The organism is Pseudomonas sp. TH43 (assembly GCF_016650635.1).
In the GTDB taxonomy this organism is placed as follows: Bacteria; Pseudomonadota; Gammaproteobacteria; order Pseudomonadales; family Pseudomonadaceae; genus Aquipseudomonas.
Genome location: NZ_JAEKFI010000003.1, coordinates 687368 through 1142338, shown reverse-complemented (window position 1 = coordinate 1142338; position 454971 = coordinate 687368). Strand labels below are relative to the sequence as shown.

Sequence of the window (454971 nt, the reverse complement as noted above, 5' to 3'; positions counted from 1 at the left end):
GGACATTCACCTGGTCAATCTGTCGGGTGCTGCAGGTTCGGGTAAAACCATTCTGGCGCTGGCCGCTGCGATCGAGCAGACCATGGTCAGCAAACGCTATCGCCGCATCATCGCCACCCGCAGCGTGCAGGGTCTGGACCAGGAAATCGGCTTCCTGCCCGGCACCGAAGCGGAAAAAATGGAGCCTTGGCTGGGCGCCATCACCGACAACCTCGAAGCCTTGCACATGGATGACGAAAACACCCATGGCAGCGTCGACTACATCCTCAGCAAAGTGCCGCTGCAGTTCAAATCGCTCAACTACATTCGCGGTCGTAGCTTCCAGCAAAGCCTGATTCTGATCGACGAATGCCAGAACCTCACGCCGCACCAGATGAAAACCATCATCACCCGTGCCGGCGCCGGTTCCAAAGTGGTGTGCCTGGGTAACCTGGCACAGATCGACACCCCTTACCTGTCCGCGACCAGCTCCGGGCTGACCTACCTGACTGAACGCTTCAAGGATTTCCCCAACGGTGTGCACATTACCCTGCAAGGGGTGCCTCGCTCGATCCTGGCTGAATACGCCGAAACGCACCTGTAACTCTCCACACAAAACCGGGCGGCCCAAAAGCCGCCCGGTTTTTTTATGCCCAAACACAAATCAAAATGTAGGAGTGAGCCTGCTCGCGATAGCGGTCGATCAGTCGACATCAATGTTGAATATCAGACCGCTATCGCGAGCAGGCTCACTCCTACAAGGGATGGTGGTGAATTCATAATCAGTGATGCGGAAATCTGACCCGCAGGTTTACAATCCACGCTCCTGATCAGGAGTAATCCCGTGCTGACTCATCTCGATTCCCAAGGTCGCGCCAACATGGTCGACGTCACTGAAAAAGCCGTGACGTTCCGTGAAGCGACGGCTCAAGCGCTGGTGCGCATGCTCCCCGAAACGTTGCAGATGATTGTCAGCGGCGGCCATCCCAAGGGCGATGTGTTCGCCGTGGCGCGCATTGCCGGCATTCAGGCAGCGAAGAAAACCAGCGATCTGATTCCCCTGTGCCACCCGCTGATGCTCACTGGCGTCAAAGTCGAACTCAGTGCCGAAGGCGCAGACGCCGTACGCATCGTCGCCCGCTGCAAACTGTCCGGGCAGACTGGCGTCGAAATGGAAGCGCTGACCGCCGCCAGCGTCGCCGCGCTGACCATCTACGACATGTGCAAAGCCGTCGATCGCGGCATGATCATCGAAAGTGTGCGCCTGCTGGAGAAGGTCGGCGGCAAGAGTGGGCACTTTCAAGCGGAGCAGCCATGAACCTGACCGTGAAATTTTTTGCCCGTTACCGTGAAGCGCTGGGCGTGGATTCGGTAAAGGTCGAAGGCGATTTCGCCACTGTCGATGACGTGAGGGCACTGTTGGCAAAGCGTGACGGCGCTGAAGTGTTGAGCGAGCAGAACCTGATGTGTGCACGCAACGAAGATCTCTGCCAACTCGATGAACCGGTGGTCGATGGCGACGAAGTGGCGTTTTTCCCTACCGTAACCGGAGGCTGAGCCATGGCGATTCGCGTGCAGGCCACGCCGTTCGATCCGGGCGCTGAAGTCAACGCGATGCACGCGGCCAATGTCGGCGTCGGCGCGGTGGTGAGTTTTGTCGGCTACGTGCGCGACTTCAATGATGGGCTGGATGTGGCGGGGATGTTCCTTGAGCACTATCCGGGCATGACCGAAAAAGCCCTCGGTAAAATCGCCATCGAAGCGGAGCAGCGCTGGCCGCTGCTGAAGCTGGAAGTGCTGCACCGCATCGGCGCGCTGGAGCCGGGCGAGCCTATCGTCTTCGTCGGCGCCGCCAGCGCCCATCGCCAGGCCGCTTTCGACGCCTGCGCGTTTGTCATGGACTACCTGAAAACCCGTGCACCGTTCTGGAAGAAAGAAAACACCAGCGACGGGCCGCGTTGGGTTGAAGGGCGCGACAGTGATCATGCCGCCGCGGATCGCTGGAACAAGTAAGCCCTGTAGCGCCCTTTAGTCCGACATCGCTGGCAAGCCAGCTCCCACAGTGTTTTGCGTCGAGCACAAATTCGGTGTGCAGCACAGAACCCTGTGGGAGCTGGCTTGCCAGCGATGAGGCCTTCTGCAACAACAAAAAATTCCACTGACACTCCCTTTTCCTCGATTGACGATTTGTACATACGAGTCCAGTATGGATTTATAAGTACAAAAAATGCTCCGTCCCGCCGCTCGTAGCTAACAGCTCGCAGCTGCTCTTCTTCATCTTGCCAAACCAACAACAACCCGCGAGAGAACGAACATGAAGAAACTCCCCCTCATCACCGGTCTGGCCCTGAGCCTGTTGGCAAGCGCCAGCGTGTTCGCCGCCGAGCAAACCCTGCGCATTGGCATCGAAGCCGCTTACCCACCCTTCGCCTCGAAAACCGACCAAGGTGAAATCGTCGGTTTCGACTACGACGTCGGCAATGCCCTGTGCGCGCAGATGAAGGTCAAGTGCGTGTGGGTCGAGGGTGAGTTCGACGGTCTGATTCCGTCGCTGAAGGTGAAGAAAATCGACATGGCGCTGTCGTCGATGACCATCAACGAAGACCGCAAGAAGTCAGTGGATTTCACCCACAAGTACTACTTCACCTCGTCGCGTCTGGTAATGAAGGACGGCGCCACGGTCGATGATCAGTACGCCAGCCTCAAGGGCAAGAACGTCGGCGTGCAGCGCGCGACCACCACCGATCGTTACGCCACCGAGGTGTTCGAGCCGAAGGGCATCAACGTCAAGCGCTACAGCAACAACGAAGAAATCTACATGGACCTGGCGGCGGGGCGTCTCGATGCGATCTTTGCCGACACCATTCCGCTGAATGACTTTCTCTCGATGCCGCGTGGCAAGGGTTATGCGTTTGTCGGGCCTGAGTTGAAGGATCCGAAGTACGTGGGCGAGGGCGCGGGGATTGCGGTGCGCAAGGGCAATACTGAACTGGTCAGCCAGTTGAACGGCGCCATTGATGGCATTCGCGCGAGTGGCGAATACCAGAAGATTTCCGACAAGTACTTCAAGTCCGACATCTACGGCGACTGATAGTCCGCTATCGCGAGCAGGCTCGCTCCCACACTGGATCTCTGGCATTCACAAATCCCCTGTGGGAGCGAGCCTGCTCGCGAAGAGGCCGGAACTATCGATGAAGATCTCTAGCCCTTCATTTCCTTCAAATGCTTGTACACCGTCGCCCGCCCCATGTTCAGCACATTGGCCACATAGTTCGAGGCGCTCTTGCCCTTGAACGCACCCTCGGCGTGTAGCGCCAGCACCAGTTCGCGCTTGTGGTCGCGAGTCAGCAGATTAAGACTCAACTGCCGCTCGCGCAGCCAGGCATGCAGGAACGTGTTGATGCGCTCCTGCCAGTCATCGCGAAACAGTGAATCGGGCTGCGGAATCAGTTTGCTCGGCGACAGGAACAGATCCAGCGCAGCCTTGGCGTTCTCGAACAGCGAAATATTCAGATTGATGCACAGCACTGCCAACGGCAGGCCTTCGCTGTTGCGCAGCACCGTGCTCAGGCTGCGAATCTTCTGCCCGTCCCAATTGAGCTTTTCGTAGGGGCCGATGTTCCTGTCGCTGACATCTTCACTGAGCATGTCTTCCAGCGATGAGTCGTCACCGATCTCGCGCTTGGACAGGTTGTTGGCGATGTAGTCGACCTTCTGCGTGCGCAGGTCGTGCAGCACCACTTCGGCGTGCGGAAAGAACAGCGTGGCGATGGCGTCGGCGATGGCGCGGAAGTTATCCAGGGCCGGGTCGAGTTCGGGGGCGGTCATGACAGTGGAGCTCCAGGCAGCGTCAGCGCCCCCGTGATCAGGAGGCGCTGCGAGTGTGCCGCAATCTGTTGGGCGCGTCATCCGAACCGGCGCTCAGGCGAGTCGAGCAGGCGAGAGCATGCTGCTGCTCAGTCCGAACTGGCGCAATTGCTCGGGCAGAGGTTCGCCGCGCACCAGCGCCGCACTGGCCTGGCCCATCGCCGGGGACGTCTGGATACCGTAACCGCCCTGCGCCGCAACCCAGAACAGCCCCGGCACTTGCTGATCGAAACCGCTGAGCAAGTCGCCGTCCGCGACGAAACTGCGCAGACCGGCCCACGTGCGGGTCGGGCGGCGGATGGTCAGCGTGGTGGCTTCCTCGATCTGATAGATGCCCATGGCGATGTCGAGTTCTTCCGGCTGCACGTCGTGGGGTTCGACCGGGTCGGCGTTGGCTGGCGAACCGAGGAACATGCCGGCGTCGGGCTTCATATAGAAGGATTCATCGAGACTGACCAGCATCGGCCAGTGATGAATGTCGACGCCTTCGGGCCCGGCGAAGATGAACGCGGCGCGGCGTTTCGGTTGCAGGCCCAGCGATCTGGCCCCGGCCAGTGCGCCGATCTTGTCGGCCCAGGCACCGGCGGCGTTGATGATCACCGGTGCGCTGAAGGTTTGGCCATTGGTCTGCACCTGCCAGAGGCCCTCGGCGTCGCGGCTCAGGCCGAGCACTTCGCAATCGGTATGGACTTCGCCGTTATTGCGGCGGATGCCGCGCAGGTAGCCCTGGTGCAAAGCGTCGGTGTCGATGTCGCTGGCGCTCGGGTCGTAGATTGCGCCGTGGACTTTTTCCCGGCGCAGGATCGGCAGCCGCGCGCAGGCTTCATCGGCGCTGAGCAACTGCATCTCCGGCACCGTGGCTTTGGCGCTGAGGTATTGGTTGTTCAGTTCGGCGGCGTCGCCCGTGAAATCCACGGTCATTTCGCCGCGTGGGGTCAGTAGCGGGTGTTCGCAGAAACCGGCCGGAGGATGATCGAAAAACTCGCGACTGGCCTGGGTCAGTGCGCGTACCTGCGGGGTACCGTAAGCGGCGGTGTACAGCGCAGCCGAGCGCCCGGTGGAGTGATAGGCCGGGTGGGATTCACGTTCGAGCACGATCACTTTGCCGTGCGGCGACAGCCAGAACCCGGTGGAAGCGCCGGCAATCCCGCCGCCGATGATGATGAAATCTGCCTGGCTCATGGAGTTCTCCAGTTAGTACTCAATATCGAAAAAACGCAGATCTCCTGTAGGAGTGAGCCTGCTCGCGATAGCGGTATATCAGTCAACAATAATGTTGAATGTAAAACCGCTATCGCGAGCAGGCTCACTCCTACAGGGGATTTTGGTGTTAGTGGGTCAGGTGATAAACCGCATTGGCCAGGGCGATGTCTTCCAGGCCCAGGCCGATTGAACGGAAAAACACGTGACGGTCGTAAGTCGGTCGCTGGACTTTTTCGCTGAGCAGATCCGCCAAATCGCCGATGATTGAATCCTTGCTCCAGCCATGCTGTTCACTGGCAATCAACATCTCACCCGCCGACCCCGGCGTGGTCAGACGATAGTCGCAGAATACCTGCATGTCGTTGAGGCTCTGCGGCGGTACTTCATGAGCGCGCGGGGCGTTGGTGCTGATCGAGGTGATCAGCGCCGGTTTGCTCAGGGCGCCGGGGTCGATCACCGGGCCTGCGGATGAGGTGCAAAGCATGATCACGTCGGCCTCGGCGATGGCTGCGTCGCGACTGTCGGCAATCTTCAGGTTCGGTGCGATGGTTTTCAACAGCGCCTGAGTCTCGCGGTCTTCAGTAAGCGATGGCGAATACACGCTGATGCTCTGCCAGTCACGCAGCGATTTCACATAGTGCAGATGCGCTTGGGCAACCTTGCCGCTACCGATGATCGCCAGTCGGGTAGCGTTCAACGGAGCCAAGGCGTCGACCGCCACAGCCGTGGTCGCAGCAGTACGTGCGGTGGTCAGCTCACCGGCATCACAAAGCAGCAATGGCTGACCGGTCTGCATCGACATCAACAACGTCCACGCCGTTACCAGCGGGCCTTGCTCGCGAACGATGTACGGTGAGGTCTTCACCCCATACACACCGTCTTCAGCCAGTACTCCCAGATAATTGATGAAGTCGCCTGCACCCTGCGGGAACTCCACCAGTTGTTGCGCCGGTTGCACGGCGTGTCCGGCGGCCAGGTCGCGGAACAGCTTGCGCAGGATCTGCGGCACGTCGATGCGCGCCAGTAGCTCACGGGCCTGAAGTTGGTCGATCACGTAGGGCGTACTGGACATGTCAGGCTCCGAAGTCTGTATGTAAACTAATTTGTCCATTATGGACATTTAGTTATCTCCCGCAAGCACCTGATGAAACGCCGGGCGAAAAAAAAGCGCAGTCCGTTGCCGGCTGCGCTTTTCTTTTAAACGTCGCTTACTGCGGACGCTTGCGCTCGACCGCGCGCAACAGATGCGTTGGCGGTGTTTCACAGCTGATCTTGCGACCGAGTTTTTCTTCGATGGACGGCAACTGGTAGGAGTCGTCTTCACCGGCGAAGCTGATCGACACGCCATCGGCGCCAGCGCGACCGGTACGGCCGATGCGGTGCACGTAGTCGTCGGGGACTTCCGGCAGGGTGAAGTTGATCACATGGCTGATGCCGTCGATGTGGATCCCGCGACCGGCAACATCGGTGGCCACCAGCACGCGAATCTTGCCTTCGCGGAAACCTTCCAGGGTCTTGATGCGTTTGTGTTGCGGCACGTCGCCAGACAACTGCGCAGCATTCACACCGTCGCGTACCAGACGTTCTTCGATGCGGCGGACTTCGTCCTTGCGGTTGGCGAAGACCATCACCCGCTCCCAGCCATTATCGTTGACCAGGTTGTAGAGCAGTTTGTACTTGTCGGCACCGGCCACGGCGTAGATGTGCTGCTCGACGTTTTCGCTGGCCACGTTGGTGACTTCGATTTCGACGATGGACGGATCGGTCGTCCACTGCTTGGCGAGGTTCATTACGTCTTCGGTGAAGGTCGCGGAGAACAGCAGGGTCTGGCGTTCGCTTTTCGGTGGGGTCTGACGAATGATCTGGCGGACTTGTGGGATGAAGCCCATGTCGAGCATGCGGTCGGCTTCGTCCAGCACCATCACTTCGACCATGTCCAGGTGCACGTCGCCGCGCTGGTTGAAGTCGAGCAAACGGCCCGGGGTGGCGACGAGAATGTCGCAATGACGCGCTTCGAGATGCTTGAGCTGCTTGTCGAAGTCCATGCCGCCGACGAACGTCATGACGTTGAGGCCGGTGTACTTGGTCAGGTCGGCGGCGTCCTTGGCGATCTGCACCACCAGCTCACGGGTCGGCGCGATGATCAGCGCACGGGGTTCACCCATGTAGCGTTCTTTTGGCGGCGGGGTCTGCAGCAGTTGGGTGATGATCGAGATCAGGAACGCGGCGGTTTTGCCGGTACCGGTCTGCGCGCGGCCAATGGCGTCTTTGCCGGCGAGGGTGAAGCCCAGCACCTGCGCCTGAATCGGCGTGCAATAAGGAAAGCCCAGATCCTGGATGGCGTGCATCAGTTCTGGAGAGAGCTTGAAATCGTGGAAGCGGGTTTTGCCTTCTTGTGGCTCGACAACGAAATCTTCGAGTTTCCACGGAATGACCGGTGCCTTTGGCTTCGGTTCGCGACGCGGTTTGGCCGGTTGTGGCGCTTCGCTGCGCGCAGGCTCGGCGGCGATTGGCGCGACCGGAGCAGGTTTTGGCTCTTGCTTCGGTGCCGCTACGGGAGCGGGGCGGTCGGCCTGAGGCGCATCGTTGCGATGACCGGGGGCGTGCGACGGCGCACTGGGAACTGGCGCGAGCTGCTCAGCCTCGCTTTTACCGAACATTTTCTTGAGTGCTTCGAGCACGGTCATCTCATCAATTGGTTAAGGAATGTACGCCGGCCAGTGTAATGCAAGAAACGGGCGCGGCGTAGTGTGATGATCAAAGGGCAGGAATTGATCGGAAAATCAGCGCAGGCGTTCGCTCAACCACACGCCGATATCGCGAATTTCTTCGGGTAACACTTCGTGCTCCATTGGGTATTCCTGCCATGTCACGGTGACACCATGGTGCTTTAAATACTCGTAGGCGCTGCGCCCCATCGAGTTTTGCACAACGTTGTCGAACTGACCGTGCAACGACAGCACCGGAATGCGTTGCTGGCTGGCGGACAATTGCAGTTCATCGCTGAATGTTGGCGCATACGTCGACAGCGCCAGTACGCCCCCCAACGGCCCCTGCCATTTCAGAAACGCGGTGTGCAACACCACGGCGCCACCCTGGGAAAAACCGGCGAGGAAAATTCGCGAAGCGTCTATTCCGCTGGCGCGCTCGTTTTCGATCAATTCGATGATGCGATCGGCGGACGCCTCCAGCTCGTCACGGTCGATTGCCCGGGCCGGGCTCATGGCCTTGATGTCGTACCAGCTCGGCATGGCATATCCGCCATTTATCGTCACCGGACGGGTCGGTGCCTGCGGCAACACGAAGCGCGTGCTGAGCAGGCTTTCCTGCAACGCCTCGGCCACCGGCAGGAAGTCGTAACGGTCGGCGCCGAGGCCGTGCAGCCAGATCACGCAGGCATCTACGGGCTTAACAGGCTGAAGAATCAAGGGCTCGGTCATGGCTGCTCCAAAAATGTGCGGGCGCTCTCATTAAGTGCGTGATTCGAGTGCGCGTCGGGTTGATCCGTTAAGAAGATGTCGCAAGGGTACAAGTTTTGCTATTGACCTGTCGCTCAAACGCTTCAGCTGCAGGTGTGGTACGGCGTTTGCTATGGAGGTTTCTGTACAAAGCGTCCTTCGCCTGGCGGTAACACTATCAGTGTACGACTCGCGACGGGATAGCAACGAATCCGGTGATGGATGTTCGCCAATGGCCGCTACGGGCTTAGCGAATGTGAAAGGGCTACAGCCCGTTCGGCCGATTTGGTGAGAAGTGAGTTGTCCATGATGTGGATTTTCTCCTACTAGACTCATAGCGAAGGTCTTACGTCGGTTGACCCTAAAAAAAGCCAACACGGGTCAACAACGCCTCAAAAGGGTGCGGCTGGACTCAAGCTCCGACACAACAAGAGCAAAACTGGAGGTTTGAATGAAGATGTTGAAATCCACCCTGGCGATCGTGACTGCAGCAACAGTTCTCGGCGTCAGCGGGTTCGCTCAGGCGGGTGCAACCCTGGATGCCGTGCAGAAGAAAGGTTTCGTGCAATGTGGCGTGAGCGACGGTCTGCCGGGCTTCTCGGTACCGGACGCGACCGGCAAGATCCTCGGGATCGACGCTGACGTCTGCCGCGCTGTGGCTGCTGCTGTTTTCGGCGACGCGACCAAGGTCAAATTCAGCCAGTTGAACGCCAAGGAGCGTTTCACCGCGCTGCAATCCGGCGAGATCGACATCCTGTCGCGCAACACCACCATGACCAGCTCCCGTGACGCGGGCATGGGCCTGAAATTCCCGGGCTTCATCACTTACTACGACGGCGTGGGCTTCCTGGCCAACAACAAGCTGGGCGTGAAAAGTGCCAAGGAACTGGACGGCGCGACCATCTGTATTCAGGCCGGTACCACCACCGAGCTGAACGTGTCCGACTACTTCCGCGCCAACGGCCTGAAGTACACCCCGATCACTTTCGACACCTCCGATGAAAGCGCCAAGTCGCTGGAATCCGGTCGTTGCGACGTACTGACTTCCGACAAATCCCAGCTTTTCGCGCAGCGCAGCAAACTGGCTTCGCCGAAAGACTACGTGGTATTGCCGGAAACCATTTCCAAAGAACCTCTGGGCCCGGTCGTGCGTAATGGCGACGACGAGTGGCTGGCCATCGTGCGTTGGGTCGGCTACGCGCTGCTCAACGCGGAAGAGGCCGGTGTCACTTCGAAAAACGTGCTGGAAGAAGCCAAATCCACCAAGAACCCGGACGTTGCTCGTCTGCTCGGTGGCGACGGTGAATATGGCAAGGATCTGAAACTGCCGAAGGACTGGGTGGTAAAAATTGTTTCCCAGGTAGGTAACTACGGCGAAATCTTCGAGAAAAACCTCGGCAAGAGCACTCCGCTGGAAATCGACCGTGGCCTGAACGCCCTGTGGAACAACGGCGGCATTCAGTACGCACCACCAGTGCGCTAATGGTTCTATCACCCGGCGGGCCAACCGCCGGGTGATGTTCTGTTCCATTTCTTGCGGGGCACTTCATGCAAAATTCAATCGGCGCACCTAAGCAGAGGTTCAGCCTCAGCGATCCACGAGTGCGTGCGTGGCTGTTTCAGATCATCACCGTTGTGGCGGTGGTCGCGATGGGTTGGTATCTGTTCGATAACACCCAGACCAACCTGCAACACCGGGGCATTACATCCGGCTTCGGCTTTCTGGAGCGCAGTGCCGGTTTCGGCATCGCTCAACACCTGATCGACTACACCGAATCGGACAGCTATGCCCGGGTGTTCGTCATCGGCCTGCTCAACACCTTGCTGGTGACGGTTATCGGTGTGGTTCTGGCAACACTGCTGGGTTTCATCATCGGTGTGGCACGGCTGTCGCCGAACTGGATCATCAGCAAACTGGCGACTGTGTATGTGGAAGTGTTCCGCAACATTCCGCCGCTGCTGCAAATCCTCTTTTGGTACTTCGCGGTATTCCTGACCATGCCGGGACCGCGTGCCAGTCATAACTTCGGTGACACTTTCTTCGTCAGTAGCCGTGGCCTGAACATGCCGGCCGCACAGGCAGCTGACGGTTTCTGGGCGTTCGTGATCAGCGTCCTGGTGGCCATCGTCGGCATCGTGCTGATGTGCCGCTGGGCCAACAAGCGCTTCGAAGCAACCGGCGTACCGTTTCACAAGTTCTGGGTAGGCCTGGCCATCCTGGTGGTGATTCCGACACTGTGCGCGCTGATCTTCGGTGCCCCGTTGCACTGGGAAATGCCTCAGCTCAAAGGCTTCAACTTCGTTGGCGGCTGGGTGCTGATCCCGGAACTGCTGGCGCTGACGCTGGCCCTGACCGTGTACACCGCGGCGTTCATCGCCGAGATCGTGCGTTCGGGGATCAAGTCGGTCAGCCATGGCCAGACCGAAGCGGCGCGTTCGCTCGGCCTGCGCAACGGCCCGACCCTGCGCAAAGTGATCATCCCGCAAGCCCTGCGCGTGATCATTCCGCCACTGACCAGCCAATACCTGAACCTGGCGAAGAACTCCTCGCTGGCGGCGGGTATCGGTTACCCGGAAATGGTTTCGCTGTTCGCCGGTACCGTGCTCAACCAGACCGGTCAGGCGATTGAAGTCATTGCCATCACCATGAGCGTGTACCTGGCGATCAGTATCAGCATTTCCCTGCTGATGAACTGGTACAACAAGCGCATTGCGCTGATCGAGCGGTGAGGAAACGCGCATGACTACCCATACTTTCAAACCCGACATGCCCCCACCGAGCAGCAGCATCGGCGTGGTGGCGTGGATGCGCGCGAACATGTTCTCCAGCTGGCTCAACACCTTGCTGACGCTGTTTGCGTTCTACCTGATCTACCTCGTGGTGCCACCGATCCTCAGTTGGGCAATCATCGATGCCAACTGGGTCGGCACCACCCGCGCCGACTGCACCAAGGACGGCGCTTGCTGGGTGTTCATTCAACAGCGTTTCGGCCAGTTCATGTACGGTTATTACCCGCCGGAGCTGCGCTGGCGTGTAGACCTGACCGTGTGGCTGGCGGTCCTCGGCGCGGCGCCATTGTTCATCTCGCGTGTACCGCATAAAGCGATCTACGGGCTGAGCTTCCTGGTGCTGTACCCGATCATTGCGTTCATCCTGCTGCACGGCGGCTTCGGCCTGACCAACGTCGCGACCAGCCAATGGGGCGGTCTGATGCTGACCCTGGTGATCGCTACCGTCGGTATCGCCGGTGCCTTGCCGCTGGGCATTGTGCTGGCGCTGGGGCGACGCTCGAATATGCCGGCGATCCGCGTGGTCTGCGTGACCTTCATTGAGTTCTGGCGCGGCGTGCCGTTGATCACGGTGCTGTTCATGTCCTCGGTGATGCTGCCGCTGTTCCTGCCTGAAGGCATGAACTTCGACAAGTTGCTGCGGGCACTGATCGGCGTGATCCTGTTCCAGTCGGCCTATGTCGCTGAAGTGGTGCGCGGCGGCCTGCAAGCGATCCCCAAAGGTCAGTACGAAGCGGCGGCGGCGATGGGCCTCGGTTACTGGCGTTCGATGGGCCTGGTGATCCTGCCACAAGCCTTGAAACTGGTGATCCCGGGCATCGTCAACACCTTCATTGCGCTGTTCAAGGACACCAGTCTTGTGATCATCATCGGCCTCTTTGACCTGCTCAACAGCGTCAAGCAAGCCGCTGCCGATCCGAAATGGCTGGGCATGGCCACCGAAGGCTACGTGTTCGCCGCCCTGGTGTTCTGGATTTTCTGTTTTGGTATGTCGCGCTATTCCATGCATCTGGAACGCAAGCTCGACACTGGCCACAAGCGTTAGGAGTTCTCTGTAAATGAGCGAAGCAAGCAAAAAGCCAGTGGGCCCTGAAGGCATTATTCAGATGCAGGGCGTCAACAAGTGGTACGGCCAGTTCCACGTGCTGAAAGACATCAATCTCAACGTCAAACAGGGCGAGCGTATCGTTCTGTGCGGCCCGTCGGGTTCCGGCAAATCGACCACGATTCGCTGCCTCAATCGTCTGGAAGAACACCAGCAGGGCCGCATCGTCGTCGACGGCGTGGAACTGACCAACGACCTCAAGCAGATCGAAGCGATCCGCCGCGAAGTCGGCATGGTGTTCCAGCATTTCAACCTGTTCCCGCACCTGACCATTTTGCAGAACTGCACCTTGGCGCCGATGTGGGTACGCAAGATGCCCAAGCGCAAGGCCGAGGAAATCGCCATGCATTATCTGGAGCGCGTACGCATTCCGGAGCAGGCGCATAAATTCCCGGGGCAACTGTCCGGCGGTCAGCAGCAGCGTGTGGCGATCGCCCGCGCACTGTGCATGAAACCGAAAATCATGCTGTTCGATGAACCGACTTCAGCGCTCGACCCGGAGATGGTGAAGGAAGTGCTCGACACCATGATCGGTCTGGCGGAAGACGGCATGACCATGCTCTGCGTAACCCACGAAATGGGCTTCGCCCGCACCGTGGCCAATCGCGTGATCTTCATGGACAAGGGCGAAATCGTTGAGCAAGCGGCGCCGAATGACTTCTTCGATAACCCGCAGAACGAGCGGACGAAGTTGTTCTTGAGTCAGATTTTGCATTGATGGTGGATGTTTAAAACTAACCCGGCCTTGTGCCGGGTTTTTTATGATTTTCGCGTCATGACACAGAGAGCGTTGCCTGTTCTGCGTGCACTATGTCCTTGAATCCTCTCAAATCTGCTCCTTCGCCCAAAGCGCGCGCATCGGTGAGCAGGTGGGGGTGACGATCAAGCAGGCGCATCAGCACTATCAAGGCCTTAGGTGGGAGCGAGTCGCCGCGCTCGTATCGTGAAAACGCATTGTGTCCGCCCCCTGACAACAGCAGCACCGCTTCCTTTTGTGACAGATGCAGCTTGCGGCGGATGCGCTTCATCTCGTTACCAATGATTTGTCGGCCAGCAATGACGAGTTCGTCACTCGCATTCGAGTAGCGTAATGCGCTATCGGGGTCGAATATGACTTCCCCGCATGCCTGACACTCCCATCCAGACAAATCATCAAGACGACGCTCAATGCCTTTTACGCTCATGGTTTCGGCACGACCTTCGAAGTGCCGCATTCCTTCAGGTGCTCCGCAACTGAAGCATTGTTTAGTGTTCATGGTTTTTTCTCCTTGAAGGAGATCACCGGAGGTTCACCGCCTGAGCAATAAGTGACCTTGATGTAGATCTCCAGATCATGCGAAGTGATGTGGTACACGTCTTGCCAAATCCGATGGTCGCCATAAGTCGTCATCGATGTGTACAGCATCCTGTTTTGCAGTTCGAAAACCACGTCCTGCATTTCCTTGAAATTCAGGCCCATGTCTCGACCGCTTTTGCGAGCGGTCCTGGTAAATGCGTTTATCCCGAGCCTTCTGACATCCTCCTTGATCACCGCCAAGTTGTAGTGGGGTGTGTTTTTCTCCATAAAAAATCTTGAACCTTTCCCTAAAATTACCCTTAAAGGGTAATTTTGACCAATCGAAAATGCCGCTCCATGTGTCTCCGATTGACCCTAGGTGGTTGCTGTCCTACACGGGTCTGACTAACATGTCAGAAAATTCATCCTATGATTGGATGAAAGGGCAAATCCTATGTCAGACATTTCTCCACTCATTAAACGATCCCTGGTCGATCAGGCTTTGGATCAACTCCGTCAGCGCATCAACAGCGGTGCGTGGCAGGTCGGCGAGCGTTTGCCGACCGAACCGGAGCTGTGCGCCGAGCTGGGCATCAGCCGCAACACCGTGCGCGAAGCCATGCGCGTGCTGGCTTTTTCCGGGTTGATCGAGATCCGCCAGGGCGACGGCAGTTACCTGCGCGCGCTGGTCGATCCGCTCGATACGCTCAAAGCGCTGTCGCGCTGCTCGCTGGAGCAGGCGCGAGAAACCCGGCACATCCTTGAAGTCGAAGCCATCGGCCTGGCGGCGTTGCGTCGTACTGACGAAGACCTTGCCGCATTACGCGAGGCGCTAGGCACCAGCGGCAGCCATTACCACGGCGATCTCGATACCTACATCGCCTGCGATCTGGTGTTCCATCGCCGTCTGGTCGACGCCGCGCACAACCCGACCCTCAGCGAGCTGTATCGCTATTTCTCCAGCATTGTCGGCGCGCAATTGCGCCAGACCCTGAACATCGTCCCGCGCCGTCAGGAAGTGTTCGACCTGCACATCGAATTGCTCGATGCGGTCGAGCAACGCGACCCGGAACGGGCCAAAGCCTTGTCGAGGCAGTTGATCAATGAACCTTGAAACAGAGAAATCCATGTCCCGCAACGAGATATCCACACCCCCGAAACTTGAAGAGCTGCTGATCGACGCCGAGGCCGATGACGAGCAAGTGCAACAAAGCCATCCGCTGGTTCGGCGGCCGTGGCTGTTGTTGCTGGGCTTGATTCTGGTCGCGTTGAACCTGCGTCCGGCGCTGTCGAGCATGGCGCCGTTGCTCAGCGATGTGTCGAAGAGCCTCGGTTTGTCGGCAGCTCAAGCAGGTTTGCTGACCACGCTGCCGGTTCTGTGCCTCGGTTTGTTTGCCCCGCTGGCGCCGATCCTGGCGCGACGTTTCGGTGCCGAGCGGGTGGTGCTGGGGATTCTGCTGACCCTGGCGGGCGGTATTATTCTGCGCAGCAACTTCGGTGAAATCGGCCTGTTCGCCGGCAGCGTGCTGGGCGGCGCGAGCATCGGCATTGTCGGCGTATTACTGCCGGGCATCGTCAAACGCGACTTCGCCAAACACGCCGGCACCATGACCGGCGTCTACACCATGGCGCTGTGCCTGGGCGCGGCGATGGCGGCGGGTTCGAGTGTGCCGTTGAGCGAGCACTTTGGCGGAAGCTGGGCTGTTGGCCTGGGCTTTTGGGTGATCCCGGCGCTGATTGCGGCAGTGTTCTGGCTGCCACAAGTCGGGCAGAAGCATGGCGCACATAATGTTGCCTATCGCGTGCGCGGTTTGCTGCGCGATCCGCTGGCGTGGCAGGTGACGTTGTACATGGGCCTGCAATCGTCGCTGGCCTACATCGTGTTCGGCTGGTTGCCGTCGATCCTCATCGGTCGTGGTCTGACGCCGACGCAAGCGGGGCTGGTGTTGTCCGGTTCGGTGATCATCCAGCTTGCGAGTTCTCTGGCGGCACCGTGGCTGGCGACGCGTGGCAAGGATCAGCGTCTGGCAATTGTCGTGGTCATGGCGTTGACCCTAGGCGGTCTGTTCGGTTGCCTGTACGCGCCGATTGAAGGGCTGTGGGGCTGGGCAATCCTGCTGGGGTTGGGGCAGGGCGGTACGTTCAGTCTGGCACTGACCTTGATCGTGTTGCGTTCGCGGGATTCACATGTCGCGGCGAACCTGTCGAGCATGTCCCAGGGCTTCGGTTATACGCTGGCCTCAATGGGACCGTTCGCAGTCGGCGTGGTGCATGACTGGACGGGCGGCTGGAATGCGGTGGGCTGGATCTTCGGCATTATCGGTACCGGTGCGATCATCGCCGGGCTGGGTGCCGGGCGTGCGCTCTACGTGCAGGTGCAAAGCGAGAAGATTTAAACACCGCTTACCAGTGTGGGAGCGAGCCTGCTCGCGAAGGCAATTGAACATTCAACATCTGTGTTGACTGACACACCGCTTTCGCGAGCAGGCTCGCTCCCACACTGGATGTGTGCACTCCGGGTATTCGGTGGGCGAATGCCGATAGTGTTTCCGTCCATTGCGGATTATCGTGCTGGCAATCTGTACCTCTTTTGGAGATTGCCCATGAGTGAAGCCCACGCCGCGTTGATCACCCGCTTCTATCAAGCCTTCCAACGTCTCGATGCCGAGGCCATGGCCGCCTGCTACACCGACGATGTAGTGTTCAGCGACCCGGCCTTCGGTGAATTGCGCGGGCGCGATGCCGGCGACATGTGGCGCATGCTCACCACCCGCGCCAAAGACTTTTCGCTGACCTTCGACAACGTTCGCGCCGATGAACGCAGCGGCGGCGCGCATTGGGTCGCGACTTATCTGTTCAGCCAGACCGGCAACATCGTCATCAACGATATTCAGGCCCGTTTCGTCTTCCGTGACGGCAAGATCTGCGAGCACCACGACCACTTCGACCTGTGGCGCTGGTCGCGTCAGGCTCTGGGCTTCAAGGGCCTGCTGCTGGGCTGGACACCGCTGGTGCGCAACGCTGTGCGCGCACAAGCGCTGAAGGGACTGAAGGCATTTCAGGCCGGTCGCTGATAAGATCGCGGCCTGTTTCCTACACGTCTTGATCCCGAAGTGACCAGCCCTAGCGAAAAATCTGTCGATGTTGCCGAACCGGTGAGCAAGTCCTGGTTCGTCTACCTCGTTCGCGCGGCCAATGGTTCGCTGTACTGCGGAATCAGCGACGACCCGCAGCGCCGTTTCGCCAAGCATCAAAGTGGCAAGGGCGCGCGGTTCTTCCTCTCCAGCCCGGCCATGGCATTGGTGTACACCGAGCTGTGCCGCGATAAAAGCGATGCTCTGCGCCAGGAACGGCTGATCAAAAAACTGCGCAAGAGCGCCAAGGAATGCCTGGTCGCGTCTTATCAATCTGACTGATGGGTTCCCATCAGGCAGATCTGTAGGCTGCTAACAAAATGCACGCTAAGCTGCTGGTTCATTTTCTGAGCGGCGGAGCCGAGCATGTCCGAGTTGATTCTCCATCACTACCCGACCTCCCCATTCGCTGAAAAAGCCCGCCTGCTGCTGGGCTTCAAAGGCTTGTCGTGGCGCTCGGTGCACATTTCGCCAGTGATGCCGAAGCCTGATCTGACAGCACTCACCGGTGGTTATCGCAAGACACCTGTGCTGCAAATCGGCGCCGACATTTACTGCGACACTTCGTTGATCGCGCGCCGTCTGGAGCAGGAGAAAGCCCTGCCAGCGTTCTTCCCTGAAGGTCAGGAAATGACTGCTGCCAGTTTCGCCGCGTGGGCTGACTCGGTGGTGTTCCAGCACGCGGTCAGCCTGGTGTTCCAGCCGGAGTCGGTGGCCGTGCGTTTCGGCAAGCTTCCGCCGGAAGCGATCAAGGCATTTATGGCCGACCGCGCCGGTCTGTTCAGTGGCGGCAGCGCCACGCGTTTGTCCGCTGAACAAGCCAAACATCAATGGCCGACGATCATGGCGCGCCTGGAGCAACAGCTACAGCGCGAGCAGGGCGACTTCCTGTTCGGCGAGCCGTCGATTGCCGACTTCGCCCTGGCGCATCCACTGTGGTTCCTCAAGGCCACGCACGTCACGGCGCCGCTGGTAGATGAGTATCCGGCGGTTGCCGCCTGGTTGGGTCGAGTACTGGGATTTGGCCATGGCGCGGCCAGCGCGATGACCTCCGACGAGGCGCTTGAAGTGGCGCGCAACGCGACGCCAGCGGCATTGCCGGATGAGCAGTTCGTTGACCCGAACGGCTTCAAGGCTGGCCAGCAGGTGGCAATCTCGGCGACGGATTACGGGGTTGATCCGGTGGTGGGTGAGTTGCTGTTTGCCGGTCGTGAAGAGTTGATCGTGCGTCGCGAGGATGAGCGTGGCGGCGTGGTGCACGTGCACTTCCCGCGTTTCGGTTTCCGCATCGAAGCCCGCTGATCAACAAGTCGCACCTGACTTGGTGGTGAGAGGAGCAATTGTGGCGAGGGGATTTATCCCCGTTGGGTCGCGTAGCGGCCCCAAAACCCGTGGCGAAGTTGCAGCAGGCAAACCGCATTCAAAGGGTTTGCGACTGCTTCGCAGCAGAACGGGGATAAATCCCCTCGCCACAGGGGGCTGCGTTATTTGAGGGCGGCGAGGATTTCGTCCGGATCGAATCCGCGAATCAACGTGCCATTCACGTCGATCAGTGGGATCCCGCGCCCACCCAGCGCCTCATACGCCTTGCGCGCCTCGGCATCCTTCTCGATATCGAACTCCTTGAACGGAATCCCCTTGCTGTCGAGAAAACGTTTGGTTTGCTTGCAGTAGCCGCACCAGTCGGTGGCATATAGCACGACGTTGGCCTGCGCCCGCGTCTGCTCAGCAACCATCTGCGACGGATTGAACACCCGCTCGATCTTGCCCCAGTTCTGATACACCACGACCACCAGCAGAACCAGCGCAACCTTCTTCAGCACATTGCCGAGCATCAGTTGCGACGCTTCAGCTGATCGGTGAGCGACGTCGGCAGGCCTTTGATCACCAAGGTGCCAGCCTCTTCGTCGTACTCGATCTTCGAGCCCAGCAGGTGCGCTTCAAAGCTGATCGACAGGCCTTCGGCGCGACCGGTGAAGCGGCGGAATTGATTCAAAGTGCGTTTGTCCGCCGGAATCTCTGGCGACAGGCCGTAGTCCTTGTTGCGGATGTGATCGAAGAAGGCTTTCGGGCGCTCTTCGTCGATCAGCTCGGAGAGTTCTTCCAGGCCCATCGGTTCGCCGAGTTTGGCCTGGCTGCTGGCGTAATCGACCAGGGTTTTGGTTTTTTCTCGGGCGGACTCTTCCGGCAGATCCTCGCTCTCGACGAAATCACTGAACGCCTTGAGCAACGTGCGCGTTTCGCCCGGGCCGTCGACGCCTTCCTGACAGCCGATGAAGTCGCGGAAATACTCCGAAACTTTTTTGCCGTTCTTGCCTTTGATGAACGAGATGTACTGCTTGGACTGCTTGTTGTTCTGCCACTCGGAGACGTTGATCCGCGCCGCGAGGTGCAACTGACCAAGGTCGAGGTGGCGCGACGGTGTCACGTCCAGTTCATCGGTTACGGCCACGCCTTCGCTGTGGTGCAGCAGGGCAATCGCCAGGTAATCGGTCATGCCTTGCTGATAGTGGGCGAACAGCACGTGGCCGCCGACCGACAGGTTCGACTCTTCCATCAGCTTTTGCAGGTGTTCGACCGCGACTTTGCTGAACGCGGTGAAGTCCTTGCCGCCTTCCATGTATTCCTTCAGCCAGCCGCTGAACGGGAACGCGCCGGATTCCGGATGGAACAGACCCCAGGCTTTGCCCTGTTTGGCGTTATAGCTCTCGTTGAGGTCGGCGAGCATGTTCTCGATGGCTGCAGACTCGGCCAGTTCAGTGTCACGGGCGTGCAGAACTGCGGGCGTGCCGTCGGGTTTTTTGTCGATCAGGTGGACGATGCAATGACGGATCGGCATGGGCTTCTCGGCTGGTGGAAGGGAGGAGGGCGGGCTCCCCCGAAAAAGCGCTAAGTGTACCCGAATCTTCAGCCGTGACTCCCTGTAGGAGCTGCTGAAGGCTGCGATCTTTTGATCTTGTTTTTTCAAAATCTAAATCAAAAGATCGCAGCCTGCGGCAGCTCCTGCATAACCGGGAAATCGTGTCGGCGGCAGCATAAACGTGGGGTTGTAGGGCAAAACCGGGTCGTGCGGCCGGGCTTATGCAGTTTTTTACCGGTTTAGAGCAATAAAGCTGACCAAATGGGTAGCTAGAGGCGGATATTTCCCCGTCTCTGTGCTAGTTTTGCCCGGTCTTACGCGAAGTCACTGCGTTAAGCGTGCAATCAGCATTTGTCAGGTCGAACCAAACCCTGATTTCGGTATCTATAACCCGACTCGTCGTGGTTATCGCCGAGGGTGCCAGATCCAGAAGATCGGGCTCGATGGCTGACACTGCACTCTGCAATCCATATGAATTTGATAGGGAAGGAACACTACATGGCTCTTACTAAAGACCAACTGATCGCCGACATCGCTGAAGCTATCGACGCGCCGAAAACCACCGCGCGTAACGCTCTGGACCAACTGGGCCAAATCGTTGCCGATCAGCTGGAAAACGGCGGCGAAATCACCTTGCCAGGTATCGGCAAGCTGAAAGTGACCGAGCGTCCTGCCCGCACTGGCCGTAACCCTTCGACTGGCGCTGCCATCGAAATCCCTGCGAAGAAAGTGATCAAGCTGGTTGTGGCCAAAGGCCTGACCGACGCTGTGAACAAGTAAGACGCAGCAATAAAAAACCGTGCACCGGAGTGATCCGGGCACGGTTTTTTTGTGCCTGCGATTTGGCATTTGGCCCTGAACCATTGTGGGAGCGAGCCTGCTCGCGAAAGCGTTGGATCAGTCACCTTCAATATTGACTGACCCACCGCTTTCGCGAGCAGGCTCGCTCTCACATGGGATCAGCAGCGTCTTAGCGGGTCCAGCGCTCGCGGCGCCAGATTTGCTGTTCAGACTTGGTCTGGAAGGTCCAGGCGACGAAACGGCTTTGCTTCTGACCTTGCGACATCTCCACGACCTGGCTTTCCAGCACGCCGGCCTTTTTCAGGGCGGTTTCGATGGCTGGCAGGTTCGACGCTTTTGACACCAGCGTGCTGAACCACAATACCTTGTGCTGGAAGTTCGCGCTCTCGGCGATCAGTTGTGTCACGAAGCGTGCTTCGCCACCTTCACACCACAATTCAGCCGACTGGCCACCGAAGTTCAGCACCGGCAGTTTGCGTTTCGGATCGGCGCGGCCCAAGGCTCGCCATTTACGCTCGCTGCCCTTGGTCGCTTCGTCCATCGAAGCGTGGAAGGGCGGGTTGCACATGGTCAGGTCGAAGCGCTCGCCCGGTTCCAGCAAGCCGATGAGGATGTGCTTGCGGTTTTCCTGCTGGCGCAACTGGATAACCTTGTTCAGGTCGTTGGACTGGACGATGGCTCGGGCGGCAGCCACGGCCGTCGGGTCAATCTCCGAGCCGAGGAAGTGCCAGCGGTATTCGCTGTTACCGATCAGCGGATAAACGCAGTTGGCGCCCATGCCGATGTCCAGCACGTTGACGATTGCGCCACGCGGCACCTTGCCGTCGTTCATGCTGGCCAGCAGGTCAGCGAGGAAATGCACGTAATCGGCACGCCCCGGGACCGGTGGGCAGAGATAATCGGCCGGAATGTCCCAATGCTGGATGCCATAAAACGACTTGAGCAGCGCCCGGTTGAACACGCGCACCGCATCGGGGCTGGCGAAGTCGATGCTTTCCTTGCCGTACGGGTTGGTGATCACGAACTTCGCCAGTTCCGGCGTGGTTTTGATCAGCGCCGGGAAGTCGTAACGACCCTGATGGCGATTGCGCGGATGCAGGCTGGCCTTCTCACGCGGCTCAACGGCTTTGGCCGGGGTCGCGGTGTCAGGCTTCTTGCGCGCAGGTTTGGGTGTGCGGGGGGCGTTCATGGGCGTGGTCGATTCGGGTATGGCTGAAAGTGGCGGGTATTGTCCCACATCTAAGGGCAACTCCGTTGAAACTGTGGGAGCGAGCCTGCTCGCGAAGACGGATTGTCAGTCAAAAAATTAGCTGACTGATCCACCGCTTTCGCGAGCAGGCTCGCTCCCACAGGGAATTTGTGGTGTGGCAGGCATAAAAAAGGGAGGCCACCATGGCCTCCCTCTTTCATTGCGGTTTGCCGTTACAGGCTGGAAATCCGCGCGTGTTGCTCGGCCAGCTTGCCCAAGGCTTGTTCTGCCTCGGCCAGTTTGGCGCGCTCCTTCTCGATGACTTCGGCCGGGGCCTTGTCAACGAAACCGGCGTTGGACAGTTTGCCGCCAACACGCTGGACTTCGCCCTGCAGACGCAGGATTTCCTTGTCCAGACGCGCCAGTTCCGCGCCCTTGTCGATCAGACCGGCCATTGGCACCAGCACTTCCATCTCGCCAACCAGCGCAGTCGCGGACAGCGGTGCTTCTTCGCCTGCCGCCAGAACGGTGATCGATTCCAGACGCGCCAGCTTCTTCAGCAGCGCCTCGTTCTCGGTCAAACGACGCTGGTCTTCCGCGCTGACGTTCTTCAGGTAGATCGGCAGTGGTTTGCCCGGGCCGATGTTCATTTCGCCACGGATGTTACGCGTGCCGAGCATCAGTTCCTTGAGCCATTCGATGTCGTTTTCGGCGGCCGGATCGATGCGCTGTTCATTGGCCACCGGCCACGGTTGCAGCATGATCGTCTTGCCCTGAATGCCAGCCAGCGGCGCGATGCGCTGCCAGATTTCTTCAGTGATGAACGGCATGAACGGGTGCGCCAGACGCAGCGCCACTTCCAGTACGCGAACCAGCGTGCGGCGAGTGCCGCGCTGACGCTCAACCGGCGCGTTCTCGTCCCACAGCACTGGCTTGGACAGTTCCAGGTACCAGTCGCAGTACTGGTTCCAGATGAACTCGTACAGCGCTTGTGCGGCGAGGTCGAAACGGAACTGATCGAGTTGACGGGTCACTTCTGCTTCGGTGCGTTGCAGTTGCGAGATGATCCAGCGGTCTGCCAGCGACAGCTCGTAGGCTTCGCCGTTCTGACCGCAGTCTTCGCCCTTGTCCAGAACATAACGCGCGGCGTTCCAGATCTTGTTGCAGAAGTTGCGATAGCCTTCAACGCGGCCCATGTCGAACTTGATGTCGCGGCCGGTCGAGGCCAGCGAGCAGAAAGTGAAGCGCAGGGCGTCGGTGCCGTAGCTGGCGATGCCGTCCGCGAACTCGTCGCGGGTCTGCTTCTCGATCTTCTTCGCCAGTTTCGGCTGCATCATGCCGGAGGTGCGTTTCTGCACCAGTTCTTCCAGCTCGATACCGTCGATGATGTCCAGCGGGTCAAGGACGTTGCCCTTGGACTTGGACATCTTCTGGCCTTGGCCATCACGCACCAGACCGTGCACATACACGGTCTTGAACGGAACCTGCGGCGTGCCGTCCTCGTTCTTGATCAGGTGCATCGTCAGCATGATCATCCGGGCAACCCAGAAGAAGATGATGTCGAAACCCGTCACCAGCACGTCGGTGGAGTGGAATTTCTTCAGGAATTCGGTTTTTTCCGGCCAGCCGAGGGTGGAGAAGGTCCACAGACCCGAACTGAACCAGGTGTCGAGAACGTCGTTGTCCTGTTGCAGCGCAATGTCCGGGCCGAGGTTGTGCTTGGCGCGCACTTCGGCTTCGTCGCGGCCGACGTAGACCTTGCCCGACTCGTCGTACCAGGCCGGAATCCGGTGGCCCCACCACAGCTGACGGCTGATGCACCAGTCCTGGATGTCGCGCATCCACGAGAAGTACATGTTTTCGTACTGTTTCGGCACGAACTGGATGCGGCCATCTTCAACGGCAGCAATCGCAGGCTCGGCCAGCGGTTTGGTCGACACGTACCACTGGTCGGTCAGCCACGGCTCGATCACGGTGCCGGAGCGATCGCCTTTCGGCACTTTCAGGTTGTGATCGTCAACGCTGACCAACAGGCCGGCGGCGTCGAACGCGGCCACAATCTGCTTACGCGCTTCGAAACGCTCAAGACCTGCGTACTCAGCCGGAATCGCGCCGTCGATGCTGTCGTTCAGCGTACCGTCGAGGTTGAACACCTGAGCAGCCGGCAGCACGTTGGCGTTCTTGTCGAAGATGTTCAGCAGCGGCAAGTTGTGGCGCTTGCCGACTTCGTAGTCGTTGAAATCGTGGGCCGGGGTGATTTTCACGCAGCCGGTGCCGAATTCAGGATCGCAGTAATCGTCGGCGATGATCGGGATGCGGCGGCCAACCAGCGGCAGCTCGACAAACTTGCCGATCAGGGCTTTGTAGCGTTCATCGTTCGGGTTCACCGCGACGGCGGAGTCGCCGAGCATGGTTTCCGGACGGGTGGTCGCGACGATCAGGAAATCGTTGCCGTCAGCGGTTTTCGCGCCGTCGGCCAGCGGGTATTTCAGGTTCCACAGGAAACCTTTCTCGTCGTGGTTTTCCACTTCGAGGTCGGAAATCGCCGTGTGCAGTTTGGTGTCCCAGTTGACCAGACGCTTGCCGCGGTAGATCAGACCGTCTTCGTGCAGGCGCACGAACGCTTCTTTAACCGCTTCCGAGAGGCCGTCGTCCATGGTGAAGCGCTCGCGGCTCCAGTCTACGGACGAGCCGAGGCGGCGGATCTGACGGCTGATGTTGCCGCCGGACTGATCCTTCCATTCCCAGATTTTCTCGAGGAATTTTTCGCGGCCCAAGTCATGGCGATTCTGGCCTTGGGCTTCGAGTTGACGCTCGACCAGCATCTGCGTGGCGATACCGGCGTGGTCGGTGCCCGGCTGCCACAGGGTGTTGCGACCCTGCATGCGGCGGAAACGGATCAGGGCGTCCATGATCGCGTTGTTGAAACCGTGCCCCATGTGCAGGCTGCCGGTGACGTTCGGCGGCGGGATCATGATGGTGTAGGAATCGCCCGCGCCTTGCGGTGCGAAATAGTTCTCGGACTCCCAGGTGTTGTACCAGGAAGTTTCAATGGCGTGCGGCTGGTAGGTCTTATCCATGCGCGGCGGGACCCTATTGGCATTTATTCAGGAAAAGCCGGGAAGTATAGCGGGGCATGGGGCCGAGGGCGAGCGGGGCAGGGACTCTAATGTCAGGGTGAGCCTTTGTGGCGAGGGGATTCATCCCCGTTGGGCTGCGCAGCGGCCCCAAGATTTCAATCACGCTGCGCAATTACAGGATTGACGACTGCTGCGCAGCCGAACGGGGATAAATCCCCTCGCCACAAAAAAACCTCATAAGACCGTTGGGCTGCGCAGCGGCCCCCAATATTTCAATCACGCTGCGCAATTACAGGATTGACGACTGCTGCGCAGCCGAACGGGGATAAATCCCCTCGCCACAGGGGATCCAGCCGGGTTATTCGTATTGGCTGAGCAGGCGTTCCAGGCGCGCGTCGAGGCGGCGTTTGATCTCGGTTTCGATGTGCGGGGCGAAGTCATCGATCACGTCTTGCATGATCAATTGCGCGGCGGCGCGCAGTTCGCTGTCGAGGTGGAGCAGGGCGTCCGGGCCTTTATCCACAGGCGCGGCAGGTTGCGCAGCGGGCTTCGGGGCGGGAGCCGGAGGCGGCTCGACGGCTGGCGGCTCGGAGCCGACCGCGTCGAACAACATCGGAATCTGTTCCTGTTCGCCATCTTCGACCGTATCGGTCAGCAGGGGTGGTTGCAGGTTGTCGTCGCCGAGCAACTGACGGATCGATTCGAGATCGTCCAGCAGGTGTGTCGGCTTTTGCTGCGGTTTCGGAGTGTCCATTGGAGTGCTCAGAGTCGCTGTAAACGGTGATCTTGCAGAGGATAGCCCTGTTCGCGGTAGAAACGGAAACTCTCCCGCGCGGCTGCCCGAATCGTCGGATCTTCGACCACTACTTCCGCTATGCGGGCGAATTTGTTGGCGAAGGCCGGCACTTTAAGGTCGAGGTTGACCAGTAAATCCTGATGCTGACCGCAGTCATCGCCCAACCCCAGAACAATCAAGCCATCCGGTTCACTGTCGGCGGGGCCGTGGGGCACGAAGCTTTCGCCCTTGAATGCCCATAGACGCGCATCAAGATCGTCACGCTGGGCCGCATCGCTGCAATGCAGGTAGATGCGGTGGCCCATGCGCCAGGCTTTTTCGGTGAGCTTGCAGGCGAAGTCCAGGCGTGCCGAAGGATCGGCGCTGGGCAGGATATAGAAGTCGACTTTGGTCATTGCGGTTCCAGAGCGGCAAGCGGCATCACCCGAAAGTGACGCCGCCGCCCATCAGCGGGTTCAGGCTTTGGCGCGATCGAGCAGGTACTGGGTCAGCAGCGGAACCGGGCGGCCAGTGGCGCCCTTGTCCTTGCCACCGCTGGTCCATGCGGTGCCGGCGATGTCCAGGTGCGCCCAATTAAGGTTCTTGGTGAAGCGCGACAGGAAGCACGCGGCGGTGATGGTGCCGGCTTTCGGCCCACCGATGTTGGCGATGTCGGCGAACGGGCTGTCCAGTTGCTCCTGGTACTCATCGAACAGCGGCAGTTGCCAGGCACGGTCATCGGCAGCCTTGCCGGCGCTGAGCAGTTGGCCGATCAGTTCGTCATTGTTGCCCAACAGGCCCGAGGTGTGTGCGCCCAGCGCGACGACGCAAGCGCCGGTCAGGGTGGCGATGTCGATCACCGCTTGTGGCTTGAAGCGCTCGGAGTACGTGAGGGCGTCGCACAGCACCAGACGGCCTTCGGCGTCGGTGTTGAGGATTTCCACGGTCTGGCCGCTCATGGTGGTGACGATGTCGCCCGGGCGAGTCGCGTTGCCGCTCGGCATGTTTTCCGCGCAGGCGAGGATGCACACCAGGTTGATCGGCAGTTTCAGCTCAAGCACCGCACGCAGAGTACCGAACACGGAGGCAGCGCCGCCCATGTCGTACTTCATCTCGTCCATACCGGCGCCTGGTTTCAGGCTGATGCCGCCGGTGTCGAAGGTGATGCCTTTACCAACCAGTGCGTATGGCTTCTCGGATTTTTTACCACCGTTGTATTGCATGACGATCAGGCGTGGCGGTTGAGCGCTGCCCTGGCCGACGGCGTAGAACGAGCCCATGCCCAAGGATTTGATCTTCTTCTCGTCGAGGACTTCGACTTTCAGATCCTTGAACTCTTTGCCCAGATCCTTGGCTTGTTCGCCGAGGTAGGTCGGGTGGCAGATGTTCGGCGGCAGGTTGCCCAGGGTGCGAGTGAAAGCCATGCCATTGGCGATTGCAGTGGCGTGGGCCACGGCGCGTTGCACTTCGGCTTGCGCGGCCTTGATGGTCAGCAGGGTGATTTTCTTCAGCGCGCGCGGTTCGGCTTTCTGGCTCTTGAACTGGTCGAAGGTGTATTCGCCATCCACCAGGGTTTCCGCCAGCAGACGGGTTTTGCCGTAGCTGTCGCGGTTTTTGACAATAATTTCATCCAGCGCCAGCACAGCGTCGCTGCCGTTCAAGCCTTTCAGGGTATTAAGGATGGCGGCAACGATTTTGCGGAACGGACGGTCGCCCAATTCTTCATCTTTGCCCACGCCGACCAGCAGCACGCGCTCGGCTTTGAGGTTCGGCAGGCTGTGCAGCAGCAGGCTTTGGCCGACCTTGCCGGCCAGATCGCCACGCTTGAGTACGGCGCTGATCGCGCCACCGCTCAGTTCGTCGAGCTGTTTGGCAGCGACGCCGAGCTTGCGGCCTTCGCCGACGGCAACCACCAGGGTGGCGGTTTTCAACGTTTCTGGGCTAACGCTTTTTACAACCAGTTCCATGTCCGGATCCCTGAATGAATGGTCAACACGCAGGCGTTCGACGGTGTTCGCAGTCGCCTGCTTATAGATAGAAGAGGCGCAGGCCAAAGCCTGCGACAAGGGCCGCAGTTTGAACCTCGCTCCCCGCGCCTGACAACCCTCGGTTGGACTAACTTCAACGGTTTGCATACGCAGATGAGTGTGCGCAGTGACAGGCGCCCTCAATCACAGGATAATGCCGCATCTTTTTTCGACGGCTCTGCGTTGCGGGCCGGTCGATGTGTTTGCTTGTTTGGCCGCCTTAGCCTGACAACCCTGGAGTGTCTGGTTTGATCGTCTTCCGTTATCTGTCCCGCGAAGTCCTGTTGACCCTCAGCGCCGTGAGTGCCGTGCTGTTGGTCATCATCATGAGCGGTCGCTTCATCAAATACCTCGCTCAGGCCGCTGCCGGCCAGCTCGATCCGGGCTCGCTGTTCCTGATCATGGGCTATCGCCTGCCGGGTTTCCTGCAACTGATTCTGCCGCTGGGCCTGTTCCTCGGGATCCTGCTGGCTTACGGTCGCCTGTACCTCGAAAGCGAAATGACCGTGCTCTCGGCCACCGGCATGAGCCAGCAGAAACTGTTTCGCATGACCCTGTTTCCAGCGACGCTGGTGGCGTTGGTGGTGGCATGGCTGAGCCTCGGCCTGGCCCCGCAAGGTGCCAACCAGTTCCAGCTGCTGCTGAACAAACAGGACGCGCTGACCGAATTCGACACCCTCGAACCGGGCCGTTTTCAGGCGCTGCGCGACGGTACTCGGGTGACCTACACCGAAACCCTGAGCGACGATCGCATCAACCTTGGCAGCGTATTCATCTCGCAGAAAAACCTCGGTGCCGATCAGAAGGATCGCGGGATTTCCGTGCTGGTGGCCGAGAAGGGTCGTCAGGAAGTCCGCCCGGACGGCAACCGTTACCTGATTCTCGACAACGGCTACCGTTACGACGGCAGCCCCGGCCAGGCTGATTATCGGGCGATTCATTACGAGACGTATGGCGTGCAGTTGCCCAAGCCGGACGTCAGCGAAGAGGTCACAGACCGCGACGCCATGCCTACATCGACCCTGCTGAGCAGCGATGACATTCGCTCCAGAACCGAACTGCAATGGCGTTTGTCCCTGCCGCTGCTGGTCTTTATCGTGACCCTGATGGCGGTGCCGCTGTCGCGCGTGAACCCGCGCCAGGGGCGTTTCCTCAAGCTGCTGCCGGCGATTCTTCTTTATATGGCTTACCTGACCATCCTGATTGCCGCCCGCGGCGCCCTTGAAAAGGGCAAGATCCCGCCGGCCCTCGGCTTGTGGTGGGTGCACGCGATCTTCCTGTTCATCGGTCTCGGCCTGCTGTACTGGGAGCCGCTGCGCTTGAAAATGGCCAGTCGTCGTGCCGCTGCGCTGGAGGTGGCCCGTGGTTAAACTCGACCGCTACATCGGCAGCAGCGTGTTCATGGCGATCATCGCCGTGCTGGCGATCATCCTCGGTCTGGCGACGCTGTTTGCCTTCATCGATGAGATGGGCGACGTCAGCGATACCTACACGCTGGTTGATGTGCTGAGCTTTGTATTGCTCACCGCGCCGCGCCGACTCTACGAAATGTTGCCGATGGCGGCGTTGATCGGCTGTCTGATCGGCCTCGGCAGCCTGGCCAGCAGCAGTGAACTGACCGTAATGCGCGCCGCTGGCGTGTCGATCGGTCGTATCGTCTGGGCGGTGATGAAGCCGATGCTGGTGCTGATGCTGGCCGGCGTGCTGATCGGCGAATACGTTGCGCCGGCCACTGAAAGCATGGCTCAGGCCAATCGCTCGCTGGCCCAGGGCAGCGGCGACGCACAAAGTGCCAAGCACGGTATGTGGCACCGTCAGGGTGAGGAGTTCATCCACATCAACGCCGTTCAGCCGAACGGTCTGTTGTATGGCGTGACCCGCTATCACTTCGACAAGGAGCGCCATCTGTTGAGTTCGAGTTTCGCCAAAAAGGCTGAATTCGACGGCACCAAATGGCAGCTTACCGACGTCGCCACCACGCTGTTTCATGAGCGCAGCACTGAAGTCGTCAATACCCCGAGCGAGCAGTGGGACGTGGCCCTGAGCCCGCAACTGCTGAGCACCGTGGTCATGGCGCCGGAGTCGCTGTCGATCAGTGGTTTGTGGGGCTACATCCACTATCTGTCGGAGCAGGGCCTGAGCAACGGCCGCTACTGGCTGGCATTTTGGGTCAAGGTGTTGCAGCCGCTGGTCACTGCCGCATTGGTGTTGATGGCGATTTCTTTCATCTTCGGCCCGCTGCGTTCGGTGACCTTGGGCCAGCGCGTATTTACCGGCGTGCTGGTGGGCTTCACCTTCCGCATCGTGCAGGATTTGCTCGGTCCATCGAGCCTGGTGTTCGGTTTCTCGCCCCTGTTCGCAGTGCTGGTGCCGGCGGGAGTCTGTGCGTTGGCGGGTGTCTGGCTGCTCAGACGAGCCGGTTGATGAACAAGCTTTCATCCCTCGTTTAACCCTGAAAACGCCTCGGTCGACAGATCGGGGCGTTTTTGCATGCAATCCGGGTGACAGGCGAACGTGACGCTTGCGCCGTGTATCAGGTACAATTCCCGGCTATTTTTCGGCGGGCTATGCCTGCAGCCTTTTTGAGTGTTGATCCGTGAGTGATTTGAGTCATATCCGCAATTTCTCCATCATCGCCCACATTGACCATGGCAAGTCGACGCTGGCCGATCGCTTCATCCAGATGTGCGGCGGCCTGGCCGAGCGTGAAATGGAAGCCCAGGTACTGGATTCCATGGATCTGGAGCGTGAACGCGGGATCACCATCAAGGCCCACAGCGTCACCCTTTATTACACTGCCAAAGATGGCATCAAGTATCAGCTGAACTTCATTGACACCCCGGGCCACGTCGACTTCACCTACGAAGTCAGCCGTTCCCTGGCCGCGTGTGAAGGTGCTTTGCTGGTGGTCGATGCCGGTCAGGGTGTTGAAGCCCAGTCCGTGGCCAACTGCTACACCGCCATCGAGCAAGGCCTCGAGGTCATGCCGGTACTGAACAAGATCGACCTGCCGCAGGCCGATCCCGATCGCGTCAAGGACGAGATCGAGAAGATCATCGGCATCGACGCCACCGACGCCGTCACTTGCAGCGCCAAAACCGGCCTGGGTGTCGACGAAGTGCTCGAGCGTCTGGTGCACACCATTCCTGCGCCGACCGGCAACATCGAAGATCCGCTGCAAGCGTTGATCATCGACTCCTGGTTCGACAACTACCTGGGCGTTGTCTCTCTGGTGCGCGTGCGTCATGGCCGCGTGAAGAAGGGCGACAAGATCCTCGTCAAGTCCACCGGCAAGATCCACCTGGTCGACAGCGTTGGCGTGTTCAATCCGAAGCACACCGCGACCGCTGACCTCAAGGCCGGCGAAGTGGGCTTCATCATCGCCAGCATCAAGGACATTCACGGTGCACCGGTCGGTGACACCCTGACCCTGAGCTCGACGCCGGACGTTGAAGTGCTGCCAGGCTTCAAACGCATCCAGCCACAGGTTTACGCCGGTCTGTTTCCGGTCAGCTCCGACGACTTCGAGGATTTCCGCGAAGCGCTGCAGAAACTGACCCTCAACGACTCGTCGCTGCAATACACCCCGGAAAGCTCCGACGCACTGGGCTTCGGCTTCCGTTGCGGCTTCCTCGGCATGCTGCACATGGAAATCATCCAGGAGCGTCTCGAGCGCGAGTACGATCTGGACCTGATCACCACGGCGCCGACGGTAATCTTCGAGCTGGTGCTGAAAACCGGTGAAACGATTTACGTCGACAACCCGTCGAAGCTTCCAGATGTGTCGTCGATCGAGGACATGCGCGAGCCAATCGTGCGTGCCAATATCCTTGTGCCTCAGGAGCACCTGGGCAACGTCATCACCCTGTGCATCGAGAAGCGCGGCGTTCAAGTCGACATGCTGTTCCTCGGCAATCAGGTGCAGGTCACTTACGACTTGCCGATGAACGAAGTGGTCCTCGATTTCTTCGACCGCCTCAAATCCACCAGCCGTGGCTATGCTTCGCTGGACTACCACTTCGATCGTTACCAATCGGCTAATCTGGTGAAACTGGACGTGCTGATCAACGGCGACAAGGTCGATGCTCTCGCATTGATCGTGCACCGTGACAACTCGCACTACAAAGGTCGCCAGTTGACCGAGAAGATGAAAGAACTGATTCCTCGTCAGATGTTCGACGTGGCTATCCAGGCTGCCATTGGTGGTCAGATCGTTGCACGGACAACCGTCAAGGCACTCAGAAAGAACGTATTGGCCAAATGCTACGGTGGTGACGTCAGCCGTAAGAAGAAACTGCTCGAGAAGCAAAAGGCCGGTAAAAAACGCATGAAGCAAGTCGGCAACGTGGAAATTCCACAAGAAGCCTTCCTTGCAGTGCTCAGGTTGGATAGTTAGGTCCTATGTCACTAAATTTCCCGCTGTTGCTGGTCATCGCCGTGTTCGTCTGCGGCCTGTTGGCGTTGCTCGATCTGTTGTTCCTGGCGCCGCGTCGGCGTGCTGCTATTGCCTCTTATCAAGGCAGTGTCAGCCAACCCGATGTCGTGGTGGTCGAGAAACTGAACAAAGAGCCGCTGCTGGTTGAATACGGCAAGTCGTTCTTTCCGGTGTTGTTCATCGTTCTGGTGCTGCGTTCGTTCCTCGTGGAGCCGTTCCAGATTCCGTCCGGTTCGATGAAGCCGACTCTGGACGTTGGCGACTTCATTCTGGTGAGCAAGTTTTCTTACGGGATCCGCCTGCCGGTGATCGACAAGAAAATCATCGAAGTCGGTGACCCACAGCGTGGCGATGTCATGGTGTTCCGCTACCCGAGCGACCCCAACGTCAACTACATCAAGCGTGTAGTCGGCCTGCCGGGCGACACCGTGCGTTACACCGCTGACAAGCGTCTGTTCGTCAATGGCGAGTCGATTGCCGAGCAACTGGTCGGCTCCGAGCCGGGCACCCTCGGCAGCGCTGAGCTCTACAAGGAAAAACTCGGTGAAGCCGAGCACCTTATCCGCAAGGAAATGAGCCGCTACCGCGCCACTCCGGACCATACGTGGACCGTACCGGCCGGGCACTATTTCATGATGGGCGACAACCGCGACAACTCGAACGACAGTCGCTACTGGGATGATCCGAACATTCCCAAGGATCTGCTGGGCATGGTTCCCGACCAGAATATCGTCGGCAAGGCCTTCGCGGTCTGGATGAGCTGGCCGGAACCGAAACTCAGTCACCTGCCGAATTTCTCGCGGGTTGGCCTGATCAAGTAATCACACACGGCGCTGTTGAACACAGCGCCGAATGCATTTCTGGAGTCGACACAATCGGCTTCGCGGCGTGCAGCTAACAGCCAGGATTTAATTTTTGAACACAGCGTTAATTGTCCCAGGCCTGCGCCGTATCCCGGCGATGGCAGTGGAATCCAGCCACGAACTCAGCGTGGGTAAACCGTGAGCGTTTCTCTTAGCCGTCTCGAGCGCCAGCTCGGTTACACCTTCAAGGATCAGGAGCTGATGCTGCTGGCCCTCACGCACCGCAGTTTTGCCGGGCGCAACAATGAACGCCTGGAATTCCTTGGCGATGCCATCCTCAACTTCGTCGCTGGCGAGGCGCTGTTCGATCGCTTCCCGCTGGCCCGCGAAGGCCAGCTGTCGCGTTTGCGCGCGCGGCTGGTAAAAGGTGAGACGCTGGCCGTACTGGCTCGCGGTTTTGATCTCGGTGATTACCTGCGTCTGGGTTCCGGTGAGTTGAAGAGCGGCGGCTTCCGTCGCGAATCGATTCTGGCCGACGCCCTCGAAGCATTGATCGGTGCAATCTACCTCGACGCCGGCATGGATATGGCGCGCGAGCGTGTCCTCGCCTGGCTGGCCGGTGAGTTTGAAGGCCTGACGCTGGTCGATACCAACAAGGATCCGAAAACCCGCCTGCAGGAACATCTGCAATCGCGCGGTTGCGATCTGCCACGCTACGAAGTCGTGGATATCCAGGGCGAGCCGCACTGCCGAACTTTCTTCGTCGAGTGCGAAGTTGTCTTACTGAATGAAAAAAGCCGAGGTCAGGGTGTGAGCCGTCGTATTGCCGAACAGGTAGCGGCCGCCGCAGCACTGATTGCCCTGGGCGTGGAGAATGGCAATGACTGATACAAACGCAACTCGCTGTGGCTATGTTGCCATCGTCGGCCGTCCTAACGTCGGCAAGTCGACGTTGTTGAACCACATCCTCGGCCAAAAGCTCGCGATCACTTCGCGCAAGCCGCAGACCACTCGCCACAACATGCTCGGGATCAAGACCGAAGGCGACGTGCAAGCGATCTACGTCGACACCCCTGGCATGCACAAGGGTGGCGAAAAGGCCCTGAACCGTTACATGAACAAGACCGCTTCGGCGGCGTTGAAAGACGTCGACGTGGTGATCTTCGTGGTCGACCGCACCAAGTGGACCGACGAAGACCAGATGGTGCTGGAGCGCGTGCAGTACGTCACCGGCCCGCTGATCGTCGCGCTGAACAAGACCGACCGCATCGAAGACAAAGCCGAGCTGATGCCGCACCTGAGCTGGTTGCAGGAACAACTGCCGAACGCGCAGATCATTCCGATTTCCGCGCAGCACGGGCATAACCTCGAAGCGCTGGAAAAGGTCATTGCTGATCATCTGCCGGAGAACGACCACTTCTTCCCGGAAGACCAGATCACCGACCGCAGCAGCCGTTTCCTCGCCGCCGAACTGGTCCGTGAGAAAATCATGCGCCAGATGGGCGCCGAGCTGCCGTACCAGATCACGGTCGAGATCGAAGAATTCAAGCAGCAGGGCAAAACCCTGCACATCCACGCCTTGATCCTCGTTGAACGTGACGGTCAGAAGAAGATCATCATTGGCGACAAGGGCGAGCGCATCAAACGCATTGGCACCGAAGCGCGCAAGGACATGGAGTTGCTGTTCGACTCCAAGATTATGCTCAACCTGTGGGTCAAGGTGAAGGGCGGCTGGTCCGACGACGAGCGCGCGCTGCGTTCGCTGGGCTACGGCGACCTGTAATCACCGTTCCAGAGAACACCGATAGCCAATGTGGGAGCGGGCCTGCTCGCGAAGGGATGTAACATTCAGCATTGATGTTGACTGTCACTCCGCTTTCGCGAGCAGGCTCGCTCCCACAGTGGTTTTGGGTTGTGTGTAAAACTGCGTTTCTGCATAGAGAACTCAATGTCGCAAAACCCGCCTCCCGCCCAACCCGCCTACGTCCTTCACTCGCGCGCTTACCGCGAAACCAGTGCCTTGGTGGATTTCCTCACGCCGCAAGGTCGGCTGCGGGCGGTATTGCGCAGTGCGCGGGGCAAAGCCGGGACACTGGCACGGCCGTTTGTGTCGCTGGAAGTGGAGTTTCGCGGTAAGGGCGAGTTGAAGAATGTCGGGCGCATGGAGAGTTCAGGCACTTCGGCGTGGCTCAACGGTGAGGCGCTGTTCAGTGGCCTGTATCTGAATGAATTGCTGATCCGTTTGCTACCTGCCGAAGATCCGCACCCGGGTGTATTCGATCACTACGCCGCCACTTTGCTGGCCCTGGCTGAAGGCCGCCCGCTGGAGCCGTTGCTGCGTTCTTTCGAATGGCGGCTGCTGGACGATCTCGGTTACGGCTTTTCCCTGAACACTGATATCCACGGCGAAGCCATTGCCGAGGACGGTCTCTATCGTCTGCAAGTGGATGCCGGTCTGGAGCGAGTCTTTCTGCTGCAACCCGGTCTGTTCAACGGCGTCGAACTACTGGCCATGGCCGACGCCGACTGGACCGCCCCCGGCGCGCTGTCTGCCGCCAAGCGCTTGATGCGCCAGGCACTTGCCGTGCACCTCGGCGGTCGTCCCCTCGTCAGTCGCGAACTGTTTCGCAAGCCCTAGCCCCGTGTATGCTGTGCGCCGAATCTTTTTCTTCAGGAGCGCGCATCCGTGACCACCAGCAATCGCATTCTTCTTGGCGTGAACATCGACCACGTCGCCACCCTGCGTCAGGCCCGTGGCACGCGCTATCCGGATCCGGTCAAAGCTGCGCTGGACGCTGAAGAGGCGGGCGCCGACGGCATCACCGTGCACCTGCGCGAAGACCGTCGGCACATTCAGGAGCGCGACGTGCTGCTGCTCAAGGATGTGCTGCAAACCCGCATGAACTTCGAAATGGGCGTCACCGAAGAAATGATGGCGTTCGCCGAGCGCATCCGTCCGGCACACATCTGCCTGGTGCCGGAAACCCGTCAGGAACTGACCACCGAAGGTGGTCTGGATGTCGCGGGGCAGGAAGAGCGCATCAAGGCAGCGGTTGAGCGTCTGTCGAAAATCGGCAGCGAAGTGTCGCTGTTCATTGATGCGGACGAGCGGCAGATTGCCGCGTCGAAGCGCGTGGGTGCGCCGGCCATCGAGCTGCACACCGGGCGTTATGCCGATGCCGAGACGCCGACTGAAGTCGCTGAAGAATTGAAGCGTGTGGCGGACGGTGTGGCGTTTGGTCTGGCCCAGGGCCTGATCGTCAATGCCGGTCATGGCCTGCATTATCACAACGTTGAAGCGGTAGCAGCGATCAAGGGTATCAACGAACTGAACATCGGTCATGCGCTGGTGGCGCATGCGCTGTTCGTGGGCTTCAAGTCGGCTGTATCCGAAATGAAAGCCCTGATTCTGGCGGCTGCGTTGAAAGGTTAAAGGCCGAGGCATAACCCCTGTGGGAGCGAGCCTGCTTGCGAAAGCGGTGTATCAGTTAACAATAATGTCGACTGAATCGACGCCTTCGCGAGCAGGCTCGCTCCCACATTTTTTTGGGGTGTTTGTTAGAGCGGAGCGGGTTCTTGCGCCGGTTTGGACTTGTCGATGCCGGGCACATGCAGGTTGCCCTCGGCCACCTGATCGCCCTCAAGCTGCGGCTGCGTCACCCACGTCAGGATGTCGTAATAACGGCGAATGTTCGCCACAAAGTGCACCGGCTCGCCGCCTCGGGCATAGCCATAACGCGTCTTGCTGTACCACTGCTTCTGCGACAGGCGCGGCAGGATCTTCTTCACATCCAGCCATTTGTCCGGGTTCAACCCTTCCTTGGCCGTCAGTTTGCGTGCGTCATCCAGATGGCCGCTGCCGACGTTGTACGCCGCCAGGGCAAACCAGGTACGGTCCGGCTCCTTGATTGAATCGTCGAGCTGATCCTTCATGTAGGCCAGGTACTTGGCCCCGCCCATGATGCTTTGCTTGGGATCCAGACGGTTGGATACGCCCATCGCCTGCGCGGTGTTCTGGGTCAGCATCATCAAACCGCGCACGCCGGTCTTGGACGTGACCGCCGGCTGCCACAGCGATTCCTGGTAACCGATGGCGGCCAGCAGGCGCCAGTCGACCTTCTCTTTCTTGGCGTAGTTCTTGAAGTGCTGTTCGTATTTGGGCAAGCGCTGCTGCAGGTGCTGGGCGAAGGTGGTGGCGCCCATGTAGCCAAGGACATCGACGTGACCGTAGTAGCGGTCCTTCAAGCGTTGCAGGGTGCCGTTTTTCTGCACCTTGTCCAGATAGGCATTGATCTCGTTGAGCAGGCTGTTGTCTTCGCCCTGAGCCACGGCCCAGCTCTGACTGCGGGCGTCGCCGAGGTCGAAGGCCACACGGATATTAGTGAAGTAGACCTGGTTCATTGCCACTTCGTTGGAGTCGACCAGGGTCAGGTCAATCTGACCTTCATCGACCATACGCAGCAGGTCGACCACTTCAACCGCGTCGGACTCTTCGTACTCGATGCCGGGGTATTTCTTTTTCAGCTCGGCTAGTTGCTCGGCGTGGGTGCTGCCCTTGAGCACCATTATTTTCTTGCCGACCAGATCACCGGCGTCGGTCGGCCGTGACTGGCCGTTGCGGTAGATGATCTGCGGGGTGACTTCGAGATACGAATGGGAGAACCGCACCTGCTTCTTGCGCTCCTCGCTGCTGACCAGACCTGCGGCGGCCAGTACCGGGCCGTTCGGTTTGCCGATCTGATCGAAGAGGTCATCGAGGTTGTCGGCGGTCTCGATCTTCAGTTCCACACCCAAATCGTCGGCGAACCGCTTCACCAGCTCGTATTCGAAGCCGGTTTCACCGCTGCGATCCTGGAAGTAGGTGGCCGGGCTGTTTCGGGTAATCACCCGCAGCACGCCATCCTCCTTTACGCGCTCGAGTGTGTTGGGTTTATCAACACAGCCACCGAGCACCAGGAAGAGTCCGGTTGCGATCAGCCATTTGGCGTACCGCGGACGCAAAGCCGTTGGGAAAAACATTTGCGCAGTATACGCAAACGGCTGCGGGCGCCATATCTCGACAGCGCGGGGCGAGTCTGCTAGCGATCACAAAACCGAGCGAAACCCTGCGGGAATGGGGCTGTGCGGCTTTTTGTTACAGTAAAAATAAGACGTCATTATTGGGTCGATTTACCTGACTCTGAAGGCAGAAACACAGATTGGTGGTCGAGTGCAACCGTGCGTAGCGTTTCGGGTGATGTTGAGGGCGGTTTAGGCTAGAATGCACGGCCTCAAAGCACACCCCTTCCCGAGGCTGTCCCGAAGATGTTGATCCTGCGCGGCGCTCCTGCCCTTTCTGCCTTTCGCCACAGCAAACTCCTTGAGCAACTGAGCCAGAAGGTTCCAGCTGTCAGTGGCCTGTATGCTGAATTCGCTCACTTCGCCGAAGTCACCGGCGTCCTGACCGGCGACGAACAGCAGGTGCTTGCGCGCCTTCTGAAGTACGGTCCAAGCGTTCCGGTTCAAGAGCCGACCGGCCGTCTGTTTCTGGTGTTGCCGCGTTTCGGCACCATCTCGCCATGGTCGAGCAAGGCCAGCGACATTGCCCGCAACTGCGGCCTGAGCAAGATCCAGCGTCTGGAGCGCGGCATCGCGTTCTACGTGGCCGGTCAGTTCAGCGACGCTGAAGCCCAGCAGATTGCCGACGTCCTGCATGACCGCATGACCCAGATCGTTCTGGCCAACCTCGAACAGGCCGCCGGTCTGTTCAGCCACGCCGAACCGAAGCCGCTGACTGCCATCGACATCCTCGGTGGCGGTCGTGCCGCGCTGGAAAAGGCCAATACCGAACTGGGCCTGGCCCTGGCCGAAGACGAGATCGACTATCTGGTCGACGCCTTCAACGGTTTGAAGCGCAACCCGCACGACATCGAACTGATGATGTTCGCCCAGGCCAACTCCGAACATTGCCGCCACAAGATCTTCAACGCCAGTTGGGATATTGATGGCGAGAACCAGGAAAAAAGCCTGTTCGGCATGATCAAGAACACCTACGTGATGCACAGCGAAGGTGTTCTGTCGGCTTATAAGGACAACGCCTCGGTGATCGTCGGCAACGTTGCCGGCCGTTTCTTCCCGAACCCTGAGACCCGCCAGTACGGCGCGGTGCAGGAGCCGGTGCACATCCTGATGAAGGTTGAGACCCACAACCACCCGACCGCAATCGCTCCGTTCCCGGGTGCATCGACCGGTTCCGGTGGCGAGATTCGTGACGAAGGTGCAACCGGTCGTGGTGCCAAGCCAAAGGCTGGCCTCACCGGTTTCACCGTGTCCAACCTGCAAATCCCGGGCTTCGAACAGCCGTGGGAAGTGCCGTACGGCAAGCCTGAGCGCATCGTTACCGCGTTGGACATCATGATCGAAGGCCCGCTCGGCGGCGCCGCGTTCAACAACGAATTCGGTCGTCCGGCCCTGACTGGCTACTTCCGTACCTTCGAACAGTCGATCACTACCCCGCACGGTGACGAAGTTCGCGGTTACCACAAGCCGATCATGCTGGCCGGCGGCATGGGCAACATCCGCGAAGAACACGTCAAGAAAGGCGAAATCGTCGTTGGCTCCAAGCTGATCGTGCTCGGCGGCCCGGCGATGCTGATTGGTCTGGGTGGCGGCGCTGCCTCCTCCATGGCCACTGGCACCAGCTCGGCGGATCTCGACTTCGCTTCCGTGCAGCGTGAAAACCCTGAAATGGAGCGTCGCTGCCAGGAAGTTATCGACCGTTGCTGGCAACTGGGCGACAAGAACCCGATCAGCTTCATCCACGACGTCGGCGCGGGCGGTCTGTCCAACGCCTTCCCGGAGCTGGTCAACGACGGCGACCGCGGTGGCCGTTTCGAACTGCGCAACATTCCAAACGACGAGCCGGGCATGGCCCCGCACGAAATCTGGTCCAACGAATCCCAGGAACGTTACGTTCTGGCCGTCGGCCCTGAAGACTTCGAGCGCTTCCAGGCGATCTGCGAACGCGAGCGCTGCCCGTTTGCCGTAGTCGGTGAAGCCACCGCTGAACCACAGCTTACTGTCACGGATAGCCACTTCGGCAACAACCCGGTGGACATGCCGCTGGAAGTGTTGCTGGGCAAAGCCCCGCGCATGCACCGTTCGGTGGTGCGTGAAGCTGAACTGGGCGATGACTTCGATCCGTCGAACCTGGACATCAGCGAATCCATCGAACGCGTTCTGCATCACCCGGCCGTGGCGAGCAAAAGCTTCCTGATCACCATCGGCGACCGCACCATCACCGGCCTCGTGGCCCGTGACCAGATGGTCGGCCCATGGCAGGTGCCAGTAGCAGACGTTGCCGTCACCGCGACCAGTTTCGACGTTTACACCGGTGAAGCGATGGCGATGGGCGAGCGTACTCCGCTGGCTCTGCTGGACGCTCCGGCGTCGGGCCGCATGGCCATCGGCGAAACCCTGACCAACATTGCCGCATCGCGCATCAACAAGATCTCCGACATCAAACTGTCGGCGAACTGGATGTCGGCTGCCGGCCACCCGGGCGAAGACGCGCGTCTGTACGACACCGTGAAAGCGGTCGGTATGGAACTGTGCCCTGAGCTGGGCATCACCATTCCGGTGGGCAAGGACTCGATGTCCATGGCCACCCGTTGGAGCGACAACGGCGAAGAAAAAACCGTGACCTCGCCAATGTCCCTGATCGTGACCGGTTTCGCGCCAGTGGCTGACATTCGTCAGACCCTGACCCCGGAACTGCGCATGGACAAAGGCACCACGGACCTGATCCTGATCGACCTCGGTCGCGGTCAGAACCGCATGGGCGCTTCGATCCTTGCACAGACCCACGGCAAGCTCGGCAATCAGGCTCCGGACGTCGATGACGCCGAAGACCTGAAAGCCTTCTTCGCGGTGATCCAGGGCCTCAACGCCGACGGTCACCTGCTGGCTTACCACGACCGTTCCGACGGTGGTCTGCTGACCTCCGTGGTGGAAATGGCCTTCGCCGGTCACTGCGGTCTGAGCCTGAACCTCGACGGTCTGGCAGAAACCACTGCCGACATCGCCGCGATCCTGTTCAACGAAGAACTGGGTGCCGTGATCCAGGTTCGTCAGGACGCCACGCCGGACATCCTCGCGCAGTTCAGCGCTGCCGGTCTGGGCGATTGCGTGTCGGTGATCGGTCAGCCGATCAACAATGGCCAGATCAACATCACCTTCAACGGTGACACCGTGTTCGAAGGCCAGCGTCGTCTGCTGCAACGTCAGTGGGCTGAAACCAGCTACCAGATCCAGCGTCTGCGTGATAACGCCGACTGCGCCGAGCAAGAATTCGACGTGCTGCTGGAAGAAGACAACCCGGGCCTGAGCGTCAAGCTCAGCTACGACGTCAACCAGGACATCGCCGCGCCTTACATCAAGAAAGGCATCCGCCCACAGGTTGCCGTGCTGCGTGAGCAGGGCGTAAACGGTCAGGTGGAAATGGCCGCTGCGTTCGACCGCGCCGGTTTCAACGCGATCGACGTGCACATGAGCGACATTCTCGCTGGCCGTGTCGACCTGAACGAGTTCAAAGGTCTGGTGGCGTGCGGTGGGTTCTCCTACGGCGACGTTCTCGGCGCCGGTGAAGGCTGGGCCAAGTCGGCACTGTTCAACAGCCGCGCCCGCGATGCGTTCCAGGGTTTCTTCGAGCGTAACGACAGCTTCACCCTCGGCGTGTGCAACGGTTGCCAGATGATGTCCAACCTGCACGAACTGATCCCGGGCAGCGAGTTCTGGCCGCACTTCGTGCGTAACCGCTCCGAGCAGTTCGAAGCGCGCGTGGCGATGGTGCAGATCCAGGAATCGAACTCGATCTTCCTGCAGGGCATGGCCGGTTCGCGTATGCCGATCGCCATCGCTCACGGTGAAGGTCACGCCGAGTTCTCCAGCGAAGAAGCCCTGCTGGAAGCGGATCTGTCGGGTTGCGTGGCGATGCGTTTCGTCGACAACCATGGCAAGGTCACCGAGCGTTATCCGGCCAACCCGAACGGTTCGCCGCGCGGGATTACCGGTCTCACCAGTCGTGATGGTCGCGTGACGATCATGATGCCGCACCCGGAGCGTGTGTTCCGTGCGGTGCAGAACTCGTGGCGTTCGGAAGACTGGAACGAGGACGCACCCTGGATGCGTATGTTCCGTAATGCACGCGTTTGGGTTAACTAAGCGTCGTGTACAAGCTCGGGTTTTTTGTTCCTGACAGTCATGTCGAGGTGGTCAAAGGGGCTGTGTTCGCTGCCGGTGGTGGGCGGATTGGTGACTATGATCACTGTGCTTGGCAGGTGCTTGGTCTGGGCCAGTTTCGACCTTTGGACGGCAGTCAGCCGTTTATTGGCGAAGCGGGGCAGGTTGAGCGGGTTGAGGAGTGGAAGGTTGAGCTGGTGGTGGCGGATGAGTTGATCGTTGCTGTTGTGGCGGCTTTGAAGCTTAGTCATCCCTACGAGACGCCAGCTTATGAGGTGTGGCGGCTGGAAGATTTCTGATCTTTTTGCTGCTGAAACAGGAAACCCGCAGATGAGTGATTGTCTGCGGGTTTTTTGTTGCCTGCGATTTTTTCGGGCGACCTCATTCCACTGTGGGAGCTGGCTTGCCAGCGATGGCGCCCGTTCAGACGATGGATTTCTTTCTGACCGAGTACATATCCATTTCTGCGGTAATGGCTGCTTATGGTTTCGCCCTGACGGCCGACTCCCTTTGGCAAACGCCCCAAAGGAAGCAAAGGTCTGTGCCCCAACGTTCGGCCCACTCGCTAAGGCTCGGGGTTCCTTCGCTCCGGTATCCATCCGGGCGCATCGCCTACGGTTTGCTTCGCTGCACCTCCTCTCGCTGTGTTTGGCTGCGCCAAACGGTCGCTGCGCTCCCACCCCCGGATGAATCCCTCCACTCAGCCTGCCGACGGGGCTGGTGGATCAAGATCAAGAGCTGCAGCCGAGCTAACGCTCATTCTGTTGAGTGGTGAGGAGCACGGGGTGTTTGGCTTTTGCCCTTGTAGGGGCTGCCGCAGGCTGCGATCTTTTGATCTTGCTGTCGTAGGAGCTGAGCTTGCTCGCGAAGGCGGCCTGATAGCCGACCTGTTTCTTGCGGGTGTACTCATTCCAACTGTAGGAGTGAGCCTGCTCGCGATAACAACCTCACAGCAACCAATCACCCGCAGATGTACTCAATCCCTGTGGGAGCCTGGCTTGCCAGCGATGGTGGCCTGATGGCCGACCTGATTCTTCGGATAGATAGCTTCCCTGTAGGAGCTGTCGAGTGCAACGAGGCTGCGATCTTTTGATCTTGCTTCTGGCTGTCAAAAAACAGAGTCAAAAGATCGCAGCCTGCGGCAGTTCCTACATGGGTGATGTGTGGGGTCAGACTTTGGCGCTGACCTCGTTGCGATTGACCAGAGCATCAATCGCACCACTCAAACTCGCGGCCTTATCCCCCACCAGCAAATGCCAGACCCCGCCATCCAACTGGCTGACACCGTGACAACCCAGATCCTTCAACTGCGCCTCGGACAACGCCTTGCCATCCGCCAATTGCAGGCGAATCCGCGTCATCGCAATGCAATCCAGTTGCAGCACATTGTCACCGCCGCCCAACGCGTTCAGCCATTGCTGCGCCTCGGAAACGGCAACGGCCACAACTTTCGGCTCATCAACAACAGCGGTTTCAACCAGAACAGCACGCCCCAACGCAGGCATCGCCAGACGAATCTCATCTGCAATGCTGTCCGCCATCGGCCCGACAACCACCTGCAAACTGCCACCTTTACCCGGACGCACAACCGCCATCGCGCCCAGCGCCTTCAGATCCGCATCCGACGCCTTGTTGCGATCGACCATCTCCAGTCGCAGACGCGTAGTGCAAGCGCCCACCGTCAGCAGATTTTCCGCGCCGCCGAGTGCCTTGATGTAAGCGCTGGCACGTTCATTTTCGGTCAGTACGGCTTTTTCACTAACAGCCACATCCTCACGCCCCGGCGTCTTCAGATTGAAACGACGAATGCAGAAATCAAACACGAAATAGTAGATCACCGCATAGGCGAGACCCACCGGAATCACCAGCCAACCATTGGTGGACTTGCCCCAGCCGAGAATCATGTCGATAAAACCACCAGAGAACGTGAATCCCAAATGGATGTTCAACGCATTGGTAATCGCCATCGACAACCCGGTCAGCAGCGCATGCAGCAGGTACAACAGCGGCGCCAGAAACATAAAGGCGAATTCGATCGGCTCGGTCACCCCGGTCAAAAACGAGGTCAGGGCCATCGACAGAAAAATCCCGCCCATGACCTTGCGCCGTTCCGGCAGAGCATTGCGGTACATCGCCAAACACGCCGCCGGCAGACCGAAGATCATCATCGGGAACATGCCGGTCATGAACTGGCCGCCCTTTGGGTCGCCAGCGAAGTAGCGCGACAAATCGCCAGTCACCAGAGCCCCGGTGGTTGGGTCGGTGAAATTGCCAAAGACAAACCACGCCATGTTGTTGAGGATGTGGTGCAGGCCGGTGACGATCAGCAGGCGATTGAATACGCCGAAGACGAAGGCGCCGAGGCTGCCGCTTTCCATCATCAGAGCGCCGAAGCTGTTGATGCCGTGCTGGATCGGCGGCCAGATGTAGCCGAACACCACGCCCAGACCGACCGCCGCGAACCCGGTGACAATCGGCACGAACCGTCGGCCGCCGAAGAACGCCAGGTACTCCGGCAACTTGATGTCCTTGAAGCGGTTGTACAGCGCGCCCGCCATCAGGCCACTGACGATCCCTGCGAGCATGCCCATGTTGATGCTCGCATCGAGCACCTTCAACGTGGAAATCATCACCAGGTAACCGATTACCCCGGCCAGCCCTGCGGTGCCGTTGTTGTCTTTGGCGAAACCGACGGCGATGCCGATGGCGAAGATCATTGCCAGGTTGGCGAAGATCACTTGGCCGGCATCGTGGATAATCGCGATGTTCAGCAGGTCGGTATCGCCCAGACGCAGCAGCAGGCCGGCGATCGGCAGGATCGCGATCGGTAGCATCAGCGCACGGCCGAGGCGTTGCAGGCCTTCGATAAAGAGTTGGTACATGGCGTTTGTCCTTTTTGTTTTTGTTAGCGCAGAGGCCAATGTTGGTGACAGGCGTGACGTACCGCCGCGGCGCTGCTCAGTTTGAGCAGGTCGCGAGCGAGGCGTTGGCATTCGGCTTCGTGCAACTGGCGCACGCGATCCTTGATTTCACCAATCTGCACCGGGCTCACCGACAGTTCAGTCACGCCGAGGCCGATCAGCACTGGCGTCGCCAACGGATCGGAGGCGAGGGCGCCGCAGACGCCGACCCAACGTTTGTGCACGGCCGCGCCTTCGCAGGTCATGGCGATCAATCGCAGCAGCGCCGGGTGCAGGGCGTCGACGCGGGCGGCTAAACCGGCGTGATCGCGATCCATGGCCAAGGTGTATTGCGACAAATCGTTGGTGCCGATCGAGAGGAAGTCTGCGTGCTCGGCCAGTTGCTCGGCTTGCAGCGCGGCGGCGGGGACTTCGATCATCACGCCGATTTCCGGGCGCTGGCTCACGCCCAGTTCGATGCACAAGGCGTCGACGCGTTGGCGAATGTGCAGTAGTTCATCGACTTCGGTGACCATCGGCAACAGGATCCGGCAACGCTGCAATGGGCTGACTTGCAGCAGCGCACGCAGTTGCTGGTCGAGGATTTCCGGACGCGCCTGGGCCAGACGAATGCCGCGCAGACCGAGTACCGGATTGGCCTCGGCCGGCAGTGGCAGATAGTCGAGTTGCTTGTCGCCGCCGACGTCGATGGTGCGGATGATGACCGACTTGTCGCCCATGGCATCAATCACGGCTTGGTAAGCGTTGCGTTGTTCTTCGACGTCCGGTGCGGTCTGGCGATCAACGAAGAGGAACTCGGTGCGCAACAGGCCGACACCATCGGCGCCGTTGGCGAATGCGTCAGCTGCCTCATGGCTGGAGGCGACATTGGCGACGACTTCTATGGCCACGCCATTTCGCGTTTCTGCTGGTAAATGCGCTTTGGCTTGTTGTGCATCGCGACGTTGTTGGCGGTCGATTTGCGTTTGTTCAACTTCGGCCAGACGTTCGCCATTCGGCATCAGTTCGAGACGGCCGCCGTCGGCATCGAGCACCACCGCTTGGCCTTGCGCCTGATCGAGCAAATCCTTGCCCAAGGCAACCATGCACGGCAGACCCTTGCCCCGCGCCAGAATCGCCACGTGCGAAGTCGCGCCGCCCTCGGCCATGCACAACCCGGCGACACCTTGAGCGCTGAGTTGCAGCAGATCCGAAGGCGTCAGTTCATGCGCCGCGACGATGGCGCCGGCCGGCACGTCGTAGTGCCACGCCTCACCCAGTAGCGCGCGCAGTACGCGTTGTTTGAGATCGCGCAAATCGTTGGCGCGTTCGGCCAGCAGCGCGCTGCCGGTGTGTTGCAGCATCTCGCATTGCACATCGATGGACTGGCTCCACGCGTGCGTTGCCGCAGTGCCTTGATCGATGGACTGTTGCGCAGCGTCGAGCAGGGCCGGGTCTTCCAGCAAGGCCAGATGCGCGGCGAAAATCGCTTCTTCGTCGGCATTCTTGTGCTTCTTGGCCTGGGTAAGGGTGCTGTCGATTTCGCAGCGAACCTGATTCAGTGCGGTGTCGAGGTTTTGCAGTTGCTGTGCCGGGTCATGATCACCTGCGTCCACTGGCAAACTGATCGCGTTCAAGCGGAACAGCGGCCCCCCGACCAGTCCCGGCGCGGCGCAAACGCCGTGCAAAACGCCAGCCTCGGACGCGCGTTCAAGAGGCGCAACACTTACCGGTGCGGCAGCGTGATGGTCATCCGGCAAGGCAGTCGCCAATGCCGTGAGCAAGGCTTGCAGCGCGGCTTCGGCGTCCGGCCCCTGACTGCTGACCTGCACTTCATCCTGCTCGCCAACTGCCAGCCCCATCAAACCGATCAGGCTGTTGCAAGGCGCCGATTTGCCGGCGAAATGCAGTCGCGACCGACTCTTGAAACCTTGCGCGGTCTGACGAATCAACGCGGCAGGGCGCGCATGCAAACCGCCGCGATGAGCCACCAAGACATGACCGTGAACCTCTGGCCCGTCGACTTCTTCCGCATCCAGCGCCGAACTGTTGCGCGCCACAATGTGCAGCAACGGCTCGCCCACCTTCACCGCTTTGAGCGTGATCGGCCGTACCTGAAAATCCTGGCTGTTGGTCAGGATCAGCAGGCTGACCAGGCTTTTGCATTGGCGCCCGACCTTGTCCAGGTCGTAGCGCAAAAGCGGCTGACCCTTGCTGACTCGCGTGCCTTCCTTGACCAGCATCGAGAAGCCCTCGCCGTTCAGTTCAACGGTGTCGAGGCCCAGGTGCAGGAGGATTTCCGCACCGTTGTCGGCACGCACGGTAAGGGCGTGGCCGGTGCGCGCGACGTGAATGATCACCCCGGCGCACGGCGAGTACAGCGTATCGTTGATGGGATCGATGGCAATGCCGTCGCCCATCGCGCCACTAGCGAACACCGCGTCCGGGACTTTGGCGAGCGTGAGCACCGGGCCGCTGAGCGGGGCGCTGAGGGTCAGCTCTTTATTGTTGTTGTGCATGGCTCGGTCTCATCGGTTAAATCTCGGTTCGATGTCCTCTGCAGGAGCTGTCGCAGGCTGCGATCTTTTGATCTTGTTTTTGTGAATCAAAATCAAAAGATCGCAGCCTGCGGCAGCTCCTACAGCGGGTGTGCATCAATCAGCGGTTTGCGTCCGCCGACAGGGTCGTGCGTCAATCAGCGGTTTTTGTGTCCGCCGAGCGGTTTTTCATCGATCAACGGGTGTCAGTGCGTTCGGGTCACTTTGCTCAGGTGGCGTGGCTGGTCCGGGTCCATGCCACGGGCCACGGCTAGACCTGCGGCCATCACGTAGAAACTCTGAATCGCCAGAATCGGGTCGAGCGCCGGGTGTTCCGCACGGCTCAGGGTCAGGTCGCGTTCGCTGACATCGTCCGGTGCAGCCAGCAATACGCGGGCGCCGCGCTGACGCATTTCCGCTGCCAGGCTCAACAGGCCCGCCTGCTCGGCACCGCGTGGTGCGAAGACCAGCAGCGGGTAGTGCTCGTCGATCAGCGCCATCGGACCGTGACGGACCTCTGCGCTGCTGAACGCTTCGGCCTGAATCGCCGAGGTTTCCTTGAATTTCAGCGCCGCTTCCTGAGCGATGGCAAAACCGGCGCCACGGCCGATCACCATCAAACGTTCACAATCGCGCAGCGCTTCGATGGCCGCGCTCCAGTCCTGTTTGGCCGCTTCACGCAGGCCTTCAGGAAGGGCGTTGTGCGCCTCCAGCAATTCGCTGTCTTCTTTCCAGTGCGCGATCAAACGGGCGCTGGCGCTGAGGGTGGCGATAAAACTCTTGGTCGCAGCGACGCTGCTTTCAGTACCGGCGAGCAGCGGCACGCTGAATTCACACGCCGCTTCCAGCGGCGAATCGGCGGCGTTGACCATCGACACGCTCAACGCGCCGCGTTTGCGCAACAGACGCAGGCTGTTGACCAGATCCGGGCTCTGACCTGATTGCGAGAACGCAAACGCCACCTGACCGCTGACCTTCAACGGCGCCTGCTGCATGGTCACCACCGACATCGGCAACGACGCCACCGGCACACCCAATTGCTGCATGGTCAGGTAGGCGAAGTAGCTCGCCGCATGGTCGGAGCTGCCGCGCGCGACGGTCATCGCCACTTGCGGCGGCTGACGGCGCAGGCGCCCGGCGATCTCGATCAGTTGCGGGTCAAGCTGTTGCAGTTGGGCTTGCACGGCCTCGAACGAGGACAGCGCCTCTTCAAGCATTTTTGAAGTCAATGTCTTCTCCTTCGACCATGACGGCGGTCAGTGTGAGTGAGCGATCCAGCCGCACGCAGTCGGCCCAGGCGCCTGGTGCAAGGCGCCCGCGTTCGGTGATGCCGAGGTAATCGGCGGGGAATTGCGAAAGACGTTGCGAGGCTTCGGCGATCGGCAGACCGATCTTCACCAGGTTGCGCAGCGCCTGATCCATGGTCAGGGTGCTGCCGGCCAGCGTGCCGTCCGGCAGGCGCACGCCGCCCAAACATTTGGTCACGGTGTGGCTGCCGAGCTTGTATTCACCGTCGGGCATGCCGGCGGCGGCGGTCGAATCGGTGACGCAATACAGGCACGGGATCGAGCGCAGGGCCACTCGGATCGCGCCGGGGTGCACGTGCAGCAAGTCCGGGATCAGCTCGGCGAACTTGGCGTGGGCCAGTGCTGCGCCAACGATGCCCGGCTCACGGTGATGCAGCGGGCTCATGGCGTTGTACAAGTGAGTGAAACTGGTGGCGCCGGCGTCGAGTGCGGCGACGCCTTCCTCGTAACTGCCGAGGGTGTGACCGATCTGCATGCGCACGCCACGGCTGCTCAGTTCACGAATCAATGCGTCATGGCCGGCGATTTCCGGGGCGATGGTGATCACCCGGATCGGCGCCAGTGCCAGATATTCTTCGACTTCGGCCATTAACGCGGTGTGGGCGAAATTCGGTTGTGCGCCGAGTTTGCCGGGATTGATGTACGGGCCTTCGAGGTGCACGCCAAGCACTCGGGCGGCGCCTTTCGGGCGCTGCTCACAGAACTCGCCGACTTCCTTGAGCACACTTGAAATCTCGGCACTCGGCGCGGTCATGGTGGTGACCAGCAGCGAGGTGGTGCCGAAGCGCACGTGGGTTTTGGTGATGGTTTCGAAAGCGCTGGCGCCTTCCATGATGTCTTTGCCGCCACCGCCGTGGACGTGCAGGTCGATGAAACCGGGCAGCAAATACGGCAGGTCATTGGTTGCCGGATCGCACGGCACGCCTTCGATCGACACGACTTTGCCGTGTTCGTGAATCAGCCGGCCGCGAACCCAGCCGCTGGCGGTGAGGATGTTGTCTTCAGACATTTCGGTTCTCGCTGTTTGACGGCTTCGCCGGATTAACGACGCAGCTCTTTATCTACGCAGCTCTGCAACAAAGTCGTAGTAGTCGTTGCGGCAATAGGTGTCGGTGACTTCGATCGGCGTGTTGTCTTCCAGGTAGCCGACCCGAGTCATCAGCAGCATGGCGGTACCGGGGGCGATGCCGACCAGCGCGGCGAATTCGTCCGAGGCGTTGATCGCCTGAATGTGCTGCAAGGCGCGAACGATCGGTTTGCCGATGCCGTCGAGGTATTCGTAGAGCGAATCGCCGACCAATTGCGGCTTCGGCATGATCGAAGCGGGCAGGGTGCTCATCTCGATGGCCATCACGGTGTCGTCGGCTTTGCGCAGGCGTTTCATGCGCGCGACCTTGTCGTTTGGCGACAGGCTCAGGCGTATCAGTTCTTCGTGGGTCGGCAGGGTGATTTCCCGCTCCAGCCACTGCGAGCTGGGCACGAAACCCTTGAGGCGGAGCATTTCGCTGAAGCCCGACAGGCGCGACAACGGTTGTTCCAAACGTGGAGTGATGAAGGTGCCGGAACCTTGCAAGCGACGGATCAGACCTTGGTCGAGCAGAACTTCCAGCGCTTTGCGCGCGGTCACGCGGGAGATGCCCAACTGTTCGCTGAGATTGCGCTCCGAAGGCATCGCCTGCTCGGATTTCCACTGCCCGGCATGAATCGCCGCTTCCAGATTGCGCGCCAATTGCAGGTACAGCGGCGTCGGCTGGGAGTCGTTGGGGCGTAGGGTCTGGAGATCGTGCATGGCGGTTATTTCCGGCGCGAGTATAGGATTGTTGTGGCTCGCTTGTGGGGCGGAAATTAATACCACTTGAATACCATGTCAACGCAGGTAATTGGCCTTTAGCCTAATGAAATAGCGGCTTCTAGTGGGTGTGGTTTGAAGTGGTATTAAAGGTGGGCTGTTTAAATCAAAAGATCGCAGCCTGCGGCAGCTCCTACATCGGGAAGTGGTATCAACCCTGAAGGAGCTGCCGAAGGCTGCGATCTTTTGATTTATTTTTTTGCGGGTGACCAGCGGTACAGCTGAATGAGCACTTTATGGTGAGGGGATTTAGCGAAACGTCGCCATAGGTTAAGGGCGGATTTCGACCATCGTGCCGTCCGGCACCAGACTCCACACTTCGCGCATATCAACGTTGCGCATGGCGACGCAGCCGTCGGTCCAGTCGAGGGTGTGGAACAGGTCTTCCGGGGTTTCTTCCGAATCCGGCGTGCCGTGGATCATGATCATCCCGCCAGGTTCGACGCCTTCACGTCGGGCGCGTGCAGAATCGCTGATGTTCGGGTAGGAAATATGCATCGACAGGTTGAATTTGTCGCTGGTCTTGCGCCAGTCGATCCAATAGAAACCTTCCGGTGTGCGCTTGTCGCCTTCAATCAGTTTCGGACCTTTTTTCGCGCCTTTGCCCAGCGAGATGCGATAGGTCTTGAGTGGCTTGCCGTCGGCGATCAACTGCAGTTGATGAGCCGATTTGAGTACCAGGACTTTTTCGATGAGCGGGGTATTCGCAGGCGTCACGGTGGTCACGAATGACGCTTGGGAGACGGTAACGAACGACAGGCAGAACAGGGCAAGCAACCAGCGCATTGAAACGATTCCCCAAGAAGTGACGCAAACAGGTTTTATGTAGGAGCTGCCGCAGGCTGCGATCTTTTGATCTTCTAGCCGGTGCCATCACCGAATCAAATAATGACAGGCTGCACCAGCGGCGGAATCGATTCCGAACGAACCGGATACTCCTCAACACGCCGATCAGCGAAGAAGCATTCTAAGGTACGTCCCACCGTGCGGAAAGCCAGCTCGTCCCAAGGAATGTCGGCTTCGTCGAATAGTTGCACTTCGAGGCTCTCGGGGCCGGCAGAAAAGTCCAGATCGACCAGCTCGGCGCGAAAGAACACATGCACCTGACTGATGTGCGGCACGTCGATCAATGTGTAGATGCTCAGGTTGCGCACCCGCGCGCAAGCTTCCTCGGCGGTTTCGCGGATGGCGGCCTGTTCGATGGTCTCGCCGTTTTCCATGAAACCTGCGGGCAACGTCCAGTAGCCGAGGCGCGGTTCAATGGCGCGGCGGCACAGCAACACCTTCGTGTCCCAGGTTGCGACACAACCGGCGACGATGTTGGGATTCTGATAGTGAATGGTCTGACAGCTATCACAGACAAATCGCAGCCGCGAATCGCCTTCGGGAATGCGCTGGGTGACCGGGTTACCGCACTGGCTGCAAAATTTCATGCTGGGGTTCCTGAATGCTGCGCCTATCTTGGCGTGCAGCGGTGTCGGTCGGCAAGTTGTCGTTTCGCGACACGGCAGGTTTCGGGGGCTTGGGCGCTTGCATTGATTGGTGCATGATGCGGGGTAAGGCACAGATCGAGAACACTCATGCTGGACGAGCTACTGCATCGGGTAAGCAACCACACACCGCGCACGCTGGAGACCGACAAACGTTTCCCCGAGGCCGCCGTTCTGGTGCCGATCACCCGCAGTGACGAGCCGGAGCTGGTATTGACCCTGCGTGCCAGCGGACTCTCGACCCACGGCGGCGAAGTTGCCTTCCCCGGTGGGCGTCGCGATCCGGAAGACCCGGATTTGATCTTCACCGCTTTGCGTGAGGCCGAAGAGGAAATTGGCCTGCCGCCCGGACTGGTTGAAATCATCGGCCCGCTAAGCCCGCTAATCTCCCTGCATGGCATCAAAGTCACGCCTTATGTCGGCGTGATCCCCGATTTTGTCGAGTACCAGCCCAACGATGCTGAAATCGCCGCGGTATTTAGCGTACCGCTGGAGTTCTTTCGCAAAGACCCGCGCGAACATACCCATCGCATCGATTACCAGGGTCGCAGCTGGTACGTACCCAGTTACCGTTACGGCGAATACAAGATCTGGGGGCTGACGGCGATCATGATCGTCGAGTTGATCAACCTGCTCTATGACGCGAAAATCAGCCTGCATCAGCCGCCGAAAAGCTTTATCAATACCTGAAGCATCAACGGCTGAAGCCATCGTTCGAATGGCCAATCACCGTGAGCCCTGAGGAAAACAAGATGAAATACCGCTTGGGCGACGCCCGTGTCGACACCCATCCACAGAGCTGGGTCGCCCCCAATGCCGTGCTGGTGGGCAAGGTCAAACTGGAAGAGGGCGCCAACGTCTGGTTCAACGCCGTGCTACGCGGTGACAACGAACTGATCCTGATCGGCAAGAACAGCAATGTGCAGGACGGCACGGTGATGCATACCGACATGGGCTATCCGCTGACCATCGGCACCGGCGTGACCATCGGCCACAACGCCATGCTGCATGGCTGCACGGTTGGCGATTACAGCCTGATCGGCATTAATGCGGTGATTTTGAACGGCGCGAAGATTGGCAAGAACTGCATCATCGGCGCCAATTCGCTGATCGGCGAAGGCAAGGAAATCCCTGATGGTTCGCTAGTGATGGGCTCGCCGGGCAAAGTTGTGCGTGAACTGACCGAGCCGCAGAAGAAAATGCTCGAAGCCAGCGCCGCGCACTATGTGCATAACTCCCAGCGTTATGCGCGTGATCTGGTTGAGCAGGAAGAATGACTACACCCGAAAGACCGGTCGCCTCGCCGTGCGTGAATATCTGCGCGCTGGATGAGGAAGATATCTGCACGGGCTGCCAGCGTACGGTCGAAGAGATCACGCGCTGGAGCCGCATGAACAATGACGAGCGCCGGGTGGTGCTGGGGTTGTGTCATGAACGGGCGAAGGCGAGTGGGTTGGTGTGGATGATCCCCGGGAAATCAGGCGCCTGAACCAGCGCTTTCGCGAGCAGGCTCGCTCCCACATTGGAATGCATTTCAAAGGTGGGAGCGAGCCTGCTCGCGAAGAGGTCGCTAAGGTCACTGCAACTATTGGCGCAATACCATCGCTCAAGTAATCTGTGCGCCAATCTGCCAGGTCACCCCCATGATTTTCCTCATCGCCTACATCAGCAGTGTCGTGCTGATCAACTTCGCCTTCTCCACCGCGCCGCACCTGGACATCATCTGGTCGGCTTGGGGCGGCTTGGTCTTCATACTGCGCGATATGGTGCAAACCCGTTTCGGTCATGGTGCGCTGGTGGCGATGCTGACGGCGCTGGTGCTGTCCTACGTCACCTCCGATCCCTCCATCGCTTTGGCCAGCGCCACGGCGTTCGCGGTGTCCGAAATCATCGATTGGCTGGTGTTCAGCGTTACCAAGCGGCCGTTGCGTGACCGCTTGTGGATCAGTTCGGCGCTGAGCATTCCCCTCGATACCTTCATCTTTTTCGGCATGATCGATCTGATGACGCCGCCAGTGATCATCACCGCGCTGGCCTCGAAATTCGCCGGCGTTACCGCTGTCTGGCTGATCATGGCCTGGCGCGAGCGCAAACAGGCTGTCGCCAGCTGAAGCCAAACCCTCGCGTTCATGTAAAATGCCGCGCTTTCTCCCCATGGAAAGCGCGTCTGGCGTCGCTTTCCTCGATGATCCGCTTCTTTGAGGACCTGAGATGACCCGTATCGGAACTCCATTGTCGCCGACCGCGACCCGCGTATTGCTGTGTGGCTGTGGTGAGTTGGGCAAGGAAGTGGTGATCGAATTGCAACGCCTGGGCGTTGAAGTGATCGCCGTTGACCGCTACGCCAACGCGCCGGCCATGCAGGTTGCCCATCGCAGCCACGTGATCAACATGCTCGACGGCGCTGCCCTGCGTGCAGTCATCGAAGCCGAGAAGCCGCACTTCATCGTGCCGGAAATCGAAGCCATCGCTACCGCCACGCTGGTCGAACTGGAGGCCGAAGGCTTCACCGTGATCCCGACCGCTCGCGCTGCGCAATTGACCATGAACCGTGAGGGCATCCGTCGTCTGGCCGCCGAAGAGCTGGATCTGCCGACTTCGCCGTACCACTTTGCCGACACCTTCGAGGACTACAGCAAAGCGGTTGAGGACTTGGGTTTCCCTTGCGTCGTCAAACCGGTGATGAGCTCGTCGGGCAAAGGCCAGAGCCTGCTGCGCAGCACCGATGACGTGCAAAAAGCCTGGGATTACGCGCAAGAGGGGGGGCGCGCCGGCAAAGGTCGGGTAATCATCGAAGGCTTCATCGATTTTGACTACGAAATCACTCTGCTGACCGTGCGTCACGTTGGTGGCACCACATTCTGCGCGCCGGTCGGTCACCGTCAGGAGAAGGGCGACTACCAGGAATCCTGGCAGCCGCAAGCCATGAGCCCGATTGCTCTGGCGGAATCCGAGCGTGTTGCCAAAGCGGTGACTGAGGCGCTGGGTGGCCGTGGCCTGTTCGGTGTTGAGCTGTTCATCAAAGGTGATCAGGTATGGTTCAGCGAAGTCTCGCCGCGTCCGCATGACACCGGTCTGGTGACGCTGATTTCGCAGGATCTGTCGCAGTTCGCTCTGCACGCCCGCGCCATTCTTGGCCTGCCAGTGCCGCTGATCCGTCAGTTCGGCCCATCGGCTTCGGCGGTGATTCTGGTGGAAGGGCAGTCGACTCAGACGGCATTCGCCAATCTGGGTGCGGCGTTGAGCGAGCCGGACACGGCGTTGCGCCTGTTTGGCAAGCCGGAAGTGAACGGTCAGCGCCGCATGGGCGTGGCGTTGGCGCGGGATGAGTCGATCGAGGCTGCTCGTGCCAAAGCGACCCGTGCTGCTCAGGCTGTTGTCGTAGAACTCTAAATCGGGTCGCGGCATTCGCGAGCAAGCTTTGCTCCTACATAAGGTCGCGTTGCGACGCTGATCTGTAGGAGCAAGGCTTGCCCGCGATGGCGGTCTATCAGGCCACCTGATTCAGATCGTTATCCCGCGTTTCCTTCAAACACAGCACCGCAATCAGACTCAGCACTGCCGCCCCCGACACATACCCGCCGACGTAACTCAAGCCGCCCATCGCCACCAGTTTTTGCGCGAAGAACGGCGCCGCCGAGGCCCCGACAATTCCGCCCAGGTTATACGCCGCCGATGCGCCGGTATAACGCACGTGGGTCGGAAACAGCTCCGGCAACAGCGCCCCCATCGGCGCGAATGTCACGCCCATCAAAAACAGCTCGATGCACAGGAATAGCGCGACGCCCCAGGTTGAACCCTGCGTCAGCAACGGCTCCATGAGAAACCCCGACAGAATCGCCAGCACGCCACCGATGATCAGCACCGGTTTGCGCCCGTAACGGTCACTTGCCCAAGCGGACAACGGCGTGGCGGCAGCCATGAACAGCACGGCAAAACACAGCAGTCCAAGGAAGGTTTCGCGGCTGTAGCCAAGCGTGGACACGCCGTAGCTCAGGGAAAACACCGTCGAGATATAGAACAGCGCATAGCAAACCACCATCGCCGCCGCACCCAGCAGGGTTGGCGCCCAGTATTGGCTGAACAGCTCGACCAGCGGCATTTTTACCCGTTCCTGACGGGCGATGGCATTGGCGAACACCGGGGTTTCGTGCAGTTTCAATCGCACGTACAGACCGACCATCACCAGCACGGCGCTGAGCAGAAACGGAATACGCCAGCCCCAGCTGCGGAATTGCTCATCATCGAGCGTCATGGCCAAGGTCAGAAACAAGCCGTTGGCCGCGAGAAAACCAATCGAAGGGCCGAGCTGCGGGAACATGCCGAACCACGCCCGTTTGCCCTTCGGTGCGTTTTCCGTGGCCAGCAGCGCGGCGCCACCCCATTCACCGCCTAATCCCAAACCCTGACCAAAGCGCAGCACGCACAACAGGATCGGTGCCCAGGCGCCGATGCTGGCGTAACCCGGCAGCACGCCGATCAATGTTGTACAAACACCCATCAGCAGTAACGAGGCGACCAATGTGGACTTGCGCCCGATACGGTCACCGAAATGGCCGAACAACGCCGAGCCCAGAGGTCGCGCGAGGAAGGCAATGCCGAAAGTGAGAAACGCCGAGAGCATCTGTGCGGTGCCGGAGGTCTGCGGAAAGAACACCGGCCCGATCACCAGTGCAGCAGCGGTGGCGTAGACGTAGAAGTCGTAGAACTCGATGGCCGTGCCGATAAAACTCGCCGTGGCCACGCGCGTGGCGGAATTGGTCGGTTGGGCAGGCGCGGTGTCGCTGTAAGCGGTACTGGTCGTCATGCGGTGATCCCTGACAGTCATGAGCTCCGTTGGAGCGAATTATTATGGTCGAACACCCAGGGATGTGGGATGAGGCGCGAGCGCTGTTTCGAGTAGGAACAGTCGTCGGAGTACAGCGGAAATGGCCAAAACCGGTCTAGTGCGGGATAAGCACGCGGTTCGGCGAAGCTTGGGTAAGCTGATCCGATTATAGGAAGGGGGCTAACGATTGAACAAGAGCAAAAAGATCGCAGCCTGCGGCAGATCCTACATGGGGACGCATTCCAAATGTAGGAGCTGCCGCAGGCTGCGATCTTTTGATTTTATCTGACAGGCACCAGAGCTGGCACTGAAGAGGTATGCCAGATCAACACCTTGCTCACCCGATTATCCTCAGTCTCGAGAATCTCCAGCCGATACCGCCCAATCTTCAGGCAAACCGCACTGTCCGGGATGGTCTCAAGCGCTTCGGTCACCAGACCATTCAGCGTCTTCGGCCCATCGCTCGGCAAGTGCCAGCCCAGGCACTTGTTCAATTCACGGATCGACGCCGCCCCGTCAATCACCATTCGGCCATCAGCCTGTGGATGAATATGCGGGTTATCGAGGCTGTGCTCGCTTTCAAACTCGCCAACGATTTCTTCGAGAATGTCTTCCAGTGTGACGATGCCGAGCACTTCGCCGTACTCGTCCACCACCATGCCCAGTCGCCGCTGTTGCTTGTGGAAGTTCAACAGTTGCAGTTGCAACGGCGTACTTTCCGGAACGAAATAAGGCTCGTAGCTGGCCGCCAACAGCGCTTCGATAGTCAGATCACCATTGTTCAGCAGATGACGGATCTGCCGGGTATTGAGCACCGCCTCGACCTGATTGATGTCACTGTGAAATACCGGCAGGCGCGTGCGTTTGTTGTGGCGCAGTTGTTCGATGATCTCTTCGATCGAATCGTCGAGATTGATACCGTCGACATCGCTGCGCGGCACCAGAATGTCATTGACGGTGATGTTGTCCAGCGCGTGGATCCCCGAAACCGGATGCGCGTGCACCGGGTGCTCCGCGTCGTCGTGACGGTCGGCAGGCAAGTCATCTTCGCTCTGCTGCACCACTTGTGCCTTGCGTGTAAACGGGCTCATCAGCAAGCCACTGATGCGACTGAACAGCCAGGCAATCGGGTAAATGAGCTTCAGCGGCACGGCCAGGAAAGAGTTGCCGAAAGCCAGTACGGCGTCCGGATAACGCTTAGCGACGGTGCGCGGGAAGTAATCGGCGAACACCAGCAAAATAGCGCCGGCGCCAAGGCATGCTGCCCAAGGGCCGTTTTCTTCGCAGAGGAAAATTGCCAGCAACGTCGCAATCACGACCGCAAGCGCACGGCACAAGGTGTTGCAGAGGATCAGACTGTCGAGCGGGAAGCCCAGCTTCGCCAGCGGTTTATCGCTGGCGCGCGAGGCGATGCGTTGTGCGAGTAGATGTTGCTGCGCATTTTCGATGGCGGTAAACAGCCCCGACCACAGAATCAGCAGGACAAATACCGCAAGCATCGGCCCTATGGGCAAACCGTCCATTTATGCCGCCCGTCAGATGTGCAGGATGTATTCACGAACCAGTTTGCTGCCGAAATACGCCAACATCAGCAGACAGAAACCGGCGAGGGTCCAGCGAATCGCCTTGTGGCCACGCCAGCCGAGACGATTGCGTCCCCACAGCAGCACGCTGAAGACAATCCAGGCCAGGCACGCGAGCAGGGTCTTGTGCACCAGATGCTGGGCAAACAGGTTCTCGACGAACAGCCAGCCGGAGATCAGCGACAGCGACAACAGCGTCCAGCCGGCCCAGAGGAAACCGAACAGCAGGCTTTCCATGGTTTGCAGCGGCGGGAAGTTCTTGATCAGCCCGGACGGGTGCTTGTGCTTGAGCTGGTGGTCTTGCACCAGCAGCAGCAGCGCCTGGAACACCGCGATGGTGAACATGCCGTAGGCGAGGATCGACAACAGAATGTGCGCGAGGATGCCCGGCTCTTCATCGATGATCTGCACCGTACCGGCCGGCGCGAACTGCGCCAGCAGCACGGTAATCGCGCCGAGCGGGAACAGCAGCACCAGCAGGTTCTCCACCGGGATCCGCGAGCAGGCAATCAGGGTCAGGGCGATCACCGCCGCCGCAATCAGGCTGGAGGCGCTGAAGAAATCCAGGCCCAGACCGATCGGTGTCAGCAAATGCGTGAGCAGGCTGGCGCTGTGGGCCAGCACGGCAAGGATTCCGAGCGTAACCAGCAGGCGCTTGTTCGCCTTGGCGCCGGTGGCCAGACGGGTGCTCTGATAAAAGGTCGCAGCGGCGTATAGAAGGGCGGCGGCGAGGGTGGTCAGCAAACTGGGTGACAAGGGGAGCATAAATCCTGTTAGGCAAGCCCGAAAGGGGCTGAGTTTGGCATAGAACCGCCATGACACGAAAGACTCAGGAAGCTGACAGCGAGGTGTCCGCCAGACGCAGTCTTCGCTATAATCCGCGACCTGCCCACGCCGCAGGCTCGCCGAGCACATGTTGATTCCGGTCTGGGCCGCCATTATCCCGGTCTACACAGGGCCTGAAAGGATCGCGCAATGTTTGAAAACTTAACCGACCGTCTCTCGCAGACGCTGCGCCATGTCACCGGCAAGGCGAAGCTGACCGAGGACAATATCAAAGACACCCTGCGTGAAGTGCGCATGGCGTTGCTCGAAGCCGACGTCGCCCTGCCGGTGGTCAAGGACTTCGTCAATTCGGTCAAGGAACGCGCTGTCGGCACCGAGGTGTCGCGCAGCCTGACGCCGGGCCAGGCGTTCGTGAAGATCGTCCAGGCCGAACTCGAAAGCCTGATGGGCGCGGCCAACGAAGATTTGAACCTGAGCGCTGTGCCGCCTGCCGTCATTCTGATGGCGGGTCTGCAGGGTGCCGGTAAAACCACCACCGCCGGTAAACTTGCGCGCTTCCTTAAAGAGCGCAAGAAGAAGTCGGTCATGGTCGTGTCGGCGGACGTTTATCGTCCTGCTGCGATCAAGCAACTGGAAACCCTGGCCAACGACATCGGCGTGACGTTCTTCCCGTCCGACCTGAGCCAGAAGCCGGTCGACATCGCTACCGCGGCTATTAAAGAAGCCAAGCTGAAATTCATCGACGTGGTCATCGTCGATACCGCCGGTCGTCTGCACATCGACGAAGAAATGATGGGCGAGATCAAGGCGCTGCACGCCGCGATCAACCCGGTCGAGACTCTGTTTGTGGTCGACGCCATGACCGGTCAGGACGCCGCCAACACGGCCAAGGCTTTCGGTGACGCGCTGCCGTTGACCGGTGTGATCCTCACCAAGGTCGACGGCGACGCCCGTGGCGGTGCCGCACTGTCGGTGCGCGCAATCACCGGCAAGCCGATCAAGTTCATCGGTATGGGCGAGAAGAGCGAAGCGCTCGATCCGTTCCACCCTGAGCGTATTGCTTCGCGGATCCTCGGCATGGGCGACGTGCTCAGCCTGATCGAACAGGCTGAAGCGACCCTCGACAAGGACAAGGCCGACAAACTGGCCAAAAAGCTGAAGAAGGGCAAGGGCTTCGACCTCGAAGACTTCCGCGATCAGCTGCAACAAATGAAGAACATGGGCGGCCTCGGCGGCCTCATGGACAAACTGCCAAGCATCGGCGGCGTCAACCTGTCGCAAATGGGCAATGCCCAGAATGCTGCAGAGAAGCAATTCAAGCAGATGGAAGCCATCATCAATTCCATGACCCCGGCCGAGCGCCGCGACCCTGAGCTGATCAGCGGTTCGCGCAAACGCCGGATCGCCATGGGTTCCGGCACTCAGGTGCAGGACATCGGTCGCTTGATCAAGCAGCACAAGCAGATGCAGAAGATGATGAAGAAATTCACCGCCAAAGGCGGAATGGCGAAAATGATGCGCGGCATGGGCGGTATGTTGCCCGGCGGCGGTATGCCAAAAATGTAAAAAACTGGCCGGTCGTCGCACCGGCGCAGGCCCCGCAAGGACGCGGGATCAACAGCAAACCCGCACTCGGCGGGAGCTGACTGGCCGTTTTCATCGACGGCTCTATATGCAAATCTGCACGGCATGCCATAGGCGCCGGAAAAAGTCATTTGCAAAAGTCCGGATATTCCTTAGAATATGCGGCCTTTCGGGCACCCATGCCCGCTGTGCATTTAGATTTGCAGCACCGACTACAGGAACGATGTTCACATGCTAACAATCCGTCTTGCCCTTGGCGGCTCCAAAAAGCGCCCGTTTTACCACCTGACCGTAACCGACTCGCGTAACCCGCGTGACGGCTCCCACAAAGAACAGGTTGGTTTCTTCAACCCTGTTGCCCGTGGTCAGGAAATCCGTCTGTCCGTGAACCAAGAGCGCGTAGCCTACTGGCTGAGCGTTGGTGCACAGCCTTCTGAGCGTGTTGCTCAGTTGCTGAAGGAATCTGCAAAGGCTGCGGCCTGAGCAATATGAACGCGACGCCTGCTGTTGCCGATGATTTGATCGTTATTGGCAAAATTTATTCTGTTCATGGCGTTCGCGGCGAAGTGAAGGTTTATTCCTTTACTGATCCGACTGAAAACCTGTTGCAGTACAAAACCTGGACGCTCAAGCGTGAAGGCAATGTCAAACAGGTCGAGCTGGTCAGTGGACGCGGGAGCGATAAGTTCCTGGTCGCAAAGCTCAAGGGTCTTGATGATCGTGAAGAAGCTCGTCTTCTGGCCGGTTATGAGATCTGCGTGCCGCGCAACCTGTTCCCTGAATTGACCGACGGCGAGTACTACTGGTACCAGCTGGAAGGTCTGAAGGTTATCGATCAACTGGGGCAAATGCTCGGGAAAGTCGACCATCTTCTGGAAACCGGCGCCAATGATGTAATGGTAGTCAAGCCTTGCGCTGGCAGCCTGGATGATCGCGAACGCTTGTTGCCCTATACGGGCCAATGTGTGTTGGCAGTCGATCTGGCCGCGGGCGAGATGAAGGTGGATTGGGACGCGGACTTCTAAGCGTGGCTAACTTGCGCGTAGAAGTGATCAGTTTGTTTCCCGAGATGTTTTCCGCCATCGGCGACTACGGCATCACCAGTCGAGCGGTCAAACAGGGGCTCTTGCAGCTGACCTGTTGGAACCCGCGGGATTACACGACGGATCGGCATCACACTGTGGACGATCGCCCGTTTGGCGGTGGTCCGGGCATGGTGATGAAGATCAAGCCCCTGGAAGATGCTCTGGTTCAGGCCAAGGCAGCAGCCGGGGAGGCGGCGAAGGTGATTTACCTGTCCCCCCAAGGCCGTCAACTGACTCAGTCGGCGGTACGCGAGTTGGCACAATCGGATGCATTGATCCTGATTGCCGGCCGCTATGAAGGCATTGACGAGCGTTTTATTGAAGCTCATGTCGATGAAGAGTGGTCGATTGGCGACTATGTACTGTCTGGCGGCGAGCTGCCGGCCATGGTCCTGATCGATGCGGTTACACGACTGCTGCCTGGAGCTTTAGGGCATGCGGATTCCGCTGAGGAAGATTCCTTTACGGATGGTCTGCTGGATTGCCCGCACTACACCCGACCTGAGGTGTATGCGGATCAGCGTGTTCCCGACGTGTTGCTAAGTGGCAATCACGCGCATATCCGGCGTTGGCGTTTACAGCAGTCCCTTGGTAGGACCTATGAACGACGCGCCGATCTTCTGGAAAGCCGCTCGCTTTCTGGAGAAGAGAAGAAGCTGCTCGAGGAATACATCCGCGAGCGGGACGATAGTTAACAACGTATCGATGGTAGATCAGTTGATTTACCTTAGGAGCACAGCATGACCAACAAAATCATCCTTGCACTCGAAGCAGAGCAGATGACCAAAGAAATCCCTACCTTCGCCCCAGGCGACACTATTGTCGTTCAGGTGAAAGTGAAGGAAGGCGATCGTTCCCGTCTGCAAGCGTTCGAAGGCGTTGTAATCGCCAAGCGTAACCGCGGCGTGAACAGTGCGTTCACCGTTCGTAAAATCTCCAACGGTGTTGGCGTAGAACGTACTTTCCAGACCTACTCCCCGCAGATCGACAGCATGGCTGTTAAACGTCGCGGTGACGTACGTAAAGCCAAGCTGTACTACCTGCGCGACCTGTCGGGTAAAGCAGCTCGCATCAAGGAAAAACTGGCTTAAGTCCAGCTTCCGATGCAGAAAAAAGCAGCCTACGGGCTGCTTTTTTGTTGCCTGAATTTAACTGCCCTTATCCTGTAGGAGCTGCCGAAGGCTGCGATCTTTTGATCTTGTTTTCGATTTGCTGTCTGCTCTTTACGAGTCATCTCCCATGTCTACCCGCGACCAGGAAATCGAACGCCGTACCGAACTCTCGGTAACGCGCGTCACCAAAGCCGTCTTCCCGCCGACCACCAACCACCACAACACCCTGTTCGGCGGCACTGCGCTGGCATGGATGGATGAAGTCTCCTTCATCACCGCCACACGCTTCTGCCGTTTGCCGCTGGTGACCGTGTCCACCGATCGCATCGACTTCAACCACGCGATTCCGGCCGGCTCGATCGTCGAGCTGGTAGGCAAAGTGATCAAGGTCGGCAACACCAGCCTCAAGGTCGAGGTGGAAGTGTTTGTTGAAAGCATGAGTTGCGATGGCCGCGAGAAGGCTATCCACGGTCAGTTCAGCTTTGTCGCGATTGACGACGATAAGCGTCCAGTGCCGGTGCTCCCGGGTTTTGCTGCCTGATCTGAATCCGGGTAGCGCCCTTCGCGAGCAGGCTCGCTCCCACAGGTTTTGTGCCGGACACAAATGTTGTGTTCACCCCGATCACTGTGGGAGCGAGCCTGCTCGCGAATCGTCCTGTCAGGCGCTGGAAGTCTCCGGTTGTATCAACGCCAGCAACGTCCACCCCGATCCGGGCTTCAACGTAGTTTCCGGCGTCACCACATGCACCCAGCCACTGTCATCGCGCATGAACAGCAGGGTCGCCCGATTGCCATGCAGCGCGCAGTAGTCTTCCCAACCAAAGCCATCCGTCAGCGTCGTGCTGTATAGCTCGGCCCCTTGGCCCATCTGACTGGCCAGTTTCGCGTAAGTGAACGCCTCGCTGCCCAACTGATTGCCGCGATGCTCAAGACTTGCGCGGTGTTTGTCGCTACGACGGCTTTCCTGACCGCTCGCCAGCCCGAACAGGCGTTGATGACCGAAGTCATGGCGAAAGCGCATCGCCGCCAGTGTATTGAGCTCACCCGACGGCGACAGCGCCAGCAGATGCCCCAGCCCGACCAGATCCAGATGCGCGTCGGCATGTTGCGAAGCCGGGTTGCCGAAATAGGTCGGTAGCCCTTCCATACGCGCCGCGCGAATGTTTTCCCAGCTTGAATCGGTCAGCAGCACGCGGCTGCCCAATTGCTGCAGCGACTTGCCGAGCAAGCGTGAAGGTGCGTTGGCTCCGACGATCAGGAAACCGCTTGGCGCAGGTTCGGCAACTTTGAGCAATCGTGCCAGCGGCCGCGCGGTAGCACTTTGCAGCACCACGGTACCGATGATCACCGCAAAGGTCAGCGGCACCAGCAACAGCGCACCTTCATGGCCGGCCTCATCCAGGCGAATGGCAAAAATGGCCGACACCGCGGCCGCAACAATCCCCCGAGGTGCGATCCAGCACAGCAAGGCACGCTCACGCCAACTCAGGCTGGAACCCGCGGTGCTCAACAGGACGTTCAGCGGTCGGGCGATCAGTTGAATCACCAACAACAGAATCAACACCAGTGGACCCAGGCCGATCAGCGCGTTCAGATCCAACCGCGCCGCCAACAGAATGAACAGCCCGGAAATCAGCAAGACACTGAGGTTTTCCTTGAAGTGCAGGATGTGCCGCACATCCACACCTTTCATGTTGGCCAGCCACATGCCCATCAGCGTCACCGCCAACAATCCGGACTCGTGCATGACCTCATTGGACGCGATGAAAATACCCAGCACCGCCGCCAGCGAGGCGAGGTTATGCAGGTACTCCGGCAGCCACTGACGGCGAATCACCGTGCCGAGCAGCCAGCCGCCGACAATGCCGAACGCGGCGCCACACACGATCACGCCGCCGAAGGTCAACAGGCTTTGCTTGAGGCCATGGCCTTCAGCGCTGGCAATGATGAAGCTGTAAACCACGACAGCGAGGAGGGCGCCGATCGGGTCGATGACGATGCCTTCCCAGCGCAGAATATTGGCGATCGAGGCCTTCGGTCGCACCACGCGCAGCATGGGCACGATCACTGTCGGCCCGGTGACCAGCGTCAAGCTGCCGAAAAGGATGGCCAACATCCAGTCGAAGCCGAGTAAATAATGCGTGGCGACTGCGATGACGATCCAGGTCGAGATCGCGCCAATGGTCACCAATCGATGAACAACGCTGCCAATCTCCTTCCACTCCGACAGGTGCAGGGTCAGGCTGCCCTCGAACAGAATCAGCGCCACGGCCAGTGATACCAACGGCATCAGCAGTGGCCCGAACATTTCCTGCGGATCGAGCCAGCCCAGCACCGGGCCTGCGAGAATCCCGGTCAGCAACAGAAACAGGATGGCTGGCAGCTTCAAGCGCCAGGCCAACCATTGGCAGCCCAGCGCCGCCACGCCAATGGCGCCAAATGCCAAAAGAATTTGCTGCTCGTTCATTGATGCTCCCTGTTCCTTGAAATAGCGGGCTATGAAAGACTAGCGGCCATTTCTAACGTTCACTTCAAATTTGCGCGCCGTGCTTGTGCCTGCGTGTCTTGAGTCCCCATGCCAGCTATCGACCACCCGCTGATTGACCAATTTCTCGACGCTCTATGGCTGGAGAAAGGCCTGTCCGACAACACTCGCGACGCCTATCGCAGCGATCTGGCCTTGTTCAATGGCTGGTTGCGGGAGAAGGACCTTGAGCTGGTCAACGCCGGCCGCGAGCTGATCCTCGATCACCTGTCATGGCGCCTTGAGCAGAACTACAAACCGCGCTCCACGGCGCGATTTCTCTCCGGTGTGCGTGGCTTTTATCGTTATCTGCTGCGGGAAAAGATCATCAGCGTCGACCCGACCTTGCGCGTCGACATGCCGCAACTGGGTAGGCCGTTGCCCAAATCCCTGTCGGAAGCCGACGTTGAAGCGCTGTTGAAGGCGCCGGATCTGAGCGACGCCATCGGCCAGCGTGACCGCGCCATGCTCGAAGTGCTTTACGCCTGCGGGCTGCGGGTGACCGAGCTGATCAGCCTGACACTGGAGCAGGTCAACCTGCGTCAGGGTGTATTAAGGGTGATGGGCAAGGGCAGTAAAGAGCGCTTGGTGCCGATGGGCGAGGAGGCGATCGTCTGGATCGAGCGTTACATGCGCGATGGCCGTGGTGAACTGCTTGGCGGCCGTCCCAGCGATGTGCTGTTCCCCAGCCAGCGTGGCGAGCAGATGACCCGCCAAACCTTCTGGCACCGGATCAAGCATCAGGCCAAGGTCGCCGGAATCGGCAAGTCGCTGTCGCCGCATACCTTGCGTCACGCGTTCGCCACGCACCTGCTCAACCATGGCGCCGATTTGCGCGTGGTGCAGATGCTGCTCGGTCACAGCGACCTGTCGACCACCCAGATCTACACCCACGTCGCCCGCGCACGCCTGCAAGACCTGCACGCCAAACATCACCCGCGCGGCTAACACATCCACCATTGCTGGAATGCTGACCTGTGGTGAGGGGATAAATCCCCTCACCACAATAATGTGTGTCAGTCACATATGGGTGTAGCAGTTGCAGAGGCAGTGCGTTGCGCGTGGTGCAGATGCTGCTCGGCCACAGCGACCTCTCCACCACGCAAATCTACACCCGCGTCGCCCGCGCCCGCCTGCAAGAGCTGCACGCCAAACACAACCCGCGCGGCTGACACGTCTCTAATGTTGGAACACTAACCTGTGGCGAGGGGATTTATCCCCGTTCGGCTGCGCAGCAGTCGCAAACCCGGCTGGCTCGGTTTTGCGTGAAAGATCGCGATGGATGGTTTTAGGGCTGCTTCGCAACCCAGCGGGGATAAATCCCCTCGCCACAATAATGTGTGTCAGCCACATATGGTTGTGGGTCAGTTGTACAAGCATGAAGCTGTGTCAGTTACACATGAATGTATGGCGACAGGCGCATTCGGCCACCGTGACCTTATGTGTTAGGCTTTGCCGGTTTGCACGATGGACGGTTGTGACCCGGTGTTTCGACACGGGCGTTCTGACCGTTTCATTTGTCCGCCTTCAGGAGTTCTCATGCGTCTGACCCAGATTTTCGCCGCCGCAGCCATTGCGTTGGTCAGCACCTTTGCCGTCGCCGATGACGCGGCCGACAAAGCCATTCGTAAAAGCCTGGAAAACCTCCAGCTCGAAGTCCCGGTAGAGACCATCACCGCCAGTCCGCTGCCAGGCATGTACGAAGTCAAACTTAAAGGCAGCCGCGTGCTCTACGCCAGCGCCGATGGCCAGTACATCGTTCAGGGCTACCTGTTCCAGCTCAAGGACGGCAAACCGGTCAACCTGACCGAGAAGACCGAACGCCTGGGCGTCTCCAAACTGGTCAACGCCATTCCGGTCGCCGAAACCGTGGTCTACCCGGCTATCGGCGAGACCAAATCGCACATCACCGTGTTCACCGACACCACATGCCCGTACTGCCACAAGCTGCACGCCGAAGTGCCTGAGCTGAACAAGCGCGGCATCGAAGTGCGTTATGTAGCGTTCCCGCGCCAAGGCCTCGGCTCGCCGGGTGACGAACAACTGCAAGCCGTGTGGTGCTCGAAAGACAAGAAAGCCGCCATGGACAAAATGGTCGATGGCAAGGAAATCAAGGCCGCCAAGTGCGAGAACCCGGTTTCCAAACAGTTCGCCCTCGGTCAGTCGATCGGCGTGAACGGCACACCGGCCATCGTTTTGGCCGACGGACAAGTCATTCCGGGCTACCAGCCTGCGCCACAAGTCGCCAAACTGGCGCTGGGCGCGAAGTAATTCGCATCGTCACGGTCAACCTTTGACGATCATGGCTCGGCAGCAGCATTGCCGGGCCATTAATAGAGAACCGCGAGCACGCGGTTGTTTTCCGGCCGACCCTGCGTCGGCCGTTTTATGGGGAGTTCACAGTGAATCCGGTCAAAGTAGGCATCTGTGGGTTAGGGACCGTCGGTGGCGGTACCTTCAACGTACTTCAGCGCAACGCCGAGGAAATTGCTCGTCGTGCCGGGCGTGGGATCGAAGTGGCACAAATTGCCATGCGCACGCCAAAGCCTCAGTTCCAGACGACCGGTATTGCGATTACCAACGATGTCTTCGAAGTGGCCACAAACCCTGAGATCGACATCGTCATAGAGCTGATGGGCGGCTACACCGTTGCCCGCGAGCTGGTACTCAAGGCCATCGAGAATGGCAAGCATGTGGTCACCGCGAACAAGGCTCTGATTGCCGTTCACGGTAATGAAATTTTCGCCAAGGCACGCGAGAAAGGCGTGATCGTGGCGTTTGAAGCGGCTGTGGCCGGTGGCATTCCGGTGATCAAGGCGATCCGTGAAGGTCTGTCTGCCAACCGCATCAACTGGGTGGCCGGGATCATCAACGGCACCGGCAACTTCATCCTCACCGAAATGCGCGAGAAGGGCCGTACGTTTGAAGACGTGCTGGCCGAAGCGCAAGCGCTGGGTTACGCCGAAGCCGATCCGACCTTCGACGTTGAAGGCATCGATGCCGCGCACAAACTGACGATTCTGGCGTCCATTGCGTTCGGTATTCCGCTGCAATTCGACAAGGCTTACACCGAAGGCATCACCAAGCTGACCACCGCTGACGTCAACTATGCCGAAGCGCTGGGCTATCGCATCAAGCACCTTGGTGTGGCGCGCAGTACGCCTGCCGGCATCGAGTTGCGCGTGCACCCGACGCTGATCCCGGCCGATCGTCTGATCGCCAACGTCAACGGCGTGATGAACGCGGTGATGGTCAACGGTGACGCCGCCGGTTCGACGCTGTTCTACGGCGCCGGCGCTGGCATGGAGCCTACCGCTTCGTCGGTGATCGCCGATCTGGTCGACGTGGTTCGCGCCATGACCTCCGATCCGGAGAACCGTGTGCCGCACCTGGCCTTCCAGCCAGACTCGCTGTCGGCCCATCCGATCCTGCCGATCGAAGCCTGCGAAAGCGCTTACTACCTGCGCATTCAGGCCAAGGATCATCCGGGCGTACTGGCTCAGGTGGCGAGCATCCTCTCGGAGCGCGGCATCAACATCGAGTCGATCATGCAGAAGGAAGTCGAGGAACACGACGGTCTGGTGCCGATGATCCTGCTGACCCACCGCGTGGTCGAGCAGCGCATCAACGATGCAATCACCGCTCTGGAAGCCCTGGCCGGCGTCAATGGTCCGGTTGTGCGGATCCGCGTCGAGCACCTGAACTAAACAGAAGCAGCTGCAAGCTTCGAGCGGTAAGCGGCAAGAGAAAAGCAGTCTGGCTTTTACTTGCAGCTTGTAGCTCGTAGCTTGAAGCTCAAACCGAAGGTTTGAAAACATGCGTTATATCAGTACCCGCGGCCAGGCACCGGCCCTGAATTTCGAAGACGTCCTGCTGGCTGGTCTGGCGACCGACGGCGGTCTGTACGTCCCGGAAAACCTGCCACGTTTCACCCAGGAAGAAATCGCTTCGTGGGCCGGCCTGCCGTATCACGAGCTGGCCTTCCGCGTCATGCGCCCGTTTGTGACCGGCAGCATCCCTGACGCCGATTTCAAAAAGATTCTTGAAGAAACCTACGGCGTGTTCGCCCACAGTGCCGTCGCGCCGCTGCGTCAGTTGAACGGCAATGAATGGGTGCTGGAGCTGTTCCACGGCCCGACCCTGGCGTTCAAGGACTTCGCCCTGCAACTGCTCGGTCGTTTGCTCGACTACGTGCTGGAAAAACGCGGCGAGCGCGTTGTCATCGTCGGCGCCACCTCCGGTGATACCGGTTCGGCCGCCATCGAAGGCTGCAAGCACTGCGAAAATGTCGACATCTTCATCCTGCACCCGCACAACCGTGTGTCCGAAGTGCAGCGTCGCCAGATGACCACGATTTTCGGCGAGAACATCCACAACATCGCCATCGAAGGCAACTTCGATGACTGCCAGGAAATGGTCAAGGCGAGCTTCGCCGACCAAAGCTTCCTCAAAGGCACGCGTCTGGTGGCGGTGAACTCGATCAACTGGGCGCGGATCATGGCCCAGATCGTTTACTACTTCCACGCAGCGCTGCAGTTGGGCGGCCCGGCGCGTTCGGTATCGTTCTCGGTGCCGACCGGCAACTTCGGCGACATCTTCGCCGGTTACCTGGCGCGCAACATGGGCCTGCCGATCAACCAGTTGATCGTCGCCACCAACCGCAACGACATCCTGCACCGCTTCATGAGCGGCAACCAGTACGTCAAGGAAACCCTGCATGCCACGCTGTCGCCGTCGATGGACATCATGGTGTCGTCGAACTTCGAACGTCTGCTGTTCGACCTGCACGGTCGCAACGGTGCGGCGATTGCCGGCCTGATGGACTCGTTCAAGAAGGACGGCAGCTTCAGCGTCGAGCAGGAGCGCTGGACCGAAGCGCGCAAACTGTTCGACTCGCTGGCCGTGGACGATGCGCAAACCTGCGAAACCATCGCCGAAGTCTACGAGCAGACCGGCGAAGTGTTGGACCCGCACACCGCCATCGGCGTTAAAGCTGCACGCGAATGCCGTCGCAGCCTGGACATCCCGATGGTGATCCTCGGTACGGCCCACCCGGTCAAATTCCCGGACGCGGTGGAAAAAGCCGGTGTAGGAAAAGCTCTCGAACTACCTGCACATCTTTCTGATTTGTTTGAGCGAAATGAGCGTTGCACCGTTCTGCCAAACGAGCTGAAAGCCGTGCAAGCCTTTGTCAGCCAGCATGGCAACCGCGGCAAGCCGCTTTAAGCCAGCAAAAGCTGTCACATTTTGAAGCCCGTCTCCTGACGGGCTTTTTTGTTTCTGCTGCCACACTGCTCGGGTTTTCACCCACGAAGGACGGGTGAGTCGATCACGAAGGAAGTGGCAATGTGGTTTTTTCGAGATGTTAAGCCGGCGCTTGGCTGGCTGTTTGTATTGGCAATGCTGGGGTTCGTGCGCTGGGGTGTGGCGGCACAGATGATGCTGCATGATGCCGGGGGCAGCAGGGTTCAGCCCATCGAGCTGGAGCCCGAGGAGCAGCAATGGATTCGTGATAATCCGCGGGTCATCGTCGCGTCCGTGCAGTATCCGCTGTACCTGTTCCAGGATGAGCATGCGCACTGGAGCGGCTTGAACAACGATGTGCTCCAGCGCATCAGTGCGATGACCGGTTTGCAGTTCGTGCATCAGGAATCGTTTTCCACCGATCACATGCTTGCACGACTGGAGAACGGTGAAGCCGACATGAGCACGACGTTAGCCATGAGTGATGAGCGCAAAGTCTATCTGGACTTCAGCCATGCCTTTGGCGGAGCCGGCTGGGTGTTTGTCGGGCGGGTCGGGGAGCCGCAGGTGCAGTCGCTGGAGCAGTTGGCCAAGCGCGTGTTGGTATTGCCAAGTCGTCACGCACTGGAAGGCATCATCCGGCGCGACTACCCATCGATCGAGATTCGCTCAGTCAAAACCTACGGCGAAGCCCGAGCATTGGTCGAAAGCGGTGAGGCTTACGCCACCATTGAAAACGAGATCGGCGCGCAGTTGTTCCCCTCAGGATTGCTCAGGGTCGGAGAGCTGCTGGAGGGCAAGTGGGAGGCCGATCACCTGGCTGTGCGCAAAGGTCAGCCAAAGTTGTTGAGCATCCTCAACAAGGCACTCGAGGCATTTCCGGCGCATGAACTGCGTGCGATCCGGCTGAAATGGCTGGACGGTGTTGCGCCGATCCCGACGCCCACGGTCTGGCAGCGGATTGCCGGTTGGGGGTGTTGGGCGATGGCGGTCATGGCCATTTTTGGTTTGTTGTCACTGATCTGGAATCGTCGCTTGAGTGCCGTGATCAAAGAACGCTGCAAAGCCGAAAAAGAACTCGGCGACCAGTTGGCCTTTCAGCATGCATTGATTGAGTCGATGCCCGATCCGATCTTCGTCCGCGACCTGCAAGGGCGGTTGATCATGTGCAACCGTAGCTATGAGGAGGCGCTCTCGATCCGCTTCCACGAAGTACAGGGACGATCACTGATCGAAGCCGACACGCTGCCTGGGGCGACCGCGCGGATGCTGCATGACGAGTTCATGCAGCAAGTACGCACGCGCAAGATGCGCTTCTGCAGGCGTCAATTGCAGTTCAAAAACGGGGCGCGCGAGATCTACCAATGGACCGTGCCGTTTTACAGCGCCGATGGCCAATTGCGCGGTCTGCTCGGCGGCTGGACGGACACTGGCCAGCGGCCGCTGGAAAGTGGCAGCCGATGTCTGCAGTGAAGTTGGGAAAAGTCCTATACGACGTGAGTCCTTTTCCGATGGGAGGCTGAGGACGGCTGCCCTAGAGTGAACGGTACCTGCGGTGAGAGTCCGCGCTTGTCGCTTCAGAGGCCGCCCATGCGTTCACTCAAAGTCCTGATACTTGAACACAACCCGTTCCAGCTGATGGCGCTGCACCAGATGTTCAACGCCGTCGGCATTTATAACGTGCTGACGGCGCCGTCACTGGCGTCGGCGGTGTGTTCGCTGGGGCATTGCGGAGCTGTCGATATCGCAATCTGTAATCCGCAGCTAAAGGGTGGCGATGGCATCGCGCTGATCCAGCACTTGGCTATAGGGCAACAGTCGCGAGCACTGATCCTGCTGGGCGCCGTCGCACCGAGTGTGTTGGACGATCTCGAGACGTTGTTGCACGCCCATGAACTGAAACTGCTCGGACGCCTGCAAACGCCGGTATCGGCCGTGTTGATGCGAGGCTTGCTGGACAACTACCTGAACGCGCTGCAGCAGCCGGACGGAGCCTGAAGCATGGTTATTTTTACTGTCATCTTCGCCGTGCATGCTCCGACAGACCGGTAACGCTCCAGGGAGGGAGCAATCGGCAGGCAGAACTTTCTTCTCGGGCCGGTGGTCATTTACTGTGAACACGCCCCAGGCACTATGTTTTCGGACTATTGAGTGGAGATCGAGATGGAAAGTATCAGTCTATTGCTCGGTGAGGCTCTGAGCCCGTATCAAGTGACGTTGACCCCTCGCGGCAGCCATGGCGAATGCCTGGTCAGCCTGAAGAACAGCAACGGCGCCATTGTGGTCGAACGCGAATTCAACCAGGCGCAGTTGAGCGACAAGCGCTTGTTGACCGACGTCGTCGACGGTCTGCATCGCGACGTGCTGATCGCCGAAGGGCGGCTGGAACCCTGTGTGATCGCGGCATTGCGCAACGCAGCTCTGGACAAACGTCCTGCGCTGTAAAGATGAAATATTTTTTGTGGGAACCTTCCTGCGTCCCTGTCAGTCAGACTCCATAACAGCAGGATCAAGCATTGTGCTCCGGTGCTTGTCGCTTGCTGCTACGGGTCTTTATGTAGACCACGTTTAACCCCGAGTCGTCTCCCCACTTCTCGGGGTTTCTTTTGTCCGGCGTTTGCCTATTGCGTGGCCTGCTGTTCGAAAAACAGCCGTGCCTCTTCGAGATAGTCCGCTTGGCGCTCGGGATTCAGCCACGCGGCATACAGCTGATTCAAATGTTCGTGGGGCAGGGTGCGCAGCAGTTGATTGATCTCGCTGATGGCCTGACGTCCCAATGTGGTGTCGGAACAAGCGACATATCCCGAGAGATATTTCCCGGTGCCCTTAATGGGATAGAACTCCAGCTCATCCTCGGCGATCTGCGCCTGCTTGGCCTGATAGCGGATTTCCGGCCAATAACCCAGCACCACCTGCAAGCGCCCCAGGCGCTGCATCGACAGTAGATTGGTCAATGCATCGTTGCCGTAATGCGCCGTCAGCGCAGCGCTCGGCGCCTGATGCAGGATATTGTCGAGAAACTCACCGTAGCTGCGTTCGGCGACAACACCGACTTTTCTGTCGCCACCGGCCAGCAGCGCCGAGAGGTCGACTTCGCCATCCACCAAATAAGGTTTGAGCACTGCCCGATCTTGCTGACGGACCACCAGGCCATTGCTCACCGCGCGAATCGCCGGGATCGAGTACGCCACCCACTGCGCCCGCTCCTTGTTCCACAACAACGCAGGGTCGCAGGCGAACGGGTTTTCGTGGAGCATCTGCAAGCCACGGGCACGATTGACGCGCATCAGCGTGTGTTCGTACTGGGGCATGCCGGCGATCAGCATCGGCATCAATTGATCGATCACCCCCTGACCTTTTTTCGGGCCTTCGAAAATCGTCAGGGGCGGCAGGTCGCGCAGCAGCCATATCAATGTTGGTTTCGCCTGCGCCCAAGCCGGCAGGGCCAGCAAAAGCAACAGGCCGAACAGGCGCCACGGCCACCCGTGGTGGGCGCGGTTGGCGTGCGATGTCGGCCGGCGTTTCAGCTTAAATGGCTCCGTCTTCACGCAAGCGGGCGATCTGTTGCTCGTCGTAGCCAAGATCGTTCAGTACCTGCGCATTGTGTTCACCGAGCTGCGGTCCGACCCATTCGGAAGAGCCGGGTGTCTCAGAGAGTTTCGGCACGATGCCCGGCATCTTGAAGTCCTTGCCTCCCGGCAGCTTGGCTGACAGGAACATTTCCCGGGCCAGGTACTGCGGATCGCTGAACATGTCCTCGGCGCTGAAGATTCGGCTGACCGGTACTTCGGCCTGATTAAGCAGGTCGAGCACTGTTTGCAGCGGCTGCGAATTGACCCAGCGATCGATCACGCCGTACAGCTCGTCGCGGCGACTGTCGCGTCCGTCGTTACTGGCCAGCATCGGATCGTTGGCCAGATCATCGCGGCCGATGATCAGCATGAAGCGCTTGAAGATCGCATCGCCATTGGCGCCGATCTGCACATGCTTGCCGTCGGCGCTGGTGTGAATAGAGGAGGGCGTGATGCCGGGCATGATGTTGCCGGTGCGCTCGCGGATAAAACCGAACACGTCGAACTCCGGCACCATGCTTTCCATCATCGCGAATATCGCCTCATACAACGCCACGTCGACCACCTGACCGGTGCCGCCGTTGACCTCGCGATGCCGCAGCGCCATCAGCGCGCCGATGACGCCCCACAGCGCGGCAATCGAATCGCCGATGGAAATGCCGGTGCGTACCGGTGGTCGGTCCTCGAAACCGGTGATGTAGCGCAGGCCGCCCATGGATTCGCCGACCGCGCCGAACCCCGGCTGATCTTTCATCGGCCCGGTTTGACCGAAACCGGACAAACGCACCATCACCAGTTTCGGGTTCAGGGCGTGCAGGGTTTCCCAACTCAGGCCGAGTTTTTCCAGCACGCCGGGGCGAAAGTTTTCGATGAGGATGTCGGCTTCGCCGAGCAATTTTTTCAGGATCGCCAGACCATCAGGATGCTTGAGGTTGAGCGTCAGCGACTTCTTGTTGCGCGCCTGAACGAACCACCACAACGATGTGCCTTCATACAGTTTGCGCCACTTGCGCAGCGGATCCCCGCCGTCCGGCGATTCGATCTTGATCACTTCGGCGCCGAACTCGCCACAAATGCGTGAGGCAAATGGCCCGGCGATCAACGTACCTAACTCGATGACTTTCACGCCGCTGAGCGGCTTGTTGGAAAACGGCATGCTGAATCCTGTAGGACAAGGCTGAGCGATACAGCGTTTTAACATAGCCGGCTGTCAGGCGCCGCAGGTTGATTGCCATCAATTCGATGATTGCCTACCGCATCGGTTAGACTTGCCGACTTTCCTCGTATCAAGAAGCCCGTTCATGGCCCAGCCTTCGACCACCTACAAGTTTGAACTGAACCTCACCGACCTCGACCGCAGCGTCTACGAGAGCGTCAAGCAGACCATCGCCCGTCACCCTTCGGAGACCGAAGAGCGCATGACCGTGCGGCTGTTGGCCTACGCCCTCTGGTACAACGAGCAGTTGTCGTTTGGTCGTGGTCTGTCAGACGTGGATGAACCTGCGCTGTGGGAAAAGAGCCTGGACGACCGCGTTCTGCACTGGATCGAAGTCGGTCAGCCTGACGCCGATCGCCTGACCTGGTGCTCGCGTCGCACCGAGCGCACCAGCCTGCTCGCCTACGGCAGCCTGCGTGTGTGGGAAACCAAGGTGATCCCGGCGATCAAGAACCTGAAGAACGTCAACATCGCCGCAGTCCCGCAAGAAGTGCTGGAGACTCTGGCCAAGGACATGCCCCGCGTTATCAAGTGGGACGTGATGATCAGCGAAGGGACGATCTTCGTTACCGACGACCGTGGTCAGCACGAAGTCCAGTTGCAATGGCTGCAAGGTGAGCGCGGCTGATCCCGCGCCTTTAACTGATTAATCCCACGTATTAAAGAGAAGTCTCCGTCACCCCATGCGTATCGAACCTCGTCAACTGCCTGCCACTCTGCCCTTTCTGGGTGATATTCCGCCGCTGCTGACCCGCTTGTATGCGGCGCGGGGCGTGCAGTCCGAGGCAGAACTGGACAAGAGCCTGGCGCGGTTGATCCCGTTTCAGCAGCTCAAGGGCATCGACGCGGCGGTGGACTTGCTGGTGACGGCGCTGGAGCAACGCCAGCGCATTCTCATCGTTGGCGACTTCGATGCGGACGGTGCGACGGCCAGCACGGTCGGCATGCTCGGTTTGCGTTTGCTAGGTGCCGCGCACGTTGATTATCTGGTGCCGAACCGCTTCGAATACGGCTACGGCCTGACCCCGGAAATCGTCGAAGTCGCGATGACCCGCGATCCGCAGTTGCTGGTAACTGTCGACAACGGTATCTCCAGCGTCGAAGGCGTGGCTGCCGCCAAGCGTCATGGGCTGAAAGTGCTGATCACCGACCACCACTTGCCCGGTGATGAGCTGCCGCAGGCCGATGCGCTGGTCAACCCGAACCAGCCAGGCTGCGAGTTTCCGAGCAAGGCACTGGCCGGCGTCGGGGTGATTTTTTATGTGTTGATGGCGTTGCGCGCGCGTTTACGCAGCCTCGGCTGGTACGAGAACAAGCCGCAGCCGAACATCGGCGAGCTGCTTGATCTGGTAGCGCTGGGCAGCGTCGCCGACGTGGTGCCGCTGGACGCCAACAACCGGATTCTGGTGCATCAGGGGCTGGAGCGGATTCGCGCCGGGCGTGCGCGGCCGGGGATCAAAGCGATCCTTGAAGTCGCCAAGCGTGACGCAACCCGCATCACTTCGACGGATCTGGGTTTTATCGTCGGTCCGCGCCTGAACGCCGCCGGGCGTCTGGATGACATGAGCCTGGGCATCGAATGCCTGCTCACCGCCGACGCCAATCTGGCCCGGGAAATGGCCGCGCAACTGGACGGCATGAACCAGGATCGCAAATCCATCGAGCAAGGCATGCAGCGTGAAGCGCTGGCGCAGCTCAAGGACTTGCCGGTGGAGTCGATGCCGTTTGGTCTGTGCCTGTTTGATGCGGAGTGGCACCAAGGGGTGATCGGCATCCTCGCGTCGCGCATGAAGGAGCGTTATTTCCGTCCGACCATTGCCTTCGCCGATGCTGGCGACGGCTTGCTCAAGGGCTCGGGGCGCTCGGTGCAGGGTTTCCATATTCGCGATGCCTTGAGCGTGGTGGCAGCGCAGCATCCGCACCTGATCGCCAAGTACGGCGGTCACGCGATGGCCGCTGGTCTGACCTTGCCGCAAGAGAATTTTGCGCTTTTCGCCGAGGCCTTTGACGCTGAAGTGCGTAGGCAACTTCGCGAGGAAGACCTGACCGGGCGCCTGTTGACCGATGGCACGCTGGCGGTTGAGGAATTCCACCTCGAACTGGCCCGCGCCCTGCGCCATGCCGGGCCTTGGGGCCAGCACTTCCCGGAGCCGTTGTTTCACGGTGTGTTCCAGTTGGTCGAGCAGCGCGTGGTTGGTGAGCGACATCTGAAGGTGGTGCTGAAGAGCGAGTGTGGCTCGGTAAAACTGGATGGCATCGCGTTTGGTATCGACCGGGATATCTGGCCGAATCCGACGATTCAGTGGGTTGAGCTGGCGTATAAGCTCGACGTTAACGAGTTTCGTGGTAACGAGACTGTTCAACTGATGATTGCCCACATCGAACCGCGTTGACGCCATTCGCAAGCAGGCTCGCTCCCACAGGGATAGGCATTCCCGAATGTGGGAGCGAGCCTGTTCGCGAAAGCACCCTTTCACACGCTGAATCACTCTGAACCCTCCCTCATCCCCCGTTGTCGACTAGGCTCTAAGCACTGCTTGATTGGCCTTGTGACGTCTTGTCGAATTTTTTGCCCGCGGGGGCGGGTGCTGCACCTTTTCCTGTCACTCGTCGACTTTTCAAACAGAACCCTGGAGCCTGCCCACTGATTTGAGAGGTGCCCCATGAGTCTGCTGCTTGAACCCTTCACTCTGCGCCAACTGACCCTGCCCAACCGCATCGCCGTATCACCCATGTGCCAATACTCCAGCGTCGACGGCCTGGCTAACGACTGGCACCTGGTGCACCTCGGCAGCCGCGCGGTGGGCGGTGCCGGCCTGATCTTCACTGAGGCCACCGCGGTCACCGCCGATGGCCGGATCACCGCCGAAGACCTCGGCCTGTGGAACGATGCACAGATCGAACCACTGCAACGCATCACCCGATTCATTACCTCCCAAGGCGCGGTTGCCGGCATTCAACTGGCTCACGCAGGGCGCAAGGCCAGCACCCATCGGCCGTGGCTCGGCAAACATGGCAGCGTCAAACCCGATGATGGCGGCTGGACACCGGTCGGGCCGTCGCCGATTGCCTTTGACCCACAACACACACAGCCAAAACAGCTCGATGAAGGCCAGATTGCTGAAGTCATTCAGGCGTTTGTCGATGCCGCGAAACGTGCGCTGACGGCGGGTTTCAGTGTCGTCGAAGTGCATGCTGCCCATGGTTATCTGCTGCATCAGTTTCTGTCGCCGTTGAGCAACCAGCGCCGTGACCAGTACGGCGGCTCGTTCGAAAATCGCATCCGTCTGGTGCTGCAAGTGACTGAAGCGGTCAGGGCGGTTTGGCCGGAGGAGTTACCGGTGTTTGTTCGCGTCTCGGCCACTGACTGGGTGGAGGATGGCTGGAATCCGGATGAAACCGTGGAGCTGGCGCGACGCCTTCACACCCTTGGCGCGGATCTGATCGATGTGTCGTCGGGCGGCACTGCTGCCAACGCAGAGATCCCGGTCGGGCCGGGTTATCAGACGCGCTTTGCCGAGCGCGTACGCAAAGAGTCAGGCATCGCCACCGGCACTGTGGGAATGATTACCGAGCCGGCGCAGGCCGAGCACATTTTGCGCACCTGCCAGGCCGACATCATCTTCCTCGCCCGCGAGCTGCTGCGTGATCCGTACTGGCCGCTGCATGCCGACGATGATCTGGGTGGACGCAAAGCGGTGTGGCCGGCGCAGTATCAGCGCGCGACGCATCGGGATCAGCCGATTCATGAGTCTGATTTGCGCGATTAAGTCAGTAGCGATGAAGCAAAAAGCCCCGGGCAGTGATGGCCGGGGCTTTGTTTTTTGTCTGCTGAATGTTGTTTTGCCTGGGCCTCCTTCGCGAGCAGGCTCGCTCCCACATTGGTGCAATGCCGGTCATGACTTTTGTGGTCGACCGAGATCAACTGTGGGAGCGAGCCTGCTCGCGAAGAGGCCCGCCCAAGCGCTAGAGAACCCTCAAGGGTATTTGCGCTTATCCGGCGCCGGCGGGAAGTACTGGTACAACCACGTCTCGCTCAACGTACGATCGTTGGTGCGGATAAACAACCGCAGCTCCACCGGCTCAACGCTGTCATTGGTCGGGTACCAGTCAAACAGAATCCGGTAACCCTTGATGTCATCCAGCACCAGCACGCTGAAGTCCTGCACCTTGCCGTTCGAGCAGGTGATCACTGGCTCAATCCCGGTACCCGCTGGCAAGCGGTCGAGGCCTCCACCGGTGAAGTCCACGGCAAAACGACGCGCCCAGACTGGCGGGTAATGCTCGCCCGGTGCCCAGCCTTCAACGAAACCGCCCATGCCGGAACGGGTCGCCTGTACTCGCGCCAACGGCGTGCTCACCGGAGGCAAAGCGCTCCAGTAAAGCTTGTAGCCGTAGTTCAGCGAATCACCGGCAGCGACCGGTTTTTTCGGTGTCCAGAACGCGACGATGTTGTCGAGGGTCTCGCCAGTCGTAGGAATTTCCAGCAGATCGATCGAGCCTTCGCCCCACGCGGTGGTCGGTTCTACCCACAGGCTTGGGCGCTTGCTGTACCAGTCCACGGTGTCCTGATAGTTGGCGAACTCGTGGTCGGTCTGCACCAGGCCGAAACCTTTCGGATCGGTGTCGGCAAACGCGTTGAATTGCAGGGTCGCCGGGTTGTTCAGCGGGCGGCAGATCCACTCGCCATTGCCGCGCCACATGGCCAGACGATCCGAGTCATGGATTTGCGGGTGAATGGTGTCGCACATGCGGCGTTCGTGGGTGCCGCAGCTGAACATGCTGGTCATCGGCGAGATGCCCAGTTGTTCGATGGCAGTGCGCGCATTGATGTGCGCGTCGATTTCCATCACCACGCGCTCGGCCTGGCAATCGATGTCGAAGCGGTAAGCGCCGGTTGCACTCGGCGAGTCGAGCAAGGCGTAGACCACAAAACGCGTGGCGTTCTGGTCCGGCGTCTCGAACCAGAACTTGGTGAAGTCAGGGAATTCTTCGCGCTTCTTGGCATAAGTGTCGATCGCCAGACCGCGCGCGGAGAGGCCATATTGGCCAGTCGCATCCACCGCGCGGAAATAACTGGCGCCGAGGAACGACACCACGTCATGGCGATCCAGTTCCGGGGCCTTGAACAGTTTGAAACCGGCAAAACCCAGGTCGCCTTTCAACTGTTGAGTGTCGACCGAGGTGTTCTCATAATTGAAGAGCGCCGGACGGAAATGCACCTCGCGGGCGGTTCGGGTCTTAGGATCGACGCTGTACATGCGCACCGGCTGACGGAACCCCATGCCGACGTGGAAGAACTGCACGTCGAGCTGACCCTTGTTCTCCTTCCACAACGAATGCTCGCCGTCGTAGCGGATTGCATTGAAGTTTTGCGGGGTCATGGTCGCCAGCGTCGGCGGCAGCACCTGTTTGGTGTCCTGATAAGCACTGCCAGCGAGTTGCTTGGCCTGGCGCTTCAATGCTTCGAAGTCAAACGCCTGTGCCTCACCATCAGCGGCGCCGCCATTGGCAGCCCACGCACGGGTGGCCAGCAGGCCGGTGGCCGAAAGACCGGTGTAAGCCGCAATGGCCATGGACGCTTTGAGCAAATTCCTGCGGTGCATAAATACAACCTGTCGTGTGCAATCCCGCGCCCTTCCTGGCACGTGCTGGATCAGAAATAACGGTTCGGACAAGCCTTCGGCCAAACGCAACGGACTATAAACAGATGCCGGCTAGCTTAAACCGTTCGCTCGCAATGCAAAATTCGTTGATTCATTGCGTGAGTGTGTCAATGAAACAAGACATGTCGGTTAAAAATCTGACAGGACGTTCTGATTTACACGGCATATCTGCTTTTCTCGACTAATTACTCTAAAAATCGCTTTTCAGCGCCGAATTAATTTCTATTCTATGAGCATGACCGGCGCGACCCATTTAGCCGGCAGGGCACACGGCGCTGCTGTAAGGGGCAGGACGATGTGGTGTTTAAGCAATTCTTTGCAGTATTAGAGAAGGACATCGTCCATGGCAAAAATACAAGGCATCACCGACATGTTGGGCATCTTTCCCTGCCTCGGTAGCGGCCGCAGAAAACGTCGGCTCAGCTCTGACGAACTGAAACTGGTGGAGCGCTATCGAGAGCTTTCGGAAAGTGACCGGATTGCGATGCGCTATCTGGTGGATGCGATGCGGAGTGTTTCGCGGTTTTAGCGCTGGGGTAGGTACCGTGAAAGCCATTTGGCTTTTACGGTGGCGAGATCAATCAAATTGCGGAGTAAACCTGTGGCGAGGGAGCAAGCTTCCTCGCCACAGATTTTTTTGTTCAACCCTGCCGCTGATTTCGCTGCCAAGAAAAAGCCTATCGGCAGGCACGTAAGACGCCAAGTCGGTTCTGTCGATACCTTCTGTAGGAAAGAGGATTTGTTTGCGAAGGCCATATCTGTAGGAAATGCCTGTTTTTGCATTGGCGCCAGCGAGACCAACCCTAACCAGTGATTTTTCCGCTATTTATTTGAATCTTGCGCATCGCTGCAGATGCTCGGCCCGTGGTTTCAGGGCTCAAAGGATTGTTATGAATAAAGGAGAATTCAATGAAGGTGTCTCTCAAGCAGATCAACGGCCCTTGGGATCAGGGCTGGGTGCTGGACAAACACATGGTAAGTAGTACCTTTCTTGGCAACGATGATCGCGGATACCCATGCTTCGATAATCAGCGCACCGAGATTGGCGAGGCTACCTACCAGCTCAAATACCAGAAGGATTGGACTCAGGTCAGCCCACTTGCTCAGGCGTTAGCGACAAATGTGTTCCCAAAACTGAATCAGGTCGGGTTCGTGGTGCCCATGCCCGCTTCAAATATTCGTCAGCGACAACCGGTAACTGAAGTTGCCCTAGCGTTGGGACGAATTATCGGGCGGCCGGTTTACTCGGATCTGCTTCGAAAAGCGACCACGGGAAAGTCGCTGAAGGATTTGCATTCCAAAGCCGACAAGGTTGCGGCGATTGGAGACAGTTTCAGCGTCAATGATGAAATCACCACTGATGTGCGCTGGAATGTTTTGGTTGTAGATGATTTGTTTGATAGCGGGGCGTCGATGGACGCGGCCTGCGCTGTTTTGCGTAAATATCCGAAGGTAGGGAAAATTTACGTCGCAGCGCTAACTTGGAAGTGAACTCAATGACGACTGTATTTATTGCCGGCTCTATCAACATCAAGAACCTTGATCCGAAGGTTAAAGAGCGCATCAATAATATTGTGGCGTCTGAGTTTGAGGTGGTGGTTGGGGATGCAGGGGGTGCCGATACCTCTATTCAGGAGTACCTGCTGAGTCTCGAACGATCCAAAACCACGGTGTTCTGCAGCGGGGCGGCACCGAGAAATAACCTAGGGAAATGGCCCGCGAGGACAGTCGATTCCAAACATGCCAAAGGGTCGAGAGCCTTCTTCACCGAGAAAGACGTCGTCATGGCCGAAGCAGCCGACTACGGTTTGATGATCTGGGATGCAAAGAGCACCGGTACGCTCAGCAACGTCATTGAACTGTTGTCGAGGAAGAAAAAGTCGCTTGTTTTCGTCAACAAGGAAAAGGAATTCAAAGTCGTCGGAGACGTCAGTCAGTTGGAAGAGTTGATTGCAATCATGTCCGATCACGCCAAGCAAAAAGCCAACGAAAAAATCAAACTGTTCGACCGTATTTCCTTGCTGAAACACGATCAGGCAGAGTTTTCTTTTTGATGGTTTTTCTCGGCTTCCCTGAACCCCGGCACCTTGTCGGTGCCGGGATCAAACACTCTTAGCGACTGACCTTCCAGGCATCCCCAGCCGGGGCCTTGCCATGGTCATACGGCTTGCCAATCCACATATAAACCAAGCCCAATCCAATCACGATCGCCGTGCTCAACACCATCGCATAGTTCACATACCAAGCCGCATCCGGCGTACGTGGCCAAGCCATATTGATGATTGCGCCAACGCCATACACCAGCGCGCCGATGTTCACCGGCCAGCCCCATGCGCCGAGGGTGAACTTGCCGCTCGGTTTCCAGCCTTTGCTGCGGGCGTACAGCGCGGCCAGGACGATCATCTGGAACGCGAGGTAGATACCGATGGCGGCGAAGCTGACGATGGTGGCCACGGCGTCTTGCAGGAAGAAGCCGAGGGCGATGATCAGGGCCGGCAGGACGCCGGACACGAACAGTGCGGCAACCGGCACCTGGGTGGTAGGAGAAATCTTCTTCAGCAGTCGGCTGCCAATGACCATTTCGTCGCGAGCGTAGGAGTACAGCAGACGGCTCGCCGCTGCTTGTAGGCTGATGACGCAGGAGATGAAGGAAATCATCACCACGCCCATCACCACTTTCGAGCCGACCGGGCCGAAGGCGTTGTTGAGGATGGTGGTGACCGGGTCTTTGTCGGTGCCATTGATCACGGCTTGCATGTCCGGCACGGCGAGGATCAGCGCCAGGCAGGCGAACATTGCCGCGATACCGCCGATGTAGATGGTCATGCGCATGGCCACCGGGATTTTCGCGCTCGGGTTCGGGGTCTCTTCGGCGACGTCGCCGCAAGCCTCGAAGCCGTAGTAGAGGAACATCCCCGCCAGCGATGCGGTGAGGAATGCCGGCAGGTACGAGCCGTCGACGCTGATGTCGAAAGTGTTGAACAGTACGCTCAGCGGTTGATGGCGTTCGAACACCAGCAGGTAAACACCAACGATCACCGCGCCGACCAGTTCGCAGAGGAAGCCGAACATGGCGATGCGCGCCAGCACTTTGGTGCCGCTGAGGTTGACCAGCGTGGCGAACAAGGTCAGCACCAGTGCGATGACGATGTTGGTGTTGTTGCTCGGCTCAAAACCGAGCATGGCGGCCAGGTACGGACCCGCACCGACGGCGACCGCAGCGATGGTGACGCAGAGGGCGATGGAGTAGATCCAGCCGACCATCCATGCCCATTTTTTACCGACCAATCGACGTGCCCAAGGGTATACACCGCCGGAAATCGGGAACTGCGAAACCACTTCGCCGAAGATCAGGCACACCAGCAACTGGCCGCAACCGACCAATAAATAGGCCCAGAACATCGGTGGCCCGCCCGCGGCAAGGCACAGGCCGAAAAGGGTATAAACCCCTACGACCGGTGACAGATAAGTGAAGCCTAGAGCGAAGTTTTCCCACAGGCTCATGCTGCGGTTGAAGTTCGAGGTGTAGCCCAGTTGGCGCAGTTGTTCGGCATCGCTGTCGGCAACGGCTGTGGCGAGATCGGGTGAGGAACTCATGTGTGTTTGCTCCGTGAAATCGGCAGATTTCGGATGGCCGAGGCCGTGGCGGGGCGAAATGGGCGCCGCCCGGTTCGGTAGTTATTGTTAGGTTTTATCCTGGTAGTGCGCAGAGCCGGTTTCTGCCTTGAAGCCGGAGTTGACGCCTTCGCGAGCAAGCTTTGCTCCTACAGGGGGACATCGCACCACTGTAGGAGCAAGCTTGCTCGCGAAGCTTTTGATCTTTAGTGCTTGAACATCACATGCCGAACCGTGGTGTAGTCCTCCAGCCCGTACATGGACATGTCCTTGCCGTAACCGGACAATTTCTGACCGCCATGGGGCATTTCGCTGACGAGCATGAAGTGCGTGTTCACCCACGTGCAGCCGTACTGCAAGCGTGCCGACATGCGATGCGCGCGTCCGACGTCCGCTGTCCACACCGAGGAGGCGAGGCCGTAGTCCGAATCGTTGGCCCATTCCAGCGCCTGCGCTTCATCGGTGAATTTGGTCACCGAGACCACCGGGCCAAACACTTCGCGGCGAACGATCTCGTCGTCCTGCTGCGCATCGGCCAGAACGGTTGGTTCAAAGAAAAAACCATTGCCCTCGACAGCCTTGCCGCCAGTGATCAGACGAATGTGCGGCTGAGCCACGGCACGCTCGACAAACCCGGCAACACGGTCGCGATGTTGGGCAGTGATCAACGGCCCCAACTCGGTCGACGGATCATCCTGCAAACCGTGCTTGATGCTACTGACCGCCGCGCCGAGTTTCTCGACAAACTTGTCGTAAATGCCTTGCTGCGCGTAGATCCGGCACGCGGCGGTGCAGTCCTGCCCGGCGTTGTAGAAACCGAAGGTACGGATGCCTTCCACCGCCGCATCGATATCGGCGTCGTCGAAGATGATCACCGGCGCCTTACCGCCCAGTTCCATGTGCATACGTTTAACGCTGTCGGCGGTGCTGGAAATGATGTTGGCGCCGGTGGCGATGGAGCCGGTCAGCGAAACCATGCGCACCTTCGGGTGCGTGACCAAAGGGCTGCCAACGGTAGGGCCGCGACCAAACACCAGGTTGAGTACACCAGCCGGGAAGATTTCCGACGCCAGTTCGGCCAGACGCAACGCGGTCAGTGGGGTTTGTTCCGACGGCTTGAGCACCACGGTATTACCGGCAGCCAGCGCTGGGGCGATTTTCCAGGCAACCATCATCAGCGGGTAGTTCCACGGCGCAATGGAGGCGATCACGCCAACCGGGTCGCGGCGAATCATCGACGTGTGGCCGGGTAAATATTCGCCGCCCGCCGAACCGCTCATGCAACGGCTGGCGCCGGCGAAGAAGCGGAACACGTCGGCAATCGCCGGGATCTCGTCGTTGAGCGCGGCGCTGTAGGGTTTGCCACAGTTGTCGGATTCGAGCTTGGCCAGTTCTTCGCCGTGAGCTTCGATGGCGTCGGCGAGTTTGAGCAACAACAGGGAGCGGTCTTTCGCCGCGGTTTGCGACCAATCGGCGAAGGCGTTGTCGGCGGCACGCACGGCGGCGTCGACCTGGGCCTCGGTGGCTTCGTTGATCTCTACCAGCACTTCGCCACGCGAAGGGTTGAGCACTGGTTGCGCCGGGCCTTCACCGGTGACCAGTTGGCCGTTGATCAAGAGTTGGGTTTGCATGGTTTTGTCCTCTTTGAAGCAATTGTTATTTTTCAGAAGAAACCGATTTCAACTGTAGGAGTGAGCCTGCTCGCGATAGCGTCGTCATGTTCAATATTGCTGTGACTGACACACCGCTATCGCGAGCAGGCTCACTCCTACAGGGATTCGGTTTTTTCAGTGGTTATTCGGTTATTTGCCGCCGCTGCCCGCGACGCTTTCGCCACCGCGCGTCAGGTAATACGCGCCGAGAATCGGCAGCATGGTCACCATCATCACCAGCATCGCGACGACGTTGGTCACCGGCACATCCCGTGGCCGGCTCAGTTGGTTGAGCAGCCACAACGGCAACGTACGTTCATGGCCTGCGGTGAACGTGGTGACGATGATTTCGTCGAACGACAACGCAAACGCCAACATGCCGCCGGCGAGCAACGCCGAGCCGAGGTTTGGCAGGATGATGTAGCGAAAGGTCTGCCAGCCGTCGGCGCCGAGGTCCATCGAGGCCTCGATCAAACTGTGCGAAGTGCGGCGCAAACGGGCGATGACGTTGTTGTAGACGATCACCACGCAGAAGGTCGCGTGGCCAACGATGATGGTGAACATCCCCGGCTCGATCCCCAGCGTCTTGAACGTCGCTAGCAGGGCGATCCCGGTGATGATCCCCGGCAATGCAATCGGCAAAATCAGCATCAGTGAAATGCCCTGTTTGCCGAAGAAATCGCGGCGGTACAACGCTGCCGAAGCCAACGTACCGAGCACCATTGCAATCAGTGTGGCGATGGCTGCGATCTGCAATGAAAGCTTGATTGCCTCTAGAACATCAGGCCGCGAAAAAGCGACGCTGAACCAGTGCAGCGTGAAACCCTTCGGTGGAAAGCTGAACGCCGCTTCCTCCGTGTTGAAGGCGTAAAGAAATATGATCAGGATCGGGAAGTGCAGAAACACCAGCCCGCCCCAGGCTGCGATTTTCAGGCCTAGAGAGGCTTTCTCCCCCTGCTTTTCTGAATTAGAGCGCATCGAAGGCTCCCAGTCGTTTGACGATGGACAGGTAAACCGCGATCAACACAATCGGCACCAGCGTGAACGCCGCCGCCATCGGCATGTTGCCGATCGCACCCTGCTGCGCATACACCATGCTGCCGACGAAGTAGCCCGGCGGCCCCACCAGTTGCGGCACGATGAAGTCGCCCAAGGTCAGCGAAAACGTGAAGATCGAACCGGCGGCAATGCCCGGAATCGACAGCGGCAAGATCACCTGCATAAAGGTCTGACGCGGCTTCGCGCCCAAGTCAGCGGAGGCCTGCAACAGCGACGGCGGCAGACGTTCCAGCGACGCTTGAATCGGCAGAATCATGAACGGCAGCCAGATGTAGACAAACACCATGAACCGTCCCAGATGCGAGGTCGACAAGGTGCTGCCGCCGACGCCGGGAATCCCCAGAATGAACTGCAATACCGGCTCCAGCCCCAGGTGCTGCACGAACCACTGCGCCACACCGCCCTTGGCCAACAGCAACGTCCACGCATACGCCTTGACGATGTAACTGGCCCACATCGGCATCATCACCGCGATGTAGAAAAACGCCTTGGTTTTGCCGGTGGTATAGCGCGCCATGTAGTAGGCAATCGGGAACGCGACGATGGCGCTGGCGATCGATACGACGATGGCCATGCTCAGCGTGCGCAGGATGATGTCGAAGTTCGACGGCTGAAACAGCGCGGCAAAATTGGCCAGGGTCAGGTCCGGAGTAACCGCCATGGTGAAGTCGTCGAAGGTGTAGAAACCCTGCCACAACAGCACCAGCAGCGAGCCGAGATAAATCGCGCCGAACCACAGCAGCGGCGGCACCAGCAGCATCGACAGATACAGATTCGGCTTGCGGTAGAGCAGGTTGGAAAACCTGCGCAACGGCGGCGATGCAGTCATCGCGAGCGTGCTCATGTCACACCCCGCTCGTCACGGTGTCGTGCAGTGGAATCATCGCTTCCCGCGCCCACCGTGCGCTCAGGCGCTGGCCGGTCTGATGTTGCGCGCTGCTGTCGATCCACTGATTGTTGGCGTGACTGATGCTCAGGGTCTGACCGTTTTCCAGCTTCAATTCATAACGGGTGGCGCTGCCCTGGTACTGGATGTCATGGAGCAGACCGCTGACTTCGATTTCGTGGCTGGCGAGTGGGCCCTCGGCGAAACGCACGTGTTCCGGGCGGATCGAAAACGGCTGCGGATGACCGCTGATTTGGCGGGCCAGATCACCACGAATCACGTTCGAGGTGCCGACGAATTCGGCGACGAATGTGGTGGTCGGTTTCATGTACAGATTTCGCGGCGTGTCGACCTGCTCGATGCGGCCCTTGTTGAACACGGCCACGCGATCGGACATCGACAGCGCTTCGGTTTGATCGTGGGTGACGAAGATGAAGGTGATGCCGAGTTGGCGTTGCAGCTTCTTTAATTCGCTTTGCATTTGCTCACGCAGTTTCAGATCCAGCGCGCCCAAAGGTTCATCCAGCAACAACACGCGCGGACGGTTGACCAAGGCGCGGGCGAGGGCGACACGCTGGCGTTGGCCGCCAGACAGTTGCACCGGTTTGCGTGCGCCGTAACCGCCGAGGGCGACCATGTCCAAGGCTTCTTCTGCGCGTTTATGCCGTTCGGTTTTGCCGACGCCTTTGACCTTCAACCCGTAGGCGACGTTGTCGAGGACGTTCATGTGCGGGAACAGCGCGTAATCCTGAAACACCGTGTTGACGTCACGTTGGTATGGCGGCAAACCGGCCGCTTCGGCGCCGTGAATGCGGATCGAGCCGGCGCTCGGTTGTTCGAACCCGGCGATCAGGCGCAGGCAGGTGGTTTTGCCCGAGCCGGAAGGGCCGAGCATGGAAAAGAACTCGCCGTCCTGGATATCGATGGAAACCCGGTCAACGGCCTTCACTTCGCCGAATTGCCGGGAAACGTTGGTGAACTGGACTGCAAGCGTCATGGTGCGGTGCTCCGGTAAAGCGGGCTTTCAAAAAAGTCGTGTGTGCGTCGAAAAGATCGCAGCCTGCGGCAGCTCCTACAGTAGGTGTGCAGGGCGCTGAGATTGCTTTTAGCTCCCTCTCCCTCCGGGAGAGGGCAGGGGTTTCGGCCATTGCTCTGAGATCAAGGGCAAGGTCAAAAGCTACCCCCTCACCCCCAGCCCTCTCCCCCAGAGGGGCGAGGGGGAAAGGGAGCTCGACCGAGGTGCTCTCGGGCTTATCTACCGCCCATGATCGCGATGTAGTCCTGCGTCCAGCGGCTATACGGCACAAACTTGCCACCTTCAGCCTGCGGGGTTTTCCAGAAAGCGATCTTGTCGAACTGATCAAACCCGTTGGTCTTGCAACCTTCAGCACCGAGCAGTTCGCTCTCCTTGCACGCTGCCGGCACCGCCGGTAGCGAACCAAACCACGCCGCCACATCACCCTGGACTTTCGGTTTCAGCGACCAGTCCATCCACTTGTACGCGCAGTTCGGGTGCTTGGCCTCGGCGTGCAACATGGTGGTGTCGGCCCAGCCCGTAGCGCCTTCTTTCGGAATGGTCGAAGCAATCGGCTGCTTCTCGTTCATCAGGCCGTTGACCTGATACGGCCAGGCGCTTGATGCAACTACGCCTTCGTTCTTGAAGTCGCTCATCTGCACCGTGGTGTCATGCCAGTAGCGGTGGATCAGCGGCTGCTGCGCGCGCAACAGATCGAGCACGGCTTTGTACTGATCTTCGGTGAGTTGGTACGGATCCTTGATGCCCAATTCAGGCTTGGTCGATTTCAGATATAGCGCCGCGTCGGCGATGTAAATCGGGCCGTCATAGGCCTGCACGCGGCCCTTGTTCGGCTTGCCGTCGGGCAGATCCTGCGCGGCGAACACCACGTTCCAACTAGTCGGCGCGGTCTTGAATACATTGGTGTTGTACATCAGCACGTTCGGGCCCCATTGGTACGGGGTGCCGTAGGTCTGATTGTTGACCACGTACCACGGCGCATCTTTCAAGCGCGGATCGAGGGTTTTCCAGTTCGGGATCAACGCGGTGTTGATCGGTTGCACACGCTTGCCGACGATCAACCGCAGCGACGCATCGCCCGACGCGGTCACCAGGTCGTAACCGCCCTTGGCCATCAGGCTGACCATTTCGTCCGAGGTGGCGGCGGTTTTCACATTGACCTTGCAGCCGGTTTCCTGCTCGAAACCGGTCACCCAGTCGTAGGCCTTGTCGCTCTCACCACGTTCGATGTAACCCGGCCAAGCGACGATATCCAGCTGACCTTCGCCAGCGCCGACAGCCTTTAACGGCTCGGCAGCTTGCAGGCTAGCGCTGGCGAGCAGGGCCGTGGTGATTGCACTGAGCAGTGCGGTCTTGTGCACGAACATGGTTAAACCCTCTTCTTTAAATTATGGTCGGGGCAGTTTTGAACGCGGTGAAGCGTGCCGTTTTCGGCTTGTTATTAGCGTAGTCAGAGATGCTGGCCGTGGCGGGCCATGATGTGCCGCACCACGCTGTAGTCCTGCAGCGAATCACTGGATAAGTCTTTGCCGTAACCGGAGCGTTTCAGCCCGCCGTGGGGCATTTCGCTGACCAGCATGAAATGGCTGTTGATCCACGTGCAGCCGTATTGCAGGCGCGCGGCAACCTGCATCGCCTTATCCAGATTCTGTGTCCACACCGACGAGGCGAGGCCGTATTCGGAGTCGTTGGCCCAGTCGACGGCCTGCGCGAGTTCGTCGAAGCGAGTCACGGTAACCACCGGGCCGAACACTTCGCGCTGGACGATTTCATCAGTCTGTTTGCAACCGGCGAGCAGCGTCGGTTGATAGTAGAAACCGGCGCCGGAATGCACGGCTGCACCGGTCACGCGTTCGATGTGCGGCTGACCGAGAGCGCGCTCGACGAAACTGGCCACGCGGTCGCGCTGGCGAGTACTGATCAGCGGGCCGATCTCGTTGTCGGCATCACGTTTGCCGGCGAAGCGCAGGCTGCTGACGGCGGCGCCGAGTTCGGCGACCAATTTGTCGTGAATCCCGGCCTGCGCGTAGATCCGGCAAGCGGCGGTGCAGTCTTGCCCGGCGTTGTAGTAACCGTAGGTGCGCACGCCTTCGACCACCGCTTGAATGTCGGCGTCGTTGCAGACGATCACCGGGGCTTTGCCACCGAGTTCGAGGTGTGTGCGTTTGAGGGTTTTTGCGGCGGCCTGAAGAATTTTCTGTCCAGTGACGATATCGCCGGTCAGCGAGACCATGCGCACTTTGGCGTGGCCGACCAAGTGGCTGCCGACGCCTTCACCGCCACCGCAGATAATGTTGATCACCCCACGCGGGAGGATTGCGGCCAGCGCTGGCGCCAGTGCAAGGATCGACAGCGGCGTGTGTTCGGACGGCTTGAACACCAGTGTGTTGCCTGCGGCGAGGGCCGGGGCGATTTTCCACGCGGCCATCATGATCGGGTAATTCCACGGCGCGATCGAGGCGACCACGCCAATCGGATCGCGACGCACCATGCTGGTGTAGCCCGGCAGGTATTCGCCGCTGAGCTGTCCGGTCTGGCAACGCACAGCGCCGGCGAAGAAACGGAACACATCGACGGTCGCAGTCAAATCGTCCTGACGCGCAAGGTGCAACGGTTTGCCGCAATTCAGTGATTCAAGGCGGGCGAGGTGGTCGGCGTGTTTTTCGACGGCGTTGGCGATGTCCAGCAACAGATTTGAACGTTGCTGCGGCGTGGTGCGCGACCATTCGGCGAAGGCACGGTGGGCGGCGAGGATCGCGGCTTCGACCTGCTCGGTGCTGGCCTCGGCGATGTGCGTAAGGATTTCACCAGTGGCCGGGTTGAGGATCGGCTCGACAAAGCCTTCGCCAGCGACCAGTTCGCCGTCGATCAACAACGCGGTACACATCGGGGTCTGCGCGCCAGCCATTTTCCGCGTTCTCTTTTCTTGTGTGGCCATTGTTGCTCCCTGATATCGGGAGCCGACCGTCTTATAGATGCAGCAAGACTAGTGCGCGGCTCCGAGGTCGACAAATTCTAAATACTGAAGGCAGCATTCGATTAAATAGATGGCTTGCGTCCACCGTGGGGTTGCTCACGGGCGACGGTCAGGAACGGATCGACCAGAGCGGGCCGCGCGGTGCCACGGCGCCAGGCCAGACCGACGTCGAGGGTCTGATTGAGGTCGGCGATGGGCCGCGCCTCGATGATGTCGCCCTCCAGTGACCATGGGCGATAAGTCATGTCTGGCTGAATCGAGACGCCCAGGCCCGCCGCGACAAGGCTTCGCACGGCTTCGGTGGAAGCGGTTCTCAAGGTGATCTTCGGTTGCAGCCCGGCGCCGCGCCATAGGCGTTGGGCATTGCGATCCATTTCATCGACGTTGAGTTGAATCAACGGCTCGCGGGCGACGTCGGCGAGATTGATGCTGTCGTGCTCCAGCAGCGGATGTTGGGCTGGGAGCCACAAACGGTGCGGCGAGTGGGTCAGGACTTCGGTCTGCAACGCGTGACGATCCTCGAGGTTGGAGAGAATCAACACGCCGACATCAATCTCGCCGCTGACCAGCAAATGCTCGATGTAGGGGCGCTCGTCTTCCATCACGCGGATCTCGACGTTGGGATAGGCGCGCTGAAAACGGGTGAGTAGATCCGCCAGGTAATAACCGGCAACCAGACTGGTCACGCCGACGATCAACTGCCCGGCGACCTGATCAGTGCTCTGTTGCAGGCTGCGCTTGGCGTTGTCCACCGTTGCGAGAATCAGGTGCGCCTGGCGTAGGAATTGGTGCCCCTGGTGCGTAAGGGTCATGCCCTTGGCATGGCGGCTGAACAGGCTGACGCCGATTTCCTCTTCCAGTTGCTGGATCGCCAAGGTCAGGGTCGATTGGGAAATGAATGCGGTTTGCGCGGCGGCGGAGATCGAGCCGGTCTCGGCCACGGCGATGAAGTGACGGATCTGACGCAGGGTCATCATGACGAGGCTACCCAGTGGGCGGTTTTTATAGATTGGCCTGAGTGTATATCTATTTTTTAGATGGCATGGCTTGCGGATTTCTTTGTGGCGAGTGAGCTTGCTCCCGTTCGGCTGCGAAGCAGTCGCAAAACCGGCAAACCGGGTAAGTCTGAAAGAATGCATTGGGTGCCGCTTCGCAGCCCAGCAGGAGCAAGCTCCCTCGCCACAGGGGCATCAAGCAACATCTGGAAGCACACTTGCAGGCAGGGGAAGGGCACTTTCGAACTAGGCTGGAGGCCTTATAGATCCGGTTAACCCCTGTTTGGAGGCGGAACATGAACACCCGTGGATTACTCGATCAACTACTAAAGTCCGGCCAGGATCTGTTGCAAAACAAGGCGAGCGGGTCGCAGAACAAATCGGCCAGCGGTGCCTTGGGTGGTTTGCTTGGCGGCGCTTCAGGCTCTGGCGGTCTCGGCAGTCTGCTCTCAGGCGCAGGCGGCGGGGCACTGGCGGCAGGCGCAATGGGCCTGCTGCTCGGCAACAAGAAAGTGCGCAAGGTCGGCGGTAAAGTAGCGATCTACGGCGGCCTCGCCGCACTGGGCGTGCTGGCATACAAAGCCTACGGCAACTACAACGCGCAGAAAGGCTCCGCCCCACAACGCGAACCGCAAACGCTGGATCGCCTGCCACCGGCACAAGCCGAGCAACACAGTCAGGCGATTCTCAAAGCGCTGGTCGCTGCCGCCAAAGCCGACGGCCACATCGACGACCGCGAGCGGCAATTGATCGAGGGCGAATTCACCAAGCTCGACAACGATCAGGAACTGCAACACTGGCTACACGCCGAACTCAACAAACCCCTCGACCCTGCCGACGTTGCCCGTGCGGCGAGTACGCCGGAGATGGCGGCTGAGATGTACATCGCCAGTGTGATGCTGGTGGATGAGGAGAGTTTTATGGAGAAGAGCTATCTGGATGAACTGGCGCGGCAGTTGAAGCTGGAGCCGGGGTTGAAGGTGGAGTTGGAGAAGCAGGTGCGTCAGTTGGGCTGAAGCCTACCTCTACCTCTTCAGGGCCGATGCACATCATCAAAATCATCGGCCTTGGGGGTGGCAATTATACCTTTCGCTTCTTGGGATCGGTAATACGCCTCAATTGTTAAAGATGGGTCAATACGTGCTTTAACAATGCATGGTTTTTGTTGCCATGGATATTCTTCGAGCTGCTTGCTCAGCGCTTTGGAGCCCGTTGCCAGCCAGGCTTTTTCCGATTGATCTCGCCATAGTCTTGGGTTACGTCCGGTTTTGGCATCGTGGGTCACCGTGACGAGATCAAGATGACGACTTTGCTCAAGTACAGGAAGGTCAGGTAGCGGTTGCGTGACATCCATGTAACGTTGCAGGCAATCCCAGAAAGCCAGTGCATTTGGCTGGTCGAGACCCAAGGCATGTACCTTGGTGGCTAGGCATACCTTGTTGTCGGTATAGCGGTGGTGCAGCCACAGGGCGTAGTCGTGGGAACCGTAACCGCTAGGTAGAATCTGCAGCACAGGATCGAACTCTTCGAAGGCGGCAACAAAGAGTTTACGGAAACGACGCTTGAAACGGAGCATTCCGTCGAGGCGATTGAACTCGCTTCCGTCGTGGGTGCTTATTCTACCGTACAGCCATAGCAGGCTATCAGTCCCGATAGTTGCTACGAAATAAAGAAATGTGCCTAGCCAGAGGCAAACTTGCATGCTGCCAGTTCCCAAAAGTGAACCATATCTCCATAAAACGATACCGGCGAAAATTACGAAACCGCCGATTTGGATCTGATGCACCAGTTTTTTGCCGCTCATGAATAGCGCAAGTGAAATATACATGGCAGCCACGACAGCTATGCATCCAATTAACATATAAAACGCATTAACATCGCTTCTCCCTGTGTCGGGGGCGAACTCAATGACTATTCCGAGTCCCCAAACAGCTGATACGAAAGAGATACAAATTAATTTAAGTATAAATAGTAGGTGTGGAATCTTAGTGGTGCTTTGAAATTGCCAGCGGTTCGCGTTGCAGTATATATTTTCGGTGTTTCCCGCCTCCCGCTGTCGGCTATGTGCAGACTGCTCTTTATCCTCTAATTGGGCAGTAACTTCCATTTCTGGCTCTAGGTATGCGTAGTGACCAAAAGCAAGATGAGTATCAAAGGTGCCTGAACGATTGAGGTCTTGTGCCGATTTGGGTGGTAACAACGCTTCTCGGTTGGTGCTGTAATACGCGCTTACAGCATATGGGATATCCAATTTAAATGTCATACGGGGAGCTCAGTGGTTTCAATTTGCCAATAGGGGGGTGTTTCATTTACTGGCAGATTGTCTGGCGGTAGTCGACGGTTTGACGGTGAAAATTCTGACCATTTTTTAGGGTTGGGCTGGGCTGGAGTAAAATCAAGTGCTCGCCTTGCTGATCTGAGCTTAGTTGAAAATTAGCACTAATTTTTAAACCTTGAGTTGCGCGTACATTGTAACGATCTAGGGGGCTTAGCTGAATTATGGGTAGGCTTGCGGGGACGATGTAAAGCACGCTAGTCGAGTCCAACGAAAGCGCTGCTACCTTAGGCGCTGCCAGGATCATCAGAGTGCTCCAATAAACGGAATGCCCTGCGTCATCTGCCATGAGAATACTTGAGATTTTCCTCCGCCGAAATCCAGATATGTCTCGTTGAGTTCACTCACGTAAGGGCTGTGTGGCAATGCCTCTGTCGGAAGAGGTAGCGGTGCCAGGTACGTCGTATTGCCAGAGGGAAACTGTTCGACATCTCCTGCGTTGTGCAATTTTATTACAGTCATATCGATCGGTTCGATTTCAAATTTTAGACATGTGAAGTCAATTCCAGAGCCGCCTCACGAACGCCCGGACTTTCGCTCATGACCTCCGGCAGCATTTTTTTCGCGCTGATGAACCTCTGCAAAAATCTCTGTGATCGCGCGCAATGGCGTGCGCTGTTTCTGTTCTTTGACGTATTTGCTCAGACGAATCAGTTCCTCGCTTGGCTTCGCCCATTGCTCCTCGGGGATCGATTCTGACCATGCTTGCATGGCCTCAGGCAGTTTTTTGCGGCCGACCTTGGCGATGCGCCGCACTTCCCATTCGACGAGGCGGTTGGGCAAAGTCCAGAACGTCATGATGTGGTAGAGGTACCAGAAAAAGGCATACACCCAGCCAACCTCTTTTTCAGCAATCCTGCGGTGCAGGCGCCTGCGGGCGTTGCGGAAGGTGTGCATGCCTTCATGAGCAGGATCGTCAGGGCCTTGTAAATCCATTGGGTCTTGAATGCTTTTGAGGTCGTGAACTTCGTATTCCATGTAGGCGCGGACGGCTTCCCAATGGGCAATGGCCAGCGGCATCCCACCGCACATGAACTCGATGCTGACCAGTTGCCCTTTATGGTGAATCCCCATGCCCATACCGTACTGACGCCGGACGCCGTACTGTGAGACGCCTTGAGCCTGAACCACCCAGGCAGAGAGTGATTCCCAGGGGGCGAAGATTGGAGCCTCTGCGCCTGTGGGCATGAAGCAGACTTCTCGGCGTTGGCGATTGAAACGGGTGGGGATGACTTCTGTGAATTTGTTGTGTTGGTAGATCCACACCGCTAACCCAACAGTAAGTCCACCTATGAACATACAGATGGCTGGTTTTCGGGCCGTGATAAAAAGGTCTTTACTAAACTCCATTACCTCAGTCAGCGCAAAACCACTTGAGGCAGCAATTAGTCCAACAATTAAAGGGATGCCTAAAATCATCAAGAACGCAGCAGTAAAAGGGCCGCCCAGCGTCATCTGCCATGAAAATACTTGAGGTTTTCCTCCGCCGAAGTCCAGATATGTCTCGTTGAGCTCGCTCACGTAAGGGCTGTGTGGCAATGCCTCTGTTGGAAGAGGTAGCGGTGCCAGGTACGTCGTATTGCCAGAGGGGAACTGTTCGACATCTCCTGCGTTGTGCAATTTTATTGCTGTCATATCGATCGGTTCAAGCTCAAGATTTTTAGACATGCGAAGCCAATTCCAACATCAGGGGCTCTACTTGAAGCAGAGGCGCGTGAGGGGGCGGTGGAACTCTATCAATAGAAGGAAAAGCGCCACTGCTCCTTGGATCGACACGAATATAGTGCGTTCTCTGCTGAGCTATACCATTCGAACCTGTGCTTTGAATCGCTACAACCAGCATCAATTCCTCTTGAGATTTGCCGACAATTCGCTCCTCGGTCTCAGGGTAACCGACGCAGAGAACAATCTGCTGGTCTTCAATACGGCGGAGTCTCGCATCGACGGGCTCACTAAGAATTTCCCAGCGCTCGATGGTCTGTCTGGCATCGACGAGGATCGTGTTGATACGGTACGCACCGATTTTTAACTGGTGACTGGGCTGACCTCCCAACGGGGCTATGAATGCAGCTGTATCAAGTCCGGGCAACAATAAATGTATGTCGCCGATCTTGGCTCTTAGCAGCAGGTTTTTCCACCAGGAGTCGTATTCCACACGACCGACCTGCACGGAAGGCGCCTGTACTATCGCTATCAAGGAGCTTTGGTAACCAGCAAGACTCAACGACTTGCGTTTGCTAGCGTCCTCTCCCCAAGGAGTACTTTGAAGCCATTGATCATGTGGCGTAGTGTTGTAGTAGTTGTAAACATAGTTCCCGCCCAACTCCAGCGCGGTAAACAGAGCACCTGCCAGGTTTGCACGGAAAAATACACTTGATAAACGGACACCTGATGCAGCCCATGCAGCTGTTCGGACAGCCCCTTGCTCGGCCGCCAGCACGGTATAGTTTGAGTAAAGCGTGCTGCCGAGCCCATAGATATTACTTGCCAATAATCCACCTGAAACGGCCATCGACATGATCGCTCCAGCCTGAGCACCTTCATTTCCGCTTCTAACAGCTTGCTCCCAACTGCTTTGATAACCTACGAGACTTGCACCGGCAGCATATGCTCCGAATAGGTATGTCATTGATCCCAAGCCGACATGCAACTTACCCATCTGGACTTGAAGATGTGCAATCGCATGACTCTGCAATCCTTTCGCCAAAAGTGCGCTGCGAGCAGTCAGTGCCGTATCGAAAATCCCCTGAGCGGCAGCAAAGCCTGCAGCGCTGGTAGCTACTGCAGCGTTGAAGACAGGTAGCAATGCACGCTTGTTTTTAGTTTGGCTGATGGTTTCACTCACAACCTGCCTCAGATTCAAAGCCTGCACCACAAACAACAACAACGCGGCTCCATCCCCCATCAGATTTTGCTTTGGCGCACTCTTTACACCGTTTCTGAAATTCTTCATTAGCCCGGATATTTCTTGCTGATTCGCCGGCGGGAATACGACAGTAATGCCGGCGCGTACGGGAGTTGCTCCATAAAACCGGACGCTGTTATCCGGTAACTCTGCAATGGGACTGAGTCCGCCTGCGAGGCGAGCTTCAGAGCCTGCCAGTTGCTTCCGGGTGATCTCTATCTCAGCCTGAAGTTGTTGAGCTTTTGGAGACTTGTGGCCTGATGTGCGTTTTACCTTGTTTCGCTCTCGATTGAGCTTTTGTAAATGTTCTTTTTCTTCGAACAAATCCTTGAGAGCACTTCGAAGAGCAGCTTTCTCGGCATCGGATGCGATAGTGAAGGTCACGCCCTCGCGCTTCGCCGCATCCAGGATGCGTGTCGGCAAAGCCTTGGGTAAACGACGAAAGAGCTGGTCAAGGTCAGGCATGGCCTGCCCCTTGAGTACCTGATCAAAATCGGCCAAAACTTTTTCAATACCACGATTGAGGGCCGGGCTCATCGTTTGTTGCGCTGCGTCGGCAACAGCACGAGTATCCTCAGGAAGCGTGTCGAGGGCCGGTAAACGGTTTTTTTCGATATTCTGGAGACTTTTCACATACTCGGGCACGTTGTTGAACAACGTCATGCCCGCTGCCTGCGCGAAAGCATACTGAACCCAGAGAGCCGTTTGCTCACTGTAGGGCAGCGCATAAAACATGGGGCGGCTGAATTGTGGTTCTTTCTCCAAGGACTTGAGAATCACATCGCATGCTTCATCGCTTCGGCAGACATCCTTCAGGCATGCGTATTCTGTAGCAAAAGACTGGCCAACCTGTTTGGCATTCTGGGGATCGTAGTACCAGGCAGTTTTATGAAAGCGTCCTGCAGAAAGCATTGCTGTTCGATCAACAGTAATCTGGTCTAGTAGCTTGTTCCAACGCTTGAGGGATTTGCGGTGATCGAACAAAGCGTTGTCCATCGCATCACGGTCGATCAGATCATTGATTCCGCGTTGCCCCATTTTGGCGCCGTTAAGGACATCCTTGATTCGTCGGTCTTGCTCCTTACCCAATTTGAGCAGGGCTTCAAAATTTTTTTCGACGAAGTTTTGCGGAGCTACCCTGAAATGCTCACGCGTGTAGTAACGACGATCAGTATCTTCAATACCTCGACCCGATGCCGTGTAATCCGCCATGGGGCCTTGATATTGGGCCATGTGCATAGCGTCATCCAAAGACTCCTTTTGCAGTTTGGCCAGCTCTGGCGGTACAGGACTTCCTTTCGCCGGGGTCATCAGCCCCCCTTTATTGAGGTACTCGACTATCGCTTGGCGCGTCGTGCCTTGTTCGGGCTCCTGCATTCCATTCAGGTCACTGAGCATCGCCTTTATGGACGGGTCATCACTTGCATCAGCCAGATTTCCGATGTCTTCCCGAGTGAGTTGGGTGAGTGATTCAATGTAGCAGGCGAGCAGATAGTCGCGTTCGTTTGCACGATCTTGCGACCCTCCTTTGGCCCATGTATCGATCCAATCGGCAACCTGATCCTGATAGTTGGCAAGATCACGAAGGACACCAATGTCATCGTTTACCACGAGATACAGCACATCCTGCTGGTAGTCCGCTTCGATGCAATTGGTCAGTGGATTCATTGATGATTCACGGAACTGCTCAGGCATTTCCCACAAATAGGGGATTCGTTCATTTTCTGGATAGCTGTAGACATTGACTGTCGGAATGAACGTCGCTGTTGTTTCCGGCTCGCCGCGCTTGCGTCGCTCAGCGTTATCAGCATTCTCGAGTGCTTTCAACGAAGCTTCATCTTGAGCGATTTGCTCGCTCTGAACACGAGCTGTCGCGACCTCGGCCAACCAGCGCTCGGCCATAGCTGGGGTCAATAAGCTCGGACCTCCTGTTTCACAATCGGCTCGACTTAAATCGACTGCTTGCATAAAGAACTTACGTTCGGATTTACTCTTGATTACCTGAAGGCACTTTTTCGCGGTCCATGTATTTCGGAATATGTGACATAGAGCGTGCTGAGTTTGGAGTACGCCAACACTGGTTTCTTGATTGGCTTATCACGCAAGTCACTTTGTACTTCCGTGCCTTGCCAGAGCATAGCGCTTACCACACCATCAATGACCCGAAACTCTGATAACTCGCCATTCTGACTGTCGATCACATAGAGCCAGCCATCGCACAGCAGGCGAATACCTATAGGGCGAGTACCGAGTTTATAAGGGACAGGGAGTTCGCTCGACGGATCCAGTGCTGTGCCATTGACGAATCCATAGCGCAACGGCAGCAATTGAATTTTGCCCTTCATCAGTGGAACTGGACCTTGACGCGGCCGTACTGGTCGCAGTGAATCTCTTCACCTTTCGGGCCGGTCACCACGGCGCTCTGGCTGCCGAGGATGCGTGATTTGGCGTGGCGCAGGGGCGGGCGGTTGGGTACGTCCCACGGGGTGGCCTGGAAGCGGTTGCGGTAGCCCTGGTGGAAATCGTCTTTGAGGGCGGTGGTGTCGCTGGTCACCGATTCTTCGAGCACTTGCGGCTGTTTGCCTTCGTGGTGGACTTCGGTGAGCAGCCAGAGGTCGTTCCACTTGGCTTTCGGATGCGCAGTGAGCGCGAGGAAGTGCCCGCTGACCAGCAACGGCTGATCGCTTTTGCCTTCGGCCAACTGGAAGTCGCTGCGGTGGCGTCGAGGGCGCGTTTGGCCAGGTGTTTGCCGCGCGCGCGGTCGACGAAACGGCCGGGGTAGTCGTAATCCTCGAGGTCGGGCAGGGCGTCGCCACGGTTTTCGCTTTCGAGGGTGAGGCGCGGTTTTTCGAAATCGTAATCGCGGCGCGTGGTGCGGCTGGTGCGGGTTTCCAGGCGCAGGTCGAAGCGCTTGATCACCGGGTCGCTGGCGACCATGCCGGAGTCTTGCTGGTAGGCCACGGGTTGGAGTTTCGGGAACACCGTCTGGTCATCGCCGAAGATCAGTTTGTGGCCGGCCACGCTGTGCTGGAAGTGGTAGTGAATGCCTTCTTCTTCGCACAGGCGCTGGATGAAATGCAGGTCCGATTCGTCGTACTGCACGCAGTAGATGCGCTCGGGGTAGACCGAGCCGGTCTGGAAGGCGTAGGCGTTGCTCTGGATGCCGTGCTCTTCGAGGACCATGCCGATGATTTTCGGCACGCTGAGGTTCTGGAAGATGCGCTGGTTGATGCGGTGCGCGAGGTACGCCAGTTGCGGGCGCAGGGTCACCGAATAACGGGTCAGGCGTTTGCCCGAGTCGCCCTGCGCGGCGCGATAGATCTGGCCGTGGATGCCGCTGCCGTCGGGCGACAGTTGCAGGAAGGTCGGTTTGTGCAGGAGGGTTTCGAGGTCCACTATGTTTGCTCATTGGCCAGCTCAGGTTTGAAACTAAAACCTAGTTGCTGGCTTTTTGATCTTGCAAAAATAATTAATTTTTGTCGCGGCCCTCTTCAAAATCTGTAGACGGTCGAGTAAATTTTTTTGCGAATACTAAGAATTTGTCAATGTCCGCTTTAGGTAGGTGTACCGGTATATAAAGGTAGTTATCTTCAAGGCGCATTTCTGGATTGTGACGGCGCTGAACGGCAACTAAGTTCCGCTTTCTATCGGTAATTACTAGGTTTGGTCGGTCCCAAGTGAATCTTAAACTTTTTGTTGGGTTTTTCCAATTTAAAAGATGTATGGCGCTCACAATAGAGATTCCAGCGGTACCGGCCAGTAGCCATGCTGCTGATGGGTTGAAGATAATAAATATGAAAACTGTGAAGATGAATATCCCAGATAGCCATTTGAAGAAGGTTTCCGCAAACTTCGGGAAGTGGGTTTTGTATTTGACATCGATTTCTTTGTCGGTAACAATATAGTGGTATATATATTTTTGCCGTATAACTAAGGTCCAGAAATATAGAGTCATACATAGACATACAATTCCGAAGGGTGCGCTTAGGAATGTTGAGCGTTGCCGTAGTGGGAGCTCAAGATAAAATATTTCATATATTCCATTTAAGAGTGCGGTTAGTCCGATTAGGGTAAGTACAACCATGCCTATGTCCATGATTGAAGTATTGTGAGGTAATGCTTTGATTGTCCAAGACATCTGGACTTCGCCCGCAATTGGTTGTTGTTCGATGGCGCTTTCGTCTGATATTGAAGCAGTCATTTAGTTTTCTTAAGCGTATTAGCACCACGGCGCCCTGCACTCAACCGCCAGCGTTTGATTTGGATGTGTGTAATTGCCAAATTTATTTCGCTTTCCCTGTCAGTCTGGTGGCTGGAGGTGGCCGGCTATTCAGTTAATTTAAAAAATCATTGTTCCCATTTTTTTTGTGTATATATGGCGGTCTCGGGCAGCAGTGTCTTCAATGTTTTTAGGTATTTTTCGAGCAGCTGTTTGTCTGGAAAACGAGCTTCAAATCCTACCGTTTGATCGGTGCAGTGAGTAATTACCATTAGTCTTTCGTGATCGACGGTGACGAAGTTATAGTTATGCCACAAGGTGCTATTTCTAGTGTGCGTTTCATTTTTCCAAAATAATAAAAATTGGGCAGAGGCTAAAGCCATCGCAACTGGGCCTATCAAAAATAAGAAAGACCCAGTATAAATTGCCGTTCCAATGAAGGATAAAATCGCTAGCGCCGCGATGCTCTTAAATAAAGTACCTGCGAAGTCAGGGTAGTGGAGATAGTAATCTACTCGTCCTTTTTCAGAGCTTATCGTATAGTTGTAGACAGTTTTCTGTCGTACGATTACCATTATAATATAGGTGGCAAATGCAATGAGTGCTAGTCCGGTAGTCGCTGATATTCCTATGCTATTATCAATTTTTACGGACGCTAACCAAGCTGCATACAAAAAGATTAAAGAGAACCCTACGATAATTTGAAGTTCGGCCTGTCTGATTTTTCTGGGCGACGCAGGGATTGCTTTGGTTGTCCAAGACATTAGAGGCGTATGTTCCTCTTGTGCTTTCAACTGCTTTTGCATATGGACCTCACAAATCGATCGGGTGACTGGTAATTGCGCGTGTAGAAATAATAGGAGTTCTTATTCTGTCACTGCAAGAATTAAAGAGTTCGCGCGGTTTGAACTTTTCACTTCGAGTGTTTTAGTACTGAGTCCATCAACTTTTGATACTCCGTTTTGGTCTATTTCTACTTGATATAGATACCCTCGATCATCTGCGCCCGGTTTTAGAATTTGTTTTGGATACCAAATTTGCATTTCGACGAAGTCTGCGTTTTCGCTTGCGGGTACCCAAGTTTGCCAAACAATATCTTGGTTTTCTGGAGGGGGCGCTGGGCAAATCGCTGCGTATGGATCTCGGCTGTACGGCTTGTTTGATATATTTTCAAATGTTTCAGTATTAACAAATTGTCCTTTGTCTAGAAACGGATCTTGAACTAAATCGCTGGTTTTGCTTACGGGAAATATACCGAGAGGGCGTTTGCTGTTTGTGATGTTGAATTCAAGAAGCTTTCCCCGAATGGCGTTGGGTAACCGAAGTTGGATCCATGCCCCGTTTTGTACTTTTACTGGTAAGTATCCGACTCTTGGTGTGTATATGTTTTTTTCTTCGAATGTTCCTTTAACAAATATTTGTGGGCTTAATTGAATCTCTAGCAAGGCTCTCTTTTCTTCTGCGCGGCCATCAGCATCTTCTTGATATTTGCCTTCTTTACTGATTGACCATGCGCATTTTTTAAGCCAAGAACCAATTCCGTCGTGTTTGAAGTAATTTAAAGCTATTGTGGCGAATAGATAAATCACACCGATAATTAACGTTGCAACAGCGAACCAAGGGTTCATCACTACAGCTACTAACTGTCCAGAAATGTTTAGTCCAGCAAGAAGTTGTAGGAGACCACTTGCCGCCATGCCGGCTACGGCAGCAAACTTCACCGTAGCGGCGGTTCTTTCTGCTTGGCTTTCAAGGTCTCCAAAGTCATCAATTATGTCCCATATTTCCGCTGAGGCAGCAGCTAGCCCAAATGCTCCCGCAGCTACTAGTCCAAACTTGAATTTCCCAACTGCGGATGCCCAATCATTTTTTCCACGTACTCTCCAGTATTCCGCTGATTTATTTAATATACCAACTTCTGAACTGTCGATTATGACTGGTTTTGCGTTTTTTATCAGGTTCCAAGGAGTTTCAATGTATACGGCCATCAATAGGTTTAAACTGTAACCTAGTCCATAGCTGAATTTAGTTATGTCTTTCGCGCTGAATTCACCGTCAGAAGTTAGCTCTTTGTAGACGATCGCAGTGTTAATAAGATTGAGCATTATGACGCCCCAAGTGACAGCGCCGGCGTTCATTCCGAATTTTTGTCCCCAAGCCTTGGCTTTGGTATTCCAATCTTTCGCAATATTTGCCGGTAAGCGAGCAAAGTTTCGAATTTCCTCTCTCATTAATTCCGCGTATTTATTGTTCTTGTAGTCTAGTATTCCTGGTATTTTTAGCTCGTGTGTTTGCAGTTTTGTTTCTTGTATTTGAAGCGTGCGGGCTAAACTTTTACGCTGTCCGGTTTGATCAGGGTATAGCCATTGCCGGCGGGTGTCGTTGATCTGCTTGTTAAGTACCTTCCACTCTTGTTTCCAGGCTTTAAGCTTTTCTCCGATTTTCTCGTCGATAGCTGGGCGGTCCGTGGCATTCGTCAGGATATGGCCAATTAGTAAATTACGAGCGAGTATCTGAATGTTTTGTGTTTTTCCCATTGCCAATCTGCTATCGGACGGTACAAGCGCTAAAAGGATTGCTTCGGCTGTGTTCTTGCCTTTGCCAGCAGCCAATTCCTTTACGGCACTGAAAGTATCTTGCACAGGCTGTTTAAGCGCTTTCATCCACGCCTTGTCGGCAAATCCTTCGTGGCTCAGTACTCCATTGAGTTCGCCCGCCCGCGTAGCGAGTGTGGTCATGTCCCCGATACCACTGAGCAGATAACTACCCTGGGTTTCAAACGCGTCTTTCAGTCCAGGTGAAAAGCCAAATCTAATAGTGCCAAAGAGAGTAGTTGCCTTCGCATCTTCTTTAGCGAGCCATTTAGTGATACCAATGTCTTGGATTAAGACTTGCAGAAGTTGAGCGGCGGTTTCTTGTAAGTAGTGAAGGTGGTCAATGTTCGTGGTGTCTATAAATAATCGTAAAGGCTCGGTTCCAATATGCTTTGCCCAAGTTTTGAAGTCGTATTGAGTTTTGCGTATGTTATCTAATAGGATGTTCCCGTTTTTTTCATGGGTTTGAATATATGCATGGGCCCCATCTAGGTTTACTTCGCGCCGCCACTTTTCTCGTGCCTGCCATGACTTAAAGTCAGCTTCGGTTGGCAATGAATTATATTGGGTTTTGAGCTGCTTGCGGATATCAGCTGACTTGAAAGTTTCCGATATTGCGATCATGTTTGGAGAGCCACTCATTCCCCCGAATAAGGCTGCTTGTCGCTCATTTTCAAGTTGTGAGTAATATATGTCCAAGTCGCGCTGATACTGTCTTTTTTTGATTGGGCTGCCGCGAACAGACGCCGGTAATTTATTTTCATCGGCGACATTTGCACCACACAAGGCTTCAACTGTCTGAGCTATTTGGATCTTATGCTCATGCTCTTCTTGCCAAATCTGATAGGCAGCCTGGTCGGCTATCAATTGCGTACCCAAGTCATTAAGCACTGCCAGCGGATCGTCAATAACGACTACTAGCGAACTGTCTTTGTCTGGAACGCTTCCTGTCCAGAAAATATCTGCTGCCACGGGACAGAAAATTGGCTCGCCATCCACTTTTCCCTCTGGTGCTATCGTTGGAATCGCTGAATCACCAAAGCGTTTATCAGATTTAACCGCGTCTTTATCGACGTCGGCGGCGGCATCAGCAAGAGATAACAGCGGCAAGGTGTTGAGTACTGATTGTGTAATGCAGTAAGTCGGTAAATCAAGGGCAGTCATATAGTCTTTGCGACTGCCGGGGTTAGAGCGCATGTGCTCGCAAATTTTCCACGTCCACTGATTCCGCGAGTAGGCTATGTGCAGGTTGTTTTTTCGCGGGTAGAGTAGGTAGCTCTTGCTTTCGCCAGCACTTGATCGCTTGTCTTTTCCTGTATCGGCATCTGTCCATTTGATGCGAGTCAGTTGTCCTGTACTCGTTGAGTAAATGTATTCGTGCAATGTCTTATCCGTTTCGTCGTACACGTAAACGTAACCCTTGTACAACTGACGCAGCGTATATCCTCGAGTTTTAAGGGATGGTAGCGCCGACCATTTTCCCGACTTGAGAAGCGGCTTGAGCTTTTTCGGATCTTCATCGTATCGAGAGCGATCCAGCGCATAGCGCATCGGAACGATGGCGACATCGGGGCCGGTGAGGGGGCAGCCGCCAGTGGCTTTTGCTGTGGTGGTGGGGAAACAGGCGTTGCGCTGTTGTTGGAGTGTTCCGCTCTTGTCAGCCATTTGCAGTGTCCTTTGCTTCCAGCGCTTGCTGGCGATAATCATCCAGTGCTTCGATACGCAGTTCGGGTGCCAAACGCCCTTTGTCGGGGTTTTGGCTCAGCCATTCTTGATAGGGGCTGTCAGGGCGAGTGGCGAAGTCTCGTCCCCAGTCAACGCAGGTTTCCGCCCATGTTACCAGTCCTCGTTCGCTGACCAGCCCCCAAGCGCTGCCGCTGTCTAGAACGTGTTCTAGCCACCACTCAGTTTGATCGCTGTTTAGCAGTGAAAATGTTTGAGCGTCGCGGGTGTTCAACCAGGCGTATAAGCGCTCTTTGAACTGCCATCGGTAGGCGAGTTCCAGAGCCGTGATTTGTTGCTCGCCGAGCAGGGCGAAGTTTTTGTCACGAGGGTCCTTTGACTGCGGTCTCGCGAACGGTGTAATCGGTGTATCGCTCGCGGACCGCCAGGTGTGGATCGGCGTCTTGATCCAAATTGTCTCTATAGGTCCCAGCACGTGACTGAGATGCTCCGGCCCGTAGCTGGAAAGCCAGTGATGCATGACGAGGGGATCGGCGAAACGCAAAAGACCTTCGCTGCCGTGCACATCTGGCGGACAGATAAAGTGTCGTAAGTGATCTGCTACTTCATTGAGTGAAGCGCGGCTGAACAACGGACACGAATCGGCTTGAGTCAGGTGGTTTTGCTGCCAGTCTCTGAGGACGGAAGAGTTCCCCTGCGGCTTCACGAGTATCGGCCCCAAATCCTTCAACTCTGCCCACCGCGTTCCCAAGTACAACGGTTCGATCTCTAACGGTTCGCCAAGTTGATACAGACTTGGGATCGCATCAGGACGCAGGACTCCGTCGATCAGCAAAAAGTTGGCGTTCGACGGGTAACTCATTTGGCGGCGTCCTTCGCTGCTTGCGCGGCAGCTTTCTCGCAAATTTCACAGCGTGGCGTGCGACGCATCAACGCCTGCCGCTGCGCCGGCACCAACAGCTGCCCGGCCTTATCCGCATCCGCCTGCTTCAACGGCCCCGGCAACAACGGCGCTGCCCCAGTGCCACTGCCCGGTCCACCGCCCGAGTTGATGTTGATCACCGGCCCGCTCATGGTCACGCCGCCGGCATCGATCTTGATGAAGCTGCCACCACCGACCAACGTCAGCTCTGCGCCAGCCTCCATCACCACTTTCATGCCGCTGCTCAGGTGAATTTCCTGCCCCGCATCCATGAACTGCCCAGTACCAATCTTGACGTGCTGATTCACCCCAACCGTCAGGTGATCACTGGCCTGCGCTTCAACTTTACGGTCCTCAAAAACGGTGTGATGTTCCTCCGCCTTGAACTCGCTGTAGCTGTTCTTCTCAACCGTATCGTGCCGCTCATTACCAACCCGAATCTTCTGGTCGTGCTCGATGTTTTCATCCCAATCCCGCTGAGCATGCAGATAAATCTGCTCCTGACCTTTTTTGTCCTCAATACGCAGTTCGTTGTAACCGCCACCACCCATCGAGCTCAGGGTCTTGAACGTGCTGCGCGTCTTGTTCGCCGGCAGTGCGTACGGGACGGTGTTTTCCTTGTGGTACAGGCAGCCGCTGATCAGCGGTTGGTCGGGGTCGCCTTCGAGGAAGGTGACCAGCACTTCCATGCCGATACGCGGGATGGCGATGCCGCCGTATTGGGCGCCGGCCCAGGCGCTGGAGACGCGTAACCAGCAGCTGGTTTTGTCGTCGGCCTGGCCTTCGCGGTCCCAGTGGAACTGGACTTTGACGCGACCGTATTCGTCGCAGTGGATTTCTTCGCCTTTGGGGCCGGTGACCACGGCGCTCTGGCTGCCGAGGATGCGTGATTTGGCGTGGCGCAGGGGCGGGCGGTTGGGGACGTCCCACGGCGTGGCCTGGAAGCGGTTGCGGTAGCCCTGGTGGAAATCGTCTTTCAGCGCGGTGGTGTCGCTGGTCACTGACTCTTCCAACACTTGCGGCTGTTTGCCTTCGTGGTGGACTTCGGTCAGCAACCAGAGGTCGTTCCACTTGGCTTTCGGGTGCGCGGTGAGCGCGAGGAAATGGCCGCTGACCAGCAACGGTTGATCGCTCTTGCCTTCGGCGAGTTGGAAGTCGCTGCGGTGGCGTTCGAGGGCGCGTTTGGCCAGGTGTTTGCCGCGCGCGCGGTCGACGAAACGGCCGGGGTAGTCGTAATCCTCGAGGTCGGGCAGGGCGTCGCCACGGTTTTCGCTTTCGAGGGTGAGGCGCGGTTTTTCGAAATCGTAATCGCGGCGCGTGGTGCGGCTGGTGCGGGTTTCCAGGCGCAGGTCGAAGCGCTTGATCACCGGGTCGCTGGCGACCATGCCGGAGTCTTGCTGATAGGCCACAGGCTTGAGTTTCGGGAACACCGTCTGGTCATCGCCGAAGATCAGTTTGTGCGCCGTGGCGCTGTGCTGGAAGTGGTAATGGATACCTTCTTCTTCGCACAGGCGCTGGATGAAATGCAGGTCCGATTCGTCGTACTGCACGCAGTAGATGCGCTCGGGGTAGACCGCGCCGGTCTGGAAGGCGTAGGCATTGCTCTGGATGCCGTGTTCTTCGAGGACCATGCCGATGATTTTCGGCACGCTGAGGTTTTGGAAGATGCGCTGGTTGATGCGGTGCGCGAGGTACGCCAGTTGCGGGCGCAGGGTTACCGCCCGCAAAAGCGGGCCAACGTACGCGAAATTCTGAAGGGGCGTAAACAACATCGACCAGCAGAGCTGGTCGATGTGTGAAACGATCAGCCGTAATTAAACGACTGGAGCACGCCAGTCATCGGAACCCGAAGTATCGGATACTCGGTGGGTACAGGTGATTTTGCGATAGGTGAACTGCACTTCTTCCAGGTGGGTGAAGTGCGAGTTACCTGGATCCTGGCAGTTGTGCATTTTGTTGTTGATGGCGACATAGGTAATCATGAGCGATGAATATTATCGAAGTCATCGGCTTTCGGAGTTGCATGTATCCCTTTTGCTTCTTGAGCGCGGTAATACGCCTCAATCGTCAACGATGGATCGATACGCGCTTTCACGATACAGGGTTCTTTTTGCCATGGATATTCCTGCAACTGCTTGGCCAACGACTTCTGGCCGCCTGTGATCCATCCTTTCTCCGACTGTTCTCTCCATCGTCGTGGGTTGCGGCCAGTTTTTGCGTCGTGGGCGACTGTCACGGGATCAAGTTGGCGACTCTGCTCAAGCACAGGCAGGTCAGGCAGCGGCTGCGTGATATCCATGTAGCGTTGTAGACAATCCCAAAAAGCGAGTGCGTTGGCCTGATCCAGCCCCAGCGAGTGAACCTTGGTCGCCAGGCAAATTTTGTTGTCGGTATAGCGATGATGCAGCCACAGCGCGTAGTCGTGGGAGCCGAAGCCATTAGGAAGTAACTGAAGCACCGGGTCGAACTCTTCAAATGGTGCAACGAATAGCTTGCGGAAACGCCTTTTGAACCTGAGCATGCCATCAGTTCGATTAAATTCGCTGCCATCGTGCGTGCTGATTTTGCTATGAAACCACAATAATGCGTCGGTTCCGAGGGAGGCTACGAAATATAGAAAGACGCCTCCCCACAGGGCGATACTCATTGAGCTCGTATTGAATAGTGAACCTTTTAACCAATAGGTAGTAATTGCACCGGCTACAAATCCTAAGACTTGCATGTGGTGAACAAACTTATTGCCCGTCATGAATAACACTAGAGAGGTGAGCATCAAAATGGCAGTGGAAATACCAATGAACGCGCCACCCGTAGTGCCAGTGAACGAGCCCCATGAAAGACAGGACACCGTTTCCCCCTTACGATAAGGGATAGGCAAACGGTTATGTTTATGACTAACAGCAACGATAAGAATGGGGAGCTTTTGGGCCAGGAGCGGCGGCGCCGCTGGAGCCCAGAGCAAAAGCTGGCCATGGTTCGCGAGAGCCTTGAGCCAGGGCAAGGTGTGTCGGTCGTCGCTCGGCGCAACGGCATCAATGCCAACCAATTATTCCTGTGGCGCAAGCTGTATCAGGACGGCAGCCTGTCGGCGGTCAGCGCGGGCGAAGCCGTGGTGCCGGCCTCCGAGCTGAGCGATGCGCTCAAGCAGATCCGTGAGCTGCAACGGATGCTGGGCAAAAAAACGATGGAAGCGGAAATCCTCAAAGAAGCCGTGGAGATCGCCCGGTCGCGAAAATGGATTGCGCACTCACCCTTGTTGCCGGGGGACGACCAGTGAAACTGGTCAGCGAATGTCTCGGTGTGGCGCGCTCGCAATTAACGGTTCGAATCAAGCAATCGGTATCGCCCAAGACACGGCGAAGCAGGCCTGTGAACGACGCTGAGTTGGTGGCCGAAATCCAGCAACAGGTCAGCGAACTGCCCAGCTATGGCTACCGTCGAGTCTGGGGATTGCTGCGTCGCGTCCGTGAAACCCAGTTGCTACCCGCGATCAACGTGAAGCGGGTTTACCGGGTGATGCGTGATCACAACCTGCTACTTGAACGCCGGATCAAACAACCCGGCGTGCCGCGTCGGCACGAAGGCCGTATTGCGGTGCAAACCAGCGATACGCGTTGGTGCTCGGACGGCTTTGAATTCCGTTGCGAGGACGGCGCTAAACTGAGCGTGACCTTCGCCCTGGACTGCTGTGATCGCGAAGCCATCGGCTGGGTAGCCAGCCCAACCGGGTACAGCGGCGATGACATCCGCGACTTGATGTTGGAAAGCGTGGAGAAGCGCTTCGGTGATCAGCTGCCTGCAACGCCGGTGCAGTGGCTCAGCGATAACGGTTCGGCCTACACCGCCGAACAGACGCGCCTGTTTGCTCGACAGATCGGCTTGCAGCCGGTGACCACACCGGTGCGTAGCCCACAGAGTAATGGCATGGCAGAGAGCTTCGTGAAGACGATCAAGCGTGATTACGTGGCGCACATGCCCAAGCCGGATCGAGAAACGGCGCTGCGTAACTTGGCAATTGCCTTCGAACATTACAACGAGCAGCATCCGCACAGCGCCTTGAACTACCGTTCACCGAGGGAGTTCAGGCGCTTGGCAGTGGCATCAATTTAACGGGGAGTTGGTGTCCGGTTTTGAAGGGGCAAGTCCAGCCAGGGGCTCCATGTCCTAACTCTATTCCTATGGAACCGAAGACCCCAAGAGTCCAAGGTGCCCAAATGAACGAAAAACTTACGAGCTTAAGTACGAAAAGAAAATGTGGCACTTTGCTGGAGTTTTGAAATTTCCAGTGTTTATTTGTGCAGTAGGTTTCTGTATCGTACTCTTCTTTTTTATTCGGGGTGGCAAGTTTGATAGCTTCAAGTTGTGAACTGACTTCCACCTCCGGCTCTAAATTGGCGTAATTTCCAAAGGCCAGATGAGTGGAAAAGTTTCCTGACCTATTAGCGTTCTCCACCCATTTTGGAGGCGGTAGTGGCGAGTCGCTGTTGCCGCGGTACGAGCCTGTTGCGTAAGGGGTGTTTGCCCTGACAGTCATTTAGGAAGCTCGGCTGTCCAGGTAATTTTGCGGTAAGTGAACTGCACTTCTTTCAGGTGGGTGAAGTGCGAGTTGTCTAGACCCTGGCAATTGTGCATTTTGATGTTAATGGTGACATAGATAATCATGGGCGGTGAATATTATCGTAATCAGTTGCGTTAGGAGTGGAGTTAATGCCTTTCTTCTCTTGAGAATGATAGTAGTCTTCGATACTCAACGTGGAATCAATTTTAGCCGCCAAAATGCAGGCTTCAGTTTGCCAAGGATAATTCAGGTTATTTTTCATCATGGCAGGTCGTTCGGTGCGATCCCATACTTTGTATTTAGTATCGCGCCAACGGCGTGGTGGTCGGTTGGAGAGTTTGTCATGAGCCGCAGTGGTCGGATCTAGATGGCGGAATTGTTCAAGGAGTGGTAATTCCGGCAATGGTTGACTTACATCCATATAGCGCTGCAAGGTATCCCAGAATGCCAAGCATTCTTCACGACTCATTCCTAACGATTGGACCTTGCCTCCAAGGAAGATCTCAAAGGAACTGTAGCGATGATGCAACCAAACAGCCATGCTGCTGTTGCCATGTGGGGCTGGTCGCAATTCCATGGTCGCATCGAATTCATAAAATGGGGCAGTGAAGGCTGAGCGAAAGCGGCGAGCGACGGTGAGCATTCCCGTCTTTCTATTGAGTTCACTTACTCCCGCTCGGAACAGCCGTAAGTAAAAGTAGATTACAAAGTCCCAGCCAGCTAGACCCATGAATACAGTTACCAACATCGCCATGATTAATTTTAGTGGTGAAGTGTTCTCTGAAACTGTTTCAGGGGTGAAAATATATGAGGCCGTAGCAATAAGTGCTTCAACAGAAACCAGGATTATATATTTTTTATAATTTGGCTTGTCTCTCCACATCATCCATGTGCTTATTGCTATTGATGATAGTGTGGTTGCTACTATTACTAGCATTAGAAGCATTGTTGTATAAACGCCTTTAGATGCATTGATGTTATCGAATACATTTGAAAGCGCCTCAGTTACTGCGAACCCCCACAGAATCCATGGGATAAATATTATAGACCACCATTTGAGAAGCGGCAGAAGTGTTAAAAGTATATTGGATGTTTCGAATTTCCATCGCTGATGGTTGATATAATGGTCAGGGCTGCTATCTTTCTTCGAAGTATCTGTCGTCTCTATTTGCAATTGGGCATCGACATCTTGCCAAGGGTCCAAGTTTGCATAGTTGCCCCAATTCAGGGCCGTCCGAAAAATGCCAGATCGACTGGAATCTTCTTGCCATAGATGTCCGGGCTGAACTGGGATTTCACCGCTGTTGTATGAAGCTGGGCCATAGTTAAGCGGAGCAGAATTTAAATCATTCATATTTTCGCAAAGTCTCTCTGTTCTATCAGCCAGTAGGGCACATCTTCAGTACCATCGTTTTCTGCTGGCATAGAACCGGGGAAAGGCACCCATGCACTAGGTCTAGGTTGAGGAAGTGCAATATTTCGGTACTCGGGGAATGGGTCTCCAACGTTGCATTGAAATGGACCTAACTCAAATTGACCGTAAACTTTTAATTTGTATTCGCAAGCTCGGAGATTGCGGCTTGAGTCATCTTCAGCGATTACGTTGTTTTGGCTTGCAAGTATATAAAGGATCCTGGTTCCGTCCAATATAATTCCGCCAAGCTTTTCCTTTTGAATATCTATAGATGGAAGGTGATTCCAGCCACTAAAGTGCTGTCGCGTGCGTACGGTTTCTTTAGCTTTGATTGTGAATCTTAATCCGGTTTCAAAGTGGCTAAGTAGTGGGGTTTGTAGTTCTACGGTCCAATCATTCGGTGTCAGTGATATATTGTTATTCTTGGCAGATAATATAAGTTTTTCTCTGTCGTCTTTGCTGGATTCTTTTTGCCACTGCTGAAGTCGGTGGATTTTTAAGCGAGGCGCTCCTAGAATGCCAAGCAGTTGTTGGTAAGCAATTAGAGGGTCATTTAGGTGTTCTAGTCGATCGCTGTCACCAAAAGGCCCTTGTTTGACAACTTGTTCTACTGGGCTGTTAGCTAGTAAAACGCTGCCTACAAGTCCTGCTACAAATAGAGCGACTCCGATTCCAAGTATCCAAGGGCTCGCCAATAATCCTATAGTATAAAGTGCCCACATGCCTGAACCGACCGCCGCTAGGCTATAAGCCATCGCTACATCATTTTCACCTTGTTTGGCTGCTCTGGCCGCATCCCATACAAAGAGAGCAGTAGTGGCTGCGACAGCAAAGGTTGATCCGATACGAGTAAGGTTAAGCCAACTGCTTCCGGTACGTTTAGAAAGATTTTCTCCGAATCCAAACTTCCAGTTTTTGGTGTCAAATCGGCCTCGTTCCCAAAAGATAAGCCAAGGTGATCTCGTGGCGTTGGAGTCAACTATAATCTTCAACATAACATTATTGGCTGCTAATCCAAGATCAATGCCTGCTGCTGCAGCTCCTGCGAAGAAACGTGTTCTCTCTCCCGACAATAAAGACGTGGCCCCCACCGTATTGGCATATAGACTAAATGCCGCAAACGCCGTCGCTATCCCAGGCAACGCGATATTGCTACTTAGATTTTTTGCCGATGCCATAGCAGGCATCGTCATGCGCCAACGCATATATTCCTGAACAATGGGATCATCTGCAGAGCCCGCCACCACCATGACATAACCAAGCTCTTTCTTAGCGAAGGACAGACGCTCCGCTACTTTGCCGCTTGTCGTGCCAACGATTTGTCCGTTTCTCCCTTCAAAATTCGCTACAAGGAAGTTTTTACGCGTAAGAGTAGTTCTTTCGTTGGGAGTAACTCCGAAACTCAATCCGGCGCCATGTATACCTAATACAACCAGGTTCTGACTCAAGGCTTCACCTTGAGTGATCAATTTCAGATTTTTTGCTTTGCTGGAAAGTTTGTTGGCAAACGTAAAGCTAGGGCCGAACACTCTGACCAATTCAACTTGAGTAATATTTTTACTCTCAGCTACTTTTTTTGCTATGGCAGCGGTGGCGTGGGCAATATGCGCGGCTACTTCGTCTACTGCGAGCGCTACGTTCTGTCCAATGTATAAATTGCTGAACAATGATAGTGAACTTAGTCCAAGGTTTTCCGGATTCGCTTCTTTTCCAGTATTCTTGAATGCAGCAAGTTTGCTCGCTGTCGCTGGTAATTCACCGTTAGTCGTCGGCAGCAAATCTTTGGTCAGAATATTAGTTGCGGCGGCCAAGTCTCTACTTAGCTTTAATACCGCCGCACTGACTTTGCTGTCATCCGGCTCAATACACCGAGGATCAGATTTTTTTGCCGAACAACCCAGTATCTCCAGCAACTCAACCAATAGAGCGTAGGGCTCTAACAGTCGTTCATCCTTACTGTAGGTGTAGTCATTCCAGATTGAAGGCAACTTTTTGTTAACTAAGTCAAGCATGCGTTCTTGCTGGATATAGACAACTTCCCGAGCTTTTTCACGCTCAGCATGGAGGGTGGTCTTTTTTAAACCATCCTCATCGACGTGCGGTAATAAGTCTTTCAAACTGCCTGCAGGCGACAGTACTTCTTGATACAGGAGTTCTGCGTAATGGCCAAAAGGTTGATACGGAACGAGGGCGTTGAGAGTTTGAAGAAGTTCAACTGCCAATCTGCACTGAGCGACAGCATGACGGAATGTAAACAATGGGTCGTCGACGATGAACCCCACTAAATGGGGGTAGTCACGGAGTTTATATTCGCTAAGCACGTCGGTACTTGCGGGTAAAGCATCGGGCGGCGAGGGAGGGGTGGTGTTCAGATGCCCCGCGAGCTCTTGTTGGTACTTTTCCAATTGCTTGATGATTGTAGTGGCTGGCAGAGTCGTCAAGTCGGGAGTAAATAGACTTGGATCTTCCAGCAAGGTTTCTACGTGCAGTTCTCGCGCTCGCAGACCCTTAGTAATACCCTTTACTGGCGTCGCCGGGTGGATCAATGAAGCCTTCCAATGCTGCGTCTCACCTGCAGTCGCCGCCCAGGCAGATCTCATATTTTGACTACGGGCCTTGATACGCCCTGAGTCCTTTTCGAGCCACTCAATGTATTCCCATGTCCACGGCAGTTCACTGTAAGCAATACTCAGTTGGTCGCCAACGAACCGTCCCTGTAGAAACATCGGAACCAAAATCAAATACTGTTTAACGCACACTGGGTCGCGCTTGTCTGCGTCACCTTTTTTCTCTGCAACCTTGCGCCAGTGGGCTACATCTACTTCGAACAACTGGCCTTTGCCATCGGTTTCCAGTTCTCGCCACAGTTTGTTTTTCAAAAACACATAGATACGACCAGGACGGGGTAGCGCGCCCTGCAGCGTTTCGTTGAGTTTGTCATGGCCCGGCAGCCGCGCGAGCGGAGTGACGGCAAGTAATGTGTTGTGTTGGTATTTTTCTTCTTCTTCAGTGGTCTTGGCGTCGACCATGATCGGAATCTGTAACTTGCCGCCATCTGTACGTTCTACGTTAAGCGCCAGCCGCGATTTTTGATCGTTCTCGTAGTCGGTCTTCTTGCGCGTCCCTTCGGTAATGGACTTGTCCTTGAACTCACTCATGCCTTGCCCTCTGGCCCCAACAATTGCAATTGACTGCCCATATCCGGGTCTCCCCATACGTCTACGATGAGCGCCTCTTTGCCTTTCTCGCTGGTTTTTCTTGGTGCGGCCGTGTTGACCGGTGCGTTGCCCAGCGTTTGCCCTACCGGTGCGGTATCCGCCGGTTTGGGCGGTACAGGAAGTACCGCAGCAGCGCCAGTACCGCTTCCGGGGCTGCCGCCGGAGTTGATGTTGATCACCGGGCCGCTCATGGTAACGCCACCGGCATCGATCTTGATAAAGCTGCCCCCACCGATCAGCGTCAGCTCTGCTCCCGCTTCCAGCACGACCTTGATGCCACTATCAAGGTGAATTTCCTGCCCCGCATCCATGAACTGCCCGGTCCCAATCTTGACGTGCTGATTCACCCCAACCGTCAGGTGATCACTGGCCTGCGCCTCAACCTTGCGGTCTTCATAAACCGTGTGATGTTCTTCAGCTTTAAACTCGGTGTAGCTGTTCTTCTCAACCGTATCGTGCCGCTCATTGCCAACCCGAATCTTCTGGTCGTGCTCGATGTTTTCGTCCCAATCGCGCTGGGCATGCAGATAGATCTGCTCCTGACCTTTCTTGTCCTCGATACGCAGTTCGTTGAACCCGCCGCCACCCATTGAACTCAGGGTTTTGAACGTCGTGCGCGTCTTGTTCGCCGGCAGCGCGTACGGGACGGTGTTTTCCTTGTGGTACAGGCAGCCGCTGATCAGCGGTTGGTCAGGGTCGCCTTCGAGGAAGGTCACCAGCACTTCCATGCCGATGCGCGGGATGGCGATGCCGCCGTACTGGGCGCCGGCCCAGGCTGAAGACACGCGTAGCCAGCAGCTGGTTTTGTCGTCGGCCTGGCCTTCGCGGTCCCAGTGGAACTGGACTTTGACGCGACCGTATTCGTCGCAGTGGATCTCTTCGCCTTTGGGGCCGGTCACCACGGCGCTTTGGCTGCCGAGGATGCGCGCTTTCGGGTGGCGCAGGGGCGGGCGGTTGGGGACGTCCCACGGCGTGGCCTGGAAGCGGTTGCGGTAGCCCTGGTGGAAATCGTCTTTGAGTGCGGTGGTGTCGCTGGTCACCGATTCTTCGAGGACTTGCGGCTGTTTGCCTTCGTGCAGCACTTCGGTGAGCAGCCAGAGGTCGTTCCACTTGGCTTTCGGGTGCGCGGTGAGCGCGAGGAAATGGCCGCTGACCAGCAACGGTTGATCGCTTTTGCCTTCGGCCAACTGGAAGTCACTGCGGTGGCGTTCGAGGGCGCGTTTGGCCAGGTGTTTGCCGCGCGCGCGGTCGACGAAGCGGCCGGGGTAATCGTAGTCCTCGAGGTCGGGCAGGGCGTCGCCACGGTTTTCGCTTTCGAGGGTGAGGCGCGGTTTTTCGAAGTCGTAGTCGCGGCGTGTGGTGCGGCTGGTGCGGGTTTCCAGGCGCAGGTCGAAGCGCTTGATCACCGGGTCGCTGGCGACCATGCCGGAGTCTTGCTGGTAGGCCACGGGTTTGAGTTTCGGGAACACCGTCTGGTCATCGCCGAAGATCAGTTTGTGCGCCGTGGCGCTGTGCTGGAAGTGGTAGTGAATGCCTTCTTCCTCGCACAGGCGCTGGATGAAATGCAGGTCCGATTCGTCGTACTGCACGCAGTAGATGCGCTCGGGGTAGACCGAGCCGGTCTGGAAGGCGTAGGCATTGCTCTGGATGCCGTGTTCTTCGAGGACCATGCCGATGATTTTCGGCACGCTGAGGTTCTGGAAGATGCGCTGGTTGATCCGGTGCGCGAGGTACGCCAGTTGCGGGCGCAGGGTCAGCGAATAACGCGTCAGGCGTTTGCCCGAGTCGCCCTGCGCGGCGCGGTAGATCTGGCCGTGGATGCCGCTGCCGTCGGGCGACAGTTGCAGGAAGGCCGGTTTGTGCAGGAGGGTTTCGAGGTCCAGCGACGGTTTTTCACTGACCAGTTCCACCTCGAAAACGAAGGGCTGGCTGATGGCTTCCCGGCCTTGCAGGGTAAACACCTGAAAGTCGGCGGAGAGACCTTCGATGGTCAGGGCAAAGTGGGTTTCATTGGCCGGCGCGAACATCCGTTGTTCCTCGTGCTGTACAGCGGCGCGCGTCGACGGCCGCAAAAGCGGGCCAACGTACGCTAAATTCTGGAGGGGCGTAAACAACATCGACCAGCAGAGCTGGCCGATGTTTGTAACGATCAGCCGTAATTAAACGACTGGAGCACGCCAGTCATCGGAACCCGAAGTACCGGATACTTCGTGGGTCCAGGTGATTTTACGGTAGGTGAACTGCACTTCTTCCAGGTGGGTGAAGTGCGAGTTGCCTGGATCCTGGCAGTTGTGCATTTTGTTGTTGATGGCGACGATGATCGCGTCTTCCAGTTTGGTGGTGTAGTAGTGCTCTTGGGTGCCTTGAGCCGAAGTGCGGTACCACTGGATAACGATTTCGCTCATGCGCTCGCCCGAGGTCAGAGCAGCTTGCAGCAGAGGCGAAGCCTTGTCGTAGACCTTGGTGATCACAACTGGCTTGTGAACGCGCTGACCGGTTGGCTGACCGGATTGTGGGTCACGCGGGATGATCACGTCATGGCTGAAAGCCTGAACCATGACCTGGTCTTCGTGGCCTTCCTGGTAGGTGTTGCCAACGGAGTCGGCGGTGAAGGCGCCTGCAGTGATCAGGCCTTGTTTTTCGCCGGTAACCGACATGTACGCTGGTGTTGCCATGGGGTGCTCTCCTTGCGGATAAATTTAAGGTGCCCGGGAGGCGAAATCGCCCGGTGGGTACCTGACTGTTATCAAGGAGCGTGCCAGCTTTTGTGAAGTGCCCGGCAGCCGGGGGTTAAACCGCTCTAGCCTGTGGGTTTTAGGATTTTTGCCAGGCGAATCAGGGCAAAAGTGCGCAAGAAGTTGCGCAGTACTGCGCAACTTCTTGCGCACTCGTCTACAGGCCACGTGGGACGTGGGTTGTAGAGGCATTGGTAGGGCAAAATCGAAAATAAGTGCGCAACTTCTTGCGCACAATGGCTCGTGGCCATCATCGCGAAGAAACCGTCCGTTCAGAAATGACCGATCCAGCGCCCCTTTCTGCCAATCCGTCACTGGTCAGTTGCACCTCGCTTGCTGGAAAGTCCCTGTCCAGAGCCCGCCCCGGTTTAACCTCGATGGGCGCGAGGGTTAAAAAGCGTCTTATTAATGAAACACCGCCCTCGGCTATACTCCCCGCATTTCGACCCTAGGCACGAGGAATCACTGTGAAGAACTGGACGTTGCGCCAACGCATTTTGGCGAGCTTTGCGGTGATTATCGCCATCATGTTGCTGATGGTGGTGCTGTCGTACTCGCGACTATTGAAGATCGAAGCCAGTGAAAACAGCGTCCGCGACGATGCGATTCCCGGTGTCTATTACAGCTCGATGATTCGTGGTGCCTGGGTCGACAGCTATCTGCAGACTCAGGAGTTGCTCGGCCTCAAGGAAGGCGAAGGCATCAGCAGCGAAGACGCCGCCGAGTTCAAGTCCTTTGAGAGCCGTCTGCTGGAGCAGATGGAGAATTACCGCAAGACCATGGCGACCGATGAGGATCGCACTGAGTTCGCCGCGTTCGAGAAGTACCACGATAACTACATGCAGATTCAGGACGCGGTGCTCGATTTGCACAAACGCAACCTGGAAGCCGATGCGGTGAAATTGTTCAATGAGAAGCTCTCGCCAGCGTGGTACACCGGTCGCACGAAACTCAACGACATCATCGGCGAAAACAAGAAAGTCGCTGATCAGGCCATGGCCAATATCGACGATGCCGTGGCCGCGGCCAAAGTCAGCATGTTCGTTTCCCTGTTGGTCGCGGTATTCGCTGCCGGTCTCTGCGGTTTGCTGTTGATGCGCGCGATCATGGCGCCGATGAACCGCATCGTGAAGATCCTCGAAACCATGCGCACCGGCGACCTCAGTTCGCGCCTGAACCTCGACCGCAAGGACGAGTTCGGCGCCGTTGAAACCGGCTTCAACGACATGATGACCGAGCTGACCTCGCTGGTGTCCCAGGCGCAGCGCTCGTCGGTGCAGGTGACCACCTCGGTGACCGAGATCGCCGCGACGTCCAAGCAACAACAAGCCACCGCCACTGAAACCGCCGCCACCACCACCGAAATCGGCGCGACGTCGCGCGAGATCGCCGCCACTTCGCGCGATCTGGTGCGCACCATGACCGAAGTGTCCACCGCTGCCGATCAGGCCTCGGTGCTCGCCGGATCCGGTCAGCAAGGCCTGGCGCGTATGGAAGACACCATGCACTCGGTGATGGGCGCGGCGGATCTGGTCAACGCCAAACTGGCAATCCTCAATGAGAAGGCCGGCAACATTAATCAGGTGGTGGTGACCATCGTCAAGGTCGCCGACCAGACCAACCTGCTGTCGCTCAATGCCGCCATCGAAGCCGAGAAGGCCGGTGAATACGGCCGTGGTTTTGCCGTGGTCGCCACCGAAGTGCGACGTCTGGCGGATCAGACCGCCGTCGCCACTTATGACATCGAACAGATGGTTCGCGAGATCCAGTCGGCGGTCTCGGCCGGCGTGATGGGCATGGACAAGTTCTCCGAAGAAGTGCGCCGCGGCATGTCCGAAGTGCAGCAGGTCGGCGAGCAGTTGTCGCAGATCATCCATCAAGTGCAGGCGCTGGCGCCGCGGGTGTTGATGGTCAACGAAGGCATGCAGGCGCAGGCCACCGGTGCCGAGCAGATCAACCATGCGCTGGTGCAGTTGGGCGACGCCAGCAGCCAGACCGTCGAGTCGCTGCGCCAGGCCAGTTTCGCCATCGACGAACTGAGCCAGGTGGCCGTCGGGCTGCGCAGCGGCGTTTCGCGATTCAAAGTCTGATGAGCGAAATCATCGCCAAACGCAACGTCGCGCAAGTGGCGAAGCCGGCGTTGTTCCTGCTGTTTCGCATCGGCAGCGAGCGTTACGCCCTGCGCGCCACCGAAGTCGCGGAAGTGCTGCCGCGCCTGCCGTTGAAACCGATCGCGCGGGCGCCGCAATGGGTTGCCGGGGTGTTCGCTTATCGCGGCGTAGTGGTGCCGGTGATCGACCTTAGTGCGCTGACCTTTGGTCAACCCGCTGAAGCGCGAACCAGCACGCGGTTGGTGCTGGTGCACTATCGCCCGGACGACGCGCAACCGGCGCAATGGCTGGGGCTGATTCTTGAGCAGGCGACCGATACGCTGCGCTGCCACCCGCAGGATTTTCAGCCCTACGGCCTCGACAATCGTCAGGCACCGTACCTCGGCCCGGTGCGTCAGGACGCACAAGGTCTGGTGCAATGGGTGCGGGTCAATGACTTGCTCGATGATGCCGTGCGCACGCTGCTGTTCCCCCATCCGCCGCTGGACCCGGCGCAGCTTGAGGCGCAGCCATGAGCAGCGATCAGCGTTTTTTCGACTTCCTCAAGGAACGCATCGGCCTCGATGTCACCTCGGTCGGCCCGGCGATCATCGAGCGCGCCGTGCGTCAGCGCACGATCCTTTCGCAAGCTGCCCACGCCGACGAATATTGGCATTTGCTGCAAGGCTCGCGGGATGAACAGCAAGCGTTGATTGAAGCGGTGATCGTCCCCGAGACGTGGTTTTTCCGTTACCCGGAATCCTTTGCCACGTTGGGCAAACTGGCGCGTAAACGCTTGGACGAGCTGAACAATATGCGTGCGCTGCGCATCCTCAGCCTGCCGTGCTCCACTGGCGAAGAGCCTTATTCGATTGCCATGGCTTTGCTCGATGCCGGGCTCAAGCCCCATCAGTTCAAGGTCGATGGCATGGACGTCAGCCCGTTGTCGGTGGAGAAAGCGCGGCGGGCGCTGTATGGCAAGAACTCGTTTCGCGGCCAGGATCTGGACTATCGCGAGCGGCATTTCACGCCTGAGCAGGACGGCCATCGCGTCAACGAAAACGTCCGTGAGCAGGTGCGCTTGCAGGTCGGCAACGTGCTCGATCCAACGCTGTTGACCAGCGAGCCGCCCTTCGATTTCGTGTTCTGCCGCAACCTGCTGATCTACTTCGATCAACCGACCCAGAAGCAGGTGTTCGAAGTGCTCAAGCGCCTGACACATGTCGACGGTGTGCTGTTTATCGGCCCGGCGGAGGGCAGCCTGCTCGGGCGCTTGGGCATGCGTTCGATCGGCATTCCCCAGTCGTTCGCGTTCAGCCGTCATAGCGAGCCGCTGCCTGAGCCGTTGCCGATCCCCAAGCCAGCGCCGTTGCCCGTCAGCCAACCGCTGCGCAGCACGCCGCCAGCGCCCGTGCGCAGCCGGCCATTTGCTGCGGTGGCGCCGCTGCCAACTACCAGCAAAAGTGCCAATCCCGATGCCGCAACATTGCTGGCGAACATCGCCGCGCTGGCCAATGAAGGCAAAAGTGCCGAGGCCCGTGCTGCGTGTGAGCAATATTTACGCAGCCACGAACCGGTGGCTCAAGTGTTTTACTGGCTCGGCCTGCTCAGCGATGTCGCTGGGCTGACGCTGGAAGCCCAAGGCTTTTACCGCAAGGCCTTGTACCTCGAACCGCAACATCCTGAAGCGCTGATGCACCTGGCCGTGTTGCTCCAGGCCCAGGGTGACAGCGCCGGTGCCAGACGATTGCAGGAGCGCGCCGCCCGCAGCGGCCGCACCGCCGACAGTGAGCGTAAACGATGAACCCGTCCGACACCTTGAACGTCACGCACGAAGACGCCCGGGCCATCGATGATTGCTGGAACCGCATCGGCATCCACGGCGACAAATCCTGTCCGCTGCTGGAAGAACATATTCACTGCCGCAACTGCTCGGTGTATTCCGCCGCCGCCACGCGATTGCTCGACCGCTATGCGTTGCAGCAAGACGAGCGCGATCCGGTGGCGACTGCGGTTGAAAACGATGTGAAAACCCGTTCGCTGCTGATGTTCCGGCTCGGCGAAGAATGGTTGGGGCTGGCGACACGCAGCCTGGTCGAGGTCGCGCCGATGCAGGCGATTCACTCATTGCCGCATCAGCGTTCACGGGCCTTGCTTGGCGTCGCCAACGTGCGCGGCGCGCTGGTCGCTTGCCTGTCGTTGGTGGAATTGCTCGATCTAGACGCGAACGCTGCGCCGATCAGTGGCGCGCGAGTCATGCCGCGCATGCTGATCATCGCCGCCCATGGCGGGCCGGTGGTGGTGCCGGTGGATGAAGTCGACGGCATCCACGCCATCGATGAGCGCATTCTCGACGCCGCCTCGCAATCCGGCGCGCAAGCCAGTGCCAAATACACCCGTGGCGTCCTGCAATTCAGGGGGCGCAGCCTGCGTTGGCTGGATGAAGAACAGCTGTTGTCCGCCGTGACCCGGAGCCTTACATGACCCCCGAGCAAATGCGCGACGCCTCGCTGCTTGAGCTGTTCAGCCTCGAAGCCGAAGCCCAGACCCAGGTGCTCAGCTCGGGGCTGCTGGCTCTGGAACGCAATCCGACCCAGGCCGATCAGTTGGAATCGTGCATGCGTGCGGCGCACTCGCTCAAGGGCGCGGCACGGATTGTCGGCATCGACAGCGGCGTCAGCGTTGCCCATGTGATGGAAGATTGTCTGGTCAGCGCGCAGGAAGGCCGCTTGCTGCTGCGCCCGGAACACATCGACGCGTTGTTGCAGGGCACCGATTTGTTGATGCGCATCGCCACCCCGGCGAGTGCGCCGCAGCCGAGCGATATTGACGCGTACGTCGCGTTGATGGGACAGCTGCTCGATCCGTCGTCACCATCGGCACCGATTGCCGCGCCGGTCATGGCCGAGTTGCAGCTTGAAGCGCCGCGCCTTCAGCCGACGCCGCCAGCACCTGCAATAGAAGCCCTTGCCGAGGTATCTGAACCAGCACCACGCAAGAGCAAACGCACCACCGAAGGTGGCGAACGCGTGCTGCGCGTCACCGCCGAACGCCTGAACAGCCTGCTCGATCTGTCGAGCAAATCGCTGGTGGAAACCCAGCGCCTGAAGCCGCATCTGGCGACCATGCAACGCCTCAAGCGCATGCAGAACAACGGCCTGCGTGCGCTGGAAAACCTTAACGTACACCTCAAGGAACATGCGCTAAGTCTTGAGGCGCTGGAAGCATTGGAAGATGCGCGACGCTTGCTCGCCGAATCCCAGCAACTGCTGAGCGAGAAAAACGCCGAACTCGACGAGTTCGCCTGGCAGGCCAGCCAGCGCGCACAAGTGCTCTACGACACCGCACTGGCCTGTCGTATGCGGCCCTTCGCCGACGTGCTCAGCGGTCAGGTGCGCATGGTCCGTGATCTTGGCCGCAGCCTCGGCAAGCAGGTGCGTCTGGAAATCGAAGGCGAGAAGACTCAGGTCGATCGCGACGTGCTGGAAAAGCTCGAAGCGCCGTTGACCCATTTGCTGCGCAACGCGGTCGATCACGGTATCGAAACCCCGCAGCAACGTTTGCTCCAGGGCAAGCCTGAAGAAGGTCTCATCCGCCTGCGCGCCTCACATCAAGCCGGTCTGCTGGTGCTGGAATTGAGTGATGACGGCAATGGCGTCGATCTGGAAAAGGTTCGCCGCAGCATCGTCGAACGGCAGTTGTCCCCAGCAGAAACCGCCGCGCAGTTGAGCGAAGAAGAACTGCTGACGTTCCTGTTTCTGCCCGGTTTCAGCCTGCGCGATACGGTCACCGAAGTCTCCGGTCGTGGCGTCGGCCTTGATGCGGTGCAGCACATGGTTCGCCAGTTGCGCGGCGCGGTGGTGCTGGAGCAGACGGCGGGCGAGGGCAGCCGCTTTCACCTGGAAGTGCCGCTGACCTTGTCGGTGGTGCGCAGCCTGGTGGTGGAGGTCGGCGAAGAAGCCTACGCGTTCCCACTGGCGCACATCGAACGCATGTGCGACCTGGAGCCGGAAGACATCGTGCAGGTCGAAGGTCGTCAGCATTTTTGGCACGAAGGCCAGCATGTCGGCCTGGTCGCCGCCAGCCAGTTACTCAACCGCCCGGCCAGCCAGAGCAGCGGCGAAACCCTCAAGGTCGTGGTGATCCGCGAGCGCGATGCGATTTATGGCGTGGCAGTCGAGCGCTTCATTGGCGAACGCACACTGGTGGTCTTGCCACTGGACGAGCGTCTGGGCAAAGTGCAGGACATTTCCGCCGGGGCCTTGCTTGACGACGGCTCGGTGGTACTGATCGTCGACGTTGAAGACATGTTGCGGTCGGTGGACAAACTGCTCAATACCGGTCGCCTGGAGCGCATCGCTCGCCACGGCAATCAAGCGGTGGAGGCCGCGCGCAAGCGGGTACTGGTGGTCGACGATTCGCTGACCGTGCGCGAGCTGCAACGCAAGCTGCTACTCAACCGTGGCTACGACGTTGCGGTGGCGGTGGACGGCATGGACGGTTGGAACGCACTGCGTTCGGAGGACTTCGATTTGCTGATCACCGACATCGACATGCCGCGCATGGACGGCATCGAACTGGTCACGTTGCTGCGTCGCGACAATCGTCTGCAATCGCTGCCGGTGATGGTCGTGTCGTATAAGGACCGTGAAGAGGATCGCCGCCGTGGACTGGACGCCGGGGCGGACTATTATTTAGCCAAAGCCAGTTTTCATGACGACGCCCTGCTCGATGCAGTGGTCGAGCTCATCGGAGGAGCGCGGGCATGAAGATCGCAATCGTCAACGACATGCCAATGGCGGTGGAGGCGCTGCGCCGGGCGCTGGCCTTCGAGCCGGCGCATCAGGTGGTTTGGGTCGCCCGCAACGGCGCCGAGGCGGTGCAACTGTGCGCCGAAAACACTCCGGATCTGATCCTGATGGACCTGATCATGCCGGTGATGGACGGCGTCGAAGCGACCCGCCGGATCATGGCCGAAACGCCATGCGCTATCGTCATTGTCACGGTCGACCGCCAGCAGAATGTGCACCGCGTGTTCGAGGCCATGGGCCACGGCGCGCTGGACGTGGTCGACACTCCGGCGATCGGCGCCGGCAATGCGCAGGAAGCGGCAGCGCCATTGCTGCGCAAGATTCTCAACATTGGCTGGCTGATCGGCGACAAAGCGCCGCGCTCGCGGCCACTGCCGACACCGCAACGCAGCTCGGCTTCGTGCAAGCGGCTGGTGGCTATCGGTTCGTCCGCGGGCGGGCCGGCGGCGCTGGAAGTCTTGCTCAAGGGCTTGCCGCGGGACTTTTCGGCGGCGATTGTGCTGGTGCAGCATGTCGATCAGGTGTTCGCTGCCGGCATGGCCGAATGGCTGGCGAGTGCCAGCGGTCTCGATGTGCGTCTGGCCCGCGAAGGCGAGCCGCCGCAAAGCGGGGCGGTGCTGCTGGCCGGTACCAATCACCATATTCGATTATTGAAAAACGGCACGCTGGCCTACACCGCCGAGCCGGTCAACGAGATCTACCGGCCCTCCATCGACGTGTTTTTCGAGAGTGTCGCCAGTTACTGGAATGGTGATGCGGTCGGGGTTTTATTGACCGGGATGGGACGCGACGGGGCGCAAGGGCTTAAGCTCATGCGCCAGCAGGGTTATCTGACCATCGCGCAGGATCAGCAAAGCAGTGCGGTGTACGGCATGCCCAAGGCTGCCGCGGCCATTGATGCCGCCGTTGAAATACGCCCACTGGAAAAGATAGCGCCACGATTGCTGGAGATTTTCCCCAAATGAACAAGTTGATCCGCAATCCTGGCCCCCGCAGTACTCAGGTGACCGCCCATGAATGACTTACAGATCGACGACATTAAAACCGACGAAAACGCCGCCATGGTGTTGTTGGTGGACGATCAGGCGATGATTGGCGAAGCCGTCCGCCGTGGGCTGTCGAACGAAGAAAACATCGACTTCCACTTCTGCTCCGACCCGCACCAGGCTATCGCGCAAGCAGTGCGGATCAAGCCGACGGTGATTCTGCAGGATCTGGTGATGCCCGGCCTCGACGGTCTGAGTCTGGTGCGCGAGTACCGCAATCACCCGGCGACCAAGGACATCCCGATCATCGTCCTGTCGACCAAGGAGGACCCGCTGATCAAGAGCGCGGCGTTCTCGGCCGGGGCTAACGATTATCTGGTTAAGCTACCGGACACCATCGAACTGGTAGCGCGCATCCGCTATCACTCGCGCTCCTACATGACCTTGTTGCAACGGGACGCGGCGTATCGTGCGCTGCGGGTCAGCCAGCAACAATTGCTCGACACCAACCTGGTGCTGCAACGCCTGATGAACTCCGATGGCCTGACCGGGCTGTCCAACCGCCGCCATTTCGACGAATACCTGGAATTGGAATGGCGCCGTTCGCTGCGTGATCAGAGCCAGTTGTCGTTGCTGATGATCGACGTCGATTACTTCAAGTCCTACAACGATAGCTTTGGCCACGTTGAAGGCGACGAGGCGCTGCGCAAGGTCGCCACGGCGATCCGCGACGCCAGTGCGCGACCTTCTGACCTGCCGGCGCGCTACGGCGGTGAAGAGTTCGCCCTGGTGCTGCCGAACACCTCGCCGGGCGGTGCGCGGCTGGTGGCCGAGAAGCTGCGCCAGACAGTGGCCTCGCTGAAAATCCCGCACAACACCCCAGCAGACGGTGCGAGCCTGACCATCAGCATCGGCCTGGCAACCATGGTGCCGCAGGCGGGCAGCGATTGCCGCCTGCTGATCTCGGCGGCGGATCGCGGGTTGTACCTGGCCAAAAACAATGGCCGCAACCAGGTCGGGATCGAGTAACGGCTGACCCTCACCCCAGCCCTCTCCCGGAGGGAGAGGGGGCCGACCGTGGTGTCTGGCGCTGTACATCGACCTGATCGACCGCGTCGATTATGGGTCTGCAAGCTTGGCACTTCCGGATTCAGCAAAGCCCTCTCACGTCGGCGTACCTCTCAAATATCCCCCGATCGGTCCCCTCTACCTCTGGGAGAGGGCTAGGGTGAGGGCAAAGGGTTTAATGATCCCCGGAGCCGCCAGACGGGCTGCCGTGACAGCTTGATTACGTTATACTCGCCGGCTTTCAAAAGTTCGCCAACGAGTGCTGCCCGTCATGGAAATCAATCCGATCCTGAACACCATCAAGGACCTGTCCGAGCGCTCCGAAACTATTCGGGGGTATCTTTGACTACGATCAAAAGCATGAGCGTCTGACCGAAGTCAATCGCGAGCTTGAAGATCCGAGTGTCTGGAACAAACCTGAATACGCCCAGGAACTGGGCCGTGAGCGCTCGGCGCTGGCACAGATCGTCGACACCCTCGACGAACTGAACGCCGGTCTGGCCGATTGCCGCGACCTGCTGGACATGGCCGTCGAAGAAAACGACGAAGGCGCAGTGGGCGATGTCGTCGCCGAGCTGGCCCGTCTCGAGGAAAATCTGGCCAAGCTGGAATTCCGCCGCATGTTCAGCCATGAAATGGACCCGAACAACGCCTACCTGGACATCCAGGCCGGTTCCGGCGGCACCGAAGCCCAGGACTGGGCCAACATCCTGCTGCGCATGTACCTGCGCTGGGCTGACAAACGCGGTTTCGACGCGACCATCATGGAACTGTCGGCCGGTGAAGTCGCCGGGATCAAAGGTGCGACCGTGCACATCAAGGGCGAATACGCCTTTGGCTGGCTGCGCACCGAGATCGGCGTGCACCGTCTGGTGCGCAAGAGCCCGTTCGACTCCGGCAACCGTCGCCACACTTCGTTCTCCGCGGTTTTCGTCTCGCCAGAGATCGATGACAAGGTGGAAATCGAAATCAACCCGGCAGACCTGCGGATCGACACCTATCGTTCCTCCGGTGCCGGTGGTCAGCACGTAAACACCACCGACTCGGCCGTACGTATTACTCACGTACCGACCAACACCGTGGTCAGCTGCCAGAACGAACGTTCCCAGCACGCCAACAAGGACACCGCCATGAAAATGCTGCGGGCCAAGTTGTACGAGCAGGAAATGCAGAAACGCAACGCCGCGTCGCAAGCGCTGGAAGACACCAAGTCCGACATCGGCTGGGGCCACCAGATCCGCTCGTACGTGCTCGATGCGTCGCGGATCAAGGATCTGCGCACCAACATCGAACGCAGCGACTGCGACAAGGTACTCGACGGCGACATCGACGAATACCTGTATGCCAGCCTGAAATCAGGGCTGTAAGGCCTGCTCTGCAGTGGTCGCGGTGACACGCGACCCTGTAGGAGCAAGGCTTGCCCGCGAACCCCGGCGCCACGCCGGGGGTAACGAACCTGTGATGGAATATCTAAAGACATGAGCGACCAACAACTCGACCCGCAAGCCCTGCAACAGGAAGAAAACTCCCTGATCGCCTTGCGCAAGGAAAAGCTGGCTGCCGAGCGCGCCAAGGGCAATGCCTTCCCGAACGACTTCCGCCGCGACAACTACTGCGATGCTCTGCAGAAACAGTACGCGGACAAGACCAAGGAAGAGCTGGCAGAGGCTGCAATCCCGGTCAAGGTTGCCGGTCGCATCATGCTCAACCGTGGCTCGTTCATGGTGATTCAGGACATGACCGGTCGCATTCAGGTCTACGTCAACCGTAAAACCCTGTCTGAAGAAACCCTGGCCGCCGTTAAAACCTGGGACATGGGCGACATCATTGCCGCCGAAGGTACTCTGGCGCGTTCCGGCAAGGGCGACCTGTACGTTGAAATGACCAGCGTGCGTCTGCTGACCAAATCGCTGCGTCCGCTGCCAGACAAGCACCACGGCCTGACCGACACCGAACAGCGCTACCGTCAGCGCTACGTTGACCTGATCGTCAACGAAGACGTGCGCCAGACCTTCCGCGTGCGTTCGCAAGTCATTGCGCATATCCGCAGCTTCCTGATGCAGCGCGACTTCCTCGAAGTCGAAACGCCGATGTTGCAGACCATTCCTGGCGGCGCTGCGGCCAAGCCGTTTGAAACCCATCACAACGCGCTGGACATGGAAATGTTCCTGCGTATCGCGCCTGAGCTGTATCTGAAGCGTCTGGTGGTCGGTGGTTTTGAAAAGGTTTTCGAGATCAACCGCAACTTCCGTAACGAAGGCGTTTCGACTCGTCACAACCCTGAGTTCACCATGTTGGAGTTCTACCAGGCGTACGCCGACTACGAAGACAACATGGACCTGACCGAAGAACTGTTCCGTGAACTGGCGCAGCTGGTGCTGGGCAGCACCGACGTGCCTTACGGCGACAAGGTGTTCCACTTCGGCGAACCGTTCGTGCGTCTGTCGGTGTTCGACTCGATTCTCAAGTATAACCCTGAGCTGACCGCCGATGATCTGAACGACATCGACAAGGCTCGCGCCATCGCCAAGAAGGCCGGCGCCAAGGTGCTGGGCTTTGAAGGTCTGGGCAAACTGCAGGTGATGATTTTCGAGGAACTGGTCGAGCACAAGCTGGAGCAGCCGCACTTCATTACACAGTACCCGTTCGAAGTGTCGCCGCTGGCGCGCCGCAACGATGACAACCCGAACGTCACTGACCGTTTCGAGCTGTTCATCGGCGGCCGTGAAATCGCCAACGCCTACTCCGAGTTGAACGACGCGGAAGACCAGGCCGAGCGCTTCATGGCTCAGGTCGCGGACAAGGACGCGGGCGACGACGAAGCCATGCACTACGACGCCGACTTCGTTCGCGCGCTGGAGTACGGCATGCCGCCAACGGCCGGTGAAGGGATCGGCATCGACCGTCTGGTGATGTTGCTGACCAACTCGCCGTCGATCCGCGATGTGATCCTGTTCCCGCATATGCGACCGCAAGCGTAAACGTTTCAGTTAAAAAGCCGCCTAAAACAGGCGGCTTTTTATTGCCTGTCTGGTACAAATGTATCAATTGGTTACTTTTGATTGCAGAGGAAGTTCTGTCGTGATGGGTGCAATAGCTCAAGAAGGTGCAGCGGGTATCGCCACTGCGGTCGCTGAAAGCGTTCAGTACCAGGGCCGCAAGGCCAGCCGACAGGGCAGTGAGCAGCGTCGACAGGACATTCTCGACGCGGCGATGCGCATTGTCGTGCGTGATGGCGTGCGTGCTGTGCGCCATCGTGCAGTGGCTGCCGAGGCCGGTGTGCCGCTGTCGGCCACCACGTATTACTTCAAGGACATCGATGACCTGCTCACCGATACCTTCGCTCAGTACGTCGAGCGCAGCGCCGAATACATGGCCAAGTTGTGGGTCAACAACGAAGGTCTGCTGCGCGAGATGGTGGTCAGCGGTGACGGCAGCCCCGAGTCGCGCTCTCAGCTGGCTGACGACATTGCGCGGTTGATGGCCGACTATGTTCATCGGCAGTTGATTAACCGTCGCGAGCACTTGATGGCCGAGCAGGCTTTCCGTCAGGAGGCACTGCTCAACCCGCGTCTGGCAATTCTGGTGCGCTCGCACCAGCAGATTCTGTTGCAGGGTACCTGCCAGTTATTTCAGGTGCTGGGCTCGCGCGAACCGCAGCAGGATGCCAAGGTGTTGACGGCGATTATCGGACGGATGGAATATCAGGGCCTGCTCAACGACGCCGAGCCATTGGCCGAACAAGACATGCTCGGCATTCTGACTCGATACATGCACCTGGTGCTCGCGTCCGTTTGACGCCGATCCCCCTGAAGGAGCTGCCGAAGGCTGCGATCTTTTGATCTTGCTTTCAGAGATCAGGATTAAAAGATCGCAGCCTTCGGCAGCTCCTACAGGGGAAAGTGTTTCAGGTTCATAGGGAGTATTGAATGAAAGCCTGGCGTGGCGTGCTGATCGCCTTGTCGTTCCTGCTGCTCAGTGGCTGTCTGGTGACTTTCAAGGAGCCGCTGCCCGCCAGTGAGCCGGCGCCCAAAGGCTTGCTCGGCAAATGGTCGAGCACCAATGCCTGGGGCGAACCAATGAACCTTGAGCTGAGCCGGCTTGGCAACGACCGTTATCAGGCCGTCACGTACTTCAAGGCCAAGCCTCAGGAGCGCGAAGCGTATCCCTTCACCGTGTCGCGCCACGGCAGTCGCTGGTATCTGTCGGCGAAAGTCCCGGCGCGCTATGGCGGCCACTTCACCATCGCCGGGTTCGAGCTCACCGATAAACACGAATTGGTCGTCTACAACCTCGATCTGGAACAGATCAATCAAGCGATCAAGCAAAAAGCCCTGGACGGTCAGGCCTTCCAGACTGACGATGGCGACGGCGTTGAGGTCGACAGCCAGCTCGACAAGGTCTTTGCCTACCTCGACGATCCGGCCAATTCCGATGTATTCGTCGAAGCCGCGCGCTACCAGCGTCAGGCCCGCGCCAAATAATTCAGTGCGTCACGTTTTCTACAGGAGTTTCGGGTGGACGATTACCAGCAGACGATACGCATGTTGTCCGACCGCATTGTGCTGGCGCAGACGCCGATCCGTGTGCTCGACGCGGTCAAGTGGGACGAGAACATCCGCAAGGGCTTTCTCAAGGCCAAAGGCAAGGAAATGCCGGCAGTGGATCGCGACTACTACCTCAATCGCCCACTGAGTTTCGATTCAAGCAAGGTCAAACTGGAATTCCAGAACATCGAGCGCGACATCACCCGTCAGCTCGGCCAGTTCAACCCGGTCGGGCAGATCATGCGGCGCATGTGCAAGGAATACCGCATGGTCGTGCGCATGCTCGAAGCGCGCGGCACCGAGGATTTCGGCCTGATCTCGCAAGAACTGTACGGCGCTGCGTCCGACGCGTTTCACGCCGGTGATCCGACCCTGGCCGACCTCGGCCTGATGATGTCCGACTACCTGAACAACATCGACGGTCGAGGCGACTTGAAGGATGAGCCGAAAACCCTCACCGCCAAAGACGCCGTGCATCTGCTGCAAACCCGCCTGAACAAGGTGTTCGGCGAGGCCGAGGAAACCATCCGCGTATTCGAGTCCGACGGCATCGTTGCCGACGCGGCGGCGGGTGCTGACTACATCAAGATCCGCACCGACGCGATGTTCAACGACCGCGACGTGCGCGCACTGGAAGTTCATGAGGGGCTGGTGCACGTTGGCACCACGCTCAACGGTTTGAACCAGCCGATCTGCACCTTTCTCTCCAAAGGCCCGCCGTCGTCGACGGTGACCCAGGAAGGTCTGGCGATCCTCATGGAAATCATTACCTTCGCCTCCTATCCGAGTCGCCTGCGCAAACTGACCAACCGCACTCGCGCCATTCATATGGTAGAGGAGGGCGCCGACTTCCTGCAGGTGTTCGAGTTCTTCCGCGAGCAGGGCTTTGAGATGGCGGAAAGCTACGGCAACGCCAGCCGGGTTTTCCGTGGATCGACGCCGACGGGGCTGCCATTTACCAAAGACTTGTCCTATCTCAAGGGCTTTATCATGGTTTACAACTACATTCAGTTGGCTGTGCGTAAGGGCAAACTTGAGCAGATCCCGCTGTTGTTCTGCGGCAAGACCACTCTGGAAGACATGCGCACGTTGCGTCAGTTGGTGGATGAAGGGCTGGTGGTGCCGCCGAAATATCTGCCGGATCAGTTCCGCGATTTGAATGCGTTGTCGGCGTGGATGTGCTTCTCCAACTTCCTCAATCACCTGAGCCTGGACCGGATCGAAGCGGATTACTCCAACATCCTTTAGATCACAATAAATCCCCTGTAGGAGTGAGCCTGCTCGCGATAGCGGTGTGTCAATCAACATGTATATCGACTGACACACCGCTATCGCGAGCAGGCTCACTCCTACAGGTTTGTTCTGAATTCCAACCTGAATTTTTGCGAGGTTTCACCGGATGAGAATCCTCGGCATCTTCTGCCTGCTCCTGACCCTCGGCGGTTGCAGTTCTCTATTGTTCTATCCCGAGCCGGGTCAGACCTTCACCCCGGAAAAGGCCAAACTCGAATACCGTACCGTCACCCTGGTCACGGCTGATGGCCTGAAGCTCAACGCCTGGTGGCTGCCGGCCAAACCCGGCGTTGAGGTCAAAGGCACAGTACTGCACCTGCACGGTAACGGCGGCAATCTGCCAATGCACCTCGGTGGCAGTTGGTGGTTGCCGAAAAACGGCTATCAAGTGCTGCTGGTGGACTATCGCGGTTACGGCTTGTCCGAGGGCGAGCCGAGCTTGCCGGCGATTTATCAGGACATCGACGCCGCGTTCGCCTGGCTCGACAAGGCGCCCGAGGTCAAGGGCAAGCCGTTGGTGCTGCTCGGTCAGAGCCTTGGCGGTTCGATGGCGGTGCATTGGCTGGTGCAGCATCCCGAACGGCAGAAACAGCTGAAAGCGCTGGTGCTCGACGGCGTCCCCGCCAGCTACCGCAGCGTCGGTCAATACGCGCTGAGCACCTCATGGCTGACCTGGCCATTTCAGGTGCCGCTGTCGTGGCTGGTGCCGGATGGCGACAGCGCAATCAACTCGATGCCACAGCTCAACGGCGTGCCAAAACTGATCTTCCACAGCATCGACGATCCGCTGGTGCCGCTTTCCAACGGCATCCGCTTGTATCAAGCTGCGCCGCCACCGCGTGTGTTGCAATTGACCCGTGGCGGCCACGTGCAGACTTTTGGCGATCCGGTGTGGCGCCAGGTAATGCTGCGCTATCTCGACGATCCCGAGCACTTCAACGGCCTGCGCCGGCTCGGCGAAATCCCCAATTACCCGACACCTCCGAATTCTGAAGATGAGAGTCCGCAATGAGTGAAGAACGTAACGCCATCCCGCTGATCATTACCGGTATCTGCAGCATCCTCGGCACCGTCGGGGCGCTGTGGTACTACGGTTATCTGCACTTCGCCAAACCCGAGGATGCGTTGCTGCTCAACGAATTCACCATGCTCAAAACCGTGCCGGGCGAGGACTACAAAGTCTCGCTGGACCCGGCGCCGCAAGTGGCGCAGTGCATCGATGGCGTGCTGGTGTTGTTCGACACCGAACAGAAAGGCCTGACCGGCGTGCTGATCAACGCACAGAAAAAAGCCGTGCGCTGCATGGGCGAAGAGACCCCGCAGAAGCTGCAAGAGTGATTCTGCAGGTTCAGCCCTCACCCTAACCCTCTCCCAGAGGGAGAGGGGACTGACCGAGGTGTGTTTCGAGTTACGCCGATCTGATCCACCGAGTCGAACACAAATTCTGAAAGCACCACAAATCGGCTCCCTCTCCCTCGGGAGAGGGCTGGGGTGAGGGGCCGCGATTTCAGCCCCACAAAAAAGCCCCGCCTGATCAAATCAGGCGGGGCTTTTGCGTTACAGCAGGGCGCTTAGTTCGAGCTGACAGCCGAACGTGGCATCACTGGCTGGTTGTCGTTGGAAATGGTCACTTCCACACGACGGTTCATTGCACGGCCGGAAACGCTGCCATTATCGGCAACCGGGTATTCCTTGCCATAACCCTGAACCACGATGCGCGATGGATCGACACCCATCTTGATCAATGCAACCTGTACCGAGGTCGCACGACGCTCGGACAGCGACTGGTTGTAGTTGGCCGCGCCAGTGCTGTCGGTGTAACCCTCGACGATCACTTTGCGATCAGGGTTTTCCTGAAGGAACTGCGCCAGTTTGTTGATGTTGACCAGACCGCTGGATTTCAGGTCAGCCTTGTTGGTGGCGAACAGTACGTCACCAAAAGTCACCAGCGTACCGCGATCGGTCTGCTTGGCGTTCAGGCTGCTTTGCAGCTGTTTGATCTGCTGATCACGGGCATCCAGACGTGCCTGGGCACGTTGGGCTGCAGCGTTCTTCAGGTTGTTTTCAGCGGTGCGCAGGGCGATGGTCTGCTTGGCCACTTCCACGCGCTGGTTGGTCAGGTACGCCAGTTGGTCAACCTTGGACGCGTCTTGCTTGTCCAGGTAAGCCTTGTCGGCTTTGTCCAGATAATCGCTGGCGTCTTTGGTTTCCAGCGCGGCGACTTTGCTCGCCTGCGGGTTGGCTTGCAGGCCGGCGTAGTTGGTGCGTGCCTGTTCCAGATTCGGGTTAGGCGGAGTGGAGCAGGCAGCCAGGGCAACGCTTGCGGCCAGGAGAGCGGGGATCATCAGTTGCTTACGCATAATTTGTCGTCCTTTCTATCGATAAAGTTTCAGCTTTGCGGTCGGGATGCGCGCTTACTGCACTGGGCGCTGACTTTCCTGACGCAGTTCCTGAACACCTTTCTGGGAATCCTTCACAGCCAGTTCGGCCTTGGCTGCCTGAGCCTTGCGTTCCGCTACACGAGCGTCCCATTCAGCTTGCTCGGACAGGCGGCGGGCGTCGTCATACTTCTTGTCGTGCATGGCGATTTCGGCTTGTTTCAGTTTGTCCTGCGCTTGCTTCATCTCAACCGCGGCAAACTCGGTACCGCCAGCGCTGACGGCGCTGTTCACGGCCGATTGAGTCACGGCGTATTGCTCGGTCGGTGGGTTGCCGGCACAACCGGCCAGTACGAAGCTGGTGCCGATGGCCAGAGCCGCCAGTTTCAGACCGCGCAGGTGGGAGAACGAGGTTTGGTTTTTCATGGTCTTCAACTCCATTAGGCATCTCCTAAGAACATCTAAATCCATCCTGGTCGAGGAGCCGCAAGCGTCGTGTGAAAGCGCGTTTTTGAAACGCTCGTTCCAGGCGTGGTTACAGCTTCCGACCGGAGGGATTTTTCAAAAGTTCAGAAAAGATGGCCTATCGCCAAATTTTTTTTTGACTGAATGGACAAGGCTCTAAGGCGGGAACTTTGGCAGGATAAAGCGGTACGCGCGGGTGTTTCCAATATCGAAAATACGTCGATTTTAAGGCAGAAATACAATCAATGTGGGAGCGAGCCTGCTCGCGAATGCGGTGTGCCAGTCACCATCAATGTCGACTGATATACCGCTTTCGCGAGCAGGCTCGCTCCCACAGTTTTGGACTAGGTTGTGTCAGTGTTTTTGCTTGCCGGCAGCAGCCGAAAGGTCCTGCAAATGCCGTCGCGACAACGCCAGAAACCTTGGCGTAGGCCCAACGTCTTCATACAACGGATCACCTTCCTCATCGGTCGCCACCACGGTCGAGCCCTTCACATACGGCAGGCTCGCTTCGAATTCCTCAAGCGCAGCGCCGATCAACTCGCCGAGCAATTCTTCGGCATGCCGTTTCGGGTACATTTCGGCAATCGCCGCCAGGCGCGCAGCGGCCTCGACGTCCAGATGAATCGTGTAGCCAGTGTCGGTCAGGCGACCTTTGGCGTTTTCTTCCCAATGCTGGGCGAGTTCACGGATTTTCATGATGACCTCATGTCGCACCTGCGGGTGGCAGGCTTGGGTGAGTGTCCGCCGGGGCCGGCGGCAAGCCGTTGTACGGCTTACTGTTGAGACTAGCTTTCGGCCACAAGGTTTAAAGTCCCTTCGTCGCCTGCTTGTAAGAAGCGTTCTGGAACGGCACTCTCTAGCCCACGCACTTGTTTCCAAAGCCGTCCGGATTACTGCTGGAGAACTGCTGATGACCGATATTGATGCACGCTTGCGCGAAGACGTTCACCTGCTCGGAGAGCTGTTGGGCAACACCATTCGAGACCAGTACGGCGAGGCCTTTCTCGACAAGATCGAGCAGATCCGCAAGGGCGCCAAGGCTGATCGCCGCGGCTCGATGGACGCTGAACTGAGCGCCAGCCTCAATCAATTGAGCGAAGACGAATTGCTCCCGGTGGCGCGGGCGTTCAACCAGTTTCTCAATCTGGCGAACATCGCCGAGCAGTATCAGCTGATTCATCGTCGCGAAGAGTCGCAGCCCGCACCGTTCGAGTCCCGCGTATTGCCTGAATTGCTTGCACGTCTGCGCAACGAAGGCCACAGCGCCGAGTCGCTGGCCCGGCAACTGGCGCGGCTGGAAATCGAATTGGTACTGACCGCGCACCCGACCGAAGTGGCGCGGCGCACGCTGATCCAGAAGTACGACGCAATTGCCGCGCAACTCGCCGCTCAGGATCATCGCGATCTGACCTCGGCCGAGCGCGAACAGATTCAAAACACCCTACAAAGATTGATCGCTGAAGCCTGGCACACCGAAGAAATTCGCCGTACTCGGCCGACGCCCGTTGACGAGGCCAAATGGGGTTTCGCGGTCATCGAACACTCGCTGTGGCAAGCGATTCCCAACCATATGCGCAAGGCCGACAAGGCCTTGTTTGAAGCGACCGGCCTGCGTCTGCCATTGGAAGCGGCGCCGATCCGCTTCGCGTCGTGGATGGGCGGCGACCGTGACGGTAACCCCAACGTTACCGCGGCAGTGACCCGCGAAGTGTTGCTGTTGGCGCGCTGGATGGCGGCTGATCTGTATCTGCGCGATGTCGATCACCTCGCTGCCGAACTGTCGATGCAACAAGCCAGCGATGCCCTGAAAGCCAAGGCTGGCGACAGCGCGGAACCCTATCGGGCGGTACTCAAACAATTGCGCGAACGCCTGCGTGCGACGCGTAACTGGGCGCATGCCTCGCTGACGGCGAATACCCCGGCACCGGCTGATGTATTGCACAACAATCGTGATTTGCTCGATCCGCTGGAGCTGTGTTTCAACTCGCTGCACGAATGCGGCATGGGCGTGATTGCTGACGGCCCGTTGCTCGATTGCCTGCGCCGGGCGGTGACCTTCGGCCTGTTCCTGGTGCGCCTCGACGTGCGCCAGGATTCGTCGCGGCACACTTCGGCGATGACTGAAATCACCGATTACCTCGGCCTCGGTCGTTATGAAGATTGGGACGAAGAGCAGCGCATCACCTTCCTGACGCAAGAACTGAATAATCGTCGGCCGTTGCTGCCAGCGCATTTCAAGCCGTCCGCCGATACTGCTGAAGTGCTCAATACCTGCAAGGAAATCGCCGCCGCACCGGGCGCTTCGCTCGGCTCCTATGTGATCTCCATGGCCGGCGCCGCTTCCGACGTCCTCGCCGTGCAGTTGCTGCTCAAAGAGTCCGGCGTGCTGCGGCCGATGCGTGTGGTGCCGCTGTTCGAAACCCTCGCTGACCTGGACAATGCCGGGCCGGTGATGGAGCGTCTGTTGCTGCTGCCGGGTTATCGCGCGCGCCTGCAAGGCCCGCAGGAAGTGATGATCGGTTATTCCGACTCGGCCAAGGATGCTGGCACCACCGCAGCGGCCTGGGCCCAATACCGTGCGCAGGAACGGCTGGTGGAAATCTGCCGCGAGCAACAAGTCGAATTGCTGCTTTTTCACGGTCGCGGTGGCACCGTGGGCCGTGGCGGTGGCCCGGCGCACGCGGCGATTCTGTCGCAGCCACCGGGGTCGGTGGCGGGGCGTTTCCGCACCACTGAGCAGGGGGAAATGATTCGGTTCAAATTCGGTCTGCCGGACATCGCCGAGCAAAACCTCAATCTGTATCTGGCCGCGGTGCTCGAAGCGACACTGCTGCCCCCGCCGCCGCCAACCCCCGAATGGCGTCATCTGATGGACGAATTGGCGGCCGACGGTGTCAGCGCTTATCGCCAGGTCGTGCGCGAGAATCCGCAATTCGTCGAGTATTTCCGTCAGTCCACACCCGAGCAGGAGTTGGGGCGCTTGCCGCTCGGCAGTCGTCCGGCCAAACGTCGAGCGGGCGGCATTGAAAGCCTGCGGGCGATCCCATGGATCTTCGGCTGGACGCAAACGCGGCTGATGCTGCCGGCCTGGCTTGGCTGGGAATCGGCGTTGAGCAAAGCGCTGGAGCGCGGCGAGGGCGAATTGCTCGGACAGATGCGCGAGCAATGGCCGTTCTTCCGCACGCGCATCGACATGCTCGAAATGGTCCTGGCCAAGGCTGACGCCGACATTGCGCTGTCCTACGATCAGCGTCTGGTCGAGCCGGACTTGCTGCCGTTGGGCGCGCAGTTACGCGACCTATTGTCGCAGGCGTGCGCGGTGGTACTCGGCCTGACCGGCCAGTCGCAGCTGCTGGCACATAGCCCGGACACCCTTGAATTCATCCGTTTGCGCAACACCTACCTCGACCCGCTGCATCTATTGCAGGCCGAGTTGCTGGCGCGTTCGCGGCAGCAGGAAGTCGAGCAGGGCAGTCCGGTGGAACAAGCGTTGCTGGTGTCTGTGGCGGGGATTGCCGCCGGTTTGCGCAATACCGGCTAAGGTTTTTGCCGTGGCGTGCGGCACCTGGAGTAAACGCCGGATGCCGCTTTGTCTGAACGCTGCAAGTGCGGTCAGGCGACAGTTAATGATGGGGTTGCGACTTGGGTTACCGCGTCGCAAGGTCGCGGTGGGCTTCGGTTTCTCCGACTTTTGGCGTCTTGTGTGGGCGCAGCCTGCTGTGTATCTTGATCAGCCTTTGGCCGTTTGTGCGGCCACGACCCGTATTTTTCAGGATTCGTCCCAAGAGGCGAATCCTTTGTTTTGTAAAAGCTTTTTATAAAAAAATTGAGGAGCACATCTAATGCGCGTCATTCTGCTGGGAGCTCCCGGGGCCGGTAAAGGTACTCAGGCTAAGTTCATCACCGAAAAATTCGGCATTCCACAAATCTCCACCGGCGACATGCTGCGCGCAGCGGTCAAGGCCGGCACTCCGCTGGGCGTTCAAGCCAAGAGCATCATGGATGCCGGCGGCCTGGTGTCGGATGACCTGATCATCGCCCTGGTTCAGGATCGTATTGCTCAGCCTGACTGCGCCAACGGCTTCCTGTTCGACGGCTTCCCGCGCACCATTCCGCAGGCTGAAGCTCTGGTCACTGCCGGCGTCGAGCTGGATGCAGTGGTTGAAATCGCGGTTGAAGACGAAGAAATCGTTCAGCGCATCGCCGGTCGTCGTGTTCACGAAGCCAGCGGCCGCGTTTACCACATCGTCTACAACCCGCCGAAAATTGCTGGCAAAGACGACATCACCGGCGAAGAGCTGGTACAGCGCAAGGACGACACTGAAGAAACCGTGCGTCATCGCCTGTCGGTCTACCACTCGCAGACCAAGCCGCTGGTGGATTTCTACCAGAAGCTTTCGGCTGCCAACGGCAAGCCGAAGTACAGCCACATCGAAGGCGTTGGTTCGGTTGATGCGATCACCACCAAGGTGCTGGCAGCGCTGAGCTGAAAAGTCTGACTGGCTGCATCATCCACGGCCCGCTTGCGGGCCGTAGTTGTTTATACTGACGCACTTTTCCCCACCCCTGTTTTGGAAACATCGATGAGCACCTTGCTGGCCCTGGACACCGCGACTGAAGCTTGCTCCGTTGCCTTGCTGCATGACGGCAAGGTCACGAGTCATTACGAGGTGATCCCGCGCCTGCACGCGCAGAAGCTGCTGCCGATGATTCAGCAATTGCTCGCCGACGCCGGCACGACCTTGCAAGCGGTCGATGCGATTGCGTTCGGTCGTGGGCCGGGTGCATTTACCGGTGTGCGGATCGCTATCGGTGTGGTGCAAGGGCTGGCGTTCGCGCTGGACCGTCCGGTGTTGCCGGTGTCCAACCTTGCGGTGCTGGCGCAACGTGCGTTGCGTGAGCATGGCGTGAGCCAGGTCGCGGCGGCCATCGATGCGCGCATGGATGAAGTGTATTGGGGTTGCTACCGCGAGACGGCGGGGGAGATGCGCTTGGTCGGCGCCGAAGCGGTGTTGCCGCCGGAAGTCGCGGCGCTGCCGGTTGATGCCAGTGGCGAGTGGTTCGGTGCTGGGACAGGCTGGGGTTATGCCGAGCGCATCGCGGTCAATCTGAGCGGCTCCGACGCCGGCATGCTGCCTCACGCCGAAGACCTGCTGACGCTGGCGCGTTTTGCCTGGGAGCGCGGCGAGTCGGTCCCGGCCGACGACGCACAACCGGTTTACCTGCGCGACAAAGTGGCCACCCCCAAGGCTCGTTGATTCACTCGATACCGAGTTGGCCCTTTCGCGAGCAGGCTCGCTCCCACAGGTACTGCGCCGTCCTTGTGGGAGCGAGCCTGCTCGCGAAAAGATTTCTGCAGACGACGCCAATCGTCAGTTTCCAACCCCGCGCTTTAAACCTTTTGCGCTTTATGTGTTCTAGTTATCACTCGGCAGTTTGCTAAGTCGGTCAAGTGCCGCTAAATTGCCATCATCGATACCGAGCATGAAATTATGCGTATAGACGGCCTTTCCTCTCAGTCCTACCCCATCAAGCGCAAGCCTCGCAAAGGCAATGTGGCGCTGGATGAATCCGTCGACGATATCGACGGCGAGCTGGAATTCCCGAGCGAAGAGCAACTGGCCGCCCGTGCTGCCAAAGCTTCTGCGCAACGCCTGAGCAATCTGCCTGCCCGTCAGCAAGACATGATCTACCACCGTGCGATGAAAAAGAGCGTAGCCATGGCCCTCGCCAGCTACCTGAGCACTGCCGGTTTTGTCGATTGGGATGCGGACGTGCTGGGCCTCGATCTGTATATCTGATGGATCTGCCTTACTACCTCGGTTGCCCGTCCTGGAGTGAAAACGCCTGGCGCGAGTATCTGTATCCGCAAGACGCGAAAACCTCCGAATTCCTCGGCCTCTATTGTCAGGTGTTCAACGCTGTCGAAGGCAACACGACCTTCTATGCCAGCCCGTCGCCCGCCACCGTGCAGCGTTGGGCCGAGGTCATGCCTCAACACTTCCGCTTCACCGCCAAATTCCCCGGTGACATCAGCCACAGCGGTGACTTGCGCGAGCAACTGACCGCTGCCGAAACCTTCCTGCAGCTACTCAAGCCCCTCGGTGAGCGCGTGTCGCCGCTGTGGCTGCAATTGTCGAAAAGCTTTACGCCGCATCGGCTGCCGGAGCTGGCGGCGTTCATCGATGCGCTGGACTGCCCGCTGGCGGTGGAGGTGCGCCACGAACAGTTCTTCGCCAAGGGTGAAAGCGAACGCTTGCTCAATCGCTTGCTGCTCGACCGTGGCGTCGAGCGCATCTGCCTTGATCCGCGTGCACTGTTCAGTTGCCTGTCGACCGAGTCTTCGGTGATCCACGCACAATCGAAAAAGCCTCGGGTGCCGACGCGTCCGGCGGCGTTCACGCAATTCCCGCAGGTACGTTTCATCGGCCATCCCGAGCTTGAGGCCAACGACACATTCCTCGTGCCGTGGGTGGCGAAAATCGCCGAGTGGATCGAAGAGGGGCGCACGCCGTACATCTTCCTGCACACCGCCGATAACCTGTTGGCGGCGAAACTGGCGCAACGTTTTCACGCGCAACTGATGCAACGTTTGCCTGGCTTGCCATCGCTGCCTGAGCTATACAGAGAACCCGCCGCCGAGCAGCTTGACCTGCTCTGAGGCGCTTCAGTTTTCCTGCCCAGGAGCTCGCCGATGGACGCGCAAACCCGCAAAGCCCACGCCTTCAAAACCCTGCATGAGCATCCGGGAATTTTCATCATTCCCAATCCGTGGGATGCGGGCTCGGCGAAGATGCTCGCCAGTCTCGGTTATCAGGCCCTGGCGACCACCAGCGCCGGTTATGCGTTTTCCCAGGGCAAGGCCGATGGCGCTTTGAGTCTCGAAGAGACCTTGGCCAATGTCCGCGCGATTGTCGCCGCAACGGACTTGCCGGTGGCGGTGGATCTGGAAAACGGTTTCGCCGACGATCCGGCCGAGTGTGCCAAAAGTCTTTTGCGCGCAGCCGACGCGGGCGCGGTGGGCGGCTCGATCGAAGACGCCACTGGCCGCGCCGATGCGCCAATCTATTGCTTTGAACACGCCGTGGCGCGTATCGAAGCTGCCGTCGCCGCAGTGCGCACGCTCCCGTTTCCCTTCACCCTGACGGCCCGTGCGGAGAACTATCTGCACGGCAATCCCGATATCCACGACACCATTCGCCGCTTGCAGGCTTTCGCCGAGGCCGGCGCCGACGTGTTGTATGCGCCGGGTTTGCGCAATGCCGAAGAAGTGCTGGCGGTGGTGCGCGCGGTGGCGCCGAAACCGGTCAACGTGTTGATGTCCGGCGGCTTGAAGCTGACGGTGCAGGAACTGCAAGAAATGGGCGTACGGCGCATCAGCACCGGCTCGGCATTGGCGTTGGCAGCGTTCGGTGAGTTCTATCGTGCGGCGCAAGAGATCCAGCAATCGGGCACGTTCGGCTTTACGTCGCGGTCGATGCCGTACGCCAAGGCCAATCAGTTTTTCAAAGGCTGAGCATGGCGCGTTGGCTTGCACTCAGCGTATTGCTGATCATCGGCGCCGCGTTGGTCAGTGTCTGGCGCGGTTGGCTGGACATCCCGCCGGAGTGGAATCCATGGGCGCCGCTGGACGTTAAAGCCACGCCCAACTGGCTGACCGGCTACAAGCTGATGCGTTTGCGCGGTGACCCCGACCTCTGCGCGCAGGCGCTGGCCAGCTCCAATCTGCGCGTCTCACGACAATCCGACAGCCCCGACGCCAAGTGCCCGCTGATCGGCGCTTTGCGCGTTCAGGGCGGTGAGGTGGCGCTGAGCAGCAGTTTCCTCGCCAGTTGTCCCTTGGCAGTGGCCTACGCGATGTTCGAGCACCATACCCTGCAACCCGCCGCGCAAGCCGTTTACGGCCAGAAAGTAGCGCGCCTCGATCACCTCGGCAGCTTTGCCTGCCGCAATATCTACAATCGCGAGAGCGGCGCACTGAGCCGCCATGCCAGTGCCGATGCGCTGGATATCGCCGGTTTTCGCCTGGCCGACGGGCGCAGCATCAGCGTGCTCAAAGACTGGCCCCGGCAAAATCAGGACGCACAGTTTCTGCGTCAGGTGCGCGATGGCGCCTGTGAGGCGTTCAGTGTGGTGTTAAGTCCGGATTACAACGCCGCCCATCGCAATCACTTTCATGTCGATGTCGGGCGCTGGAGCGTGTGTCGCTGAGATTCAGGCGGCGATGCGCAGGTTCTGCAGAACAATCGGGCGTGCCCAACCGTTATCGAAGTCCAGTGCCTTCTGCTGCTCGACGATCTCTTCCGGCGGGAACGGCGGAAAAGGCTTTTGCAGCAAATCCATGTCGAACTCGGCAATCGGCAGGTACAGCGGGCGTTTCTGCGGCGCGGCGCCAGGTTCCGGTACAGGTTGACCGTTGTTGATCACCACCGGACGTACCCAGCTGCTGTCGAAATCCTGCTGCGCTTGCTGGGCCTTGAGCTCTTCCGGCGGGAACGGTGGGAATGGCTTGTCAGCCAGTTCCATTTCGAATTCGGCGATCGGCAGGAACAGTGGCTCTGGCGGGCGCACTTCGGTTTCAACCACGTCGCATTCACGCTGGCTGACGATGTGCGCGTGCAGGTCGCTGCCGATGGTCGGCTCTTCAGTGCTGCTCAGATCAACCGGTGGAAATGTGCCGCAAGCCGGCACCACATCACTCGACTGTTCGGCCATCGCCTGGGCAAAGAAATCCTGCCACAGGTGACTGACGCCGCTCAGTGCTTGAGTATTTTGACGGCTAAAGTCGCCATGGGGCGAGATGTAGCCAATCGATGTGGGGAGAATGCCTGACATTTTTTTCGGTTGACGCTCAGCTCTGGCAAAATGCGCGTTGATTGGGTTATCGGCGGTTTCCGCCGATCCTTAACTTTTTTGAGCGTGTTTTCCATGATTGAGCAACCCGCGGCCTGCCGCATCCATGTCCAGCCCCTCGGCCCGACGTTTGCAGCGCAAGCCGAACAGTGGGCCGGACGCCTAGGCCTGCCGCTGGAAGTGGCTGACGGCGAGTTCGCCTTGCAGGTCGGCGAGCAGGGTTTGCAGCTGCAACAACTCGGGCCGGATGCGCCGGGGCCGGTGCGCGTGGACTTCGTCGAGGGCGGTGCGGCCCATCGGCGTTTGTACGGCGGCGGCAGCGGGCAGATGATTGCCAAAGCCGTCGGCATCGCTCAAGGCGTACGTCCGCGCGTGCTGGATGCCACGGCGGGCCTGGGCAAGGATGCGTTCGTGCTGGCCAGTCTCGGTTGCGAGATGAGCCTGATCGAGCGCCAGCCGCTGATTGGCGCGCTGCTGGAGGATGGTCTGGCGCGGGCGGCGGAGGATTTCGACGTGGCACCGATCGTGGCGCGAATGAAGTTGCTCAAGGGCAACTCCATCGAGGTCATGCAGAACTGGGAAGGTGAGGCGCCGCAGGTGATCTACCTCGACCCGATGTTTCCGCACCGTGAGAAGACTGCGTTGGTGAAGAAGGAAATGCGCCTGTTCCGGCCATTGGTTGGCGATGATCCGGATGCGCCGGCGTTGCTGAAAGCGGCGTTGGCGCTGGCGACACACCGGGTGGTGGTCAAGCGGCCACGCAAGGCACCGTGCATTGAGGGGCCAAAGCCGAGTCATGCGCTGGATGGCAAATCCAGCCGGTACGATATCTACCCGAAGAAAGCGCTCAAGCCTTAAAACCGAGTCGCCCCAATCGCGAGCAGGCTCACTCCCACACTGGAATGCATTTCAAATGTGGGAGCGAGCCTGCTCGCGAAGGGGCCAGCTAAACACCAGATATTTAGGGCCTATAGGCGCGCATAAACAAAGCCACCACTTCCTGAATATGGCTCTCTGAAGCCTCTTCAGTTAACGGCTCCCCGCAGCCGTACAACAACCGAAAATTCCCCGCGCCCTTGATCAGGCAGAAGAAGTGCTCGGCGGCATTGCGTGGCAAGTCGATGCTCAGTGCGCCGCTGTCATGGATCTGCGTCAGCAGCCTTTCCATCCCTTGCACCATGCGCTGCGGGCCTGCCTCGAAGAAGATCAACGACAGCTTCGGATCCTGAACGCCCAGCGCCATGATCAAACGGTGCAAATTCACCGACTCATCGCTGTTGATCAGGTGATGAAAGCCTCGGGCAATGTTCAGCAACACATTTTCCACGGCGATGCCTTCGGGCAATTCGAAGAACAGTGGCGGTAATTGCTCCTCGCATTTGGCCACCACGGCGGCGGAAAACAGCGTTTCCTTGTCGTTGAAATGGCTATAGACCGTCAACTTCGACACGCCGGCCTCGCTGGCCACCGCGTCCATGCTGGTGTTGGCATAGCCATGACTCAAAAACAGAATTTTTGCCGCGTCGAGGATTGCCTGGCGCTTGGCCAGATCCTTGGGGCGGCCCGGGCCGTTTGGAGCTGCAAGATTGTTCGACATTCTTCGCTTTTAATACTGGACTGGTGAGTTTGCTATTAATAACATACCGGCCAGTATAATTATTCCAAGCACCATTAGCGAAAGGTCCGTCACCATGTTCCGCCATGCGTTGTCCTTTGCGTTGCCAGTCAGTCTGGCGTTGATATTGTCCGCATGTGGTCAGGAAGAGGCGACGCAAGTCACCGTGCGACCCGCCATGGTGGTGCAGCCAGAGCCTTCGGCGCAGGCGATGGAAAGTTATCCGGGCGAGGTGCGCGCCCGATACGAACCCGATCTGGCGTTCCGCATTGGCGGCAAAGTCAGCCGACGACTGGTCGACGAAGGCCAGCGGGTCAAGGCCGATCAACCGCTCGCCGAACTCGATCCACAGGACGTGCGCCTGCAACTGGACGCCACCCGCGCGCAAGTCGCCGCCGCCGAAGCCAATCTCAACCTGGTGCGTGCCGAACGAGACCGTTACAAGACCCTGATGGATCGGCAGATGGTCAGCCGTTCGGCCTACGACAACGCCGAAAACCTCTATCGCTCCGGCGAAGCGCGCCTCAAACAGATCAAAGCTGAGTTCAACGTTTCGACCAATCAGGCCAGTTACGCGGTATTGCGTGCGCCTCAGGATGGCGTGGTGGCCAAGCGTTCGGTAGAAGTCGGGCAGGTGGTTGCTGCCGGGCAAACCGTGTTTACCCTCGCCACCGATGGCGAGCGCGAAGTCTTGATCAGCCTGCCGGAGCAAAGCTTCGGTCGCTTCAAGGTCGGCCAGCCGGTTACGGTAGAACTCTGGACCCAACAGAACCAACGCTTCGCAGGACAGATTCGCGAATTGTCGCCGGCTGCCGATCCACGTTCACGCACCTTCGCCGCACGTATTTCTTTTACCAGCGGCAAAGTCCCGGCCGAGTTGGGCCAGAGCGCCCGCGTGTTCGTGCAATCGGCCGATACCGTGTCACTGTCGGTGCCACTCTCGGCGCTGACCGCAGAAAACGGCGCGACCTACGTCTGGGTCGTCAGCGCCAACAACACCTTGAAGAAGACCCCTGTGCGCATTGGCCCGTTCGGCGAAAAAACCGTACCGGTGCTTGAGGGGCTGAACGCCAGTGACTGGGTGGTGGCCGCTGGCGTGCATGTGCTGCTCGAAGGTCAGCAGGTGCGTCCGGTGGATCGCTCCAACCGTGTGGTCAATCTGGCGGACAAGGAGTAAGCCCCGATGCGCTTCAACCTTTCCGAATGGGCGCTGCGTAATCGCCAGATCGTACTGTTCCTGATGCTGTTGCTGGCCATTGTTGGCGCTTTGTCCTACACCAAGCTCGGCCAGAGCGAAGACCCGCCGTTCACCTTCAAAGCCATGGTGATTCAGACCCGTTGGCTGGGCGCGACCGCCCAGGAAGTCTCGCGACAGGTCACCGAGCGTATCGAAAAGAAATTGATGGAAACCGGTGAGTACGAGCGCATCGTGTCGTTCTCGCGCCCCGGCGAATCCCAAGTCACGTTCATTGCCCGCGACTCGATGCATTCCAAGGACATCCCCGACCTCTGGTATCAGGTGCGCAAGAAGGTCAGCGATATTCGCCAGACCTTGCCGCCGGATATTCAGGGGCCTTTCTTCAACGATGAGTTCGGCACCACGTTCGGCAATATCTACGCGCTGACGGGGGACGGTTTCGATTACGCGGTGCTCAAGGATTACGCCGACCGCATCCAGATCCAGCTGCAACGGGTCAAGGATGTCGGCAAGGTCGATTTGCTCGGTTTGCAGGACGAGAAGATCTGGGTCGAGTTGTCCAACGTCAAACTGGCGACCCTCGGCTTGCCGCTGGCGGCGGTGCAACAGGCGCTGCAAGAACAGAACGCGGTGTCGACCGCCGGGTTTTTTGAAACCGGCAGCGAGCGCTTGCAACTGCGGGTCTCGGGAAATTTTCACTCAGTCGATGAGATCAAGAACTTCCCGATCAGGGTCGGCGATCGTACGTTCCGCATCTCCGATGTCGCCGACGTGCGGCGCGGTTTCAACGATCCTCCGGCGCCACGCATGCGCTTCATGGGCGAAGACGCGATTGGTCTGGCCGTGGCGATGAAGGACGGCGGCGACATTCTCGTGCTGGGTAAAGCGCTGGAGGGCGAATTCTCGCGCATCCAGAAAAACCTTCCGGCCGGCATGCAGTTGCGCAAGGTCTCGGACCAGCCGGCGGCGGTGAAAACCGGGGTTGGCGAGTTCGTCCAGGTGTTGGTCGAGGCGTTGGCGATTGTCTTGCTGGTGAGCTTCTTCTCCCTCGGCGTGCGTACGGGCATGGTCGTGGCGCTGACCATTCCGCTGGTGCTGGCGATGACTTTTGCCTGTATGTATTACCTCGGCATCGGCTTGCACAAAATCTCCCTCGGTGCGCTGGTGTTGGCGTTGGGCTTGCTGGTGGACGACGCGATCATCGCCGTGGAAATGATGGCGATCAAAATGGAGCAGGGCTTTGATCGAATCAAAGCCGCGAGCTTCGCCTGGACCAGCACCGCGTTTCCGATGCTCACCGGTACGCTGATCACCGCTGCAGGCTTTCTGCCGATTGCCACCGCGCAATCCGGTACTGGCGAATACACCCGCTCGATCTTCCAGGTCGTGACCATCGCACTGATTGCCTCGTGGGTGGCGGCGGTGGTGTTCGTGCCGTATCTGGGAGAAAAACTGCTGCCGGATCTGGCGAAAATTCATGCGGCCAGACACGGTACGGGTGACGGGCAACCGGACCCGTATGGCACGCCGTTTTATCAGCGGGTTCGGCGTCTGGTGGAATGGTGCGTGGCGCACCGCAAAACCGTGATCGTGCTCACCGTGGCGCTGTTTATTGCCTCGGTAATGCTGTTCCGTTTCGTCCCGCAGCAATTCTTCCCGGCCTCCAATCGGCTGGAATTGATGGTCGATCTGAAACTGGCCGAGGGCGCTTCGCTGGCCAATACCACCGGTGAGGTCAAACGTCTCGAAGCACTGCTTAAGGATCACGCCGGCATCGACAATTACGTGGCGTATGTGGGCACCGGTTCGCCGCGTTTCTACTTGCCGCTGGATCAGCAATTACCGGCGGCGAGTTTCGCCCAGTTTGTGGTTTTGGCGAAAACCATCGAGGAGCGTGAAGCGCTGCGTACCTGGTTGATCGAGACGCTTGATGAGCAATTCCCGGCGATGCGCTCGCGGGTCACGCGGCTGGAAAACGGTCCGCCGGTGGGCTACCCGGTGCAGTTCCGCGTCACCGGTGAACACATCGAAGAAGTCCGCGCGCTGGCCCGTAAGGTCGCGGCCAAGGTTCGCGAGAATCCACATGTGGTCAATGTGCACCTCGACTGGGAAGAGCCGAGCAAGGTGGTGTACCTGAACATCGATCAGGATCGTGCCAGGGCATTGGGAGTGAGCACGGCCAATCTGGCGAAATTCCTGCAGAGTTCGCTGACCGGTTCGAGTGTCAGTCAGTATCGCGAAGACAACGAATTGATCGAGATTCTGCTGCGCGGCACGGTGCATGAGCGTACTGAGTTGTCGCTGTTGCCAAGCCTGGCGGTGCCGACGGATAACGGTCGCAGCGTGGCCTTGTCGCAGATCGCGACGCTGGAATATGGCTTTGAGGAGGGCATTATCTGGCACCGTAATCGTCTGCCGACGGTGACGGTGCGCGCCGATATTTATGGCAAGGAGCAGCCGGCGACGTTGGTCAAGCAGATCATGCCGACGCTGGATCCGGTTCGCGCTGAGTTGCCGGACGGTTATCTGCTGGATGTCGGTGGCACGGTGGAGGATTCGGAGCGTGGGCAGAAGTCGGTGAACGCCGGGGTGCCGATGTTCATCGTGGTGGTGCTGACGTTGCTGATGGTGCAGTTGCGCAGTTTTTCGCGTACGGCGATGGTGTTTCTGACGGCGCCGTTGGGGTTGATCGGGGTGGTGCTGTTTCTGATGGTGTTCCGTCAGCCGTTCGGGTTTGTGGCGATGTTGGGGACGATTGCGCTGTCGGGGATGATCATGCGCAATTCGGTGATTCTGGTGGATCAGATCGAGCAGGATATTGCCTCCGGGCTCAGGCCTTGGCAGGCGATTATCGAGGCGACTGTTCGGCGGTTTCGACCGATTGTGTTGACGGCGCTGGCGGCCGTGCTGGCGATGATTCCTTTGTCACGGAGCGTGTTTTTCGGGCCGATGGCGGTGGCGATTATGGGGGGGTTGATTGTTGCTACGGCGCTGACGCTTTTGTTTTTGCCGGCGTTGTATGCGGCTTGGTTCCGGGTTCGGCGGGAGGCTTGATTTTTTTGGGCTTGGCGGCCTTTGGGCCGACCATGCTTTGGGTGTTCTTGGTTAATATCCGTTTTTTTGGGTGCGGCGGCTGGCGGTTCCGCCCTTACGGCGGGTCACTTTTTCAGACGCCAAAAAGTAACCAAAAGGCTGGGCCCCGGCGTTCGGCCCGCTCGCTGGGGCTCGGGGTTCCTTCGCTCCGGAATTGATCCGGGGGCATCGCTTCCGGTTTGCTTCGCTGCACCTCCTTTCGATGCATTCGACTCCGTCGAACGGCGCTCCGCGCCCACCCCCGGATCAATCCCTCCACTCAGCCTGCCGAAGGGGCCGGTACGGCAAGATCAAGAGCTTTGTCGAGCTTGCGCTCATCCTGTGCAGGAGCTGCCGAAGGCTGCGATCTTTTGATCTTGCCTTCGCAGGAGCTGAGCTTGCTCGCGAAAGCGACCTGCCAACCGATCAATTTCTCCCCGCCTGCACCCAACCCAATTGTAGGAGCCGAGCTTGCTCGCGAAGACGGCCTGCCAACCGACCAATCTCTCCCTGAATATCCTCTACTTCCTTCCTACATCTTTTTCAGAAACCTCTGATATTGAGCCCGTGTCCCTCGGGTGTTGTACTTCTGCCTCTGCTTTCACAGCCCTCGAGCACACCTTCTGATGAAAAAGCCGCCAGTCTCCAAAGGCAGATCCGATCCCGTGTTCGACCTGTTGGCGCGCCCACCGCACAAGCAGCGTCTGGCGGATTATCTGGCGTTGCTTAAACCTGTTGATGATCAGGGGCGTTATCTGCCTTTCGAGGCACTGCGCTATCGCTGGGCACCCGGTTTGGATGTCAATTTGTGTTGGGCTTTGGTCAAAAAGGCGCGGGTGGCGCAGTACGTCAATCTGCTGCCACTGGGGGACCCGGTGCACTGGGGGAAATATCTGCTGACGCCGTTGGCGCAGATGACGCTTTCGGTGGTGGATCGGCAGACGACTACCGCCGCCCTGGATGACATGACCCGTCGGATCGGCGAGCGGGCGCATTTCAGTTATCTGCTTAATGATCTGATCGAGGATGAGGCCATCGCCAGTAGCCAGTTGGAGGGCGCGGCGACCACTACACGTGTCGCCAAAGACATGCTCAAGCACCAGCGTCAGCCGCGTACGCCGGATGAGCGCATGGTGATGGGCAACTACAGGATGATGAACTTCGCTTGGGAAAGACGTTATGAGCCGATGAGCGTGGATTTGATCGCAGCGATGCATCGGGTGGGCGTGGAGGGGATTGCTGACGAGCAATATTCTCCGGGCGTTTTCAGGACAAATGATGAGGTGGTTGTCCAGGACGGTTCAGGCAACACGGTACATCGTCCACCGCACGCTGCTGGGCTGATTTTGCGCTTGGAGAGATTGTCGAACTGGATCAATTTGCCCCAAGGATTGCCCCAGGGCAGGCGTTATGTGCATCCGCTGATCAAGGCGATCACGCTGCATTTTGCTTTGGGCTACGAGCACCCCTTTCGCGACGGTAACGGGCGGGTCGCGCGGGCGTTGTTCTACTGGTTGATGTTCAAAAACGAGTTCGCCGCGTTTCGTTACATTGCGATCAGTTTGCTGCTGCGCAATGCGCCGGTGAAGTATGGGCGGTCTTATTTGCATACCGAGGCGGACGAGCTCGATCTGACGTACTTCATCGAGTTTCAGTGTTCGGTGATTCAGCGAGCCGTGAGCCGGCTCACGGACGTTTACCGCAACAGCGTGAGTTACTCCGATGCCTTAACGTCGAGCAATGCAGCCTGACACTGACGAAGCAAACCCTGTAGGAGCTGCCGAAGGCTGCGATCTTTTGATCGTGATGCTCGAAAGCCAAGACACGATCAAAAGGGTCGCAGCCTTCGGCAGATCCTACAGAGTCAGAACCTACAGCGTGCCAAAGACTTTCTTCGCCAGGCTGGTCGCCGCAGCGGCCGGGTTCTGGCGGATGGTTTCTTCTTGTTTGCCGATCATTTCGAACAGGCCATTCAATGCCTGTTCGGTCACGTAGTTTTCGACATTTGCGCTCTTCGCATCGACAACACCGAATGCAGCAGCCTGGCCGGCGAAGGAGTTGTACTTCTGCGCAACGCCAACCTTGTCGGTCGCCTGTTTGACGATCGGCAGGAACTTGGCGCGGATCTGTTCGCGGCTGGTTTTATCCAGGTATTGCGTGGCGGAATCCTTGCCGCCGCTGAGGATGCCTTTGGCGTCTGCCACGCTCATTTTTTTCACGGCGTCGACGAGGATTGGCTGGGCCTGGGTCACGGCGGACTCCGCTGCTTTGTTCATCGCAGTTTCGAGTTCTTCGACCTGAGCGCCCATGCCGAAGGCTTTCATTTTGCTGGCGGCTTTGCCAAGTTTGCCAGGCAGTTCGATTTTCACGTCGGGGTTATTACTGAAGCCACCCGGCGTGCCCAGTTGTTTGACGGCGATTTGCGCGCCTTGGCTCAGGGCATCCTTGAGGCCACCGGTAGCGTCCTGTTGTGACAGGTCGCTGAGCGACAGCGCCATGGCGTTGGCGCAGATCATCAGGCCCGCGCACAGGCCGGCAAAGCGAAGGGTAGGGCGGAGCATGGCAGCTTCCTTAACAGACAATTAGCGAATGGCGTCGACGCGGATTTTCAGCGGCTGCGGGTCATTGCCGTCGAGTTGCACGGCATGGTTTTCGGTGGTGATGAACATCAACTCGCCGTTGACTTCGATGCGCGCGCTGACCGAGTAACGGTGGCCGGGGTTGACCTGCGCCGGATCGTAGCTCAAATGAAACGGCAATGGCACCTGACCTTTGACCGGACCTTTCTGCTCGTCGATTACCACAGCCGGTGCGTCTGCCAGCGACACGTCCTGCAGGCTCACGCTTAAGGTCGCACTTGGCGGCAGGGCGATGCGTTGCAGGTAAAACACTTCGCCATCGAGACCGACCTTGCCCGCAGGTGTGGTGGATTGGCAGGCGCTCAACAGCGTGGCGGCGGCGAGAAGGGTGAGTTTTTTCATCGGAACCTCAAAGACTTTTGCGCCGGAAGAATCCCGGCGTCGACAGAAATCTAGCGGATTTTTGCATCAGAGTCAGTGAACAAACGTAAGGGTTTTTCCAACCACCGAGACAAAGAGTCAAATACTCGCAGGACTGGATTGGGCGCGACAGGAGAGAGTTCTATCTGCCAGGGATAAACCAGAATGGGCTGGTGATAGCGGTTTTCAATTCCGCTCAGTGCATAGTGTTTGCCGGGAATGACGCTGTCAGGATCATATTTCAAATAGAACGAACTGGCGGTGTGTTCATCGTGCGTGACTCGAACCAGTTCGGTCTCCGGCTCTCCCGCCTCGTGCAGGCTGATGGTCACCGCTTCCTGCGGCGCAATGGCGCGAGGCGCTTGAACTTCGACATAGAGCATTCCGATCGGACTCAAGTGCAGCGTCTGACGATAGGGGGCGGTGTTGACGATGACGAAATAGTCCTGCTCGAGCAGCAGCGGCTTTTGATCGTGATACATCTGCACATTGATCTGATATTTCACCCCCACATTGTTGAGCGGGTGAGGGAAGGCAAACTTCCAGTCCACATCGAAAATCGACGAATGGCGCCAGTCCTTGATGAGTGTGCCGGACTTTGAGTTGGCCACTTTTACGCTGACGACTGTTTCATTTACGCCGCCCTCGGGTGCTTTAAACTCGGTCGGCAGTCGGAAATCGACAGTGACGATTGGGGTAAGTACGCTTGACAGGCTCATCTCGATATCCTTATCGCGATTAATAATGAGCCTATTTATTCACGAATCAACTAACGGAGGAACCCGTGTGCTCTTCCGTTAGTTGTCAGTAAGTTTCAACCGTTAAGTTTCAACCGTTAATACAATCACCTGTGCGCAGCATTTATCAGGCAAACGGGACTGTAGATAGAGTCGAAAATGGTCTGCGCCTCAGGCCAGATCGACCAGCACGCTTTGGCCCTGCACATAATCGACGCCCAAAACTACCAGGTGTGGTTTTTTGCTGGTAAAGATCAACTGCTCATTGAGCGTGATGCGTGCGTGGATCACATAAGTGTGACCGGGCAAGACATCGGCCAGTTTGTAGGTCAGGTTGAAGTGCAGACCGGCCGTTGCAACCTCTGGAATCACCTGCGCAGTCAGCTCTTTAGCGGGAGCATCCGCCTGAGTGATATCCAGCAGGCTGACGGTCAGTGTCGACCCAGGCAACAGGCCAATCCTTGCGAGGTAATGCACGCTGCCACTGAGGGTTTTTACGGCTTGATGGGGCATATTGATTTCCTTATCAATTGATCGTCGGTATTGACGAGTGCTCACCATAAAGCCGAGGAGAGGATTTATATGTAGGAGACTTCTACCCAACTACGGCGAATAGGCAGCGGGAGCAGGCAGAAGCTTCCTTGCTGTTGCCTGCGGCCTTGAGGCGTCAGACCGGCTCTACCAACTCGGCGGCATCTTCACTGCGATGCAGCGCCACCTGACGGATCGACAAGCGAATTTCCGCTGGCAGTACCCGTTTGGCGGCACCTTCAGCCAGTTCGCCCAGCAGTTCGTGGTAGCTCAACTTGCCGGCTTCGTCGCGGCGCAGCACATCGAGGTCGAGCATTGTCTGGATGAAGTGACGGAACAGGCTCTTGTCGAAGAACTCCGGGGCGTTCAGACCGTGGAGAATCGACAGACGCTGAGCCATGACCGTGCAGAGGTCTTCCAGTTCTTCGGCGCTGATGCTGTTCTGACCGCTGTTGAGCAGCAAGGATACGGTCATGTAGAAACGCTGCAGAGTCTGGGCGATGCTCTTGGATAGCAGCGTCAGCAACACGAAATGCCGCGAACTCGGGGCCGGACGCAGATAAACGTCCTTCTCGAAACGCAGCAAACCTTGCTCGACGAACGCTTCCAGCCACTGATCAACCACGCCGTCCAACTCGTCCAGCGTCCAGCGAATAAACAGCTCCGATTGCAAGTACGGATACAGCGCGCGGGTATAGCGCAGTATCTGCTCGCGGCTCATGCGTGAGGTGCTCTGGAAGAAGCTCGCCAGCAGCGCCGGCAGGGCGAAGATGTGCAGCACGTTGTTGCGGTAGTAAGTCATCAGGACGGCGTTCTGCTCGTCCAGATAAAGAATCTTGCCCAGCGCATCGTTCTGCTCGGCGAGCAGATCCATGTCCTTCACGTGCTCGATCAACGCGCGGCCATCGCCCTCCGGCAACGTGGTGTGCGGCGAATACGGTACTTTGCGCAGCAGCGCCAGATACAGATCAAGCACCCGCGCCATGGCGCGATCATCCAGCGCCAGACGCGTGGTCGACAGCAACGCCAGCGCCACCAGATTGACCGGGTTGATCGCGGCGGCTTCGTTGAGGTGCTGCGCGACTTTCTCGCCGAGACGGTTGGTGGTTTCGTTGAGCCATGCCGGTTTGTACTGCGGGCCAAGTTCCTGTTGGCGCCAGTCCGGTTGCTCGGCGTCAAGAAACTCTGCCAGTTTGATCGGCTCGCCGAAGTTCACCGCGACCTGGCCGAAGCGCTGCTTGAGCGCGCCGATTACTTTGAAAATATCGAAGATCGATTCTTTCTTCTTGCTCGCGCCGCGCAGTTCGCCAAGGTAGGTGCGACCTTCCAGCACGCGCTCGTAGCCGATGTAAACCGGCACAAACACGATCGGCATACGCGACGAACGCAGGAAACTGCGCATAGTGATGGCGAGCATGCCGGTTTTCGGTTGCAGCATGCGCCCGGTGCGCGAGCGACCGCCCTCGACGAAGTATTCGACCGGGAAGCCTTTGGTGAACAGGGTGTGCAGGTATTCGTTGAACACCGAGGTGTACAGCGGATTGCCCTTGAAGGTGCGGCGCATGAAGAACGCGCCGCCACGACGCAGCAGGCTGCCGATCACCGGCATGTTCAGGTTGATCCCGGCGGCGATGTGCGGCGGGGTCAGGCCGTTGCGGAACAGCAGGTACGACAGCAGCAGATAGTCGATGTGGCTGCGGTGGCACGGCACGTAGATCACTTCGTGACCCTGGGCGACCTTTTGCACGCCTTCGATGTGGTTGACCTTGATGCCGTCGTAGATCTTGTTCCAGAACCAGCTCAGCACCACTTCGAGGAAGCGGATCGCGGTGTAGGTGTAGTCCGAGGCGATCTCGTTGCCGTAGCGCAGGGCCTGGGCCTTGGCTTTTTCCGGCGAGATGTTTTCGCGCTCGGCTTCGTCGAGGATCGCTTGCTTGACCAGTGGCTGATTGAGCAGGCCTTTGACTAGGTTACGGCGGTGGGAAATGTCCGGGCCGATCACCGCCGCTTTCAGGTTGCGGAAATGCACGCGCAGCACGCGTTGGGCCATGCGCACGGTGCGTTCGTGGCCCTTGTTGTGCTCGATCAGCTCGCGCAGGTGGATCGGCGCGGAGAATTGCACGCGGGTTTTACGCCCGAGGACGATGATGCTCAACAACCGACGCAGACGTCCGGTGACCGCCCAGCTGTCGGCGAACAACAGTTTCCATGGGCTGTTTTCGCTGTCCGGCGACTGACCCCAGAACACGCTGACCGGAATGATTTGCGCGTCTTCGGCGGCGTTCTGCGTCAGGGCGCTGACCAGTCGGGTCAGGGTGGGCGGCGCACCGCGCTTGTCCTGGCGACCGAGCCAGTCGGGATCCGGCGTCAGGTAGAAGAACGCCGCCGGTTCGATCAGCGAGCCCACCGACACCGGCAGCACCGGACGCGGCAAACCGGCTTTGGTGCACTCGGTGTCGACCACGGCCAGATCGGTCAGCGAAGGGTTTTGCAGGACGTAGAACACCGGACGGCTGCGGTCGAGGTTGAGGGTCAACGACGATTGGTTGATCGTCTCCGAGCGAACCCAGAGGTACAACAGTCGGCGCAAGGTGCCAAACACAAGACGACGGAACGGGGAACGGGTCATACGGCTTCTGCATGAGTGGATAAAACCGAGCAGATGCTCGGGCGGTCGATAGTGTGCCGGATTCATCGAAAATCGGCAAAAAAGCAGCGAAGTAATCTCCTGTTGAGAGTTTTCGCGCCTGTCATATACTCGGCGGTCTGTCGCCGGGGCCCTTTATGGACGTCGGACGCAGGCTGACGTTCCTCAAAGGCTTTCCTGCGAAAAGCCTGTTCAATAATAAAAAAGGAGTATGAACAGATGGCAACACGTGAAACCGGCAACGTGAAGTGGTTCAACGACGCCAAGGGCTACGGCTTCATTCAGCGCGAAGACGGGGTGGACGTGTTCGTGCACTACCGCGCGATCCGCGGCGAAGGGCATCGTTCGCTGACCGAAGGCCAGCAGGTCGAGTACGCGGTGATCACCGGCGAGAAGGGTTTGCAGGCTGAGGATGTGGTAGGCCTGTAACCAACACCTGCCTGTAGGAGCAAGGCTTGCCCGCGAAGCTTTGTGGCGACTTCAAAGACGCCTTCGCGGGCAAGCCTTGCTCCTACAGGTTCAGGTGATGCGGTTCAGGCAGTTTTCCAGGTGATCTCTTCTTCACCGTCAACGCTGATGCGCATCCAGCGATCCGCGGTCTCTTCCCCTTCTTCCTCGACCCACGTCCCCGGCGCGCAACGCACTTCGACGTTCAGCGCAGCAAAGGCTGCGCGGGCGCAGGCGATGTCGTCATCCCATGGGGTTGCATCGCTTTCCAGGTAGAGGCTGTTCCACTTGCCCACGGCTTTCGGCAGCCAGGTCACGGGCACGTTGCCGGCCTTGCACTTGTAGGTCTGGCCTTTTTGTACCCAATCGCTGCACGGGCCTAGCGCTTCGCCCAGCCAGGCCGAAATGGCCTTGTGGTCGACGTCGGCGTCTTTCAGGTAAATCTCGATATCCGGTTGGCGCATGGATGTCCTCACTGCGGGTTTGAAAAATCCATTCGCGGATTTAGCCGGCCACGGGCGCTCGCCCGAGACCAAAAGTTATTGAAGAACGAAATAATCGTAGCGCATCGACACGGTGGTCACGAACGGCTCGGCCTGTTCGATCACCGCAGCGCGGCGTTCGGCACTGGCACGCCAGCCGTGGGGCGTCATCGCCAACAGGTTGGCGCGATCCTCGGGCTTGTCCAGGGTCAGCTTGAATTCCAGGGTTTCACTGTGCGCCAGCGCCATGCCTTCCGGCACCAGGGCCAGATGCTTGTCGTCGGTGTATTCGCGCACTTCGTCATAAAGACGTTCACGCAGTTCCATCAGATGGCCGCTGGTTGGGCCGACTTTCATCAGACCGCCGCCAACGCTGAGCAGACGCTTGGCTTCTTCCCAGTCCAGTGGGCTGAAGACGCTGGCGAGAAACTGGCAACTGCCCGAGGCCAACGGCACGCGGGCCATGCTCGCGATCAACCAGGTCAGCGCGGGATTACGTTTGCAGGCGCGTTTTACTGCTTCGCGGGAGATGTCCAGCGCGTAACCATCAGCGTTCGGCAAGGCCTCAGCGATCTGCGCGGTGTAATAGCCTTCGCCACAACCGATGTCGACCCAGCGATCCGGCGCATAACTGGCCGCCAGTTCCGCCAGACGCTTGGCCACCGGCGCGTAATGCCCGGCGTTCAAGAAGTCACGACGCGCCTCGACCATGGCTTGATTGTCGCCAGGGTCGCGGCTGTTCTTGTGCTGCACCGGCAGCAGGTTGAGGTAACCCTGCCGCGCACGGTCAAATCGATGTCCGGCGGGGCAGACCACGCCGTTGTCCACCGCATTCAGCGGTTCACTGCAAATGGGGCAAGCAAGCATCAGGCGAGCAACTTGATCAGGGTCTGGTAGTAGATCTCGGTCAGCACGTCGAGATCGGCTGCCAGCACGCGCTCGTTGACCTGGTGAATGGTCGCGTTGACCGGGCCCAGTTCAACCACTTGCGTGCCCATGGTCGCGATGAAACGACCATCGGAGGTGCCGCCGCTGGTGGAGGCTTTGGTCTCGCGCCCGGTGATGTCTTTGATGCTCGACGACACCGCGTCGAGCAGTGCGCCCGGTTCGGTGAGGAACGGCAGGCCGGACAGCGCCCAATCGATGTGCCAGTCCAGACCATGCTTGTCGAGGATGTCGCTGACGCGCTTCTGCAGGCCTTCAACGGTCGATTCGGTGGAGAAGCGGAAGTTGAACAGCGCCACCAGATCACCCGGAATCACGTTGGTCGCGCCGGTGCCGGAGTTGACGTTGGAGATCTGGAAACTGGTCGGCGGGAAGAAATCGTTACCGTGATCCCAATGCTCTGCGGCCAGTTCGGCGAGCGCCGGAGCGGCGAGGTGGATCGGGTTCTTCGCCAGGTGTGGATAAGCCACATGGCCCTGGATACCGCGAACGGTCAGCTTGGCGCCGAGCGAGCCGCGACGGCCGTTTTTCACCACGTCGCCGACCAGCGTAGTGCTCGACGGTTCGCCGACGATGCACCAGTCCAGACGTTGATTGCGCGCGGCGAGACGTTCAACCACAGCCTTGGTGCCGTGGTGCGCCGGGCCTTCTTCATCGCTGGTGATCAGGAAGGCGACCTTGCCCTTGTGGTTCGGGTAGTCGGCGACGAAGCGTTCAGCGGCGACAGTCATCGACGCCAGGCTGCCTTTCATGTCCGCCGCGCCACGGCCGCAGAGCATGCCGTGTTCATCGATCAGCGCGTTGAACGGGTCGATTTGCCATGCGGTCACCGGACCGGTCGGCACCACGTCGGTGTGGCCGGCGAAGCACAGCACCGGGCCGTCGTTGTTGCCGTGGGTCGCCCAGAAGTTATCCACATCTTCGATGCGCATCGGCTCGAGGGTGAAACCGGCATCGCCCAGGCGCTGCATCATCTGCTTCTGGCAATCGGCGTCGACCGGCGTCACGGACGGACGGCGGATCAGGTCGATGGCGAGTTGGAGGGTCGGCGAAAGGTCGGCGTGGGCCGTCATGGAAAACTCCGAAGATCATGAATGTGGGCACGGTATCAATGTGGGAGCGAGCCTGCTCGCGAATGCGGTGTGTCAGTCAACATAATCGGTGAATGTTACAAAGCCTTCGCGAGCATGCTCGCTCCCACAGGGATTAGGAAGAGCCCCGCAAAATGGCGTTTATCTTAAAGCAAAACGGCGACCATTGGCCGCCGTTTAGTGCATCGATGAGGATTTAGACGGCCGGTTCCGCTTCAGGCTTGGCCGCAGGTTTGGGAAGCGACGACAGGAACGCCATGATCAGCGCCGCCAGATACGGCAGCGACTGCACCAGCAACATGACCACCCAGAAACGCATGTCATTGCTCGGCATGCCGTTGACCAGATAGATCCCCAGCGCCGCACCCCACAACAGCAACATGATGAACAGCTCTTCACGCGCTTCTGAAATCGCCACCCAGAAGCCGTGGTTGTCGGCGTTTTTCGGCGTGCGGAAGAACGGGATGCTGGTGGTGAAGAAGCCGTACAGCACCGCTTTGGCGATGGTATGCGACAACGCCAGCCCGGCCAATGCTGCACAGAATGCATCTTTCAGGTTCACGCCGACGGCGCGGCGATACAGGAAGATGATCTTGCCGACCTTGAACACGAACAGCGCCAGCGGCGGGATTGCGAAAATCAGCAGCGGCGGATCGACCCGTTGCGGCACGATGATCATCGCTGCCGACCACAACAACGCGCCGACGGTGAAGAAGATGTTCATGCCGTCCGCGACCCACGGCAACCAGCCCGCAAGGAAGTGGTAACGCTGGCCGCGTGTCAACTCGGTGTCCTTGCCGCGCAGCAGGCTGCGGGTGTGACGCTTGATGATCTGAATCGCACCATAGGCCCAGCGGAAACGCTGTTTCTTGAAGTCGATAAAGGTATCCGGCATCAGCCCCTTGCCGTAGCTGTCGTGGTAATACGCCGCCGACAGACCTTTTTCGAATACGCGCAGACCGAGTTCGGCGTCTTCGCAGATGCACCAGTCGGCCCAGCCCAGTTCTTCCAGAACTGAACGACGCGTCATGGTCATGGTGCCGTGCTGAATGATCGCGTCACGGTCGTTACGAGTGACCATGCCGATATGGAAGAAGCCTTTGTATTCGGCGTAGCAGAGCTTCTTGAAGGTGCTTTCGTTCTGGTCGCGATAATCCTGCGGCGACTGCACCACAGCGATTTTCGGGTCGGCGAAGTGCGGCACCATGTGCTTGAGCCATTTCGGGTGCACGCAGTAATCGGAGTCGATCACGGCGATGACTTCGGCATCCTTGGCGGTGTGCGGAATCAGGTAGTTCAGCGCGCCGCCCTTGAAACCGGCCAGCGGCGAGACGTGGAAGAACTTGAAGCGCGGGCCGAGGGTGGCGCAGTAATCGCGCACCGGCTCCCACACCGCCGGATCCTTGGTGTTGTTGTCGATGATCAGGACTTCGTAGTCCGGGTAATCGAGCGCGGCCAGCGCGTCGAGGGTCTGTTTGACCATCTCCGGCGGCTCGTTGTAGCAGGGCACGTGAATCGAGACTTTCGGGCGATAGTTGGAGTCGCCCTCGACCGGCAGGAACTCGCGCCGACGTTTGTGAATCCACACCGCTTCGGCCAGTTCATGCGCCTCGGTCAGCAAGACGATGAACACCCCGAGCGCACCCAGCGCCAACAGGAAGCCCACCGTAAGGCTGAACCACGTGCTGTATTGCAGGCTGTAGTCGTAACCGATCCACACCAGCACCGACCCACACAGGAAGGCGATAAAGGTCAGGAAAATCCGCCCACGCTGACGCAGCGCCGAGCCGTCGATCATCAGCAGGGTCAGCGACAACAGCGCCAACACCACCGAACCGATGGCCAACACGCGCCATTGCGGGATCGCCACCACTGGGCCTTCAAAGTTGAATTTCTGCTGACGTGCGGCGTTGAACACGCCCCAGTACGCGCCGACCGAGCCTTCGTCGCTGGCCTTCCACGGCTGGTCGAACGCTTCGATCACGAAGTAGTTGAAGCCTTGGCGGTTGAGCTTGTTGACCAGATTACGCAGGTAAATCGCCTGATCCGCCGGCGACGCGTCGGCACCACCGCGCATGCGGCCGTTGCTCGGCCAGCCCACTTCGGAGAGCAGCAGCGGTTTTTTCGGGAAGAGTTTTTTCAGATCGCGAGCACGGTCGAAGACGAACTGCCCGGCTTTATCCACCGGAATGAATTCCCAGTACGGCAGAACGTGCGCGGCGATCAGGTCAACGTGCTTGGCCAGCTCCGGGTGTTCTTCCCAGACGTGCCATTGCTCGGACGTGGTCACCGGCACTTTCACCGCCGCGCGCACGCGATCAAGCAGCACGCTCAGTTGTTCGGCGGTGATTTCCTTGCGGAAGATCGCTTCGTTGCCGACCACCACGCGAACCACGCTGCGCGAGGTGTTGGCCAGTTCGATGGCGCGCTGGATTTCCCGTTCATTACGTTCCTGGTCGGGGCTGATCCAGATCCCCAGGGTCACGCGCAGGCCGAACTCTTCAGCCAGTTTCGGGATGTCCTGTAGGGAGCCGTCGACCGAGTAGATGCGGATGTTGTCCGTCAGCTTGCTCATGATCTCCAGATCGCGGCGCATCTCGTCGTCAGACGGATACTGATCCTTCTGTGGGAATTGTCCCTGCTGAAATGGCGAATAGGAGAAACCGGAGATCTGCTCCGGCCAGTTGGGCGCGGAGACCGGGCGGTTGATCAGTGCCCAGAAACCGGTGAACAGGGCGGCGATTGCCAGAACCACCACCAGGTTGAGTCCAAATTTACGCGATGACATAGCTATTTCGGGTTCCAAAGGCTGTGGAACGAAGGATCGGTCGGCTATACGCCCGAGGGGCGCGCATCCTACACCGGCAGTTCGCCAGTCGTACATCTGATAGGGAAATGCCCGACATTGGGCAGCCGACTTTGACTTAAGTTCTTACACTTGTAGCTGGAAGCTTAAAACTTGTCGCTGTGTAGCCCTATAATGCGCGCCGGTTTTTGGGGTAATGGTCATGAGTACAGAAGATCCGCGGTTTGCAGGCATCGCCCGTTTGTATGGCATCGAAGGCCTGGAGCGCTTGCGCGCGGCCCATGTGGCGATTGTCGGCGTCGGTGGCGTTGGTTCCTGGGCGGCGGAAGCCATGGCCCGTTGTGGCGTCGGCGAGATTTCGCTGTTTGATCTGGACGACGTTTGTGTCAGCAACGCCAACCGCCAACTGCACGCGTTGGACAGTACCGTCGGCAAACCCAAGGTCGAGGTAATGGCCGAGCGCCTGCGCGGGATCAACCCCGATTGCACGGTGCACGCGGTGGCAGACTTCGTCACCCGCGAGACCATGGCCGAATACATCACGCCGAACATCGACTGCGTGATCGACTGCATCGACGCGGTCAACGCCAAGGCAGCGCTGATTGCCTGGTGCAAACGCCGCAAGATCCAGATCATTACCACCGGCGGCGCGGGCGGGCAGATTGATCCGACGCTGATTCAGGTCTGCGATTTGAACCGTACGTTCAATGATCCGTTGGCCTCGAAAGTGCGTTCGACCTTGCGCCGCGACTACGGTTTTTCGCGCACGGTGACCCGTCATTACAGCGTGCCGTGCGTGTTTTCCACCGAGCAACTGCGTTATCCGAAGCCGGATGGCAGCATTTGTTTGCAGAAGAGTTTTGTCGGCGATGGCGTGAAGCTGGACTGCGCGGGCGGGTTTGGTGCGGTGATGATGGTCACGGCGACGTTCGGCATGGTCGCGGCAACCAAGGCTGTGGACAAGATAGTTGCCGGCGTCCGACGCCCGGCAGAGCGGGTCAAACCGTAGGAGCAAAGCTTGCTCGCGAAGGTAGCGCTCCGGTGTCCATTTGGAACCGGGCAAGACGCATCGCGAGCAAGCTTTGCTCCTACACGGCTGTGGCCAGCTCATTCATCCGCTGCAGCACAGCATTCAGGCCATTGCTGCGCGAGGGCGATAACTGGCGCGAAAGGCCGAGTTGATTGAACCAGTCTGGCAGATCAACTTGCTGTAACTCAGCGGCAGACAAGCCGTTAACCCGCAACAGCAACAACGCCACCAACCCGCGAATCATCCGCGCATCGCTGCTGGCGCTGAATTGCCAATGACCGTCGCGCAACGATCCCACCAGCCACACCTGACTCTCACAGCCATGCACCCGGTTGGCCTCGCACTTGTCTGCGTCATCCAACGGCGGCAAGCGATCACCAAACTGCATCAACAACCGCGCCCGCTGCTCCCAGCCCGCCGCATTCTGAAAAGTCTGCAACGCCTCGGCAGCCTCAATCGGCAGGCTCATCGCAACAACTCCAGCGCCTGATCCAGCGCGTCAAAGAAGCGCTCCAGATCCTCCGAATCGTTGTACAACGCCAGTGACACGCGAATCGCCCCGGCCAGCTCAAAGCTTTTCAACAGCGGCATCGCGCAATGATGTCCGGCGCGCACAGCGATGCCTTGCTCTGTCAGCAAGTGCGCCAGATCGGCGTTGTGCACACCTTCAACGACGAAACTCGCCAGCGCCAGTTGCGGCTTGCCGAGCAGACGAATGCCATTGCGAGCGGCGAGGCCACGCAGCAGGTAGTCATGCAGCGCCACTTCATGAGCCGACACCGCGTCTTGATCCAGACCCGCCAGATAATCCAGCGTCGCGCCGAGGCCAATCACACTGGCAATCGGCGGCGTGCCGGCCTCGAAACCCAGCGGTGCAGGGCGAAAGCGTGAATCGTGAAAGTTGGCTTCCAGCACCATTTCGCCGCCAAATTGCCATGGCTTCAACTGTTCGAGCGCAGCATTGCGCCCAAACAACACGCCGACGCCGTCGGGGCCATAGAGCTTGTGACTGGAAAACACATAGAAGTCGCAACCGAGCGCTTGGACGTCGTGCCGACCGTGCACCACGCCTTGGGCGCCGTCGACCACGGTCAGGGCGTTTTGCGCCTTGGCCATGCCCAGCAAGGCCGGCAAAGGCTGCCAGGCGCCAAGCACGTTGGACAACTGACTGACCGCCAGCAATCGCGTGCGCGGGCCTATCAAATGCACCGCGGCAGCGAGGTCGATCACGCCGTCGTCGTCCAGCGGCAGGATCACCAGTTTCAGTTGGCGACGTTGCGCCAGTTGCTGCCACGGCAGCAGGTTGGCGTGATGCTCCAGGGCGCTGATGACAATTTCATCGCCCGGATGGAAAAGATGTTCCAGGCCATAAGCCAGGAGGTTCAGCGCACTGGTGGCGCCGTGGGTAAAGATGATCTGCCCGCTGTCACCGGCATTCAGCCACTGGGCAACCTTCAGCCGACTGTCCTCGAACGCCTGCGTCGCGTGAGCGCCGGGCAGGTGTTGCGCACGATGCACGTTGGCTGCGCCATTGGCGTAGTAATGCGCCAGTGCGTCGAGCAGGGCTTGCGGTTTTTGTGTGGTGGCGGCGTTGTCCAGATAGGTCTGGTCTTGTCGTTGCAGCGCGGCGATGGCCGGGAAATCGGCACGCCAGGGGGAGGGAATCATCATCTGTTCAGCCCTGTGAACTTGGGCGGGGTGTACACAAGACACTGTGGGAGCGAGCCTGCTCGCGAAGGCGCCCATATGGACGCCAAAAGCTTCGCGAGCAGGCTCGCTCCCACAAGTGCCTGCGGCACTTAGTTGTGAGCGTGCAGCGCTTCGTTCAGTTCGATCGCCGATTTGTGGGTTTTGCATTCCACAGCACCGGTTTCAGAATTGCGACGGAACAGCAGGTCGGTCTGACCCGCCAGCTCACGCGCCTTCACGACTTTGACCAGGTTGTTGTTCTCGTCCAGCAAAGCAACCTTGGTGCCGGCGGTGACGTACAGGCCAGACTCAACAGTGTTGCGGTCGCCCAACGGAATACCGATACCGGCGTTGGCGCCGATCAGGCAGCCTTCGCCAACCTTGATCACGATGTTGCCACCGCCCGACAGGGTGCCCATGGTCGAGCAACCGCCGCCCAGGTCCGAACCCTTGCCGACGAAGACGCCAGCGGATACGCGGCCTTCGATCATGCCCGGGCCTTCGGTGCCAGCGTTGAAGTTGATGAAACCTTCGTGCATCACGGTGGTGCCTTCACCGACGTAAGCGCCCAGGCGCAGACGCGCGGCATCAGCGATGCGCACGCCGGCCGGTACCACGTAGTCGGTCATTTTCGGGAACTTGTCCACCGAGAACACTTCCAGCAGCTCGCCACGCAGACGGGCTTCCAGTTGCATTTCGGTCAGTTCGCTCAGGTCGATCGCGCCCTGGCTGGTCCACGCTACGTTTGGCAGCAGCGGGAAAATCCCGGCCAGGCTCACGCCATGCGGCTTGACCAGACGGTGCGACAGCAGGTGCAGCTTGAGGTAGGCCTCAGGCGTCGAGGTCAACTGCGCGTCTTCAGCCAGCAGGGTGGCGACCAGCGGTTTGTGGCTCTCGGCCAGACGGGTCAGCAGTTTGCCTTGAACGGCGTCGATGCCCTTGACCGCTTCAGCCAGTTGCGCAGCCTGTGCGGTGGTGAAGGTGATGGCCTGGTTGCCTTCGGTGTAACCAAGGATCGGCGCAACGGCAGCGACCAGTTCGGCCGAAGGATTGAGCAGTGGCTGTGCGTAGAACACTTCGAGCCAGGCGCCTTGACGGTTTTGCGTGCCGACACCGAAGGCAATGCTGAACAGGGAGTTGGACATGTGAATACCTCTACAAAGAGTGACGGGCTGCTTACTTCAGAGCGGCCGCGTAGATATCTGGCTTGAAGCCAATCAGGGTTCGGTCACCGAGATCGAGCACCGGGCGCTTGATCATCGAGGGTTGAGCGAGCATCAGTTCGATGGCTTTCGATTGGTCGAGATCGGCTTTGCGTTCGTCGTCGAGTTTGCGAAAGGTCGTGCCTGCGCGGTTCAACACCGTTTGCCAGCCGTGCTCGTCACACCACTGAGTCAGGTGTTCGCGGTCGATACCGGCGGTTTTGTAATCGTGAAAGTCATAGCTGACAGCGTGTTCATCGAGCCAGGTGCGCGCCTTCTTCATGGTGTCGCAGGCTTTGATGCCGAAAAGGTGCAACGTTTTACTTGAATCGGTCAAGGAATCGCCCCCTTTACTGGTGCTGGAGAAAAATGGTGTCGGATTATGCCATGACCAAACGGTTTCGCGGCGCCTGAGGTCGATTTCCCACCGCAAAACCCTGTAGGAGTGAGCCTGCTCGCGATGGCGATTTACCTGCCACTGACTTTGTTGAACGTTAAACCGTTATCGCGAGCAGGCTCACTCCTACAAGGGGATATGTTGCAGGGCTGCGACATAGGTGCAACGGTCTTACGCAGCCTAAGCGGCTAATATGGCAGTTCAACGCTGTCGATCGTCTGAGATTTTCGCTTTATGCAAACTGCTTACACCGTCCTGATCCTGCTGATGTTGGTCAGCATCTCGCGTTTGGTCGGGCGCGTCATCCCGCTGCCGCTGCCTCTGGTGCAGATCGCCGCCGGTGCCTTGCTGGCCTGGCCGACGCTGGGGCTGCATGTCGCCCTTGATCCCGAACTGTTCCTGTTTCTGTTCTTGCCGCCGCTGCTCTTTTCCGATGGTTGGCGCATGCCCAAACGTGAACTCTGGCATTTGCGTGGGCCGATTCTGACGCTGGCGGTCGGGCTGGTGCTGTTCACGGTGGTGGGGGCCGGGTATTTCATCCACTGGTTGCTGCCGACGATTCCACTGCCGGTGGCTTTCGCATTGGCCGCTGTTCTGTCGCCAACGGATGCCGTGGCCGTCTCGGCAATTTCGCAAAACCGTTTGCCCACGCCATTGATGCATATGTTGCAGGGCGAAGCGCTGATGAACGATGCCTCGGGTCTGGTGACGTTCAAGTTCGCCTTGGCCGCAGCAATTACCGGGGTGTTCTCGCTGACCAACGCCAGCCTGACCTTTGTCGTGGTGGCGCTTGGCGGTTTGGCGGTCGGCGTGGCGTTGAGTTGGCTGGTCGGGCGTTTGCGTGCGTGGATGATCGCGCGCGGCTGGGACGACCCGGCGACCCACGTGGTGTTCATGTTGCTGCTGCCGTTCGCTGCTTATGTATTGGCTGAACGCCTCGGCGTGTCGGGCATTCTTTCGGCGGTGGCGGCTGGGATGATGCAGAGCTGGCTCGATCTGCTGCCACGTCAGACCAGCACCCGCTTGCTCAATCGCAGCGTCTGGTCACTGCTGGAATTCGCCTTCAACGGGTTGATCTTCCTGCTGCTCGGTCTGCAATTGCCGGACATCATCAAAGCCGTGGTCAGCCATGAACCGACGTTGTGGCCAACATTGTTCTATCGCGGCCTCGACGTCGTGGCGATCTTCCTCGCGTTGGTATTGCTGCGGTTTATCTGGGTGCAGAGCATCTGGCGTTTGTCGGTATTGCTGCGGCGTTGGCGCGGTAAAGGCGAGCTGACTCAAGTGCCAACCGCACGTTCCTGCTGGTTGCTGACGGTTGGCGGTGTGCGCGGCGCGGTGACGCTGGCGGGTGTGATGTCGGTGCCGATGTTGATGGGGGCGGACGCATTTCCCGAGCGCGACTTGCTGATCTTCATCGCCGCGGGGGTGATCTTGCTATCACTGGTGTCGGCGTGCATCGCGCTGCCACTGTTGCTGCGCGGAATCGAAAAGAGCCCGGACGACAAGCGCCGCCAGGAAGTCCGCGATGCCTGGCGCAAGACCGCCGAAGCGGCGATCCACGCGCTGGAAACCGAAGAGCTGCCGCCGCAGGATGCCGCACACGCGGCGCTGGCAGCGGAGCTCAAGGCGCGGATCATGTCCGAATATCGTCATCAGCTCGAAGTGTTCAACGATTCCGCCGAAGCCCAGGCGATGGCGTTTCAGATGGACCTGCTGGAACGGCGTTTGCGTTTGAAGGCGCTGCGGGCGCAACGCCTGGAACTCTATAGCCTTAGCCGTCATCACGAGATTGGCGATGACGTATTGCGTGAGGTGCTGGGTGAGCTTGATTTGAGTGAAGCGAATCTGGGTCAGGTGAAATAGCCGATTTCGGGTTTATACCGGACAGGGATAGGCCTTTGCCATGAAGGCTTTATCCTTCTCGCTGAGAACCAGATTCAAAAAGTTCTGAAAGCCGCCCTCGGTCCAGGACTGATGGATGACGTAGTGCATGATCGACTTGCGGTCGTACTCGGAATAAATGCTTTCACTGGGAGCTGCACGATCAAGATACCAATCGTGCAGTCTTTGACGCGTGGCGCTCGCCTGGGCGTCATCTTCTTCAGGCTGGGCAGTCAGCCCATGTTGCTTGTAAAAGGCTGGTTTGTCCCAAGGTATGTTTGCCGTAGGGTTGGTCTGTTCATGCTCTGCGCCCAGCATGTGACCGAACTCATGCATCACATTGGCGGCGAAATAACGAGCATGAATGGGTGAGTGGGGCCAGAGCGTCATCGTTTGTTCGTCGATTTTGAGCAGTGCATCGGTACCGATGCTGGACGAAAATTCGCCTTCCCTGCTGAGTATGCGGATGTCGCCTTCTATACCTTCAACGAAATCGAACTTCAAATTGATGTGTGGCAGCCAATTGTTGGCCGCAGCGATAGTGGCAGTCTTGAATTCCTCTGTACCGTTGAGGAAAGCGATGCGCAAAGTCTGACCAGGCGTCCAGAGTTTGGAGGGGTTGTTTTTGGCCCACATTATGCATCTTGCTCCATGCGAGTGTTAAGACGGATGCAGGTGATGCAAGTTGATTTGATAAGCATGTTGTAACTTCCTTGTTTCATTGTTTTAGTCAGTGCTCAGCGCGGATAAAGTAATGCCATCATCTTTTTGTCTTTCTTGCTGATTGTCCGATTGATTGGGTTTTCCCAGTCTCCCAGAGTCAGCGTTTTAGCGACGGGATGATGCATGATGGATTTGCGATCGTAATCGGTATAAATCGCCTCGATGGTCCCGAAGGGCGTGAGCATGTTTTGGTCGACTTGCGCGCGGGTCAGCGGGTTCATTTCGCGATTCTGATAAAATTCGTACACCTTCGGTTTATCCCAGGGAATGTTGGCTTTCGGGTGTTGATGCTCATGCATGGCACCCAGTGCGTGGCCAAATTCATGGGTGACGATGACATCGAAATCCTCATGGTCGGTTGTGACCCCAAGGTTCATGGTGGGCCAGTCCGGATGAATGAGTAACGCGTCTGTGCCGAGCATGGAGCTGTTGTCGTTGTTCTTCGTGGCGATACGAATATCGCCTTGCAGATCATCAACGAAATCGAAAGTAAGGTTGATAAACGGTAACCAGCGACTGGCAGCGTCGATGATTTTCTGTTTGTGATCCGCATCGACCTCATCAATGAACGCAATCTTTAAGGTGCGACCATTCGCCCATAGTTTGGAATAGTTGATAAGCGAACGTTTGGAACGGCCGCTATTGCGAGTACCTGCATTCGCCGGAGTTTCATTGATGGCGGCTTCATAGGCCGCTTGATCATCCGGCCATTGAACGAGCGTGCAGTCTTGAAGGGTATTCATGTTTTACTTCTTCCATGAAGTTGTGGTTGGTTTGTTATCAGGCACAGGAAAGTGCGCACCGGAAGAGTAAACGTCTCTCGGTGAGAAGTGGATTTATATATACGTTGGAAGTGTTTCTTGATATGGAAAGTTACCGTGCCAGTATTGCTGGCACGGTGGAGTACTTATCGTTGGCGGGTGATGAAGTCACGAATGCGTTCTGCGGCTTCCACGCATTCTGCCAATGGCGCGACCAGTGCCATCCGTACTCTACCCGCCCCCGGATTGACGCCATCCACGTCACGGGAAAGATAGGAACCCGGCACCACGGTCACGTGCTCTTCGGCGAACAGGTCGCGGCAGAACGCGGCATCATCGCCTTGCACATTCGGCCACAGGTAGAAACTGCCATCCGGACGTTGTACGTCCATCACCGGGCCGAGAATCTCCAGTACCGCGTCGAACTTCTCGCGATACAACGCACGGTTGGCGCGTACATGCACTTCGTCATTCCATGCAGCGACGCTGGCCAGTTGGGTTTGCACCGGCATCGCGCAGCCGTGGTACGTGCGATACAGCAGGAAACCCTTGAGGATGTCGGCGTCGCCGGCGACGAAACCGGAGCGCAGGCCCGGCAGGTTCGAGCGCTTGGACAGGCTGTGGAACACCACGCAACGTTTGAAATCCTTGCGGCCCAGTTCTACGCAAGCGGTGAGCAGGCCTGGCGGCGGAGTTTGCTCATCGAAGTACAGCTCGCTGTAGCACTCGTCCGCAGCGATCACGAAGTCGTATTCGTCAGCCAGGGCGATGAGTTTTTTCAGCACATCGACCGGGATCAGCGCGCCGGTCGGGTTGCCCGGCGAGCACAGGAACAGGATCTGGCAGCGCTTCCAGATGTCCGGCGAAACCGCATCGAAATCCGGGTTGAAGCCGTTCTCGTCGAGGCACGGCAGGTAGTGCGGCTTGGCTCCGGCGAGGAACGCAGCACCTTCGTAGATTTGATAGAACGGGTTCGGGCTGACCACCAGCGCGTCGTCGCCACGGTTGACCACGGTCTGGGTGAACGCGAACAACGCTTCACGGGTACCGTTGACCGGCAGCACGTTGCGCGCCGGGTCGATCCAGCCGCTCGGCACGCCGAAACGACGCTCGCACCAGCCGGCGATGGCTTCGCGCAGGGCTGGAATGCCGAGGGTGGTCGGGTACACCGCCATCTGATCCAGACTGTTTGCCAGCGCCTCCGCGACAAAACCTGGCGAGCGGTGTTTCGGCTCACCGATCGACAGGGCGATCGGGCGTTTGTCCGGGCTCGGCGTGACGGTGCCGAGCAAGGCACGAAGCTTCTCGAACGGGTAGGGCTGGAGCTGGTTCAGAGCGTTGTTCATTGGGGCCTCTTTTAAGTGTGAAAGGGGAGCCATTGTGGCGAGGGGATTTATCCCCGTTCGGCTGCGAAGCAGTCGTAAACCCTGTGCGTGCGGACTTTCAGTCAAATCGCAGTGAATGGTTTTAGGGCCGCTACGCAGCCCAACGGGGATAAATCCCCTCGCCACAGGGGAAAATCATTGATTCAAATACTGATTCGCGAAAGCTTGATATCCGGTTCCTGATTGACGCTCAGTTGCTCAACGATCGCATCCTGCAAACGGCTGCACAGCAACGGGTCGGATAACGGTTGGTTATGCGCGTCGGTGATGAAGAACACGTCTTCCACCCGCTCGCCCAAGGTCGCAATCTTGGCATTCTGCAGCGACAGGTCGAACTCCAGAAAGATCCCGCCGATTCGCGCCAGCAGGCCTGGACGATCCGGTGCGGTGAGTTCCAGCACTGTCACCGGGCGCTGGGCGTCGTTGTGGATCGTCACTTGGGGTGCGAAGGCAAAGTGCTTGAGCTGACGCGGCACGCGACGCTGGATGATCGTCGGATAGTCGTCCGGATTACGCAGCGCTTCGGTCAGGCCTTCGCGGATCTGCTTGACCCGCGCCGGATTGTCGCCGATGGATTCACCTTCGTTATCGAGCACGATGTAGGTGTCGAGGGTGAACTGGCTGCTCGACGTGATAACCCGGGCGTCGTGAATGTTCAGGTTGAGCTGATCCATCGCCGCCACGGTCACGGCGAAGAAGTCATGCTGGTCCGGTGCATAAATGAAGATCTGCGTGCCGCCCTCGAACTCGCGTTGGGTGGTCTCCTTGATCAGCACCAGCGGCCCGCCATCGACCGGCTGCTGCAGGATCGCGTCGCTGTGCCAGGCCACGTCGCCAGCAGTGTGGCGCAGGAAATAGTCATCGCCCAACTGCGCCCACAACTGTTCGACGTCGTCCGGGTCGGTGCCGCCGCGCACCAGAATGTCCAGCGCGGCGCTTTGGGTCTGGCGGATCTGCTCTTCGCGATCCACCGGGTTTTCCAGACCTCGGCGCAGGGCACGCTTGGTTTCGGTGTAGAGCTGGCGCAACAGGCTGGCGCGCCATGAGTTCCACAGCGTCGGGTTGGTGGCGTTGATGTCGGCGACGGTCAACACGTAGAGGTAATCGAGGCGGGTTTCATCGCCAACCGCTTGCGCGAAGTCGTGAATCACCTGCGGGTCGGACAAGTCCTTGCGCTGCGCGGTGGTCGACATCACCAGATGGTTCTGCACCAGCCAGACAATCAGGCGGCTGTCCCACACGGGCAACTGATGGCGCTGGCAGAACGCCTCGGCATCAACCGCACCGATTTCCGAGTGGTCGCCATGCCGGCCTTTACCGATGTCGTGGTACAGGCCCGCCATGTAGATGAGTTCGGGCTTGGGCAGCTTGGCCATGAGCTTGGCGGCCAGCGGGAATTTTTCCGACACCTGGGTGTACTGCAACTTGCGCAGATGTTTGATCAGGTTCAGCGTGTGCGCATCGACTGTGTAAATGTGGAACAAGTCGTGTTGCATCTGCCCGACGATAAAGCCGAATTCCGGCAGATATCGCCCGAGAATGCCGTAACGGTTCATCCGCCGCAGGTTGCGGTGAATGCCGATTTTGCACTTGAACAGCTCGATGAACAGGCTGGTGTTGCGAATGTCGTTACGGAAGTTGTCGTCGATCAGGTGACGGTGCTCGCGCAGCAGACGAATGGTGTCGGCGCGCACGCCTTTGATTTCAGGCTGCTGCGCCATCAGCACGAAAATCTCGAGCATGGCGAACGGCGTGCGGCGGAACACGTTGTCGTTGCGCGCCTCGATATAGCCGTCATGCAACTGGAAGCGCGAGTTGATCGGCTGTGGCGGCGCTTCGTCTTCCGGCGCGAGGATGACCTCTTCGAAGTGCTGGATGATCAGGTCGCTGAGCTGAGCAATGCTCATGACCACGCGGAAATATTGCTGCATGAAGTTTTCGACGGCCTGTTTGGCATCGTCGCCTTCAAAGCCAAGCAAGCCGGCAATGGTGCGCTGATGATCGAACAGCAGCCGATCCTCGGAGCGGCCCGCCAGCATGTGCAGGGCGTAGCGCACTTTCCAGAGGAATTCCTGCGAGGAGGCGAGCAGGGCGTTTTCGCTCTCGACCAGGAAACCTTCGCCGGCTAGGGCGCGCAGGTTGAGCGTGCCGTACTGGCGCCGGGCAACCCAAAGAATCGTCTGGATATCCCGCAGTCCGCCGGGTGAGCCTTTGACGTTGGGTTCCAGGTTGTATTCGGTATCGTTGTACTTGTGGTGACGGGCCTTCTGTTCGGCGCGCTTGGCCAGGAAGAACTCCTTGGCCGGCCACATGTGGGCGGTGCTGGTGACATCGAGCATGCGCTGGCGCAGGCGTTCGGGGCCGCAGATGGTGCGGCTTTCCATCAGGTTGGTGACCACCGTCAGGTCCGCGCGCGCTTCTTCGGCGCACTCATCGACCGAGCGCACACTCTGGCCGACTTCCAGGCCGATGTCCCACAGCAGCGTAAGAAAACGTTCGATGGAGTCGCGGAAAACTTCGTGATCGGCGCTGTCCAGCAGGATCAGCAAGTCGATGTCGGAATACGGGTGCAATTCACCCCGGCCGTAGCCGCCGACCGCGACCAGCGCGATGTCGGCGTCATCGCTCCAGCTGAACTGCTCCCAGGCCTTTTGCAGGATGTTGTCGACGAACCAGGCACGGTCTTCGATCAGGCGGCGGATGTCGCGGCCATTGCGAAAACGCGTGTCGAGCACGTCGCGGGCCTGGCGGATCGCCTTCTTGAACGCTGCAATAGGACTCGCTTTCAGGGCCAGTTCAGCCTGGAACTGGCCGCGGTCGAAGAGTTCGGGATCCACCTGCGGCATCGATTGGCTTTCCTTCTATAAGGCTGGGAGCGTTGAGTGGATCAGGCCGAGACGCGCGGGATGGTGTCGTCGGCGCGCAAGGTGAAGATCTCGTAACCGGTGTCGGTGACCAGCAGGGTGTGTTCCCACTGCGCCGAGAGCTTGCGGTCCTTGGTGATCGCGGTCCAGCCGTCGCCCAATACTTTGGTGTCGGCCTTGCCCTGATTGATCATCGGCTCGATGGTGAAGGTCATGCCAGCCTTCAGCTCCATGCCGGTACCGGCGCGGCCGTAATGGAGGATTTGCGGTTCTTCGTGGAACACCTTGCCGATGCCGTGGCCGCAGAACTCGCGTACCACCGAGAACCCGTTCTTTTCAGCATGCTTCTGGATCACTTCACCGATGTCGCCGAGGCGGCAGCCGGGTTTGACGATCTCGATCGCCTTGTACATGCATTCCTGGGTGATCTGCGACAGGCGCTCGGCCCACACTGGCACTTCGCCGACGTGGAACATGCGGCTGGTGTCGCCGTGGTAGCCGTCTTTGATGACGGTCACGTCGATGTTCAGGGTATCGCCGTTTTTCAGCGGTTTGTCGTTCGGGATGCCGTGGCACACCACGTGGTTGATCGAGGTGCAGATCGACTTCGGATAGCCCTTGTAGTTGAGCGGGGCAGGGATGGCCTGCTGCACATCAACGATGTAGTCATGGCAGATCTGGTTCAGTTGGTCCGTGGTCACGCCTGGTTTGACATGTTCGGCAATCATTTCCAGCACATCGGCGGCCAGTTTGCCGGCGACACGCATGCCAGCGATGTCCTCGGGGGTTTTGAGGTTGACGGTCATACAGGCTCTCTCTGCGCTCGGCGGCGCTTGCTGATACGGATAGGGTGGCAGGTGTGCGTTTTGCGACCCTGAAAAACGCGATTCTAACAGACGGAAGGAGCAAATCCGCGCCTGCGTGCATCGCTTCTCTCTATACAATGGTGCGTTTGAAGCCGATTCCAAGGGGGCTGCGCCCATGTCCTTGGTGCGAATACAGATTTCGGGTTCCGTTTCTGCGCACCCTGTGGTATAAAATGCGCCGCTTTCCGGGGATACCCCGAAAGGCTTAAATCCACACACGTGTCGACACGATGACCTGGGTGCTTTTGGCTTTATGCCACTGGTTGGTCATTGGGATACGTGGAGGCCAAACCCGACTTATTAAGGAACTATCATGTCCCAAGTCAATATGCGCGATATGCTGAAGGCCGGTGTGCACTTCGGTCACCAAACCCGTTACTGGAATCCGAAAATGGGTAAGTACATTTTCGGCGCGCGTAACAAGATTCACATCATCAACCTTGAAAAAACCCTGCCAATGTTCAACGAAGCTCTGACTTTCGTAGAGCGTCTGGCCCAGGGCAAAAACAAGATTCTGTTCGTCGGCACCAAGCGTTCCGCTGGCAAGATCGTTGCTGAAGAAGCAGCACGTTGCGGCTCGCCGTACGTCGATCACCGCTGGTTGGGCGGCATGCTGACCAACTTCAAAACCATTCGTGCTTCCATCAAGCGTCTGCGTGACCTTGAAGTTCAAGCCGAAGACGGTACTTTCGCCAAGCTGACCAAGAAAGAAGCGCTGATGCGCACTCGTGATCTTGAGAAGCTGGATCGTTCGCTGGGCGGCATCAAGGACATGGGCGGTCTGCCAGACGCACTGTTCGTGATCGACGTTGACCACGAGCGCATCGCGATCACCGAAGCCAACAAGCTGGGCATCCCGGTAATCGGCGTTGTCGATACCAACAGCAGCCCGGAAGGCGTTGACTACATCATCCCAGGCAACGATGACGCAATCCGCGCTATCCAGCTGTACATGGGTTCGATGGCTGACGCAGTAATCCGTGGTCGCAACAATGTTGGCGGCGGCACTGTAGAATTCGCAGCTGAAGAAACTCAGGCTGCAGCTGAGTAACTGACGCCCTGGCGTTGACTCAGTAAGCAAAAAGGGGGCTTGGCCCCCTTTTTGCCACCTCGAAAACCATTTGTTGGCGGCGCAGCTACAGGATCTGTAACGTGCAGCAGCTACAAGGTGGGGCTCGGGACGAATTGAACGCCCGTTCGATCGGGTGGAATGGTTGAAAACCTATCCAAGAGGAATTTGAAAATGGCAGCAATTACTGCAGCGTTGGTTAAAGAACTGCGCGAGCGTACCGGCGAAGGCATGATGGATTGCAAGAAAGCCCTGGAAAAGGCTGACGGCGACATCGAAAAAGCCATTGATGACATGCGTGCTTCGGGCGCAATCAAGGCTGCCAAAAAAGCCGGTAACGTAGCAGCTGAAGGCGCTATCGCTCTGAAAGAAGACGGCAAATCTGCCGTTCTGCTGGAAGTGAACTCGCAGACCGACTTCCTGGCTCTGCAGGACGACTTCAAGGCATTTGTTGCTGCAAGCGTTGAAAAAGCGTTCGCCGACAAGCTGACTGATGTTGCTCCGCTGATCGAAGCTCAAGAAGCTGCTCGCCTGGTACTGGTCGGCAAGGTTGGCGAAAACGTCAACATCCGTCGTCTGGTTCGCGTAGAGGGCGACGTTGTTGGTGGCTACCTGCACGGCAACAAGATCGGTGTTGCAGTTGTTCTGAAAGGCGGCAACGTTGAACTGGCCAAAGACATCGCTATGCACGTAGCGGCCAGCAACCCTGAGTTCCTGCTGCCATCGGAAGTTTCGCCTGAAGCTATCGAGCGCGAAAAAGCTGTGTTCCTGCAGCTGAACGAAGAAAAAATCAAAGGCAAGCCAGAAAACATTGTTGAAAATATGGTCAAAGGCCGTATCAGCAAGTTCCTGGCAGAAGCAAGCCTGGTTGAGCAGGCGTTCGTCAAGAACCCTGAAATCAAGGTTGGCGAGCTGGCCAAGAAAGCTGGCGCTGAAATCGTTTCCTTCACTTACTTCAAAGTAGGCGAAGGCATCGAGAAGCCGGTCGACAACTTCGCTGAAGAAGTTGCTGCCCAGCTGGCTGCCGCCAAGCAATAAGACAGTTTTTTCAACTGTCGCCGAAAGAGGCTGCCCGCTCACGCGCGCAGCCTCTTTTCAGATGGGGTGACCAATTTTTATTGGTTTGCACCTGGAACTGACTTACAAAGCCATGTTCCGATGGCGCTGAAGCAGCGCCAAGCTAGAGTGAACGCCAGCTGTAAACAGCTCGCAAAGAATTTTTAAATACGCCGCAGGAGAGATTCGCAATGGCTCAGCAGGGCAGTGGTTATCAGGCTCGCTATAAACGCATTCTACTCAAGCTTAGCGGCGAGGCCCTGATGGGCTCGGAAGAGTTCGGGATCGATCCGAAAGTTCTGGATCGCATGGCGCTGGAAGTCGGCCAACTGGTTGGCATCGGCGTACAGGTCGGTCTGGTGATCGGCGGTGGCAACCTGTTCCGCGGTGAAGCCCTGAGCAAAGCCGGTATGGATCGGGTAACTGGCGACCACATGGGCATGCTGGCCACTGTGATGAACGCCTTGGCCATGCGCGATGCGCTGGAACGCGCCAATATCTCGGCCATCGTCATGTCGGCCATTTCCATGGTCGGTGTGACCGATCACTACGATCGCCGCAAAGCCATGCGTCACCTGAACTCCAAAGACGTGGTAATTTTCGCCGCCGGTACCGGTAACCCGTTCTTCACGACGGATTCGGCTGCGTGCCTGCGCGCAATCGAAATCGATGCTGACGTCGTGCTGAAAGCGACCAAGGTCGATGGCGTCTACACCGCAGATCCGTTCAAAGACCCGCATGCCGAGAAGTTCGATCATCTGACTTATGATGAAGTACTGGATCGCAAGCTGGGCGTGATGGATCTGACCGCTATTTGCCTGTGCCGCGACCACAAGATGCCGTTGCGTGTATTCAACATGAACAAGCCCGGTGCCCTGCTGAACATCGTCCATGGCGGCGCTGAAGGCACCCTGATCGAGGAAGGTCAACAATGATCAACGAAATCAAGAAAGACGCTCAAGAGCGCATGCAGAAATCCCTGGACTCCCTGAACCACGCATTTGGTCAGATTCGTACAGGCAAGGCTCACCCAAGCATTCTGGGTAGCGTGATGGTGCCGTACTACGGCGCAGACACCTCCATCACCCAAGTGGCCAACATCACTGTGAAGGACTCGCGCACCCTGCAGGTCGTGGCCTTCGAGCGCAATATGCTCGCCGCCGTCGACAAGGCTATCCAGAGCGCTGGCCTGAACCTCAACCCGACCAACCTGGGCGAGTTGCTGCTGATTTCCATGCCGGCTCTGACCGAAGAAACCCGCAAGGGCTTCACCAAGCAAGCGCGCAGTGCAGCGGAAGATGCACGTGTTGCGGTGCGAAACATTCGTCGCGATGCTCTGGGCGAACTGAAAAAACTGGTTAAAGACAAAGAAATCAGCGAGGACGAAGAGCGTCGCGCTGCTGCCGATATTCAGAAGCTCACCGACAAGGCTGAAGCTGATATCGATGCGGCCACCAAGCAAAAAGAAGCGGATCTGATGGCCGTATAAGGGTCGAGTTTTAAATGGACAAGACCAAGCAGACTGCGCCGTCCGCGGTGCCGCGCCATGTCGCGATCATCATGGATGGCAACAATCGCTGGGCGAAAAAACGCTTTATGCCAGGTGTCGCCGGGCATAAAGCGGGTGTCGATGCTGTGCGGGCGGTGATCGAGGTGTGCGCTGAGGCCAAGGTTGAAGTATTGACCCTGTTCGCCTTTTCCAGTGAAAACTGGCAGCGTCCGGCCGATGAAGTCAGTGCCTTGATGGATCTGTTCTTCAAGGCGCTGCGTCGTGAGGCCAAGCGCCTCAACGACAACAACATCAGCCTGCGCATCATTGGCGATCGCTCGCGCTTTCATCCTGAGCTTCAGGCTGCAATGCGTGAAGCAGAAGCCATGACCGCAGGTGCCAACCGTTTCATCCTGCAGATCGCCGCCAATTACGGCGGTCAGTGGGATATCGCGCAAGCCGCACAACGTTTGGCGCGTGAAGTCCAGGCCGGGCATCTGCGTCCGGAGGACATCACTCCGGATCTGTTGCAAACCTGTCTGGCAACCGGTGATCTGCCGTTGCCGGACCTGTGTATCCGCACGGGTGGCGAGCACCGCATCAGCAATTTCCTGCTGTGGCAGTTGGCCTACGCCGAACTGTACTTCTCCGACCTGTTCTGGCCGGACTTCAAACACGATGCCATGCGCAATGCGCTGGCCGATTTCGCTTCGCGCCAACGTCGCTTCGGTAGAACGAGCGAACAGGTTGAAGCTGGAGCCCGGGTTTAATGCTTAAACAACGAATCATCACTGCGCTGATCCTGCTGCCGATCGCCTTGTGCGGTTTTTTCCTGCTTGAAGGTTCCGGTTTTGCCCTGTTCATCGGTCTGGTCGTGAGCCTGGGAGGCTGGGAATGGGCACGTCTGGCGGGCTTTACCGCACAATCTTTCCGCGTCGGCTATGCCGCCGTCGTCGCCTTGATGTTGTTCGTCATGTATGTGCTGCCGGGTCTGGCGCCATGGGTGCTGGGGGCTTCGGTGCTTTGGTGGGCGGTGGCGACGTATCTGGTACTGACCTATCCGCGTTCCAGCGAACATTGGTCTACGGCTGCCACCAAGCTGGTCATCGGTCTACTGATTTTGTTGCCGGCCTGGCAAGGGCTGGTGCAGATCAAGCAGTATCCGTTGGGTAACTGGCTGATCATGGCGGTGATGGTGCTGGTGTGGGGCGCTGATATTGGTGCCTACTTTTCTGGCCGTAAATTCGGCAAGCGCAAATTGGCGCCTCAGGTCAGTCCGGGTAAAAGCTGGGAAGGTGTTTATGGTGGTCTGGCATTGAGCCTGGTGATCACCGCCATCGTCGGGCTGGTGCGTGACTGGACCGTTGCCGAACTGCTCAAGGCCTTGATTGGCGCAGCGCTGATCGTCTTTATTTCCGTGGTGGGCGACCTCACCGAGAGCATGTTCAAGCGTCAATCCGGCATCAAAGACAGCAGTAATCTGCTGCCGGGGCATGGCGGTGTGCTTGATCGCATCGACAGTCTGACGGCGGCAATTCCGGTGTTTGCCGTGCTGCTTTGGATGGCTGCACCGTGAGTCGTCCTCAACAGATTACCGTGCTGGGGGCGACTGGCTCGATCGGTCTGAGTACCCTCGACGTCATCGCTCGTCATCCTGAGCGTTATCAGGTTTTCGCCTTGAGTGGTTTCACGCGTCTGAGTGAGCTGCTGGCCCTGTGCGTCCGTCACGTGCCGCAATTTGCCGTAGTGCCGGAAGCGGTCGCTGCTCGTGGCTTGCAGGATGACCTGCGCGCCGCCGGTTTGCCGACCCGCGTGCTGGTCGGGGAGGAGGGCCTGTGTCAGGTTGCTTCCGCTCCAGAAGTCGACGCAGTGATGGCGGCGATCGTCGGTGCTGCGGGCCTGCGCCCGACGCTGGCGGCGGTCGAGGCCGGCAAAAAGATTCTGTTGGCCAATAAAGAAGCGCTGGTAATGTCCGGTGCCTTGTTTATGCAGGCCGTGCGAAAGAGCGGTTCTGTTCTGCTGCCGATCGATAGCGAACACAATGCGATTTTCCAGTGCATGCCACGGGATTTTGCAAGTGGCTTGAGTTCGGTTGGCGTGCGTCGGATTCTTCTGACAGCCTCCGGCGGCCCCTTCCGGCAGACATCGATGGCCGAACTGGCGCATGTTTCACCTGACCAGGCGTGTGCGCATCCGAACTGGTCCATGGGGCGCAAGATCTCCGTGGATTCCGCCAGCATGATGAACAAAGGGCTTGAGTTGATCGAGGCCTGCTGGTTGTTTGATGCCAAGCCGTCGCAGGTTGAAGTGGTGATTCATCCGCAGAGCGTGATCCATTCGCTGGTCGACTATGTCGATGGCTCGGTTCTCGCGCAGTTGGGTAATCCTGATATGCGTACGCCGATTGCCAACGCCTTGGCCTGGCCAGAGCGCATCGACTCGGGTGTGGCGCCGCTGGATCTGTTTGCGGTCGCGCGTCTGGACTTCGAGGCGCCGGATGAACAGCGTTTCCCTTGCCTGCGCCTGGCGCGTCAAGCAGCCGAAGCAGGCGATAGCGCGCCGGCCATGCTGAATGCGGCCAACGAAGTCGCGGTGGCAGCGTTTCTCGATGGGCGGGTTCGCTACCTGGAAATCGCGAGTATCATCGAGGAAGTCTTGAGTCTGGAGCCGGTTGTCGCGCTGGATGATCTCGATGCGGTATTTACCGCTGATGCGAAAGCCCGGGTTCTGGCGGAGCAATGGCTGAATCGGCACGGCCGATAGATTTTGTAACACAATGGCTGCACGCGGCACTGAACAGGTTTGCGGAGAAAGTAGATGAGCGCGCTCTATATGATTGCCGGCACCCTGATCGCTTTGGGTGTACTGGTCACCTTTCACGAATTCGGCCACTTCTGGGTCGCGCGGCGCTGTGGCGTCAAGGTTCTACGTTTTTCCATAGGCTTTGGCATGCCTCTGCTGCGCTGGCACGACAAGCAAGGCACTGAGTTCGTGGTTGCCGCGATTCCGCTGGGTGGCTACGTCAAGATGCTCGATGAGCGTGAAGGCGAAGTCCCGTTCGAGCAGCTTGATCAGTCGTTCAATCGCAAGTCCGTACGCCAGCGTATCGCCATTGTCGCCGCGGGTCCGATTGCCAATTTCCTGCTGGCGCTGGTGTTCTTCTGGGTCCTGGCCATGCTTGGCAGTGAGCAGATACGTCCGGTCATAGGTGCGGTCGAGTCCGGCAGTATTGCCGCCAGGGCCGGTTTGGGTGCGGGTCAGGAAATTGTCGCAGTCGACGGTGAGCCGACTACGGGATGGGCGGCGGTAAACCTGCAGTTGGTGCGTCGCCTGGGGGAAAGCGGCTCATTGCAATTGCTGGTGCGTGAGCAGGGCTCCAATGCTGACTCGCCGCGCGAGTTGATGCTGGATCACTGGCTGAAAGGCGCAGATGAGCCGGATCCGATCCGTTCGCTGGGGATTCGTCCCTGGCGCCCGGCCTTGCCGCCAGTGCTCGCCGAACTTGATCCGAAAGGCCCGGCGCAGGCTGCTGGCCTGAAGACCGGTGATCGCCTGCTGTCTCTTGATGGTCAGGCGCTTAACGACTGGCAGCAAGTGGTTGATACGGTTCGTACGCGTCCTGATACCAAAATCATGCTGCGCGTCGAGCGTGATGGTGCTCCAATCGACGTCCCTGTGACCTTGGCGGCGCGCGGTGAAAGCAAGTCGCCGAGTGGTTATCTGGGCGCAGGCGTCAAAGCTGTCGACTGGCCGCCGGAGATGATTCGCGAGGTCAGTTATGGGCCTTTGGCCGCGATTGGCGAGGGCGCCCGACGTACTTGGACCATGAGCGTTCTGACGCTCGATTCACTGAAGAAAATGCTGTTCGGCGAGCTCTCGGTAAAAAACTTGAGTGGACCGATAACCATTGCTAAAGTGGCGGGCGCTTCTGCCCAGTCGGGTGTCGCTGATTTCCTGAATTTCCTTGCTTATCTGAGTATTAGCCTGGGCGTTCTGAATTTGCTGCCCATTCCTGTACTGGATGGGGGGCATTTGTTGTTTTATCTGATCGAGTGGGCGCGTGGTCGTCCCTTGTCGGATCGGGTGCAAGGTTGGGGGATACAGATCGGTATCAGTTTGGTGGTCGGGGTGATGTTGCTTGCTCTGGTCAACGATCTGGGTCGACTGTAACGCTTCGCTGAATTGCGAATCTGCCGCATTTTGCGGCAGTTTGTTTATTGCCAGTTGGAATAAGAAAGGACTTCATGAAACGTCTGCTGCTAACTGCGGTTCTCACCGTATTGATGATCGCCGAAGTTCACGCCGAGTCCTTCACTATCTCTGATATTCGCGTCAATGGCCTCCAGCGGGTCTCCGCGGGTAGTGTCTTTGGTGCCTTGCCGTTGAACGTCGGCGAGCAGGCGGATGATCGTCGCCTGGTGGAATCCACTCGTGCGTTGTTCAAAACCGGTTTCTTTCAAGATATCCAGCTGGGCCGCGAAGGCAACGTTCTGGTAATCACGGTTGTCGAGCGCCCATCCGTCGCCAGTATCGAGATCGAAGGCAACAAGGCGATCTCCACTGAAGACCTGATGAAGGGCCTCAAGCAATCCGGTCTGGCCGAAGGCGAGATCTTCCAGCGCGCCACCCTTGAGGGTGTGCGTAACGAACTGCAACGTCAGTACGTCGCGCAAGGTCGTTACTCGGCTACCGTCGATACCGAAGTGGTCTCGCAGCCGCGTAACCGCGTTGGTCTGAAAGTGAAGATCAACGAAGGCACCGTTGCCGCCATTCAGCACATCAACGTGGTAGGCAACACGGTTTTCCCTGAAGAAGACCTGACCGACCTGTTCGAACTGAAAACCACCAACTGGCTGTCGTTCTTCAAGAACGATGACAAGTACGCCCGTGAAAAGCTGTCCGGTGACCTGGAGCGTCTGCGTTCCTACTACCTGGACCGTGGCTATATCAACATGGATATCGCTTCGACCCAGGTGTCCATCACTCCGGACAAGAAGCACGTCTACATCACTGTCAACGTCACCGAAGGCGAGAAGTACACCGTTCGTGACGTCAAACTCAGTGGTGACCTGAAAGTCCCTGAAGACCAGGTCAAGTCGCTGTTGCTGGTGCAGAAAGGCCAGGTGTTCTCGCGCAAGCTGATGACCACCACCTCGGAACTGATCACCCGTCGTCTGGGTAACGAGGGTTACACCTTCGCCAACGTCAACGGCGTGCCGCAGCCGCACGATGATGACCACACTGTGGACATCCTGTTTGCTGTCGACCCGGGCAAGCGTGCCTACGTAAACCGTATCAACTTCCGTGGCAACACCAAGTCGGAAGACGAAGTGCTGCGTCGTGAAATGCGTCAGATGGAAGGCGGCTGGGCTTCGACCTACCTGATCGACCAATCCAAGACCCGTCTTGAGCGTCTGGGCTTCTTTAAGGAAGTCAACGTTGAAACCCCGGCTGTGCCAGGTGTCGACGACCAGGTGGACGTTAACTACAGCGTTGAAGAGCAAGCGTCCGGTTCGATCACCGCCAGTGTCGGTTTCGCCCAGAGTGCTGGTCTGATCCTCGGTGGTTCGATCACCCAGAACAACTTCCTCGGTACCGGTAACCGCGTCAGCGTCGGCCTGACCCGCAGCGAATACCAGAGCCGCTACAACTTCGGCTATGTTGACCCGTACTGGACCGCCGATGGCGTGAGCCTGGGTTACAACGCGTTCTATCGCACCACCGACTACAAAGACCTCGATGTTGACGTAGCCAGCTATGCGGTAGACAGCCTGGGTGCCGGCGTGAACGTTGGCTACCCGATCAGTGAGACTTCGCGTCTGACCTTCGGTCTGTCCGCTCAACAGGACAAGATCAAGACCGGTACCTACACCGTTGACGAGATTTTCGACTTCGTAAACAAGGAAGGCGATCAGTATCTGAACTTCAAGGCTTCGGCCGGCTGGTCCGAGTCGACGCTGAACAAAGGCGTATTGCCTACCCGTGGCCGTTCCCAGAGCCTGACCCTGGAAACCACCATTCCGGGCAGCGATCTGTCGTTCTACAAACTTGATTACCGCGGTCAGCTGTTCCAGCCGATCAGCGAGAACTACACCCTGCGTCTGCACACCGAGCTGGGTTATGGCGACGGTTACGGTTCGACTGACGGCTTGCCGTTCTATGAAAACTACTATGCTGGTGGTTTCAACTCGGTTCGTGGCTTCAAGGACAGCACCCTCGGCCCTCGCAGTACGCCGAGTAAAGGTACTAACCCGGGCACGTTGGCTGACCCGGACCAGGATCCACTGCCGTTCGGTGGTAACGTCCTGATCCAGGGTGGTGTCGAGGTTCTGTTCCCGCTGCCATTCGTCAAGGATCAGCGTTCCCTGCGTACTTCGGTATTCTGGGATGTCGGTAACGTATTTGACTCCAAGTGCTCGGACACTACGAACGCTAACGGTTCCAAGTCGAACACTCAGTGCAACGACATCAGCCTGAGCAACATGGCCAGTTCCGTCGGTGTGGGTGTGACCTGGGTCACCGCACTGGGTCCTCTGAGCTTCGCGTTGGCCATGCCGATCAAGAAACCGGATGACGCTGAAACTCAAGTGTTCCAATTCTCCCTCGGCCAGACGTTCTAAGCGTCTGACCCAAGATAACGACAATGGATTTTGTAGGAGTGCATCGTGCGTAAGTTGACTCAATTGGTTCTCCTGGCCTCCTTGATGGTGGCAGGCCCGGCATTTGCCGACATGAAAATCGCCGTTCTGAACTATCAGATGGCACTGCTGGAATCCGACGCGGCGAAGAAATACGCCGTGGATGCCGAGAAGAAGTTCGGTCCGCAACTGACCAAACTGAAAACCCTGGAAAGCAGTGCCAAGGGTATTCAGGATCGTCTGATGGCCGGTGGCGACAAGATGCAGCAAGGTGAGCGTGAGCGTCTGGAGCTGGAATTCAAGCAAAAGGCCCGTGACTTCCAGTTCCAGTCCAAGGAATTGAACGAAGCCAAAGCTGTTGCCGACCGCGAAATGCTCAAGCAACTGAAGCCGAAACTGGATAGCGCAGTGGAAGAAGTCATCAAGAAAGGTGGTTTTGACCTGGTGTTCGAGCGTGGCGCAGTGATCGATGTCAAACCTCAGTACGACATCACGCGCCAGGTTATCGAGCGCATGAATCAGCTGAAGTAACCCATGACCGTGACTATCAAACTCGGCCAGTTGGCCGAGTTCCTCGGCGCCACCCTGCGTGGCGACCCGGAGAAGCAAATTACTGGGCTAGCCACTTTGCAAGAGGCTGGCCCAGCTCAGTTGAGCTTTCTGGCAAATCCTCAATATCGCAAATACCTGGCGGGTTCTCAGGCAGCAGCTCTGTTGCTCAAGGAAGCCGACGCCGAAGGTTTTGCCGGTAATGTGCTGGTGGTGCCGGATCCCTATCTGGCGTACGCGCGTATCTCCCACTTGTTCGATCCCAAGCCAAAAGCCACTGTGGGTATTCATCCCTCAGCGGTGATTGCGGCGGACGCAGTGGTTGATCCAAGCGCCAGCATCGGCCCTTTCGTGGTTATCGAAGCGGGTGCACGGATTGCTGCGCAAGTGACGCTGGGCGCGCATTGCTTTGTCGGTGCCCGCAGCGAAATTGGTGAGGGCGGCTGGCTTGCGCCGCGCGTAACGCTGTATCACGACGTGCGCATCGGCAAACGTGTGGTTATTCAGTCGGGTGCTGTACTCGGTGGTGAGGGCTTCGGCTTTGCCAACGAAAAAGGCATCTGGCAGAAAATCGCTCAGATCGGTGGCGTGACCATCGGCGACGATGTCGAAATCGGCGTGAATACTGCCATCGACCGCGGCGCACTGGCCGATACCGTGATCGGCAATGGTGTGAAACTCGACAACCAGATCCAGATCGCACACAACGTCCAGGTCGGTGATCACACCGCCATGGCCGCCTGCGTCGGGATCTCCGGCAGCACCAAAATCGGCAAGCATTGCATGCTCGCTGGCGGTGTTGGCCTGGTCGGTCACATTGACATTTGCGACAACGTTTTCCTGACCGGGATGACCATGGTGACCCACTCGATTACCGAGCCTGGCGCCTATTCTTCCGGCACAGCCATGCAACCGGCTGCCGAATGGCGCAAAAGCGCGGCACGCATCCGTCAGCTCGATGACATCGCGCGACGTTTGAAACAGCTGGAAAAGCGCGTAGGGGAAGTGACCCCTGACGGCAATGCTTCATCAGATGGCTGATACCATTTCCATATCAAGTGTGCACAGCCTCTAGACTGCCTCCTTGATTTGCTAGAGGAGTGCGCGTCAGTCGCGCTCCCAATCTTTACATAGGCTTCCCCCCGAAATGATGGACATCAACGAGATTCGCGAATACCTGCCTCACCGTTACCCGTTCCTGCTGGTGGACCGGGTGGTGGAACTGGACACTGAAGGCAAGCGCATTCGCGCCTACAAGAATGTCAGCATCAACGAACCGTTCTTCAATGGTCACTTCCCGGCGCATCCAATCATGCCAGGCGTTCTGATCATTGAGGCAATGGCTCAGGCTGCCGGGATCCTCGGTTTCAAAATGCTCGACGTCAAACCGGCCGACGGCACCCTGTATTACTTCGTCGGTTCCGACAAGCTGCGCTTCCGCCAGCCAGTCAAACCGGGCGACCAGTTGATTCTTGAAGCTACGTTCATCAGCTGCAAGCGCAAGATCTGGAAGTTCGAGTGCCAGGCTTCGGTTGACGGCAAACCGGTCTGCTCCGCCGAAATCATCTGTGCGGAACAAAAAGTATGAGTTTGATTGACCCTCGCGCAATCATCGATCCGTCGGCCATTCTGGCTGACGGCGTCGAGGTCGGCCCATGGTCGATCATCGGCGCAGGTGTGGAAATCGGCGAGGGTACCGTGATCGGGCCGCATGTAATCCTCAAAGGCCCGACCCGCATCGGCAAGCACAATCGCATCTACCAGTTTTCCTCGGTAGGCGAAGACACGCCCGATCTGAAGTACAAAGGTGAAGAAACCCGCCTGGTCATCGGTGACCACAATGTCATCCGTGAAGGCGTTACGATTCACCGTGGCACCGTTCAGGATCGCTCGGAAACCACGCTGGGCGATCACAACCTGGTCATGGCCTATGCCCACATCGGTCACGACAGCGTCATCGGCAACAACTGCATTCTGGTCAACAACACTGCGTTGGCCGGGCATGTGCACGTTGATGACTGGGCAATCCTCTCCGGTTTCACCCTGGTTCACCAGTACTGCCACATCGGCGCCCACAGCTTCTCCGGCATGGGCACCGCCATTGGCAAGGACGTTCCGGCATTCGTCACGGTGTTCGGCAATCCGGCGGAAGCGCGCAGCATGAACTTCGAAGGCATGCGCCGTCGCGGTTTCAGCGAAGACGCGATTCACACCCTGCGTCGCGCCTACAAAACCGTCTATCGCCAAGGACTGACGGTCGAGCAGGCACTGGCCGAACTGGCCGAACCTGCGGCTCAGTTCCCGGAAGTCGCGATATTCCGTGACTCCATTCAGTCGTCGACTCGCGGCATCACCCGCTGATCATGGCCAATCTGCGTATTGCGCTGGTGGCGGGTGAGGCTTCCGGTGACATTCTCGGCGCCGGTCTCATGCGCGCGCTCAAGAATCAGCATCCGGCGGTCGAGTTCATCGGTGTCGGCGGTCCGTTGATGCAGGCCGAGGGCCTGACTTCGTACTTTCCCATGGAGCGCTTGTCGGTCATGGGCCTGGTGGAAGTGCTCGGGCGCCTGCGCGAGCTGCTCAAGCGCCGCAAAGACCTGATCGCCACGCTGATCGCTGAAAAACCCGATGTATTCATCGGTATCGATGCCCCGGATTTCAACCTCAATATCGAACTCAAGCTGCGTCAGGCCGGGATCAAAACCGTGCATTACGTCAGTCCTTCGGTGTGGGCGTGGCGGCAGAAGCGCGTACTGAAGATCCGCGAAGGCTGCGATCTGATGCTTACGCTGTTGCCGTTTGAAGCCAAATTCTACGAAGAGAAAGGCGTTCCGGTGCGGTTTGTCGGTCACACGCTGGCCGATACCATCCCGCTGGAAGCTGATCGGGCTGCTGCGCGTGCTGAGTTGGGCTTGCCCGATGGGCCGCTGGTGGCGTTGATGCCGGGCAGCCGTGGCGGCGAAGTCGGCCGGCTGGGGGCACTTTTTCTCGATACCGCCGAGCGCCTGCGTGCCATGCGTCCGGGTTTGCGCTTCGTCATTCCGTGCGCCAATGCCGAGCGTCGCGCTCAGCTTGAAGAGCTGCTTGTCGGTCGCGATCTGCCGGTGACCTTGCTCGACGGCAAGTCGCATCTGGCCCTGGCTGCCTGCAATGCCGTGCTGATCGCCTCCGGCACAGCCACCCTTGAGGCGCTGTTATACAAGCGCCCGATGGTGGTGGCTTATCGTTTGGCGCCGCTGACGTTCTGGATCCTCAAGCGCATGGTCAAGAGCCCGTACGTGTCCTTGCCGAATCTGCTGGCCCAGCGTTTGCTGGTCCCGGAATTGTTGCAGGATGATGCGACGGTTGAGGCACTGGCGCAGACGCTGTCGCCCCTTATCGAAGGTGGTGAAGAACAGACGCGCGGCTTCGACGAAATCCATCGCACGCTGCGGCTGGACGCTTCCAATCAGGCGGCGGACGCCGTCCTTAACCTGATCGGTCAATCACGATGAGCAAGACAAGCATGCAAATGGGCCTGGATTTCACCTTGGTCGCCGAAGTCGAAGAGTTGGTGGCCGGCGTCGATGAAGTCGGTCGCGGTCCGTTGTGCGGTGCCGTGGTGACGGCAGCGGTGATCCTCGATCCGAATCGGCCGATTCTCGGTCTGAATGATTCCAAGAAACTCACCGAAGCCAGGCGCGAAAAGCTCTACGACGAGATTATCGAGAAATCCCTGAGTTGGTGCATCGCCCGCGCCGAAGTCGAAGAAATCGATGAGCTGAACATTTTGCACGCGACCATGCTCGCCATGCAGCGCGCGGTGGCCGGCCTGCACATCCAGCCGAAACTGGCGATGATCGACGGCAACCGCTGCCCCCAATTGCCGATGCGCGCCGAAGCGGTGGTGCAAGGCGACGGCAAGGTGCCGGCGATTGCTGCCGCGTCGATTCTGGCCAAAGTCAGCCGTGACCGTGAAATGGCCGCGTTTGAACTGATCTATCCGGGTTACGGCATCGGTGGTCACAAAGGCTACCCGACGCCCGTTCATCTGGAAGCGTTGGTGCGACTCGGCCCGACGCCGATTCACCGCCGCTCGTTTGCCCCGGTACGTCAGGCTTACGAGGCATTGGAAGGCCTGACGCAGGTTTAGTCGCAAGGCTGATGTTTTGTTCGAGGCCCGGTACAATCCGGGCCTTGTTGTCTCTATGTAACTGGACAGGATCACTATGCCGGCTTCATTCGTTCATCTACGCCTGCACACTGAATACTCGCTGGTCGACGGGCTGGTGCGGATCAAGCCGCTGGTTAAAGCGCTGACCGCCATGAACATGCCGGCGGTCGCGGTCACCGACCAGAACAACATGTGTTCGCTGGTCAAATTTTATAAAAACACCATGGGCGCAGGCATCAAGCCGATCTGCGGCGCCGACCTGTGGCTGTCGAACAAGGACCCGGACGCACCGCTGAGCCGGCTCAGCCTGCTGGTGATGAACGCCAAGGGTTATCGCAACCTGACTGAGTTGATCTCGCGCGGCTTCATCGAAGGCCAACGCAACGGCATGATCATTGTCGAGCGCCAGTGGGTCGCCGAAGCCAATGAAGGCCTGATCATGCTGTCCGCCGCCAAAGAAGGCGAGATCGGCATGGCCCTTATCGGTGGCAACCCGGCGGAAGCCGAAGCCTTGGCGCGCGAGTGGATGACGGTGTTCCCGGATCGTTTCTATCTGGAAATCCAGCGCACCAATCGCCCCAACGATGAAGAGCAACTGCACGGCGCTGTGGCACTGGCCGACAAACTCGGCGCGCCGCTGGTGGCGAGTAACGATGTGCGCTTCATCAAGCAGGAAGATTTTGCCGCCCACGAAACCCGCGTGTGCATCGGTGAGGGCCGCGCCCTCGACGATCCGCGGCGTTCGAAAAATTACAGCGACCAGCAATACCTGAAAAGCGCCGAGGAAATGATCGAGCTGTTCAGCGATATTCCCGACGCGATTGAAAACACCGTCGAGATCGCCAAACGCTGCAACATCGACGTGAAACTGGGCACGCACTTCCTGCCCAACTTCCCGATCCCCGATGGCATGACCATCGACGAATATTTCCGCAAAGTGTCGTTCGACGGTCTCGAAGAACGACTGGCGGTACTGCTGCCCAAAGACACCACCGAAGACTACGAAGCCAAGCGTCAGGTCTATGTCGACCGCTTGAATTTCGAGCTGGATATCATCATCCAGATGGGCTTCCCCGGTTACTTCCTCATCGTTATGGACTTTATCCAGTGGGCCAAGAGCAACGGCGTACCGGTAGGTCCGGGCCGTGGTTCGGGTGCCGGATCGCTGGTGGCCTACGTGCAGAAGATCACCGACCTCGACCCGCTGGAATACGACCTGCTGTTCGAACGTTTCCTTAACCCGGAACGGGTATCGATGCCCGACTTCGACGTCGACTTCTGCATGGACGGCCGTGACCGAGTCATCGATTACGTGGCCGAAAAGTACGGCCGCAACGCGGTAAGCCAGATCATCACGTTCGGTTCCATGGCCGCCAAGGCTGTGGTGCGGGACGTGGCGCGGGTGCAGGGCAAGTCCTACGGCTTGGCCGATCGTCTGTCGAAGATGATTCCGTTCGAAGTCGGCATGACCCTGGAAAAAGCCTACGAGCAGGAAGAAATCCTGCGTGACTTCATCAAGGTCGATGAAGAAGCGGCGGAAATCTGGGAGATGGCGCGCAAGCTTGAAGGCGTTGTGCGTAACGTCGGTAAACACGCCGGTGGCGTGGTGATCGCGCCGACCAAGCTGACCGACTTCTCGCCGATCTATTGCGACGAGGCCGGTGACGGCCTGGTAACCCAGTTCGACAAGGACGACGTTGAAGCCGCCGGTCTGGTGAAGTTCGACTTCCTCGGTCTGCGTACTCTGACGGTAATCGACTGGGCGCTGAAGACCATCAACCGCGACCGCGCCAAGGTCGACGAGCCGCCGCTGGACATCGCGTTCATTCCGCTCGACGACAAACCGACGTACACGCTGCTGCAAAAAGCAGAAACCACGGCGGTATTCCAGCTTGAGTCGCGAGGCATGAAAGAGCTGATCAAAAAGCTCAAGCCCGACTGCCTTGAAGACTTGATCGCACTCGTGGCCCTGTTCCGTCCGGGCCCGCTGCAATCGGGCATGGTTGATGACTTTATCAACCGTAAGCACGGTCGCGCCGAGTTGGCGTACCCGCACTCCGACTATCAGTACGAAGGCCTCAAGCCAGTATTGGCGCCAACGTACGGCATCATCCTGTATCAGGAACAGGTGATGCAGATTGCCCAGGTCATGGCCGGTTACACCCTCGGTGGTGCGGACATGCTGCGGCGGGCGATGGGTAAGAAAAAACCCGAAGAGATGGCCAAGCAGCGCGGCGGTTTCATTGAGGGTTGCAAGACCAACAATATCGACGCCGACCTCGCCGGTAACATTTTCGACCTGGTGGAAAAATTCGCCGGTTACGGCTTCAACAAGTCTCACTCCGCCGCTTACGGTCTGGTGTCGTATCAGACTGCCTGGCTGAAAACCCATTACCCGGCGCCGTTCATGGCCGCGGTACTGTCGGCGGACATGCACAACACCGACAAGGTCGTGACCTTGATCGAAGAAATTCGCACGATGAAGCTGCGTCTCGACGCGCCGGATGTGAATACTTCGGAGTTCAAGTTCACGGTGAACGACGATGGCCGCATTGTTTACGGCCTCGGCGCGATCAAAGGCGTTGGTGAAGGCCCGGTCGAGGCGATCACCGAAGCGCGTCAGGCCGGTCCGTTCAAGGATCTGTTCGACTTCTGCGCGCGGGTCGACCTCAAACGCATCAACAAGCGCACCCTCGACGGTCTGATCCGCAGCGGTGCACTGGATCGTCTCGGCCCGTTCTTCCACGATGAGCAAAAGGCTTACCAGGCCAACATCGACCGTAACCGTGCTGTGTTGCTGGCGGCGATGGAAGAAGCGATCAAGTCGGCTGAACAGACCGCGCGCACTCACGACAGTGGTCACAGCGATCTGTTTGGCGGGTTGTTTGTCGAGGAAGACGCCGACGTTTACGCCGTGCATCGCAAGGCCAAGGAGATGACCCTCAAGGAGCGCCTCAAAGGTGAGAAAGACACCTTGGGCCTGTACCTGACCGGTCACCCGATCGATGAATACGAAGGCGAGATTCGCCGTTTCGCCCGTCAACGCATCATCGACCTGAAGCCTGCGCGCGATACCCAGACCGTGGCGGGGATGATCATTGCCCTGCGCGTGATGAAGAACAAAAAGGGCGACAAGATGGGCTTCATCACCCTCGACGACCGCTCCGGGCGAATCGAGGCGTCGCTGTTTGCCGAAGCTTTCCATTCCGCGCAGTCGCTGTTACAGACCGACGCGATGGTGGTGGTCGAAGGCGAAGTCAGTAACGACGACTTCTCCGGTGGCCTGCGTCTGCGGGTCAAGCGCGTGATGAGCATGGAAGATGCGCGCACCAACCTCGCCGAAAGCCTGCGCCTGAAGTTGCAAACCCAGGACCTGAAAGGCGATCAGCTACGCTGGCTGGGGGATTTGCTCAAGCGCCATCGCGGTGCATGCCCGATCACCATGGAGTACACCAGCCCGGATGCGAAGACCTTGCTGCAGTTCGGCGAGACCTGGCGAATCGACCCGGCAGATGCCTTGATTCAGGCTCTGCGTGACCAGTTCGGGCGAGACAACGTCTTCCTCCAATACCGTTGACCGGCGAGCGCCATCATGGCGCCCGCCCGCAACCTGAATTTTTAATCTCGACCTCAGCGCGCCTCTCCCTTAAGGTAGGGCGCGAATAGACAACCGGCCGGCCCAAGCTCATTTGGGACACGACCCAAGACGGACGCCTATGAACCCGAATTTTCTAGATTTCGAACAGCCGATCGCCGACCTGCAAGCCAAGATCGAAGAGTTGCGCTTGGTCGGTAATGACAATTCGCTGAATATCGGCGATGAGATCTCCCGCCTGCAGGACAAGAGCAAAACGCTGACCGAAGACATCTTTGGCAAGCTGACCAGCTGGCAGATCGCTCGCCTGGCGCGTCACCCGAAACGCCCGTACACCCTGGACTACATCGAGCACATCTTCACCGAGTTCGACGAACTGCACGGCGACCGTCACTTCTCCGACGACGCTGCAATCGTTGGTGGTATTGCTCGTCTGGACGACCAGCCGGTGATGATCATCGGTCACCAGAAGGGCCGCGAAGTGCGCGAGAAGGTACGCCGCAACTTCGGTATGCCGCGTCCGGAAGGCTACCGCAAGGCCTGCCGCCTGATGGAAATGGCCGAGCGCTTCAAAATGCCGATCCTGACCTTCATCGACACTCCGGGTGCTTACCCAGGTATCGACGCTGAAGAGCGCAACCAGAGCGAAGCCATCGCCTGGAACCTGCGTGTGATGTCGCGTCTGAAGACCCCGATCATCGCCACCGTCATCGGTGAAGGTGGTTCCGGCGGTGCTCTGGCGATTGGCGTCTGCGATCAGCTGAACATGCTGCAGTACTCGACCTACGCGGTGATCTCGCCGGAAGGTTGCGCATCGATTCTGTGGAAAACCGCCGAAAAAGCACCGGATGCTGCCGAAGCGATGGGCATCACCGCCGAGCGCCTGAAAGGCCTGGGTATCGTCGACAAGGTGATCGGCGAGCCTCTGGGCGGTGCGCACCGTGATCCGGCGACTGCTGCCGCATCGATCCGTGCGGAGCTGAGCTCGCAACTGGCGATGCTGAAGAAGTTCGATAACGAAGCACTGCTGAAGCGCCGTTATGATCGACTGATGAGCTACGGCCTCTAAGTCGAAGCGCGATACCCATGTGGGAGCGAGCCTGCTCGCGAAAGCGGTATAACACTCGACGAATGAGTTGAATGTTAAACCGTCTTCGCGAGCAGGCTCGCTCCCACATTTGTTTGGGGCAAAGAGATAGCTATGGGTCAGTCCATGATTGATTTGCCTTCACGGCTTTTGCGCAACCTGGAGCCTTGGCGCAACGCCGCGCATTGGCGCATCGCCTTCTCCGGTGGTCTCGATTCCACCGTCCTGCTGCATCTGCTTGCTCAACTCGCCAAAACCGAACCCCTCCCGACGCTCAGTGCTATCCATATCCATCACGGCCTCCAGGCTGCGGCTGATGCGTGGCCGCAACATTGCCAGTCCGTCTGCGATGCGCTGGGTGTGCCGTTGCGGATCGAACGGGTGACTGTGAAACCCGGAGCAAGTCTGGAGCAGGCAGCGCGGGATGCGCGATATGCGGTGTTCAGTGCGCTTACGCAAGTTGATGACGTACTGCTGACCGGTCAGCATCGCGATGATCAAGCGGAAACGCTGTTGTTCCGGTTATTGCGTGGCGCTGGCGTGCGCGGGTTGTCAGGGATGCCGAAGCAACGACCGGTGGGGCAGGGCACGTTGATTCGTCCGTTGCTGGATGTCTCGCGGGCCGAGCTGGAAGCTTATGCGCAGGCTCAGCAATTGCAGTGGATAGAAGACCCGTCGAATCAGGACCGGCAATTTTCGCGCAACTACCTGCGTCATCAAGTCATGCCGCTGCTGACCGGGCGCTGGCCGCAAGCGCAGGCGAGCATGGCCCGCAGCGCCGCGCATCTGCGTGAGGCGCAAGGCTTGCTTGATGAGTTGGCAAAAATCGATCTGGCGCAGGCCGCGACGGCTCATGATTTCCAATGGCTGGGATTGCCGTCGCTTGAGCTGGCGCCGCTCGCAGCGCTCTCCGCAGCCCGCCAGCGAAATGCTCTCGGTCATTGGCTCGAGCCGTTGACTCGACTACCTGAGACTGACCATTGGTCGGGTTGGTCGAGTCTGTGCGAAGCCGCTGGCGATGCTTCACCCCTCTGGCGTCTGGCCGATGGCCAGTTGCATCGCAGCGCCGGTCGTGTGTGGTGGCTCAGTGGCGACTGGCTGCGCGCGCCAGTGATCGGCGCTGAGTGGCAGGCGCCATCTTCAGCGCTACGCTTGCCCGATAACGGGTGTGTCATGTTCAGCGGGCAGACTCCTTGCGGGCCATTGCACATCGCTTATCGTCAGGGCGGTGAAGTGCTGCATCTGGCTGATCGCGGCCACCGCGACCTCAAGCGCCTGCTCAACGAGCGTGCCGTGCCGAGCTTCCTGCGTGGCAGATTGCCGCTGCTGTTTCGCGGTGCAGAATTGCTCGCGGTGGCGAACCTGCCGAGTCTTGATGGCAATGTGCGGGAAGGCTGGAAATTGCATTGGCAGCCAACAGACGAAGATCAAGGTTTGAGATGAAAGGGGCATTCCGGTAGACTACGCTCCCTTCTTGATACAACTTCTGTGGATTCGCCTGAATTGCAGGAGTTGCCGATTACCAAGCAGTCTTTGCTGGGCGATTCCAAAAAATGTGTAGCGAGCAACGTACCGGTGTTTCCACTGCCGGTCTGTCCCAACGCGGCGGTTTTTTTGAAAGGTGCACTGTGATTAATGCAGGTGATCGGGGGCTTCGGCCTTCCTTCGCTTTCCCCGGCGGCTCGGACCGCTTTAACGCAGACTTCTAGGGTTTTTCATGACGCGCTACATATTCGTCACGGGCGGTGTTGTTTCTTCTTTGGGGAAAGGCATTGCATCGGCTTCATTGGCAGCCATCCTGGAGGCGCGGGGACTTAAGGTCACCATGCTGAAGCTGGATCCGTACATCAACGTTGACCCGGGCACCATGAGCCCGTTCCAGCACGGTGAAGTGTTCGTCACCCACGACGGCGCCGAGACCGACCTGGACCTGGGCCACTACGAGCGGTTCATCCGCACGACCATGACCCAGAACAACAACTTCACCACGGGCCGTGTCTACGAGCACGTGCTGCGCAAAGAGCGCCGTGGTGACTACCTGGGTGCAACCATCCAGGTGATTCCGCACATCACCGACGAAATCAAGCGCCGCATCATCAAGGGTGCCGGTGACGCTGACGTGGCGATGGTTGAAATCGGTGGCACCGTCGGTGACATCGAGTCGCAACCGTTCCTCGAAGCCATCCGTCAACTGCGTTTCGAAGTCGGCGCCAAGCGCGCGATGCTGATGCACCTGACGCTGGTGCCGTACATCGCCACCGCTGGCGAGACCAAGACCAAGCCAACTCAGCACTCGGTAAAAGAGCTGCGTTCGATCGGCCTGCAGCCAGACGTGCTGGTGTGCCGTTCCGATCACCCGATCGACATCTCGTCGCGTCGCAAGATCGCTCAGTTCACCAACGTTGAAGAACGTGCGGTGATTGCGCTGGAAGACGCCGACACCATCTACAAGATCCCGGGCATTCTGCACTCGCAGGGTCTGGACGATTTCGTCGTTGAGCGTTTCGGTCTGCAATGCGGCAGCGCTGATCTGTCCGAGTGGGAAGCGGTGGTTGACGCCAAGCTGAACCCGGAGCACGAAGTGACCATCGCGATGGTCGGCAAGTACATGGAACTGCTGGACGCCTACAAGTCGCTGATCGAAGCGATGAGTCACGCCGGCATCAGCAACCGCACCAAGGTCAACCTGCGCTACATCGATTCCGAAGACATCGAAAATCAGGGCACTGCGCTGCTCGAAGGTGTCGACGCGATTCTCGTACCGGGCGGCTTCGGTCTGCGTGGCGTGGAAGGCAAGATCACTGCCGTTCAATACGCTCGCGAAAACAAGGTTCCGTACCTGGGCATCTGCCTCGGCATGCAAGTGGCGGTCATCGAATTTGCCCGTAACGTGATGGGCTGGAAAGACGCCAACTCCACCGAGTTCGACCGCGCCAGCGGCCACCCGGTTGTGGGTCTGATCACCGAGTGGGAAGACGCGACCGGCGCCGTTGAAGTGCGTACCGAAACGTCCGATCTGGGCGGCACCATGCGCCTTGGCGCTCAGGATTGCCTGCTCGAAGCCGGCTCCAAGGTGCACGATTGCTACGGCAAGGACGTGATCGTCGAGCGTCACCGTCACCGTTACGAAGTGAACAACAACCTGCTGCCACAAATCATCGAAGCCGGCCTGAAAATCTCCGGTCGTTCCGCTGATGCAGCCTTGGTTGAAGTGGTTGAAGCACCGGATCATCCATGGTTCGTCGCCTGCCAGTTCCACCCTGAGTTCACCTCGACACCACGCGATGGCCATCCGCTGTTCAGCGGTTTCGTCAAAGCAGCGTTGGCTCAACACCAGAAGAAGGCGTAAACCCGATGGCACAGAAGATCATCCGCGTCGGCGACATCGAGATTGCCAACGACAAACCCATGGTGCTGTTCGGCGGCATGAACGTGCTGGAAAGCCGCGACATGGCCATGCAGGTTTGCGAAGAGTACGTGAAGGTCACCGAGAAACTCGGTATCCCTTACGTGTTCAAGGCCAGTTTCGACAAGGCCAACCGGTCTTCTGTGACCTCGTATCGTGGTCCTGGCCTGGAAGAGGGCATGCGCATCTTCCAGGACATCAAACAAGCCTTCGGCGTGCCGATTATCACCGACGTTCACGAGCCTGAGCAGGCCGCGGTCGTCGCTGAAATCTGCGACATCATTCAACTGCCGGCCTTCCTGTCGCGCCAGACCGATCTGGTCGTTGCGATGGCCAAGACCAATGCAGTCATCAACATCAAGAAAGCCCAGTTCCTCGCCCCTCAGGAAATGAAACACATCCTGAACAAGTGCGTGGAAGCGGGTAACGATCAATTGATCCTCTGCGAGCGTGGTTCGAGCTTCGGCTACAACAACCTCGTTGTCGACATGCTCGGCTTCGGCATCATGAAGCAGTTCGAGTATCCGGTATTCTTCGACGTGACCCACGCGCTGCAAATGCCTGGCGGTCGTTCCGACTCCGCTGGCGGTCGCCGTGCGCAGGTTCTGGATCTGGCCAAGGCTGGCATGAGCCAGGCGCTGGCCGGTCTGTTCCTCGAAGCTCACCCGGATCCGGACAATGCCAAATGCGACGGCCCTTGCGCCTTGCGTCTGGACAAACTGGAGCCATTCCTGGCCCAGCTCAAAGCGTTGGACGAACTGGTGAAGAGTTTTCCGACGGTAGAAACCGCGTAACACTCAATTCTCCGGTAAAGTACCGCACGATTTGTCGCACATGCCCTCGGGCATGTGCGTTGTCGTCTGCAAGCTGCCCGCTGCACACCACTTGCCGACGGTAAAAAGATTTCCTCTAGCTGCGTCGTTTTCGTCAACTTTGGAGTGTTTACAACAATGGCAAAAATCGTCGACATCAAAGGTCGTGAAGTTCTCGACTCCCGTGGCAATCCCACCGTGGAAGCGGACGTGCTTCTCGACAACGGCATCATCGGCAGCGCTTGCGCGCCGTCCGGTGCATCCACTGGCTCGCGTGAAGCGCTCGAGCTGCGTGATGGCGACAAGAGCCGTTACCTGGGCAAGGGCGTGCTCAAAGCGGTAGCCAACATCAACGGTCCGATCCGTGATCTGCTGCTGGGCACCGACCCAAGCGACCAGAAAGCTCTGGATCACGCGATGATCAAGCTCGACGGTACTGAAAACAAAGGTTCCCTGGGCGCCAACGCGATCCTCGCCGTTTCCCTGGCTGCGGCCAAGGCTGCTGCGCAGGACCAGGACCTGCCACTGTACGCTCACATCGCCAACCTGAACGGCACCCCTGGCGTGTACTCGATGCCGGTTCCGATGATGAACATCATCAACGGTGGCGAGCACGCCGATAACAACGTCGACATCCAGGAATTCATGGTTCAGCCAGTTGGCGCCAAGTCTTTCTCGGAAGGTCTGCGTATGGGCACCGAGATTTTCCATCACTTGAAAGCTGTGCTGAAGGCCCGCGGCCTGAACACTGCCGTTGGCGACGAAGGGGGGTTCGCACCCAACCTGGCGTCCAACGAAGACGCTTTGAAAGTGATCTCGGAAGCTGTGGCCAACGCCGGTTATACGCTGGGCACCGACGTGACCCTGGCACTCGACTGCGCGGCCAGCGAATTCTACGAAGACGGCAAATACAACCTGGCCGGTGAAGGGCATGTGTTCACCTCCGAAGGTTTTGCTGATTACCTGAAAGGCCTGACCGAGCGCTATCCGATCATCTCCATCGAAGATGGCCTGGATGAATCCGACTGGGCTGGCTGGAAAGTCCTCACCGACAAGATCGGCGAGAAAATCCAACTTGTCGGCGACGATCTGTTCGTGACCAACACCAAGATCCTGAAAGAAGGCATCGATAAAAAGATCGCCAACTCGATCCTGATCAAGTTCAACCAGATCGGCACCCTGACCGAAACCCTGGAAGCCATCCAGATGGCCAAGGCTGCCGGTTACACCGCGGTGATCTCGCACCGTTCGGGCGAAACCGAAGATTCGACCATCGCCGACCTGGCTGTGGGCACCTCGGCTGGCCAGATCAAGACCGGTTCGCTGTGCCGTTCCGACCGCGTTTCCAAGTACAACCAACTGCTGCGTATCGAAGAGCAGTTGAATGGCAAAGCCAAATACAACGGTCGTAGCGAATTCCGCGGTTAAGCGGAAACTGATAAAAGGACACCGGATTGTGTCGAAAAAGTCGTGACAGCGATGGATTTGCCACTAATCTGATGCCTTAACAGCACAAGCCTGGATCTTTCCAGGCTTCGTGCTATCAGATGCTTCAAAGTTTTAGCGTGGCTGTCTTTTTTCACTGGATACCTGATATTCGATGCGCAGTCCTTACTGGTTGTTTCTCGTTTTGCTCTTGCTGCTGGCCGGTCTGCAGTACCGCCTGTGGGTGGGCAATGGCAGTCTGGCGCAGGTCGCCGAGCTGAATCAGCAGATTGCTGATCAACATGCCGAGAACGAGGGTTTGCTGGAGCGCAACCGAGTGATGGACGCTGAAGTCAGTGAGCTGAAAAAAGGCATGGAGACCGTTGAAGAACGGGCTCGTCACGAGTTGGGCATGGTCAAGGACGGCGAAACCCTTTACCAGTTGGCCCAATGATCAATTCTCTGCCGGCCTTCTGGGCCGTGATTCCTGCCGCGGGCGTCGGTGCCCGAATGGCCGCGGACCGTCCCAAGCAGTACTTGCAACTGGGCGGGCGCACAATTCTCGAACACAGCCTCGGCTGTTTCCTCGATCACCCGAGCCTCCGAGGCCTGGTGGTCAGTCTTGCTGTCGATGATCCTTATTGGCCGAACCTGGCGAGCGCCAGCGATCCGCGTATTCAGCGGGTTGAGGGCGGTGCCGAGCGTTCAGGCTCGGTGCTCAATGCCTTGCTGCACCTACATGCGCAGGGTGCCGACGATGAAGATTGGGTGCTGGTACACGATGCGGCGCGGCCGAACCTCAGTCGTGAGGATCTGGACAAATTGCTGGATGAACTGGCGGATGACCCGGTGGGCGGTTTGCTGGCGGTGCCTGCGCGTGACACGCTGAAGCGCGTCGACAAAAATGGTCGCGTGCTTGAGACCGTGGATCGTAGCGTGATCTGGCAGGCGTACACGCCGCAGATGTTTCGACTGGGTGCTTTGCATCGGGCGTTGGCGGACAGTCTGGTTGCTGATGCGGTGATTACCGATGAGGCTTCAGCGATGGAGTGGGCGGGGCTGGCGCCGCGACTGATTGAAGGGCGGGCGGATAATCTCAAGGTGACCCGGCCGGAAGATCTCGAATGGTTGCGCCAGCGTTGGGCGAATCGCCGCTAAGTGCTGTAGAGCCTGTCAGATTGCCTTCGCTAGCAGTCTCGCTCCCACCTTTGAATTACGCCGAACACGATTTTTGTATCCACCGGAGATCCCCTGTGGGAGCGAGCCTGCTCGCGAAGGCGCCTCCACAGACAACGCAACACTCAGCACCGATATTCGGGCCTCTTGGCCAACCCTTCCTTAAGAAAATCCACCAACTTGCGCACCTTCGGCGACAGATGCCGCTGCTGCGGATACAGCGCCCACACCGCCGTATTCGGCGGCTGATGCGCCTCCAGCAACGAAATCAGCGCACCACTGTGCAGATGCTCCAGCACGTAATAGTCCGGCAACTGACACAACCCCACACCCTGTAACGCCGCATCCAGCACTGCTTGCCCACTGTTGCAGCGCCAGTTGCCCTGCACTCGTTGGGAAAACTCCCGCCCGTTTTGCTCAAGCTGCCAGATGTCCGTGCTGCCGATCAGGCAATTGTGCCGACTCAATTCCGACAAGCTGTGTGGGCGACCGTACCGTTCCAGATAGGACGGCGATGCACACAGGTACATGCGCCGAGGCGCCAGCCGAGTAGCGACCAACCGCGAATCCTGCAGTCGGCCCAGTCGAATCGCCAGATCCAGCCCTTCATGCACCAGATCGAGTTGGCGGTTGCTCAATTCGATATCGATGCGCAACTGCGGATACAGCCCCATGAACCTTGTCACCAGCGGCACGATAAATCGCTCGCCGTAAGCCACCGCGCAGGTCATGCGCAACATGCCTTTCGGTTCGCTGGTCAGGTCGCCGACGGCGCGCAATGCTTCCTCGCGACCATCCTGCAAGCGCTGGCAATGCTGCAGGAACGTCTGGCCGGCCTCGGTCAGCGTCACTCGACGGGTACTGCGATACAGCAGGCGCGTTTGTAAACGTTCTTCCAGTCGTACGATTTGTCGACTGATGTGCGAGGAAGAAACCCCGAGGCGTTCGGCCGCGGCGGTGAACTGGCTGCATTCGGCGACGGCGACGAACTCGTCAATGCCTTCCCAGCGATTTTCGGACATCGGGATTATCCCTGTATGGCAATAATGTTTTGCTTTTGGCCGGATTATTCATCGTCTGGCCATGTATTACACTCTTGTCTGGTTTTTTTATTCAATGGATTCACTGGAGAGTCAGCATGATCAAGTCGCGCGCCGCCGTTGCCTTCGAGGCCAAAAAGCCGCTGGAAATCGTAGAAGTCGATGTCGCCATGCCCAAGGCCGGTGAAGTGTTGCTGCGCGTGGTGGCTTCCGGGGTTTGCCACACCGACGCCTACACCTTGTCCGGCGCTGACCCGGAAGGCATCTTCCCGTCGATCCTCGGCCACGAAGGTGGCGCCATCGTTGAGGCTATCGGTGAGGGCGTGACCTCGGTTGCCGTCGGCGATCACGTCATTCCGCTGTACACCCCGGAATGCGGCCAGTGCAAATTCTGCAAGTCGGGCAAGACCAACCTGTGTCAGGCCATTCGTGCAACTCAGGGCAAAGGCCTGATGCCGGACGGTACTTCGCGTTTTTCCTACAAGGGCGAGACGATTTTCCACTACATGGGTACTTCGACATTCTCGGAATACACCGTGCTGCCGGAAATTTCCGTGGCCAAGATCTCTAAAGACGCGCCGCTGGAAAAGGTCTGCCTGCTGGGCTGTGGCGTCACCACTGGTATCGGTGCGGTGCTCAACACCGCCAAGGTCAAGCCAGGTGACACCGTGGCTATTTTCGGTCTGGGCGGCATCGGTCTGTCTGCAGTGATCGGTGCAGTGAAAGCCAAGGCTGCGCGCATCATTGCTATCGACATCAACCCGGCCAAGTTCGAAATCGCCAAGCAACTCGGTGCAACCGACTGCGTGAACCCGAAAGATTTCGATCGTCCGATCCAGGAAGTGATCGTCGACATGACGGACGGCGGCGTCGACTTCTCGTTCGAGTGCATCGGCAATGTTCAACTGATGCGCGCGGCGCTTGAGTGCTGCCACAAAGGCTGGGGCGAGTCGGTGATCATCGGTGTGGCCGGTGCCGGTCAGGAAATTGCTACGCGTCCTTTCCAGTTGGTCACCGGTCGTGTCTGGCGCGGTTCGGCATTCGGCGGCGTGCGCGGTCGTACCGAGTTGCCAAGCTACGTCGACATGGCGCAAAGCGGCGAGATTCCGCTGGATACTTTCATTACCCACACCATGGGTCTGGAAGACATTAACAAGGCGTTCGACCTGATGCACGAAGGCAAGAGCATCCGTACCGTCATTCATTTCTGATCAATCGCCGGGATATGGCGACACGTCGTGAAGGCGTGTTGCCGTGACCGCGTAGGAGTCTTTACATGAGTCTGGAAAATATCTCCTGTCAGAAGAGTTTTGGCGGTTGGCACAAGCGTTACCGCCATCGTTCCGATGTGCTCGGTTGCGACATGGTGTTCGCTGTCTATCTGCCACCGCAGGCAGAGCAGGGCGGCAAGCTGCCGGTGCTGTACTGGTTGTCGGGCCTGACCTGCACTGATGAGAACTTCATGCACAAGGCCGGCGCCCTGCGCATGGCGGCCGAACTCGGTTTGATCATCGTCGCCCCGGACACCAGTCCACGCGGCGCGGATGTGCCGGGCGATCCGGATGGCGCATGGGATTTCGGCCTTGGCGCCGGGTTCTATCTGAATGCCACGCAGGAACCTTGGTCGCGACACTATCGGATGCATGACTATGTCGTGCAGGAATTGCCTTCACTGGTTGAAGCGCATTTCCCTGCGTCGGACCAGCGCAGCATCAGCGGCCACTCCATGGGCGGCCACGGCGCGTTGGTCTGCGCATTGCGTAATCCGGGGCATTATCAATCGGTGTCGGCATTTTCGCCCATCAACAATCCGATGGATTGCCCGTGGGGTCAGAAGGCATTTTCCCGTTACCTGGGCGAAGACCGTTCGAAGTGGAAGGAGTGGGATGCCTGCGCGCTGATCGCCGACGCGGATGAAAAGCTGCCGCTATTGGTCGATCAAGGTGATCGTGACGACTTCCTCGCCACCCAGCTCAAACCCGAGGCACTGCAACAAGCGGCAAAACAGGCGGGCCACCCGCTGACGTTGCGCCTGCAACCGGGCTACGACCACAGCTATTTCTTCATCTCAAGCTTCATAGACGACCACTTGCAGCATCACGCACGCGCCCTTCGGGCCTAATGCAGGTAGAATCACGCCCTGACAAAAATCGGGGCGTTTTTTTTATGCGTATTGGCCACGGCTATGATGTGCACCGTTTCGCTGAAGGCGATTTCATTACTCTGGGCGGCGTGCGAATCGCACACAGCTTCGGGCTGCTCGCTCACTCCGACGGTGACGTCCTGCTGCATGCCTTGAGTGATGCCTTGCTCGGCGCTGCTGCGCTGGGCGATATCGGCAAACACTTCCCGGACACCGACCCGCAATTCAAGGGCGCCGACAGCCGTGCGCTATTGCGTCATGTGGTCGCGCTGATCCACGCCAAAGGCTGGAAAGTCGGCAACGTCGATAACACCATCGTCGCCCAGGCGCCAAAAATGGCCCCGCATATCGAATCGATGCGCGCGCTGATCGCTGCGGATCTACAAGTTGAGTTGGATCAAGTGAACGTGAAAGCTACCACCACCGAGAAGCTTGGCTTTGTCGGTCGCGAAGAAGGCATTGCCGTGCACTCCGTTGCCTTGTTGCTGCGCGCATGAATGAACTGCAATTGCTCGGCCCGCGGGCCTATGGCGAACCCCTCGGCAGCGCGGTACTGAAAGCCATTGCTGAAGATTTTCAGGTCGATGAAGTTCTCGACATCCCGTTCAGCGGTGACGGCGAACATTTGTGGATATGGGTCGAGAAGCGTGGCCTGAACACCGAAGAGGCTGCGCGGCGTATCGCCAAGGCTGCCGGCGTGCCGTTGCGTACCGTCAGCTACGCCGGCCTCAAGGATCGTCAGGCGCTGACCCGTCAGTGGTTCAGCGTGCAGTTGCCGGGCAAGGCTGATCCCGATCTTTCGGCAGCGGAAAACGACACGCTGAAGATCCTCAAGACCACCCGACACAAGCGCAAGCTGCAACGCGGTGCGCATTCGGCCAACGGCTTCACGCTGCGCCTGACTCAATTCAATGGCGACAAAGCCGCCATCGAAGAGCGGTTGCAGCTGATCGCGAAACAAGGCATCCCTAATTATTTCGGTGCCCAGCGTTTCGGCCATGATGGCGGCAACGTCGTTGATGCGCGTGCGTGGGCGGCGCGCAAGGCATTGCCGGAGCAACGCAATGTGCGTTCGCGCCTGCTCTCGACAGCGCGTAGTTTTCTGTTCAATCAGGTGCTGGCGGCGCGGGTCGCCGATGGCACCTGGCAAAAGGCACAAGTCGGCGATCTGTTGGCATTCACCGACAGCCGCAGCTTTTTCCCGGCCGGTGAAGCTGAATGCAGCGACCCGCGTCTGGCCATTCTCGACCTGCATCCGACCGGCCCGCAGTGGGGCGAAGGTGACTCGCCGACCGCAGGCGCTGTCCATGATCTGGAGCAGGGGATCGCCGCCGAGCATGCAGAGCTGCGCGATTGGTTGATTCATGCCGGCATGAGCCATGAACGTCGCATCCTGCGGCTGCCCATTGGCGGATTGACGTGGCATTATCCCCAGCCTGACATTCTGCAACTGGAATTCGTCCTCCCGGCCGGATGCTTCGCCACCGTATTGGTGCGCGAACTCGTTGATCTGGTGCCGGTGGGGCAGACGGACAGCCCATGCGTATTCTGATTTCTAACGACGATGGGGTAACCGCACCCGGTCTCGCCGCGCTTTATGCTGCGCTGGCGGATTACACCGAATGCGTGGTTATCGCCCCGGAGCAGGACAAAAGCGGCGCCAGCAGTTCGCTGACGCTCGACCGTCCGCTGCACCCGCAATACCTGGCCAACGGCTTCATCAGCCTTAATGGCACACCGACCGACTGCGTGCACCTGGGCCTCAATGGCCTGCTGGAACGCGAAGCGGACATGGTGGTTTCCGGGATTAACCTCGGCGCCAACCTTGGCGATGATGTGTTGTATTCCGGGACCGTGGCGGCCGCCCTTGAAGGGCGCTTCCTGGAGCGTCCATCGTTCGCTTTCTCGCTGGTCTCGCGCCAGGTGGATAATCTGCCGACGGCGGCCTACTTTGCGCGCAAACTGGTCGAGGCCCATGCCGGGCTCGAACTGCCGCCGCGCACGGTACTCAACGTGAACATTCCGAATCTGCCGATCGACCATATTCGTGGCATTCAATTAACCCGACTCGGCCATCGCGCCCGGGCGGCGGCGCCGATGAAAGTCGTCGATCCGCGCGGCAAGGCCGGTTACTGGATTGCGGCTGCCGGCGACGCCGAAGATGGCGGGCCGGGCACTGATTTCCATGCAGTGATGCAGGGTTTTGTGTCCGTGACCCCGTTACAGCTTGATCGCACGTTCAACGATGCCTTCAGAAGTCTCGACGGCTGGCTGGAGGGACTGCGCTGATGGCTCGTGAACACGAAGACCGGCTGCGTAGCGGCATCGGCATGACCTCGCAGCGTACGCGCGAACGCCTGATTCAGCGGCTCTACGAAGAAGGCGTGTCCAACGCCAAAGTGCTGGAAGTGATCCGGCGTACGCCGCGTCATCTGTTCGTCGACGAAGCGCTGGCGCACCGCGCCTATGAAGACACGGCGCTGCCGATTGGCCACAACCAGACCATTTCCCAGCCTTACATGGTGGCGCGCATGAGCGAGCTGCTACTCGAGGCGGGTCCGCTGGATAAAGTAATGGAGATCGGCACCGGTTCCGGTTACCAGACCGCCGTGTTGTCGCAGCTGGTCGAGCGGGTGTTCTCGGTTGAGCGCATCAAGGTCCTGCAGGATCGCGCCAAGGAGCGTCTGGTCGAACTGAACCTGCGCAACGTGGTATTCCGTTGGGGTGATGGCTGGGAGGGCTGGCCGGCACTGGCGCCTTACAATGGCATCATCGTCACGGCCGTGGCCACCGATGTGCCGCAAGCCTTGCTCGATCAACTGGCACCAGGCGGACGTCTGGTGATCCCGGTTGGCTCTGGAGAAGTGCAACAACTGATGCTGATCGTGCGTGAAGAAAACGGCTTTTCCCGTCACGTTCTCGGCGCTGTTCGATTCGTACCTTTGCTCAATGGGCCACTCGCCTGAGCATTTATATAAAGGTGCTGAATTCCTTTCGTTCGCCCAGGTCTTACTCCGGCAGCGATTGTTTAAACGCAGCAGATTTTCAACTTGCAAACGTGTGCGCGAAGCGATTTCGCTTCATTAAAGGTAAAGCCGATTCGGCCCGTTATACTTGCGACACGTCATGCCGAAAACCGGCATTCCAAATTTTTCAGCCACCACAAAGGGAGCGGCGGGTGAGTCTCACAGTCATTGCGCAGCGTATGGGTAACACGAGCTTTCAGCGCCTGGTGACTGGCCTTGTCTTGAGCACCTTGCTGGTGGGTTGCTCCAGCACCAAATCGAGTAACGTTCGAGTGGTCGATCGCAACGCGGTCGCGCAGCGTCCTGCGGTAACGACCGGGCAATATGTAGTCCGTCCGGGCGATACGATGTTTTCGATCGCTTTTCGCTACGGCTGGGACTACAAAGCCCTCGCTGCCCGGAACAATATTCCTACGCCGTATACGATCCATCCGGGTCAGACAATTCGCTTTGATGGCCGCACCGGTTCAACGTCGACAGCAGTGGTGAGCGGCGCCAGTTCTTCACCTTCTTCGTCGAGCAAAACAACGGTAATCCGACGCCAGGCAAATGGCACCACGACCACTACCACCACGGGTTCTGCGGGCGGTTCTGCGGGCGCTGTACCGTCCGTCGCCAACAAGCAAACCCCCGCTCCACTGCCTCCGGCAGGGCCAGCCCCGACCGGCTGGGGATGGCCATCTAATGGCATTCTGATTGGAAAATTCTCTTCAAACGGTAGTTTGAATAAAGGAATTGATATCGCCGGAGATTTGGGACAGCCTGTTTTAGCTGCGTCTGATGGGACGGTGGTTTACGCCGGGAGTGGCTTAAGGGGCTACGGCGAATTAGTCATCATCAAACACAGCGAAACCTACGTCAGTGCCTACGGCCATAACCGCAGGCTGTTGGTTCGGGAGGGACAGCAGGTCAAGGTCGGACAGACAATTGCCGAAATGGGGTCAACGGGTACAGACCGGGTGAAACTGCATTTTGAGATTCGCCGCCAAGGTAAACCTGTGGATCCGTTGCAGTTCCTGCCAAGACGTTGACTTGTAAGCCAGCCTGTTCCGTCACGTAGAGGGGACAGGCTCCAGCGCTGCCAAGGATAAAGGCGTCGCTTGAGCTTGGGGTCGAACTCACCAAAGGACTATAACAATGGCTCTCAGTAAAGAAGTGCCGGAGTTTGACATCGACGATGAGGTTCTCCTTATGGAGGCCGGCATCGATTCGGAATCTTCGATGTCGAATGATGAAGGGGCTGCTCCACCTTCCGTTCGTTCCAAATCCAAACAATCCGCCTCACTTAAACAACACAAGTACATCGACTACACGCGTGCACTTGATGCCACGCAGTTGTATCTCAACGAAATCGGCTTTTCCCCATTGCTCTCCCCGGAGGAAGAAGTTCATTTTGCGCGTTTGTCGCAAAGTGGCGATCCGGCTGGGCGCAAACGCATGATTGAAAGTAACCTGCGCCTGGTGGTGAAAATCGCCCGGCGTTATGTCAATCGGGGGCTGTCGTTGCTGGATCTGATCGAAGAGGGCAACCTCGGGCTGATCCGCGCGGTGGAAAAGTTCGACCCTGAACGCGGTTTCCGCTTCTCGACCTACGCGACCTGGTGGATACGTCAAACCATCGAGCGCGCGATCATGAATCAGACCCGGACCATCCGGTTGCCGATTCATGTGGTCAAGGAACTCAACGTGTACCTGCGCGCTGCACGAGAGCTGACGCAAAAGCTCGACCACGAACCTTCACCCGAAGAAATCGCCAACCTGCTGGAAAAACCGGTAGGCGAGGTCAAGCGCATGCTTGGTCTGAATGAACGGGTTTCTTCGGTCGACGTCTCGCTGGGTCCGGATTCGGATAAAACCCTGCTGGACACCCTTACAGATGATCGCCCAACCGATCCATGTGAACTGTTGCAGGATGACGACCTGTCGCAGAGCATCGATCAATGGCTGTCCGAACTGACCGACAAGCAGCGCGAGGTGGTCATCCGCCGCTTCGGCCTGCGCGGCCATGAAAGCAGCACGCTCGAAGATGTAGGCCTGGAGATCGGCCTGACCCGGGAACGGGTGCGGCAGATCCAGGTAGAGGGCCTCAAGCGCCTTCGTGAAATCCTTGAGAAGAATGGCCTGTCGAGCGAGTCGCTGTTCCAGTAAGCGCCTCAAACGACCGCCCGCAAAAAGCCCCGACTGGTTCGGGGCTTTTTGTTACCTGCAGGTGAACCCCGGCAGCTCCTACAGGGAATGGCGTTCGTCAGTTTTTACGAAAGTGTCCAAGGTGTAGTCTCGCGATGTAAGCCTTTGCTTACTCTTCCGTAAGTGTTCGTTATTTTTAGCCTGCGGCAGAAGTCCACTCTTCACGTTGGTCCTATCTAACCTATTGATTTAACTATTTATTTTTTAATGTGAAGTGCTTATGGCAGCGCCTCCAGACGTATTCGGCCCGTTGCTCCTGACAGGGAACTCTTTAATATCTGGGTTGTGTCGACGGACAGACACGCCCTTCAAGGATGAGGGGAATGGACATCGCAGGACGCGATTCATCAGGACGATGAAAAGGAATACAGGGAATAGGGAAAAAATGTGGGCGGGTCAAACCGCCCCTTTTTTTGTCCGCAGAAAAGTCAGCTCATACAGGAGCTACCGCAGGCTGCGATCTTCTATGGACAAAAAAAGGCCCGCAAGGGGCCTTTTGATTCGAGCGCGGGACAGATCAGCGTTCGAGGTCTTTGATCTTGCCTTTGACGCCATCCCACTCTTCAGCATCCGGCAGCGATTCTTTCTTCTCGGTGATGTTCGGCCAGATTTCAGCCAGATCAACGTTCAGTTGAATGAATTCCTGCATATCCTCTGGAACTTCATCCTCGGAGAAAATTGCCACGGCCGGGCATTCTGGTTCGCACAGGGCGCAGTCGATGCATTCGTCCGGGTGAATCACCAGGAAGTTCGGGCCTTCGTAAAAGCAGTCCACCGGACACACTTCTACGCAGTCGGTGTACTTGCACTTGATGCAGTTGTCGGTGACGACGAAGGTCATTTCTAATTTTCTCCTCAGGCGGCGGCAGCGTTGCCCCTTCACGGTTGGGGTCGCCAGGTTCGGGAGTGATGTCTGCCAGCCAGGCTATTAGCCAGCAGCATCCCAAACCGCGCGAGATTCTAACAGCTTGAAGCCGTTTGCGTTATATCCGCTTCTTTAGTGCTTATATCCGGTTCTTCAGTGCATAGAGCATTTCGAGCGCACGGCGTGGGGTCATGTCATCCAGATCCACTTTCGCCAGTTCGTCGAGCACCGGGTGCGGCAGGCTGGCGAACATGTCACTTTGCTGCGGCGCTGCCGGTTTGCCCTTGGTGGCGGGTTTAGGCGCCTCATGCGGCAACGCGGTGTCTTCCAGTCGGCTCAAGTGCTCACGCGCACGCACGATCACTTCACTGGGCACGCCCGCCAATTGCGCCACTGCCAGGCCATAGCTCTGGCTGGCGGGCCCCGGCAGTACGTGGTGCAGGAACACGATGCGTTCGTTGTGCTCGGTGGCGTTGAGATGCACGTTGGCCACCAATGGCTCGGCTTCCGGCAACACGGTCAGTTCGAAATAGTGGGTAGCGAACAGAGTATAGGCGCGCAGATGCGCAAGGCGCTCGGCGGCAGCCCACGCCAGCGACAGACCGTCGAAGGTGCTGGTGCCGCGTCCGACTTCATCCATCAGCACCAGACTGCGCTCGGTGGCGTTGTGCAGGATGTTCGCGGTTTCGCTCATTTCGACCATGAAGGTCGAACGGCCACCCGCCAAATCATCGCTGGAACCGATACGGGTGAAGATGCGGTCAACCAACGACAGTTCACAGGCGGCCGCCGGCACGAAGCTGCCAATGTGCGCGAGCAGCACAATCAATGCAGTTTGGCGCATGTAGGTGGATTTACCGCCCATGTTCGGACCTGTAATCACCAGCATGCGCGTGTTGTCATCCAGGCTAAGGTCGTTGGCCACAAACGGCGTGGTCAGCACTTGCTCGACTACCGGGTGGCGACCCTGGGTGATGCGCATGCACGGCTCGCTGACGAAGCGCGGGCAATTCAGGTCAAGGTTCAGCGCCCGTTCGGCGAGGTTGCTCAGTACGTCCAGCTCGGCCAGAGCGCCGGCGGTGTCCTGTAAGGGCGGCAACTGGCTGATCAAATCTTCCAGCAGTGCTTCGTAAAGCATTTTCTCGCGCGCCAGAGCGCGGCTCTTGGCCGACAGCGCCTTGTCTTCGAACTCTTTCAGTTCAGGGGTGATGAAACGTTCGGCACCTTTCAGCGTCTGGCGACGGATGTAGTCGGCCGGCGCCGACTCGGCCTGCTTGCTCGGCAGTTCGATGAAGTAGCCGTGGATGCGGTTGTAGCCGACTTTCAAGTGAGACAGGCCGGTACGGGCCTTCTCGCGGGCTTCCAGATCGATGAGGAATTGACCGGCGTTCTCGCTCAGCGATTGCAACTCGTCGAGTTCACTGTCGTAACCGGTTTTCAGCACACCGCCATCACGGATCACCGCCGGCGGGTTGTCGATGATGGCTTTTTCCAGCAGCGCCGCCAATTCCGGGTAAGTGCTGGTGGTGGTTGCCAAACGTTGCAGGTGCGGCGCTTCGAGGTCGGTCATCGCCACTTGCAGTTCAGGCAGCGCGCCTAGGGCGTCACGTAGACGTGCGAGGTCACGAGGGCGCGCATTGCGCAGGCCGATTCGCGCGAGAATTCGCTCGATGTCGCCGATTTCCTTGAGCTGCGGTTGCAGCTTCTCGAAGCGATAGACGTCGAGCAGGCAAGTGATCGAGGTCTGGCGCGCCAGCAATACGGTCAGGTCACGCAGCGGGCGGTTCAGCCAACGGGTCAGCAAACGACTGCCCATGGCGGTCTGGCAACGATCGACCACCGATTGCAGGGTGTTGTCGCGGCCGCCGGCCAGGTTGGTGTCGAGTTCCAGGTTGCGTCGGCTGGCACCGTCGAGCACGACAGTATCATCGAGACGTTCGTGGCGCAGGCTGCGTAAGTGGGGCAGGGCGGTACGCTGGGTTTCCTTGGCATAAGCCAGCAGGCAACCGGCGGCGCCGATGGCCAGGGTCAGGTTCTCGCACCCGAAGCCTTTAAGGTCCTGGGTGGAAAACTGTTGGCAGAGACTTTTCAGCGCCGAGTCGCGCTCGAAATCCCACGGAGCGCGACGACTGACGCCACGGCGCTTTTCCGCCGGCAGGTCCCTTGGCCAGTCATCCGGGATCAGCAACTCAACCGGGTTGATCCGCTCCAGTTCCGCCAGCAGATTCTCCCAACCCTTGATTTCCGACACGCTGAAGCTGCCGCTGGTGATGTCCAGCACGGCCAGGCCGAACAGACGCTCATCACCCAACAACGCAGCGATCAGGTTGTCGCGGCGCTCATCCAGCAGCGCCTCATCACTGACCGTCCCCGGCGTGAGGATCCGCACCACCTGACGCTCAACCGGGCCTTTGCTGGTCGCCGGGTCGCCGACCTGCTCGCAAATCACCACGGACTCGCCGAGCTTAACCAGCTTCGCCAGATAACCTTCCGCCGCGTGGTAAGGAATCCCACACATCGGAATCGCCTGTCCGGCCGACTGCCCGCGCGCGGTCAGGGTGATGTCGAGCAGCTTGGCGGCCTTCTTCGCGTCCTCGTAGAAGATCTCGTAGAAGTCGCCCATGCGGTAGAACATCAGCTGATCCGGGTGCTGATTCTTCAGGCGCCAGTACTGCTGCATCATCGGGGTGTGGGAGGACAGGTCGGAGACGGCTTTATTCATCGGATTGTCAGGCAACTCGTTAAAAAATGTAGGGCAAAAGCGGGGCAACCGCCGGGCTTTTCCGCGATGGGCGCAAGGTTACCATGGGCGGTCTGCCCAACGCAGGCATGACGGCTCGCTGACACTTTTCTGCATAAAACGAGACTTATGCACGATTTATGCAAATCAGCATTTGTCTTCGATAAAAACTTCAAGCACTATGCGCGTTATGCAAAAACGCAACGTATCCTCCGTCTTAAGAGCACTGCTCGACCAGCACGGGATCTCCCCTACGGAGCTCCACCGTCGCACCGGCGTGCCTCAATCCACTCTCTCGCGGATTCTCAGCGGGAAGATCGTCGATCCTTCGGATAAACATATTTCGAAGATCGCCGAATACTTCAATGTGAGTACCGATCAATTGCGTGGGCGCGCGGATGTCGCACAGACGTCCGGCGGCGCGCGCGATGATGTGCATGCAGAACTCAAGGACATAATGCTGTGGGACGACGATACCCCTGTCGATGATGACGAGGTGTCCGTGCCGTTTCTTCGCGAGGTTGAATTGGCAGCAGGATCAGGAAGATTCGTCATCGAAGAGAGCGAGCGCTCCAGCCTGCGTTTCGGCAAGCGCAGCCTGCGCCATAACGGTGTGCAGTTCGACCAGGCCAAATGCGTGACCGTGCGCGGCAACAGTATGCTGCCGGTGCTGCGCGACGGCGCTACCGTCGGTGTGAATGCGGGCAAGTGCGGCATCGGCGACATCATTGATGGCGACCTTTATGCGATCAATCACAACGGCCAGTTGCGCGTGAAGCAGCTCTATCGCCTGCCCACCGGCATTCGCTTGCGCAGCTTCAATCGTGACGAGCATCCGGACGAGGACTACAGCTTCCAGGAGATCCAGGAAGAGCAGATCGTCATCCTCGGTCACGTCTTCTGGTGGGGCATGTACGCCCGCTAACCGAACTGTCTTCAGATAAACCCGCCCATCGGCGGGTTTTTTTTCGCCCGCAAGAAACCAGCAACCCTTGAACGGCGGGGGTTCCATGCGTCCGCGCATTTTAATGCATAAATAAATGCATTTGCGCATTGACTGGATATGCATACATGCATATTATTGCCACCAAGCCGCTCGACAAAGCGGCTGGAAACGAAAGCTCTTTAGTTCCACAAGAACAGGCAGCGATGAACCGGCCTCAACGGTTCAGAGGGTTGGCAACTGACCCGGGTGTGCAGCGTAAAGCACCAGAAGCAGTTATCCGGCGGGCAGGGACCGCGGTCGGAAAAACAATTTGAATGGACTCGTACCGCGCCAGTAGCGCCGAAAAGTCAGCTTCCTTCTGGGTTACAGGATTTGAAGGAAGGCGAAGGAGCGCATTACTGAAAAGCCCGGCCTCAGCGCCGGGCATTTTTCAAATGCTCGTATGAGCAGCCCCCCTGCAATGAATGTTTACAGAGCAGGAATTAGTTAAACAAATATAAGGATATTGAAATGAATCGTTATGCACTGATGGAATTGATCAGCGGCTACAGTTTTTATCTGGTTAACCAAATCGTGGAAGCTGAAAGTACGCCGCCACTTCCTGCACACGCGGGCTTGATGGACTACTGGATGGATGTCACCGCCAATCCAGCGGCTCAAGTTGGTTTGATCTACAAATACCTCGGTTCGCAAGAGGTCTTTTTGCAACCCGTTTATGGGGACTACGTTGCCATTGCCGTTTCTCGCAAGAAGCAACGCTTTGAAATGGCGGCCAGTTGGCTGACTTATAACCCGCAGCAGTACCGAGTAGAGCTTGGCGCTGCAACCCCGGCGGAAGTAGCACAGTGGCAAGCCTACAAACAGTACGTCGTCGATCTGAGTGAGATTAACAATCAGCCGGGCTATCCGACAGCGGTGAATTGGCCAGCAGCTCCGTTTTGATGCCATTCGAAATCGGCATTGAACGTTGAATGCTTAACAGAAAACCCGGCATTTGGCCGGGTTTTCGGCATGACTTGCACCATCGGAATGCGCGTAATCACTGAACAAGGCACAACTTGCGGGTATTCCTCGAATATCCGTTTTTTAGAGAGATCGATTGAAACAACACACATCAATCACATCAGGAGGCGTGACATGACAACCGAGCAACAAGCGTTGGCAGACATGCCGATCTGGCTGGTCATCCTCCTTGCCGTCGTCGGCGGAGTCTCCGGCGAAATGTGGCGTGCAGACAAGGAGGGCGCACGCGGCTGGCCGCTTATGCGGCGTCTGGCTTTGCGCTCCGGCGCCTGCATGATCTGCGGCGTGTCGGCGATCATGCTGCTGTACGCCGCAGGATTATCGATCTGGGCTGCCGGCGCGTTCGGCTGCCTGACCGCAATGGCCGGTGCTGACGTGGCCATCGGTCTGTACGAACGCTGGGCCGCCAAGCGCATCGGCGTCTGCGAAGTGCCACCGCCGCGCGACCAGCCTTAACGTTGACTGTTTCTCCGTGCCGCCATTTTGGCGGCAGGGCTACGCGTGGACGATTGAAAAGGAGGTCATGTATGCCCACACCGATCCAGCAGCCGTCGCAACTGTTCACAGCCATTGCGACGACACTGCGCAACACCGCCGGACTCAATCTCAATGTCGGCAATCACGACGATTTCACTGCACCCGGCGATCAAGCCTGGGTGCTGATCGACTTCGACCGAAATGCATCCGGCGTGCGCGCCGCTGATGGGCGAATTGCCCATGTCATGACGCTGTCGTTGCAAGTCATTCCGGCGCTTGCAGCGACCGCTTTTGCAGCGTGCGATCTGATCGCCGTACTGAAAAACCTGATCACCGACAACCGCTGGAACTTGCCCGGCAATCAATGCGATCTGCCGATGAACATTGACGGCTTGCCTTCATTGCTAATCCGCGCCGATCAGCAATACAAGGCCTGGAAGCTCACGTTCAACCAGACCCTCTACCTCGGCCCGACGCTGCTCGATGACCCGCTCGGCACACCGAAATTCGCCCGTACCTGGGAAGTCAGCGACATCGACGACCCTGACCAATACACCTCGCTGGAGGGCTGACCGATGTTCGACGCAATGCTGCGCATGCAGCTCGGCCCGATCATCGAGCGGCTTGCCGAGATGGAGGCGGAGATCGATGACTTGCACCGACGCGCCGAGAGTTTTTGTCGCATCGGCATTTGCCAGTCAGTCGATGCCGCCAGCAATACCTGTCAGGTCAGCCACGGTGGCTTGCTGACGCCCGCTATCAAATTTTTCAACCCGAGTGCTGGCGCGCAAAGCGAGTCGCGGATTCCAACGGTGGGCGAGCAGTGCCTGCTGTTCAACTACGGCAGTGGCGAAAGCGGTGCGCAATCGGTGGCGTTGTTCGGCTTGAACAGCGACCGGTTTCCACCCGCCGCGACGGTGCCGACGCTGACCCGTCGAGTGCATCAGGACGGCAGCGAAAGCGGCTACGACGACGCCACTCATATCCTGCACTGGCAGAACGGCCCGGCGGCTTTCAGCGGTTCTCGCGAGTCGCTTGCAATGAATATCGGCCCGGCGCAACTGACGATGATGCCGCAGATGATCACCCTGCAATTGGGTGTCGTCGGCCTCACCATTGACGCTTCAGGCGTGCACTTCAGCGGCCCGTTGGTCGATCACCAGGGCCGCGTCATCAGCCCCTGATTCAAGAGCCTTCCATGATCGGAATCGATAGAGACAGCGGGGCCACGGTCGACGACTGGCTGCAGTTTGTGCAGCGCGCGACCCGGGCCCTGACCACGCCGCTGGGCACCCGGCAAAAACGGCCTTTGTACGGATCGCTGATCCCCACGCTGTTGGGGCAGAACCTCGGCGATGACGTCCTGCTTTTGGCGCAGAGCCATGCGGCGCAAGCGTTCTATAACAAGCAAAACGGCATCGATGATTTTCAGCCGCAAGTGATCGTCGCCAGCCGTCAGGGCGCCGGTCTGCTGCTGCGTTTCGCCGGCACCTGGAAAAATCGCCAACAGACTTTCGAGGTTGTGACATGAGCATGTTGATCCCCGGCCAGAACCAATTGGCCGAACCCTCGCTGATCACCGTTGAGGCTTTCGAAGATCTGCTGGCCGAGTTCAAGACGTTCGTCATCGAATATGTCGGAGCACGAGCACCGAACAGCGCGGCGAAACTCAAGACCAGCCTGGAAAACGAAAGCGAGTTGCTGACAATGGCGCTCGAGGCCTTCTGCGTTCGGCTGCAAACCCACGAACGCAAATACAACGCTCGCATCAAGCAGATGCTGGCGTGGTGGGCGACCGGCAGCAACCTCGATGCGCGCTTGGCGGACATGGGCCTGGAGCGACAGTTGCTCGATCCGGGCGACCCGGCGGCCTTCCCGCCGGTGCCAGCGATTTATGAAAGTGATGACGACGCTCGTCTGCGTTATTACCTGGCGCCGCACGCCCCGGCAGCGGGCTCGCGGATGCAGTACCGCCGCGAAGTCTTCACCCTTGGCGAACGGCCGACGGTGAAAGTCGAATCCACCGATGCCGGTGTGGTCAACGTCACTTACACCTTCAACCCAGACGGCCTCGCCGCGCAGGTCAAGGATGGCAATGGCCGCCGCACCGCGCCCGGCGAAGTGCAGGTCACGGTACTGTCGCGCGACGGCGATGGCACGCCTTCCGAGGCGTTGCTTGAAGGTGTCCGCCAACACTTCGCCCGGCCGGATGTGCGCCCTGAAACCGACCTCGTCACCGTGCAGGCCGCCGACATTCAGCGCTATAAAATCCGCGTCGTCGCCAAGATCAATTCCGGCCCTGATTCGGGCCTGACCAAGGTCGCTGCGCAACACCAGTTGCAGGCCTATGCCGACAGTTGTCATCGCCTCGAAGGCCGGGTCGATCCGAGCTGGATCGACTACACGCTGCACAGCGCTGGCGCCGTGCAATTGCAGATTGTCGAACCGCTGACGCCGGTTGTGTGCAGCGCTTTTCAAGCGCCGTACTGCACATCAGTTGAAGTCGAGGTGCTGACCCTATGAGTGAGCAACCTCAGCGCCCGACGCTGCTGCCGGCCAACAGCTCAGCCCTCGAACGAGGACTGGATCTGGGCTTCGGCGCTTTGCTGGATCGCATCGCGCCGCCGTTTCCGCAACTGATGAACCCGAGTGAAACGCCGGTCGCATTTCTGCCGTATCTGGCGGCGGATCGCGGCGTCGCCGAATGGAGCAGCACCGCACCGGAAGCGGAAAAACGCCTCACCGTCGAACTCGCCTGGCCCACCGCGCGCCAGGCCGGCACTCGCAAGGCACTGGAAAACGCCGCCAAGGGTTTGCAACTGCGCCCGGAAATCCGCGCCTGGTACGAACAGACACCGCCCGGCGCGCCCTACAGCTTTTCCGTGCGTGCCTTCAGCGACCAACCCTACAGCGAAGAAATCGACGCCCGTCTCGACCGACGTCTGGCTGATGCCAAGAGCGAACGCGATGTGCTGTCGGTCTCGGTCGGGCTGAGCGCATTCGGCAGTCATTACATCGGCGCAGCGACATTTTGCGGCGAACTGACCACGGTTTATCCGGTGTTCATCGAAGGGCTCGAAACCTCGGGAGAGGCGTTCCTGGCTGCTGGCATGTACACCGTCGAAACATCCACTATTTATCCTCAGGGGGCCTGAATGGCTGACTATTACACCCTGCTCACCAACGCAGGGATTGCCTACGAAACGGCGTGCAAGGCCGCAGGTACGCCGATCAAGCTGACGCAGATTTCCGTCGGCGATGGTAACGGCAAAGTCTACAACCCGGCCGCAACTGCCACCGCGCTTGCACGTGAAGTCTGGCGAGGGCCGCTCAACGCGCTGTTCCAGGACGAAAAGAATCCGAGCTGGCTGCTCGCCGAAGTGACCATCCCGCCTGACGTTGGCGGTTGGTATGTGCGGGAAGCGGGGCTGTGGACTGACACCGGGATTCTCTACGCCATCGTCAAATATCCGGAGTCGTTCAAACCGGTGTTGGCTACGTCGGGCTCGGGGAAAGAGTTTTACATTCGTTCGATTTTCGAGACCAGTAATGCGTCGCTGGTGACGTTGTTGATCGACGACACTGTGGTTAAAGCCACACGTGCCTGGGTCATGAGTTACCTCGCCGAAGAGCTTGGCAAGCTTGATGGCAAGCAATCGGTGCGTGTTGCTGCAACGGGTAATGTCGTGTTGAACGGCGCGCAGCAGATTGACGGTGTGGCTGTGATTGCTGGCGACCGCGTACTTGTTGCGGACCAGACCCAGGCCAAGGACAACGGCCTGTGGATTGTCGCCAACGGAGACTGGGTGCGGGCGACCGATGCCAACAGCAGCGCCAAGGTGACGCCGGGCCTGACGGTCATGGTGGAGGAGGGCACGGCCAACGGTGATTCGCTGTGGCATCTGACCACCAATGCGCCGATCACCCTCGGCACTACCGCGCTGACCTTCAAGATGTTGGCCGGGCGCACCGGGATTGCTGCCGGGACTTATAAGAGCCTGACGGTTGATGAATATGGTCGTGCGACTGCGGGTGCGAATCCCGAGACACTGGCAGGTTTTGGCATCAAGGATACCTACACCAAAACTGAAATCGAGGGAATGATTGCCAATGCTTCGATGCTGCCGGTGGGTACCATCGTTGCGTTCCCAGGTGCTAACCCCCCGGTGGGTTTTCTTGAGCTGGATAGCAGCGTCAAGAGTGCCGCTCTTTATCCTGATCTGAATGCTTATCTAGCCGGTAAGTACAACAAAGGTGATGAGGGCGCGGGCAATTTCCGTCTGCCGGATGGTCGCGGTGAGTTCCTGCGTGGCTGGGATCACGGTCGAAGCGTGGATGCTGGAAGGGGAATTGGCACCTATCAAGCTGAGGCATTTGCTGCGCACAACCATCGTTACTTCGATGGCACTGCTGCGACTTTCGATCCTGCGGGTAATTGGCAGGCAGGAAATATTAATGGTGCGGCAGCGAGTATCTCAGTGGGTGCCTTTCTTTCCCCGGTAGATAACGGTTCCACTATGCAGATGGTGAACGCCCAGAATACGGTGAACACTGGCGGCACTGAAACCCGTCCCCGCAACCTCGCTGTCATGTGGTGCATCAAAGCGTGGAACGCCCCGGTCAACGAGGGAAGCATTGATATTGCCGGCTTGGCCGTTTTGGCGCAGCAAGCGACTGAGTTCCATCAAGGTACGGCGAAAGTTGCCACGCAAACACAAACAGAAGACGGTGTTGATGACACGACAATTGTCACCCCAAAAAAGCTACGTTTTGGATTTTCAGCAAGTTTTACCTCAAACGGCTACATCGTTTTCCCGAAGTGGATGGGAAGTCTCATTATGCAGTGGGGGCTCTCTCCGGCCGTTGCTTCGGGTGCATTAAATACTCAAGCGTTTCCATTGGCCTTTCCTGTGTTCCCTTTCGTGGTGCTGATCAATTACGCCGATGGTGCAACACAAGTCGGTGCTGGACGTGGCAGCCCTTGGCAGCTTGGTAACTGGACTAAGACAAATTTTAATTGGTCGCATAGCGGTACATCGGCGAATGCCCAGTTTTACTGGTTTGCGGTTGGCCGATAGAGGAAAAAAATATGCGTTACTACAGCAAGTCGACAGGTTGTACCTATCTTGAAGGTATTCACAAAGAGATGCCGGCAGACGCAGTATTGATTACTGAATCACGGTTTGCCGAGGTTTTGGGCACATTCAGTCCTGGCAAAGTTCGCAGCCATGACTCGGAGGGGCTCCCAATTTGGATTGATCCGCCAGAGCCCTCGGTAGAAGTATTAGCTGCCGAAGAGCGTGTGTGGAGAGATTTGGAGTTTGAAAGAGTCAAATGGTTACGTGAGAGACATCGTGACCAAGTCGAAATTAATCAGCGGCCTACTCTAGCTCCAGAACAGTTCAGCGAACTCCTGTTTTTCCTTCGTAGCCTGCGTGATTGGCCACAATCGCCAGATTTTCCATCCAAAGATTCACGCCCGGTAGTACCGGCCTGGATCGCCGAACAGCCCGAATAAACGCCCCGCACTCCGGCGCGTTTTCTTATCCGCCCAATACATTCAACACCCGCCAAGCCCCTCCCCAAGAGGGGCTTTCCCGTTTATGGAGAAACGAAAAATGGCAACCCGCCAAACCTACACCGTGCTCGTCCCATTCCCCACCGGTGGTGGGCACTGGTCGAGCGTCGGTCAAGACCTTGATCTGCTCGACGTCGAGGCCAGTGCCTTGCAGTTCGCCGGTCGACTGGAACTGAAAACTCCCTCCACTCAGGCCAAAAAGGCCGCTGCCAAGAAGGCTGACTAACCATGGCTGAGGTTTTGAACTTCGAGCACAACGGCATTACCGTCAATGCCACTGAATCCCCCGAGGCCATGGGTGGCCTGGGTGACAACGTCATCGGTCTGGTCGGCACCGCGCCGAAAGCCGATCCGCTGATCCCGCGTAACGCGCCGTTCCGCATCAACAGCTTCACCACCCACGCGTTGCTCGATCCGACCGGTTCGGAAGAGGGCACCCTGTACCACGCGGTTTACCAGATTCTCAAAGTGGTCAAGGTGCCGGTCTATGTGGTGATCGTCGAAGCGGGCGCGACCCCGGCCGACACCGTTAACGCAGTGATCGGCGGCGTCGAGCCGGCGACCGGCCGCAAGCTCGGTCTGGCCGCGCTGGGCAGTGTCCCGGAAGACCTGACCATCATCGGCGCGCCGGGCTTCACCGGCACCAAAGCGGTGGCCAGCGAGTTCGCCTCGTTCGGCAAGCGCATCAAGGCCCGTGTGGTGCTGGACGGCAAGGACGCTTCGGTCGCTGATCAAGTGCTGTACAGCCAGGAACTCGGCGGCGCCGACCTTGGTTTCGACCGTTGCCTGGTGGTGCACAACATGCCTGCCGTGTACTCGAAAGCGGCGAAGAAAAACGTCTTCCTGTCGCCGTCCAGCCTGGCGATTGCCGCACTGGCCAAGGTCAAACAGTGGGAAAGCCCGGGCAACCAGGTGACCTACGCCGAAGACGTCTCGCGAGTCGTCGAATACAACATTCTCGACACCTCCACCGAAGGCGATCTGCTCAACCGCTACGGCGTCAGCTACTACGCCCGCACCGTGCTCGGCGGCTTCTCCTTGCTGGGTAACCGCTCGATCACCGGCAAGTTCATCAGCTACGTCGGTCTGGAAGATGCGATCAGCCGCAAGCTGGTCAAGGCCGGTCAGAAAGCCATGGCCAAGAACCTCACCAAGTCGTTCATGGATCAAGAGGTCAAGCGCATCAACGACTGGCTGCAGACCCTGGTTGCCGACGAAACCATTCCTGGCGGCAGCGTCTACCTGCACCCGGAACTCAACAGCGTCGAGAAGTACAAGAACGGCACCTGGTACGTGGTCATCGACTACGGCCGCTACGCGCCGAACGAACACATGGTTTATCAACTCAACGCCCGCGATGAAATCATCGAGCAGTTCCTGGAGGACGTTCTCTAATGTTTACCAACCGCGTAAGACAGGCCATCGCGGCCACCCTGCAAGGCCTGCCGTTGTCGGCGACCGTTGAGGAATTCACTCCGCCGAAGATCGAATTCGACGTGGAAGAAATGCGTGGCGGCCGCTTCATCGTCGAAGAAATGGCCAAGGGCGGCAAAGCCCTTAACGCCAAGCTGACCCTGCAAGGCATGGGCACAGAAGTCATGCTCGCACTGGGTGTGAAGCTGGGCGACGACATCCTGCTGAACGTGCGTGAAGCCGGTCAGGACCAGGACGGCAATACCTGGTTCACCTACCACACCGTCGGCGGCAAGCTGAAATCCCTGGAAGAAACCGCAGTGAAGATGGGTGAGAAACCCAAAACCAACCTCGAACTGTCCTGCCGCACCTACAACCGCCTGGAAAACGGCGTGCCGGTGATCGACATCGACGTGCGCACCCAGAAGTTCGTGCTCAACGGCGTCGACATCCTCGGTGATGCCCGTCGTGCGGTGCTGATGCCGTAATCCCTCGCTGCACCGCAAAACCTGTGGGAGCGAGCCTGCTCGCGAAGGCTTTGGCACATTCAACATTAATGTGACTGAACTACCGTTTTCGCGAGCAGGCTCGCTCCCACACTGAGGCCGGTTGACTGGCCTACCTATGCAACACCCCTCTCAAGAATCACCAAGGAATTCATTCATGTCGTGGATGCCACCCAAGCATGATTTGCTGTCGCCGATCACTGGCGATGACGGTTCGCAGATCGAACAGATCCAGCTCAAACCGCTGTTCTACGCCGCGCAAAAAGAAGCGCTGGAACGTGCCGGTGATGACGAGGACGATCAGTTCTTCGAACTGGCGCTGCTCGCCACCGGCCTGTCGGTCAAGGAGCTCGACCAGCTCAAGCGCCCGGACTATGTGAGCATCGCCCAGTACGTTCACGAGATGTCGACCCGTCCGACGGCGTACTTCCTCGATCAGGTCGAAGACGCGGAAAAATCCGCCGATCCCGATCAGATCCAGCTGCTGCAACCGCTTGCTGTCACCGGCCGCACCGTCACCTCGCTGAGCCTGGAAATGCCGGTGCTGCGCGCCACCAAAGTGATGAAAAAACTGAAAACGGCCAAGGAACGCGCCGAGTTCATCACTGCTCATTGCGCTGGCCTGATGATCCCCGATCTGGCCCAACTGACCGTCCCGGACTGGACGCAATTGCAGGTGCGCATAGACGATTTTTTAAACCAGCCGGCGGCCTACTTTCGGAACGCGACATCGAAGTAATCCTCGATATCGTCCCGCTCATTTACCCGGTAAGTGAGGCGGAGATTCTGGAATGGGACGCCGAAAAGGCGTTGCGCCGCTACGACATAGCGATCACTCGCCTTGGCGTGAAACAGGAGTAGAGCGGCATGGCAGATGATAACTATGCGTTGACGTTCGCGAAGGTCAATCAAGAGGCGCGGGTACCCGACACCACGGCCACCCTGAAGCCTGCTGTGATGTCCGCACGAGGCGCCGATTCGGCAGTTGCAGAGCCGACGTTGAAAGCGGATGGCGGGTTTGCCGGGCTGAGCCTGGCGCTGGCAGATGCCACCGCCGAGCTGCGTCAGTTGACCGCCGAACAGGTTCAGCTCAGGGATGTGCTGGGGTCGATACACACGGTGCTGATGTCACAGCACTCGCTGCAACAGGCACTGAACGACCGACAATCACAAATGGGCGGTATGGCCCCTGGCGCCGGGCAAAAAACGCCGAGTGAGAATGCCGCCACGGCGCCATATCAGCGTTTGCAACCGGCCATCAATCTCGACGCCGCGATGGCGAGGCTCGATCTGGTCGTCGGGCTTGAAGGCGACCAACGCAAAACGATGCAGGTCGCGCTGGAGAAGATGGCCACCGAGGCGAAAGTGGCTGCCAGCGGTACAACCACGGTTGAGCTGGCAAGCATTGGCTACGCTGGCGCCAAGGCCGGGGTCGGCAATGATCGGCTGGATGCCAAAGGCAATATCGATCAAGCCGCCAGGCAAAACGACCTGATGGATTTCACCAGAGACACGGCGGTCACGGCGACCGCGTTCGAGATGAAACCACTGGATGCCGCGGACCTGTTGATCGGCTGGCGTACCTCGATGAGCCTCAATCGCGCGCAAACCCTGGATCTCGCCGACGCGACCAGTTTGCTCGACAGTCGATTGGCCGCTTCTGCCGCTGATATCGGCTCGATTCTGGGCACTTACGGCACATCGGCAAAAGGCGCCGGAATGGCGCCCGAGCAAGCCGCGGCATTTTCTGCGGCGTTGCTTAACGCCGGGGTAAACAAGGCTGATGCGGGCGTAGCGTTCGAAAAAATCACGACGACCCTGGCACTCGGGGATAAAGCTTCTCCAAGCCAGAAAGCGGCGTTCGCTCAGCTGCAGCTCGACCCCAAGGCCCTGGCCGAGAAAATGAAGGGCGATGCTCCCGGCGCGATCATGGAGGTGCTGGAGGCGCTGAAGAAACAATCCCCGAATGAGCAATCCGCGCTGTCGACAACGTTGTTTTCGGTCGCCCAACCGGTTCGGCAAATGCTCGAGAATACCGCTGACGTGCAGCGCGCCTTTGCACTGGTGGCGGATAAAAAACAGTACACAGGGGCGGTCGATCAGACCGCCCTGACACTCGCGGATACTTCGCAGGCACGCTGGAACATCTTCGGCGCCCAGAAGGACCGGCTCTATTCATCCGCTGGCGATACTGTGCTGCCAGTCTTTGACTACCTGGTGGAAAAAGTCGGAGGGGCAGCCGATGGCTTGAGTGAGGTCGCGGAAAAGGCCCCGGCACTTGCTGGCGCACTGATCCTGATGGCTGCCGGAATGAAGGGCGGCAAGCCGCTGGGCGCATTGGCGTCCCAAGCCGCTACGTGGACAGGCCCGCTAATGGCCAGCATCAGATCCGGGTTGGGCAGTCTCTCGGCCAGTGCCGGATCCCTCGGTACCGCCGCCCTGAATCGTGCCAGGTTTCTGGTCTCCGCTCCTGGGCGCAGCCTGATCAGTCAGGGCGCCCGATTCGGCCGGGTGGCAGGCCCATTGAGCTTGCCATTGACGATGGTCGAAGCCGGCATGAAAGTCGTCGAAGGCGTGGCCGAGGGCGATACGAAAAAAGTCGCCGGTGGCGTAGGAATGGCAGCGGGCGGTTTAGCCGGTGGCTATGCCGGCGCGAGCATCGGCGCCACGATCGGTACTTTCATCCTGCCCGGCATCGGTACGATGATCGGTGGTGCATTAGGCGGCGTCATCGGCAGTTTTTACGGCAGTCAGGAAGGGGAAGCGCTGGGTGAAAAGCTTGCGACACCCGCGCCCGATCGGCTTGCTCCACCGTCAGAAGTCAGCGCCGGCCTGAGCAGTGTGCAGGCGCAAAATCAGCAGAATCAGAATGTCACCTATGCGCCCGCGTTTAACTTCAGTGGCGGCGATCTGGTGAGCGCTGAAAAAGTGACCGCTATGGTGGCGCAAGTCATGCAGTCACATTTCACGTCTGACTTTACGCCTTTGATAAGCACCAACCCCCTAGCCACCCGCCGTGATGCAGCCCTCACCGATGGAGTCGCCTGATGAAACAACAAATGGCACTGGGCAGTTTCATCTTCGGACTGTCCCGCGAATTTGCCTACAGCACGCTGGCGCGAAAATCCGATGGTGGCTGGACTGAATTGCCGATCCTTACCAGCAAACCCAAGTCTCATCAGACCGGGCAGAAGCCCGAAACCCTGACCATTGGCGGCACCTCGATGTACGCCGTGGGCATGGAACGGCTCGATGAACTGCGTGCGCTGCAAGCCTTGAGAATACCGCTGCCGTTGATCGACGGCATCGGTCGCAACTGGGGTTTGTGGCGGATCACCAGCGTTCAGGAAAACCAGAGCGAGGTCATCGATGATGGCACCGCGATGGTGATCAAGTGGGTACTCGAATTAGCGGAGTTCAACAATGCGTAAGGTCCGAAGCGTGGCCGGTGATTCGGTCAATCTGTTGCTCTACCGCGAGGCCGGTCGCTCAGACGATCAGGCCGAAGCAGCGTTGTGGAAGCTCAATTCGACCCTGGCCGAATACGGCCCGGTTTTGCCGGCGGGCGTCTGGGTAACGCTGCCGGAACTCGACAGCAGACCCGCTGCGATCAAACCGGTTCTGGCGTGGGACTAAGGAGGTTGCATGGCACAGGGATTTACACCGGCGATCGAAATCTACGGGGCCAACCATGCGCTGCTGAACCAGCGCCTGATCAGTTGGGAACACATTGATGCCGCCGGGATGGAGTCCGATCAGCTGACACTGGTGATCGACCTGGAAGGCCTCGAAGGCTTGCCGACCCTGGGCGGAACCATCGGCCTGCGGGTTGGCTATCTGGAGTCCGGGCTGGTCGAAAAGGGCCAGTTCAAGGTGACTCGATTGACCCCGACGCTGTTCCCTTTACGCCTGACGCTGGTCGCCACGGCCGCGCCTTTCAGTGGCAAGGACGAGAGCGGATTCAAGGAGCGGCGCACGGCCAGTCATGGCCCGACAACCCTTGGCGGACTGTTTCGCGAGCTGGTCTTGCGGCACGGATTTTCGCCTCGCGTCGATCCCGAACTGGCGCTGATCAGGATTGCCCATGTTGACCAGTCGAACGAAACCGACATGGGCTTCATCACACGCCTGGCGAGCAAGTACGACGCGGTGGCCAAACCCTACAACGACCTCTACGTACTGGCGAAACCGGCGCAGCTCAAATCATTGTCGGGTCAGGTGATACCGGACGTCAGGTTGTCGGTGACCAGCAACAATCGACCGGGTGATCACGCTTTCATCAGCGCCACACTGGAAGAGACCGCTCGCACTCAGAACCAGGGTTGCAAGACCTGCTTCTGGGACGGTGCTGTCGGCAAGCTGCAGGAGGTGATCACCGGTTCCGCACCCTACAAGGTCATTCGCCAGAAACAGGCGAGTGAAGAAGAAGCCAAAGCCATCGGCGAAGCCGAAGTGCGCAAGATGCTGCGCGAGAAATACACGCTGAAGGTTACCTGCCCGGGCGATCCGCTGCTGGCCGCCGAAGGCCTGTTGGTGCTGGATGACACCTGGCCGGATTTCATGCGCGGTCGCTGGTCTATCAAAAAAGTCACCGCCAGTGGCAAACGCGAGGAAAGCTATCGCTGCCTGATCGAAGCAACCGGCCTCGACCCCAAAGCCTGATCCCTGCACAACATCCCGTGGGAGCGAGCCTGCTCGCGAAGAGTCCGGCATATCCAACATTGATAGTGACTGTCCCAGCGCTTTCGCGAGCAGGCTCGCTCCCACATTGGGTTCTGCGTTAACTCCTCTAATTTCTGGAACACCACCATGAAGATCACCCCGATCCTCACGCAGTTGCGTGCGCAATGCCCTGGTCTGGCCAATCACATTTCGGTAGGCGTCGATCCGGCGTTGCTGCAAGGCGACCCGAATCTGCCGACACCTTCGGCCCACGTCACACCACTGGCCGATCTCGCCAGCAACAGCACCGCACAAAACCTCACCACCCAACCGATCCGCGAGCGCTTTGAAATCGTCCTCGCGCTTGACGCCTCCGACGCTACAAAAGCGCTGGATCTGTTGCACGACCTGCGCGCCGAGATCTGGCGCGCATTGGTGGGTTTCAAACCCGATTCCGACTACAGCGCCATCGTCTACGACGGCGGCGAAATGGTCTCGATCAACAGCAGCCGGGTTTTCTACCGGCTGCGCTTTTTTGCTGAGTTCCAGCTCGGCCGCAATCTGCCAAGTCAGCCTGCGGAGAGTTGGCACGAACGCGAACTGGACGGTTTGTCGTCCTTTACCGGGGCCACCGTGCGGGTCGATGCGATCGACCCGGCCGACCCCAACCTGAAACGCCCGGGCCCCGATGGGCGCGTGGAAATGACTTTCTCTGGAGACGTAACCCCATGAGCAATCGCATCACCGTACTGCCGGCCGCCGGCCGTGTCGTACCTGACCCGGAGGCGGGCGATCTGCTGCCGCTGGAAGGCCGTGAAGTGCTGGACAGCGCCTGGTGGCGCCGGCGTCTGGCCGACGGCGATATCACACTCAAAACCGCAAAAGCGGCTAAACCACAGGGAGCCAAATAATGGCGATCGGATTCAGCAACATCCCCGCGGACATTCGTGTACCGCTGTTCTATGCCGAAATGGACAACTCGGCCGCCAATAGCGCGAGCTCGACCTTGCGTCGTTTGATCGTCGCCCAGGTCAACGACAACATCGCCCCGACTGAAGTCGGCAAACTGGTTTTGGTCTCCAGCGTTGCGCTGGCCAAAAGCATCGGCGGCCAGGGCTCGATGCTCGCCTCGATGTACGAGACCTTCCGCAAGGCCGACCCGATTGGCGAGATCTGGTGCCTGCCGCTGCACAACACTGAAGGCGCTGTCGCCAAAGGCGTCCTGACCCTGACCGGCACCGCGACTCAGGCCGGTCTGCTCAACCTTTATGTCGGCGGCGTGCGTGTGCAAGCCACCGTCGTCAACGGCGCGACCGCTGCCCAGGCCGCCACCGCGCTGGCGCAGAAAATCAACGCCACCGCCGACCTGCCGGTCAGCGCTGTCGCTGCCGAAGGTGTGGTCACTCTGAACGCCAAATGGACTGGCGACAGCGGCAACGACATCAGTTTGCAATTCAATCGTCTGGGCAAGAGCAACGGCGAAGAAACCCCGGCCGGCCTGACCTCGGCGATCACCGCCATGACCGGCGGCGCTGGCGTACCGGATCAGGTTGAAGCCATCGCGGCACTGGGTGACGAACCGTTCGAATTCATCGCACTGCCATGGTCCGATCTGTCGACGCTCAATACCTGGCAAGCCGTCATGGATGACAGCACCGGTCGCTGGTCGTGGGCCAAACAACTGTTTGGTCACGTCTACAGCGCCAAGCGCGGCACCGTAGGCACTCTGGTTGCTGCCGGCCAGGCACGCAACGATCAGCACATGACCATTCAGGCGCTGGAGCCGGGCGTTCCGCAACCGTTCTGGGTACAAGCCGCGGCACTGGCTGCGCGCACGGCGGTGTTCATCTCCGCCGACGCCAGCCGCCCGACGCAAAGCGGCAGCCTGCCAGGTGTCGACCCTGCCCCGGCGAGCGAGCGTTTCACCCTGACCGAGCGTCAGTCGCTGCTCAACTACGGCATCGCCACCGCGTACTACGAGGGCGGTTACGTGCGCATCCAGCGTTCGATCACCACCTATCAGAAGAACGCCTACGGCCAGGCCGACAACTCCTACCTGGACAGCGAAACCATGCACCAGTCGGCGTTTATCGTGCGTCGTCTGCAAAGCGTGATAACCAGCAAATACGGCCGGCACAAACTGGCCTCCGATGGCACCCGTTTCGGCGCCGGCCAGCCAATCGTCACCCCGGCGACCATTCGCGGCGAGCTGATCGCGCAGTACGCCAAGCTCGAGCTGGAAGGCCACGTGGAAAACGCTGAGCTGTTCGCCGAGCACCTGATCGTCGAGCGCGACGTGCAGGACCCGAGCCGCGTGAACGTGCTGTTCCCGCCGGATTACATCAACGGTCTGCGCGTGTTCGCACTGCTCAACCAATTCCGTCTGCAGTACGACGACGCGGCTTGATCGGCGCGTTTGACGTCAAGCTTTCAGCCCACCTCGCGTGGGCTTTTTTATTCAAGGGAGTAACACCATGGGTCAACTGATTGCAGGCACCTGCTACGTCAAAGTCGACGGCGCACAACTGACCATCAATGGCGGCTGCGAAGCCCCGCTGATGGCGGTCAAACGCGAAACCGTCGTACCCGGCTTCTACAAGGAAACCGACATCGCGCCGTCGTTCAAAGTGACCGCGCTGCACACCGCCGACTTCCCGCTGAAGAAGCTGATCGAAGGCACCGATATCACCGTCACCTGCGAATTCAGCAACGGCAAAGTCTACGTGCTGGCCGGCGCCTATCTGGTCGAAGAACCCGTCTCCAAAGGCGATGACGCCACTATCGAACTGAAGTTCGAAGGCATCAAGGGGACCTGGCAATGAGCGGCGCCGTGAAGCTTCAAGTTGCGATCGAAGCTCACGGCGAGCCCCTGACCGAACTCGTCCTGCGCCGTCCGACGGTGCAGGAAGTGCGAGCGATCAAGGCGCTGCCGTACAAGATCGACAAGAGCGAAGAGGTCAGCCTCGACATGGATGTCGCGGCCAAATACATCGCCGTCTGCGCCGGCATTCCGCCGTCGTCCGTCAACCAGCTGGATCTGGCTGACCTCAACGCGTTGAGCTGGGCCGTTGCGAGTTTTTTCATGAGTGCGGCGTCGGCGCCATCACCGACCTGATCGCCGTCGCCTATGACCTGGCCTGGTTCTGGAAGGTTGACCCCGAACAGATGATGGCCAGGCCACTGGATGTGCTCCGCGAATCGCTGGAGCACGCGCAACGGATCAATGCGATGCAGCAGGTGCAGTGATGGCAGACGAAGAAAACAAAGCGAAAACCCCGGTGCTGCTGACGGGCATCGATGAACTGTCGCCCAAACTCGGCGCCCTGCGAGTAAAGGTCGAGAGCTTCAAGAAAAACCTCGAACAGACCGGCCTCGGCAAACTCGACATCAGTGGTCTGTTCAAGGGCGGCAGCGTGATTACGCCGTTCGTCGAGGGCATCAAATCGGCAGCGGCGTTTCAGGGCAAGTTGACTGAAGTCAGCGAGACGGCAAAAACCGTCGACCTGCCCGCCGCACCGAAAGTCGCCGCGCAAAACATGAACGTGTTCAGTGCGTCGATGGAGAAGGTTTCGGGCGCTATCGATGCCGCGCTGGCGCCAGCGGTTGCGGCATTGGTCGTCGGGCTTGAGCCGATGCTGACTCAGGTTGGCAGCCTGCTTGCCGACAACCCGAAACTGGTCGAAGGCCTGGCGGCAGGGGCGATTGCCTTCTCCGCCATGCAAACCGCTGTCACCGGGGCAACTCAGGTGTTCGACGTGATGAGCATGGTGCTCAAGACCAATCCGATCATGCTGATCGCCATGGGCATCGCGGTGGCAGCGGGATTGATTTATGCCAACTGGACGCCGATCAGCGCGTTCTTCACCGGGATGTGGGAAGGCGTGAAGAGCGCCGGGGCGAGTGCGATGGCGACGTTGCGCTCGGTACTCGACTGGCAACCGCTGGACGCACTGGCGGCATTGTGGGAGCCGGTCACGGCATTCTTTTCGGGGATCTGGAACAAGGTCAAAGCGGTTACCACACCGGTGATCGACTTCTTCAAGTCGGTGTTCTCGTGGTCACCGGCCGGCATGATCATGGACAACTGGGCGCCGCTGACCGGTCTGTTCTCGGCGATCTGGGAATTGCTCAAAGCCTTGAGTGTGCCGGTGATGGCGTTTCTCAAAGGGCTGTTCGACTGGACGCCATTGGGCATGATCATCAACAACTGGAGTGCAATTACCGGGTTCTTCGCGTCTATCTGGATCGCGCTACAACCGGCGGCGCAAGTCATCAAGGACTTCTTCCGAACGCTGTTCGACTTCTCCCCGTTGGGGCTGATCGTCAACAATTGGGGAAGCATCGTCACGTTCTTCGAACCGATTTGGGCCGCGCTGCAAACGTCGGCGCAGCAGATCAAAAGCTTTTTCCAGGGCTTGTTCGAATGGTCGCCGCTGGAACAGATCGCGATGTACTGGCAGCCGATCAGTGAAGTGTTTTCGGCACTATGGGGCGTGGTGCAAGCTATGGCCGCACCGGTACTGGAATTTCTGCACAACATGTTCGAATGGACACCGTTGGGACAGATCATCAAGAACTGGGGGCCGATCACCGAGTGGTTCGGCGAGTTGTGGCAAAAACTGCAAACCGTTATCGCGCCGATCAAGGAACTGTTCGACGGTGGTTTCGCCGGGTTGATTGCCAAGGTCACCGGCAAGGTCGAAACGCTGACCGAAGCGCAGCGCCAGACCAATGCCGAAGGCAAAGGTGAATTGGCTCCAGCGTTTTTCAGCGCAAACCCTCAAGCGTCATCTACCGGTGCGTTGCAGGGCGGCTCCTTGCCGCAATCCTCCAGCGCACTCGTCCAGCAAAGCGCTGCCAACAACCGTACGCAACTCGAAGGCGGCCTGACCGTACGCTTCGAAAATGCGCCGGCCGGGCTGCGCACCGATCAACCGCAAACCAATCAGCCGGGCCTGGCGTTATCGTCGCGCATCGGCTATCGCTCGCTGTCGGCAGGAGGTTCCAATGAACTGGCGTGACCGTTTGTTGCCGGCATCCTTTCGCGGTGTCGGGTTCTGGATCGATCAGGCGAAAACCCCGGTCGGTCGAAAGGGTCAGCTGCACGAGTATCCGCAGCGTGACCTGCCGTTTTTCGAGGACCTCGGCCAGCAGGCCAAGACACACGATCTGACGGCGTTCATTATCGGCCCCGATTGCCTGGAGCAGCGCGACAAGCTGCTCAAGGCACTTGAGGCGGGCAGTGGCGAGCTGGTGCATCCGTGGCTCGGGCGCCTGCAAGTCAAGGTCGGCGAATGCGACATGACCCACACTCGCCAGGATGGCGGGTTGGTGACTTTTGCGCTGAAGTTCTATCCAGATAAGCCGTTGCAGTTTCCGACTGCGTCCGTCAGTACCCAGCAGACAATACTGCTCAAGGCCGGGACTTTTCAGGCCTCTGCCCTCGCGCGGTTCGAGCAGGCGATGACGATGATCAAAGCGGCGCGGATCGGCATTGCCAATTTGCGTAACAGTCTCGCCGGGGTCTACGAGATCATCAAAGAGCAGCTCCAGCCGCTGATCGAGTACTACAAAGACGTCACTGACTTGGTCAAAGCGGTCAAGGAGTTGCCCAAGGAACTGGCGGCGGAGTTCAACGGCTTGCTCGGCGATATCAAGGAGCTGAAGACGTTTGCGAAGGAAGGCTACCGTGGCGTGATTGCCGACGTGTCGCAACAACTCGAAGCTATCCGCAAGGCCGATGCGCCGAAGCTCACCACCGGCACGGACACCAATGCGGCGGCGCAAGCCATGGCTGATCTGGTGCAGGACACGCTGATCGTGAAAGCGGCGCAGTGGATCGCGTCCATGCCGGTCGCCAGTAAGCCGATGAAGTTGCCGTCGACGCCTTCCGTTAACAATCAGGCCAACCAGCCGATCACTCATCAGGACGTGCCGTCCACCGACGATACGCTGGCGATGCTGAAGAATCTGGTCAGCACGCTGGATCTGGCGAAGAACAAATCCAGCCCTGCGCATCACCAGGTAGCCAGCGATTTGCAGGATGCGTTGGTCACCCACCTCAAGGCCGTTGCGTCCTCGGGTATACGGGTTGTCACTAAAACCATTCAGGAAAGCGCGCCGGCGCTGGTGATCGCCTACAAGTACCTGGGCGATGCCACGCGGGCCCTGGAAATCCAGCAGCGCAACCCGACGAATCATCCCGGGTTCTCACCCAACCAAGTGAAAGTCCCCGGGGAGTGAACCATGAGCGAGATGGATAACCGCGTCACGCTGACGGTCAACAATCTGGAATATGGCGGCTGGAAAAGCGTGGAAATCACGGCTGATCTGGAGCGCCAGTTCCGTACCTTCAAACTCGACATCACCTGGCAATGGCCAGGGCAAACGGTGGATAAACCGATCAAGCCCGGCGACCCGTGCGAGGTGAAGATCGGCAACGATCTGGTGCTCACCGGCTACGTTTTCAAGGCGCCGATCCGCTATGACGGGCGGCAGATCAGTCTGACCATCGAAGGCAGTTCGAAGACCCAGGATCTGGTCGATTGCGCGGCCATCAATCGCCCGGGTCAATGGCAGGAGCAACCGCTGCTGAGCATTGTCGAGGCGCTGGCGATGGGCTATTCGCAGTCGGTGGTCAACGAGATACCCGAGACAGCACGACTGGCCAAACACACCATCGTGCCGGGTGAAACGGTGTTTCAGTCAATCGACCGTTTGCTCTCGCTGCTGCGGGTGTTTTCCACCGATGACGAGCAGGGCCGGCTGGTGCTGGCCAAGCCCGGCAGCGGCGGTCGGGCCAGTGATGTGCTGGAGTTGGGCAAGAATATTCTCTCGGCCAACGCACCGATGGATCACAGCCAGGTGTTCTCCGAATACCGGGTGATCGGCCAGCAAAAAGGCTCGGACAAGAAGAGCGGGGCGGCGGTCAGCGAAGTCGAATCGATTGCTGTCGACCTGACCTTCAAACGTCGCCGCACCACGGTGATCAACGAAGGCACGCAACTGACCTTTGAGTTGGCGCAGCAGCGTGCCCAATGGGAAAGCGCCACCCGCATGGGCCGTGCGCAGACCACCACCTATCAGGTGCAGGGCTGGCGTCAGGCCAACGGCGATCTGTGGCGCCACAACACGCTGGTGCGGGTGAAAGATCCAGTGCTCGGCTTTGATGGCGACATGCTGATTTCCAAAGTCACGTATTCGCTGTCGGCGCAAGGCTCGGTGACAACGCTGCAAGTGGCACCGCCGCATACCTTCGATCCCGATCCCACTCCAGCGAAGAAAACCTCAGCCTGACACCGAACCCTGTGGGAGCGAGCCTGCTCGCGAAAGCGTCGGCAGCCTCAACATCACCGCGCCTGACCCGCCGCCTTCGCGGGCAGGCTCGCTCCCACATTGATCCCATTCGGGCCACTTTTGGAAGGACAACTCATGAGCTTACTGACACGCCTGCTGGCGCGCGGCACTGTCGTGCTCGCCAATTCGGCATCCAAGCTGCAATCGCTGCAAATGCGCCTCACCGCCGGGGAAGTGAACGATGACCTCGAGCATTTCGAACCTTATGGCTTCACCAGCAATCCGCTGGCTGGCGCCGAAGGGATCGTCTCGTTCCTGGGTGGTGATCGTTCCCATGCCATCGCGCTGGTGGTCGCCGACCGCCGTTATCGCCTGCAATCACTGGCTGCTGGCGAAGTGGCGATCTACACCGACGAAGGCGACAAGATCCACTTCAAGCGCGGCCGCATCATCGACATCGAAACTGCCACGCTGAACATCAAGGCCAGCACTGCGGTGAACATCGATACGCCGGTGATCAACCAGACCGGCAAGATCGTCTCCACTGGCGATCAACTCGCCGGCGGCATCAGCCAGATCAAACACGTGCACGTAGGCGTACAGGCCGGCAGCGGCCAGACCGGCGCCCCGGCGGGAGGCAAATAATGCTTATCAGCCCGAACCTTCACGCCGCGCTGACCCGTGCCGTGCTCATCAGCCTGTTTACCTGGCGTCGCGCCGCCGATGACGACGCCCTCGATGACGACGAGCGCTTTGGCTGGTGGGGCGACAGTTTCCCCACCGTCGCCGACGATCGCATCGGCTCGCGTCTGTGGCTTTTGCGTCGGGTCAAGCTGACCCGACAGACCCAGATGGACGCCGAATTCTATGCCCGCGAAGCCTTGCAATGGCTGCTCGACGACGGCCACTGCAGCGCCATCGACATCATCAGCGAACGCCTCGACGCCCAGCGCCTGAACCTGCGCACGGTCCTCACCCTGGCCGATGGCGAACGCCTGGACATCAACCCCGATAACAGTTGGCAGGTGATCTATGCCGTTTGAAACCCCTTCGCTGCCGGTGCTGATCAAACGCACCCAAAGCGACCTGGCCGGCGATTCGCTGCGCCAGTCCGATGCGCAAGTGCTGGCCCGAACGCTCAGCGGCGCCGCGTATGGCTTGTACGGTTACCTCGACTGGATTGCCGAGCAGATTCTGCCGGACAAGGCCGACGAATCGACCCTGGAACGCATCGCTGCACTGCGTCTGAACCAGCCGCGCAAACCGGCGCAAGCGGCCACGGGCACGGTAAGTTTTACCGCCACCGCCGGTGCGGTGCTCGACGCCGATACGTTGCTGCAAACCAACGACGGCCGCACGTACAAAGTCACCGCCGCGCGCACCACCAGCAATGGCAGCAACAGCACCACGATCGCCGCGCTCGACGCCGGCAGTCTCGGCAACGCCGACGCGGGTCTGACGCTGACGCCGGTGCAGCCTATTGCTGGCGTCGTCGGCAACAGTTTCGTCGTTCTGGCCCCGGGGCTCAGCGGCGGTGTGGCGCGGGAAAGTCTGGAGTCGTTGCGCTCGCGAGTGATTCGCTCCTATCGCGTCATCCCCCACGGCGGCTCGTCCAGCGACTATGAAACCTGGGCGCTGGAAGTGCCGGGCGTGACCCGCGCCTGGTGCCGTGGTGGCTTGCTCGGCCCGGGCACGGTGACGGTGTTCATCATGCGCGACGACGATCCGCAACCCGTGCCGAACGATGAGCAACTGGCCGAGGTTCAGGACTACATCGAACCGCTGCGCCCGGTGACTGCCGAGGTGCATGTGCAGCGACCGATTCAGGTGCCGGTGGTCTACCGCTTCAAAAGCGTCAACCCCGACACCAGCGCCGTGCGTGCGGCGGTCGAAGCGCAGTTGCGCGATCTGCACAACCGCGAGGCCGATCTCGGCGTACCGCTGCTGATCAGCCATATCCGCGAAGCCATCAGCAGCGCCGGCGGCGAATACGATCACACGCTGACCGCGCCGGCGGCTGACGTGCCTGCCGGCAAGAGCGAACTACTGACTTTCGGAGGTTGCGTATGGGGGGCATAAGAACCGCCGCGCAATACCAGGCGCAACTGCGCGCCTTGCTGCCCGCGGGTCCCGCTTGGGACCCGGAGCAAGTCCCGGAACTCGAAGAAGTCCTGCAAGGCGTCGCCGTCGAACTGGCACGCCTCGACGCCCGCGCCGCCGATTTGCTCAACGAAATGGACCCCGCCGGCGTCAGCGAACTGGTGCCGGACTGGGAGCGGGTGATGGAATTGCCCGACCCCTGCCTGGGCGCCACACCACTGTTCGACGACCGCCGCCTCGCCGTGCGCCGCCGCTTGCTCGCGGTCGGCAGCCAGGCCGTCGGTTATTACCTCGAAATCGCCAAAAGCCAGGGCTACCCCAACGCCAGCATCACCGAACTCGAAGCCCCGCGCATGGGCCGCGCACGTTTTGGCGCGGCGCATTTCGGCACATGGGAAGCGCAATTCATGTGGACGCTCAACACCGGCGGCCGCTTGCTGCTCGGCCGGCGTTTCGGCGCGAGCTACTGGGGCGAACGCTTCGGCGTCAATCCGGGTTCGGCACTGGAGTGCCTGATCCATCGAAGTGCGCCGGCGCATACCAAGGTGCACATCAATTATGACTAGGGAGGAGTGAGCCATGGATTATCCGAAAAGCATGCCCGGTGTCGGTTTGGTCAACAGTCGTTTTGTCGATGAAAATCCCGTCACAGGAACCCCCGGATCGTTGATTCCAGCTGAGTGGGGCAATGCCCTTACCGAAGAGGTGTTGACGGTCATCAAAGCCGCCGGGCTCGAGCCGACCGAAGGCTTGAACACGCAGTTGCTGGCGGCCATTCGCGGCAAAAAGCTGTTTGAAACGCCGGCCCAGTTCGATGTCAGCCAGAAAGTCGCGACGACCGAGTTTGTACAGCGCGCACTCGGCAGTCTGGCGGGGCAGACCAATTACGTCGGTGAGGTTTCGATGACCGCCGCTGACGTTGGCAAACTGTCGATCTTTACCGGCCCAAGCACTGCAACATTGCCGGAGTGGTCGACTGTGCCTGCCGGAGGGTTGGTGTCTCTGGTGGCAAGCTCCGGTGGCTTGACCGTAAAAGTCAGAAGTAACGAAAATCTGAGCTCCGCCACCGGTAGTGTGCCGGATAACACGTTGTCATTTGTCGGTGGTAGCTACGTTACTTTTCGCCGACTTCTACTCGGCGGAGGCTGGGGTCTGGACTCCGGTGACGGTGCACTCAAGTACTCGCCCGCGTTTACCGCTTCATTGAACACTGCAGGCGGCTATCAGCGTTTGCCCAGTGGCTTGATCCTGCAATGGGGGCTGGCCACGGGCGGGGCACTCAGCGAAACCATTACCTACCCGATTGCCTTTCCAAAAAGCGTGCTTTTTCTCTCGGGTGGCGATATCTCGCCGGGATTCGCGGATCTGCGCTTCTCCCTGTTCAGACTTTCGCAAAGCCAGTTTCAGCGCTTCTCCAATGTTGACCCTGGCGGCTGGAACTGGTTTGCCCTGGGCTGCTGAAATCAACGGTGAATGAAATGAAATATATTGATTTTGATGCCCAGGGCGAACTGCTTGGGCGCTATGACTCGGTGATTCACACGCAGATGCCTGCCACTGCCGTAGAGATCTCCGATGAGCTGTTCCTGCGCACAATTGAGGAACGCGACGGCATCTGGAAATGGACCGATGGCAAGGTCACTAAACATGCATTGCCGAACGCATCGCTGCTGGTTGAAAGCGAACAGCGAGCATCGGCCCTGGCGCGGCGTGACGAGTTATTGGCCGAAGCTGACCAGCAAACCGTCGGTATGGCCGACGCCTACATCGCAGGGTTGCTGGATGCCGATGACATGCAGCGGTTCAAGGCATTTGCTACTTACAAACTGGCGCTGAACAAGATCGACAGACAGCCAGGTTATCCGCAAAGCGTGGACTGGCCAGTGTTGCCGGTTTGATGCCTTTTCTGACTTGAAGCCTGCAAAAAACAGTTTCTGAACAATCACCCAGGATAACGGGAGGTCCCCGCGTGGATTATCCAAACAGTGTGCCCAGCGCCGGATTGGTGAATGGGAAATTTGTTGATGAAAACCCGATGACCGGAACCCCGGGATCGCTGATTCCGGCGGATTGGGGCAACGGGGTTACGCTGGAAATTCTCAACGTGATCAATGCCGGTGGGCTGACCCCGGACGAGAAGAAATACGATCAGTTGTTGCAGGCGATTCAATCGGTGACGGCCAAGGGTTGGAATCAGGATCTGGCGTTGCCTCTGGTGGCATTGCCGCTGCCGACCGTTGCCACTGCCGATGGTCGGCTGCCGGTCAGCCCGGCTGCGGCATCCACCAGCGGCGGCAAGGTTTCAATTGCGGCGGGGACGTTTATCAGCCTGGGTCAGGAAGTCGTGAATGGCCAGTTGGGTCGCTCGCGCACTTTTATGACGTCCGCTTGGAGCAGTGTGGATCTGTTGCCCAGCAGTCATTACTTTTTGCGCGCGCAAGTCGCTGGCGGTGTACTGACGTTCTATGTGCAGCGCGGCAACATCCATGACGTGATGCCCGAGTCGTTGAAAGGAACAGTCAACGGCGCCGCCGGTGGGGGATTCCAGTCAACAGCACTGGACATGTGCCTAGCCTGGGTAATTACCGGTGCACCGGGCTCGGTGCCCACCGTGCGAACCATTTATAACCGTGCCCGTTTAACCTGGACCCAAACCGTCAACGGGACGGGCGCAATTTTCCTGCCACTGGATCCCCATGCACGTTCTGCACGATTGGTTGCCGGCAACCCGACGCCGTCTTCGACGGCGGTTACGTCTGTCGGGTTTCCATCAACCGGATGGGTGGGGGGCAACTATTGCTTTCTGTCGCCTGTGATTGCCGGCAGTTCCAACAACCCCGGGGGCTGGAACCCCACAACGATTTCCCCTTGCGTGTTGTTCACCAACAACATCGTTAACGACGTGACGGTTTCAACGCTGGCCGCCAGTTTCGACCATGCCAATTTGCGCTCGCTGTGGCAGTGCTATCAGGCAGAGCACAACCTTGGCCAGTCGAACGCCGAGAGTGATGAGTTATTGCTGAGCATGGGCATCAAGACTCATCCAATCACCGACTACAGCGTTGGTATTGCAATCAACTTTGCAGACGCCGTGAACGTCCAACTGTCGTGGGAGCTTATTCGATGATCGTTATTCAGGAGCTTCATCAGTTCGACGGCGAAATGCGCCTTCCTCAACCTTCTGCCGCCCATGACTGGGATGGTGATAGATGGGTAGTGAACGCCGATAAACAGGCGGCGCTGGACGCTCAGGAGACTGAACGCTTGTGCACAAAAATCGACGCCGCCGCCGATAGTGCCCGCGCGGAGCTGGCCGGCGATCCGCTTAAAGCCATGGAATACGCCCAGGCCGCCGCCGACGCTCAGGCTTATCAGGACGCCGGTTACCCGAAAAAGGAGGTGCCGCTGTCTGTGGCTGCCTGGGTGGTCAAAGGTCGTACGGCCAAACAGGCTGCCGAGCAGATTCTCGGCAAGGCTGATGAACTGACCGATCACCTGCTGACCCTGCGCACCCTGCGTCTGAAAGCCAAGGCGCAGATTCGTGCGCAGGCCGCCAAAGGCAATCTGGAGCAGGCGCACAGCGCAGGTGCTGAAGCATTGGTCGCGATTCGTGAGCTGGTCAGCGGTGTTTCCGGCTAAGCCAAAAAGCCTTCGTTCTGCGTCACCCAAGCCCACTTCAACGTGGGCTTTTTATTTTCAGAAAACCGACCGTAGACGGACACGCTTGAAACGCTGTGTTGGTACCGGTCATTTGTCATTTCAAAGGAACGAACAACCTATGGATTATCCAAAAAGTGTCCCCAGCGTCGGCCTGGTCGATGGCTGCTTCGTCGATGAAAACCCGTTGGCTGGCACACCGGGATCGTTGATTCCGGCGGTGTGGGGCAACAGTGTCACTCAGGAAATTTTGAGTGTTATTAACGGTGCCGGGCTGGTCGCTGCCGAAGCCGACACCGGCCAACTGCTCAAAGCCATTCAATCGATTGTCGGCAACGCCAGTCCGATGCGTTCGGTCGTCACTCGTCTCGCCGCGACGAAATCGCTCACTGACCAGGAACTTGGCCTGGTATTGATCGATGGCAGCGCCGCGCCCATGACCGTGACTTTGCCAGCGGCGAATGCGGCTCTGGGTGTGCGTGATGTGATTGTCCGGCGTATGGATAACACGGTTAACCGGTTGGTCGTTCAGGCCTCGGGCAGCGACCGGATCCGGTTTCATACGCATCTGTCAGCGAACGGTTATCCGTTTCTGGTGCTGATGGGCGGTGGTGACTGGTGGCAATTACGCAGTGACGGCGCCGGCAGTTGGTGGCCGGTCGGACGATTTGACAATACCCCGTTGGGCAGACCTTCGTTTGAAACCACAACGGTGCTCAATCCAGGTGGTTATGGACTGCTCAACGGCAATTTCTTGAAACGTACGGAGTGGCCTTGGCTGTGGGACTTCGCTCAGGCTTCGGGGGTGTTGACGACGGAAGCGGCGCGCTTTACCCGAGAGGGCGCGTGGACCAGTGGCGACGGTGCATCGACCTTTCGAATTCCGGAGATTCGCGGTGAATTTCTGCGAGTGCTCGATGAAGCCCGAGGCATCGATATCGGGCGAGTCGTCGGTACGCTGCAAAACCATTCGCTGCAAAGCCATAACCACTTTCTCCCGACAGGAACCGGTTCATCTTTCCGTCCGGCACCGGCGATTCCGGATACCGTCTGGAACGTGGGCACTGACGTCAACTTTTCCCCGACCTCCGGGACCGTTGCGACGACCTATCCCAACCCGGCATTCGACTCGGATACCTACATCGGCAACATCGGTATTTTTTCTGCCGAAACCCGTCCGCGAAACATCGCCCTTCCTGCGCGAATCAAACTGATCTGAGGTGCCCATGTTCAATTATCTGATAGATGACAGCGGGGCCTTGGTCGGTCCTGTCGAGTTTCAGCCTGTGCCGGGACTGGGTCTGCAACTGCCCAGCAACGCAGTGACGCTGAGCATCGAACTGGCGCCAGCGCCCGAGGGATTTGCCTGGGCCTATGACAACGGTTCGTTGCAACAACGGGTTGATTGTCGCGGCGATGTCTACCGCACTGACACGGGCATCCGGCAAACCTGGACCCGCCTGGGAGAATTGCCGGAGGGCTTCACTCAGTTGCCCTGGCCGGGTGGCTTTCATGCCTGGGTCGATAACGCCTGGCAGGTCGATGAAGCCGCGCAATTGGCGGATCTCAAGCGTGTCGTGCTCGCTCAGCGGGATGCCTTGCTCCGCGATGCAGTGCTGAGAATCGCACCGTTGCAATACGCCGAGGACATCGGTGATGCCGACCACAACGAACAACTGCTGCTGATCGAGTGGAAGCTCTACAGCGTAGAGCTGAACCGTCTCGACAAGCAGTCGGGTTTCCCGCACGAGTTCATTTGGCCGGCCGTACCTGGCGCCATCACTGAGGCCTGAACAGGCGACAAGGAGAGTTGCAATGGATTACCCGAAAAGTGTTCCCAGCGCAGGGCTGGTGGACGGCAAGTTTGTTGATGAAGACCTGATGAGCGGCAAACCGGGATCTTTGATTCCGGCGAGTTGGGGCAACGGCGTCACTCAGGAAATTCTGGGGGTTGTACAGGCGGGCGGTCTCACGCCGAGTGAAGCCTCCAACACGCAATTACTGGGTGCACTGCGCAGCGCTCAGTTATTCAAGACCGCCGCACCTTTCGATGTCAGCCGTGCGGCGGCGACTTGCGAGTTTGTCCAGCGGGCGCTTGGCAGTTATGCGGGATCGCGCAACATCGCGGCCGCCACGCAGTTGACCGCTGCCGATGTGGGGTGCTCGTTCGGTCTGGGCGGTAGCGCGTCTTACACCGTGAACTTGCCGGATCTGGGCCCGCTTCCCAGTGGCGCAACCATCGCTTTGCACTGCCGCAGCAGCGTCCCCATCACCGTTGCGTCCCCAGGTGGAGCACAAATCAGTCCGCAAGGCGTGTTGATGAATGCGATTGTGATGAATGGTGGCGAGAGCGCCACCTTCGTCAAAGAAAGTGGAATCTGGGCGGTTCATGGAACGGCGAGTCTGAAATATGCCGCGCTGTTTTCCGGCATGGTGAGCAATCCGGGCTTCCAGAAACACCTGAGTGGAAATATCGAGCAGTGGGGTACGGGTTATTCGAATGCCGAGGGGAATATCTATGTGACGTTTCCAATGGCCTTTCCCCGAGGTTTTTTTTCGTTGGTGGCTACCCATACGGGAGGCGATGCGGCGATGGTCGCGCTGATTGCGTACACCCAGTTGGGTTGCACGCTGAGAATCCGCAATTCGGCCGGTCAGGTGAGTGCCGGTTGGGCCGTGAACTACATTGCAAAGGGTTATTGAATGAACACCTACAATATTTTGTTCAGCCCCAGTACACGGGGTGCCTACGTACCGGGCATCAACTCGACGGACATTCCCGACGACGTCATTGAAATTCCTAAGGACTACTGGATTTCGCTGCTCCAGCAACTGGCGGTCAGCGCGAAAATGATCGGGGTTCGGGCGGACAATGGCTATCCGATCCTGATCGATCCACCGTCGCCTTCGACAGAAGAACTCGAAGACATCGAACGTGGCTGGCGCACAGCGCAACTGGCAGCCACCGACGGTCTGGTGGCGCGAGATCGCGATGAATTGGAAGACGGCGGTGGCACCACGCTGACCACCGAACAATACGCCGAACTGCAGGCCTATCGGCGCGAGTTGCGCGACTGGCCGCAAGGATCGTTTTTCCCGTTCAGCGAGCATCGTCCGGTAGCGCCGCGCTGGTTGGCAACGGCACTGTGAGCCCACTTTATTCCACGAGGATGCAGTAGCGGAAAACTCCGGAAAGAAATGGCTGGCAGGCGTGGGCCGCCGGCCATGGTTCAATCGCAGTACATCCAGGGAGGATCAAGCATTATGCAAATAACTGAAGACAACCTTAAAACCATCATGCCCAACGCCCGCTCCCAAGCGGGCGTTTTTGTTTCTGCGCTCAACTCCGCGATGGCGCGCCGTCGCATCGACTCGCCCAAACGCATCGCTGCGTTTCTCGCGCAGATCGGTCACGAGTCGGGCCAGTTGCAGTACGTGCGGGAGTTGGGCAACAACCAATACCTGAGCAAATACGACACCGGCACCTTGGCCTTGCGTTTGGGCAATACGCCTGAGGCTGACGGCGATGGGCAAAAGTATCGTGGTCGCGGGCTGATCCAGATCACCGGTCGCAGCAACTATCGCCAATGCAGCCTTGGCCTGTTTGGCGATGAGCGTCTGCTGTCGTTGCCTGAACTGCTCGAGCAACCGCAATGGGCAACCGAATCCGCGGCATGGTTCTGGGAGCAGAACGGCCTCAACGAATTGGCCGACCGCGATCAGTTCAACACCATCACTCGGCGTATCAACGGCGGGTTGAACGGATTGCAGGATCGTCTGGAGATCTGGGCGCGGGCGAGGGCGGTGTTATGCCTATCTCCTGGCGCGTGATCGGCCTTTTGTTGCTGGCCATGGGGGCTTTTGCTGCCGCCTGGCAATTGCAGGACTGGCGCTACGGCCGGCAACTGGCGGAGCAAACTCGGTTAAACGCCGAAACCCTCAATCAACTGACCATGTCCGCTGCCACCGCACAGCAGGCCGAGCAGGATAAACGTCTGGCGCTGGAGCAACGGCTCGCCGCCAGTGAACAAACCCACTTTCGAGCGCTGAGCGATGCCCAACGTGATCAGGATCGCCTGCGCGATCGCCTTGCCACTGCTGATGTGCGCCTGTCAGTCCTTCTCGACGCCAACGACGTTGCCCAAGGCTGCAACGTGCCAGCCTCCGCCAGTGCCGGCGGCGTGGATCATGCAACCGTACGCGCCCGACTTGACCCGGCGCATGCTCAACGAATTATCGCCATCACCGACAGCGGCGACCGCGGACTGATTGCCTTGCAGGCGTGTCAGGCCTATGTCAGAGCGCTGGCGTCTGCACATTTTGAATGAGTCTGTGTATTGAAAGCGCAACCGGGTCGTGTACGGTGGTACGCATTCCACACGATCCGGAGAGCGCCGTGAAAGATCTCACTCAACTGGCTGCCGAACTTGGCCGACGCCTGCAAGTGCTCAATGCCCATGTCACCACTGCCGAATCCTGTACCGGTGGCGGAATTGCCGAAGCCATCACACGAATTCCGGGCAGCTCGGCGTGGTTTGAAGCCGGTTATGTGACCTACTCCAACCGGCAGAAAACCCAGCAACTGAATGTGCCGGGGGCGTTGTTCGAGACGGTGGGCGCGGTCAGTCGTGAAGTGGTCGAGGCAATGGTGCGGGGCGCTCAGGAAAAAAGCCTGGCGCGATTTGCCGTCGCGGTCAGCGGCGTTGCCGGGCCCGACGGTGGTTCCCCGAGCAAACCGGTGGGCACCGTCTGGTTGGCCTGGGGCGTGGGTGACCTGGTTTCCAGTGAGGTCCAACACTTCCCCGGTAACCGCGATGAAGTCCGCCGACAAACGGTGAAGGCCGCGCTAGAGGGGCTCCTGCGACTAGCGGCACGAGAAATCGAAAATCAGGGGTAGGCGATCCGCGAACGCTGTGGAATAATACTGGCTACTTATACAGGTGTTGGCCGTCAGGCCTTATTGATTACGTGAGGACTTTAATGGACGACAACAAGAAGAAAGCCTTGGCTGCGGCCCTGGGTCAGATCGAACGTCAATTCGGCAAGGGTGCCGTGATGCGTATGGGCGATCAAGACCGTCAGGCGATCCCGGCTATCTCTACTGGCTCTCTGGGTCTGGACATTGCTCTCGGCATCGGCGGCCTGCCAAAAGGCCGTATCGTTGAGATCTACGGTCCTGAATCCTCCGGTAAAACCACACTGACACTGTCCGTGATCGCCCAGGCTCAAAAAGCCGGCGCGACCTGCGCATTCGTCGACGCCGAACACGCCCTCGACCCTGAGTACGCCGGCAAGCTGGGCGTTAACGTCGACGACCTGTTGGTGTCCCAGCCGGACACTGGCGAACAGGCTCTGGAAATCACCGACATGCTGGTGCGTTCCAACGCTGTTGACGTGATCATCGTCGACTCCGTGGCAGCACTGGTGCCTAAAGCTGAAATCGAAGGCGAAATGGGCGACATGCACGTGGGCCTGCAAGCCCGTCTGATGTCCCAGGCGCTGCGTAAAATTACCGGTAACATCAAGAACGCCAACTGCCTGGTAATCTTCATCAACCAGATCCGTATGAAGATCGGCGTGATGTTCGGTAGTCCGGAAACCACCACCGGTGGTAACGCTCTGAAATTCTACGCTTCGGTTCGTCTCGACATCCGCCGTACCGGCGCGGTGAAAGAAGGCGACGAAGTGGTCGGCAGCGAAACCCGCGTCAAGGTTGTGAAGAACAAGGTGGCTTCGCCGTTCCGTCAGGCGGAGTTCCAGATTCTTTACGGCAAGGGCATCTACCTCAACGGCGAGATGATCGACCTGGGCGTACTGCATGGTTTCGTCGAGAAGTCCGGCGCCTGGTATGCCTATGAAGGCACCAAGATCGGTCAGGGCAAGGCCAACTCGGCCAAGTTCCTGGCGGATAACCCGGAAATCGCTGCGAAGCTCGAGAAGCAACTGCGTGACAAGCTGCTGACTCCTACAGTGATCGACTCCAAGGCTTCCGCAGTCAAAGAGACTGCAGACGACCTGGCCGACGCTGATATCTGATTGCCACGATGACAACCGCTGTACTCGATACCCTCGTCGCGGTGCGGCGAACCGCCATGGATCTGCTCGCACGCCGCGAGCACGGTCGAGTCGAGTTGACGCGCAAACTGCGTCAACGCGGCGCTGAGGCGGAGATGATCGAAACAGCCCTCGACCGTTTAACGGAAGAAGGGCTGCTTTCCGAAGCGCGTTACCTTGAAAGCTTTGTTTCCTACCGTGCCCGTTCCGGTTATGGCCCTTTGCGGATTCGCGAGGAACTCAGTCAGCGCGGTTTACAACGTGCCGATATCGAACTCGCCCTGCGCGAAAGCGGTATCAGTTGGCAGCAGCAGCTTCAGGACACGTGGCAGCGCAAGTTTTCCGGACATTTGCCGATCGATGCCAAAGAACGGGCCAAGCAGGGCCGGCTCCTCGCCTATCGGGGCTTTTCGATGGAGATGATCAACCGCTTGTTCAGCGGTCGCGGCATGGACGATTAAAACGATTCAACAAAAACGGCCCGCTATGAAAATAGCGGGCCGTTTTTTTTTGCCTTCAAATTGCCTTTGACGGCTCGCGACTGCGTTGTGCTGTTTGCGGTCTGGAGTCAGCCCAGTTTTCCGGCAGGTTGATGTAATCGATCAACTCCCGCAGACGCCCGTGAGTGCGAGCATTAAAAGCGAAGGCCAACCGCGCCAGATGGCTGAACTGCGCTTCGTCGTGTTCCTCGCCACTGTAGGCATGTTGATGAAACTGGTCGCTCAAGCACAGATCGGCAAAAGATTCCTGCATGTGCTCAAGCGCCTGATCGCTGAGCTTGTGATGCATGCGCATCACGAATTGCCGCTTGAGCCAGCGGCTGGAGTGGAAGTTGCTGTAAAACTGGTTGATCTGCTCTACCGCGTCCTCGACGGTATAAACCAGACGCATCAGCTTCATGTCGGTCGGCAGGATGTAATGGTTGTCTTCCAACTGCTGGCGGATGAAATCCATCGCGCCTTGCCAGAACGTGCCGCCCGGTACATCCAGCAAAACTACCGGCACTAGCGGACTTTTGCCGGTCTGGATCAGGGTCAGCACCTCCAGCGCCTCATCCAGCGTGCCGAAACCGCCGGGGCACAACACCAGCGCGTCGGCCTCTTTGACAAAGAACAGCTTGCGCGTGAAGAAAAAGTGGAACGGCAGCAGATTGCCGGTGCCGTCGACAGTCGGGTTGGCATGTTGTTCGAAGGGCAGGGTGATGTTGAACCCAAGGCTGTGATCGCGGCCAGCGCCTTCATGCGCGGCGGCCATGATGCCGCCTCCGGCTCCGGTGATGACCATCATGTCCGAGCGCGCCAATGCGGCGCCGAGTTCTCGTGCCATGGCATACAACGGATGCTCGACCGGCGTGCGCGCCGAGCCGAACACCGTGACTTTGCGTCGTCCCTTGAATTTCTCCAGTACTCGAAAGGCTTGTTCCAGTTCGCGCAGGGCTTGCAGGGTGATCTTGGCGTTCCAGCGGTTGTGGTCTTCCTGTGCCATGCGCAGCACGGTGAGGATCATGTCGCGGTAGATGGGAATGTTCAGGCTGTTGGGGGAAACACGGTTGAGTTGTTCTTCGACCTGGTTGATGAGGTCAGGACCGCTTTCCTGAAAATGACGGCTGAGCAAGTCATTCGGTTGGTAAGGCATTCAACGTCTCCTTCTGCACAGAGCGGATGGCCCTGACGCGCGGCGTCAGTGCCGCGCTGCAAAAAACACACACGACCAGCAGTTCCTTTCCTGCTGTTAACCCATGATCGGGAATACTCTGAATTTAGACCCTTGCGCGCAATTGCGCTGACTGGATCATTGCGCCGCAACGTTAAGGCTGTAAACCGCTCATTAATGTTTTATCAATCCCGACACCGCTCGTCCGAACGTGCTCCGGCTAGCAATCCCTCTGATTAACTAACTTACAGGCGCCGTACGACAACTGTGCGTCAGCAACCGTACGCAAGGTGCACGCTATTCAAGGATTTGTGGGTAGCAAGGAGGCGGCACAGATGGCCAGAGTGATTCTGGAGATCGATACGCAGTTGTATCGAATGTTGAAGGCTTCAGCCGAGACCAATCATGTCAGTCTCGAAGAGGAGTGCTGCCGACGGCTGGCAGGTGGCGAACGTCGCTCGCACTATTTACAGGCCTTGCTGGCCGAACTGCGCGCCGAGGATGAACAGCGGCGCGCGAATTCACGTTAGTTACTTCTTCTTCGCCGGTGCGGCTTTCGGGCAATCCGATTCCTGGTAGCTGGCGGAGCCGATCGCTTTGTTGGTTTTCACTTCAGTGAAGTCGTAACGCATGATCGCGCCTTTGGCCATCAGTTTGCGGAACGAAGGGTTGTTGCACACCGAGGCTCCCAACTGGAAATACACGGCTTTAGGGTCAGCACGCATTTTGTCGGCGTGGCTCTTTTGCACGCTAAGATGATTGATCAGCTGAGTACCTTCAACGGTGTAGCCCTGATCAAGAATGTCTTCATTGATTGCGCGTGGCGTGCCGACGCTGCTTTGGGCGGCGACATTGCGCAGCTCGCGATTCAGATTCTGCTCACTCAGCGAGGCAGCCTGAGCGGTGAAGGACGACGCCAGCAGAATGGCAGCGGTGGGAACGATAAGGCGCAGCATGAAACTCTCCTGATTCGGTGACTGGTGGTTCGACCAGCCTCGGGGCTGTGCGTTCAGTGGCGGCGAATTATAGGGGAGCCGGTCTGGACGGTACAGGCTTGTGCCCGTCGCTCTGGTAAACTGCTGGCCTTTATTGCCTTGCCGAGTGTTGTTCGTGTCGAGTTTTCCTGTCTGCCGGCGTTGCCTGCGATGAACCATGCCCCCAACGCTGTCGCCCGTCTGCGCGATCAGCGCGAAGATGAAGGCATCAAGCCGATTCAGGCCCGTGGCTTTCGCTCCGAGCGTTGCCGCGACTGTCGCGTCATCATCAGCCATTGCCTGTGCGCCTGGCGACCTACCGTCGAAACCCGTTCCGGCGTGTGCCTGATCATGACCGGCAAGGAAGTGTTCAAACCGAGCAATACCGGTTGGCTGATTGCCGACGTGGTGCGCGATAACCACGCATTCATCTGGTCGCGCACTGAGCCCGACGCGCAGATGCTGGCGCTGCTCAGCGATCCGCAATGGCAACCCTATCTGGTGTTTCCCGGCGAATACGTCGAACCTTCGCGGGTGACCAACGCAGTCGCCGCCGATAGCAGCAAACGTCCGCTGTTCATTCTGCTGGACGCGACCTGGACCGAAGCTCGCAAGATCTTCCGCAAGAGCCCGTACTTCGACAGTTTGCCGATCCTGAGCCTGCTGCCCGACAAGCTCTCGCGCTACCGCTTGCGCCGTTCAACCCGCAGTGAGCATTTGTGCACCGCCGAAGTCGCGGCGTTGTGCCTGGAACTGGCCGGCGACAGCGATGCCGCTTCGGCGCTGGACGCCTACTTCGACGTGTTCAGCCAGCATTACCTCGGCGCCAAGCAACAATTGGATATGAATGAGTCAACCCCGGCCCATGCCGAGTTGCAGCGCTATATACGAAAGCCGCAGCCTGAGTTGGCCTGATAGTGGCCCATACTCTACACACCGGCGGCCGTGCTGCTTGACCACCCAGTCTTCGCTGGGCATGCTTGGCGCCGATTAGGGTGCGGCCAAGGTTTGAAACGCCGTGTTTGCTGGTTATTGGCGTTGAACGTGCCCCTGTGGATACCGCTACAAAGCGGCATCTTGAGTTGCTTTGGCCAGACCGGAATGCACCGGGTCTGCCATCAAAAACAGGATCATTTGAAAAATGGCCACATACGACATCCTGATTGCCGATGATCACCCCTTGTTTCGTAGCGCACTGCACCAAGCGGTGACGCTGGGCCTTGGCCCGGATGTACGCCTGGTGGAAGTGGCGAGCATCGCCGAACTGGAAACGCGTCTGACTGAAAAGGCTGATTGGGATCTGGTTCTGCTGGATCTGAACATGCCCGGCGCGTTCGGGTTTTCCGGACTGGTGATGTTGCGCGGGCAATACCCGCAGATTCCAGTGGTAATGGTGTCGGCCCAGGAAGAAGCTTCGGTGATGGTCAAGTCTCGTGAGTTCGGGGCCAGTGGCTTTATTCCGAAGTCCAGCGACCTCAGCGTGATTCAAGAAGCGGTGCGCAAAGTGCTCGACGGCGATGTGTTCTGGCCACCGCAAGCCTTCGAAGCCGTCAGCGTTTCTGACGAAGCGAAAGCCGCCAGCGATGGCCTCGCCAGCCTGACGCCACAGCAGTTCCGGGTATTGACCATGGTCTGCGAAGGCCTGCTGAACAAGCAGATTGCCTATGAGCTGAGCGTGTCCGAAGCGACCATCAAGGCCCACGTCACGGCGATCTTTCGCAAGCTGAATGTGCGCACTCGCACGCAAGCAGCTTTACTGCTGCAACAACTTGAGTCAATTCCGAGCCAATAAAGGCTGGCGTCTTCACGCTTTTTTGACTTTTGTTGAACTAGCTTTCCCACTCCTTTTTGGTTGGTTTCTACTTTATGTCACCTTTCAAGGGCCAGACCGGCCTGAAACGCATCCTCAATGCTTCCGGTTATTCGCTGGACGGCCTGCGTGCAGCCTTCACCGGCGAAGCAGCGTTCCGTCAACTGGTACTGCTCAATGTGGTGCTGGTTCCGCTGACGTTCTTCCTCAATGTCAGCCGCGTTGAACAGGCACTGTTGATTGCCGTGTGCTTGCTGGCGCTGATCGTCGAGTTGCTGAACTCGGCAGTCGAAGCGGCCATCGACCGCATTTCGCTGGAGCTGCACCCGCTGTCGAAGAACGCCAAGGACATGGGCAGCGCTGCTCAATTCGTGGCGCTGAGCATGATCGCGCTGGTGTGGGCAGTGATTCTGCTTTAAGCGATAGTCGGCAAGACGATCTCGTCGCTGCGCTGCACCCCGGCGGTGAAAGCGCGGCACAGCTCGAGAAACTCGCGCATGGCCGAGGTCTGGTACTTCTGCTTGTGCCAGATGAAGTAGAACTGCCGCGCCAGATCCAGATCCGGTGTCTCCACCGGCACCAGACTGCCGCGCCGAAAGGCGTCGCGCAGCGCCAGGCGCGAGATGCAGCCAATTCCAAGTCCCGATTCCACCGCGCGTTTGATCGCTTCGGTGTGTTCCAGCTCGAGGCGAATATTCAGCGCACTGCGGTGATGACGCATGGCCTGATCGAAGGTCAGCCGTGTGCCAGAGCCTTGTTCTCGCAGAATCCACGCTTCGTGGGTCAATTCTTCCATGGTCGCGCTGCCACGTTGTGCCAATGGATGCTGCGGCGCGCAGAACACCACCAACTCATCCTCGACCCAGCTCTGCACTTCGATGTCCGGGTGGCTGCAATCGCCTTCGATTAGACCCAGATCAATTTCGTAGTGAGCAACTTGTTGCACGATATTGGCCGTGTTCTGCACGTGCAGTTTCACTTGGCTTTCCGGGTGGCGCTGCATGAAGCTGCCGATCAGCAAGGTCGCCAGGTAATTGCCGATGGTCAGCGTCGCGCCGACCGACAGCGAGCCAAAACCGGATTTGCCGTTGAGCAGGTCTTCGATTTCCTTGGCCTGGTCGAGCAGGGCCACCGCTTGTGGCAACAGCTGTTTGCCGAGGGCGTTGAGGCTCAGCCGTTTGCCGGCGCGGTCGAACAGCTGGCAGCTGGACTGGCGCTCCAGTTCGGTGATCGAGGTGCTCGCGGCCGACTGCGAGAGGTTGAGCAGACCCGCAGCACGGGATACGCTTTCCTGCTGGGCGACGGCGACGAAGACTTGCAGTTGACGGAGAGTAAATCGCATATCGATATAACCGATAACCCTTATCTTAATAATCCAGTTAACAGATATTGTCGTCGCTATTAGAATGCGATGCAATTGCGCACGTTCAGCTGCAAAACCCGCGCAGACCCAATATCCAGGAGTCAAACGTACATGAGCAACATGAACCACGAGCGTGTCCTCAGTGTTCATCACTGGAACGACACTCTGTTCAGCTTCAAGTGCACCCGCGATCCGGGCCTGCGCTTCGAGAACGGTCAGTTCGTGATGATCGGCCTGCAACAGCCTAATGGCCGCCCGCTTATGCGCGCTTACTCGATCGCCAGCCCGAACTGGGAAGAGCATCTGGAGTTTTTCAGCATCAAGGTGCAGGACGGTCCACTGACCTCGCAGCTGCAGCACTTGAAGGAAGGCGACGAGATCATCATCTCGAAGAAGCCTACCGGCACGCTGGTTCTTGACGACTTGAACCCGGGCAAGCATTTGTATCTGCTGAGCACCGGCACCGGTCTGGCGCCGTTCATGAGCGTGATCCAGGACCCGGAAACCTACGAGCGCTTTGAAAAAGTGATCCTGGTTCACGGCGTACGTTACGTCAACGAAGTCGCTTACCGCGAATTCATCACCGAGCATCTGCCGCAGAACGAGTTCTTCGGCGAAGCGCTGCGTGACAAGCTGATCTACTACCCGACCGTGACCCGCGAGCCTTTCGAGAATCAGGGCCGTCTGACCGACCTGATGCGCAGCGGCAAGCTGTTCAGCGACATCGGTCTGCCGCCGATCAACCCGCAGGACGACCGCGCGATGATTTGCGGCAGCCCGAGCATGCTCGACGAGACCAGCGAAGTGCTCGACAGCTTCGGCCTGAAGATCTCGGCCCGTATGCGCGAGCCGGGTGACTACCTGATCGAGCGTGCATTCGTCGAGAAGTAAGCCCCACCCAAAAAGCCCCCATTGCCTATGCAGGCAATGGGGGCTTTTTTATGCCCGAAACATTTCCCTGTAGGAGCTGCCGAAGGCTGCGATCTCTTGATCTTAAAAAGCAAGATCAAGAGATCGCAGCCTTCGGCAGCTCCTATATCGAGCGAGATTTCAGGCTGTAGCGGGGATGACTTCGAGCACTCGGATCTGCTCAGGCGTCGGGTAATGCCAGCGCACGTCCAGATCCCAGAATTGCGCGCCGTATTCGCGTTCAGGCACCGGGGTTTGATACGCCGGGCGTGGATCCTGAGCCAAACACTGTTCAATCAACGCCACCAATGGCTCGTCGAGGCGCTGAGCGTGTGTGTGCGCTTGTTTCAGTGCCGGGTCCGTCCACTGCACGTCAATCAGCTGCGGCGCAGCGCTGGCGATGCTGTTGGTGGCGCTGTGGATGATGTCTGCATAGGGCACGTACGGTTTGATGTCGAGTATCGGCGTGCCGTCGAGCAAGTCGATGCCGGAGATGAACAGGCGATTGGCTTCGACCTTGTCCAGTTTCACCACTGATTGGCCGATGCCGTTCGGGCGATGGGTGGCGCGGGTAGCGAACACGCCCATGGACTTGTTGCCGCCAAGGCGTGGCGGGCGAACTTTGAGGCGCGGCTTTTCTTCAAGGGCTTGATGGAACAGGAACAACAGCCAGACGTGACTGACCTGCTCCAGCCCCTGCACGGCGTCGCCCTGATCGAACGGCGCCACCAGTTCCAGCACGCCACGGGCGGCGGGGGCCAGTTGTGGTTGGCGGGGGATGGCGAATTTCTCCTTGAAACAGGAGCGCACGAAGCCGATGGGGGAAACGCTGTAAGTCATGATTTGCAATCGAAGCGGGGCAGGGTGGGCATGATAACCCGGCAGGCCTCAGGTCTGGTGTTGGCAGGGCTGGCCTTTTCGCGAGCAGGCTCGCTCCCACATTGGGTCTATGGCGTGCACAAGATCCCTGTGGGAGCGAGCCTGCTCGCGAAGGCCGCGCCGCCGATCTACAGGCTGAACCCGCCATCCAGCGGAATGATATTCCCGGTCATGTAAGCCCCAGCGGTACTCGCCAGACTGATCGCCAGCGCCGCCATCTCTTCCTCACGCCCCCAGCGCTTCATCGGAATCAAAGCCGTGTCCTCAGCCAATGCCTGCTGATCATTACCAATATGCTGAGTCATCTTGCTCGGAAACCTTCCCGGCGCGATCACGTTGACGTTGATGTGCTGGCTCACCAGTTCTCGCGCGAGAATCCGCGACAATTGATGCAGGGCGGCCTTACTCGGCCCATAGGCATACGCCTGCTCACCAAACGAAGAAATCCCCGCCACCGAACCAATATTGATAATTCGCGCCGGATTCGCTGCCGAACCCGCTTTGCGCAACAGCGGCAGAAACTGCTGGATGCAACTGAACACCGAGGTCACGTTGAGCTGCATGACCTTTTCCCAGCCCTTGACCGGATAGCTCTCCAGTGGCGCGCCCCAAGTGGTGCCGGCATTGTTCACCAGAATATCCAGATGACTGATTTGCTCGCCCAGACGCGCAGCCAACTCCTGGACGCCTTCTTCAGTCGCCAGATTCGCCGCCACGCCGTGGCAGATGCCCAAAGCACTGAGTTCTTCAGCCGTTTGATGACAGGCCTCGGCGTCGCGGGCACAGACAAAAACGCGGGCGCCGGCCTCGACAAAGGCCTTGGCAATCATTTTGCCGATACCGCGTGTGCCGCCGGTCACCAGAGCGGTGCGGCCTTGCAGGGAAAAGTACGGGTGCATGGCGAATCCTGAGGGCTAGGGATCAATACACCCTAGTCGTCAGCCGCAAAAAGCGGAGCCATTATTTTCGGAAGGAATGGGCGGCCATACGGCCAGCTGCAAGCTACAAGCGGCCAGTCGAAGCGCGGTGGCCATTTGCAGCTTGCAGCTTGTAGCTGCTTTTACACTCTCACGCGCAGCGTGAGCCCCTTGAGGAAGTTGCGCAGCAACTGGTCGCCACACGGACGATAGTTGGTGTGGCCGACCTTGCGGAACAGTGCGCTCAGCTCAGGCTTGGACACCGGGAACTCGGCTGCCTTGAGGATCGCGTGCATGTCGTCTTCTTTCAGTTCGAAGGCCACGCGCAGCTTTTTCAGAATGATGTTGTTGGTCACCGGCACTTCAATAGGCTGCGGTGGACGGCTTTCGTCCTTGCCGCGCTTGAAGATCACCAGACCATCGAGGAAGTGGGCAATGACTTCGTCCGGGCAGCGTACGAAACCTTCTTCGTCTTCTTCTTTCTTGTCGAGCCAGGTCAGCACGTCAGCGAGTTCTACGTCCATGCCGCCGAGTTTGATGATTTCGACAACCTTCTTGTCACTGATGTCGAGCATGTAGCGCACGCTGCGCAATACGTCGTTATGAATCATGTGAGTAATCCTGATAAGCGTTGTGGGCAGCGCGCGGGCGCGCTGCCGGAATGTGTGGCGGCAGTGGAAGTCTTAGAACTTCTCTTTGCCGGACAGGTAGCGCCATTGGCCGACCGGGACCTTGCCGATCGAGACGCCGCCGATGCGAATGCGGCGGATGCCGATGACCTTCAGGCCCACCGCTTCGCAGAACTGGGCGATGATCCCCGGCTGCGGATTTTTCATGGCGAAGCGCAGGCGGTTTTCGTTCTGCCAACTGGCCTTGACCGGCGGCAGTTCCTTGCCCTTGTGGGTGAGGCCGTGCTGCAAGCGGTTGAGGCCGTGGGCGACCATGTCACCTTCGACTTCAACGATGTATTCCTGCTCGATCTTGGCCGAGTCGGCGGTGAGCTTGCGCAGAATCTTCCAGTCCTGGGTGAACACCAGCAGGCCGCTGGCCTTGGCCTGCAAATCGGTGCTGGCGGTCAGGCGCAGGAAATGGCCACGCAACGGTCGTTTGCTGAAACGGTGCTCTTCGCTGAGGGTTTCGGCGCTCAGGGTTTGCATCGCGCTGTCCGCATCCATGCCCGCCGGCACGTTGAGCAGGATGGTCACCGGCTCTGGCGCGGTGGCCTTGGCGTCCTTGTCGAGCTCGACCTTCTGGTCGCCGACCTTGAATTGCGGCTCGTCGATGACTTCGCCGTCCACGGTGACCCAGCCGCCCTCAATGAACAGCTCGGCCTCCCGGCGGGAGCAACCGACCAGTTCGATGAGGCGTTTGGAGAGGCGAATCGGGTCAGTCATGACAGGGCCGTAACAAAAAAGGGGTGGGCATTGTACCTGTGTGGCGCCGGTTAAGCCCGGTTCCATTTACACGGTCCTCGTATTCCCTGTGGGAGCTAGCCTGCTGGCGATTGCATCACCGCGGTGAATCTGGATGACCGCAGCGCCTGCATCGCCAGCAGGCTAGCTCCCACAATGGGATTGTGGTGTGTCAGGCATGGTTTGAGCGCTGTTGATTTTGGCGCAAGCGCATATGCAGCAACGGATACGGCTGGCCCATGCCATCCACCTCCGAGCGGCCGATCACTTCGAAGCCCTGCTTGAAGTAGAAGCCCAGCGCCTGTGGGTTCTGTTCATTGACGTCCAGTTCATCGGCATTCAGATGCTGCAGCGCGTAGTTCAGGAGTTTTTTGCCCAGACCTTGGCCACGGTAGTCAGGATCGATAAAGAGCATTTCGATCTTGCCCGCCGCAACGCCGGCAAACCCGGTGATGCGCTGGTTGGCATCTTTGGTACAGATCAGCATCACCGCATCGAGGTAACGCGTGAGCACCAGATTGCGCAGCAGCTCGATGTAGCTGTCCGGCAGAAAATCATGAGTGGCGCGAACCGAGGCCTCCCAGACCCGGGTCAGTTCCTGATAGTCGCTGAGTTTCGGCGTATGGATGACCGAATGGTGACGCATGCCCGTCTGCCTCTTGTCCGTTTCAAGGGAGTCCGTCCCCCGCTAAACGATAGCCGTAAAAAAGCCCCGCATCTCGTAAAAAGAGCGGGGCTTTTCAACTTTTTCAACACCGAACTGTAGGCGCTGAGCTTGCTCGCGAAGATGGTGTATCAGCTGCTAATGAAGTCGGCTGACACAGCGTTTTCGCGAGCAAGCTCTGCTCCTTCAAGGGCCTGCGGGGTCAGATCTGCTCTGCCCACAGGTCGTATTCATCAGCATCAGTCACTTTGCACCAGACTTTATCGCCCGGCTTCAGGTTGCTGCCGTTGTCGATAAACACGTTGCCGTCGATCTCCGGGGCGTCGAAGAAGCAGCGGCCGACCGCGCCTTGCTCGTCGACTTCGTCCACCAGCACTTCGATTTCACGGCCAATGCGCATTTGCAGGCGCGCCGAGCTGATTGCTTGCTGGTGCGCCATAAAGCGATCCCAACGGTCTTGCTTGACGTCGTCCGGTACGATTTCCAGATCCAGATCATTGGCCGGAGCGCCTTCAACCGGCGAGTACTGGAAGCAGCCTACGCGGTCGAGTTGGGCTTCGGTCAGCCAGTTCAGCAGGTACTGGAAGTCTTCTTCTGTTTCGCCTGGGAAGCCGACAATGAAGGTCGAACGGATGATCAGATCCGGGCAGATTTCGCGCCAGTTCTTGATCCGCGCCAGGGTTTTGTCTTCGAACGCCGGGCGTTTCATCGACTTCAGCACTTTCGGGCTGGCGTGCTGGAACGGGATGTCCAGGTACGGCAGGATCTTGCCGGCGGCCATCAGCGGGATCAGCTCGTCAACGTGCGGGTACGGGTAAACGTAGTGCAGACGCACCCAGACGCCGAGGGTGCTCAGCGCTTCGCAGAGTTCGGTCATGCGGGTTTTCACCGGCGCGCCGTTCCAGAAACCGGTGCGGTATTTCACGTCAACGCCGTAGGCGCTGGTGTCTTGCGAGATCACCAGCAGCTCTTTAACGCCGGATTTGACCAGACGCTGAGCTTCGTCCAGCACATCACCCACCGGACGGCTGACCAGTTTGCCGCGCATCGATGGAATGATGCAGAAGGAGCAGCTGTGGTTGCAGCCTTCGGAAATCTTCAGGTAAGCGTAGTGACGCGGGGTCAGCTTGATGCCTTGCGGCGGCACCAGATCGATCAGCGGGTTGTGATCCTTACGCGGCGGCACGACTTCGTGCACGGCGTTGACCACTTGCTCGTACTGCTGCGGACCGGTCACGGCCAGCACGCTTGGGTGCACGTTGCGGATGTTGCCTTCTTCCACGCCCATGCAGCCTGTGACGATCACCTTGCCGTTTTCCTTGATCGCTTCGCCGATCACTTCCAGCGACTCAGCCTTGGCCGAATCGATGAAACCGCAGGTGTTGACGACTACAACGTCGGCGTCCTGATAGGTCGACACCACGTCATAGCCTTCCATGCGCAGCTGGGTCAGGATGCGCTCGGAGTCGACCAGTGCTTTCGGGCAACCCAGAGATACAAAGCCAACCTTTGGATTGGCCGGCGCAGGAGTGGTGGACATGTCTAACCTCGGTATTTTGTGACGCCGCTTTCTTGGTGCGAAAGCCGACGGACGGGCGCTTAGGGCGCGCCTCTGATCAAAAAGTGCGCAATTCTAGCGGCGAGGAGCGCACTTGACCAGCTTTATGCCGGGAAATACGACGAGTGCTGCGCTATGCTTCGCGCCTTTGCGCTTTACTGAATTTTTACAGTCAACAAAACGTCTGTAACAACGGGTAAAACAGCGCATGCTGCACGACAAAGCATAGTGCTTCGTTCGAAGAAGCCGGTCTGGGAATCAGGAGTGTTGGATGGGTCAGGCAAGTAGTCAGGCGGCGGGCGCCGAGCATTCGACGGCAAAGCCGATCGGCATGCTGGTCGCCGCGGTCGGGGTGGTTTACGGCGACATCGGCACGAGCCCGTTGTACACCCTCAAAGAAGTCTTTTCCGGCGGTTACGGTGTGGCCGTCAATCACGATGGCGTGCTGGGCATTCTTTCGTTGATCTTCTGGTCACTGATCTGGGTCGTGTCGATCAAATACATGATGTTCGTGCTGCGCGCCGACAACCAGGGCGAGGGCGGGATCATGGCGCTCACCGCGCTGGCACGGCGGGCGGCGGGGCATCGCAAAAAGCTGCGATCGTTGCTGGTGGTTTGCGGACTGATCGGCGCTGCGCTGTTTTACGGCGACAGCATGATCACCCCGGCAATTTCCGTTCTCTCGGCAATTGAAGGCCTGGGCTTGGCATTTGATGGCATCGACCATTGGGTGGTGCCGTTGTCGCTGGTGGTGCTGGTCGGGTTGTTTCTGATCCAGAAGCACGGTACAGCGCGGATCGGCATCCTCTTCGGCCCCATCATGGTGACCTGGTTTCTGGTTCTCGGCGCTCTCGGTGTGTATGGCATCAGCCACGCGCCTGAAGTGCTGCATGCGATGAACCCGATGTGGGCGGTGAATTTCTTCGTGGTCCATCCAGGCATGGGCGTGGCGATTCTAGGCGCTGTGGTGCTGGCGCTGACCGGTGCCGAAGCGCTGTATGCCGACATGGGCCACTTCGGCCGCAAGCCGATTGCCCGCGCGTGGTTCATCCTGGTGCTGCCGGCGTTGGTACTCAACTACTTCGGTCAGGGCGCCTTGCTCCTGGAAAACCCGGAAGCAGCACGTAACCCGTTCTATCTGTTGGCGCCAAGCTGGGCGTTGATTCCGCTGGTGGGCCTGTCGACGCTGGCCACCGTGATCGCTTCGCAAGCGGTGATTTCCGGTGCGTTCTCCCTGACCCGTCAGGCGATCCAGCTCGGTTACATCCCGCGCATGTACATCCAGCACACCTCCAGCGCTGAACAGGGTCAGATCTACATTGGCGCGGTGAACTGGTCGCTGATGGTCGGCGTGGTCTTGCTGGTGCTGGGCTTCGAATCCTCCGGCGCGCTGGCCTCCGCCTATGGCGTGGCCGTGACTGGCACGATGCTGATGACCACTATTCTGGTGTCGGCCGTCATGCTGTTGCTGTGGAAATGGCCTCCAATCCTCGCGGTGCCGGTGTTGATTGGTTTCCTGCTGGTGGACGGTCTGTACTTCGCCGCCAACGTGCCGAAAATCGTGCAGGGCGGCGCCTTCCCGGTGATCGCCGGTATTGCACTGTTTGTGTTGATGACCACCTGGAAGCGCGGCAAGCAACTGCTGGTCGAGCGTCTGGACGAAGGCGCGCTGCCGCTGCCGATCTTCATCAGCAGCATTCGCGTGCAGCCGCCGCATCGTGTGCAGGGCACCGCCGTGTTCCTCACTGCTCGCTCCGACGCCGTACCGCATGCGCTGTTGCACAACCTGTTGCATAACCAGGTACTGCACGAACAAGTCGTGCTGCTGACCGTGGTTTACGAAGACATCCCGCGTGTGCCGCCATCTCGGCGTTTCGAAGTGGATTCCTACGGCGACGGCTTCTTCCGAGTGATCCTGCACTTCGGCTTCACCGACGAACCGGACGTGCCACAGGCGCTGAAGCTGTGTCATCTGGACGATCTGGATTTCAGCCCGATGCGCACCACGTACTTCCTCAGCCGCGAAACGGTGATCGCCTCGAAACTGGAGGGGATGGCGCGTTGGCGTGAAGCGTTGTTTGCGTTCATGTTGAAGAATGCCAATGGCAATTTGCGATTCTTTAATTTGCCGTTGAACCGGGTGATTGAGTTGGGGACGCAGGTCGAGATGTAAGCCAGCGTCATCAGAGAGCCCCCGTCAGCCCTGCGGCTGGCGGGGGCTTTTTTGTGCCCGCAGATAAACCGCAAATCCACCACAAATCCCCTGTGGGAGCTGGCTTGCCAGCGATGAGGCTGGCACATTCAGACTCAGTGTCGACCGTGTGCAAATCATTCAGGTACGTATGACGGCATCAGCGGAACAAGAAGTACAGGATGAACCGAAGGACCTCCGGATCGAAAAGAGGGCCAGTGAACGATTGCTTATCTTTGATCTGGCCCAAGCGATCAGTCATGACGATATGCGGGCAATGTACGCCTGCGAGGATTGACGATTATTTGAGTCCAGCGCAATTCCCCTGTGGGAGCGAGCCTGCTCGCGAAGGCGTAGTGTCAGTCGACGAATCTGCAAATTGACCCACTGCATTCGCGAGCAGGCTCGCTTGTATGTTTAGACTTGAAGGGGTGGGCGGGACTACAGACTCGATTCTGACTCTGACCAGTACAGACCGTGGGAGACTTCTCGTCCCGCCCTTTCTACCCAAAGCGCCGATAAGGAATTCATCGGTAAACCGACGATAGAGACAAGCCAGCGCAACGGTAGACCCCAACAAGCTCTTAAACCCTAGCTCCGAGGATTCGTCATGACAATCCTTACTTCGCAGACGGTTGTTGGTATCGATATCGCCAAGGCCGAAGTCGTTGTCTATCGTGCTGACCTGGAAACAATTGAGTCGGTCAAAAATGATCGAGCCGCCCTCAAACGTTGGCTCAAAACTTTGCCTGCGCAAAGCGCTATCGCTGTTGAAGCCACCAACATCTACCACTTGGAGACTGTTGATCTGGCTCATGCGATGGGGCATCAGGTCTATGTCGTAGATGCTTATCGAGTTAGCCATTATCGTCGCGGGGTCGGTCAACGGGCCAAAAATGATCCCTGCGATGCCCGCGTGCTCGCGCGTTATTTGACGAATGAGCAATGTAAATTGCGGCTTTGGAACCCGCCACCCAAGGCCTATACCGTACTGAAAAGCTTGCTGCACAGACGCGCGACGTTAATTCAGAACCATACGGGGCTTATGTTGAGCTGGGCCGATGAACCCTTGCTGAAAAAAGAGCGTGCCGCTCAGCAAAAAGCATTCGAACGATCCGATCAGGTCATTCAGAAACTGCTGCGCAAGGTCAGCAAAGAGGCGGGTATTGAAGACAATATTGACCGCTGCAAAGCGATTGAAGGCGTGGGAGAACTGACGGCGACTGGGTTGGCAACGACCTATATGCGCGGTGACTTTGCCAATAGCGATGCCTTTATCGCGTTTTTGGGTATGGATCTGACAGTGGACGATTCGGGTAAAAAGAATGGCCCGAGATTCCTGACCAAAAAAGGAGACCCGGAGATCCGTCGGTTGACGTACAACGCCGCGATGGCGGCGAGTCGCTCAACGAAGTGGAAACCATTTTACGAGTCTTACCTGGCCAGAGGCTTCTCGAAAACACAGGCGTTAGTGGCCCTTGCTCGCAAGCTCTGTCGAGTGGCATTCGCCCTGATGAAAAATCAGGGCGAATACCGATTAGCCTGAGATTTTAGGGTTGCTGGCCAACATAGAATCTCCCACAGGGGATTTTGGTGGCTGCTGGAATGTAAAAGCCCCCGCAGCTTCACAGTTGCGAGGGCTTTTCGGTGGCGTGGCTCAGATCACTCTTCGGCGACCTGGCTTGCCGCCTGGCGTTTCTCGATCAAGTCCACCAGACGCTTGGCCAGCGCCGGGTAGTTCTCGTCGAAGTGGTGGCCGCCGGGCAGTTTCACTGCCTCACCCACCGCTGTCTTGTCCGTGCAGCCGCTTTCATCCGTCTCTTCCTCACCGTAGATGCAAATCACCTTGGCCGGTGGCAGTTTGGCCATTTCCGGGCCGGTGGCGGCTTCTTTGCCGGCGTTACCCAGCCAGCCTTCGACTTCGATTTCGAAGCTGCCGGTGCGGGCGAAGGCCAGCAGGATGATTGCGTCTACGCGTTGCTGCTCGGTGTCCGGCAGGCGGTTGTAGATCGCTGGCAACACGTCGGCACCGAACGAGTAACCGGTGAGGATGAAGCGCTTGGTGCCCCATTTCTGCCGGTAGTGCTGCATCAGTTCGGTCAGGTCCAGCGCGCTTTGCTCAGGGCTCTTGTGCTGCCAGTAGTAGCGCAAGGTGTCGATGCCGACCACCGGATAGCCGATCTTGGCCATCTCACCCGCTACATCGCGGTCGAGGTCGCGCCAGCCGCCGTCACCGGAGAGGAACAGGGTGACGGTGTCTTTGGCCTGGCCGGCCGGTACTTCAACCACCGGGATTGCCAGACCGCCGTTAGCCTTGTCGCCGCCGACGAGGATCTTGCGCAGTTCGTTGTTCAGCACTTGCGGCAGGTTGATGTCGTAGTCGCTGATGCTGGTTTCGGCGTTCGGTTGATCGCGCACGAAGCCTGCGCTGGCGTCATCCGGGTTGTCGTTCCAGGCCACCAGCCAGTGGCCGTGGGCGGCAGACTTCGGCAGTAGGTGCGTGCAGCCACCCTTTTCCAGAGCGAGGTCAACGGAGACGGCTTGGGCCTTGTCGTCTTTCTGTTCCGACAACCAGCGCCAGGCCAGCACGGCACCAGGACCGATGCCGCTGACCAATGTGGCCGGGCCATTCAGTTCACGCAGGCCCGATTGCAGGGCGCGGCTTTGCAGCAGGCAGTCCTTCGGCAGAATCACCTGGACGATTTGCGCCGAGGCGCTGCGGCTAAGGGTGGTCAGTTGCTTTTCACTGAGTTTCTGGTCGTCATTAACCGCGATCAGCACTTGGGCCTTGGCCTTGGTGCCGGGAATGACGCGGGTCATGGCCGCACCATCGGCCGGGTTGAGCTGTTCGACGGTCGGTTCCGGTGCCGGGCGTTTCAGGTACCAGTAACCGCCGCCGGCAATCACGGCCAGCACGATCAGTGCGGCCAGGATGTACTTCAGGGAGCGTTGAATCATCAGCGTTTCACCAATCCAGTCAAGCCGCCCGCGATCAGGGCAGCAGTGTCGGCCAGCGCCACCAGCGGATCGAGTCCGGCGGGCACGGCCATATAACGGGGTTCCCAGTCAGGCTGGAACTTGTCTTTGAAGCGGCGCAAGCCTTGGAAGTTGTACAGCTGCTCACCACGGCGGAAAACCATCGAACCCAGACGCTGGGTCAGCGGTGCACCACGCCGGGGTTGCAACCCCGACAACGGCACCATGCCCAGGCTGAAGCGCGCGTATCCGTGACTCTTATAGTGTTGAATCAGGCCGACCATCATGAATTCCATGGTCAGCTTTGGAGCGTCCGGGTGCGCGCGCATCAGGTCGAGGCTGGCCAGGTCGTGGCTGTAAGTCTCGAGCAGGTTGGCGAACGCCACCGGGCGGCCCTCGAAGCGAATCACCGCGATGCGGAAATGCTTCAGGTAATCGTCGCTGAAACGGCCGAGGGAGAAGCCTTTCTCGCGCACATTCTTGCCGGTCAGCCACGCATCGGAAATCACTCTCAGCTCATCCATCGGCGCCTGGCCCGGCTCGTGGATCTCCAGCGACAGACCGTCGCGGGAGCCGCGGTTCCAGGTGTAACGCAGATCCTTCATCTCTTTGCCCTTGGCTTCCAGGTCAAAGCGCACCAGATCGACCCGGGCTTCCTCGCCGAGCTTGATCGCAGTCAAGCCGATGTCCATGTAGTACGGCAGGTTCTCCGCGCGCACCTGGTAGAACACCGGGCGGGCGTGGTGAATATCGCAGAGGTCGCGGAACTGCCAGATCATCTCGGCGCGTTGCTGGCCGGGGCCGATCGGGTCGTACAGCGCCACCAGGCTGCGGCCACGGCGCGCGTACATCAGAAACGCTTCATCGTTCTGGTGAAACAGCAGCGCCTTGTCACCGGTCAGCGCCAGGCCGCCGTCGGGTTGCGACGAAGCCATCAGAATCTTTGCCGCACGATCGAGTTCATCAGGCGTCGGCAAGTGAATGACCGGGCGCGCGGTGCGCAGCAGCCATGTCAGCGCGATCACCAGCAACAGCACGGCAGCGCCGAGCAGCGAACGCAGGCCACGTGGCGCGTCTGCATCAAGGGTGAACTGCCACCAGAGTTGATGGCTGTAAGGCACGTCTTGATAGGCGAACAGCAACAGCCACGTCGAAGCGCCCAGCACGCAGAGACTGGCCACCAGATACAGCGGCGAGAAGGGCAGTTCGGTCAAGCGACTCGGGCGATAGAACGAGCGACGGAACACACCGAGCAACGCAGCGGTGAGGGTCATCAGCGTCGCTTCTTCCCAGTCGAAGCCTTTGAGCAGCGAGAGCAGGGCGCCAACCAACAGCAGAATGGTGGTCAGCATCCACGCCGCCGACAGGCGACGGCGCAGGCCCTGAGCGAGCATCAGGCAGAGCACGCCGATCAGGCTGGCGCCAAAGTGCGAAGCGTCGACCAGACGATGCGGGATCAGAAAACCGATATGTTCCAGCCGTGTATCGATTTCCGGGGTCGCACCGGAGAACAGCAGCACCACGCCGGACAAGAACACCAGCACCGCCAGAATCGGCGCTGCGAGACCAGACGCGGCGCGCATGGTCTGGGTCTGGAACAGGCGCTGACCTTCGTTGATCAGCAGGAATACGCAGGCCACCAACAACGGCAACACCACATAGATCAGGCGATACAGCAGCAGCGCAGCGGCGAGAGGCGCGGCACCGAGCTTGTCGGCGAAAGCGGCCAGCAGGATCGCTTCGAACACACCGACGCCGCCGGGTACGTGGCTGAGTACGCCGGCAGCCAATGCCAGCAGGTACACCAGCAGGAACGCACCAAACGGCGGCGCTTCCGGCAGCAATAGATAGAGAACAGTCGCGGCGGCCGCAACGTCGAGGGCGGTAATGATCAGTTGCAGGAACGTCAGACGTCGACCCGGCAGGCGCAGGGTGCGGCGACCGACCCTGACCAGCAGGTTGTCGCGCAACGGCTGTTCCGGCAGGCGCCGACGATAGATGCCGATAGCCAGCACTGCGCCAAGCAACAGCACGACCGCGGCGACAGTGCCGAGCAGGCCTTCGGACAAACCCAGTGCCTGAGAGGCAGCAGGCAAGTCACTCAGTGTCGCCAGCGCTGCCAGCGGCGGCAGGGCACAACCCAGCGACAGACTGGCAAACAAGGTCATGTGCGCGACTTCTGACGCCCCCAGACCCAGCCGCGCATATAAACGGTAGCGCACCGAACCGCCTGACAACAGCGAAAGGCCGATGGCGTTACCAATCGCAAACGCGGTAAAGCCGCCGAGGGCCAGCGTACGCGGTGGCAATGTCACACCGGCATAGCGACTGGCTGACCATTCGTAGCCCAGCAGAATAATGAAGCCGACCACGGTCGCGCCGAACGCGCCGAGCAGGGCGGGTTTCGGCACGTCGAGGATCGAGTCGTGCAGCGCGTCGAGATCGAGCTCGGCAAGCAGATGACGACAGGCAATCAGCGCAATGGCGAACAACAGCAGCGTGACCGCCAGACCAATGGGTTGACGGTACTTGCTCAACCGATCCAGCAAGCGCAAACGCTCGGGTTTGATCGGATGTTCCGCTGTGACGGTGTCTTGTGAATCAGACGAGTTGGCGCGCATCAATCACCTCTTGGATTGTGCGCGACAGGATGGGGGTATCCAGCCAAGTTACCAATCCCTGTAGAAAAAAATAATCACAAAATACTACGCCTCTCACCAGGTATCGGCGAGGGCAGTTCCTGGATTGCAGACGTCTTGCCTGCGACTCAAGCATAGTCGCAAGTTGGCGAGTCTGATGATCCCGAGCGGTTCACTGCACAGTGACAGATCATTGTTGCGAAAGGACTTTTTCGACAGATACAAAAAAGGCCACTCTTTCGAGTAGCCTTTTTTGATGTTTGGTTGCGGGAGCCGGATTTGAACCGACGACCTTCGGGTTATGAGCCCGACGAGCTACCAGACTGCTCCATCCCGCGTCTGTGTGGCGGCATTCTACAGGCGAACGGCGAGGTGTCAACCGCTAATCCCATAAAGGGTCAAATAAATGTGAATTCGCGTCAAACAGTCGCACGTGACGCGTTAAGTTTCGGAAATGAAACGAATTCCTGTTTGGCAATGCGCTTGCGTCAGCCTGGCAATAACTGCAAAACAGGCGCGCACAAAAAAGGCCACTCTTTCGAGTAGCCTTTTTTGATGTTTGGTTGCGGGAGCCGGATTTGAACCGACGACCTTCGGGTTATGAGCCCGACGAGCTACCAGACTGCTCCATCCCGCGTCTGTGTGTCGGCATTCTACAGAGGAACGCCGGGGTGTCAACCCGCAATCTGGATAAAATCTGTTGAGGTTCAATCGGTTAGCGCATTTTATCGGGTGTTTCTATAGCTACAGGGCAGGCGGGGCAAGGCTTTCAGCTCTATTGGCTGGCGTTTTCCGATTGATAAAATAAATCCAAAGGACATTTCCTACCGCTCAGAAAGAACATTCAGACCACTGGTGCTATATACAGGTGTCAGTGAGATACTGCCGATCCGGCTCGCCACATTTCCTTTTCTGACATGACTCAGCGAAAAATCATCCACATCGACTGCGATTGTTTTTACGCCGCCATCGAGATGCGCGATGACCCGCGTCTGGCCGGCAAGCCACTCGCGGTGGGTGGTTCGGCAGATCGACGCGGCGTGATTGCTACCTGCAATTACGAGGCGCGGGCTTACGGCGTACGCTCGGCGATGGCTTCGGGGCATGCCTTGAAGCTGTGTCCCGACCTGACCATCGTCAAGCCGCGCATGGATGCCTATCGCGAGGCCTCGAAAGAAATTCACACGATCTTTGCCGATTACACCGACCTGATCGAGCCCTTGTCGCTCGACGAGGCTTATCTGGACGTGTCCGACAGCGCGCATTTCGGCGGCAGCGCCACACGCATTGCCCAGGACATCCGTCGCCGAGTCTCCAATCAGTTGCATATCACTGTGTCTGCGGGCGTGGCGCCGAACAAGTTTCTGGCGAAGATCGCCAGTGACTGGAAGAAGCCCAATGGTTTGTTTGTGATTACACCGGATCAGGTCGAGGACTTCGTCAGTGGCCTGCCAGTGAGCAAGTTGCACGGTGTCGGCAAAGTTACGGCTGACAAACTGGGCAGGCTCGGCATCGTCGACTGCTCACAGTTGCGCGAGTGGGGCAAATTGGCGCTGGTGCGCGAATTCGGCAGCTTTGGTGAGCGATTGTGGAGTCTGGCCCGTGGGATCGATGACCGGTTGGTGCACAACGACAGTCGGCGTCAGTCGATCAGCGTGGAAAACACCTACGACGTCGATCTGCCTGATCTGCGCAGTTGCCTGGATAAGTTGCCGGAACTGTTGGAGACCCTGAAAACGCGCATGGCACGGATCGACAGTAGTTATCGACCGGGCAAGCCGTTCGTCAAAGTGAAGTTTCATGACTTTACCCAGACGACGCTGGAGCAGGCCGGGGCAGGGCGGGATCTGGGCAGTTATCAGTTGATGCTGACGCAGGCGTTCAATCGCGGCGGGAAACCGGTGCGGTTATTGGGGGTTGGGGTGCGGCTGGAGGATTTGCGCGGCGGGTTTGAGCAGATGGAGTTGTTCGAGCGGTAGTTTTGCGATGAGTGTCGGTCAGCCTTCGCGAGCAGGCTCGCTCCCACATGGTTTTTGTATACGACACAAATCCAATGTGGGAGCGAGCCTGCTCGCGAAGCTTTTAGCTGTTGCTGTTAATTCGGTCCCGGATCTGCAACCAGACGCCCAGCATCCTTGGTCAGCGACTTGAGAAACTCAGTCTGCAGCTCAGGATCGTTGCGCGTCAGTTCGATCAGGCTTTGTTCCAGCTCGCTGGCTTCTTCTTCCAGGCCCAGTTCCGACAGGCGCTTGACCCGGTGGACCCACTGGCTCACTTCGTCGTCTTCCAGATCGTCGTAAATCAGCCCGTGCGCTTCCAGCAACTTGCCACGCAATTGGCTGCTGATGATCAGGGAAGTGTCAGAGTGCACGTCATCCTTGGCGTCTTCGACGCTGATCTGCAGTTTGCCGACATGGTTGAGGTCATTTTCGGCAAAGGGACTGTCGAGCAGGTTCAGGCGCAGGACACCGTTACGATCGGTGGTCATGTCGAACGTCTGCTTGCCGGCCTTGACCTGCACCGGGCGCTCGCTCCACGGCAGGCTTGAATACTCCGTGCGCTTGTCGCGCTGGACTTCATCGATACCGGCCAGGTTCTGCTGCGCACGACCGTTGGACTGCACATTCATGAACGGGTTGAGCCCGGCGAAGCCGTAGCTGAGCCAGTCCTTGGTCACGCTGTCCGGCAGGTTGCCGAGGGCGAAGACGTTGACCACGTTCGCGCCGACACCGCCAACCACGGCCACTACGCCCAGCGGGATCTCGTAGACCTCCCGCCAAGGCTGGTACGGCGTGTAGCGATCGTAATGACGGGTGACTTCGAACTCGGTGACTTCAAAAGTCTTCTGTTCGTTGATCTTCACGCGTCGCTGCGGCAGCTCAAGCGCCTTAGGCTCACCGACATCAATTTGCAGGCTATGGTCGAGCAACTTTCGCTCGACCCGCTCTTCGTGCTCGCTGCGTTGTGACATGTGATTGGCACAGCCGCTGACCAGCAGGGCACCGCACAAGGCGGTGCCACCGAGGCCTAAGGTGTTTCGCTTGAACATGACGTCTCTATCTGGTTTCAGCGGCGGATACGGGCCTGCAGGAAGGACAATACGTCGGCCACCGGCAATGCTTGCGCTTCGCCTTCGGTACGGCTCTTGTATTCCAGGTTGCCTTCGGCGAGGCCGCGGTCACTGACCACGATCCGGTGAGGAATGCCGATCAGCTCCATGTCCGCGAACTTGATGCCCGGGCTGGTTTTCTTGTCGCGGTCGTCCAGCAGCACTTCGAAGCCGGCGGCCGTCAATTCGGCGTACAGCTTGTCGGTGGCTTCGCGCACCTGCTCGGTTTCATAACGCAGCGGTACCAGAGCGATCTGGAACGGCGCCAGGGTGTCGCTCCAGATGATGCCGTTGGCGTCGTTGTTCTGCTCGATGGCCGCAGCCACCACGCGGGATACACCAATACCGTAGCAACCCATTTCCAGGGTCACCGGTTTGCCGTTCTCGCCCAGCACTTCGCACTTCATCGCCTTGCTGTACTTGTTGCCCAGTTGGAAGATGTGCCCGACTTCGATGCCGCGCTTGATTTCCAGCGTGCCTTTGCCGTCCGGGCTCGGATCACCGGCAACCACGTTACGCAGGTCGGCCACGGTCGGAACCGGCAGATCACGCTCCCAGTTCACGCCGAAGTAGTGCTTGTCGTCGATGTTCGCGCCGATGCCAAAGTCGCTCATCAGTTCGACCGAGCGGTCGATGATGATTGGCAGTGGCAGGTTCAGCGGGCCGAGGGAACCGGCGCCAGCGCCAATGGCGTCACGCAGTTCGGCATCGGAAGCCATGACCAGCGGGTTGGCCACGCCAGGTTGCTGGGCAGCTTTGATTTCGTTGAGTTCGTGGTCACCACGAATCACCAGCGCGATCAGCTTGCCTGCTTCTTCCGCGTGGACGATCAGGGTCTTGATAGTCTTTTCAATCGGCAGATTGAATTTTTCCACCAGTGCCGCGATGGTCTTGGTGTCTGGCGTATCGACCAGGCGCAGCTCTTCGGTCGCCGCGGCACGCGAAGTTTCGCGTGGTACCGCTTCGGCCTTCTCGATGTTCGCTGCGTAGTCGGAACCGTTGCTGAAGACGATATCGTCTTCGCCGGATTCGGCCAGCACGTGGAATTCATGCGAACCCGCGCCACCGATCGAACCGTTGTCGGCTTCAACCGGACGGAATTTCAGGCCCAAACGGGTGAACACGTTGCAGTACGCCTGGTGCATGCGGTCGTAGGTAACCTGCAGCGACGCTTGATCGGCGTGGAACGAGTACGCGTCTTTCATGATGAATTCGCGGCCGCGCATCAAACCGAAGCGTGGACGGATTTCATCACGGAATTTGGTCTGGATCTGGTACAGGTTGATTGGCAGCTGTTTGTAGCTGCTCAACTCGTTGCGCATCAGATCGGTGATCACTTCTTCGTGGGTCGGGCCCGCGCAGAAGTCGCGACCGTGGCGGTCTTTGATGCGCAGCAGTTCAGGGCCGTATTCTTCCCAGCGCCCGGATTCCTGCCACAGCTCGGCCGGTTGGGTGCTCGGCATCAACACTTCCAGAGAGCCGGCAGCGTTCATCTCTTCGCGAACGATGGCTTCAACCTTGCGCATAACCCGCAGGCCCATGGGCAGCCAGGTGTACAGGCCCGAGGCGAGTTTGCGGATCATGCCGGCGCGCAGCATCAGCTGGTGGCTGATCACGACCGCATCGGAAGGCGTTTCTTTCTGTGTGGCGAGCAAAAATTGACTGGTGCGCATGGTTGGCCGTTGTCGGTTGCTATGACTGGAAATGACGGAGCAGTGTACCGGCGAGTTTTGCTGACGTACAGGCGTGCGGCCGGCGGTGAGGTGCAACGGCGGGATTCTTCCCGCCGTTGGCGAAATGTCCTACGACTCTTCCGCGACTGGCGTCGGCACGGGTTCGGGCGTGGGTGTCGGGCCTTCGCGGCGCCTTTCCTGGAACCAGTGCAGGGCGATCAGCACCAGCGTCGGCACACCGAGCAGTGCGGTGATCAGGAAGAAGCTGTGGTAGCCGAACTTCTCGACCATGACACCGGAATAGCCGCCCATAAGGCGCGGCAGCAGGAGCATGATCGAGCTGAGCAGAGCATATTGTGTCGCGGAGAACTTCAGGTTGGTCAGGCTCGACAGATAGGCGACGAACGCCGAGGTCGCCAGGCCGGAACTGAAGTTGTCGAGGGAAATGGTCACCACCAGCATCTTCAGGTTAGGGCCCATGTCGGCGAGCATCACGAACAGAAGATTCGTGGCCGCCGAGGCTGCGCCGCCGATGAACAGAATCGGCAGAATGCCAAAGCGCACGATCAGCAGACCGCCCATGCCGGCGCCCACGAGGGTCATGATCAGGCCGAAGATTTTGCTGACACTGGCAATCTGATCCTTGGTAAAGCCCTGGTCGATGTAGAACACGTTGGCCATTACGCCCATCACTGTGTCCGACATCCTATAGGTGGCGATCAGTCCGAGCAGTAATAGCGCCTGCCAGCGGTAACGCAAAATGAAGTCGTTGACGGGCGTCAGTACTGGCGCCAGGCCACGACGACCCATGGTCGACAGGCACAGGCCGGTGAGCAGCGTATAGAGAATGGCGCGCAGGAAAGCGCGGTCTTCAAGCAGCAGGTCGAGCGGGCTCATCCCGCCGAACAGCACGCTGGCAAAATCGGTGTTGTAGAGTTGGGTGAACATCGCCGGCACGGACACCAGCAAGACGATCAGCACAAACACCGACATCAGTTGATGCATGAACGTGTAGCGCCCGGCCTGCAATTGGGTGCGCAGCGGCACCGGCGGTTCGCGCATGAAAAAGGTGGTGAGCAGGGCAGGGATCATCAGCGCACCGAACAGCACGTAAGTGCCCGTCCATGCCGAATGCTGATAGTTGAACCCGGTAGAACCAAAGCCCTCCGCGAAAAACAGTGCGCCAGCGGTGGCCAACAGCGCTGCCACGCGATAACCCGACATGTAGCTGGCGGCGAGGGCAGCCTGGCGGTTGTCCTCGGCGATTTCCAGGCGATAGGCATCGACCGCGATATCTTGCGTTGCGGAGGCGAAGGCGACGACAACGGCGATGGCGATCAGCCAGGACAAATGCTTCTGCGGATCACAGAAACCCATGCCGATCAGGCCAAAAATTACCAGTGTTTGCGAAAGCACCAGCCACGAGCGTCGACGGCCAAGCTTGCCCAATAACGGCAGGCGCCATTGGTCGAGCAGGGGCGACCAGACCCATTTGAACGCATAAGCGAGGCCGATCAGGCTCGCGTAGCCGATGGTTTCACGGGCTACGCCCGCTTCGCGCAGCCACACGGAAAGCGTTGAAAACACCAGCATGTACGGCAGGCCGGCGGCGAAACCCAGCAACAACAGCACGAGCGTCGAAGGACTGGCATAAGCGGCTAGCGCGGCGCGCCAGGTTTTACGGGGCATGGGCTGAAGTCTGCCTCAAGATTGCGAAAACAAAGCGCGCACTCTAACCGCTGTGCTCTACCGGACGCCAGCCATGGCGCTGAATATCCACACGATTGTTCAGGATGGTGATGCCTTCAGTGCGCAATCTGGCCCGTTGTTCATCGCCGGAAGGGCTGCCGACCGGGAGGCTGATCCGACCGCCGGCACCGAGCACCCGGTGCCAGGGCAGTTTGGTATCGCCGGGCAACTGACTCAACGTGCGGCCGACCCAGCGGGCGGCGCGCCCCAATCCGGCGAGTTCTGCCAATTGACCATAGCTGACGACTTTACCCTCGGGCACTTGTGCGAGGGTCGAGTAGAGCGCCGTGCGTCGGATTTGCGCTTCGCTTTCACGGTCGTTGATCGGGTCTGTCACGGGTGCGCCTCCTGAACATCGTCGGATTGAGGCCTTCAGGGTAATCCGTCGTCGTGCAGTTGAGAAATGAACTCAATAGAAATAGTCCGGTCAGTCCTTGTCAGGGTCTTATTCCTACGGATAATGCCGACCTTTTTTCGCAAACTTGAGCCCTCGATTCGCTTATGTTGTCCAGAACCTTGCTGTGCCTTGCTGTTTTCAGTGCGTCCACGCCCCTGCTTGCCGACACCGTGTGGTTAAAGAACGGTGACAAGTTGACCGGCACTATCACCGTGTTCGATGGCGGCAAGCTGTTGATCCAGACCAAATATGCCGGTGCGGTCACGATTGACTGGAAAGAGGTCAAAACCCTGGACAGTGATCAGCACCTGCTGGTCAAGCAGGACGCATACAGCGGTGAAGTGTCCAAGTCGCTGACGGCGGCCGAAGACGGCAAGGTCACCCTGGCCAACGGTGAGGCGCCGAAAACTGTCGAGCTGGCGAGCATTCAGCAGATTCTCAAACCGAAACCGGTGGTCGAGGATCTGGTGTGGAAGGGCAATGTCGATCTGGCGCTGGACTATCAGCGCGCCGAGAAGGACACCGATGATTACGACGTAGGCTTCAAGACCACCGCGCGTCACGGCCGCTGGCGACACACCGCCGAAGGCGAGTACAACCGTGAAGTGCAGGACGACGAAGTCACCACCAACAACTGGCGCGCCGAATATGCCCTCGACCGCTTCCTGACCGACAAGTGGTTCTGGCAGGGCCGTCTGAACTACAAGCGTGATTACGTCGAAGAGTTGTCCCGTCAGCGCGTAGTGGGTACCGGTCCGGGTTATCAGTTCTGGGATGACGAGCTGGGCGCGTTCTCGCTGGGTTCGCTGCTCAACCGCACCGATTACGAGTACAGCGATGGCGGCAAGGACAACTTCTATTCGGTCGCGATGAAGTGGGACTACAACCGTTACCTGATCGGCAAGAAGGTTGAGTTCTTCACCAATGGCGAAATCGGCAAACCGTTGTCTGGCGTGGCCGACTATGCACTGGATGCCGAGATGGGCCTGCGTTACAAGGTCACTGATTGGGCGTCGCTGAACCTCAAGGCCGAGCGTGACATCATCAGCGGTACCAACGATGCGGATTTGAGCAAGACCCGCTACACCGCAGGGTTTGGCGTGGCCTGGTAAGGCAAAAGCAAAAGATCGCAGCCTTCGGCAACTCCTACATTCATCCCCGTAGGAGCTGCCGCAGGCTGCGATCTTTTTTTGCGTCTGCACAAAACAGGCGCCCACAAAAAAGCCCCGCTTTTAAGGGCGGGGCTCTTTTCTAAAGAAGCTACAAGTTAGATAACTTGTACTTCCTCAGCTTGCATGCCTTTCTGACCGCGGGTAGCGATGAAAGAAACCTGTTGGCCTTCTTTCAGGCTTTTGAAGCCGTCGGATTGGATAGCTTTGAAGTGAACGAACAGGTCGTCACCGGATTGTGGAGTGATGAAGCCGAAGCCTTTTTCATCGTTGAACCACTTAACGGTACCGGTTTGGCGATTAGACATGGTGTAACTCCTTGAACAAAGATAACTGCGACTCAGGAAGAACCCTGGCCGAGACTGAGTGCAAAGAGCAGGAAAAATTCTTGTAGATGGTTGGATCGAAATTCAACATATCGTGTAGAGATTCTCAGTGACACAAGCAGCACAGTGGCGCCACCTTAACCCTTTTTCCGAGACGTGCCAATGCTTCTTGCGAAGGTTTCTGTATTTTAGGGATCGGCGGTGTGACGGTTCGTCGCCAGACCGCGTAAATCATGGGGGATCGGCGAGAATTGCAGCCCGCACTTTGAACCCGGCGGCGCGCCCGGTAAGATGCCGGACAGAATTTTTCCACCTCGCTATTCAGGACACCCCGCCATGAGCATCAAATCGGACAAGTGGATTCGCCGCATGGCGCAGGAACACGGCATGATCGAGCCTTTCGTCGAGCGCCAGGTACGTGGCAACGATGACAGCCGGGTGATCTCCTACGGTGTGTCGAGCTATGGCTACGATGTGCGTTGCACCAATCATTTCAAGGTGTTCACCAACATCAACTCGTCGATCGTTGATCCGAAAAACTTCGATCCGGGCAGCTTCGTCGACATCCACAGCGACGTTTGCATCATTCCGCCGAACTCCTTCGCGCTGGCCAGCACCGTCGAATACTTCCGCATTCCGCGCAACGTATTGACCATCTGCCTGGGCAAAAGCACCTACGCGCGCTGCGGCATCATCGTTAACGTCACCCCGCTCGAGCCTGAGTGGGAAGGTCACGTAACGCTGGAGTTTTCCAACACCACCAACCTGCCGGCGAAAATCTACGCCAACGAAGGCGTGGCGCAGATGCTCTTCCTCGAATCCGACGAAGAGTGTGAAGTTTCCTACAAGGATCGTGGCGGCAAGTACCAGGGCCAGCGTGGCGTGACTCTGCCGCGCACCTGATTCGTCCATCCGGCGGATGTCGGGAATTCTTTGGCGGGCAGACACTCTATGGGGTGTACTGCCCGTTTTTGTTTCTGGCAAAACGGGCCTTCGCCGAGGAGTGCTCCATGAAGATCGACCCGCATATCACTGCCGAGCTGGCAAGGCTTGAGCCCAATCAGGTTGGCGTATTGGCCTGGTCCCTGTTGGCACAACCATCCTTGAGCATGGCCGGTGGAATTCCCGGTCAGCCTGATCCCGACACCCCCAATGAGCAACCGACCGAGCCAGGCGAGCCCACCTTGCCGGACGAGCCGCCACCGGCGCCAGTCGCCTGATGTTTTTGCAGGAGCAGAGCTTGCTCGCGAAACGGTGTGTCTGTTTCATCTTTGATGGATGTGCAGACGCCTTCGCGAGCAAGCTTTGCTCCTACAGGCGCGAGGGAGTGGGCAGGTTTAGTTGACTGGCCAGATTTCGTTGTCGCCGATGACAAAGATTTTGCAGTTGTCATCCTTTTCGACCGGATAGCCCCCGGTAAACGCGCCAAACGCTGGCAACAGGCTAATGCGCTCACCCAATCTGAAGCACGCCAGGCGCAGACTCTGTCGGCCCCTGCCGTGTAATCGATAGACCGGGTGTACGTGACCGGCCAGTACATGCCTTTCAGGATGTGGATCCGGTTCATGCTGTAGAGCGAAAGGCCCCAGCAGCAGCGGCTCCGGTACCACTCGTATGTTCAGCGATGCCGGGGGATCGCCCGCGCGTTTGTCGTGATTGCCGCGAATCAGTGTCATCGGCAGATCAACGTGGCGTGCCCGCCACTGCGCCAAGGCGTTCAACGTGCCGGGCGCATGTGAACCTGGGCCATGGAGGAAATCGCCGAGAAAGATCAGTTGCCGGCACGGCAATTTCGCCAGCAAATGATCGATCACCGAAATATTGCTCGCCGTGGTGCCTTGTGGAACCGGCTGGCCGAGGCTGCGATAGGCCGCCGCTTTGCCGAAATGCACGTCGGCAATCAGCAGCGCCTGTTGCGCCGGCCAGTACAGGGCTTTTTCCGGCAGCAGCCACAATTCCTCGCCGGCGAGGCGCACAGGGTAGGGCGCGCTCATCGGGATGAACTCTTGTCGGCGGATTTTTCCAAGTCACCCACCATCCGCCTGATCCTGTCAGCAAGCTTTTCAGAACTCATGCTTTCGCGCATGCGTTCAACCAACAGTGGAAACCCCAACGGTGCAGGACGTTTGATCTGATGCACATCCAGGTTCATCCGGTTGATGCGCTCCAGCGTCTGCTCCAACCGACGAATATCCAGTTCTTCGCGCAGGACTTCTTCCCCGGCCTGGGCCAGCAACAGATTGTCCGCGTCGTATTGTTTGAACACTTCAAAGAACAGCCCACTTGAGGCCTGCACCTGTCGGGTACTCTTCGGCGCGCCGGGGTAGCCGGCGAACACCAGGCCGGCTATTCGCGCGATTTCGCGGAAGCGCCGCAAGGCCAGTTCTCCGGCATTCAGACTGGACAGCACATCCAGCAACAGATGATCGGTATTGAACAGTGAAGCGTTCAGATGCTCAGCCCAATCGACAGCTGTGGCGCTGAGCAGCTCCAGCCCGTAGTCATTCACCGCGATCGAAAAGGTCACCGGCTGACGCTGGCTGACGCGCCAGGCCAGCAGGCTCGCCAGCCCCAAATGCACCTGCCGACCGGCAAACGGGTAAAGAAAAAGGTGCCAGCCCTCGCGGGATTTCAGCACTTCTGCCAAAAGGTTCTCTGACGTAGGCAAGCCAGACCATTGCGCTTGAGTGTCCAGCAACGGTCGCAAGGCCTGCATTTCCGGACCGCTGAACTCGCCCCGTGCCGCAGCGCTGAAGCGAGTGACCACGGCTTCGGCCAATTCGCTGGACAGCGGCATACGTCCGCCATTCCAGCGCGGCACGGCGGCTTTTTTTACGCTGCTGCGTTTCACGTAGGCCGTCATGTTTTCCACTCGCACCAACTCCAGCAAACGCCCGGCGAAGAGGAAGCCATCACCGGGTTTGAGTCGAGCGATAAAACCTTCCTCTACGCTGCCCAACTGCTTGCCACCGCCGCCCTTGCTCCAGAATTTCAATTGAATACTCGCGTCGCTGACGATGGTGCCAACGCTCATGCGATGGCGGCGCGCGAGGCGCGCGTCCGGAACACGCCAGACGCCGTTTTCGTCCGGTTCTACCCGGCGATAATCCGGATAGGCTGTCAGAGACATCCCGCCATGGCGTACGAAAGCCAGCGCCCAGGCCCAGTCCTCAGGCGTCAGATCGCGATAGGCCCAGGCACCGCGGACTTCTTCGTACAACTCATCAGGTAAAAATCCGCCGCCGAGGGCCATGCTGACCAAGTGCTGCACCAACACATCCAGCGGTTTGTGCGGCGACAGACGGGGTTCAATGCGCCGTTGCTCGACAGCATCGCGGGCGGCTGCCGCTTCGATCAGTTCAAGGCTGTGGGTCGGCACCAGCGTCACCCGCGAGCTGCGTCCCGGTGCGTGTCCCGAACGTCCGGCGCGTTGCATCAAGCGTGCGATACCTTTGGCCGAGCCGATTTGCAGCACGCGTTCGACGGGTAAAAAATCCACGCCCAGATCCAGACTTGAGGTGCAGACCACGGCTTTCAAAAAACCGTCCTTCAAGGCTTTTTCGACCCAGTCGCGGGTGTCGCGGGACAATGAACTGTGATGCAGGGCGATTAATCCGGCCCAATCCGGCCGGGCTTCAAGCAATGCCTGATACCAGATTTCCGACTGCGCTCGGGTATTGGTGAACACCAGGGTGCTGGCGCAGGCGTCCAGCTCGGCAACCACCTGCGGCAGCATCTTCAGACCGATGTGTCCGGCCCAGGGAAAACGCTCAGTGGACAGTGGGATAAGGGTGTCGACCTTCAAGATTTTTTCGCTTTGACCCTGAACGCTGATGCCGTCGCCGCGTGGGATGAGTACCTGCTCGGCGTGGGATTGATTACCCAGGGTTGCAGAAACACCCCACACGATCAGGTCGGGTTGCCAGTGACGCAGCCGGGCGAGGGCCAGTTGCAGTTGCACACCGCGTTTATTGCCCAGCAATTCGTGCCATTCGTCGACGACGATCATGCGTAATGTCGATAGTGCAACTTGCGCATCGGCACGGGCGAGCAACAGAGTCAGGCTTTCTGGCGTGGTGATCAGCGTGGTCGGCAGGCGTCGGCTCTGCCGGGCGCGTTCGCTGCTGCTGGTGTCGCCGGTGCGCAGGCCGACACTCCACGGCAGCTGCAAATCATCAACAGGCACCTGCAGGGCGCGCGCGGTATCGGCGGCGAGCGCACGCATGGGCGTAATCCACAGCACGGTCAGTGGTTCGGCGGCTGGTTTGCGCTTGCGTGAAGTTTCAGTAATCGCAGAGGGCCTGGCGTAGCGATTGAGCGCGGCGAACCACACTGCATAGGTTTTACCGGCGCCGGTGCTGGCATGCAGCAATCCGGATTCACCGCGTTTGACCGCCGCCCAGACTTGTTTCTGAAACGCGAACGGCTTCCAGTCGCGGGCGCTGAACCAGATTTTTGCGAGGTCGGGGGATTTCGCCATGCGGGCTGCGCGCGCTCTGGAGGTGTTCTTCCAGTGACCGCACGGATATGGCAAAGGTTTAATCGCAATCCCGTGTAGGAGCTGCCGCAGGCTGCGATCTTTTGATCCTGGTTTTTATAAACAAGAGCAAGATCAACAGATCGCAGCCTGCGGCAGCTCCTACATGAGCAAGGTGTTATTTGAGGTTGCCGCTGAGAAATTGCTTCAGGCGTTCGCTTTTAGGGTTGCCCAGCACTTCCTCCGGTGCGCCTTCTTCTTCAACCAGACCCTGATGCAGGAACAGCACCTGGCTGGAGACTTTGCGGGCAAAACTCATCTCATGGGTCACCATGATCATCGTCCGGCCTTCTTCGGCCAGGCCCTGAATCACCCGCAGCACTTCCCCCACCAGTTCTGGATCGAGCGCCGACGTCGGTTCGTCGAACAACATCACCTCCGGCTCCATCGCCAGCGCCCGGGCAATCGCCACGCGCTGTTGCTGCCCGCCCGACAAGAACGCCGGGTACTGATCCGCCACCCGCGCCGGCAGACCAACCTTGTCCAGATAACGTCGCGCGCGATCATCGGCTTCCTGTTTGCTGCAACCCAACACCCGGCGCGGAGCCATGGTGATGTTTTCCAGCACGGTCATGTGGCTCCACAGGTTGAAATGCTGGAACACCATCGCCAAGCGTGTGCGCAGGCGTTGCAGTTCATCGGCGTCGGCGACGTGCATGCCATGGCGGTCGGTGATCATGCGGATGGTTTTGCCGTCGAGGCTCATGGCGCCGTCGTTGGGTTGTTCGAGAAAGTTGATGCAACGCAAAAAGGTGCTTTTGCCCGAGCCGCTGGCGCCGATCAGGCTGATCACGTCGCCGGTCTTGGCCTTGAGCGAAACGCCTTTGAGCACCTGATGGTCGCCATAGCTTTTGTGCAGGCCTTCAACGGTCAGTTTGTACATGGGACAGACATCCTCAAGGCGAAAGTAGGTAGCCGCTGCGATACGCTTCGGCGCCCGCGACGTGGGCGATGACCATGCCGGCCGTGGCCATGCGTCGCAGCGAGCGGGCGTACATCACGCCGGCGCAGATGCAATGAATGGGGGTGACGCGGTCGTTGATCGGGTCGATGATTTCGGCGATTTGCTGCCCGGCCTCCAGGTACTGGCCGGCAACCGCCGTGTACACCAGCAGACCACCGACCGGCGTGATCACCGGTTCCACACCTGCCAGTGGCGTGGCGGGATACCGCAGCGGCGGCTGTGGTTTTGTCTCGCCGACAATCGCATCTGACTGGATCAGATAATCGATCAGTGCCTGGCAGTCGCGGCTGGCCATCGGATGATTGACGTCACCCTGGCCGCGCAATTCGACGGTCACGGAAAAGCTGCCCAGCGGAATTTCAAAGTGTTCGCCGAAGCGTTCCTTCAATTGCCACCACAGCAGGGTGAAGCATTCATCGAACGACTGGCCGCCGGAATCGGTGGCCAACAGGCTTGCTTGAGACTCGATGTAGCGCGCCAGCGGTTCGACCTGTGGCCAGGCTTCGGGCGTGGTGTAAAGGTGCACCACCGATTCGAAATCGCAGTGCAGGTCCAGCACCATGTCGGCGTCGCAGGCCAGCCGTTGCAGGGTCAGGCGCTGGGATTGCAATTGGGTGCTGGCGGTCTGGCGAGCGAGGGCGTCGCGCAGATGTGTGCGGATCAATTCGAGGTTGTGCTGTGGATTGTCGTTCAGCTTGCCCTCGATGGCGTTGCCGATTTCTTCGCTGAGGTCGACGAACCAGCGGTTGAAGTTCTGCCCGCTCTCCAGTTCGTAGCGGCCCAGCGGCACGTCCATCAGCACTTGTTCGAGGCCGACCGGGTTGGCCACCGGCACCAGCACGATTTCGCTGCGCAGGCGCCCGGCGGCTTCCAGCTCCGCCAGACGTTGCTTGAGGTGCCAGGCGACGAGCATGCCGGGCAGTTCATCGGCGTGCAGTGACGACTGGATGTAGATTTTGCCTTTGGCCTGCTCCGGGCCGAAGTGGAAGCTGTGAATCTGTCGTGCTGTCCCCGGCAGTGGGGCCAGCAGCTCATGGATCTGGTGGCGCATTGCAAAGGTGTCCTAGTGAGTCGGGCCGAGGAAGGCCAGCCATCGGCGTTCGGCGAGGCGGAACAGGCCGACCAGCGCAAAGGTAATGGTCAGGTAGATCAGTGCGGCGATACCGAACGACTGAAACGTCAGGAAGGTCGCCGAGTTGGCGTCCCGGGCGACTTTCAGGATATCGGGGATGGTCGCGGTGAAGGCCACGGTGGTCGAGTGCAGCATGAGGATCACTTCGTTGCTGTAATACGGCAACGAGCGGCGCAGTGCCGACGGCATGATCACGTAGGCATACAGCTTCCAGCCGGTCAGGCCATAGGCCTTGGCAGCTTCGACTTCGCCGTGGTTCATGCTGCGAATCGCCCCGGCAAAAATCTCCGTGGTGTAGGCGCAGGTGTTCAGGGCAAAAGCCAGGATCGTGCAGTTCATCGCATCGCGAAAGAAACTGTCGAGGATCGGCTGCGCACGCACGGCGGCGAGGCTGTAAATCCCGGTGTAGCAGATCAGCAATTGGATATACAACGGCGTGCCACGGAACAGGTACGTATAAAACTGCACCGGCCAGCGAATGTAGAAGTGCGACGAGACGCGAGCGATCGACAACGGAATCGACACAAGGAAACCGATGAAGATCGATGCGCTGAGCAGCCACATCGTCATCGCCAGTCCGGTAATGTTTTGCCCGTCGGTATAAAGGAAGGCTTTCCAGTATTCCTGTAGAAGTTCGATCATCGTACGGCCTCCCGGGCACCGGCGGCGTAGCGGCGTTCGAGACGGCGCAGGATGAAGTTCGAGGCACTGGTGATCAACAGATAGATCAACGCGGCGAGAACCAGGAAGTAAAACAGTTGATAGGTGCTTTTGCCGGCGTCTTGCGCTGCTTTGACCAAATCGGCCAGGCCGATGATCGAGACCAGCGCGGTGGCCTTGAGCATCACCATCCAGTTATTGCCGATGCCCGGCAGGGCAAAACGCATCATTTGCGGGAACACCACGAAGCGAAAGCGCTGGCCGCGTTTAAGGCCATACGCGGTGGCCGCTTCGACCTGACCGCGCGGCACCGCGAGGATCGCGCCACGGAAGGTTTCGGTGAAATACGCACCATAGATGAAGCCGAGGGTCAGCACGCCAGCGCTGAACGGGTCGATTTCGATGTATTCCCATTCCATGTAGTCGGTGAGTGTCGTCAGCCAGGTTTGCAGGCTGTAGAAGATCAACAGCATCAGCACCAGATCCGGCACCCCGCGAATCAGCGTGGTGTAGAGCTGGGCGGGCAGGCGCACCAGTTTGACTTTCGACAGCTTGGCACTGGCGCCGATAAGGCCGAGCAACACGGCCACCAGCAGCGACAACGCCGATAATTTGATGGTCATCCAGGTACCTTCCAACAGCAAAGGGCCGAAACCCTTGAGGCTGAAGGCGGAGAGCCCCAGATTTTGTAAGAGGTTTTCGAACATAAATCAGCAACCTGAGCGGATGGAAAAGGCGCCCATCGAGGATGGGCGCCGAGGCATTATTTGCCGCTGTACAGAACCAGATCGCCAAAGTGTTTCTTTTGAATCTCGGCGTATTTGCCGTCATCGTGTAACGCTTTGATACCTTTATCTAAAAGCGCTTTCAGCTCAGTGTTACCTTTCTTAATACCGACAGCGGTTTTGGCTGGCAGCAATTCGTTGTCGACTGGCTTGCTGACGTCATAGTCGGCGCCCTGTGGCGACTTCAAAAAGCCCAGTTCGGCTTGCAGCATGTCCTGAATGCCCGCATCGAGACGGCCGGAGGTCAGGTCGGAATACACCTGATCCTGGTTCTGATAGGCCTGGGTTTTCACGCCAGCCTTGTCCAGAACGGCTTTGGCGTAGGCTTCCTGAATGGTGCCTTGCTCGTAACCGACGGTTTTGCCTTTCAGCGAGGCGACGTCTGCGGTGATACCGGAACCTTTCTTCGACACGTAAGCGGTCGGGCCGGAAAACAGCTCGCTGGAGAAGTCGATGACTTTTTCGCGGGCTGGCGTCACGGTCATCGACGAGATCACACCGTCGAATTTATTGGCTTTGAGGCCCGGAATCATGCCGTCAAAGTCACTTTCGACCCACTTGCACTTGACCTTCAGTTCGGCGCAGATCGCGTTGCCCAGATCGATATCGAACCCGACCAGGCTGCCGTCGGCCGCTTTCGACTCGAACGGTGCGTACGAAGGGTCAACGCCAAAGCGCAGCTCTTTGTATTCCTTGGCCAGCGCGGAGCCGGCGGCCATGCACAACGCCAGTGCAGAAAGGGTCAGCAATGCTTTTTTCATTATTCAATCCCTAAGAACCAATATGAGCGCTTGTGGCGCAGAATTATTGTTACTGCAACGCGTACGACCTATAGAAAGTAGCAATTTCCGAACCAGAGTCCCGAACAAGTGTTTTAAAAGGTTGGGCGGGGAGGGATGAGGGCGATTGAATGCCCGGAAATGGGCATTGCGATTTCGTTGCACCCTTTCGGATCAAGCCCCAGGTTTTGCGGGATGGAATTTCCCTGTGGTGAGGGGATAAATCCCCCTCACCACAGGGGGATGCGTTGCATCGGAGAAGAGGTTTAGGCGAGGAGGTCTTGCAGCGTGGCGAGGCTATCCGCTTCCTCGACGGTCTTATCCTGCCGCCAACGCAACATCCTCGGGAACCGCACCGCGATCCCGCTTTTGTGCCGTCGCGACAGGGCAATCCCTTCAAAGCCCAGTTCGAACACCAGGCTCGGCTTCACACTGCTCACCGGACCGAATTTTTCCACGGTGGTCTTGCGCACGATGCTGTCGACTTCGCGCATCTCCGCATCCGTCAGTCCCGAATAGGCCTTGGCAAACGGCACAAGCGCCCGCTGGCTCGACTCCGGCGGGCCGTCCCACACGGCAAAGGTGTAATCGCTGTACAAACTGGCTCGGCGACCGTGGCCGCGCTGGGCGTAGATCAACACCGCATCGACGCTGAACGGATCGACCTTCCATTTCCACCAGACGCCCATGTCTTTGGTGCGGCCGACGCCATACAGCGCATCGCGCGCCTTGAGCATCATGCCTTCGACGCCCAAACGCCGAGAGGCCTCGCGCTGGCGGGCGAGGTCAAACCAGTCGGTACCGGTCAGCACGGGCGAGGGCAGCAACACCGGGCTGTTACAGCGCGCGACGACTTCTTCGAGTTGCGCACGGCGTTTGGCCTGCGGCTGATTGCGCCAGTCTTCGCCCTGCCATTCCAGCAGATCGTAGGCGAGCACCACCACCGGTACTTCTTCGAGAATTTTCTTGTCGAGGGTTTTGCGGCCAATGCGCTGTTGCAACAGGGCGAACGGCTGCACCGCTGGCGGTTGGTCGGATTGCGGGTCGAAGGCATCTTCAGTGGTGGGGTGAGTGCTTTTCCACACAACGATTTCGCCGTCGATCACTGTGCCGTCGGGCAAACCGTGCACCAGTACGTCCAGTTCGGGAAAGCGCTCGGTGACCAGCTCTTCACCGCGCGACCAGACCCACAGTTTGCCTTCGCGCTTGACCACCTGCGCGCGAATGCCGTCCCACTTCCATTCGATCTGCCAATCGCTGGCCGGGCCGATCAATGCTTCAAACTCCTCAACCGGTTGCGACAAGGCATGCGCGAGGAAAAACGGGTACGGCTGGCCGCCGCGCTGGGCATGTTCGTCGGCGGATTCCGGAGCAATGAGTTTCAGGTAACTGGCCGCGTTCGGCCGGTTCGACAGGTCGGTGTACCCAACCAGGCGCTGTGCCACGCGTTTGCTGTCCAGGCCTGCCATCGAGGCCAGAGCACGGGTCACCAGCAACTTCGACACGCCGACGCGAAAGCTGCCGGTGATCAGCTTGATACACAACATCAGGCTCGGCCGGTCGAGTTGCGCCCACAGCTCAGGCAGTTGTCGCGACAGGTACTCCGGGGTTTCACCGCGCAGCGGCAGCAGTTTGTCCTCGATCCATTCGGCGAGGCCGGCGTCGGAGCTGTGCAGGTTTTCCGGCAGTACCAGCGAGATGGTCTCCGCTAGATCGCCGACCGCTTGATAGCTTTCCTCGAACAGCCACGGTTGCAGGCCCGACAACTCGACCGCCAGCTCGCGAAGGATGCGCACCGGCACCAATTGCCGGGGCCGCCCGCCGGACAAAAAGTACACTGCCCACGCCGCGTCTTGCGGCGCCGCCTGGGCGAAGTAAGCCTGCATTGCCGCCAGCTTGGCGTTGCTTGAAGTGGTGGCGTCGAGTTCGGCGTACAGCTCGGCGAAGGCCTTCATACAGATGCCTCAGCGATGGGGGGCTCGGCGGCGATGTTGTCTTCTTCGTCATCGCCGTACTCAGTGTTGAAACCTTGGGCATCGAGACCCTGTTCGCGCAAATGCCGCACCAGCACGCCAATCGAGCCGTGGGTGACCATCACCCGTTCCGCGCCGGTCTGGTTGATTGCCCAGAGCAGGCCGGGCCAGTCGGCATGATCCGAGAGCACGAAGCCGCGATCAACGCCACGCCGCCGACGGGTGCCACGCAAGCGCATCCAGCCACTGGCGAACGCATCGCTGTACTCGCCGAAACGGCGCATCCAGCTACTGCCGCCGGCCGAGGGCGGGGCGATGACCAGCGCCTGACGCAATAACGGGTCGTTCTTGGTCACGTCGCCCGCGTAGATCGTCGGCGGCAGGTATACGCCGGCGTCGCGATACACCCGGTTCAGCGGCTCAACGGCGCCATGGCTGAGGATCGGGCCGAGACTGGCGTCGATGCCATGGAGAATTCGCTGGGCCTTGCCGAACGAGTAGCAGAACAGCACGCTGGCCTTGCCGGCAGCGATGTTCGCCGACCACCACTGATTGATCTCGTCGAACACTTGCGCCTGCGGCTGCCAGCGATAGATCGGCAGGCCGAAGGTCGATTCGGTGATGAAGGTGTGGCAGCGCACCGGTTCGAAGGGCGCGCAGGTGCCGTCCGGTTCGATTTTGTAATCGCCGGAGGCAACCCAGACTTCTCCGCCATATTCGAGGCGAACTTGCGCTGAGCCGAGAACGTGGCCGGCCGGATGGAAACTCAGGGTGACGCCGTGGTGGGTCAGGCGCTGGCCGTAGGCGAGGGTTTGCAGGTTGATGTCTTGACCCAGACGCGCACGCAAAATCCCTTCGCTGGCGCTGCTGGAGAGGTAATGCTGGTTGCCGGTGCGCGCGTGATCGCCGTGGGCATGAGTAATCACCGAGCGCTCGACGGGGTGCCAGGGGTCGATATAGAAATCACCCGCAGGGCAATAAAGTCCTTCGGGGCGCGCGATAACAAGGTCCATGTCGTTACCAGAATGGGGGGCTTGTTAGCTATGAGGCTGGCGCCGGGCCGGAAGTTCTATCGACTTTTTCGCGGGGCTGAAAAGCAAAAGATCGCAGCCTGCGGCAGCTCCTACATTGATCTGTGTAGGAGCTGCCGCAGGCTGCGATCTTTTGAACGTGCGGTTTATTTGCCCGGGGTGAGGGTCAGGCGGGTTTTACCGTACACCCGATCAAAGTTTTGCGGCTGCATCGGCAACCCGATGTACTGCCCCTTCAGCCACGCATCAATGCCATTGAGGTAATTCGGACTCACCGGATTCCCCGACTGACCCGTACCGTTCTGCCCCATCAACGGCTCAGCCTGGCCGAAGTCGACGATAAAACGCATCGACGGTGCACGCGTGGTCGTGAAGTCCTGGCCCCAGGCGAACGCGGCGGTGTTCAGTGTCGTGTGATCGCCACCCGCTGCGAGCGGCCCGCGAACGGTCTGGCCGTTGGCATTTTTCCACTCGTAGCGGTGCAGTTTGCCCCACTGCCAGGCTTTGTGATCGCCACCCAACTGACTGTCGCCGGCACTGATTGCCGCCGCTAGGCTGCGCGCGAGAATCACTGCTTTGTCTTCTTTCTGCGGAGTGCGGATGTCATCCCAGAACGGACTGTCTTCACGCCCCAACAGGTGATCGGCCTGCGCCGAGTAGGACAAATCACCGTTAGCGATGAACGCTTTCCACGCCGCGCTGGACTCGGGGCCGAGTTCGTCGAGGAAGATCTGCTTCATGCTTTCTTGCAGGAACAGCTCGTAGATCGCCGCATCCGCCGAGGTCGGGCTGAGTTTGCCGTCGAAGGCCATCAGGCGGGTAAACGCTTCGCGCGCCTTGCTGCGATCCGCTTCCGGCAGGGCATCGATCGCCTGTTTCAGCGGTTGTTTCATGCCCGGCGCTTCGAACATTTTCTTCAGCTTGGCGGCGAACGTAGTGGTTTGGTCATACTGCATGGCGATCACGCTGCGGCTGTCGTGTTTGGCGCTGGCGGCCAGTTCAGCCAAGCGTTCGCCACGCTCCGGGGCGGCCCAGGAGTTGGACAACTGCATGCCGTAACCGTGAGGAATAACGCGCTGGTTGGCGGTGCCGAGCCAGCCTTGCGCCGGGTCCTGATCGTAGGGGTGCAGCATCGGGTCAGCGTAACCGTCCCAATCGTAACGACCTTCCCAGCCCGGCGATGGCAGCAGGCCTTCGCCTTCACGACGGTTAGGGAAACGCCCGGTGACTTGCCAGCCGATATTGCTCGCATCGGCGAACACCAGGTTCAGTGCGATGGCGCGGATTTCCCGGCTCGCGTCCGACGCGCGTTCAACCGTTTGCGCACGAGTCAGATCAAAAAACGCGTCCAGCGACTTGTCGTCGGTGAAGCTCGGTGTCTGCAAGGCCACACCGAAGCCGTTGCCCTGCGTGGCAGCCTGGGTGCTATTGAGCAACGCGCCGTGACGGGTTTCGTACACCGCTTCGCGAACCGGCCGCTGGCCTTTGACGAAATAGGTTTCGTTGCGTACGCCCAGCGGTTGCCATTTGCCGTTGACCTCGTAGGTCAGGCTGTTGCCCTGACGCCGAATTTTTTCCAGGAACAGATCCTGGTTGTCGCCGAGCACGCTGGTCATGCTCCAAGCGACTTTGCCGTTGAAACCGCCCAGTACGATCGGTAAACCGGCGATGGTGACGCCGGCGGCCTGATACTTCGGTGCGCGGATCTGCACAAAACTCCACAGCGACGGCGCGGCCAACGGGCCATGGCTGTCGCTGGCGAGAAGGCTTTTGCCGCTGCGACTGCGTTGCGGGGCAATGGCCCAGTTGTTCGAAGAGGTGGTGCCGAGCAGATTCAGCGCTGACAGTTGTTGACTGGCGTTGTTCAGTTCGCTGAGGCCGGGGATTTGTCCGTTGAGCTTGAGACCTTGCAGCTTGTCGGCTTCGGCCAGCGGCAGTTTTTCGTCCGGTGCCGATGGGGTCAGCCAGGCGAGTTTGTCGGTGTTCACGGTTTGCGCGAGCACCAGCGCGGAAATTTCTTCCGGCAGGTTGGCCGACTGACTGAAATTCAGCAGGGCGAAAATCAGCGCCGAATCTTCCGGTTTCCAGTATTCCGGTTTGTAGCCGCTGGAGGCGAGGTCGCCCGGCAGCTTATCGGCGTAGCGGAACAGATAGGCGTTGACGCCCCGCGCATAGACTTCAAAGAAGCGTTTAAGCCGTGGCGACGAGGCTTTGTACAACTCACCGGCGCTTTTCTTCAGGTTGACCGCGCGCATGTAGCGGTCGGCATCGAGCATCGAGGCGCCGGACATTTCCGCCAAACGGCCCTGTGCCAACAGCCGCAGGGTGACCATCTGATTGATACGGTCGCTGGCGTGGACGTAGCCGAGGCTGAACAGTGCGTCATGGAAGGTGTTGCTTTCGATCAGCGGCATGCCCATGGCATTGCGCCGTACCGAAACGTTCTGCGCCAAACCCTTCAGCGGCTGTACGCCGGAGGTAGGCGGGAGGGTGTCCTGAGCGTTCCAGGTCTGGCAACCAGACAGGCCCAAGACACCGGCCACTGCTGCGGCAACGCCGAACCGGGGAAGAAAATGAGTAAGGGCTGGCGAGGCCATGGCAAAGCTCCTGCGGGGGGTAGCGTCAGTAAAGGCGCTACGTTAGTGAGCAGGAGGATGCCGCGCAAGCGGGGGCGGGGGTTATTTCAGGATTTGTCTGATAAACAACACCCTGGAACAGATCACATACCCGTGGCGAGGGGATTTATCCCCGTTGGGCAGCGAAGCAGCCCCAAAACCTGCAATCACGGTGTGTCAGACACATCCTGGTAGCAGGAATTCGCAGCCCAACGGGGCGGTGCGACGTTTCGCTAAATCCCCTAGCCACAAAAGCCCGCTCACTCGGGATTAGGGTTTTGGTGGGTTGACCTGTTGCACCAGCGCATACGCCTTCACCGTCGCTGGCCGGTCCTTGATCTGGTTGAACCAGCGCTGCACATGCGGGAAGTCCTCCAGATTCTGGCTCTGCCACTTGTGCGAGACGATCCACGGATAAATCGCCATATCGGCAATGCTGTATTCACTGCCCGCTACAAACGCGTTATCGGCCAATTGTTTGTTCAGAACTCCGTACAGGCGCGCCGTCTCATCAATGTAGCGTTTGATCGCGTAGGGGATTTTCTCCGGCGCGAACTGGCTGAAGTGATGATTCTGCCCGGCCATCGGGCCCAAACCGCCCATTTGCCAGAACAACCACTGCAACGCCGTTTGCCGGCCACGCAGATCCTTGGGCAGGAACTGACCGGTTTTCTCCGCCAGATACAAAAGAATCGCCCCGGACTCGAACAGCGACAACGGCTCACCGCCATCGGCAGGTGTGTGGTCGACGATGGCCGGAATGCGGTTGTTCGGGGCGATTTTCAGAAAGTGTGGCTGAAACTGTTCCCCTTGGCTGATGTTGATCGGGTGGACTTTGTACGGCAGGCCGGCTTCTTCGAGGAACAGCGAGATTTTGTGGCCGTTGGGTGTGGTCCAGTAATACAGGTCGATCATGGAAAGCTCCAAAACAGAAAATGGCTTACGTGCGGACAGCAAACGCCGGCATCAGGTCGTCCTGTGTGTTCGATGACTTGCTTAGTAGAAGCAAGTGATGCTCAAGTGCGGAAAATTCAATGACCGCACGTGAGAAAAATCGTCATGGAGCTTCAGGCCAATGCAGCACTGATCATCATCGACCAGCAAAAAGGCATCCTGCAGCCGCGATTGGGGCGGCGCAATAATCCGCAGGCTGAAGAGCGAATCCTTGATCTGCTGGGGCTTTGGCGGCGCAGCGGGCGGCCGCTCATCCATGTGCAGCATCTATCACGAGAGCCGGGTTCGGTGTTCTGGCCCGAACAGGAAGGGGTGGAGTTTCAGCAAAGGTTTTTGCCGCAGGACGGCGAATGGCTGATCCAGAAACACGTGCCGGATGCGTTTTGTGCCAGCGGGCTGGAGACGCGGTTGCGTGAGGCGGGGATCGGGCAATTGGTCATCGTCGGCGTGGCCACCCACAATTCGGTGGAGTCCACGGCGCGCACGGCGGGCAATCTGGGGTTTGAGGCGTGGGTGGCGGAGGATGCCTGCTTCACCTTCGACAAGGCCGATTACTTCGGCACGTTGCGTACGGCTGAAGACGTGCACGGGATGTCGCTGGGGAATTTGCACGGGGAGTATGCGACGGTGGTCAGTTGTTCGCGGATTCTGGCGGCAGGCTGAAAATCTCTGTTGAATGTGCTGGCCTCTTCGCGAGCAGGCTCGCTCCCACATTGCATTGCTGCTGAAACACCGGCCTTTGTGGGTGCTGGCAAGCCAGCTCCCACAAAGTCTGCAAAGACCCACAAACATCGGGGTCGACGCAGATCAACTGTGGGAGCGAGCCTGCTCGCGAAGACGGCAGGTCAGGCGAAGACTTTCTTCGCCTCGAGCATCAAGCGCCGTGGCACTTCTTGAATTTCTTGCCGTTGCCGCATGGGCAAGGGTCGTTGCGGCCGACGTCTTTCAAGGCGTTGCGCACCGGTTCCTGATGGGCGTGGCCGCAGTTCGGGCCGTGAACGTGGCCGTGGTCATGATCGTGATGGTGGTCATGGTCATGATCGTGGTTGCAGTCAGGGCCATGGACATGAGGTTGCTGAGTCATCGGTGTTGCTCCGGAATAAAATCGGCGGGGATTATCACGCCATTGCGCTCAAGGTGCACGTAGTGGGCGATGAATAAACCGGTTTCCATTTCACCCTGCAAGCGATAGGGAATCTGCTGGTTAGGGCTTTTCAGCATTTTCACCACCTCTTTTACCTTCGGCCACAGATTGGTGCGGATCGGTATTTTGTAGAACGAACTGCTTTTCGGCGCGACGGTGATCCAGTGTTCATGCTCACCTTCGGCCAGCAGCATGTCGGCCAGATGGATGCGGTATTCCAGGCCACGCACAGTCAGATCACTGTCGTTGGGATTGTCGATACGAAAGTGCAGGATGAATTTCTGTTCGAGCAGTTTGGCGCGCACCACTTCGACTTTCACCAGATGCACGGCGGGGTCGACGCTGTCGTCGCTCAACCATGAGGCGCAGCCGCCGAGGTTCAGCATCAGCATCAGCATTAAGAACTGGAATGTGCGGCTGCAACCGAGCATGTGAGAACTCCCTTTGGTGCTCAGTCTAGTCCTAAAAGATCGCAGCCTTCGGCAGCTCCTGCATGAGATCCCGTAACCCTGTAGAAGCTGCCGCAGGCTGCGATCTTTTGATTTTCAACCTCAAGCGCCGAAATACCCCGCACAGCACTTCTTGAACTTTTGCCCGCTGGCACAAGGGCAACTGTCATTACGCCCGAGCTTCAACTGCACTGTCGGGTCGATGAAGTACCAACGCCCGGCATTCTGTACAAACGAGGAACGCTCGCGATGGCTGTGTTCGCCCTGGCTGTCATGCCAGCGTGCAGTGAAGGTGACAAAGGCGTGTTCCGGCTGACCGCCGAAGACTTCCGAACTTTCGACCTTGAGGCCGAGCCAGGTACTTTGCGCGCTCCAGTTGCTGATCGACTGAAGATCCAGCCCCGATTGCTGGGCGGGCAGGGTGGTTGCCTGCAGATAGTCGATCAGCCCCAGCACGTAGGCGCTGTAGCGCGAACGCATCAAGGCTTCGGCGCACGGGGCCGGATGGCCTTCGTGATAATGGCCGCAGCAGGCCTCCAGCAGATTACCGCTGCCGCACGGGCAAATGGCTGTACTCATTGCATTACCACCAGTATTTGCCGAAGTTTTCCGGATTGGCCCAGAACCGTGAGTTGAGCCAGTCGGGGACTTGTTTGTATTCAAGCAGATCGTAGGTGAACAGCGTCAGCACTTGATCTTCGCGTTGAAAGCGCTCGCTGGCTTGCAGGGCCAGCGAATAGAAATCGGTTTCCTGCCAGCCACAGGCGGCCAGATCCGCCACCACCGCAATACGGCTGGCGTTCAGATTGCGAATCCCGCCCAACAGATTCAGGCCATCGCGCTTGGGCAGATGTTCCAGGCAATCGACCACCAGTGCCAGATCGAATCGCTGCGCTGCCAATTCGGCGGGCAGAATCCCCGGCTTGGCATGGGCCACGCAGCAGTCCGGGTGGGCCTCTTTAAAAGCCGTCAAGGCCGGAAACTCACTGGCGCCAATCAACAGCAAACGCGCCGGGGCGTAGCGATCCAGCAAAGCGGCCAACGCCTGTTGCGGCGTGCGGGAAGAAATGGCGACGTTCATCGAAGCTCCTCAATCAGACCGCCAAGACTAGCCTGCCTGACTGCGCCGGCAAAGAGCCCTGTGCCGCCGCTTTGCGAGCAAAGCGGCGAAGTCCTGTGAACACGGTCGCAAACGGCAGTGGCCTATTGCTGGCGGAGATTAAAACTCCGGTCTTTACTCCCTGAATCGGTTCTAAGCCGATCCCTCAGGAGAAAACCAGATGAGCATAGTTCGGACAGCATTACCTTTGATTCTGCTAACCAGTGTGTTGACTGGTTGCGCAGGTTTGCAAAAAACCGACTGGCCGACCTGTGCGGCGGTCGGTGGTGTTGTGGGGGCGGGTCTCGGCGCGACGGAAAGCTCGGCGTGGGCGGGGTATGGAGCGTTGGTGGTCGGCGGTACGGCAGCGGCCTATTGCTGGGTTCACGGTGATGGCGACGAGGACGGCGATGGCGTGCCGGACAGTCGCGACAAGTGCCCGCACACGCCTAAAGGCGTGCAGGTCGATGCTGACGGTTGCCCTCCACCAGCCCCGGCAGCTGTGGTTGAAGAAGCAGTAGTGGTCAAGGAAGAAACCATTGTTATTCGTGACGTGCACTTCCAGTTCGACAAAGCCACGCTGACCGGTTCTGACAAACAAGTGCTCGACAAGGTTGCCACGCGCCTGAAACAGGAATCTTCTACTGCGCAACTGACCGTGACCGGTCACACCGATAGCGTCGGCAGCGATGCCTACAACAAAAAACTGTCGGATCGTCGTGCGCACTCGGTGGTTGAATACCTGATTCAGCAAGGTGTGCCGCGCGCCAGCTTCGTTTCGGTATCCGGTCTGGGTGAAAGCCAGCCTGTCGCCGATAACAAAACCGCTGATGGTCGCGCGCAAAACCGTCGTACCGAAATCAAAATCGTCCGCTAGACCTCTCGCATCCGCGGCTTGTGCAGTCGCGGATGCGGGTCTTTACTCCTGTGTAACCGGTATGGGCCGGTGACACAGGAGCTTTCACAATGACTGGTTTCTCAAGGTCCGTCTTGCCGGTGCTACTGCTAGGCAGCTTGCTCACCGGTTGCGCCACCCACAGCGATGGCACTGCACCCCTCAATCAACGTACGTGGCCGATCTGCAGCCTTATCGGCGGGCTGGTCGGTGGCGGTCTCGGCGCCATCGAAAGTGGTGGCTGGGCCGGTGGCGGCGCAGCGCTGGGGATTCTTACCGGCGGACTGATCTGTTATGCCCAGGACGGCGATGAAGACGGCGACGGCGTATTCGACCGCCGCGACCGTTGCCCGGATACACCAGCCAATACCCCGGTCGACCACCGTGGTTGCCCGCTGCCGCAATATCCAGTCACCGAGAAAGTACCCGAGCCGGCGCCGCAGACTGAAGTGATCACCCTCAGCGATGCCGGCAACGTCCTCTTTGATTTCGACAAGTCCGACCTGACCCCGTCAGCGAAAGCGCAACTCGATACGCTGATGGACAAATTGCGCAATGCCGACGTGGTCAGTATCAAAGTCGTCGGTCATACCGACAGCAAAGGTTCGGATGCTTACAACCAGGCCTTGTCGGAACGCCGTGCGAGCAGTGTCGCGGCGTATCTGCTGAGCCAAGGTCTGGCGCCGAACAAACTCACCAGTGAAGGGCGCGGTGAAAGCGAGCCGGTCGCCGATAACGCCACCGACGAGGGGCGCGCGAAAAACCGTCGCGTGGAGTTGCACATCAATCGTTAGGACGTGTCTGAAGGCCACGGGCTAGAGCTGCCGGGTGACGATCATCGTCGCCTCGGCAGCCATCCAGCGTTTGGCAGAAGTTTTTTCATTTGCGCCTCTGGCTTATCCCCCGCAGAAGCCGTTACTGTGCATGCAAAGAATAATTCGCAACACGGGGGAGCGTATGAAAGTGTTCTGGGGGCTGGGGCGGTTATTGACCCTGCTGTTCTGCTGTGTGGTGCTGGCCAATCAACTGGTGCCGTTCGTACATCCGCTACACCTGCTGGTCAATCTGGCTGGCGGTCTGTTGTTGTTCATTCATGTGCTTGAAGTGCTGCTGTGCAATCGCAGCCTCAAGGGTCGTGCGCATCCTTGGCGTGACCGTGCTCGCATTCTGCTTTTTGGCGTATTTCACCTGCAAACCATCCCGGCCCCGGCCGCTCCGGAGGCTTCTTCCCATGCGTAAACTCTGCTTGCTCGCTGCATTCATCAGTCCACTGGCCTGCGCTCAGGTGGTCAGCGTCGAAGCCAATTCGCTGATGCGTTTGCCCAACACGGCCGGCACCTTGCAGCTGGAAAAACTGGAAGTCGCCGATTACGGCACGTTGCTGATTCCATCGAACGTGACAGAGCTGAGCGTCGGTGAACTGCGTCTGGGCCATGAAGCGCGCATCGCGATCGTGCCGGGCGAACAGGCTTTGGACATGAAAGTCATTCGCGCAGAACTGAGCGATGGCAGCCAGATCACCGCGCGCGGTGCGCCGGGGACTTACGAAAAAGCCGCCCGTGCGGGGCGCAATCTGAATCTGCAGTTCAAGGCATTGAACGCGCCGCAACTGTTGGTCGATGCCCGTGGCGGCACCGGTGCGCCGGGTTTTGTTGGGCTTGATGGCGGAAACGGGGAAGATCCGGGCTGCACGTATGGCTCGGCCGGGCACGGTTTTGATGGCAGCAACGGCAGCGACGGTCAGCCGGGCGCACCGGGGGCGCTGGTTCGCCTTGAAGTGCCGCGTGAGTTTCCAGCCGAGCTGATCAAGGTCAATGTGGCTGGCGGCGCCGGTGGGCCGGCGGGTGTGGGCGGCAAGGCAGGCAAGGGTGGCAAGTCCAAGGGCTGCCTGGTGTATCGCGCCGATGGCGGCAAGAGTGGCAAGGCTGGGGTGGACGGTCAGCCTGGGCCTGTAGGGGCGGCAGGTGCCGTGACCGTGCAACGCCTGTAAAAGCTTTCCCTCACCCCAGCCCTCTCCCCGAGGGAGAGGGGGCCGACCGAGGTGACTCAGGCTATCCACCGACCTGAAAAACCGTGTCGATTATGGATTCGGAGAAAATCTCTCAAGTCGGCGTAACTCTGGAATATTCCCCATTCAGTTCCCTCACCCTCCGGGAGAGGGCGAGGTGACTCAGGCTATCCATCGACCTGAAAAACCGTGTCGATTATGGATTCGGAGAAAATCTCTCAAGTCGGCGTAACTCTGGAATATTCCCCATTCAGTCCCCTCTCCCTCCGGGAGAGGGTTAGGGCGAGGTAACTCAGGCTAGCCACCGACCTGAAAAACCGTGTCGATTATGGATTCAAAGAAAATCTCTCAAGTCGGCGTAACTCTGGAATATCCCCCATTCAGTCCCTCTCCCTCCGGGAGAGGGTTAGGGCGAGGTGACTCAGGCTATCCATCGACCTGAAAAACCGTGTCGATTATGGATTCGGAGAAAATCTCTCAAGTCGGCGTAACTCTGGAATATCCCCCATTCAGTTCCCTCTCCCTCCGGGAGAGGGCGAGGTGACTCAGGCTATCCATCGACCTGAAAAACCGTGTCGATCATGGATTCAGAGAAAATCTCTCAAGTCGGCGTAACTCTGGAATATCCCCCATTCAGTCCCTCTCCCTCCGGGAGAGGGCGAGGTAACTCAGGCTATCCATCGACCTGAAAAACCTTGTCGATTATGGATTCAGAGAAAATCTCTCAAGTCGGCGTAACTCTGGAATATCCCCCATTGGTGCCCTCTCCCTCCGGGAGAGGGCAAGGTGACTCAGGCTAGCCATCGACCTGAAAAACCGTGTCAATTATGGATTTAGAGAAAATCTCTCAAGTCGGCGTAACTCTGGAATATCCCCCATTCAGTTCCCTCTCCCTCCGGGAGAGGGCGAGGTGACTCAGGCTATCCACCGACCTGAAAAACCGTGTCGATTATGGATTTAGAGAAAATCTCTCAAGTCGGCGTAACTCTGGAATATTCCCCATTCAGTTCCCTCTCCCTCCGGGAGAGGGTTAGGGTGAGGGGCTTTTGATTTTCAGATCATCGGTCTTGCCGCCGCAATCGCCACCAGCACCAGCCCGACAATCAGATTAAGCCCCACCACCCGGCGAATCCGCCTCAGCAGCGCCGCACCTGCCGGCCAGTCCTTCGCTTCGACTGCCGTGCGCAGTTCCGGCAGCATCAAGCCCTGAATGCGGATAAACAGCGCCGTCATCACCACGTACAACCCGATCATCACTTGCACATATTTCGGCGCTGTCTCAAAACCGACCTGCTGCAAATGCAACATGCCCACGCCACTGATCGGCAACAGGATTACCGCGACCCAGACCCAGCGGAAAAAACCTTGAAACACTTCCACCCACAACGTCAGTCGGGCAGGGCCGTCCAAGGCCTTCACAGCCGCGGGGCGCAGGACCATCCAGGCGAAAAACATGCCGCCGACCCAGACCAGGGCGGACAGCACATGCAGGGGATAAACGAGGCTAAAAAGTGTCATTGGGGTACTCCGTTCTGCGCAGGATCGATTCGCGGGGTATGATAGCCGCCGAACCGAACCACTGAAAATTTATCCAGCGTTTTTGCGCCCGACACTCAATGATCAGCACTGAACTCAAAACCACGATCCAGGGCGCCTACTCGCGTTTTCTAGAGGCCAAGAGCCTTAAGCCGCGTTACGGCCAGCGCCTGATGATCGCCGAAATCGCGAAAGTCCTCGGGGATATCGACACCGACGACGAAGGCCGGCGCAGTGGCGACCCCGCGATTGTCGCGGTGGAAGCCGGCACCGGTACGGGCAAGACAGTGGCTTACAGTCTGGCGGCGATTCCTACCGCGAAACTGGCCGGCAAACGCCTGGTGATTGCCACCGCTACCGTGGCCCTGCAAGAGCAAATCGTCTACAAGGATTTGCCCGACCTGATGCGCAATAGCGGGCTGAACTTCACCTTCGCGTTGGCCAAGGGTCGTGGCCGCTACATGTGCCTGTCCAAGCTCGACATGCTGCTGCAGGAAGGCCACGCGCAAACCGCCACTGCGCAGCTGTTCGAAGAAGAAGGCTTCAAGATAGAGGTCGATGAGGCCAGTCAGAAGCTCTTCACCAGCATGATCGAGAAACTCGCCGGCAATAAATGGGACGGCGATCGCGACAGTTGGTCGACCGCGCTGGAAGATGCTGATTGGGCGCGCCTGACCACCGATCACAGCCAGTGCACCAACCGCCATTGCCCGAACTTCGGCCAGTGCGCCTTTTACAAAGCTCGCGAAGGCATGGGCAAGGTCGACGTGATCGTCACCAACCACGACATGGTGCTGGCTGACCTGGCGTTGGGCGGCGGTGCTGTTTTGCCCGATCCGCGCGACACCATTTACGTGTTCGACGAAGGTCACCACCTGCCGGACAAGGCCATCGGCCACTTCGCCCATTACACGCGCCTGCGCTCCACTGCCGACTGGCTGGAAACCACCGCCAAGAACCTCACCAAACTGCTGGCCCAGCATCCGTTGCCGGGCGATCTCGGCAAGTTGATCGAGCAAGTGCCGGAGCTGGCGCGCGAGATCAAGGCTCAGCAGCAGTTCATGTTCAGCGCCTGCGAGCAGGTTGCCGATTTCAAACCCGGCGAAGATGTCGAGGGCCGTGAGCGGCCGCGTCATCGCTTCATCGCCGGGGTGATTCCCGAGCACATGCGCGAAATGGGCATCGAGCTGAAAAAAGGCTTCTCGCGTCTCAATGATCTGTTCACCCGCCTGACCGACCTGCTCAAGGAAGGTATGGACGGTGAGGTCAACATTGGCATTGCCAGTAATCAGGCCGAAGAGTGGTATCCGCTGTTCGGCAGCCTGTTGTCCCGTGCCTCGGGCAACTGGGAATTGTGGACGGCGTTCACCGCCGAAGACCCGGAAGACAGCCCGCCGATGGCGCGTTGGCTGACCCTGGCCGAAAGCGGTTCGCTGTTCGACATCGAGGTCAACGCCAGCCCGATTCTTGCCGCCGAAACCTTGCGCCGCAGCCTGTGGAACGTGGCTTACGGCTGTCTGGTGACCTCGGCAACCCTGACTGCGCTGGGCACCTTCGACCGTTTTCGCATGCGCGCCGGCCTGCCGAAAAAAGCCGTCACCGCCGTGGTGCCGAGTCCGTTCCACCATGCTGATGCCGGTGTATTGCGAGTACCGGATCTCAAGGCTGACCCGCGCGATGCGGCCGCCCATACGGCGGCGATCATTCGTGAGTTGCCGGATCTGGTCGAAGGCTCGCGGGGCACGCTGGTGCTGTTCTCCTCGCGTAAACAGATGCAGGACGTGTTCGACGGCCTCGATCGCGACTGGCGCAAGCAAGTGTTCATTCAAGGCAACCTGTCGAAACAGGAAACCCTGAACAAGCACAAGGCACGAGTCGATGGCGGTGATTCCAGTGTGCTGTTCGGTCTGGCCAGTTTTGCCGAAGGCGTCGACTTGCCGGGTGCCTACTGCGAGCACGTGGTGATCGCCAAGATCCCGTTCTCGGTGCCGGATGATCCAGTCGAGGCAGCCTTGTCCGAGTGGATCGAGGCGCGCGGTGGCAATCCGTTCATGGAAATCTCCGTGCCCGACGCATCGCTGAAGCTGGTGCAGGCCTGCGGCCGCTTGCTGCGCACCGAGGAAGACCGCGGCACGATCACCTTGCTTGATCGACGTCTGGTCACCCAGCGTTACGGCAAGGCAATCCTCAATGCGTTGCCGCCATTCCGTCGTGAAATATCCTGAGACATCGGTGGGCAGTTTTGCCCGCCGTGCTGTCTATCTCTCTGCCATCGCTTTTTCATTGGCCAATGTTGGTCGTTAGGGAGAACTCCGTTCTTATGATTCGCCGTTCGTTGCCTGCCGTATTCGCCTTGATCTTCGCTGCGCCGCTGCTCGCGGCGCCCGCCGGTCAGCAGACTCTGTTCAACTTTGTCCGCCCCGCTGACGTAGTGAAAATCGCCACCGAAAACGCTGATCTGCCGCAAGCCAACGCCGAGCAAACGGCCGAAGGCGAAGTATTGCGTCGGGTGACGTTCAACCCGGTGGCGCGGCCAACCTTGCGTCTGACCCCGCAAACCGGCGCTTGGGACTGGTCGCAGTCCGGCATGATGACCCTGCGTTTGCAGAGTGCGATGAACTGGGCCGTGACGGTCTACGTGCAAATCCAGAGCAATGACGGCAAGACGCTGGTCAGCCGCGTCGACCTGCCGGCCGGCCCGGCGCAAACCTTGTTGGTGCCACTGGTGGCGTCGACGCCGCTGAGTCAGGGCATGAAGGCCGGCCCGCCAATGCCGATGACCGTCGATGGCCAGCGCATTCTGCTGGCCAGTAGCAGCGGTGAAATCGATCGCAGCCAAGTGGTATCGGTGAGCCTCTCGATGGATCAGCCAAAAGTTGCCCAGAGCCTGCTGCTGGAACGTTTCGGTGTGCAGGATGGCGATGCAACTCAGGCGGTGTACGGCAATCTTGTCGACGCTTACGGGCAGTCGACCCGCAGCAAGTGGCCGGAAAAGGTCAGCTCCGACGAACAACTCAAATCCGCTACTGCCAGGGAACAGCAGCAGCTGAAAACCTGGCTGGCCGAGCGCGAAAAATCCTCGCTGGACAAATTCGGTGGCTGGAACAAAGGCCCTGCGTTCAAGGCCAGCGGCTTCTTCCGTACGGAAAAGCGTGACGGTCGCTGGTATCTGGTCACGCCCGAGGGGCACCCGTTCTATTCCCTTGGCGTCAATACGGTCAGTCCGGAGGTCAATCAGACCTACGTGGCCGGTCGCGAGTGGATGTTTGAATCCCTGCCAAAACCCGGCGAGCCACTCGCCAGCCACTTCGGCGAAGGCGATAACCGAGGCGGCAACGGCGCCGATCAAGGCCGTGGTTACGGCAACGGGCGCTGGTACGACTTCTATGGCGCCAACCTGCAACGGGTTTACGGCGAACCCTGCCACGCTGACAGCGACCAAAAGGCGGGAATCGCAGAAGCGGCCAAGGCTGACGCGGTGGAACAAACGGCAGTGAAGGCCGCCGAACCTGCGACAGAGTCGAGCGAAGCGAAAGCCGGTGTCGCCGAAGCGGCGAAAACCGATGCGGTGGCGGCAACGGCTGAAAAAGCCGCTGTTGAAGCCGTTGCCGCGCCATGCAAAGCCACGGTCGATGAGCAGAAGTGGGCGAGCCACACCCTCGATCGCCTGCAAGCCTGGGGCTTCAATACTGTCGGCAACTGGAGCGCCGAGGCGCTTGGTGACGCCGAGCGTGTGCCGTACACCTTGCCATTGTCGATCGTCGGCGACTACACCAGCATCAGCACCGGTAACGATTGGTGGGGCGCGATGCCCGATCCGTTCGATCCACGTTTTGCCATGGCCACCGAGCGCGCGGTGGCCATTGCGGCCCGCGATCACCGCGACGATCCGTGGTTGATTGGTTACTTCGCCGACAACGAGTTGGCCTGGGCAGGGGCCGGCGATGATCCGAAATCGCGCTACGCACTGGCTTACGGCACATTGAAAATGACCACCGACGTGCCCGCCAAGCGTGCATTTCTCAAGCAGTTGCGCGACAAGTACCGCAATCAGGCTGGTCTGTCGAAGGCGTGGGGCATTGACCTGCCGGCGTGGGAGTTGATGGAAGATCCGGGCTTCGAACCACCGCTGCCGAGCGCGGAACACCCGGAAATCGAGGCCGACTTCAAATACTTCCAGAAAGTCTTCGCCGACACCTACTTCAAAACCATTTCCGACTCGCTGAAATGGCACGCGCCGAACCAGTTGCTGCTTGGCGGTCGTTTCGCCCTCAGCACTCCGGAAGCCGTGGCCTCGTGCGCTCAATATTGCGACGTGCTGAGCTTCAACATGTACACCCTCAAGCCTCAGGATGGCTATGACTTCGCCGCACTGCGGGCCTTGGACAAGCCGGTATTGATCACCGAGTTCAACTTTGGCTCCGCTGATCGTGGCCCGTTCTGGGGCGGCGTGACGCAATTGGCCAAGGAAGAAGACCGTGGCCCGGCGTACGCCAACTTCCTTAAACAGGCGTTGAGCGAACCGTCGATTGTCGGTGTGCATTGGTTCCAGTACCTGGATCAACCGGTGACCGGGCGTCTGCTGGATGGTGAGAATGGTCATTTCGGCTTGGTCGGTGTGACAGATCTGCCGTATCAGGGTTTTGTCGAGACCGTGCGCAAGAGTAATTTGCAGGCGATTGATCAGTTGGGTAAAGAGGCTGAGAAAGCGCCCACTGCGGCCGGTCACGAAGCTGAGGGCGGGCGCAAGGGTGAGGCCGGCAAGGGGCCGGGCGCAGGGCATGCCGGCGGGCACTCAGGCAATGGTCACTGAGTCCTGAGGCACCGCGTTTTCGTTCTTCGTCGGAACGCCGCCGAGCAGGCTCGCTCCCGCACTGGATCTCTATATCACTGACGATCTGCTGAGGGAGCGAGCCTGCTCGCGAAGGCGTCAGCCGTCTCAACGAAAATTCCGAAATAACCGTCTAGCCCGCCACTGTTCCCAAATCCCTCAAGGGCTGGAACAATGCGGGCCACTTTGTAGAGCGTTTTCGCGGGGGAGTTGCGGGTGCAGATTCAGGGACATTACGAGCTTCAATTCGAAGCGGTGCGCGACGCTTTCGCCGCACTGTTCGACGATCCCCAGGAACGCGGCGCAGCCTTGTGCATTCAGGTCGGCGGGGAAACCGTCCTCGACCTCTGGTCCGGTACCGCCGACAAGGACGGGGCCGAGGCCTGGCACAGCGACACCATCGCCAACCTGTTCTCCTGCACCAAAACCTTTACCGCCGTCACCGCGCTGCAACTGGTCGCCGAAGGCAAGTTGCAACTGGATGTTCCGGTCGCGGGTTACTGGCCAGAATTCGCCGCCGCCGGTAAAGAATCCGTTACCTTGCGCCAATTGCTCTGCCATCAGGCCGGTTTGCCGGCTCTGCGCGAACTGCTGGCCCCCGAAGCCCTGTACGACTGGCAAACCATGGTCGACGCCCTCGCGGCCGAAGCACCGTGGTGGACGCCGGGCACCGGTCACGGTTACGCCGCGATCACCTACGGCTGGCTGATTGGTGAATTGCTACGGCGCGCCGACGGCCGCGGACCGGGCGAATCCATCGTTGCTCGCGTCGCCAAACCGTTGGGCCTGGACTTTCACGTCGGTCTGGCCGATGAGGAGTTTCATCGTGTCGCGCACATCGCCCGATGCAAAGGCAACGCTGGCGATGCCGCCGCGCAACGCCTGCTGCAAGTCACCCTGCGTGAACCTGCTGCCATGACCACCCGCGCCTTTACCAATCCACCGTCGGTGCTCACCAGCACCAACAAACCGGAATGGCGACGCATGCAGCAACCGGCGGCCAACGGCCACGGTAATGCGCGCAGTCTGGCCGGGTTCTACGCCGGTTTACTCGATGGCAGCCTGCTCGAAAGCGACATGCTCGAAGAGCTGACCCGCGAGCACAGTATCGGCGAGGACAAAACCCTGCTGACCCGCACCCGTTTCGGTCTGGGCTGCATGCTCGATCAACCTGACGTACCCAATGCTACCTACGGCCTCGGCCCGCGGGCGTTCGGTCATCCGGGCGCGGGCGGCTCCATCGGTTTTGCTGACCCTGAGCATGATGTCGCGTTTGGTTTTGTGACAAATACCCTTGGGCCGTACGTCTTGATGGATCCGCGCGCGCAGAAGCTCGCGCGGGTGCTTGCCACTTGTCTGTAAAGCATCAACTGAGGCTCCAGGGTCGGAACCTCGAGAGAAATTTTGATTCAAAACGGCTGTTTATCCGGGCGACAGTGCTCTGATTTTTCATTACTTCATTTTGTGGATTTTCAATGTCATCTAAAAAGACCCTCGCCCTGGCCCTGTGTGTAGCGATCACCGGTTGCGCACAGACCCCGAAAAACGATGCAGACGGCGGCAGTTGGTGGCCGTTCGGTTCTTCCGACAAGGTTGCGGCGAAAGAACCGGCCCCCGTCGCTCCATTGAAACCGGCGGCTACTGCGCCAGTGGCCAAGGCTGAAAGCAGCAACCCTTGGTACTGGCCGTTCGGTTCCGATGATGAAGCGGCCAAGGCCGACATGAAGGCTGAGGTGGCACCGGAAGCCAAGAAACCGGTCGCCGTGGCCAAGGCTGACGCCGACACCGGCAGCAAGTGGTGGTGGCCGTTTGGCGGCAAGGATCAGCCAACCGCCAAAGCCGTGCCGATGCCTGATCCGAAAGTCACGCAAGCCTGGCTGGATGACTACGAGCCGCGTCTGCGTGAAGCGGTCAAGGACAGCAATCTGCAACTCGAGCGCCGTGAAAACGTGCTGGTCGTAACTGCACCGGTCGAAGGCTCGTTCAACCCGGATCGTCCGGCAATGCTGCTGCCGGTCACCCTCGGCCCTTTCACCCGTGTAGCGAAAATCCTCGAAGCCGACCCGAAAACCGCGGTTCTGGTACTCGGTCACAGCGACTCGAGCGGTGCTGCACCGGCCAACATCAAACTGAGCCAGGAACGTGCCCAGGCCATTGCGGCGATCTTCCGCCTCAGTGGTTTGCAGCGCGATCGCCTGATGCTGCGCGGCATGGGTTCCGAAGCCCCGCGTGCGGCCAACGACAGCGTTGAAGGCCGTGCTCTGAACCGTCGCGTTGAACTGCTGGTGACCCCGCAGAACACCATGGTTGCGCTGCTGAGCAAATACAACATGCCGGCGCCGGCGCCAGTGACCCTGGTCGCTGCGCAAGACGTCAAGCCTGCTGCCAAACCGGTAACACCGGCGCCTGCTGCGAAGAAAGCCGCTGTGCCAGCCGCGAAAAAAGCCCCGGCGAAGAAAGCTGCCGCCAAGGCCCCAGCCAAAAAGGCACCGGCCAAGGCTCCAGCGAAGAAAACCACGCCAGCCAAAGCCGCCGCGACCGACAAGAAAGTCGCCGCCGCTGATGCCACCAAGAAGTGATCCGCTAACGAAAAGGAATGCGCCATGACCCAGGCTCTGGCAGATATGCGTCGCGATTACACCCGTGATGGTTTGACCGAGGCGCAAGCCCCGGCCGAGCCGTTTGCGCTGTTTCACCACTGGTTCGCCGACGCGGTGAAAACCGAGCAGGCGCCGGTGGAAGCCAACGCCATGACTCTGGCCACGGTCGATGCGGACGGACGTCCGCATTGCCGCATTCTGCTGCTCAAGGGCCTGGACGAGCAGGGTTTCACTTTCTTCACCAACTACGACAGCGCCAAGGGCCAGCACCTGCTGGCCAATCCGTTTGCCGCCATGACCTTCTTCTGGCCAACCCTCGAACGTCAGGTGCGCATCGAAGGCCGGGTGGTGAAGGTCACGCCGCAAGAGTCCGATGCCTATTATCAGGTGCGTCCGCTGGGCAGCCGTCTCGGTGCCTGGGCATCGCCGCAAAGCCGGGTGATCAACGGGCGAGGTGAACTGGAAGACTTGCTCAAAGCCACTGAGCAGCGTTTTTCCGATACTCAACCCGATTGCCCGGAACATTGGGGCGGGTATCGGTTGCTGCCTGAGCGCATCGAATTCTGGCAGGGCCGTCCGAGCCGTCTGCACGATCGCCTCAACTACCGCTTACAGGGCGCCGACTGGATTCTTGAACGTCTGGCACCCTGAGCAGTCTACCGAGCGGGATAGCCTGCCGCAGCGGCCTCCAGCCACTGCGGTAGATCCCGGCGTTTGATCTTCTGCGCCTGAGCGTGAGCCAACTGGTCGAGCATGAAGGCGCGTTTGCCCTCATCCTTGCCCGCCAGTGACAGCGCCAGATCACGATCCATCCAGCGTTTGATCCGCACGTACAGCCACCAATGGAAGTACAAACCGGCGACCGTGGTGACGACGATGATGAAGTAATCCATGAAAATCCTTGGGGTCGGTGGCGCAGAATCCGCAATTTGGCGCTACTGTAGGGGCTTCTACAGAGAAAAGTGCAGGCGTCTGTACCTCGCCTGAATGAAACCGAATTTGTCCGGGCGGCGTCGTGACACGCGTCAAGCCGCGGAGTTTAATGAATATATGTTCCTTTGGAGTTGATGCTATGCGTAAGTCTGTTCTGCTGGTTGCTTCCTTTTCCACGATGGCGATGTTGCTTACCGGCTGCCAATCGAGCCTGACCGGTGACTCCTACTCCCGTGACGAAGCGCGTCGCGTGCAGACGATTCGCATGGGCACCATCGAATCCCTGCGCCCGGTCAAAATCGAAGGCACCAAGACCCCAATCGGCGGCATCGCCGGTGCTGCTGTTGGCGGCGTTGGCGGCAGCGCCATCGGCGGCGGCAAGGGCAGCATCGTTGCTGCCGTTATCGGTGCCGTGGCCGGCGGCCTGATCGGTTCGGCGACTGAAGAAGGTCTGACCCGTACCCAAGGCGTGGAAATCACCGTGCGTGAAGACGACGGCAGCATGCGTGCCTATGTGCAGCAGGTTCAGGAGAACGAAGTGTTCCGCGTTGGCGAGCGCGTGCGCATCTCCACCGTTGGCGGGACCAGCCGCGTTTCGCACTAAGCGGAATGTAGGGTAAAGAAAACCCCGATCAGGTGACTGGTCGGGGTTTTGTTTTTTGCTTTCAGCTCGTTGAGTCAGTAATCGAAACAGGTTCCCATGAAGTAATCCAAGCCTTTCGGGAAGCTCTCGTTGAGAAGAGATTCCAGAGCAGCTATTTGATCCGTGCTCAATAACAACTCGCCAGGCTCCAGTTCACTCACAGGTTTGGACTCAATGAGTTGTGCGACTTTCTCATTCATCTCATTACCGGTGATGTACCGCTCGAATTGCAAGGAGTCGTCCTGAACTTCATCAGGAAAAAATCCGGTGATCGAAAGGTAGCGCATACGGTCAATCAGCCTTTTTTCGCTATTAGCTGTAGTCAAACGAAATTTGATAGTCGTTGGTACTCAGGGTGATTTGATGTTGAAAGTACGGCTGAATGATAGCAACCCACTTTTCGGTAACATTGAAGCTCCCATCACCAGACCCACCAATGGCGTAATCACTGCGGTGGATACAATTGCGGGCAGCGCTTCGAAAGCCGAACCCGCCAACGCAAAACCGCCAAATCCTGTAGGGATGGCCGTTGCACCGATTTTCTTGAGATGCACTGCGCCGCGTTCATCGGCTTCGCGGGCACCGAGCAGGATGAGATCGCCGTAATCCTTCAGGCTGTCCGTCGGCACCATCTCCGGGGGGCTCGAGTAATCGGTGATTGCATCCGGCAATTTGCAGGATTTGGCGAATACGCAGCCGGCACGCTCGGGGTTGGCCTTTTTGGCCAAAACCTCACGACTGCGCTCAAAAGCCTCCTGCCGCGCCAACATGGCGTCGTAAGCGTTTTGTCTGGCGTCGCGCGCGGCCATTTCGCTGGCCGTCATGAAGCGATGGGTGACGTGATGCCCGTCGCCCTCCGGTGGGTTGTAAACCCGGGGAATGTCCTTGTTGCCAGCCACTGAACGTCCTTTCGCTCATCCATCGACAGCCCTTCGCAAAGGGCTGCGCAACGTTAACGAAGCAGGAAAATTGTGGCTGTAGGACGCGTCTCTAAGACGTGGGGATTAGTCGCTTTGTATCAGCGTGGCGGGACTTGTGGCGAGGGGATTTATCCCCGTTGGACTGCGCAGCAGGCCCCAGCTCTCAATTTAAAAAGCAGGGGCCGCTACGCAGCCCAGCGGGGATAAATCCCCTCGCCACAGGTGTTCTACGCAGTAGGGAGTGCAGCGTTCTTGCAACTTGCCGCCGCGGTTACCGCATAACCAATCAACGCCGCCAGAATCGAGCCGGTCAAAATGCCCATTCGGTCCATCCCGGCGTAGTCGCTCACACCCGGTTCAAACGCCAGCGAACCGACGAAAAGGCTCATGGTGAAACCGATCCCGCAGAGGATAGCTACGCCCAGCACCTGGCCCCAATTGGCGCCTTGCGGCAGGGCGGCGATGCCGGTCTTGACGGCCAGCCAGGTCAGGCCGAACACGCCGACGGTTTTGCCCAGCAGCAGGCCCACGGCAATGCCCATCGGTACGTGATGGGTAAAGCTTTCGACGGTCACGCCGCTCAGCGACAGGCCGGCGTTGGCGAAGGCGAACAGCGGCAGAATGCCGTAAGCCACCCACGGGTGCAGCGCATGTTCGAGGGTCAGTAGCGGCGACGGCTCGGCGTTTTTCGTGCGCAGCGGAATGCAGAACGCCAGGGTCACGCCGGCCAGCGTCGCGTGGACACCGCTCTTGAGCACGCAAACCCAGAGGATCAGACCAATGATCATGTACGGCCCGAGCTTGACCACGCCGAGCCGGTTCATCGCCACCAGCGCCGCGATACACGCCGCCGCGAGGCCGAGCGACAGGGTCGACAGTTCGCCAGAGTAGAAGATCGCGATGATCACGATGGCGCCAAGGTCATCGATGATCGCCAGGGTCATCAGGAACAGCTTCAACGACACTGGCACGCGTTTGCCCAACAGAGCCAGTACGCCGAGGGCGAAGGCGATGTCGGTGGCGGTCGGGATCGCCCAGCCGTCGAGGGCGGCGGGGTTGTCACGGTTGAGGAACCAGTAGATCAATGCCGGCACCAGCATGCCGCCGATGGCTGCGGCGCCGGGCAGGACGATCTGCGAGGGCTTGGAGAGCTGGCCGTCGAGAACCTCGCGCTTCACTTCCAGACCAATCAGCAGGAAGAACATCGCCATCAGACCGTCGTTGATCCACAGCAATAGAGGTTTAGCGATTTTCAACGCACCGATCTGCGCCACCACGGGGGTATCGAGCAGACCGGTGTACAACCACGACAGTGGCGAATTGTTGATAACCAGAGCAAGGACAGCCGCAGCGATCAATAACAGACCGCTGGCAGCTTCCAACTGAAAGAAACGCGTGAAAGTGCTACGCAGAGGCAAGGTCGCTCTCCATCGAATCGTCAAAAAGGTGGAACACCCTAACCCGTACTGTTAGTTGTTAAAACAAAAGTTATATTCTTTTTTGTTATATGTCGTTACAAGGTGTCTGGCTCAATCCACGCTGAGCCTAGCAGTTGCCTGACACATTGGGACTCAGCTGTATCTGTGCGCGATGCAGGTTTTTTCCTAAGCTGACGGATGAGCCTTCCTGGGAGGCTGATCTCCTGCCCCGATCCAACGAGAACCATGACCATGAGCGACAACCGACAGTGGGCCCGTGAAGCCATCCGCATCATCGAGGCGGATTTCCAGCGCAGCGCCGACACCCACCTGATCCCTTTGCCGTTGCCGGGTTTTGCGGGCATCGAGTTGTATTTCAAGGATGAGTCGAGCCATCCGACCGGCAGCCTCAAACATCGGCTGGCGCGTTCGCTGTTTCTCTACGCGCTGTGTAACGGCTGGCTGAAGCCGGGTGCGCCGGTGATCGAGGCGTCCAGCGGTTCCACGGCGATTTCCGAGGCGTATTTCGCACGCATGCTCGGTTTGCCGTTCATTGCGGTGATGCCGGCGACCACGTCGAAGGAGAAGATCGCGCAGATTGCCTTCTATGGTGGGCAAAGCCATCTGGTGAAAGATCCGACGCAGATCTACGCCGAATCCGAGCGTCTGGCGCGTGAGCATGGCGGTCACTTCATCGATCAGTTCACCTACGCCGAGCGCGCCACCGACTGGCGCGCGAACAACAACATCGCCGAATCGATCTTCCAGCAGATGCGCTACGAAAAACACCCGGAACCGAGCTGGCTGATTTCCAGCCCCGGCACCGGCGGCACCACCGCGACTCTTGGCCGATACGTGCGCTATCGCCAGCACTGCACCCGCGTTCTGTGCGCGGATGCCGAGCGTTCGGTGTTCTTCGATTACTACCAGACCGGTGACGCCAGTTTGCGCCTCGATTGCGGCTCGCGAATTGAAGGCATTGGTCGACCACGGGTTGAAGCGTCGTTCCTGCCCAAGGTGATCGATGCGATGGTCAAGGTGCCGGACGCCTTGTCACTCGCCGCCATGCATTATCTGGCGCAGCGTCTTGGGCGGCATGTTGGCGGGTCGAGCGGGACCAATCTGATCGGCGCCTTGATGGCGGCGCAACAGATGAAAGCGGCGGGGGAGTCGGGATCGATCGTGGCGATTCTGTGCGATGGCGGCGAGCGGTATGCCGACACCTATTACGATCAGGAATGGCTGAAGGCGCAGGGGTATGAGTTGGACGCTTTGATCGAGGCAGTTGCAGCAAGCGCAGAGCGCGGCGAGGCGCTGCCGACCAGCGTTTTACGCGCCAACATCTGACACAGCCCTTGTAGGAGCAAGGCTTGCCCGCGAAGACGGATTCAGATTCAACATTAAGCTGGCTGATCTGTCGCCTTCGCGGGCAAGCCTTGCTCCTACAGGGGGTGGCGCCAGTCAGTCAGTCAGTCAGTCAGTCAGGCCGAGGATATCGCGAGCCACAGCTTCAGCGATGCGAATCCCGTCAACACCCGCCGACAGAATACCGCCCGCATAACCCGCGCCTTCACCGGCCGGGAACAAGCCTTTGACGTTCATGCTTTGCAGCGTCTCGTTACGGGTAATCCGCAACGGCGACGAAGTGCGCGTCTCGATACCGGTCAACACCGCGTCGTGCAGCGAATAACCGCGGATCTGCTTCTCGAACGCTGGCAACGCTTCACGGATCGCTTCAATTGCGAAGTCCGGCAGGGCCAGGGCCAGATCGCCCAACGCCACACCCGGCTTGTACGACGGCTCGACTTCGCCCAGTTCGGTCGAAGGAATGTCGTTGATGAAATCGCCGACCAGTTGCGCCGGGGCCTTGTAATCGCTGCCGCCGAGGATAAAAGCGTGGGATTCCAGACGCTCCTGCAACTCGATCCCGGCCAGTGGGCCGCCCGGATAATCGACTTCCGGCGTAATACCGACAACGATGCCGGAGTTGGCATTACGCTCGTTACGCGAGTACTGGCTCATGCCGTTGGTGACGACGCGGTTCGGCTCCGAAGTTGCCGCGACCACGGTACCGCCCGGGCACATGCAGAAGCTATAGACCGAACGGCCGTTCTTGGCGTGGTGCACCAGTTTGTAGTCGGCGGCGCCCAACTTCGGGTGACCGGCGTATTTGCCCAGTCGTGCACGGTCGATCAGCGACTGTGGGTGCTCGATGCGGAAACCCACCGAGAACGGCTTGGCTTCCATGAACACGCCACGACCGTGGAGCATGCGGAAGGTGTCGCGGGCACTGTGGCCGAGGGCCAGAACCACGTGTTTCGAATGCAGGGTTTCACCGCTGGCCAGTTCAACGCCGACCAGTTGGCCGTCTTCGATCAGTACGTCGGTGACGCGCTCCTGGAAGCGCACTTCGCCGCCCAGTTCGCGGATCTGCTCGCGCATGTTTTCAACCATGCCGGTCAGACGGAACGTACCGATGTGCGGCTTGCTGACGTAGAGGATTTCTTCCGGCGCGCCGGCCTTGACGAACTCGTGCAGGACTTTGCGGCCAAGGAACTTCGGATCCTTGATCTGGCTGTACAGCTTGCCGTCGGAGAACGTCCCCGCGCCGCCTTCGCCGAACTGTACGTTGGACTCGGGGTTAAGCACGCTTTTACGCCACAGGCCCCAAGTGTCCTTGGTGCGCTGACGGACTTCGGTACCGCGTTCGAGGACGATCGGCTTGAAGCCCATTTGTGCCAGCAGCAGACCTGCGAAGATCCCGCACGGGCCGAAACCGACGACAATCGGGCGCTGGCTCAGGTCGCTTGGCGCCTGGCCGACAAATTTATAGCTGACATCCGGCGCCACGTTGACGTTACGGTCGTCGGCGAACTTGCCCAGCACCTTGGCCTCGTCGCGTACGTTGAGGTCGATGGTGTAGATGAAGCAGAGTTCGGAGGACTTTTTGCGCGCATCGTAGCTGCGCTTGAACAAGGTGAAATCGAGCAAATCATCGCTGGCGATGCCCAGGCGCTGCACGATGGCAGGGCGCAGGTCTTCTTCGGGATGGTCGATTGGCAGCTTGAGTTCAGTGATTCGTAACATGGCGAGGATCCGGGTTCGCGGGGCGCACAACTGCGCCAAGGCGTTTGAAGGCCGCGATTATAAGCCGCAAAGCCCGGATTCGGTGAGGCTAAAACGCTCAGTCGTTGCGTGATCCGCCGAAATACCCGCAGCCACGTTGCACCTGGCCGTCGATGCGCAGTTCGGCGCTCATGTGCTGCACGCTGCCGGTGCTGCTGTCGACGCAGCGCTGCGGCGCGACCCACAGCTCGATCCGCTGGTTGTTGGCTTCGCTGCTGAGGTTGAAGCGCCCGTCGCCCAATTGTTCTTCAACATACGGCACGGCGAGTGGCGGCTGGCCTTCGCGGTCGATGACCATGCCTTTGCCGCTGACCTTGACGTTCCATTCCGGGCCATGGCCGGCGGCACGCAGGATCAGCAATTTAAAATTCGGATCGTCGCATGCGGTGCCCGAGCGCTCGACGCGGTACAACTGGGTCAGGTCGAGGCGGTCGCCAGCGACTTTCCCGCGTACATCGGCAAACAGCTTGCCCTGCTCATCGGCAAGGGTCGCGGCCTCTTGCAGGACGCTGGTGCCGCCGATGTCATTGACCACCAGTTGACGCTGATCCTGACACGGCTGGAACACCAGTTTGCCGTCAGCGGCAGTGAGTTGCCCCTGCATCCGCGTCTGCCCCACGTGCGAGGCACTTTCTCGCTGGCCATCGAACAACTGGCAGGCGGCAAACAACGGCAGCAGGGCAACAAGGACTAACGAACGGGCAACACGCATCTTCGGCTCTCCAGACAAGTGCCGCCACGTTACGCAGCCTGTCAGTCAAATGCAAAAGATCGCAGCCTGCGGCAGCGCCTACATGGAAACGCATTTCCCCGTGTAGGCGCTGCCGCAGGCTGCGATCTCTTGATCTCAACCGACGTGAAAGGTCTGCCCGGTTTGCAGGCCTTCAACACTTTTCGCGTAGGCCAACGCCACATCCGCCGCAGGCACCGGCTTGTAACCACGGAAGTACGGCGCGTAGCTGCCCATCGCTTCCAGCAATACTGTCGGGCTGATCGAGTTCACGCGCAGACCACGCGGCAGTTCGATGGCAGCAGCCTTGACGAAGCTGTCGAGCGCGCCGTTGACCAGTGCCGCCGATGCGCCGCTGCGGATCGGATCGTGGCTGAGTACGCCGGTGGTGAAGGTGAATGAGGCGCCATCGTTGGCGAACTCACGGCCGATCAGCAGCAGGTTGACCTGACCCATCAATTTGTCTTTCAGGCCGAGGGCGAAGCTGTCGGCGTTCATCTCTCCCAGCGGGGCAAAGGTCACGTTACCGGCGGCGCAGACCAGTGCGTCGAACTTGCCGGTCTGCTCGAACAGCTTGCGGATGGATGCGCTGTCACTGATATCCACATGGAAATCGCCGCTGTTGCGACCAATGCGAATGACTTCGTGGCGTTGCGAGAGCTCTTTGTCTACGGCCGAACCGATGGTGCCGCCCGCGCCTATCAACAGAATTTTCATCGTGCAGTGCCTCAAGTGTTTGAACGAGGTTTCAGTCTAGAGTGGTTTTTTCTGCAGATAAGCGTGCTAATGGGCAACCTTTGGTTTTCAAATGGAAACAATCCATGAGCGAAATGGATGATCTCGCAGCGTTTGCCGTGTTGATCGAGGCCGGCAGTTTTACTTTGGCCGCACAGCAATTGGGTTGCAGCAAGGGCCAGTTGTCCAAGCGCATCAGCCATCTGGAGACACAGTTTGCCGTGGTGTTGCTGCATCGCACGACTCGCCGGTTGAGCCTGACCGCCGCGGGCGCTGCGCTGTTGCCGCAGGCGCAGGCGCTTGTCGTCCAGGTCGAAAGAGCGCGTCAGGCCTTGGCGCGATTGAAAGACGACATGGCCGGCCCCGTGCGTATAACGGTTCCGGTTTCGCTGGGGGAAACTTTCTTCGATGGTCTGCTGCTGGAGTTCTCGCAGCAGTATCCCGAGGTGCAGATCGAGCTGGAGCTGAACAACAGTTATCGCGATCTGTCCCGGGACGGTTTCGATCTGGCGATTCGCAGCGAAGTGGCGAATGACGAGCGACTGGTGGCCAAACCGCTGCTGGCCTGGCAGGAGATGACCTGCGCCAGCCCGGCTTATCTAGAGCGTTTCGGCGAACCGACGACGCCACAGGCGTTGGCCGAACACCGTTGCCTCCTCAATAGCCATTACAGCGGTCGCGAGGAATGGCTATACCACCAGCAGCACGAATTGCTGCGGGTGCGCGTGTCGGGACCGTTTGCCAGCAACCACTACAACCTGCTGAAAAAAGCGGCCCTGAGCGGAGCCGGTATCGCGCGTTTACCCTCGTACCTGCTGCAAGCGGAATTGGCGGACGGCCGATTGCGTTTGCTCCTGCGCGGCTTTCAGACCCGGCGTATGCCGATGTACCTGGTGCATCCGTATCAGGGCGGATTACCCAAACGTACGCAGGTATTGGCGGACTATCTGATCGGCTGGTTCAAGCGCAGCGGCGAGGCGCTTGATCGCCTCCAGCGCTGACGTCATTTTCCTGTGGGAGCGAGCCTGCTCGCGAATGCATTGATTCAGTCAACACATGACGTGAATGTGAAACCGTTTCGCGAGCAGGCTCGCTCCCACAGGGGATTTGCTTATTTGGCGAAACGGTGTGCGACCAAGTGATCTATCGACAACCTGCCAGGGCCGCGAGCCATCAGGAACAGCAACACCGCTGCCCACGTGCCATGGGTCGGATAGGCGTCTGGATAGACAAACAGCTGAATGGTCAGCGTCATCCCCAGCAGTGCCAGGGCTGAAAACCTTGTGGCGAATCCGATCAGTATCAGGATCGGGAAAAAGTGCTCGGCAAACGCGGCCATGTGCGCGGCGATTTCCGGCGACAGCAGTGGCACGTGGTATTCGCTCTTGAAAAGTGGAATCGTTGAATCCGCCAGACGCGGCCAGCCGAGTTGAAACGTCCCGTCAATCAGGTCGATGGCCAGGCCCTCGACCTTGGTCTGCCCGGATTTCCAGAACACTGCCGCAATCGAAAAACGCGCAATGAGCGCGATCAGACTGTGGGGGATTTTCTCCAGCAGCGCGATGGCGCGGGGGATGAGCGTGTTCATGGCGATTCCTTGTCGTTCAGATGAGTGATGGCGTTGTGTGCAATCAATAGGGCCAGGGTTTGACTGAGGTCGAACGGCGGGCTGTTTTGCGCCGCTGCCAGCAGTGGCTGGCCATCAAGTAATTGACGGATAAACAGGCTGGCGCCGTGTTCGAGGGCAAACACCTCGACGTCCAGACAGTTGCGCAAGACCAGGGCGTACTGCTCTTGGTGGGTGTTGATGCCCTCAAGTGTTGCGTCGTGTTGATGCGCTGCCCAGATCGCGACAACGGCATGGCTTGAGTCGAGCAGGCGCAACGACGGGTGCAGCCCGAAGCGCAGTTCGCTCAAAGAGTCGGGTGCAGACAGTGCGGCGGTGATTTCTTCCGGACTTATCGGGCTGGCATCGGCGGCGTGGTAGGCGACAGTACGCAGGTGTTCAAGACGTGCGACATCGGCCAGATAGGGCACGCTGAATGCCGGTTCAAAGCTTTCGATGAAATCCGCAAAATCTTCGCCATAAAGGCTCATCAACGGACTGTGGGGTGGCTGAGCCTGGATGAAAACGGCCGCCATGGCGCGGAAGAACTCCTTGCCCACCAGTTGCGCAACCACCGGATAACTGTCACCCAGAGCGTTCATCAGCGAACTTTGCACGTTGTTGCGATACACCGCGAAACGGCTCTCGGGATCGGCACCGTTGGCGCTGCACAGGCCTTCGGGGCAAGGCGATCGCACATCGAGCATTGCCGCCGCGAAGGTCGCTTGAGTGCTCATGATCGACCCCTGGCTTGCATCAGCAAGTCATCAGCCTGCCGGGCCTCGGCGAGCAAGACGCTGAACGCCGGCAAACTGTTGTCGCGTTCGATCAGCGTTGCTGCCGGGCCTGTGCGCTCCAGCACTTGGCGGTACAGATTCCATACAGCCAGATCGATCGGCGCACCATGATCGTCGATCAGCAAACGGTCGCCGAGACTGTCGCGATCTTCTGCAAACCCAGCCAGATGAATCTCGCCAACGGCGTGCAATGGCAAGGCATCGAGGTAGGCCAATGGGTCGCGTTGATGGTTGATGCACGATACGTAGACGTTATTGACGTCCAGCAACAGGCCGCAGCCGCTACGGCGGATGACGTCGGCAATGAAGTCAGCCTCATCAATGGTCGAGCGTTGAAAGGCCAGATACGTCGCCGGATTTTCCAGCAGCATGGGGCGCCCGAGGCTGTTCTGCACTTGGTCTATGTGCTCGCAGACGCGGTTCAGCGTCGGCGTGTCATAGGCCAGTGGCAGCAAATCATTGAGGAACACCGGACCATGGCTGGACCAGGCCAGGTGTTCGGAAAAGGAGTGCGGTTGATAGCGTTCGATCAGTGCACCGAGACGCTTGAGATGTTGAACATCCAGCGGCCCTTCAGCGCCGATGGACAGTCCGACACCGTGCAGCGACAACGGATACTGCTCGCGAATCAACCCGAGAAAATGATGAAAAGGACCGCCGTCCACCATGTAGTTTTCGGCGTGGACTTCGAAAAAACCGAGGTCCGGTTGTGAACAGAGCACTTCCCTGAAGTGCCCGGTCTTGAGCCCCAGCCCGGCGCGGGCAGGGAGCCCGGAGTGGGCTGCCTGAGTGTCGGAAAGGGCAGGTTCGTTGACTGTGAACATGATCGTCACTCAGGCAGGCCGCAGGTCAGGACTTGGCTTTGAAGGCTTCCATCTGGCCGAAACCGGTCGGCGAGGTCTTGCTTTCAGTGGTGGCGCAGGTGCCTTTCGGAACGAGTTTCCAGGCGTTGGCCTGGTAGTCCATTTTCGCGGTGCCGGCACAGGTGGTGCCTGCACCTGCGGCGCAATCGTTATGACCTTTCATCGCCACGCCGAAGCATTTTTCCATGTCGTCAGCGGCGTGGACGGTCGATACGGCGGCCATACTCAGAGCAGAGCCGAGGGCCAGAACCAGTGCAGTGGCGGACAGGGTGCGAGTGGTAGCAGTCATGATGTTTCTCCAGTCTTGTTCAGGGTTTGTACAAGCGTTTTTGCGCTTGCTTAACCCTCTAGAGAAACCAGTCGACGATGCGTTACAGCTCAGCGAAAATTTTTTCCAAATAATCCAAAACCCCTGTAGGAGCTGCCGAAGGCTGCGATCTTTTGATCTTGTTTTGAAGATCAAGATCAAAAGATCGCAGCCTTCGGCAGCTCCTACAGTGATTTATTTGATTTTCCGGCAGTGATCTATAGTCATTTCAACGGCCACTCCGACAGGCCGATTTACCAGGACGGTATCTCATGACGACGGATCGCTCAGTCTCCGCTGTGCTGTCGCGCAAGGCTTCATCGTTTGCTCTGGCCTGCACACTGCCCTTGATGTTCTCGACTGTTGCTGCCCAGACAGTCTCCGATCCGCTGGACACGCTCAGACGCGTCAACCACAACTACAACACCCTCAAGGACACCTGCCAGGAACCCGATACCGCTGCCGCACGCGGTCTCTATTACTGCAGTGGCGTGACCTTGCGCATGGTCAACGACGGGCCCTTCAACCCCTGGGATTACAGCCCCTACGCGGTCAAGATCGGTGCGACCTCCTACTCGTGGATTCGCAAGGATCTGAGTACCAAAATTCTCATTCATCCGGCTGGTCTGATCCTGCGAACCCCAACCGATGCGGCAGCGTTGAACCTGCCAGTCAAGGAGCAGGGGTTTACCTGCATCTACGCATTCGATGGCGGCACCGGGCCTGAGCGCAAATGGTACGGCTGCGGATTTTTCGACAGTCGCGAGCCACCGCGCGCCGCTCAGGGCGTGATGAGCAACCGCAATGCCGCGCTGGCCTATGGCACTTGTGCAGAAGCCGGGGTCACCACCGCAGAGCAATGGACGCAAAAATACACCGGGCTGATGAAGGGGCCGATCCAGTACGGCCAGTGTTCCTTTAACGCGGAAAAACCCAGCGACTGGCACGCGATGATCCGGGTTCATGAGTCCCGGCCGACCACCACCAACAAAGACCCGTTCTCTCACAGCGCCCAGGTCAACGAGTTCATGTTGAAGAACGCCACCGCAACCAACGACGGCAGCGAAAACATGAAGTACATCGATGCCTTCATCTACAACGTCAACAGCACACAGAACTTCGCCACTCGCGGCGATCAGGCTCCGCCGAAACCGGAAAACGGCCTGAACAGCGCACGCAACTTCCAGAAGAAACTCCAGGCGCAGGGTTACAGCGTGCCGATCCTGCGGCTGGATTTCACCAAGCCTGCCGAGCAACGTTTCAGCTATGTCGCCGCTGACCAGGCGATAGACCTGACGGCGGCTGGCAGCGCGCAGCCGACACCGACACCTGCGCAGAAATACATTGCTGAAGCGGTGTGGGTCGAACGTTTCGATCCGGGCAGCAAGAAAAACGAATGGTCGCTCAAGATCACCCCCACTGCCCAAGGCAAAGCGATTCAGGCCAGTGATCAGGATGCCTTGTACAAAGAACTGTTCGCCCTGCGTGGCGCCGATAGTCAGTGGCGCGACAACGAGAAATCGGCGGGCAGCATGCGCGGGCAACTGAGCTGCCTGATCCAGAACTATCCGGCAAAAACCGAATGGAATCTGGAACCGTTCCGCCCCAACGTCTCTGCGCAGGAATCGGCCAAGGCTGGTTGCAATCCGGTTCCGGTTGCGGCACCGCAATACATTGCCTCGGCCGACTGGATCAAACGTTACGACCCCGGCACCAGCAAGGATGAGTGGAGCCTGAGCGTGGTCCCCACAGCGGCGGGACGAGCCTTGCCCAGTGAGCAGGTGGCTGCGTTGTACGACCAACTGTTCGCGCTAAAAGGCGCCGACAGCAACTGGCGTGACAACGAAAAATCCGCCGGCAGCATGCGCCAGCAATTGAATTGCGTCCTGGTCAATTACCGCAACAAAACGCCGTGGAATCTTGAGCCTTTCCGGCCGGCGTTATCGGACAACGAGACGCGGGCTGCGGGTTGTAACCCGGTCCCGCGTTGAGGGTGTGTGTTGGCTAATCAAGGAGATGCAAGCCATGAAAAAACGCTTGAACAGGATCGCTCCATTGCTCATGTTCCCGCTGCTGGTGCAGGCGACATGGGCCAATGCCGAGTCATGCGACGAGACGCTGAGGAAGGTCGAATCGTTGTACAACAAAACCGTCGACAGCTGCGGTCAGGATCCCGCCTCGGACTGTTCGGGGCTTTTGGTTCGGGGCACGCACCGCGCCGACCCGGCCAAGGGGCAGAAATGGGACGTCTGGAATCCCAGCCCGAAAGCGCTGGAGCTGGGTACTTTTGCAGCGTCGTACATGCGCGCCGACGGCATCAGTTATGAAGACCCCGGCATGAGCACGCAGAACGGCTATCTGATTACCCCCAGAGATCTGGTCCGCGACCCCGAGACCCCAGTGCATGTCTACTGTGCTTTTCCCAACGATGCCTGGACTGATTTTCGCAATGACCGGGGTTGTGGCGACAACAAAAACACCGCCCCGGCAGAAGCGGTTTGCCAGGCCATGAAACCACCGATCACCAGCCCGAATGCCTGGGTCGCGCACTTCACCCAGTTCAATAACAACCGCCAGCAGGATCAGTTGCAGTGTGGCTTCAACATGCGCAATCCGATGAGCAGCCAGGAGCGGGTGGATGCGTTCCGCAACTTCATGGGCGCGCGCAAAGTCATCAATAGTCGTGAGTTTCAAACCCAGACTGAGCTGCGTCTAGGCAACCCGAAAACCGACGAACTGCCGATTCTGGCGTTTTTCTACAGCGATCAACGTGGCTTGAACGATGCGATGGCCAACCAGCGCGATTACAAGGCCAGGACCGGCAAGGATCGCAACATCATCAAGATCGATTTCCCGAAAACCCCGGTCGGCAAAGCTTCGTTCTCGTGCATCCAGACCTCGACGCCAGCGGCGCCGCAGTTCTGTGAGAAGTACATCGAGTCGAGCACCTGGGTACAACGCCCCGATCCGAAACTGGGACCGAACACCTGGTCGCTTTCAGTGGTGCCGACCGCGTGCGGCCGCGCAATCAAGGACGATCAGACCGACCGGATGTTTGCCGAGCTGTACAACAAACACAAAGACGATCAGCAATGGCGGCAATACAGCGTCAACGGTGGCTCGTTGCGTCGGCAGATGGTCTGCCATCTGGCGGCAACCTACGAGGGCAAGCCTGTGCGCAACAAGCCTGAGTGGAACCTTGAACCCGCACGGCCATACGTCGATCAGGCCACGGCGGTAGCGCAGCACTGCAACCCGTACTAAGCGATTGCTACAACTCTCCACTGTGGGAGCGAGCCTGCTCGCGAAGAGGGAGCATCAGTCAGCACATTTGCTGAATGACACACCGCTTCGCGAGCAGGCTCGCGCCCACAGGGGGCTTGTGTTGGATTCAGGATTGGCAGATGAAAAAAAACGGCCCGGAGGCCGTTTTTTTGTTTGGTGAGATGATTCAACCGCCGAGGTACGCCTCGCGTACTTTCGGGTCGGTCAGCAGCGCTTCACCGGTGCCTTGCATGACCACGCGGCCGTTCTCCAGAACGTACGCGCGGTCGGCGATTTTCAGCGCCTGGTTGGCGTTCTGCTCGACCAGGAACACCGTTACACCGTCCTTGCGCAGTTGTTCGATGATGTCGAAGATCTGCTGGATGATGATCGGTGCCAGGCCCAGCGACGGCTCGTCGAGCAGCAGCAGCTTGGGCTTGCTCATCAGCGCACGGCCGATGGCGAGCATTTGCTGTTCGCCGCCGGACATGGTGCCGCCGCGCTGGTTGAAGCGTTCTTTCAGGCGTGGGAAAAGTCCGAGAACCTTGTCCATCTGTTCCTGATAGTCGCCCTTGTCGGTGAAGAAGCCGCCCATGGAGAGGTTTTCTTCAACGGTCAGACGCGCGAACACCCGACGACCTTCCGGCACCACGGCGATGCTTTTACGCATGATCTGCGACGAGTCCTGACCGACCAGTTCCTCACCCATGTAGCGGATGCTGCCGCTGTGCGCTTGCGGCGAACCGCACAGCGTCATCAGCAGCGTCGACTTGCCAGCACCGTTGGCGCCGATCAGGGTGACGATCTCGCCCTGACGGACTTCGACGTTGACGCTGTGCAGCGCCTGGATCTTGCCGTAGAAGGTGGAAACGTTTTCGAACTGCAGCATTTACGCTTCCCCCAGGTAGGCTTTGATTACTTCAGGATTGTCGCGGATCTGTTCCGGCGTGCCGTCGGCCAGAGGCGTGCCCTGGTTGATCACGACGATGTGGTCGGAAATGCTCATGACCAGTTTCATGTCGTGTTCGATCAGCAGCACCGTCACGTTGTGCTCTTCACGCAGCACGCTGATCAGCGCCTTGAGGTCTTCGGTTTCCTTCGGGTTCAGGCCGGCGGCTGGTTCGTCGAGCATGAGGATCCGCGGACGAGTCATCATGCAGCGAGCGATTTCCAGACGTCGTTGCTGACCGTAAGCCAGGGTGCCGGCGGTGCGGTTGGCGAACTCTTTGAGGTTGACCTTTTCCAGCCAGTACTCGGCAAACTCCATCGCCTCGCGCTCGCTTTTGCGGAACGACGGGGTCTTGAAGAGGCCGGCCAGGAAGTTGGTGTTCAGGTGACGGTGCTGCGCGATCAACAGGTTCTCGACCGCCGTCATGTCCTTGAACAACCGTACGTTCTGGAAGGTCCGCACCACACCTTTGAGGGCGATCTTGTGGCCCGGCAGGCCTTGAATCGGCTCGCCGTCGAGCAGGATGCTGCCGCCGGACGGCTTGTAGAAACCGGTCAGGCAGTTGAACACGGTGGTCTTGCCCGCGCCGTTTGGCCCGATCAAGGCAACCACCTGTTTTTCCTTCACGGTCAGGGCCACGCCGTTGACCGCCAGCAAGCCGCCGAAGCGCATGCTGAGGTTTTCAACTTTCAAGATCTCGCGGCTCATTTTCGCAACTCCATGTGTGGGCGTTGCATCGGCAGCAGACCTTGTGGACGCCAGATCATCATCAACACCATCAGCGCACCGAACATCAACATGCGGTACTCACTGAACTCACGCATCATTTCCGGCAACAGGATCATCACCACGGCCGCGAGAATCACGCCCAGTTGCGAGCCCATGCCACCCAACACGACGATGGCGAGAATGATCGCCGACTCGATGAAGGTGAACGATTCCGGGGTCACCAGACCTTGACGGGCAGCGAAGAAGCTACCGGCGAAACCGGCGAAGCTCGCACCCAGGGTGAAGGCCGACAGCTTGATGATCGTCGGGTTGAGTCCCAGCGCACGGCAGGCGATTTCGTCTTCACGCAGCGCTTCCCACGCACGGCCGATCGGCATGCGCAGCAAACGGTTGATGATGAACAGCGCCGCCAGCGCCAGCAACAGGGCAACCAGGTAAAGGAAAATCACCTTGTTGATCGAGTTGTATTGCAGGCCGAAATACTCGTGGAAGGTTTGCATGCCTTCCGCGGCTTTACGTTCGAAGGTCAGGCCGAAGAACGTTGGTTTCTCGATGTTGCTGATGCCGTTCGGGCCGCCGGTGATGTCGGTCAGGTTACGCAGGAACAGACGAATGATTTCGCCGAAACCCAACGTCACGATCGCCAGATAGTCGCCGCGCAGACGCAATACCGGGAAGCCCAGCAGGAAGCCGAACGTCGCCGCCATCAGGCCGGCAATCGGCAGGCAGATCCAGAAGCTCAGACCGTAGTAGTGCGACAGCAGCGCGTAGCTGTAGGCGCCGACGGCGTAGAAACCGACGTAACCGAGGTCGAGCAGACCGGCCAGACCGACGACGATGTTCAGGCCGAGGCCGAGCATCACGTAGATCAGGATCAGCGTCGCGATGTCCACCGCGCCACGCGAACCGAAGAACGGCCACACCAGTGCACCGATGATCAGCGCAATGATGAAGTAGCGTTGCGTGGTCGGCAGGGTCAGGAAGTTGCTGGCCTTGGCCGGGATCAACGGCAGGCCCGGCGAGGAATTCCACGCCTTGCTGATCTGCTGGTTGAACAGCACCCGCAAGAACATCAGCACCGAGCAGATGGCGATGGTCGCCAGAATCACCGGGCTGGTGTTGTGCACTTCCAGATTGATGCCGACGATGGTCAGTTTCAGTCCGAGCACCGGATACGCAACTGCCCAAACCAAGAGCGCACTGAACAGTGCCTGTTTAAGATTCCTAGTCATACTTTCTCAACCTCCGGACGGCCCAGAATGCCGGTCGGACGGAACAACAGCACCAGAACCAACAAGCCGAAAGCCACGACGTCCTTGTACTGGTCGCCGAAGATATCGGCGCCAAACGCTTCCGCCACCCCAAGCACCAACCCACCGAGCATGGCGCCGGGGATGCTGCCGATGCCGCCGAGTACTGCTGCGGTGAAGGCTTTGAGGCCGACGAGGAAACCGGCGTTCGGGTTGATCACGCCATATTGCATGCTCAGCAGCACGGCCGCGATGGCCGCCAGCGCAGCACCAATGACGAAGGTCAGGGCGATGATGTTGTTGGTGTTGATGCCGAGCAGGTTAGCCATCTTGATGTCTTCGGCGCAGGCGCGGCAGGCGCGACCCAGGCGAGAACGGGAGATGAACAGCGTCAGGCCGAGCATGGCGATCAGGGTCACCACGAACACCACGATTTGCATGTAGGAGATCAGCACTTCATGTGCGCCACCTGGCCCGAAAGAGATGTTGCCGGGGATCAGGTTGGGGATGGATTTGTCCTTGGAGTCTTGCGCCAGCAGAACCGTGTTCTGCAGGAAGATCGACATACCGATGGCGGAAATCAGCGGGATCAGACGGTTGCTGCCGCGCAGGGGGCGGTAGGCGATCCGTTCGATGCTGTAACCGTACGAGCTGGTGACAACGATGCTCGCGATGAAGGCGGCGGTCATCAACAGCGGGACGTTGTCGATTCCCATCATGGCCAGCCCGGCGATGGCGATGAACGCCACGTAGGAGCCGATCATGTACACCTCGCCGTGGGCGAAGTTGATCATTCCAATGATGCCGTAAACCATCGTATAGCCGATGGCGATCAGGGCATACGTGCTGCCAATGGTCAGGCCATTAACCAGCTGCTGGAAGAAGTGATAGAGGTCAGGCATTACAACGCTCCTAAAAACCTGATACGCATTTCACTGGTGGAGTCATTTTCCCGCCCGGCCCCGTGGATCTATATCCACTTCGAATCCGGGTTTTGCCAGCGAACCGCTGATGACGGTTTTGAGATTTTCAGGTGGGGAGACTGGCGGATCACGCCAGCGCGGCCCATACATTCGTAAAACAAAGCCCACGGCACGCCGTGGGCTTTATTGGCAGTCAGTCAGGCAGCGCCTTACTGAGGCGAAACTTCAGTTTTTGGTTTGCCGAAGTGCCACTCGTAAACCACAAATTTGAAGTCCTTCAGGTCGCCCTTGGCGTCGAAGCTCAGGTCGCCAGTCGGGGTTTTGAAGGTGCCGGCGTGAATGGCCTCGGCTACTTTGGCCGGGTCTTCGGATTTCGCTGCGGCGATACCGCCGGCGATCACTTCAACTGCCGAGTAGGACGGGAACACGAAAGGACCGCTCGGGTCTTCTTTCTTCGCCTTGAATGCATCAGCCAGGGCGACGTTGGCCGGATCCTGGTCGAAGGATTTCGGCAGGGTCACCAGCAGACCTTCGGAAGCGTCTTTAGCGATCTGCGAAATGGAGTCGTTACCCACGCCTTCCGGACCCATGAACTTGGCTTTCAGGCCTTTTTCAGCCGACTGACGCAGGATCAGGCCCAGCTCTGGGTGGTAGCCGCCGTAGTAAACGAAGTCGACGTTGGCTTGCTTGAGTTTGGCGATGATCGAGGAGAAGTCCTTGTCGCCGGCGTTGACGCCTTCGAACACGGCAACTTTCACGCCTTTCTTTTCAAGGGTCGATTTGACGGCGGTGGCGATGCCTTCACCGTATTGCTGTTTGTCGTGCAATACCGCAACGATTTTCGGTTTCACGTGATCGGCAATGTAGTTACCGGCGGCAGGGCCCTGGGCGCTGTCCAGACCGATGGTGCGGAAGACCATTTTGTAACCACGGGCGGTGATGTCCGGGCTGGTGGCAGCCGGGGTGATCATGATCACGCCTTCGTCTTCGTAGATGTCCGAAGCCGGTTGAGTGGAGCTGGAGCACAGGTGACCGACCACGAACTTGACGCCGTCGTTGACGACCTTGTTCGCTACCGCTACCGCTTGTTTCGGATCGCAGGCATCGTCGTATTCAACGGCTTCGAGTTTCTTGCCGTCGACGCCGCCCTTGGCGTTGATCTGCTCGATGGCCATTTTCGCGCCACTGAACTGCATGTCGCCGTATTGGGCTACTGGACCGGTCTTAGGGCCGGCGATACCGATTTTGATGGTGTCAGCTGCGAACGAATGGCTGGCAACCCCGGCCAGAACCATAGCGGCAAACAGTTTGGAAATCTGCTTAGTAGCCTTAGTCATAGTGCTCCACTCTTACTGTTGTAATTTTTTTGAGTTCTGGCGCCGTAGCAGCAGAACCGGGTCAGATATCTTTGCGATACCCTCCGGAAATGCCCCCGGCAACTGTACCGGTACAGTGTAGAGCGCCGGTTGTTGGCCTGGGAAGCGGGCGCCGAGGGGCAAAACTTGGGGGTGTCGCATTTTTGAATGAAAAAGACAGAATTGCGGCGGGGCGTTCGTGGGCATATATCCCAGTCAGCAGCATTCCTTGGCGTTCCTGCTCTTTTCGTTCGGTGAAGCCATTTGCAACCGGGTTTTTCTGACGGACCACCGACGTTATCATTCGCGTCGATTTCTTTTCCGGACAGTTCCCATGAATCAACAACCTAGCACCCTCTATGCCAAGCTGCTCGGCGAGACCGCATCTATTACCTGGAAAGAGCTGGAGCCGTTCTTCGCCAGGGGTGCCCTATTGTGGGTCGACCCAGCGCTGGATCTGATCGCTGCCGCCGAGGCCGTTGCGTCCGACGAAGGCGAGAAAGTGGCCGCCTGGCTGGCCGAAGACAAGGTCGCCAAGCTGTCTGAAACGCGGGCGCTGGATCTTTTTGAACGCGATCCGCAGTTGTGGGCGGTGGTGGTTTCGCCCTGGATTCTGATCCAGGAGAGGGCGGCCGCTTAACTCCTTGCACCTTTGTGGTGCGACCGGTCATCGGCGTAAAGTGTGTAGCCGAGTAGCGTGATGGCAAGTTGCCGTGAAGAAAGGCCACAAGCGAGGGTGGCATCACGGTGACGTAAACGTAACGGGAACAGTTTAGTAAGCAGCCTAACGGCTGCTTAATTGTTTCTGGATATTGGCAATGAAGGTTTTGCCGTGTTTGGAGTGGCCTCTTCGCGAGCAGGCTCGCTCCCACATTTGGAATGCATTCCCCTGTGGGAGCGAGCCTGCTCGCGATTGAGGCGACTCGGTCTTCGATCAGACCGAGAACGACTTGCCGGTATGGTTATTGAGGGAAATAACCTTGGTCTTGCCAATCCGGTGACGGTAAATCTCGCGCAGATATTTGATCGACTTCTTCACGCAATCGCGCGACAGGCGAATGTCGTTGATCGAGACAAACTTCTCTTTGTCGTTGATCAGCTCGCGATACTTCTTCTCGTACATCGGCTTGATCGCGTACCAGTTGGTGTCGAGGATCTTCGCCGGGTTCTCGAACTCATTCAGCAACTCGTCGATGCGGTCTTCGTCGAATTCTTCATTGATGATGAAGTCGAGGATCGAGTTGTCCAGGGTCTCGTCGAAACGATACGGGTTCTTCGCGAAGCAGCGCTTGATGAACGCCACGATCAGGGTCAGGAAGTCGTCCGACAGGCACGGGCTCTTGGCGATCAACGTGGTCAGCGACAGGTTGGCCGAGGCGCCGATCACCAACGCATAACGCTTGAGCGTGGTGTTGGGGAACAGGCTGTTGAGGTGAGTCTTCAACCGGTTCAGGTCCATGTACGACAGCTTGTAGTCTTTCGGCAACGAGACGATCGAGACCACCGACGAGCAGTTCTTGAAGAAGTGCAGGTCGTGCAACGCGGCCGCGTCGTAGCCGGAATTCTTGTATTGCTCAAGCGAGGCGCGATAACGCTTGGACTCGATCGGCAGCAGGCTGATGCCTTCGATCGCCTGGGTGACCTTGTTGAAGTGCGGCAGGTCGATCGAGCGGAAGAACAGATCGTCGATGTTCAGGCGCTGTGGCTCTTTATCGAACACCTTGAATTTGTCGCTGCTCGGCGGCGGCGTTTCCGGCACCACCGATTCGGCGTAGGCAATCGCCACCGGGCCGGCCAGACTCATGAACAGGTCGTTGGCGTCCAGGCGAATGGTTTCGCCAATGTCGATGCCGGCGCGGCGGAAGTAGTTCTGGTCGTAGTCGGTGGTCACCGCCTGCGCCGTCAGAATGTTGAAGATCTGCTGCGAGATGTATTGGTTGGCGTGCTTCTCCATCGCATTGACATCAATGTTCTGGATGTTGCCGTCATCGCTCTCTTCGGCGTAACGCATGATGTCGTTGGAGATCAGCATCATCGCGTTCCATGGGCGAATACGGCCCATGACGCTGGCTTCGCTGCTGTCTTCATTGTCGAAGTTGTAGGAGAAATCCCATTCTTCGGACAGGTATTTGCACAGCAGGCGACCGGCGTTGATGTGCAGCGCCTCGGACATTTCGCTGCGGTGGTCGGAGATGTTCGGCAGCACGCAGATGCCGCTGGTAAAAATCGGCTCGAACACGAACGAATGACCGCTCTTGCCGTCGTGCTCGTCCATCGGCTTGGTGTCGAACGTCTTGTTCATGTACGAGTGCTGCTGGGCCAGGCCGAATTCCGAGGCCATGCCGGAACCGGTACCGCCACCGGCACTGAAGATCGAGAAGTACAGGCGCGACTGGTTGGCCTTGATGCCGCAGCTGTCGATCAGGTACGAGTGAATCATTTTCCAGTCAGGGCTGGAAAAGCGCTGGGTGTCCTTGTTGAGGATGATCTTCGCCAGATACTGGCCGAGGATCGGTGCGTTACCGGCGCCACCGGCGTGGACTTCGGACAAGTCCATGATTTTCATTTTGCTGTAGTCGCGCAGGAAACCGCTTTTTTCGCCCTTGCGCGAAAAACGAATGCGCCCGGCGATGTCCTTGTCGAGGTCGCCGAGCATCACCAGCGGCTCGACCAGAAACACCGGTTTGCTCGCCTTGTTGTTGCCGATGCGCAGGTTGTTCTTGATCCACTGCGCCGGGCTGTAGCCCTTGTCGGCGGAGCGCCGGTCACTCGACGGGCGATCTTCGTTGTTGAATTCGTTGAGGTAGAACTTGCGTGCGTTGTACACCAACTCCGCAACGTCGAGGGCGATGTTGGAGCCACAACGACCGAGGCCGATCAGGCAAACCGAGGGGAATTCCTGATCGCTGTGCTGCTCGTTGTCGCCTTCCAGGTGTGGCGGACGCGGGAACACCAGATCGCGCAGGCCGTCGAGGTTGTCGAGGATGCGGTCGGTATTGGTTTCAGTGAAGTACAGGTATTGCTGGGTCGACAGCGGGCGCGAGGGAACCAATGGCTTTGACGATGAAGGGCTGTTTGCGGCGGGGCTCAAGGTCAGATCGGATACCGCAGTGGCGGGATTATTTTTAGAAGTCATTGTGCGCCATATACCTGGACTGGTTGGCTCGCGGGCCAGTTGCCTGCGAACCTCACGGAATAAGATCTCGCGTCTTTTTTGCGCGTATTGAGCCCGAGCGTCAGGGATATTGCCTGATTGTCGCTGGGGGGAATCCTTTCCTGATCGTTGATGAATCGGCCATTATTCGGCGATCTTTAATCAAAAGGAGGCTAAATGATGTCAACGCTACCTTCGTTGGGGTTCGCCGGAATCGGCCTGATGGGCCTGCCGATGTGCCGCCGCCTGTTGGCGGCGGGCTATCCGTTGACGGTGTGGAACCGCAACCCGGTCAAGTGCGCGGCGCTGGTCGAAGCGGGGGCCCGGCAGGTCGCGAGTCCCGCTGAACTGTGTGAGCACGCCGATGTGGTGATGTTGTGTCTGGCCGATACAGCGGTAGTGCGTGAAGTAGTGTTTGGCGCCGGTGGCGTGGCTGAAGGTGCAAAAAACGGCCAGTTGCTGGTGGATTTTTCCAGCCTCGAACCGACTGCCACTCGCGAGATGGCCGCTGAACTGGCAGAAAAAACCGGCATGACCTGGCTCGACTCACCCGTGTCCGGCGGCGTGGTCGGCGCCGAGGCCGGCAGTCTGGCGATCATGGTCGGCGGGGCGGTGGCGGATCTTGAGCGGGTGCGTGCGGTGCTGCTCAATCTCGGTCAGCGCGTCACGCACATGGGCGGCGTCGGCGCCGGCCAGGTGACCAAGGCCTGCAACCAGATGATTGTCGCCTGCAATGCGCTGGTGATCGCCGAAGTGGTGGCGCTCGCCGAGCAGGCCGGGGTCGATGCGAGTCTGATCGCCGAGGCGTTGGCGGGCGGTTTTGCCGATTCGAAACCGTTGCAGATCCTCGCCCCGCAAATGGCTGAAAGCCGCTTCGAACCGATCAAGTGGCACGTGCGCACGCTGCTCAAGGATCTCGACACCGCAGTGAAATTCTCCCGCGAGCAAGGCTCGGCGACGCCGATCAGCGGATTGGCCGCACAATTGATGCGCCTGCATGGGGCGCAGGGTTTTTTGGCGAAGGATCCAGCGACACTGGTGCAAATGTACCGCGCGCCAGAATCAGCGGATTGACCGTATGGGAGTGTTTGCGCTGATTGATTTCTTCCAGCACCGGACGCAGTTCGTCTAGTGGCACCGGTCGGCTGAGCAGGTAACCCTGAATGAAATCGCAGCCCGAACGCTCAAGGAACTCGTACTGCTCCAGGCTTTCCACGCCTTCGGTCACCACCTGCAAATGCAGGGTGTGGGCCATGACGATGATTGCCTGGACGATCTCCATGTCCGCCGTGGCTTTGGGAATATCGAGGATGAACGAACGGTCGATCTTCAGCGTGTTGAGTGGCAGGCGTTTGAGGTAAGCCAGCGACGAGTAACCGGTACCGAAGTCGTCGATTGACAGCGACACGCCGAGGGCGCGGATTTGCCGCAACAGCACCAGTGTATTGGCGATGTTGCCCATCAGCGCATTCTCGGTGACTTCCAGTTCCAGCCGTTCCGGCGCAACGCCGGCGGTGCGCAGTGCGCCCTCAATCTCGTCGGCCAGCTCTTCGCGCGCAAGATTCAGCGGCGAGCAGTTCCAGGCGATTTTCAGCTCTTCGCAGCCATGGCGCGACAGTTCGCCGAGATCCTTGCAGGCCCGGCGCAGCACCCAATTGTCCAGTTCGGCGATCAGGCCATTGTTTTCAGCGATGCTGATAAAACGATCCGGGGTCAACAGACCGTGCAGCGGATGCTGCCAGCGGATCAACGCTTCGAGTTTGGTCACGCGGCCGGTTTTCAGTTCGAAGATCGGTTGGTAATAGAGCGTCAGGCCGTTTTCTTCGCGCAAGGCATGGCGCAATTCTTCTTCGAGTTGCAGTTCCAGGGTGGCGCGGTTCTTCAGGTTGGAGCTGAAAAACTGCAGGCCGTTGCGCCCGGCGCCCTTGGATTGGTACAGCGCCAGATCGGCGTGCTTGAGCAGTTCTTCGCAGGTAGTGCCATCTTCGGGAAACAGACTGATACCGATGCTGGTGGTCATCACCATCCGCCGCCCTGCAAGCTCGATGGGTTCTTTCATCTTCAACATGATCCGCTGGGCCATGTTGCGTGCCTCTTCTCGCTCGCGCAGGCTGATGAGGATGCAGAACTCATCGCCGCCGAACCTTGCGACCACATCTTCATGACTGCGCACCGAGCTTCTGATGTGCTCGGCGATGACTTTGAGCAGCGCATCACCCGCGTCATGGCCGAGGCTGTCGTTGATGCGTTTGAAATGATCAATGTCGAGAAACATCACCGCGAGCATGCCGCCTTCGGTGGTTTTCTGACTGAGTTTCTCGGCGAAGATCTGGTTGAAGCCGCGGCGGTTGATCAGGTTGGTCAGCGCATCGTAGTTGGCCACTTGTTGCAGCGACATGCGCGCCTGATCGAGTTGGCTGAGCAGGGCGTTGACCCGCCGCAGGTCGTGTTCCTTGTTTTGTAGTTTCTTGTCGGCCAATGCCGCGCTGATTGCGCTGCCGAGAGTCAGCAGGGTGATCAGTGCCACCGTCAGGCCCAACTGCATATGGCTGGTTTCGACGGCTATCGCCGGTACGCTGCCTTCAGGCAAGACCAGATGCAACGCGGCCATCCCGGTGAAATGCATGCTGATGATGCCGGCGCCGAGGATCAACGCGGCGCTGTACTTGAGCATCTGATGAAACACGCCGCTGCCTTCGCGCAGATAACTGGCGACCCACAGCGCGGCGAAACTGGCGCCGATGGCGATGATGATCGACAACACGAACAGCGTGGGTTGGTAATACGCGGTGGCGCTCGACCGCATCGCCGCCATGCCTACGTAGTGCATGCCGGCAATGCCCAGGCCGATGACGATGGCGGTTTTCAGGTATTGCACCAGGCTCGGCTGCATCTCGCTCAGCGTGTGCATGGCCAGCCACGAGGCAAGTAAGGCAATCAGCAAGGAGAACAGGGTGATGGGCAGGTCGTACTGGATGTCGATGGGCGCCTGGAATGCCAACATGCCGATGAAGTGCATCGCCCAGATGCCGCCTGCCAGGCAGGTTGCGCCGATCCAGCGCCACAATCGCTGCGAGCGCGGATCCTCGGCATGCCCGACCCGCTCGGCCATGTCGAGGGTGGCAAAACTTGCGGCGCAAGCAACCAGATAGGCCACCAGCACCAGCAAGGGATTGTGTGTGCAATCAAGGATGACCTGCCCGCTCTCCGGCAGCTCGGTAACAAACTGCAAACCAAGCCACTCCATTGCATGCCCCGTCTCTGAAGTCGTCCTTACTGCGTCGTCATCGCAGGCGAATGTCAGGAGTATAGAGGCGGTTTTTGCAACGTATGCGGTAGTGGCATATTGGCGCTAACGATTTCGGCATTAGTGTCATAGCGATTGGCACTAATAGAGTCAGGCGCTTTGTTCGAAGGGGATTTCAGCCCAGTCCGGTTGCAGCGGCGGCAGGCCGAAACGCGCCCGGGCCTTGTCGCAATCGACATTCTGTTCGCCGTTTTCCCAGGACGACTCGAATTCGCGGCAGGGGCTGGAGCGCAATTCATAAATCGAGCACTTCACCTCGCTGCCGACTTCGCCGACCAACGCCGTGCATCGCGGCGATTTACAGTCAGTGCCGTTCATCGCCACCCGGCTCGGGCTGATCTGCGTGACCAGTTCATCGGGCACCGTGCCACCGGAGGAAGCGCATTCACCCCAGAAAAAAGACACACGAAAATGGGAACAACAGGCACCGCAATTCAGACACGGACTGACTTCGGACATGGGGAGGGCATCAAAGGGATTGATCGGCGAATCCGGACGGATCCGGCGGCTATTCTAGGCTTCGCCACGGACTTGGGAAGGGGGGCGCGAAACTATTTTTTTGTGCCAGGGTTTTGCCGTAAAAGCCCCGGTTTTCGGGGGATTGCTGACTTATCAAAGGCTTACGTTTCGTTACAGTGGCATGGCCCGATATCAGGCAGACGAATGATCACAGACAGCTTCCGACGGGCTGACTAGATTGCAGGTTCCGGGCTCGGATGCGTTGGCAGTGAAGCCCTATAACAATAAAGAGACGGACCCATGCAGAACTCGACCCAAGCGGCGAATGCCTGGCGCATTCTGTTCCTGCTGTTCCTCGCCAACCTGTTCAACTTTTTCGACCGCACCATTCCGGCGATCATCATCGAGCCGATCCGCATGGAATGGCACCTCAGCGACTTTCAGCTGGGTATCGTCGGCACCGCGTTCACCATCGTTTATGCCATCGCCGGCCTGCCGTTAGGGCGGATGGCCGACACCGGTTCGCGCAGCAAATTGATGGGGTGGGGCCTGGCGACATGGAGCGCGCTGACCGCCGTCAACGGACTGGTCGGCAGTTTCTGGAGCTTTTTGATCGTGCGCATGGGCATCGGCATCGGCGAGGCCAGTTACGCGCCGGCCGCCAACTCGCTGATCGGCGATCTGTTCCCGGCCCACCGTCGGGCGCGGGCGATGGGCATTTTCATGCTCGGCTTGCCCCTGGGGCTGTTGCTGGCGTTCTTCACTATCGGTGCGATGGTCAAGGCGTTCGACAGTTGGCGCGCGCCGTTCTTCATTGCGGCGGTGCCGGGGCTGATCCTCGCGATCTTCATGTTCTTCATCAAAGAGCCCAAGCGCGGCGCGGCGGAAACCGTGCAGGTTTCGCAGGAAAAAGTCGACAAGCCGATTCGACGGATTCTGGCGGTGCCAACCTTTCTGTGGCTGGTGATGGCGGGGCTGTGCTTCAACTTCGCCACCTATGCCTGCAACTCGTTTCTGGTGCCGATGCTGCAGCGCTATTTCCTGATGCCGTTGCAGGAAGCGGCGGTGGCGACCGGGGTGATTGTCGGCGTGACCGGGCTGGTCGGGTTGACACTGGGTGGCTGGATTGCTGACAAGATTCACCAGCGTGTGGCCAATGGGCGGCTGTTGTTCGCGGCGTTCAGCCTGATCATCTCGACGCTGTGTACGGCGTGGGCGCTGCATGCCGGGCGTATCGAGATTGGCGTGTTCGTTGCGGTGTTCAGTGTCGGTTGGTTGTTTGCCTACAACTTCTACACCTGCGTTTACACAGCGATTCAGGACGTGGTCGAACCGCGTTTGCGGGCGACGGCGATGGCGTTGTTCTTTGCCGGGTTGTATTTGCTCGGCGGCGGTCTTGGGCCGGTGGTGGTCGGGGGGTTGTCGGATCATTTCGCGCATACGGCGATGCTTTCGGAGGGGGCGGAGCAGATGACCGAGGCGTTCAAGGCGGTCGGTTTGCATGATGCGATGTACCTGATTCCGGTGGCGCTGTTTTTGACCATGGTGTTTCTGTTTCTGGCGGCGCGGTGTTTTGTGCGCGATGCGCAGCGGATGAAGGAGGGGTTGGTGGCTGTGGTTGAGCCAGAAGTGGCTGCGGCGACTGCATAACCGCTATCGCTGGCTTGCCAGCGATGAGGCCATCAGCATCACCGGATAAATAACAGGCAAACAAAAAGGCCCGCATCGCTGCGGGCCTTTTTGTTTTAAGCGGTGGAGCAGGGCGGTTTAGCCCGCCACCAGCACCCGAATCGCTTCCAGTCGCAACGCAGCCTTGTCCAGCATTGCCAGACCCTGCTCACGCTGTTGGCGCAACGCATCCAGTTCGCTGTCACGCACGGTCGGGTTGACCGCTTGCAACGCGGTCAGGCGCGCCAGTTCTTCGTCGGTGTCGGCCGCCAGACGACGGCGCGCTTCGGCGACGCGCTCGGCGTGACGTGGGGTGATCTTGTCTTCACCGGCGTTGATCCGTGGCGTCAGCTGATCGCGCTGGGCCTGGATGAACTTGTTGGCGCTGGCACGTGGCACGCTTTCCAGCTGATCGTTCAGCGTTTCGAACGAGACGCGAGACGACAGATCGTTGCCGTTGGCATCGAGCAGGCAGCGCAGGGCGGCCGGCGGCAGGTAGCGGCCCAGTTGCAGCGAACGCGGCGCAACCACTTCGCTGACATAAAGCAGTTCCAGCAACACGGTGCCCGGTTTCAGCGCCTTGTTCTTGATCAGCGCGACGGCGGTGTTGCCCATCGAACCGGACAGCACCAGATCCATGCCGCCCTGCACCATCGGGTGTTCCCAAGTGATGAACTGCATGTCTTCGCGCGACAGCGCCTGGTTGCGGTCGTAGGTGATGGTCACGCCTTCGTCGTCACCCAGCGGGAAACTGGCGTCGAGCATCTTCTCGCTTGGCTTGAGGATCAGGGCGTTTTCCGAATGGTCTTCGCTGTCGATACCAAAGGCGTCGAACAGGGTTTCCATGTAGATCGGCAGGGCGAACTGATCGTCTTGCTCAAGAATGTCTTCGACCAGCGCTTCACCTTCGCCAGCGCCGCCGGAGTTGAGCTCCAGCAGACGGTCGCGGCCAGTGTGCAGCTCGGCTTCCAGGCGCTCGCGCTCGGTGCGCGCTTCGTCGATCAGCGCTTGCCACTCGCTGTCATCGGCTTCTTCGAGCAGCGGCAGCAGGCGTGGGCCGAACTGATGCTGCAAGGCGTTACCGGTCGGGCAAGTGTTGAGGAACGCGTTCAGTGCTTCGTGGTACCACTGGAACAGACGCTGTTGCGGGCTGGTTTCCAGGTACGGCACGTGCAGCTCGATGATGTGCTTCTGGCCGATCCGGTCGAGACGACCGATACGCTGCTCAAGCAGATCAGGGTGCGACGGCAGATCGAACAGCACCAGGTGATGAGCGAACTGGAAGTTGCGACCTTCACTGCCGATTTCCGAGCAGATCAGCACTTGTGCGCCAAATTCTTCGTCGGCGAAGTAGGCGGCGGCGCGGTCACGCTCAAGGATGTTCATGCCTTCGTGGAACACTGTGGCCGGGATGCCGGAGCGCACGCGCAGCGCGTCTTCCAGATCCATCGCGGTTTCGGCGTGGGCGCAGATCACCAGCACTTTGGTGCGTTTGAGCATTTTCAGCTGATCGATCAGCCACTCGACGCGTGGGTCGAACTTCCACCAGCGTTCTTCTTCGCTGGCGTCCGGCTGCGCCTGGAAGCTGACTTCCGGGTACAGCTCGGCGTGTTCGCCCAGCGGCAGTTCCAGATATTCGTCGGGGCACGGCAGCGGGTACGGGTGCAGTTTGCGCTCCGGGAAACCCTGCACGGCGGCGCGGGTGTTACGGAACAGCACGCGGCCGGTGCCGTGACGGTCGAGCAGTTCACGCACGAGGCGGGCGCTGGCTTCGCTGTCGCCATCATTGACCGCGGTCAGCAGGGCTTCGCCTTCGTTGCCGAGGAAGCCGTGAATGGTCTTGTGTGCTTCAGGTGACAGGCGACCCTTGTCGAGCAGTTCCTGAACGGCTTCGGCCACCGGGCGATAGTTGTCGCTCTCGGCGCGGAAGGCGGCCAGGTCATGGAAACGGTTTGGATCGAGCAGGCGCAGACGCGCGAAGTGGCTGTCTTGGCCAAGTTGTTCCGGGGTGGCGGTGAGCAACAGTACACCTGGAATAGTCTCGGCGAGCTGCTCGACGAGGGTGTATTCAGGGCTGGCTTTTTCTTCGTGCCAGACCAGGTGGTGCGCTTCGTCGACCACCAGCAGGTCCCAACCGGCAGCGAACAGAGCGTCCTGCGCTTTCTCGTCGTCGACCAGCCACTCCAGCGCAACCAGCGCCAGTTGGGTGTCTTCGAACGGGTTGCTGGCATCGCTTTCGATGAAGCGTTCTTCGTCGAACAGCGCGACTTGCAGGTTGAAGCGGCGGCGCATCTCCACCAGCCACTGGTGCTGGAGGTTTTCCGGGACGAGGATCAGCACACGATTGGCGCGGCCCGAGAGCAGTTGGCGATGGATCACCAGGCCGGCTTCGATGGTTTTACCCAGGCCCACTTCGTCCGCCAGCAAAACCCGCGGCGCGATACGGTCGGCAACTTCCCGGGCGATGTGCAACTGGTGCGCGATTGGCTGTGCGCGAACACCGCCGAGGCCCCAGAGCGACGACTGCAACTGACGGCTGGTGTGCTCCAGCGTGTTGTAACGCAGGGAGAACCACGCCAGCGGGTCGATTTGCCCGGCGAACAGACGGTCGCTGGCCAGACGGAACTGAATGAAGTTCGACAGCTGGGTTTCCGGCAGGGTAACGGCTTCGTTCTGGCCGTTGAGACCGTGATAGACCATCAGCCCGTCGACGTCGTCGACTTGCTGCACGGTCATTTTCCAGCCTTCGAAGTGGGTAATGCTGTCACCCGGCGAGAATCGCACGCGAGTGAGGGGCGCATTCCGTAGCGCGTACTGGCGGGTTTCGCCAGTGGCCGGGTAAAGCACGGTCAACAAGCGGCCGTCCTGTGCCAGAACGGTGCCTAAACCAAGCTCTGCTTCGCTGTCACTGATCCAGCGTTGCCCCGGTTGATACTGCTGCGCCATGCTGCCTGACTCCCACCTTGAAAAAGCGGGCTATCTTAACGGAATGCAGGCTGCAGGGCCAAAGATTACTGGCGTAGGAGCTGCCGCAGGCTGCGATCTTTTGATCTTGGGGGAACACTTGGAATCCGTGCTGTCCCATTAAAAGATCGCAGCCTGCGGCAGCTCCTGCAGTGCCAACCCGGTCACAAGTTTGCGACCGACGGCTCAAGCCATCATCGCCCAAGCCGATAGCCTGCTGACAGGAGACCCTTAATATGTTGCCACCGATGCTCCCCCTGAGCGCCGTGCCGATCACTTCCCAGCAGGATCCGATCCGCCAGCGGCCGGACATTCCGCCAGTGGTGCCGGTGCAGGAAAGCTCCAACGAAAGCACGATCGATCTGCAAAAGCGTGATCCCGAGGAAGATAGACTGATGGCGCGCGAAGAACAGCGCCGTCAGCAGGAACGTGATCGCCGTCGCCGCGAAGCCGACGAAGACCCGGAAGAACATCTGGCGGTGCCGGGTAACGAGTTGAATGCCGACAATACCGTGCCGGTGGTGCCGTTGATGGAAGATCAGCCGCGTCAGGGTTTGTGGGTCGATATCGAGATTTGACCGTTGTCGCTCACATGAATTGTTTTAGGCTGTTTAAGCCGGTGGCTGGTCAGCGCTGTCGTCAGGCTGCATTATTGGTTCAGTCCTGCCAGTGATGCGGCAGTTGTGATTCTTCCAAGCGATGTACCGAACGCCATGAGCCAAGACGACAAACTGATCGACCTCAGCACTGAACGCGCGAAGCGGGTGCATGACATTAAAGAGAAGCGCCTGAACGAGGTGCGTCAGGCTTTCGAGCAGGCGATGCCGTTGGGCAAAACCAAGAAAAAGTCGAAGAACAAGCCGAAAAAGCGTTGATCTCCCCCTGCATCCGTTGATGCAGGTCAGTTATTTTCCCTCCTTTATCCCCCTTCGTTGCTGGCATTGATCCCGGTCAATTTGTGCGCCTGTGTGTTTGGTAACTTAGCTCCATCGCAGCAGAGCAGGGGCCAGGAGGCCAGTCATGTTTTTCGATAACGTGGTGTTTGCCGGGGTGCTGACTGTCGGCCTCATGGTTCTGTTTTTTGCAGGGTTTGGATTTTTTATCTGGAAGGATGCGAATAAGCGCAAGAAGTGATTCTTCTGGATTGATGAGCACGCAAGGCATTTTGGGGCGACTTCGGTTGCCCCTTTTTTTTGCCTTGGCGGCCTTTGGGCCGACCAGGCTCTTGGGGGTTTTTGGGGCTCTTGGGGGGTGGTGAATATCCGTTGCTGCGGTAATGGCTGTTTAGGGTTTCGCCCTTACGGCGACTCACTTTTTTGACAAACGCCTCAAAAAAGTAAGCAAAAAAACGCTTGCTCCTACGTTCGGCCCGCTCGCTGGGGCTCGGGGTTCCTTCGCTCCGGGATCGATCCGGGCGCAGCGCCTACGGTTTGCTTTGCTGCACCTCCTCTCGCTGTGTTTGGCTGCGCCAAACGGTCGCTGCGCTCCCACCCCCGGATCAATCCCTCCACTCAGCCTACCGACGTCGCCTTACAGATCAAAAGCCGCAGCCGAGCTAACGCTCATCCTGTTGAGTGGTGAGAAGCCGAAGCGATACGAGTAGCTGAGTTTGAACTCAATTCCTGTGGGAGCTGGCTTGCCAGCGATGGCGGCCTGGCAGCCGACCAAACTCTCACTGAACGCATCCATTCCACCTGTGGGAGCTAGCCCTGCTGGCGATGGCGGCCTTCCAGTCGACCAATCTCTTGAAGTGAAAAAATCCTATGTAGGAGCTGCCGAAGGCTGCGATCTTTTGATGTGGCTTTTGCTGTGGCTTTTGATTTTTTGCCCCTTCGGCAGGCCGAGCGGAGGTGTTCATCAGGGGGTAGGCGCGTAGCGCCGTGCGGCGAAGCCGCATTCATCGAGAGGAGGTGCAGCGAAGCAAACCGTAGGCGATGCCCCCGGATGGGCACCGTAGCGAGGGAACACTGAGCCTCAGCGAAGTGCCGTACGCCGGGGCCAAGCCTTTTGGGTTACCTTTTCGGCGTTTGGAAAAGGTGACTCGCTGTAAGAGCGAAACCGCCAGCGGCAACACCCGCAGCAACGGATATGCCCCCAAACCCCAAACCCCAAAAACAAAAAAGGCGCGATCCTTAAGAATCGCGCCTTTCTCATTTCAGCTATCCATCAACTACCCAAAGCCTTCGAAGCCAGCCAGAACAACCCGGCCGACAGCCCCACCGTCGCCGGCAGGGTCAACACCCACGCCAACAGAATGGTACGAACCGTGCCACCCTGCAGACCGCTCTTGTTAGCAACCATGGTCCCAGCCACGCCCGAAGACAGAACGTGAGTGGTCGACACCGGCAAGCTGAAGATGTTGGCCAAGCCAATCAAACTGGCCGTCGTGATCTGCGCCGACATGCCCTGCGAATAGGTCATGCCCTGCTTGCCGATCTTCTCGCCAATGGTCAATACCACACGTTTCCAACCCACCATGGTGCCCAGGCCCAAGGCCAGCGCAACCGCCAGAATCACCCAGAACGGCGCGTATTCAGTGGTGGTGGTCAGGTCTTTGCGCAGTTTGTCCAGGTCAGCCTTTTCACGGGCTTCCAGGACTGGCAGCTTGCTGACTTTCTTCGCGGTGTCGTCCAGGCACAGCAGGTAGCGACGGACTTCTACACGGCTGTCGGAGGACAGCGAATGATAGTCGGCGACACCTTTAAGGGTGTGCAGGAGGGCGCTGATGGTCGGTTCGGTCTGCTGCGGATTGCAGCGGAACTTCTCCGGCAGGTCGCCTTCCACGCTTTTGCCCAGCGCGAGGAATTCACCCAGCGAATCGGCATTGCGCTGGTAGAACTGGCTCAGGTGCAGCGTCGCGTCGCGAGTACGTTCGATCTGGTAAGTGGTGCTGTTCAGGTCGAGTACGAACTGCGCTGGGACAATACCGATCAGTACCAGCATGATCAGGCCGATGCCTTTCTGACCATCGTTGGAACCGTGCACGAAGCTCACGGCCATGGCCGAGATCACCAGAACCAGACGGTTCCAGAACGGTGGATGCTTCTTGTCGTCGAGCTTGCGGCGCTGTTCCGGCGTCTTGTGCATCTTCGACAGCGGGCGCCACCATTTCAGGCCGATCAGCACCAGTGCAGCTATCAGGAAACCGGCCATGGGCGAGAACACCAGCGAAGCGCCGATGTCGATCGCTTTCTGCCAGTTAACCCCATCGGCCAACGGGATATCGTTGATCAGGGCATTGGCCAGGCCGACACCGAGGATCGAACCGATCAGGGTGTGCGAGCTGGACGCCGGGATACCGAAGTACCAGGTGCCGAGGTTCCAGGTGATTGCCGCGGCAAGCAACGAGAACACCATCGCCAGGCCATGGCCGGTGTTCACATTGATCAGCAGCTCAACCGGCAGCAAGTGGACAATGGCATACGCCACGCCAACGCCACCCAGCAGCACGCCGAGGAAATTGAACACACCGGAGAAGAACACCGCCAGATGAGGCGGCATGGCTTTGGTGTAGATAACAGTGGCTACCGCGTTAGCGGTGTCATGAAATCCATTGATGAACTCGAAGGCGAGGACAAAAGTCAGGGCGAGCAAGAGGCTCACAAGCACCCAAGCATCCAGTCCGCTGAATAAATCGATCATGAAGGTTTTCTGACCCGGTCGTAAGGGGGCGCGATTATGCCAGAAAAGTCTCGAAATCGATGCCCTACCTGCTCATCGGTAACACTCTTCTTCGATTTAATTTGTTGCAGCGCATGAAAACCAAGCGTTAGGCAGGGTTTTTCAACTCTTTGAATTTATTGAAAAAATACTCAAAGGTAAGGTGTTTTTGCGGGCGTATGAACGGCTCAAACGCTTGTCTGAAATATCTCTGAAACCTGTAGGCCGCTCTGTTTCAGCCTGCAAGACAGGGAGATAGCCGCTGCCCGCGGGTAGCGGGCGCGCAAGGCATCGTCGTTCCACCGCGCTTGTAACCGGTGCGTTCGCTGACCTTCGAAAGATTCAAGAACCGCGACTCATGGCTCTTCGGCTTTGAGTTCCTTTTCGATCTTTTCAATCTCTTGCTTGAAGACCTGATCCTGAACGGTGGGGCGTTTACGCCACGCTTTGCGTTCCGGTTCTGGCTGAGCGGCGTAGGTGGTGACTTCCCCGCCGTAAACTTCCTTGTAACGTTGTTCCTGGCGCTCAAGTTCCGCGCGCAGTTCGTCTTTCGTCACAGTGCTACCTGTTTGAGTTGAGATAAATGTCTGGTGAAACGCACTGCAACGAATCGATTGAGCGAACCCGTCGAAAGCGCAACGCCTGTGCAGGCATTGGTGTCATCGGCAGGGCGTTCAAGACTTCCGTGTTACAGGCGGCTACGGCACCAGATTAAAACTGACGCAGCATCAGTTTCCAGTTTCAGCGAGCGCTGCTATTGCATGGGTAATGAACATCAGGCGCTGGCCGGGGCTGACGGCGATAGGCATCGCGTCAACAGGTGGCGACCTCGGCGATTAACCACGCGGTGCCACTGAGGTGCATTATAGCGGTCGATTCAGGAATGACTATCTTTGCCAAGTTAAAAACGGTTCTGGATGTGTGATCGTTTTGTTACTCGCAAGTTTTGCCTCTAGTTGAAGTGCGAATAAACCGTTATTCGTCAGGCGATCTGTTTTTGGCGCCATTTAGTCGATCAACTAAGGGGGCAATTCAATCGGCTGCGCAAGTTGAGCAGCGATCCCAAGGCCGGGTGAGCGCGCCAGCGTCGATTGCGATTATCGGTCGACGGTTCGATAATCGCCCAATGTTGGTGCCTCAGCCCTTGTGCATCGTGCGCCAAGTCGTTTGTATAGCCATTGATCCGCGCGGGATCCGTATAAAGGACAAGAAATGAACGATCAAATGCGCAACTCCTTCACCTCCGTGGCGCCGCCGATTGTCGCCTCGCCCGCCAAGCGGATCCAGGCGCTGACCGGTGATCCGGATTTCATGACCTCGCTGGCCCGAGGCCTGGCGGTGGTTCAGGCCTTTCAGGAGCGCAAACGTCACCTGACCATCGCCCAGATCAGCCACCGCACGGAAATTCCCCGTGCCGCCGTGCGCCGCTGCCTGCACACCTTGATCAAGCTTGGCTACGCCACCACCGATGGCCGCACCTATTCGCTGCTGCCGAAAGTGCTGACCCTCGGCCATGCCTACTTGTCGTCGACACCGTTGGCGGTGTCGGCCCAGCCTTACCTCGACCGCATGAGCGAGCAATTGCATGAGGCCTGCAACATGGCCACGCTGGAGGGCGACGACATTCTCTACATCGCTCGTTCGGCCACGACCCAGCGGCTGATTTCGGTGGATCTGTCGGTGGGTGGACGCCTGCCGGCGTATTGCACCTCGATGGGACGGATTCTGTTGGCGGCGCTGGATGACACGTCGCTGGGTGAATACCTCGACCACGCTGAACTGGTCGCCAAGACCAGCCGCACGATCCACACCCCGGATGCTTTGCTCGAATGTTTGCAAGAGGTTCGGCAGCAAGGCTGGTGCATCGTCGATCAGGAGCTGGAGCAAGGTTTACGCTCGATTGCCGTGCCGGTTTACGACGCCTCGGGCCAGGTTGTCGCCGCGCTCAACGTCAGCACCCACGCCGGTCGCGTCAGCCGTACCGAGTTGGAGCAGCGCTTCCTGCCGGGCCTGCTCAGTGCCAGCCGCGACCTCAGTGCGCAGTTGTTCGCCTGATGAAGCTGTTCGATAAACGCACAGTGTTGCGTTTATCGAATTGACGCTAAAACCCTCGGATCATTAATGTCGCGGCAGCGTCATCCGGCGCTGATGTGAATGAGCCCGCCGGACTGCCGACTCCCATAATAATGACAAGAGGCAACTCACCATGCGCATGATCCCCGACTGTCTGCGTTCCAGCCGCTGTTGCCGAGCTCAGCGCAACGCCTGATTACAACCTTCTATTCTTGTGCCCGTGCCGCTCTTTGGCCGGCCGTCGTTCGACTGCGTTTTTTGCGTGGAATAAAAATAATGAACCAGCCTCAGTCCGCTGTAGGTAACTGCCTCGACGTGCAGACCTTCATCAACGCCCAACCGATCTCGCGCTATCAGTGGCGGGTGGTGATCCTGTGTTTTCTGATTGTGTTTCTCGATGGCCTCGACACCGCCGCGATGGGTTTCATTGCCCCGGCGCTGTCGCAGGACTGGGGCATCGACCGCGCCAGCCTTGGCCCGGTGATGAGTGCGGCGTTGATCGGGATGGTTTTCGGCGCACTCGGTTCCGGGCCTTTGGCTGACCGTTTCGGACGAAAAGTCGTACTGGTGGGGGCGGTTGTGTTGTTCGGCGCGTTCAGTCTGGCGTCGGCGTACAGCAGCAACGTTGAACAGCTGCTGGTGCTGCGCTTCTTGACGGGGCTTGGTCTGGGCGCGGGGATGCCGAATGCGACCACGCTACTCTCGGAGTACACCCCGGAGCGCAAGAAGTCGCTGCTGGTGACGAGCATGTTTTGCGGCTTCAACCTCGGTATGGCGGGCGGCGGGTTTATTTCCGCAAAACTGATCCCGGCGTTCGGTTGGCACAGCCTGCTGCTGATTGGCGGGATCCTGCCGTTGATCCTCGCTGTGGTGCTGCTGTTCTGGCTGCCGGAATCAGCGCGCTACCTGGTCGTGCGTAATCGTGGCACTGACAAAGTGCGCAAAACCCTGGCGCCGATTGATCCGGTTGTCGTCGCCCAAGCCTCCAGCTTCAGTGTGCCGGAACAGAAAACCGTGAAGGCGCGCAACGTGTTCGCGGTGATCTTCTCCGGCACTTACAGCACCGGCACCTTGCTGCTGTGGCTGACCTATTTCATGGGCCTGGTGATTGTTTACCTGCTGACCAGCTGGCTGCCGACACTCATGCGCGACAGCGGCGCGAGCATGGAGCAGGCGGCGTTCATCGGCGCGTTGTTCCAGTTTGGCGGGGTATTGAGCGCGGTCGCTGTGGGATGGGCGATGGATCGGTTCAATCCGCACAAGGTCATCGGCATTTTCTACCTGCTGGCCGGGGTGTTTGCCTACGCGGTGGGGCAGAGCCTTGGAAATATCACGCTGCTGGCGACTTTGGTGCTGGTGGCCGGGATGTGTGTGAACGGTGCGCAATCGGCGATGCCGTCGCTGGCGGCGCGGTTTTATCCGACTCAGGGACGGGCGACCGGCGTGTCGTGGATGCTCGGGATTGGCCGATTTGGCGCGATTCTCGGGGCGTGGATGGGCGCGACGTTGCTCGGGTTGGGCTGGAACTTTGAGCAGGTGCTGACGGCGTTGGTGATTCCCGCGGCGCTGGCGACTACGGCGGTGGTGATCAAGGGCATGGTCAGTCATGCGGATGCGACCTGATTTTGGGTGAATGGTCTGGCCTCTTCGCGAGCAAGCTTCTGCTCCTACAAAGCGCATCCGTCTTGTAGGAGCAAAGCTTGCTCGCGATGCTTTTGATTTGGATTGTTAGGGAAGTAACAATCTGTTCGATAAACGAACACTCAGTCGATTATCGGATTGTTTGGCGATTTTCCCAGGCTTAATCTTCAGTCACTCCGGCGCTGAACCTCGCGCCTTTTTATCACTGGCGATTCATTACAAAAACGGGAGCCCGCTCCATGGCTGAGATCCTTTCGCTGCACGACGCGGTGAAGCAATTCGTCAACGACGGCGACACCGTCGCGCTCGAAGGCTTCACTCACCTGATCCCTACGGCGGCAGGTCATGAAATCATTCGTCAGGGCAAGAAAGATCTGACCCTGGTGCGGATGACGCCCGACCTGATCTACGACCAACTGATCGGTGCCGGTTGCGCACGCAAACTGATTTTCTCCTGGGGCGGTAACCCGGGCGTGGGTTCGCTGCACCGTCTGCGTGACGCGGTCGAGAAACAATGGCCGCACCCGCTGGAAATCGAAGAACACAGCCACGCCGACCTGGCGAATGCCTACGTCGCCGGCGCATCCGGCCTACCGTTTGCGGTACTGCGTGCCTATGCCGGTTCCGACCTGCCGAAGGTCAATCCGCTGATCAAATCCGTCACTTGCCCGTTCACTGGCGAAGTACTGGCGGCGGTGCCGTCGGTGCGACCGGACGTTACCGTGATCCACGCGCAGAAGGCCGACCGCCAAGGCAACGTCCTGCTGTGGGGCATTCTCGGTGTGCAAAAGGAAGCCGCACTGGCTGCCAAGCGCTGCATCGTTACCGTCGAGGAAATCGTCGACAACCTCAACGCGCCGATGAACGCCTGCGTGCTGCCGACTTGGGCCCTGAGCGCGGTCTGCCATGTGCCCGGCGGCGCGCATCCGTCCTACGCCCACGGTTACACCGAGCGTGACAATCGTTTCTATCAGGCGTGGGATCCGATCGCCCGCGACCGTGAGACGTTTACCGCTTGGATCAACGAATACATCCATGGCTGCGCTGACTTCAGCGAGTTCCAGGCCAAGTTGGCCGCTGCTTCGGAGGCCAAGTAATGACTTACACCACCAATGAAATGATGACCGTCGCCGCAGCCCGTCGCCTGAAGAACGGCTCGGTATGCTTCGTCGGCATCGGCCTGCCGTCGAAAGCCGCCAACCTCGCGCGCCTGACCTCGTCGCCGGACGTGGTGCTGATCTACGAATCCGGCCCGATTGGCGCCAAACCAAGCGTGCTGCCGCTGTCGATCGGTGACGGCGAGCTGGCGGAAACCGCCGACACCGTCGTACCGACCGGTGAGATTTTTCGCTATTGGTTGCAGGGCGGACGCATCGACGTCGGTTTTCTCGGTGCGGCGCAGGTCGATCGCTTCGGCAACATCAACACCACCGTGGTCGGCGATTACTTTTCGCCGAAAGTGCGTCTGCCGGGTGCCGGTGGCGCGCCGGAAATTGCCGGTTCGGCGAAAAGCGTGTTGATCATCCTTAAACAGTCGGCACGTTCGTTTGTCGACAAGCTCGATTTCATCACTTCGGTCGGTCATGGCGAGGGCGGCGATTCGCGCAAGCGTCTGGGCCTGCCGGGCGCCGGGCCGGTCGGAATCATCACCGACCTGTGCATCATGGAGCCGGAAGAGAGCACTCATGAATTTGTGGTGACCGCGCTGCATCCCGGCGTGACCCGCGAGCAAGTGGTCGCCGCCACCGGTTGGGCAATCCGTTTTGCCGATGACGTTGCGACTAGCGCCGAACCGTCCGAGGTCGAGCTGACCGCGCTGCGCGATCTCGAAGCGCGCACCGCCTCCGCCCACGGCCAGGCACCGGGAGAAGCATGATGCGTGACGTTTATATCTGCGACGCGATTCGTACCCCCATCGGCCGTTTCGGCGGCGGTTTGTCCGCCGTTCGCGCCGACGACCTGGCCGCGGTGCCGATCAAGGCCCTGATGGAACGTAATCCGTCGGTGGACTGGAACGCCATCGACGAAGTATTCCTCGGCTGCGCCAATCAGGCCGGCGAAGACAACCGCAATGTCGCGCGCATGGCGCTATTGCTGGCCGGTCTGCCGGAAAGCGTGCCGGGCGTGACCCTCAACCGGCTCTGCGCTTCGGGCATGGACGCCATCGGCACGGCATTCCGGGCGATTGCCAGCGGTGAGATGGAGCTGGCGATTGCCGGCGGCGTCGAATCGATGTCCCGCGCACCGTTCGTGATGGGCAAGGCTGATGCGGCGTTTTCGCGCAACATGAAACTGGAAGACACCACCATCGGCTGGCGCTTTATCAACCCGCTGATGAAAGCGCAGTACGGCGTCGACGCCATGCCGCAGACCGCCGACAACGTCGCCGACGACTATAAAGTGTCGCGCGAAGATCAGGACGCTTTCGCTCTGCGCAGCCAGCAACGTACCGCCGCCGCGCAGGCTGCCGGCTTCTTCGCTGAAGAAATCGTTGAAGTGCGGATTGCCCACAAGAAAGGCGAAACCGTGGTCAGCCAGGATGAACATCCACGCGCTGATACGACGATCGAAGCGCTGACCAAGCTGAAACCGGTCAACGGCCCGGACAAGACCGTTACCGCCGGCAACGCCTCCGGTGTTAATGACGGCGCCGCTGCACTGATTCTGGCCTCGGCCGAAGCGGTGAAAAAACACGGCCTGACCGCCCGCGCCAAAGTGCTCGGCATGGCCAGTGCCGGTGTTGCGCCGCGGGTAATGGGCATCGGCCCGGTGCCAGCGGTGCGCAAACTGATCGAGCGCCTCGGCGTAGCGGTCAGCGATTTCGACGTCATCGAACTCAACGAAGCGTTCGCCAGCCAAGGCTTGGCGGTGCTGCGTGAATTGGGTCTGGCGGATGACGCCGCGCAGGTCAACCCGAACGGTGGCGCGATTGCTCTCGGTCACCCATTGGGCATGAGCGGCGCGCGGCTGGTGCTGACGGCGCTGCATCAGCTTGAGAAAACCAATGGCAAGAAAGGTCTGGCGACCATGTGCGTCGGTGTCGGTCAAGGCCTGGCCCTGGCCATCGAACGCGTCTGACGCGAGCCGTGACGAATAAGAACTGAGGATAGCTAAATGTCTGACAAGCCTGGTTACCGTCGCCCGCAGGAAGGCACTCAGCCTGAGTACCTGCACCCGACGTATCAATCCACCAACCTGCGCTCGCCGTCGAAGCCGTTGGTGTTTCTGCCGCATTCGCTTTCGGAGATCACTGGCCCGACCATCGGTGCCGAGCGCATCGCCGAGAAAGACAACGACCTGACCGCTCAACATGAGGGCGAGCCACAGGGCGAACGCATCATCATTCATGGCCGCGTGCTGGATGAAAACGGTCTGCCGGTGCCGGGAATCCTGGTGGAAATCTGGCAGGCCAACGCCGCCGGCCGCTACAACCACAAGCGCGACCTGCACGACGCACCGCTGGACCCGAACTTCACCGGCACCGGCCGCACCGTGACCGATGCCGATGGCTGGTATCAATTCCAGACCATCAAGCCGGGTGCCTATCCGTGGGGCAATCACCACAACGCGTGGCGCCCGGCGCACATCCATTTTTCGCTGTTCGGGCCGAGCATCCTGACTCGCCTGGTCACGCAAATGTACTTCCCGGGCGATCCGCTGCTGGCCTACGACCCGATCTACAACTGCGTGCCGGACACCTCCGCCAAGGAGCGCCTGATCGCCCGTTTCGATCTGGAAAAAACCATTCCGTCCTACGCCCTCGGTTACCGCTGGGACATCGTGCTGCGCGGGCGTGAAGCCACGCCGATGGAGAAATAAGATGACGCTGACTGCGACCACGTCCCACACCGTCGGGCCGTATTACCACATCGGCCTGACCTGGCTGAACCGCGAAAACCTCACCGTTGAGCAAACCCTCGGCGAGCGCGTGGCGATCACCGGGCAGGTGGTGGATGGCAACGGTGATGTCGTCAACGACGCCATGCTCGAAGTCTGGCAGGCCAACGCCGCCGGCAAATACGACCACCCGGAAGACGAGCAGGACAAACCGCTGGACCCGAACTTTGAAGGGTTTGGCCGGGTGCCGGTGGACGCTGAAGGGCGCTTCCGTTTCACCACGATCAAGCCGGGCACGGTTGAGGGGCTGAAGGGTTCGACCCAGGCGCCGCATCTGGTGGTGTTGGTGTTTGCCCGTGGGTTGGTGAAGCACTTGCTGACGCGGATCTACTTTGAAGGCGAGTCGGCCAACGTTGATGATCCGTTGCTCGAGTGTGTGCCGGCGGAACGCCGCGCGACATTGCTGGCGAAGAAGGACGCGTCGGGTGTTTATCAGTGGAATGTGATTCTGCAGGGCACTGACGCCGAGACGGTGTTCTTCGATTATTGAACACTCCATCGGTGGTCAGCGATCAACTGTGGCGAAGGGATTTATCCCCGTTCGAGTGCGAAGCACACGCAAATCATATACACGCGGTTTACCTGAAATAACGCGCTGAATGGTTTGGGGCCGCTTCGCTGCCCAATGGGGATAAATCCCCTCGCCACAAAGGCTGGTCATGAGCTGGGTGATGATCCAATGTGGAACGGGACTGTTGCAAAGTATGTCTAGACTCTCACTGTCCCTATCGAGTGAAAAACAATGACAACCACCACCTCCCATTACACCGGTGAAGAGCGCAGCAAGCGCATCTTTGCCATTGTCGGCGCCTCGTCCGGCAACCTCGTTGAATGGTTCGACTTCTACGTCTACGCCTTTTGCGCGATCTATTTCGCCCCGGCGTTTTTCCCTTCTGATAACCCCACGGTGCAGTTGGTCAACACCGCTGGCGTGTTCGCCGCCGGCTTCCTGATGCGGCCGATTGGCGGGTGGATTTTCGGCCGGCTCGCCGACAAGCACGGGCGCAAGAAATCGATGCTCATCTCGATTCTGATGATGTGTTTCGGCTCGCTGCTGATCGCTTGTCTGCCGACCTACAACACCATCGGCGTTTGGGCGCCCTTGCTGCTGTTATTCGCTCGCTTGCTGCAAGGCCTGTCGGTCGGCGGCGAGTACGGCACCACCGCCACCTACATGAGCGAAGTCGCCCTCAAGGGCCAGCGCGGATTCTTCGCCTCGTTCCAGTACGTGACGTTGATCGGCGGGCAACTGCTGGCGGTGTCGCTGGTGGTGATCCTGCAGCAGTTCCTCACTGAAGATGATTTGCGTGCCTACGGCTGGCGCATCCCGTTTGTGGTCGGTGCGGTGGCCGCGTTGATTTCGCTGTTCCTGCGTCGCAGCTTGAAAGAAACCACCAACAAGGAAACCCGTGATCACAAGGACGCCGGCAGCATCGGGGCGCTGTTCCGCGATCACAAAGCCGCGTTTATCACCGTGCTCGGTTACACCGCCGGTGGCTCGCTGATTTTCTACACCTTCACCACCTACATGCAGAAGTACCTGGTGAACACTGCCGGCATGCACGCCAAGACTGCCAGCTACATCATGACCGGCGCGCTGTTCCTTTATATGTGCATGCAACCGCTGTTCGGCATGCTCGCCGACAAGATTGGCCGACGTAACTCGATGCTGTGGTTTGGCGCCCTCGGTACGCTGTTCACCGTGCCGATTTTGTTGAGTCTGAAAAGCGTCAGCAGTCCATTCCTCGCGTTTGTGCTGATCACCGTGGCGCTGGCAATCGTCAGTTTTTACACCTCGATCAGTGGCCTGGTGAAAGCCGAAATGTTCCCGCCTGAGGTGCGCGCACTTGGCGTCGGCCTGGCGTACGCGGTGGCGAATGCGATCTTCGGGGGTTCGGCAGAATTCGTCGCCCTGAGCCTGAAGAACATCGGCATGGAAAACTCCTTCTACTGGTACGTTACGGTGATGATGGCGATCGCCTTCCTGTTCAGCCTGCGCTTGCCGAAGCAGGCGGCGTACTTGCACCACGATCTCTAACCCGATGCGCGCGGGCCGTCATGGCCCGCGCCGGCAAGGACTTTTATGACTCAGCGACCGGGCAATCAATTGTTCGATGCCTATTTCACTGCCCGCGATATGCGCGAAGTGTTCTGTGATCAGGGCCGCGTGCAGGCCATGCTCGATTTCGAAGCGGCGCTGGCCCGGGCCGAAGCGCGAGTCGGGTTGATCCCTTCCTCAGCGGTTGCACCGATTGCTGCTGCGTGCAGCGCTGGTTTGTATGACTTCGCCGCGCTCGGCGAGGCGATTGCCACGGCCGGTAATTCGGCGATTCCACTGGTCAAGGCATTGGGCAAGCAGATTGCCGCAACGGATGCCGAGGCAGAGCGCTATGTGCATTTGGGCGCGACCAGTCAGGACGTGATGGATTCCGGCCTGGTGCTGCAATTGCGTCAGGCGCTGGAGCTGATTGAAGGTGACTTGGCGCAGTTGGCCGATTCCCTCGCCACCCAGGCACAACGCTATGCAGCAACGCCGCTGGCCGGGCGTACCTGGTTGCAGCACGCGACGCCGGTGACCCTCGGCATGAAAATCGCCGGTTGGCTTGGCGCTGTGACGCGCAGCCGCCAGCGCCTGCGTGAACTCAAGCCGCGCCTGCTGGTGCTGCAATTCGGCGGTGCTTCCGGCACCCTCGCGGCACTTGGCGAACAGGCGTTGCCGATTGCTCAAGCGTTGGCTGAAGAACTGCAACTGACGTTGCCGGAACAACCGTGGCACACCCAGCGCGATCGTGTGGTGGAGTTCGGCGCGGTGCTCGGTTTGATCGCCGGCAGCCTCGGCAAAGTCGGCCGTGATATCAGCCTGTTGATGCAGACCGAAGCGGCCGAGGTTTTCGAGCCTTCAGCGCCGGGCAAGGGCGGTTCTTCGACCATGCCGCACAAACGCAATCCGGTGGGCGCGGCGGTATTGATCGGCGCAGCGACACGGGTTCCCGGGCTGGTTTCGACGCTGTTCAGCGCGATGCCGCAGGAGCACGAGCGCAGCCTCGGTCTGTGGCATGCCGAGTGGGAAACCTTGCCGGAGATTTGCTGCCTGGTGTCGGGCTCGCTGCAACAGGCACGGTTGCTGGCTGACGGTCTCGAAGTCGATGCCGCGCGCATGGCACGCAACCTTGGGTTGACTCAAGGGCTGGTGCTGGCTGAAGCCGTGAGCATCGTGCTCGCGCAACGGGTTGGCCGCGACACCGCGCACCACTTGCTCGAACAATGCTGCAAGCGTGCGGTGGCCGAGCAGCGCCATTTGCGCGACGTGCTCGGTGACGAGCCGGCGGTGACGGCCGAACTGAGCAACGCTGAACTGGATCACCTGTTGAATCCCGCCCATTACCTCGGACAGGCGCAAGTCTGGGTCGAGCGCGCGGTAGCCGAACACAACGCATTGTCTGACTGAAAGGAGAGGGCTGTGGCTTTCGTTCAACTCGCCGATGGCGAACTGCACTATAAAATTGAAGGCCCGGTCGATGCACCGGTGCTGGTGCTGTCCAACTCGTTGGGCACTGACTTGCACATGTGGGACGCGCAGATACCGGCGTTTACCGAGCATTTTCGGGTGCTGCGTTTCGACACTCGTGGCCATGGCCAATCGTTGGTGACGCCGGGACCGTACAGCATCGAGCAACTGGGTCATGACGTGCTCGGTTTGCTGGATGCATTGCACATTGAGCGCGCGCATTTCTGCGGGTTGTCGATGGGCGGATTGATCGGTCAGTGGCTGGGGATCAACGCCGGCCATCGTCTGCATAAACTGATCGTCTGCAACACAGCAGCAAAAATCGGCGATCCGTCGGTGTGGAATCCACGCATCGAAACCGTGCTGCGCGATGGCGCGGCGGCGATGGTTGCCTTGCGTGATGCATCGGTTGCCCGTTGGTTTACCCCCGATTTTTCCGCGGCCCATCCGGCAGCGGCCACGCAGATCACCGACATGCTCGCGGCCACTTCGCCTGAAGGTTACGCAGCTAATTGTGCGGCGGTGCGTGATGCCGATTTCCGCGATCAACTGGCATCGATCAATGTACCGTTGCTGGTGATTGCCGGCACCGAAGATGCGGTGACCCCGCCGTCCGGTGGGCACTTTATTCAGGAGCATGTACGCGGCGCCGAGTACGCCGAGTTCTATGCGGCGCATCTGTCCAACGTGCAGGCCGGTGCCGATTTCAGTGATCGTGTGTTGGCGTTTTTGCAGGCTGAGTGAGGAAGTTTTTGTGGATGAGAAACAACGTTACGACGACGGCATGCAGGTTCGCCGCGCGGTGTTGGGCGATGCGCATGTTGACCGCAGCCTGACCACGCTGACCGAGTTCAACTCGGAGTTTCAGGAGATGATCACCCGGCATGCCTGGGGTGATATCTGGACACGTCCGGGCTTGCCTCGGCACACACGCAGTTTGATTACGATCGCCATGCTGATCGGCATGAACCGCGAAGGCGAGTTGAAACTGCATTTGCGCGCGGCGGCCAATAATGGAGTGAGCCGGGGCGAGATCAAGGAAGTGATCATGCAGAGCGCGATTTACTGCGGGATTCCGGCAGCGAATGCGACGTTTCATCTGGCGGAATCGGTGTGGGATGAGTTGGGTACCGAATCCCGGGAATAGTGGTTGCCCCTTCTGACGTCTTCGCGAGCAGGCTCGCTCCCACATGGGAATGCATTTCTCCTGTGGGAGCGAGCCTGCTCGCGAAAGCGGTAGTGGATGCGACGATCAAACCGTGGCGACAATAAATATCCGCTTGAACGCAAACAGCGTATGCCCATTCGCCTCCTGCGGATAATGCTTATGCACTCGCATCAGATAGTGATAGATAAACCGCGCCTGCTCCGCTGAATCCAGCGCCTGCATCACCGGTCGCAGTGCCGACACTTTTACCCAGTCATACACCGGCGATTTGCCGTCGACCACTTGCAACTGCTCGGTCTCCCAGATATCCAGCGAAGTGGTTAACGGTGCGAGCAAACGGTAGTAATCCTCCAGCGCCAATAACGGCTGCGCTGCCATGCGCTGGCGCAGTTCAGGCGTTCCCAATGGTGTGCCGCCGGGGCCGCCGTCTTCGAGGGTGTCGAGCATCAATCGATACCACAACGCATCACGCCAATCTGGCATGTGCGCAGCCAGGCAGCCGCCGGTATTCAATTGACCGAGCAGCTTGGGCAGCAACGTTTGATGACCATCGATGAAGTGCAGCACGGCGGCGGCAAGCAGCAGGTCTGCCGGTTTTTCGGGCTGCCAGTCGAGCAGGTCGCACTGCTGCCACAAAGCTTTGATCGGCAGGCACCGCGCCACTTCGAGCATTTGCGCGGAACTGTCGACGCCCAGCAACTGCGCACGTGGCCAACGTTTGGCCAACAGTTGCGTGGCAATGCCGGTGCCGCAACCGAGGTCATAAATGTGTTTGGGGTTTCGCAGGTTGACGCGGTCGAGCAGTTCGGTGACCGGGCGTTGCCTGAGGCGGGAAAACTGCTGGTACGCTTTGGCGTTCCAGTCGGGTGTGACGGTAAGTCGGGCGATCATGAGGCGGTCCTCTGCTGATCAACGGTGTCTTCCGATGACAACCTGGCTCACAACTGGGGGACCGACATCAACTAACGGAAGCGGGAAGGTTATTCACCTGAGTCCTTCAGGTTTGGTCACTTTACTCGCCGGCCGGCAAAGTGCCACTTCTCCTGACAAATGGCACGGTTCCCCTGTAGGAGCCGCCGCAGGCTGCGATCTTTTGACGTTGTTTCAAGATCAAAAGATCGCAGCCTGCGGCAGTTCCTACAGATACGCAGGGATCACTTCGATCAAATGCAGGCCTTCGCCGACCGAGCGCCATCAGGGGTGAAGGGGGGTTTACAGGAGGCTGATCGGGTAGCTGACGATCAAGCGGTTTTCATCGAACTCGTTGTTGCTGAAATCCCGGCGCATGGTCGAGTTGCGCCATCTGACGTTGAGGTCCTTGAGCGTGCCGCTCTGCACGGTGTAGCCCAGTTCCGATTCGCGGCCCCATTCCTTGCCGTCGGTGATGGTCCCGGTGTGCACATTGTCGCCGCTGATATAGCGGTTCATCAGGGTCAGGCCGGGAACGCCGAGGGCGGCGAAGTTGTAGTCGTGACGCAGTTGCCAGGAACGTTCTTGGGCATTGTCATAACTGGCGTTGTAGCTGTCGTTGGCCAAGGTGCCGCCGCTGGTGCCGTTGACGCGCATCCACGCACTGTCGCCAGTGAGTTTCTGCAGGCCGACGTAGAAGGTGTTGCCGCCGTATTTGGCGGAGAGCAGGCCCGACCAGGTCTTGTTGTCGAGATCGCCGGCACGGGCGCTGCCGTCATCCTTGCCGTAGAAAAAACCGAGGTTGGCGCCTAACGTCCAGTCGCCGATTGGCTGACTGTGGATCAGGTTGACGTATTGCTGGCTGTAGATGTCCTTGAGTTCGGCATTCCACACACCGATTTGTGTGCGTTTCTCGTTGAACACATATTCGCCGCCCTGGAAATTGAAGCGATCGGACGTGAACGCCGCTTTGCCGAACATCGACATGTCGCTCATGCTGCTGTCGTCGCGCGGGCTGTTGGCGCGGAACTGGCCGCCGTAGAGGGTCAGGCCATCGATTTCCTTCGAGGTGATCTGCCCGCCACGGAAGGTTTGCGGCAGTGAACGACCGTCGTCCGAACGCAGGATCGGCAACACCGGCATCCATTCGCCGACCTTCACTTCGGTCTGCGAGAGCTTGGCTTTAAAGGCGACGTTGATGCGGCCGAAGTTGTCCGCCGGACGACCGTCGTGATCCAGCGGCAACAATTGCGTGCCGCCCGTGCCTTTACCGCCATCGAGCTTCACCGAGTACAAACCCAGCACGTCCATGCCGAAGCCGACGGTGCCTTGGGTGAAACCGGACTTAGCGTCGAGGATGAAGCTCTGCGTCCACTCTTCAGCCTTGCCCTGAGCCTTGGTCGGGTTGGTGAAGTTACGGTTGATGTAAAAGTTGCGCAGGTTCAGGTTGACCTTGGCCCCTTCGATAAAACCGGCTTCTTCGGCCGCAGCGGGCAGCGCGATGCCGGCAAGGGCCAGGGCGATCAGCCCGGGAAATGCGTAAGGCGCGGGGGAGGTGGTCATAGCTGGAGTCTCTCTTGTTTTTTTAGGGCGAACGGCGGCGCTGCGGCCGTTTTCAGCGGTGCAGAAATACGATGGATTCAGGGGGCGGAGCGGCGGCGATCAGCCGGACGGAGCAGGGCGCGAGAGCATGGTGACGAACCTGTTGTTATTGGTTTTGTGGATCGAATGGTGCGGGGCGCGGATGTTCGGATTCAATTGGGAAACGCGGGTTCTGGGCGATTATCGAACGCAAGATTGAACCGGGTTTTGTGGTGAGTTTCAGGACCCTTTCGCGAGCAGGCTCGCTCCCACATTTGGAATGCGTTCCCCTGTGGGAGCGAGCCTGCTCGCGAAGGGGGCAGACCAGACAACACTACTTTCTGACAGGCAACAAAAAGCCCACCAATCGGTGGGCTCCTTGTATTCAGCAGATGATGATCAGAACAGCTTCATCTTCGGTGCTTCTTCTTTCAGCGGTTCGTTCTGCGCGGTTTGCGCATTCCAGCCGCCACCCAATGCCTTGTACAGGTTGACCGCACTGGTCAGCTGCGCGAGGCGGTCGGTGATCAGCGCTTGTTGGGCGCTGAACAACTGACGCTGGGCATCGAGGAAGGTCAGGTTGCTGTCGACACCGATGCGGTAACGACGCTCGGCCAGGCGGTAGTAATCCTGGTTGGCCTGCACGAAGTCACGTTGCGCTTGCAGCTGCTCGGTGTAGGTCTGACGCGCGGCGAGGCCGTCGGCGACTTCCTGGAAGGCCGTTTGAATGGACTTCTCGTAGTTCGCCACATCAATGTCTTTCTGGATCTTCGCCGCGTCGAGGCTGGCGCGCAGGCTGCCGGCGTTGAAGATCGGCAGGTTGATCTGCGGCGAGAACAGCCATGTCCCCGAACCACCCTTGAACAGGCCGGACAGGTCCGGGCTCAAGCTACCCGCGTTGGCGGTCAGGCTGATGCTCGGGAAGAACGCTGCACGCGCCGCACCGATGTTGGCATTGGCGGCTTTCAGGTTGTACTCGGCCTGGAGGATGTCCGGACGACGCTGCAGCAGGTCCGATGGCAGACCGGCCGGCACGTCGCTGAGCAGGTCGTCAGCCAGCGGTTTGGCCGCTTGCAGGTTGGCCGGGATACCGGTGCCGAGCAGCAGGGTCAGGCTGTTTTCGTCCTGAGCCACCTGGCGGGTGTACTTGGCCAGTTGTGCACGGGCGTTTTCCACCGACGTACGCGACTGCGCCAGATCCAGTGCCGAGGCGACACCGACTTCGTTGCTGCGGCTGGTCAGCTTGTAGCTTTCTTCAAAGGCACCGAGGGTGTCTTGAGTCAGCTTGAGCAGTTCCTTGTCCGCTTGCCAGGTCAGATAAGCATTGGCGACGCTGGCGACCAGACTGATCTGGGTGCTGCGACGGGCTTCTTCCGTGGCGAAGTATTGTTGCAACGCTTGTTCGCTCAGGCTGCGAACCCGACCGAACAGGTCGAGTTCGTAGGCGCTGATGCCGACAGTCGCGGAGTAGGAGCTGGTGATGCCCGCTTCACCGGTCTGCGAGGCACGCGCCGGAACCCGCTGACGGCTGCCGCTGGCATTGGCCGAAACCGCCGGGAACAGGTCGGCACGCTGGATGCGGTATTGAGCCGCGTAAGCGTCGATGTTCAGCGCCGCGACACGCAGGTCGCGGTTGTTTTCCAGCGAAACCTGGATCAGCTGTTGCAGGGCCGGGTCATGGAAAAACTGCTTCCAGCCCTGCTCGGCAGCGGCCTGCGCCGGTGCCTGGGCCGGCGAGTACGCCGGCCCCTGCGGGTACTGGCCTGCGACCGGAGCCTCAGGCTGCTGATAATCAGGTATCAGCGAGCAACCGCTCAGCACGAAGGCGGCGACTGCGATGGAGAGTAGCGACTTGCTCATTGGCCAGCCTCTTTAGGAGTTTCTTTAGTGTCGCCTTCCTGGTCGGCATTCTTGCGCTGACCGATGGACGAAACCGTGACGAAGAACAGTGGGACCCAGAAGATCGCCAGGATCGTGGCTGTGAGCATACCGCCAATCACGCCCGTACCGATCGCATGTTGACTGCCCGAACCGGCGCCGGTGGAGATCGCCAACGGTACAACACCGAGGACGAAGGCCAGCGACGTCATGATGATCGGTCGCAGACGCATGCGGCAGGCTTCGATCGCCGCGTCACGCAGGCTGCGTCCCTGTTCATGCAGTTCCTTGGCGAACTCGACGATCAGAATGGCGTTTTTAGCTGCCAGACCGATGGTCGTCAACAGGCCCACCTGGAAGTACACGTCGTTGGACAGACCGCGCAGGCTGGTGGCCATCAGAGCACCAATGATCCCCAGCGGCACCACGAGCATGACCGCGATCGGAATCGACCAGCTTTCATACAACGCCGCCAGACACAGGAACACCATCAGCAGCGACAGGGCGTACAGCGCTGGCGCTTGCGAGCCGGACAGACGTTCCTCGTAGGACAGACCGGTCCAGGAGATACCGACACCGGCCGGCAACTTCTTGGCAATCGCTTCGACTTCGGCCATCGCTTCACCGGTGGAATAACCCGGCGCCGGAGAACCGAGCACCTCCATCGCTTCCACGCCGTTATAACGGGCCAGTTTCGGCGAACCGTAGATCCACTCGCCCTTGGCGAAGGCGGAGAACGGCACCATGGTCCCGACGTTGTTGCGCACGTACCACTTCTTCAAGTCTTCAGGGCTCATGCGAGCACCGGCCTGACCTTGCACGTAAACCTTCTTCACCCGACCACGGTCGATGAAGTCGTTGACGTAGCTACTACCGAAGGAGATCGACAGCGTGCTGTTGATGTCGGAGAGGCTCAAGCCAAGGGCCTGGGCTTTCTCGTCATCGATTTCCAGATGGTATTGCGGCTCGTCGTTCAGGCCGTTCGGACGCACCTGATAGAGCACTTTGCTCTGCGCTGCCAGACCGAGGAACTGGTTACGCGCTTCCATCAGTTTTTCGTGACCGATACCGGCACGATCCTGCAGGAACACGTCGAAACCTGTGGCGTTACCCAACTCCAGTACGGCTGGCGGAGCGAAGGCAAACACCATCGCATCGCGGAAACTGAAGAAGTGTTGCTGGGCACGCTGCGCCAGGGCAAACACGCTGTTACCCGCGTCACGCTCGCCCCACGGTTTGAGCATGATGAACGCCAGACCCGAACTCTGACCACGACCGGCGAAGTTGAAGCCGTTCACGGTGAACACCGAGGACACGGCACCCGCTTCTTTATCCAGCAGGTAGGAACGCATCTCGTCGATCACCACTTGGGTGCGTTCGGCGCTGGAGCCGGCCGGGGTTTGCACCTGAGCGAACAATACGCCCTGGTCTTCTTCCGGCAGGAATGCAGTTGGAATGCGGGTGAACAGCCAGATCATGCCGACGACGATCAGCAAGTACGCCAGCAGATACGGCGCCTTGCGTTGCAGCATGTTGCCAACACCGCGCTCATAGCTTCTGACACCGCGGTCGAAGTTACGGTTGAACCAGCCGAAGAAACCTTTTTTCGGCGTGCCGTGCTCACCTTTCGCAATCGGCTTGAGCATGGTGGCGCACAGCGCCGGGGTGAAGATCAGTGCAACCAGTACCGACAGGGCCATGGCCGAGACGATGGTGATCGAGAACTGCTTGTAGATCACACCGGTAGAGCCGCTGAAGAACGCCATCGGCAGCAATACCGCCGACAGAACAAGGGCGATACCGACCAGTGCGCCCTGGATCTGGCCCATGGACTTTTTGGTCGCTTCCTTCGGTGACAGGCCTTCCTCGGCCATCACCCGCTCGACGTTTTCCACCACGACGATGGCGTCGTCCACCAGCAAACCGATGGCCAGCACCATACCGAACATGGTCAGGGTGTTGATGCTGAAACCGGCGGCGGCGAGGATGCCGAATGTACCGAGCAATACCACCGGCACGGTCATCGTGGTGATGACGGTAGCGCGGAAGTTCTGCAGGAACAGGAACATCACCAGGAACACCAGCACGATCGCTTCGACCAGGGTTTCAACCACACCCTTGATCGACTCGGTCACTACCGGAGTGGTGTCATACGGGAACACCACTTCCATGCCTTGCGGGAAGAACGGCTTGAGGTCGTCAATCGTCTTGCGCAGCGCTTTGGCGGTGTCGAGAGCGTTGGCACCGTTGGCCAGTTTTACCGCCAGACCGGAAGCCGGGCTGCCGTTGAACTGGGCGGAAATGCTCGAGTTCTCACCACCCAGGCCGACATCAGCGACGTCGCCGACACGTACTTGCGAACCGTCCTGGTTGACCTTCAGCAGAATCGCCTTGAACTGCTCGGCAGTCTGCAGACGGGTCTTGCCGATAATCGTGGCGTTCAGTTGCTGGCCAGGCAGCGCCGGCAAACCGCCGAGCTGACCGGACGAGACTTGAACGTTCTGCGCCGAGATCGCGGTGCTGACGTCAGACGGGGTCAGGTTGTACTTGTTCAACTTGGCCGGGTCGAGCCAGATACGCATTGCGTACTGGGCACCGAAGACCTGGAAGTCACCGACGCCGGCAGTCCGCGAGATCGGATCCTGCATGTTCGACACGATGTAGTTGGACAGGTCGTCCTTGTTCATGCTGCCGTCGCGCGACACCACGCCGATCACTAGGAGGAAGTTTTTCACTGCCTTGGTTACACGGATACCTTGTTGCTGCACTTCCTGCGGCAACAGCGGGGTGGCCAGGTTCAGCTTGTTCTGAACCTGTACCTGCGCGGTGTCGGAGTTGGTGCCTTGCTCGAAGGTCGCGGTGATGGTCATGCTGCCGTCGGAGTTACTTTCCGAGGACACATAACGCAGGTTGTCGATACCGTTGAGCTGCTGCTCGATCACCTGGACCACGGTGTCCTGCACGGTTTGCGCCGAAGCGCCCGGGTAGGTCACGGAGATCGCAATGGCCGGTGGCGCAATGCTCGGGTACTGGTTGATCGGCAATTTCAGGATCGAAAGTGCCCCGACCAGCATGATCACCAGGGCAATTACCCAGGCGAAAATCGGACGGTCGATGAAGAATTTTGACATGAGTTACTCCCCTTTGCCGCCAGCGGCTTTGTCAGCTGCCTGAGCGGGGGCCGGGTTCTTTTTGCCCACGTTGGTGGCTTCGGTCGGATTCACCTGCACACCTGGGCGCACGTATTGCAGCCCTTCGGTGATCAGACGATCGCCCGCTTTCAAGCCGTCTTCGATCAGCCACTGGCTGCCGACGGTGCGGCTGGCCTTGAGCTGACGCAGCTCGACCTTGTTGTCGGCGCCGACGACCAGAGCGGTCGGCGTGCCTTTGAGGTCGCGAGTCACGCCTTGCTGCGGTGCCAGAATGGCGGCAGCGTTGACGCCTGCCTGCAACTGGGCGCGGACGAACATGCCCGGCAGCAGGGTGTGATCCGGGTTCGGGAACACCGCACGCAGGGTCACCGAGCCGGTAGTCGGGTCAACCGTCACTTCGGAGAATTCCAGCTTACCGTCGAGTTTGTACAGGCTGCCGTCTTCCAGCGTCAGCTTGACCGCTGCCGAGTTGTCGCCGGATTTCTGCAGGCGGCCGCTTTCCAGCTCGCGGCGCAGTTCCAGCAGCTCAACCGAGGATTGCGTCACGTCGACGTAGATCGGGTCCAGCTGCTGGATCACGGCCATGGCGTCGGTTTGGCCATTGCTGACCAAGGCACCTTCAGTGACCGAAGAACGGCCAATGCGCCCGGAGATCGGCGCGTAAACCTTGGTGTAACGGACATTGATCTGCGCGCTCTGCAAGGACGCTTCCGATTGCAGACGGTTGGACACGGCGGTGTCGTATTCCTGACGGCTCACGGCCTGTTCATCGACCAGTTGCTTGTAGCGATCAGAGATCGACTTGGTCGAACGCAGGTTGGCTTCGGCGCTTTTCAGGGTTGCTTCATAGACCGACGGATCGATCTGATACAGCTGTTGGCCGGCTTTGACATCGCCGCCTTCCTTGAACAGACGCTTGAGGATGATGCCGTTGACCTGTGGTCGCACTTCCGCGATGCGGAATGCACTGGTGCGACCCGGCAGTTCCGACGTGAGGGTGAAGGCTTGTGGTTGCAGGGTGACGACGCCGACCTGAGGAGGCGGAGCGGCCGGTGCCGCTTCTTCCTTTTTACATCCGCTGAGCAGCGATGCCAGGGCGACGGCAGTGACCAGAGCGGTAACAGCTGGCTTGAATTGCATGAAGATCCTCGGGTCAGGCGCGCAAAAAGCGCACAAGAAGTGTGGAAGGGTAAAAAAATGCTGCCGGGTGGATAAGTAGCTTGCTAAGGAATATACTTACGTTCATGGTTGTTTGTAAATACCTTGGCTTCGTACCCACCCTGTTACAAAAGTCGTTGCAAGGTTTGAAATTGTAGGCCGGGGAACCGATTCACGAGAGATCGCCCCCTCTTTATTCAGCGGATATTCAGCCATCCCTGAAACATCCTGTTTGAGGTTTTACTGCCATGGTCCGTCGTACCAAAGAGGAAGCTCAAGAAACTCGCAGCCAGATCCTGGAAGCGGCAGAGAAAGCCTTTTATGAAAGGGGCGTCGCTCGTACGACGTTGGCGGACATCGCGACCATGGCCGGTGTCACCCGGGGCGCTATCTATTGGCATTTCAGCAACAAGGCCGATCTGGTCCAGGCCATGCTCGACAGCCTGCATGAGCCGCTGGATGAGCTGGCCAAGGCCAGTGAGAGCGAGGACGAACTCAATCCGTTGGGCTGCATGCGCAAATTGCTGATTCATTTGTTTCATCAAGTTGCGCTGGACCCGAAAACCCGGCGTATCAACGAAATTCTGTTTCATAAGTGCGAGTTCACCGATGAAATGTGCGATCTGCGCCAGCAGCGCCGGGCGGCCAGTCTCGATTGCAATCTGCGTATCGGGCTGACCCTGCGTAATGCGGTGAATCGCGGCCAGTTGCCGGAAGATCTCGACACTGCCCGTGCGGCCATCAGCATTCATGCTTATATCGATGGCCTTCTGTATGGATGGCTTCTGGCGCCGGACAGCTTTGAGCTGCATGCCGAGGCCGAGCGTTGGGTCGATACAGGGTTGGATATGCTGCGCCTGAGCCCCAGCCTGCGCAAATGAAACAAAATGCGTAATTGGCACAGCTTATGTCAATTGGCCTGCTTTTATATATGTTCGCGGTGCGGGAGTTTATACGTAGCGAGCTACGCATTTTGTAGGGAATTTGTGTCGTCTGTGTGAATGAGTGTGAGCCGCTTGCCCTCACCCTAACCCTCTCCCAGAGGGAGAGGGCACTGACCGAGGTGTTCTTTCGAAGTACGCCGACCTGAAATATCCGGTTGAACTCCGAATTTGAAAACTATACAAATCGGCTCCCTCTCCCTCGGGAGAGGGCTGGGCGGGCGGCGTTCCGATGAGGGGCTACACACTAAAGCGCGCAACCACTCTCCAGACGAACACAAAAAAGCCCCCGACTCTCACAAGTCGGGGGCTTTTGCGTTTCTGCTGCCTTGTACTGAATAGCGCTTACAGCGTCGGGTAGTCGATATAACCGACCGGGCCTTTCGCGTAGAACAGCTCCGGACGCGCATCATTCAACGGCGCATCCGCCTTCAAACGAGCTGGCAGGTCCGGGTTGGCAATGAATGGCACACCGAAGGCGACGGCGTCAGCCTTGCCGCTGGCCAGCCATGCATTGGCGCTGTCCTTGGTGAATTTTTCGTTGGCGATGTACGGGCCGCCGAAAGCTTCTTTCAATTGTGGGCCGAGGCTGTCAGCGCCTTCTTTCTCGCGGGAGCAGATGAACGCGATGCCGCGTTTGCCCAGCTCACGAGCAACGTAGGTGAAGGTTTCCGCCAGGTTGTCATCGCCCATGTCGTGGGAGTCGGCGCGCGGTGCCAGGTGCACACCAACACGGCCAGCGCCCCAGACTTCGATCGCTGCGTCAGTCACTTCCAGCAGCAGGCGTGCACGGTTTTCCAGGGAGCCGCCGTAGTTGTCGGTGCGCTGGTTGGTGCTGCTTTGCAGGAACTGGTCGAGCAGGTAACCGTTGGCGCCGTGGATTTCCACGCCGTCGAAACCGGCTGCTTTGGCGTTCTCGGCACCGGTGCGGTAGGCGTCGACGATGTCGGCGATCTCAGCGGTTTCCAGTGCCCGCGGGGTTGGGTAGTCGGCCATTGGACGCACCAGGCTGACGTGACCTTTAGGCTGGATGGCGCTCGGCGCAACCGGCGCTTCACCGTTCAGGTACGACGGATGAGAAACCCGGCCGACGTGCCACAGTTGCAGGAAGATCTTGCCGCCAGCGCCGTGAATGGCTTTGGTTACGTTGGACCAGCCGCGCACTTGATCGTTGGACCAGATGCCCGGGGTGTCCGGGTAGCCGACGCCCATTGGCGTGACCGAAGTGGCTTCGCTGAGGATCAGGCCGGCAGAGGCACGTTGTACGTAGTACTCGGCCATCAGTGCGTTTGGCACGCGTCCTTCGTCAGCGCGGCAGCGGGTCAGCGGCGCCATGATGATGCGGTTGGCCAGCTCGACGTCGCCCAGTTTGATCGGATCGAAAATAGTTGCCATGTCTACAACCCTCGTAAGTGAAAATTAATCAGTTGGTAGCAGGGGCCAGATCGGCATCGCCGTTCTGACGGAAAGTAATCAGCGTCACCAGCAAGGCGAGCACCGCGAGGGCCGCCGCTGCGAGCGGCACACTGGTCAGGCCGAAGCCATGGGCGATGACGCTGCCGCCGACCCAGGCGCCGAGGGCGTTGCCGACGTTGAACGCGCCGATGTTCAGGGTCGAGACCAGGTTCGGCGCAGCTTTGCCGAAGGTCACGACGTTGATTTGCAGTGCCGGCACTGCGGCGAACGAGGCGGTGGCCCAGAGGAACAGGGTGATTTCAGTCGGGATCAGCGCGACGCTGGTCCAGCTCAGCACGGTGGACACCACCGCCATCGCCACGAAAACGCCGATCAGTGTGGCGCCGAGGCGCTTGTCGGCCAGTTTGCCGCCGATGATGTTGCCGACGGTCAGGCCGAGGCCGATCAGCAGCAGGGTCCAGGTCACGCCTTTTGGCGAAACACCAGTGACATCGCCGAGCAGCGGTGCGACGTAGGTAAAGAGAGTGAACATCGACGCGGCGAACAGCGCGGTCATGCTCAGCGACAACCAGATCCCCGCGCCTTTGAGGGCCGCCAGTTCGGCGCGCATGTCGAGTTTCTCCTCATCACGCTTGGCCGGCAGGAAGCGGATCAGGCCGATCAGCGCGATCACGCCAATGACCGTCACCGCCCAGAAAGTCGAACGCCAGCCGGCTTCCTGACCCAGCGCGGTGCCCAGTGGCACGCCGAGAACGTTGGCCAGGGTCAGACCGGTGAACATCAAAGCCACTGCCGAAGCACGTTTGTTGGCTGGCACCAGATTGGCCGCCACCACCGAACCGATCCCGAAGAAGGCACCGTGGCACAGCGCGGTGACTACCCGGGCGATCATCAATACGTTGTAATCACTGGCCAGTGCGCAGAGCAGGTTGCCGACAATGAAAATGCCCATCAATGCCACCAGTGCTGCCTTGCGCGGCAACTTCGCGGTGGCCAGTGCCATGAACGGCGCACCGATGGCCACGCCCAGGGCATACCCGGTCACCAGCCAGCCAGCGCCGGGGATCGATACACCGAGGTCGGCCGCCACATCAGGCAGCAAGCCCATGATGACGAATTCGGTGGTGCCGATGGCGAAAGCGCTCAAGGCGAGTATGAGAAGCGAAAGGGGCATGCGGGGTTCCTTGTCGGCTGGCTGACGTTAAGGGTCAGAGCTCTTTACTGAGGGTGCTGAGGAACGCCTGAATCACGTCCTCGTTACGTTTGAAAAAATGCCACTGACCCGCCTTCTGGCTGCTGATCAGGCCGGCGCGTTGCAGCGTCGCCAGATGCGCGGAAACGGTCGACTGCGACAGGCCGCAGCGTTGGTCGATCTGTCCGGCACAAATGCCGTACTCGTGGTTGTGCAGCTGTTCTGGAAACTCGGCTTTGGGGTCTTTCAACCAGTTGAGAATGTCTCGTCGTACTGGATGCGCCAGGGCTTTTATTATTTCGTCGAGGTCAAGGTTCATGGCTGGGTGCTCGTGATGTGTACAACGCTATATCGCGATGAGGCGAACTTTAAATCGGAATTTCGCGATATACCAATATGATTTTGATCTGACGGCAGAACAAATCGGTATATCGGGTTATAACGATATGATGGTGTGAGGATTGCAGGGCGCGGTGCTAAGCTGCGCCCATGAACTATCTCGCACATTTGCACCTCGGTGGCCAGCGCCCCGGTCAATTACTCGGCAGCCTGTATGGCGATTTCGTCAAAGGTCGGCTGCAAGGGCAGTTTGCGCCGGAGGTGGAAGCGGCCATTCAACTGCATCGACGGATTGACGTATTCACCGATCGCCATCCGTTGGTGGACATCGCATTGGGGCGATTTACCGAGACACGGCGGCGTTACGCCGGGATCGTCATCGATGTGTTTTTCGACCATTGCCTGGCGCGGGACTGGCGGATGTACGCCGATCAGCCGCTGGAGGTCTTTACCGCTGACGTTTATCGGGTGCTGACCCATGAACGGCAGTTGCCCGAGCGACTGGCGAAGATTGCGCCGCACATGGTTGCCAATGACTGGCTGGGTTCGTACCAGGAGTTTGAAGTGCTGGAGCAGGTGCTGCGCGGCATCTCGCGGCGGTTGAGCCGACCGGAGGAACTGGCGGGGGCGATGCACGAGTTGCGGCGGTTGTATGAGCCGCTCAGTGAAGACTTCCGGCTCTTCTACCCACAACTCCAGGACTTCGCACAAAACCACGAATCACTAGAGATCTAAATGTGGGAGCGAGCCTGCTCGCGAAGGCGGCGTCTCGTTCAGCATGTATGTTGGCTGAGACACCGCTTTCGCGAGCAGGCTCGCTCCCACAGGGGAGATGTGTGTTTTCAGGCGGCGATCAGTGCGCCTGCGCGACGTGGTTCGGCCGGTTTCGCAACTTCGCCAAACAACGCTTTCTGCACCGCCTGCTGCGCCTCGAACGCCAGCGCCGCGCGCTCGCGGCCCTGGCAGGCCATCGGCTTGAGCAGGTGCACTTCGACATCGCCACAATCATTGCTGAACAGACGCATCAGGTGCGACAACAAGTCATCGTCACCTATGAACGGCGCCAGCGTATCGATCTCGCCATCGCGCAGATAACGAATCGCCACCGGTTGCAGCATCACCTCGGAATCAATCGCCGCCGCCAGCAAGCGACCATGAAAGGTGCGCAGCGAACGGCCGTCGGTGGTGGTGCCTTCCGGGAACATCAGCAGCGCATGTTCGGTTTGCAGGTGACGGGTCATCTGCTTGCGGATCAACTGGCTGTCGCCTGAACCGCGACGAATGAACAAGCTGCCAGCCTTGGCCGCGAGCCAACCGGCCACCGGCCAGGTGCGCACTTCGGCCTTGGACAGAAACGACAGCGGCGTGAGCATGCCCAGCAGCGGAATATCAGTCCACGACACATGGTTGCTGACCCACAGCATGGGCTGTTTCGGCAGCTCGCCGTGCACGCTTACTCTAAAGGGCAGGGCGTTGCTCAGGCGCGCCATGAAGAAGCGCGACCAGCGCTGACGGCGTTCCATCGAATGTGCCAGGCCAATGCGTTCAAATACGCCGAAGACGCTGGCCATGGTCAATCCCAGCGACACCACCAACAGCACTCGCGCGATTCGCGCGTACACCCGCAGCCGGCTCATTACACGGCCGCCTTAAAGTGCTTGGCGTAACGCGGGCAGAGTTCGTCGCGCTTGAGCAGGATGAACACGTCGGCGACCTGGAAGTCTTCATCCCAGCATGGCTCGCCGCAGATCTTCGCGCCCAGGCGCATATAAGCCTTGAGCAGCGGTGGCATTTCAGCGATGACGTTGGAGGGAATATCCAGCGTCGGCAGCGGCTTTTTCGGCTCGGCGCGCAGGTGTTCGGTGCACAGATAACGTTCGCGCAGGCGCTGCATGATCGCGTGGGCCTGAATGCCACCGTCTTGCATCGGAATGCTCGCGCAACCCATCAAATAACTGTAGCCACCCTGATTCAGCACTTCGGCGAGTTCGCCCCACAGCACCGCAATCGTTCCGCCGTTACGGTAGGCCGGATCGACGCAGGTACGACCGATTTCGAGGATCGGGCCTTGCAGATGCGCCAATCCATGCAAACTGAATTCTTCTTCGCTGTAGAACTTGCCCAGGCTGCTGGCGGCGGTGTGATCGAGCAGACGGGTGGTCGCTACCAAGCGGCCAGTGTTCAAGTCACGCACGCCAATATGGCTGCAGTGAACATCATAATCATCCATGTCCAGACCCAGTTCCGCGCCCTTCAGCTTGGCGTTGAACTCGCCGCTGAAGACGTTGAATCGCAAAGCCTGGGCTTGCTGCAAGGCTTCGGCGCCGATCAGGCGTTCGGCTTGCAGGCGGCGTTCATTGCCGGTGTCGCTGATGCGGGCGATCTGAGTCATGTGAATCTCCGTACGGGCCTTTAACCCGTCGTGGGTTGCAGCCGATCGACTTTCTTTATGCAGCCGTGTTGTGCAAAGTCAGGCTATGTAGCCCCGGTGTCATCGCCATGAACGTTCGGTGATGCTTATATGACAGCCCACGAGGAGCCTCTTATGCCCTGGCCAGATCTGCTGCAAAGTCGCCAACGATTGCCCGCCGTCGCTGACCTTGCCGAAGGTTTTGCGACGTTGTTGCACCAACTGGGCAGCGTCACGCCGTTCGAGTTGGCGGTGGCGGGTGGGCGGCGGATGGCGACGCCGGGCTTGGCGTTTCTGGTCGGTTATCAGGCGGCGTTGCGCATGTTGTGGCCGAGTGCGCCGCTGAGCCTTGGCGCGTTGTGTGCGACCGAACAGCGCAGTCTGCGACCTGCCGACATGCACACGCGGTTGACCGATTTACGGTTGAGTGGCCGCAAGGATTTCGTCACCGCTGGCGATGCCGCGGACTGGTTGTTGATTGCTGCGCGCAGTGAAGAGCCCGGTGCAACGCCGCGTTTGAGTCTGGCCGTGGTCTATCCCGGCGAGCCCGGTGTCACCGTGGAAAAACTGCCGGCACTGCCGTTGATGCCGGACATCAGTCATGGTCGATTGCACCTTGATGGCGCGTTGTGCGAGTTGCTCGCCGGCGATGGTTGGGACGCTTACGTGAAGCCGTTTCGCACCCTTGAAGATGTCTATGTGTTGAGCGCGATGACGGCGTGGTTGTATGGCGTCGGGCAGGACAGCGATTGGCCGCAGGCGCTGCAATTGCGTTTGCTGGCGCTGTTGGCCGGATGCGCCGAGGCCAGTCGGCAACCGCCAAACAATCCGGCGGGGCATGTGTTGTTGGCTGGGTTGTTTGCGCAGTTTGAATCGTTGAAACCGGAGATCGATCAAGTGTTGGCCGGCGGCAATCCGGAGTGGGCGGCGATGTGGCAGCGCGATCAGTCGGTGATGCAACTGGCTTCGGGGGCCAGGGCCAAGCGGCTAGCCAAGGCCTTGGCGCAGGCCTGACCGGCCTCTTCGCGAGCAGGCTCGCTCCCACAGTTAACCGAGTTTCTTCAGTTGAAAGGCGATCAAACTGTAGGAGCGAGCCTGCTCGCGAAGGCGGCCTCAACATCACCACACATCTGTCATCTACTGCGGCTAGTCTCAGCAGGTTCTCCCCTAGAGCCCTCACCATGTTCAAAGGCCTGTTCCTGTTTCTGCTGCTGATCAGCTTCACGGTTCAAGCCTCCAATGAGCAGTGGCCCGGCGAGCAATGGCCGGTCGGCCCTCAGATCAAGGTGATTAAAGACCTTGAAGCCTATGCCTTCCCACCCCGCGATGACAGCACCCGCCAGGGCATCCGCACCGATGCGCTGCTGATCATCCGCGACGGCCAGATCATCTACGAGCGCTACGCCGGCCCAACCAGCGCGCAAACCCCACACCTGACCTGGTCGATCAGCAAAAGCCTGCTGGCCGCCGTCCTCGGTGTGGCGTACGGCGAAGGCCTGTTCAAACTCGAAGATCCCGCTGCAAAGTTCTACCCGTCACTGGCTAAACACCCGGAGATAAAGATCGCCGACCTGCTGCACTGGGCCTCCGGCATCGACTGGCAAGAAGACTACGAATACGCGCCGCTGAAATCCTCGGTGGTGGCAATGCTCTACACCCGTGGTCATCGCGATATGGCCGCGTTCACTGCCGAGCACGACAGTTATGCCACGCCGGGGCAGGCGTTCCGTTACTCCAGCGGCGACAGCAATCTGCTCGCCGCCGCACTGAAAAACATCGTTGGCCCGCAGCGCTATCCCGACTATCCGTGGGCTGCTTTGTTTGAGCCTCTGGGCATTCGTCACGCCGTGTGGGAAACCGATGCCAACGGCACCTTTGTCGCCTCGTCTTACGCCTATCTCTCTGCGCGGGATCTGGCGCGGGTCGGGCTGCTGATGGCTCGTGATGGACGCTGGGATGACCAGCAGTTGCTGCCCAAGGATTGGGTGGCGTTCAACCAAACACCCTTCAAGGGTTACAAGGCCCATCAGGACGAAGCCGTGCCCGGCGGACAGTGGTGGCTCAATCGAGCGGTAGATGGCGCGGAGTCTCCGTGGCCCGAGGCGCCGCCCGATACCTTCGCTGCCCTCGGCCATTGGGGGCAGGCGCTGTATGTGATTCCCAGCGAGAAACTGGTGATCGTGCGTTATGGCGATGATCGCGATGGCAGCTACCGACATAACGAGTTGCTCAAACGTGTGCTGAAGGCGGTGCGGCCATGAAGCGCTTTTTGCTGTTGCTGCTAGTTCTTCTGCTGGGCTGGATTGTCTACGAACGTGAAAATTTGTGGGCCTTCCCGGACATCATCAGCGCCTACACCGCCAAGGAATATTGTTCGTGCCGCTACGTGATGAACAACGATGCCAAGTATTGCCGTGGCTACGTAAAACAATGGCTGCCAACCAGCGCATTCACCGATGACCCCGCCAGTAAAACCATCACCGTCAGCGGCATGGGGCGCAGCCACCGCGCCCAGTGGCAAAGCGAACGCCAGGGCTGCCGCCTCAATCCCTGATCACACCCAATCCCTTGTAGGAGCAAGGCTTGCCCGCGATTGGGCCGGCACAGGCAATATCTTCGGTGACTGACAATACGCTATCGCGAGCAGGCTCACTCCTACAGAGTTCGATCTTCGGTTTGCAATAACCGTGAGGACAGTTAAGGTTCGTGCAGGTTTATCGCCCCCACGAGTCCTCAATGTTCAACCGCTCCCTCATTGCATCCCTGTCCAGCCTGCTGCTGGCCGCCGTCGCGCTGCCGGTGCAAGCCAATTGGTATCTCGACGGCGAGTCATCGCGGCTGTCGTTCGTCAGCACAAAAAACGCCAATATTTCCGAGGTGCAGCGCTTTCTGGTGCTGCACGGCAAGGTCGACCCCGACGGTCGCGCCGAAGTCGAAGTCGAGCTGGACTCGATCAACAGCGGCATCCCCCTGCGCGACGAGCGCATGCGCAAAGAGCTGTTCCAGATTGAGCAATTCCCCGAAGCGACCATCACCACGCAGATCGACCTGCGTCCGATCAACGACCTGGCCCCCGGCGCGCAACTTGAACTGCGCCTGCCGCTGACCGTAAACCTGCACGGCAAACAACATCAATACCCGGCAGAGCTGTTGGCGACCCGCCTCGATGACCGACGCTTTCAAGTGGTGACGCTGGAGCCAGTGGTGCTCAACGCCGAGGATTTCGACCTCGCGCCGGGGCTGGAAAACTTGCGCAAACTGGCCGGTTTGTCGGCCATCAGTCTGTCGGTGCCGGTGGGTGCGGTGCTGATCTTCACGGCGCGCTGACATGCGCGGCGCGGTGTTCCCGTGGCGTGACGGCAACCGGTTCGAGTTATTGATCGACGGCCCGCAATTCTTCCCGCGCATGCTTGAGCAGATTCTCGGCGCCCAGGAGCAGATAGAGCTTGAGCTGTACCTGGTCGAGGCCGGCGCCTGTGCCGAAACCATCGTGCAGGCGCTGGTGGTGGCCGCCGAGCGGGGCGTGCGCGTGCGTTGCCTGTTCGATGATTACGGCAGTCTCGCGTTTACCCTCACGCTGCGTCAGCGCCTGGTCAATGCCGGGGTCGAACTGCGTTTCTACAATCGGCTGAACTGGCGGCGCTGGGTCGGTAATTTCTATCGTGATCACCGCAAGTTGCTGCTGATCGATCAGCGTCTGGCGATGGTTGGCGGCACTGGCGTTACCGATGAGTTCTGGACGCCGGGCCACGACACCAGCGAATGGCACGAAGTGATGGTCGAGATCAGCGGCCCGCTGGTGATCGACTGGCAATTGCTGTTCGACCGCCAATGGATCGCCAACCGCTATCGTCGTGCCTGGCGCCCGGCCGCGCATTTTGGGCTGCCGCGCTTACCGCGCACGCCGGACAAGGGCGAAGGCATGGGCCGCGTGGCTTACGCTGATGCCCGCCAGCATCGGGATATTCTGCAATCGCTGTTCCGCGCCTTGAACAGCGGGCAGCAACGCATCTGGATGGCCACGCCGTATTTCCTGCCAACCTGGAAAATTCGCCGCTCACTGCGCAAGGCGGCCGCGCGCGGTGTCGACGTACGCTTATTGCTGACCGGGCCGCGCACCGATCACCCGTCAGTGCGTTACGCCGGGCATCGCTATTACCCGCGACTGCTCAAGGCCGGGGTACAGATCTTCGAATACCAGCCGTGCTTCCTGCACCTGAAAATGGTGCTGGTGGACGATTGGGTGAGCATCGGTTCGTGCAACTTCGATCACTGGAATTTGCGCTTCAATCTGGAGGCGAACCTGGAGGCACTGGACCCGTCGTTGACGGCAGCGGTGCAAGCGAGTTTTGTGAAGGACTTCGGACTGAGCCAGTTGGTGAGTCTGGAGGCGTGGCAGCGCCGGCCGTTGTGGCGGCGGGTGAAGCAGCGGATCTGGGGCTGGGTGGATCGGGTGGTGGTCAATATCCTCGACCGCCGCGGCTAAAGATCGATTTTGAATACACACTGAATCCAATGTGGGAGCGAGCCTGCTCGCGAAGGCGGTGTGTCAGTCAGCAATTGTTTATCTGAAAGACCGCTTTCGCGAGCAGGCTCGCTCCCACAGGTGTTTTGCGGTGTGCTCGCTGTTACAGCAGTTCGAAGCTCTGCTGCGTCACGTCCTGCGAATCCAGGCCGATCTGCACGTTGAACTTGCCAGGTTCGGCCGCGTATTTGAGCTGGGCGTTGTAGAACTTCAGGTCATCCTCGCTGATGGTGAAGTGCACGACTTTCTGTTCGCCGGCCTTGAGCAGGATTTTCTGGAAGTTCTTCAGTTCTTTTACCGGGCGGATCATCGAACCGGTGACGTCCTGAATGTACAACTGCACCACGGTTTCGCCGTCCCGCTTGCCGGTGTTTTTCACCATGACGCTGGCGTCGAGCTTGCCGGTGGCGTTCAGCGTGGTCGACGACAGCGCCATGTCGCTCAGGGCAAAGTCGGTGTAGCTCAGACCATAACCGAACGGGAACAGCGGCCCAGTCGTGTCATCGAAATACTGCGAGGTGTAGTTGCCCGGTTTGCCCGGCGTGAACGGCCGGCCAATGCTCAGGTGGTTGTAGTACGTCGGGATCTGGCCCACGGAACGCGGGAACGTCACCGGCAGTTTGCCCGACGGGTTGTAGTCGCCGAACAGCACGTCGGCGATGGCGTTGCCGCCCTCGGTGCCGCTGAACCAGGTTTCCAGAATCGCGTCAGCGGACTGGTTCTCTTCAAGAATGGTCAGTGGACGGCCGTTCATCAACACCAGCACCAACGGCTTGCCGGTGGCCTTCAGGGCGCGGATCAACTCACGCTGGTTTTCCGGAATGTTCAGGTCGGTGCGGCTGGAGGACTCGTGCGACATGCCACGGGATTCGCCCACCGCGGCAACGACAACGTCAGCCTCTTTGGCGGCTTTTACCGCTTCGTCGATCAGCACGTTGGCGGGGCGAGGATCATCGACCACTTCCGGTGCATCGAAGTTGAGGAAGTTCAGGTAATCGAGGACTTTCTTGTCGCTGGTGATGTTGGCGCCACGGGCGTAGATCAGGTTCGATTTGTCACCGATCACCGAACTCATGCCATCGAACAGAGTGACCGACTGCGCCGGTTTACCCGCTGCAGCCCAACTGCCCATCATGTCGATCGGTGCCTTGGCCAACGGGCCGACCAGCGCGATTTTTGCCGATTTCTTCAGCGGCAGGGTTTCGTTCTGGTTCTTCAGCAGGACCAGACTGCGGCGCGCCACTTCGCGGGCGTCGGCGCGGTGCAGACGGCTTTCGGCGTAGGTGTCGGCCGGATCATCTTCAGCCTTGCCGATGCGCAGGTACGGATCCTTGAACAAGCCCATGTCGTACTTGGCCGCGAGCACTTCGCGCACCGCGTTGTCGATGTCTTGCTGTTCGATCTCGCCGGACTTGAGCAGCCCCGGCAGCTCTTTGCCGTACAGGGTGTCGTTCATGCTCATGTCGATGCCGGCCTTGATCGCCAGCTTCGCCGCTTCACGACCGTCGCGAGCGACGCCGTGCTTGATCAGTTCGAAGATCGCACCGTGGTCGCTGACCGCCAAGCCCTTGAAGCCCCAGTCCTTGCGCAGCAGATCGTTCATCAGCCAGGTGTTGGCGGTGGCCGGAATGCCGTTGATCGAGTTCAGTGCGACCATCACGCCGCCCGCGCCGGCGTCAATCGCGGCGCGGTAGGGTGGCAGGTAGTCCTGATACATTTTCACCGGGCTCATGTCGACGACGTTGTAGTCGCGACCACCTTCAACGGCGCCATACAGGGCGAAATGCTTGACGCTGGCCATGATGCTGTCGGCCGCGCTCGGTGTGGCGCCCTGATAGGCGCGAACCATGACCCCGGCAATGCGCGAGGTCAGATAGGTGTCTTCACCGAAACCTTCGGAGCTGCGGCCCCAGCGCGGATCGCGGGAGATGTCGACCATTGGCGCGAAGGTAATGTCGAGGCTGTCGGCGGCGGCTTCTTTGGCGGCGACGCGGCCGGACTGACCGATCGCGTCCATGTCCCAGCTCGACGCCAGTGCCAGTGGAATCGGGAAAATTGTCCGGTGACCGTGGATCACGTCATAGGCGAAAAACATCGGGATCTTCAGGCGGCTGCGCATCGCCGCGTCTTGCATCGGCCGGTTTTCCGGGCGGGTGATCGAGTTGAACGTGCCACCGATGTTACCGGCGGCGATCTCTTTGCGGATCAACTCGCGGGGCATTTCCGGGCCGATGCTGATCAGGCGCAACTGGCCGATCTTCTCGTCGAGGGTCATTTGATTCATCAGGTTGCTGATGAACGCGTCCTTGTTTTCCAGGGGTACCGGGGTCGTGGCGGCCAATACTTGATGACTGGCCAGGCTGACGAACAGACCCAGCAAACACAGCTTCTTCATGAATATTTTTCTCAAGGGCCCAAGCGGCGATGAAACACCGGCCAGCCAAAATTTAGGGAGCGACTATTGTTGTTCGGGTGCAGGCTCAAAAACACCGAGCCAAAAACGACAGCCGACACTCGGCAGCGTGAACGCGCAGGGCACTTTTTAGCCCATTGGCCCGTCGCAATCCAGTGGCGGGGCCGATTATGCCCCAAGAGACGGCTGCGAATGTTTCGCGCTCGGTTTTTATAATGAAATGTGTCAGGGAGCATCACTGCGATGAATGTCAGTCCAACCCACCGCTCGCGTTTGCAGGTCGCCACGTTGTTGCTGCTGGCGACGCTGTTGACCGCGTGCGGCATCAACAATATTCCGACCCTCGATGAGCAGGCGAAAGCGGCGTGGGGCCAGGTGCAGAACCAGTATCAGCGCCGCGCCGACCTGATTCCCAATCTGGTGGAGACGGTGAAGGGTTATGCCAAGCATGAAGAGGAAACCCTGACGGCGGTGATCGAGGCGCGAGCGAAGGCGACGTCGATTCAGGTCGATGCCAGCACCCTCGACAACCCGGAAAAGCTCAAGCAGTTCCAGCAGGCGCAGGATCAGTTGACCGGCGCGTTGAGCCGTTTGATGGTGGTCTCCGAGCGTTATCCGGATTTGAAGGCCAACCAGAACTTTCTCGCCCTGCAATCACAGCTTGAGGGCACCGAAAACCGTATCGCCGTGGCGCGACGCGATTTCATTCTGGCGGTGCAGAAATACAACACCGAAATCCGCACCTTCCCCGGTCGCCTCTGGCATAGCGTGATGTACAGCGACCTGCCGATTCGCGCGACCTTCGAGGCCACCACACCCGGCGCAGAAAAAGCCCCGGAAGTGAAATTCTGAAAAACCCAGGTAGGAGCTGCCGCAGGCTGCGATTTTTTGATCTTGTTTTAAAAAACCAACGTCAAAAGATTGCAGCCTGCGGCAGCTCCTACAGGGGTTGGTGGGGGTGTGCATGCGTGTGTTGAAAGTGGGGCTGGTGCTGATGCTGTGGTTGTTCGCCGCCAGCGCTCAGGCCGAGTTGACGTTCCCGGCGCTGAGCGGTCGGGTGGTGGACGCAGCGCAGATGATCGAGCCGTCGGTGCGCGCGCAGCTGAGCCAGCAGTTGCAGGCGCACGAGCAGGCGACCGGCGAGCAATTGGTCGTGGTCACGCTGCCGGATCTGCAAGGCACCACCATCGAGGATTACGGCGTTCAACTCGGCCGACACTGGGCCATCGGTCAGAAGGACAAGAACAACGGCGCGCTGCTGATCGTCGCCCGTGACGAGCGCAAAGTGCGCATCGAGGTCGGTTATGGCCTGGAAGACCGGCTGACTGATGCGCAGACCTCGGTGATCATCCATCAAGTCATCACGCCCGCTTTCAAGACCGGCAACTTCAACAAAGGCATCAGCGACGGTGTCGCGGCGATGCTGGTGGTGCTGGGCGGCAATCCGCTGGACGAGCCGTCGACGGTGTATGAATCGAACGGTGATCCTGCCGATGATTTCATCTCGCGGCATCCGGGTTTGTTCGTGCTTTTACTGATGTTGTTCATCCTGGCCGTGTTTGTCTTCCAGATGCTCGGTATCCTTCCCGCCGGCCGGGGCGGCTCCGGTGGTGGCGGTTTCGGCGGGGGAGGTTTCGGTGGCGGTGGCGGCGGAGGGGGCTTCAGCGGCGGTGGCGGCAGTTTTGGCGGCGGCGGTTCGTCCGGCGGCTGGTGATATTAAAAGAATAATCGACAGGCACTTTCGACATGGCATTACTGAGTGAGCACGAACAACGCAAAGTCGCCGAGGCGATTGCCCGGGTCGAGCGCGACACCGACGCCGAACTGGTGACGGTGCTGGCCGCGCGCGCCGACGACTACGCGTACATCCCGCTGTTGTGGGCCAGCCTGCTGGCGCTGATGGTGCCGGGGATCGTGCACTACCTGACCGGTTGGCTGACCCTGCACAACCTGCTGCTGGTGCAATGGGGCACGTTCATTGTGTTGTGCCTGCTGTTTCGCCTACCGCAGATCACCCCCCATCTGGTCCCGCGCCGTGTGCGCCACTGGCGCGCGTCGAACCTGGCGCGACGGCAGTTCCTCGAGCAGAACCTGCATCACACGGTGGGCAGCACCGGCATGCTGATTCTTGTCTGCGAGGCGGAAAGGTACGTGGAGATTCTGGTGGATGAGGGGATTTCCAGTCGGCTGGACAACAAGAGTTGGGATGCGATTGTCGCGGCGTTTACCGAGCAGGTCAGGCAAGGGCGCACGCTGGATGGGTTTGTGCAGTGTGTCGAGGCGTGTGGGGAGTTGTTGAAGGTGCATGTGCCGGTGACGCAGGTGAGGAATGAGTTGCCGAATCGGTTGATTGTGCTGGGGTAAGGCCTGGATTATTCGTCGACGCTGAGATCCCGCCCCTCACCCCAGCCCTCTCCCAATGGGAGAGGGGGAAAGGGAGCAGATCGGGGGCCTTTCAAACCTGAGTTCGGCTCGGTATCTTAGGTCGGCGTAACTGGTGAAAACACCTCGGTCAGTCCCCTCTACCTCTGGGAGAGGGCTAGGGTGAGGGCTGCTTTAATGAACCGTTCGGTAAATAAGAGCGTGTCCCCAATCCCCATCCCCCTAAAATACCCGCCATTCCCGATTCCGCCCGCCCGAGGCCGCTTGTTCATGTCCGTTACCGCCGCAACCGCGCAATCCGCGCCCGATCACCACGCCCAGTTCATCGAGCTGCTGCAAACCAGCCTCGACCAGAACGGCTTCATCAAACTGGTGCTGGCCAAGTACGTCGGTGAAGAGGCGGAGCTGCAACGGGTCATCATCAAAGCGGTGACGGTCAAGGCGCAGCCGAACCTGTCCTTCGTCTATCGCTACAAGACCCGCGACATCACCAAGAACCTGCCGCTGGTCGAAGGTGTGGCAACGATTGCCGCGTTGTTGCCGGCGTCGTTCAAAAATGCGCATTTGCTCGCTGTGACTGACGAAGCGCAGCTCGAATACAGCAAAAAGGGCAAGGCTTCGCTGTTCAAGAGCAAACCTCAGCAATTACGCGAAGCGCCATCTGCGGAGCATAACCGCGAGAAAAACCGTTTTCTTGAACTGAGTCGGCCGTTCCTCAAGGATCTGGGCGTGACCAATGCGCAGCATGAGCTGATCCCGGCCATGTCGCGCAAATGGAAGCAGATCAACAAGTTCATCGAAGTGTTCAGCCATGCGCTGACCTCGTCACCGCTGGCGCTGGACAAACCGGTGCGGGTCGCGGATTTCGGTTCGGGCAAGGGCTACCTGACATTCGCCATTCACGACTACCTGCGCAACACCTTGAAGGCTGATGGCGAAGTCACCGGCGTCGAGCTGCGAGAGGAAATGGTCAACCTGTGCAACGCTGCCGCGGCGAAGCTGGATCATCCGGGGCTGGTGTTCAAGTGCGGTGATGTGCGCAGCGTCGCGCCGAGCGAGCTGGACGTGATGATCGCCCTGCATGCCTGCGACATCGCCACCGACTACGCGATCCACACCGGCATTCGTTCGGGCGCATCGATCATCATGTGTTCGCCGTGCTGCCACAAACAGATCCGCCTGCAAATCCAGAGCCCGGCGCTGCTTAAACCGATGCTGCAATACGGTCTGCACCTTGGCCAGCAGGCGGAAATGGTCACTGACAGCTTGCGTGCGCTGTTCCTCGAAGCTTGCGGTTACGAGACCAAGGTGTTCGAGTTCATCTCGCTGGATCACACCAACAAGAACAAGATGATTCTGGCGGTCAAACGCGCCGAGCCGGTCGACCCCGCTCAGCTGTTGGTGAAGATTGAGGAATTGAAGGCGTTCTACCACATCAGCGAACACTGCCTGGAAACCTTGCTGCGCGCTGATGGCTTTCTGAACTGACCTAGACACTGTGGGAGCGACGGTGCGACGACTCGACCTGCTCGCGAAAGCGGACTGACAGTCAGCGATGATTCTGTCTGTTACGGCCCCTTCGCGAGCAGGCTCGCGCCCACAGGGGATTTGACGGCGGTTTTACGGCCGAGCATGACGGTCGCAATCACCCCGCAAGCAAACACCCAGGTAATCGGCTCGACATGTTCACCAAAGAACAGCGCCGAAAACGCGATGGTGAAGAAGATTTGCAGCAACTGGATCTGACTCACCCGCGCGATCCCGCCCATCGCCAGCCCGGCGTACCAGGCGAAGAATCCCAGGAACTGCGAAAACAGTGCGACGTAGCCGAACGCCCACCAGGCTTTCGCCGAGACCGTCCCCTGATGTTGTAACGCCAGATAAAGCACCGGCCCGATCAGCAGCGGCGTCGACAGCACCAGCGCCCAGCAGATCACCTGCCAACCACCCATCTCCTTGGCCAGGCGGCCACCCTCGGCGTAACCCAGACCACCCACAGCAATCGCGCCGAGCATCAGCAAATCCCCGGCCTGAATGCTGCCAGCCCCGCTGTACAGCGCATAACCCAGGACCAGCGCGCTACCCAATGCGGCACAGGCCCAGAAAGCTTTCGACGGACGCTCATGGGACAGCCACGCGGCATACAGCGCCACGCACAAGGGTTGCAGGCCATTGACCAACGCACCGTGGGACGCCGGCAAGGTCTGCATCGCCCAGGCCGACAGCACCGGGAACCCGAGAATCACGCCGGCAATCACCAGGCTCAGACCTTTGATCTGCTGCCAGGTCGGCCACTTCTCGCGGCGCCATAACAACAGCAACGCCGCCGGAATCGCCGCGAACAATGCGCGGCCCAAACCGTTGAGCAGCGGATGCAGTTCCTGCACCACGATGCGGGTGAAGGGCAGAGTGAGGCTGAAAATCACAACCCCGAGCAGGCCGAGGGCCATGCCGGTGTTTTCGCGCGAGGACATGATGGGAACCAGATATCGAGGTGGCTGGAAAGTGTCCTCATCTAGCCATAATCCGCGGAGTTCGGGCTGTTACAGCTAGGCACGGACTTATCCGTACAGTTGCGGGTAATCCCTTGTGGCGAGGGGATTCATCCCCGATCGGCTGCGCAGCAGTCGTAAATCCTGAATGTAGGGTCTCAATGACAGACCGCAGGGGGCCGCTTCGCAGCCCGACGGGGATAAATCCCCTCGCCACAGAGCGTGTGTAGTAGTCAGTTATTACCTCGCCCTGCGGATAAGGTCTACCTTGAATACTCCCAAGTATTCTCCAGAGGAGTCCTCCCCATGGCCGCGAAAAAGATCCTGATGCTGGTCGGCGATTTCGTCGAAGACTACGAAGTGATGGTGCCGTTCCAAGCGCTGCAAATGGTCGGCCACACTGTTCACGCCGTGTGCCCGGACAAAGCCTCGGGCAACACCGTGCGCACTGCGATCCATGATTTCGAAGGCGACCAGACCTACAGCGAAAAGCCCGGTCACCTGTTCGCCCTCAACTTCGATTTCGCCAACGCCCGCGAGGCCGATTACGATGCGCTGCTGATCCCCGGCGGTCGTGCCCCGGAATACCTGCGCCTCAACGAAAAAGTTCTCGATTTGGTGCGTGCCTTCGATAAGTCCGGAAAACCCATCGCCGCGGTCTGCCATGGCGCACAACTGCTGGCAGCGGCGGGCGTTCTCGAAGGTCGCGAGTGCAGCGCTTATCCGGCCTGCGCCCCGGAAGTGCGACTGGCGGGCGGTACGTACATCGACATTGCGGTGACTGCTGGCCACGTTCAAGGCAATCTGGCCACTGCCCCGGCATGGCCGGCGCATCCGAGCTGGCTCGCCGGTTTCCTGGGTTTGCTCGGCACTAAAATCACCCTGTAACGAGGATTCGCCCATGTGCGAGCTGTACGTCAAGGCCGACCCGATTCTCTACGAGTCGCGCTCCCGCTCGCTGCGCATCTGTGGTGTGGTGACGACATTGCGCCTGGAAAATCAGTTCTGGGACATTCTCAGCGAGATCGCTGCAGTCGATGGCATGACCACCAATCAATTGATCGCCAAGCTGTATGAAGAGGTGATGGATTATCGCGGGGAGGTGGTGAATTTTGCGTCGTTCTTGCGCGTGAGTTGTATGCGCTATCTGAGTCAGCGGCGGGTGAGTGCGCCGGAGTTGTCGGTGGTACGGGCCGGGGTGAAATAGTCCAGACCGCGTCGATCCCTTCGCGGGCAAGCCTTGCTCCTGCAAAACACAGTGAGGAGCAAGGCTTGCCCGCGATGGGGCCGGTAAAGGCGACAGATACCCTTGGCTGGTCTTTACTCTTTGGCGCGAAACCATTCAATCGCCAAGGAGAAACGAGCATGTCCGGATGGTACGAATTGAGTAAAAGCAGCAACGGCCAGTTCAGGTTTGTGCTGAAAGCGGCGAATGCCGAAACGATTCTGACCAGCGAGCTGTACACCACCCGCAGCGCCGCTGAAAACGGCATTGCCGCAGTGCAGACCAACAGCCCGCTGGATGAGCGCTACGAGAAGAAGTCGACCAAGGACGGTCATCCGTACTTCAATCTCAAGGCTGCCAACCATCAGATCATCGGCAGCAGCGAATCATATTCCTCCGCCGCCGCGTGCGACAAAGGCATCGCCAGCGTCAAGGCCAACGGGCCGACGAAGAGCATCAAGGACAAAACGTTGCCGGTGCTCTGATCGATATCCCGGACATTCGGTCGCCAATTGCATGGCGCCCGAATTCTGGCAATGTGCCACTATTTTGCGTATCCTTCGCCGCCAATCCATGGAAGGGGCGAGCTGAATAACTCTTTCGTGCGTTTCCGATAGTTGCTCACGCGAGATTTTTTCCCCCGATGATGCGTTTTTTCGCTGTCCTGACAGTGCTGCTCGGCTTGAGCGGTTGCTACAGCATGTCCCCCACTTACATTGACGACGAACTCAGCCCGACCGCCGATTCCGGTGTGGCCTACGTGGTGGGTGTGGTCGGTATCTGGCCCAAGGCCAAATTCGGCGCGCAGGAACAGATGCTGTTGATCCGCAAGCGCGGCAGCGACGACTTCGCCACGGCGCGGTTGCACAACGAATTTTATGCGCGCACCGAGCGCGACCTGCGCGAGACCGGGCACGGTATCGGCACGTTGTTTGTCATGCCGCTCAAACCTGGGCGTTACGAGATCTACAACGTGCGTTTCGATCAGGGCCAGTCGGTGTCGTGGAGCCGCGAAGACTTCACCATCGGCCTGGAACTGGAGGCCGGCAAGGCGTATTACCTCGGCGATTTCCGTGCCGGCTGCCTGATCGGTCGCGGCACATCATGCCTGTTCCTGCACAGCGATCACCTTGAGCGCGACGCCGCGCTGGTTCGCGCCAAGTACCCGCAAGTGCCAGGTTTGCAGCGTCTGGACATGCCGAATCTGTACACGGCAACGCCGTTCATTCGCGAAGAAAACGGCCCCAGTGCCTCTGTCTATAAAGCCATGCTGTCAGGAAAACTCTAATGCGCCTCAAAGTTCTGTTTATGGGAATGCTCTTGCTACTGGGCGGCTGCCAGACCACCCATAGCCTGAAAACACCTGAAGTCGATTACAGCGAACGCCTGCCGGCGATCAGCGTCAATGTCCTCGGATTACCAGGCTGGATGCTGCGCGACGAATTGCGTCATCGCGGCACTTTCGATGAGGTCAGGACCGGTCGCAGCGAAGATGGCTACAACGTGCTGGTGATCGCCAACAGTGACATCGGCGGATTGCAGCCGCAGATGTTCCTCAGTGCCTTGACGATGTTCATCGTGCCGGTGCCGGTTAGCTGGGACAGCACGGTGGTGTTCAGCCTCAGCCACGGCAAGAAAGTCCTGGGTGTCTACACGGTGAGTAACCACTCCAGTTCTTGGCGCGGGCTGGTCAATCCGTCTGGAGGCCAGATGGAGCATGTGCGTCTGATCAGTGATGGGTTTATCGCGCAGGTGCTCAAGGATCAGCCGTTCAACCGTGAAGCCATGCAACGCGCCGCCAGCCTCTGATCGATCGACGGGCGCGCGATGAAGTAGGAGCTGCCGCAGGCTGCGATCTTTTGATCGTGTTTTCAATATCAAAAAATCGTCCGAACGCGGCCCGAGCCTGCGCCAGCTCCCACATGGCAGGGTGTTAGCGCAGGGTGTTCAGCAGATTTTGTAGAACAGCGCGTCCGGTCTCGTTCAGCGGGAATACCGGCAAGCGGGGTTCGCCCGCTTCCAGCCCGGTGGCACGCAGCCCGGCCTTGATCGTCGCCGGCAAACCACCCTTGAGAATGAAGTCCAGCAACGGCAACTGGCGGTAGAACAGGTCCCGCGCCCGATCCAGGTCGCCGGCCATGGCCGCGTCATAAAGATCCAGATTCAGTTGCGGGATCAGGTTCGCTGCCGCAGTACACCAACCTTTTGCCCCGGCGGCGAACGCTTCCAGCGCCAGCGGATTGCAGCCGTTGTAGAACGGCACTTGACCCTCGCCGAGCAGTTGCAGCTTGTGCATGCGCTGGATGTCGCCGGTGCTCTCCTTGACCATGGTTACGTTTTCCACGGCGTTGACGATGCGCAGAATCAGTTCGACCGACATGTCGGTGCCGCTCGTGGCCGGGTTGTTGTAAAGCATGATTGGCACGCCGATGCTGTCGCCGATTGCACGGTAATGGGCGAGTATTTCCGCTTCGCTGAGTTTCCAGTACGAGGCCGGCAGCACCATCACCACGTCGGCGCCATGGGCTTCGGCGAAACGTGCACGACGCACGGCTTTGGCGGTGGTCAGGTCGGAGACGCTGACAATGGTCGGCACACGGTTGGCCACGTGTTTGATGCTGAACTCGGCGACCTGATCCCACTCCGAATCGCTCAGATAAGCACCTTCGCCGGTGCTGCCCAGTGGGGCGATGGTGTGGACGCCGCTGTCGATCAGGCGATCGATCGATTGGCCGAGGGCCGGCAGATCGAGGTTTTCGCCATTGGCGCTGAACGGGGTGATGGTGTAGCCGATGATGCCGTGAATAGTGGACATGGTTGTCTCTCCGTAACAGGTTTCAGTTCAGGCAATCGGCGTGTTGGCGCAGGTTCTGCCGGGCGTAATAGTTGAAGGCGGCTGCGTGGCGTTTCGGCTTGGCGATCCAGTCATGGGCTTCGCGGCCCAGCTCGGGGATGATCGGTTTGATCGTGCCCGCCGCCATCGCCAGCAGTTGCAGCTTGGCCGCACGTTCGATCAGTTGAGCAATGACACAAGCTTCTTCGATCGTCGAGCCGGTCGACAACTGACCGTGGTGTGAAAGCAGGATCGCGCGCTTGTCGCCCAATGCCCCGGCAATCAGTTCACCTTCCTCATTGCCTACCGGTACGCCCGGCCAGCCTTCGAGAAATGCGCAATCGTCGTACAGCGGGCACAGGTCCATGTGGGAGATCTGCAGCGGCACTTCCAGCATCGACAGCGCGGCAACGTGCGTCGGGTGGGTGTGGATGATGCAGTTCACGTCCGGTCGAGCACGGTACACCCAGCTGTGGAAACGGTTGGCCGGGTTGGCCATGCCGTGGCCTTCGAGCACTTCCAGGTCTTCGTTGACCAGCAGTAGATTGCCCGCGGTGATTTCGTCGAAGCCCAGGCCCAGTTGCTGCGTGTAATAGGTGCCGGGCTGCGGGCCTCGGGCGGTGATCTGACCGGCGAGGCCGGAGTCGTGACCGTTTTCAAAAAGAATCCGGCAGGTCAACGCCAGCTTTTGCCGGTCTGTCCACGTATTATCCGCCAGAGTTTTTTGCATCTGGGTCAGCGCTTGCTTGACCAGTTGGTCTTTGGGTAGTGCTAATGTCTTGGCCATGTGTGTGTCCTTTGGGTGATTGCAAATGACACTAAAGAGGCTATATGACACAGAGTGTCATTGGCAAGCACAAATCGTCGCTTCCTCAATGGAATAACCGCTGCGCATGTCTATCCGTTTGAAATTATTGAGAAAAAAACTTGGCGTAACCCTTGAGGCATTGGCCGAGAAATCCGGCATGACCAAGAGTTATCTGTCGAAGGTCGAACGTGGGCTGAACACTCCGTCGATCGCCGCCGCGTTGAAACTGGCAAAGGCACTGAACGTGAAAGTCGAGGAGTTGTTCTCCGAAGACAACGTCAGCCTCGACAGTTACAGCCTGGTGCGCAGCCACGAACGTCAGTCATTGGCGGCCAATGATCAGAGCCCCGGTTACGCGGTGCTCGCCCATCAGGTCAGCGAGCGCAACCTGCTGCCGTTCATCATCTACCCGCCGAGCGAATTCACCGACAAGACCTTTAAGGAGCACTTGGGCGAGGAGTTTCTGTTCGTTCACGAAGGGCAGGTGGAAGTGGACTTCATGAATGAAAAGGTGTTGCTGGAGCGCGGCGATGCGCTGCATTTCAATGCACAGAAACCGCATCGGATCAGATCGGTGGGCGAGGTGCAGGCGCAGTTGCTGGTGGTGGTGCACAGCGCCGAGGAATGAGTTGGCCGCTAAAAGCTTCGCGAGCAAGCTTTGCTCCTACAGAGGGATGCGATCCTTGTAGGAGCAGAGCTTGCTCGCGAAGGCGTCAGTCCGGCCTATATCAAGCCTCGACAGGCACCGACAACTTCGGGCTGCCCAGCGCGTGCGTCTTCGCATCGAAGAACCGCAACTCAACCCCGGTGCCTTCGAACAGCTTTGTGTAGTGCCGTTTCTGATGTTGGATGAACGCTGCACTGCGCGGATAAATCGAGATCGCCACGCTCGCAGGTTTCGCCAGGCGCAACGCCCGCACGATGTGCGCGTCCTGTTCACCCAAGGCATGGCCGAAGATGCACAAACTGTCGCCATGGCCCAATAACTGCGCGTAGCAGAACGACAGATAATCTGAGCTACGAATGGTTTTCAGCTTTTCCGCGCTCGGCCCTTCAGTGACAAACAGCGGCACGTCATCCAGTGTCTTGAGCGTATTGTTGATCGCGAAACTGCCGAGCAGCGTGCCTTCGGTCGAGGTCAATTTACGCGCCGTACCGTCCTGATTGCGCACCAGGTGCAAACCGCCGTGCAGGTAAAGCAAACGCGGTTTGTCGGTGGCACTTTCACTCAGATCAAAACTGGCATTCGGCGCATTGAACAGGTCGTCGATGGTCTCGCTGTTGTGCTGCAACGCCCAATAGTTGAGCAGGTCGTAATTGGTGGTGAACACCGTGCGATAGCGCGCCAGTTCTTCATTCAGCGTTGCCAGAGACGACGCTTTCACCAGGCGCCAGGGAATGTGCACCGCGTGCATGGCATTGATCAGCGCTTCCTTGATCGCGTAATAGCGATTACGCGGCGCCGCCGAGCTGACGGCCAGTGCCTTGTTGACCCGACTGGTGGTTTTCAGCGCGCCAAGCACTTGCTCGAAACTGCGCGTTTGCATCGCGTCGAACACCGCCAGTTCCGATGGGCTCAGCGGTTTATCTTCCACGGTGCGGGCGTTTTCGAACAGCGAGTCGTAGCCGAAGTCGTCCCAGACCGCGCGGCTGGCACCGTTGCCCACCAGCAGGCCGCTGAAAGCGGTCGCGGCGCGCAGGCTGTTCCAGTCTTCGAGGGTGGCGTCGACATCCAGAAAATCGGTCATTGCGCAGGCGTCTCAAAACATAGGGGCTGATGGGCGGCGACTTTATCACGAGCCGGCATTGAGCCAGATCAACATCGGTTGTGACCGATCGGTCGATCCTGTGGGTAGCCGCCGAATCGGAGCAGTCGATTCGGCCCCTGTCAGGAGACTCCGATGAGCAGCACCTTCTTCATTCCAGCGGTAAACATCATGGGCAATGGATGCCTCGACGAAGCCATGGTCGCCATTCGTAACTACGGTTTCCGCAAGGCGCTGATCGTTACCGACGCAGGGCTGGCCAAGGCCGGCGTGGCCACGATGCTCGCCGAAAAACTGGCGATGCAGGACATCGATTCGGTGATTTTCGACGGCGCCAAACCCAACCCGAGCATCGCCAACGTCGAGTCGGGGCTGGGCTTGCTCAAGGAAAGTCGCTGCGATTTCGTCGTCTCGCTAGGCGGCGGTTCGCCCCACGACTGCGCCAAGGGCATTGCCCTGTGTGCGACCAACGGCGGTGAAATTCGCGATTACGAAGGCGTCGATCAATCGAGCAAACCGCAACTGCCGCTGATCGCCATCAACACCACGGCGGGCACCGCCAGCGAGATGACCCGCTTCTGCATCATTACCGACGAATCGCGCCACGTGAAAATGGCCATCGTCGACCGCAATGTCACGCCACTGCTGTCGGTCAACGACCCGGCATTGATGGTCGCCATGCCCAAAGGCCTGACTGCCGCCACCGGCATGGACGCTTTGACTCATGCGATCGAGGCCTACGTTTCGACCGCTGCGAACCCGATCACCGACGCCTGCGCGTTGAAGGCCATGACCCTGATCAGCAACAATCTGCGCCTGGCCGTGCGTGACGGTAGTGACCTCGCCGCGCGGGAGAACATGGCCTACGCACAGTTTCTCGCCGGCATGGCCTTCAACAATGCCTCGCTCGGTTATGTCCATGCGATGGCGCACCAATTGGGCGGTTTCTACGACCTGCCACACGGAGTCTGCAACGCGGTACTACTGCCGCATGTGCAGACGTTCAACGCGCTGGTCTGTGCGGATCGTCTGACCGATGTTGCGCACGCGATGGGCGCGGACATTCGTGGCTTCAGCCCGGAGGAGGGCGCCCAGGCGGCGATCAACGCCATCCGTTGCCTGGCCCGGGACGTTGAAATTCCCGGCGGCTTGCGTGAACTCGGCGCCAAGCTCACTGACATCCCGGTGCTCGCCACCAATGCGCTGAAAGATGCCTGTGGTCTGACTAACCCGCGTGCGGCGGATCAACGGCAGATCGAGGAGATTTTTCGCAACGCGTTCTAGCGCGGGTTGCCCACCGGCGCGAATCGTGTGCAAAGGATCGCGCCGAGTGCCAGCACCACGCACAGCAGCGATAACGGCCACGCCTGGGGGCTGGCGATCAGACTGGCGACCGCGCCAATGATCGCCGCCATCAATTGATGAATGAATCCGCTCAACGCCATCGCGTAGGCACCCGCAACCGGCGCGCCGTCGTTGGCGCGTGACAGGCTGACCGGGTAGTTCAGCGACTGGCCAAACACCGCTACGCAATAGGGCAGCCAAAACAGCCACGCGACGGAACTGGCCGCCAGACTGCCCAGCAGCATCACGCCGCTACCGGCCATTACCAGGCCTGTGCCCATGGTCATCAACCACGGCTGACCGGTTCGCACGACACAGTGATTGACCGCCAGTGCACCGAGAAAATACGCCGCACTGATCGGCCAGCCGAGCAATCCGTAATCCACCGTCGACCACGCGAACGGCCCCTGCAGAATCAGCGGCGCTGCGCTGTTGAAAGCGATGATCACGCCGTAGCCCAAGCCTCCGGCCAGCGCCGGCAGCAAGAACGCCCGATGGCTGAGAATCTGCCGGTACACCGACCAGGACGAGGCAGCGACCGGCTCGTCGGCCAGTGTCGAGAACTGGACTCGCCACACGATCAGCGCCATCAACAGGCACGTCATGCCCAGCAGATAGAAGATCGCCTGCCAGCCCAGCGTCACCTCGATGATCGAGCCCAGGTACTGGCCGATGCCCAGCGCCACCACGAACGAAATCGAAATCCACGACAACGCCTTGGCCAGCAGGTCGCCGCGAAAGCTGTCGCGGATCAGCACTCGCGCCATCACTGAAATGCCACTGGCGCCGATACCTTGCAGCAGGCGCAGCAGCAAAAACGTCTCCAGCGTCGAACCTAGCGGCAATGCCAGATTCGCCAGCCCGTAAATGCCCAGCGCTGTCAGCAACACCGGTTTGCGCCCGATGCGCTGGGCCAGGCTGCCCCAGAACAACATCGGCAGCGCCATGCCCATCAGGTACAGCGCCAACCCCCATGACACCTGCGCAGGTTCAGCCTGCAGAGCGCGGGCAATCTCTGGTAACGCCGGCAGATAAAGACTCATGCCCAACTGGGCGAGAAACACCGTGCTGCAAGTGATCAGAAGAGTGGCGCTGGCGTTCATCAATCGTCCCTGTTTCAGTCGTCGACATCGCAACGGTGGGTGCGCAACAGCTCGGTCATGACTTCGCAGAAGCGCTGGATCAGTGCCGGCGACATATCGGCGCGCAGGGTAATCCTGATGGCAGCCTTGCCTTGCGCGACCACCGGGAAGAACACTGCGCTGGTGAAAAATCCCTGCTCGGCCAACTCGCTGGCAATACGATTGGCCAACGCCGCCTGGCCGCACTTGATCAGGCGGATGGCCATGTTGCTGTGGCATTGCTCGGTGCTGATCAGGCTGTCAAATAGGCGGATATTAGCCTGAAGGCTCGCCTGCAACGTGGTGAGTTCTGCGCTGTGATGCAGGCGGATCGAGGCCCGCCCGGCGCCGATCGCCGCGCAATTGAGACTCTGCGACCAGTTGCTCGGCCCGCCGTAACGCTGGATGAGTTTTTTCTGCCGCTCGTTGCCGAGCATGATCAATCCACCGCTGGCGCCAAACGACTTGGCCAGTGACGCGACAATCAGGCAGTCGTCTTCCAGCGCCGCCATCCGCGGACGTACCAGGCCGGCGCCTTGCTGACCCACGGCAGACAAGGCGTGGGAATCATCCATGTACAGAAACAGCCCATAGCGCTCCTTCAGGTACAGCAGGCCTTCCATGTTGGCGACGCCGCCCATGCTGTAGGCACCGTCGGCGACATAGGCGACACGGGCGTGCTGCTGGCAGGTCCGCTCAAGAAAATCCATGTCGTTGTGTGGCGCGGTGATCACCCGGGTTTCGTCGGCGCACGCCGCTTTCAAGTGACTCATCGAGTAATGTGCCATGCGATCGAACACCATGACCGGGGGATGCCCTTCGGTAAAAATGCCGCTGGCCAGCAATGGCAGGATGCCGGCGCTGGCGGCGCTGCAAGACAAGGTGCTCAGGCAGACGGCATCGAACAGTCGCGACAGCTCGGTTTCGTATTGCTCCAGAATCGCCAGCTTGCAGCGGTTCTTCGAGTTGGCGACACGCAGGCTGCCGGTTTCGCGCAACGCGGCAATGGCGCCTTCAAGCAGGGCCGGGTGATGGTCGAGGCCCAGGTAGGAGGTGGTACAAAAGTGATGCAATTCACGACCGTACTGATCCAGCAGGTGGTTGGCACCTTGCACTTCGACATTGAGCCCGGCGACTTTGCCGAGTTCGGCGATGTCCCAATCGTAATCGGCCAGGGCAATGACTTTGCGGTAGTTGGAATACAGGTTGAGGCTGGGCAACGGCAGATTCACAGGCGACATTCCTTGAGCGTAGCGATCCATTGGGTGTTGCAATTTGTGTGTGTTGCCAGACTTTACAGAGCGCAAAGTCGGGTAAAAATCGGCCGTTTCCGCTAATCCTGAGAGGCAACGGAGTTTTGTTTGTAGGGCGGAGCCTCGAAAATCTGCGGATTAATCACATGTCCGACTTCAACAAAAACCGGGCTATCCTGCCGATTCGAACGAACTCCGCCAGCGAGCCTTCCATGCTGCAAAAAAGCCTGATTCGCCGCCTCGACCTGATCACCCTGCAACTGTTTGTCGCCGTGCACGAAGAGGGCACGCTGACCCGCGCCGCCTCGCGCGAAGCGATTGCGGTGTCGGCGGCAAGCAAGCGTCTGATGGAACTGGAGGAGGCGCTGGGCATCAGCCTGTTCGTGCGGCAGGCCAAAGGCATGACCCTGACGCCGGCCGGCGAAACGCTGCTGCACCACGCGCGACAGATGTTGTTCAACGTCGAAAAAATGGGCCTGGAGCTGGGCGAGCACAGCCACGGCGTGCGCGGTTACGTGCGCATGCTGGCGAATCTGTCGGCGATCATTCAATTCCTCCCGGAAGACCTGCGCGACTTCTCGGCGCAGCATCCGCAGGTCAAGACCGATCTCGAAGAACGGCCCAGCGCCGGGGTGATTCAGGGCGTGCTCGACGGCGTGGCAGATCTTGGCATTTGCTCCAACGACAGCGACACCAAAGGCTTGCACAGCGTGTTGTACCGCGAGGACAAACTGGTCGTGGTGATGTTGCCCGAGCATGCTCTGGCCGCACGCCCATCCGTGGCGTTCAGCGAAACCCTCGACAGCGATTACGTCGGTCTGCACGCCGCCAGTTCGATCAACATGCGTACCCACGCGGCTGCGCGTCAGGCTGGCAAGGTTCTGCGCATTCGTATTCATGTGCCGGGGTTTGATGCGGTGTGCCGCATGGTGCAGGCGAACATGGGCATCGGGATTTTGCCGCAGCGGGCGTTCGAGTTGTTCGGTCAGGCGCTGGGGTTGCACGCGGTGCCGCTGACAGATGAATGGTCGGATCGGGCGCTGATTGTGGTGGTGCGGGATGAGAAGGGGCTGTCGCCGGTCAGTCGCTTGTTGTTCGAGCATTTGCGCCGGGGATGAATCTCGATTGCGGCTGGCGGCCTCTTCGCGGGCAAGCCTTGCTCCTACAGGTTTTGCCGTGCAGCCGAGTGCCGGGGCCAACATAACCCCCGTAGAAGCAAAGCTTGCTCGCGAAGGCGGCCCCAGGTTCATCGCATCTCGCCAGCGTTCGCAGTTCGCGAACGCCCATTGCCGAACGAAGGTTGGATTCCTCCACCACCGCGCCTCTAGTCTTGCCCGCATATTCCAAGAACAAGAGGTACCCGACGATGACTGCCCCCTTGAGTGCGATCAAAGTGATCGAGATCGGTACCCTGATCGCAGCGCCCTTTGCGGCGCGCATGCTTGCCGAGTTTGGCGCCGAAGTCATCAAGATCGAAGCCATGGGTCAGGGCGACCCGCTGCGCAAATGGCGCAAGCTGCACGAAGGCACGTCACTCTGGTGGTACCTGCAATCGCGTAACAAGAAGTCGCTGGCACTCAACCTGAAATCCGCCGAAGGCATCGAACTGGTCAAACAACTGGCCAGCGATGCCGACGTGATCATCGAAAACCTGCGCCCCGGCGCGCTGGAAAAACTCGGTCTGGGCTGGGATGTATTGCATGCCCTTAACCCCAATCTGACACTCGTGCGCATCTCCGGTTACGGCCAGACCGGCCCGTACCGCGACCGCCCGGGTTTCGGTGCGATCGGCGAGGCCATGGGCGGTATCCGCTACACCACCGGCACCCCCGGTTCGCCACCGGCGCGGGTCGGCGTCAGCCTCGGCGATTCGCTGGCCTCGTTGCACGCGGTGATCGGCGCGCTGATGTCGCTGCTGCGGGTCAAGACCGGGCAGGGCGGCGGCCAGGTGGTCGATGTGTCGCTGGCGGAAAGCGTGTTCAACGTCATGGAAAGTCTGGTGCCGGAATACGACCTGCTGGGCCATGTCCGCGAACGCAGCGGCGGCGCGTTGCCGGGCATTGCCCCGTCCAATACCTATCTGACGGCCGATGGTGCCTACGTGGTGATCGCCGGCAACAGCGATCCGATCTACAAGCGTCTGATGCAGACCATCGGCCGCAGCGATCTCGCCGAAGCGGCGGAATTTGCCCACAACGACGGGCGCGCGGCCAAGAGTGGCATCCTCGATGCCGCGATTACCCACTGGACCAGCAGCCTGCCGATCAACGAAGTGCTCGCCGCCCTCGACGCCGCCGAAGTCCCGGCCGGGCGTATCTATTCGGTGGCCGATATCGTCGCTGATCCGCACTATCAGGCGCGGGACATGTTGCTCAATGCCGAGCTGCCCGGTGGTACCACGGTGAAGATGCCAGGCATCGTGCCGAAGCTCTCGGAAACCCCCGGCGGCGTGAATTGGTCGGGGCCCAGTCTCGGTCAACACACCGACGGCATTCTTGCCGGCCTCGGCCTGACTGAACGCGACATCGAACGCCTGAAAAGCCAAGGGGTGGTGCAATGATCACGGACTATTCGCAAACCCTGATCGTGCAGGAAGTGTCGCCGCGCGACGGCTTGCAGATCGAGCCGACCTGGGTCGAAACCGCCGACAAGATCGCGCTGATTGATCAACTGTCGCAGGCCGGTTTCAGTCGTATCGAGGCCGGTTCGTTCGTCTCGCCGAAAGCCATCCCGGCACTGCGTGACGGTGAACAGGTTTTCCACGGCATACAACGGCAGTCCGGCGTGATCTACGTTGCACTGATCCCCAACCTCAAGGGCGCGCAGCGCGCGTTGGAGGCGGGCGCCGATGAGCTGAACCTGGTGATGTCCGCCAGCCAGACCCACAACCTGGCCAATATGCGTATGCGTTGCGAGGATTCATTGGCGGCGTTTGCCGACATTGTCGCGTTTGCCAGCGGCTCGGGTGTGCGCCTGAACGGCAGTATCGCGACCACGTTTGGTTGTCCGTTCGAAGGCCGGATAGACGAGGACCGTGTGCTGCAAATCGTCGACGCTTATCAGGCGCTTGGCATTCAGGGCATCACGCTTGCCGACACCACCGGCATGGCCAATCCGCGTCAGGTGGATCGGCTGGTGCGGCGAGTCTTGCAGCGCGTTTCAGCGAGCGATCTGACCCTGCACTTCCACAACACACGTGGTCTCGGTCTGTGCAATGTGCTGGCAGCGTACGAAGCCGGTGCCCGGCGTTTCGACGCGGCGCTTGGCGGGCTTGGCGGTTGCCCGTTTGCGCCGGGTGCCTCGGGCAATATCTGCACTGAAGATCTGGTCAACCTGTGCGATGAAATCGGCATCCACACGGGTATCGACCTGCCGCTGTTACTGCAACTGTCGCGCGGTCTGCCTGATCTTCTGGGCCACGAAGTTCCCGGTCAATTGGCCAAGGCCGGACGTAACTGCGACCTGCACCCAATCCCCACCTGACCAGCGAAATCCCTCTTTGCAGGAGCAAGGCTTGCTCGCGAAAGCGCTGTGTCATTCAGCAGCGATATCGCCTGCACTGACGCCTTCGCGAGCAAGCTCGGCTCCTGCAGGAACAGCGTCATAACCAGACAACAAAAACAATCGGACGCCCACTGGCAGTCCGTCTGGAGAAAAGCTATGAGCCTCAACGTTATGGAGGCGGGCGCGAGCTCGTCCGTCGATAAAGATGCCGAGAAAGCCCTGGTCAGCAAAGTCGCCTGGCGGCTGATGCCGTTGATCATGGTTTGCTACCTGTTCGCCTTTTTTGACCGCATCAACATCAGCTTTGCGAAATTCCAGCTGCAAGCCGACCTGAATCTGAGCAACACCGCTTATGGTCTCGGTGCCGGGCTGTTCGTGGTCGGTTATGTGCTCTTCGAAGTGCCGAGCAACATGATGCTGTACAAGGTCGGCGCGCGACGCTGGATCGCCCGAATCATGATGTCCTGGGGCGTGGCGACCGCGCTGATGGTCTTCGTCACCAGCGAGTGGCAGTTCTACGCGTTGCGCTTTTTGATTGGCGCGATGGAAGCGGGTTTCGCGCCGGGCGTGCTGTATTACCTGACACTGTGGTTCCCGCAGCACTTCCGTGGGCGCATTACGTCGATGCTGTTTCTGGCCTCGGCGTTTGCCGGTCTGGTTGGGGCGCCGTTTTCCGGGCTGGTGCTGGAACACCTCGATGGCGTGCTGCAAATGCGCGGGTGGCATTGGTTGTTCCTGCTCGGTGGTGTGCCGTGCGTTGGCTTGGGGTTTCTGGTGCTGATGCTGCTCAAGGACCGTATCGAGGACGCGCACTGGTTGACCCCGCAGGAGAAGAAACTGCTGTCCAGCCGCATCGCTCATCATGAGCCGCACAAAAGCGGCGGCTCGTTGCTGGCGGCGCTGAAAATTCCGGGATTCCTGACGTTGGGGCTGATCTACTTCCTGATTCAGGTCGCCTCCTATGGCCTCAACTTCTGGGCACCGCAGTTGATCCGCAGCGCCGGCACCGAAAGTCCGGTGATGATTGGTCTGCTGACGGCCATCCCGTACATCTGCGGTGCAATCACCATGGTGGTGATCGGGCGGTTGTCGGACGCGACCGGCGAGCGCCGCAAGTTTGTCGCCGGGTTGGTGATCGTTGGCGCGATCGGCTTCTTCAGCGCGGGGATTTTCGCCGATCACACCACGTTCCTGATCGTCGCGCTCGGCCTGCTCGGTGCCGGCATCATTGCCGCGATCCCGAGCTTCTGGACCTTGCCACCGAAGTTGCTGGCCGGTGCTGGCGCAGGGGCAGCGGGCGGGATTGCAGTGATCAACACCCTTGGGCAATTCGGCGGGATTGTCAGCCCGGTGATGGTCGGCTCCATCAAGGACCTGACCGGCAGCACCACTCCGGCGCTGTATGTGATCGGCGTGGCGGCGCTGATTGCAGCAGCGCTGCTGCTGTGGGGCTTGCCGCAGAAATTGCGCACGCTCGACAAGTATTGAGCCGCTGAAAAGATTGCAGCCTTCGGTAGGAGCTGCCGAAGGCTGCGATCTTTTGATCTTATTGGGGTGCCAAAACCCTTCCCGGTGAATCGCCAAACTGAATCAACCCCACCCCCGCAATCAACAACAGCGCCCCAAACAGCCGTGGCAAGGTCAGCTGTTTCTCTACCAACCCGAACAAACCGAAGTGATCCAGCATCATAGAAGCCAGCACCTGCCCGGCCAGTGCCAAGGCAATAAACCCCGAAGCTCCGAGTTTGGGCAGCAACACCACCGCCAGCGCCACAAAACACACGCCAAAAGCACCACCGGCCCACATCCACAACGGCGCCTTGCTGATAAACGACCCTGACGGCAACGGCAATCGCAACGCCAGAATCACCGGCAACAAAACCAGCACACTCACCAGCAACGACACCAGAGTCGCCCACAACGGATGCCCCAATCCGCGTGCCAGATTACTGTTGATCGCACTCTGAAACGGCACCACCGCTCCGGCAAACGCGGCCAGTGCCAACAAGCCGACCCACTGCAACGTACTCATGTTCACTCTCCAACAGGTTTTGCTGGACTCTAGAGTATTCGTCGCGCAGATTTAAATTCCGTTTTGTCATCCAGAACATGCATCAAATGAATGATCTGCGCCGTATCGACCTCAACCTGCTGGTGATCCTCGACGCCTTGCTCAGCGAGCAGCACGTCACCCGCGCTGCCGAGCGCCTGCACCTCAGCCAACCGGCCGTCAGCCATGCGCTGGCGCGATTGCGTGATTTACTCGGTGATCCACTGCTGGTGCGCGCAGGCGCAAACCTGGTGCCGACCGCGCGGGCGCTGGAACTGATCGCACCACTGGCCGAAGCGTTGGCGCAGGTGCAATCGCTGTTGGCGCCGAACACCTTCGATCCGACCAGTGCGCGTCGGACTTTTCGTGTGGCAATGTCGGATTATGGCGCGGCAATCATTCTGCCTTCGCTGATCCGCACCCTGCGCCATGAAGCCCCCGGCATCGACCTGCAGATCAGCCATGCCAGCCGTGAAGGCATGCTGGAAGGTGTGCTCAATGGCGATATCGATGTCGCGGCCGGCGTCTTCCCGGACATCCCCAACGAATTGCGCAGCACGCTGTTGTTCGAAGAGCGCTACGTGTGCCTGCTGGATCGCCAGACATTGCCCGAAAACGGTCATCTCGACCTGCCCACCTACCTGTCGCGTCCCCACGTCTTGCTGGAAATGCGCGGCAGCGGCACCCCGGAAATCGAACGCGCGCTGACGTCTTTGCGTGAACGCCGCCGCGTCGCGATCAGTCTGCCGCACTGGAACGTCGCGCCGCAGTTGATCAGTGGTACGGATCTGATTTTGACGGTGTCATCGCGCAGCGTGCGCGACATTGATCAGCGGGAATTGATCGTGGTGCCGCCGCCATTCGATATTGCGCCGTTCACGTTTGTGCTGGCGTGGCATAAGCGTCGGGGAGGGGATCAGGCGTTGAACTGGTTGAACCGGAAGATAGAGGAGGGGATAGTGCGCGGCTGAAATGTTTTCAAGGAGTGGGGAGTGACAGTGACGTCTGGCTGGATCAGGTGTGTGGTGCTGTGTGGCGGGTTGATGGCGGGGCAGGCGTTTGCCGATTGCACGCCGGCCACCTTAGCCGGGCAGCAGGATTTATCGGTGTGCAAGGATTGGCCGGCCTATCCGGGGCTGATCCTCAGTGCCGAGGCTCGGTTAAAGCACGGTGGTGCGCAAGCGCTCGATACCTACGATGTCGACGTGACTGTTTTGCAGGGTGTTCAACCTGATCCTGTTGCGACGTATCACCAAGCGGCTGCCATCACCTTGGATGGCGTCAGTTTGCAAGAACTGACACTCGATACCGCTCGCTACAAACTCACCCCAGAGCTTAGAGCGTTCGGTGTACGGGCAACTCTCAGTAACGGTTCTCGCCTGATACCGCTGGAGGAAAATCAACTTTCACTCTACGTCAGGGAGGGTGCAAAGTTACGACCAGTCCTCAGCCAGTTGGTGGTTTATCGCTATGGCGGTGAATGGGACGGTGAATGTACCGGCGAGCGCTATGAGACTTCGAGAACGCTGGAAATCGGCAAAACCAGCTCTCATGGTTATGCGGACTTGATTGTCAAAACTCAGGAAACAGGCACGTCGAATGTTGTTAAGGGTGCTGACTGTGAAGATAAAATCACCGTCTACGACCCGGTGCTGACGACACTGCGTTACGACGGAAAGTCTTACGTCCTGCCCAAGGGTTTCAAAGGCGACTGACAGCCTGCTCAACACTACTTTTATCAAGGAAGAACAATGCTCACGCCCACCAGGCTCCTTATTGCCCTCAGTTTCCTGGCGCTCATCCCTCAAGCCCAGGCCGCCTGCCAGACCAAAGACTTCGACGGCAAATCCCTGTCACGCTGCAAAGTCTGGCCGGCGTTCCAGAATCAGGCGATCGCGGTCAAATCGACTTACCTCGCCGATGTCGGCGGTGACGATGCCGGGGTGTTCGATCTGGACTTGTCGGTGGTCAACGCCAGCAACGCAAAACCTATTGCCACTTACCATAAGCCGGGCGCGTTCAACTCCGACGCCATTCGCCTGGATGACCTGCGCATCGATACCGCGCGCTATCGATTGGCGCCGAACGTACGGGCTTTCGGCGTGCGTTCAATGTTCGGCCACAGTTCCAGCGCCATTCCCTATGAGAAAACCGATCTGACGCTGTATGTCCGCGAGGGCGATGCGCTGCGGCCGGTGCTGGAAGGCCTGGTGGTGTTCAAAAACCACGGTGAATTCATGAGCAACTGCGACGGATACACGAAGACGCTGCGCAGGACTGTCGACATCGGCACGTCGAGTCACCACGGTTTTGCCGATTTGCTCATCACCACCAGCGGCAGCAAAATGAAAAACACCAAGTCGGGAAGTCAGTGCGTTTCGAAAACCACCGACCTGAAGAAAACCCAGGTCACCCTGACCTACGATGGCCAGCAATACATCGTTCCCGAGGACTTCAGAGGTTACTGACACGATGCTTACCGGCCTCAACCACCTGACCCTGGCGGTCAGTAATCTGCAGCGCAGCCTGGCGTTTTATCGCGATGTGCTGCAGCTGCGCGTCGAAGCGACGTGGGACGCCGGCGCCTATCTGTCGCTGCCGGGTTTGTGGCTGTGTCTGTCGCTTGATCCCCAGCGCAAGGCCGGGCCGAACGCCGACTACACCCATTATGCGTTCAGCTTGAATGCCAAGGACTTCCCGAATTTCGTGCAGAAGTTAAAAGCGTCGAACGTTCAGGAATGGCGCGACAACCGCAGCGAAGGTGCTTCGTTCTATTTTCTCGATCCCGATGGCCACAAGCTTGAGGCGCACGTCGGTGGTCTGGCCTCACGGCTGGCGGCGTGTCGGCAAAAACCGTATGCCGGCATGCGTTTTTACGACGAGCAGTGATCAGGCGCAATCGGCTGATATAGACTGGCCACCACGTGTTCCGGCGCTTGCAGGTTTTCCATGACTCCATCGTTGTTAATGGCCGTTCTGGCCTCGGGTTTCATTTATGGCATCACGCCCGGGCCGGGTGTGCTGGCGGTATTCGGCATTGGTGCGGCGCATGGCCGGCGGGCCGGGGCAGGTTTCCTTTGCGGGCATCTATTGGGCGATGTGGTCTGGTGCAGTACTGCGCTGATCGCGATTGTCGGCGCCCGGGAAATCGGCAGCACCGCGTTTGATGTGCTCGGGGTGCTTAGCGGCCTGTACCTGTTCTGGCTCGGCTGGCGTGCGGTGCGTGCCCAGCGCCGCAATGGCGATGAACCGCAAGGCGCGGCGCGCCAGCCGTTCTGGCACGGCATTCTGTTCGGTTTGACCAATCCCAAGGCTTACCCGGTGGCGGTGGCCACCTTCACCGCGCTGCTGTCGAGTCGTGCCGAACTGCTCAACTGGTCGATGCTGCCAGCGCTGATCGCCTTGAGCTTCCTCGGCGGACTGCTCGCCTACGCTATTCTGATTGGCGTGGTCGGCGCTCAGCGCGTGCGCACGTTGTATCAGCGTCACGAACTGCTGATCACCCGCCTGTGCGGGGTGATGTTCATCGGTTTCGCCATCAACGCGCTGGTGCATGCGCTGCCTGGGCTGATGCCGAACAAGGCTTGATGTTGTGTGCAGGGATGCGTGAACGACAGGTCAGGGATGTTTGATCAGTGCAGCATTGCCCGGACACCCACGCTGAACCATGGAAAGCCGAAACTCTACGCCGTTGGCGAGTTATATCGATCTGTTGCTGGACGCCGTGTGTGCGGTCGACAAACAGGGGCGCTTCGTTTTTGTCAGCGCCGCCTGCGAGCGCATTTTCGGCTACACGCCAGACGAATTGATCGGTCGGCCGATGATCGGACTGGTGCACCCGGCTGATCGCCAGCGTACGCTCGCGGCCGCCAGCGAGATCATGGGCGGCGAGCCGAAACACAACTTTGAAAACCGTTACCTGCGCAAGGACGGCAGTGTCGCGCACATTCTGTGGTCGGCGCGCTGGTCGGAAGTCGATCAATTGCGCATCGCCGTGGCCCGCGATATCACCGAGCGCAAACAGGCTGAGTCACGCCAGGCTGCGCTGTATGCGATCTCCGAAGCCGCCCATGTGGCGGAGGATTTGCTGGCGCTGTTCAAGCGCATTCACTTGATCATCGGTGAATGGCTGCCGGCACTTAATTTTTCCGTGGCGCTGTACGACGAGCACTGCGCGCAAATGAGCTTTCCTTATCACGTCGACGATCAAGAATTGCAGCCCGAGCAGCCCGGTACCGTCACCGGACGCCTGTGTGCGGAAGTGATTCGAAGCGGTCAGCCGATTCTGCTGACGCCTGACAGCCCGGATTCTTCTCCGGATTTCGCTGCGCTGGTGGCCGGGCAGGATTCGCCGTGCTGGCTCGGCGTGCCGCTGAATTCGAAAAACGGCACCATCGGCGCATTGATCGTCAAAAGCCTGCCCGGCGGCGAGCGCTACACCGAACAGGACAAGGAGTTGTTGCAATACGTCTGCGCGCAGGTCGCAACGGCCATTGAGCGTCAACAACTGCACGCCCGCCTGCGGCACATGGCGCAATACGATCAACTGACACAACTGCCTAATCGCGAATTGCTGCGCGATCGCCTGAAAGTCGCGTTGGCTGGCGCCCGTGAGCAGTCGGGGCACATGGCGTTGCTATATGTCGATCTGGATCGCTTCAAGCAGGTCAACGACACTTTTGGGCACGCGGTGGGCGATATGCTGCTGCAAACCGTGGCCAATCGCCTCAAAGGCTGCGTACGTGAAACCGATACGGTCGCGCGAATCGGCGGCGATGAGTTTGTCGTGCTGCTGCACAGTGTCCAGGCCGCGGAAGATGCCGACAGTGTGGCGCTGAAGATCCGGCACGTGCTGGTGCAACCGATGCGTCTGGATGGCCACAATCTGCACATCGAGCCGAGTATCGGTGTCGCCCGCTATCCAGAGCATGGCAGCGAGGAAAAGCAATTGTTCCGACATGCCGATCAAGCGATGTACGCCGCCAAGCGTTTGAACCATCACGCCCTCAGTGACTGATCAGTTGCTCGCCGTTCGTCGCATCGTGGGCAATTTTTCTAAACCTTTATCCAGCAGAAAATTCTTAATCTAGGCGGGCACCTGCTCGCTACGATCATTACCAAGAGGTAGAGAATCATGCCTAACTCAAGAAACTCGAACTCGGGAAACTTCGCCAACGATCGAACGAAGGCCTCTGAAGCCGGTCGCAAAGGTGGGAAAACGACCACCACGACGGTTGATAAAGAGCCTGCGAAAACAGATATGGGCCGCAAGCCCGCTCAGAAATCGAAGTAGTCGGTGAAGGTTGTTTTGATTGAGAGGCGGGGGCGTAAGCTCCCGCTTGAATTTAGCAAGAAGGAGGGCGCGACCATGAGCCGGATGGCCACCCGTATACGCAACGCCAGTTTTGCATCGCTGTTGGGCCTGTGTGCCAGCAGCGCCTTTGCCCAGTCGCCTGCCGAGTTCATCAATGATGCTTCGGCCAAAGGTATGGCCGATATCGAAGCCAGCCGCCTGGCGCACGGTAAGACCGAATCGAAAGAGGTCAAGGACTACACCATTGTCGTCATCAACGACCGCACCACGGCCAACCAGCATTTGGCGAAGATCGCCAAAAAGCTCGATTTGCCGGTCGCCCCCCGTGAAGAAATGGCCGATAAGGCCAAAGAGCTGATACCGGAGGTGAAGGACGGCGCGACTTTTGATCAGGCCTACGCCGCTAGTCAGGTCAAAGCCACTGAAGAGGCGATCCAGCAGATCGAGCAGGAAGCGCAGACCACCGACGTACCGGAGATCAAAGCCTTCGCCGACGAAACCCTGCCGAAACTGCAGAACCACCTGCAAATGGCCCGGGCCTTACAGGCCAGCCGCTAAATTCCAGTAGCCCTGATATCCCCTGTGGCGAGGGGATTTTGTGGCGAGGGGATTTATCCCGTCGGCTGCGAAGCAGCCCCTAAATACAGGGCCGCTTCGCCCACCAGCGCAAGCAAGCTCCCTCGCCACCAATGACCGTATGACTAGCACTCATTCAAATCCTGTTTCGGCTTGCTCTTCTCACCCAGCCCCTCAAGGTTGAAAACCTCTCCCTCGCCCAACGAGCGGTAATGCCTGCGTAGCGCCTCTAGTTGCTTGAGATCCAGCGCCTCCAGCCCCAGCATCGCGTTCTGTGCCTCTTTGGTCACCAGCAGCAGTTCATCGATCTTCAGATGCAGGATGTCGGTGTCGCGGTTCTGCGTGTTCTGGATCAGGAACACCATCAGAAAAGTGATGATGGTCGTTGAGGTATTGATGATCAGTTGCCAAGTGTCATTGAAATGAAAAATCGGCCCGCTCAACCCCCACAACCCGATCAGGATCAACGCCCCCATGAACGTCTTCGGGCTACCGGCCCATAGAGCGAGTTTCTGGGAAATCTTCGCGAATTTCATAGCCGTATTCCTTATTGGGGGCGTCTGAAATTCAGACACTGACGGCGTTGTGAAAATTCGACTGGCATCGGGTTTGTCCATGAAAAACCGGCCTGTTGACCGGTTCGATCCTGAGTATCCTAGGGCTTGATCTCGACTTTAGTCTGCCAGCTGAAATACCCCACAGCCTCACACTGTTGATTCACCAACATAAAACTCAACTCGCACTGTGTGACCCCGGCGGCCTTCGCCGTGCAAACCCAGAAGTGGTCATCGGCCTTGCGACTGGCCGGTACTGTCGGGTTTTCGGGGTTGGGGGCGGGCACGGTGAGGTCGGGGTGGACTTCCAGGTGGGGGGCTGAGAGGGCGCCATTCTGCGTCACGGTCAGGCGATAGATCACGACGCTGTGTTCGGCGATCAGGCTGATCGACCTGCCACGTAAATGAATGTTGCGACCGACCTCGACAGGTAATGTCAGTTTGCTGTCATTTATAACTATTTCTTTCGAGATATTTCCCAGGGTGAAAAAGATCAGGCCATCGCTAATGCTGGTGGGTGCTGCCGCGTCCTGGCTTGGCTGTGGATAGCGCGAGAGCACTGATTCGGCGTCGACAACCAGCAACACGTTGTAGGCCTCGGTGACGCTGGATGAAGGGGATGGGATCGGTTCGGAAGTCATCATGGATTCCTTTCATGATGTTGGCACAAGACAGCAGCCGCTACGGTCAAGGCAAGACATCCTGTTCCGGCCGGGGCGGCAACGGGTCGGTGAGCCCCTCGTCGCCGAGGGGCCCGAAACATCATCAGTTATGGATGGAGATGAACGGATCCCATGAGCAGCAGCCGATGATCTGACAGTTGCGATCGACGATCAGGAAGTGGAAGTGATAGGTCACGCGGCCGCAGTCCAGGGTCTCCGATGACCAGTAATGGTTATCGACTTTCTGGCAGCTGGGTACGGATGGGTTTTCGCGGTTGGGCACTGCAACACAGGCGGTAGCCTTGCGTGGCGAAGGTGGTGAGATCAGGTCGGCACCGGCATTACCGATGAACTTGTAGAAAATCACAGCCTGCTCGAAGCTCTGCGACAGACTGGTTTCGCGCCAGCGGATCAGGTCGCCAACCTGAGCCTTCAGATCCAGTTCGCCACCAGCCTGGCCACTGACGACGTTGTCCTGGTTGGTGACCATGTACACATGATGCCAGTCGATCAGCGTGGGATTCTTTGGATCTTTGCTGATGTTTGGATATTTTTTCAAAATGGTTTCGGTGTCGATGGAGACCAGAATATCCGTAACTCGAGACATGGTAACGCTCCTTTTTCATAGTGAACGTCGGGCTGTAATCCAGGCACGACGACGCTTGCTTGCCGTATGGCTTCTGCGAGCACACTACTGGGGGGAACCCACCGGTCACGAGGTATGAGGAGGCCGTGCTCCCTGCACGAAAACGTAAGAATCGGGTTCCTTCCGACTGCCGCCACTTGACTATAGGCAGGATTGGTTTGCTGTCAAAATCGCTTTTAATCGGCTCGACGGGCGGTCGAGAAAAGGCGTCAATCCTGCCAATTGGCGATAAAAAACAGCGTACGCAGACATGCTTTGAAATGAGTCGCTCTGGAGCAGATCGTGATCCAGCCTGTATTGTGATCAACCGCTGCAAGGTTCCCTGACAGGAGAGCGCAATGAGTTGGTCCGCCCAGCAATACGTTGCATTTGAAGATGAACGCACGCGTCCCGCGCGCGATCTGCTGGCCGCCATTCCTTCGGCGGAGGCTCGATCAGTCGTGGATATCGGTTGCGGGCCCGGTAATTCCACGGAGCTACTGGTGCAGCGTTTTGCCCAGGCCACCGTCAGAGGGCTCGACAGTTCGGCGGACATGATCGCCGCCGCGCGCAAGCGCCTGCCGAAATTGCAGTTTGATGTCGCCGAAATTGATCAATGGGCCAACCAAGGCCCGTTCGATGTGATCTTCGCCAACGCTGTGTTGCAGTGGGTGCCGGATCACGTGGCCTTACTGCCGGCGCTGGCAGGCAAGTTATCGCCCGGTGGCAGTCTGGCGATCCAGATGCCGGACAACCTCAACGAACCATCCCATCGTCTGATGCGCGAAGTCGCTGCCAATGGCCCGTGGGCCGGCAAGCTGGCCGGCGCCGCCGGTCAGCGCACCGACATGGCAAGTCCCGGCGAATATTTTTCCATGCTGCGGCCGCACTGCGCGCGAGTCGATGTGTGGCGTACGACGTATCACCATCAGTTGCCCGACGGGGCGGCAGGGGTGGTGGAGTGGTTCAAGGGCAGTGGCTTGATCCCCTTTCTCGATCCGCTGAGCGAAGCCGAACGGGCTCAGTTTCTGCAGGAGTATCTGGCGCAGGTCGAAAAAGCCTATCCGCCGTTGGCAGATGGTTCGGTGCTGTTGCCATTCCCGCGGTTGTTCATTGTTGCGACTCGATAGTTTCCTCGGCAGGAGAGCGGGTCATCTGGCAATCCAGAACCATTTGCAACGTTCCCTTTGAGTTTGCACCGCAAGTCGGTACTGTCCGCTCCATCAGTGGAAGTCGGCGAATTGTTCATGTGTTCCGCGGCTTTCGGCGCATCTAAAAGGAAGGGTAAAAATAGTGATCTGGTTTCTCGAAGGGCAGTCCAGTCAACGGGACATCATTCTCGGTGCGCGCGAGGCGTTGCCTGCCGACGTGAAAATTTTTGCCTCGCATCGACAGGATCGTCCCGAAATCACTTCGGTCGCGGATGTCGGCCTTGTCGAGCCTGCGGACAATCAGGAACGCATCGATTGGGTCATTGCAACTGCTCAGGCTGAGCAAATCAAAGTGGTCCTGGCGGGCCGCGTGGGTCGGGAATTCGAGCATGCTCGTGAGCGTTTCGAGCGCGCGGGCCTGGTGTTGGTCACCGGTGCACTTTCACTGGACACGTTTGACCTGGTCGATGACAAGAGCCGCTTCACGGCTGAAGCAGAACGCGTCGGCCTGGCTTGCGTGCCGGCCATCACCGCATCGAATGCCGAAGAGTTGCTGGCGGCCTACCGCACGCTCAGTGCCTCGGGTGAAGTCTGCGTGAAACCTGCCGTGGGCATTTACGGCCAGGGTTTCTGGCGGTTCAAGGAAAGTGCCGATCCTTTCCGCTGCTTCGCCAACCCTGATGTACGTGAAGTGAATTTCGACATCTATATGCACGGCTATCGTTCGGCAGTAACGCCGCCGCCACCGATGTTGGTAATGCCCTACATGGCCGGCAGCGAGTGTTCGGTGGACATGGTGTGTGAAGCCGGGCGCCCGATCGCGTTCGTTGGTCGTCGTAAAAAGGGCCTGCATCAGCTCTGTGAGCGTGAAGGCGCTGCTATCGAGCTGGCTCTGAAGGCCGCCGAGCACTTCAGGTGCGACGGCATTGTCAACGTGCAGACCCGTGACGATGCGGACGGTAAACCGCATTTGCTGGAAATCAACGCGCGCTATTCCGGCGGTATCGGCTACACCCGGGCGACCGGTTTGAACCTGCCGGGGATTTTTGCCACTCGTCGCCTGGGCTTGCCTGAGCCGCAGGGCGTCTGGCGGCCAAACGTGCGGGTCAAAGGCATTACCGTCGCGGCGGTCGCTTCACCCTGATATTAATTCGACATATGAAGTCTGCTACCATTTGCGCGTTTGCGTCGACCGGCCCAAACCAATGCAGGAAGCAATGAAAGGAGTTTTCAAGGAATGATGGTGCTAGCGCCTGGCGCAAACACCGCAGTATCAAGCGCCCGGAGTGAATGGACTCTGGAATGTGGAAACTCTTCAGCTTTCGGGGAGTATGCCGCGGTTGCCATATTGCCGGTTGATGAAAAACGCCGCCCGAAAGGTGATGCAGCCCTGTTCCAGACGCCCCGCGCCTGGATGGAATGGGTCGAGGATCAGCAGAAAGTCGGCTGCAAGCTGAACCTGGACGACATTCCGGCGGGCAGCGATCGCGTGCTTCTGGTGGTTTACACCTTTTCTGCTGCCGGCCCGGTCAGCGAGCTGAAAAACCTGCGCCTGCAGGTCGATGGCCAGATCGATTACGCGCTGGATCTTCGCGAAAATGGCGAATCCGCGATCATCATCGGCGAGTTCTACCGCCGAAATGAACAATGGAAATTTCGCGCGCTGGCTGAAGGCTCTGCCTACGGCCTCGCTGCGCTTGGCCGTCGTATCGGTCTGGAGATCGACGAAGCCCACCCCAATGGCCGGCCCAATGCATCGGGATCCGGTCGTCCGGCGAGCAGCGCCACCGGTACGGCTTTCGCCGTGTCCCCCACCCATGTAATGACTTGCGCCCACGTCATTGAAGGCATGCGCGAGATCCACATTGCCTCGTTTGACGGGCGCTACCGTGCCGATCCGGTGGTGGTTGATCGGCGTAACGACATCGCCCTGCTACGGGTGATCGACTCTCCGGCGCTGAAGCCGGTGGCCTTCAAGTCCGGGTTCGGTTGCGATCTGGGCGAAGACATTGTCGCGCTGGGCTTTCCACTGGCCGGTTTTGCCGGTGGCGGCGTCCATGTCACTCAGGGTGGCGTTTCGGCGCTGTTCGGTTTGCACAACGACGCCAGCCTGCTGCAGTTCACAGCAGCCATCCAGCCGGGCTCCAGCGGCAGTCCGCTGTTTGATTTTTCCGGGGCCGTGATCGGTCTCGTCACTTCATCCATACCTGATGCACAGAACATGAATTTTGCGGTGAAAGCATCGCTGCTGATTTCTTTCCTCGACGCCTGTCGTGTTGACGGCAAAAAGAATGCGTCGGGCCAGACGTTTACCGCAGCGCAACTCGCGCGCGAAGCACAGGCATCTATGTGGCGGGTGGAAGCCACAAATCTCTGATTCATCTTTGAATTGAAACTTACGGAAGAGGCACTGGATGTTTGGTCCAGTGCCAAGGCAGGAACTGTTAATGGAATCAAATGCAGCAACGCAAGCGCTGAGCGCACAACTGATGCGCGGGCGTCTCGACGTCAACGTTGATGATGCTGTCATTGCCCCTGAATCACTGTTTGGCTTCGCCGAACGTCGTAATCCGAAGCGGGCATTCCTGTTCGTGTCCAAAGTGCTCGGACGGCATATTCCGGTCCGTCCGTCGGTGATGGCGGCCAGTTTTGAAAGCCTGGCGGCAGAAATTCCGGCTGACTTGCCAGGCCCGGTCCTGGTCATCGGCATGGCCGAAACCGCTGTCGGCCTCGGTGCCGGTGTACACCGGGCGTATAGCGCCACGCGGCCTGACACGGTCTATATGGTCAGCACCCGTCACCCGACGGGGACCGAACTGTTCACCCGCTTCGAAGAAGAGCACAGCCACGCCAGCGCTCACTTGATTCACTTGCCGGTTGACGCGCAGGTGCGTGAGCAGATGCTCAATGCGCGCTCGCTGGTGCTGGTCGATGACGAGGCCTCGACGGGCAAGACGTTCATCAATCTGCATCGCGCTCTGGTCGATGCCGGTCTGGATAAAGTCGAACAGGTCGTGACCTGCGTGCTGACCGATTGGTCGGGCGGCGCGGTGCGTGATGCGCTGGGCGATCGCGTGCATCAAGTGTCGCTGCTGCAGGGCTCGTACCAATTCTTCGAAGACCCCGATGCGCCTTTGCCCGACATGCCCGCAGTGGGCACCATCGCCGCCGGTGACTGGCCGGTGAATGCCGACAACGACTGGGGCCGTCTGGGCGTGCGCAGTGTCGCCGATAGCCTGGCGCCCGAGCTTCACGTAGAACCGGGTGAAAAGGTTCTGGTCGTCGGCACCAGCGAGTTTGTCTGGCGTCCGTTTCTGCTGGCCGAACGTCTGGAGCGTGCTGGCGCCGATGTGCATTTCAGCTCGACCAGCCGCTCGCCCATCGCTCTGGGGCATGCGATCGGGCATGCCTTGTCGTTTGCCGACAACTACGGTCTGGGCATCGCCAACTTTCTCTACAACGTGCGCCCAGGCCAGTTCGACCGCGTGTTGATCTGCTCGGAAACACCGGCGCAGGCGGTTTCAGCCGACTTGCTGAAGACCTTGAACGCACAGGTGATCGTCGATGCCAAGTAATCGCCCGCTGGCGCTGGTCGATCTCGACGACACGTTGTTTCAGACCGCACGCAAGATGTCGCCGGATACGCCACGCCACACGGCGACCCTCGACGTCGACGGTCAGCCCAACGGTTACATGAGCCCGGTGCAGAAGTCGATGACCGAATGGTTGCTCGCCACCACCGACGTAGTGCCGGTGACCGCGCGCAGTGTTGAAGCTTTCAGCCGCGTCCGCCTGCCATTCCGCCAGGGCGCCATCTGTTCCCACGGCGGCGTGATTCTTGGCGCCGACGGCAAGCTCGATCAGGCCTGGCAGGCACGCATGAGCGACCTGCTTGCCGACTACCAAAAGCGTCTGCCGGAATTGAGCGAAGCGACGCTCGCCATTGGCAAGCAACTGGGCATTTCCTTGCGTGGCTGGGTTGTCGAAGAGGAAGGGCTGCGTCACTACGTAGTGACCAAACACAACGAGTCCAGCGACGAGGTACTCAACGCCGTGTTGGCTGAAGTTCAGGCGCAAGGGTTGCTGGAAGGCATGCACATTCATGGCAACAGCAACAACCTGGCCTTCCTGCCTCAGGGCCTGTCCAAACAGGCGGCGGTGCAGGAGTGGTTGCGTCGTGACCGCGAAATCAACGGCGAACGCCCCCTGCTGGGCTTCGGCGACAGCATCACCGATCTGGCCTTCATGCAGGAGTGCCATTGGTGGGTGACGCCAACGCGCAGCCAATTGGCCAAGCGAGTAGAGGCGTCGATTCATGAGTAATGCCATCTCCCAACTGCTGACGGTGGGCAGCGCGAGCTATGCGCCGGATGACGTCCACTTTCTGCTGCAAGCCGTGCAGATGGACGTGACCGACGTCGAGGAAAAAGAGCGCCTGATTCAGACGAAGCAGAAGCACTATTCCGAAATGATCAGCCTGGAAAGCGCGCCCAGCGATATTCACAAGGCACTCTACGAGCGTGTTCTGGCGCAGAACGGCGAGCGTATGGCCGCCGATGTGCAAGCGCTGGCGCTGGGGTTGCATGAAGCCTGTGCGGGCCCTGCAATTGTGCTGGTGTCCTTCGTGCGCGCCGGCCTGCCGCTGGGTGTGCTGTTGCGTCGCGCACTGATCGAGATGGGCCGCGAAACCTACCATTACGGCATCAGCATCGTCCGCGATCGGGGCATCGATACCGTTGCCCTGGAAGCCATCATCCAGTGCCATGGCGCCGAGAACATCATCTTTGTCGATGGCTGGACCGGCAAGGGCGCAATCTGTGGCGAAATCCAGCGCAGCCTGGGCGATGACCCGCGTTTCCCCACGCTGCCGCGACTGGTCGTGCTGGCAGACCCGTGCGGTCGCGCCTGGATGGCAGCGTCTGCCGAAGACTGGGTGATCCCGTCCGGTATTCTGGGGGCCACGGTCTCCGGTCTGGTTTCGCGCTCGATCTGGCCGGAAAACGGCGGACTGCATGGCTGCGTGGTGTACGACCACCTGCGCGAGCACGATGTGACGCAAGCGTTCATCGAGCAGATCGAAGTGCAGCGCAAAGCCTTGGGCGTCGTGGCCAAAGCCGTGCCGTGGAGCGATGCTCAGCGTGCGGAACTTCAGGGGGCGGCCAGCCACGTGGTTGAGTCGTTGGCCACACGTTTTGAGATCACCAACCTCAACCGGGTCAAGCCGGGCATCGCCGAAGCGACGCGCGCGGTATTGCGCCGGGTTCCGCACCACGTGCTGATCCGCAACCGCAACGACAGCGATGTGCAGTTGCTGATGCACCTGACCGAAGCCGCCGGCGTACCGGTGGAAGAGGTGGGTGCGCAGTTGGGGCCTTATCGTGCGGTGACCATCATTCGGAGTCTGGGCTGATGAAAACCCTTTCTCCCTATGCCCTCGGCGCCACGCTGTACATGCCTGCCACGCGTGCGGACCTGCTGGATGTGGTGTTTCGCAACAAACTGCCGGAATTGCGCTCGCTGGTGGTGTGCCTGGAAGACGCGGTCGCCGACATCGATATCGCGACCGCGCTGTCCAACCTGCATGGCTTGCTGACAGTCATCGATCAGCGCGGCGGTCGTCCAGAGGACGGCCCGTTGCTGTTCGTTCGGCCCCGCGACTCGGAGATGGCAGCGGTACTCAACGATTGGCCGCTGATGGCGCACGTCGATGGCTTCGTCATCCCGAAACTGACCTCGGCCAACCTCGGCGCCTGGGAACAGGCCGTGACCAATCCTGCGTTGTTCCTGATGCCGACGCTGGAGACCGCGGACGTTTTCAACCCAACTGCCATGGTCGAATTGGGGCAGGCGCTCAAGGCGAGTCTGAATCAGCGCATCATCGCCTTGCGCATTGGCGGCAATGACTTGATGGGCAGCCTCGGTCTTCGGCGCAATCCGACCACCACGCTCTACAGCACGCCGATGGGTTACGTGATTCCGATGCTGGCGGGGGTCATGGGCTCGCAAGGTTTCGCATTGACTGCGCCGGTGTTCGAGCAGTTGGCGTCGCCGCACCTGCTCAGGGAGGAACTGGAATCTGATATCGCTCATGGCCTGGTCGGCAAGACCGCGATTCACCCAAGCCAGATCGAGATCATTCAGGACACGCTGCGTGTCAGCCTTGAGGACTTCAACAGCGCCAAGCTGATTGTCAGCGATGTGGCGCCGGCGGTGTTCCGGCACAACGACGCGATGTGCGAGCCGGCGACCCATTACAAGTGGGCCGTCAAAATTCTTGAACGCGCGCAGTGGCACGGCATCCGTCATGCGGAAGTCGGTGTCGGCGAGAGTTCGATTCGTCTGGCGGAGGTAGCGGGATGATAGAGCAGACCGATAAGCCCGGCGCACCGCCGCGGCCCGTCCTTTCGGTGTTCGATTTCGACGGCACGCTGACCCGTAACGACAGCTTTGTGCCGTTTCTGAAGTTTGCCTTCGGCGCGCGCGAGTTCAATCGGCGCCTGCTGAAGCTGGCGTTGCCCAGCCTGCGATTCGTGGCGCGGCGAATGAGCCGTGACGAACTCAAAGCACAGTTGATCCGTACGTTTCTGGTGGGTGTGAAGCTTGAGTGGCTGCAGCAGCAAGCCGCGAGTTATTGCGTTCGGGCCTGGCCACGCTTGATGCGCCCGTCAGGCTTGCTGGCGATTGCTGCCGAGATCAAGTCCGGTGCCGTGGTGACTCTCTGTTCCGCTTCGCCTGCATTGGTGTTGCAGCCTTTCGCCGACCGTCTTGGTGTGAAGCTGATCGGCACCGAGCTGGAAGTGATTGACGGTGTATTGACCGGGCACATTACCGGCAACAACTGCCGGTGCGAAAACAAGGTGCTCAGGCTGGAAGCGGTTTACGGCGATTTGCAGCAATTCCGCATTCGGGCCTGGGGCGATACCCGCGGTGATCACGAGCTGCTGGCTGCTGCTGAAGATGCGCACTGGCGGCACTTTCACCCGGCATGGCGTCGTGGACGTCTGCGGGCAACCAAAGGAAGTAATCCGGGCGTGCGCGATGCGCACACCGACCTGCATGGGGCGGGCAAAACTGATCGCTCCATGAACACCGATGACCAACAAGGAGCGTAACGATGGCACTTACCCTGAGCAAAAAACAGTCCATTTCCCTGGAAAAAACGGCCGGCACTGCGTTGTCCAGCGTCAGCCTCGGCCTGGGTTGGGATCCGGTAAAGGCCGGTTTTCTCGGCAAACTGATGGGCAATGGCGGTGAGATCGACCTCGATGCTTCGTGCATCCTGCTCGACGGCAGCCTGAAGCCTGTGGACCTGGTCTGGTTCCGTCAGCTCAAATCCCAGGACGGCTCGATCCAGCACTCCGGTGACAACCGCACGGGCGAAGGTGATGGCGACGACGAAACCATCCATGTTGACCTGCAGCGCCTGCCTGCGGTGGTTCAGCACCTGGTGTTCACCGTGAACAGCTTCACCGGGCAGAATTTCGAAAAAGTTGAAAACGCCTACTGCCGCATCGTCAACGCCAGTAACAAGAGCGAACTGGCCCGTTTCAACCTGTCCGAACGTGGCGCTCACACCGGCATCGTCATGGCCAGCCTGTCGCGTGACAGCGATGGCTGGAAGTTCACCGCTATCGGCGAGACCACCCATGGCCGCACCGCTGATGACCTGATCAACCTGGCCACTCAGGCGCTGCGCTAATGGCGACCCTCGCTCCGGGCGGCAACGCGCCAGTTGCCAGCGGCCCGCTTCGCGTCGACATCAATTACTCGCCGATTGCCGGCGCCGACATTGATGTCTCGGCCTTCGTTCTGGGAACCACGGCAAAGGTTCGCGGCGATGGCGACATGTGCTTTTACGGTCAGCCGAGTGTGCTCGGCGGTGCGGTGACGTTGTCGGATACTTCGGCCGGTCGCGCGGTGTTCAACGTTGATCTGAGCCGACTCGAACCGGTCGTGGAAAAGGTCGCGCTGACCGCCACGATCTACGAGAACAAAGCCAGCTTTGAGCGCGTCTCGCAGTTGTCGATGGTGGTGTCGGGTGACGTTGAAGCGCAGATCCCAACCAGCGGCATGAAAGAAACCGCGTTGATCCTCGGCGAGTTCTATCGTCGTCAGGGCGAGTGGAAATTCCGCTGCGTCGGTCAGGGTTTCAACGGCGGGCTCGAGCCACTGGCCAAGCATTTCGGTGTGGACGTGGCGGCTCCTGCTCCAGCAGCGGCTCCGACCCCTGCGCCAGTGCCGCCACCTGCACCGGCGGCGCCGAAGTCGACGATCAGCCTGAGCAAGGTCACTCTCGACAAAACGCGCAGCTCGATCAGCCTGGAGAAGACCGCCGCCGGTTTCGGCGAGATCAAGGTCAACCTGAACTGGAACAAGCGCAGTTCCGGCGGTTTCTTCAAAAGCAGCTCCTCGATCGACCTGGACGTGGGTTGCCTGTACGAGTTGCAGGACGGTGAAAAGGGCGTGGTTCAAGCCCTTGGCAACTGCTTCGGCAGCTTGAACCAAGCCCCTTACATCCAGCTGATGGGCGACGACCGTACCGGCTCCGTGGCCGGTGGCGAATGGCTGCACATCAACGGCACCAAGTGGGCTGAAGTGCGACGGATCCTGATCTTCGCCTTCATCTACGAAGGGGCTCCGAACTGGCGCGAGACCGATGGTGTAGTGACCATCTACATCCCGAACCAGCCGGAAATCGAGGTGCGCCTCAATGAAGAGGGCGGACGCGATGGCATGTGTGCCATTGCCATGCTCGAAAACGTCAACGGCGCCGTCAAGGTTTCCCGGCGGGTGGATTTCCACCGCGGGCATTCGGCGGTGGACAAAGCCTACGGTTGGGGCATGAGCTGGCGTGCCGGCTCGAAATAGTTACCCAGGCGGGGCTTGGGGCCCCGCCTTTCAGAGGACCTCAAAATGTTTGCATGGCTTAAAGAAAACGCTGCAATGGCACGGGACAAACTGGCCACTGAGGCCAGCAAGTTCAAAAACCAGAAGTTCATGGATGCCATAACAGCGGCCTGCGCCGTCGTTGCGTCGGCAGACGGTGAGATTTCCTCTGCCGAGAAAACCAAGATGGCCGGGTTCATCAGCAACTCGCCGGAATTGAAGGTTTTCAACATGACCGAGGTCATCAAGTCCTTCAATGGTCACTGCGAAAAGTTCGAGTTCGATTATCAGATCGGTCAGGCCGAAGCGCTGAAAACGATCGGCAAGATCAAGGGCGATGCCGGTGCAGGTCGTTTGCTGGTACGTGTCGCCTGCGCCATCGGCGCGTCGGATGGCAACTTCGATGACAAAGAAAAAGCGGCTTGCCGTCAGATTTGCCTTGAGCTGGGTTTGAACCCGGCTGATTTCGAACTTTAAGGAGCTGGACCTTGGACAGTCACATTGGATTTCCCCCGCTGACGATGGCGGTGTTCGTCGGGATCGCGGTGGGCGCGCTGCTGCTCGACATGGTCACCCACCGTGGCGACAAACCCATTTCGCTGGCTAAAGCCTCGATCTGGTCGATTTTCTGGATTGCAATCTCGCTGGCGTTTGCAGGTTTCCTGTATTACGAACACGGGCCGGAAGTCGCCAGTCTGTTCGTCACCGGTTATGCGCTGGAAAAAGTCCTCAGCGTCGACAACCTGTTTGTGTTCATGGCGATTTTCGCCTGGTTCAAAGTGCCGGATGGCATGCGCCACCGCGTTTTGTACTGGGGCATCATCGGCGCGATCGTCTTCCGCGGGATCTTCGTTGCGATTGGTACCGGTCTGCTGGCGTTCGGCCCGTGGGTCGAAATCGTCTTCGCGGTGATCGTCGCCTGGACGGCCATCATGATGTTGCGCAGTGGCGGTGATGACGAGGAAGAGGAAGACTATTCCAAGCACATGGCTTACCGCTTCGCGCAAAAACTCTTCCCTGTATGGCCAAAGCTGTACGGCCACAACTTCTTTGTGTCGCGCAAGCAACTCGAAGTAGAGCTGAAGAAACCTGAGAACCAGGGCATGTCGCTGGCAGCGAAGGGCACCATTTTTGCCACGCCGCTGTTCCTGTGCCTGGTGGTGGCGGAAGTCTCCGACGTACTGTTCGCCTTCGACTCCGTGCCGGCGGTTATCGCCGTGAGCCGTGAGCCGCTGATCGTGTACTCGGCCATGCTCTTCGCCATTCTGGGTCTGCGTACCATGTACTTCGTGCTTGAAGCTCTGAAACGCTACCTGGTGCACCTGGAAAAATCGGTCATCGCGCTGCTGTTCTTCATTGCGGTCAAGCTCGGCTTGAACGCAACGGATCACATGTTCCACCACGGCTACACCATCGATGCGAACACCAGTTTGCTGATCGTAATGGTTGTATTGGCGATCGGTGTTGTCGCCAGCTTGATCTTCCCCGGAAAGGAAGAAGAAGCACCGGTCGAAAACCAATGAGTAATCGTCTTCACCACAAGGAGTAATACCCATGGCACTGACTCTTCAAAAGGGTGCAAACCTGTCCCTGACCAAAACCGACCCGAGCCTGAGCAAGATTCTGGTGGGTCTGGGCTGGGATCCGCGTGCAACTGACGGCGCCGAGTTTGACCTGGACGCGAGCGCTCTTCTGCTGGGTGCGAACGGCAAGGTCCGCAGCGAAGCCGACTTCATTTTCTACAACCAGCTGAAAAGTCTGGACGGTTCGGTCGAGCACACTGGCGACAACCGCACAGGCGCTGGCGACGGCGACGACGAAGTGATCAAGGTCGACCTGAGCCGCATTCCGGCTGACGTGGACAAGGTCGTGTTCATCGTGACCATCCACGACGCCGAGTCGCGCAAGCAGAGCTTCGGTCAGGTCGGTGGTTCGTTCATCCGTGTCGTCAACGACGTGACCAGCACTGAAGTGGTTCGCTACGACCTGGCGGAAGACGCTTCGACTGAAACGGCGATGGTCTTCGCTGAGCTGTATCGCAACAACGGCGAGTGGAAATTCCGCGCCGTTGGTCAGGGTTACACCGGTGGCCTGCGCGCCCTGGCTAACAACTACGGCATGAACTTCTAAACAACCCCAGCAAAAGGAATCTGAACATGGCTGTAAGTCTGTCCAAAGGTGGCAACGTCTCGCTGTCCAAAGAAGCTCCTGGCCTGACCGAAGTGATCGTCGGCCTGGGTTGGGATCCTCGTGTCACTGACGGCACCGAGTTCGACCTCGACGCATCGATTTTCATCGTTGGTGAAAACGGCAAAGTGCTCGACGACAATGGCTTCATTTTCTACAACAACAAAACTTCCGCCGACGGTTCCGTCGAGCACATGGGCGACAACCGCTCGGGCGCTGGCGAAGGTGATGACGAGCAAGCCACCGTCAAGCTCAATGGCCTGGCGGCCGCTGTGAAGAAACTGGTGTTCTCGGTAACCATCCACGACGCCGAAGCACGCAAGCAGAGCTTCGGTCAGGTATCGAACGCCTACATCCGTGTGGTCAACAAGGCTGACGGCAAGGAACTGGCTCGCTACGACCTGAGCGAAGACGCTTCCACCGAAACCGCGATGATCTTCGGTGAGCTCTACCGCAACGGTGAAGAGTTCAAATTCAAGGCGATCGGCCAAGGTTTCGCCGGCGGCCTCAAGCCTCTGGCTGAAGCCCACGGCGTGAGCATCGGCTAACCCGCAAGGGTTGAGAAGGCCCCCTCCCAAGGGGGCTTTTTCTTGCCTGTCATTCGGGCAGTACAGAAAGGACAAGGGATAAGGGATAAGGAAATGCAAATGTTTCGTGGAATGTGCGCGGTCGGCGTTCTGGCAACGTTGGCGGGCTGTGGTGCCTACGACGATTTCCAGGCCAACAATGCCGTGCAGGAATACCGTGAGTCGTGTTTTGGTAATTACACCAATGAATGCGAAAGCAAGCTGGTTGATACCAACATCATCATGCTCGAGTTGGCTCGCAGCAATATTGATCGTGAGAAAGACACACTCATAAAAGCGCTGGGTAAGGACGTGTATGAACGCTTCGTCCCGACCGCCAATGAATTGATTACAGGCTTGATCAAACAGCAAGAAAGCAAACGTCCAGGTTTCTTCGCGCGTTGGTTCCTGGGTGAAGCCCAGCCGCTCGGCAACACGCGAAATCAACTTTTCCTCGCCTCCGACATGCAGCAACTTACGTCCGTTGTGCTGGAAAAAGTGCGCGGCGAGATGCGCGCTGAAGCAAGGGAGCCCCTGTCGCCTACAGCAGCCATTCTGCTCGGCAAAGAGCTCGCTCCCGCCGCGCCTGCCACCGCGGAGCCGGTTGTTACGGCAACAGCGGCGACGCCCGCAACGCTCGATGGCGCGGTTGACCGCATGATCGCCGCTGAATTGGCCAAGGACGGTGGCGACGAATACAAGGAAGGCCGGCAGGTGGTTTTTGCCGACCTCAATGACGATGGCGTCAACGACGCCGTGGTGCTTTACACCATCGAAGGGCAGGGGGGCGGTAACGGTTACTTCCAGTCCCTGGCCACGTTCTATGCCGATGCCAATGGCTGGAACTATCGCAGCACGCTCGTCGTGGGATCAGGGGTGCAGAACGTTCAGGTGCTCGATGCGAAAAGACTGGCGCTGAAAGTGCTGTCTGTCGGCCCCGACGACGCCAACTGCTGCCCGAGCGTCGAAAGCGTCGAACAGTACAAATGGAATGGCTCAACGTTTATCGCGATGCCTGCCGCCTGAACGGGTGCAGGGCTTGAGCGAACACCTGTCCGATAGGCCGGCGCGCCGATCGCGGCACTCAACGCGTGCCGGGCGCGGGTCAAGCTGGATCGTTCGGCGCGGTTTGCCGAGATCACGCCGCTGCAGATGTCCGATCTGGACTGAGGGTGATCCCGCGCAGGCTTCAAGGGCTGCGCGGGCCGGGCTTCAGCGAATAATGCCCTTGGCCTTGGCGTCCTTCAGCCAGATCGGGAACTCGGCCATCAACAGGTCGTAGAGTTGTTCTTCCGAGATGTCGTGCAAGTCGTCCAGCGCGAAGAAGCCGCAGTTGTCGACCACGCGTCCGGGCAGGGTGTCGAGCTTATCCAGAATCCCGTAGCCCTTGCCGCCGAGCCCGACGAATTGCCAGAAGATCGGCAGGTGAGCGGCTTCGACCATCAACCGGGTAATCTTGCGGCTTTCCGAGACGCCGCCGTCACTGATGAACAGGACGTACATGGGCGTACCGTCAGCGGTCAGTTGAAACTGCTCAAGCACCTTTTCGATGACCTTGGGCTCATCGTTGATCCGGCTGCCGAGTTCCCAGTTGCGCCAGCCACGGCTGTCGCTGTCGATGAATCCCTTGTGGTTGCTCAGGGTCACTGGCGAGAGCTGCAATGGCTTGGCGCCGAAGGCCCAGCAATCAAGCTCACCATCCTCATCGAACGACACCGCGAGCGGCAGCAGCCGGTCGACGACTTCCTGAACCCGGCCTTTGGCGTACTGATGGTTCATCGAGCCGGAAGCGTCGAGCACCAGCACCACGCGGGCCTTGGTTTGGGTGAGATTGGCTTTTTCCAGGCTGATCTGCGCTTTCTTGGCCAGGCTGGCCAGGTGCGGCGCGGCCGCTGCGATCTTTTTCTCGAGAGAGACTTTTGCAGGAGTTGACGCGGGTGCTGGTGCAGGGCTTTCAGCCACTTCACCACCGAAGTGATTCACCAGCGCATCGAGGCCTTGGGCGTAACCTTGCAGGTTCGAGAGCAGGCGCCACTCGCCGTTTTTGCGATACAGCTCGGCGACCATGATGGCTTTCTCGGCGCTGAAGGTTGCCCCGGAAAACGCACACTGGGCAACCGTCTGGCCGGCAGGGTTGGACACGCTGAAGTGACTGGCGCCAATGGCGCTCATCGCCCCGGCGCCATCAATCGAGGCGGTGAACACCAGGCGATCAATGGTAGCCGGCAATTGCGCGAGGTTGATCTGAAAGCGGCCCTGGTCTTCGATCCTGACGCTGGCACACGGCGTGGTCGGTTGATTGAAGAACACCATGTAGCGGTCGTCAGACAGCTTGCCTTGGGCGTCGACGCCGAAGCAGACGAAGTCGATGACATCGCTGGACTGAATTTGCATCGCGAGTGTGAGCGATTGTCCCTGGAGAATGTTTGACAGTGGCAGTCGTTGTCCCTGAGTAATCTGCATCGTGCTTCCTTGATGGATGATCAGTTGCCTCGGCGCCCAAAGAACAGGCGCCGAGCCGCGCGCGCATTATCACTCTAAATCTGTACAAATCGGTTGAAAGGTTTGCCCTCAGCGCTGCACTGAAACCAGCAACATCATCGGCCGTTCACGTTCCTCGGCCAGCGCCGGTTGCGCCGCCACGTCGGGATCGCTCGGCCCCCATTCGTTGACGTGACGAATCGTGAAACCTGCGCCAATCAACGTGTTCAGCAGTGTGCCGAGCGTGCGGTGCTGTTTGATCACGCCCTCGGCCAACCAGTTGGTTACCCGCTCGCCTTCCCTCTGATAGCTGTCGAGCGGCCAGCGTTTGTGGCCTTCGCTGTCGATCAGCCAACCGGGGTTGCGCGGCGCCATGAAGATCGGGTGTTCGATGGAAAAGACAAAGTGCGCGCCCGGTTTCAACGCCGCGTACAGATGTGCAAACAGCCCTGGCAGATCCTTTATGTAGTGCAGCGCCAGGGAGCTGTAGGCCAGGTCGAAATGGCAAGTGGGCAGATCGAGTTGTTCAAGGTCGGCGCGCTCGTAGCGGATGTTCGCTGCGGTAGTGGTATTGCGTGCCCGTTCCAGCATCTTCTGCGAGACATCCAGGCCCAGCACGTCGGCGGCGCCGTTCTCGCTGGCCCAGCGGCTGAACCAGCCATAACCGCAGCCCAGATCGACCACTTGCAAACCGTGCAGTGACGGCAGCAGCGCCTTGAGCGCCGGCCATTCCGGCGCGGCATCAAGGCCGCCGATAGAGCGGTTCATCTGGCTGTAGCCCTGGAAAAATTCGGGATCGTCGTAGATGTTTTGCGTCATGGTGAAATGCTCTTTTGATTTCGGTCGTCAGCGGCGCAGTGGCCGCGATTGGAATCCCTCGAAAGTGAAGGCGCGTATTCGTCGATGGCCGCGCAGGGGGAGGGGCGTGGTCGATGGGGAAATGCTAGTTGGTTGGGCGGGAGGTGAAAACCGATGGAGTGTTGTGGATCTGTAATATCGGAAAAATCGCTATGTGTTATCGCCGTATAAACGTATTCCGAGTGGCGTGTTTCAAGTCGTGCAGTGTTACGACCTGAAGCCTACAAATCCTTGCGCCGTTGCCTACCGCTAAGCCAGAATCCGCCGGCTTGTGCGCTTGGGAGGCGGTCGGTAACTTGGTTCGCGTCACTGATTTCCAGTGATCGGGTTTAGTAGCCCGGCATCCTCAATCTAAATAGCTGCATGAGTACCACTCAGTCAGGCGAATGCTTGTACCTAATGGTGGCTGTGCGCATGGCGCCCTCGGGTGCGCCGGATTTGGATTGGGGTCCGGTCTACTAACTTGCGCACAGCTGCCACCCATCCGTTTAGTAGCGAGATCGGTTGCGGCCTTACTAAAAGGTCTCAATCCAATGTTCAAAGTTACGCCCAATCCGCCGGAAACCGATCCGGCATCCCCCTACGGATCACCCAACTCAAAGAAATTCCACGAAGCCGCCGAACGCGCCCTCGACCACTATCTCAGCCCTACGGCCAGAATCATGGGTTCCACCCACGAAACCGAACCGATGTACCTCGCCAACCCTGCCTACGACACCGAGTCTCTGCTGGCCAACGCCAGCGAAACACTCGGCTCGGCCACCACCATGCTCAGCAACTTCGCCGCGCTGCTGGACACCTCACACCGCAAGACCGCACTCGGTATCGCGCAGGTTGTGATGTTGGGCGAATTGGCGGTGAATCAGGCCCTGGATAAGGTTGTGCCGGCTGAGTAATCAAAAAATCGTCGATTTGTAGCAGACACAAAAAACCGGCTTTAAGGGCCGGTTTTTTATAGTTGCGCCTACGAACATTCACGATTCAAGGCGCCAACATCCGCAAGGCCGCCGAAGTCAAAAACGCCGAACGATTCTTCTCCTCCGGATGATGGTGAACGTGAAGATCAATCCGCTCCAGCAGGTAGCCCGGTAGCGTAATACTCAGTTCCTGCGGACTCCCGAGGCACCGACCGACATCCGCATCCACCAACGCCCAAACGCAGCCCGCGTATTTCTGAATGGAGAAGTGAGTTCCAAGTTTCCCAGCGACCGGAATGGCTGCACCACTTTCCGCCAGAATTTCGATGTGGGCCTCTATGGCCGCTTTTGCCATCTCAATGGCATCCTCTTGATCCTCTCCGGCAGAAAAACACCCCGGCAGATCCGGCACCTCAACCCCCCAGGCACATTCACCGTCACTGGCAGACATTGCGATTGGATAGAGCATCTAGATCATCCCCTTGAGCACGCAGCGCTTTTTGTTAGAGAGATCAAAGCGTAAAGGGGGATGGCGTTTCTGCAATCAACGGTGTGTTTCTGAATCATTCTGCAACGGGGCAAAGATTAAAAACTGGAATAGACATTGCGGTACGGTAAATACCAGAAAGAAAAAGCCCGGCACTTTGCCGGGCTTTTTTTAAAATTCAGTAAAGTAATCACGCCTGCTTTTCACGCGCCGCCGACATCACTTCATTCTGTTTTTTGGTAGCTTCGGTGAGCACTTCACTGTAAACGCGCTTCTTCTCTTCCGATTTCGCATTCCGAATGAAGTCTGCGAATGGACTCGTGGACTCTTTTGTGGATCCGAATTTCATGGGGTTACTCCGTCATTGATCCCAAGCATGGCCATCAGATCGTGTCTCGTATGCTTCTCGGGGATATGGTAGTCGATCTTGTCGACGCCAGCCTTGTAGAGGCGTCCAGAATTATCAATGTGCTTCACGAGCAGATCGACATGAATGTCCTTGCCAAACTCTAGCTTAAGGGTGTTTACCACGTCACGCGCTGCAAAGTATTGGTCGACGAAATGCTCCGGTCGAATCCTTCGTCCTTCGGCTTCCTCACGGGCTCTGACAAAGGACCAGGCAAGTCTAGGATCTTGATAGACGTAGAGAATTTGCACAAATCTCCCTTTGTCTAGGCAGCGCTGCACATTTTTCCTTGCGATCTCCATATTGGAAAGCGTCCCGTCCAGCAGGAAAGACTGTTTTCGCTCCAGGGCAAGGTCAATCAGCTTTCCGACGAGAATTGAAACGGCTCCTTGGAAAAGCCAGGCATTGCCACCTTGATAGGCTTCAAATTCGTTTCTGAGCTCGTCTGGATCGATTCGCAGGATGGGGGTATCGGAGAAGAGGTTCAGCAGGGCTAATGATGCCTCTGTTTTACCAGCGCCCGGCGAACCTGCCATGAATACCGAAACAGGCTCTTTTTCGGGAGGATAGGTGGCCTGATCGGTTAGCCGCATACCGATAGCTTTCTTGTTTGATCGAGCAAACTTGATTGCACCATCCCAGATGGCCTGCTCCGCTTCCGTCATTCCCTGCCTTTTATCTTCCTGCACTGAGCGCGCAACCTCTTAGAGTGAGCAGTGATTTGCCGTGTGCTCCGGATTTTCTGTACCGAGCGCCAGATCATTCCCTTGAACAGACTCCACTTGTTGTCATTAGAGAACCCGAAGCGTAGAGGGGACTGGCGAATCTGCAATCAACGGAGTGTTTCTGAAAGGTTCCGTACTGCCCAGATGGCAAACATCAAATCCCAGACACAAAAAAACCGGCCATCAAGGCCGGTTTTTTCTGTTCCTGATCTCCCGTCGAAAAGCGCAACGTTAGACCGATATTTGAGTGGAGCGGGTAGAGGGAATCGAACCCTCGTCGGAAGCTTGGGAAGCTACTGTTCTACCATTAAACTATACCCGCTCAGAGCGGCTGACTTTGTACCAGACTCGGCCACGGATTTGAAGTTTTTCTTTTACTCATGAACGCTTTAAATCACTGAAAACGGTCAATCGCGGGCGAGCACTGCGGTGCGTAAAGCAAAATCTCAACCCTGCAGACTCGCTCGCGACGACACGCTTTCAAATGGCCAATGCATGTTGATCCTGAACAAACGAGTAACGCGTTCGGCTGGTCTGCGGTGCCGGTTTCAGAAACCCGAGCAAGGCATTCTGACTGTCACGGCAGGCAGCCTTGTGCTCCATGTCGAGAAAGTGCCCGGTGGCTTGCAGAGTGGTAAACGTGCTCTGCGCCACATGATTGCCGAACAGGCGCGCATCTTCGGCAGCGGTGTACTCGTCCCATTCGCCGTTTAGAAACAGCACCGGCACGTTGATCTTCTTCGCTGCGTTCAAATAGCACTGGCGATCGCTGTGCAGCACATCGCTGATGTGGAAATGCATCTGCCCGTATTCGTGCTCGGCCAGGCTGCTGACGTGGCGATAGTTGAAGCGCTTGAACAGTGATGGCAGATGTTTGCCGATGGTGTTGTTGACCAAGTGGCCGACGCGGTCGCCGTCGCGTTGGCCGAGGTAGTCGACGCCGCGTTCGAGGTAATCGAGCATGTGTGCGTTGATCACCGGCGAGAACGAGCTGATCACGGCCCTTTCTATGCGTCGAGGCTGGTGGGCGAGGGCGACCAGTGTCGCGGCGCCGCCCCAGGAAAACGACAGCACGTGCTCGGCGGCGAAGTGGTCAATCAACTCGAGCAGAATCTGCCCTTCGACCTCCTTGGTCAGCGGCTTTTCGTGGCGGTTGTGCGCTTTTGATCGGCCCGCGTAAGGCTGGTCATAGCAAACCACGTTGAATTGCGGGTGCAGGTTTTTCACAGTCTGTGCAAACGACGCAGTCGTGGCCATCGAGCCGTTGACCAGAATGATGGTCTTTTCTGCGGCGTCTGCGCGATAGAACTCCGTGTAAACCCGATACTGACCCTGTATATCCAGCACAGCGATTTCTGGCCTCATGTCATAAGACTCCTGGCAAGCAAGCGGGTATGCGCGCAAATAGAGATTGCACGAGCTTTGTGACAGGTAGGCATACGCCTGGAATTTGCTTGGCCCATGTCGATCCGTTACGGCAGGTCGACGGGTGTTGTTATTGGCGGGCAGTCTGCCGGCTGAGGCGCAACCCAGAGGGCTGACGACCGGCAAAAAGTTTCTTAGAGGTATGGTGTGACTCATCGGTCACAATTTGGCCGACGTCCTGATTCAAGCAGGGGGATCAGGATCGCGCAAGTGCCGTTGGTAAATTGTTCGACAACTTCTGCTGAGCGGTCGCTGGCTTAGAACAAATGAATCTCATCGGTGCGTAAAGCGCGGTACTCGCCCGGTTTTAGCGCGTTATCCAGCCGCAACGGGCCCATGGATTCGCGGTGCAGGCGCAGCACTTTGTTGTTGAAGTGGCCAAACATGCGCTTCACCTGATGGTAGCGACCCTCGACGATGCTCAGGCGCGCCGACCGTGGGCCGAGCAACTCCAGCTGCGCCGGTTGCGTGGTCAGGTTCTCGAAGGCGAAGTAAATCCCTTGGGCAAAGGTGATCGCATATTGCGCGCCAATCTCCTGCTCGGTTTCGACGTAATAGACCTTTGGCAGTTTGGTTTGCGGTTGGGTCAGGCGTCGCGACCACGTGCCATCGTTGGTGATCAGCATCAACCCGGTGGTGTTGAAGTCCAGGCGTCCGGCGATATGCAAGTCGTCCTTGTCGGGTTCGTCGATCAGGTCGAGCACGGTCGGATGCTGCGGGTCGCGGGTGGCGCTGACGCAGCCGGGCGGCTTGTGCAGCATGAAGTAGCGGGCCGGTTTGCCGGGTTGCAGCACCTCGTCATCGACTTCGACACGGCTGAACTCGAGGACATCGCTGTGCGGATCGCTGACGACTTTTCCGTCAATCCGCACGCGCTTTTCCACCAGCAACAGGCGAACCTGCTGACGGTTGTAGCGGGGCAGGTTGCTGAGAAAACGGTCGACGCGCATGTTCAGAGTTCGGCGGGTGAAGGGGCGCGCATCTTACGGGATCACGCGTTTGGCCGCTTGCAGTTGCGCCTCGACTTGCGCGCAGCGCGGGCACAGGCAGGATTTGTTGCGCAGTTCCGCCGGCAAGGCTTCGAGCACGGCCGGATCAATAGTCACGGCGTAGCACCAGCATTCGCGATCGGCGGTGCGTGGGTCGGCCAGGGTGCAATCGTTGCGGGCGCCGCAGGCCGGGCAAAGGTCGGGTGAAACGTCGGATTCAGGCATAAGTCGAGTGAGGCTTTTCCACGCAGGTGCGATTGCGGCCGGTTTGTCTGGCCCGGTACGCCGCATGATCGGCCCGCGACAGCAGGCTGTGCAAGGTGTCATCGAACGAAGCGGCGGCCGATGGTGTGCATTCTAAGGGCAGTTTCTGCAAATAACTGGATGACTGACACACTGCTATCGCGAGCAGGCTCGCTGCCACAGGGGGCTGCGTTGGGTATGGCCACCGCTGATCTGATGTCAGTACTGGTTGGGCACTTGATTGATCCGTATCAGTCAAAACTGTGTCGGCTGCTCTGTCCTGGTGCGGCCGTGGGTCTTTCAGGAGGCCGCCATGCGTGTACAGAAGATGTTGCTCGGTGCAGTTCTGATTTTTGGTTTGTCCGGTTGTTACTACTACGCCGGCCCCTACGACGCCTATCCTGCCACTTACTACTATCCCGGCTATTACTCGCCTTATTACTACGGTGGTTATTACGGCCCGCGTTACTACGGCGGCGCCCGCTATTACTACGGCGGCTACGGTTATCGAGGTGGTTACGGACGGGGTTATCACGGAGGCGGATATCATGGTGGCCACCATTAATCAGTTGCTGAATGACGACGTTTTGCGGATGAACAGGGTTTCATAAATCACTTGTTTCAACTTGTTGCAGAAACGCACCAGATGCCGAAAACGCTGTCTGATTTTTCGTCAGTCACCGAATAATCGACTGACGCCCGCCAGCGTCGCTGGTGTGGCCCACCCGCGGTCCAAGGAGGCCGCCATGTATAGACGAATCCTACTGCTTGCTGCGTTGATGTTTTCCGTTGCCGGTTGCGCCCCTTACTCTTACGCGGACTCGTATTACAGCTCCGAGGTCTACACCTCACCCGCACCGGCTTACTACAACACGGGCGGCAATTATTACAGCGGTGGCAGCACGTACTACTCGGCGCCGCGCTACTACCAGCCAGCACCGCGTTATTACCAGCAACCGCGGTATTACCAACCGGCGCCGCGCTACTATCAACCCGCTCCACGCTACTACGAGAGCCGCCGCTGGCACGGCAATGATCGTGGCAACTGGGACGGCCACCGTCGCGGCGGTTGGGACAACGATCACCGGGGTCGCGGCAACTACGACCGACACAGCGGACGTGGCGACCACAATGGGCGGGGCAACCGCTGGTAATCACCCGCAATAGAAAGCGGCGCATTGAGCGCCGCTTTTTTTGTGTCTGAATTTCACCCTGGAAAGTCAGTACTGCGTCAAATCCGCCAACGGATGCCGCCCTTCCCAGACCTTGTGAAAGTGCGCCTCAACCACTGCATCCGGCACGCTGTTGATATCCGGCCAGTGCCAATGCGGCTTCTGATCCTTGTCGATCAGCCGCGCTCGCACCCCTTCGCTGAACTCCGGGTGTCGGCAGCAGTTGAGGCTCAGGGTGTATTCCATCTGAAAGACTTCGGCCAATGACATATGCCGCGCGCGGAGGATCTGTTCCCAGACCAGGTGCGCAGTCAGTGGCGAGCCTTCGCTCATGGTCTTAGCCGCGCGTGCGATTAAAGGATCGCTGCTGTCACGCTGCAGGCTGATGGCTTTCCAGGCGCAGGTCACGTCGCTGACATCCAGTAACTCATCGATCAACGGACGGCGCGGCAACCATTGCGCTTCGGGCATCTGCGCCACGGCTTCTTGCTGCAGCGCCTTGAGCAGGCTGTTGAGTTGCATGTCGGTCTGTTCCTGCCAGTTCAACTGCAACAGGCCTTCGAGCAGTTGTGGCTGCTGTTCGTCGAGCAGAAAACGGTCGGCGAGATCCAGGTCGATCGCATCGCGCCCGTTCATGTGCGCACCCGTCAGGCCGAGAAACAACCCGAGCTTGCCCGGCAGCCGCGACAGGAACCAACTGGCGCCGACATCCGGATACAAACCGATGGTGATTTCCGGCATCGCCAGACGGCTGCTCGGCGTGACAATCCGTGTGCTGGCGCCTTGCAGCAGGCCCATGCCACCGCCGAGCACATAACCATGGCCCCAACAGATCAGCGGTTTCGGGTAGGTGTGCAGGCTGTAATCCAAGCGGTATTCCGCAGCGAAAAATTGTGCGGCCAGTGGCGGCACTTCGCCGGGATGGGCGAAACAGGCATCGACCAGACTGCGCACTTCGCCACCCGCGCAGAAGGCTTTGGCGCCGTTACCGCGCAGCAATACGCAGACGATTTGTGGATCCTTGGCCCAGGCATTCAATTTGTCGCCGAGGGCGTTGATCATCGGCAGGGACAGCGCATTCAGCGACTTTTCAGCATCCAGGCTGGCGACACCGATGCGGGCGCCGTCGGTGCCGGTGAGTTCTTCGAAGTGCAGATTCATCGTGACCTCGATCGGGAATTTGAGCGTTCAGTATGATCGCTGTATGGGAAAGTGCCGGATCTGCGTCAGATCAATTGACAAGCGTGGTCGGCTTTCCTAGGGTTCGCCCCATTGTTTTTGCCGGGTATGACCATGACTGCTGACGACCGTATCAAACTCGAACCGAGCTGGAAGGAGGCACTGCGTGCTGAATTCGACCAGCCTTACATGGCAGAGTTGCGCCAGTTTCTGCAGCAGGAGCGCGCAGCCGGCAAGGAAATCTATCCGCCGGGACCGATGATTTTCAATGCGCTGAACTCGACGCCGCTGGAAAAAGTGAAAGTGGTGATCCTCGGCCAGGACCCGTACCACGGCCCGGGACAGGCGCATGGCTTGTGCTTTTCGGTGCAACCGGGCGTGCCGGCACCGCCGTCGCTGGTCAACATCTATAAAGAGTTGAAGCGCGACCTCAACATTGATATTCCCAACCATGGCTACTTGCAGAGCTGGGCCGATCAGGGGGTTTTGATGATCAACACCACCATGACCGTCGAGCGCGCCAACGCCAATGCGCATAAAGACAAGGGCTGGCAGTTCTTCACCGATCGGATCATCGAACTGGTCAGCGAGCGCCAGCCGCATCTGGTGTTCATGCTCTGGGGCGCGCATGCGCAGAGCAAGCAGAAGCTCATCGATGCGACCAAGCATCTGGTGCTGACATCGGTGCATCCGTCGCCGTTGTCGGCGTATCGCGGCTTTTTGGGTTGCGGGCACTTCAGCCGCACCAACAAGTTTCTCGAGCAGAATGGCGAGACGCCGATCGAATGGCGTTTGCCGCCGGTTTGACCGGTTGACCGCGCGGGCCCCTTCGCGAGCAGGCTCGCTCCCACAGGTTGTTGTGGGTGCCACAGATTATGTGCACACCCCAAAACCCTGTGGGAGCGAGCCTGCTCGCGAAAAGGGCGACGCGGTTTTACTCGGGATTACGATTCCAGTACTTGAACAGCGGCTCCGCCAGAAACAGCACAAACAACAGCCGCATTACCTGCATCGCCGTCACCAGCGGCACCGACAGTTGCAGCGTCTCCGCCGTCAGACTCATCTCGGCAATCCCGCCGGGCATCATGCCCAGCGTCAGCGAACGCAGATCCAGATGGGTCAACGCGCTCAATCCCAACGCTGCCAACGTCGCGATCAACATGGTCAGCGCCGTACCGATCAATGTGCGACCCATGAATGACGGCGCCCGGCGGAAGAACTGCCGGTTGAAGTGACACCCCAAACCGCTGCCAATCAACCACTGGCCAATCTGACTGCCGCCGTTGGGCAAACCGATGTGCAGATCCCAGCCAATGCTCACTGCCGCACTCACCAGCAACGGCCCGAATAGCCACGGATTCGGTTGCCGTAAACGCTGCCAAAGCCACGCGAGCAAACCACCCGCCGGAAACAGAATCGCCAGCCAGCGCCAATCGACGCTGCCAGCATGAGAAATCGGATTGCCGTCGCCCAGCAAGTACTTGAATGCTGCCGGTACACACAGCACCACCACCAGAACACGCAAGCTTTGTCCCGCCGCAACGTGGCTGAGCATCGCGCCGTTACGAGCGCCGAGGTTGACCATCTCCCCGGAGCCGCCGGGCATGCTGGAGAAAAATGCCGTGGCGCGATCTTCACCGGTGCGCCGCATCAACCATACGCCGACCACCGCCGACAAGCTGGTGACCAGCGCACCGAAGAAGATCAACCCGAAATGACTGAGCACCTGCTCCATCACCCCCGGGGTGAAATGCAGGCCGATGCCGATGCCGACAATCCACTGGCCGCACTTGCGGCCGCCAGGGATTTCCGTGAGCTGCCACGGCGTCAGGCAGCGCACGAGAATGATCGCCAGTAACGAGCCGACCATCCACGGCAGTGGCCAGCCGATCTGACTGGCGAGGTATCCGCCGAGCAGACCGACCAGCGGGGTTCCCCACCAGGATTTAAGTGAGGCGCGATCAAACATCGGCAAGGGCGCGACGCGCGACCGAACGTTTGCGCCAGATGCGGATCAGCGGGAAGATCAGCATCAGCGCGGTCAGCACCCAGACACCGAAGGTGATCGGGCTCGACCAGAGGATTTCCAGCGCACCGTTGGAAATCGACAGCGCACGACGCAGGTTCTGCTCCATCAGACCGCCGAGGATGAAACCCAGCAATACCGGTGACAACGGGAAGTCGAGCTTGCGCAGGATGTAACCGAAGATGCCGATGCCGACCATCAGGAACAGGTCGAAGGTGGTGGCGTGCACTGCGTAGACGCCGATCCCGGTAATGATTGCGATCACCGGCACCAGTGCCCAGTTCGGCACAGCGAGGATGCGGGTAAAGATGCGGATCATCGGGATGTTGAGGATGACCAGCATGATGTTGGCGATGAACAACGAGGCGATCAGGCCCCAGACAATGTCCGGTTGTTGCTGGAACAGCAACGGGCCTGGGGTGATGTTGTAAAGCGACAGCGCGCCGATCATCACCGCCGTGGTGCCCGAACCTGGAACGCCCAGCGTCAGCATTGGCACCAGCGCGCCACAGGCCGAAGCACCGATAGCGGTTTCCGGCGCCGCGAGGCCACGGGCATCACCTTCACCGAATTTGCCACCGGCACCGGCGATGCGTTTTTCGGTCATGTAGGCCACAGCACTGGCCAGCGTTGCGCCGGCACCCGGCAACACGCCCATGATAAAACCGAGCAGGCCGCAACGGATGTTCACCACAAACACCGAAGACGCTTCCTTGAAGTTGAACATCATCCGGCCCGTGGCTTTCACCGCTTCCTGGCCGTGGTGGGTTTTCTCCAGCAGCAACAGGATCTCGCTGACCGAGAACAGCCCCAGCACCAGCACGACAAATTGAATGCCGTCGGTGAGATGAATGTTGTCGCCGGTAAACCGATAGACGCCACTGTTGGCGTCGATGCCGACGGTGGACAGGAACAGACCGATCAGCGCCGCAATAAAGGTTTTCAACGGCCGATCACCGGCCATGCCGCCGAGACAGACAATCGCGAAGACCATCAGCACGAAGTATTCCGCCGGGCCAAAGGCAATCGCCCACTTCGCCAGCAGCGGGGCGAACAGCACCATGCCGCAAGTGGCGATGAACGCGCCAATGAACGAACTCCACGCCGACAACGACAGCGCCACACCGGCCAGGCCTTTGCGGGCCATCGGGTAGCCGTCGAGGGTGGTCATTACAGTGGAGGCTTCGCCCGGAATGTTCAGCAGGATCGAACTGATCCGGCCGCCGTACTCGCAGCCCAGGTACACCGCTGCCAGCAGGATCAGCGCCGATTCCGGCGGCAATCCAAGGGCAAATGCGATGGGGATCAGCAGCGCCACACCGTTGATCGGACCGAGGCCCGGCAACAGCCCGACAACGGTGCCGATCAGCGTGCCGCACAGCGCAGTCACCAGGTTGTAGGGACTCAGCGCGACGCCGAAGCCCTGGCCCAAATAGCCAAGAGTATCCATATCAGTTCTCCAGAACGTCGAGCAGGCCAAGGGGCAGCGGAACGTCCATCACACGGTCGAACAAGAGGTACAGACCGATGGCCATCAGCGTGGTCACCACGATGCTCGGCAGCCAGCGGCCGCCATACAGACGCGCCATCGGTATGCCGGTGACGATGCTGGCGACGATGAAACCCAGCGGCTCGAAGGTGCCGGCGAACACCAGCAACAGCACCACGCAGATGCCGATTTTGCTCAGGGTTTCGCGATCCAGTGGCGGCTCGTCTTCGCTGTGCTTGATCGGCGCCGGACGGAACACCATGTACAGCAGCGCTGTGCCCATCAGGGCGAGCATCAGCAGAGGGAAGGCGCGCGGGCCAACCGGTTCGTAAGAAAAAGCCGCTTGATACGGCCACGCCATCAGTGCCAGGCCGACACAGACCAGCAACAGCACCGAGGCGAAAATGCGTTGAATAAGCATGGGAGCTCCTGTGCTGCGTTCCCGCAATCGGGAACGCAGCCGCTAGACAGAGACGATCACTGGATCAGGCCGAACTCTTTGGCCAGCACTTTGTAGTCCGCGACCTGCTTCTTCACGTAGGTGTCGAGTTCCGGGCCGGTCATGGCGAACGGGAACAGTTCACGCTGATCGCGCAGCTTGGCGAACTCGTCGGAGGCCAGCAGTTTGTCGAAGGCGTCTTTCCACCAGGCGTAATCTTCGTCGCTGACTTTTGGCCCGAGATAGAAACCGCGCACCACCGGCCAGACGATGTCGTAGCCTTGCTCCTTGGCGGTCGGGATGTCTTTCATTTCCGGCTCGTCGAGACGCTTGTCGGCGAACACCGCGAGCAGCCGCATGTCGCCGCTCTGGATGTGCGGCATGGAGTCGGAGATGTCGGTGCTGCCGACCTGAATGTGGCCACCGAGCAGGGCCGTAGCGATCTCGCCGCCACCTTCGAGCGCCACATAGCGCAGGTCACGCGGGTTGATGCCGGCGGCCTTGGCGATCAGTGCGGTTTGCATCCAGTCCTGGCTGCCGACGGTGCCGCCGGAACCGATGACCACGGAGCTAGGGTCCTTCTTTAATGCCTGAACGAGATCGTCGAGGGTCTTGTAGGGCGAATCGCTTTTCACCGCGATGGCACCGTAGCTGGTGCCGACTGCTGCCAACCAGCGCACGTTGGTTTCATCGAAACGACCGAACTTGCCCTGCGCCAGGTTCAACAACGAACCGCTCGACCACGCTACCAGCGTGCCGGCATCGGCCGGGCGCTGAGCGACCACCGCGTTGTAGGCCACCGCACCAACACCGCCGGGCATGTAGGTCACGCGCATCGGTTTGCTCAGCAGCTTCTCGTTGACCAGCGCGCTTTGCGCCAGTTTGCAGGTCAGGTCAAAACCACCGCCGGGCGAGGCCGGGGCGATGCACTCCGGGCGTTTCGGTTCGGCCATCAACTGTCCGGCAACCAGCATCATGCCGGCAGCTAATGCAACTTTACGCAGTGAAAAATTCATTGGTCTCTCCACAGTTTTTTGTTGTAAGGGCTTTTTGTAGGAGCTGCCGAAGGCTCGGGCCGCGATCTGTTGATCTTTTGATCTTGCGGCCAGAACACCAGGGCATTTCAATCAATTACCAAAGGGCAACGCTATAGCTCACCAGCAACCGCACTTCATCGGCGTCGCGGGCGGAGTAATTGGAACGGTAAGTGGCATTGCGCAAACGCACGGCAACGTCCTTCAAGGCGCCGCTTTGTACTACATATTTGATCTCGGTGTTGCGCTCCCACTCTTTGCCTTCTTCACCGTTCTTGAGCTTGATGTTGTCACCGCTCAAGTAGCGGCTCATGAAGCTCAGGCCTGGAATGCCGAGCTTGGCAAAGTCGAAGTCGTAGCGTGCTTGCCAGGAGCGTTCTTCGGCTCCGGCGAAGTCGTTGATCTGCACGAAGTTGACCAGATACGGGTCGCTGCCATCGACATAGGGGAAGGCGCTGTCGCCAGACATGTGTTGATAACCGGCGCTGAACTTGTGGCCGCTCAGTGCATAGCTGACCAGACCGTTGAGTGAGCGGTTGTCGATCTCGCCGCCACGGGCTGCGCCTTGATCGTCACTGACTGCGAAACGCAGGTCGGTGGCGAAAGTGCCGGGGCCCATTGGCCGGGAAGCGACCAGGCCGAAGAAGTGCTGGTTATAGACTTCGTCGAGTTGGGCGAAGTGGTAACTGCCGGTGATCTTGTCGGTGAACTTGTAGTCCACGCCGCCAAAATCGAAGTGCTTGCCGGCAGCGGTGCCGGCAAAACGGCTGTTCTTGTTGTTGAGGGCGATGTCCTCGAAATCGGTGCTGTCGCGATCCTTGGCTTTTTCCAGACGGCCGCCGGTGAAGGTCAGGTTCTTGATTTCTTTGGAGGTCAGCAAGCCGCCTTCAAAGGTCTGCGGGAGGATGCGCCCGTCGTTGGGTTTGAGAATCGGCAGTTCGGGAATCAGGCTGCCGATTTTCAGTTCGGTGGCGGAGATTTTTACTTTGCCGGTCAGGCCGAGCTTTGAGTATTCGTCGGCGGCGCGCCCGTCATCGTGGGTCGGCAACAGGCCGGTGCCGGTGCGGTCCGGGCTCGAGTCGAGTTTGACGCCGAGCATGCCCAATGCATCGACACCGAACCCCACGGTGCCGTCGGTGTAACCCGACTGCAAATTGAGCATGAAGCCCTGGGCCCATTCGTCACGCTTGGATTGCTGGGCGCTGGTGCCATCGCGAAAGTCGCGATTGAAGTACATGTTGCGGGTTTCGAAGGTGGCGCTGCTGTCTTCAATGAAGTCGGCAAAACTCAACGGCGAAAAACCGGCGAGGGCGGCGGCGCTGGCAAGGGCGGTATGGCTGAAACGGGAAGGACGAACAGGCGTAAGAGCCTTGGTCTGCAAGGACGGCATGCGGGGTGTACTCCGTTTATTGTTCTTATTGGTCGAAAACGCTTCGAGGCGTTTTTCGTATCGCTGTGTGGCAGCAGCGACGGCAGTCGGGACTGTCCGTAGGCCGACTCTAACGGGCCAACCTTTCGCTAACCTTTCAGCCGACTTTCACGGTTTTCGGGCTTCACAGCGGCGGTTGCGGCTGTAAACTCCGCGACAAAGAGTGGCGTCGACCACCCCTTAACGAGGTAAAAATCCATGCGTGTTCTGCTCGTCGAAGACCATCTGCAACTGGCCGAAAGTGTAGCTCAGGCGCTCAAGAGCACCGGTCTTACCGTGGACGTGTTGCACGATGGCGTGGCCGCCGACCTGGCGCTGAGCAGCGAGGAATACGCCGTGGCGATTCTCGATGTTGGTCTGCCGCGCATGGACGGTTTCGAGGTGTTGGCGCGGTTGCGCGCGCGCGGAAAAAATCTGCCGGTGCTGATGCTGACCGCGCGCAGCGACGTGAAAGACCGGGTGCACGGCCTCAATCTGGGCGCCGACGACTACCTCGCCAAACCTTTCGAACTGACTGAACTGGAGGCGCGGGTCAAAGCCTTGCTGCGCCGCAGTGTGCTCGGTGGCGAGCGCCAGCAGCGCTGCGGTGTGCTGGCCTATGACCTCGACACCCGACGATTCACGCTCGGTGACGAATTGCTCACGCTGACCTCTCGCGAGCAAGCCGTGCTCGAAGCCCTGATCGCCCGGCCGGGAAGGGTGATGAGCAAGGAGCAACTGGCCGCGCAGGTGTTCGGCCTCGATGAAGAAGCCAGCCCCGACGCTATCGAAATCTACGTGCACCGCTTGCGCAAGAAACTCGATGGCCAACCCGTAGCAATCGTGACCTTCCGTGGCCTCGGTTATCTGCTGGAAAGCCGCGATGCATAAGCCCAGCAGCCTGCGCTGGCGGTTGTTGTGGAACCTCGCGCTGCTGCTGGTGGTGCTGATGCTCGCCAGTGGCTTGAGCGCTTACTGGAATGGCCGCGAAGCCGCCGATACCGCGTATGACCGTACGTTGCTGGCTTCGGCGCGAACGATTGCCGCCGGTTTGTCGCAGCGTGATGGCAGCCTCAGTGCCGATGTGCCTTACGTGGCCCTCGACACCTTCGCTTACGACAGCGCGGGGCGGATTTATTATCAGGTCAATGACATCCACCAGAAGCTGATTTCCGGCTACGAAAACCTGCCCGGCCCACCACCCGGCACCAAGCGCACCGACAGTTACCCGGCGCTGGCGCGTTTCTATAACGCCACTTACAAAGGGCAGAACGTTCGCGTCGTCAGTCTGTTGAAAGCCGTCACAGAGCCCAACATGAATGGCATGGCAGAAATCCGTGTGGCCGAAACCGACGAGGCGCGGGTGAGCATGGCGCGCAGTCTGGCGGCGGATACCTTGCTGCGCTTGGGCATGCTGGCGATTGGTGCGTTGCTGTTGGTGTGGTTTGCGGTCAGCGCAGCATTACGCCCGTTGGAGCGTTTGCGCACGGCGGTGGAGGAGCGTCAGCCCGATGACTTGCGCCCGTTGCCGTTAGTGGAAGTGCAGCATGAGTTTGGGCCGCTGGTGCGCAGCCTCAACCATTTCACCGAGCGCCTGCGCGGTCAGTTCGAAAGGCAGGCGCAGTTCATTGCCGATGCGGCGCATGAGCTGCGGACGCCTCTGGCAGCGTTGAAAGCGCGGTTGGAGCTGGGCTTGCGTTCGAGTGAACCGCAAACCTGGCGTACGACCTTGGAATCCTCCGCGCAGAGCACCGATCGCCTGACCCATCTGGCCAATCAATTGCTGTCGCTGGCGCGCGTCGAAAATGGTGCGCGGGCGATTGCCGAGGGCGGCGCGCAGCTGCTTGATCTGAGCCAATTGGCCCGGGAACTGGGCATGGCCATGGCGCCATTGGCGCATAAGCGCGGGGTGGCGTTGGCGCTGGAAGCGGATGAGCCGGTGTGGTTGCGTGGTGAGCCGACATTGCTCAATGAGCTGCTGAGCAATCTGGTCGATAACGCACTGGCGCACACGCCGCCGGGCGGCAATGTGATTTTGCGGGTGACGGCGCCGGCGGTGCTTGAGGTTGAAGACGACGGCCCGGGTATTCCGCTGGAAGAACGCGACCGGGTCTTCGAACGTTTTTACCGACGTAATCAGCAGGTCGCGGGTTCCGGGTTGGGGCTGGCGATTGTCGGCGAGATTTGCCGGGCGCATCTGGCGCAGATCAGTTTGCACGATGGCCAACAGGCGGGTCTGAAGGTGCGGGTCAGTTTTATTGCCGGATGATTCTGCGGTGCTCTTGCAGGCCTCTTCGCGAGCAGGCTCGCTCCCACAGGAGAATGCATTCCAAAAGTGGGAGCGAGCCTGCTCGCGAAGGGCGCGCCTCGGTCTTGGATCAGTAAAACATCGTCCGCGACTCTTCCAGATCCGCGCACAACGCCTTGTTCTCGGGGTCGATACCAAGCTTTCGGAACGCCGGAACACTCAGCGGATCGATGCGCGCAAACGGATGATCGCTGTCCTTGTGGCAATACAGGCTCGCCACTTGCACCAGATCGACGTAGTCGATTTCCGCCGAGTCGCGTTTGAAATCCTGATACAGCCCCGGCAACTCCACCAGCCGTTCAGGAAACTCCCAGACCCGCAGCAGCTTGTCGCCGAGCAGCGGGTGAATGTGATCGATCACATGGTTGAGGCTGACCGGATCCGACAGCAGTTCGTAGTGATCTTCGGCGTAAGTCAGAATCGGCAGCACGCCGATCTGATGCACCAGCCCACCCAGTGCAGCCTGATCGGGCTTGAGCTGGGTGTAGCGCCGACACAACGCATAGCTGACGCCGGCGATCTCCAGACTCTTGCGCCAGACTTCGCGCATCTTCTGTTCGACCACCTCGGAGCGGGCGTGGAAGATTTGCTCCATCACCAGACCAATCGCCAGATTGCTGCTGTAATTGACCCCCAGTCGGGTGATGGCAGTGTGCAGGTCGGTGACTTCCTGAGTTGCGCGCAGCAGCGGACTGTTGACCACTTTGATCAGGCGCGCCGACAGCGCCGTGTCACGGCCGATCACTTTGCTCAGGTCGCTGACGCTGATGTCCGGGTCTTCAGCGGCCTTGCGAATTTGCATGGCCACTTCCGGCAACGTGGGCAGAACCAGGTCATCGTTATCGATGGCCTCAACCAAATCCTGTTGGACTTTTTCCGCCAGTTCGCTCATTTAGACTCTCTAGGGTGTTGCAACAAATGCTGCGATCAGCGCTGGATTTCGCGGTCACGATCCAGTTCATACGGCAGGTCGAGCAACTGCAGCGCCGGGCCTTCAAGAGCGCCCAGATGCACATCGCCGGCTTCAGCAGCTTCGGCCTGCAACACCGCCAGGAGTTCAATGGTTTGCCCCGCGTTGGCGGCCAGCACCACTTCACCAATGGCGCTGTTGTGGCTGGGTGCAAACAGTTGCGTGCCAGGCTCAGGCAGTTCGGCGGTATTCAGGCTCAAGCGATACAGACGACGCTTGAGTTTGCCCAGGTACTGCATGCGCGCGACGATTTCCTGGCCGGTGTAACAGCCTTTCTTGAAGCTCACGCCACCGACGGCTTGCAGGTTGAGCATTTGCGGGATGAACAGTTCGCGGGTGCTCGGCATGACCTGGCCGATACCGGCGCGGATCTGGCCCAGCAGCCATTGATTCAGTTCGCCTTCCGGCAGGGCGGCCGTCAGTTTGGTTTTGATCGCATCAGCCTGATCGGCTGGCGCCCAGAGCTCGGCGCGATCAGGCGAGACGCGAATCGCGATCAAGCCTTCGTTGCGCACGACACTGTCGGTTTCGGCCGGCAAGTCGAGGCCGAGACTGGACAGGGCGATGTCACCCTGCTGCAGACCGAAGCGTACCCACGCGGCGCTTTCGTCAGTCAGTTTCGATTTGGAGAACACCGCGTATTTTTTCAGGTCTGCCAGTTGCGGCTCCAGCAGGTCACTGGCCATCGCCAGCAGTACGCCATCAGCGTCGAGCAGAATGCGAAAACTCGACTGCATCCGGCCTTTTTGCGTGCAACGGGCGCCGAGGCTGGCACGGCTGTCACTGAGGTAGTTGAGATTGCAGGTCAGTTGGCCTTGCAGGAATTTTCCGGCATCCGCGCCGCGAACCGCGAGAACGCCTTCATGAGACAGGGTGCAGAAAAAAGCAGAATCGGCCATGGGTCATCGCAGGGTAAATAGACTGGGGCACATCATAAGGGCGCGTTGTTGAAATGGGTAGTTGATAAAGGATCGGTGGTGCCCGACCAAAGCCGACTGTGCGAGCAGCGTCGGGACTGTATACTTGCCGCCAAATTTGAGGAGGGCCCCATGGTCGAACAAGTTGAACTGAATCGCCTCTTTTGGCACAGCCGTCGCGGCATGCTTGAGCTTGACGTGTTGCTGGTGCCTTTTGTGAAAGAGGTTTATGCAGGCCTGAATCAGGTGGATCGCGATTTGTACGTGCGCCTGCTGGAGTGCGAGGATCAGGACATGTTCGGCTGGTTCATGGAGCGCAGCGAGTCCGAAGACCCTGAGCTGCAGCGCATGGTTCGGATGATTCTGGACCGTGTTCAGCCCAAGTAACACCTTCGAATGCCGCTGGCATGCCTCACGGCAGTTGCTGGCGGCGTATCTGTTGGCCCAGGCATTCGCGCTGGGTTCTCTTTTTCTACTGTCGATTCCACTCTGGGCGAGTCTTCTCGGGGCTTTCTGCTGTGTGCTCCACGGTTTTTGGGCGCTGCCACGGCAGATTCTGTTGAGTCATCCCAAGGCCTTTCGAGGATTGCGTCGCGATGCCGATGGCTGGCAGCTATGGAATCAGGCTGATGGCTGGCAAGCCGCGCAACTGCGACCGGACAGCCTGGCGCTGCCGCTGATCGTGGTGCTGCGCTTTCGCTTGCGCGGGGAATGGCGAGTCAGGTCGATCTGCGTGCCACGCGATGCGCAGGCGGCGGACTTGCACCGACGCCTGCGAGTGCGGCTCAAGTTCAGCCGACGTAGGTGGGCGGCACCAGAATAGTGTCGAGCGCCTCGGGCAGCAGGCCTGGATAATCAAGCGTGTAATGCAGGCCACGACTTTCCTTGCGCTCCATGGCTGAACAAATCATCAGCTCGGCGACCTGTGCGAGGTTACGCAGCTCGATCAGGTCGCGACTGACTTTATAGTTGCTGTAGAACTCGTCGATTTCGTCCAGCAGCAGACGCACGCGGTGCTGTGCCCGTTGCAAGCGTTTGTTGGTGCGTACGATGCCGACGTAGTCCCACATGAACCGGCGCAGTTCGTCCCAGTTGTGCGCAATGATCACGTCTTCGTCGGAGTCGGTAACCTGGCTGGCGTCCCACTCGGGCAGGGCATCCGGTGCGGTCACATTGTCCAGTTGCGCAAGAATGTCCGCCGCCGCCGAGCGTGCATAGACGAAACATTCCAGTAACGAGTTGCTGGCCATGCGGTTGGCGCCATGCAGGCCGGTGAAACTGGTTTCGCCGATGGCGTACAGCCCCGGCACATCGGTGCGGCCATGTTGATCGACCATGACGCCGCCACAGGTGTAATGCGCGGCAGGGACGACCGGGATCGGCTGTTTAGTGATGTCGATGCCGAAACCGAGGCAGCGCTCATAAACAGTGGGGAAGTGCGTCTTGATGAAATCTTCGGGCTTGTGGCTGATGTCGAGGTAGACGCAGTCGACGCCCAAGCGCTTCATTTCATGGTCAATGGCGCGGGCGACGATGTCGCGCGGTGCCAGTTCGGCGCGCTTGTCGAAGCGATACATGAAGCGCTCACCGTTCGGCAGCTTGAGGTGCGCACCTTCGCCACGCAATGCTTCAGTGATCAGGAAACTTTTGGCTTGAGGGTGGTAAAGGCAGGTCGGGTGAAACTGGTTGAATTCCAGATTCGCCACCCGGCAGCCAGAGCGCCAGGCCATGGCGATGCCATCTCCGCAGGCGCCATCGGGGTTGCTGGTATAGAGGTAAACCTTGGCGGCGCCGCCCGAAGCCAGGATAACGAAGCGTGCGCCGTAGGTGTCGACCTCGCCAGTGGCGCGATTCAGTACGTAAGCACCGAGACAGCGGTCGCCATCCATGCCCAGACGTCGCTCGGTAATCAGATCGACGGCAACTCGCTGTTCCAGCAACTCAACGTTTGAACGCTCTTTGGCTTGGGCCAGCAGGGTTTTGAAGATAGCCGCACCGGTAGCGTCAGCGGCGTGAATGATGCGCCGATGGCTGTGGCCGCCTTCGCGGGTCAGGTGAAACTCGAATCCGCCGTCTTCAGTGCCGGACTGTTCGTCGCGGGTGAACGGCACACCTTGATCGATCAGCCACTGAATGGCCTCGCGGCTGTGCTCGACGGTGAAACGCACTGCGTCTTCATGGCACAGGCCGCCGCCGGCGTTCAGAGTGTCATCGACGTGAGATTCGACAGTATCGGTGTCGTCGAGCACGGCAGCGACGCCGCCCTGGGCCCAGAAAGTCGAACCGTTGGCGAGATCGCCCTTGCTCAATACGGCAATGCGCAAATGACCCGGCAGGGTCAGCGCAAGACTCAAACCGGCAGCACCGCTGCCAATGACCAGAACATCGTGTTGGAATTGTTGGCTCATTACAGGATTCCGCGCAAAGCGACCCGGGTCGGGGGTGGTGCAGGACCGCTGGATCGGCGAGTCAAGACAGCCACACAGCCCACTAGTATATAGAGGGGTGGGGCGGCACAATAGCCGAGCCCAGATGGCATTGTGAAACTACTGTGACGGGAAAAACCGGGCGCTTCGTCGGAAGATTTTTTCTCCGGTATGGGGAAAAGACGACTGTATCGGCGCTGAAACAGACTTTTTCGACCCAGGGTTGCTCAATGTCGGGTGGCTACGACTATAAATAATTGGAACTTTTGCCAAAGGCCCAAGATCAATAGTCGGTGCCGGAAACAAGGGACAGTGTCGGGCTTCAGTGCGGAATCTGTGGTTGAGGTTCCTGCCGGCGAAACCGATAACAAGATTATTCGCGCAGCCGGTTTATCCCGCGCTGCGTTTTTCGTGCGTGCCAAATCAGAGCTCGCAGGAAACTTGCCTGAAGGGGGAGAACTTTTGCGAAAAGCCCGAGTCTATGTTTGCAAGTCTGGTCGTTTAGTTATGCAAGTCTCCTTCGGGCTTATCGAGGAGTGTTCATGCTAACCCAGGAAGAGGATCAGCAGCTGGTCGAACGCGTTCAGCGTGGCGACAAGCGAGCTTTCGATCTGCTGGTGCTGAAATATCAGCACAAAATTCTCGGGTTGATCGTGCGTTTTGTGCACGACACCCATGAAGCCCAGGACGTGGCTCAGGAAGCCTTTATCAAGGCGTATCGAGCACTTGGCAACTTTCGCGGCGACAGTGCGTTTTATACGTGGCTGTACCGTATTGCCATTAACACGGCAAAGAATTACCTGGTTTCACGCGGCCGTCGGCCGCCGGATAGTGATGTAAGTTCCGAAGACGCAGAGTTCTACGATGGCGATCACGGCCTCAAGGATCTCGAGTCACCAGAACGTGCACTGCTGCGGGATGAGATCGAAGGCACAGTCCATCGAACCATTCAGCAACTGCCAGAGGATTTGCGTACGGCATTAACTTTACGTGAATTCGATGGTCTGAGTTACGAGGACATTGCGAGTGTCATGCAATGTCCGGTGGGTACCGTGCGCTCCCGGATTTTCCGCGCTCGGGAGGCCATCGATAAAGCCCTGCAGCCGTTGTTGCAGGAAAACTGAGACAGCGGCGACAGCCAAGAGAGGAACGCCATGAGTCGTGAAGCCCTGCAGGAATCGCTGTCCGCAGTGATGGATAACGAAGCGGACGAACTGGAATTGCGTCGAGTGATTAATGCACTGGACGACGTAGAAACCCGTGAGACCTGGGCTCGTTACCAGATCGCTCGGGCAGCCATGCACAAGGATCTGCTGCTTCCACGTCTGGATATCGCTGCGGCAGTGTCTGCTGCACTGGAAGACGAAACGGCTCCGGCCAAAGTATCTCGCAGCCCATGGCGCAACCTCGGCCGTCTGGCTGTTGCAGCCTCGGTCACTGTTGCCGTTCTGGCCGGTGTGCGTCTGTATAACCAGGACGAGATCGCTGGCGTTGAACTTGCCCAGCAATCGAATCAGCCAACCCTGGCCACTCCACAGGTCAAAGGTCCGGCTGTTCTGGCAGGTTATAGTGAGAGCTCGGAAGCCACTGGCCCTATGGCCAACGGCGTGTTGCAAGGTCAACCAGGCTGGCACGATCAGCGTCTGCCAGGCTACTTGCGCCAACATGCTCAACAGGCTGCATTGAAGGGTACTGAGAGCGCGCTTCCTTATGCGCGTGCGGCAAGCCTGGAAAACCGTTAAGGAGGATCATGCGCGCCATACCTCTACTTTCGCTTCTGCTCAGTGGCTGGTTCATCGTTCCAGCCCACGCCGACGAGGCCCAGGACTGGTTGACCCGTCTGGGCCGGGCCGAGCAGCAGCAAAGCTTTCACGGCACCTTCGTTTACGAGCGTAACGGTAGTTTTTCTACCCATAACATCTGGCATCGCGCCCAGAATGGCCAGGTCCGCGAGCGTTTACTCCAGCTCGACGGTTCGGCTCAGGAAGTCGTGCGCATTGATGGGCATACTCAATGCGTCAGCGGCACCCTGATTGCCGGGCTGGGGGATTCTCCCAACTCTGCCGCTCGTCCGCTCGATCCGCAAAAGTTGAAAAACTGGTATGACCTTGCCGTCATCGGCAAATCGCGCGTTGCTGGGCGAGACGCTGTGATTGTTTCGCTGACGCCTCGCGACCAGCATCGTTATGGTTTTGAGCTGCATTTGGACAAGCAGACCGGCCTCCCATTGAAGTCGTTGCTGTTGAACGACAAAGGGCAATTGCTTGAGCGCTTCCAGTTCACCAGCCTCGATACCGACGATGTTCCATCGGATAAAGACTTGTTGGCAGACGCTGACTGCAAGCCAATCACCCTCGCCAGTGACAAGGCTTCGGCTGTGAAGACCGCTCAGGTCTGGCATTCGGAGTGGCTGCCGCCGGGTTTCGAGCTCACCAGCAGCACCTCGCACAAAGACCCGGAAACCAAAACTCAGGTGAACAGCCTGATGTACGATGATGGGCTGGCGCGGTTCTCGGTGTTCCTTGAGCCTTTAAATGGCGCGACCGTTACCGATACCCGGACTCAACTGGGCCCGACTGTTGCCGTATCCCGTCGCCTGACCACACCTGATGGCGAGATGATGGTCACAGTGGTGGGTGAGATCCCAATCGGCACCGCCGAACGAATTGCTCTGTCGATGCGCAATACCGATGGCGCTGCAACCAGCAAGCAGTGAGCTGATTTCAGTCATTACCATTTCTTCGTCGAGACGGAGATGAAATGTTTGCTGAGCATTTTCATTTGCAAATACCCCGAAAGTTTTTTATAGGTCAGAGCCTCACGGCTCTGGCCTTGTTTGTTTTTCCTGGGATAAAAGTCCTGATCAGTGGTACCGGTGACTTTTCTTCCATATCGCTTAAACCTGCTCGTCGTAACGGGAGCTGTATGTCGATACCAAGCTTGAAATCTTATCTTTCCATTTTCGCCACCGTGCTGCTGCTCGGTCAGGCGATCCCTGCTGCGCAAGCGGCCGATCTGCCTGATTTCACCCAACTGGTTGAACAGGCTTCGCCTGCCGTGGTGAACATCAGTACCACACAGAAACTGCCGGATCGCAAAGTGAACCAGCAGATGCCTGACCTGGAAGGCCTGCCGCCGATGCTGCGCGAGTTCTTCGAGCGCGGTATGCCACCTCAGCAGCGTTCGCCGGGCGGTGGTCGTCAGCGTGAAGCGCAATCGCTGGGTTCCGGCTTCATCATCTCTCCTGATGGTTACATCCTGACCAACAACCATGTGATTGCCGATGCCGACGAAATCCTCGTCCGCCTGGCCGATCGCAGCGAAATGAAAGCCAAGCTGATCGGCACCGACCCGCGTTCCGACGTGGCGCTGTTGAAAATCGAAGGCAAAGATCTGCCGGTGCTCAAACTCGGCAAATCCCAGGACCTGAAAGCCGGCCAGTGGGTTGTGGCAATCGGTTCGCCATTCGGCTTCGACCACACAGTGACCCAAGGTATCGTCAGCGCCGTCGGCCGCAGTCTGCCCAACGAAAACTATGTGCCATTCATCCAGACCGACGTGCCGATCAACCCGGGCAACTCCGGTGGGCCGCTGTTCAACCTGAACGGTGAAGTGGTCGGGATCAACTCGCAGATCTACACCCGTTCAGGCGGTTTCATGGGCGTGTCGTTCGCCATTCCGATCGATGTGGCAATGGACGTTTCCAACCAACTGAAGAGCGGTGGCAAAGTCAGCCGTGGCTGGTTGGGCGTGGTCATCCAGGAAGTGAACAAGGATCTGGCCGAATCGTTCGGTCTGGAGAAACCGGCCGGTGCGCTGGTTGCACAGATCCAGGATGACGGTCCGGCCGCGAAAGGTGGCCTGCAAGTCGGCGACGTGATCCTGAGCATGAACGGTCAGCCGATCGTCATGTCTGCCGACCTGCCGCATCTGGTGGGCGCTTTGAAGGCAGGGGCGAAAGCCAATCTGGAAGTGATTCGTGAAGGCAAGCGCAAGAACGTCGAGTTGACGGTTGGCGCGATTCCGGATGAAGACAAAGAGTTGGATGCACTGCCGAAGTCTGGCGCAGAAAGCACCAGTAACCGCCTCGGTGTTGCCGTGGGCGAGCTGACCGCCGAGCAGAAGAAAACCTTCGACCTCAAAGGTGGCGTGGTAATCAAGGAAGTGCAGGACGGTCCTGCTGCGCTGATCGGTCTGCAGCCAGGTGATGTCATCACTCACCTGAACAACCAGGCTATTGGTTCGGCCAAGGAGTTCGCCGAGATCGCCAAAGCGCTGCCGAAGAACCGCTCGGTGTCGATGCGTGTTCTGCGTCAAGGTCGTGCGAGCTTCATCACCTTCAAACTGGCTGAATAAACCAGCGGCAAGGTAAAAAAAGAACCGCCTCGAAAGAGGCGGTTTTTTTATGCATGAAGCTTTAACTGCGCGGGATAAAACTCAGCCCATCATGTCCTTGATCATGCGTTCCTGCTCCATCAGCTCGCGCTGGCGGGCATCGATCCGTGATGACAGCGGGAAGTTGTTGCCAGCCTTGCGCTTGGCAAAATCGAGTTGCTGGATTGCCTGTCGGTAATCGCCAACCAGCGCGAAGTACTCGGCGCGCGCCTGATGCAAGCCGATGATGTTGCCCGACAGACCCCGGGTTTCGGCGACCTGATACCAGACGTCAGGATCATCCGGGCGGGACTTGAGCAAACCTTCCAGCGCTTTCTCGGCATCCGCTGCGCGATTCTGCTTGAGCAGCAGGTCGACACGCACCTGATTCAGCGGATAGTTGCCTGGATACTGCGCGAGCATCCGGTCGACCCGCGACTGTGCATCGGGCAGGCGATTGTTGGTGATGTCCAGGTCGACCTGGGCGAGGTTGTAGATGATTTCGTTCGGTGACGTAGCCAGTAATTGCTTGAGGTTCTCGCGAGCCTCGTTCAACTGACCGCCCTTGATCTGCGCAATCGCCAGACCGTAGCGTGCCACGTCGTTTTTCGGATTTTCATCCAGCTGCGCACGGAAGCGCTTGGCGCCCAGACCTGGCGTTTCTTCATAGATCAACTGCACGCGTGCACGGATCAATTGATAACGCTTGGTGTCTTCGATCCCGCCCGGTTTCGTCTGTTCGGCGCGGTTGCGGGTGTCGGCGATACGCGATTCGGTCACCGGGTGAGTCAGCAGGAATTCGGGTGGTTTGGCGTCAAAACGATACTGGCGCATCAGCCGTTCGAACATGGTCGGCATCGAGCGAGGGTCATAACCGGCCTTTTCCAGGTTGAGGATGCCGATGCGGTCGGCTTCCTGTTCGTTCTGGCGGGAGAAGGTTCGTTGCGACTGAATCGCCGCCGCCTGCGTGCCGGCGATGGCTGCGATGCCTGCATCGCCGCCGCCCGCCGCCGCAATGACGATACCGGCCAGCAGCGCGGCCATCATCGGCACCTGCATGCGCTGCGAGGCTTCAACGCCGCGAGCGAAGTGGCGTTGCGACAAGTGAGCCAGTTCGTGCGCAAGTACCGAAGCATATTCGCCTTCAGTCTGTGCATTGAGGAACAGACCACCGTTGACCCCGACCACACCGCCGGGCGCTGCGAAGGCGTTGAGCTGCGGGCTGTTGATCAGGATGAACTCCAGGCGTCGGTCAGTGACCTGGCTGGTCTCCACCAGCTTGTAGACGCTGGATTCGACGTAGTCCTTGAGTTGCGGATCGTTTAGCTGTGAGACCTGGCTGCGCAACATGGCCAGCCAGGCGCGACCGAGCTGATACTCCTGTTGCGGCGAGACAATGGCAGAACTGGCGTCGCCGAGTGACGGCAGATCGTCGGCAAAGCCCGGTGAGGCGAGCAGGCAAGCGAGCGTCAGCAGGGTAGGGCGCAGAAAAGTCATGCACAAAGCCTTAGAAGACAAAGACCTTACTGTAGCCGGACACCGGGCTTGCGACCAGATATTCTAGGTCGCTCGACTGACCGCAACCGGAGTGACGCAATGACCGACGCTGTAGCCCATGACGTGGAACTGGATGCCAGTGGCCTGAATTGCCCATTGCCGTTGCTCAAGGCAAAAATGGAGCTGAACAAGCTCGGCAGTGGCGCGGTGCTCAAGGTAATAGCCACCGACGCGGGCTCGCAACGCGACTTCCGCACCTTTGCCAGATTGGCCGGTCATACGCTGCTGCGCGAAGAAGACGACGCTGGCGTTTACCGTTACTGGTTGAAAAAAGCCTGACCCGACAGCGTAAAGAAACCTAAGGATTATTGATGTTCAAAGTGTTACGCGACTGGATTCAGCGCTATTTCTCTGACGAAGAAGCCGTGGTGCTGGCGGTTCTGCTGTTTCTCGCCTTTACCGCAGTGCTTACCCTCGGCGGCATGCTTGCGCCCGTATTGGCCGGGATGGTGCTGGCGTATCTGATGCAGGGCCTGGTGGTGACGCTTGAGCGCTTGCGTGTGCCGGGCGGCGCGGCGGTAGGGTTAGTGTTTGCGCTGTTCATGGGCGTGCTGATGCTGTTCATCGTGGTGGTGCTGCCGCTGCTCTGGCATCAGTTGATCACGTTGTTCAACGAACTGCCGGGCATGCTCGCCAAATGGCAATCGCTGCTGTTGCTGCTGCCGGAGCGCTATCCGCATCTGGTCTCCGATGAGCAAGTACTGCAAGCCATCGAAGCCGCCCGTGGCGAAATCGGGAAGTTCGGGCAATGGGCGCTGACGTTCTCCCTGTCGAGCCTGCCGCTGCTGGTGAACATCATGATCTATTTGGTACTGGTACCGATCCTGGTGTTCTTCTTCCTCAAGGATCGAGTCATGATCGGTGAGTGGGTGCGCGGTTATTTACCGCGTGAGCGCGCGTTGATCACTCGGGTCGCGCAGGAAATGAACCGGCAGATCGCCAATTACATTCGCGGCAAAGTCATAGAAATCGTGATTTGTGGCGGTGTGACCTACATCGCTTTCGTCGCCCTCGGGCTCAACTATGCGGCGCTGTTGGCGTTGCTGGTCGGTGTGTCGGTGGTGGTGCCGTATGTCGGCGCAGTGGTGGTGACCGTGCCGGTGCTGCTGATTGCGTTGTTCCAGTGGGGCTGGAGCGATCAGTTCATCTATCTGATGGCGGTCTACGGGATCATTCAGACGCTGGATGGCAACGTGCTGGTGCCTCTGCTGTTTTCCGAAGCGGTCAACTTGCATCCGGTGGCGATCATCTGCGCGGTGCTGTTGTTTGGCGGATTGTGGGGATTCTGGGGGGTATTCTTCGCGATCCCGCTGGCGACGCTGTTCAAGGCTGTGCTGGATGCCTGGCCGCGCAAGGAGCCTGTGGTGGCGCCGCTGCTTTAAAGCAGGTTTTTTCGGTGAGGCTTATGGCCTCATCGCTGGCAAGCCAGCTCTCACAGGTTTTGTGTGTGGCGAAAAACGTGTGGGAGCTGGCTTGCCAGCGATGGCGTCATTGCGAGCGCCACAAAAACATCAGGATTTATTCAAATCCTGAGCAGCAGCCAAAACGGCATCAACATGCCCCGGCACTTTCACGCCGCGCCATTCCTGACGCAGCACACCGTCTTTATCGATCAGGAACGTGCTGCGATCAACGCCCAGGTATTCCTTGCCATACAGCTTCTTCAACTTGATCACGTCGAACAGTTGGCAGACAGCTTCGTCCTTGTCGCTGATCAGCTCGAACGGAAACTCTTGCTTGCACTTGAAGTTCTCGTGCGACTTCAGGCTATCGCGAGAGATGCCGAAGATTTCCGTGTTGGCAGCCTTGAACGCTGCGTACTGATCACGAAAGCCCTGGCCTTCAGTGGTGCAGCCCGGGGTGCTGTCCTTCGGGTAGAAGTAGATCACCACTTGCTTGCCCTTCAGGGCTGACAGGCTGATGGTTTGCCCGCTGGTGGCAGGTGCTTCGAAATCCGCAACCGGTTGGTCGATGACAACGGCCATGAAAGCTTCCTTACATTGGGTTCTGTGGGCGCCAAGGTTCGATCAGTGCATCCAGGTTCATCGCATCGGAAAAGTCGAGGAACTGGTCACGCAGCCAGCTGATCTGGGTGCCGGCAGGCAGGGTTACGGTGAACGTGGCGTTAAGCATGGTGCCGCCAGTCTGAGGCGCCTGATACGTGTCGCAAGTCAGGTTTTCCAGTTCGACGTTGTGATCCATGAAGAACTGGCACAGTTCATTGATGATGTCCGGGCGATACGCCGAGCTGACATAAGCCACATAGGGCAACGCTTGCGGGCGATTTTCCAGCGGCGCGCTACGCACCACATTGACGGTGAAGGCGTGCTTCTTGGCGAGGCCGGGCAGGCTGCCTTCCAGGCGAGCGAGGGCGTCCCAGCTGCCGGAGACCTCAAGGATCAGCGCACTGCACTCGCCGTGGCGAGTCAGGCGGGAGGTAACCACGGCGCAGCGATTTTCATGGCTGGCGCGGCACAGGACGTTAGTCAGCTCCATGGGGTTGGCGCCGAGGGCACTGATGACAAGGAATTGTTCGCGAACTGTGGGGGTGGACATGCAGCATTCCTAAAGCGATGAGCGGTCGGTAGGTTTACGGACGTTGGCCGCCGGGGAGTGCCTGTGTTTGCCCATTCAGGCGGTCCGTCAAAAAGCCCCGGCACGCACTCGCGGCTCGCTCCACTATAGCGGGAGCGCGTCGTAGCGACGCAGGAACGGGGTCTGGGAGGCCGAAAAGGGAGGCTGGAACCCGGCGTACAAGCTGATCTGTACCGATCAAAGTCTGAAGGGTAGCGAAAAGCGGCGCCAAGGGGAATGGCAGCAGCGCAGTACTTCGCTTGTGCAAGCATCTTGGCGCCAGTACCATTACCGCTCTCTTTTTCCGGCAGGAGCGGTTTCATGATTGCGGGCAGTATGGTGGCACTGGTCACTCCCATGGATGCACAAGGGCGTCTGGACTGGGACAGCCTCAGCAAACTCGTGGACTTCCATCTCAAGAACGGCACCCATGCCATTGTCGCGGTCGGTACTACCGGCGAGTCGGCAACTCTTGATGTAGAAGAACACATCGCCGTCATCAAAGCCGTGGTCAAACAGGTTGCCGGGCGCATTCCGGTCATCGCCGGCACTGGCGCCAACTCGACCCGCGAAGCCGTCGAGCTGACCCGCAACGCCAAAGAAGCCGGCGCCGATGCCTGCCTGCTGGTCGTTCCGTACTACAACAAGCCTACTCAGGAAGGCCTGTACCAGCACTTCAAGCACATTGCTGAAGCGGTCGACATTCCACAGATTCTTTATAACGTGCCTGGCCGCACGTCTTGCGACATGCAGGCCGAGACCGTGATTCGCCTGTCCACCGTGCCGAACATCATCGGCATCAAGGAAGCCACCGGCGACCTGAAACGTGCCAAAGCGATCATCGACGGCGTGAGCAAGGATTTCATCGTGCTGTCCGGCGATGATCCGACCGCGGTCGAGCTGATCCTGCTGGGCGGCAAAGGCAACATCTCGGTGACCGCCAACGTCGCTCCGCGCGAAATGGCCGACCTGTGCGAGGCTGCGCTCAAGGGCGACGCCGATACCGCGCGGGCCATCAACGAAAAACTGATGCCACTGCACAAAGACCTGTTCATCGAAGCCAACCCGATTCCGGTCAAGTGGGCTTTGGTTGAAATGGGTCTGATGCACGAAGGCATCCGCCTGCCGCTGACCTGGCTGAGCACACCTTGTCATGAAACGTTGCGCTCGGCCCTGCGCCAGTGCAGCGTCCTGGTTTAATTGAGGAAGTACAACGCATGAAGCGAATGGCCGGACTTTCCGCACTTGCCTTGATTATCTCCAGCACCAGCGGCTGCGGATGGGTCTGGGGGCCGGAAGGTTATTTCCGCGACCGTGGTAGCGATTACCTGCAAGCGCAACAGACTGCACCGATGCAACTGCCACCGGATGTCACCACCTCCAAACGTCTGGATCCGCTGTTGCCGATCCCGCGTAACGTCGCTGACGACACCGCCAAGGGCGAATACATCGTTCCCCGTCCACAGCCGTTGTCGGCCATCGCCGACGCGACCGACTACTCGCTGCAGAAAAGTGGCGATTCGCGTTGGGTAATGGCTCAGCATCCACCGGCCGAAGTCTGGCCAGTGGCGGTGCAGTTCTTCCAGGACAACGGTTTCCGTCTGGATGAACAGCGCCCGCAAACCGGCGAATTCACCACCAGCTGGCAGCATTCCGACGAACTGTCCGCAGCCATGGCCAAGCGCCTGAGCGCGGCCGGTATCGCCAGCGACAGCGAAACCCGCGTTCGTGTGCGTATCGAGCCAGGCGTGCAGCGCAACACCAGCGAAATCTACGTGGTCAGCGCCGAGCGTCCTGCCGGCAGCACCGCCGACGTCGCCTTCACCAACCGTTCGGTCAACACTGGCCTGGACGCAGCGCTGGTCGACGACATGCTCGCGAGCATGAGCCGTATCGCCGAGAAGGGCGGTTCGGTGTCGATGCTGGCTTCGCGTGATTTCGATACCCCGAGCCGCGTCAGTCTCAGCGAAGATGGCAGCGGTAATCCGGTGTTGAACGTCGGTACCGATCTGGACCGTGCGTGGTCGAGTGTTGGCCGTGCGCTGGAGCAGGGCGAATGGCGCGTTGAAGACATCAACCGCAGCCTGGGCCTGTACTACATCAACCTGGCCGAAAAAGCCGAGAAGAAAGACGACAAGCCTGGTTTCTTCAGCAGCCTGTTCGGCAGTGCGCCGAGCAAGGAAGAAGTTGAAGCCCGTGCCGAGCGTTATCAGGTTCGCCTGAGCAAGGTTGGCGAGAACATTCAGGTTACCGTCGAGAAGAACATCAACACCGTTGCACCGGCTGAAGTAGCTCGCAAAGTGTTGAGCGTGATTCAGGACAACCTGGGCTGATCAACTATGCGTTTTGCCGTTCTCGGCAGCGGTAGCCAAGGGAACGGCACGCTGATCGCCAGTGCTGATACATACGTGCTGGTGGATTGTGGTTTTTCCCTGCGGGAAACCGAAAAACGCCTGTTGCGCCTGGGTGTGAACCCGGCGCAACTGAGCGCGATACTCGTAACCCACGAACATGCCGACCACGTGCATGGCGTGGGTTTGCTGTCTCGGCGCTACAATCTGCCCGTCTACCTCAGTCGCGGCACACTGCGCGGGATGCGCAAACCGATTGAACCCGCAGGCTTTCTGGCCGGCGGCGAGCAACTGCAGATCGGCGCACTGAACATAGGGGTCATTGCCGTGGCCCATGATGCACAGGAACCGACCCAGTACGTTTTCAGTGATCACGAGCAGCGGCGCTTCGGCCTGCTGACCGACCTGGGCTCTTACTGCGAGCGGGTGCTGGACGGTTTTCGGGATCTCGATGCGTTGATGATCGAGTCCAACCA

At 58.9% G+C, this 454971-nt stretch carries 430 protein-coding genes, 3 tRNA genes and 6 pseudogenes (2 of these 439 only partly in view); 260 read left to right on the top strand and 179 right to left on the bottom strand.

All coding sequences use genetic code 11. The features are described 5' to 3' along the window. From JFT81_RS14850 to JFT81_RS14830, 5 genes are all read left to right on the top strand, one after another. A protein-coding gene (locus tag JFT81_RS14850; protein WP_201147663.1) for a PhoH family protein crosses the window boundary here: on the top strand, positions 1-583 show its 3' portion. 812 nt of this gene lie to the left of the window's left edge; 583 of the gene's 1395 nt are visible here — the last part of the coding sequence; its start codon lies off the left edge, out of view; the stop codon is at positions 581-583. Positions 584-823: 240 nt separating this feature from the next. Then, positions 824-1297: a cyclic pyranopterin monophosphate synthase MoaC gene (gene moaC / locus JFT81_RS14845; RefSeq protein ID WP_201147664.1), complete on the top strand. Its 474-nt coding sequence runs from the start codon at positions 824-826 to the stop codon at positions 1295-1297. Continuing rightward, positions 1294-1536: a molybdopterin converting factor subunit 1 gene (gene moaD / locus JFT81_RS14840; RefSeq protein WP_096819168.1), complete on the top strand. Its 243-nt coding sequence runs from the start codon at positions 1294-1296 to the stop codon at positions 1534-1536. The genes moaC and moaD overlap by 4 nt, the downstream gene beginning before the upstream one ends. 3 nt (positions 1537-1539) lie before the next feature. Then, positions 1540-1992 carry a molybdopterin synthase catalytic subunit MoaE gene (gene moaE / locus JFT81_RS14835; protein ID WP_008080204.1) on the top strand — a complete coding sequence of 151 codons (453 nt, stop codon included), beginning with the start codon at positions 1540-1542 and terminating at the stop codon, positions 1990-1992. 301 nt (positions 1993-2293) lie between these two features. Further along, positions 2294-3070: an ABC transporter substrate-binding protein gene (locus JFT81_RS14830; protein ID WP_201227870.1), complete on the top strand. Its 777-nt coding sequence runs from the start codon at positions 2294-2296 to the stop codon at positions 3068-3070. A 110-nt stretch (positions 3071-3180) separates the two neighbouring features. Here JFT81_RS14830 and JFT81_RS14825 read toward each other — a convergent pair whose 3' ends face one another. From JFT81_RS14825 to JFT81_RS14805, 5 genes are all read right to left on the bottom strand, one after another. Then, a complete protein-coding gene (locus JFT81_RS14825; protein ID WP_201227869.1) occupies positions 3181-3807 on the bottom strand; it encodes a PAS domain-containing protein in 627 nt (208 codons plus the stop codon). A gap of 93 nt (positions 3808-3900) precedes the next feature. Next, positions 3901-5028, bottom strand: coding sequence for an FAD-binding oxidoreductase (locus JFT81_RS14820; protein ID WP_201227868.1), 1128 nt, complete (start codon positions 5026-5028; stop codon positions 3901-3903). Positions 5029-5176: 148 nt separating this feature from the next. Beyond that, positions 5177-6121 (bottom strand): ornithine cyclodeaminase family protein, encoded by a 945-nt coding sequence (locus JFT81_RS14815; RefSeq protein WP_201227867.1) that lies wholly within the window; start codon positions 6119-6121, stop codon positions 5177-5179. A gap of 136 nt (positions 6122-6257) precedes the next feature. After that, positions 6258-7736, bottom strand: a complete 1479-nt coding sequence (rhlB, locus tag JFT81_RS14810; protein WP_201227866.1) for an ATP-dependent RNA helicase RhlB — start codon at positions 7734-7736, stop codon at positions 6258-6260. A 96-nt stretch (positions 7737-7832) separates the two neighbouring features. Further along, positions 7833-8489 (bottom strand): alpha/beta fold hydrolase, encoded by a 657-nt coding sequence (locus JFT81_RS14805; protein WP_201227865.1) that lies wholly within the window; start codon positions 8487-8489, stop codon positions 7833-7835. Between the two features lie 469 nt (positions 8490-8958). On the opposite strand from JFT81_RS14805, the gene JFT81_RS14800 reads away from it, so the two are divergent. From JFT81_RS14800 to JFT81_RS14785, 4 genes are all read left to right on the top strand, one after another. Further along, positions 8959-9990 (top strand): amino acid ABC transporter substrate-binding protein, encoded by a 1032-nt coding sequence (locus tag JFT81_RS14800; protein ID WP_201227864.1) that lies wholly within the window; start codon positions 8959-8961, stop codon positions 9988-9990. A gap of 65 nt (positions 9991-10055) precedes the next feature. Next, complete coding sequence (locus JFT81_RS14795; RefSeq protein WP_201147557.1) at positions 10056-11237, top strand: amino acid ABC transporter permease; 1182 nt, start codon at positions 10056-10058, stop codon at positions 11235-11237. Positions 11238-11247: 10 nt separating this feature from the next. Then, positions 11248-12342, top strand: coding sequence for an amino acid ABC transporter permease (locus JFT81_RS14790; RefSeq protein WP_201227863.1), 1095 nt, complete (start codon positions 11248-11250; stop codon positions 12340-12342). A 13-nt stretch (positions 12343-12355) separates the two neighbouring features. Then, positions 12356-13120: an amino acid ABC transporter ATP-binding protein gene (locus JFT81_RS14785; protein WP_103305210.1), complete on the top strand. Its 765-nt coding sequence runs from the start codon at positions 12356-12358 to the stop codon at positions 13118-13120. Between the two features lie 55 nt (positions 13121-13175). Here JFT81_RS14785 and JFT81_RS14780 read toward each other — a convergent pair whose 3' ends face one another. Both JFT81_RS14780 and JFT81_RS14775 read right to left on the bottom strand, forming a co-directional pair. After that, positions 13176-13658 carry a type II toxin-antitoxin system MqsA family antitoxin gene (locus JFT81_RS14780; RefSeq protein ID WP_201227862.1) on the bottom strand — a complete coding sequence of 161 codons (483 nt, stop codon included), beginning with the start codon at positions 13656-13658 and terminating at the stop codon, positions 13176-13178. Continuing rightward, on the bottom strand, positions 13655-13966 hold the full coding sequence (locus JFT81_RS14775) for a type II toxin-antitoxin system MqsR family toxin (protein WP_201227861.1): 312 nt from the start codon (positions 13964-13966) through the stop codon (positions 13655-13657). Before JFT81_RS14775 ends, JFT81_RS14780 begins: the two co-directional genes overlap by 4 nt. 166 nt (positions 13967-14132) lie before the next feature. Between JFT81_RS14775 and JFT81_RS14770 the strand changes: the two genes are divergently transcribed. The 5 genes from JFT81_RS14770 (at position 14133) to JFT81_RS14750 (ending at position 18114) form a co-directional block, all read left to right on the top strand. Then, entirely contained in the window at positions 14133-14792 is a 660-nt protein-coding gene (locus JFT81_RS14770) for a FadR/GntR family transcriptional regulator (RefSeq protein ID WP_053117351.1), read from the top strand. Next, complete coding sequence (locus JFT81_RS14765; protein ID WP_201227860.1) at positions 14782-16074, top strand: CynX/NimT family MFS transporter; 1293 nt, start codon at positions 14782-14784, stop codon at positions 16072-16074. Before JFT81_RS14770 ends, JFT81_RS14765 begins: the two co-directional genes overlap by 11 nt. Before the next feature lie 207 nt (positions 16075-16281). Beyond that, positions 16282-16752, top strand: coding sequence for a nuclear transport factor 2 family protein (locus JFT81_RS14760; protein ID WP_077571232.1), 471 nt, complete (start codon positions 16282-16284; stop codon positions 16750-16752). A 39-nt stretch (positions 16753-16791) separates the two neighbouring features. Then, on the top strand, positions 16792-17094 hold the full coding sequence (locus JFT81_RS14755) for a GIY-YIG nuclease family protein (protein ID WP_201227859.1): 303 nt from the start codon (positions 16792-16794) through the stop codon (positions 17092-17094). A gap of 84 nt (positions 17095-17178) precedes the next feature. After that, positions 17179-18114: a glutathione S-transferase family protein gene (locus tag JFT81_RS14750; protein WP_201227858.1), complete on the top strand. Its 936-nt coding sequence runs from the start codon at positions 17179-17181 to the stop codon at positions 18112-18114. Between the two features lie 182 nt (positions 18115-18296). Here JFT81_RS14750 and JFT81_RS14745 read toward each other — a convergent pair whose 3' ends face one another. Both JFT81_RS14745 and yejK read right to left on the bottom strand, forming a co-directional pair. Beyond that, complete coding sequence (locus JFT81_RS14745) at positions 18297-18647, bottom strand: glutaredoxin family protein (protein WP_034154584.1); 351 nt, start codon at positions 18645-18647, stop codon at positions 18297-18299. Further along, positions 18647-19651: a nucleoid-associated protein YejK gene (gene yejK / locus JFT81_RS14740; RefSeq protein ID WP_053117368.1), complete on the bottom strand. Its 1005-nt coding sequence runs from the start codon at positions 19649-19651 to the stop codon at positions 18647-18649. Before yejK ends, JFT81_RS14745 begins: the two co-directional genes overlap by 1 nt. A 519-nt stretch (positions 19652-20170) precedes the next feature. Between yejK and JFT81_RS14735 the strand changes: the two genes are divergently transcribed. After that, positions 20171-20452: an HU family DNA-binding protein gene (locus JFT81_RS14735; RefSeq protein WP_003221909.1), complete on the top strand. Its 282-nt coding sequence runs from the start codon at positions 20171-20173 to the stop codon at positions 20450-20452. A 190-nt stretch (positions 20453-20642) separates the two neighbouring features. Here JFT81_RS14735 and rlmF read toward each other — a convergent pair whose 3' ends face one another. From rlmF to JFT81_RS14710, 5 genes are all read right to left on the bottom strand, one after another. Then, on the bottom strand, positions 20643-21662 hold the full coding sequence (rlmF, locus tag JFT81_RS14730; RefSeq protein WP_201227857.1) for a 23S rRNA (adenine(1618)-N(6))-methyltransferase RlmF: 1020 nt from the start codon (positions 21660-21662) through the stop codon (positions 20643-20645). A gap of 233 nt (positions 21663-21895) precedes the next feature. Further along, positions 21896-24742 (bottom strand): valine--tRNA ligase, encoded by a 2847-nt coding sequence (locus JFT81_RS14725; RefSeq protein WP_201227856.1) that lies wholly within the window; start codon positions 24740-24742, stop codon positions 21896-21898. A 358-nt stretch (positions 24743-25100) separates the two neighbouring features. Further along, complete coding sequence (locus JFT81_RS14720) at positions 25101-25496, bottom strand: DNA polymerase III subunit chi (RefSeq protein ID WP_201227855.1); 396 nt, start codon at positions 25494-25496, stop codon at positions 25101-25103. 8 nt (positions 25497-25504) lie between these two features. Next, positions 25505-25933 carry a DNA polymerase III subunit chi gene (locus JFT81_RS14715; RefSeq protein WP_201227854.1) on the bottom strand — a complete coding sequence of 143 codons (429 nt, stop codon included), beginning with the start codon at positions 25931-25933 and terminating at the stop codon, positions 25505-25507. A gap of 60 nt (positions 25934-25993) precedes the next feature. Beyond that, positions 25994-27484, bottom strand: coding sequence for a leucyl aminopeptidase (locus JFT81_RS14710; protein ID WP_201227853.1), 1491 nt, complete (start codon positions 27482-27484; stop codon positions 25994-25996). 308 nt (positions 27485-27792) lie between these two features. On the opposite strand from JFT81_RS14710, the gene lptF reads away from it, so the two are divergent. The 8 genes from lptF (at position 27793) to pdxJ (ending at position 36215) form a co-directional block, all read left to right on the top strand. After that, positions 27793-28914 carry an LPS export ABC transporter permease LptF gene (gene lptF, locus JFT81_RS14705; protein WP_201227852.1) on the top strand — a complete coding sequence of 374 codons (1122 nt, stop codon included), beginning with the start codon at positions 27793-27795 and terminating at the stop codon, positions 28912-28914. Continuing rightward, on the top strand, positions 28907-29968 hold the full coding sequence (lptG, locus tag JFT81_RS14700; RefSeq protein ID WP_034154799.1) for an LPS export ABC transporter permease LptG: 1062 nt from the start codon (positions 28907-28909) through the stop codon (positions 29966-29968). Before lptF ends, lptG begins: the two co-directional genes overlap by 8 nt. Before the next feature lie 172 nt (positions 29969-30140). Beyond that, positions 30141-31940 (top strand): translation elongation factor 4, encoded by a 1800-nt coding sequence (gene lepA / locus JFT81_RS14695; RefSeq protein ID WP_016986097.1) that lies wholly within the window; start codon positions 30141-30143, stop codon positions 31938-31940. Between the two features lie 5 nt (positions 31941-31945). Further along, entirely contained in the window at positions 31946-32800 is an 855-nt protein-coding gene (gene lepB, locus JFT81_RS14690) for a signal peptidase I (RefSeq protein WP_201227851.1), read from the top strand. A gap of 180 nt (positions 32801-32980) precedes the next feature. Continuing rightward, a complete protein-coding gene (gene rnc / locus JFT81_RS14685) occupies positions 32981-33670 on the top strand; it encodes a ribonuclease III (RefSeq protein WP_016986099.1) in 690 nt (229 codons plus the stop codon). Then, the gene (gene era, locus JFT81_RS14680) at positions 33663-34565 is read left to right on the top strand and encodes a GTPase Era (RefSeq protein ID WP_016771562.1); all 903 of its coding nucleotides are present in this window, start codon (positions 33663-33665) and stop codon (positions 34563-34565) included. The genes rnc and era overlap by 8 nt, the downstream gene beginning before the upstream one ends. 165 nt (positions 34566-34730) lie before the next feature. Continuing rightward, complete coding sequence (recO, locus tag JFT81_RS14675; protein WP_201227850.1) at positions 34731-35420, top strand: DNA repair protein RecO; 690 nt, start codon at positions 34731-34733, stop codon at positions 35418-35420. Between the two features lie 48 nt (positions 35421-35468). Further along, positions 35469-36215, top strand: a complete 747-nt coding sequence (gene pdxJ / locus JFT81_RS14670) for a pyridoxine 5'-phosphate synthase (RefSeq protein WP_047292711.1) — start codon at positions 35469-35471, stop codon at positions 36213-36215. A gap of 125 nt (positions 36216-36340) precedes the next feature. On the opposite strand, the gene mltF is transcribed toward pdxJ, so the two are convergent. Then, positions 36341-37801: a membrane-bound lytic murein transglycosylase MltF gene (gene mltF / locus JFT81_RS14665; protein ID WP_201227849.1), complete on the bottom strand. Its 1461-nt coding sequence runs from the start codon at positions 37799-37801 to the stop codon at positions 36341-36343. 285 nt (positions 37802-38086) lie between these two features. Between mltF and purL the strand changes: the two genes are divergently transcribed. Together purL and JFT81_RS14655 are read left to right on the top strand one after the other, a co-directional pair. Further along, positions 38087-41983, top strand: coding sequence for a phosphoribosylformylglycinamidine synthase (gene purL, locus JFT81_RS14660; protein WP_201227848.1), 3897 nt, complete (start codon positions 38087-38089; stop codon positions 41981-41983). A 5-nt stretch (positions 41984-41988) separates the two neighbouring features. After that, positions 41989-42300 (top strand): YqfO family protein, encoded by a 312-nt coding sequence (locus JFT81_RS14655; RefSeq protein WP_025112172.1) that lies wholly within the window; start codon positions 41989-41991, stop codon positions 42298-42300. Between the two features lie 870 nt (positions 42301-43170). Here JFT81_RS14655 and nagE read toward each other — a convergent pair. The 7 genes from nagE to JFT81_RS14620 form a co-directional block, all read right to left on the bottom strand. Beyond that, on the bottom strand, positions 43171-44883 hold the full coding sequence (gene nagE, locus JFT81_RS14650) for an N-acetylglucosamine-specific PTS transporter subunit IIBC (RefSeq protein WP_201227847.1): 1713 nt from the start codon (positions 44881-44883) through the stop codon (positions 43171-43173). A 23-nt stretch (positions 44884-44906) separates the two neighbouring features. Further along, complete coding sequence (gene ptsP / locus JFT81_RS14645) at positions 44907-47420, bottom strand: phosphoenolpyruvate--protein phosphotransferase (protein ID WP_201227846.1); 2514 nt, start codon at positions 47418-47420, stop codon at positions 44907-44909. A 224-nt stretch (positions 47421-47644) separates the two neighbouring features. Continuing rightward, on the bottom strand, positions 47645-48667 hold the full coding sequence (locus JFT81_RS14640) for an SIS domain-containing protein (protein ID WP_201227845.1): 1023 nt from the start codon (positions 48665-48667) through the stop codon (positions 47645-47647). Continuing rightward, a complete protein-coding gene (nagA, locus tag JFT81_RS14635) occupies positions 48648-49754 on the bottom strand; it encodes an N-acetylglucosamine-6-phosphate deacetylase (RefSeq protein ID WP_201227844.1) in 1107 nt (368 codons plus the stop codon). The genes JFT81_RS14640 and nagA overlap by 20 nt, the downstream gene beginning before the upstream one ends. Before the next feature lie 48 nt (positions 49755-49802). Next, the gene (locus JFT81_RS14630; RefSeq protein WP_201227843.1) at positions 49803-50534 is read right to left on the bottom strand and encodes a GntR family transcriptional regulator; all 732 of its coding nucleotides are present in this window, start codon (positions 50532-50534) and stop codon (positions 49803-49805) included. A gap of 330 nt (positions 50535-50864) precedes the next feature. After that, on the bottom strand, positions 50865-51380 hold the full coding sequence (locus tag JFT81_RS14625; protein ID WP_160056083.1) for a L,D-transpeptidase family protein: 516 nt from the start codon (positions 51378-51380) through the stop codon (positions 50865-50867). A 95-nt stretch (positions 51381-51475) separates the two neighbouring features. Next, entirely contained in the window at positions 51476-52027 is a 552-nt protein-coding gene (locus JFT81_RS14620; protein ID WP_201227842.1) for an NUDIX hydrolase, read from the bottom strand. 147 nt (positions 52028-52174) lie between these two features. Between JFT81_RS14620 and JFT81_RS14615 the strand changes: the two genes are divergently transcribed. The 5 genes from JFT81_RS14615 (at position 52175) to purT (ending at position 55477) form a co-directional block, all read left to right on the top strand. Beyond that, positions 52175-52774, top strand: a complete 600-nt coding sequence (locus tag JFT81_RS14615; RefSeq protein WP_201148424.1) for a CoA pyrophosphatase — start codon at positions 52175-52177, stop codon at positions 52772-52774. 62 nt (positions 52775-52836) lie between these two features. Then, a complete protein-coding gene (locus tag JFT81_RS14610) occupies positions 52837-53361 on the top strand; it encodes a gamma carbonic anhydrase family protein (RefSeq protein WP_003221962.1) in 525 nt (174 codons plus the stop codon). Continuing rightward, positions 53358-53573, top strand: coding sequence for a DUF1289 domain-containing protein (locus tag JFT81_RS14605; RefSeq protein WP_201227841.1), 216 nt, complete (start codon positions 53358-53360; stop codon positions 53571-53573). Before JFT81_RS14610 ends, JFT81_RS14605 begins: the two co-directional genes overlap by 4 nt. A gap of 154 nt (positions 53574-53727) precedes the next feature. Continuing rightward, positions 53728-54195: a VUT family protein gene (locus JFT81_RS14600; RefSeq protein ID WP_201227840.1), complete on the top strand. Its 468-nt coding sequence runs from the start codon at positions 53728-53730 to the stop codon at positions 54193-54195. Between the two features lie 100 nt (positions 54196-54295). Then, entirely contained in the window at positions 54296-55477 is a 1182-nt protein-coding gene (purT, locus tag JFT81_RS14595) for a formate-dependent phosphoribosylglycinamide formyltransferase (protein ID WP_201227839.1), read from the top strand. 97 nt (positions 55478-55574) lie between these two features. Here the strand turns inward: purT and JFT81_RS14590 are convergent, their stop codons facing one another. From JFT81_RS14590 to ccsA, 3 genes are all read right to left on the bottom strand, one after another. After that, positions 55575-56891: an MFS transporter gene (locus tag JFT81_RS14590; RefSeq protein WP_201227838.1), complete on the bottom strand. Its 1317-nt coding sequence runs from the start codon at positions 56889-56891 to the stop codon at positions 55575-55577. A gap of 302 nt (positions 56892-57193) precedes the next feature. Continuing rightward, positions 57194-58435, bottom strand: coding sequence for a transporter associated domain-containing protein (locus tag JFT81_RS14585; RefSeq protein ID WP_201227837.1), 1242 nt, complete (start codon positions 58433-58435; stop codon positions 57194-57196). A gap of 12 nt (positions 58436-58447) precedes the next feature. Further along, complete coding sequence (gene ccsA / locus JFT81_RS14580) at positions 58448-59260, bottom strand: cytochrome c biogenesis protein CcsA (RefSeq protein ID WP_201227836.1); 813 nt, start codon at positions 59258-59260, stop codon at positions 58448-58450. 210 nt (positions 59261-59470) lie between these two features. On the opposite strand from ccsA, the gene ffh reads away from it, so the two are divergent. The 6 genes from ffh (at position 59471) to JFT81_RS14550 (ending at position 63603) form a co-directional block, all read left to right on the top strand. Next, on the top strand, positions 59471-60847 hold the full coding sequence (gene ffh, locus JFT81_RS14575) for a signal recognition particle protein (protein WP_008081630.1): 1377 nt from the start codon (positions 59471-59473) through the stop codon (positions 60845-60847). Positions 60848-61096: 249 nt separating this feature from the next. Further along, positions 61097-61348, top strand: coding sequence for a 30S ribosomal protein S16 (gene rpsP / locus JFT81_RS14570; protein WP_003185073.1), 252 nt, complete (start codon positions 61097-61099; stop codon positions 61346-61348). Between the two features lie 5 nt (positions 61349-61353). Continuing rightward, positions 61354-61890, top strand: a complete 537-nt coding sequence (rimM, locus tag JFT81_RS14565; RefSeq protein ID WP_201227835.1) for a ribosome maturation factor RimM — start codon at positions 61354-61356, stop codon at positions 61888-61890. A gap of 2 nt (positions 61891-61892) precedes the next feature. Beyond that, positions 61893-62645, top strand: coding sequence for a tRNA (guanosine(37)-N1)-methyltransferase TrmD (gene trmD, locus JFT81_RS14560; RefSeq protein ID WP_090281920.1), 753 nt, complete (start codon positions 61893-61895; stop codon positions 62643-62645). A gap of 45 nt (positions 62646-62690) precedes the next feature. Beyond that, positions 62691-63041: a 50S ribosomal protein L19 gene (gene rplS, locus JFT81_RS14555; protein ID WP_003175895.1), complete on the top strand. Its 351-nt coding sequence runs from the start codon at positions 62691-62693 to the stop codon at positions 63039-63041. 148 nt (positions 63042-63189) lie between these two features. Next, positions 63190-63603 carry an acyl-CoA thioesterase gene (locus JFT81_RS14550; RefSeq protein WP_122598059.1) on the top strand — a complete coding sequence of 138 codons (414 nt, stop codon included), beginning with the start codon at positions 63190-63192 and terminating at the stop codon, positions 63601-63603. A 117-nt stretch (positions 63604-63720) separates the two neighbouring features. Here the strand turns inward: JFT81_RS14550 and JFT81_RS14545 are convergent, their stop codons facing one another. Continuing rightward, entirely contained in the window at positions 63721-65529 is a 1809-nt protein-coding gene (locus JFT81_RS14545; protein ID WP_201227834.1) for a sodium:proton antiporter, read from the bottom strand. Between the two features lie 108 nt (positions 65530-65637). On the opposite strand from JFT81_RS14545, the gene xerD reads away from it, so the two are divergent. The 8 genes and pseudogenes from xerD to JFT81_RS14505 all read left to right on the top strand — a co-directional run bounded on the left by xerD (position 65638) and on the right by JFT81_RS14505 (position 73275). Next, positions 65638-66534 (top strand): site-specific tyrosine recombinase XerD, encoded by an 897-nt coding sequence (gene xerD / locus JFT81_RS14540; protein WP_201227833.1) that lies wholly within the window; start codon positions 65638-65640, stop codon positions 66532-66534. 98 nt (positions 66535-66632) lie between these two features. Further along, positions 66633-66758: pseudogene (locus JFT81_RS14535) on the top strand (tyrosine-type recombinase/integrase); the annotation flags it as partial. 367 nt (positions 66759-67125) lie between these two features. Next, positions 67126-67857, top strand: a complete 732-nt coding sequence (gene dsbC, locus JFT81_RS14530; protein WP_201146512.1) for a bifunctional protein-disulfide isomerase/oxidoreductase DsbC — start codon at positions 67126-67128, stop codon at positions 67855-67857. A gap of 131 nt (positions 67858-67988) precedes the next feature. Further along, entirely contained in the window at positions 67989-69293 is a 1305-nt protein-coding gene (locus JFT81_RS14525; RefSeq protein WP_201227832.1) for a homoserine dehydrogenase, read from the top strand. Positions 69294-69402: 109 nt separating this feature from the next. Further along, on the top strand, positions 69403-70812 hold the full coding sequence (gene thrC, locus JFT81_RS14520) for a threonine synthase (protein ID WP_201227831.1): 1410 nt from the start codon (positions 69403-69405) through the stop codon (positions 70810-70812). Positions 70813-70932: 120 nt separating this feature from the next. Then, positions 70933-72303, top strand: coding sequence for a transporter substrate-binding domain-containing protein (locus tag JFT81_RS14515; protein ID WP_201227830.1), 1371 nt, complete (start codon positions 70933-70935; stop codon positions 72301-72303). A gap of 117 nt (positions 72304-72420) precedes the next feature. Then, positions 72421-72828 (top strand): DNA-binding protein, encoded by a 408-nt coding sequence (locus JFT81_RS14510; RefSeq protein WP_201227829.1) that lies wholly within the window; start codon positions 72421-72423, stop codon positions 72826-72828. A 165-nt stretch (positions 72829-72993) separates the two neighbouring features. Then, positions 72994-73275, top strand: a complete 282-nt coding sequence (locus tag JFT81_RS14505) for a DUF3509 domain-containing protein (protein ID WP_201227828.1) — start codon at positions 72994-72996, stop codon at positions 73273-73275. 176 nt (positions 73276-73451) lie between these two features. Here the strand turns inward: JFT81_RS14505 and JFT81_RS14500 are convergent, their stop codons facing one another. Together JFT81_RS14500 and JFT81_RS14495 are read right to left on the bottom strand one after the other, a co-directional pair. Continuing rightward, entirely contained in the window at positions 73452-74378 is a 927-nt protein-coding gene (locus tag JFT81_RS14500; RefSeq protein ID WP_201227827.1) for a TIGR02285 family protein, read from the bottom strand. Next, complete coding sequence (locus JFT81_RS14495; protein ID WP_201227826.1) at positions 74359-75558, bottom strand: CaiB/BaiF CoA-transferase family protein; 1200 nt, start codon at positions 75556-75558, stop codon at positions 74359-74361. The genes JFT81_RS14500 and JFT81_RS14495 overlap by 20 nt, the downstream gene beginning before the upstream one ends. Before the next feature lie 145 nt (positions 75559-75703). On the opposite strand from JFT81_RS14495, the gene JFT81_RS14490 reads away from it, so the two are divergent. The 3 genes from JFT81_RS14490 (at position 75704) to JFT81_RS14480 (ending at position 79388) form a co-directional block, all read left to right on the top strand. Next, entirely contained in the window at positions 75704-76246 is a 543-nt protein-coding gene (locus JFT81_RS14490) for a YaeQ family protein (RefSeq protein ID WP_007908961.1), read from the top strand. Positions 76247-76301: 55 nt separating this feature from the next. Next, positions 76302-78011 carry a single-stranded-DNA-specific exonuclease RecJ gene (gene recJ, locus JFT81_RS14485; protein WP_201227825.1) on the top strand — a complete coding sequence of 570 codons (1710 nt, stop codon included), beginning with the start codon at positions 76302-76304 and terminating at the stop codon, positions 78009-78011. A gap of 270 nt (positions 78012-78281) precedes the next feature. Beyond that, entirely contained in the window at positions 78282-79388 is a 1107-nt protein-coding gene (locus tag JFT81_RS14480; RefSeq protein WP_201227824.1) for an NADH:flavin oxidoreductase/NADH oxidase, read from the top strand. Between the two features lie 207 nt (positions 79389-79595). Here JFT81_RS14480 and JFT81_RS14475 read toward each other — a convergent pair whose 3' ends face one another. Next, positions 79596-81224 carry a glucan biosynthesis protein D gene (locus JFT81_RS14475; protein ID WP_201227823.1) on the bottom strand — a complete coding sequence of 543 codons (1629 nt, stop codon included), beginning with the start codon at positions 81222-81224 and terminating at the stop codon, positions 79596-79598. A gap of 403 nt (positions 81225-81627) precedes the next feature. Here JFT81_RS14475 and JFT81_RS14470 point away from each other — a divergent pair, with 403 nt between their 5' ends. The 3 genes from JFT81_RS14470 (at position 81628) to JFT81_RS14460 (ending at position 83338) form a co-directional block, all read left to right on the top strand. Continuing rightward, the gene (locus JFT81_RS14470) at positions 81628-81813 is read left to right on the top strand and encodes a hypothetical protein (protein ID WP_201200936.1); all 186 of its coding nucleotides are present in this window, start codon (positions 81628-81630) and stop codon (positions 81811-81813) included. A 380-nt stretch (positions 81814-82193) separates the two neighbouring features. Beyond that, positions 82194-82775, top strand: coding sequence for a ComF family protein (locus JFT81_RS14465; RefSeq protein ID WP_201200937.1), 582 nt, complete (start codon positions 82194-82196; stop codon positions 82773-82775). Positions 82776-82780: 5 nt separating this feature from the next. After that, positions 82781-83338 (top strand): hypothetical protein, encoded by a 558-nt coding sequence (locus JFT81_RS14460; protein ID WP_201227822.1) that lies wholly within the window; start codon positions 82781-82783, stop codon positions 83336-83338. Positions 83339-83396: 58 nt separating this feature from the next. Here JFT81_RS14460 and JFT81_RS14455 read toward each other — a convergent pair whose 3' ends face one another. From JFT81_RS14455 to JFT81_RS14420, 8 genes are all read right to left on the bottom strand, one after another. After that, a complete protein-coding gene (locus tag JFT81_RS14455) occupies positions 83397-84881 on the bottom strand; it encodes an amino acid permease (RefSeq protein WP_201227821.1) in 1485 nt (494 codons plus the stop codon). A gap of 224 nt (positions 84882-85105) precedes the next feature. Further along, the gene (locus JFT81_RS14450) at positions 85106-86530 is read right to left on the bottom strand and encodes a gamma-aminobutyraldehyde dehydrogenase (protein ID WP_201227820.1); all 1425 of its coding nucleotides are present in this window, start codon (positions 86528-86530) and stop codon (positions 85106-85108) included. 171 nt (positions 86531-86701) lie between these two features. Then, on the bottom strand, positions 86702-87529 hold the full coding sequence (locus JFT81_RS14445; protein ID WP_127650803.1) for an ABC transporter permease: 828 nt from the start codon (positions 87527-87529) through the stop codon (positions 86702-86704). Next, the gene (locus tag JFT81_RS14440; RefSeq protein WP_016986394.1) at positions 87519-88454 is read right to left on the bottom strand and encodes an ABC transporter permease; all 936 of its coding nucleotides are present in this window, start codon (positions 88452-88454) and stop codon (positions 87519-87521) included. Before JFT81_RS14440 ends, JFT81_RS14445 begins: the two co-directional genes overlap by 11 nt. A 1-nt stretch (position 88455) precedes the next feature. Further along, a complete protein-coding gene (locus JFT81_RS14435; protein WP_201227819.1) occupies positions 88456-89493 on the bottom strand; it encodes an ABC transporter ATP-binding protein in 1038 nt (345 codons plus the stop codon). A gap of 254 nt (positions 89494-89747) precedes the next feature. Further along, on the bottom strand, positions 89748-90899 hold the full coding sequence (gene ydcS, locus JFT81_RS14430; protein WP_201227818.1) for a putative ABC transporter substrate-binding protein YdcS: 1152 nt from the start codon (positions 90897-90899) through the stop codon (positions 89748-89750). A gap of 83 nt (positions 90900-90982) precedes the next feature. After that, positions 90983-92440 (bottom strand): gamma-aminobutyraldehyde dehydrogenase, encoded by a 1458-nt coding sequence (locus JFT81_RS14425; protein WP_201228102.1) that lies wholly within the window; start codon positions 92438-92440, stop codon positions 90983-90985. 131 nt (positions 92441-92571) lie between these two features. After that, positions 92572-93486, bottom strand: a complete 915-nt coding sequence (locus JFT81_RS14420; RefSeq protein WP_007967749.1) for a LysR family transcriptional regulator — start codon at positions 93484-93486, stop codon at positions 92572-92574. Positions 93487-93800: 314 nt separating this feature from the next. Between JFT81_RS14420 and JFT81_RS14415 the strand changes: the two genes are divergently transcribed. Beyond that, entirely contained in the window at positions 93801-94520 is a 720-nt protein-coding gene (locus JFT81_RS14415; protein ID WP_201227817.1) for a tellurite resistance TerB family protein, read from the top strand. A 17-nt stretch (positions 94521-94537) separates the two neighbouring features. On the opposite strand, the gene JFT81_RS14410 is transcribed toward JFT81_RS14415, so the two are convergent. The 12 genes and pseudogenes from JFT81_RS14410 to JFT81_RS14355 form a co-directional block, all read right to left on the bottom strand. Then, on the bottom strand, positions 94538-95206 hold the full coding sequence (locus tag JFT81_RS14410) for a hypothetical protein (protein WP_201228101.1): 669 nt from the start codon (positions 95204-95206) through the stop codon (positions 94538-94540). Between the two features lie 1149 nt (positions 95207-96355). Further along, positions 96356-97507 carry a hypothetical protein gene (locus tag JFT81_RS14405; RefSeq protein ID WP_201227816.1) on the bottom strand — a complete coding sequence of 384 codons (1152 nt, stop codon included), beginning with the start codon at positions 97505-97507 and terminating at the stop codon, positions 96356-96358. Continuing rightward, positions 97500-100646 (bottom strand): hypothetical protein, encoded by a 3147-nt coding sequence (locus JFT81_RS14400; RefSeq protein WP_201227815.1) that lies wholly within the window; start codon positions 100644-100646, stop codon positions 97500-97502. The genes JFT81_RS14405 and JFT81_RS14400 overlap by 8 nt, the downstream gene beginning before the upstream one ends. Positions 100647-100741: 95 nt before the next feature. Beyond that, complete coding sequence (locus JFT81_RS14395; RefSeq protein WP_201227814.1) at positions 100742-101089, bottom strand: toxin VasX; 348 nt, start codon at positions 101087-101089, stop codon at positions 100742-100744. Between the two features lie 2 nt (positions 101090-101091). Further along, positions 101092-102137, bottom strand: a pseudogene (gene tssI / locus JFT81_RS14390) (type VI secretion system tip protein TssI/VgrG); the annotation flags it as partial. 76 nt (positions 102138-102213) lie between these two features. Beyond that, a complete protein-coding gene (locus JFT81_RS14385; RefSeq protein WP_201227813.1) occupies positions 102214-102945 on the bottom strand; it encodes a hypothetical protein in 732 nt (243 codons plus the stop codon). Positions 102946-103091: 146 nt separating this feature from the next. Further along, a complete protein-coding gene (locus tag JFT81_RS14380; protein WP_201227812.1) occupies positions 103092-103769 on the bottom strand; it encodes a permease in 678 nt (225 codons plus the stop codon). A 60-nt stretch (positions 103770-103829) separates the two neighbouring features. Next, positions 103830-107222, bottom strand: a complete 3393-nt coding sequence (locus tag JFT81_RS14375) for a toxin VasX (protein ID WP_201228100.1) — start codon at positions 107220-107222, stop codon at positions 103830-103832. Further along, the gene (locus JFT81_RS14370) at positions 107215-108102 is read right to left on the bottom strand and encodes a DUF4123 domain-containing protein (RefSeq protein ID WP_201227811.1); all 888 of its coding nucleotides are present in this window, start codon (positions 108100-108102) and stop codon (positions 107215-107217) included. The genes JFT81_RS14375 and JFT81_RS14370 overlap by 8 nt, the downstream gene beginning before the upstream one ends. After that, positions 108099-109880, bottom strand: a pseudogene (gene tssI, locus JFT81_RS14365) (type VI secretion system tip protein TssI/VgrG); the annotation flags it as partial. The gene JFT81_RS14370 and the pseudogene tssI (JFT81_RS14365), both read right to left, overlap by 4 nt. 96 nt (positions 109881-109976) lie before the next feature. Further along, positions 109977-110132: pseudogene (locus JFT81_RS14360) on the bottom strand (type VI secretion system tube protein Hcp); the annotation flags it as partial. 8 nt (positions 110133-110140) lie between these two features. Beyond that, entirely contained in the window at positions 110141-110809 is a 669-nt protein-coding gene (locus JFT81_RS14355) for a hypothetical protein (protein ID WP_201228099.1), read from the bottom strand. 237 nt (positions 110810-111046) lie between these two features. On the opposite strand from JFT81_RS14355, the gene JFT81_RS14350 reads away from it, so the two are divergent. Then, a protein-coding gene (locus JFT81_RS14350) for an IS3 family transposase (RefSeq protein WP_201226805.1) occupies positions 111047-112272 on the top strand; the annotation gives its coding sequence in 2 pieces (ribosomal slippage) (positions 111047-111398 and positions 111398-112272; 1227 coding nt in all). 420 nt (positions 112273-112692) lie between these two features. On the opposite strand, the pseudogene JFT81_RS29460 reads toward JFT81_RS14350, so the two are convergent. The 5 genes and pseudogenes from JFT81_RS29460 to JFT81_RS14330 form a co-directional block, all read right to left on the bottom strand. Further along, positions 112693-112812: pseudogene (locus JFT81_RS29460) on the bottom strand (type VI secretion system tube protein Hcp); the annotation flags it as partial. Between the two features lie 8 nt (positions 112813-112820). After that, positions 112821-114074 carry a hypothetical protein gene (locus JFT81_RS29455; RefSeq protein WP_242485608.1) on the bottom strand — a complete coding sequence of 418 codons (1254 nt, stop codon included), beginning with the start codon at positions 114072-114074 and terminating at the stop codon, positions 112821-112823. Next, positions 114071-117292 (bottom strand): hypothetical protein, encoded by a 3222-nt coding sequence (locus JFT81_RS14340; RefSeq protein WP_201227810.1) that lies wholly within the window; start codon positions 117290-117292, stop codon positions 114071-114073. Before JFT81_RS14340 ends, JFT81_RS29455 begins: the two co-directional genes overlap by 4 nt. Continuing rightward, entirely contained in the window at positions 117289-119379 is a 2091-nt protein-coding gene (gene tssI / locus JFT81_RS14335) for a type VI secretion system tip protein TssI/VgrG (protein ID WP_201227809.1), read from the bottom strand. Before tssI (JFT81_RS14335) ends, JFT81_RS14340 begins: the two co-directional genes overlap by 4 nt. 132 nt (positions 119380-119511) lie before the next feature. Continuing rightward, on the bottom strand, positions 119512-120027 hold the full coding sequence (locus JFT81_RS14330) for an Hcp family type VI secretion system effector (RefSeq protein WP_047601845.1): 516 nt from the start codon (positions 120025-120027) through the stop codon (positions 119512-119514). A gap of 527 nt (positions 120028-120554) precedes the next feature. On the opposite strand from JFT81_RS14330, the gene JFT81_RS14325 reads away from it, so the two are divergent. The 14 genes from JFT81_RS14325 to JFT81_RS14260 all read left to right on the top strand — a co-directional run bounded on the left by JFT81_RS14325 (position 120555) and on the right by JFT81_RS14260 (position 136220). Continuing rightward, the gene (locus tag JFT81_RS14325; RefSeq protein ID WP_201227808.1) at positions 120555-122177 is read left to right on the top strand and encodes a methyl-accepting chemotaxis protein; all 1623 of its coding nucleotides are present in this window, start codon (positions 120555-120557) and stop codon (positions 122175-122177) included. Next, positions 122177-122713 carry a chemotaxis protein CheW gene (locus tag JFT81_RS14320; protein ID WP_201227807.1) on the top strand — a complete coding sequence of 179 codons (537 nt, stop codon included), beginning with the start codon at positions 122177-122179 and terminating at the stop codon, positions 122711-122713. The genes JFT81_RS14325 and JFT81_RS14320 overlap by 1 nt, the downstream gene beginning before the upstream one ends. Then, the gene (locus JFT81_RS14315; RefSeq protein WP_201227806.1) at positions 122710-123981 is read left to right on the top strand and encodes a CheR family methyltransferase; all 1272 of its coding nucleotides are present in this window, start codon (positions 122710-122712) and stop codon (positions 123979-123981) included. Before JFT81_RS14320 ends, JFT81_RS14315 begins: the two co-directional genes overlap by 4 nt. Continuing rightward, a complete protein-coding gene (locus tag JFT81_RS14310; RefSeq protein WP_201227805.1) occupies positions 123978-124661 on the top strand; it encodes a chemotaxis protein CheW in 684 nt (227 codons plus the stop codon). Before JFT81_RS14315 ends, JFT81_RS14310 begins: the two co-directional genes overlap by 4 nt. Continuing rightward, the gene (locus JFT81_RS14305; protein WP_201227804.1) at positions 124658-126946 is read left to right on the top strand and encodes a hybrid sensor histidine kinase/response regulator; all 2289 of its coding nucleotides are present in this window, start codon (positions 124658-124660) and stop codon (positions 126944-126946) included. The genes JFT81_RS14310 and JFT81_RS14305 overlap by 4 nt, the downstream gene beginning before the upstream one ends. Next, a complete protein-coding gene (locus JFT81_RS14300) occupies positions 126943-127953 on the top strand; it encodes a chemotaxis response regulator protein-glutamate methylesterase (protein WP_201227803.1) in 1011 nt (336 codons plus the stop codon). Before JFT81_RS14305 ends, JFT81_RS14300 begins: the two co-directional genes overlap by 4 nt. Before the next feature lie 48 nt (positions 127954-128001). Then, positions 128002-129003 (top strand): PleD family two-component system response regulator, encoded by a 1002-nt coding sequence (locus JFT81_RS14295; protein ID WP_201227802.1) that lies wholly within the window; start codon positions 128002-128004, stop codon positions 129001-129003. A 310-nt stretch (positions 129004-129313) separates the two neighbouring features. Further along, a protein-coding gene (gene prfB / locus JFT81_RS14290; protein ID WP_102358477.1) for a peptide chain release factor 2 occupies positions 129314-130409 on the top strand; the annotation gives its coding sequence in 2 pieces (ribosomal slippage) (positions 129314-129385 and positions 129387-130409; 1095 coding nt in all). 111 nt (positions 130410-130520) lie between these two features. Further along, the gene (lysS, locus tag JFT81_RS14285; protein WP_201227801.1) at positions 130521-132023 is read left to right on the top strand and encodes a lysine--tRNA ligase; all 1503 of its coding nucleotides are present in this window, start codon (positions 130521-130523) and stop codon (positions 132021-132023) included. Between the two features lie 103 nt (positions 132024-132126). Continuing rightward, complete coding sequence (locus tag JFT81_RS14280; RefSeq protein WP_201227800.1) at positions 132127-132840, top strand: TetR family transcriptional regulator; 714 nt, start codon at positions 132127-132129, stop codon at positions 132838-132840. Positions 132841-132971: 131 nt separating this feature from the next. Continuing rightward, the gene (locus JFT81_RS14275) at positions 132972-133526 is read left to right on the top strand and encodes a hypothetical protein (protein WP_201227799.1); all 555 of its coding nucleotides are present in this window, start codon (positions 132972-132974) and stop codon (positions 133524-133526) included. A gap of 60 nt (positions 133527-133586) precedes the next feature. Beyond that, positions 133587-134837 carry a flavohemoglobin expression-modulating QEGLA motif protein gene (locus tag JFT81_RS14270; protein WP_201228097.1) on the top strand — a complete coding sequence of 417 codons (1251 nt, stop codon included), beginning with the start codon at positions 133587-133589 and terminating at the stop codon, positions 134835-134837. 151 nt (positions 134838-134988) lie between these two features. Continuing rightward, the gene (locus JFT81_RS14265) at positions 134989-135894 is read left to right on the top strand and encodes an alpha/beta hydrolase (RefSeq protein WP_201227798.1); all 906 of its coding nucleotides are present in this window, start codon (positions 134989-134991) and stop codon (positions 135892-135894) included. After that, positions 135891-136220 (top strand): hypothetical protein, encoded by a 330-nt coding sequence (locus tag JFT81_RS14260; RefSeq protein WP_016983545.1) that lies wholly within the window; start codon positions 135891-135893, stop codon positions 136218-136220. Before JFT81_RS14265 ends, JFT81_RS14260 begins: the two co-directional genes overlap by 4 nt. 233 nt (positions 136221-136453) lie before the next feature. Here the strand turns inward: JFT81_RS14260 and JFT81_RS14255 are convergent, their stop codons facing one another. The 3 genes from JFT81_RS14255 to JFT81_RS14245 form a co-directional block, all read right to left on the bottom strand. Then, a complete protein-coding gene (locus JFT81_RS14255; RefSeq protein ID WP_201227797.1) occupies positions 136454-137242 on the bottom strand; it encodes an OmpA family protein in 789 nt (262 codons plus the stop codon). Positions 137243-137296: 54 nt separating this feature from the next. Beyond that, positions 137297-137701 carry a DUF4398 domain-containing protein gene (locus JFT81_RS14250; RefSeq protein ID WP_201227796.1) on the bottom strand — a complete coding sequence of 135 codons (405 nt, stop codon included), beginning with the start codon at positions 137699-137701 and terminating at the stop codon, positions 137297-137299. Between the two features lie 378 nt (positions 137702-138079). Beyond that, on the bottom strand, positions 138080-138424 hold the full coding sequence (locus JFT81_RS14245; RefSeq protein ID WP_201227795.1) for a pilin assembly protein: 345 nt from the start codon (positions 138422-138424) through the stop codon (positions 138080-138082). A gap of 214 nt (positions 138425-138638) precedes the next feature. Here JFT81_RS14245 and ppc point away from each other — a divergent pair, with 214 nt between their 5' ends. The 7 genes from ppc (at position 138639) to JFT81_RS14210 (ending at position 145939) form a co-directional block, all read left to right on the top strand. Then, positions 138639-141269 carry a phosphoenolpyruvate carboxylase gene (ppc, locus tag JFT81_RS14240; protein WP_201227794.1) on the top strand — a complete coding sequence of 877 codons (2631 nt, stop codon included), beginning with the start codon at positions 138639-138641 and terminating at the stop codon, positions 141267-141269. A 301-nt stretch (positions 141270-141570) separates the two neighbouring features. Beyond that, the gene (gene adk / locus JFT81_RS14235) at positions 141571-142218 is read left to right on the top strand and encodes an adenylate kinase (RefSeq protein ID WP_134176932.1); all 648 of its coding nucleotides are present in this window, start codon (positions 141571-141573) and stop codon (positions 142216-142218) included. 93 nt (positions 142219-142311) lie between these two features. After that, positions 142312-142986, top strand: coding sequence for a tRNA (adenosine(37)-N6)-threonylcarbamoyltransferase complex dimerization subunit type 1 TsaB (gene tsaB / locus JFT81_RS14230; RefSeq protein ID WP_201227793.1), 675 nt, complete (start codon positions 142312-142314; stop codon positions 142984-142986). A gap of 234 nt (positions 142987-143220) precedes the next feature. Then, positions 143221-143529 (top strand): hypothetical protein, encoded by a 309-nt coding sequence (locus tag JFT81_RS14225; protein WP_201227792.1) that lies wholly within the window; start codon positions 143221-143223, stop codon positions 143527-143529. Further along, a complete protein-coding gene (locus JFT81_RS14220) occupies positions 143529-144389 on the top strand; it encodes a DUF72 domain-containing protein (protein WP_201227791.1) in 861 nt (286 codons plus the stop codon). The genes JFT81_RS14225 and JFT81_RS14220 overlap by 1 nt, the downstream gene beginning before the upstream one ends. Positions 144390-144422: 33 nt before the next feature. Further along, the gene (locus JFT81_RS14215; protein WP_201227790.1) at positions 144423-145244 is read left to right on the top strand and encodes an isocitrate lyase/phosphoenolpyruvate mutase family protein; all 822 of its coding nucleotides are present in this window, start codon (positions 144423-144425) and stop codon (positions 145242-145244) included. Between the two features lie 2 nt (positions 145245-145246). Beyond that, positions 145247-145939 carry an extensin family protein gene (locus JFT81_RS14210; RefSeq protein ID WP_201227789.1) on the top strand — a complete coding sequence of 231 codons (693 nt, stop codon included), beginning with the start codon at positions 145247-145249 and terminating at the stop codon, positions 145937-145939. Between the two features lie 3 nt (positions 145940-145942). Here the strand turns inward: JFT81_RS14210 and JFT81_RS14205 are convergent, their stop codons facing one another. Then, positions 145943-146563, bottom strand: a complete 621-nt coding sequence (locus tag JFT81_RS14205) for an energy transducer TonB (protein ID WP_201227788.1) — start codon at positions 146561-146563, stop codon at positions 145943-145945. A 96-nt stretch (positions 146564-146659) separates the two neighbouring features. On the opposite strand from JFT81_RS14205, the gene JFT81_RS14200 reads away from it, so the two are divergent. Beyond that, positions 146660-147439: a class I SAM-dependent methyltransferase gene (locus tag JFT81_RS14200; protein WP_201228096.1), complete on the top strand. Its 780-nt coding sequence runs from the start codon at positions 146660-146662 to the stop codon at positions 147437-147439. A gap of 103 nt (positions 147440-147542) precedes the next feature. Here JFT81_RS14200 and JFT81_RS14195 read toward each other — a convergent pair whose 3' ends face one another. Continuing rightward, positions 147543-148178 (bottom strand): TetR/AcrR family transcriptional regulator, encoded by a 636-nt coding sequence (locus tag JFT81_RS14195; protein WP_201227787.1) that lies wholly within the window; start codon positions 148176-148178, stop codon positions 147543-147545. A 94-nt stretch (positions 148179-148272) separates the two neighbouring features. On the opposite strand from JFT81_RS14195, the gene JFT81_RS14190 reads away from it, so the two are divergent. From JFT81_RS14190 to JFT81_RS14180, 3 genes are all read left to right on the top strand, one after another. Continuing rightward, a complete protein-coding gene (locus JFT81_RS14190) occupies positions 148273-149373 on the top strand; it encodes an efflux RND transporter periplasmic adaptor subunit (protein ID WP_201227786.1) in 1101 nt (366 codons plus the stop codon). A 6-nt stretch (positions 149374-149379) separates the two neighbouring features. Beyond that, positions 149380-152448, top strand: a complete 3069-nt coding sequence (locus JFT81_RS14185) for an efflux RND transporter permease subunit (protein WP_201227785.1) — start codon at positions 149380-149382, stop codon at positions 152446-152448. 644 nt (positions 152449-153092) lie between these two features. Further along, positions 153093-154217, top strand: a complete 1125-nt coding sequence (locus tag JFT81_RS14180; protein ID WP_201227784.1) for a Fic family protein — start codon at positions 153093-153095, stop codon at positions 154215-154217. Between the two features lie 120 nt (positions 154218-154337). Here JFT81_RS14180 and JFT81_RS14175 read toward each other — a convergent pair whose 3' ends face one another. The 5 genes from JFT81_RS14175 to plsB form a co-directional block, all read right to left on the bottom strand. Then, positions 154338-155027, bottom strand: a complete 690-nt coding sequence (locus JFT81_RS14175; RefSeq protein ID WP_201227783.1) for a DUF4197 domain-containing protein — start codon at positions 155025-155027, stop codon at positions 154338-154340. A 21-nt stretch (positions 155028-155048) separates the two neighbouring features. Beyond that, positions 155049-155447, bottom strand: a complete 399-nt coding sequence (locus JFT81_RS14170) for a YbaY family lipoprotein (protein ID WP_201227782.1) — start codon at positions 155445-155447, stop codon at positions 155049-155051. 50 nt (positions 155448-155497) lie between these two features. Further along, on the bottom strand, positions 155498-156184 hold the full coding sequence (locus JFT81_RS14165; RefSeq protein WP_201227781.1) for a hypothetical protein: 687 nt from the start codon (positions 156182-156184) through the stop codon (positions 155498-155500). 189 nt (positions 156185-156373) lie between these two features. Next, positions 156374-156715, bottom strand: coding sequence for a YbaY family lipoprotein (locus JFT81_RS14160; protein WP_201227780.1), 342 nt, complete (start codon positions 156713-156715; stop codon positions 156374-156376). A gap of 154 nt (positions 156716-156869) precedes the next feature. Further along, positions 156870-159362 carry a glycerol-3-phosphate 1-O-acyltransferase PlsB gene (plsB, locus tag JFT81_RS14155; protein ID WP_201227779.1) on the bottom strand — a complete coding sequence of 831 codons (2493 nt, stop codon included), beginning with the start codon at positions 159360-159362 and terminating at the stop codon, positions 156870-156872. Positions 159363-159599: 237 nt separating this feature from the next. On the opposite strand from plsB, the gene JFT81_RS14150 reads away from it, so the two are divergent. Further along, complete coding sequence (locus JFT81_RS14150; protein ID WP_007908870.1) at positions 159600-159809, top strand: cold-shock protein; 210 nt, start codon at positions 159600-159602, stop codon at positions 159807-159809. Between the two features lie 104 nt (positions 159810-159913). On the opposite strand, the gene JFT81_RS14145 is transcribed toward JFT81_RS14150, so the two are convergent. The 4 genes from JFT81_RS14145 to JFT81_RS14130 form a co-directional block, all read right to left on the bottom strand. Further along, on the bottom strand, positions 159914-160291 hold the full coding sequence (locus JFT81_RS14145; RefSeq protein ID WP_201227778.1) for a hypothetical protein: 378 nt from the start codon (positions 160289-160291) through the stop codon (positions 159914-159916). 75 nt (positions 160292-160366) lie between these two features. Beyond that, positions 160367-161176 (bottom strand): putative RNA methyltransferase, encoded by an 810-nt coding sequence (locus tag JFT81_RS14140; RefSeq protein ID WP_201227777.1) that lies wholly within the window; start codon positions 161174-161176, stop codon positions 160367-160369. After that, entirely contained in the window at positions 161176-162327 is a 1152-nt protein-coding gene (gene dapE / locus JFT81_RS14135) for a succinyl-diaminopimelate desuccinylase (protein WP_201227776.1), read from the bottom strand. The genes JFT81_RS14140 and dapE overlap by 1 nt, the downstream gene beginning before the upstream one ends. 214 nt (positions 162328-162541) lie before the next feature. After that, the gene (locus JFT81_RS14130) at positions 162542-165133 is read right to left on the bottom strand and encodes a glycosyltransferase (protein ID WP_201227775.1); all 2592 of its coding nucleotides are present in this window, start codon (positions 165131-165133) and stop codon (positions 162542-162544) included. 214 nt (positions 165134-165347) lie between these two features. Here JFT81_RS14130 and tcdA point away from each other — a divergent pair, with 214 nt between their 5' ends. Further along, positions 165348-166160, top strand: coding sequence for a tRNA cyclic N6-threonylcarbamoyladenosine(37) synthase TcdA (gene tcdA / locus JFT81_RS14125; RefSeq protein WP_201227774.1), 813 nt, complete (start codon positions 165348-165350; stop codon positions 166158-166160). Positions 166161-166239: 79 nt separating this feature from the next. On the opposite strand, the gene JFT81_RS14120 is transcribed toward tcdA, so the two are convergent. The 4 genes from JFT81_RS14120 to JFT81_RS14105 all read right to left on the bottom strand — a co-directional run bounded on the left by JFT81_RS14120 (position 166240) and on the right by JFT81_RS14105 (position 169409). After that, the gene (locus tag JFT81_RS14120; RefSeq protein ID WP_201227773.1) at positions 166240-166650 is read right to left on the bottom strand and encodes a SufE family protein; all 411 of its coding nucleotides are present in this window, start codon (positions 166648-166650) and stop codon (positions 166240-166242) included. Beyond that, positions 166647-167852, bottom strand: a complete 1206-nt coding sequence (locus tag JFT81_RS14115) for a cysteine desulfurase (RefSeq protein ID WP_201227772.1) — start codon at positions 167850-167852, stop codon at positions 166647-166649. The genes JFT81_RS14120 and JFT81_RS14115 overlap by 4 nt, the downstream gene beginning before the upstream one ends. A gap of 128 nt (positions 167853-167980) precedes the next feature. Further along, positions 167981-169015 carry a 2,3,4,5-tetrahydropyridine-2,6-dicarboxylate N-succinyltransferase gene (dapD, locus tag JFT81_RS14110; protein ID WP_141128834.1) on the bottom strand — a complete coding sequence of 345 codons (1035 nt, stop codon included), beginning with the start codon at positions 169013-169015 and terminating at the stop codon, positions 167981-167983. 31 nt (positions 169016-169046) lie between these two features. Then, positions 169047-169409 (bottom strand): ArsC family reductase, encoded by a 363-nt coding sequence (locus tag JFT81_RS14105; RefSeq protein WP_201227771.1) that lies wholly within the window; start codon positions 169407-169409, stop codon positions 169047-169049. Between the two features lie 294 nt (positions 169410-169703). Between JFT81_RS14105 and JFT81_RS14100 the strand changes: the two genes are divergently transcribed. After that, positions 169704-171335, top strand: coding sequence for a Na+/H+ antiporter (locus JFT81_RS14100; protein WP_201227770.1), 1632 nt, complete (start codon positions 169704-169706; stop codon positions 171333-171335). Between the two features lie 12 nt (positions 171336-171347). Here JFT81_RS14100 and JFT81_RS14095 read toward each other — a convergent pair whose 3' ends face one another. The 5 genes from JFT81_RS14095 to map form a co-directional block, all read right to left on the bottom strand. Beyond that, complete coding sequence (locus JFT81_RS14095) at positions 171348-171989, bottom strand: hypothetical protein (RefSeq protein WP_201227769.1); 642 nt, start codon at positions 171987-171989, stop codon at positions 171348-171350. A gap of 101 nt (positions 171990-172090) precedes the next feature. Next, a complete protein-coding gene (locus JFT81_RS14090; protein WP_201227768.1) occupies positions 172091-172819 on the bottom strand; it encodes a M12 family metallopeptidase in 729 nt (242 codons plus the stop codon). Positions 172820-172983: 164 nt separating this feature from the next. Continuing rightward, positions 172984-174183 (bottom strand): succinyldiaminopimelate transaminase, encoded by a 1200-nt coding sequence (gene dapC / locus JFT81_RS14085; protein ID WP_201227767.1) that lies wholly within the window; start codon positions 174181-174183, stop codon positions 172984-172986. Positions 174184-174365: 182 nt separating this feature from the next. After that, positions 174366-177068 (bottom strand): [protein-PII] uridylyltransferase, encoded by a 2703-nt coding sequence (locus tag JFT81_RS14080; protein ID WP_201227766.1) that lies wholly within the window; start codon positions 177066-177068, stop codon positions 174366-174368. 41 nt (positions 177069-177109) lie between these two features. Then, on the bottom strand, positions 177110-177892 hold the full coding sequence (map, locus tag JFT81_RS14075; RefSeq protein ID WP_201146704.1) for a type I methionyl aminopeptidase: 783 nt from the start codon (positions 177890-177892) through the stop codon (positions 177110-177112). Between the two features lie 373 nt (positions 177893-178265). Between map and rpsB the strand changes: the two genes are divergently transcribed. From rpsB to ispD, 23 genes are all read left to right on the top strand, one after another. After that, a complete protein-coding gene (gene rpsB, locus JFT81_RS14070) occupies positions 178266-179003 on the top strand; it encodes a 30S ribosomal protein S2 (protein ID WP_095189367.1) in 738 nt (245 codons plus the stop codon). A gap of 192 nt (positions 179004-179195) precedes the next feature. Continuing rightward, positions 179196-180059 carry a translation elongation factor Ts gene (gene tsf / locus JFT81_RS14065; RefSeq protein ID WP_201146705.1) on the top strand — a complete coding sequence of 288 codons (864 nt, stop codon included), beginning with the start codon at positions 179196-179198 and terminating at the stop codon, positions 180057-180059. Between the two features lie 209 nt (positions 180060-180268). Further along, positions 180269-181012, top strand: a complete 744-nt coding sequence (gene pyrH / locus JFT81_RS14060; RefSeq protein ID WP_003222124.1) for a UMP kinase — start codon at positions 180269-180271, stop codon at positions 181010-181012. After that, a complete protein-coding gene (frr, locus tag JFT81_RS14055; protein WP_201146706.1) occupies positions 181009-181566 on the top strand; it encodes a ribosome recycling factor in 558 nt (185 codons plus the stop codon). The genes pyrH and frr overlap by 4 nt, the downstream gene beginning before the upstream one ends. 14 nt (positions 181567-181580) lie before the next feature. Then, positions 181581-182336, top strand: a complete 756-nt coding sequence (uppS, locus tag JFT81_RS14050) for a polyprenyl diphosphate synthase (protein WP_201146707.1) — start codon at positions 181581-181583, stop codon at positions 182334-182336. Next, complete coding sequence (locus tag JFT81_RS14045) at positions 182336-183142, top strand: phosphatidate cytidylyltransferase (protein ID WP_201227765.1); 807 nt, start codon at positions 182336-182338, stop codon at positions 183140-183142. The genes uppS and JFT81_RS14045 overlap by 1 nt, the downstream gene beginning before the upstream one ends. After that, positions 183139-184329, top strand: coding sequence for a 1-deoxy-D-xylulose-5-phosphate reductoisomerase (gene ispC, locus JFT81_RS14040; protein WP_201227764.1), 1191 nt, complete (start codon positions 183139-183141; stop codon positions 184327-184329). The genes JFT81_RS14045 and ispC overlap by 4 nt, the downstream gene beginning before the upstream one ends. Before the next feature lie 54 nt (positions 184330-184383). After that, positions 184384-185736 (top strand): sigma E protease regulator RseP, encoded by a 1353-nt coding sequence (rseP, locus tag JFT81_RS14035; RefSeq protein WP_201227763.1) that lies wholly within the window; start codon positions 184384-184386, stop codon positions 185734-185736. Between the two features lie 74 nt (positions 185737-185810). Next, positions 185811-188186 carry an outer membrane protein assembly factor BamA gene (bamA, locus tag JFT81_RS14030; protein WP_201227762.1) on the top strand — a complete coding sequence of 792 codons (2376 nt, stop codon included), beginning with the start codon at positions 185811-185813 and terminating at the stop codon, positions 188184-188186. 45 nt (positions 188187-188231) lie between these two features. After that, positions 188232-188735 carry an OmpH family outer membrane protein gene (locus JFT81_RS14025; RefSeq protein ID WP_007908849.1) on the top strand — a complete coding sequence of 168 codons (504 nt, stop codon included), beginning with the start codon at positions 188232-188234 and terminating at the stop codon, positions 188733-188735. Positions 188736-188738: 3 nt separating this feature from the next. After that, positions 188739-189794, top strand: coding sequence for a UDP-3-O-(3-hydroxymyristoyl)glucosamine N-acyltransferase (lpxD, locus tag JFT81_RS14020; protein ID WP_201227761.1), 1056 nt, complete (start codon positions 188739-188741; stop codon positions 189792-189794). A 106-nt stretch (positions 189795-189900) separates the two neighbouring features. Then, positions 189901-190341, top strand: coding sequence for a 3-hydroxyacyl-ACP dehydratase FabZ (gene fabZ, locus JFT81_RS14015; protein WP_016771469.1), 441 nt, complete (start codon positions 189901-189903; stop codon positions 190339-190341). Beyond that, positions 190338-191114 carry an acyl-ACP--UDP-N-acetylglucosamine O-acyltransferase gene (gene lpxA / locus JFT81_RS14010; RefSeq protein WP_201227760.1) on the top strand — a complete coding sequence of 259 codons (777 nt, stop codon included), beginning with the start codon at positions 190338-190340 and terminating at the stop codon, positions 191112-191114. Before fabZ ends, lpxA begins: the two co-directional genes overlap by 4 nt. Before the next feature lie 2 nt (positions 191115-191116). Then, positions 191117-192247 carry a lipid-A-disaccharide synthase gene (lpxB, locus tag JFT81_RS14005; protein WP_201227759.1) on the top strand — a complete coding sequence of 377 codons (1131 nt, stop codon included), beginning with the start codon at positions 191117-191119 and terminating at the stop codon, positions 192245-192247. Between the two features lie 11 nt (positions 192248-192258). Further along, on the top strand, positions 192259-192885 hold the full coding sequence (gene rnhB, locus JFT81_RS14000; RefSeq protein WP_201228095.1) for a ribonuclease HII: 627 nt from the start codon (positions 192259-192261) through the stop codon (positions 192883-192885). A gap of 76 nt (positions 192886-192961) precedes the next feature. Continuing rightward, complete coding sequence (dnaE, locus tag JFT81_RS13995; RefSeq protein ID WP_201227758.1) at positions 192962-196483, top strand: DNA polymerase III subunit alpha; 3522 nt, start codon at positions 192962-192964, stop codon at positions 196481-196483. Between the two features lie 139 nt (positions 196484-196622). After that, positions 196623-197570: an acetyl-CoA carboxylase carboxyltransferase subunit alpha gene (locus JFT81_RS13990; RefSeq protein ID WP_016985086.1), complete on the top strand. Its 948-nt coding sequence runs from the start codon at positions 196623-196625 to the stop codon at positions 197568-197570. A gap of 132 nt (positions 197571-197702) precedes the next feature. Continuing rightward, positions 197703-199031: a tRNA lysidine(34) synthetase TilS gene (gene tilS / locus JFT81_RS13985; RefSeq protein WP_201227757.1), complete on the top strand. Its 1329-nt coding sequence runs from the start codon at positions 197703-197705 to the stop codon at positions 199029-199031. A gap of 274 nt (positions 199032-199305) precedes the next feature. Then, the gene (locus tag JFT81_RS13980; protein ID WP_187679145.1) at positions 199306-200937 is read left to right on the top strand and encodes a CTP synthase; all 1632 of its coding nucleotides are present in this window, start codon (positions 199306-199308) and stop codon (positions 200935-200937) included. Between the two features lie 5 nt (positions 200938-200942). Then, positions 200943-201788, top strand: coding sequence for a 3-deoxy-8-phosphooctulonate synthase (kdsA, locus tag JFT81_RS13975; RefSeq protein ID WP_201146715.1), 846 nt, complete (start codon positions 200943-200945; stop codon positions 201786-201788). 156 nt (positions 201789-201944) lie between these two features. Beyond that, the gene (gene eno / locus JFT81_RS13970) at positions 201945-203234 is read left to right on the top strand and encodes a phosphopyruvate hydratase (protein ID WP_201227756.1); all 1290 of its coding nucleotides are present in this window, start codon (positions 201945-201947) and stop codon (positions 203232-203234) included. A 172-nt stretch (positions 203235-203406) separates the two neighbouring features. Continuing rightward, positions 203407-203685 (top strand): cell division protein FtsB, encoded by a 279-nt coding sequence (ftsB, locus tag JFT81_RS13965; protein ID WP_007908838.1) that lies wholly within the window; start codon positions 203407-203409, stop codon positions 203683-203685. Next, positions 203682-204389 carry a 2-C-methyl-D-erythritol 4-phosphate cytidylyltransferase gene (gene ispD, locus JFT81_RS13960; RefSeq protein ID WP_201227755.1) on the top strand — a complete coding sequence of 236 codons (708 nt, stop codon included), beginning with the start codon at positions 203682-203684 and terminating at the stop codon, positions 204387-204389. The genes ftsB and ispD overlap by 4 nt, the downstream gene beginning before the upstream one ends. A gap of 143 nt (positions 204390-204532) precedes the next feature. On the opposite strand, the gene JFT81_RS13955 is transcribed toward ispD, so the two are convergent. Next, positions 204533-205429 (bottom strand): LysR substrate-binding domain-containing protein, encoded by an 897-nt coding sequence (locus tag JFT81_RS13955; protein ID WP_201227754.1) that lies wholly within the window; start codon positions 205427-205429, stop codon positions 204533-204535. Positions 205430-205545: 116 nt separating this feature from the next. Here JFT81_RS13955 and JFT81_RS13950 point away from each other — a divergent pair, with 116 nt between their 5' ends. From JFT81_RS13950 to rpoS, 8 genes are all read left to right on the top strand, one after another. Next, positions 205546-206658 carry an S-(hydroxymethyl)glutathione dehydrogenase/class III alcohol dehydrogenase gene (locus JFT81_RS13950; protein WP_007908835.1) on the top strand — a complete coding sequence of 371 codons (1113 nt, stop codon included), beginning with the start codon at positions 205546-205548 and terminating at the stop codon, positions 206656-206658. A gap of 65 nt (positions 206659-206723) precedes the next feature. After that, positions 206724-207569 (top strand): S-formylglutathione hydrolase, encoded by an 846-nt coding sequence (gene fghA, locus JFT81_RS13945; RefSeq protein WP_201227753.1) that lies wholly within the window; start codon positions 206724-206726, stop codon positions 207567-207569. 44 nt (positions 207570-207613) lie between these two features. After that, positions 207614-208087: a 2-C-methyl-D-erythritol 2,4-cyclodiphosphate synthase gene (gene ispF / locus JFT81_RS13940; RefSeq protein WP_034149878.1), complete on the top strand. Its 474-nt coding sequence runs from the start codon at positions 207614-207616 to the stop codon at positions 208085-208087. Beyond that, positions 208084-209142 carry a tRNA pseudouridine(13) synthase TruD gene (truD, locus tag JFT81_RS13935; protein WP_201146721.1) on the top strand — a complete coding sequence of 353 codons (1059 nt, stop codon included), beginning with the start codon at positions 208084-208086 and terminating at the stop codon, positions 209140-209142. Before ispF ends, truD begins: the two co-directional genes overlap by 4 nt. Beyond that, positions 209130-209879: a 5'/3'-nucleotidase SurE gene (gene surE, locus JFT81_RS13930; RefSeq protein ID WP_201227752.1), complete on the top strand. Its 750-nt coding sequence runs from the start codon at positions 209130-209132 to the stop codon at positions 209877-209879. Before truD ends, surE begins: the two co-directional genes overlap by 13 nt. A 41-nt stretch (positions 209880-209920) precedes the next feature. Beyond that, positions 209921-210556: a protein-L-isoaspartate(D-aspartate) O-methyltransferase gene (locus JFT81_RS13925; protein WP_177323314.1), complete on the top strand. Its 636-nt coding sequence runs from the start codon at positions 209921-209923 to the stop codon at positions 210554-210556. A gap of 212 nt (positions 210557-210768) precedes the next feature. Continuing rightward, positions 210769-211647 carry a peptidoglycan DD-metalloendopeptidase family protein gene (locus JFT81_RS13920; RefSeq protein WP_201227751.1) on the top strand — a complete coding sequence of 293 codons (879 nt, stop codon included), beginning with the start codon at positions 210769-210771 and terminating at the stop codon, positions 211645-211647. A 106-nt stretch (positions 211648-211753) separates the two neighbouring features. After that, positions 211754-212764, top strand: a complete 1011-nt coding sequence (gene rpoS / locus JFT81_RS13915; RefSeq protein ID WP_047299921.1) for an RNA polymerase sigma factor RpoS — start codon at positions 211754-211756, stop codon at positions 212762-212764. A 556-nt stretch (positions 212765-213320) separates the two neighbouring features. Here rpoS and fdxA read toward each other — a convergent pair. Together fdxA and mutS are read right to left on the bottom strand one after the other, a co-directional pair. Further along, a complete protein-coding gene (fdxA, locus tag JFT81_RS13910; RefSeq protein ID WP_064393166.1) occupies positions 213321-213644 on the bottom strand; it encodes a ferredoxin FdxA in 324 nt (107 codons plus the stop codon). Positions 213645-213807: 163 nt separating this feature from the next. Continuing rightward, positions 213808-216390, bottom strand: a complete 2583-nt coding sequence (mutS, locus tag JFT81_RS13905; protein ID WP_201227750.1) for a DNA mismatch repair protein MutS — start codon at positions 216388-216390, stop codon at positions 213808-213810. A gap of 208 nt (positions 216391-216598) precedes the next feature. Here mutS and JFT81_RS13900 point away from each other — a divergent pair, with 208 nt between their 5' ends. The 44 genes from JFT81_RS13900 (at position 216599) to recX (ending at position 250581) form a co-directional block, all read left to right on the top strand. Next, positions 216599-217333: an XRE family transcriptional regulator gene (locus JFT81_RS13900; protein WP_201227749.1), complete on the top strand. Its 735-nt coding sequence runs from the start codon at positions 216599-216601 to the stop codon at positions 217331-217333. A 146-nt stretch (positions 217334-217479) separates the two neighbouring features. Next, positions 217480-217668 carry a hypothetical protein gene (locus tag JFT81_RS13895; protein WP_141233098.1) on the top strand — a complete coding sequence of 63 codons (189 nt, stop codon included), beginning with the start codon at positions 217480-217482 and terminating at the stop codon, positions 217666-217668. Between the two features lie 196 nt (positions 217669-217864). Beyond that, positions 217865-218296 (top strand): tail fiber assembly protein, encoded by a 432-nt coding sequence (locus JFT81_RS13890; protein WP_201227748.1) that lies wholly within the window; start codon positions 217865-217867, stop codon positions 218294-218296. A 195-nt stretch (positions 218297-218491) separates the two neighbouring features. Further along, positions 218492-218833 (top strand): phage holin family protein, encoded by a 342-nt coding sequence (locus JFT81_RS13885; protein ID WP_201227747.1) that lies wholly within the window; start codon positions 218492-218494, stop codon positions 218831-218833. Between the two features lie 71 nt (positions 218834-218904). Then, on the top strand, positions 218905-219426 hold the full coding sequence (locus tag JFT81_RS13880) for a hypothetical protein (RefSeq protein ID WP_201227746.1): 522 nt from the start codon (positions 218905-218907) through the stop codon (positions 219424-219426). A 3-nt stretch (positions 219427-219429) separates the two neighbouring features. Beyond that, positions 219430-220038, top strand: a complete 609-nt coding sequence (locus tag JFT81_RS13875) for a phage baseplate assembly protein V (protein WP_201227745.1) — start codon at positions 219430-219432, stop codon at positions 220036-220038. Positions 220039-220052: 14 nt separating this feature from the next. Beyond that, the gene (locus JFT81_RS13870) at positions 220053-220385 is read left to right on the top strand and encodes a phage baseplate protein (protein ID WP_016985063.1); all 333 of its coding nucleotides are present in this window, start codon (positions 220053-220055) and stop codon (positions 220383-220385) included. Continuing rightward, positions 220382-221377, top strand: coding sequence for a baseplate J/gp47 family protein (locus JFT81_RS13865; RefSeq protein WP_201227744.1), 996 nt, complete (start codon positions 220382-220384; stop codon positions 221375-221377). Before JFT81_RS13870 ends, JFT81_RS13865 begins: the two co-directional genes overlap by 4 nt. Beyond that, a complete protein-coding gene (locus JFT81_RS13860) occupies positions 221374-222009 on the top strand; it encodes a phage tail protein I (RefSeq protein ID WP_201227743.1) in 636 nt (211 codons plus the stop codon). The genes JFT81_RS13865 and JFT81_RS13860 overlap by 4 nt, the downstream gene beginning before the upstream one ends. Beyond that, positions 222010-223932, top strand: coding sequence for a phage tail protein (locus JFT81_RS13855; protein ID WP_201227742.1), 1923 nt, complete (start codon positions 222010-222012; stop codon positions 223930-223932). It abuts the gene before it with no gap. A gap of 11 nt (positions 223933-223943) precedes the next feature. Then, entirely contained in the window at positions 223944-224372 is a 429-nt protein-coding gene (locus tag JFT81_RS13850) for a phage tail protein (RefSeq protein WP_201227741.1), read from the top strand. A 100-nt stretch (positions 224373-224472) separates the two neighbouring features. Continuing rightward, positions 224473-224658 carry a hypothetical protein gene (locus tag JFT81_RS13845; protein WP_201201129.1) on the top strand — a complete coding sequence of 62 codons (186 nt, stop codon included), beginning with the start codon at positions 224473-224475 and terminating at the stop codon, positions 224656-224658. A 2-nt stretch (positions 224659-224660) separates the two neighbouring features. Then, positions 224661-225827 (top strand): phage tail protein, encoded by a 1167-nt coding sequence (locus JFT81_RS13840; protein WP_150604687.1) that lies wholly within the window; start codon positions 224661-224663, stop codon positions 225825-225827. Next, entirely contained in the window at positions 225827-226333 is a 507-nt protein-coding gene (locus JFT81_RS13835) for a phage major tail tube protein (protein ID WP_085697357.1), read from the top strand. The genes JFT81_RS13840 and JFT81_RS13835 overlap by 1 nt, the downstream gene beginning before the upstream one ends. Before the next feature lie 175 nt (positions 226334-226508). After that, positions 226509-227090 carry a phage tail assembly protein gene (locus JFT81_RS13830; RefSeq protein ID WP_201201130.1) on the top strand — a complete coding sequence of 194 codons (582 nt, stop codon included), beginning with the start codon at positions 226509-226511 and terminating at the stop codon, positions 227088-227090. Positions 227091-227419: 329 nt separating this feature from the next. Then, positions 227420-229399 (top strand): phage tail tape measure protein, encoded by a 1980-nt coding sequence (locus JFT81_RS13825; RefSeq protein ID WP_201227740.1) that lies wholly within the window; start codon positions 227420-227422, stop codon positions 229397-229399. Next, entirely contained in the window at positions 229399-229782 is a 384-nt protein-coding gene (locus JFT81_RS13820; protein WP_201227739.1) for a phage tail protein, read from the top strand. Before JFT81_RS13825 ends, JFT81_RS13820 begins: the two co-directional genes overlap by 1 nt. Continuing rightward, complete coding sequence (locus JFT81_RS13815) at positions 229775-229987, top strand: tail protein X (protein ID WP_201227738.1); 213 nt, start codon at positions 229775-229777, stop codon at positions 229985-229987. The genes JFT81_RS13820 and JFT81_RS13815 overlap by 8 nt, the downstream gene beginning before the upstream one ends. A gap of 9 nt (positions 229988-229996) precedes the next feature. Continuing rightward, on the top strand, positions 229997-231013 hold the full coding sequence (locus JFT81_RS13810; RefSeq protein ID WP_201227737.1) for a phage late control D family protein: 1017 nt from the start codon (positions 229997-229999) through the stop codon (positions 231011-231013). Between the two features lie 147 nt (positions 231014-231160). Continuing rightward, positions 231161-231745, top strand: coding sequence for a hypothetical protein (locus JFT81_RS13805; RefSeq protein ID WP_201227736.1), 585 nt, complete (start codon positions 231161-231163; stop codon positions 231743-231745). Beyond that, on the top strand, positions 231742-231924 hold the full coding sequence (locus JFT81_RS13800) for a DUF2635 domain-containing protein (protein WP_201227735.1): 183 nt from the start codon (positions 231742-231744) through the stop codon (positions 231922-231924). Before JFT81_RS13805 ends, JFT81_RS13800 begins: the two co-directional genes overlap by 4 nt. Beyond that, positions 231924-233420 carry a phage tail sheath subtilisin-like domain-containing protein gene (locus JFT81_RS13795; RefSeq protein WP_201227734.1) on the top strand — a complete coding sequence of 499 codons (1497 nt, stop codon included), beginning with the start codon at positions 231924-231926 and terminating at the stop codon, positions 233418-233420. The genes JFT81_RS13800 and JFT81_RS13795 overlap by 1 nt, the downstream gene beginning before the upstream one ends. 67 nt (positions 233421-233487) lie before the next feature. Beyond that, positions 233488-233835, top strand: coding sequence for a phage tail tube protein (locus tag JFT81_RS13790; protein WP_007908779.1), 348 nt, complete (start codon positions 233488-233490; stop codon positions 233833-233835). Further along, on the top strand, positions 233832-234128 hold the full coding sequence (locus tag JFT81_RS13785) for a phage tail assembly protein (protein ID WP_007908778.1): 297 nt from the start codon (positions 233832-233834) through the stop codon (positions 234126-234128). The genes JFT81_RS13790 and JFT81_RS13785 overlap by 4 nt, the downstream gene beginning before the upstream one ends. Positions 234129-234258: 130 nt before the next feature. After that, a complete protein-coding gene (locus JFT81_RS13780) occupies positions 234259-236034 on the top strand; it encodes a phage tail protein (RefSeq protein ID WP_201227733.1) in 1776 nt (591 codons plus the stop codon). Continuing rightward, on the top strand, positions 236021-237256 hold the full coding sequence (locus JFT81_RS13775) for a DNA circularization N-terminal domain-containing protein (protein WP_201227732.1): 1236 nt from the start codon (positions 236021-236023) through the stop codon (positions 237254-237256). Before JFT81_RS13780 ends, JFT81_RS13775 begins: the two co-directional genes overlap by 14 nt. A 3-nt stretch (positions 237257-237259) precedes the next feature. After that, positions 237260-238309: a phage baseplate assembly protein gene (locus JFT81_RS13770; RefSeq protein ID WP_201227731.1), complete on the top strand. Its 1050-nt coding sequence runs from the start codon at positions 237260-237262 to the stop codon at positions 238307-238309. 135 nt (positions 238310-238444) lie between these two features. Next, positions 238445-238954 (top strand): phage baseplate assembly protein V, encoded by a 510-nt coding sequence (locus JFT81_RS13765; RefSeq protein ID WP_201227730.1) that lies wholly within the window; start codon positions 238445-238447, stop codon positions 238952-238954. Next, positions 238954-239352 (top strand): phage GP46 family protein, encoded by a 399-nt coding sequence (locus tag JFT81_RS13760; protein ID WP_201227729.1) that lies wholly within the window; start codon positions 238954-238956, stop codon positions 239350-239352. The genes JFT81_RS13765 and JFT81_RS13760 overlap by 1 nt, the downstream gene beginning before the upstream one ends. Next, a complete protein-coding gene (locus JFT81_RS13755) occupies positions 239342-240388 on the top strand; it encodes a baseplate J/gp47 family protein (RefSeq protein WP_201227728.1) in 1047 nt (348 codons plus the stop codon). Before JFT81_RS13760 ends, JFT81_RS13755 begins: the two co-directional genes overlap by 11 nt. Next, entirely contained in the window at positions 240376-240975 is a 600-nt protein-coding gene (locus JFT81_RS13750; protein ID WP_201227727.1) for a putative phage tail protein, read from the top strand. Before JFT81_RS13755 ends, JFT81_RS13750 begins: the two co-directional genes overlap by 13 nt. 13 nt (positions 240976-240988) lie before the next feature. Continuing rightward, positions 240989-241870, top strand: coding sequence for a phage tail protein (locus JFT81_RS13745; protein WP_201227726.1), 882 nt, complete (start codon positions 240989-240991; stop codon positions 241868-241870). Between the two features lie 17 nt (positions 241871-241887). Continuing rightward, positions 241888-242307, top strand: coding sequence for a tail fiber assembly protein (locus JFT81_RS13740; protein WP_201227725.1), 420 nt, complete (start codon positions 241888-241890; stop codon positions 242305-242307). A 71-nt stretch (positions 242308-242378) separates the two neighbouring features. Continuing rightward, a complete protein-coding gene (locus tag JFT81_RS13735) occupies positions 242379-243536 on the top strand; it encodes a phage tail protein (RefSeq protein WP_201227724.1) in 1158 nt (385 codons plus the stop codon). Next, on the top strand, positions 243533-244048 hold the full coding sequence (locus JFT81_RS13730; RefSeq protein WP_201227723.1) for a phage tail protein: 516 nt from the start codon (positions 243533-243535) through the stop codon (positions 244046-244048). The genes JFT81_RS13735 and JFT81_RS13730 overlap by 4 nt, the downstream gene beginning before the upstream one ends. Before the next feature lie 139 nt (positions 244049-244187). Next, complete coding sequence (locus JFT81_RS13725) at positions 244188-245285, top strand: phage tail protein (RefSeq protein ID WP_201227722.1); 1098 nt, start codon at positions 244188-244190, stop codon at positions 245283-245285. A 7-nt stretch (positions 245286-245292) separates the two neighbouring features. Continuing rightward, a complete protein-coding gene (locus JFT81_RS13720; protein WP_201227721.1) occupies positions 245293-245859 on the top strand; it encodes a tail fiber assembly protein in 567 nt (188 codons plus the stop codon). A gap of 22 nt (positions 245860-245881) precedes the next feature. Further along, entirely contained in the window at positions 245882-246769 is an 888-nt protein-coding gene (locus tag JFT81_RS13715) for a phage tail protein (protein WP_201227720.1), read from the top strand. Beyond that, a complete protein-coding gene (locus JFT81_RS13710; protein WP_201227719.1) occupies positions 246770-247216 on the top strand; it encodes a phage tail assembly chaperone in 447 nt (148 codons plus the stop codon). A 114-nt stretch (positions 247217-247330) separates the two neighbouring features. Further along, positions 247331-247897, top strand: a complete 567-nt coding sequence (locus tag JFT81_RS13705) for a glycoside hydrolase family 19 protein (protein ID WP_201227718.1) — start codon at positions 247331-247333, stop codon at positions 247895-247897. Next, positions 247876-248394 (top strand): lysis system i-spanin subunit Rz, encoded by a 519-nt coding sequence (locus tag JFT81_RS13700; protein WP_201227717.1) that lies wholly within the window; start codon positions 247876-247878, stop codon positions 248392-248394. Before JFT81_RS13705 ends, JFT81_RS13700 begins: the two co-directional genes overlap by 22 nt. A 68-nt stretch (positions 248395-248462) precedes the next feature. After that, complete coding sequence (locus tag JFT81_RS13695; protein WP_201227716.1) at positions 248463-248963, top strand: CinA family protein; 501 nt, start codon at positions 248463-248465, stop codon at positions 248961-248963. An 83-nt stretch (positions 248964-249046) separates the two neighbouring features. Beyond that, complete coding sequence (recA, locus tag JFT81_RS13690) at positions 249047-250102, top strand: recombinase RecA (RefSeq protein WP_201227715.1); 1056 nt, start codon at positions 249047-249049, stop codon at positions 250100-250102. 8 nt (positions 250103-250110) lie between these two features. Next, on the top strand, positions 250111-250581 hold the full coding sequence (gene recX, locus JFT81_RS13685; RefSeq protein ID WP_201227714.1) for a recombination regulator RecX: 471 nt from the start codon (positions 250111-250113) through the stop codon (positions 250579-250581). Between the two features lie 55 nt (positions 250582-250636). Here the strand turns inward: recX and JFT81_RS13680 are convergent, their stop codons facing one another. Further along, positions 250637-251755 carry a TIGR00730 family Rossman fold protein gene (locus JFT81_RS13680; RefSeq protein ID WP_201227713.1) on the bottom strand — a complete coding sequence of 373 codons (1119 nt, stop codon included), beginning with the start codon at positions 251753-251755 and terminating at the stop codon, positions 250637-250639. A 353-nt stretch (positions 251756-252108) separates the two neighbouring features. Between JFT81_RS13680 and JFT81_RS13675 the strand changes: the two genes are divergently transcribed. Further along, positions 252109-252303: a hypothetical protein gene (locus JFT81_RS13675; protein WP_008077170.1), complete on the top strand. Its 195-nt coding sequence runs from the start codon at positions 252109-252111 to the stop codon at positions 252301-252303. On the opposite strand, the gene JFT81_RS13670 is transcribed toward JFT81_RS13675, so the two are convergent. Continuing rightward, entirely contained in the window at positions 252304-252729 is a 426-nt protein-coding gene (locus JFT81_RS13670; protein WP_103302968.1) for a PA3611 family quorum-sensing-regulated virulence factor, read from the bottom strand. Positions 252730-252918: 189 nt separating this feature from the next. Between JFT81_RS13670 and JFT81_RS13665 the strand changes: the two genes are divergently transcribed. From JFT81_RS13665 to JFT81_RS13655, 3 genes are all read left to right on the top strand, one after another. Beyond that, complete coding sequence (locus JFT81_RS13665) at positions 252919-253662, top strand: tRNA-uridine aminocarboxypropyltransferase (protein ID WP_201227712.1); 744 nt, start codon at positions 252919-252921, stop codon at positions 253660-253662. 226 nt (positions 253663-253888) lie between these two features. After that, positions 253889-254539 carry a response regulator transcription factor ErdR gene (erdR, locus tag JFT81_RS13660; protein WP_095050444.1) on the top strand — a complete coding sequence of 217 codons (651 nt, stop codon included), beginning with the start codon at positions 253889-253891 and terminating at the stop codon, positions 254537-254539. A gap of 74 nt (positions 254540-254613) precedes the next feature. Next, complete coding sequence (locus JFT81_RS13655; RefSeq protein ID WP_042557932.1) at positions 254614-254976, top strand: diacylglycerol kinase; 363 nt, start codon at positions 254614-254616, stop codon at positions 254974-254976. Here the strand turns inward: JFT81_RS13655 and JFT81_RS13650 are convergent. Continuing rightward, complete coding sequence (locus JFT81_RS13650) at positions 254973-255899, bottom strand: LysR family transcriptional regulator (RefSeq protein WP_034154937.1); 927 nt, start codon at positions 255897-255899, stop codon at positions 254973-254975. The two genes, JFT81_RS13655 and JFT81_RS13650, sit on opposite strands and share 4 nt — an antisense overlap. A 132-nt stretch (positions 255900-256031) precedes the next feature. Here JFT81_RS13650 and fpr point away from each other — a divergent pair, with 132 nt between their 5' ends. Continuing rightward, on the top strand, positions 256032-256811 hold the full coding sequence (fpr, locus tag JFT81_RS13645) for a ferredoxin-NADP reductase (protein ID WP_007908723.1): 780 nt from the start codon (positions 256032-256034) through the stop codon (positions 256809-256811). A 159-nt stretch (positions 256812-256970) separates the two neighbouring features. Here the strand turns inward: fpr and tsaA are convergent, their stop codons facing one another. From tsaA to rimO, 6 genes are all read right to left on the bottom strand, one after another. Continuing rightward, the gene (gene tsaA, locus JFT81_RS13640; protein ID WP_201227711.1) at positions 256971-257669 is read right to left on the bottom strand and encodes a tRNA (N6-threonylcarbamoyladenosine(37)-N6)-methyltransferase TrmO; all 699 of its coding nucleotides are present in this window, start codon (positions 257667-257669) and stop codon (positions 256971-256973) included. Between the two features lie 167 nt (positions 257670-257836). Continuing rightward, entirely contained in the window at positions 257837-258607 is a 771-nt protein-coding gene (locus JFT81_RS13635) for an SDR family oxidoreductase (RefSeq protein ID WP_201227710.1), read from the bottom strand. A gap of 161 nt (positions 258608-258768) precedes the next feature. Beyond that, positions 258769-259236 (bottom strand): DUF1456 family protein, encoded by a 468-nt coding sequence (locus JFT81_RS13630; RefSeq protein ID WP_201227709.1) that lies wholly within the window; start codon positions 259234-259236, stop codon positions 258769-258771. Positions 259237-259308: 72 nt separating this feature from the next. After that, the gene (locus JFT81_RS13625) at positions 259309-260019 is read right to left on the bottom strand and encodes an rRNA pseudouridine synthase (protein ID WP_187679499.1); all 711 of its coding nucleotides are present in this window, start codon (positions 260017-260019) and stop codon (positions 259309-259311) included. 190 nt (positions 260020-260209) lie between these two features. After that, entirely contained in the window at positions 260210-260683 is a 474-nt protein-coding gene (locus JFT81_RS13620) for a GNAT family N-acetyltransferase (protein ID WP_201227708.1), read from the bottom strand. A 220-nt stretch (positions 260684-260903) separates the two neighbouring features. Further along, the gene (rimO, locus tag JFT81_RS13615) at positions 260904-262241 is read right to left on the bottom strand and encodes a 30S ribosomal protein S12 methylthiotransferase RimO (protein WP_034154944.1); all 1338 of its coding nucleotides are present in this window, start codon (positions 262239-262241) and stop codon (positions 260904-260906) included. A gap of 289 nt (positions 262242-262530) precedes the next feature. Here rimO and JFT81_RS13610 point away from each other — a divergent pair, with 289 nt between their 5' ends. Next, positions 262531-264432 carry a potassium transporter Kup gene (locus JFT81_RS13610; RefSeq protein WP_201227707.1) on the top strand — a complete coding sequence of 634 codons (1902 nt, stop codon included), beginning with the start codon at positions 262531-262533 and terminating at the stop codon, positions 264430-264432. A gap of 628 nt (positions 264433-265060) precedes the next feature. Beyond that, positions 265061-265996 carry a transposase gene (locus JFT81_RS13605; protein ID WP_201202023.1) on the top strand — a complete coding sequence of 312 codons (936 nt, stop codon included), beginning with the start codon at positions 265061-265063 and terminating at the stop codon, positions 265994-265996. Between the two features lie 116 nt (positions 265997-266112). Here the strand turns inward: JFT81_RS13605 and JFT81_RS13600 are convergent, their stop codons facing one another. From JFT81_RS13600 to JFT81_RS13585, 4 genes are all read right to left on the bottom strand, one after another. Then, positions 266113-267408, bottom strand: a complete 1296-nt coding sequence (locus tag JFT81_RS13600; RefSeq protein WP_201227706.1) for an AcvB/VirJ family lysyl-phosphatidylglycerol hydrolase — start codon at positions 267406-267408, stop codon at positions 266113-266115. After that, positions 267408-270047, bottom strand: a complete 2640-nt coding sequence (mprF, locus tag JFT81_RS13595; RefSeq protein WP_201227705.1) for a bifunctional lysylphosphatidylglycerol flippase/synthetase MprF — start codon at positions 270045-270047, stop codon at positions 267408-267410. The genes JFT81_RS13600 and mprF overlap by 1 nt, the downstream gene beginning before the upstream one ends. Before the next feature lie 279 nt (positions 270048-270326). Next, positions 270327-270403, bottom strand: a tRNA-Met gene (locus JFT81_RS13590). Between the two features lie 222 nt (positions 270404-270625). Next, positions 270626-270702 (bottom strand) — tRNA-Met (locus JFT81_RS13585). A 280-nt stretch (positions 270703-270982) separates the two neighbouring features. Between JFT81_RS13585 and dinB the strand changes: the two genes are divergently transcribed. Next, positions 270983-272044 (top strand): DNA polymerase IV, encoded by a 1062-nt coding sequence (gene dinB, locus JFT81_RS13580; protein WP_201227704.1) that lies wholly within the window; start codon positions 270983-270985, stop codon positions 272042-272044. A 116-nt stretch (positions 272045-272160) separates the two neighbouring features. Here the strand turns inward: dinB and JFT81_RS13575 are convergent, their stop codons facing one another. From JFT81_RS13575 to JFT81_RS13560, 4 genes are all read right to left on the bottom strand, one after another. Further along, a complete protein-coding gene (locus JFT81_RS13575) occupies positions 272161-273114 on the bottom strand; it encodes a hypothetical protein (protein WP_201227703.1) in 954 nt (317 codons plus the stop codon). A gap of 17 nt (positions 273115-273131) precedes the next feature. Further along, positions 273132-274847, bottom strand: a complete 1716-nt coding sequence (locus JFT81_RS13570) for a proline--tRNA ligase (protein ID WP_201227702.1) — start codon at positions 274845-274847, stop codon at positions 273132-273134. Between the two features lie 129 nt (positions 274848-274976). Next, a complete protein-coding gene (locus JFT81_RS13565) occupies positions 274977-276536 on the bottom strand; it encodes an AmpG family muropeptide MFS transporter (protein ID WP_201227701.1) in 1560 nt (519 codons plus the stop codon). A gap of 43 nt (positions 276537-276579) precedes the next feature. After that, entirely contained in the window at positions 276580-276933 is a 354-nt protein-coding gene (locus tag JFT81_RS13560) for an MGMT family protein (protein ID WP_201227700.1), read from the bottom strand. 164 nt (positions 276934-277097) lie between these two features. Between JFT81_RS13560 and JFT81_RS13555 the strand changes: the two genes are divergently transcribed. Beyond that, positions 277098-278105 carry a DUF481 domain-containing protein gene (locus JFT81_RS13555; RefSeq protein WP_201227699.1) on the top strand — a complete coding sequence of 336 codons (1008 nt, stop codon included), beginning with the start codon at positions 277098-277100 and terminating at the stop codon, positions 278103-278105. A gap of 155 nt (positions 278106-278260) precedes the next feature. Here the strand turns inward: JFT81_RS13555 and JFT81_RS13550 are convergent, their stop codons facing one another. Then, positions 278261-278470 (bottom strand): cold-shock protein, encoded by a 210-nt coding sequence (locus JFT81_RS13550; protein ID WP_002554837.1) that lies wholly within the window; start codon positions 278468-278470, stop codon positions 278261-278263. 354 nt (positions 278471-278824) lie between these two features. On the opposite strand from JFT81_RS13550, the gene dcd reads away from it, so the two are divergent. Both dcd and JFT81_RS13540 read left to right on the top strand, forming a co-directional pair. Next, a complete protein-coding gene (dcd, locus tag JFT81_RS13545; protein WP_201149222.1) occupies positions 278825-279391 on the top strand; it encodes a dCTP deaminase in 567 nt (188 codons plus the stop codon). A gap of 107 nt (positions 279392-279498) precedes the next feature. Continuing rightward, positions 279499-279708 carry a hypothetical protein gene (locus JFT81_RS13540; RefSeq protein ID WP_129390065.1) on the top strand — a complete coding sequence of 70 codons (210 nt, stop codon included), beginning with the start codon at positions 279499-279501 and terminating at the stop codon, positions 279706-279708. 117 nt (positions 279709-279825) lie between these two features. On the opposite strand, the gene pdeM is transcribed toward JFT81_RS13540, so the two are convergent. The 11 genes from pdeM to JFT81_RS13485 form a co-directional block, all read right to left on the bottom strand. After that, a complete protein-coding gene (gene pdeM, locus JFT81_RS13535; RefSeq protein ID WP_201227698.1) occupies positions 279826-280482 on the bottom strand; it encodes a ligase-associated DNA damage response endonuclease PdeM in 657 nt (218 codons plus the stop codon). Next, on the bottom strand, positions 280479-282968 hold the full coding sequence (locus tag JFT81_RS13530; RefSeq protein WP_201227697.1) for a ligase-associated DNA damage response DEXH box helicase: 2490 nt from the start codon (positions 282966-282968) through the stop codon (positions 280479-280481). The genes pdeM and JFT81_RS13530 overlap by 4 nt, the downstream gene beginning before the upstream one ends. 175 nt (positions 282969-283143) lie before the next feature. After that, positions 283144-283908, bottom strand: coding sequence for an ATP-binding cassette domain-containing protein (locus tag JFT81_RS13525; protein WP_201227696.1), 765 nt, complete (start codon positions 283906-283908; stop codon positions 283144-283146). A 13-nt stretch (positions 283909-283921) separates the two neighbouring features. Further along, positions 283922-285040, bottom strand: coding sequence for a succinylglutamate desuccinylase/aspartoacylase family protein (locus tag JFT81_RS13520; protein WP_201227695.1), 1119 nt, complete (start codon positions 285038-285040; stop codon positions 283922-283924). A 12-nt stretch (positions 285041-285052) separates the two neighbouring features. Next, positions 285053-285763: an ABC transporter permease gene (locus JFT81_RS13515; protein WP_201227694.1), complete on the bottom strand. Its 711-nt coding sequence runs from the start codon at positions 285761-285763 to the stop codon at positions 285053-285055. Further along, positions 285760-286488: an ABC transporter permease gene (locus JFT81_RS13510; protein WP_201227693.1), complete on the bottom strand. Its 729-nt coding sequence runs from the start codon at positions 286486-286488 to the stop codon at positions 285760-285762. The genes JFT81_RS13515 and JFT81_RS13510 overlap by 4 nt, the downstream gene beginning before the upstream one ends. A 56-nt stretch (positions 286489-286544) precedes the next feature. Then, a complete protein-coding gene (locus JFT81_RS13505) occupies positions 286545-287327 on the bottom strand; it encodes a transporter substrate-binding domain-containing protein (protein ID WP_158832066.1) in 783 nt (260 codons plus the stop codon). A 284-nt stretch (positions 287328-287611) separates the two neighbouring features. Beyond that, positions 287612-289300: an ATP-dependent DNA ligase gene (locus JFT81_RS13500; RefSeq protein WP_201227692.1), complete on the bottom strand. Its 1689-nt coding sequence runs from the start codon at positions 289298-289300 to the stop codon at positions 287612-287614. Further along, positions 289297-290331 (bottom strand): ligase-associated DNA damage response exonuclease, encoded by a 1035-nt coding sequence (locus tag JFT81_RS13495; RefSeq protein ID WP_201227691.1) that lies wholly within the window; start codon positions 290329-290331, stop codon positions 289297-289299. The genes JFT81_RS13500 and JFT81_RS13495 overlap by 4 nt, the downstream gene beginning before the upstream one ends. Positions 290332-290495: 164 nt before the next feature. Further along, a complete protein-coding gene (locus JFT81_RS13490; protein ID WP_201227690.1) occupies positions 290496-292946 on the bottom strand; it encodes a penicillin acylase family protein in 2451 nt (816 codons plus the stop codon). 288 nt (positions 292947-293234) lie between these two features. Further along, positions 293235-293879, bottom strand: coding sequence for a glutathione binding-like protein (locus JFT81_RS13485; protein ID WP_201227689.1), 645 nt, complete (start codon positions 293877-293879; stop codon positions 293235-293237). Between the two features lie 144 nt (positions 293880-294023). Between JFT81_RS13485 and JFT81_RS13480 the strand changes: the two genes are divergently transcribed. Next, the gene (locus tag JFT81_RS13480) at positions 294024-294581 is read left to right on the top strand and encodes a cysteine hydrolase family protein (protein ID WP_201228094.1); all 558 of its coding nucleotides are present in this window, start codon (positions 294024-294026) and stop codon (positions 294579-294581) included. 211 nt (positions 294582-294792) lie between these two features. Here JFT81_RS13480 and JFT81_RS13475 read toward each other — a convergent pair whose 3' ends face one another. The 4 genes from JFT81_RS13475 to JFT81_RS13460 all read right to left on the bottom strand — a co-directional run bounded on the left by JFT81_RS13475 (position 294793) and on the right by JFT81_RS13460 (position 296592). Then, positions 294793-295002 (bottom strand): SEC-C metal-binding domain-containing protein, encoded by a 210-nt coding sequence (locus JFT81_RS13475; protein WP_008083915.1) that lies wholly within the window; start codon positions 295000-295002, stop codon positions 294793-294795. Then, the gene (locus JFT81_RS13470) at positions 294999-295493 is read right to left on the bottom strand and encodes an LEA type 2 family protein (protein ID WP_201227688.1); all 495 of its coding nucleotides are present in this window, start codon (positions 295491-295493) and stop codon (positions 294999-295001) included. The genes JFT81_RS13475 and JFT81_RS13470 overlap by 4 nt, the downstream gene beginning before the upstream one ends. Positions 295494-295613: 120 nt before the next feature. Further along, entirely contained in the window at positions 295614-296090 is a 477-nt protein-coding gene (locus JFT81_RS13465; RefSeq protein WP_201227687.1) for a YchJ family protein, read from the bottom strand. 4 nt (positions 296091-296094) lie between these two features. Beyond that, positions 296095-296592, bottom strand: coding sequence for a DUF6231 family protein (locus JFT81_RS13460; protein WP_201227686.1), 498 nt, complete (start codon positions 296590-296592; stop codon positions 296095-296097). A 199-nt stretch (positions 296593-296791) separates the two neighbouring features. Between JFT81_RS13460 and JFT81_RS13455 the strand changes: the two genes are divergently transcribed. The 4 genes from JFT81_RS13455 (at position 296792) to JFT81_RS13440 (ending at position 299495) form a co-directional block, all read left to right on the top strand. Next, positions 296792-297487 carry an OmpA family protein gene (locus JFT81_RS13455; protein WP_201227685.1) on the top strand — a complete coding sequence of 232 codons (696 nt, stop codon included), beginning with the start codon at positions 296792-296794 and terminating at the stop codon, positions 297485-297487. Positions 297488-297576: 89 nt separating this feature from the next. Further along, complete coding sequence (locus tag JFT81_RS13450) at positions 297577-298299, top strand: OmpA family protein (RefSeq protein WP_201227684.1); 723 nt, start codon at positions 297577-297579, stop codon at positions 298297-298299. 163 nt (positions 298300-298462) lie between these two features. Next, complete coding sequence (locus JFT81_RS13445) at positions 298463-298744, top strand: DUF1145 domain-containing protein (protein WP_201227683.1); 282 nt, start codon at positions 298463-298465, stop codon at positions 298742-298744. After that, a complete protein-coding gene (locus tag JFT81_RS13440) occupies positions 298737-299495 on the top strand; it encodes a collagen-like protein (RefSeq protein WP_201227682.1) in 759 nt (252 codons plus the stop codon). Before JFT81_RS13445 ends, JFT81_RS13440 begins: the two co-directional genes overlap by 8 nt. A 1071-nt stretch (positions 299496-300566) precedes the next feature. Here JFT81_RS13440 and JFT81_RS13435 read toward each other — a convergent pair. Then, positions 300567-301031, bottom strand: a complete 465-nt coding sequence (locus JFT81_RS13435; protein WP_201227681.1) for a DUF2269 family protein — start codon at positions 301029-301031, stop codon at positions 300567-300569. Positions 301032-301129: 98 nt separating this feature from the next. On the opposite strand from JFT81_RS13435, the gene dinG reads away from it, so the two are divergent. The 5 genes from dinG to pdxH all read left to right on the top strand — a co-directional run bounded on the left by dinG (position 301130) and on the right by pdxH (position 309131). Then, complete coding sequence (gene dinG, locus JFT81_RS13430; protein WP_201227680.1) at positions 301130-303274, top strand: ATP-dependent DNA helicase DinG; 2145 nt, start codon at positions 301130-301132, stop codon at positions 303272-303274. 95 nt (positions 303275-303369) lie between these two features. Continuing rightward, positions 303370-305862, top strand: a complete 2493-nt coding sequence (locus JFT81_RS13425; RefSeq protein ID WP_201227679.1) for a beta-galactosidase — start codon at positions 303370-303372, stop codon at positions 305860-305862. 234 nt (positions 305863-306096) lie between these two features. Continuing rightward, positions 306097-307242: a serine hydrolase domain-containing protein gene (locus JFT81_RS13420; RefSeq protein ID WP_201227678.1), complete on the top strand. Its 1146-nt coding sequence runs from the start codon at positions 306097-306099 to the stop codon at positions 307240-307242. Between the two features lie 113 nt (positions 307243-307355). Continuing rightward, the gene (locus tag JFT81_RS13415) at positions 307356-308459 is read left to right on the top strand and encodes an OmpA family protein (protein ID WP_201227677.1); all 1104 of its coding nucleotides are present in this window, start codon (positions 307356-307358) and stop codon (positions 308457-308459) included. Positions 308460-308483: 24 nt separating this feature from the next. Next, on the top strand, positions 308484-309131 hold the full coding sequence (pdxH, locus tag JFT81_RS13410; protein WP_201227676.1) for a pyridoxamine 5'-phosphate oxidase: 648 nt from the start codon (positions 308484-308486) through the stop codon (positions 309129-309131). 5 nt (positions 309132-309136) lie between these two features. On the opposite strand, the gene JFT81_RS13405 is transcribed toward pdxH, so the two are convergent. Continuing rightward, the gene (locus tag JFT81_RS13405; protein WP_201227675.1) at positions 309137-309373 is read right to left on the bottom strand and encodes a hypothetical protein; all 237 of its coding nucleotides are present in this window, start codon (positions 309371-309373) and stop codon (positions 309137-309139) included. A 179-nt stretch (positions 309374-309552) separates the two neighbouring features. Between JFT81_RS13405 and JFT81_RS13400 the strand changes: the two genes are divergently transcribed. Then, on the top strand, positions 309553-310017 hold the full coding sequence (locus JFT81_RS13400; protein WP_008086349.1) for a glycine zipper 2TM domain-containing protein: 465 nt from the start codon (positions 309553-309555) through the stop codon (positions 310015-310017). A 74-nt stretch (positions 310018-310091) separates the two neighbouring features. Here JFT81_RS13400 and JFT81_RS13395 read toward each other — a convergent pair whose 3' ends face one another. From JFT81_RS13395 to nhaA, 4 genes and pseudogenes are all read right to left on the bottom strand, one after another. Next, complete coding sequence (locus JFT81_RS13395; protein WP_201201267.1) at positions 310092-310343, bottom strand: pyocin S6 family toxin immunity protein; 252 nt, start codon at positions 310341-310343, stop codon at positions 310092-310094. Between the two features lie 25 nt (positions 310344-310368). Next, positions 310369-310440 (bottom strand): hypothetical protein, encoded by a 72-nt coding sequence (locus tag JFT81_RS29450; RefSeq protein ID WP_347340486.1) that lies wholly within the window; start codon positions 310438-310440, stop codon positions 310369-310371. Between the two features lie 26 nt (positions 310441-310466). After that, positions 310467-310955 (bottom strand): annotated as a pseudogene (locus JFT81_RS13385) (toxin); the annotation flags it as partial. 248 nt (positions 310956-311203) lie between these two features. Next, positions 311204-312394 carry a Na+/H+ antiporter NhaA gene (gene nhaA / locus JFT81_RS13380; RefSeq protein WP_201227674.1) on the bottom strand — a complete coding sequence of 397 codons (1191 nt, stop codon included), beginning with the start codon at positions 312392-312394 and terminating at the stop codon, positions 311204-311206. Between the two features lie 246 nt (positions 312395-312640). Here nhaA and JFT81_RS13375 point away from each other — a divergent pair, with 246 nt between their 5' ends. Beyond that, on the top strand, positions 312641-313741 hold the full coding sequence (locus tag JFT81_RS13375; protein WP_201227673.1) for a PLP-dependent cysteine synthase family protein: 1101 nt from the start codon (positions 312641-312643) through the stop codon (positions 313739-313741). A gap of 126 nt (positions 313742-313867) precedes the next feature. Here the strand turns inward: JFT81_RS13375 and JFT81_RS13370 are convergent, their stop codons facing one another. From JFT81_RS13370 to JFT81_RS13360, 3 genes are all read right to left on the bottom strand, one after another. Further along, a complete protein-coding gene (locus JFT81_RS13370) occupies positions 313868-315481 on the bottom strand; it encodes an NAD(P)/FAD-dependent oxidoreductase (RefSeq protein WP_201227672.1) in 1614 nt (537 codons plus the stop codon). Between the two features lie 97 nt (positions 315482-315578). Next, positions 315579-316232: a hypothetical protein gene (locus JFT81_RS13365; protein WP_201227671.1), complete on the bottom strand. Its 654-nt coding sequence runs from the start codon at positions 316230-316232 to the stop codon at positions 315579-315581. A gap of 135 nt (positions 316233-316367) precedes the next feature. Then, positions 316368-316967 (bottom strand): short chain dehydrogenase, encoded by a 600-nt coding sequence (locus JFT81_RS13360; RefSeq protein WP_201227670.1) that lies wholly within the window; start codon positions 316965-316967, stop codon positions 316368-316370. A gap of 104 nt (positions 316968-317071) precedes the next feature. Between JFT81_RS13360 and JFT81_RS13355 the strand changes: the two genes are divergently transcribed. Next, positions 317072-317986, top strand: a complete 915-nt coding sequence (locus JFT81_RS13355) for a LysR family transcriptional regulator (protein WP_201227669.1) — start codon at positions 317072-317074, stop codon at positions 317984-317986. 110 nt (positions 317987-318096) lie between these two features. On the opposite strand, the gene JFT81_RS13350 is transcribed toward JFT81_RS13355, so the two are convergent. Genes JFT81_RS13350 through JFT81_RS13335 form a run of 4 tightly spaced genes read right to left on the bottom strand, consistent with a single transcriptional unit; the run spans position 318097 to position 320540 of the window. Further along, positions 318097-318573 carry a DoxX family protein gene (locus tag JFT81_RS13350; RefSeq protein WP_201227668.1) on the bottom strand — a complete coding sequence of 159 codons (477 nt, stop codon included), beginning with the start codon at positions 318571-318573 and terminating at the stop codon, positions 318097-318099. Further along, positions 318570-319328 (bottom strand): DNA-binding domain-containing protein, encoded by a 759-nt coding sequence (locus tag JFT81_RS13345; protein WP_201227667.1) that lies wholly within the window; start codon positions 319326-319328, stop codon positions 318570-318572. The genes JFT81_RS13350 and JFT81_RS13345 overlap by 4 nt, the downstream gene beginning before the upstream one ends. Beyond that, positions 319325-320212 (bottom strand): DUF692 domain-containing protein, encoded by an 888-nt coding sequence (locus JFT81_RS13340; protein WP_201227666.1) that lies wholly within the window; start codon positions 320210-320212, stop codon positions 319325-319327. Before JFT81_RS13340 ends, JFT81_RS13345 begins: the two co-directional genes overlap by 4 nt. 25 nt (positions 320213-320237) lie before the next feature. Beyond that, positions 320238-320540, bottom strand: a complete 303-nt coding sequence (locus JFT81_RS13335; protein WP_201201286.1) for a DUF2282 domain-containing protein — start codon at positions 320538-320540, stop codon at positions 320238-320240. A 290-nt stretch (positions 320541-320830) separates the two neighbouring features. Here JFT81_RS13335 and JFT81_RS13330 point away from each other — a divergent pair, with 290 nt between their 5' ends. Further along, a complete protein-coding gene (locus tag JFT81_RS13330) occupies positions 320831-322549 on the top strand; it encodes a DUF2599 domain-containing protein (RefSeq protein ID WP_201227665.1) in 1719 nt (572 codons plus the stop codon). 34 nt (positions 322550-322583) lie between these two features. Continuing rightward, on the top strand, positions 322584-323822 hold the full coding sequence (locus JFT81_RS13325; protein ID WP_201227664.1) for a DUF2599 domain-containing protein: 1239 nt from the start codon (positions 322584-322586) through the stop codon (positions 323820-323822). A 187-nt stretch (positions 323823-324009) separates the two neighbouring features. On the opposite strand, the gene JFT81_RS13320 is transcribed toward JFT81_RS13325, so the two are convergent. The 5 genes from JFT81_RS13320 to JFT81_RS13300 all read right to left on the bottom strand — a co-directional run bounded on the left by JFT81_RS13320 (position 324010) and on the right by JFT81_RS13300 (position 329010). Further along, positions 324010-324711 carry an ABC transporter ATP-binding protein gene (locus JFT81_RS13320; RefSeq protein ID WP_003222380.1) on the bottom strand — a complete coding sequence of 234 codons (702 nt, stop codon included), beginning with the start codon at positions 324709-324711 and terminating at the stop codon, positions 324010-324012. Then, positions 324712-325479 (bottom strand): high-affinity branched-chain amino acid ABC transporter ATP-binding protein LivG, encoded by a 768-nt coding sequence (gene livG / locus JFT81_RS13315; RefSeq protein ID WP_201149544.1) that lies wholly within the window; start codon positions 325477-325479, stop codon positions 324712-324714. Next, complete coding sequence (locus JFT81_RS13310; RefSeq protein ID WP_201227663.1) at positions 325476-326732, bottom strand: high-affinity branched-chain amino acid ABC transporter permease LivM; 1257 nt, start codon at positions 326730-326732, stop codon at positions 325476-325478. The genes livG and JFT81_RS13310 overlap by 4 nt, the downstream gene beginning before the upstream one ends. Further along, positions 326729-327652 carry a high-affinity branched-chain amino acid ABC transporter permease LivH gene (livH, locus tag JFT81_RS13305; protein ID WP_008082254.1) on the bottom strand — a complete coding sequence of 308 codons (924 nt, stop codon included), beginning with the start codon at positions 327650-327652 and terminating at the stop codon, positions 326729-326731. The genes JFT81_RS13310 and livH overlap by 4 nt, the downstream gene beginning before the upstream one ends. 230 nt (positions 327653-327882) lie before the next feature. Next, positions 327883-329010 (bottom strand): branched-chain amino acid ABC transporter substrate-binding protein, encoded by a 1128-nt coding sequence (locus tag JFT81_RS13300; protein ID WP_201149548.1) that lies wholly within the window; start codon positions 329008-329010, stop codon positions 327883-327885. 352 nt (positions 329011-329362) lie between these two features. Between JFT81_RS13300 and JFT81_RS13295 the strand changes: the two genes are divergently transcribed. Continuing rightward, positions 329363-329668, top strand: a complete 306-nt coding sequence (locus tag JFT81_RS13295; protein WP_201227662.1) for a DUF2288 domain-containing protein — start codon at positions 329363-329365, stop codon at positions 329666-329668. A 294-nt stretch (positions 329669-329962) separates the two neighbouring features. On the opposite strand, the gene JFT81_RS13290 is transcribed toward JFT81_RS13295, so the two are convergent. Next, positions 329963-332164, bottom strand: a complete 2202-nt coding sequence (locus JFT81_RS13290; RefSeq protein ID WP_201227661.1) for a hypothetical protein — start codon at positions 332162-332164, stop codon at positions 329963-329965. A gap of 195 nt (positions 332165-332359) precedes the next feature. On the opposite strand from JFT81_RS13290, the gene JFT81_RS13285 reads away from it, so the two are divergent. Continuing rightward, the gene (locus JFT81_RS13285) at positions 332360-333256 is read left to right on the top strand and encodes an NAD(P)-dependent oxidoreductase (protein WP_201227660.1); all 897 of its coding nucleotides are present in this window, start codon (positions 332360-332362) and stop codon (positions 333254-333256) included. On the opposite strand, the gene JFT81_RS13280 is transcribed toward JFT81_RS13285, so the two are convergent. Further along, on the bottom strand, positions 333147-335429 hold the full coding sequence (locus JFT81_RS13280; RefSeq protein ID WP_201227659.1) for a bifunctional diguanylate cyclase/phosphodiesterase: 2283 nt from the start codon (positions 335427-335429) through the stop codon (positions 333147-333149). The genes JFT81_RS13285 and JFT81_RS13280 overlap by 110 nt on opposite strands. 150 nt (positions 335430-335579) lie before the next feature. Next, entirely contained in the window at positions 335580-335948 is a 369-nt protein-coding gene (locus JFT81_RS13275; RefSeq protein ID WP_201227658.1) for a YkgJ family cysteine cluster protein, read from the bottom strand. A gap of 300 nt (positions 335949-336248) precedes the next feature. On the opposite strand from JFT81_RS13275, the gene JFT81_RS13270 reads away from it, so the two are divergent. Further along, positions 336249-337598, top strand: a complete 1350-nt coding sequence (locus tag JFT81_RS13270) for an MFS transporter (RefSeq protein ID WP_201227657.1) — start codon at positions 336249-336251, stop codon at positions 337596-337598. 117 nt (positions 337599-337715) lie between these two features. Here JFT81_RS13270 and rapA read toward each other — a convergent pair whose 3' ends face one another. Next, positions 337716-340562, bottom strand: a complete 2847-nt coding sequence (gene rapA / locus JFT81_RS13265) for an RNA polymerase-associated protein RapA (protein ID WP_201227656.1) — start codon at positions 340560-340562, stop codon at positions 337716-337718. Between the two features lie 254 nt (positions 340563-340816). Between rapA and JFT81_RS13260 the strand changes: the two genes are divergently transcribed. From JFT81_RS13260 to ccoM, 3 genes are all read left to right on the top strand, one after another. Next, entirely contained in the window at positions 340817-341158 is a 342-nt protein-coding gene (locus tag JFT81_RS13260; protein WP_201149558.1) for an aspartate-semialdehyde dehydrogenase, read from the top strand. Positions 341159-341293: 135 nt separating this feature from the next. Beyond that, positions 341294-341455 carry a hypothetical protein gene (locus JFT81_RS13255; RefSeq protein ID WP_201227655.1) on the top strand — a complete coding sequence of 54 codons (162 nt, stop codon included), beginning with the start codon at positions 341294-341296 and terminating at the stop codon, positions 341453-341455. A 145-nt stretch (positions 341456-341600) separates the two neighbouring features. Further along, on the top strand, positions 341601-341714 hold the full coding sequence (ccoM, locus tag JFT81_RS29535; protein ID WP_003222396.1) for a cytochrome c oxidase subunit CcoM: 114 nt from the start codon (positions 341601-341603) through the stop codon (positions 341712-341714). A 1032-nt stretch (positions 341715-342746) separates the two neighbouring features. Here ccoM and JFT81_RS13250 read toward each other — a convergent pair. Then, positions 342747-344222 (bottom strand): inorganic phosphate transporter, encoded by a 1476-nt coding sequence (locus JFT81_RS13250; RefSeq protein WP_201227654.1) that lies wholly within the window; start codon positions 344220-344222, stop codon positions 342747-342749. A 374-nt stretch (positions 344223-344596) separates the two neighbouring features. Next, entirely contained in the window at positions 344597-344797 is a 201-nt protein-coding gene (locus JFT81_RS13245; RefSeq protein ID WP_008080067.1) for a hypothetical protein, read from the bottom strand. 655 nt (positions 344798-345452) lie between these two features. Between JFT81_RS13245 and pcaR the strand changes: the two genes are divergently transcribed. The 11 genes from pcaR (at position 345453) to pcaC (ending at position 356506) form a co-directional block, all read left to right on the top strand. Further along, positions 345453-346295, top strand: a complete 843-nt coding sequence (gene pcaR / locus JFT81_RS13240) for a pca regulon transcriptional regulator PcaR (RefSeq protein ID WP_122591571.1) — start codon at positions 345453-345455, stop codon at positions 346293-346295. A 294-nt stretch (positions 346296-346589) separates the two neighbouring features. Then, positions 346590-347936: an MFS transporter gene (locus JFT81_RS13235; RefSeq protein ID WP_201227653.1), complete on the top strand. Its 1347-nt coding sequence runs from the start codon at positions 346590-346592 to the stop codon at positions 347934-347936. 257 nt (positions 347937-348193) lie between these two features. Further along, positions 348194-349051, top strand: coding sequence for a CoA transferase subunit A (locus JFT81_RS13230; protein ID WP_103307044.1), 858 nt, complete (start codon positions 348194-348196; stop codon positions 349049-349051). Beyond that, the gene (locus JFT81_RS13225; RefSeq protein WP_201227652.1) at positions 349051-349830 is read left to right on the top strand and encodes a CoA-transferase subunit beta; all 780 of its coding nucleotides are present in this window, start codon (positions 349051-349053) and stop codon (positions 349828-349830) included. The genes JFT81_RS13230 and JFT81_RS13225 overlap by 1 nt, the downstream gene beginning before the upstream one ends. After that, positions 349827-351032 (top strand): 3-oxoadipyl-CoA thiolase, encoded by a 1206-nt coding sequence (pcaF, locus tag JFT81_RS13220; RefSeq protein ID WP_201149567.1) that lies wholly within the window; start codon positions 349827-349829, stop codon positions 351030-351032. The genes JFT81_RS13225 and pcaF overlap by 4 nt, the downstream gene beginning before the upstream one ends. Positions 351033-351068: 36 nt before the next feature. Next, positions 351069-351773 (top strand): protocatechuate 3,4-dioxygenase subunit beta, encoded by a 705-nt coding sequence (pcaH, locus tag JFT81_RS13215; RefSeq protein ID WP_201227651.1) that lies wholly within the window; start codon positions 351069-351071, stop codon positions 351771-351773. A 1-nt stretch (position 351774) separates the two neighbouring features. Then, complete coding sequence (gene pcaG / locus JFT81_RS13210) at positions 351775-352341, top strand: protocatechuate 3,4-dioxygenase subunit alpha (protein WP_201227650.1); 567 nt, start codon at positions 351775-351777, stop codon at positions 352339-352341. A 252-nt stretch (positions 352342-352593) separates the two neighbouring features. After that, positions 352594-353889, top strand: coding sequence for an MFS family transporter (locus tag JFT81_RS13205; protein ID WP_201227649.1), 1296 nt, complete (start codon positions 352594-352596; stop codon positions 353887-353889). 45 nt (positions 353890-353934) lie between these two features. After that, complete coding sequence (locus tag JFT81_RS13200) at positions 353935-355299, top strand: 3-carboxy-cis,cis-muconate cycloisomerase (RefSeq protein ID WP_201227648.1); 1365 nt, start codon at positions 353935-353937, stop codon at positions 355297-355299. A 12-nt stretch (positions 355300-355311) separates the two neighbouring features. Further along, positions 355312-356103, top strand: coding sequence for a 3-oxoadipate enol-lactonase (gene pcaD / locus JFT81_RS13195; protein WP_201227647.1), 792 nt, complete (start codon positions 355312-355314; stop codon positions 356101-356103). Positions 356104-356113: 10 nt separating this feature from the next. Next, a complete protein-coding gene (gene pcaC, locus JFT81_RS13190) occupies positions 356114-356506 on the top strand; it encodes a 4-carboxymuconolactone decarboxylase (RefSeq protein WP_011332825.1) in 393 nt (130 codons plus the stop codon). Between the two features lie 105 nt (positions 356507-356611). On the opposite strand, the gene JFT81_RS13185 is transcribed toward pcaC, so the two are convergent. From JFT81_RS13185 to emhA, 5 genes are all read right to left on the bottom strand, one after another. Further along, positions 356612-357418 carry a methyltransferase domain-containing protein gene (locus tag JFT81_RS13185; RefSeq protein WP_201227646.1) on the bottom strand — a complete coding sequence of 269 codons (807 nt, stop codon included), beginning with the start codon at positions 357416-357418 and terminating at the stop codon, positions 356612-356614. A gap of 321 nt (positions 357419-357739) precedes the next feature. Then, a complete protein-coding gene (locus JFT81_RS13180; RefSeq protein ID WP_201227645.1) occupies positions 357740-358999 on the bottom strand; it encodes an OprD family porin in 1260 nt (419 codons plus the stop codon). A gap of 417 nt (positions 359000-359416) precedes the next feature. Next, positions 359417-360877 carry an efflux RND transporter outer membrane subunit EmhC gene (emhC, locus tag JFT81_RS13175; protein ID WP_201227644.1) on the bottom strand — a complete coding sequence of 487 codons (1461 nt, stop codon included), beginning with the start codon at positions 360875-360877 and terminating at the stop codon, positions 359417-359419. Beyond that, positions 360874-364026 carry an efflux RND transporter permease subunit EmhB gene (emhB, locus tag JFT81_RS13170; protein WP_201227643.1) on the bottom strand — a complete coding sequence of 1051 codons (3153 nt, stop codon included), beginning with the start codon at positions 364024-364026 and terminating at the stop codon, positions 360874-360876. The genes emhC and emhB overlap by 4 nt, the downstream gene beginning before the upstream one ends. Positions 364027-364029: 3 nt before the next feature. Beyond that, positions 364030-365187, bottom strand: a complete 1158-nt coding sequence (gene emhA / locus JFT81_RS13165; protein ID WP_201227642.1) for an efflux RND transporter periplasmic adaptor subunit EmhA — start codon at positions 365185-365187, stop codon at positions 364030-364032. 266 nt (positions 365188-365453) lie between these two features. Here emhA and emhR point away from each other — a divergent pair, with 266 nt between their 5' ends. After that, positions 365454-366086, top strand: coding sequence for an efflux system transcriptional repressor EmhR (gene emhR, locus JFT81_RS13160; RefSeq protein ID WP_201227641.1), 633 nt, complete (start codon positions 365454-365456; stop codon positions 366084-366086). Positions 366087-366491: 405 nt separating this feature from the next. On the opposite strand, the gene JFT81_RS13155 is transcribed toward emhR, so the two are convergent. The 3 genes from JFT81_RS13155 to JFT81_RS13145 are packed head-to-tail and all read right to left on the bottom strand — an operon-like array spanning position 366492 to position 369073. Further along, on the bottom strand, positions 366492-367541 hold the full coding sequence (locus tag JFT81_RS13155; RefSeq protein WP_201149686.1) for an alkene reductase: 1050 nt from the start codon (positions 367539-367541) through the stop codon (positions 366492-366494). A 28-nt stretch (positions 367542-367569) separates the two neighbouring features. Then, on the bottom strand, positions 367570-368736 hold the full coding sequence (locus JFT81_RS13150) for an MFS transporter (protein ID WP_201227640.1): 1167 nt from the start codon (positions 368734-368736) through the stop codon (positions 367570-367572). 34 nt (positions 368737-368770) lie between these two features. Then, complete coding sequence (locus JFT81_RS13145) at positions 368771-369073, bottom strand: metalloregulator ArsR/SmtB family transcription factor (protein ID WP_008080109.1); 303 nt, start codon at positions 369071-369073, stop codon at positions 368771-368773. Between the two features lie 170 nt (positions 369074-369243). Between JFT81_RS13145 and JFT81_RS13140 the strand changes: the two genes are divergently transcribed. Further along, the gene (locus JFT81_RS13140) at positions 369244-369828 is read left to right on the top strand and encodes an ACP phosphodiesterase (RefSeq protein ID WP_201227639.1); all 585 of its coding nucleotides are present in this window, start codon (positions 369244-369246) and stop codon (positions 369826-369828) included. Positions 369829-369935: 107 nt separating this feature from the next. On the opposite strand, the gene JFT81_RS13135 is transcribed toward JFT81_RS13140, so the two are convergent. After that, positions 369936-370730 carry a lysophospholipid acyltransferase family protein gene (locus JFT81_RS13135; protein WP_201227638.1) on the bottom strand — a complete coding sequence of 265 codons (795 nt, stop codon included), beginning with the start codon at positions 370728-370730 and terminating at the stop codon, positions 369936-369938. Beyond that, positions 370730-371485: an L-ornithine N(alpha)-acyltransferase gene (olsB, locus tag JFT81_RS13130; protein WP_141129409.1), complete on the bottom strand. Its 756-nt coding sequence runs from the start codon at positions 371483-371485 to the stop codon at positions 370730-370732. Before olsB ends, JFT81_RS13135 begins: the two co-directional genes overlap by 1 nt. Positions 371486-371638: 153 nt before the next feature. Here olsB and JFT81_RS13125 point away from each other — a divergent pair, with 153 nt between their 5' ends. The 5 genes from JFT81_RS13125 to JFT81_RS13105 all read left to right on the top strand — a co-directional run bounded on the left by JFT81_RS13125 (position 371639) and on the right by JFT81_RS13105 (position 375989). After that, positions 371639-372517 carry an acyl-CoA dehydrogenase family protein gene (locus JFT81_RS13125; RefSeq protein ID WP_201227637.1) on the top strand — a complete coding sequence of 293 codons (879 nt, stop codon included), beginning with the start codon at positions 371639-371641 and terminating at the stop codon, positions 372515-372517. 167 nt (positions 372518-372684) lie between these two features. Next, positions 372685-373764 carry a serine hydrolase gene (locus tag JFT81_RS13120; protein WP_201227636.1) on the top strand — a complete coding sequence of 360 codons (1080 nt, stop codon included), beginning with the start codon at positions 372685-372687 and terminating at the stop codon, positions 373762-373764. Continuing rightward, positions 373761-374057 carry an amidase gene (locus JFT81_RS13115; protein ID WP_201227635.1) on the top strand — a complete coding sequence of 99 codons (297 nt, stop codon included), beginning with the start codon at positions 373761-373763 and terminating at the stop codon, positions 374055-374057. The genes JFT81_RS13120 and JFT81_RS13115 overlap by 4 nt, the downstream gene beginning before the upstream one ends. 182 nt (positions 374058-374239) lie before the next feature. Beyond that, the gene (locus JFT81_RS13110) at positions 374240-374830 is read left to right on the top strand and encodes a YceI family protein (RefSeq protein WP_201227634.1); all 591 of its coding nucleotides are present in this window, start codon (positions 374240-374242) and stop codon (positions 374828-374830) included. Position 374831: 1 nt separating this feature from the next. Further along, a complete protein-coding gene (locus JFT81_RS13105; RefSeq protein ID WP_201227633.1) occupies positions 374832-375989 on the top strand; it encodes a phosphatidylserine/phosphatidylglycerophosphate/cardiolipin synthase family protein in 1158 nt (385 codons plus the stop codon). A gap of 142 nt (positions 375990-376131) precedes the next feature. Here the strand turns inward: JFT81_RS13105 and bglX are convergent, their stop codons facing one another. Further along, on the bottom strand, positions 376132-378423 hold the full coding sequence (bglX, locus tag JFT81_RS13100; RefSeq protein WP_201227632.1) for a beta-glucosidase BglX: 2292 nt from the start codon (positions 378421-378423) through the stop codon (positions 376132-376134). A gap of 261 nt (positions 378424-378684) precedes the next feature. Between bglX and JFT81_RS13095 the strand changes: the two genes are divergently transcribed. From JFT81_RS13095 to JFT81_RS13080, 4 genes are all read left to right on the top strand, one after another. Beyond that, the gene (locus tag JFT81_RS13095) at positions 378685-379293 is read left to right on the top strand and encodes a LemA family protein (protein ID WP_201227631.1); all 609 of its coding nucleotides are present in this window, start codon (positions 378685-378687) and stop codon (positions 379291-379293) included. A gap of 112 nt (positions 379294-379405) precedes the next feature. Continuing rightward, complete coding sequence (locus JFT81_RS13090) at positions 379406-380155, top strand: TPM domain-containing protein (protein ID WP_201227630.1); 750 nt, start codon at positions 379406-379408, stop codon at positions 380153-380155. A 32-nt stretch (positions 380156-380187) separates the two neighbouring features. Beyond that, positions 380188-380805, top strand: coding sequence for a TPM domain-containing protein (locus JFT81_RS13085; RefSeq protein ID WP_201227629.1), 618 nt, complete (start codon positions 380188-380190; stop codon positions 380803-380805). Positions 380806-381093: 288 nt separating this feature from the next. Further along, entirely contained in the window at positions 381094-382311 is a 1218-nt protein-coding gene (locus tag JFT81_RS13080; protein WP_201227628.1) for an SAM-dependent methyltransferase, read from the top strand. Between the two features lie 80 nt (positions 382312-382391). Here JFT81_RS13080 and JFT81_RS13075 read toward each other — a convergent pair whose 3' ends face one another. Then, entirely contained in the window at positions 382392-383297 is a 906-nt protein-coding gene (locus JFT81_RS13075) for a DMT family transporter (protein WP_201227627.1), read from the bottom strand. A gap of 324 nt (positions 383298-383621) precedes the next feature. On the opposite strand from JFT81_RS13075, the gene JFT81_RS13070 reads away from it, so the two are divergent. The 5 genes from JFT81_RS13070 to JFT81_RS13050 all read left to right on the top strand — a co-directional run bounded on the left by JFT81_RS13070 (position 383622) and on the right by JFT81_RS13050 (position 386349). Next, the gene (locus JFT81_RS13070; RefSeq protein WP_201227626.1) at positions 383622-384203 is read left to right on the top strand and encodes a DJ-1/PfpI family protein; all 582 of its coding nucleotides are present in this window, start codon (positions 383622-383624) and stop codon (positions 384201-384203) included. Between the two features lie 13 nt (positions 384204-384216). Beyond that, positions 384217-384522, top strand: a complete 306-nt coding sequence (locus JFT81_RS13065; RefSeq protein ID WP_201227625.1) for a ribbon-helix-helix domain-containing protein — start codon at positions 384217-384219, stop codon at positions 384520-384522. 158 nt (positions 384523-384680) lie between these two features. Continuing rightward, the gene (locus JFT81_RS13060) at positions 384681-385025 is read left to right on the top strand and encodes a YegP family protein (protein WP_201227624.1); all 345 of its coding nucleotides are present in this window, start codon (positions 384681-384683) and stop codon (positions 385023-385025) included. A 158-nt stretch (positions 385026-385183) separates the two neighbouring features. Then, positions 385184-385828 (top strand): hypothetical protein, encoded by a 645-nt coding sequence (locus JFT81_RS13055; protein ID WP_201201376.1) that lies wholly within the window; start codon positions 385184-385186, stop codon positions 385826-385828. Then, positions 385828-386349: a hypothetical protein gene (locus tag JFT81_RS13050; protein WP_201227623.1), complete on the top strand. Its 522-nt coding sequence runs from the start codon at positions 385828-385830 to the stop codon at positions 386347-386349. The genes JFT81_RS13055 and JFT81_RS13050 overlap by 1 nt, the downstream gene beginning before the upstream one ends. A 124-nt stretch (positions 386350-386473) precedes the next feature. Here JFT81_RS13050 and JFT81_RS13045 read toward each other — a convergent pair whose 3' ends face one another. Next, positions 386474-387355, bottom strand: coding sequence for a dihydrodipicolinate synthase family protein (locus JFT81_RS13045; RefSeq protein WP_201227622.1), 882 nt, complete (start codon positions 387353-387355; stop codon positions 386474-386476). 22 nt (positions 387356-387377) lie between these two features. Next, positions 387378-388160: an aldolase gene (locus JFT81_RS13040; RefSeq protein ID WP_201227621.1), complete on the bottom strand. Its 783-nt coding sequence runs from the start codon at positions 388158-388160 to the stop codon at positions 387378-387380. 106 nt (positions 388161-388266) lie between these two features. Between JFT81_RS13040 and JFT81_RS13035 the strand changes: the two genes are divergently transcribed. Next, the gene (locus JFT81_RS13035; protein ID WP_201227620.1) at positions 388267-388809 is read left to right on the top strand and encodes an XRE family transcriptional regulator; all 543 of its coding nucleotides are present in this window, start codon (positions 388267-388269) and stop codon (positions 388807-388809) included. Positions 388810-388909: 100 nt separating this feature from the next. Here JFT81_RS13035 and JFT81_RS13030 read toward each other — a convergent pair whose 3' ends face one another. Beyond that, a complete protein-coding gene (locus JFT81_RS13030; RefSeq protein WP_201227619.1) occupies positions 388910-389929 on the bottom strand; it encodes a DUF4917 family protein in 1020 nt (339 codons plus the stop codon). Positions 389930-390082: 153 nt separating this feature from the next. On the opposite strand from JFT81_RS13030, the gene yiaY reads away from it, so the two are divergent. Beyond that, a complete protein-coding gene (yiaY, locus tag JFT81_RS13025; protein WP_201227618.1) occupies positions 390083-391231 on the top strand; it encodes an L-threonine dehydrogenase in 1149 nt (382 codons plus the stop codon). On the opposite strand, the gene JFT81_RS13020 is transcribed toward yiaY, so the two are convergent. Together JFT81_RS13020 and JFT81_RS13015 are read right to left on the bottom strand one after the other, a co-directional pair. Then, positions 391228-392394 carry an MFS transporter gene (locus JFT81_RS13020; RefSeq protein ID WP_201227617.1) on the bottom strand — a complete coding sequence of 389 codons (1167 nt, stop codon included), beginning with the start codon at positions 392392-392394 and terminating at the stop codon, positions 391228-391230. The two genes, yiaY and JFT81_RS13020, sit on opposite strands and share 4 nt — an antisense overlap. A gap of 14 nt (positions 392395-392408) precedes the next feature. After that, the gene (locus tag JFT81_RS13015; protein WP_201227616.1) at positions 392409-393653 is read right to left on the bottom strand and encodes an aminotransferase class I/II-fold pyridoxal phosphate-dependent enzyme; all 1245 of its coding nucleotides are present in this window, start codon (positions 393651-393653) and stop codon (positions 392409-392411) included. Between the two features lie 224 nt (positions 393654-393877). Here JFT81_RS13015 and JFT81_RS13010 point away from each other — a divergent pair, with 224 nt between their 5' ends. The 4 genes from JFT81_RS13010 to JFT81_RS12995 all read left to right on the top strand — a co-directional run bounded on the left by JFT81_RS13010 (position 393878) and on the right by JFT81_RS12995 (position 398657). Further along, positions 393878-394783 carry a LysR family transcriptional regulator gene (locus JFT81_RS13010; RefSeq protein ID WP_201228092.1) on the top strand — a complete coding sequence of 302 codons (906 nt, stop codon included), beginning with the start codon at positions 393878-393880 and terminating at the stop codon, positions 394781-394783. Between the two features lie 248 nt (positions 394784-395031). Further along, positions 395032-396225, top strand: a complete 1194-nt coding sequence (locus tag JFT81_RS13005; RefSeq protein WP_201227615.1) for a CaiB/BaiF CoA-transferase family protein — start codon at positions 395032-395034, stop codon at positions 396223-396225. Beyond that, entirely contained in the window at positions 396222-397148 is a 927-nt protein-coding gene (locus JFT81_RS13000; protein WP_201201399.1) for a hydroxymethylglutaryl-CoA lyase, read from the top strand. Before JFT81_RS13005 ends, JFT81_RS13000 begins: the two co-directional genes overlap by 4 nt. A gap of 177 nt (positions 397149-397325) precedes the next feature. Then, positions 397326-398657, top strand: a complete 1332-nt coding sequence (locus JFT81_RS12995) for an MFS transporter (protein ID WP_201227614.1) — start codon at positions 397326-397328, stop codon at positions 398655-398657. A 58-nt stretch (positions 398658-398715) separates the two neighbouring features. Here JFT81_RS12995 and JFT81_RS12990 read toward each other — a convergent pair whose 3' ends face one another. Next, complete coding sequence (locus tag JFT81_RS12990) at positions 398716-399201, bottom strand: DMT family transporter (protein ID WP_201227613.1); 486 nt, start codon at positions 399199-399201, stop codon at positions 398716-398718. 77 nt (positions 399202-399278) lie between these two features. Between JFT81_RS12990 and JFT81_RS12985 the strand changes: the two genes are divergently transcribed. The 8 genes from JFT81_RS12985 to JFT81_RS12950 all read left to right on the top strand — a co-directional run bounded on the left by JFT81_RS12985 (position 399279) and on the right by JFT81_RS12950 (position 405091). Next, positions 399279-400190, top strand: a complete 912-nt coding sequence (locus JFT81_RS12985; RefSeq protein ID WP_201227612.1) for a LysR substrate-binding domain-containing protein — start codon at positions 399279-399281, stop codon at positions 400188-400190. A 21-nt stretch (positions 400191-400211) separates the two neighbouring features. Continuing rightward, entirely contained in the window at positions 400212-400934 is a 723-nt protein-coding gene (locus JFT81_RS12980; protein ID WP_201227611.1) for a hypothetical protein, read from the top strand. 36 nt (positions 400935-400970) lie between these two features. Continuing rightward, the gene (locus JFT81_RS12975; RefSeq protein ID WP_201227610.1) at positions 400971-401687 is read left to right on the top strand and encodes a hypothetical protein; all 717 of its coding nucleotides are present in this window, start codon (positions 400971-400973) and stop codon (positions 401685-401687) included. A 4-nt stretch (positions 401688-401691) separates the two neighbouring features. Then, positions 401692-402108, top strand: a complete 417-nt coding sequence (gene fos, locus JFT81_RS12970) for a fosfomycin resistance glutathione transferase (protein ID WP_201227609.1) — start codon at positions 401692-401694, stop codon at positions 402106-402108. A gap of 60 nt (positions 402109-402168) precedes the next feature. Further along, a complete protein-coding gene (locus JFT81_RS12965) occupies positions 402169-402807 on the top strand; it encodes a LysE family translocator (RefSeq protein WP_201227608.1) in 639 nt (212 codons plus the stop codon). 79 nt (positions 402808-402886) lie between these two features. Beyond that, positions 402887-404236, top strand: a complete 1350-nt coding sequence (locus JFT81_RS12960; protein WP_201227607.1) for a diguanylate cyclase — start codon at positions 402887-402889, stop codon at positions 404234-404236. Positions 404237-404353: 117 nt separating this feature from the next. Further along, the gene (locus tag JFT81_RS12955; RefSeq protein ID WP_081500477.1) at positions 404354-404512 is read left to right on the top strand and encodes a KGG domain-containing protein; all 159 of its coding nucleotides are present in this window, start codon (positions 404354-404356) and stop codon (positions 404510-404512) included. Positions 404513-404587: 75 nt separating this feature from the next. Then, the gene (locus JFT81_RS12950; RefSeq protein WP_201227606.1) at positions 404588-405091 is read left to right on the top strand and encodes a DUF4142 domain-containing protein; all 504 of its coding nucleotides are present in this window, start codon (positions 404588-404590) and stop codon (positions 405089-405091) included. A 143-nt stretch (positions 405092-405234) separates the two neighbouring features. Here JFT81_RS12950 and JFT81_RS12945 read toward each other — a convergent pair whose 3' ends face one another. From JFT81_RS12945 to JFT81_RS12935, 3 genes are all read right to left on the bottom strand, one after another. Continuing rightward, positions 405235-405645 carry a low affinity iron permease family protein gene (locus tag JFT81_RS12945; protein WP_201201422.1) on the bottom strand — a complete coding sequence of 137 codons (411 nt, stop codon included), beginning with the start codon at positions 405643-405645 and terminating at the stop codon, positions 405235-405237. A gap of 119 nt (positions 405646-405764) precedes the next feature. Further along, positions 405765-406304 (bottom strand): AidA/PixA family protein, encoded by a 540-nt coding sequence (locus tag JFT81_RS12940; RefSeq protein ID WP_201227605.1) that lies wholly within the window; start codon positions 406302-406304, stop codon positions 405765-405767. A gap of 124 nt (positions 406305-406428) precedes the next feature. Continuing rightward, positions 406429-406932, bottom strand: a complete 504-nt coding sequence (locus JFT81_RS12935; protein WP_008076892.1) for an inclusion body family protein — start codon at positions 406930-406932, stop codon at positions 406429-406431. 377 nt (positions 406933-407309) lie between these two features. On the opposite strand from JFT81_RS12935, the gene tam reads away from it, so the two are divergent. The 15 genes from tam to JFT81_RS12860 all read left to right on the top strand — a co-directional run bounded on the left by tam (position 407310) and on the right by JFT81_RS12860 (position 420766). Then, on the top strand, positions 407310-408080 hold the full coding sequence (gene tam, locus JFT81_RS12930) for a trans-aconitate 2-methyltransferase (protein ID WP_201227604.1): 771 nt from the start codon (positions 407310-407312) through the stop codon (positions 408078-408080). A 163-nt stretch (positions 408081-408243) separates the two neighbouring features. Continuing rightward, positions 408244-409245, top strand: coding sequence for an ATP-grasp domain-containing protein (locus JFT81_RS12925; RefSeq protein WP_201201426.1), 1002 nt, complete (start codon positions 408244-408246; stop codon positions 409243-409245). Between the two features lie 93 nt (positions 409246-409338). Then, complete coding sequence (locus JFT81_RS12920; protein WP_201205163.1) at positions 409339-410478, top strand: trypsin-like peptidase domain-containing protein; 1140 nt, start codon at positions 409339-409341, stop codon at positions 410476-410478. Positions 410479-410548: 70 nt separating this feature from the next. After that, complete coding sequence (locus JFT81_RS12915; RefSeq protein ID WP_201201427.1) at positions 410549-411676, top strand: phosphoribosyltransferase domain-containing protein; 1128 nt, start codon at positions 410549-410551, stop codon at positions 411674-411676. Beyond that, complete coding sequence (locus JFT81_RS12910) at positions 411666-412424, top strand: trehalose phosphatase (RefSeq protein ID WP_201201429.1); 759 nt, start codon at positions 411666-411668, stop codon at positions 412422-412424. Before JFT81_RS12915 ends, JFT81_RS12910 begins: the two co-directional genes overlap by 11 nt. Then, positions 412417-413511, top strand: coding sequence for a cysteine protease StiP family protein (locus tag JFT81_RS12905; RefSeq protein ID WP_201227603.1), 1095 nt, complete (start codon positions 412417-412419; stop codon positions 413509-413511). The genes JFT81_RS12910 and JFT81_RS12905 overlap by 8 nt, the downstream gene beginning before the upstream one ends. After that, on the top strand, positions 413511-414461 hold the full coding sequence (locus tag JFT81_RS12900; protein WP_201227602.1) for an HpcH/HpaI aldolase/citrate lyase family protein: 951 nt from the start codon (positions 413511-413513) through the stop codon (positions 414459-414461). The genes JFT81_RS12905 and JFT81_RS12900 overlap by 1 nt, the downstream gene beginning before the upstream one ends. After that, positions 414458-415213 (top strand): HAD-IB family hydrolase, encoded by a 756-nt coding sequence (locus tag JFT81_RS12895; protein ID WP_201227601.1) that lies wholly within the window; start codon positions 414458-414460, stop codon positions 415211-415213. Before JFT81_RS12900 ends, JFT81_RS12895 begins: the two co-directional genes overlap by 4 nt. Before the next feature lie 2 nt (positions 415214-415215). Continuing rightward, a complete protein-coding gene (locus JFT81_RS12890; protein WP_201201433.1) occupies positions 415216-415800 on the top strand; it encodes a TerD family protein in 585 nt (194 codons plus the stop codon). Beyond that, a complete protein-coding gene (locus JFT81_RS12885; RefSeq protein WP_201227600.1) occupies positions 415800-416969 on the top strand; it encodes a TerD family protein in 1170 nt (389 codons plus the stop codon). The genes JFT81_RS12890 and JFT81_RS12885 overlap by 1 nt, the downstream gene beginning before the upstream one ends. 45 nt (positions 416970-417014) lie before the next feature. Further along, positions 417015-417464 carry a tellurite resistance TerB family protein gene (locus tag JFT81_RS12880; RefSeq protein WP_201227599.1) on the top strand — a complete coding sequence of 150 codons (450 nt, stop codon included), beginning with the start codon at positions 417015-417017 and terminating at the stop codon, positions 417462-417464. Between the two features lie 44 nt (positions 417465-417508). Then, on the top strand, positions 417509-418510 hold the full coding sequence (locus JFT81_RS12875; RefSeq protein ID WP_201201441.1) for a TerC/Alx family metal homeostasis membrane protein: 1002 nt from the start codon (positions 417509-417511) through the stop codon (positions 418508-418510). A gap of 31 nt (positions 418511-418541) precedes the next feature. Then, complete coding sequence (locus tag JFT81_RS12870; RefSeq protein WP_201201442.1) at positions 418542-419117, top strand: TerD family protein; 576 nt, start codon at positions 418542-418544, stop codon at positions 419115-419117. Between the two features lie 26 nt (positions 419118-419143). Beyond that, on the top strand, positions 419144-419722 hold the full coding sequence (locus JFT81_RS12865) for a TerD family protein (RefSeq protein WP_201201443.1): 579 nt from the start codon (positions 419144-419146) through the stop codon (positions 419720-419722). A 93-nt stretch (positions 419723-419815) separates the two neighbouring features. Next, positions 419816-420766, top strand: a complete 951-nt coding sequence (locus JFT81_RS12860; protein WP_201227598.1) for a hypothetical protein — start codon at positions 419816-419818, stop codon at positions 420764-420766. 186 nt (positions 420767-420952) lie between these two features. On the opposite strand, the gene JFT81_RS12855 is transcribed toward JFT81_RS12860, so the two are convergent. Further along, positions 420953-422203, bottom strand: coding sequence for a VWA domain-containing protein (locus JFT81_RS12855; RefSeq protein ID WP_201227597.1), 1251 nt, complete (start codon positions 422201-422203; stop codon positions 420953-420955). 108 nt (positions 422204-422311) lie between these two features. Then, the gene (locus JFT81_RS12850) at positions 422312-423040 is read right to left on the bottom strand and encodes a class I SAM-dependent methyltransferase (protein WP_201227596.1); all 729 of its coding nucleotides are present in this window, start codon (positions 423038-423040) and stop codon (positions 422312-422314) included. Positions 423041-423612: 572 nt separating this feature from the next. Here JFT81_RS12850 and JFT81_RS12845 point away from each other — a divergent pair. Beyond that, positions 423613-423975 carry a DUF6124 family protein gene (locus tag JFT81_RS12845; RefSeq protein ID WP_201227595.1) on the top strand — a complete coding sequence of 121 codons (363 nt, stop codon included), beginning with the start codon at positions 423613-423615 and terminating at the stop codon, positions 423973-423975. Positions 423976-424060: 85 nt separating this feature from the next. Here JFT81_RS12845 and JFT81_RS12840 read toward each other — a convergent pair whose 3' ends face one another. From JFT81_RS12840 to JFT81_RS12810, 7 genes are all read right to left on the bottom strand, one after another. Further along, positions 424061-424465, bottom strand: coding sequence for a type II toxin-antitoxin system HicB family antitoxin (locus tag JFT81_RS12840; protein WP_201227594.1), 405 nt, complete (start codon positions 424463-424465; stop codon positions 424061-424063). 208 nt (positions 424466-424673) lie between these two features. Next, positions 424674-424832, bottom strand: a complete 159-nt coding sequence (locus JFT81_RS12835) for a hypothetical protein (RefSeq protein WP_176091699.1) — start codon at positions 424830-424832, stop codon at positions 424674-424676. Then, a complete protein-coding gene (locus tag JFT81_RS12830; protein WP_201205165.1) occupies positions 424829-425554 on the bottom strand; it encodes a zeta toxin family protein in 726 nt (241 codons plus the stop codon). The genes JFT81_RS12835 and JFT81_RS12830 overlap by 4 nt, the downstream gene beginning before the upstream one ends. Before the next feature lie 308 nt (positions 425555-425862). After that, a tRNA-Gly gene (locus tag JFT81_RS12825) sits at positions 425863-425936 on the bottom strand. A gap of 158 nt (positions 425937-426094) precedes the next feature. Continuing rightward, positions 426095-426979, bottom strand: a complete 885-nt coding sequence (locus tag JFT81_RS12820) for an alpha/beta hydrolase (RefSeq protein ID WP_201149734.1) — start codon at positions 426977-426979, stop codon at positions 426095-426097. A gap of 317 nt (positions 426980-427296) precedes the next feature. Further along, complete coding sequence (locus JFT81_RS12815) at positions 427297-427989, bottom strand: pseudouridine synthase (RefSeq protein ID WP_201227593.1); 693 nt, start codon at positions 427987-427989, stop codon at positions 427297-427299. A 33-nt stretch (positions 427990-428022) separates the two neighbouring features. After that, positions 428023-428253 (bottom strand): cysteine-rich CWC family protein, encoded by a 231-nt coding sequence (locus JFT81_RS12810; RefSeq protein ID WP_201227592.1) that lies wholly within the window; start codon positions 428251-428253, stop codon positions 428023-428025. 331 nt (positions 428254-428584) lie between these two features. Here JFT81_RS12810 and JFT81_RS12805 point away from each other — a divergent pair, with 331 nt between their 5' ends. Together JFT81_RS12805 and JFT81_RS12800 are read left to right on the top strand one after the other, a co-directional pair. Next, positions 428585-428836, top strand: a complete 252-nt coding sequence (locus JFT81_RS12805) for a hypothetical protein (protein ID WP_201227591.1) — start codon at positions 428585-428587, stop codon at positions 428834-428836. A 181-nt stretch (positions 428837-429017) separates the two neighbouring features. Then, positions 429018-429425, top strand: coding sequence for a hypothetical protein (locus JFT81_RS12800; protein ID WP_201227590.1), 408 nt, complete (start codon positions 429018-429020; stop codon positions 429423-429425). Positions 429426-429491: 66 nt separating this feature from the next. Here JFT81_RS12800 and JFT81_RS12795 read toward each other — a convergent pair whose 3' ends face one another. Continuing rightward, on the bottom strand, positions 429492-430604 hold the full coding sequence (locus JFT81_RS12795) for an enoyl-CoA hydratase/isomerase family protein (protein WP_201227589.1): 1113 nt from the start codon (positions 430602-430604) through the stop codon (positions 429492-429494). A gap of 132 nt (positions 430605-430736) precedes the next feature. Here JFT81_RS12795 and ung point away from each other — a divergent pair, with 132 nt between their 5' ends. Beyond that, positions 430737-431429: a uracil-DNA glycosylase gene (ung, locus tag JFT81_RS12790; RefSeq protein WP_201149748.1), complete on the top strand. Its 693-nt coding sequence runs from the start codon at positions 430737-430739 to the stop codon at positions 431427-431429. Positions 431430-431556: 127 nt separating this feature from the next. Here ung and JFT81_RS12785 read toward each other — a convergent pair whose 3' ends face one another. The 5 genes from JFT81_RS12785 to JFT81_RS12765 form a co-directional block, all read right to left on the bottom strand. Next, positions 431557-432591: an AbrB family transcriptional regulator gene (locus tag JFT81_RS12785; protein WP_201227588.1), complete on the bottom strand. Its 1035-nt coding sequence runs from the start codon at positions 432589-432591 to the stop codon at positions 431557-431559. Continuing rightward, positions 432584-434098, bottom strand: coding sequence for a tripartite tricarboxylate transporter permease (locus JFT81_RS12780; RefSeq protein WP_201227587.1), 1515 nt, complete (start codon positions 434096-434098; stop codon positions 432584-432586). Before JFT81_RS12780 ends, JFT81_RS12785 begins: the two co-directional genes overlap by 8 nt. Before the next feature lies 1 nt (position 434099). Then, complete coding sequence (locus JFT81_RS12775; RefSeq protein WP_201227586.1) at positions 434100-434558, bottom strand: tripartite tricarboxylate transporter TctB family protein; 459 nt, start codon at positions 434556-434558, stop codon at positions 434100-434102. 56 nt (positions 434559-434614) lie between these two features. After that, entirely contained in the window at positions 434615-435592 is a 978-nt protein-coding gene (locus JFT81_RS12770; protein WP_201227585.1) for a tripartite tricarboxylate transporter substrate binding protein, read from the bottom strand. A gap of 115 nt (positions 435593-435707) precedes the next feature. Beyond that, entirely contained in the window at positions 435708-437000 is a 1293-nt protein-coding gene (locus tag JFT81_RS12765; RefSeq protein WP_201227584.1) for an OprD family porin, read from the bottom strand. Between the two features lie 237 nt (positions 437001-437237). Between JFT81_RS12765 and JFT81_RS12760 the strand changes: the two genes are divergently transcribed. Next, positions 437238-437909 carry a response regulator gene (locus tag JFT81_RS12760; RefSeq protein ID WP_201227583.1) on the top strand — a complete coding sequence of 224 codons (672 nt, stop codon included), beginning with the start codon at positions 437238-437240 and terminating at the stop codon, positions 437907-437909. Then, on the top strand, positions 437902-439287 hold the full coding sequence (locus JFT81_RS12755; protein ID WP_201227582.1) for a sensor histidine kinase: 1386 nt from the start codon (positions 437902-437904) through the stop codon (positions 439285-439287). Before JFT81_RS12760 ends, JFT81_RS12755 begins: the two co-directional genes overlap by 8 nt. Before the next feature lie 109 nt (positions 439288-439396). Here the strand turns inward: JFT81_RS12755 and JFT81_RS12750 are convergent, their stop codons facing one another. Beyond that, complete coding sequence (locus JFT81_RS12750; RefSeq protein WP_201148615.1) at positions 439397-440218, bottom strand: HDOD domain-containing protein; 822 nt, start codon at positions 440216-440218, stop codon at positions 439397-439399. Between the two features lie 35 nt (positions 440219-440253). Continuing rightward, positions 440254-441195, bottom strand: a complete 942-nt coding sequence (locus JFT81_RS12745) for a folate-binding protein YgfZ (protein WP_201227581.1) — start codon at positions 441193-441195, stop codon at positions 440254-440256. A 150-nt stretch (positions 441196-441345) separates the two neighbouring features. On the opposite strand from JFT81_RS12745, the gene JFT81_RS12740 reads away from it, so the two are divergent. Both JFT81_RS12740 and JFT81_RS12735 read left to right on the top strand, forming a co-directional pair. Next, positions 441346-441600, top strand: coding sequence for a succinate dehydrogenase assembly factor 2 (locus JFT81_RS12740; RefSeq protein ID WP_201148613.1), 255 nt, complete (start codon positions 441346-441348; stop codon positions 441598-441600). Continuing rightward, entirely contained in the window at positions 441584-442036 is a 453-nt protein-coding gene (locus tag JFT81_RS12735; RefSeq protein ID WP_201227580.1) for a protein YgfX, read from the top strand. Before JFT81_RS12740 ends, JFT81_RS12735 begins: the two co-directional genes overlap by 17 nt. Here JFT81_RS12735 and nadB read toward each other — a convergent pair. Further along, a complete protein-coding gene (gene nadB / locus JFT81_RS12730; protein WP_201227579.1) occupies positions 442005-443621 on the bottom strand; it encodes an L-aspartate oxidase in 1617 nt (538 codons plus the stop codon). The genes JFT81_RS12735 and nadB overlap by 32 nt on opposite strands. Positions 443622-444181: 560 nt before the next feature. Between nadB and rpoE the strand changes: the two genes are divergently transcribed. The 4 genes from rpoE to JFT81_RS12710 all read left to right on the top strand — a co-directional run bounded on the left by rpoE (position 444182) and on the right by JFT81_RS12710 (position 447995). Further along, positions 444182-444763, top strand: a complete 582-nt coding sequence (rpoE, locus tag JFT81_RS12725) for an RNA polymerase sigma factor RpoE (protein ID WP_003172477.1) — start codon at positions 444182-444184, stop codon at positions 444761-444763. 30 nt (positions 444764-444793) lie between these two features. Next, positions 444794-445381 (top strand): RseA family anti-sigma factor, encoded by a 588-nt coding sequence (locus tag JFT81_RS12720; protein ID WP_064388462.1) that lies wholly within the window; start codon positions 444794-444796, stop codon positions 445379-445381. 8 nt (positions 445382-445389) lie between these two features. Next, positions 445390-446355, top strand: a complete 966-nt coding sequence (locus tag JFT81_RS12715) for a MucB/RseB C-terminal domain-containing protein (RefSeq protein WP_201227578.1) — start codon at positions 445390-445392, stop codon at positions 446353-446355. A 209-nt stretch (positions 446356-446564) separates the two neighbouring features. Next, positions 446565-447995, top strand: coding sequence for a DegQ family serine endoprotease (locus JFT81_RS12710; RefSeq protein WP_201227577.1), 1431 nt, complete (start codon positions 446565-446567; stop codon positions 447993-447995). A gap of 81 nt (positions 447996-448076) precedes the next feature. Here JFT81_RS12710 and JFT81_RS12705 read toward each other — a convergent pair whose 3' ends face one another. Further along, positions 448077-449510: a M48 family metalloprotease gene (locus tag JFT81_RS12705; RefSeq protein WP_201227576.1), complete on the bottom strand. Its 1434-nt coding sequence runs from the start codon at positions 449508-449510 to the stop codon at positions 448077-448079. Positions 449511-449609: 99 nt separating this feature from the next. Here JFT81_RS12705 and JFT81_RS12700 point away from each other — a divergent pair, with 99 nt between their 5' ends. Together JFT81_RS12700 and JFT81_RS12695 are read left to right on the top strand one after the other, a co-directional pair. Next, positions 449610-449849 carry a sulfurtransferase TusA family protein gene (locus JFT81_RS12700; protein ID WP_201148609.1) on the top strand — a complete coding sequence of 80 codons (240 nt, stop codon included), beginning with the start codon at positions 449610-449612 and terminating at the stop codon, positions 449847-449849. A gap of 32 nt (positions 449850-449881) precedes the next feature. Next, the gene (locus tag JFT81_RS12695) at positions 449882-450952 is read left to right on the top strand and encodes an AI-2E family transporter (RefSeq protein ID WP_201148608.1); all 1071 of its coding nucleotides are present in this window, start codon (positions 449882-449884) and stop codon (positions 450950-450952) included. Between the two features lie 129 nt (positions 450953-451081). Here the strand turns inward: JFT81_RS12695 and JFT81_RS12690 are convergent, their stop codons facing one another. Further along, a complete protein-coding gene (locus JFT81_RS12690; protein ID WP_201227575.1) occupies positions 451082-451555 on the bottom strand; it encodes a peroxiredoxin in 474 nt (157 codons plus the stop codon). A gap of 10 nt (positions 451556-451565) precedes the next feature. Beyond that, positions 451566-452126 carry a glycine cleavage system protein R gene (locus JFT81_RS12685; protein WP_201148606.1) on the bottom strand — a complete coding sequence of 187 codons (561 nt, stop codon included), beginning with the start codon at positions 452124-452126 and terminating at the stop codon, positions 451566-451568. Between the two features lie 339 nt (positions 452127-452465). Here JFT81_RS12685 and dapA point away from each other — a divergent pair, with 339 nt between their 5' ends. The 3 genes in view from dapA to JFT81_RS12670 are tightly spaced (at most 17 nt apart) and all read left to right on the top strand, a layout consistent with a single transcriptional unit that may run on beyond the window. After that, entirely contained in the window at positions 452466-453344 is an 879-nt protein-coding gene (gene dapA, locus JFT81_RS12680) for a 4-hydroxy-tetrahydrodipicolinate synthase (RefSeq protein WP_093438308.1), read from the top strand. A gap of 17 nt (positions 453345-453361) precedes the next feature. After that, positions 453362-454477, top strand: a complete 1116-nt coding sequence (gene bamC / locus JFT81_RS12675) for an outer membrane protein assembly factor BamC (RefSeq protein WP_201227574.1) — start codon at positions 453362-453364, stop codon at positions 454475-454477. A gap of 6 nt (positions 454478-454483) precedes the next feature. Then, positions 454484-454971: the 5' portion of an MBL fold metallo-hydrolase gene (locus JFT81_RS12670; RefSeq protein ID WP_201227573.1), read on the top strand. 274 nt of this gene lie beyond the right edge of the window; 488 of the gene's 762 nt are visible here — the first part of the coding sequence; the start codon lies at positions 454484-454486; its stop codon lies beyond the right edge, outside the window.

Bases quoted from the DNA above. Each gene is read 5' to 3' on its own strand.
- emhC (WP_201227644.1), bottom strand. From the start codon at position 360,877: ATGAGCAAGTCGCTACTCTCCATCGCAGTCGCCGCCTTCGTGCTGAGC.
- JFT81_RS13475 (WP_008083915.1), bottom strand. From the start codon at position 295,002: ATGACTCAGCAACCTCATGTCCATGGCCCTGACTGCAACCACGATCAT.
- JFT81_RS12935 (WP_008076892.1), bottom strand. From the start codon at position 406,932: ATGTCTCGAGTTACGGATATTCTGGTCTCCATCGACACCGAAACCATT.
- JFT81_RS12890 (WP_201201433.1), top strand. From the start codon at position 415,216: ATGGCACTTACCCTGAGCAAAAAACAGTCCATTTCCCTGGAAAAAACG.
- JFT81_RS12920 (WP_201205163.1), top strand. From the start codon at position 409,339: ATGATGGTGCTAGCGCCTGGCGCAAACACCGCAGTATCAAGCGCCCGG.
- ispF (WP_034149878.1), top strand. From the start codon at position 207,614: ATGCGTATTGGCCACGGCTATGATGTGCACCGTTTCGCTGAAGGCGAT.
- surE (WP_201227752.1), top strand. From the start codon at position 209,130: ATGCGTATTCTGATTTCTAACGACGATGGGGTAACCGCACCCGGTCTC.
- map (WP_201146704.1), bottom strand. From the start codon at position 177,892: ATGACCGTCAACCTCAAAACCCCCGAGGACATCGCTGGCATGCGTGTC.
- JFT81_RS13850 (WP_201227741.1), top strand. From the start codon at position 223,944: ATGCGTTACTACAGCAAGTCGACAGGTTGTACCTATCTTGAAGGTATT.
- JFT81_RS13485 (WP_201227689.1), bottom strand. From the start codon at position 293,879: ATGATCGACCTGTATTACTGGACCACACCCAACGGCCACAAAATCTCG.
- plsB (WP_201227779.1), bottom strand. From the start codon at position 159,362: ATGACCCGTTCCCCGTTCCGTCGTCTTGTGTTTGGCACCTTGCGCCGA.
- emhB (WP_201227643.1), bottom strand. From the start codon at position 364,026: ATGTCAAAATTCTTCATCGACCGTCCGATTTTCGCCTGGGTAATTGCC.
- JFT81_RS13435 (WP_201227681.1), bottom strand. From the start codon at position 301,031: ATGACACTTTTTAGCCTCGTTTATCCCCTGCATGTGCTGTCCGCCCTG.
- JFT81_RS12830 (WP_201205165.1), bottom strand. From the start codon at position 425,554: ATGACGGAAGCGGAGCAGGCCATCTGGGATGGTGCAATCAAGTTTGCT.
- JFT81_RS13775 (WP_201227732.1), top strand. From the start codon at position 236,021: ATGAACTGGCGTGACCGTTTGTTGCCGGCATCCTTTCGCGGTGTCGGG.
- JFT81_RS13950 (WP_007908835.1), top strand. From the start codon at position 205,546: ATGATCAAGTCGCGCGCCGCCGTTGCCTTCGAGGCCAAAAAGCCGCTG.
- JFT81_RS13465 (WP_201227687.1), bottom strand. From the start codon at position 296,090: ATGAGTACAGCCATTTGCCCGTGCGGCAGCGGTAATCTGCTGGAGGCC.
- JFT81_RS13290 (WP_201227661.1), bottom strand. From the start codon at position 332,164: ATGACTTCTAAAAATAATCCCGCCACTGCGGTATCCGATCTGACCTTG.
- JFT81_RS13575 (WP_201227703.1), bottom strand. From the start codon at position 273,114: ATGTTCAAGCGAAACACCTTAGGCCTCGGTGGCACCGCCTTGTGCGGT.
- recX (WP_201227714.1), top strand. From the start codon at position 250,111: ATGACAACCGCTGTACTCGATACCCTCGTCGCGGTGCGGCGAACCGCC.
- rpoS (WP_047299921.1), top strand. From the start codon at position 211,754: ATGGCTCTCAGTAAAGAAGTGCCGGAGTTTGACATCGACGATGAGGTT.
- JFT81_RS13065 (WP_201227625.1), top strand. From the start codon at position 384,217: ATGTGCGAGCTGTACGTCAAGGCCGACCCGATTCTCTACGAGTCGCGC.
- JFT81_RS14080 (WP_201227766.1), bottom strand. From the start codon at position 177,068: ATGCCGCAGGTGGATCCCGAACTCTTCGACCGCGGCCAGTTCCAGGCT.
- recO (WP_201227850.1), top strand. From the start codon at position 34,731: ATGTCGCAAAACCCGCCTCCCGCCCAACCCGCCTACGTCCTTCACTCG.
- JFT81_RS13810 (WP_201227737.1), top strand. From the start codon at position 229,997: ATGGCACAGGGATTTACACCGGCGATCGAAATCTACGGGGCCAACCAT.
- JFT81_RS12955 (WP_081500477.1), top strand. From the start codon at position 404,354: ATGCCTAACTCAAGAAACTCGAACTCGGGAAACTTCGCCAACGATCGA.
- JFT81_RS14165 (WP_201227781.1), bottom strand. From the start codon at position 156,184: ATGAGCCTGTCAAGCGTACTTACCCCAATCGTCACTGTCGATTTCCGA.
- JFT81_RS13330 (WP_201227665.1), top strand. From the start codon at position 320,831: ATGACGACGGATCGCTCAGTCTCCGCTGTGCTGTCGCGCAAGGCTTCA.
- JFT81_RS14545 (WP_201227834.1), bottom strand. From the start codon at position 65,529: ATGAACGAGCAGCAAATTCTTTTGGCATTTGGCGCCATTGGCGTGGCG.
- JFT81_RS14710 (WP_201227853.1), bottom strand. From the start codon at position 27,484: ATGGAACTGGTTGTAAAAAGCGTTAGCCCAGAAACGTTGAAAACCGCC.
- JFT81_RS13180 (WP_201227645.1), bottom strand. From the start codon at position 358,999: ATGACCACCTCCCCCGCGCCTTACGCATTTCCCGGGCTGATCGCCCTG.
- JFT81_RS14205 (WP_201227788.1), bottom strand. From the start codon at position 146,563: ATGTCAGGCATTCTCCCCACATCGATTGGCTACATCTCGCCCCATGGC.
- moaD (WP_096819168.1), top strand. From the start codon at position 1,294: ATGAACCTGACCGTGAAATTTTTTGCCCGTTACCGTGAAGCGCTGGGC.
- mltF (WP_201227849.1), bottom strand. From the start codon at position 37,801: ATGTTTTTCCCAACGGCTTTGCGTCCGCGGTACGCCAAATGGCTGATC.
- JFT81_RS13600 (WP_201227706.1), bottom strand. From the start codon at position 267,408: ATGATTCAACGCTCCCTGAAGTACATCCTGGCCGCACTGATCGTGCTG.
- JFT81_RS13325 (WP_201227664.1), top strand. From the start codon at position 322,584: ATGAAAAAACGCTTGAACAGGATCGCTCCATTGCTCATGTTCCCGCTG.
- JFT81_RS13060 (WP_201227624.1), top strand. From the start codon at position 384,681: ATGTCCGGATGGTACGAATTGAGTAAAAGCAGCAACGGCCAGTTCAGG.
- JFT81_RS13510 (WP_201227693.1), bottom strand. From the start codon at position 286,488: ATGTTCGAAAACCTCTTACAAAATCTGGGGCTCTCCGCCTTCAGCCTC.
- JFT81_RS13715 (WP_201227720.1), top strand. From the start codon at position 245,882: ATGGATTACCCGAAAAGTGTTCCCAGCGCAGGGCTGGTGGACGGCAAG.
- bamC (WP_201227574.1), top strand. From the start codon at position 453,362: ATGAAGCGAATGGCCGGACTTTCCGCACTTGCCTTGATTATCTCCAGC.
- JFT81_RS14735 (WP_003221909.1), top strand. From the start codon at position 20,171: ATGGCTCTTACTAAAGACCAACTGATCGCCGACATCGCTGAAGCTATC.
- moaE (WP_008080204.1), top strand. From the start codon at position 1,540: ATGGCGATTCGCGTGCAGGCCACGCCGTTCGATCCGGGCGCTGAAGTC.
- JFT81_RS13280 (WP_201227659.1), bottom strand. From the start codon at position 335,429: ATGGAGTGGCTTGGTTTGCAGTTTGTTACCGAGCTGCCGGAGAGCGGG.
- JFT81_RS14630 (WP_201227843.1), bottom strand. From the start codon at position 50,534: ATGCACGATCTCCAGACCCTACGCCCCAACGACTCCCAGCCGACGCCG.
- erdR (WP_095050444.1), top strand. From the start codon at position 253,889: ATGGCCACATACGACATCCTGATTGCCGATGATCACCCCTTGTTTCGT.
- JFT81_RS12960 (WP_201227607.1), top strand. From the start codon at position 402,887: ATGGAAAGCCGAAACTCTACGCCGTTGGCGAGTTATATCGATCTGTTG.
- JFT81_RS13805 (WP_201227736.1), top strand. From the start codon at position 231,161: ATGAAGATCACCCCGATCCTCACGCAGTTGCGTGCGCAATGCCCTGGT.
- lysS (WP_201227801.1), top strand. From the start codon at position 130,521: ATGAGCGACCAACAACTCGACCCGCAAGCCCTGCAACAGGAAGAAAAC.
- JFT81_RS12990 (WP_201227613.1), bottom strand. From the start codon at position 399,201: ATGAGTACGTTGCAGTGGGTCGGCTTGTTGGCACTGGCCGCGTTTGCC.
- JFT81_RS12770 (WP_201227585.1), bottom strand. From the start codon at position 435,592: ATGAATTTTTCACTGCGTAAAGTTGCATTAGCTGCCGGCATGATGCTG.
- JFT81_RS13665 (WP_201227712.1), top strand. From the start codon at position 252,919: ATGAACCATGCCCCCAACGCTGTCGCCCGTCTGCGCGATCAGCGCGAA.
- JFT81_RS14815 (WP_201227867.1), bottom strand. From the start codon at position 6,121: ATGTCCAGTACGCCCTACGTGATCGACCAACTTCAGGCCCGTGAGCTA.
- dinG (WP_201227680.1), top strand. From the start codon at position 301,130: ATGATCAGCACTGAACTCAAAACCACGATCCAGGGCGCCTACTCGCGT.
- JFT81_RS13745 (WP_201227726.1), top strand. From the start codon at position 240,989: ATGGATTATCCGAAAAGCATGCCCGGTGTCGGTTTGGTCAACAGTCGT.
- JFT81_RS13365 (WP_201227671.1), bottom strand. From the start codon at position 316,232: ATGCGTGTTGCCCGTTCGTTAGTCCTTGTTGCCCTGCTGCCGTTGTTT.
- JFT81_RS12885 (WP_201227600.1), top strand. From the start codon at position 415,800: ATGGCGACCCTCGCTCCGGGCGGCAACGCGCCAGTTGCCAGCGGCCCG.
- JFT81_RS12805 (WP_201227591.1), top strand. From the start codon at position 428,585: ATGCGTGTACAGAAGATGTTGCTCGGTGCAGTTCTGATTTTTGGTTTG.
- JFT81_RS13520 (WP_201227695.1), bottom strand. From the start codon at position 285,040: ATGCGCCACCAGATCCATGAGCTGCTGGCCCCACTGCCGGGGACAGCA.
- JFT81_RS12905 (WP_201227603.1), top strand. From the start codon at position 412,417: ATGAGTAATGCCATCTCCCAACTGCTGACGGTGGGCAGCGCGAGCTAT.
- JFT81_RS13185 (WP_201227646.1), bottom strand. From the start codon at position 357,418: ATGATCGCCCGACTTACCGTCACACCCGACTGGAACGCCAAAGCGTAC.
- JFT81_RS14375 (WP_201228100.1), bottom strand. From the start codon at position 107,222: ATGGCTGACAAGAGCGGAACACTCCAACAACAGCGCAACGCCTGTTTC.
- JFT81_RS14790 (WP_201227863.1), top strand. From the start codon at position 11,248: ATGACTACCCATACTTTCAAACCCGACATGCCCCCACCGAGCAGCAGC.
- JFT81_RS14585 (WP_201227837.1), bottom strand. From the start codon at position 58,435: ATGGACGGTTTGCCCATAGGGCCGATGCTTGCGGTATTTGTCCTGCTG.
- JFT81_RS14180 (WP_201227784.1), top strand. From the start codon at position 153,093: ATGAAAAAGCCGCCAGTCTCCAAAGGCAGATCCGATCCCGTGTTCGAC.
- JFT81_RS14600 (WP_201227840.1), top strand. From the start codon at position 53,728: ATGATTTTCCTCATCGCCTACATCAGCAGTGTCGTGCTGATCAACTTC.
- JFT81_RS13840 (WP_150604687.1), top strand. From the start codon at position 224,661: ATGGCTGAGGTTTTGAACTTCGAGCACAACGGCATTACCGTCAATGCC.
- tilS (WP_201227757.1), top strand. From the start codon at position 197,703: ATGGGTCAGTCCATGATTGATTTGCCTTCACGGCTTTTGCGCAACCTG.
- JFT81_RS13075 (WP_201227627.1), bottom strand. From the start codon at position 383,297: ATGTCCTCGCGCGAAAACACCGGCATGGCCCTCGGCCTGCTCGGGGTT.
- JFT81_RS14370 (WP_201227811.1), bottom strand. From the start codon at position 108,102: ATGAGTTACCCGTCGAACGCCAACTTTTTGCTGATCGACGGAGTCCTG.
- JFT81_RS14250 (WP_201227796.1), bottom strand. From the start codon at position 137,701: ATGGAGTTGAAGACCATGAAAAACCAAACCTCGTTCTCCCACCTGCGC.
- JFT81_RS14615 (WP_201148424.1), top strand. From the start codon at position 52,175: ATGCTGGACGAGCTACTGCATCGGGTAAGCAACCACACACCGCGCACG.
- JFT81_RS13800 (WP_201227735.1), top strand. From the start codon at position 231,742: ATGAGCAATCGCATCACCGTACTGCCGGCCGCCGGCCGTGTCGTACCT.
- JFT81_RS14100 (WP_201227770.1), top strand. From the start codon at position 169,704: ATGCAAACTGCTTACACCGTCCTGATCCTGCTGATGTTGGTCAGCATC.
- JFT81_RS13460 (WP_201227686.1), bottom strand. From the start codon at position 296,592: ATGAACGTCGCCATTTCTTCCCGCACGCCGCAACAGGCGTTGGCCGCT.
- JFT81_RS14395 (WP_201227814.1), bottom strand. From the start codon at position 101,089: ATGAAGGGCAAAATTCAATTGCTGCCGTTGCGCTATGGATTCGTCAAT.
- JFT81_RS14515 (WP_201227830.1), top strand. From the start codon at position 70,933: ATGTGGTTTTTTCGAGATGTTAAGCCGGCGCTTGGCTGGCTGTTTGTA.
- purL (WP_201227848.1), top strand. From the start codon at position 38,087: ATGTTGATCCTGCGCGGCGCTCCTGCCCTTTCTGCCTTTCGCCACAGC.
- rhlB (WP_201227866.1), bottom strand. From the start codon at position 7,736: ATGACCGTGCTCGAAGCACTCAAGAAAATGTTCGGTAAAAGCGAGGCT.
- ydcS (WP_201227818.1), bottom strand. From the start codon at position 90,899: ATGTTCGTGCACAAGACCGCACTGCTCAGTGCAATCACCACGGCCCTG.
- JFT81_RS12910 (WP_201201429.1), top strand. From the start codon at position 411,666: ATGCCAAGTAATCGCCCGCTGGCGCTGGTCGATCTCGACGACACGTTG.
- JFT81_RS14490 (WP_007908961.1), top strand. From the start codon at position 75,704: ATGGCCCAGCCTTCGACCACCTACAAGTTTGAACTGAACCTCACCGAC.
- JFT81_RS13275 (WP_201227658.1), bottom strand. From the start codon at position 335,948: ATGTCCGAAGTCAGTCCGTGTCTGAATTGCGGTGCCTGTTGTTCCCAT.
- JFT81_RS13700 (WP_201227717.1), top strand. From the start codon at position 247,876: ATGCCTATCTCCTGGCGCGTGATCGGCCTTTTGTTGCTGGCCATGGGG.
- JFT81_RS13730 (WP_201227723.1), top strand. From the start codon at position 243,533: ATGATCGTTATTCAGGAGCTTCATCAGTTCGACGGCGAAATGCGCCTT.
- JFT81_RS14770 (WP_053117351.1), top strand. From the start codon at position 14,133: ATGTCAGACATTTCTCCACTCATTAAACGATCCCTGGTCGATCAGGCT.
- JFT81_RS13355 (WP_201227669.1), top strand. From the start codon at position 317,072: ATGAGCGAAATGGATGATCTCGCAGCGTTTGCCGTGTTGATCGAGGCC.
- JFT81_RS14750 (WP_201227858.1), top strand. From the start codon at position 17,179: ATGTCCGAGTTGATTCTCCATCACTACCCGACCTCCCCATTCGCTGAA.
- JFT81_RS12900 (WP_201227602.1), top strand. From the start codon at position 413,511: ATGAAAACCCTTTCTCCCTATGCCCTCGGCGCCACGCTGTACATGCCT.
- tsf (WP_201146705.1), top strand. From the start codon at position 179,196: ATGGCAGCAATTACTGCAGCGTTGGTTAAAGAACTGCGCGAGCGTACC.
- fghA (WP_201227753.1), top strand. From the start codon at position 206,724: ATGAGTCTGGAAAATATCTCCTGTCAGAAGAGTTTTGGCGGTTGGCAC.
- JFT81_RS14420 (WP_007967749.1), bottom strand. From the start codon at position 93,486: ATGATGACCCTGCGTCAGATCCGTCACTTCATCGCCGTGGCCGAGACC.
- JFT81_RS13370 (WP_201227672.1), bottom strand. From the start codon at position 315,481: ATGTTACGAATCACTGAACTCAAGCTGCCAATCGACCATCCCGAAGAA.
- lepB (WP_201227851.1), top strand. From the start codon at position 31,946: ATGTCACTAAATTTCCCGCTGTTGCTGGTCATCGCCGTGTTCGTCTGC.
- rseP (WP_201227763.1), top strand. From the start codon at position 184,384: ATGAGCGCGCTCTATATGATTGCCGGCACCCTGATCGCTTTGGGTGTA.
- pcaR (WP_122591571.1), top strand. From the start codon at position 345,453: ATGAACGATCAAATGCGCAACTCCTTCACCTCCGTGGCGCCGCCGATT.
- JFT81_RS13395 (WP_201201267.1), bottom strand. From the start codon at position 310,343: ATGCGCTACCTTTCGATCACCGGATTTTTTCCTGATGAAGTTCAGGAC.
- JFT81_RS14460 (WP_201227822.1), top strand. From the start codon at position 82,781: ATGACGACTGTATTTATTGCCGGCTCTATCAACATCAAGAACCTTGAT.
- JFT81_RS13670 (WP_103302968.1), bottom strand. From the start codon at position 252,729: ATGCTGCGCCTTATCGTTCCCACCGCTGCCATTCTGCTGGCGTCGTCC.
- JFT81_RS14220 (WP_201227791.1), top strand. From the start codon at position 143,529: ATGGATCTGCCTTACTACCTCGGTTGCCCGTCCTGGAGTGAAAACGCC.
- purT (WP_201227839.1), top strand. From the start codon at position 54,296: ATGACCCGTATCGGAACTCCATTGTCGCCGACCGCGACCCGCGTATTG.
- JFT81_RS13360 (WP_201227670.1), bottom strand. From the start codon at position 316,967: ATGAAAATTCTGTTGATAGGCGCGGGCGGCACCATCGGTTCGGCCGTA.
- JFT81_RS13680 (WP_201227713.1), bottom strand. From the start codon at position 251,755: ATGCCTTACCAACCGAATGACTTGCTCAGCCGTCATTTTCAGGAAAGC.
- JFT81_RS14475 (WP_201227823.1), bottom strand. From the start codon at position 81,224: ATGCACCGCAGGAATTTGCTCAAAGCGTCCATGGCCATTGCGGCTTAC.
- JFT81_RS13235 (WP_201227653.1), top strand. From the start codon at position 346,590: ATGAACCAGCCTCAGTCCGCTGTAGGTAACTGCCTCGACGTGCAGACC.
- JFT81_RS14355 (WP_201228099.1), bottom strand. From the start codon at position 110,809: ATGAGTATCGCCCTGTGGGGAGGCGTCTTTCTATATTTCGTAGCCTCC.
- JFT81_RS14510 (WP_201227829.1), top strand. From the start codon at position 72,421: ATGCGTTCACTCAAAGTCCTGATACTTGAACACAACCCGTTCCAGCTG.
- JFT81_RS14775 (WP_201227861.1), bottom strand. From the start codon at position 13,966: ATGGAGAAAAACACACCCCACTACAACTTGGCGGTGATCAAGGAGGAT.
- JFT81_RS12860 (WP_201227598.1), top strand. From the start codon at position 419,816: ATGCAAATGTTTCGTGGAATGTGCGCGGTCGGCGTTCTGGCAACGTTG.
- JFT81_RS13120 (WP_201227636.1), top strand. From the start codon at position 372,685: ATGTTCAAAGGCCTGTTCCTGTTTCTGCTGCTGATCAGCTTCACGGTT.
- JFT81_RS14160 (WP_201227780.1), bottom strand. From the start codon at position 156,715: ATGCCCCATCAAGCCGTAAAAACCCTCAGTGGCAGCGTGCATTACCTC.
- tam (WP_201227604.1), top strand. From the start codon at position 407,310: ATGAGTTGGTCCGCCCAGCAATACGTTGCATTTGAAGATGAACGCACG.
- pdeM (WP_201227698.1), bottom strand. From the start codon at position 280,482: ATGAGCGCGCCCTACCCTGTGCGCCTCGCCGGCGAGGAATTGTGGCTG.
- JFT81_RS12975 (WP_201227610.1), top strand. From the start codon at position 400,971: ATGCTCACGCCCACCAGGCTCCTTATTGCCCTCAGTTTCCTGGCGCTC.
- JFT81_RS12700 (WP_201148609.1), top strand. From the start codon at position 449,610: ATGACCGACGCTGTAGCCCATGACGTGGAACTGGATGCCAGTGGCCTG.
- JFT81_RS14480 (WP_201227824.1), top strand. From the start codon at position 78,282: ATGAGTCTGCTGCTTGAACCCTTCACTCTGCGCCAACTGACCCTGCCC.
- rimM (WP_201227835.1), top strand. From the start codon at position 61,354: ATGAACGCGACGCCTGCTGTTGCCGATGATTTGATCGTTATTGGCAAA.
- JFT81_RS13755 (WP_201227728.1), top strand. From the start codon at position 239,342: ATGCCGTTTGAAACCCCTTCGCTGCCGGTGCTGATCAAACGCACCCAA.
- JFT81_RS12695 (WP_201148608.1), top strand. From the start codon at position 449,882: ATGTTCAAAGTGTTACGCGACTGGATTCAGCGCTATTTCTCTGACGAA.
- JFT81_RS14140 (WP_201227777.1), bottom strand. From the start codon at position 161,176: ATGCTTGCTTGCCCCATTTGCAGTGAACCGCTGAATGCGGTGGACAAC.
- JFT81_RS12995 (WP_201227614.1), top strand. From the start codon at position 397,326: ATGAGCCTCAACGTTATGGAGGCGGGCGCGAGCTCGTCCGTCGATAAA.
- JFT81_RS13870 (WP_016985063.1), top strand. From the start codon at position 220,053: ATGATCGGAATCGATAGAGACAGCGGGGCCACGGTCGACGACTGGCTG.
- JFT81_RS13750 (WP_201227727.1), top strand. From the start codon at position 240,376: ATGGGGGGCATAAGAACCGCCGCGCAATACCAGGCGCAACTGCGCGCC.
- JFT81_RS13530 (WP_201227697.1), bottom strand. From the start codon at position 282,968: ATGGCGAAATCCCCCGACCTCGCAAAAATCTGGTTCAGCGCCCGCGAC.
- rlmF (WP_201227857.1), bottom strand. From the start codon at position 21,662: ATGAACGCCCCCCGCACACCCAAACCTGCGCGCAAGAAGCCTGACACC.
- JFT81_RS12760 (WP_201227583.1), top strand. From the start codon at position 437,238: ATGCGTGTTCTGCTCGTCGAAGACCATCTGCAACTGGCCGAAAGTGTA.
- JFT81_RS12870 (WP_201201442.1), top strand. From the start codon at position 418,542: ATGGCACTGACTCTTCAAAAGGGTGCAAACCTGTCCCTGACCAAAACC.
- JFT81_RS14315 (WP_201227806.1), top strand. From the start codon at position 122,710: ATGAGCAGCGATCAGCGTTTTTTCGACTTCCTCAAGGAACGCATCGGC.
- rimO (WP_034154944.1), bottom strand. From the start codon at position 262,241: ATGTCCACCACTCCTGCGCCGGCCAATCCAAAGGTTGGCTTTGTATCT.
- JFT81_RS13980 (WP_187679145.1), top strand. From the start codon at position 199,306: ATGACGCGCTACATATTCGTCACGGGCGGTGTTGTTTCTTCTTTGGGG.
- JFT81_RS12780 (WP_201227587.1), bottom strand. From the start codon at position 434,098: ATGGATACTCTTGGCTATTTGGGCCAGGGCTTCGGCGTCGCGCTGAGT.
- JFT81_RS13505 (WP_158832066.1), bottom strand. From the start codon at position 287,327: ATGAAAAAAGCATTGCTGACCCTTTCTGCACTGGCGTTGTGCATGGCC.
- JFT81_RS13345 (WP_201227667.1), bottom strand. From the start codon at position 319,328: ATGAGCACTCAAGCGACCTTCGCGGCGGCAATGCTCGATGTGCGATCG.
- JFT81_RS14505 (WP_201227828.1), top strand. From the start codon at position 72,994: ATGGAAAGTATCAGTCTATTGCTCGGTGAGGCTCTGAGCCCGTATCAA.
- JFT81_RS14445 (WP_127650803.1), bottom strand. From the start codon at position 87,529: ATGCGCTCTAATTCAGAAAAGCAGGGGGAGAAAGCCTCTCTAGGCCTG.
- JFT81_RS13725 (WP_201227722.1), top strand. From the start codon at position 244,188: ATGGATTATCCAAAAAGTGTCCCCAGCGTCGGCCTGGTCGATGGCTGC.
- JFT81_RS13710 (WP_201227719.1), top strand. From the start codon at position 246,770: ATGAACACCTACAATATTTTGTTCAGCCCCAGTACACGGGGTGCCTAC.
- JFT81_RS13875 (WP_201227745.1), top strand. From the start codon at position 219,430: ATGTTCGACGCAATGCTGCGCATGCAGCTCGGCCCGATCATCGAGCGG.
- pyrH (WP_003222124.1), top strand. From the start codon at position 180,269: ATGGCTCAGCAGGGCAGTGGTTATCAGGCTCGCTATAAACGCATTCTA.
- mutS (WP_201227750.1), bottom strand. From the start codon at position 216,390: ATGAATAAAGCCGTCTCCGACCTGTCCTCCCACACCCCGATGATGCAG.
- JFT81_RS12765 (WP_201227584.1), bottom strand. From the start codon at position 437,000: ATGCCGTCCTTGCAGACCAAGGCTCTTACGCCTGTTCGTCCTTCCCGT.
- JFT81_RS13230 (WP_103307044.1), top strand. From the start codon at position 348,194: ATGGCTGAGATCCTTTCGCTGCACGACGCGGTGAAGCAATTCGTCAAC.
- JFT81_RS13740 (WP_201227725.1), top strand. From the start codon at position 241,888: ATGAAATATATTGATTTTGATGCCCAGGGCGAACTGCTTGGGCGCTAT.
- JFT81_RS13790 (WP_007908779.1), top strand. From the start codon at position 233,488: ATGGGTCAACTGATTGCAGGCACCTGCTACGTCAAAGTCGACGGCGCA.
- JFT81_RS13815 (WP_201227738.1), top strand. From the start codon at position 229,775: ATGCGTAAGGTCCGAAGCGTGGCCGGTGATTCGGTCAATCTGTTGCTC.
- JFT81_RS12915 (WP_201201427.1), top strand. From the start codon at position 410,549: ATGGAATCAAATGCAGCAACGCAAGCGCTGAGCGCACAACTGATGCGC.
- JFT81_RS13625 (WP_187679499.1), bottom strand. From the start codon at position 260,019: ATGACTGACCCGATTCGCCTCTCCAAACGCCTCATCGAACTGGTCGGT.
- JFT81_RS13610 (WP_201227707.1), top strand. From the start codon at position 262,531: ATGGGTCAGGCAAGTAGTCAGGCGGCGGGCGCCGAGCATTCGACGGCA.
- JFT81_RS13335 (WP_201201286.1), bottom strand. From the start codon at position 320,540: ATGACTGCTACCACTCGCACCCTGTCCGCCACTGCACTGGTTCTGGCC.
- JFT81_RS12950 (WP_201227606.1), top strand. From the start codon at position 404,588: ATGAGCCGGATGGCCACCCGTATACGCAACGCCAGTTTTGCATCGCTG.
- JFT81_RS13375 (WP_201227673.1), top strand. From the start codon at position 312,641: ATGACCATGAGCGACAACCGACAGTGGGCCCGTGAAGCCATCCGCATC.
- JFT81_RS12840 (WP_201227594.1), bottom strand. From the start codon at position 424,465: ATGCTCTATCCAATCGCAATGTCTGCCAGTGACGGTGAATGTGCCTGG.
- JFT81_RS13720 (WP_201227721.1), top strand. From the start codon at position 245,293: ATGTTCAATTATCTGATAGATGACAGCGGGGCCTTGGTCGGTCCTGTC.
- JFT81_RS14045 (WP_201227765.1), top strand. From the start codon at position 182,336: ATGCTTAAACAACGAATCATCACTGCGCTGATCCTGCTGCCGATCGCC.
- livG (WP_201149544.1), bottom strand. From the start codon at position 325,479: ATGAGCCGCGAGATCTTGAAAGTTGAAAACCTCAGCATGCGCTTCGGC.
- JFT81_RS14795 (WP_201147557.1), top strand. From the start codon at position 10,056: ATGCAAAATTCAATCGGCGCACCTAAGCAGAGGTTCAGCCTCAGCGAT.
- emhR (WP_201227641.1), top strand. From the start codon at position 365,454: ATGGTCCGTCGTACCAAAGAGGAAGCTCAAGAAACTCGCAGCCAGATC.
- JFT81_RS12710 (WP_201227577.1), top strand. From the start codon at position 446,565: ATGTCGATACCAAGCTTGAAATCTTATCTTTCCATTTTCGCCACCGTG.
- JFT81_RS13765 (WP_201227730.1), top strand. From the start codon at position 238,445: ATGAGCTTACTGACACGCCTGCTGGCGCGCGGCACTGTCGTGCTCGCC.
- ppc (WP_201227794.1), top strand. From the start codon at position 138,639: ATGACCGATATTGATGCACGCTTGCGCGAAGACGTTCACCTGCTCGGA.
- JFT81_RS14130 (WP_201227775.1), bottom strand. From the start codon at position 165,133: ATGTCATCGCGTAAATTTGGACTCAACCTGGTGGTGGTTCTGGCAATC.
- JFT81_RS14825 (WP_201227869.1), bottom strand. From the start codon at position 3,807: ATGACCGCCCCCGAACTCGACCCGGCCCTGGATAACTTCCGCGCCATC.
- pdxH (WP_201227676.1), top strand. From the start codon at position 308,484: ATGACCCAGGCTCTGGCAGATATGCGTCGCGATTACACCCGTGATGGT.
- ffh (WP_008081630.1), top strand. From the start codon at position 59,471: ATGTTTGAAAACTTAACCGACCGTCTCTCGCAGACGCTGCGCCATGTC.
- JFT81_RS12775 (WP_201227586.1), bottom strand. From the start codon at position 434,558: ATGCTTATTCAACGCATTTTCGCCTCGGTGCTGTTGCTGGTCTGTGTC.
- JFT81_RS14415 (WP_201227817.1), top strand. From the start codon at position 93,801: ATGAACACCCGTGGATTACTCGATCAACTACTAAAGTCCGGCCAGGAT.
- JFT81_RS14170 (WP_201227782.1), bottom strand. From the start codon at position 155,447: ATGAAAAAACTCACCCTTCTCGCCGCCGCCACGCTGTTGAGCGCCTGC.
- JFT81_RS12875 (WP_201201441.1), top strand. From the start codon at position 417,509: ATGGCGGTGTTCGTCGGGATCGCGGTGGGCGCGCTGCTGCTCGACATG.
- JFT81_RS13865 (WP_201227744.1), top strand. From the start codon at position 220,382: ATGAGCATGTTGATCCCCGGCCAGAACCAATTGGCCGAACCCTCGCTG.
- ccsA (WP_201227836.1), bottom strand. From the start codon at position 59,260: ATGCTCCCCTTGTCACCCAGTTTGCTGACCACCCTCGCCGCCGCCCTT.
- JFT81_RS14145 (WP_201227778.1), bottom strand. From the start codon at position 160,291: ATGCGCCAACCGGATATCGAGATTTACCTGAAAGACGCCGACGTCGAC.
- JFT81_RS13140 (WP_201227639.1), top strand. From the start codon at position 369,244: ATGAACTATCTCGCACATTTGCACCTCGGTGGCCAGCGCCCCGGTCAA.
- lpxB (WP_201227759.1), top strand. From the start codon at position 191,117: ATGGCCAATCTGCGTATTGCGCTGGTGGCGGGTGAGGCTTCCGGTGAC.
- JFT81_RS14310 (WP_201227805.1), top strand. From the start codon at position 123,978: ATGAACCCGTCCGACACCTTGAACGTCACGCACGAAGACGCCCGGGCC.
- JFT81_RS14725 (WP_201227856.1), bottom strand. From the start codon at position 24,742: ATGGATAAGACCTACCAGCCGCACGCCATTGAAACTTCCTGGTACAAC.
- fpr (WP_007908723.1), top strand. From the start codon at position 256,032: ATGAGCAACATGAACCACGAGCGTGTCCTCAGTGTTCATCACTGGAAC.
- JFT81_RS14305 (WP_201227804.1), top strand. From the start codon at position 124,658: ATGACCCCCGAGCAAATGCGCGACGCCTCGCTGCTTGAGCTGTTCAGC.
- yiaY (WP_201227618.1), top strand. From the start codon at position 390,083: ATGAGCAGCACCTTCTTCATTCCAGCGGTAAACATCATGGGCAATGGA.
- JFT81_RS12945 (WP_201201422.1), bottom strand. From the start codon at position 405,645: ATGAAATTCGCGAAGATTTCCCAGAAACTCGCTCTATGGGCCGGTAGC.
- tssI (WP_201227809.1), bottom strand. From the start codon at position 119,379: ATGTTCGCGCCGGCCAATGAAACCCACTTTGCCCTGACCATCGAAGGT.
- JFT81_RS13555 (WP_201227699.1), top strand. From the start codon at position 277,098: ATGTTGTCCAGAACCTTGCTGTGCCTTGCTGTTTTCAGTGCGTCCACG.
- JFT81_RS12785 (WP_201227588.1), bottom strand. From the start codon at position 432,591: ATGTTTGATCGCGCCTCACTTAAATCCTGGTGGGGAACCCCGCTGGTC.
- JFT81_RS13760 (WP_201227729.1), top strand. From the start codon at position 238,954: ATGCTTATCAGCCCGAACCTTCACGCCGCGCTGACCCGTGCCGTGCTC.
- JFT81_RS13450 (WP_201227684.1), top strand. From the start codon at position 297,577: ATGACTGGTTTCTCAAGGTCCGTCTTGCCGGTGCTACTGCTAGGCAGC.
- bglX (WP_201227632.1), bottom strand. From the start codon at position 378,423: ATGAAGAAGCTGTGTTTGCTGGGTCTGTTCGTCAGCCTGGCCAGTCAT.
- pcaH (WP_201227651.1), top strand. From the start codon at position 351,069: ATGTCTGACAAGCCTGGTTACCGTCGCCCGCAGGAAGGCACTCAGCCT.
- dnaE (WP_201227758.1), top strand. From the start codon at position 192,962: ATGCCGGCTTCATTCGTTCATCTACGCCTGCACACTGAATACTCGCTG.
- JFT81_RS14215 (WP_201227790.1), top strand. From the start codon at position 144,423: ATGGACGCGCAAACCCGCAAAGCCCACGCCTTCAAAACCCTGCATGAG.
- JFT81_RS13150 (WP_201227640.1), bottom strand. From the start codon at position 368,736: ATGCCCCTTTCGCTTCTCATACTCGCCTTGAGCGCTTTCGCCATCGGC.
- JFT81_RS13925 (WP_177323314.1), top strand. From the start codon at position 209,921: ATGACCTCGCAGCGTACGCGCGAACGCCTGATTCAGCGGCTCTACGAA.
- JFT81_RS14245 (WP_201227795.1), bottom strand. From the start codon at position 138,424: ATGAAAATCCGTGAACTCGCCCAGCATTGGGAAGAAAACGCCAAAGGT.
- ccoM (WP_003222396.1), top strand. From the start codon at position 341,601: ATGTTTTTCGATAACGTGGTGTTTGCCGGGGTGCTGACTGTCGGCCTC.
- JFT81_RS14280 (WP_201227800.1), top strand. From the start codon at position 132,127: ATGGGTGCAATAGCTCAAGAAGGTGCAGCGGGTATCGCCACTGCGGTC.
- JFT81_RS14270 (WP_201228097.1), top strand. From the start codon at position 133,587: ATGTTGTCCGACCGCATTGTGCTGGCGCAGACGCCGATCCGTGTGCTC.
- dsbC (WP_201146512.1), top strand. From the start codon at position 67,126: ATGCGTCTGACCCAGATTTTCGCCGCCGCAGCCATTGCGTTGGTCAGC.
- JFT81_RS13010 (WP_201228092.1), top strand. From the start codon at position 393,878: ATGCTGCAAAAAAGCCTGATTCGCCGCCTCGACCTGATCACCCTGCAA.
- JFT81_RS14610 (WP_003221962.1), top strand. From the start codon at position 52,837: ATGAAATACCGCTTGGGCGACGCCCGTGTCGACACCCATCCACAGAGC.
- JFT81_RS13055 (WP_201201376.1), top strand. From the start codon at position 385,184: ATGATGCGTTTTTTCGCTGTCCTGACAGTGCTGCTCGGCTTGAGCGGT.
- JFT81_RS13455 (WP_201227685.1), top strand. From the start codon at position 296,792: ATGAGCATAGTTCGGACAGCATTACCTTTGATTCTGCTAACCAGTGTG.
- JFT81_RS13340 (WP_201227666.1), bottom strand. From the start codon at position 320,212: ATGTTCACAGTCAACGAACCTGCCCTTTCCGACACTCAGGCAGCCCAC.
- JFT81_RS14380 (WP_201227812.1), bottom strand. From the start codon at position 103,769: ATGCAAAAGCAGTTGAAAGCACAAGAGGAACATACGCCTCTAATGTCT.
- JFT81_RS13200 (WP_201227648.1), top strand. From the start codon at position 353,935: ATGACTCAGCGACCGGGCAATCAATTGTTCGATGCCTATTTCACTGCC.
- JFT81_RS14400 (WP_201227815.1), bottom strand. From the start codon at position 100,646: ATGGCCGAGCGCTGGTTGGCCGAGGTCGCGACAGCTCGTGTTCAGAGC.
- JFT81_RS13115 (WP_201227635.1), top strand. From the start codon at position 373,761: ATGAAGCGCTTTTTGCTGTTGCTGCTAGTTCTTCTGCTGGGCTGGATT.
- JFT81_RS14470 (WP_201200936.1), top strand. From the start codon at position 81,628: ATGGCAAAAATACAAGGCATCACCGACATGTTGGGCATCTTTCCCTGC.
- ptsP (WP_201227846.1), bottom strand. From the start codon at position 47,420: ATGCACAACAACAATAAAGAGCTGACCCTCAGCGCCCCGCTCAGCGGC.
- rnhB (WP_201228095.1), top strand. From the start codon at position 192,259: ATGCAAATGGGCCTGGATTTCACCTTGGTCGCCGAAGTCGAAGAGTTG.
- JFT81_RS12685 (WP_201148606.1), bottom strand. From the start codon at position 452,126: ATGTCCACCCCCACAGTTCGCGAACAATTCCTTGTCATCAGTGCCCTC.
- JFT81_RS14340 (WP_201227810.1), bottom strand. From the start codon at position 117,292: ATGAGTGAGTTCAAGGACAAGTCCATTACCGAAGGGACGCGCAAGAAG.
- JFT81_RS13300 (WP_201149548.1), bottom strand. From the start codon at position 329,010: ATGACTAAGGCTACTAAGCAGATTTCCAAACTGTTTGCCGCTATGGTT.
- JFT81_RS13515 (WP_201227694.1), bottom strand. From the start codon at position 285,763: ATGATCGAACTTCTACAGGAATACTGGAAAGCCTTCCTTTATACCGAC.
- JFT81_RS13425 (WP_201227679.1), top strand. From the start codon at position 303,370: ATGATTCGCCGTTCGTTGCCTGCCGTATTCGCCTTGATCTTCGCTGCG.
- livH (WP_008082254.1), bottom strand. From the start codon at position 327,652: ATGCCTGACCTCTATCACTTCTTCCAGCAGCTGGTTAATGGCCTGACC.
- JFT81_RS13285 (WP_201227660.1), top strand. From the start codon at position 332,360: ATGATGTCAACGCTACCTTCGTTGGGGTTCGCCGGAATCGGCCTGATG.
- JFT81_RS12855 (WP_201227597.1), bottom strand. From the start codon at position 422,203: ATGCAGATTACTCAGGGACAACGACTGCCACTGTCAAACATTCTCCAG.
- JFT81_RS12845 (WP_201227595.1), top strand. From the start codon at position 423,613: ATGTTCAAAGTTACGCCCAATCCGCCGGAAACCGATCCGGCATCCCCC.
- era (WP_016771562.1), top strand. From the start codon at position 33,663: ATGACTGATACAAACGCAACTCGCTGTGGCTATGTTGCCATCGTCGGC.
- JFT81_RS13795 (WP_201227734.1), top strand. From the start codon at position 231,924: ATGGCGATCGGATTCAGCAACATCCCCGCGGACATTCGTGTACCGCTG.
- JFT81_RS13310 (WP_201227663.1), bottom strand. From the start codon at position 326,732: ATGACTAGGAATCTTAAACAGGCACTGTTCAGTGCGCTCTTGGTTTGG.
- JFT81_RS14320 (WP_201227807.1), top strand. From the start codon at position 122,177: ATGAGCGAAATCATCGCCAAACGCAACGTCGCGCAAGTGGCGAAGCCG.
- JFT81_RS13040 (WP_201227621.1), bottom strand. From the start codon at position 388,160: ATGGCCAAGACATTAGCACTACCCAAAGACCAACTGGTCAAGCAAGCG.
- JFT81_RS14150 (WP_007908870.1), top strand. From the start codon at position 159,600: ATGGCAACACGTGAAACCGGCAACGTGAAGTGGTTCAACGACGCCAAG.
- rpsB (WP_095189367.1), top strand. From the start codon at position 178,266: ATGTCCCAAGTCAATATGCGCGATATGCTGAAGGCCGGTGTGCACTTC.
- JFT81_RS13070 (WP_201227626.1), top strand. From the start codon at position 383,622: ATGGCCGCGAAAAAGATCCTGATGCTGGTCGGCGATTTCGTCGAAGAC.
- JFT81_RS12965 (WP_201227608.1), top strand. From the start codon at position 402,169: ATGACTCCATCGTTGTTAATGGCCGTTCTGGCCTCGGGTTTCATTTAT.
- nadB (WP_201227579.1), bottom strand. From the start codon at position 443,621: ATGAGCCAACAATTCCAACACGATGTTCTGGTCATTGGCAGCGGTGCT.
- JFT81_RS13480 (WP_201228094.1), top strand. From the start codon at position 294,024: ATGGAGCTTCAGGCCAATGCAGCACTGATCATCATCGACCAGCAAAAA.
- thrC (WP_201227831.1), top strand. From the start codon at position 69,403: ATGCGTTATATCAGTACCCGCGGCCAGGCACCGGCCCTGAATTTCGAA.
- rapA (WP_201227656.1), bottom strand. From the start codon at position 340,562: ATGGCGCAGCAGTATCAACCGGGGCAACGCTGGATCAGTGACAGCGAA.
- JFT81_RS13885 (WP_201227747.1), top strand. From the start codon at position 218,492: ATGACAACCGAGCAACAAGCGTTGGCAGACATGCCGATCTGGCTGGTC.
- JFT81_RS14115 (WP_201227772.1), bottom strand. From the start codon at position 167,852: ATGATGATTCCCTCCCCCTGGCGTGCCGATTTCCCGGCCATCGCCGCG.
- JFT81_RS13090 (WP_201227630.1), top strand. From the start codon at position 379,406: ATGCGTGTGTTGAAAGTGGGGCTGGTGCTGATGCTGTGGTTGTTCGCC.
- pcaG (WP_201227650.1), top strand. From the start codon at position 351,775: ATGACGCTGACTGCGACCACGTCCCACACCGTCGGGCCGTATTACCAC.
- JFT81_RS12810 (WP_201227592.1), bottom strand. From the start codon at position 428,253: ATGCCTGAATCCGACGTTTCACCCGACCTTTGCCCGGCCTGCGGCGCC.
- JFT81_RS13250 (WP_201227654.1), bottom strand. From the start codon at position 344,222: ATGATCGATTTATTCAGCGGACTGGATGCTTGGGTGCTTGTGAGCCTC.
- JFT81_RS13880 (WP_201227746.1), top strand. From the start codon at position 218,905: ATGCCCACACCGATCCAGCAGCCGTCGCAACTGTTCACAGCCATTGCG.
- lpxA (WP_201227760.1), top strand. From the start codon at position 190,338: ATGAGTTTGATTGACCCTCGCGCAATCATCGATCCGTCGGCCATTCTG.
- JFT81_RS13895 (WP_141233098.1), top strand. From the start codon at position 217,480: ATGCATATTATTGCCACCAAGCCGCTCGACAAAGCGGCTGGAAACGAA.
- yejK (WP_053117368.1), bottom strand. From the start codon at position 19,651: ATGCCGATCCGTCATTGCATCGTCCACCTGATCGACAAAAAACCCGAC.
- dcd (WP_201149222.1), top strand. From the start codon at position 278,825: ATGAGCATCAAATCGGACAAGTGGATTCGCCGCATGGCGCAGGAACAC.
- eno (WP_201227756.1), top strand. From the start codon at position 201,945: ATGGCAAAAATCGTCGACATCAAAGGTCGTGAAGTTCTCGACTCCCGT.
- JFT81_RS14780 (WP_201227862.1), bottom strand. From the start codon at position 13,658: ATGAACACTAAACAATGCTTCAGTTGCGGAGCACCTGAAGGAATGCGG.
- JFT81_RS12880 (WP_201227599.1), top strand. From the start codon at position 417,015: ATGTTTGCATGGCTTAAAGAAAACGCTGCAATGGCACGGGACAAACTG.
- JFT81_RS14590 (WP_201227838.1), bottom strand. From the start codon at position 56,891: ATGACGACCAGTACCGCTTACAGCGACACCGCGCCTGCCCAACCGACC.
- JFT81_RS14090 (WP_201227768.1), bottom strand. From the start codon at position 172,819: ATGAATACCCTTCAAGACTGCACGCTCGTTCAATGGCCGGATGATCAA.
- JFT81_RS12715 (WP_201227578.1), top strand. From the start codon at position 445,390: ATGCGCGCCATACCTCTACTTTCGCTTCTGCTCAGTGGCTGGTTCATC.
- JFT81_RS13860 (WP_201227743.1), top strand. From the start codon at position 221,374: ATGAGTGAGCAACCTCAGCGCCCGACGCTGCTGCCGGCCAACAGCTCA.
- JFT81_RS29455 (WP_242485608.1), bottom strand. From the start codon at position 114,074: ATGAATGATTTAAATTCTGCTCCGCTTAACTATGGCCCAGCTTCATAC.
- JFT81_RS13565 (WP_201227701.1), bottom strand. From the start codon at position 276,536: ATGCCCCGTAAAACCTGGCGCGCCGCGCTAGCCGCTTATGCCAGTCCT.
- rpoE (WP_003172477.1), top strand. From the start codon at position 444,182: ATGCTAACCCAGGAAGAGGATCAGCAGCTGGTCGAACGCGTTCAGCGT.
- JFT81_RS13085 (WP_201227629.1), top strand. From the start codon at position 380,188: ATGGCATTACTGAGTGAGCACGAACAACGCAAAGTCGCCGAGGCGATT.
- JFT81_RS13295 (WP_201227662.1), top strand. From the start codon at position 329,363: ATGAATCAACAACCTAGCACCCTCTATGCCAAGCTGCTCGGCGAGACC.
- JFT81_RS13845 (WP_201201129.1), top strand. From the start codon at position 224,473: ATGGCAACCCGCCAAACCTACACCGTGCTCGTCCCATTCCCCACCGGT.
- lpxD (WP_201227761.1), top strand. From the start codon at position 188,739: ATGACCGTGACTATCAAACTCGGCCAGTTGGCCGAGTTCCTCGGCGCC.
- JFT81_RS14260 (WP_016983545.1), top strand. From the start codon at position 135,891: ATGAGTGAAGAACGTAACGCCATCCCGCTGATCATTACCGGTATCTGC.
- JFT81_RS14550 (WP_122598059.1), top strand. From the start codon at position 63,190: ATGTCTACCCGCGACCAGGAAATCGAACGCCGTACCGAACTCTCGGTA.
- emhA (WP_201227642.1), bottom strand. From the start codon at position 365,187: ATGCAATTCAAGCCAGCTGTTACCGCTCTGGTCACTGCCGTCGCCCTG.
- JFT81_RS14175 (WP_201227783.1), bottom strand. From the start codon at position 155,027: ATGCTCCGCCCTACCCTTCGCTTTGCCGGCCTGTGCGCGGGCCTGATG.
- JFT81_RS13415 (WP_201227677.1), top strand. From the start codon at position 307,356: ATGTCATCTAAAAAGACCCTCGCCCTGGCCCTGTGTGTAGCGATCACC.
- JFT81_RS13630 (WP_201227709.1), bottom strand. From the start codon at position 259,236: ATGATTCATAACGACGTATTGCGCAGCGTGCGCTACATGCTCGACATC.
- kdsA (WP_201146715.1), top strand. From the start codon at position 200,943: ATGGCACAGAAGATCATCCGCGTCGGCGACATCGAGATTGCCAACGAC.
- JFT81_RS14455 (WP_201227821.1), bottom strand. From the start codon at position 84,881: ATGAGTTCCTCACCCGATCTCGCCACAGCCGTTGCCGACAGCGATGCC.
- JFT81_RS13675 (WP_008077170.1), top strand. From the start codon at position 252,109: ATGGCCAGAGTGATTCTGGAGATCGATACGCAGTTGTATCGAATGTTG.
- dapD (WP_141128834.1), bottom strand. From the start codon at position 169,015: ATGTCCAACTCCCTGTTCAGCATTGCCTTCGGTGTCGGCACGCAAAAC.
- ispD (WP_201227755.1), top strand. From the start codon at position 203,682: ATGATCAATTCTCTGCCGGCCTTCTGGGCCGTGATTCCTGCCGCGGGC.
- adk (WP_134176932.1), top strand. From the start codon at position 141,571: ATGCGCGTCATTCTGCTGGGAGCTCCCGGGGCCGGTAAAGGTACTCAG.
- fdxA (WP_064393166.1), bottom strand. From the start codon at position 213,644: ATGACCTTCGTCGTCACCGACAACTGCATCAAGTGCAAGTACACCGAC.
- JFT81_RS12865 (WP_201201443.1), top strand. From the start codon at position 419,144: ATGGCTGTAAGTCTGTCCAAAGGTGGCAACGTCTCGCTGTCCAAAGAA.
- JFT81_RS13525 (WP_201227696.1), bottom strand. From the start codon at position 283,908: ATGTACAAACTGACCGTTGAAGGCCTGCACAAAAGCTATGGCGACCAT.
- JFT81_RS13350 (WP_201227668.1), bottom strand. From the start codon at position 318,573: ATGAACACGCTCATCCCCCGCGCCATCGCGCTGCTGGAGAAAATCCCC.
- JFT81_RS14720 (WP_201227855.1), bottom strand. From the start codon at position 25,496: ATGGACACTCCGAAACCGCAGCAAAAGCCGACACACCTGCTGGACGAT.
- JFT81_RS13030 (WP_201227619.1), bottom strand. From the start codon at position 389,929: ATGACCGATTTTCTGGATGTCGACGCCACCCTCGAAGACTGGAACAGC.
- JFT81_RS14295 (WP_201227802.1), top strand. From the start codon at position 128,002: ATGAATGACTTACAGATCGACGACATTAAAACCGACGAAAACGCCGCC.
- JFT81_RS14120 (WP_201227773.1), bottom strand. From the start codon at position 166,650: ATGAGCCTGCCGATTGAGGCTGCCGAGGCGTTGCAGACTTTTCAGAAT.
- JFT81_RS12705 (WP_201227576.1), bottom strand. From the start codon at position 449,510: ATGACTTTTCTGCGCCCTACCCTGCTGACGCTCGCTTGCCTGCTCGCC.
- JFT81_RS13205 (WP_201227649.1), top strand. From the start codon at position 352,594: ATGACAACCACCACCTCCCATTACACCGGTGAAGAGCGCAGCAAGCGC.
- JFT81_RS13405 (WP_201227675.1), bottom strand. From the start codon at position 309,373: ATGGATTACTTCATCATCGTCGTCACCACGGTCGCCGGTTTGTACTTC.
- JFT81_RS12795 (WP_201227589.1), bottom strand. From the start codon at position 430,604: ATGAATCTGCACTTCGAAGAACTCACCGGCACCGACGGCGCCCGCATC.
- JFT81_RS14760 (WP_077571232.1), top strand. From the start codon at position 16,282: ATGAGTGAAGCCCACGCCGCGTTGATCACCCGCTTCTATCAAGCCTTC.
- bamA (WP_201227762.1), top strand. From the start codon at position 185,811: ATGAAACGTCTGCTGCTAACTGCGGTTCTCACCGTATTGATGATCGCC.
- JFT81_RS14265 (WP_201227798.1), top strand. From the start codon at position 134,989: ATGAGAATCCTCGGCATCTTCTGCCTGCTCCTGACCCTCGGCGGTTGC.
- JFT81_RS14715 (WP_201227854.1), bottom strand. From the start codon at position 25,933: ATGACCAAAGTCGACTTCTATATCCTGCCCAGCGCCGATCCTTCGGCA.
- JFT81_RS13260 (WP_201149558.1), top strand. From the start codon at position 340,817: ATGTTGCCACCGATGCTCCCCCTGAGCGCCGTGCCGATCACTTCCCAG.
- JFT81_RS14210 (WP_201227789.1), top strand. From the start codon at position 145,247: ATGGCGCGTTGGCTTGCACTCAGCGTATTGCTGATCATCGGCGCCGCG.
- JFT81_RS13045 (WP_201227622.1), bottom strand. From the start codon at position 387,355: ATGTCCACTATTCACGGCATCATCGGCTACACCATCACCCCGTTCAGC.
- JFT81_RS13705 (WP_201227718.1), top strand. From the start codon at position 247,331: ATGCAAATAACTGAAGACAACCTTAAAACCATCATGCCCAACGCCCGC.
- JFT81_RS13015 (WP_201227616.1), bottom strand. From the start codon at position 393,653: ATGTCGCCTGTGAATCTGCCGTTGCCCAGCCTCAACCTGTATTCCAAC.
- olsB (WP_141129409.1), bottom strand. From the start codon at position 371,485: ATGACTCAGATCGCCCGCATCAGCGACACCGGCAATGAACGCCGCCTG.
- dapA (WP_093438308.1), top strand. From the start codon at position 452,466: ATGATTGCGGGCAGTATGGTGGCACTGGTCACTCCCATGGATGCACAA.
- JFT81_RS13990 (WP_016985086.1), top strand. From the start codon at position 196,623: ATGAACCCGAATTTTCTAGATTTCGAACAGCCGATCGCCGACCTGCAA.
- JFT81_RS13105 (WP_201227633.1), top strand. From the start codon at position 374,832: ATGCGCGGCGCGGTGTTCCCGTGGCGTGACGGCAACCGGTTCGAGTTA.
- JFT81_RS14620 (WP_201227842.1), bottom strand. From the start codon at position 52,027: ATGAAATTTTGCAGCCAGTGCGGTAACCCGGTCACCCAGCGCATTCCC.
- JFT81_RS14385 (WP_201227813.1), bottom strand. From the start codon at position 102,945: ATGACTGCTTCAATATCAGACGAAAGCGCCATCGAACAACAACCAATT.
- JFT81_RS14405 (WP_201227816.1), bottom strand. From the start codon at position 97,507: ATGTCTAAAAATCTTGAGCTTGAACCGATCGATATGACAGCAATAAAA.
- JFT81_RS13955 (WP_201227754.1), bottom strand. From the start codon at position 205,429: ATGTCCGAAAATCGCTGGGAAGGCATTGACGAGTTCGTCGCCGTCGCC.
- JFT81_RS12740 (WP_201148613.1), top strand. From the start codon at position 441,346: ATGGTCGAACAAGTTGAACTGAATCGCCTCTTTTGGCACAGCCGTCGC.
- JFT81_RS13000 (WP_201201399.1), top strand. From the start codon at position 396,222: ATGATCACGGACTATTCGCAAACCCTGATCGTGCAGGAAGTGTCGCCG.
- ftsB (WP_007908838.1), top strand. From the start codon at position 203,407: ATGCGCAGTCCTTACTGGTTGTTTCTCGTTTTGCTCTTGCTGCTGGCC.
- pcaF (WP_201149567.1), top strand. From the start codon at position 349,827: ATGATGCGTGACGTTTATATCTGCGACGCGATTCGTACCCCCATCGGC.
- JFT81_RS14410 (WP_201228101.1), bottom strand. From the start codon at position 95,206: ATGCAAGTTTGCCTCTGGCTAGGCACATTTCTTTATTTCGTAGCAACT.
- JFT81_RS14800 (WP_201227864.1), top strand. From the start codon at position 8,959: ATGAAGATGTTGAAATCCACCCTGGCGATCGTGACTGCAGCAACAGTT.
- JFT81_RS12750 (WP_201148615.1), bottom strand. From the start codon at position 440,218: ATGAGCGAACTGGCGGAAAAAGTCCAACAGGATTTGGTTGAGGCCATC.
- JFT81_RS13650 (WP_034154937.1), bottom strand. From the start codon at position 255,899: ATGCGATTTACTCTCCGTCAACTGCAAGTCTTCGTCGCCGTCGCCCAG.
- JFT81_RS13095 (WP_201227631.1), top strand. From the start codon at position 378,685: ATGAATGTCAGTCCAACCCACCGCTCGCGTTTGCAGGTCGCCACGTTG.
- JFT81_RS14765 (WP_201227860.1), top strand. From the start codon at position 14,782: ATGAACCTTGAAACAGAGAAATCCATGTCCCGCAACGAGATATCCACA.
- JFT81_RS12985 (WP_201227612.1), top strand. From the start codon at position 399,279: ATGCATCAAATGAATGATCTGCGCCGTATCGACCTCAACCTGCTGGTG.
- tcdA (WP_201227774.1), top strand. From the start codon at position 165,348: ATGGTCATGAGTACAGAAGATCCGCGGTTTGCAGGCATCGCCCGTTTG.
- JFT81_RS12690 (WP_201227575.1), bottom strand. From the start codon at position 451,555: ATGGCCGTTGTCATCGACCAACCGGTTGCGGATTTCGAAGCACCTGCC.
- JFT81_RS14300 (WP_201227803.1), top strand. From the start codon at position 126,943: ATGAAGATCGCAATCGTCAACGACATGCCAATGGCGGTGGAGGCGCTG.
- JFT81_RS13270 (WP_201227657.1), top strand. From the start codon at position 336,249: ATGCAGAACTCGACCCAAGCGGCGAATGCCTGGCGCATTCTGTTCCTG.
- JFT81_RS14095 (WP_201227769.1), bottom strand. From the start codon at position 171,989: ATGTGGGCCAAAAACAACCCCTCCAAACTCTGGACGCCTGGTCAGACT.
- JFT81_RS13620 (WP_201227708.1), bottom strand. From the start codon at position 260,683: ATGCGTCACCATTCGGTCATCCATACGCCGAAACTCAGCGACTATCAG.
- JFT81_RS13780 (WP_201227733.1), top strand. From the start codon at position 234,259: ATGGCAGACGAAGAAAACAAAGCGAAAACCCCGGTGCTGCTGACGGGC.
- JFT81_RS13320 (WP_003222380.1), bottom strand. From the start codon at position 324,711: ATGCTGCAGTTCGAAAACGTTTCCACCTTCTACGGCAAGATCCAGGCG.
- JFT81_RS14195 (WP_201227787.1), bottom strand. From the start codon at position 148,178: ATGTCGAACAATCTTGCAGCTCCAAACGGCCCGGGCCGCCCCAAGGAT.
- rpsP (WP_003185073.1), top strand. From the start codon at position 61,097: ATGCTAACAATCCGTCTTGCCCTTGGCGGCTCCAAAAAGCGCCCGTTT.
- JFT81_RS13125 (WP_201227637.1), top strand. From the start codon at position 371,639: ATGCCCTGGCCAGATCTGCTGCAAAGTCGCCAACGATTGCCCGCCGTC.
- JFT81_RS14465 (WP_201200937.1), top strand. From the start codon at position 82,194: ATGAAGGTGTCTCTCAAGCAGATCAACGGCCCTTGGGATCAGGGCTGG.
- JFT81_RS13490 (WP_201227690.1), bottom strand. From the start codon at position 292,946: ATGGCCTCGCCAGCCCTTACTCATTTTCTTCCCCGGTTCGGCGTTGCC.
- JFT81_RS14275 (WP_201227799.1), top strand. From the start codon at position 132,972: ATGAAAGCCTGGCGTGGCGTGCTGATCGCCTTGTCGTTCCTGCTGCTC.
- JFT81_RS14255 (WP_201227797.1), bottom strand. From the start codon at position 137,242: ATGCGTAAGCAACTGATGATCCCCGCTCTCCTGGCCGCAAGCGTTGCC.
- JFT81_RS13470 (WP_201227688.1), bottom strand. From the start codon at position 295,493: ATGCTCGGTTGCAGCCGCACATTCCAGTTCTTAATGCTGATGCTGATG.
- nagA (WP_201227844.1), bottom strand. From the start codon at position 49,754: ATGTCTGAAGACAACATCCTCACCGCCAGCGGCTGGGTTCGCGGCCGG.
- JFT81_RS13440 (WP_201227682.1), top strand. From the start codon at position 298,737: ATGCGTAAACTCTGCTTGCTCGCTGCATTCATCAGTCCACTGGCCTGC.
- JFT81_RS12800 (WP_201227590.1), top strand. From the start codon at position 429,018: ATGTATAGACGAATCCTACTGCTTGCTGCGTTGATGTTTTCCGTTGCC.
- JFT81_RS13225 (WP_201227652.1), top strand. From the start codon at position 349,051: ATGACTTACACCACCAATGAAATGATGACCGTCGCCGCAGCCCGTCGC.
- JFT81_RS14495 (WP_201227826.1), bottom strand. From the start codon at position 75,558: ATGCCGTTTTCCAACAAGCCGCTCAGCGGCGTGAAAGTCATCGAGTTA.
- rplS (WP_003175895.1), top strand. From the start codon at position 62,691: ATGACCAACAAAATCATCCTTGCACTCGAAGCAGAGCAGATGACCAAA.
- JFT81_RS14625 (WP_160056083.1), bottom strand. From the start codon at position 51,380: ATGCGCTGGTTGCTTGCCCTGTTCTGCCTGTCGTTCGTTACCGTCTCC.
- JFT81_RS13855 (WP_201227742.1), top strand. From the start codon at position 222,010: ATGGCTGACTATTACACCCTGCTCACCAACGCAGGGATTGCCTACGAA.
- dinB (WP_201227704.1), top strand. From the start codon at position 270,983: ATGACTCAGCGAAAAATCATCCACATCGACTGCGATTGTTTTTACGCC.
- uppS (WP_201146707.1), top strand. From the start codon at position 181,581: ATGGACAAGACCAAGCAGACTGCGCCGTCCGCGGTGCCGCGCCATGTC.
- JFT81_RS12835 (WP_176091699.1), bottom strand. From the start codon at position 424,832: ATGAAATTCGGATCCACAAAAGAGTCCACGAGTCCATTCGCAGACTTC.
- JFT81_RS13495 (WP_201227691.1), bottom strand. From the start codon at position 290,331: ATGGACCTTGTTATCGCGCGCCCCGAAGGACTTTATTGCCCTGCGGGT.
- JFT81_RS13820 (WP_201227739.1), top strand. From the start codon at position 229,399: ATGAAACAACAAATGGCACTGGGCAGTTTCATCTTCGGACTGTCCCGC.
- ung (WP_201149748.1), top strand. From the start codon at position 430,737: ATGACTGCTGACGACCGTATCAAACTCGAACCGAGCTGGAAGGAGGCA.
- JFT81_RS12720 (WP_064388462.1), top strand. From the start codon at position 444,794: ATGAGTCGTGAAGCCCTGCAGGAATCGCTGTCCGCAGTGATGGATAAC.
- recA (WP_201227715.1), top strand. From the start codon at position 249,047: ATGGACGACAACAAGAAGAAAGCCTTGGCTGCGGCCCTGGGTCAGATC.
- JFT81_RS13135 (WP_201227638.1), bottom strand. From the start codon at position 370,730: ATGAGCCGGCTGCGGGTGTACGCGCGAATCGCGCGAGTGCTGTTGGTG.
- frr (WP_201146706.1), top strand. From the start codon at position 181,009: ATGATCAACGAAATCAAGAAAGACGCTCAAGAGCGCATGCAGAAATCC.
- JFT81_RS14785 (WP_103305210.1), top strand. From the start codon at position 12,356: ATGAGCGAAGCAAGCAAAAAGCCAGTGGGCCCTGAAGGCATTATTCAG.
- JFT81_RS14190 (WP_201227786.1), top strand. From the start codon at position 148,273: ATGTTCCGCCATGCGTTGTCCTTTGCGTTGCCAGTCAGTCTGGCGTTG.
- JFT81_RS14440 (WP_016986394.1), bottom strand. From the start codon at position 88,454: ATGAGCACGCTCGCGATGACTGCATCGCCGCCGTTGCGCAGGTTTTCC.
- JFT81_RS13035 (WP_201227620.1), top strand. From the start codon at position 388,267: ATGTCTATCCGTTTGAAATTATTGAGAAAAAAACTTGGCGTAACCCTT.
- dapC (WP_201227767.1), bottom strand. From the start codon at position 174,183: ATGAACAACGCTCTGAACCAGCTCCAGCCCTACCCGTTCGAGAAGCTT.
- JFT81_RS13020 (WP_201227617.1), bottom strand. From the start codon at position 392,394: ATGAACGCCAGCGCCACTCTTCTGATCACTTGCAGCACGGTGTTTCTC.
- JFT81_RS13110 (WP_201227634.1), top strand. From the start codon at position 374,240: ATGTTCAACCGCTCCCTCATTGCATCCCTGTCCAGCCTGCTGCTGGCC.
- JFT81_RS14435 (WP_201227819.1), bottom strand. From the start codon at position 89,493: ATGACGCTTGCAGTCCAGTTCACCAACGTTTCCCGGCAATTCGGCGAA.
- JFT81_RS13830 (WP_201201130.1), top strand. From the start codon at position 226,509: ATGTCGTGGATGCCACCCAAGCATGATTTGCTGTCGCCGATCACTGGC.
- tsaA (WP_201227711.1), bottom strand. From the start codon at position 257,669: ATGACTTACAGCGTTTCCCCCATCGGCTTCGTGCGCTCCTGTTTCAAG.
- JFT81_RS14745 (WP_034154584.1), bottom strand. From the start codon at position 18,647: ATGCTCGGCAATGTGCTGAAGAAGGTTGCGCTGGTTCTGCTGGTGGTC.
- truD (WP_201146721.1), top strand. From the start codon at position 208,084: ATGAATGAACTGCAATTGCTCGGCCCGCGGGCCTATGGCGAACCCCTC.
- JFT81_RS13540 (WP_129390065.1), top strand. From the start codon at position 279,499: ATGAAGATCGACCCGCATATCACTGCCGAGCTGGCAAGGCTTGAGCCC.
- JFT81_RS13785 (WP_007908778.1), top strand. From the start codon at position 233,832: ATGAGCGGCGCCGTGAAGCTTCAAGTTGCGATCGAAGCTCACGGCGAG.
- JFT81_RS13605 (WP_201202023.1), top strand. From the start codon at position 265,061: ATGACAATCCTTACTTCGCAGACGGTTGTTGGTATCGATATCGCCAAG.
- JFT81_RS13255 (WP_201227655.1), top strand. From the start codon at position 341,294: ATGAGCCAAGACGACAAACTGATCGACCTCAGCACTGAACGCGCGAAG.
- JFT81_RS13155 (WP_201149686.1), bottom strand. From the start codon at position 367,541: ATGGCAACTATTTTCGATCCGATCAAACTGGGCGACGTCGAGCTGGCC.
- JFT81_RS12755 (WP_201227582.1), top strand. From the start codon at position 437,902: ATGCATAAGCCCAGCAGCCTGCGCTGGCGGTTGTTGTGGAACCTCGCG.
- mprF (WP_201227705.1), bottom strand. From the start codon at position 270,047: ATGCGCGCCAACTCGTCTGATTCACAAGACACCGTCACAGCGGAACAT.
- JFT81_RS13005 (WP_201227615.1), top strand. From the start codon at position 395,032: ATGACTGCCCCCTTGAGTGCGATCAAAGTGATCGAGATCGGTACCCTG.
- JFT81_RS14805 (WP_201227865.1), bottom strand. From the start codon at position 8,489: ATGACCGAGCCCTTGATTCTTCAGCCTGTTAAGCCCGTAGATGCCTGC.
- JFT81_RS13145 (WP_008080109.1), bottom strand. From the start codon at position 369,073: ATGAACCTTGACCTCGACGAAATAATAAAAGCCCTGGCGCATCCAGTA.
- JFT81_RS14450 (WP_201227820.1), bottom strand. From the start codon at position 86,530: ATGCAAACCCAACTCTTGATCAACGGCCAACTGGTCACCGGTGAAGGC.
- fabZ (WP_016771469.1), top strand. From the start codon at position 189,901: ATGATGGACATCAACGAGATTCGCGAATACCTGCCTCACCGTTACCCG.
- JFT81_RS13655 (WP_042557932.1), top strand. From the start codon at position 254,614: ATGTCACCTTTCAAGGGCCAGACCGGCCTGAAACGCATCCTCAATGCT.
- JFT81_RS13835 (WP_085697357.1), top strand. From the start codon at position 225,827: ATGTTTACCAACCGCGTAAGACAGGCCATCGCGGCCACCCTGCAAGGC.
- JFT81_RS12745 (WP_201227581.1), bottom strand. From the start codon at position 441,195: ATGGCCGATTCTGCTTTTTTCTGCACCCTGTCTCATGAAGGCGTTCTC.
- tsaB (WP_201227793.1), top strand. From the start codon at position 142,312: ATGAGCACCTTGCTGGCCCTGGACACCGCGACTGAAGCTTGCTCCGTT.
- JFT81_RS12820 (WP_201149734.1), bottom strand. From the start codon at position 426,979: ATGAGGCCAGAAATCGCTGTGCTGGATATACAGGGTCAGTATCGGGTT.
- nagE (WP_201227847.1), bottom strand. From the start codon at position 44,883: ATGTACCAACTCTTTATCGAAGGCCTGCAACGCCTCGGCCGTGCGCTG.
- JFT81_RS13445 (WP_201227683.1), top strand. From the start codon at position 298,463: ATGAAAGTGTTCTGGGGGCTGGGGCGGTTATTGACCCTGCTGTTCTGC.
- JFT81_RS13550 (WP_002554837.1), bottom strand. From the start codon at position 278,470: ATGTCTAATCGCCAAACCGGTACCGTTAAGTGGTTCAACGATGAAAAA.
- JFT81_RS12895 (WP_201227601.1), top strand. From the start codon at position 414,458: ATGATAGAGCAGACCGATAAGCCCGGCGCACCGCCGCGGCCCGTCCTT.
- JFT81_RS14225 (WP_201227792.1), top strand. From the start codon at position 143,221: ATGCGTATAGACGGCCTTTCCTCTCAGTCCTACCCCATCAAGCGCAAG.
- JFT81_RS14820 (WP_201227868.1), bottom strand. From the start codon at position 5,028: ATGAGCCAGGCAGATTTCATCATCATCGGCGGCGGGATTGCCGGCGCT.
- JFT81_RS14425 (WP_201228102.1), bottom strand. From the start codon at position 92,440: ATGGCTGGCGCGCAGACCCCGATGTGTACCGCGTTGTTGATCGACGGC.
- JFT81_RS13900 (WP_201227749.1), top strand. From the start codon at position 216,599: ATGCAAAAACGCAACGTATCCTCCGTCTTAAGAGCACTGCTCGACCAG.
- JFT81_RS13050 (WP_201227623.1), top strand. From the start codon at position 385,828: ATGCGCCTCAAAGTTCTGTTTATGGGAATGCTCTTGCTACTGGGCGGC.
- JFT81_RS13080 (WP_201227628.1), top strand. From the start codon at position 381,094: ATGTCCGTTACCGCCGCAACCGCGCAATCCGCGCCCGATCACCACGCC.
- JFT81_RS14185 (WP_201227785.1), top strand. From the start codon at position 149,380: ATGCGCTTCAACCTTTCCGAATGGGCGCTGCGTAATCGCCAGATCGTA.
- JFT81_RS14830 (WP_201227870.1), top strand. From the start codon at position 2,294: ATGAAGAAACTCCCCCTCATCACCGGTCTGGCCCTGAGCCTGTTGGCA.
- JFT81_RS12815 (WP_201227593.1), bottom strand. From the start codon at position 427,989: ATGCGCGTCGACCGTTTTCTCAGCAACCTGCCCCGCTACAACCGTCAG.
- fos (WP_201227609.1), top strand. From the start codon at position 401,692: ATGCTTACCGGCCTCAACCACCTGACCCTGGCGGTCAGTAATCTGCAG.
- JFT81_RS13570 (WP_201227702.1), bottom strand. From the start codon at position 274,847: ATGCGCACCAGTCAATTTTTGCTCGCCACACAGAAAGAAACGCCTTCC.
- JFT81_RS13770 (WP_201227731.1), top strand. From the start codon at position 237,260: ATGAGCGAGATGGATAACCGCGTCACGCTGACGGTCAACAATCTGGAA.
- JFT81_RS13635 (WP_201227710.1), bottom strand. From the start codon at position 258,607: ATGCACCCGTACTTTTCCCTGCAAGGCCGCACCGCTCTGGTGACCGGC.
- JFT81_RS13400 (WP_008086349.1), top strand. From the start codon at position 309,553: ATGCGTAAGTCTGTTCTGCTGGTTGCTTCCTTTTCCACGATGGCGATG.
- dapE (WP_201227776.1), bottom strand. From the start codon at position 162,327: ATGACGGCCCACGCCGACCTTTCGCCGACCCTCCAACTCGCCATCGAC.
- JFT81_RS13890 (WP_201227748.1), top strand. From the start codon at position 217,865: ATGAATCGTTATGCACTGATGGAATTGATCAGCGGCTACAGTTTTTAT.
- xerD (WP_201227833.1), top strand. From the start codon at position 65,638: ATGCCAGCTATCGACCACCCGCTGATTGACCAATTTCTCGACGCTCTA.
- JFT81_RS12850 (WP_201227596.1), bottom strand. From the start codon at position 423,040: ATGACGCAAAACATCTACGACGATCCCGAATTTTTCCAGGGCTACAGC.
- JFT81_RS12940 (WP_201227605.1), bottom strand. From the start codon at position 406,304: ATGACTTCCGAACCGATCCCATCCCCTTCATCCAGCGTCACCGAGGCC.
- JFT81_RS13500 (WP_201227692.1), bottom strand. From the start codon at position 289,300: ATGAAGGCCTTCGCCGAGCTGTACGCCGAACTCGACGCCACCACTTCA.
- JFT81_RS14605 (WP_201227841.1), top strand. From the start codon at position 53,358: ATGACTACACCCGAAAGACCGGTCGCCTCGCCGTGCGTGAATATCTGC.
- JFT81_RS14330 (WP_047601845.1), bottom strand. From the start codon at position 120,027: ATGGCAACACCAGCGTACATGTCGGTTACCGGCGAAAAACAAGGCCTG.
- recJ (WP_201227825.1), top strand. From the start codon at position 76,302: ATGCGTATCGAACCTCGTCAACTGCCTGCCACTCTGCCCTTTCTGGGT.